Here is a 461,373-nt window from a genome sequence, read left to right as displayed (position 1 = left end):
AATTAATTCACGGCGGCGTTCTTCTGTTAATGGGGGAAGCGGCACACGAATAGTCGTACCTGCAGATGATGGATTTAAACCTAAATCTGAAGTTAAGATCGCTTTTTCTACCGCTGAAATCAGTGATTTATCGAATACGTTTACCGCTAATGTACGAGCATCTTCTGCTACTACATTAGCCACTTGGCGTAAAGGTGTTGCAGAACCATAGTATTCTACTTGGATAGCATCTAATAAAGACGGCTGTGCACGACCGGTGCGAATTTTAGCAATATGACCTTTTAAAGCCTCAAGGCTTTTTTCCATACGATCTTGTGTATCTTTTTTGATTTCATTAATCATTGATTGTTTATCCTTTTACTTAAAACAGAGTTAAAAACAGGGAAAGAAATTATTCTGAAATGGTTGTACCTTCTTCTGTGCCAAATACCACTTTACGCAATGCACCCGGTTTGCCCATATTAAATACACGAATTGGCATTCCGTGATCTCGTGCAAGGGTAAATGCCGCTAAGTCCATTACTTGTAATTCATCTTCAATCACTTGTGCATAGGTTAATTGGTTATAAAGTTTTGCATCTTCAAATTTTGCCGGGTCTTTATCATAAACGCCATCTACCTTTGTTGCTTTTAATACAACATCAGCTTCAATTTCGATACCACGTAAGCAAGCTGCAGAATCCGTTGTAAAGAATGGGCTACCTGTACCTGCTGAGAAGATTACAACACGTTTTTCACGCAACATTTTGATTGCTTCAGACCAGTTGTAAGTGTCGCAAATACCGTTTAATTGGAATGCAGACATCAATTTTGCATTCACATCCGCACGATGTAAAGCATCTCGCATTGCTAAGCCGTTCATCACCGTTGCAAGCATACCCATATGATCGCCTACAACACGGTTCATTCCCGCTTTAGCTAATTTCGCACCACGGAATAAGTTACCGCCACCCAGTACAACTCCCACTTCCACGCCTTCTGCCAGAAGTTCTTTAATCTCTAACGCCATACGATCTAAAATAGATGGATCGATACCAAAGCCCTCATTGCCTTGTAAGGCTTCGCCACTTAATTTGAGAAGAATTCGCTTGTAAATAGGTTTGCTCATTTTATTTGCCTCTTAACTGTATGGACTAAACACAAAATTACGCTATTATAGAACAATCCACTCAAACGATAAACCGAAAAATTTTAACAAAAATGAGAAAAAAACAAATTATCGGCATCACTATTGCCCTTTTACTTGCAATACTTGCCAGTTATTTAATGCTTATTGGTTCGGGCTTTTTTACAACTCCTACGATCTTTGAAATTCTATTTGGGGTATTTTTAATTATTATCTTAGCCAGTTCTAAATGGACTTATTACGCTTTACTATTGCCAATTAGTGTAGCTTATGCCTTTTACACCCCCGTTGGGCTTAATTTTGGTAAGCCGACCTATGAATATATTGCCTCCGTATTCGCAACCGATATGATGGAGAGTAAAGAGTTTCTGGCTCAGCTTCCCGTTTTGCATATTTTAGCAGGCATCGTGATTGTACTAGCGGTTATTTTTTTCAAAAAAATTACCAATGCTTATCAAATCCACTTTTTGAAAAATAAGACTTTTATCATAGCCGCTTCTCTTTTAATGTTAGTTCAACTTGCTCCATTCAAATTTTTTCAAGAATTTTACAGTTCAGGGACAAAAGTTGCGAAAGAATTGGAGAAACTAAATAATTTAACCTTAGAATCTCAATGGGGAGAATCCAAGCTTGGAGAAAACGCTAAATATGATGATTACGTGCTGATTATGGGCGAAAGTGCAAGGAAGGATTATCACCACGCCTACGGCTACCCTATTCCTAACACGCCTTTTATGAGCTCGGCAAATGGTACGCTTGTTGACGGTTTAACCTCCGGTGGAACAAATACAATTGCCTCATTGCGTTTAATGCTAACTAAGCCTGATACCGAAAAATGGGAAGCGAATTATGGGCTCACACTGGTTGATTTAATTAAATCGGCAGGTATTAAAACTTATTGGATTTCCAATCAAGGCTATTTAGGCAATTATGATACGCCAATTTCCTCTATCGGGAATAAAAGCGATGTAAAAATCTTTACCAAAGCAGGTGATTCACTAAATACCAATGTGAGCGATTTTGAGTTACTACCACATTTCAGCAAGGTAATTACAGAACCTGCGAGCGGTAAACGTTTTATTTTCTTGCATTTATACGGCTCACACCCGATTACCTGTGATCGTTTAACCGATTACCCGAAAATGTTTGACGACAACAAGCTACCAAAGCGTTATTTCAACGTGAATTGTTATGTTTCCTCAATAAAGAAAACCGATGAGTTTATAAAACGAGTGTATGATCTGTTAATGAAAAATTATGAGGAAAACCAACGTACTTTTTCAATGATCTATTTATCTGATCACGGTTTATCTCACGAGATTTCTAAAGATAATATCGTAATTCAGAATGGTAAAGATAGAAGTAAACTACATTATGATATTCCGCTATTTAAAATTGCAAGTGATGATACTAAGCGGAATGTTTATAAAACCTTTAAATCAGGACTAAATTTTACTAATAGTATTGCGAATTGGATTGGAATTGAAAATGTGTTGTTAGATAAAGAGCTTGATCTCTTTAATAATAAAAGTGATAAAAGCGATTATGGACTGAAAAAAATCATTGAAACCCAATCCACTGTGGAAGATCCGGCAGTCATTATTCCATCACATTAATTCTACTTATAGGGGGCAAATTGCAATTTGCCCCATAACGATGGCAATTCTGCACAATCATCAGATAAAGATAACAAAAAAGCAGGCAAAAGCCTGCTTTTTTCATCAACTCAAAGATTGAATTAAGCGTTACCGCCAGTGATTTTAGCAACTTCTGCTGCGAAATCTTCTTCAACTTTCTCGATACCTTCACCCACTTCTAAACGGATGAAGTTAGCTACTGAAGTACCTACTGATTTTAAGTATTGACCTACAGTTTGTGATGGATCCATTACAAACGGCTGACCGGTTAATGAAACTTCACCGGTGAATTTAGCCATACGACCTTCAACCATTTTCTCTGCGATTTCTTTTGGCTTACCAGAGTTCATCGCAATTTCGATTTGGATTTCACGCTCTTTAGCTACAACTTCAGCAGAAACATCTTCTGGGTTTACGAATTCAGGTTTGCTTGCCGCAACGTGCATTGCCACTTTACGTAATTCTTCTTCAGAACCTTCACCGGCTACTAATACACCAATTTTCGCACCGTGTAAGTATTGTGCAATTACGTTACCGTCTAAGAATTTAACACGGCGGATGTTCATGTTCTCACCAATTTTAGCAACTAATGCAACACGTTTTTCTTCAAATGCTGCTGCTAAATCTTCGATAGCAATGCCTTTATTTGCTGCTGCATAGTCTGCAACTTCGTTTGCTAAACCTAAGAAACCTGCATCTTTCGCTACGAAGTCAGTTTGGCAGTTCATTTCAACTAATACGCCGAAACCGTTAGCTACACGAGCTAAGATTACGCCTTCAGCTGCAATGTTACCTGCTTTTTTAGCTGCTTTCGCTTGACCAGATTTACGCATATTGTCGATTGCTAATTCGATATCGCCGTTTGCTTCTTGTAATGCTTTTTTACATTCCATCATACCTGCACCGGTACGCTCACGAAGCTCTTTAACTAATGATGCTGTAATTTCAGCCATTTTTTAATTCCTCTTGATTTGATAGGGAAAGACAGGCATTCACCTGCCTAGAGATTTTATCGTTTAGGGCAGGTTAAAACCTGCCCCTACAAACTGAATTATTCTGCGGTTGCAGCTACTTCAGCTTCAACACCACGACCTTCTTTGATTGCAGCAACTGCTGAATCTAAGTAAAGTTGGATCGCACGTGTTGCGTCATCGTTACCAGGAATGATGTAATTAACGCCATCTGGAGTTGAGTTAGTATCAACGATAGCAAATACAGGAATACCTAAGTTGTTTGCTTCTTTGATTGCGATATGCTCGTGATCAGCACCGATTACAAAAATTGCATCCGGTAAACCGTTCATATCTTTGATACCGCCTAAGCTTAACTCTAATTTCTCTAACTCACGAGTACGCATTAACGCTTCTTTTTTAGTGATTTTGTCAAAAGTACCGTCTTGAGTTTGAGTTTCTAAATCTTTTAAACGTTTGATTGATTGACGAACAGTTTTCCAGTTAGTCAACATACCACCTAACCAACGGTGATTTACGTAGAATTGTTGGCTATCTACAGCTGCTGCTTTAACTGCTTCTGACGCTGCACGTTTTGTACCAACGAATAATACTTTACCGTTGTTAGAAGCAATGCGAGTTAATTCTGCTAATGCTTCGTTGAATAAAGGTAATGTTTTTTCTAAATTGATAACGTGAACACCGTTACGAGCACCGAAAATGAATGGTTTCATTTTTGGGTTCCAGTAACGAGTTTGGTGACCATAGTGAACGCCTGCGTTAAGCATATCGCGCATAGAAACTTGTGCCATAAGAATTTTCCTTCAAAGTTGTTTGTTTTGCCACTATGAACGGCAAAACGGGGTTTAGCCTCCACATATCCTAGAAAATCGATCTACACTCATTAAAATGATAGACACCCCAATTCCTAGCTTGTGATATGTGTGTGTTTTAGTGTTAAAAAATAAATGTTTATGCTTTTTCTCTTACTTAATCAACAAGACAAAAAACGGCGGGTATTATGCCAAAAAACAAACAATTTGCCAATCACTTTATTCTTTACTTCAAAATTAATTAAATCTCAACAAACAAAAACCGTTCTCATTATTGACTAAAAAAATAAGTACCTTTAGAATTGCCAACATTGCGATGCAAAGTCAATCAAAAAAAGGAGACTATCAATGAAAAAAACGCTTTCTGCACTTGCTATTGCTGCTGCAACTTTTACTTCAACCTCAGCACTTGCCGCTAATGAAGTGAATGTTTATTCTTACCGCCAGCCTTACTTAATTGAGCCGATGCTGAAAAACTTTGAAAAAGACACCGGCATCAAAGTAAATGTTATTTTTGCGGATAAAGGTTTAGTTGATCGTGTGAAGCAAGAAGGTGAATTAAGTCCTGCTGATGTGCTTTTAACCGTAGATATTGCTCGTGTAATGGAAATTGTGAATGCGGGTCTTGCTCAAAAAATTGATTCTAAAGTATTAGAGAAAAACATTCCTGAACAATTCCGTGATTCTAACGATCAATGGTTTGGTTTAACCACGCGTGCCCGTGTAATTTACACGTCAAAAGATCGTGTAGGCAAATTACCTGCCGGTTTTGATTACTTAGATTTAGCAAAACCTGAATATAAAGGCAAAGTTTGCGTTCGTTCAGGTAAAAACTCTTACAATGTATCACTCTTTGCGGCGATGATTGAACATTACGGCATTGAGAAAACAAAAGCATTCTTAGAAGGCTTAAAAGCAAATCTTGCACAAAAACCACAAGGTGGCGACCGTGATCAAGTAAAAGCAATCAAAGAAGGGATCTGTGATTACTCTATCGGTAACAGCTACTACTACGGTAAAATGTTAGATGATGAAAAACAAAAATCGTGGGCAGAAGCGGCTGTAATTAACTTCCCTAGCGGCGAGTACGGCACACACAAAAACATCAGCGGCGTAGTCATTGCGAAACACTCGCCGAACAAAGCAAATGCGGTGAAATTAATCGAATACCTCAGTGGTGAAAAAGCACAAGGTTTATATGCTGAGCTTAACCACGAATATCCGGTAAAAGAAGGCATTGAGCCATCTGCAATCGTAAAAGGTTGGGGTACATTCACAGCGGATAAAATCAAGCTGGAAAATATCGCAAAACACTATGAAGCAGCATTAAAATTGGTTGATGAAGTGAAATTTGACGATTTCTCTGAGAAAAAATAATCAACCAACAAGCGGTCATTTTTCCACAAAAATTTGCAAAATTTTGCTAAAATATGCCCGCTTGCAAAAGGACGCATTTTGCGTCCTTTTATTTTTTATGGAATAACAGGCTTAAAGAAAAATGCGATCACAATTTTGCTGGAAAAGCATTGCAACTCTAACCACTTTTATTGTTTTACTTCCACTCCTTGCCATTGGTTATCACGCATTGCAAGGAGACAGTGAAAACCTTTCCCATCTTTGGCAAACAATGTTGCCAATCTATCTGAAAAATTCAACATTATTAGTGTTAGGAACGGTATTTCTCGCTCTGATCTTTGCTCTGCCGACCGCTTGGATTGTGGCTAATTACCGCTTTTGGGGACAAAAAACCTTGCAATGGTTACTCTGCTTGCCTCTTGCAATGCCTGCTTATTTAATTGCCTATTTATACACTGATTTACTAGATTACTCAGGGGCTTTCCAAGGCTGGTTACGTAGCATTTTTGGCTGGACCAGCCCGCAAGATTATTGGTTTCCCCAAATTCGAACATTGTACGGTGCTTGTTTTGTGCTTGCGTTAGTACTGTATCCATACATTTTTTTATTAGTGCGAGTGGCATTATTAGAACAATCGGAAAACTTAACACATAGTGCAAAAATGCTCGGGGCTTCGCCAGCTCAACTCTTTCGCCGTATTACTCTGCCATTAATTCGCCCCTCTATCGCAGTTGGTATGGCATTAGTCGCAATGGAAACCTTAGGCGATTTCGGTACTGTTGCCTATTTTGCCGTACCAACGCTTACTACGGCAATTTATGACTCGTGGCTCGGCTATCACGATCTCGGTACTGCCAGTCAAATTGCTATCTTTATGCTATTGATGATTTTCCTGTTTCTAAGTTTGGAACAATACAGCCGCCGTAAACAGAAAAGCTATCAACGTGGCTATGAGAAAAAATCTGCCTTTAAATCACTAACCGGCTGGAAATTAGTATTAGCCCTTAGTTGGTGTTGGGGCTTATTGGCACTCGCTTTTTTCATTCCGTTTGGCAGATTACTTTATTGGGCATACGACTATTTCGAACAAGCGTGGAATTTAGACTTTGTACAATTTTCGCTTAATAGCTTAAAAGTCTCGATTATTGCCTCAGTAGTAACCGTACTCATTGCTCTACTTCTGCATTTTGCTAAACGCCTGAATACTCGCAAAATTTTAGTGAAAAATGACCGCTTGTCGTTACAATTAGCTTCACTTGGCTATGCGGTTCCCGGAACAGTATTGGCGATCGGGTTACTTTCGCCTTTAACATTTGCAGATCATCAACTTCACGCTTGGCTAAAAAGCCTTGAATTATCGCCTGTGGGATTAATTTTTTCAGGCTCACTCTTTGCATTAGTATTGGCTTATACCATCAGATTTTTAGCAATGGCAATCGGAAGTCTTGAAACTTCGCTCAATAAAATTTCACCTTCACTGGATATGGCAAGCCAAACGCTTGGTAAAAACGGCGTAGCAATGTTAGCCAAAATCCATATTCCATTGATTTATAAAGGCATTCTAACTGCCGGGCTAATGGTTTTCATTGAGAGTATGAAGGAGTTAAACGCTTCTTTGCTACTCCGCCCGTTTAATTTTGATACCCTAGCAACCTATGTATTTACCTTTACCTCAGACGAGCAACTTGAGCGTGCTGCTCTGCCTGCCATCGTATTGGTGTTAGTCGGTTTATTGCCAGTAATTTGGCTTACCCGATCACTTATTTCGCAGTCTGAAAAGGAAAGATAAAGGAATTTTATGTCTGTTTTAACTATCAATAATCTAAATCTTAATTTTGGCAGCACAACGGTTTTACAAAACCTCCATCTAGCCGTAAACCAAAATGAAATTATCTGCTTACTAGGTGCAAGCGGCTGTGGAAAAACTACACTATTGAAAGCGATTGCTGGCTTATTGCCAATTGAACAAGGCGACATTCATTTAGCCGGGCAATGCTTGAAAAGCAAGGCGGTGGAAGAGCGTAAAATCGGGCTGATTTTCCAAGATTATGCTCTTTTTCCACACCTAAGCGTGGCAGAAAATATCCAATTTGGTTTGGCTAAATTACCAAAAGCTCAACAAAAAGCGATTACCGAAAAAATGCTTTCAGTTGTGCATTTACAAGGCTTTGAAAGCCGTTTTCCACACGAACTTTCCGGTGGACAACAACAACGTGTTGCTATTGCCCGAGCCTTAGCTTGCCAGCCTGAATTGTTATTGTTAGACGAGCCATTTTCCAACATTGATAGCCAAACTCGCTATGCAATGATTCAAGAGATCAAGCAGATCCTAAAAAGTCAAAATGTGCCCGCTATTTTTGTAACCCATAGCAAAGAAGAAGCCTTTGCGTTTGCCGATAAAATTGCAGTGATGGATCAAGGAAAAATTGTTCAATTTGGTAAGCCAAACGAGTTATATCATTCTCCGGTTAATCCATTTGTAGCGGATTTTTTAGGTGGCACAAACTATCTTAACTGTAATGTAACGGAAGATAAAGTGCTATGTAGCCCGATTGGTGAGTTCCGACTCTTCCCTGAAATGGACGTTCAGAAAGGGCGTTACCGCTGGCTTCTTCGCCCGGAGCAGATTATCTTAAAACCCAATGAGCTAGGTTTAGGTAAAGTGGTAGGCAAACTGTTTTTAGGCTTATACTACCGCTATCAAGTTGAAATTAAAGGTATTGAGATTGTAACTTACCAATCCCAAGAGCTGAAAATTGGCGAACAGGTGGAAGTTGGCTTCCAAGTGAGAGAATTTATCCTATTTTAAACAGAGAGAATATGAAAATTGAAGTTTGGTCAGACTTTGCCTGCCCGTTTTGTTACATCGGCAAACGCCATTTAGAGCAAGCCTTAGCTCAATTTGAGGGTGAGAGTGAGGTTGAAGTGATTTTCCGAGCCTTTGAGCTTGACCCACACGCAAATGGTGAACCGGAAGGTGATATTCAGCAACGCTTAATGCAGAAATATCAAAAAACGGCTGAACAGGCTGATGAAATGATTAACTATGTAGAGGAAGCTGGAAAACAAGCCGGGCTAGATTTACGCTACCGCACCACACAATACACTCGCACCTTTGAGGCTCATCGCTTGGCAAAATTTGCGGAAAGTAAAGGCTTAGGCGAAGCAATGGTTGAACGTTTATTCAAAGCCTATTTTACCGATAACACTATTTTAGCTAAACGCACAGAACTTATCGGTTTAGCTTTAGAAATCGGCTTAGAACGTGATGAAGTCGCTCAACTGCTCACAGGCGATGATTTTGGGCACGAAGTCCGTGAAGATGAACGAGTAGCTCATAAATATGGCATTCACAGCGTACCGTTTTTTGTGATTGATGAAAAAATCGGCGTGTCAGGGGCTCAACCGCCAGAAGTGCTGCTAAATGCCATCAAACAGGCATTGCAAAAAATAAGTTGAAAAAAGACCGCTTGTAATGAACAAACAAGCGGTCTTTTTCTTTTCATAATTTGCAAATTACTTTTTAGTAATCGCCCCTAAAATGCCACGCATAATTTGCTTGGTTACTTGGTTGCGTAAGTTTCTGCCAACTGAATGTGCTACTTGGCTAACCACTTGCTCAGTAATAGATTGATCTTTTTTCTTCTTCGAGCCGAAAACCGAAGAGATAATACCACCTAAGAAATCGTTATTTTCTTCTTCCGCCGCAGCTTGCTCCGCTTTCACTTGTTCAGCTTTAGCATTAAGCAATTCAAACGCAGATTCATTATCCACAAATTGGCTGTAGTGATGATATAGATCATCTTGTTTCACTAAAGCATCACGTTCGCTAGTTGCTAATGGAGCTAACTGGCTTTTTGGTGGATAAATATAGGCAATTTCAACAGGTGTTGGCATACCTTTTTCATCTAACACCGAAACCAATGCTTGCCCCACACCAAGTTGAGTAATAGCTTCTACTACATTTACCTCTTTATTGGCACGGAAGGTCTCCGCCGCTGATTTCACTGCTTTTTGATCACGAGGCGTGAAAGCTCGCAAGGCGTGTTGAATACGATTACCGAGCTGCCCTAGCACAGAATCGGGTAAGTCGAGTGGGTTTTGCGTAACAAAATAAACCCCAACACCTTTAGAACGAATTAAGCGAACCACCTGTTCAATTTTATCTACTAATGCTTTAGGGGCATCATCAAATAATAAGTGAGCTTCGTCAAAGAAAAGCACAAATTTTGGTTTTTCAGGATCGCCAACTTCAGGTAAATTCTCAAACAGTTCTGCCATAAACCAGAGTAAGAATGCACCATACATTCTTGGCGAATTAATTAATTTTTCCGAATTTAAAATATTGATTACGCCACGCCCGTTACGGGTTTGCATCCAATCGTGTAAATCTAGTGCAGGTTCGCCAAATAAATTATCCGCCCCTTCGTTTTCAAGTCTTAATAATGCACGTTGAATAGCTCCTACACTTGCCGCAGATACATTGCCGTATTCCACTTGGAATTCTTTCGCATTATCTGCCACAAATTTAAGTAAAGCACGCAAATCTTTTAAATCAATCAATAGCAATCCACGATCATCTGCTACACGGAAAACAAGATTTAATAAACCTTCTTGGGTATCGTTTAAGTTAAGTAAACGGGAAAGTAGCATCGGTCCCATTTCGGAAATCGTGGTACGAAGCGGAATGCCCGATTCACCAAATACGTCCCAAAATGATACTGGGTATCCATTTAAATAATCTTCACCACCTAAATTAAACATTTCGATGCGTTCTGCAATTTTTCCGGCAAAACTGCCTGCTTGTACTAAACCTGAAAGATCGCCTTTCACATCAACCAAGAATACCGGCACGCCATCATCACTAAAGGCTTCCGCTAATTTTCGCAAAGTAACTGTTTTACCTGTACCCGTTGCTCCTGCCACTAAACCGTGTCGGTTCGCCATTTTTGAGTTAAGTGAGATGACTTTGCCCGATTCTGTTTGAGCAATATTATATAAACCCATATTTAATTCTCTTCTTTAAAAATGATTAATTATTTATATCCATTTCTTCTCGCTACAAAGGTATTTTTGCTCTTTGAACGATTAATTTTCGGAAGTGGCAATAAAGCCTGTTTATCATATTGGCTTACCGGAATTTGGTGTCCGATATACTCTTCAATTGCCGGTAAATTCACTGCGTAACGCTCACAAGCGAAGCTGATCGAATGCCCGCTTTCCCCTGCTCTCCCCGTTCTACCAATGCGATGAACATAATCTTCTTTATCATCAGGCAAATCGTAATTAAAAACGTGCGTTACATCCGGAATATGCAATCCACGAGCAGCAACATCGGTTACGACTAAAATATCTAAATTGCCTTTGGTAAAATTATCGAGCAAAGAAAGGCGTTTTTTCTGTGGAATATCACCCGTTAGCATCCCAACTCTATGCCCATCTGCTGCTAAGTATTGCCAAATTTCCTCACACTTGTGTTTAGTATTGGCAAAAATCATACAACGCTCCGGCCACTCCTCTTCCAACAACGTCAGCAATAACGCCATTTTATCTTCATTAGACGGATAGAAAAGCTCTTCTTTAATGCGATGACCGGTACGCTGCAACGGTTCAATCTCAATATATTCCGCATTATCCATATCTTCATAAGCAAGCTCACGCACTTTAGCAGACAAGGTTGCTGAAAAGAGTAAAGTTAAACGCTCAGAAGGTTTGGGAGCTTTTCGCATTAAATAACGAATATCTTTAATAAAGCCAAGATCGAACATACGATCTGCCTCATCTAACACAATCACTTGAATTTGGTCTAAATTGATGATGCCTTGTTTAACGTAATCAATTACACGCCCTGTTGTACCAACAAGAATATCCACACCTTTTTCAATTTCTTGCACTTGCTTGTCATATCCATCTCCACCATAAGCAAGGGCGAGTTTGAGATCGCAATGTTGTAAAAATAACTGTGCATCCGCCCCAATTTGTACTGCCAGTTCACGAGTTGGTGCGAGAATTAAGGCTCTAGGTTGATTTTTTGTCGTTTCAATTTCGTTATTTAGTAGATGATTAAAGGTCGCAATTAAAAAAGCAAGCGTTTTTCCTGTACCTGTTTGGGCTTGTCCTGCAATATCGTTACCTTTTAAAGTAATCGGGAAAGTTTTCGCTTGAATAGGCGTACAGAACTCAAAACCTTTGCTATCCAACGCATTGAGCACATTAGCGTGAATAGGAAAATCGATAAAACGGTGTTCGGTAAGATGGTTTGACATATTATTTCCTTGAGATAATTGTTATTGCTACAAGCGGTTATATTTTACTGAAAATTTGCAAAAAATTTAACAAAACTAACCGCTTTTCACTTTATTAGGTAAGATAGATTGAAAAAGTTCTCGACTTTTAAGTGGTTGAGAGCCTAAATAAGGCTTTAATGCGATGCGGGTAAACCGTTTCGCCGCTTGTTGAGTTGCTTTTTCTGAAAAATCGAGCTGAGAAAAAGCAAGCAAATCACGTCCTAAAAAGCTGTGGTTATTTTGCAGTAGCGAAGCAATAAAGCCTTCATTTTCTCTGAATTGATAGCTCATATTCGGATCAACCGGTAAACCTGTTGCCGCACAGTGGGTAAAGTCCACCCCATAGCCTAATGCTTTGAGGGTATGAAATTCAAAGGTTCGTAAAATAGGCTCAACCCGATCTTGAGTGGCAAGTGCCGTCATACAATGTAAATAATGCTGAAAGAGCTCTGGGTAAGCGGTCTGATTTTCCAATACTCTTGCAAGCACTTCATTGATGTAGAAACCACTATAAAGAGCGATTGTTTCCATCGGTAAAGTAAGTGCTGCCGGCTCTGCTTTAGTGAGGGTTTTCAGATCCCCTTTTCCCGTCCAACGCAACAACAATGGCGTAAATGGCTGCAACACCGCTTTCAATGGCGAACGAGCCCTCCTTGCTCCTTTAGCAAGTAGTGTGATCCGCCCGTGGTGTTCCGTGAAGAAATCCACAAGCAAGCTACTTTCGCTATATTCTCGGCGATGAAGCACAAAGGCTCGTTGCCATTGGTCTGTGGTCATAATGTCTTATAAATTATGAGGCTGTAATACTTCTGCCAAATCTCCCCCTCCCCTCTTTGCTAAAGAGGGGAGATCATACAAAGTCTATTTGTAAGTCATTTCCCTATTTAACAACTCAAGTAGAAAGATGAATTTAAAATTTATGGGGATCTAGTCCCCCTCTTTAGAAAAGAGGGGTTAGGGGAGATTTGATACAATCTTAACTTTACGAATGAAAGTTAAAAAAGCCTACTCCTCCATATACCCCAAACTTCTCAAGGCTCTTTCATCATCAGCCCAACCAGCTTTGACTTTCACCCAAAGTTCAAGGTGGACTTGGTTATCGAATAGGCGTTCCATATCTTTACGGGCTTCAATACCAATGGTTTTGATTTTTTGACCGCCGGCACCGATAACCATTTTTTTCTGACCATCACGCTCAACCAAAATTAAGCCATTGATCTCATACACACCACGCTCGTTCATTTTAAATTGTTCAATTTCTACCGTTACCGAATAAGGCAATTCTTCGCCGGTGAAACGCATTAATTTTTCACGGATAATTTCCGATGCCATAAAGCGTTGGGAACGGTCTGTTACATACTCTTCAGGGAAATGATGCTCGCCCGTGCGTAACGATTCACGTACAAATTTTTGCAGAATATGGACGTTTTTACCACGCTGAGCAGAAATTGGAAGAATTTCGGCAAAATCAAATTTCTGCGAAAGCTCGGTAATATGTGGCAGTAGCTCTTCTTTCTCTTTGATGTTATCCACTTTGTTAATCGCAAGTAGCACAGGGGCTTTAGCAGCACGCAGTTTATTGAGCACCATTTCATCATCATCAGTCCATTTTGTGCCTTCCACTACGAAAATGATTAAATCTACATCGCCAATTGCTGAACTTGCAGCACGGTTCATTAAGCGGTTAATCGCACGTTTTTCTTCAATGTGAAGCCCCGGAGTATCCACATAAATCGCTTGATATTGATCTTCAGTGTGAATACCGACAATACGGTGGCGAGTAGTTTGTGCTTTGCGTGAGGTGATTGAAATTTTTTGCCCTAAAATTTTGTTTAATAAAGTCGATTTCCCAACATTCGGGCGACCAACAATGGCAATAAAGCCACAGTAGGTTTTGGTTGGGATTTGGTTTTGTTCTGTCATTTGGTTTTCCTTTCATATAGATCCCCTTCTTTAGAAAGAAGGGAATTCGTTATTTCTTTGTTTTAATTACCGCTAATACTTTTTCTGCTGCGTTTTGTTCGGCTTTACGGCGACTCGTGCCGGTGCCGATAAAAATTTCATCGAGATTGATCACTTTGCAAGTAACACTGAAAGTTTGGTTGTGGGCTTCGCCTTTAATATCTAATACATCATATTCAGGCAAGGGCAATCTTCTGCCTTGTAAAAACTCTTGCAGGCGGGTTTTTGGGTCTTTTTGTGAATCATCTGGGCTGATTTCTTTTAATAAATCCGCATACCAATCCATCACTTTTGCCATTGCCTGATCCATATCCTGATCTAAATAGATAGCTGCAATTATGGCTTCTACACAGTCCGATAAAATAGATTCTCGGCGATGTCCGCCACTTTTTAACTCACCGGGACCTAATTTTAGATATTCGCCTAAATCAAATTTACGGGCAATAATGGCTAAGGTTTGTTCACGCACCAGCGTTGCCCGCATACGGCTTAATTCTCCCTCGTTCGCTTTAGGGAATTTATCGTATAACGCTTTGCCGATAGTAAAATTTAAAATCGAATCGCCTAAAAATTCAAGGCGTTCATTATTTTTTGCCGCCGCACTGCGGTGTGTGAGGGCTTGAGTGAGGTAATCAAGGTTATGAAATTGATAACCTAATTTTTTCTGTAATCGTTCTAATTGCATAAATTCTTTATTTATTAAAGACTTAGGGGCGAATTGTAATTCGCCCCTACACGACATTATTGAATAGTGGTAAACATTCTAGAGAAACGAAGCCCTGTTGGGAATTCATTTGCTTTTTTATCTAGGCTGAGCCAGATAAAGGTTGCTTTACCTACAATATTTTTCTCCGGTACAAATCCCCAGAAACGGCTGTCTTCACTGTTATCACGGTTATCGCCCATTACAAAGTAATTTCCTTCTGGCACAATCCACTCGCCTTCTGTTTGACCTTCTTGCTTGTAGAAATAAGGAGCATAGTTAAATGCCATCGGGTGATTTAAAATTTGATGCGTAACATCGCCTTTTTCGGTACGTTCTACTTGCATTTCACCGTGATAGAAAAATTCAGGGTTTGGCTTGCCTTCACTGTATTCAAAGACCTTAGTTTCACCATTTGCTTTGGTAACCGTTAATTGTTGAGTTGCAAAGTCATATTTAAGTTTATCGCCTCCTACTGCAACCACACGTTTAATATAATCAATGTGCGGTTGTGCAGGTGCTTTAAACACAATGACATCACCACGCTCCGGCTTGCCGGTTTTAATTAAAGTATTTTGCCAAATCGGATCTTTAATGCCGTAGCTAAATTTATTCACCACTAAAAAATCGCCCACACGTAACGTTGGCTCCATTGAACCGCTTGGAATTTGGAATGGCTCAAATAGAAATGAGCGGAGTACGGTAACAAAGAACAAAATGCCGAAAAGCGAAGCAAAAAATTCGCCTACAGCTGATTTTGGTTGAATTTCAGCAATTTCCTCTTCGGTTAATTCTCTACCTAGTCGCTTTTGCTGTAATGCAATAGCTTTTTTGCGTCTTGGGTCAGCACTGAATTTGTAAAATGCCCAAAATCCTCCACAAATAATGACTAAGGCAACTAAAATAATCGAGATGGTATTTGGTAGTTGCATCGAGTCAAGCCATTTCCAAATTCCATAAATAATGCCTAGAAAAATAATCGGCATAAATTGTGCCATTTGATTTCCTCTCTATATTGTAAAGGCGAATTACACTTCGCCCTTACGGGTTTTGCGAAATTGTTTAAAAATATGACCGCTTGCAAGCGGTCTAATTCCGCATTAATTTTACAAATTAATCTTTTCCAACGTGAAGAATCGCTAAAAACGCTTCTTGTGGTACTTCTACGTTACCGAGAGATTTCATTCGTTTTTTACCCTCTTTTTGTTTCTGTAGAAGTTTTTTCTTACGGCTTACGTCACCACCGTAACATTTCGCCAATACGTTTTTACGCAATTGTTTTACCGTTGAACGAGCAATAACGTGGTTACCGATTGCTGCTTGGATCGCAATATCAAATTGTTGGCGTGGAATCAACTCACGCATTTTTTCCACTAGCTCACGTCCACGATAAGCCGCATTTGCACGATGAACGATAATCGCCAACGCATCCACACGCTCGCCGTTGATCATAATATCCACACGCACCATATCAGCTGTTTGGAAACGTTTGAAACCGTAATCCAATGAGGCATAACCACGCGAGGTGGATTTTAAGCGGTCGAAGAAATCTAACACTACTTCGCCCATTGGGATCTCATAGGTTAAAGCGATTTGATTGCCGTGGTACACCATATTGGTCTGTACGCCACGTTTTTCCACACAAAGAGTAATCACATTGCCTAAGAACTCTTGCGGCACAAGCATATTACACTCTGCAATCGGCTCACAGATTTCTGCAATATTATTGATAGCTGGTAGTTTTGATGGGCTATCTACATAGATTGTTTCGCCATCTGTTTGCACCACTTCATAGACTACCGTTGGGGCGGTGGTGATCAAATCCAGATCGTATTCACGCTCTAAACGCTCTTGGATAATTTCCATATGCAGCAAGCCTAAGAAGCCGCAACGGAAACCAAAGCCTAATGCACTCGAGGTTTCTGGTTCATAGAATAATGATGCATCGTTTAGACTTAATTTTCCTAAAGCATCACGGAACGCTTCATAATCATCTGATGAAATCGGGAATAAACCAGCGTAAACCTGCGGTTTTACTTTCTTAAATCCAGGTAATACTTCCGTAGCTGAATTGTGGTGATGGGTTAATGTATCCCCTACTGGAGCACCTAAAATATCTTTAATTGCACACACAACCCAACCTACTTCGCCTGTTTTCAGTTCAGTAGTATCTACTTGTTTCGGGGTAAAAATACCAAGACGATCTACATTATAAGATTGCCCTGTACTCATCACTTTGATTTTGTCGCCTTTTTTCAGTACGCCGTTTTTCACACGCACCAAAGAGACCACGCCTAAATAGTTGTCGAACCAAGAGTCGATAATCAAGGCTTGTAATGGTGCTTCAGGCTCGCCTTCCGGTGCAGGGATTTTCTTCACGATTTCTTCTAAAACATCTTCAATCCCTAAACCGGTTTTAGCCGAACAACGAACCGCATCAATCGCATCAATACCCACAATATCTTCGATCTCTTCTGCCACACGCTCAGGCTCAGCAGCCGGTAAGTCGATTTTGTTTAAAATCGGCACTACTTCCAAATCCATTTCGATTGCGGTATAGCAGTTAGCTAAGGTTTGAGCCTCAACCCCCTGCCCTGCATCAACAACCAACAACGCCCCTTCACAAGCGGCTAGTGAACGAGAAACTTCATAAGAGAAATCCACATGCCCCGGGGTGTCGATAAAGTTAAGCTGATAAGTTTCACCGTCTTTCGCTTTATAATTTAAGGTTACACTTTGTGCTTTAATGGTAATTCCACGTTCACGCTCAAGATCCATTGAATCTAACACCTGAGCTTCCATCTCACGGTCTGATAAGCCGCCACAAGTTTGAATTAGGCGGTCTGATAAAGTCGATTTACCGTGGTCAATATGGGCGATAATCGAAAAGTTACGAATATTTTGCATTTTCATCGGGCAGTTAATGTCCTGTTTTGTTGTTTGTTTATCGAAAAATTAATCGGAGAATTGTACTTGAAATACAAGGTTTTGCAAAGAGAAACAAGTAGCTATGCTACTTAATCCTCTGAACTAGGATGCCTAACTTTTTGCTATTTCACTATGCAATTTTATTTCTTCTTGGCAAATATCCCCCAATTCCGCCATTAATTTAAAAAGCTGCTCCGTTTTTTTGGCTCCCAAACGCTCAAAAGCTCGGGTAAAAATTTCCTCAGTTGCCATTTTTATCGGCATAGCCTGAGCTTTCCCCTGTTCGGTTAAAAGCAAAATCCGCTCACGTTTATCACTTTCACTTTCGGCAAATTCAATCCAGCCTTTTTCCCGATACTCTTTGCAGATATTAAACACTGTCTGCTTCGGTAAATACCATTCCTCTGCAATCTGCTTTTGCGTGCAACCGTTCGGCTGTTTGGCAAGGGTGTGCAATACGGCAAAATGGTTGTAGGTTAAGCCGAGTTTGGCAATCCAGTTATCCACCACAGCGTCTATTTCACCAACGTGTTTGGTTAATTCATCAAAATTGGACATCGTTTTTCCCCAGTGTTGAATGTTGGCAGATTGTAGCAGGTTAAATGAAAATGGCAATATAGTCCTAAAATTTACTTGATTTTGCATTTTAAAATCCTATAATGCACCGCAATTAAGTAAATTTTAAGACTATTTTATGGAAATCAATGTATTCAGCACTTTAAAACAAATCGCCCTCGATCATCGCAAAAAATTAGCCACCACGTTTTCACTGGTTGCCACAGAAAATTTACTGCTGTTGCTCTATCCGTTGGTGGGTAGCCTTGCGGTGAATGCGGTGTTAAGCCACGATGTGTGGCTGGCGTTGATTTATGCGGTAATGGTGTTTGCTATTTGGGCGGTTGGCTCAGCTCGCCGTGCGGTCGATACACGGGTTTTCGTGCGAATTTATGCCGATTTAGCGGTAAATGCCGTGTTGAACCAAAAACGCAAAGGCTCAACCTCATCGGCAGTGGCACACGCCACGCTTTCCCGTCAGTTTGTCGATTTTTTTGAAGAGCATTTGCCGATGTTGATTACCTCTGTTTTCAACATTGTTGGCTCGGTTGTAATGTTGATGATTATTGAATTTTGGACAGGCTTACTCGCCTTTTTCGTGCTACTCGGCTGGGGGCTTGCCTTGCCACATTATGCGAAAATCAATGATCGGCTTTACTTCAAATTAAACAACCGCTTAGAAAACGAAGTTTCCGTGATTGAACAAGGCTCAAATCACGGCTTAACCAAGCATTACGGCTTATTGGCAAAACTCCGCATTGCAATTTCCAACCGTGAAGCATTAAGTTTCTTGCTGATCGGCATTTCACTCTGCCTACTGTTCGGCTCGGCATTGGCAATGTTAAGCCTAAACGACAAGGTGACCGCAGGGCATATTTATGCCGTGATAACCTACCTTTGGTCGCTCGCCTTTTCTCTTGACGATATGCCAAGATTGGTCGAAAAGTTTTCCGAACTGAACGATATTGGCAAACGGGTGGAAGTGTAGTTATTCACATCGTCTGGAGATAACTGTATGAGTGAATGGAAAATTAACTTAGAATAAGTGCATTAAATCCTTGCAATGCAAGGCTTTGTTTGTGTTGGATAAGAGGTGGTTATAAATTAGTCAATGATGTTATTGATTGTTTTGTACTAATTATTCAGCCATCATTCCTTCAATAATTTCCCCCAATACATCTAGCAACCAGCGATCTAGCGTGCCCCCGGTACCGACCCGATGACGGCATTAGCCCTTCGTCGTGGGCAACGAGATGTGTCGCAAGAATTTGAGGGGGATATTCTCGAACTACAACGCTATTTTGGTGACGTCCAAGGTCAAGGTGAAGTCAGAGTCTATCCCGCCTTAGGCTTGAACGTCCCCCTTTATATCTTAGGTTCAAGCACTGAAAGTGTCTTTCTTGCCGGACGTTTAGGCTTGCCGTATGCCTTTGCCGCCCATTTCGCCCCGAGAATGTTGGAGATGGCGGTAGAGATTTATCGCAATGAATTTAAGCCTTCTACCGTGTTAGATCAGCCTTATGTGATGATTTGTAATAACGTGTTGGTGGCAGACAGCCAAGAAGAAGCCCACTTTCTCGCCAGCACCCAACAGCAACTGTTTTGGGATTTAGTCCGTGGCGTCTCTCGTGGTATGCAACCGCCCGTACCGGATATGGATGCCCTTTGGACAATCCAAGAGAAATATGCGGCAAATTCGATGATGAATGCCTCTTTAATCGGCGACAAAGTGAGCATAAAAGCCCAACTGATTGGGTTCCAAGCAAAATATCAAGCCGATGAGCTGATTGCGATTAACTATATTTTTGATGAGGAAAAGCAGTTGAAATCGTATTCTCTGCTTAAAGAGGTGGTGGAGGGCCTTTAAGAATCTTTGAAAGTATCAACAAGCGGTCAAAGTGCGGTGGAAATTTGTAAAATTTTCTGGTTAGGCAAAGTTGGATTTTTCTAACATGCATCGGTAAATACTATCGTTTGCAATACTTCATCAGGATTAAAATTACCGTAATAAGTAGAAGTAAAGCTAATGTAACAAATGTGATACAATATAAATATTAAATCTTATTTCACGGATATATTTATGAGCCTCAATAATGCCCACGAAGGCTATCAATACCAAGATTTGCTATGTTCTTATTTTATTCTACAGGAAGTGATTTCTGGTCATTTTGATTCTGTTCTCACTTTTGATAAAAAACAGATTGAAGATGATAGATTTGATGACTTGGTTATTCAAAATGGTGACAATATTCAAAGAAAACAAATCAAATACAGCAATGAGACCAGTGCAAAACATTTGTCAAAAGATGATTTGTCTAATGATAATGGGACTTCACTAGCAATTTATAAATTGTTTGAAAATTGGCAAATCTTAAGAACGGATCAGACAGAATTTAGATTATGTTTGGCTTGGAATGAGCCTATTGAGGATAATATAAAAGATGCTCTTATCCCTCAATCAGCGAATTCTTCATTTGATCATTTGAATACCAATGTTTTTAAATTAAATATTTATAATATTTGGCAGGAAAATCCGGAAAAATTTAATAGATGGGACAATCTTAAAAAATATGTTAAACAACATAATATAGATAGAAATGAATTTGCTCAATTTTGCAATGAACTTCTAATAGAAACAAATTTTCCAAAAGCAAGATTGGATTTCGAACATCCAGATACATTAGAGAACATACTTATTGAGCAAGCAAAAAAGATTGGCATTGGGCAATATCCTAACAATGATATATCTATCAATGACTTTTTGATAAAGATAGTTAAATTTAGCGGAGACTTTCGTACAAACTCAACACAACTAAGTGTAAAAAAAATATTAGAAAAATTAAGAATAAAAACCGATTTTGGTCAAATTGAGCAAAAATTTCAAATTAATCAAGAAAAAAATATTATTTTTAAAGAAAAAATTGAAACTTTATTACAAGATTTTAGAAAAAACCAAAAAAGTATTCTAGTTGCTGAACCTGGTGCTGGAAAGTCTTGGTTTTTAACAAATTTAATTGAATATCTAAAAAACAATAATCAGAAAGTTCTTAGACATTACTGTTTTACAGGAATGGAAGACTCTTTTTATGAACAGAGAGTAACATCTGATGTATTTTTCGGCAACTTAATCGCAGATATTCAATCGCTATACCCAAATTTACAAAGTCAAAAAGAGCAAATTTTTGCTTCCAATCTTAATGAATTAAATTTACTTTTATCTAAAATCAGTGAACCATTAATCATTATTATTGATGGGTTGGATCATATCGAGCGTGTGAGAGGTCAATCTAAAACTCTTTCAGAGGAAAAAACAAGAATAATTGACTGCATTTCAAAAATAGAAACACCAGATAATGTATCTATCATTCTGGGTTCTCAGCCAGTTAATGAAATTGACACACTCATACAAAATCATCATTTTTTAAGAGTGGACTTACCTAAATGGAATGCGGATGACATTTTGAGTCTTGTTAATAAGTTTAATATTGATGTACAAACGCATAATTTAACCCAGACACTCTTAGATAAGAGTCAGGGAAATCCATTGTATTTAAATTACATTCTTAATCATTTAAAAGACAATCCAAATATTGATATACAGAATGATTTTCCAGACTATGATTTTAATTTAAAATCGTATTATGAATTTTTATCATCAAAACTTGATAAAAACACAAAATCGCAAACACTAGATATTTTGTGTTGTTTGGAGTTTTCTGTTACAAGAGAAGAGCTTTCAAAAATTCATCCACTTCCTTATTGTTTGGATGAAGACTTACAAATTTTGTCACCAGTACTCTTTGAAAACTTATCAAGAGGCGGTATTTCTTTGTATCACGATAGTTTTAGAAGATACCAACTAGAAAAATTAGGCAAGGCAAGTATTTATTGTTATAAAATAATTGGTGATTGGTTGAATAAAGAAGGATTTTATGACAATCCAAAATCTTATAGATATTTGTTTAAATATTTATTTAATTCAGAAAGGTATTCAGAAATATCAAATTATGCCAAACCAGATTTCTTGGTTAATAGCCTATATTACGGATACCCAGAAAAATTAATAAGGGGAAATAGCCTATATTTTTTGTATGTAGCACAAGAATTAGAGGATTGGGGATTATTGTCTTTTTTGAGTGAATTTAATAGAACCATATACTCTACCAATTCGGAAGAATATCATAGCCAATTTATTGAAAATTTTGAAATTTATTTTGAAACAGTATTAAATATCTACGGATATGATAGGGCAAATTCATTGTTATTTTTCAATAATGAAATGAATTTTGATATTGTTACTACTGCAAAAGCATTTTCTATTTTAGCAAGAAATAAATATAAACCTGATTGGGAAAAGATTGATGATTTATTTAAAGAATCAATTTCTGAAGAGAACTTTGAGTATTTTCTTTATAGTCAAATTAACAATGAGGAAGAATTACTTGAAATTTTAAACAAATCATCAAAACATAATAATGAAATGTTTTTTGATATTTGTATTTCATTTTTGATTAAAAATAATCTTTTATCAGTCATTAATTTATTTATTCAAGAACTTGATGATGATAAAAAGGATGATATTTGTTTAAAAGTCAACAAGAAATCATTATTACACAATCATGATGCCTATATACCTATAAATATAGATTTTGAAGAATTATCTACAGATTTTTTGAAAAACGGTAATTATATTGATGGAAAAGAAACAATCAATTTTTATTTTTTAGTTTCATTGTATGCTAAGCACAAAATCAATGATTTAATTGAATTTGAAAAATCCATAGAACCACACAATTTCTTTTATAACTGGATAAAATTTTTTATTCGCACATTTATTATAGAAAAAACATCCAAACCCAACGACATAGAAAGCAATTCTATTAAAAATATTGAGTTTTTATGTAGAGATGTAGAGCTATATAAAGGCAATCCAAGAGCCATAGATTTAAGAATATCCAATAATGAGCATTTGATTGAATTATCAATCATAAAATCTTTGCGTCATATTTCAAGTAAGGAAAATTGGAAATATATTTTAGAAATACTCATTAAGATACCAGTTCCTGTAATCAATATTGTAGGAAAATACTTTTTAAATGATAACAATATTTATTATATTATTAATGCATATTCTCAACTTGAAGAAAATCAATGGCTACAATATGATGAATATGCAGGATTTTATTTTCAAAAAGCACTGATTTATTCCAATATGAAATATATAGAGCAGGCACAAAATGAATTGAAGAACGCAGTCTCATACATTACTAATTATACTTTTAGAAAAGATGTTACACTGTCAGAAATAGTAGATCCAATTGATGCTCTACATAAGATAGATGCCAATTTGGCGATAAATTATGTGAAGAAATTAAAATATCTAACCGATGCGGTAGCGAAACATACGGAAGATGGAAAAGGCATCAGATGGATAGCTATGGATTGGTTTAAGCACCTATCAAATATTGATTATGATTTATCTGCAAAATATCTTATTTACGAGTTTATGAAAGACCCATATTTTTGGAAATTGGATTATATGTTTGTTGATTTTTTGGCTATCAGCCAAGAAAGGGTTAATCCTATTATTTTAAATTTTTTATATAAATTGTCTCCAACTAATAATAGGGAAGAATACTTAAATGGTTTTTTGAATATTATTAACTCCATTAAAGAAAAAAATCATCACTTGGCTAAATTATCCCTAATTGATTTGCTAAATAGGGACTGGAATGATTCTTATGAAAAATTATCAGAAACAACAATGATTAACTTTAAATCATTTTGTCAGGAATTTAACCTAACATTCAATATTAAAAAATATATTAATAGCAATAATATTCACAGTAATTTTAATAAAAAAATGGTTGATTTTATTAATCAATCATTGGGTATTTGTGATAATGTTTTAAATATAGATAATTTAAATATTGATGAAATTATTGAGCATTATGAGGAAAAAGAGCATATTTTGGATGGTGATTTTAATTTATTGTATTTTCATCTTACGAATTGCGATGATGAATTTATTGCAAAAAATATCATATCTTCATTAATTAAGAAAAAATTCCCTCGTGATTATGATATTTATTTTGAAAATTTATTTATATTAATTCAGAGATTGAACCTATCTCAAGATTTGAAAATTAACTTACTTACACTCAATACGCTTTATTCAACAGATGGTTGGATGAATATGTGTACATATAAAGAACCTTTAAAGCTAGCAGTAAAAATGGATTACCATTTGGCAAAAAATGAAATTTTTAGACATCTCTGCGACCATCTTAAATTAGATAGTTATAGAACTATGCCAATCGCCAATTTAGTATCCGCTTTTGAATTTTGTGGTATGGAAAAAGAAGTTGTATTGGATTTATACAATAATGCTTATCAATATATTGAGAGTAGATTGCCAGATATTAACGATTTTAATTGGGATTTTGTTGAGTCAAATCAATATTTATCAGGAATGAATGAGAATGAACTGGCAGTTACATTAATGCTGGCTAAAATGAAAAATCTTGATAGCACCATTCAAAGAGAAGTTTTGTTTGCTATTCATTATCTGATAGATTATGAGACGGATTTGTTAATAAAACCAATAAAATGGTCTTTTGAAAATTTAATTGAATTTAGTCAATTAAGTATTGTGGCGATTTTGGAACTTATCTATTTGAAAAAAGACAAATTAATCATTTTGATAGAGCAATGTAAAGATGATTTAAAAAAATGTCAAAAAATAGGTAATTTCTATATTAATAGTTTGGTTGATAGAATTATTGAGGGTGTTTAATATGCTTAACGATATCATTATTCAACATATTAAACATCATAGAATTTGGCAATTTTTTCAATTATCTGATTCAGATAAAAAAGCCATTATGGATAAAATTATTGCAAAATTTGATAAATATCAATTTGATACTTTTATTAAAAATTATCACGGGTATTTATCGCCAAATATTTATACTGAAAACTTAATCTTTAGCACCATATTTCAAGAGTTAAATCACAAAGATTTTGATTTTTATTATTCCGTAGACTTAAAAAGTGTAATTGCAACTTCAAATAGTTTTATTCAGCGTCCAAATATAATAAAACCTAGTGAGGTAATCAATGATTTTAAAGAGCCTGATTTGGAAAATAGTTTTATTAGAATGGCAAGATTTGAAAGTCAAATTGTGCTAGGCGATTACAGGAAAGATAATAAAAAATTTATTGTATTTGAAGGATTGTTGCTACATCAAGAAAAAATAAACCCTCTGTTTGATTGGGTTAGTTTACCGTCACAGCGTATTTGGGATAATAACTTTCTGTATGGTTATCCTATTATTCAAGTTTTATCCACTCAAATGAACAGTATTAATTTTCCATATATTTTATGGATAAATAGTTCTATTTTAAGATGTCTTAGACTTGTTTTAGATGATTATAACAATGGATTGCAGGCATTGGATTGTAATGGAGAAATCATCATTAAATTTAGATGCTGGCGGGAAAACCTTATTGATAATGGCAATGATGGTAATATACCAACTCTTGAAGGTTGCGACTTGATGATAAGAAAAGATTATTATGATAAATTAAAAGCATTTATTCCAGATATGGTTTTTTATAGTGAAATATTAGCGTAACAAGAATAAATATCAAAAAACACCGTTTCCCACTCTGAAAACGGTGTCCCCCTTATCCCCAAATTACCCCTTCAAACTCCCCATATCAATCACAAAGCGATATTTCACATTGGATTTTTGCAAAATTCCCCAAGAAATTTACCGCTTTACCCCCTTCCCTCCAAATCCCCCCGTGGCGAATGTCCAAAATGGCGACTGTATTCTCGGCTGAATTGGCTGGGGCTTTCGTAGCCGACTTGGTAAGCAATCGTGGCAATATTGTCTTTGCCAAGTTTGATTAGACGTTGAGCGGTAGTAAGCCGTAATCTTTTTTGATATTGCAGGGGCGACATTCCAGTGATCTTCTTGAAATGGCTGTGAAAGCCTGAAACCGACATTCCGCTTTGGTGTGCAAGGCTTTCTACGCTAAACGCTTGATTAAGATTTTGTTCAATCCAAAGACTAGCTTGTGCCACGATGTGCGTGTGTGAACCTTGCTCCAACAGGTTTTTTAATTTTTCGCCTTGCAAGCTTTGTAATAAGCGGTAGTAAATTTCTTTCTGAATTAGCGGAGCAAGAAAATCAATATCCTGCGGTTTAGTTAATAATTCGAGTAATCGGCTGAATGCGTTGCTTAATTCTTGAGTAAGTTGCCATTGCTCAAAAGCAGAATAGGAATTAGATTTTTGTGCAATATCTTTTGGCACTTGTGCCAATACTTTGCCGAGTAAGGTTAAATCAATTTTCATTGAAATGCCGAGATAGGGTTGTGTCTGTGTGGCATCGGGGATTTCGATAGTTAAAGGCAAATTCACCGGACAGAACATAAATTGTCCATCACCAAATATATAACACTGTTCACCAAGACAGATTTGGCGTTGCTGTTGTAGCACTAGGCAGATACTCGGTTCTTGAATATGTGCTTGCTGTATGGTCGGCATATCACAACAGTGAACGAATAAGCCAGTGATTGGCGTGTGCCATATTTCGTTTTTCGGGGCTATTTGTATGATATTTTGGATAAGTTGTGGCTCAAACATAAATTTAGAGAAATAGGCAATAAAATTAGAGAAATTTTATACTGCTTTTTTCGTTTGTTCAATATAATGTCGCCATATAAGCAAACAGCTTGATTTCAAACAATAACAAATAGGAGTTTACAATGAAAATTTTTTATCACACTAGTGCAACCGCAACCGGCGGGCGTGACGGCAGAACCCAAGTGGATGATGGTTCAATCGGTTTTGATTTAGTCGGCTTTCAAAATGAGAGTGGCAAAGTCGGTACAAATCCGGAACAACTTTTCGCAATGGGCTATGCAGCTTGCTTTGACAGTGCAATGAACCACGTTGCCCCTGCGTTGGGTATTAAACCAACCAAATCAAGCACCAGCGTTGCGGTGGGAATTGGTCAAAAAGACGGTGCATTTTCGTTGGATTTAGATATTACGATTACCGTTGCTGGCTTAAACGAAGCCGATGCTAAAACATTAATCCAAAAAGCCCACGAAGTTTGCCCATATTCAAACGCAGTGCGTGGTAATGTAGATGTGCGTTTACACGTGAATTTAATTCAGTCTTTTGATCTTTAATAGACAAGCGGTCAGAATTTGCAAAAAAACTGCAAAAACTGACCGCTTGTAAAATAAGGGTTAGACAATTTCCGCTTGCGTAAGCACGGCTTGTTGTAATACTCGAATGCCGGCTTCAATATCTTTCCATTCGGTAAACTCAAGCGGGTTGTGGCTGATGCCTAAATGTGACGGCACAAATAACATTCCGGTTGGGCAAAGGGTTGCCATATGCATTGCATCGTGCCCTGCCCCACTTGGCATAATTTCATAGCTGTAGCCTAAACTTTCGGTCACTTGGGTTAAATATTCCACCATTTCTGTCGGTAATACGATAGGTTGATCTTTTGAGATAAGCTGTAATTCAATCTCTAAGCCCCGTTTTTGTTCCACCTCTTTGATTTTATTTTGCAAAGCGATAAATACCGATTCTCTGGCTTCTGTATGAATGCCACGAATATCCACCAATAATTCAGCATAGCCCGGCACTACATTCATCACCCCCGGCTTGGCGGTTAGACTACCGGCAGTCGCTACGGTTGAATGACCTGCTTGAATTGCGGCTTGTTCTAATTCCAAGGCGAGTTCGGCGGCACCCAGTAAAGCATCGTGGCGGTAGTGCATTGCCGTTGCACCTGAATGATCCGCTTGCCCTTTGATTTTGACAATCGCCCGAATCGGGGCTGCAATGCCGGTGACAATCCCAATGGTTTTCTGTTCATTTTCCAATCTTGGACCTTGTTCAATATGCAATTCTAGAAAGCATTTAAACTCTGAGCCGCTGCGTTTAGCTTGGTTAACTTTATTAAAATCTAAGCCGATATCCTTTAAAGCTTGCTCTACACCTAAGCCTTGTTTATCTTTGAGTTTACTTAGTGCCTCTTGATCCGCTATCCCACACATCACTTTACTGCCAAGCGTAGCGTAATTAAAACGGCTGGATTCTTCACAGGTAAAAATAATCAATTCGAGCGGATAACGGGTTTGGATATTCTGTTCACAAAGTTGAAAAAGTGTTTCCAGCCCTGCAATAGTGCCTAAAGTACCGTCAAATTTGCCGGCATTTACTACCGTATCAATATGCGAACCAAAAGCCACAGCAGGTAGATTGTCCTCCACACCTTTACGGCGAATAAATACATTGCCGATAGGGTCAATTTTCACCGTTAAATCATACTTTTTGCAAAGCTCAATAACATAATCACGGGCGGAAATATCTTCTTGGGTAAATGCTAAGCGGGTAATTTCATTTTCTACTGATGTGAAACTGGCTAAACCAGTAAAAATTTGTTGGATTCTTTGCATATTAATTGACATAAATCACCTCTTTTTACAAAAAACTCGTTATAATTATACCCAAACTCAGGTATAAAAATATTTATCTGTATCAAAATTTATTCATATAATTAAAATGCAATAAAAGGAGATGGCGATGAAAAAAATGTTATTAATGAGTGGTTCTAAATATAAAAACACCGAGTATTTAGTGCATTGTATTCCTTGGCTGAAAACCTTTTTAGCCGATTATCAAGGCAAAAAAGTGGCATTTCTGCCCTATGCAGGGGTTAGACGCAGCTATGACGAATACGAAAGCACCGTAAAAACAGTATTAGCAGATTTAGACCTTGAAATTATCTCTGTTCATCGTGGCAATAAACATACCGATATTATTGAACAAGCGAATGTGATCGCCGTAGGCGGTGGTAATACATTTTGTTTGCTCAAACAGATGTATGAAAACAATGTGCTGGAGTGCATTCGCCAAAAAGTGGAAAACGGAACACCGTATTTCGGTTGGAGTGCAGGGGCAAATGTTGCCGGTAGCTCAATTATGACCACAAACGATATGCCGATTACTTATCCACCATCTTTGCAAGCGTTAAACCTATTCCCTCATCAAATTAATCCACACTTTATTTCCGGCAAAATTCAAGGTCACAATGGTGAAAGCCGAGAAGAACGATTAGCCGAATTTCTGATTATGAACCCAAATGCGTTAGTTTATGGCTTGCCTGAAGGCACGGCGTTGCAAATCGAGGGTTCACAAGCGGTCGTTTTAGGCGAAAATTCTGCATTACAATTTAGCCGAGATATGCAGTTGAAAACCTTTGAACCGAATTCAGTTTTTACTTACTAAGGAGATATTTATGCAATCATTCAATCTTGTTATTGCAATAGTTGGGATTATTGCAACTATCTATTTACTCATCAAAAAACACGAGACCCGTACCGTGCTCATTGCGATCGGTTTAGGTATGGCAATTTTAACCCTACAACCAATGGCAGCCCTTGATGCTTTTGCGAAAAGTATGACTTCAGGCGGCTTGATTATGGCAATCTGTTCAAGTATGGGTTTTGCTTATGTGATGAAATACACAGAGTGTGACTCTCACTTGGTTCAGTTATTGACCAAACCGTTAGCCGGCTTAAAATTCTTCTTAATTCCTTTTGCCACCATCATCACTTTCTTTATTAATATTGCGATTCCATCAGCTGCCGGTTGTGCAGCGGCAGTAGGGGCAACCTTAATTCCGGTACTAAAATCTTCAGGTGTTCGCCCTGCTACCGCCGGTGCAGCCATTCTTGCCGGCACATTTGGTTCAATGATGAGCCCGGGATCTTCTCACTCAGCAATGATTAGTGAAATGTCAGGCTTAACCATTACCGAAGTGAACCTTTCTCACGCACCTTATACGATGATTGCAGGGGCAATTGGTGCAGTTACACTGACGATTATTGCGTTAATCTTAAAAGATTACGGCAAAGAGCATCGTGATGCTTATTTAGCTGAATCCACTCATACCCATACAACTGAAACCAAAACGAACCTGTTATTTGCCATTGCACCATTAGTACCACTTGTGATTTTAGTGATTGGTGGTACTTCTTTACAACAAATCTCTTGGTTGAATTGGACCAAAATGGGCGTGCCTCAAGCGATGTTAATCGGTGCGATTTACGGCTTAATTGTCACCCGCACTTCTCCGGCTAAGATTACCAACGAATTCTTTAACGGTATGGGTAATGCCTATGCGAATGTATTAGGGATTATTATTGCCGCTGGCGTTTTCGTAGCTGGCTTAAAAGCAACAGGGGCAATTGATTCTGCTATCGAATTCTTAAAACACTCAAACGAATTTGTGCGTTGGGGCTCAACTATCGGTCCATTCCTAATGGGTGTAGTGACCGGCTCGGGTGATGCTGCGGCGATTGCCTTTAACACCGCAGTAACGCCACACGCAACAGAATTAGGCTACACCCACGTCAATTTAGGTATGGCAGCAGCCATTGCAGGGGCGATTGGTCGAACCGCTTCGCCAATTGCAGGTGTGGTTATTGTGTGTGCCGGTATTGCTGGTGTGAACCCGGTTGAAATGATTAAACGCACCGCACCGGGAATGATCCTCGCTACCCTATTCCTAGCCTTATTTATGCTATAACCCCACAGCCCTTTACCCAGCGTAAAGGGCTTTTTTATCAGGAGAACAGTATGAGCCTTTCATTAGAACAACTGATTCAATTACGCCGTGAATTTCATCAATTTCCGGAAACAGGCTGGAGTGAATTTTGGACAACCAGCAAAATTGCCGATTATTTAGAGGCAATCGGCTTTCAAATTTTATTAGGTAAAGAGATCATCCACCCAGATTTTGTGCGTGGTCGCAATAAAACCATTGTCGAAAAAGGAATTCAGCGAGCCATTAATTATGGGGCGAATCCAAAATGGTTAGATAAAATGGATGGCTACACAGGCTGTGTGGCGGTGTTTGATTCCGGTAAACCAGGCAAAACTGTTGCACTGCGTTTTGATATTGATTGTGTCGATGTCAGCGAAACCAAATCCCCTGAACATCGAGCCAATCAACTTGGGTTTGCCTCCGTAAACGAAGGAGAAATGCACGCCTGCGGTCACGATGGGCATATTACCATCGGCTTAGGGGTTGCCCATTGGTTAATGGCAAACAAAGATAAACTCAAAGGCAAAGTGAAAATCGTCTTCCAACCTGCCGAAGAGGGCGTGCGTGGTGCAGCCGCGATTGCCGCAAGCGGTGTCATTGATGATGCCAATTACTTTGCCGGTTCGCATATCAGCTTTTGTGCCAATTCCGGCACGGTATTAGCCGATCCGAAAAATTTCCTTTCCACTACCAAAATTGATATTCGCTATAAAGGTAAACCAGCACACGCAGGGGCGGCTCCCCATTTAGGGCATAATGCCTTACTTGCTGCGGCTCACGCAGTTACCCAACTGCATGGAATTTCCCGCCACGGCAGCGGTATGACACGCATTAATGTCGGTGTTTTTAAAGCCGGTTCCGGGCGAAATGTGATCCCGTCTGATGCGGAAATTAAACTTGAAGTACGGGGAGAAAATAAAGAGATCAATCAATATATGGTGGATCAAGTGATGCAAATTGCCAAGGGAATTGCTATCAGCTTTGATGTGGAATATGAAACCGAAATTATGGGCGAAGCAGTGGATATGAACAACGATGCTGAGCTGGTTTCTCTTATCAAAGAGATTGCGATTGCTCAACCACAGGTGCATAGTAGCGATAAGGAATATTCCTTCAACGCTAGCGAAGATGCCACTATTCTCGGTCGCCGAGTGCAAGAAAACGGCGGTAAAGCGATTTATTTTATCATCGGAGCAGATAGAACTGCCGAGCATCATCAAGCCGAATTTGATTTTGATGAAGAGCAACTCTTAACCGGCGTGAATATTTACACCGCTTTGGTCGAAAGATTGCTAGCTTAAACACTTAAAATTCTTTCATAGAAAGCCCTGAATATTCAGGGCTTTCTATATAAAAAACTATAAAAATACCGCTTTTATAGGTTGAGATTTAATCCTTTTCAGAATAGATAACAAACTCGCCTCTCCAATGTGCTGATAACTGATTATTGCTTAATAATAGGCATTCAATGTTGAGCACACCTTTGCCAAAACGTTGTAGCATTTTTTGACATTTTTTGATTTCTTCAACAGAAACAGGTTGGCAAAGTGCAACTAAATCACTGGTTACCGGTAAGATATAATCAATTTCGCTCTTTTTGATAACAATATGAACATTATAATTGGATTGCACAAACGCAGATATCCAGCCACAAGCGGTAGCTATCAACGCTATACTGCCGCCAAACATCGTATTGTGGTGATTACGATTTTTAGTAAAATTTGCTCGCAAACGCACCGCTTGCAAGTCAGCTTGTTCAAGCTGAACATCAAGTAAGGCTATGGCTGGAATTTGCTGATAAAGCCACTCTTGCAAGGTATTCAATTCGGATTGGAGACTTTTTACCGCTTGTTTAAATTGGTTGGTTAAATCATTTTTATCAAACACACTCATTTTTTATGCTCTATTATGCTAAATTTGTTTCTGTTAGAATGGTACAAATTATAGTGCTCAATTTGCCGAACTGTTATACGATTTTTCTAAACTCCTTGCCTAATTCTACAAACATTTACTTTAGATGTAATCCAAAAGACCAAAAATCACGAAAGCACAAAGATTGATTAAACAAGGCAAAGCAATTTCAGAAACCACTTACAAGTCAGCTACGAAAGCCCAAGCCAATTTAGCCGAGAATATAAACATTATTTCTGGTTATCACCCCACAATAAAAGCGAATAAACTTCAACCAATATATAAATCATTTGCGCAGAAAGTTATACAGCATCCCAAAAAACATTGGGTAATCACAAATTTTTATTGTAGAATTCATAAGTTTTTTTAATTCATATAACAAATAGGAACTATTATGCAGTTTAGAGAAATTAACCCATCCCCACGTTTATTAATGTGCCCTGGTCCAACAGATGCAGACCCTCGCGTGTTGCGCGCAATGTCTGCCCCGATTTTAGGACAATTCGACCCTGAGTTTACCTCATTGATGAACGAAACAATGGAAATGGAACGTCGCCTTTTCCAAACTAAAAATGAGCAAACCTATGTTGTCAACTCAACCTCGCGTGGTGGTTTAGAAACCATTTTAACTGCGGCAATTTGCCCGGGCGACAAAGTGTTAATTCCTGCATTTGGTCGTTTCGGTTATTTATTAAATGAAATTTTATCTCGTAGTGGTGCAGACATCACTATTATCGAAAGAGAATGGGGTACAGTTTTCGAGCCTGAAGAAATTGAAGCAGAATTGAAAAAAGGCGGTTATAAAGCCGTTGCGATCATTCACGGTGAAACTTCAACCTCAATGATGCAGCCGTTAGAAGAGATTGGTAAAATCTGTAAGCAATATGATGCTATGTTAATTGTGGATACTGTGGCAACCCTTGGCGGTGTAGATATTCGTGTGGATGAATGGAATATTGATGCTTGTATCGGCGGTACGCAAAAATGTATTTCTGCTCCATCAGGCACAGCATTAATCACTTATAACAAACGTATTGAAGAGATTATTGCAAAACGTAAACGTGTTGAAAAAGGCATTCGTGCCGATTCTGATGTGGATGGTACTTTACCGCAAATTCCAAGTAACTACTTAGACTTAGCCCAGTTACAAGATTATTGGAGCCCACGCCGTTTAAACCACCACACAGAAGCGACCAGTGCTCAATACGGTATTCACGAAGCCCTGCGTATTATTTTACAAGAAGGTTTAGAGAACCGTTTTGCTCGTCATATTTTAAATGACAAAGCATTATGTGCCGGCTTAGAAGCAATGGGTTTAAAAATCTTTGGTGATCGCAAACACAAAGCTCCGGTAGTAACCGCATTCCATATTCCGGAAGGCATTACCGGTCCGGCATTACGTAGCGATATTTTAAACCATTTCGGTATTGAATTAGCTACTTCATTCGGTCCATTAGACGGCAAAATTATCCGTATCGGCAATATGGGCTTCTCAAGCCAAAAACGTAACGTACTTTTAACCTTAGGTGCGTTAGAAGCAGTATTATTAAGTCATAAAGTGAAAGTGCCTTCAGGCGATGCAGTGGCTGCGGCATTAGCAGTGTATAAAGACGCTGAGAAATCCTGACTCTAACTAAATAAGACCATATTTTTACCATACTGAAATTTTACTGTGGATATTTATCCACAGTAAAATTTCGCTAACTTACAATCTTGACACAACTTTAACCTTTTCCTATTTTATTCATTCAATTTAAGTTTTATCATATCTACGGGTCTCTTTTTTCTAAAAAAGTGAAAGATAAAATTGTTAATTAGGAAATTTTACTATGCCAAATTTTGATAATATGAAAAAAACAAATCAGTTTGTGCACCAATCATTGTCACAAAAAAACATTCCTGCGGTTGCGTTGCTTGCCGCTTTGATCGGAATTACTCCGGTATCTTATGCGGAGTCCCTTCCTTTAGGTAACACAGCGGGTGCCAATAACATTGCGGTGGGCAAAAACAGCTTCGCTTCCGGCACCGGCTCTCAAGCCGTGGGTAATAACGCCGTTGCAACCGGTGGTAATATCACCCCTGAACAATTCCAAGCTGAGTTAGAAAACTTCCGTGATTTACTTAATAAAATTGAAGATTTACGCACACAAATTGCCGATCAAGAAAAACAAGGCACGGTTAATCAACAATTGCAAGATACGTTAAATAACCAAATTGCACAGTATGAGGCTATTTTAGAACGTGTACGTGAGAAATTGGCACAACAAGCAGAACTAACTAATCAGAAAACCACCAAACAAGGGGAATTAGATTCTGAAACCATTCGTTTAAACGAAATGGAAAGCAGTTTCGGCAGCAATGCGTTCATTCCCGGGGGTACTAAAGAAAACTATCGTAATTTCCTAAATATCATCAATGCCTTAGATTGGGATAAATTAAATACCTCAACGGGGATCGCAGACTTAACTGCAGATTTGAAAAACGGTGTTGAGAAAGATTTTGGTAAGTTAAATATCAGTGATACTCAATACCAAGAACTTATTGAAGGATACCGTAATGCTCAGGGGAATATTACATTCTTACAACCTATTTTCAACCAAAAAATTAGCAATGAGTTTGACATAATAACAACTCGCCAAGGACAAAACAATTTTCATCTTCTTTTAAATTATCTCTCAGTATATTCATCGTATTCTATGCAGGATAATGTAATGACTAGCCTTAGAACTGGTCTTTATATCAAAGATTCCAATCCATATACAGCTGACCAGCTCGCTGACTTTATTCTTTTTTCTACACCATTAGAAGTAGAAGAAAAATATCCTGTTCCAGCCCCTACATATCCTGAAGGTACAGCAATTGGTTCCAAAGAAGAGGAGGAATATAACCAGGCATACTGGAAGTGGATAAATGAAAATGATGCTTTTAGATTAGCCAAAGGATATCAACATAAAGACCTATATAGTCGTATAAGCTATTCTATAAAAAACAAGGTATTAAATAACTTATACGCAAATACTAATGGAGCTTTATATAAAACAGCACAAAATTATAAAGGCGATATCTATAATTATCATAGATATACATATACTCCTGGTACATCTGATCGCCGTGATTTAGGTCTAAACTTCATTATTGCCCCTGTTAGCAGACAACTGACAGGAAGAGAATTTGTTCACTCTGATGATTTACTTAATGTGGTACAAAGCGTAAGTAATACCAGCACGAGTTTAAGTATAAAGCAATTAGAATATCTTGAATCGATAGTCTCCAGTTTCAATCAATATAAAAACCTGATTGATTACAATAACAACGACGCTTGGATTTTTGATAAGGATGAATTCCGTGCCTATATGGACAGTACAGTGCAACCGTTTATGGACAAAATGGAAGAACTTGCCACTAGCTTACGTTCGTTGGAAAGTTCCACCTTATCTGAAGATGAACGTAATTCAACGGCAGCCAAAGTGATTGAACTACGTAACTATATTAAGCAAGTCTATACAAGTGGTGAAAAATACTATATACACCAATTCAAGCCGACAAAATGGAATATCGATTTCAAAGGCGAAATCGTTAAAGCTATTGAATTATATAAACAATACGAGCGTGAAGCCCAAGCCACCTTGTTACCATACAACAACGAGAGTTTAGCCTTAAAAGAAATCCGTAAGGCAGTTGACGCCAAGGCAGATGAAATCAAAGCCCAAAAAGAAACCATTAAAACCAAGGAAACGGAAATTGCTGATTTGCAAAACCAAATTGATGCATTGGCTTTAACCGGTGAAGAGCAATCTGCGGAAAATATCAAAAACGATTTAACGGCTAAGCTGGATGAGGCAAAAGCAAAACTGGCAGAAATTACACAGGCTCTCACCGAAAAGCGTAATGAGTTGTTAGGTTTAGATAACCAACTGTCTAGCTCTCCGCTTGGCTCTAAAGGTAAAAATGCGATTGCAGAGGGCAATAATGCCTTTGCTTCCGGTGAAAATGCAATAGCAACCGGGGCAGATTCACTAGCAACGGGTAATAATGCTATCGCACTTGGTGCAAATGCAAAAGCAACCGCAGACAGTGCTATTGCTATCGGCAAAGGTGCACAAGCCTTAAAAGAAAAAGCCCTAGCTTTAGGCGAAAATGCCATTGCCAACGGGGTATCTGCTATTGCTATTGGCGATAATACCGGTGTTTCCGGTGAAAAAGCCGTGGGTATTGGTTCAAATTCTATTGTATCCGGCGATGGTGCAGTAAGTATTGGTGCAGATAATATCGTTGTGCATAAAAATGCAGTCGCTGTTGGTTCAAATATTACCCAAACGGCTGAAAACTCCGTAAATTTAGGTAATGAATCTGCCGCAACCGTAGAACGCACAGCTGAAACTGCCGGCACAACACAATACGAACATTCTGATCTTTTAGGTGAGGTATATAAATTTGCAGCTTCTAAACCTACCGGTGTAGTCACTGTTGGGGCAAAAGGTAAAGAGCGTCGTGTTCAAAATGTTGCTGCAGGTTTAGTTTCTGAAACCAGTACTGATGCAGTGAATGGTAGCCAATTATATGCGGTAGCCAAAGCTGTAGATGAAGGTAAAATCGGTCTTGTAAAATATAACCAAGAATCAGGTGTAGTAAGCGTTGCGAAAGACTTAGCTGGCAATGAAGTTAATTTGAGTAATAAATCCGGAGAAACCCGTCGCTTAACAGGGGTTTCTGAAGGTGTTGCACCAACTGATGCCGTAAATAAAGCACAGCTTGATCGTGAAATTGGTGTGGTAAATAACAGAATCAGTAATGTAGAAAAAGAGGTAAAAAATGTGAAGGGTTCAGTGTCAAATGCTGTCGCAATGGCAAGCTTGCCACAAGCATCTTTACCGGGGCAACATAAGCTTTCTGTCGCTACAGGCCATACCCTTGGTACAACTTCAGTTGCTGTAGGTTTAAACGGCGTAAGTGATAACGGTAGAATGTCTTACAAGCTGAACACCTCTGTGTCACAAAATAGTAGTTTTGCTGTTGGTGCCGGTGTTGGTTTCTCATTTTAAGGAAAAATAATAAATGTATTGTATAACTAAAAAAATGAATACTAATTTTGTAAAAATAAACAAAATTCTTGCAGCTATGTTACTTTTAGCTCCATCAGGTTTCTCTTATGCTGATGAAGCGGAATTAACAAAATACAAGCAAGCACGTATTGCAGTAACTTATAAAGGTAACGTTGGTGATCTATCTCAACAACTCGCTGAGAAATTAGGTATTAGTTATTATGCCGCACAGCATAATTCCTCTATTCAAGTAAAATTGAAACAAACCGATAGCGATACCTTGCAACATTTGCTTGATCAAGTAAATCAGCAGCTCAAGCAACAAAATAGTAACCAACAATTACGTTTTGATATGCTAGATGATAAAGTGGTATTGGCTTTAGTTGGAAATAATGTCAGCTTAGCTCCAACCCAATTTATTGGGAATGTGGTTTATGATGATAAAGCCCTAGAGAAGGATATCAAGCAGCAGATTCAAGAAGAGGAAGCGAATACGATTTCTATGCCTATCGTTTCAGAGCCTACTGAGAAAAAAGGCGAGAAAGAAAGCGAGAAGTCAGAAGATGACTCTTCAAAAAAAGCTATTGAAAATATCCCGGTATCTCCTGAAGCCAATAAAGAATCAGATAGTGAGGTTAGCGGTGCTGAAGCAAAAAAGCTCCGTGATATTTTAGCAGTGAGCCAAGATACTAAATTAATTGCTCAATATGCTAAACGAAAAGTACCTAGCTATAATGTGGCTAATCAAAAAGCATTAGGGTTAGAGACAATCCGTAGTACTAAAATCAGTACCTTCTTGATTTTTAAAGATGGCATTGATATGAGTAAATATAAAGTTGAAGGTCAATTTCAGGATGTCGCTATCGTAGGTAATGTGGTTGGGATTTTACATCGCCAGAAAGCACCACCGAAGGACATCTTAATTACCGCTCCTGATCAGCAGCAATATAAATTAGTTAAAGCTAATTAAATAGCTCTGCTAAACTAAAACAAATGGGTTAAATTCTTCACTGAATTTAACCCATTTTTATTATTCACTTTTTCTTTTACACAACTAAAATCTACCTTCTATTCAGGTGCTTTGTGGCTTCAAAACTAAAGCGTATTATCAAAAATCTCTCTGTCAAATTCGTTTTCAGAATGTGCCACGAGTAGTGCGACTAGCACATCATCAATCACATTTAATACCGTTCTAAACATTCCTGAAAACCAGTCAATTCCGGCTAACAGTGCCACGCCTTCAATCGGCAACCCAACCGCTGGAAGTACTATTGCTAATGCGACTAATCCACCACCCGGCACTGTTACCGTGCCTAATGTCGCCAGTGTGGACATAATCACAACAATAAATTGCTGCTGAATTGACATTTCAATACCGAAAAATTGAGCAGTAGTTAAGCAAGCTAGAGCAAGATAAATTGCTAAGCCATCACTATTTAGCGACATTCCTAATGGGTTAATTAAGCGTGAAACACGTTTGCTCACCCCGATACGTTCTTCAGCATCTTCCATTTTAGTCGGTAAGGTGATGGCTGATGAGGTGGTGGTAAATGCCATTACCCCCATTCTTAGTAGCTTTTTCAAGAGTTTAAAAGGGCTGACTTTGACAACAGTTGCTGTGATAGAAATAAATACCGCTAAGATAAGTACCATTCCAATCGCAAAGGCTAATAAAAACTTAAAGAGCGGAAAAATCACTTCAATGCCATAATAGCCAATCACCCAGCCTAGTAAGCAGAAAATACCTAAAGGGGCAATTTTCATTACTAATTTAATGATCTGCAATAATACTTCATTCAGGCTTTTAATATTATTTAAAAACGTGTTATTAGGGTTCGTTTCAGAAATAATACTTATCGCAAGCCCGGCTAAAATCGCAAATACAATCACTTGAATGGTGCTACCTGAACTGATAGAGGCAATGACATTACTTGGGAAGAAATCCGTAATAATTTGAGCTGCTGTTTTATCCGTTGCCTTAACCGATGTAACCAACTCTTGCGTGTAATTAATTCCCATACCGGGCTGAATAATATTCGCAATAATGATCCCGACGATTGCGGCAATAATGGTAGTGGTCGCAAATCCAATCAGGGCTTTTATGCCTAAATTGCCTATCTCTTTTCGTTTAAGCGATCCGATTGCTTCAATGACCGACCCCATTACTAATAAAATAATCCCCATTTGAATTAAACGGAGGAATATATCACCAATAAATTTTAGCTCGACCATTAATTTGGGCAATATTACGCCAGCAATCATTCCCAAGATCATTGCTAAGAAAATTTGCAAGGTTGTGTTGTCTTTTATTTGCATAATCATTTCCTCTTTGAGTTAATAATGAAGATATAAAAAAAGCGGTAAAATTTCATCAAAATTTTACCGCTTGTATCTGTTATTTATGCTCTAAAATCGTGCCTTTACGGAAAGATTCTGAGCTTTTGAGTGATTTCATTAAGATGTAGTAGCTTAAACCTGATGGAATCAAACTAATGTACCAAGATAAATCAACTACAATTAATGAGCAAAGAGAGCCGATAGCAATCGCAATAATCGCTGCCCAGTTAATGCCTTTGAAGATACCTTCTTTGTTATAGAGGTCGTTTACATTGAGTTTTTGTTTTCTCAAGATGTAGTAATCAACTACCATTACTGCAAAGATTGGACCTAAGAATGCAGAGTAGATTTTAATGAATAAGGATAAGCCGTCAGCTGATTCTGCAGTTACTAATTTCCACGGCATTACACACATTGATAACACCCCCACTAAAATAGTCGCGTGTGACCATTTCATTTTGAATGAGTCCATTAAAATGTATGATGGTGGCACGATGTTGTTTAATACGTTAGTAGTGATTTGTGCGAAAGCGATAAATAACAAGGTGATAACAGTTAAGAATTTATTATCCATTGCAGTAGCAAATACTTGGATTGGGTCACTGTTGCCTGTTGCTGCTGTAACTAATAAACCGATTAAGCCCATAAATAGAGTAACAGGTAAAATAGAAAGAACGTAGATAACCCCTGTTGTTACCGGACCTGTACCTTCTTTCACGTGACGAGAATAGTCTGAAGCGTTTAGGATCATAGTTGAGTAAATACCCAAGAATGCTGTTGTTGCTGCCCAGAATGGCATTCCCCAAGAACCTTCAATATTCGCAAAGCGGTTGCCGATTTCTACCGAGAATTGGGTTTGTACCACATAAAGCATATAGGCAAGAATACCGATTAAGAAGACGCAAGAGACGTTTTCTAACCATTTAATTCCTTTAAAACCATTGATTGATAAAGCTACTTGCAATGCAGTAAACAACACATAAACAACCGGTAAATTGTCAAAACCAAATAGGAGTTTTAAACACATATTGATTGCACCGGCACCTACCCAGCTTTGGAAACCGAACCAAACGATAGCCGGTACACCACGTAGAATACCCGGAATTTTCACCCCTGTAGTACCAAAAGAGCTGCGTAATTGAACCGGGAATGGGATACCGTATTTGTGGCCACCTTTACCGATCACCACTAAACCAATGGCAATCACCACACAGCCGATTGACATCGCTAAAATGGCTTGTGTGACGGTTAATGCACCAATCAGGCTTGCCCCCATTGAGAACGTACCGATAGAAACACAGCCCCCTAAGAAACTTGCCCAGTAGGAGAAGTTATCCATAATACGTTCTTTTGTTGGTTGTAGATCAACATTGACCCCTTTAGCTAACTCAGGGTTGAGTTCTTTATTATCCAACATAGTTATACTCCTTGTGTTTTGCGAATAAATTTACCGAAACCTTTGCTATCGGTTAGCTTGCCATCTTGAGCAATCACTTTGCCACGTACGATGGTGCATACCGGTAAGCCTTTACCTTTTTTGCCGACATAAGCAGACATTTTATTTACATACTGTAGATCTTCTGCTTTGATTTCCCACTCTTTATTTGGATCGATAATGGTAAAATCTGCATCAAAACCAATTTGAATATCGCCTTTTTGACCGTAAATGCCGAATGCTTTTGCCGGTAATTTTGCCATTGCATTAGCTAATACTGTTGGAGAAACGCCACGTTTTACACAGCCTTCGTAGAAAGCCACTTGCACACAGCTTTGAATACCGCTAATTCCGCCCCACACATCAAACACGTTTTCAATTTTTTGACCTAAAATTTCATTGTGTTTTTCATCGTAAGTGCAAGGGGAATGGTCACTGCCGATACCACTGAATGTGCCATCAACCACATAATCCCATAAACGATCCACATCAGCTTTAGAACGTAACGGCGGAGCACATTTGAATAATGGACCTTTTTCAATCACATCATCTTCGCTGAAGCATAAGTAATGAGCACAGGTTTCTGCAGTAATATCGTAGCCTTCTTGTTGGGCTTCTTTGATTTTTTGAGCAACATCAGGGTGGCTAACATGGCAGATGTGGGCTTTACAGCCGGTGGCTTTGGCAATTTCGATAATATTAATCGTTGCCAACATTTCTGCGATAAGTGGGCGAGAATCGAGGAAGGCTCTCCAGTCTAAACGACCTTCTTTTTTCATTCTTTGTTCTTGCCATTTAATTGCGGAGAAGTCTTCACAATGGAAACCGGCACGGCCACCGAATTTTTGGATAATTTCCATTGCTTCATAGGTTTGACCGTAGTTAAGAGATGCGTAATCAGGGGAAACAGGACCGATAAAAGATTTTAATGCTACACAACCTTTATCGTTTAATTCGCCTAAATGTTCAAAATTGGTTGGAACTAAACCGCCCCAGAAGCAGTAATCGACATAAGCATTTGGCGAGACTTTGGCAATTTTGGCATCAAAAATTTTGCCATCGGTTAAAGCCGGCTCATTTTGTAACGGCATATCAATAATGGTTGTATAACCACCAACTGCCGCAGCTGCCGTACCGTGTGCATAATCCTCACGCCATTCATAGCCGGGATCATTTAAGTGTGCGTGGGTGTCAATCGCCCCCGGGAAAACATAGTTTCCTTGTACATCAATCACTTCCTTTGCTTCAGGTACAGAACCGTCTTCTAAGATCGCTGCAATTTTACCTGCTTTGACCGCAACATTGCCGTCAAAAACAGTATCGGATAAGACTATTTTCCCATTTTTTATGACGAGATCATACATAGTCGAATACTCCTTATAGTTATGTTTATATAAAATATTGTGCAGAGGAATTTACAAGCGGTTAATTTTCTAAAAAATTTGCAAATTCCCCTGATTAAACTATTCGTCTAACAACTTCTCAGCCAATTCTTGCTGTAATACTGCTGCTTTAGCAAAATAGTGATATTCGGTAAACTCAACCGGTGTATGACTTCTCCCTTCTTTACTTGGTACGAAAATCATCACGGTTGGGATTTTTTGTCCGATCTCTAAAGAGTCGTGCCCCGCACCACTTGGTAAACGTTTGTAGCTAAATTGATGAGCCTTAGTGGATTCTTCTAAAATACCTAACATTTTTTCAGACAGTGCCACAGGCTGAATAATCAATTTGGTTTCTTTCTCAAACGTTGAACCGATTTGGGCAGTTTCTTCCGCTAATGCCTGTTCAATTTTTGCAGTGATATCTTCAATATTTGCCATATTTAACGAGCGAATATCTACGCTGAAAACCACTTTTTCTGCCACGATATTAATACCGCCTGGCAAGACATTCATATAGCCTACGGTTGCAACCGTGCCATCATTCTTCTCTCTTGCCCAATCAGCAATTTTAGAAATCACTTTAGTTGCAGCATCTACTGCATCTAAACGCATATCCATTGGCGTAGTACCTGCGTGATCGGCACGTCCGTGAACGGTGAACATATGACGATGCAAACCCACAATGCCAGTTACTAAACCGATTTCAATACCGTGAGTGTCTAATACAGGGCCTTGCTCAATATGGGTTTCGATAAAATGCCCGATTGAGCCATCTTCCCATTTTGCATTTTGTACTTTTTCCGGATCTAATCCATAATTACGCATCGCTTCATAAATCGAAATACCATCTTTATCTAGGAATTTCTTGCAATATTCTGCATCACGAAGTCCTAACATTGCCCCCGAACCAAAATAGCCTGTACCAAAACGCATCCCTTCTTCATCGTTGAAACCAACAACGACGAAATTACGTTTGAACTTTTTGCCACTTTCTTTTAATAAGCGTGCTGTTTCCAATGCAGTAATAACACCTGCAATACCGTCATAATCACCGCCGTGCAATACGCTGTCATAATGCGAACCAGACATCACGCAAGGTAAATCAGGTTGTTCACCTTCAAGCACACCAAAAATATTACCGGCTTCATCTTCTCTCACACGAAGACCCGCTTCTACCATTAAATCTCTTAAATAATTAACCGCACTTCTCGCCTCTTGAGAGAAAGGCAAACGAGTACAACCGTTGCCCGGTGTGGCGGTAAATTGTTTTAACGTTTCTAAGTTTTGCGTAATACGCTGTGTAATGTGTTCCATTTTCTGTCCCTATTTTTTTCGGTTTAGAATAAATACATCAATTGGTGAATACACCATCGCTGCGACCATTAATACAAATCCGATATGGATAAACGTATTATTGGTTTGAGCAATGCCTAACATAATTAGAGCAAAGGCGAGCATAATCACAATAAAAGCTAAGGTCATTTTGCCCGCTTTGGTTTTCAAAAACGCATTTCCCATTTTTTACTCCTAGTGCTAAAGCGAGGCAAAGTAAGCCACAATACCAATTAATAAAGTCGGTAATAAAGTGATCCAAATAATCGCTTTCATTACATCACCCTCTTTACCGAGAATATTGGCGGTTGTTGTGCCTAAAATAATTTTACTTGGGCTGATCGCACTACCAATCGCCCCACCGGTGGTTTGAGCCCCTAAAATTGCCGCAGAGTTGGCATTGAGTAATTTGGAGGTTGTCATTTGGAAATCACCAAATAAAATATTCGAGCTCATATTACTACCGGTCATAAAAGTCCCTAAGAAACCGATGAATGGCGATAGGATCACATAAGATTTACCCAATACTGCTGCCATTCCTTGAGCTAACACCGCTGTTTGCCCTGTGCCGCCCATAATTTTGGACATAATGACTAAGCCGACTACCGCAATGCCTGATGGCATTGTCATTGAAATGGATTTAGCAAACACGGCTTTTGTACCACCTTTTCCAATCCAACCTTTGTATTGGTAATAGAGCAAGCCAATAATGGAAGACACAAATAAGAACATACTTGCGTGGGTGAAAATCGCAATCGGCGAATAAGAGCTATATGCCTTATTCACAAAACCGTAGCCTGTGACGGTTTCAGGGAAAGCAAAGCCAAACTTAAATTGCGATAGGAATTGATTCACAGGTGTAATCACCAAAATCGCCAGTGTCATTACAGAAAGCACAATATAAGGAATAAAGGCTTGCAGTAAATTCATATTCGGCAATTCTTCTGTGCTTTCAGTGGTTTTAGTTCTATCCATAATTGGGCTGTATTCCACTCGCCAATTATCTTTATACATACTCATTTTGCTGATGAATATGATAGCTAAGATAGACAAACAGGCAGGAATAAAGGCAGAAATCGTGGTGTTCACTTGGCTTAGAATCAACTCACCACCACCTTGAATAGTTGCAATAATCACTGTCGCCAATAAGCCTTTTTTCAAGGCTTTACCACGACCGTAGAACCAAGAAATAGCTAAGCCGGTTACCACAATCCAGAACCATAAGAAGGCTGCAGACCAAAGTGCAGTTAAGAAGTAATCATCGCTCCCCACTTCTAGACCCGCCGATACCGCTAATGCGTCCCAAGCGGCGGCTAGAGTACCAAAAGTATTCCCCCACGCCTGACCTAATAACGGTAACACCACCGCCCATAACGGACGAACACCGATACCAATCAATAACGGAGCGCCTACTGCAACCGGCACACCAAAGCCGGTGATACCTTGTAAGAAACTTTCAAAAATCCAGCCCATTGTCATCACAAGTAAGAGTTCATTTGGGAAGAGTTTACTCATTCCTGTGCGAATCACTAAAAAGGCTTTTGCTGCGTCACTGACTTGATACATCAAGACCGCAGTCCAAACAATCAATAAAATCACTAAGGCATTCCAAATGCCTTTGGCAGATTCAATTGCAATCAGCGAAACATCTGCTTGGTATAAAAAAATACCGCTGAAAATGGTGATCAACAAACCAACAGGTGCAGCTTCTGTTGCTCCCCATTGGAATTTCACCATCAAAATCACTAATGTGATGATTGGCAGTAACGCCATAAACCACATAAAAAAGTTTACCGGAATATCCATTTTTGATTAAAAAACCTAAATTGCAAAAAAATTAAAAAATATGACCGCTTATTTTTATATGGGACGAATAATGATCCGCCCCTACTGATAATAAAATTACGAATAAATCACCGTACCGGTTTCACCTGCAATGCCTTCTGCTGCTTTATCCAATAAGGTGATTAATGCTCTGCGGTTTGCACCGCTTTCAGCAAATTTCAATGCAGCTTCTACTTTTGGTAACATTGACCCTTTCGCAAATTGCTCTTCGGCAATATATTGACGAGCTTGGGCAATGCTTAAATCAGCTAACCACTCTTGGTTTGGTTTACCCCAGTTAATCGCTACTTTTTCCACTGCTGTTAAGATCACCAAGTAATCTGCATTGAGTTTTTGCGCTAATAATGAGCTAGCGTTATCTTTGTCAATAACTGCATTTACACCGTTTAAACGACCTTGTTCATCTGCAACCACAGGAATACCGCCGCCACCGCAAGTAATGACGATGTGACCCGCATTCACTAGGGTTTTGATCGTATCCAACTCACAAATGCGTTGTGGTTTTGGTGATGGCACAACAATACGATAGCCACGGCCGGCATCTTCCATTGTACGAATACCTTTAGCTTCTAACTCTTGAGCTTCCGCTTCGGTTAAGAAACGACCGATTGGTTTATCCGGGTTTTCAAACGCTGGATCTTTTGCATCCACTTCAATTTGCGACAAAATAGTACTGACTTTCTGGTCGATACCGCGTTTAACTAACTCATATTTAATCGCATTTTGTAAATCAATGCCGATATAACCTTGGCTCATTGCCACACTAGTTGGTAGAGGGATTTCATCGCCTGAAATTTTTGAGAAATCATCCATTGCACGTTGGATCATCCCTACTTGTGGCCCATTACCGTGGGTAATTACAATATTTTTGCCTTGTTGCAAAATATCTACAATTACTGTTGCCGTTTTTGCCACAGCTTCACGTTGTTCTTTCAAATTATTGCCTAAAGCGTTACCACCTAAGGCTAATACGATGGTTTGTTTTGACATTTTCTATCCTTTTAATATAAAAACTGTAGGGGCGTACTATGTACGCCCTATTAAGCAATCAAACTAAACAAGAACGTACGCCGTACGCTCCTACCGGATTATTCGTTAAATCCTAATTTTCTTGCATATGCTAACACTGCTTTTTCAAAGCACGCAAGTGGTGGGCGAACTGTACCTGCACCAATTTGACCGAAGCCCGCTACTTTGTGAGCAATACCGGTGTTGATAACAGGAGTAATACCTTTTTCAACAACAAGTCTCGCATCCACACCTAAGCAAGCACCTTGGAAGTTCCAGTTTGGTACAACATAGTTCGGGTTGCGGTCAATACAGATTTCCATCATATCGTTACTGGTGCGAAGTGCATCTTCGTAACCACCAGCTCCCACAAAACGGGTTACTGCCGGTGCAGCGATCATAGCCATACCACCCACACCAAGAGTTTCAGTAATAGCCGAGTCACCAATATCCGGGCAAGCATCTTCGCCATCATAGCCAGTGAAGTATAAGCCTTGTGGTGTATTCACCGGTCCTACGAACCATTCATCGCCCATACCAGCAATACGGATACCGAAATGCACACCGTTACGGCACATTGCTGTCACAACAGTACCATCAGTGATGGTTCTTGCACCATCCATAATCGCTTTACTTGCTGCCATCATAATATTCAAGAAGAATTGATCGGTATCGGCTAAGAATTTGATCACATCGTATTTATCGTTATCCGCTAAATCGCTCATCGCAGTAATGCGTGGTGCCACTTCTTTGAAGAAAGACATTGATGCAGCGATATTACGTTGGTGGAATTCATCGCCCATCGCAATGGCTTTCGCCACTAATGGATTGACCGCTAAGCCGTTTTCCATTGAGCGAATTGCTTTACCTAAAGTTGGACCTAAAATATCACGCATCCACTCTAGGCGTTTTACCACTTCATCAGAGTATGCACCGAAACGTAATACTTTACCGATACCTTCGTTCATCGTACAGTAAGCTGAGTTACCATCAGTCGCATTTTCCACCACCCAAACCGGCATATTTGCGGTAGTGATACCGCCCATCGGACCTACTGCATTCACGTGGTGACAAGGCATAAATTTGATTTCACCACTTTCTAATAATGCGCGAGCAGAAGCCTCATCTGTAGCCCATCTTTCAAAGAGTACCGCACCGACACAAGAGCCTTGTACCGTATTTGGCATATCTTTATATTGAATAGGAGGGCCTGCGTGTAAAATCACTTTACCTTCGTTCAACTCTTTAATCACAGTTTTCGCTAACACGTTATCGCGGATAATCGGAGCTGCCGCCACCACTTTCGCAATCACTTTACGGTTAGCTTCATCAATATCCACCGCCTCATATTCATTTAAGAAGTTTAAAGCTTTGATTAATTGGATATTACCGCCTGCAGGTGGTTGCCAGTTGAACTGTACCACTTGGCAGCCAAATTTTTCTGCCACATCTGCAAAGCTTTTCAGACCGATATTGATAATTTTCGGTTTTTCAGACAATAAGCGTAACAACTGCTCAGAGGCAGGGTGATTTTCACCTTGTACCACAGTTTTCGCTTTAATTGGTTTTACCGGCTCGTCAAATTGTAATCCTAATAGAGCTAAGGATTTCTCTACTGCAATTTTGTTGGTTTCGCACACTTCAACACCGGCATCTTTTAATTTACGCACGGTTTCGTCGTAGCCTTGATAGTCACTACGTGTGCCACATACCGTTGCCACAAACGCCACATCACGGTTTTGGGCTTTGGCTTTTTGTTGTAATTCTTCAATAGTTGGAATTAACGCGGTCGCCATATCTTCGTGTGAGCCGTAACCTAACACGATGTCGAATAAAATCACGCCGGTCGTTGCATCATCCACTGCCTCACGCATTGATTCAATACGTTTAGCTGGGTCGATCATCGGGTGCGGTTTACCTTGTGTATAAACATCATCGCCTAAATCCACTACAATGTGGCCGTCTTGTTTGAACATAAAGCCGTCTGCTTTCGCACCTGAGCCTTCAATCTTTAACGCATCTTTTAATAACATTGCTGCTTCGCCCGCTAATGTACCGCCTGAATAGTAGGCTTTTAAGGTTTTACCGCAAGCGATCGAATTTAACGGATTTTTTGCAACAGTCGGAATCGGCTCATTACGCACCAAAGCCACCGCTAAACGAGCAGCTTCATCTAAAGTATAAGCGTGGTAGAAATTCTCTTCGTGGAATTCCGGTTTTTCGCCTAAGAATAAGGTAATTACCGGTTTGGTGTAACGGCTTAAACGTGCCGAGATTTTTTCACGCACTGCTTTTGCAGGCGGTTTAGAAATTACGATAAGCACTTTCACTTTGTCGTTTTGTTCCATCGCCTCGATGGTATCTAACATAGTGATACCGCCGATGTCTTCATAAAGATCGCGACCACCTGTACCAATAGCGTTCTCTACCCCTTCACCTAAGCGGTCAATGATAGTCGTTAATTCTTGGATACCTGTACCAGATGCACCAATGATACCAATAGAACCCGGCGTTACGCTGTTAGTAAATGCTACCGGCACACCTTGGATAATCCCCGTACCGCAGTCCGGTCCCATTACGACTAAGCCTTTACTGTGAGCTTTTTCTTTTAATGCTTTTTCATCTTCAACACTTACGTTATCGCTGAACATAAAGACGTTCAATCCTTCATCTAACGCACGGTTTGCTTCTAAAGCAGCATAAGCACCCGGGATAGAAATTACCGCCAGGTTAGCATCAGGTAATTTAGCGGTCGCTTTATCCCAAGATTTTACAACTTCTGTACCCGCTTGAGCTGAGCTTGCTTGTGATTTTTGTTTTAAAAATTCTTCCACTTTTTCCATTACCACGTTGATCACATCTTCTTGCTCAACGTCTGCTACCACCACCATATCATTGGCGGTCGCTTCTAATAATTCAGGGGTGTCTAATCCACTTTGGGCAAAAATATCTTTATTCGCAGGGGTCGCCATCATAACTGACACTTTTTTTACCCCTTCCAAGCCTGAAATAGCATTGGTAAGTAGCATTAATACCACTGAGTCGTGGTAGCTGCCTTTTTTCACTACAGTTTTTAACATATTTGATTCTTCCTTCTACTTAACTCTATTACAGATCCATTTGGGCGAATACGAAGTTCGCCCTAGATGAGATGATTGCAAAATTAATCTGCAAAGCGATTTTTGTGATCGTAACGGTCAAAGTGGATATCATCGCTGATTAAATATTCATAAACTTTATCCACGATTTCAATACCACCTGTTGCATAGTATTTATCACGGCGGATTTCCGCACGTTCACCTGGATAATAAACACGATCCACACCTGCTGCTGGTGGCATTGTCACTAATTCATTTAATGATTGTGCCATATTTTCACGGAATTGCTCTGCACCACAGAAACGAGCTGGGTCAATTACGATGTGCATTTGACCTAAACGGCGACCTTCAGATAAATCGTGGTACATTGAAGAAACATGTTTGCCGAATGGTACGCCTAATAAAATACCCGAGAAAATATCCACCATCATCATTAAGCCGTAACCTTTTGCACCAGCGATTGGTACTAACGCGTTTACTTTGTTTGGGTCGGTGACCGGGTTACCCTCAGCATCTACTGCCCAATCATCAGGGATAGATTCACCACGAGAGCGTTTGTCTAAAATTTTACCCCAAGCTTGAACCGTGGTTGCCATATCAAATACCACATTTTTACCGTCTTGTGCCGGTGCAGCAAATGAGATTGGGTTTGTACCATAGTAAGGCTCAGAACCACCGTAAGGTACTGCCATTGGGTCAGATTGGCAGAATGAAATTGATAATAAACCTTCATTCGCTGCCATTTCGGTGTAATAACCAATCGCACCACTGTGAGAAATATTGCGAATACCAACTACTGCAATACCTGATTTTTTCGCCATTTCAATCGCTTTTTCCATCGCGAAAGTGGCTGCCACATAACCACAACCATTATCGCCTTCAAAAATCGCAGATGCCGGACCGGTTTCTTTCCATTCAAATTTAGGATCGTGAGTAATACCGCCTTTGAAAATACGTTCACAGTAATATTCCATACGCACTGCACCGTGAGAGTGGTAACCACGCTCATCAGACCAAGTCAGGATTTCCGCAGTAATATCTGCGTGTTGGTCGTTTAAGCCCGCTTTCATTAATTTAGCTTTCATTAAGCCTTTTAATTCATCTCTTGATAGTTTCATTGTTAATTCCTCAACGTAAAATTAAAGTTCCACATCACGGTTACATTCTTTCGAGTAGATATACACGAAATCTTCATCACCAACCGCATAACAGGCTTGCGGGCAGTAAGAATCCATAAAAACATAATCATCTTTTTTCACCGGAATCCATTCATCGTCTAAACGATACATTCCTTTACCTGAAAGGAATAACATTCCGTGCTCTTGGAAATGGGTTTCGATATAACCGTGTGATGCACCTGGTTTGAACAGCAAAATATGCATATTCATATCGAAACCGAAATCAGTAGCAGATGGTAATAAATCTTTAATTAAGCAGGTCGCCATACCTTCGTATTGGACATATTCGATATTATTCACATTGCCAACATAGCTTTTCGCCTGTTGCCCTTCAAGTGGCGTGTAACGGCGGCGGTGAATATAAATTTTGGTAGATTCAGCAGAATTGTTTACAAAGCTGAGGACTTTATCTGCCGGAGAGAAAATATAACCACCGGTTTCAAGTGTAGCTTCAGTATCGCAATTTTTTACTGATAATTGACCGCTTACACAATAAACGAAAACCTCAATACCGTTACCGCCTAATTGCGTGCAGCCACCCGTTGGGTGAACCGTTGCGATATAGTCTGCAAAAGAAGCACCTAATGCCGGTGAAGATAAAATACTAATATCGCAATTATGGTAATTTGGAATACTGTTTTTCACTAAACCGTCAGTTTCCAAAATCACAAAGTTATTTTTACGAATTACCGAACGTGTTTCAAGTAATCCTTGACGATAACCTGTTTGACCATTCAAATATCCCATAATATTCTCCTTTATTGGGTAAGGTTAAACGTGAATTTATTTGGTGTTTATAGAGCTAAATTCTATAATAATGCCAAAAAGTCGAGGTATTTATGTTACAAAAAACTGAAATCACACTAAATACAGTACAAATTCAAAATGCCGAACTGGCGATTCAAGCCACAATTTATCAAAATGATACTGTTCTCCTAAAAGCCAGAGTGATTTATCTGCACGGTGGCGGTTTATTATATGGTTCGAATCAAGATTTACCGCTCACTCATCTTGAACAATTTACCCAAGCCGGTTTGCAAATTATTGCGATAAATTACCCGCTTGCACCGCAGGCTCAGCTTGAACAAATTATGCAATCAGTTTTAACCTCATTAAAAACTCTGCAAAGTCGCTTTGCTGATGAACTCCCCTATTTTCTATTTGGTCGTTCTGCCGGTGGCTATTTGGCACTATTGACTGCTGCGAAATTAAACAAAAAAACCGAGCTTACTCCACCTAAAGGTGTTATCTCGTTTTATGGTTACGGTTTCTTAACCGACGGTTGGTTTGACATCCCAAGCCCACATTATCTTAAATTGCCATTAGTGAGTGAAAGCACCTTTCAATCACTGATAGCAACTCCTCGCCAAGAAGCGGAATTAAATACACACTTCAGTGCTTATATTTACGCTCGCCAAACGGGCAAGTGGAAATCGTTAATTTATCAAGGTAGAGATAAATTCTTCTACCTTGATTACAGTTTGCGTTTGGGTGAATTAAATTTACCAATATTTGCTGCTCATGCCACCGGCGATCCTGATGTGCCTTTTGCTGAGTTTCAAGCTCTATGTGATAAATTTAATCCGACTCGCTTTGTGATTGCTGCCAACCTTCACGATTTTGATCGTGATGAACAATCTCCTCATACGCAGGAATTGTTGAAAGCCACAATCGCATTTATCCAAAAACTTATGTAGAGCGTACTGCGTACGCCCTAAATTATGTATTATCAAAATAATATCGTAGTGGGCGTATGTCATACGCCCCTACAGATTATTTCTCTAGAATCGTACCTTTTCTGAAACGGGCACTTGATGCCATATATTTCATACCGAAGTAGTAAACTAATGCAGTTGGGATCGTTGCAGTTAAGAATGAGATATCTGCATTGAATAAACCAATTACCGCCCCCACTGAGATAGCTAAAATTGCTGCCCAGTTGATACCTTTACGGCTACCGTTTTCATCATAAAGTTCAGGAATGTCAATTTTACCTTTGTGTAAAATATAGTAGTCCACTAATAACACAGAGAAAATTGGACCAAAGAATACAGTGTAAGTTAATACGAAAATATCTACACCTTTAGAAGATGCATCAGAAGTAATTAACCACGGGCAAGTAGCGATAGCCACTAAACCAATGATGATTACAGAGGTTTTGTGTTTGATTTTGAACGCATCCATTAACGCATAAGCAGGTGGTACCACGTTACTCGCTAAGTTTGTTGTCATCTGAGCAAACAAGATAAAGATTAACGTAATGATTACTAAGAATTTGTTATCTGCCGCCTGTGCAAACGCATTGATCGGATTACCTAAGCCTGTTGCAGATGAGATCATTAAACCGATAACACCCATAAATACCGTTGCCGGCACCATTGCTAAGAAGTAAACCACACCACGTTTTGCTGTTGAATAGCCCGGTTTTAATTCACGAACATAGTCACCTACATTTAGCATTACCAATACGTTTACGCCGAAGAATGCCACGATTGCACTCACGAATGGTAAGCCCCAAGTCCCTTCTTTATTGATCAGGTTCTCTTCGATGCGACCACCGAATTTGGTCATACAAATGTAGAACATATAAGCAAGAGAAGCAATAATTACCACCGCACCGATATTTTCTAACCATTTCAAACCGTGGAAACCGGTTGTTGAGATCCAAATTTGTAAGGCTTGGAATAATAAGAAATAAACCCAAATATTATCGTAGCCGATAGTTAAAATCGAAATTTGGTTGATTGCAGAACCGCCTAACCAGCTTTGTACACCATACCATACGATTGCCGGCAAACCACGTAACATTGCCGGTAAAATTGCACCTTTTGTACCAAAAGCACTTTTTAGCTGAACTGCATAAGGCACCCCACTTTTATAGCTCATTTGGTCGTTTAAGCATAAGCACACGATCAATAATAACGAACCTATTAGCATTGCGACAAATGCCTGGGTTAAGTTTAAGCCCTTATCTAACTGTCCTGATCCTAATGCGAATGTACCGATAGATACACAGCCACCAAGCCAAAGGAAAAGATAAGAAAGTAGATCCATAATCCGTTTATTTTCCGGAATAGGTTGTAAGTTAGTTTTTTCAGACATAGTTCGCTCCTATAATAGCGTTTGTTGCATATGTTTATTTTTATGATAATAAAAGTGCGGTCAAGTTTTTAAAACTAAAAACTTGACCGCACTTAAATTCTTTAACGTTTGACCGGACGAATAAATTCGCCGTAGCCCATTGCATCTTGTTTGTACATACCGTTTTCTGCCACTAAACGACCACGGATAAAGGTATGCGTTGCCGCACCTTTGCCTTCTAAGCCGTTAAAGCAAGTCACGTGACCTTTGGTAAAGAGTTTTTCTTGCTCGACTTTCCACGGTTTTTCTGGATCGACAATCACGATATCCGCATCAAAACCAATCTCAAATCCCCCTTTACGACCATATAAACCGAATAATTTTGCCGGGTTCACGCCCATTACTTTCGCAATTAGGCTCGGGCTAAGTTTACGTTGATGAACCACCATATCGAACATCATCGGTAAGAAGAATTGAATACCGTTTAAACCACCCCACGCTTCCCAAATATCGTGCGTTTCGTTATTTTTTTCTTCATCAGATGCTGGAGAGTGATCGCTACCCACACAAGAAAGCGTACCGTCAATCACATAATCCCAAAGTTTTTCCATATCTTCACGTTTGCGTAGCGGTGGCGTACATTTTGCCGGTCCGCCTTTTTCAAACACAAAGTCTTCTGTAAAACCTAAATAGTGCGGGCAAGTTTCACCTGACACCGGTAAGCCTTCATAAATGGCATCTTTTACTAACTGCGCCACCATTGGGTGTGTCACGTGGCAAATATGCACACGACCACCGGTTGCACGTGACATATCAATCACGTTTTTGGTTGCGACATATTCCACCCACACATCGTGAGCATCTAAAAATTCACGGATTTTTTCTTGGTTAGTTAAGCCTGTTTTCGCTTTAGCCTCTTTCACACGCTCTTTTACCTGACCAAATTCTTCACAATGGAAACCTGATAATGCATTAAACGGTTTTAAAATTTCCAACGCTTTACGCACGTTACCTAAGTTTACAGTTGGGAATAAATCACCATTAGGGCAAGTAAAACCTTTAAAAGCGGCTACACCACAAGCTTCCAGATCAACTAAATCGGCAGAGTTACTTTTAATGGAATTTGGACTATCGTCATAATCACCGACAATACCGCCCCAAAGAGCAAAGTCGATAAAGGAATGTTTACTTACGTTGGCGTGTTTTAATTTAAAGACATCTTTATTAATCAGAGAAGGATCATTATTGAGGGGCATATCAATGAGGGTTGTACAGCCTGCAGCAACGGCAGCACGGGAACCTGTTTCAAAATCTTCACGATAATCAAAGCCAGGTTCGTTTAAGTGTGCGTGGCAGTCAATAATCCCCGGATAAACCAAGTTGCCTTTCGCATCAACTATTTCTTTTGCTTGAACTTCAATATCTGGGGCTAAAAAACCAGCAAATTTACCATCTTTTACAGCAACAGTTGCCGGATAAATTCTATCAGGCGTAACTAACTGACCATTTTTAACGATTAAATCATACATAATAAACCTTCTTTTTATTGACTTTTAACGATTTGAAAGGAAAATACAAAATATGAAATCGCATTTCAATTTGGCTTAATACTAATCAATAAAATAATAAAAAATCAATAGGTATTTTACAAAATGAGCATAAAAGAGCAAATAATAAACATTACTATTTCAAAAACAACAAACTATGCTCTAGAGGCAATAGGCTCTTCTCCCCTAGTAACTATTCATTCGATTTATAATAAAACCATTAACTTATTGATTAGCAATGAAATTTTTTCTCTACAGCCTATCGAGAGTGAACTCTCTCCCATCAGCCTAATTACGCATCTTACACAAACTCAATTTGAGGGATTGACATTAAAACTTAATCAAAATTACCGACTTCATTTAAATTACCAAGATTGTGCAATTTTTTGTACAAAATTGACCGCTTGTGATGCTCATTCAAACCACAAACTCAAATTTTGTACTGAACTCACTCAACAAATATTGCAAAATTCAGATAAACACGGGTTAAATCTTCTACTCCAAGCACAGAATGATGACCTAATATTATCCGCTTTCAAGCAATATTTAGCCCAAACTGAACATTTCTATACAATGAATGATGAGGAAAATGCTTGTAATATTTTGACTAAATTAATCGGATTAGGTATAGGGCTTACACCAAGTGGCGATGATTTTCTCTGCGGCTTGCTTGCCACATTTCAATATTTTAATGCAACACAAAACTCTTTTTATCAAAAATTCACTCAACAAATTAAACAAAATTTAGTAAACACTAACGCCATCAGCAACCGATTTTTAGACTGTGCATTGCAACAACAATTTTCTCTCCCTATTCTGGCTTTCTTTAAAAATCTTGATAAGCAAAATATAGAAATAGAACAACTCAGTAAACTATTTGAAAATATTGGACACTCATCAGGAATAGATACGCTTTATGGGATTTATTATGGGTGTAATTTACTAAGTAAAGGAATGGAATAAGTAAATGTATTAAAAGGATAGTTATATCCTTTTGGCTTTACTCTGGAAATGGTGAGTATACCGACTGAGTTCTTATTTCTATCAATACTGAGCGACATTAACCACCAAATGAAAACCTGTAAACTTACCACGGAAGAGATTGAAAACCGCAGTGATGTCAAAGTCAGCTCAGTGTCTGTTGGCGTGAGCTCAGATATGTCGAAAATGGCAACTTCTGCAGTGGGTGCTGCATTAAGTGCATTGGGGAATATGAATGAAAGCGAACGCAGCCAAACCAAGGCGGCGATAAGCAGTAATATCAACCTCACGATTACCGACAGCGAGAAACAAAAAGCTCTCACAGGCAAAACCGCAGAAGAAACACTGGCAAGCCTAAACCGAGACACCGCAAACGCTAATCAAGCGGTCGAAAAAGCGGATTTAAATGCAATTCAGGAAAAGCAGGAAACGGCACAGGTTATCGGCGAATTATCGGTTTCTTGGACAAACCGCTTAGTACAACCGTATTTGGAGGAAGCCAATAAAAAACGGCAAGAGGCAGAGGAACTCGAAAAATCCGCCCCCTCGATGGCACTCGCCTCTGACGAGTGTCAATACTTATCTGCTTCAAGCGGTTAATTATGTTGAGTATTTTGCAAATTTTAAAGGTGAATCAACCGCTTGTTTTGGCACGAGTGAGACACTCTCACCATCGGGGGACGTTAGTCGATTTTGGCAGAGATAATTAGGGTCTTGTTCTCGAAGCCATAGCAAGCGGAGGCGGAGGCAAACCTGACTCTTGATTTAGCTAAATAATAGGCGGCAAAGTATGTTTATATTTTTGTAAATGTTTAGAGAAACGTTTACCGCTTACATTCGACACTAGAATTCGGTTTATGTTGGTGTATGAATACAAAAGAAATAAAAAAACCGCTAAAAAGCGGTTTTTTATGAACTTGGTGCCAGTGGTCGGACTCGAACCGACACGCTTTATGGGCGGCGGATTTTGAATCCGCTGCGTCTACCGATTTCGCCACACTGGCTTAAATTTTGCGAGATTATAGAAAAATATGACCGCTTGTGCAAGCGTAAAAAACGCCTTGAAAATTGGTTGATTTAAAATTCAGCATTCGATCCATATTTACAAAAATAGTTATGCACATCATCTATGGATAAGTAAGTGCACAACCCTGTTTATAAATATTTAACCTACTGATTTTCATATAATTAATTTTAAAAATTGATAGCGTTCAAAAATTCCCCTACAAAAAATCCACTACTTGACTTCTTATTTTTCCTGTTTTTAGCTGTGTAATGATCATCTCTCCAGGCTTGATATTACTGCTTGAAGTGAGCATTTTCCCTTCCTCTGTTTGCGTTATTGAATAACCACGAGTGAGAATTTTCAATGGGCTTAGCCCTTCCAATTTAGTACAAAGTTCTTGGAAATGTTGTTGCTCTTTGAGCATCGTTTTTTCCATTGCATAATTCAAGCGTTGAGAAAATTTTGCCAGTACCGTTTGTTGTTGATTAACTTGGTAAGGTAGCGGATTTCGCTCAAAACGCTGAACCACATTTTTCCACTGTTGCTGTTTTTTGTTTAGTTTTTGCATTATTTGCCAGTGTAGTCTTTGTTCGATTTGAGCTAATCGCTGGCTTTGACGTTCTATCTGCTTTTGTGGGTGCTGATTGATTAAACGTAAATTGAGTTCTTTCGTTTGCTGTGTTTTCTCTGAAAGTAATTTATAAACCGCCTGTTCAAGCCTATATTCAATATAGTCAAATTGTTGTTGGCGTGCTTGAATATGCTTCATTGGGTGTTGAGCATTTAGGCGTAAATGAAGTTGTTGGAAGCGAGTCATTTTGGCTGTCCAAAGTCGGTCAAAGGCTAAATTAACTTTATCAAATTGGTGTTGTAATTGGCGTTTTAGCTCGTTTTGATCACGGCTTACCAATTCCGCTGCTGCTGAAGGGGTTGGAGCTCGCAAATCGGCGACAAAATCAGCAATAGTAACATCCGTTTCGTGCCCGACCGCACTGATAATCGGAATGTTGGAATGGTAAATTGCATAAGCAACGGCTTCTTCGTTAAAGCACCATAAATCCTCTAATGAGCCACCGCCTCTCCCAACAATCAACACATCACATTCATTACGGCGATTAGCAAGTTCTATTGTATTGACAATATCTTGTGTGGCTTCCTTACCTTGAACTAACGTTGGGTAAATCACCACTTCTAGGCTTGGATCTCGGCGTTGTAAAATATGGAGAATATCTTGCAACGCTGCTCCGCTTGATGAAGTAATAACTCCAACTTTTTTTACAAATTGTGGAATAGGTTTCTTATGTTCTTGAGCAAATAAACCTTGAGCTGCTAATTTTGTTTTAAGCTGCTCAAATTGTTGCTGTAATAACCCTTCTCCCGCTGGCTGCATACTTTCAATAATGAGCTGATAATCCCCCCTGGGTTCATACAAAGTTACGCTTGCTCTTACCAACACTTGCATTCCGTTTTGCGGGCGGAAATTCACTCTCGTATTTTTCATCTTGAACATCGCGGCTCGCACTTGGGCTTTATCATCTTTTAAGGTGAGATACCAATGCCCTGAAACCGGCTGACTGAAATTAGAAATTTCACCGGTCAGCCAAACTTGGTTGAGTTCCATTTCAAGCAAATGACGGACAGAATAGTTAAGTTGGGTAACAGTTAAAATATTGCTCATAATCCAAAAAAATTTAGGAAAGATAGCTTTAGTGTAGCGAGAAATAGAAAAGAGAGGAAGTATTTGATAACCACAAGCGGTTAATTCTCACTTATTTTTTGTAAAAGAAAAGCCCTTGATAAAATCAAGGGCTTAAAATTTGGTTGCGGGGGCTGGATTTGAACCAACGACCTTCGGGTTATGAGCCCGACGAGCTACCAAGCTGCTCCACCCCGCGTCTGATGCGTACATAATATATCAATTTGTCATAATGACAAGCAAAATTATAAAAAATTGTGCTAAGTGATTTAATTTAACACAGAAATAGTATAAAAATCCGTTTTCTGTATTAAAAACAAACAACTATATTCTTATTTTAATTTAGTAGCATTTTTGCTATGCTTCATTTTTCACATTTTATTAACGATGAAAGGATTTTCGATGAATTGGAAAGCATATAAAAAATCAATCGCTGCAACAACTATAGCTTTAGTTGCCGGTATTTTAGTGGGTTGTTCTTCCACACCAAGTAAAAAAAGTGGTTCAACCTCTTATGATGCCGATAAAGCAAAATTTGGGGCGAAATATAACGGTCGTCAGTTTATGCCTTATGGTACGCATTTTCAAAGCGGTCGTTTAAGTTTAAATGCTACCCCTGTTAATCAGAACGATTTTCTACAACAGCTTTCTAATGTTCGCACTTATAGCAGCCTAGCCAATATCCATTCGTTAGCTTATGGTAAAGTGAGCCGTTGGATTTCATCGGGGGCAAATATTAATGATCTGGCGAAATATGGTATTAGTACACGTTTAATGCGTGGCGAAGATGGTTATCAAAATGTATTAATGACAGGTTATTACTCGCCTGTAATTAAAGCTCGTCGCACTCCACAGGGGCAATATCAGCACCCAATTTATGCAATGCCATCAAACAAGCGTTTTTCTCGAGCTGAAATTTATGCAGGAGCATTGCAAGGTCAAGGCTTAGAATTAGCTTATAGTAATTCAATGCTTGATAACTTCCTGTTAGGGGTTCAAGGTAGTGGCTATGTTGATTTTGGCGATGGTCGTTTAAATTATTTCGCTTATGCCGGGCAAAATGGTTTTAAATATGCAAGCGTTGGACGTTTATTAGTGGAAGATGGTGAAATTCCGAAAGAGAAAATGTCAGTTCAAGCTATTCGTGAGTGGGGAGAACGTAATCCTAGCCGTGTTCAAGGTTTGTTAGAACGTAATCCGTCTTATGTATTCTTCCAAAATGATCCTTATGGAAAAGTGAAAGGTTCAGCAGGCGTGCCATTAGTGCCATTGGCTTCTGTGGCATCAGATCGTAGCATTGTGCCTTCCGGTAGTGTGTTATTGGTTGAAATGCCACTGATTGATAATAACGGAAACTGGACAGGCAAACACGAAATGCGTTTAATGGTTGCCCTTGATGTAGGTGGTGCAGTGAAAGGTCATCACTTCGATTTATATCAAGGTATTGGCGATAAAGCAGGACACGTTGCAGGCTTAATGAAGCACTATGGTCGTGTTTGGATACTCAACTAATTTAAGCTGGTAATATGTTTAAAAAAGCGTTAGTAGCTCTCTTATTTAGTTCATCTTTTGCATTTGCAAATAATTTGGACAATTCGACCGCTTACAATGAACCGAAATATAAAATTTCCGAACTGGACGTTAAGATTTTAATTCGTCAGCTAAATAATATTGAGCAATGTATCTACCCTGATCTGGCAAAACCTGATTATCAGAAAATTTATGATAATTGGAATGTAGCTGAACATTTAACAATGCAGTATTTTGAGCAACGAGTGTTAAATGACTTATTGGGGAGGGAAAATTTTCTTACTATGCAAAATGACAAAGCATCAATGGAATATTTTCACCTGCAACATAATAGGCTCAATCACCAAGAAGCAAACGTAGATCAAGAAAAATGTGATGCTTTTAAACCTACTTATCAAGAAATGCATCAGCGTATGCAAAATGCTTTAGCAGAACAGAAGAAAAAGCAATAGCAAAAAACTCGCAGTTTTAGCTGCGAGTTTTCTTTTTAGCTTTCGTTATGAATTTCTAAGTTTGTGGCTTGCTTTGCCGCTTTTGCCTTAGCTTTATCATTGCGGGATTTCGCAATGGCATCTAAATAACATTTATCAATATCGCCTGTGATATATTCACCGGTAAAGACCGAATCATCGAAGTTATGAATGGTTGGATTTTCTATTTGAATTGATTTATAAAGTGCATCTAAATCTTGGAAAATCAGTTTATCTACACCAATCATATCCGCAACCTCTTCTACCGAACGGTCGTAAGCAACCAATTCTTCACAGGTCGGCATATCAATACCATAAACATTTGGATAACGAATTTCCGGTGCTGCAGAGGCAAAATAAACACGTTTTGCACCTGCCGCTCTCGCCATTTCCACAATCTGCTCAGAAGTTGTGCCTCGCACAATAGAATCATCAACTAATAGAACACTTTTACCTTTAAATTCTGAGGCAATCGCATTTAATTTACGGCGAACCGAGCTTTTACGCTGAGCTTGCCCAGGCATAATAAAGGTTCGAGCCACATAGCGGTTTTTCACAAAACCTTGACGATATGGTTTGTAAAGCACATTAGCAATACGCACGGCAATATCGTTTGAGGTTTCCGGAATCGGGATAACGACATCAATATCATCAACAATACGTCCCCATTCACGTTTGATCTTCTCACCGAGTAATTCGCCCATATGCACACGAGCTGCATAAACAGAAACGCCATCAATTACTGAATCTGGGCGGGCAAAGTAAACGTATTCAAAAATACAAGGGTTTAGTTTCGGATTATCCGCACAAATCTGGGAATGTAATTCGCCATCAAAAGTAATATAGATAGCTTCACCCGGCAATACATCTCTTACAAACTCAAAACCAACCACATCTAATGCAACACTCTCTGAGGCAAACATATATTCCGTTTTACCTTCAACTTCACGTTTACCTAAAACTAGCGGACGAATACCGAAAGGATCGCGAAATGCCACCATACCGTGTCCGATAATCATTGCAATACACGCATAAGCACCTCGAATACTCTCATTCGTTTTTTTAACGGTTTCAAAAATATTCTCAGGACTAAGCTGCTGTGTTGGGTAGAGATCTAAAAAATAAGCAAAGATATTCAGGAGCGATTCTGAATCTGAATTGGTATTAACGTGGCGACGAGCTTCATTAAACAAACGCTCTTTTAGCTCTGCATTATTCGTTAAGTTACCATTATGTACAAGCGTAATCCCAAATGGTGAATTGACATAGAAAGGCTGAGCTTCTGATACACTTGAACTCCCAGCTGTTGGATAACGAACGTGCCCAATCCCCACATTACCTTGTAAACGTAGCATATGTTCTTGTTGGAACACATCACTCACTAAACCGTTCGCTTTGCGTAAGCGGAAACGGTTTTCATCGTCTATGGTAACGATACCTGCGGCATCTTGTCCTCGGTGTTGTAATAATGTTAAGCCATCATAAATCGCCTGATTGACAGGCGAGTTCCCAATAATACCGACAATGCCGCACATATAGAAAAACCTCTTTATTTAGTCGAGTTTAGAAAAGTAGAATTTGTTTGTAACTGCTCAAAGAACCATTTCACAATAAAGTCAAAATGTGGAATTAGTAATGATGATTTCCATAATTCCGTTTGGCTTGCTTGCGTGAAAGTATCTAAGAAAAACAAAATTGCCGAAACAATTAAAATGCCGCGTAATGCCCCAAAAGCACCGCCTAAAATGCGGTCGGTAATAGACAAGCCGCTTAAATCAATCACCTTGCCTAATAAACCATTAATTACGCCACATACGATTAACGTTAAAATGAATAAAATGGCTGCTGCTAAACCATTGCGTAAAAACTCTGAATTTTGTAGGTAAACTGAATTTATCTGGGTGAAATAGCCACTTAGATAAGGGTAAAATGAACTTGCTACAAAAAAAGCAACTACCCAACCGAGGAGCGATAACGCCTCATTCGTAAATCCTCGCCATAAACTTACCAGTACAGAAAATGCAATGATCCCGATAATAATTAAATCAACCATAAAAACCCTTAAAAGCTTAAAGCTCTCCTATTTTACAAAAAAAGAAAACGTTTGCGTAGCCCTATTTTGCTAAAAATTACTCATCTACACAAATTAACAAGCGGTAAGATTTTTTGAAAATTTTGCAGATTGCAAATTTTTCGTAACAAGTGCTTTGCGTTTGAACGTTGGCTTTGCCAACGGCTCCGAAGGAGCGAGCGTAGCGAGTAAATATAACCGCTTGTAAAAATACTTATTCTACAACATAGCCGACATCATCTAAAGTCGGATTGTTTGCCCCATTTTTTGCCAGCCCATCACAAATTTCATTTTCACGATGACCTGAATGCCCTTTCACCCACACCCATTCAATTTGGTGGCGTTGAATTTCTTTATCTAACGCAATCCATAAATCTTTATTTTTAACGGGTTTCTTATCACTGGTTTTCCAGTCGTTTTTCTTCCAGTTAAAAATCCATTTCTGAATGCCATTTTTCATATATTGGCTATCACTGTTAAGTTGCACCTTACAGGGCTCTTTTAGCATTGATAAGGCTTCGATCACCGCTCGCAATTCCATTCGGTTATTGGTGGTTTGAAAATAACCTTTGCTGACAGCTTTCTCGTGCCCATTATAGCGAAGCAGAATGCCAATTCCCCCTTTGCCGGGGTTCCCCAAACACGAGCCATCTGTAAAAATTTCAACTAATTTCATCACATTCACTTTACAAACAAAAGCCCCAAAGCATTAACTTTGGGGCAGCTTTTGTTAAATTCTAAAAGTTATCAGAATTTGGATCAACTTATTATTTTTTGCCTAGCTGCGGAATTACACTATTATTTGCAGCTAATAAGCCTGCATCGGTGTAAACCGCTAATTTACCGCGAGTGTCTACAATGTCTAAGTTACGCATTGTTAATTGACCGATACGATCCGCCGGTGTAAACGGTGCATCTTCCACTTTTTCCATACTTAAACGTTCTGCTTCGTAGGTTAAGTTTGGTGATTCTGTGTTTAGAATGGTGAAGTCGTTACCACGGCGTAGCTCTAAGGTTACTGTACCTGTAATCGCTTTCGCTACCCAACGTTGAGCCGTTTCACGCAACATTAGTGCTTGCGGATCGAACCAACGACCTTGATACAATAAACGCCCTAAGCGTAAACCGTTGATGCGGTATTGTTCAATCGTATCTTCGTTGTGAATACCGGTTACTAAACGCTCGTAAGCGATGTGTAATAACGCCATTCCCGGTGCTTCGTAAATACCACGAGATTTCGCTTCGATGATACGGTTTTCGATTTGGTCTGACATACCCAAACCGTGGCGACCACCAATGCGGTTCGCTTCCATAATTAATTCCACTGCATCATCAATACGTTTGCCGTTTAATGCAACAGGCACACCTTCCTCAAAAGTTACAGAAACGGTTTCCGGCTTGATTTCAACCGTTTCGTCCCAGAACGCTACGCCCATAATCGGTTTTACGATCTTCATTCCGGTGCTTAATTCTTCTAAGTCTTTCGCCTCGTGGGTTGCACCAAGCATATTTGAGTCGGTTGAGTAGGCTTTTTCCACTGACATTTTGTAATCAAAGCCGTTTTCGATTAAGAATTTTGACATCTCTAAACGACCGCCAAGCTCATCAATGAAAAGTTGATCTAACCACGGTTTATAGATTTTTAATTTTGGGTTAGTTAATAAGCCATAGCGGTAGAAACGCTCAATATCATTACCTTTAAAAGTTGAACCATCACCCCAGATGTTTACATCATCTTCTTTCATTGCGGCTACAAGCATTGTACCGGTTACCGCTCGACCTAAAGGTGTAGTATTGAAATAAGGAATACCGCCTGTTGAAATATGGAAAGCCCCACATTGAATTGCCGCAATCCCTTCGTGAGCTAATTGCTGACGGCAGTCAATTAAACGGGCATTTTCCGCACCATATTCCATTGCTTTCTTCGGAATTGCGTTGTAATCATCTTCATCCGGCTGACCTAAATTTGCGGTGTAAGCATAAGGCACTGCCCCTTTTTTACGCATCCATAAAAGTGCTGCTGAGGTATCTAAACCGCCTGAAAATGCGATACCGACTTTCTGACCTAAAGGTAAAGCTTCTAAAATTGTTGCTGACATACGAATTCCTATAAATTTTGAAAGTAAAAAATAATTAAACGCAAACGCTTGCGTATGCATTCAAGGGAAATATTCTAGCTGAAAAGCGTTAAAAATTCATCTAAAATTTACACATCAGATTTGCACATTTTCCGTAAAATATAACCGCTTGTCATATTAAGTTCTTTAGGAGATAGATATGTTAAAAAAATGCCTAATAGGGATTGTTATACTGTTGATTACTTTGATCGGTATTGAGCAATTTAAAGTACCTTATCTCTATGATTATCTGCGTTGGATACCGACATTAAAACAAGGCATTCCAACTAAACAAAGTTTGCCAAATCCTATTGCAGGGCAACGCTTTATTGACAGTTGGCACAGCCCAAGAAGTGGTGGACGTAAGCACGAAGGCGTAGATATTTTTGCACCGAGAGGAACACCTATTCGTAGCACTACGAGCGGGGTTGTAGTGCGAATTGGCACAAACAGACTAGGAGGTAAAGTAGTTTCGGTTATGACAGGTAGAACCGTACACTACTACGCCCATTTAGAAGATTATGGCAATATTTCCCGCCACCGATGGATTGAGCAAGGAGAAATCATTGGCACAGTAGGCGACAGTGGTAATGCTAGAGGCACGCCGCCACACTTGCATTATGGTATTTATACACCAAGCGGAGCAATAAATCCGTATCCGTTGATTAGACAGTGATTTGCAAACTTTCAAGGAAAAATGACCGCTTGTAGCTAAAAATATCAAGGCTTAATTTCAATTTCAGCCCGATGTATAACTGATGAAAACAGCTCATCAATTTCCTCATTTGTTACGGCAATGCAACCGTGTGTCCAATCTTTCAGTAAGTGGTTACGTCCGATATCGCCAAATCCATTGTGTAAACCGTGAATTTTAATTAATCCGCCCGCTGATTTCCCTTGAGCCTCTGCGAATGCCTTGTCTTGGCTATTAGGATAAGAAATACCCAGATTTTTATGATAGTTGCTGTTTTTGTTTCGTTCGTTGATAGTATAAATCCCTTCTGGGGTTTTGCCATCGCCTTCAAATTGTTTATGCCCTATTGGATTAAAACCTAAAGAAATTGGATAAATTTTAATAAGTTTATCCCCATTATAAGCAAACATTTGACGTTGTCCTTTGAGTACCACCAAACGAGTAATTTCAATTCCTTCTGGTAAAGATTCAAAATTTTTTACCATTGGTGCAGCCTCAATCTCACCTTCAAGTAATTGTTTTGGTATCATTCGACTTATCTCTTTATTTTGCATTGAGAAAAAGGCTACCGCTGTAGCGATAGTTACTCCGCTAGTAAACAGCATTATCTTTATTAATTTACTCATTTTTTCTCTCACTATTTGAATTTCATATTTTCAGGCAATCGATAATGCCCCACGATTTTATATTTAAACAATACATCCTCTTCCTGCGTACCCCGTCCAATATTATGGATGATTAAAGGTGTACCGTCTGAAGATTTTTTATCGGACACAATACCGATATGAGGTAAATTTTTCGGCAATCGCCAAGTGACAATATCGCCCGCTTGGAAAGTGGAAAGATCGGTTAAAGAGAGCGTTTGTCCGTGGCGACTAAAAAAGGTTTCTAAATTTGGCACACGACGGTGATCGATATTCGGATCTGTTGTCTTCAGCCCCCAAAGTTTCGGGTATTTTGCCCAAGCAGATTTCATATCTTTATTGACCGCTTGCTGTAAATCGAGCCCTTGCTGACGATAAGCCCTAATCACCACATCGGTACAAACACCTGTTGTCTCCGGCACATCTCCCATTGGGAAATCGATTTTTCGATATTTGGGATCGTAGCTCAGTGTAACGCCAATCTGTTTCCTAGCATTCTCTACTAAGGTTATATTATCAGCAAAAGTTGAACTAGAAATTAATAAGAAAAAAGCATATAAAATAGTTAATTGATTTTGCATTATGAGTCCGAGAGGATAGCTGTAAGGAATCTTACCCTATCGACCATTTAATTTTTGCTTTGTTCAATTATCAATGATTTTTCAAAACTTGCCGATAAATCGCTTCATATTCTCTCGCCATTCTCTGTGCGGAAAAATCTTTTTTTACCAGATAAGCGGTAATATTTTGGCGTAATTCTGCAAAACAGGTAGGTTCGGCAAGTAGACGATCTAAAATAGCCTGATACTGCTCAATTTGATTTGGGCTTACTAAGAAGCCTGTTTTCTTTTGTTCAATGATCTCAGGAATACCACCTGTTGCGTGAGCAATACTTGGGACTTGGTATTGATAACCTTCTAAAATTACCATACCCAAACCTTCCGAATGAGATGGAACAATCAGTAAATCCACATTTTTTAACACACTACCGATGTATGGTGTAAAAGGAATAAAGTAGATATTATTGAATCCTTTTGATTGAATTTTTAGCTCATTTTCTAACTCGCCTGCACCTACCAAGTAAAAGTATACATCAGGATTTTGTTTGGCAAGCTCAATCGTTAGTGGGAAATTTTTTACAGTTTGGAAATTACCAATATGGGCAATTTTAAGTGAATGCAGTGGGTTGGCAAAAAATTGTTGTTCAAATTCTTTGTTTTCTTGTAATGGCTTTAAACAGCCGTAAACTGTCTGAGCATTTGGGTTTAATTTTGCCAAATTTTGCGTTATAGATTGGCTCACACCAACCAGCATATCCGCATTTTCATAGGCTTTTTGTGAAGATTTACGTTTAAACGCAAAATTAACTTGGCGAGTAATCACGCTTATAGTTTTAAAAAAACGTTTAAAGATTCCGGCAAAATGAGCCCCTCGACCATCTAAAGCATGAACAATCAGATTTTTCTCTGATAAAGCGAGCTTAATGGCACTCCAAAGACTGATAACTTTTACTTCCGGTAAATTTTTTTGGATACAAGCGGTAAGTTTTCCTGATTTTTTTCCTAAAAAATAACACTGATATCCCTCTAAATTCTTGATTAGTTGCTCGGTATAAAACTCACCGCCACCGAATCCCTTTGCCATATTGATAAATAAAACCGCCTGTTTTTGCGACATATTATTTCCCCTGTCCTCTCGCCCACAGATCTGCGTATTTATTAAAGACTGATTGTGCCGAAAGTACTGCCAGCAGCAAACCTTGTTTACCGTCTAAAAACCCTTTTTTCAGAAGATACATTTTCACAAAACTGCTTAACGCGTGGCTAAATGCACTAAAGAGGGACACTTTTTTCCCTTGTTTGACTCGTTGTGTTGCCCATTCTGAGCCATAATGTGCTGATTTAGTCAGATAGTGGGTAATATTTTTATAAGTAAAATGCAATAAATTACCTTGTAATTTTTCAACTTTGGTTGCTGAATCAAAGACGACCTTTTCGTGAACAAGAGAATCATTGTAACGAGCTAACTTTGTCGGATATAACCTCACCACATAATCCGGATACCAGCCTGAATGACGAATTTGCTTGCCAAACACTTCACTTAATCGGCTGATTTTATAAACGGTATTTTTTTCATCATTTTTAACCGCTTGTAAAATTGATTGCTTCAGTTCTTCGGTTACTCGTTCATCTGCATCAAGCCAAAGTACATAATCACTTGTTACATACTGTTGAGCAAGCTGGCGTTGTTTACCGAAACCTTGCCAATCTGTATTGGTATAGAATTTGGCGTGATACGCCGCAGCGATTTGTGGTGTTTCATCTGTGCTACCGCTATCTAAAATGACGATTTCATCAACCCAGCCTTTTACCGTTTCTAAACAGGCTGCTAAATCTTGAGCTTCATTTTTTACAATCATTGCAACACTTAATGTTGGCATAATCTATCCTTCTCTCTTATTTCTGCAATTCATTCATTTTACTTTAAAAATGAGCGTTTTTGTGCTATTTTCTACGCCGAATTTTATTTTACAAACAAATAAATGGATACAAAAATGTCAATTAAATTAACAACCAAACAAAAGCAATATTTGAAAGGTTTAGCACACCATTTAAGCCCTGTTGTAATGCTAGGCGGTAACGGCTTAACTGAAGGTGTTTTAGCGGAAATCGACAATGCATTAGACCACCACGAGTTGATTAAAGTAAAAGTGGCGGGTGCAGATCGTGAAACGAAGCAACTGATCATTGATGCTATTGTGCGTGAAACAAAGTCTGCGGAAGTACAAACTATTGGGCATATTTTGGTGCTTTACCGCCAAAGTGAAGAGAAAAAAATCACGTTGCCGAAAGCCACTAAAGCTATCTAAATTTGCAAAATTTTTCACAAATATAACCGCTTGTATTTTTCAAGCGGTTTTTTAACAGAATATCTATGTTTAAAAAATTCTTTCTTTATACTCTGGCAATGTTGCTAATCCCTGTTGTTACTTGGCTGACAAACTGGCAGTGGTCTTTGGCTATGCACTACCCTGAATATGGTTTGGATTACTTTTTATTTTTAATCACCGAAACAGGATCTTTGCCTTATGCTATCGCAACTTGTGTGATTTTTATCTTATTATTAGCTTGGGTAGTAAGAAAGCGTTATTCGTTATTTTTTGTGATGACCGTTTGTCTTGTTTCAATGTTGGCAACTCAAGCTATTAAAACCGTGATGAAATCAACCTTCCAAGAGCCCAGACCTTTTGTCTCTGCCCTGTTTAAAGATAAATCTGTTGATTTCTACAAATTAACACGTGAACAAAGAGGCTTAGCGGTTAGTGAAAAAATCGGTACACAGCAAAATTTTGTAACAGCCCACCAAGCGAAAGAAGTTGGCTATTCGTTCCCGTCCGGTCATACAATCTTTGCAGTTTCTTGGCTACTTTTAGTAGTCGGCTTCTGCCTTAATATGCGTGGACAAGCGGTTGTTTTTGCCCATATTTTTGCAATTGTTTGGGCAGCGTTAACATTAATTAGTCGTTTAAGATTAGGTATGCACTACCCGATTGATTTATTTGTTAGTAGCTTACTCGCATTTGCAACAAACTTGGCACTCTTTGTATGGTTTGTGCCTTGGCTGCAAAACAAAAACCCATTTAATTTATTTCATAAGAGAACATAATTATGGCGATTTATTACGGCTTAGATGTTGGCGGTACAAAAATTGAACTTTCCGCTTTCAATGAAAAATTAGAAAAACTGCACAGTGAACGTGTGCCAACCCCACAAACTCATTACGAAGATTGGCTCAATACTATTGAGAACTTAGTCAATAATGCTGACGTGAAATTTGGCGAAAAAGGTTCTGTCGGCTTAGGTTTACCCGGCTTTGTAAACCGTGAAACAGGGATTGCGGAAATTACCAATATTCGTGTTGCAGATGGTAAAACAATTATTAAAGATTTGAGCGAGCGTTTAGGGCGTGAAGTACGTGCAGAAAACGATGCGAACTGTTTCGCTCTTTCCGAAGCTTGGGACGAAAGTAATCAATCTTTTTCAACTGTACTTGGCTTAATTATCGGTACAGGTTTTGGTGGCGGAATTGTTTTTGATGGAAAAGTCCATTCAGGCAGAATTGGTATGGCTGGCGAAGTTGGGCATATGCAGTTAAATTATCACGCGTTAAAATTATTGGGTTGGGATCAAACGCCAATTTATGAATGTGGTTGTGGTAATCAGGCTTGCTTAGATACTTATATTTCCGGTCGTGGTTTTGAATTACTCTTTAACGATTTAGTTGGCGAGAAAATATCGGCTAAAGAGATTATAGAGCGTTTCTACAATAACGAGCAGAAAGTTGTGGAATTTGTTGAGAAGTATATTGAGTTAATGGCAATTAGCATTGGTAATCTTATTACCGTTTTAGATCCGGATATGATTGTATTTGGTGGCGGTTTATCTAACTTCGACTATATTTATGAAGCTTTGCCAAAAGCCCTGCCGAAACATTTAATGCGATCAGCTAAAGTGCCTGTTATTAAAAAAGCCATTCACGGCGATTCAGGTGGCACACGTGGTGCAGCTGCACTATTTTTAAAATAATCTGGTTTTAAAATAATCTACTCTTTTGAGAGAGGGCAAGCGGTCATTTTTGATAAAAATATTGCAACCCTCTCTCTTTTAATTTGCTCTACTGCTTACTTTCCGGCGGTAATTTATACAACTGATTTTTATATAAATAACTACCAAGTAATGCGTGAGCCAATGCTTCTTTCTTAAAAGCCTCAGGTTGTTCTTTAGGCATTAGGTTAAACGTTGCTTTATCATACACAAATCCTTCAATCGGTAAGTTTGGTCGCATTACAACCACATCATTACCTTTCATCATCGCTTGTGTTGCATCATATTGCATAAAAGCTCGGTTTGGATCAATATCTTGCGTTAAATCATAGCCAATCATTGGATATTGTCCACTTATCCCCGCCACAGAAAGTAATGTGGTTGGCATATCTAACTGGCTAACTAAACGATGATCCAATCTTGGTTCAATATTTTCACCCAGTAATAACGCCGGTATATGGAAATGTTGAATTGGCACTAAATGCTCACCAACAGCTCGTGAATCGTGATCTGCAATCACTAAGAACACCGTATCTTTCCAATAATCTGATTTTTTCGCTAACTCAAAAAAATGCCCGATAGCATAATCGGCGTATTTTGCTGCATTGTTACGAGTTTGTTTTGGTTGCTCGTATAATTCAATTTTACCGTCCGGAAACTCAAAAGGATCGTGATTACTTGAGCTAAATACCAAGCTAAAGAATGGTTTTTCTTCTTTATAGAGCTGAGTAAAGGTTTCATTTGCCTTATCAAAAAGATCTTCATCACTCACGCCCCAAGTTGCCGTAAATTTAGGGTTTTTATAATCTTTTTCGTCAATAATTTGTTGGAAGCCATTACCATAGAAGAAACTAGCCATATTATCAAAATGCTTTTCCCCACCATAAATAAAAGAAGTATGGTAGCCTTGACGCTTTAATAATTCCGCAATACTGAAAAAGTTATTTTGGCTTTTCGTCAGTTTTACCACCGCTCTTGCTGGTGTTGGGGTAAAACCGGTTGTTACTGCCTCAATGCCCCTTACTGAGCGAGTACCTGTAGCGTAAAGATTGGTAAAATACCACCCTTGTTCTGAAAGTTTGTCTAAATTTGGCGTAAGATTTTTACCGCCTAATGAGCCAACAAACTGAGCCCCTAAGCTTTCCTCTAAAACAATTACAATATTTTTAGGTTTACCTTGATAAGTGGCTTTATTTTCAGTCAAGGTTGGAATTTCATCTAGTATATAATCAGAATTTGGACGATTTCGAACCTGTTTAACAATACTTAGCATTTCTTCAACAGACATTTTGCCATATTGCTCCGAAGATTTATCTTCATCTTTCAATTGTTGTACTGCATAAAGTACAGAATAGCCTGAGTTTAACACCAGTGAATTTACAAGAGGATCACTTGAGAATGCAACCATTGCCGGGTTTATACCTCGATGAGCAAAACTAGAACGTCCACCAACAAACACTGTAACAGCCACTAACAGAGCCAATAATGGACGCATTTTCCAACTCGGCAAACGTAAATTTTTTGTTGCCCAGCCTGATAATTTCCAATAAATCATTAATGAGATAATGAATACAACAACACCGCAAATAACAGCCCATAAATGACCATTAATCAACATTGTAAACACTTCTTTTGGGTGAACTAAATACTCAATGAAAAGGCGATTAGGGCGGAGATCAAAGGTTTCAATAAAATTTGGTGTTGCCACTTCCATAAAAAGAATAAAGACACTACCTGCGGTTAGCCAAATTCTTAAAATAATCCGCCAAATTGAGCCGAGTGCATTTTTATGAAAGAAAAATACACTCAATAATGCAGGTAAACCAAACAGCCAACATAATGCGGATACATCAATACGAATGCCTTGTAACATTAATGGTATCCAGCCATCAACAGCTGATATTCGATCAGCCTGCCAAATACCTAAAGCTAGACGGGATAATGTTAGAATAAATAGATTAATCCCAACAAATAGCAGGATCGGGAATAGCACAGTTCTTGATTGACTGCGTTCGTACATTTGAATCTCCTTTTTAAAAATTAAAAATAATTATGATTGAATAGTGATGGTGTCGCCCACTTTTATTATTCCACTATTTTGTGGCACAAGATGAATGCCAAAAATCGGTTTTCCTTTATCATTTGTATGCTTTTGTTTCAACGTTCGGAAAGGCTCTGCTTGAGGGTCTAATTCTAACGTAGATAAATTGCGAGTAATTAGTACACATCGAGTACAAAGGGCGGACTTGCGAAATAAGACTTCACCAATTTGAATTTGTTCCCAATTCTCTTCTTCAAAAGCAATATTGCCGTCAATCACAATATTTGGACGAAAACGAGCCATTTCGATTGGAATTGGCGACCATTCTTGCACTTGCTCAAGGGATTTGAGCGACATCAAAGTAACAGGATGACTATCTGCAAAACTCAATGGATTATCTGCAAAGTTTTCAACCTTACGTTGGCTTTGACTACCCAACCAACGAAGTTGCACTTCTCTTCCTAAAATTTCGCTTAGCCATTGATTAACACGCTTGTCTGCCACTTTAGAATAAAAATTCGTTCCCCATACTTCACTTGATTGCTCCTCAATGAAATCTTGGTAAAGTGCAACACATTTTTGACCGCTTGTATGGCTAATCACAAGCCCTGTTGCAATCGGAAAAGCCGTTAGGCGGTATAGTTCTACATCTTTACGGGCAGTAATAAATTTACCGTCAGATTCCGTTATCATAAATTCACGATCAAAATTTAACCCCTTAGGTTCTACAAAAGCTTGAGAAACTTGGGTTGATTGCGTGGATTTTATCGGGTAAATATTCAGTTCTGTTACTTGCATAGAAAATCCTCTGTTTAGAAAGTTGAGATACCATACTACAAGCGGTCGAAAAGTAAAAGGAATTTGCAAATCCCTTATGAGAACGGTAAACTTGCAAGACTTCAACGCTCTATAGGTCAAATAAAATGGCAAAAAAACCAACTCAAGATTTCGAAACTACTCTCAAAGAATTAGAAGCAATTGTTACCCATTTAGAAGCAGGCGATTTACCGCTTGAAGATGCCCTTAATGAATTTGAAGCAGCAATTAAACTGGTACAGCAAGGGCAAGAACGCTTACAAAAAGCAGAGCAACGAATTCAAATTCTATTAAATAAAAATGATACCGCAGAACTTAGCGACTATACAAAAGAATAATACAAAGAGTAATAAAATGAGCTATTCCTTAGCAACCGACCTCACCACTCAACAAAAACGGATTAACGATTTTCTAGCAGAAAAATTAAATCATTACGAAGCCTTTCATTCCCCATTAATTAACGCAATGGAATATGCGGTTTTATTAGGCGGAAAGCGTGTTCGCCCGTTTTTAATTTATGCCACAGGTAGAATGCTTGGCGTGCCGCTTGAAAAATTAGATCATAGTGCAGCGGCAATGGAATCTATCCACGCTTATTCATTGGTTCACGATGATTTACCTGCAATGGATGATGATAAATTGCGTCGAGGCAAGCCAACCTGTCATATCGCCTTTGATGAAGCAACCGCCACTCTAGCCGGTGATGCGTTACAAAGTTTTGCGTTTGAGTTGCTCGTAACCGATCCCCATATTTCTGATAAAGAAAAAGTGGCACAAGTAAGAGAACTAACCTCTGCTGCGGGTGCAAAAGGAATGTGTTTAGGGCAAAGTTTAGATTTGATTGCGGAAAATAAATCGGTCAATTTAGAAGAATTAGAATTAATTCATCGTAACAAAACAGGGGCGTTAATTCTTTCCTCTGTGATGATGGGCTTTAACCTTTCCGACTATTCGCAAAATTTAGCGATAAAACAACCGCTTGTAAATTATGCAAAAGCCATTGGCTTAGCTTTTCAAGTGCAAGACGATATTTTAGATGTGATTGGCGAAACGGATAAAATTGGTAAAACGGTGGGTTCTGATGAAAATTTAAATAAAAGCACTTATCCTAAATTACTAGGGCTAGATGGAGCAAAGCAAAAAGCCGAAACACTTTACCAAACCGCTCTCTCCTCTCTTGAACAACTGCCTTTTGATACCACTGCATTAAAAGAATTAGCTGATTTTATTGTTAAACGTGAAAACTAAGAAAAAACCTAGCAGATGCTAGGTTTTTAGATATTAAACGTGAGGTTTAGCTTCTGGTAGCGTTCCTTCAATTTCATAAAGCACATCGCCATCTTTAAAAAAAACGTAACCACCATTTTTCATTTTTATCCAATTTTCATTTTTTGTCAGTGGCTGAGTTGTGATGATCGTTACCTTGTCGGTAATTTGGGTATATTGGCTGAAATCAATTGAAACATCATCATCACGCAATGCTTTACCAAAAGGGGCTTTGCGACATACATAGTGAAGATTGGTAGTGCATCGAGCAATCATAAAATGCCCATTCGATAAAATAAAATTAAATACACCTTGTTCCGCAATTCTTTCTGTTACCTTCAACACTGCATCAAAAATCTCTTTTTCGCTTGGTTTTGCCGGATACATCTCTTTTAATTCCGATACAATTCGGCAAAATGCGGCTTCGGAGTCTGTTGTACCAATCGGTTGGTAATGACACTCTTCACAAACCCCAACCCCCTCTACTGTACCATTATGGGCGAAAACCCAGTTCTCGCCCCATAATTCACGAATAAAAGGGTGGGTGTTTTCCAAATTCACATCACCACGCGTAGCTTTGCGGATATGAGCAATCACATTTAACGATTTAATTTGATACTGACTGATAGATTCCGCCATTGGCGATGAAGCTCCTGGTCGGTTATCACGAAAAACCCGCACACCTTTGCCTTCAAAGAAGGCGATTCCAAAGCCATCTGTGTGGTGATCGGTTAATCCCCCACGCCGCCGAAAGCCATCAAAAGAAAAGGTAATATCCGTTGGCGTATTACAATTCATTCCGAGTAATTGACACATAATTTAATTCTTTAATTCTCAATAAGTTACTACAAAACTAATAATTATATTTAAGCAGATTAATAGAAAATTTCAATGCTATTTCCGTAAAAACCTTATGCCTTATTTTTATAATTTATATCTTTTTTATGCTATTTAATTGTATTCTTTTTTAAATAGCGAAATTAAAAAGAGTATTCCGGCACAAATCACTACAGATGGACCTGCCGGAGTATCCTTCCACCCTGATAGTAACAGCCCGCCCGTTACTGCAATGATGCTAAATAAAATAGCAGTAAAGACCATTTTTTCAGGTGTTTTTGCAAAACGCCTTGCTGTGGCAGACGGAATAATGAGTAGTGAGGTAATAATTAATGCCCCCACAAATTTCATACTTAATGCAATGGTTAATGCGGTTAAAATCATCAGTAATAAACGTAGACGAGCGACATTTAAGCCTTCAACTTGGGCGAGTTCCGGGCTAATTGTGATAGATAATAGACGTTTCCAGAATATCATCAGCACCGATAAGATCAGAGTTGCACCTGCCCCGATAAAAATCACATCAGAAAAACTAATTGCCAGTAAATCACCAAACAAGTAAGACATTAAATCTACTCTTACGTTATCCAGCAAGCTAATGGTAATCACACCGAGAGAAAGGCTGGTATGGGCTATAATACCTAAAACAGTATCAACCGAATAATTGGTTTTCTGCTCAAGCCAAACCAACAATATAGCTAAGGTAATTGTCATTGCAATGACGGCAATATAGGGATCAATTTGCAGAAAAATACCAAGAGCAACCCCTAATAATGCAGAATGGGAAAGCGTATCGCCAAAATACGCCATTTTCCGCCAAACAACAAAAGCACCAAGCGGTGCAGTGATAAAGGCTAAACAAACACCTGCAAGCCACGCAGGCAATAAAATATCAAACATATCTCTTCCAAATAACCACAAGCGGTCGTTTTTTCATCACATTTCGCAAATTTAGGAATTATTTATACCGCTTGATCTCGCTTAATTCATCTTGTGTTTTCAGCCAAGCCATTTTTTCTTTAATCTGCTTTTCCATTCCTCGTTCTGAAGGAAAATAGAATTGCGTCTCTTGAAGTTCAGGTGGAAAATAATTTTCCCCTGCGGCGTAAGCATTCGGCTCATTATGAGCATAACGATACTCTTCACCATAACCAAGTGATTTCATTAAATTAGTCGGAGCATTGCGTAAATGTTCCGGTACATCATAATCTTTTGCTTCTTTCGCTAAGCGTTTAGCTTCATTGAAGGCTTGATAAACCGCATTACTTTTAGGAGCAACCGCAAGATAAATAATCGCTTGGGCAATAGCCCTTTCTCCTTCATAAGCTCCAACTCTGGTAAAGCAATCCCACGCTGCTATAGCAATTTGCATTGCTCTCGGATCTGCATTGCCTATATCTTCTGAAGCAATTGCAAGTAATCGCCTTGCCACATAAAGCGGATCGCCACCTGCGGTTAAAATACGAGCGTACCAATATAATGCCCCATCTGGCGATGAACCACGAATAGATTTATGGAGGGCTGAGATTAGATCGTAATAACGATCGCCCCCTTTATCAAAACGAGCTTGTCGCTCACCCAATACTTCAGTAAGTAATGCCTTGTTTAACACTTTACCTTGAGAGGTACTTTCTGCCATATCTGCCATTAACTCTAGGCAATTTAAGGCAAAACGAGCATCACCATTTACATAATCGGCAAGTAATGTCAGTACATCATCTTCAAGCAGTAATTTTTCATTGCCTAGCCCACGCTCTACATCTGCCACCGCCATTTGCAAAATTTTCAAAATTTCGACCGCTTGTAGTGGCTTTAAGATATAAATTCTGGCTCGGGAAAGTAACGCATTATTAAGCTCAAACGAAGGGTTCTCCGTTGTTGCTCCAATAAAGATGATCGTGCCGTCTTCAATATGCGGTAAAAATGCATCTTGCTGACTTTTGTTGAATCGATGAACCTCATCAACAAAGAGTAATGTTCGTCTGCCTGTTTGTCGATTTAATTTTGCTCGTTCAATTGCTTCTCTGATCTCTTTTACACCGCTGGTTACCGCTGAAATACGTTCCACTTCAGCATCAAAATGATGGGCAATAATTTCAGCTAATGTCGTTTTCCCTGTTCCCGGAGGACCCCAGAAAATCATAGAATGACTATGTCCTGCTTCAATCGCTCTACGCAGTGGTTTACCTTCGCCGATCAGATGAGATTGACCCACATATTCAGCTAAATTTTGAGGACGCATTCTTGCTGCAAGCGGTCGAAAATCTTCTGCAAAATCAAAAGACAAACTACTCATATCTTTCCCTAACGTAAGCGAAGTTGGCGGCGAATATGACGCATCAGTAGGAAAATCCAAGGCCAGAGTACACCGCTAATGACTGCCCCTAATATTTCTTGTGAGTTAAATTCAGCACTATGCAAAATGAATTCAACCACAAAAATAGCGAAACGGAGCAGTACGATATATGCCATTACCAATAAACTTTGCAGCCAAAGTGATAAATTACGTAAAATAAGGTGGTACTTCGCCACAAAATAGATGGCAATAGACAATATTAATGCGTGAATGCCTAAAATCGAACCTAAGATCAGATCCCACACAATACCTGCTAAAAAAGCTGTACCGACGCTGATTTTATCAGGCAGTGCTAATGCCCAGTAGATCAGCACCAATACAACCCACGTTGGGCGTAAGCCTTGAAATCCAACAGGCCAAGGCATAATTTCCAACACAAAAGCAATCACAAAAATCGCAAGAATAACTAGGATCTGAAAAATCGGGTTTGTTCTCATTATTCAGCTCCTTGTTCTATATGATGACCTTCATCGTCTTCCGGATCAGATTGTAATGCCGGGTTTTCGTTTATGTCTTCTGCCTCCACTTGCTCTTCTTTGACATCCAACTGAACTTCTGTTTTCTTATTTGACATCTGTTTTAATCGTTCAAACGGGTTAACACTATTTCGCCTTTCTTCCACAACTTCACGCACTTGTTCAGGCGATAAACTTCGGCTGTAATTTTTCTCTTCCGCTGTAGGCCAAAGTAATAATAGATAACGTAAACGATCAAATGAAGCTAATGGTCTGGCAACAATTCTAGCGAATTGGCTTTTTGTATCATTTTCGACAGTTTCGACAATTGCAACAGGATAGCCTTCCGGAAAACGTCCACCTAAACCAGAAGTAACTAATACATCACCTTTTACTACATCAATAGAGCGAGGTAAATTATCAACAATTAATTCATTATTTAACCCTGTACCATTCACAATACCACGAACATCATTACGCAATACTTGTACCGGAGTGGCGTGGGTAATATCGGTTAAAAGTAAAATGCGGCTCGATTTTTCACCTACGGAAATAATTTGCCCTACAACACCTCTTTCATCAATTACCGGCTGCCCTACAAAAGCACCATCTAAACGACCTTGATTAATAATAACTTGCTGGCGGTAAGCGTCCATCTCAGCTGCCAAAACCTCGCCAATCTTTTTATATTCATCTTGACGGAGTGGCGAACTTAATAACAATCTTAAGCGTTGATTTTCTACCCTTAATTGATCAAGGAGTAGTAAGTCTGCACTTTTTTCTCTTAATTGCTCTTTTAGTAAATTATTTTCCAACTGTAATTTATTGTTATCAATAAAATTGCCACTCACACCATCTAAGATTGAGCGAGGCGTATTTGCAAAGTAATATAATCCACTCACTGCTGTTTCTAATATATTACGAGCTTGGATCATCAACGAGCTTCGTCCATCAGAAATAATCAGGATAATAGATAATATCACTGCAATAATCAGACGCATTCCTAGCGAAGGAGCTTTAGCAAAAATTGGTTTCATTAGAAAATATAATGTGAAATTTATTGGGAATATATAACGAAAATTGACAATAGATCATATCCATTGCCAACTTTCAATTTAATGCCTAATTACAAAAGATGATTATTCATCAGAGCTAAATACATCACCACCGTGCATATCAATCATTTCTAGTGCTTTACCACCACCACGAGCTACACAAGTAAGCGGATCTTCTGCAACCACTACCGGAACACCGGTAGAATCACATAACAAGCGATCTAAATTATGCAATAATGCACCACCACCTGTTAATACCATTCCACGCTCAAAAATATCTGCTGCTAATTCCGGTGGACATTGTTCTAATACGGATTTAACAGCTTCCACAATACCATTTAACGGTTGTTCAATAGCTTCTAAAACGTGCTTTGAATTTAGCTCAAAAGTACGTGGTGCACCTTCTGCTAAATTATGACCGTGTACTTCCATTGTTTTAATATCATCGTCAGATTCAATTTTAGCTGTTGCAATTTCTTGCTTAATGCGTTCAGCAGTCGCTTCACCAATAGCTGAGCCAAAATGACGGCGAACGTAGGCAATAATGGCTTCATCTAATTTATCGCCACCAATACGAACAGAGGTTGAATACACAATACCATTTAAAGAAAGTACAGCAACTTCGGTAGTACCACCACCGATATCAATTACCATTGAGCCCATTGCTTCGTGTACCGGTAAGCCAGCACCAATTGCAGCTGCCATCGGCTCTTCAATTAAATATACTTCTCTAGCACCTGCACCGATAGCAGATTCTTTAATTGCACGACGTTCTACTTGGGTAGCCCCTGCCGGTACACACACTAATACACGCGGACTTGGACGCATAAAGTTGTTGCTGTGCACTTGTTTGATAAAGTGTTGTAACATTTTTTCTGTTACAAAGAAGTCTGCAATAACACCATCTTTCATCGGACGGATTGCCATAATGCTTTTTGGTGTACGACCTAGCATTAATTTTGCGTGTGAACCTACCGCAGCAATACTTTTTAGCGATCCCATACGATCTTGTCTAACCGCAACTACCGATGGCTCATCTAAAACAATGCCTTGTCCTTTCACATAAACTAATGTATTGGCTGTTCCGAGATCGATAGAAAGATCATTTGAGAATAATCCTAAAAATTTTTTAAACATATAAAGAATCCGTCAAATAAATTATTAAATAAAATTAGGCACTATATAGTGCAAACATTACTGTTAATATATCAAAAAATGGGGGTATTCAGCAATGAAAAATTTAGGCTGTTAAAAAATTTGCTTTATAAGTTGATAAGCATAAATGAGTAAGCTAAAAGCGATGAAATACATAATCAAGCCCGTAATTGCATCTAAAATTTGCCAAGTTCTACGCTTGGCAAAATAAGGGGAAAGCAAACCAGCTCCATAACCTACACCAAAGAACCAGATGAATGAACAGACCAACGCACCGGCTAAAAACAGCATCTTTCCGTCAAAATCTAATTTCCCGCCAATACTGCCCACAATTACAACAGTATCAATATAAACGTGAGGATTTAAAAATGTAATCGCAAAAGTAACCATTAAGGCTTTTTTAAGACTTGAGGCATTCTCTCCGCTTGCAATAAGAGAATCTCCGCTTTTAAATACGCTAATAAATGAACGGCTACCATAAGTAAAGAGAAAAATTGCCCCTAAGAGCGAAATAATTAAGCTGAGAATAGGTAATTCCGAAATAAGCGTACCTAATCCTAATACACCAATCGTCATTAAAAATACATCGCCTAAAAAACAGATAAGGGCAATCCAAAAAACGTGCTGTTTTAAGATACCTTGCTTTAATAAAAAGGCATTTTGTGCACCAATAGACACAATTAAACCAAAACAAACAACAAAGCCTTGAATAAAAATAGCCATTTTTTCTCCGAAATTGTTTACAAGCGGTCGATTATACAGAAAGTTTTGCAAAAATTGGGTATAATTTACAGGATACTTTTTGAATGAATAGGAAATTTTTATGACTGATACTGCTCAACAACCATCTTGCGTTGTTATTGCCATTGCCGGAGCTTCTGCATCGGGGAAAAGCCTGATTGCCTCAACCATTTATAAAGAACTGAAAAATGAATTAGGAACGGATAATATCGGCATTATTTCTGAAGATGCTTATTATCGAGATCAATCCCATTTAACAATGGAAGAACGCGTCAAAACCAACTACGACCACCCTAACTCAATGGATCATCATCTGCTCGTTGATCATCTACGCCAACTAAAACAAGGCAAAGCGATTGAAATTCCCGAGTACGATTACACAGAACATAACCGTAAAACGACTACCAAACACTTTGAACCGAAGAAAATTATCATTTTAGAAGGTATTTTGCTTCTGACTGATGAACATATCCGCAATGAACTGAACGTTTCTATTTTCGTTGATGCACCATTAGATATTTGTTTTATCCGTCGTTTACAACGTGATATGGTAGAGCGTGGACGTTCAATGGAATCGGTCATTACCCAATATCGTAAAACGGTTCGCCCAATGTTCTTACAATTTATTGAGCCATCAAAGCAATATGCGGATATTATTGTGCCAAAAGGCGGTAAAAACCGTATTGCGATCGATATTCTCAAAGCTCAAATCAAACAGTTACTCAAATAGGAGCAAAATATGCGTTTATGCGATACCGATATTAAACGTTACTTAGATGAAGGCATCATCAGCATTACCCCTCGTCCTTCTGATGATAAAATTTCCGGTGCAACGGCAGATGTGCGTTTAGGTAATTCATTCCGTGTTTTTCGTGAGCATAACACGCCTTATATTGATTTAAGTGGTCCTCGTGAAGAGGTTACCGCTCAATTAAATAAAGTAATGAGCGACGAGATTATTATTGGTGATGATGAAGCCTTTTTCCTACACCCCGGTGATCTTGCCCTTGCAACAACACTCGAATCAGTCAGCTTACCTTCCAATATTGTAGGCTGGTTAGATGGACGCTCCTCACTTGCAAGGCTTGGATTGATGGTTCACGTTACGGCTCATCGAATTGATCCCGGCTGGGAGGGGAAAATTGTATTAGAATTTTTTAATGCGGGGAAATTGCCTCTTGCTTTACGCCCTAATATGGCAATTGGTGCATTAAGCTTTGAAATTTTAAGTGGCGATGCTGCGAAACCTTATAATGCTCGTAAAGATGCAAAATATAAAAATCAACAAAGTGCTATTTCCAGCAGGATTAATCAGGATTAATTTCAAAATGTTAATTAAATATTACCGCTTGCAACAGTTATTTCACTATGTTAAATTGATGTTGCATTAATCAGAGAACATAAGGAGATTACTATGTTACATTATGCTGTAGTATTTTTTATTATCGCCATCGTGGCAGCATTTTTTGGTTTTGGAGGCATAGCTGGAAGTGCAACTGAAATTGCAAAAATTTTATTTTTCGTCTTTCTGGTTCTTACCGTTATTTCTTTTATATTCAAGCGAAAAAAATAAAAAAGCGAATTATTGAATTTTATAAAACACAGCATTTTGCTGTGTTTTTTCATTTTATACTAAAAAAGCGAACATAATTGTTCGCTTTTTTAGTTTCTAGTTATTTAACGCTCTTAAAATATCATCCACACGTTCTTTCGCATCACCAAATAACATTTGTGTGTTTTCTTTAAAGAACAGTGGATTTTGTACGCCTGCATAACCTACTGCCATTGAACGTTTGAACACGATAACGTTTTGTGCTTTCCATACTTCAAGCACCGGCATACCTGCAATTGGGCTTGATGGGTCATCTAATGCGGCTGGGTTTACGGTGTCGTTTGCACCGATAACCAGCACCACATCAGTTTCTTCAAAATCATCGTTGATTTCATCCATCTCTAATACCACATCGTAAGGTACTTTGGCTTCAGCTAATAATACGTTCATATGACCCGGTAAACGACCAGCCACAGGGTGGATACCAAAACGCACATTTACGCCTTTTTCGCGTAATTTAGCCGTGATTTCCGCTACTGGATATTGAGCTTGTGCTACCGCCATACCGTAGCCCGGAGTGATGATAACAGAGCTTGCATTTTTCAACATTTCTGCCACTTCTTCTGCATTAGTTTCACGGTGTTCGCCATATTCTTCATCGCCTTTGCTAGACTGCACTTCATTACCGAAGCCGCCTGCAATTACGCTGATAAATGAGCGGTTCATCGCTTTACACATAATGTATGAAAGGATTGCACCTGAAGACCCTACCAACGCACCGGTTACGATTAATAAATCGTTACTTAGCATAAAGCCTGCCGCTGCCGCAGCCCAACCTGAATAAGAGTTAAGCATTGATACTACCACCGGCATATCTGCACCACCGATAGAGGCAACTAAGTGCCAACCGAACACTAAAGCGATTGCAGTCATAATCAACACAGGGAAAATATTTTCCGGATGATTTAAGAAAACAGTCATTAGGAAGATTGAGACAACAATTGCTGCCAAATTCCATTTGTGTTTGTGAGGAATATTTAATGCCGCAGAAGAGACTTTACGACCAAATAATTTGCCACTTAATTTCCCGAATGCGACTAATGAGCCAGAGAAAGTAACTGCCCCGATGAAGATCCCTAAGAACACTTCAACATTGTGAATGTTAGCAAGTGTTGCTTGTTCTGCTAAGAATGCCGCTTTTTCCGCTTCACTAACTAAATAAGCCGGCATTGGTGCTTCAATATGTAAACCATAGCTATTAAAGCCAACTAATACCGCTGCTAAACCTACAAAACTGTGTAGAATTGCCACAAGTTCCGGCATTTCCGTCATTTCAACTTTAATCGCTTTTTTAACGCCGATAAATCCACCGATTGCCATAGCAATTAAAATCCAAATCGTGCCGTGAGATTGTGGACCAAAAATGGTTGCGACTAAGGCAATTCCCATACCCACAATACCATACCAACAACCGGCTTTTGCAGTTTCGTGTTTAGAAAGACCAGCTAAGCTCATAATGAAGAGAAGTGCTGCAATAATATAGGCAGCGGTAACAAATCCAAAAGACATCTTCGTTCTCCTTAACCTTTTCTAAACATTGCCAGCATTCGTTGCGTTACTTTAAAGCCACCAAAAATATTAATGCTGGCAACTAAAATCGCAATAAAGGCTAAAATATCAATAAAGAAATTACCAACAGGTTGTGCAATTTGCAGTACTGCCCCTACGATGATAATACCTGAAATCGCATTAGTTACCGCCATTAACGGGGTGTGTAATGCGTGGCTGACATTCCAAACCACATAATAACCAACCACACAAGCCAACACGAATACGGTAAAGTGCGATAAAAATGCTGCCGGAGCAACTGAAGCAATCCATAAGAATAATGCCCCTACACCAGCCATTACGCCATACTTCACTTTTGGATTTGCAGGTTTTTCTTCTTTTTTGACCGCTTGTGGTGCAGCCGCTTGTTTTTGTGGTTGAGCTGAAACCTGAATTGGCGGAGCCGGCCAAGTTAATTCACCATCACGTACGACAGTTACGCCACGTAACACAACATCTTCAAAATTAATGTCGATTTGACCATCTTTATTCGGTGCTAACAGTTTTAATAAATTTACTAAATTTGTACCGTAAAGTTGAGAAGATTGCGTTGGTAAACGTGCCGGGAAATCGGTATAGCCAATTACTTTCACTTGGTTATCAGTAACCACAACTTCACCTGCTTTGGTGTATTCACAGTTACCACCTGTCGCTGCCGCTAAATCCACAATCACTGAGCCCGGTTTCATTGAATCCACCATCTCTTTTGTGATTAAACGTGGTGCCGGTTTGCCCGGAATTGCAGCGGTCGTAATGACGATATCCACTTCTTTAGCTTGAGCAGCGTAAAGCTCCATCGCTCGGCGATTAAACTCCTCTGACATCACTTTCGCATAGCCGTCACCTGAGCCGCCTTCTTCTTCAAAATCAATTTCTAAGAAGTCTGCACCCATTGATTTCACCTGCTCTTTCACTTCAGGACGAGAGTCAAATGCACGTACGATTGCACCAAGACTATTTGCCGCACCGATTGCCGCTAAGCCTGCAACACCCGCACCAATGACTAACACTTTAGCCGGTGGTACTTTACCTGCTGCGGTAATTTGACCTGTAAAGAAACTACCAAATGAATTTGCCGCTTCAATTACAGCACGGTAGCCCGAAATATTCGCCATTGAGCTTAACGCATCTAAGGCTTGTGCACGGGAAATACGTGGAACTGCATCCATTGCCAACACATTGATTTTTTTAGACTGCAACTTTTCCATTAATTGTGGATTTTGTGCCGGCCAAATAAAGCTGACCAAAGTCGCACCTTCTTTAATTAAATCAATTTCAGCTTCGGTTGGGGCATTCACTTTAAAGATAATGTCCGCATTCCAAACATCTTGCTGAGTGCCGATATTTGCACCTGCATTGATAAATGCATTGTCTTCAAAACTCGCTTTAAAGCCTGCGTCTTTTTCAACGAGGACATCAAAGCCCAGTTTTTTAATCTGCTCAACGGTTTTTGGCGTTGCCGCCACTCTCGTTTCACCGTCTAGCAGCTCTCTTGGTACACCAATAAGCATAAAGACTCCTGTATGGTTGTTGTTATTCAAAGCTAAATGAATAGCCCTGTGCAAGTTTAAAAAACTTTCTAAATGTACCACTAAATCAGGGCAATAGGTAAAAAAATCTTACGATTTTAAGCGGATATTTTTGATTTTTTTCAAATTTTCAGCTGTCATAAATTTTGCTACACTATTTACCGACAAAATTTAACAAAAATAGAATAAATCAGATGAATATTTTAGATAACATCCACATAATTTTGGTGGAAACCTCGCTGCCTGCCAATATTGGCTCAGCAGCCCGAGCAATGAAAACAATGGGTTTATCGCAACTGCGTTTAGTTTCTCCCAAATTGCCAATTGATGAACAAGCTGAAGCCCTTGCCGCAGGGGCAAAAGATGTACTAGATAACACTCAAATTTACGCTACTTTTGATGAAGCCATTGCAGATTGCCAACTGGTTATTGGCACTAGTGCCAGACTTCGCCATTTGCAAAACAGTTTAATTGAACCCAGAGATTGTGGGGAGTTAGTCATAAACCGTGCAAATCTTGGCAAAGTCGCAATTGTGTTTGGTCGTGAACGTGTTGGGCTAACCAATGAAGAGCTACTAAAATGCCACTATCATCTCAATTTCCCAACTAATCCCAATTACGGTTCGCTCAATTTAGCAATGGCGGTGCAACTGGCAAGTTATGAAATCCGTATGGCATATTTGCAAAAAACAGTAGAAAAACGACCGCTTACCGAGGCAAAAGAATACCCAACCGCAGAAGCATTGGAACATTTTTTTGCTCACACCGAGCGATTGTATAAAGAGTTAGGCTTTATCCGCAATGATTCAGTAATGTTAAAGCTCCGCCGTCTTTATCAACGAGCGGAATTAGAAACTAATGAGCTGAATTTATTGAGAGGAATGCTGACGGCGGTTGAAAAACGAAACTAACAAGCGGTTTATTTTAGGCAAAAATTTGCAAATTTCTAATACAAACAAAAAACGGTAAGATTTCTCTTACCGTTTTCTTCTAAACCATTATTTTAAATTCAACAATTTGTTTGAACTTTCAATAATGCTGTCCATTGTTGAATCGCCTTTTAATTGCTCCTCACTCATTGGCTCGATTTTCCAGATATTATTGGCATAATCCATTACCGAACGGTCTGATGAGAAGTAACCCATATTGGCAATATTAATGATTGCCGAACGAATCCACGCTTTCTTATTACGGTAGGCTTGAGCGACTTTCTCTTGAGCTTCCACATAGCTACGGTAATCCGCACAGGCTTGGTAGTAGTCGCCTGAATTTAAGATCAAGTCTTGGTAACGGTACGGATCTTCCGGTGAGAATTTACCGTTTAAGATTTGTGAAATCGCTTCATTCAATTCACTGTCTTTTTCGTAGTAGTGATAAGGTGAATAACCGTTGCGACGAAGTTCTTCCACTTGCTCCACTTCATTACCGAAAATAAAGATATTCTCTTTACCTACACGATCTAAAATTTCCACGTTCGCACCATCTAACGTACCAATAGTTAAAGCACCATTGAGGGCAAATTTCATATTTGATGTACCGGACGCTTCTGTACCTGCTAATGAAATTTGTTCTGAAACATCTGCCGCCGGGATAATCATTTGTGCTAACGACACGCTGTAGTTCGGAATAAACACCACTTTGATTAAATCATTAATGCGAGGGTCGTTATTCACTACACTTGCCACATCATTAATTAAGCGAATCACTTTTTTCGCCGCATAATACGCACTTGCCGCTTTACCTGCAAAGATGAAAACACGAGGTGTCCAATCTGCGGTTGGATTTTTTAAAATACGGTTATAGAGCGTAATGATATGAAGCACGTTCATTTGCTGACGTTTGTATTTGTGAATACGTTTGATTTGTACGTCAAAAATTGCTTCCGGATTGAGTTTGATACCTTGTGTTTCTTCAATATAGTTTGCTAAACGGCGTTTATTTTCAAATTTCACTGCAGCAACTTGAGCTTGTACATCAGCATCATCAGCAAAATCATTGAATTTTTCTAATTCGCTTAAATCGGTTAGCCAGTTATCGCCAATATATTTATCTAAAATATTCGCAAGACCCGGGTTGGCAATTTTGATCCAACGGCGAGGCGTTACCCCATTTGTTACGTTGGTAAAACGGTTTGGGTAGATACGAGCAAAGTCTGCAAAAATCGATTCTACCATTAAGTCAGAGTGAATTTTTGCCACACCGTTTACTTTTGTAGAAGCGACTACTGCAAGCCACGCCATACGCACACGACGATCACCTTGCTCATCAATTAATGAAACACGAGAGATAAGATCATTATCGTTCGGGAATTGGCTACGCACCTCTTCCAAGAAATGTTCATTAATATCAAAAATAATTTCTAAATGACGTGGTAACACACGGGCTAACATTTCCACCGGCCAGGTTTCTAACGCTTCACTCATTAAGGTATGGTTGGTGTAGAAGAATGTTTTGCTAGTGGTTGCCCACGCTTGCTCCCAAGAATAGCCTTTTTCATCAATTAAAATACGCATTAACTCAGGCACTGCAAGGGTTGGGTGAGTGTCATTTAAGTGAATCGCTACTTTATCTGCTAAGTTTACACAAGAGCCAAATTCTGCTTCGTGACGGCGGATAATATCTTGCACCGATGCCGAACAGAGGAAATACTCTTGGCGTAAACGTAACTCACGACCGTTATAAGTAGAATCATCTGGATAAAGCACACGAGAAACATTTTCCGAGCTATTTTGTTTAACCATTGCGGCAAAATAATCACCACGATTAAACTCTGACAACGCAAAACCTTTACCTGAAGCGTGAGCAGACCATAAACGTAAGCTATTGGTTGAGGTCGTTTCAAAACCAGGAATAAGCTGATCGTGGGCTTGAGCAGTGATCTCTTCTTCCGGCTGCCATACTACTTTTTTGCCTTCACGCCAAGTTTTCCCGCCAAAACGAACCGGGAAACGTTTACTTGAACGTAAATATGGCCATACAAATTCGTTTTCCAACCATTCATCAGGCTGTTCTACTTGCTCACCATTGCGGATTTCTTGGCGGAACATACCGTATTCATATTGAATACCGTAGCCGATAGCCGGGATTTTCATTGTAGCGAGACTGTCTAAGTAGCAAGCAGCTAATCGACCTAAACCACCGTTACCTAAGCCCGGATCGCCTTCTTCATTAATGATATCTTCAAGATCTTGCCCTAACTCTTTTAACGCAGCACCAATAAGCTCATAAACGCCTTCCGAGATCATCGCATTACTGAAAGTACGCCCCATCAAAAATTCCATTGATAGGTAATAAACACGGCGGCTTCCATTTGCAACTTGGCTGCGACGAGTTTGTAGCCACTCTTCGGTAGATAAATCACGCACTACACGAAGTGCGGCATTTAACCAGTTACGTTTGCTCGCATCTCGAGGCTCAACACCTAATGCAAATACCATTTTATGTAAAATTGCGTCTTTTACGCTTTTAATCATTTCGGGGCTTAATGACTGCCTGCTCATTGAGTAAACTCTCCTCATTTTATGGACGTTACAAGCGGTCGAATTTACACATTTTTTTGCAAATTCAACCGCTTGTAACAATGTTGTAAATATAAATTAAATAATTTCGTGATATAAATTTTGATACTGTTCAGCCACTTTCGCCCAACCAAAATCTTGTGCTAAGGCATTTTGGCGAACACTTGACCATAATTTTTGTTTTTGCCACAAATTAATCGCTCTTATTGCAGCTTCTAAAAATGCCGGAGCATCAGGGTAATCAAACACAAAACCTGTTGCATTACGATTTTCAATACTCTCTTTGTGACTATCAAATACCGTATCTGCTAACCCGCCTGTACGACGAACCAGTGGCAATGTGCCATATTTCAAGCCATAAAGTTGAGTTAATCCGCAAGGCTCAAAACGGCTTGGAACTAAAATCACATCGCCACCCGCAATAATTTGGTGGGATAAGGCTTCATCATAACCAATTTTTATGCCAATTTGGTTCGGGTATTTATGTTGGAAATAACGTAGTGCATTTTCTAAATCAGGCGAACCGCTACCTAGCACGATAATTTGAACATTATGCTGCATTAAAGCATCAATATTAGCTAATAAGAAATCTGCCCCTTTCTGTTCGGTTAAACGAGTAACCATCACCATTAATAGAGCTTCTTTTTGTTCCGGCAGACCAAAAATACGTTGCAATTCAGCTTTATTTTTTGCTTTGCCGTGCATATAGTTTGGACGATAATTAGCAACAATATTGGTGTCGGTTTCAGGATTCCAAACTTCACTATCTACTCCGTTTAGAATTCCTCTCAGTCTGCCTTGATATTGGCGAGTGGCAAGTAAGCCGTGTAAACCCGCACCAGCTATCTCTTCGGTAATTTCACGGGCGTAAGTCGGGCTTACAGTCGTGATACGATCGGCAAAATATAAACCTGCTTTAAGGTAAGAAATTTCGCCGTAAAACTCTAAGCCTTCTACATTGAAAAATTCCCACGGCAAACCAAGCTCAGCCAAATGGAACGCATTAAAACGCCCTACATAGGCGATATTATGAATAGTAAATACAGTTTTGACGTTGCTACCCCAGCTTTTCAGATAAGCACAAGCAAGACCTGCTTGCCAGTCGTGAGCGTGCAACACTTGTGCAGCCCCCCACCAGTGATCTAAACCTTGTGCAAGTTGAGCACCGATATAGCCTAATAAAGCAAAACGTTTGTAGTTATCGATATAATCTTGGTAGTTCGCATCGTGGTAAGGATTACCATCACGCATAAACAGATGTGGTGCATCAATCACATAAACGCCTAATCCGTTGAAATAGGCAAATCGAACCGTAACTAAACCGGCAAAGGTACCGATAGTCGCAACTTCTACAGTTTCCCCTAGTGTTTGGGCAACTTTAGGGTAATAAGGAATTAATACTCTAACATCATTCCCTGCTTGTTGTTGAGCAAAAGGCAATGCCCCCATAACATCAGCTAGTCCGCCTGTTTTAATCAGCGGATACATTTCCGAGCATATATGTAAAATTTTCATTTTTTACCATTTATATTGTGTTGCAAATTTTTATTAAATTTAAACCGCTTGAAAATAATACTTCGGGTATTTGAACCCGAAGTATTATAGCATCAATATTTAAATTGTATATTTAATATCCGTATTAACTTCTTTTCCTGCCATTTTATCTAGCATTGAACGCGTAACCAATACAATTCCATTTTTGCTAACGCGGAAATTTTTAGCATCTTCTTCCGGATTAACCCCAATTTGCAAACCGTCCGGGATTACGCAGTGTCTGTCAATAACCGCTCGTTTAATCACACAATTTTTGCCGATGGTAACTTGTGGAAGAATAACAGTATGCTCAATAACCGATTCTGCTTCAACGTGAACACGGTTAAATAACACCGAGTTACTGATTTCCGCATCTGTAATCACACAACCGCCAGCAATTAATGAGTTATCTAACGTTCTTGCACGCGTATGATTATAGAAGAAACGTGCCGGTGCAGTTTGCTGAGGGCGACCGTGAATTGGCCAAGATTCATCATATAAATCAAGTTCAGGATCTTCAGAAACTAAATCCATATGAGCAGACCAGTAGCTGTCAATTGTTCCTACATCACGCCAATAAATTGCACCACTTGCATTACGTCCTTTACAAGAACGCTCGAATGGGTGAGCGTATAAAACGCCTTGCTCTACCGCTTTTGGAATAATGTCTTTACCAAAATCGTGCGATGTTCCCGGTGTTGAAGCCTCTTTTTCCAGCATTTCGTAAAGGTAATCTGCATTAAATACATAAATACCCATTGAGGCTAAAGACGATTCAGGTTTACCTGGCATGGACGGTGGATCTGCCGGTTTTTCCACAAACTCTTTCACTTTGAGTTTTTCATTAACTGCCATTACTCCAAATTCTGTCGCTTGTGAACGAGGTACTTCAATACAGCCTACGGTACATTTTGCTCCTTGATCAACGTGATCTTTTAGCATTTGAGTGTAGTCCATTTTATAGATATGGTCGCCTGCCAAAATAACCACATATTTAGGGCGATAGTGCGATTTCATCATCGCCATATTTTGATAAACAGCATCAGCCGTACCACGATACCAAGTGTTTTCATCTAACTGCTGGCGTGCAGGTAACATATCAATATACTGGTTACGCTCATAAGGTAAAAATGACCAACCACGCTGCAAATGACGCAATAATGAGTGAGCGGCATATTGAGTAATAACACCAATTTTTAATAAATTTGAGTTAATACAGTTAGATAATGCAAAGTCAATAATACGACGGCTTCCCCCAAAATAAACGGCAGGTTTTGCACGTTTATCTGTTAATTCATAAAGACGAGAACCTCGTCCACCGGCTAAAATTAAAACCAACGTTTCATTCGTCAAATCTTGTCTTGCAACAAGAGCGGTTGATTCTTGGTTAAGCATGTTGTGTCTCCAATATTTTCGTGTGAATTCCATCACTTTTTTGAAGTACGCATACTCCCATATTATTGAGCGTAACTGATTGCGTTTCTGTCATCAAAGTACCGTTTTTTTGCCCGAGAACCACTTTCCAGTAGCCTTTAGGCAATAAAAATTGCTGTTTCTGGCGTTTGGCATTGACCAAAATCAACCAGTTATCCTGTAATAAAATTGCTATTTCTTTTAAGCTATTATTATGCCAATCTTCAATTTGCAACGGTTCTGCTAATGCACTGATCCAACGAACCGATTGACTGTCCCACCATTGATTTTGGGCTGAAAGCAGTGGGATTTTTTTTCGTAATGCAATGAGTTCGGCAACATAACCTATCCGAGCTTGGTTAGCATTTTCCCAATCTAACCAAGTGGTTTCATTGTCTTGGCAGTAGCCATTATTATTGCCTTGTTGAGTATGTCCCATTTCATCGCCGGCAAATAACATTGGCACTCCTCCCGAAAGAAGTAAGGTTGCCAATAAGCCACAAGCGGTCATTTCTCGCTGTTTTTTTACCGATTCATCATCTGTTTCACCTTCCACACCGTGATTATGGCTGAAGTTTTCATTATGCCCATCACGATTTTGTTCGCCATTCGCCAAGTTATGTTTTTGGTTATAGCTGACTAAATCTTGCAGATTAAAACCATCGTGAGCAGTAATAAAATTAATACTTTTCGAGGCGGAATGTTTGGAAAAAATATCATCACTGCCGGCAAAACGGCAGGCAAATAAGCCTAGATCGCCCTGATTATGTAGCCAGAAAGCACGCATATCATCACGATAACGATCATTCCATTGGTAAAACGGCTCGGGGAATTTACCAAGTTGATAGCCCTCACCACCAATATCCCAAGGCTCGGCAATTAATTTGATATGAGCGAGTTTCGAGCAACTTTGGATTGCCTTAAAAAAGTCCGCTTTTTCGGAAAAACTTGGGGTTCTGCCTAACACAGATGCTAAGTCAAAACGGAATCCGTCCACGTGGCACTCGTCCACCCAATAACATAAGCAATCGATTGCCCAACGGAGAATATTAAGATTGGTTAAATTAAGTGTATTGCCACAACCTGTCCAATTTTCATATTCGCCTTGCTCATTTAGCCAATATGCGTGGTTATCAAGCCCTCTAAAACTGAGCATTGCACCGTCTTTACCACCTTCAGCAGTGTGGTTAAATACTACGTCCATAATCACTTCAATGTTGGCTTTGTGTAGCGTTTTCACTAATTGCTTAAACTCTTTAAGCGGATTTTGCTTATCTGAAGCCAATTTCGGATCAACCGCAAAATTACCTAAAACATTGTATCCCCAATAATTTACTAAGCCTTGCTTTTGTAAATGAGGTTCATCAATATGGTAAGTAATTGGTAATAATTCTACCGCTGTGATACCCAGTTTTTTCAAATACTCAATGGAATTTTTATGAGCTAATCCTGCAAAAGTTCCTCTAATTTCTTGTGGTATAGCAGGATTTAACTGACTGAACCCTTTAACGTGCACTTCATAAATAATGGTTTCTGTCCAAGGGGTGAAAACCTGACTATCCCCTTCCCAATCAAAGTGTTCATCAACTACTACAGATTTTGGGGCAATCTGTCCATTATCTCGCTCATCATCCCAAGCATACCACTTTACAGCCTCTTCACTGCTCAGATCAGGCATTCCCTCAATGGCTTTGGCATAAGGGTCGCTCAACAACTTATTTGCATTAAACAGCAAGCCGGCTTGCTCGTTTTGTTCTCCCTTAACTCGATAGCCATATTTCGTACCTGCTTTCACACCTTCAACAAAAATATGCCAAGTATGTTCACTTGCACTCATTGGAATGCGGGTTTCTTGATTACTTTCATCAAAAAGGCACAATTCAATAGCGGTCGCATTTTGTGAAAAAATTGCAAAATTTGTGCCAAATTTGCCCGCTTGTATGCAGAGCGAACTGCCAAGAGGGAATGGTTTACCTCTAAAATACTTCATTTATATTTACTACTTTGCTTTTTTAGTTACTTTTTTCTGCACAGCTTTTTGCTTTTTCGTTTTTGTAATAAAAATAGTTGATAACGGTGGTAATGTAATATTAATAGAATGACTTCTGCCGTGTGATTCCACTTCTTCAGTCGCAAATTTATCCTCATTACTTACATTACTTCCACAATAGCAAGCTAAATCAGAGTTTAATATTTCTTGATATTCGCCGGCTTCGTTCACACCGATGCGGTAATCTTTACGCACTACAGGGGTGAAATTACTTACCACAATCACGCTCTCACCATTTTTTGCTTTACGCTCAAAGGCAAATACAGAATTATCGTGATCGTCCACCACAAGCCATTCAAAACCTGCAGGGTCATAATCTTGCTCGAACAGTGCCGGTGTTTCGGTGTATAAACGGTTCAAGGCTTTCACCCAACCTAGTACACCTTTATGCCATTCTCCACCTTCTTCGCCAAGCAGATACCAATCCAAACTTTCTTCAAAATTCCACTCTTTGCCTTGTGCAAATTCATTGCCCATAAAGAGTAATTTCTTGCCCGGATAGCCCCACATATAGCCATAATAAGCCCGTAAGTTTGCAAATTTTTGCCAGCAGTCGCCCGGCATTTTATTCAATAATGAGCCCTTACCGTGTACCACTTCATCGTGTGAAAGCGGTAGCACGAATTTCTCGCTGTATTGGTAAGTCATTCCGAAGGTCATTAAATTATGGTGATAACGGCGATAAATCGGATCTTTCTGCATATAGCGTAAAGTATCGTTCATCCAGCCCATATTCCACTTGTAGTTAAATCCCAAGCCACCTTGTTCCGTAGGGTGTGAAACCCCTGCAAAAGAAGTCGATTCTTCAGCAATTGTTGCCCCACCTTGGCTTTCATCTCGCAGAATATTGTTGGTATGACGTAAGAAATCAATCGCTTCTAAATTTTCACGCCCGCCATATTTGTTTGCGATCCACTCACCGTCTGAACGAGAGTAATCACGGTAGATCATTGAAGCTACTGCATCCACCCGTAACGCATCAATACCGAAACGTTCGATCCAATACAACGCATTACCTGACAGATAATTATTCACTTCATTTCTGCCGTAATTAAAAATTAAAGTATTCCAATCTTTGTGGTAGCCCTCTTTCGGGTCAGCGTGTTCATAAAGATGTGTGCCATCAAAATAGACCAAACCGTGTTCATCAACCGGGAAATGCCCCACCACCCAGTCTAAAATCACGCCAATACCTTTATCGTGTGCTTTTTGGATAAAATAACGCAAGCCTTCGGGCGTGCCAAAACGGCTGGTTGGCGAGTAAATACCCGTAGTTTGATAACCCCAAGAGCCATCAAACGGAAATTCGGAAACAGGGAGCAATTCAATATGAGTAAACCCCATATCCTTCACATAAGGAATGAGTTCATCGGCTAATTCTTCGTAACTAAGCCAATAGTTATTTTCAACATTACGTCGCCAAGAGCCTAAATGGACTTCATAAACAGAAATCGGCTTATCCGGTGCGTTCGCATCACGACACGTATTTTCAACAGGTACGATGCTTGGCAGTCCTGAAACAATTGAGGCTGTATCAGGGCGGAATTGTGAGGCAAAAGCGTAAGGGTCAGATTTTAAACGTAACACGCCGTTGCTATCCAACACTTCAAATTTATAGCACGCTCCCTTTTTAACGTTCGGCAAAAAAATATCCCATATTCCTGAATCCGGGTGAAAACGCATTGAATGGACTAATCCATTCCAATGATTAAAATCGCCCACTACCGAAACACGCAAAGCATTAGGTGCCCAAACGCTAAAATGCACACCACCAACTTCATTTTGAGTAACTAAATGTGCCCCTAATTTTTCATAAGGGCGAAGCTGTTTACCTTCTGCAAATAGCCAATTATCCAGCTCTTGAATGTGAGTTTTGAAACGGTAAGGATCTTCAATATCTAAAGTTTCTCCGTCATAATCCACTAACAAGCGGTAAGAAAAATTAATTTTTTTACCGATGATTTTGGCAATAAAAAAACCTCTGTCATCAATCTTTAACATTGAAGACACAGGTTTTCCTTTTGAATCAATAACTTGACAAGCGATAGCTGAAGGGAGAAACGCTCTGATGACAATACCATTATCAATAGAATGAATGCCTAAATAGGAAAAAGGATCTTTACAATAACCGAGAGATAGTTGTTCGATAAAGGTTAAATCTCTGTCGGAGTAAATATAATCTTGCATAGGCACTCCTTGCTTAAACGTTTAATACTCATATTTTAGTAGTTCTACTCTATCACTAAATAAAAATAAAAGAAGTAGATTTATTCTGTTTTTTGACACAAATCACAAAATAATTTTTATAACTAAATCGTTTTAGTTCTTAGATAAAGAAATAATTATCAAATTTGTGAGCTAGATCACATTTTCATAAATTTTAATTTTATTTAGCTATAACGGTTTAGCAAAAATAGAGTAAACTAGCTCGCAAATTTAGTTTTAAAAATCAACCTTAAAATAAGGAGTTAAAATGCTTAATTTATCGGCAAAAAACATCCGTTTAAATAGCTCAGCAAATAGCAAAGAAGAGATTATTCGCCTTGTTGCAGCTGAATTAGTCGCAAATGGCAATGTTGCTGAGGGCTATGAAAGTGGAATGCTTGCCCGTGAAACCCAAACCTCAACATTCTTAGGCAACGGAATTGCCATTCCACACGGCACATTAGATACCCGTGATTTAGTTAAAGAAACAGGTGTGCAAATTATCCAATTACCAGAAGGTGTTGAATGGGGAGAAGGCAACAAAGCTTATGTCGTTATCGGTATTGCAGCAAAATCAGATGAGCATCTAACCTTACTTCGCCAACTTACCACTGTTTTAAGTGATGAAGAAGCCGCAAACCAACTTGCAAAAACACAAAATCTTGATGAATTTATTGCGGTTTTAAGCGGTAAGAAAAATCTCCCTACTCTTTGTGAAGAGCTTGTATCCTTAAACGTTGAATCTTCAAGCCTCATTACTCTCTCTGCAATTAACGCAGCAAAACTACAAGAAAAAGGCTATGTTTCCCAAGCATTTATGAGTGATGTTATTGCAAATAATGCTTTAAATTTAGGCAACAATCTATTTATTACAGATTCAGCTAAAGGCAACCAAGCCAACGGCTTAGCCGTTGCTCGTAATACACAAGGTCAAACGCTAGTTACCGTTGCTCAAACAGATAGCAGCTTACAGCCTCTATTAGCTCAATTATTAAAAGCAGACGTTCGTACTCAATTTGCTAATGCGAATGCCGCTCAAATTATCGCTTTATTAAAAGGCGAAACAGCAGAATTAAACACTCAAGCTTCTGCAAGTAACCAAGTTATTGGTACATTTACCATTCGTAACGACAACGGCTTACACGCTCGCCCGGCAGCACTTCTAGTACAAACGGTTAAACCATTCACATCAAAAATCACGGTTGAAAACTTAGACCGTAGCACACCACCAGCAAGTGCAAAAAGTGCGATGAAAGTGGTTGCTTTAGGAGCAAGTAAAGGACACCGTTTACGTTTTGTAGCTGAAGGTGATGATGCACAACAAGCAATTGAAGCATTACAAAAAGCAATTGTTGAAGGCTTAGGCGAAAGTGTTTCTTTTGTGCCGGAAATTGAAGATACAATTGAAAGTGCTTCTGTTTCTACACCGGTTCAAGCTGAAGCAGCTACCGTATCTACTCCTGTAGAAAACCAAAAAGAAGCGACATTCGTGATTAAAAACGAACACGGCTTACACGCTCGCCCAAGTGCCGTATTAGTAAACGAAGTGAAAAAATTCAATGCAAAAATTGAAGTGCAAAATGTTGATAAAAATTCACCGCTTGTCAGTGCTAAAAGCCTAATGAAAATTGTTGCCTTAGGTGTAACTAAAGGCACAACGCTGCGTTTTGTGGCAACAGGCGATGATGCTGAAGCGGCTCTTACTGCCATCGGTGCAGCAATTGAAGCAGGTTTAGGCGAATAAGGAAAAATTATGCGTATTGCAACTGTAACTCTAAACCCTGCCTTTGACTTAGTCGGACGACTAAAACGCATTGAAATTGGCGAAGTAAATACCGTTGAAACTTTAGGCTTATACCCTGCCGGCAAAGGTATTAATGTGGCAAAAGTGCTTGCGGATTTAGGCACAAACCTTGCTGTAACAGGCTTCTTAGGCGAAGAAAATCAAGGCTATTTCGTTAATGCGTTTAAACAGAATGGTTTAAATGATGAATTTTACCGTATTCAGGGTAAAACCCGCATCAACGTAAAAATCACTGAAACCGAAGCGGATGTAACCGATCTTAACTTCTTAGGCTTTGAAATTTCAGCTCAAAACTGGGAAAACTTTGTCGCACAATCTTCCCAATGGAAAGATAAATTTGACTTAATCGCAGTTTGTGGCTCTCTTCCTCGCGGTGTAAATCCAGAACAATTTGCCGAGTGGTTGGAATCTTTACATCAACAAGGGTTAAAAGTGGTGTTAGATACAAGTAATGCGGCTCTAACCTCTGGTTTAACCGCTCACCCTTGGCTAATCAAACCAAACCGCCGAGAACTTGAAGTATTGGTTGATCGTTCATTAAACTCAACCGAAGAGATTATTGATGCAGCCCAACAGTTACGCAATCAAGGTATTGAAAATGTCATTATTTCAATGGGTGAAAAAGGTTCGCTCTGGCTCAATAATGAAGGTGTTTTACAAGCTCAACCACCTCGTTGTGAAAATGTGGTGAGTACCGTAGGTGCAGGCGATTCAATGGTAGCTGGTTTGATTTACGGTTTTTCTCAAGATTGGAATAAAAGCCAAATCCTTAAATTTGCTTCGGCAACTTCTGCAAATGCAGTTGCTCAAAGCAACGTGGGCGTGGAAGATCGTAAAGTGATTGATGCACTTGCAGAACAAGTAAAAATTACAGAATTATAAAATATAGGGACGTACTTCGTGCGTCCTACAACGAATTTTATTTACATATAGGAACTCCAAATGAATATTTCTTTTGTCTTCCCTCAAACACTTGGTAACGCTCGCCGTTTCTTAGTGAATGAAGTATTAAGCACAGCCGCTAAACAGCAAGGCTACAATGTTGTACCTGCCAACCAAGCTGATTTTGTCGTGTTATTTGATAATAACATCGCCGCAGAAGCAGCAGGTAAGAAAGGAGCAATTTTAGATTTAGAGCAAGCCTTTACTCAACCTGAAGCTAGTATTAAACAAGCGGTCGAAAATGCACAAATTTTTGCAAATGCCACTACTACACCAACAATTTCTACTTCAGGCGTGAAGAACATCGTTGCAGTTACTGCTTGCCCAACAGGTGTGGCTCATACCTTTATGTCTGCCGAAGCGATTGAAAACTATGCGAAAGCTCAAGGCTGGAATGTGAAAGTTGAAACTCGTGGACAAGTGGGTGCAGGCAACCCGATTTCTGCTCAAGAAATTGCCGCAGCTGACTTGGTTTTCGTTGCCGCTGATATTGATGTGGATTTAGAGAAATTCAAAGGCAAACCGATGTATCGCACATCAACAGGTTTAGCTTTAAAGAAAACCGCCCAAGAGTTTGAAAAAGCCTTTGCACAAGCTAAAGTTTACGAAGGTGGTGTAACAAAAGCTGATAATGCAGAAACTGCAACAGGCGAGAAAAAAGGCTTATACAAGCACTTAATGACAGGCGTTTCGCATATGTTACCGCTTGTGGTTGCAGGTGGTTTGTTAATTGCTATCTCATTTATGTTTGGTATTGAAGCATTTAAAGATGAAACCATCGCAGGCGGATTACCGAAAGCATTAATGGACATCGGCGGCGGTGCAGCATTCCACTTAATGATTGCCGTATTCGCAGGCTATGTAGCCTTCTCTATTGCTGACCGCCCGGGTTTAGCGGTAGGTTTAATTGGCGGTATGCTGGCAACCACAGCCGGAGCTGGGATTTTAGGCGGTATCGTAGCGGGTTTCCTTGCCGGTTATACAGTGAAATTCTTAAACAGTGCAATCCAACTTCCACCAAGTTTAACTTCACTTAAACCAATTTTAATTTTACCGCTATTAGGTTCAGCGATTGTTGGATTATTAATGATTTACTTCATTAATCCACCGGTGAAAGCCTTAATGGACGCATTAGTAGAATGGTTAAACACAATGGGGCAAACCAATGCAATCATTTTAGGTATTGTACTAGGCACTATGATGTGTACCGATATGGGTGGTCCGGTGAATAAAGCGGCTTATACCTTCGGCGTGGGCTTAATTGCTTCACAACAATATATGCCAATGGCAGCGGTAATGGCAGCAGGTATGGTGCCACCAATTGGTATGGCTATTGCCACTTTAATTGCTCGCAACAAGTTCAACACCAACCAACGTGATGCGGGTAAAGCCTCATTTGTGCTAGGTTTATGCTTTATTTCAGAAGGTGCATTACCTTTTGTTGCAGCAGATCCTATCCGTGTAATCCTAAGCTCAATCTTAGGAGGTGCAACCGCAGGTGCAATTTCAATGGCTTTAGGCATTACCTTACAAGCCCCTCACGGTGGTTTATTCGTCATTCCATTTGTATCACAACCATTAATGTATTTAGCTGCAATCGCAATCGGCTCAGTAGTAACAGGTGTGGTTTACGCTACAATCAAACAAAAAGCGGAATAATTTACGAACAAAAAACGGAGCTAATGCTCCGTTTTTACTTTTATGTAATAGAAATTCACTTTCTTTCACGAAAACTATCCCAACTCAATAATCCAATCGAAACCAGCAAGCAGACCATTAAAATATAGGAGCTGGAATCCAGCGTTTCGCCGATAGCAAATGAAATCAGTAACATTACCAGCGGTTCAACATACCCTAGTAATCCCAATACATTAATTGGCAGTAAATTACTGGAGGCAATGTAAAGAATAAAAGCACTACCGCTCACTAAACCGAGTAATGCGAGGTAGAAATAGATATTTGGGTTTTCAATTACAACTTGGCTCATTTCTACTTGACTGAGATAATACAAAGCGAAAGGAAGCACCAGCACTAATTCCACAAAAAATGTGGCTAAGTTATTGATTTGAAAATAGCGGCGAAGGGTAATATAAATCGGATAGCCCAATCCCGCTACCCAAGTTGCCCAAGAAATTGCACCTGAAGTAACCAAACTGCTACCAACACCAATCACCGCAAAACCTAGCGAGAGCCATTTTAGCCGAGTGAACTGTTCTTTAAACACAATTTTACCCAGTGCAACTGCCACAATCGGTAACAAGAGATAGCCAATCGAAACTTGCAACGCCTGCCCTTGATTGGGTGCCCATAAAAATAACCAAAGTTGTACACCTGTATTGAACGCAAGCAATAAAATAACCAATACAAGCGGTGGATTTTCACGAATTTTTTGCAAAAGCCCATAGAAATGCTTGTGTTGCTTAAACAATATAATAGCAAGCAAAATAAATGGAATAACAACGACTATTCGAAAACCAAACATTGCTTCACCATCTAACGGGCGAAGCAATATCGCAAAATAATAAACTATCCCGAATAATAAATTCGCGGAGAGCGAAGCTAAAATTCCTTTGAGCATATGGGCTTTCTCATTAAAATTTGTAAATAATTCTCTGTCTTTTAATATGGTATGCAAAAATTTGTAAGTAATCTAGCTATATCAGGTATTTACCTATACAATAAACACAATTTTTCACTCTCTTTTATTTATAGGACTTAATAATGAAAAAGATTTTTTGGATTTTATTAATCGCTGTTCTTGCTGTTGGCGGTTATTCATTAACAAAATATAACGATTTAATGCGTGCAGAAGAAGACATCAACTCTGTGTGGGGTAATGTAGAATCTGCGTATCAACGCCGTGCGGATTTAATTCCAAACCTAGTAAACACCGTAAAAGGTCAAGCTAATTTTGAGAAAGAAACCTTAACCTCTGTGATTGAAGCTCGTGCGAAAGCAACTGCGGTAACTATTGACCCAAGTAATGCAACCGAAGAGCAAATGGCGAAATTCCAAGAAGCCCAACAAGGTGTAAACTCTGCCCTTTCACGCTTATTGGTTTCAGTTGAGAAATACCCTGAGTTAAAAGCACACGATGCGTTCTTAAATCTTCAAGCACAGTTAGAAGGTACAGAAAACCGCATTAACGTTGAACGCAATAACTTCAACGAAAAAGTGAAAGAATACAACAAGCAAGTGCGTGAATTCCCAACTAAATTAGCAGCAATGATTATGGGCTTTAAAGCAAAACCACAGTTCAAATCTGAAGCAGGCTCGGATAAAGCACCACAAGTAAACTTTAACTAAGTTGTATTAAATTATCTATATTTTAAAGCAATAAGCTCTTTCAAATTCGGTGCTTATTGCTTTATTTTTAAGGGGATCAAATGGGATTATTTTCTTTTCTTTCTAATCAATTACCTATTGATACTAAACTTATCGAACAAGCAATCTATCATTTAGAGCAGTGTACTTCTGCGGAATTGCGTGTGGTAGTGGAGCGAAAAGCTAAGATCGAGGAAATGCAAAATGCGGCTATGGTGCGTGCAAATCAACTATTTGATGAACTCAAAATGCGAGAAACCGCACAACGTAATGGTGTGTTGATTTATCTCTCATTTAAACCTCACTATGTTGCAGTAATTGGCGATGAAGGTATTCATCAAAAAGTAGGCGATGATTTTTGGCAAAAAATCTATCAAGCAATGTGTCTTGATTGCCAAAATGGTAATTATACTCAAGCAATTTGTGATGCCATTAAAATTGTGGAAGAGCCATTAGCCCATTATTTCCCTTATCAAGAAAATGATCAAAACGAGTTGTCTAATGAGGTGGTAATAAAATGATGAAATCTATTTGCAAAATTTCTCACTTTTTTGACCGCTTGTTATTCGTTCTACTGGCAGTATTTAGCGTAAATGCAGTGGCGGTAACTTATCCCGAGCCGCCAAAGCCGTTTTATTACATCACGGACTACACTAAAAACACGCTAAGCCAACAAGAATGGCGAACCTTAGAAGATGCCTTAATTGCTAACCGTGCTAAAACAAGCTCGCAAATTGCCGTCGTCATTGTACCAAGTACAGAAGGCGAAGCGGTTTCTACCTATGCACACACTCTATTTAATAAATGGGGAATTGGGCGTAGCAAAAACAACGAAAACAACGGGGTTTTATTACTGATCGCCAAAAATGATCGCAAACTCTTTATTGCAACTGGGCGAGGGTTAGAGGGTGCATTGCCGGATGCCATTGCATCAAGTATCATTCGAAATGACATCACCCCATTCTTCAAACAAGATCAATATGCAGCAGGGATTGCCCGTGGATTATCAGCTATTATGGCAGCCATTAACGGCGAATATGCCCCTTATGCAAGTTATGGCGAAGAAGCTCAAGAAGCATTTGATGATATTGACGGATTACTCTTTTTCCTCTTTGCAGGAATGGTGATCTTCCTCATATTCCGCCCACGCGATAATACTTACATTAGCCCAAGCTCAATGGATCAATTAGGAAAAGTGCTAAGGGAAAGCCAACGCAGAAGTGGCGGTTTCGGCAGACACTCAGGTGGATTTGGTGGTGGCTTCGGCGGCGGTCTAGGTGGTGGATTTGGCAGAGACTCCGGCGGCTTTGGCGGTAGTTTCGGCAGTGGCGATAGCTTCGGTGGCGGCTCATCAGGCGGTGGCGGTGCCGGTGGAAGCTGGTAATTCCACTTCAGTTCCGATATAGGAATAGCACAAAATACGAGCGGTCAAATTTGCAAAAAATATTACAAATTTGACCGCTTGTTTATTATTAAAACTAAGGATTAATTCTTAATAATTCTATACGATATAACACAGGCTTTTTAGCTTTACTTCCCTCTTCTTGGTAGCCTAAATGTTTAGGAATATTAAATTCATAAACTGAACCTACCGGCATCAGCATCAAACTTTGTTGAAGTCCCGGGAACATATCTCGCACAGGTAAAATTACAGGAACATTATTCAGCGTGCCTTCAAATGACTCGCCTTTCTCGTTATAAGATTTAAAACGAATTTCCACATCATCATTGATGCTCGGCTTTTTGCCATTGCTTGCTTTAATCACTTTATATTGCAAGCCTTGTTCCGTAGTTTGATAACTTTGATTAGCTGAAACGGCAGCAGGTAAACTCACTCCGCCAATTAATAATGCTAAACTAAAAGTATAAAATGATTTCATCATTTTCATCTGATTCCTCTCTTATGATAAAAAGACATTTAGTTGTTAATTGCAGATTAGACAACAATTTTTTTGTTTTTGATCATTTAATTCAAATTTTTAATTAAATCTATTTGCTATTTCTACCTATTTTAGGCATATTTAGACTTAATTAAATTTATGTTTACCATAGGAAATTTTTATGAATCAGCCATATTCAAGCATACATCATAATATTCAAATGTTAGGGGAATTTTTAGGCGAAACTATTCGTGATGCACAAGGCGACTATATTCTTGATTTAATTGAGAGTATTCGCGTTTTATCCAGAAATTCACGTTCCGGAGATGAAACAGCCCGTAAGCAATTATTAGATAAATTAGCCAATATTTCTAATGATGATGTATTACCTGTTGCTCGTGCTTTTAGTCATTTTTTAAATTTGACCAATATTGCGGAGCAGCATCAAACAGTTTCTCGCCACCATACTGATACGTCTTTGGGTAGCCGTTCATTAGATTCACTTTTTATTCGCTTAAAATCACAAGATATTCCTGTTGAAAAAGTGATTAAAACGGTTGAAAGCCTAATGATTGATTTAGTGCTAACAGCTCATCCTACGGAAGTAACTCGCCGTTCACTTGGACACAAACACGTTGAAATCAATAAATGTTTAGATCTTTTAGAACATAATGACTTAACTGAAGCAGAAAGTTATAAAATCAAACGCCGTTTAATGCAGCTGATTGCTCTAGCTTGGCACACCAATGAAATTAGAACTCAACGCCCAACACCTGTTGATGAAGCCAAAGGCGGTATGGCAGTCATTGAAAACAGCTTGTGGACTGCTGTGCCTGAGTTCTGCCGCCAACTCAATTTCTATTTAGAAAAACACTTTGGAGTACAATATCCTGTTAGCCTTGCTCCTGTTCGTTTTTCTTCTTGGATGGGTGGCGATCGTGATGGTAATCCGTTTGTAACCGCTGAAACCACTCGCCGTGTATTAAGAATGAATCGTTGGAAAGCGGCTGAGTTATTCTTGGAAGATATTAAACAGCTCACCGAAGAGCTCTCTATTACACAATGTACCCCAGACTTTCGTGCAAAATATGGCGAGCATTTAGAGCCTTATCGTGTGGTACTGAAAGCATTACGCCAGAAATTGGCTAATACCGAAATTTACTACGCAGAACTCTTAGAAGATAAAATCTCAACTATTGATGAAGCTGAAATTTTAACTTCAGATGATCAACTCTGGCAGCCTCTATTTGACTGTTATGAATCCTTACAAGCTTGTGGTATGCGAATTATCGCAAATGGTGCATTACTTGATTGCTTACGCCGAGTTAGATGCTTTGGTTTAGGGTTATCACGCTTAGATATTCGCCAAGAAAGTACTCGTCACGAAATGGCGATTGCAGAAATCACTCGCTATATCGGCTTAGGTGATTACTCGCATTGGACAGAAGATGATAAACAAGCCTTCTTAGTGCGTGAGCTTACCTCTCGCCGCCCATTAATTCCACATAACTGGACACCAAGCCCTGAAACCAAAGAGGTGCTAGATACTTGTAAAATCGTAGCAGAGCAACCTGAAGGCGTAATTTCTGCTTATGTGATTTCAATGGCTCGTGAAGCCTCAGACGTTCTAGCAGTGCATTTATTGCTCAAAGAAGCCGGCTGCAAATTCACTATTCCTGTTGCACCACTATTTGAAACTCTCGGCGATTTAGATCACAGTGAAAAAGTGATGACCGATTTATTTAATATCGGCTGGTATCGTGGCATTATCAATAATTACCAGATGATTATGATTGGCTATTCCGATTCTGCCAAAGACGCAGGAATGTTAGCCGCCGGCTGGGCACAATATCGAGCTCAAGAAGCGTTAGTCAATTTATGTGAAAAATACAATATTGAACTTACTCTGTTTCACGGGCGTGGTGGGACTATCGGACGTGGCGGAGCTCCGGCTCACGCTGCTCTACTCTCTCAACCTCCTCGTTCACTGAAAAATGGTTTACGAGTAACCGAGCAAGGCGAAATGATCCGCTTTAAATTAGGATTACCGGCTGTGGCAGTAGAAAGTTTAGAGCTTTACGCTAGTGCGATTTTAGAAGCGAATATTTTCCCTCCACCAGAGCCGAAACAAGAGTGGCGAGATGTATTAGCAAAAGGCTCGGAAATTTCCTGCCAAATTTACCGTGATATGGTACGTGGTGAAGCTGATTTCGTACCATATTTCAGAGCGGCAACGCCAGAGCAAGAGCTTTCTCGCTTACCGCTTGGCTCACGCCCGGCAAAACGTAATCCAAAAGGTGGCGTTGAAAGCTTAAGAGCTATCCCGTGGATTTTCGCTTGGATGCAAAACCGCCTAATGCTCCCTGCTTGGTTAGGTGCGGGGCAAGCATTGCAGCAACTCATTGACGAAGGCGATGAAAAACTATTAAAAGAGATGTGTAATGAATGGCCTTTCTTCTCAACACGTATTGGAATGCTTGAGATGGTATTTAGTAAAGCCGACGTTTGGTTGGCGGAATATTACGATCAACGTTTAGTTGATCCAAACTTGCACCGTTTAGGAAAAGCACTACGCACGCAATTACAAGCCGATCTCAAAACCGTACTCGCCCTTGCTCACGACGGTCAATTAATGGCAGATTTACCTTGGATTGCTGAATCCATTGCACTCCGTAACGTGTACACAGATCCGCTCAACTTACTACAGGTGGAATTATTGCACCGCATTCGTAGTCAAGGCGAAAATGTTGATCCTGAACTTGAGCAAGCCTTGATGATTACCATCACAGGTATCGCAGCAGGTATGCGAAATACAGGCTAGTTATGTTACAAGCGGTTAAATTGATTAAGAAATTTGCAAAATTCTGAATAAATAAGACCGCTTGTGTAAGCAAAAAAGCCATTTGAGGAAACTCAAATGGCTTTTACTTTATCAGAAATAAACTAAATATACTCTACGCCGACAATATCAAATTCCACTTTACCGCCAGGCGTGGTAATACTCACAGAATCATCAACTTCTTTGCCAACTAAGCCACGAGCAATCGGCGAATTAACAGAAATTAAGCCCTCTTTGATGTTCGCTTCATCATCACCTACAATGCAGTAGGTAACTTCTTCATCTGTTTCTGCATTAACTAATTGCACTGTTGCACCAAAAATCACTTTGCCATTATTGGTCATTTTTGTTACATCAATAATTTGAGCGTTACCTAATTTACCCTCAATTTCTTGAATACGACCTTCACAGAAACCTTGTTGCTCACGGGCAGCGTGATATTCCGCATTCTCTTTTAAATCGCCGTGTTCACGGGCTTCTGCAATGGCATCAATAATCTGCGGGCGACGCACATTTTTCAAAAAATCCAATTCTTCACGCAGTTGCTCCGCACCACGCACAGTCATAGGAATTTGTTTCATTAAGTCTGTTTCCTTACTAAAAATTATCGGTTTACGAATGAAATTGAAAGGGCTATTATTCAATTTCTAACTAAAAATTTCAACTCCCCTTTTATTATGATTTTTAAAAACGCCACTCGCTCTTTTTTTCAGAAATTTATCTTATCCACATTACTTATTCCAAGCCTTGTACAAGCAGAAATTAATGCTGAAGAACTCATTCAAACCTTGCCAGCTGGCACTTCAGTGAGTTTTATTGCTAAAAACTTAGACACTAATCAGATTATCACTCAGCATCAAAGTGATGTTTTTATGCTACCGGCAAGCACTCAGAAAGTGTTTACGGCATTAGCAGCAAAATTAACCTTAAGTGATGAATTTCGCTTTCAAACCGCTCTTTTAACGAATGGCACGGTTGAAAACGGCGTGTTAAAAGGTAACTTAATTGCCCGTTTTACCGGTGATCCGGAGCTCACAAGCGGTCAAATTTATCAATTAATTAGCAAATTAAAGCAACAAGGTATCAACAAAATTGAAGGGGATTTAATTTTAGATACGTCCGTTTTTGCCAGCCACGACAAAGCTTCCGGCTGGATTTGGAATGATTTAACAATGTGCTTTAACGCCCCACCGGCAGCGATTAATATTGATAGAAACTGCTTTTATGTTAGTTTAAATGCCGATCAGCCAATAGGCGAATTTGCCAAAGTGGATGTGCCTTCTGCCTATCCTGTACAGGTATTTAGTGCTGCTTATGTTGTAGATAGCAAAGAAGCCCCTTTTTGCCAACTTGATGTGGTGGTTCACGATAACAATCGCTATCAAATTAAAGGCTGTATGGCTCGCCAATCCAAACCGTTTGGGTTAAGTTTCTCAGTGCAAGACCCTACCAACTACGGGGCAAATATCATCAATAAACATTTGAAAAGTTTAGGCATTGAGTTTAACGGACAGCTAAAAGAGCCTTTAACGCCACAAGCAGGCACAGTATTAGCCGAACACTATTCAGAGCCATTGCCTGTATTACTTAAAAAAATGATGAAAAAATCGGATAACCAAATTGCTGATGCCTTGTTCAGAACCGTTGCCAATAAACAACATAACCGTCCTGCTTCTTTTCAGTTAGGTAGTTATGTAATTCGCCAACTGTTAAAATCAAAAGCCAATATTGATTTTAAAAACAGCGTTGTTGCCGATGGCTCAGGACTTTCTCGCCATAATCAAATAAGTAGCCAAACGATGTTAGAAACCCTTGAATATATCGCTCAAAATGAAGATACATTACATTTATTTGAAACCTTCCCGATTGCAGGCGTAGATGGCACTATTTCAGGTAGAGGTTCAATTTCCACCGAACCGCTGGCGAAAAATCTGATTGCCAAAACAGGGGCATTAAAGGGTGTTTATAACCTTGCCGGCTTTATGAAAAATGCACGCGGTGAGCGAATTGCCTTCGTGCAATTTATTAGTGGTTATTCCACAGGCGAGCTGGAAAGTAAAACCAAACGAGCTCCACTGAACACCTTTGAAAATCGGTTCTATATGGCGTTATTTAATGAATAAGGAAGACTATATTTATGGTTACTCATACTGTTATTGTTACTGATAGAGGGCGAGATAATATTACGGTTTACACGAAAGAACCTGCATTCTTTGTGATTGCAGACCGTACAGATTTTAATGCTCTCAAGCATTTAGAAGAGGCAAATAAGGCAGGCATTTATATTTTATTGGGCGAAAATAAACGATATATCGGACAAGCTTCAAGTAAGATTTATGATCGTATCGCCAAGCATATTAAAGATGATACCAAAACTTGGTGGAATAAAATTATTTTCTTTGGTCGAGAAGATGGACATTTAGATAAATCACAAACTGATTATCTTGAAAAAATACTCATCAATGAATTTAAGAATACCGATTTAATTCTTGAAAATGGCACTATCGGCAACACCTCTTATATTGATAAAACCAGCAAAATCAAAGCAAAAAATGTATTTGATATTGTACAAGAGATTATGGAAGAAGTAGCTCATATCAATATTTTTGAGAGTGAATTGAACAATGAGGAGCTATTATCAGAAGAAGCCCCATATTGTTGGATTGAACTTACCGATGGTACTAAAATTTCGGGGAGAAATTTTAGAGATAATCAAAAAAACTTCTTCAAGCATCTATTAAATTCTCATTATCGAGAGCTGGTCGAAAACTACATCAGAAACGGAAAACCGACCTTAACACATTGTGTTGGTTCAGAGCCTTGCTACCGACCAAATGGTATGGCATATACAACAAAACTTGAAGACGGTATTTATCTCTATACACATTCATCAACGGCTCAACGCCGTAAATCAATTCAATCTTTTGCGGATAGTATCGGGCTAAAGATCACCTTCCATTGGGAGTAAATACAAGCGGTCGTAAATTTTTCATATTTTACGACCGCTTGTATCTTCATTAGGCAATTAAATCTCGATGGCTTCGCTGCATTTTGACGTCAATATAGCTACAGCTCGGCTTAATTTTTAATGCTTTTTCTTGAGCAAAAGCTATTAAGGCATTATAAAGCTCACCGGCAATCCCCTTGCCTTGAAAGGCTTCATCAACCCTTGTAGTGTAAGCGTCAATCACATTGTCTTTGATGTAGCGGTAACGCAATGTGCCGGCTTTTACTCCGCTTTCATCAATATACTCAAATTCAAAATTATCAAGATTGTGTTTAATCATAAATCCCCCTGTTGTTTAGGCTTTATTTTACGCAGTTTAACTGTGGATACAAGCGGTTGTTTTTGCAAAAAAATATGCAAATTCGACCGCTTGCAGATGAAAAAAGCAAACGTTTGCTTTATAATATCCGCCGTTTATTTCACATTTTAACACTCATTTTAAGGAACTTAGAAAAAATGGCGATTCAACAAGCGTTATTAAGTGTGTCTGATAAAAAAGGCATTGTCGAATTTGCACAAGGGCTTGCCGCTCGTGGTGTAAAATTACTTTCTACAGGTGGTACGGCAAAATTATTAGCAGAATCCGGCTTAACTGTAACGGAAGTATCTGACTACACAGGCTTCCCTGAAATGATGGACGGTCGTGTAAAAACCCTTCACCCGAAAGTTCACGGTGGGATTTTAGGTCGCCGTGGTACTGATGATGAAATTATGAACCAACACGGCATTGAGCGTATTGATATGGTGGTGGTGAATCTGTATCCATTTGCAGCAACGGTGGCAAAGCCGAATTGTACGCTTGAAGATGCAGTGGAAAATATCGACATCGGTGGCCCAACAATGGTGCGTTCTGCGGCGAAAAATCATAAAGATGTAGCGATTGTAGTCAATAATAACGATTTTGATGCCATTCTTGCCGAAATGGATCAAAACCAAAACAGTTTGACCTTAGAAACCCGATTCAACTTAGCAATTAAAGCCTTCGAGCATACGGCTCAATACGATTCAATGATTGCCAACTACTTCGGGCAAAAAGTGCCACCTTATCAAGGGGCGGAGGAAGAAGATTTAACCCAAGTTTGTGGTCAGTTCCCTCGTACACTAAATCTTAACTTCGTGCGTAAACAGACAATGCGTTATGGAGAAAACTCGCATCAAAACGCTGCTTTCTATGTAGAAAATGAATTGAAAGAATCCTCTGTCTCAACTGCTAAACAGTTACAAGGCAAAGCTCTTTCTTACAATAATATTGCCGATACCGATGCTGCTCTTGAGTGTGTGAAAGAGTTTACACAACCGGCTTGTGTAATTGTGAAACACGCTAATCCTTGCGGTGTAGCCTTAGGTAAAGATATTTTAGAGGCTTATAACCGAGCTTACCAAACCGACCCTACTTCTGCCTTCGGTGGCATTATTGCGTTTAACCGTGAGTTAGATGGTGAAACGGCACAAACAATTGCAGATCGTCAATTTGTGGAAGTGATTATCGCCCCAACGATTTCTGAAGCAGCTAAAGAATCTCTGGCTAAAAAGAAAAACGTGCGTGTGTTAGAGTGCGGTGAATTCAGCCAAGCCGAAAAACGTTTAGACTACAAACGTGTAAATGGCGGTTTATTAGTGCAAGATGCTGACCAAGGTGCAGTTTCAATCGAAGATCTACAAGTAGTTTCTGAACGCAAGCCTACACAAGCAGAGTTAGAAGATCTATTATTCTGCTGGAAAGTGGCGAAATATGTGAAATCAAATGCAATTGTGTATGCGAAAGACGGTCAAACCATCGGTATTGGTGCAGGTCAAATGAGCCGTGTATATTCAGCGAAAATTGCCGGTATCAAAGCAGAAGATGAAGGCTTACAAGTTGCAGGTTGCGTGATGGCATCGGATGCCTTCTTCCCATTCCGTGATGGGATTGATGCGGCAGCTAAAGTCGGTATTACTTGCGTTATCCACCCGGGCGGTTCAATGCGTGATCAGGAAGTCATTGATGCCGCAAACGAACACGGTATGGCAATGGTATTAACAGGAATGAGACATTTCCGTCATTAATATTTAGTTAAGAACTAAAAAGGCTATCTTGTTAAAAGATAGCCTTTTGCTTATTTAATCACAGGGTAAGACCTTAATTGCCAAGCCTCCCATTGAGGTTTCACGGTATTTAGCATTCATATCTCGACCTGTTTCATACATTGTTTCGATCACTTTATCTAAGCTCACTTGTGGCGAAGAGGTACGGCGTAATGCCATTCGGCTTGCATTAATCGCTTTCACTGAAGCTATCGCATTGCGTTCGATACAAGGTACTTGTACTTGTCCGCCCACCGGATCGCAGGTTAAACCAAGATTATGCTCCATCGCAATTTCTGCCGCCATACAAACTTGTTCTGCACTACCGCCCATAATTTCAGTAAGCCCTGCTGCTGCCATTGAACAAGCTACCCCCACCTCACCTTGACAACCTACTTCTGCCCCAGAAATCGATGCATTCATTTTGTAAAGAGAACCTATCACACTGGTTGTGAGTAAATAACGCTCAATTGTTTCTTGGTTAAGTTGGGCGATAAATTTCTGATAATAAGCTAATACCGCGGGCACAATTCCACAAGCACCATTAGTTGGAGCGGTTACCACTCGCCCGCCTGCAGCATTTTCTTCATTAACAGCAAGAGCAAACATATTAACCCAATCGATAATTTGCATAGGATCAGTGTTAAACTTGCTATTAGCTTCCAACATTCTACGTAGTGAACACGCTCGACGAGCCACTTTGAGTGGACCGGGTAACAATCCCTCTGTATGAACACCACGCTCAATACAGGCTTCCATTGTTTGCCAAATCATCACGAGGTAATCAGAAATTTCTGATTTTGAACGTAATGCCAGCTCATTTTTCCAAACAATTGAGGAAATAGGTAGTCCGTTCTCTTTGCAATGATGCAGTAAATCAGCCGCATTACAATAAGGAAAAGGTACAGAAACATCGCTCTCTTTGAGCTTTTCAAAATTTTCCTCATCTACAATAAATCCGCCACCAATTGAATAATAGGTGTTTGCAAATAAGATTTCCTCACCATTTAATGCTGTAAACTTCACGCCATTTTCGTGCAACGGTAAGAAATCATTATGAAAAGGCATATCTTCAAAAAAATCAAATTGAATTTGCTTAGCTTCGTCACTACTTTCTGCAATAATTAATTGCTTATTTTGTTTTAAGCTTTCAATGGTATTTTCAATACGTTCAATATCCACATTATGGGGCAAATAGCCCATTAGCCCCATAATAATAGCGATATCAGTATTATGTCCCCGCCCTGTTAAGGATAGAGAGCCATAAACATCAACCTTCAAGCGGTCAATTTTTGCTAAAAATTTGCGATTTTGTAATTCATCAACAAACTCCTTTGCCGCTTTCATTGGTCCAACCGTATGGGAGCTGGAAGGTCCAATTCCCACTTTAAACATATCAAATACGCTAATCATAAATACATACCCACAATAAAATCAAAAATGTATTCTACTCGGATCAGAGTAATCCGTATATGATGGTGCTAATTGTGAAAAAGTATAGATGTAAAAAAACCAGTTAATTTAATTAACTGGTTTTTAATATATCAGCAAAAATAATTAAATTAAGCCCGCTTGCTGTAACGCTTTTAATACTGTAGGTTGTGAGGCTTCAGTTAATGTAGTTAAAGGCAAGCGTAAATTTGGCTCGCTGATTAAACCTAATTTATAAGCAGCCCATTTAACAGGAATTGGGTTAGATTCTACGAATAAATCTCTGTGTAATGCCATTAAGCGGTTGTTGATTTCTTCTGCTTCATCAAACTGTCCTGCTAAAGCTAACTCACACATTTTTGCCATATCTGCCGCAGCAACATTATTTGTTACTGAAATAACACCTTGACCGCCTTGTTTCATTGACTCAAAACCTGTTGCGTCATCACCACTTAAGAAGATAAAATCATCTCCGGCTAATTGTTTGATTAACGGTAAACGGCTTAAATCGCCCGTAGCTTCTTTTACCGCTACGATATTTTCAATTTTCGCTAAACGACCGATAGTTTCAGGTTTTAAATCGCTTCCTGTACGACCTGGTACGTTATATAGAATTTGTGGTAAATCAGTACTTTCAGCAATCGCTTTATAGTGTAAATACATCCCTTCTTGGGTTGGTTTGTTGTAGTAAGGCACAACGCTTAAGCAGCCTGCTACACCGCTGTTTGCTAATAGTTTGGTCATTGTAATCGCTTCGCTGGTTGCATTTGAACCTGTGCCTGCAATAACAGGAATACGACCATCTGCAAATTCAACAGTTTTTTGAATTACTTTAACATTTTCATCAATGCTTAAAGTTGTGGATTCACCTGTCGTACCAACCGAAACAATACCGTGAGAACCAGCTTGAATGTGATATTCCACCAATTTTTTTAAATCTTGGAAATCCACTTCACCGTGTGTCATAGGGGTTACTAAAGCGACAATACTGCCGTGAAATAAAGGGGTTGCCATAATCATCTCCTGCATTTTTTTATTATGATAAATATACTTCTGCTAGATTGCAAAATTCAGCTTCAATATGCAAGCACTTTTTGCAATTATTCTTAAATTAATCGTAAAGGCTCTTATCATCTTCATTTGGTCGTGTTTTAAAGCGGCGGTGTAACCACATATATTGCGTTGGTGCATTCATAATTTCACGTTCTACCACTTTATTCATTAAGATAGCAGTATCTACTTCATTTTGACACCGGCTAAAATCAACCGGAGGACTAATTTGAATTGTATAACCTGAATAATCTGCATTACGCATTGGGCTGAACGGAATAATCAACGCATTAGGTACAGAACGAATTAGCATATAGCTACCTGCAGTTGTACAGGTTTCTTCTACTGCAAAAAAAGGCACAAAAACGCTGTTTCTTCTGCCGTAATCGTGATCCGGTGCATACCAAATCATTTCACCGTTTTTTAAGGCTCTAATCATACCTCGAACATCTTTACGATCAAGCATTGCTTTATTAGAACGGATTCTACCTCGAAACTGTATCCAATCTAATAACGGATTATCATTTGGGCGATAAACACCAATGCCTTGATGGTGCAAACCTATAATTCTTGCCCCAAGTTCTAAGGTTAAGAAATGTACGCCGACTAACAATATACCTTGATTATTAGCACTTTGTTTTAAATGTTCCACACCTTCAATTTTAGACCATTTCAGAATACGAGCATCCGACCAGAACCAAGCCATACCTGTTTCAATAATCGCCATACCTACTGATTTCATATTCTCTTGCACTAATTCTTCAATTTGTTCAGATGAATAATGCGGAAAACATAGCTCTAAATTACGACGGGCAATTCTCATACGGCGTTTTCCAAAGCCTAATTTGGTAAATAAGTTCCCTAAGCCTAAACCGATTTTGACTAAAATAGGATAAGGTAAACAGAGAATTAATTTAAAAATGCCTAATCCAAACCATAATCCCCAATATTTTGGGTGTAAAAATTGTTTTTGAAACGGAGGTAGCTGCTTTTTCTCGCTCATCATAAAATCTCAGTTGTCTATTTATTAGCGATATTATAGCCAAAAACAGTTAAAAATGTTAAGTAGATCAAACTTTTGGAAACTTGTTTCAAGTTTTACTTGAATTTTTGGGGTGAACCGCATATTTTGATTATAAGATATCAACGGCAAAAAGCCTTAACTAAACAAGAGGAAAATGTTATGTCACTAAATATTTCAAGCAAACAAATGGACATTACCCCTGCAATCCGTACTCATATTGAGGAGCGTTTAGCTAAGTTAGAAAAATATCACACCCAGCTGATAAATCCACACTTTATGCTGATTAAGCAGCCGAACACCTTCCAAGTGGAAGCTACAATCGGCACACCTTTAGGCGACTTGGTTGCAAAATCTGAACACGAAGATTTATATAATGCCATTTTCGATGTGAAGAAAAAATTAGAAGGACAATTAATTAAACTCAAAGAAAAACACGAACATTAATTTTTCTTGATATTTTAAGGGCTAAATGAAAAATCATTTAGCCCTATTTTTTACTTTTTACAAGCGGTTCAATTTCTCTAATTTTTTGCAAAAAATCAGATAAATCTGACCGCTTATGTTATTTCACACGAAAGACTTTAACGTTGTTATAGCCGTTTTCTTTTAAGTAAAGTGCTTGCAGTTTACTCATCACACCACGTTGGCAGTAAAGTAGGTAATTTTTGCTCTGGTCTAACGTAGAGAACTGGCTAGAGAGCTTATAAAACGGTAGTTCTTTCACTTCGATACCATCTAAATAGAATGGTTTTTCATCAACTTCTTCAGGGCTACGAATATCTAAAACAATGTCATTTTCAGATAGTTCACTCGTTGTTTCAACTGAAACCACTTCTCTCTCGGTTTCTTGTGCAATTTCACGAATATCTAAATAGCTCGCATTTTGCACTGCTTGCTCAAGGATCTCAAAGTTGAAATTGCCTTCTTCTTCGATAATTTTGCTTTCAATCGCTTTTACCGTTGGATTTTTAGAGATCACACCACAAAATTCCGGCATAGATTTGGCGATGTCGTCCGTACCAATCGCTTTTGCCATCGCAATGATTTGCTCTTTATCGTGCGTAATAAGCGGACGTAAAACTAAGGTATCTGATGCTTTATCTATCAAACGTAAATTCGTAAGAGTTTGGCTCGAAACCTGCCCTAATGCCTCACCTGTTACGATCGCTTGAATATCAAAACGCTCTGCGACCTTGCTTGCGGCACGTACCATCATACGTTTTAACACCACGCCCATTTGTCCGTTATCGACTTTTTCTAAAATCTCGCCAACCACATTTTCAAAATTGATCGCCACAAAGCGAACCTTGTGAGAAGTACTGTAACGGCTCCAAATATGATACGCCATCTGTTTTACACCGATTTCGTGTGCCGCACCGCCTAAATTGAAGAAACAGTAATGTACTCGTGAGCCACGGCGAATCAGCATATAGCTTGAAACCCCTGAATCAAAACCACCTGAAATTAACGAAAGCACATCTTCTTGCGTACCGATTGGATAGCCGCCAAGCCCCTCATAACGAGCCTTAATGAGCAACATTTTATCGTATTCAATATCAATACGAACCGTCACATCGGGGTCTTTCAATTTCACTTTCGCATTTTCAATACGCTGGTTCAAGCCACCGCCCACATAACGTTCTACATCTAACGAGCGGAAATCGTGCTGACCTTTACGGCGAACACGCACGCTAAAGGTTTTGCCTTCCAATTCATCTTTCACTGCCGCATAGGTTTGCTCAAAAATATCGTGCATATCGGTGAATGGCGTTTCTTCGACTTCCAGAATATGGTGAATTCCCGGTGTACGTTGCAATAACTCAAGCACAAGTGGGGCTTCTTCCGCTACTTTGGCTCGCACTTCAATAAAATCCCAATTACGCACCACAGACACATTTTCCGTTTCTTTCAACAAGACATTACGGATATTAGAAGTTAAAATTTTGATAAAGCGTTTACGCACTGAATCGCTTTTAATCATAATTTCAGGGAAAAGTTTGATAATAAATTTCATATAAAGTCAGTTTGCTGTCAAAAAATGGAAGCTATTTTAGCGGTTTATTGCCGAAAAGCCTAGAAATTCAAAAAGAAAATCCCCAATTGAAAGTGGGGATTTGCAAAAAATTGCACGTTTTATACCGCTTGTAAGTGATTTTCGTAAGCCTGAAAGGTGTTTTGCATCAACATTGCCACCGTCATTGGACCTACACCGCCCGGCACTGGGGTAATAAAACTCGCTTTTTGTGAGGCAACGCTATATTCAACATCACCTTTTAATTTACCGTCTGCCCCACGATTAATGCCTACATCAATCACAATCGCCCCTTCTTTAATCCAATCGCCCGGAATAAATTCAGGCTTACCGACCGCCACGACTAAAATATCTGCTTGGCGAACGTGATGTTCTAAATCTTTAGTAAAACGGTGAGTAACTGTTACTGTACTACCTGCAAGTAACAACTCCAACGCCATTGGACGCCCCACAATATTAGAAGCCCCAACAATCACCGCGTGCTGACCGTGTAAATCCACACCTGTAGTTTCAAGTAATTTCATCACGCCGTAAGGGGTACAAGAACGTAAGGTCGGAATACGCTGAGCTAAACGCCCTACATTATAAGGGTGGAAACCGTCTACATCTTTATGCGGTGCGATTGCTTCAATGACTTTGGTTGAATCAATCTGCTTTGGTAAAGGTAATTGTACTAAAATACCGTCCACGCTCTCATCTTGATTAAGATCTTCGATAAGTGAAAGTAATTCTGCTTCTGTTGTTTCTGCTGATAAATCGTAAGATTTCGATTCAATGCCAATTTCTGCACAACTTTTACGCTTGCTACCCACATAGACCTGAGAAGCAGGATCTGCCCCGACAAGAATTACCGCAAGCCCCGGCTTACGTTTGCCTTGTTGAACATATTGAGCGATTTTTTCACTTATGTTAGTTTTAATTTGCGATGCAATCGCACTACCGGAAATAACCTGTGCAGTCATTTTTCTCTCCAAAAATAATTAGCTGACGAAAACGTTTGCCATTTTCTCAAAAAATTAACATTTTGATAAGTTAAATTTGAATAGCGGATAAAGTTCCACCATTTAAGCATAATTTGATAAAAAAAGATTGACTGTTGAATAAAGAAATCTATAATCAAGCACATATGTCGGCGAGTAGCGCAGCTTGGTAGCGCAACTGGTTTGGGACCAGTGGGTCGTAGGTTCAAATCCTATCTCGCCGACCATTTCTTTTTTACATACTCTTATCTGCGCCCTTAGCTCAGCTGGATAGAGCAACGCCCTTCTAAGGCGTGGGTCAAAGGTTCGAATCCTTTAGGGCGTGCCATTTATTGCTAAAATCAATTCAATTAACATTTAAGTAGATTATACATTCTAAAGCAATACCTATTCCGTTTTATCTACAAGCGGTCAAATTTCTAAATTATTTTACAAAAAAGCCATTTAGTGAATTAACTAAATGGCTTTTGTTTAGCTTAAATTACGCAGCGAATGGGTCACGTAGAATCATTGTTTCAAAACGGTCCGGACCGGTTGAGAGGATATCTACCGGTACACCTACTAATTCTTCGATCCGTTTGATGTAATCTAATGCAGCTTGCGGTAAATCTTCACGTTTAGTTACACGGAAGGTGTTTTCTGACCAGCCCGGCATTGTTTCGTAAATTGGTTCAACACCTTCCCAGTCTTTTGCGGCAAGTGGTGCGTATTCCACAATTCTGCCGTCCGGCATTTTGTATGCTGTACAGATTTTTAATTCTTTGAAACCATCTAACACGTCAAGTTTTGTCATACAGAAACCTGAAATTGAGTTAATCTGTACTGCACGGCGAACGGCTACGGCATCAAACCAACCACAACGGCGTGGGCGACCGGTTACTGCACCAAATTCTTTACCTTTACGTGCAATTTCTGCCCCTACTTCATCAAATAATTCGGTAGTGAATGGTCCACTTCCTACACGAGTACAGTAGGCTTTAATGATACCTAGCACATAATCTAAGTTACGGGGTCCGTAGCCAGAACCTGTTGCAACACCACCTGCGGTAGTATTTGAGCTGGTTACAAATGGATAAGTGCCGTGGTCAATGTCTAACATTGTGCCTTGTGCACCTTCAAATAAGATGTTATCACCATTTTCACGAGCCTCGTGAAGTAAAGTTGTTACGTCTGCCACCATTCCAGTGATTACATCGGCAATCGCAAAAACATCATCTAAAGTTTTTTGGTAATCTACCGCTTCTACTTTGTAATAGTTCACCAATTGGAAGTTGTAGTAATCTAAAATATCTTTTAATTTTTCTGCGAAATGTTCTTTATCAAACAAATCACTTACACGCAAACCACGACGGGCAACTTTGTCTTCATAAGCTGGACCGATACCACGCCCTGTTGTACCGATTTTGTTTTTACCAAGTGCCGCTTCACGAGCGTGATCCATCGCCACGTGATAAGGTAAAATTAACGGGCAAGCCTCAGAGATTTTTAAACGCTCACGCACGTTAATGCCACGAGCTTCTAATTCACCCATTTCTTTAATTAACGCATCAGGTGAAAGCACTACGCCATTACCGATTAAGCAAGTCACGTTATCGCGTAAAATACCTGATGGAATCAGGCGAAGAACAGTTTTCTCACCATCAATGATTAAGGTATGCCCTGCGTTATGACCGCCTTGGTAACGCACCACATACTTCACACGATCTGTTAATAAATCAACAATTTTACCTTTGCCCTCATCGCCCCACTGAGCCCCGAGAATCGCAACACTTTTACCCATAGAAAATGCCTCTTTAGATTAGAATGAACAGTGATAACCTATTATAACGGTATATTACAAGCGGTCAATTTATCGCAGAAAATTACAAAATTTTTATTAAAATTAACCGCTTATAATCGCCTAAATAGGTAAAAAATCAAAACCCGATACTAGATCGGGTTTTTATAGATACAACTATTTTGTAGGAGCTTGCATAAAGCGTAAAAACTCACTATTTGGCTTCAATAACATCATATTATTCTGCCCTTCAGCGAAGCTATCTTCATACGCTTTTAAACTTCGAATAAAGCTATAAAATTCCGGCTCATTACCAAATGCCTCTGAATAGAGTTTTGCTGCTTGAGCATCGCCTTCGCCTCGTAATGTTTGAGCCGTTTTGTTAGCATTCGCCAAAATTAAAGTAACTTTTTTATCTACTTCAGCACGAATAATTTCTGCTTTTTCATTACCTTGTGAACGGTGTTCACGAGCAACCGCATCACGCTCTGCACGCATACGTTGGTAAATAGAAGCAGAAACCTCGTTCGGTAAGTTGATCTGTTTAACACGCACATCAACAACTTCCATACCTAAACGTTCTGTGCCATCTTCGCCGGTATTTAATGCTTTTTGAGCTCCAGCCATTAATTCGCCACGAGAGCCTGAAACAATATCTTTGATGGTTCGAGAACCAATTTCAGAACGCAGACGGTCACTAACTTTACGACGCAGTAAATCTGCTGCTTTTTGATAGTCGCCACCCGTTGAGGTGTAGAATTGACCGAAATCGCTGATTCGCCATTTCACATAGGAATCTACCAAGAGGTCTTTTTTCTCTACCGTTACAAAACGGTCTTCTTGCCCATCTAGCGTTTGAATACGTGCATCTAATACTTTCAAACTATCAATAAATGGCATTTTGAAATGAATACCAGGTTGGTAGACTACCACTTTTTGATCGCTATCACGATGCACTTTATTAAAACGTAACATAATGCCACGCTCGCCTTCATTAACAATGGTTACTGCCTGTAGAACAACAAAAGCAACCACTGCAAGTACAGGTACTAATAATTTACGCATTATTAAAATCTCCCTTTACGTGTTTGGTCTACCGGCTGTTCTACCGATTGTGGCTGAGCCTGTGTTCTTGATTGAATAACCGATGGCGGTGCAACTTGTGTTTGTGTCGGTGCGACTTGTTGTTGCTCAACTTTAGTAGCTGATGAATTATTCATTAACTTATCAAAAGGTAATACATTTAAATTATTGCCTGATGCATCCATCACGACTTTAGGTGTATTTTTCATCACTTTTTCCATCGTTTGAATATATAAACGCTCGCGAGTCAGCTCCGGAGAAGCCTTGTATTCAGGTAATAATTGGCTTAAACGTTCCACTTCCCCTTTAGCATTTAACACAACCGCTTCTTTATAAGCTTCTGCTTGTTCAATAGTACGTTGTGCTTGACCACGTGCAATAGGCTCTTCTCCTCTTGCATAGGCTTCTGCTTCACGAATTAAGCGTTGTTCGTCCTCTTGTGCTTTAATTGCATCATCAAATGCAGCTTTTACATCTTCAGGTGGACGAGCGTATTGGAAGTTGACGTCTGTTACTAACAAGCCCATATCATAGGTTTTGATAATCTCACGCAAAGTCGTCCACGTTCTTTCACGCACTGTTGCTCGACCTGTGGTTAGAATTTCATCCATTGTCATATGACCGATCACATAACGTAACGCACTATCTGTCGCTTGTTTTAGGCTTTCATCAGGGTTGCTCACACTAAATAGATATTTAGCAGGGTCTTCCACACGATATTGAACCGTCATCTCAACTTGAACCATATTTTCATCTTGAGTAAGCATTGAACCGCTCGTATTTAACTCAGACACACGTTCTACGTTTACTCTAGTTACAGAATCAATAAAAGTTGGCTTCCAATTCAAGCCCGGCATAACGATGTTATCAAGTTTACCTAAACGGGTAACGACACCTCGCTCAGCCTCTTGCACGGTATAAAACCCTGAACCTGCCCACACTACAGTAGCAAGCCCTAAAACAATGGGTAGAAATTTACCCAATCCGATACTGTTTGGATTACGAGAGCCATTGCTATTAGGTGATTTTCCACCACCCATTTTTTTCAATAAACTGCTGAAAACTTCTTCTAAATCAGGTGGTTTTTGTTCGTTTCGTTGATTATTGGTTGGTCCTTGTTGTGAACCTTGAGCAGGACCTTGCTCTTGATCTTGTTCTTGCTGTTCAGGCTTTGGTTCAGATCGTCTCTGTCCCGGCTTCCCCCAAGGGTCTTGCTGATTACCTGATTCATTCCACGACATAAATATCTCCAAAAATAAAATCGAATCGCACTTTAAAATTTAAAACGCAAGTTAAAGATTGTACCTATTTAGTTATCATTTGACTAGGTTTATCTGGTAAAACAAGCGGTCTTTTTTTACTATTTTTTGCAGATTTACCCTTATATAGGCAATATTTAAATCACAAAAAAAGAGGGCGATAAATTCGCCCTATTTTTGCTCTAATTTAATTATAACGCTTGTTTAATAAATTCAGCCATTTGTGCGTGTGGAAGAGCACCAACTTGTTGTGCAACAACCTCGCCTTTTTTAAATAAAAGTAAAAATGGAATGCTACGTACGCCGAATTGTGCCGCTACATTTGGATTTTCATCTACGTTCATTTTGGCAATTTTAACTTTGCCTTCAAATTGCGGATCAACCGATAACTCGTCAAGCACAGGTCCGATCATACGGCAAGGACCACACCACGGTGCCCAGAAATCTAATAATACAGGCACATCTGATTTTAAAACATCTTGTTCAAATGTTGCGTCTGTTGTGTGAATAACATTACTCATAAATTTGTCCTTAAACATCTAAATTAAATAAAAAAAGAAACGCCCCAACTAATTACGAGTTAAGGCGTACAGCTTTCATTAAGATAGTGATTAATCAATGAAATTTCAAGTAAGATTTACCGATTACATCAATCACTATTCATTTTCTAATTCTTTATTTTCATCTTTTGGTAGAATTAAGTTCAAAATAAGTGCAAATAGTGAGCCAACAGTAATGCCCGAACCAAATACTTCTTTTACAAAAGAAGGGAGTTTATCTAATAACTCCGGGCGAGTAGTAACCGCTAAGCCACAACCGATTGAAATCGCAATAATTAATCCGTTACGTTTTGAACGTTCTACCTTATCTAACATTTGGATACCTGCTGCAATAATCATCGCAAACATCATCAAGCCTGCCCCACCTAAAACCGGGGTTGGGATAGACACAATCAATGCACCAAACCAAGGGAAAATACCGGCTAATACTAATAAGCCCCCCATCACAGTTACAACATAGCGACTTGCAACACCGGTTAAAGAAATCACACCGATATTTTGGGCGAATGATGAAAATGGTGTGGTAGACATAATTGCCGCAAAGGCTGATCCTAATCCATCACATAACACTCCACCACGTAAATGTTTACCTGTAATTTCAGTTTGTGTCGCATTTCCTAACGCTAAAAAGTTACCGCTTGATTCCACAATGGTGACTAAATAAGCGATACTCATCCCAATAATACCTGAAATCGGGAAAGCAAGACCAAAATGCAATGGCTGTGGAATGGCTACCACATCGGCTGATTTCACGTTATCAAAGTTTATCCAACCTAAAGCTAAAGCCACTACATAGCCTACCATCATACCAATCACAATTGCAGCTGCTGAAAAAATGCCTTTGCCCCATTGTACTAAAATCACAACCAGAACCAGCACAAAAGTCGCCATTGCAAGATTAGCAGGATCGGCATAATGTGCATCACCTCTTTGACCGCCTGCAAACCAGTCCACCGCCACAGGAATTAAACTTAAACCGATCATCATTACAACAACACCGGTTACCACAGGTGGGAAAAGTTTACGCACATAAGGCATAAAAAAGCTGCCGATAATCATCACAAGAGAGCCAACTAACGATGCCCCCATAATCCCTGCTACTCCGTGCTCACTAAAACCGATAGCCAGTGCTGCCGCTACGAAGGTAAAACTTGTTCCCATCACACTTGGTAAACGTAAACCTATAGGTCCAATGCCTTGACATTGAAGAATCGTTACAATCCCCGACACCAATAACGCTGCATTAACCAGCACGATAATATCCGATGCAGGTAAATTTAGCACATTACCAATTACTAACGGTACGGCGATAATACCACCAAGTGCTGCCAACAAATGTTGTGCAGCAAGAAGAAGCGTTAAACCGAATGGCGGTTTGGAATCAACAGGATAAAGAATTTTTTGCATAAATGCCTCAAAATAAGATCTAAGAAATAAAAAATAAGGGCGAATTATATGGATTTCACATCAAATAAGCAAACGATTACGCAAACGTTTGTTTGTATTCGTTTCAATTTCAAATATGACAAGCGGTCATTTGTTAGAAAAAATTTGCAAATTATTCAATAAAAACGACCGCTTGTACGTTCAACTATTTCTCAATGTATCGAAAATCACTTCCGCTAAGGCTTTAGAAATACCCGGCACGCTTTGAATTTCTTCAAGTGTGGCATTTTTTACGCCTTGCATTCCGCCTAAATATTTTAATAAGGCTTGGCGACGTTTAGCTCCAACGCCTTCGATACTTTCTAACCCACTTTCGGTAAAGGCTTTCTGGCGTTTTTTTCGATGTGCGTTAATAGCATGATGATGTGCTTCATCTCTAATATGCTGAATTAAATGTAAAGCAGGACTATCAGGCGGTAAGTTAATCTCTTTATCCCACTTGCTGATAATCAAGGTTTCCAGTCCTGCTTTGCGTTCTACGCCTTTTGCAACACCAATGAGTAGCGGTTTAGACTTATCCCACTCCACATTTAGCTTCGCAAAAGTATCTAACGCTCGGTTGAGCTGTCCTTTGCCTCCGTCGATAAAAATAATATCAGGAATTTTTTCCGGTGGAAGTGGTCGGTCATAACGCTTCAGAAGAGCTTGCTCCATTGCGGCATAATCATCACCGGGCGTAATGCCTTCAATATTAAAACGGCGATAATCCGATTTCAAAATGCCGTTTTCATCAAATACGACACAAGAAGCGACTGTTTGATCACCCATTGTGTGGCTGATGTCAAAGCACTCCATCCTTGCAATTTTTTCGAGATTTAGTACCGCTTGTAAAGCCTGGTAGCGAGTGTGAATACGTTCATCTTGCTTTAATTGAACATTCAGAGCGGCAATCGCATTGGTTTGAGCAAGTGCGAGGTAGCGACTTTTTTCCCCTCGCACTTTATTTAAAATAGTAACTTTATGCCCTGCTTGTTCAGATAGTACCGTTTCTAAGGCTTCTTTTTCACTGACTGTTTGATCGATAATGATCTGATTTGGAATTGTGCGATGCTGGTTCATCTGCAAATAAAACTGCCCGATGAAGGTATCACTTAATTCAGCAAGATCGGTATGATTTGGCACTTTGGGGAAATAGCTACGATTACCCAATACCTTACCTTGTCGTACAAATAAAATATGCACGCAAGCTATACCATATTGGTAGGCAATCGAAATAAAGTCCAGATCGTCCCAGCGATCAGTTGAGATCGACTGTTTTTCCATTACTTCTCGCACGAGTTGGATTTGATCTCGATAACGTGCCGCCGTTTCAAATTCCAGATTTTCAGCCGCACTTTCCATCTTACAAATCAGATATTCTACCACTTGATGATCTTTACCCTGTAAAAACAATCGAACCAATTTCACTTGATTATCGTATTCTTCTTGCGTGCAATAACCTTCCACACAAGGGGCAAGACAACGTCCGATCTGATATTGTAAACAAGGGCGGGAGCGGTTTTTATAATAGCTGTCTTCACACTGTCGGACAGGGAAAATTTTTTGCAACAAGTAGAGTGTTTCCCTCACTGCGGTAGCATTAGGATAAGGTCCAAAATATTCGCCATTGATTTTCTTACTGCCTCGAAAGCTACCCACACGAGGGTGTTGATGTTTAGTGAGTAAAATATAAGGATAGGCTTTATCATCACGCAGAAGCACATTATATTTAGGTTGGTTTTCTTTAATATAGTTGTGTTCTAATAGCAGGGCTTCTGTTTCGGAATGGGTTAGAGTTGTCTCAATATGAGCAATATTCGACACCAATGCTTCGGTTTTACGATTGGGTAAATTCGCACGGAAATAGCTTGATAAACGCTTTTTTAAATCTTTTGCTTTACCAACATAGATAATCTTTCCTTTGTCATCGTACATACGATAAACACCGGGTTGATGAGGAACATCGGCAAGGAAAGATTTGGAATTAAATTCAGACATTATGCGTGATGAAATTCAGAATATACAATCACAAAATAGCTCTACAATTACAAAAAAATCATAAAAATAGACCGCTTACGACTTCAACAAGCTGCCTTTTGAAGCACTCAAATATTGCAACATCGACCAAATAGTTAAACCTGCCGCAATATAAAGTAGAATAAAGGCTAAAATTTCCATTGCTTCACTTTGTCGCCAAATCATTCCGCCTAAGGCTAACATTTGAGCGGTTGTTTTTACTTTTCCCCAAATTGAAACGGCAACGCTTGCTCTCTCACCGAGCTCTGCCATCCATTCACGCAATGCAGAAATAATAATCTCTCTGGCAATCATAATGCAAATTGGAATAGTAACCCACCAAGTATGGTAATGCTCCGCTACACAAACAAAAGCAACTGCAACCAGGACTTTATCTGCGACAGGGTCTAAAAATGCCCCAAGTCTCGTTGTTTGGTTCCATTTACGGGCTAAATAGCCATCAAACGCATCAGTAATAGAAGCAATAAAAAATATCAAGGTAGCAATTTCAGGGGCATATTTAGTCGGCAGATAAAACGCCACAATAAAAAGTGGTATCATTCCGACACGAAATAAAGTTAAAAAAGTTGGGAAATTAAGCTTCATAACAAAACTAAAGGAACAAGCAGTAGAATTGTGTTAAGTGTAACATAACTAAATTATTTTTTTTACTCCCCTGTTACAAAATCGCATTGACTTTACAATAAATTACCGCTAATTTAAGGCTTGATTTATGGAAATTTATCCATACATATCAATCCGTCGGTTTTTCCGATTTAAAAACAAAAACAGAAGGAATTTTTATGGAAAATCGTTTAGCTCATAGCTACTCAACATCTGAATCACTTATTAGCACTCACAAAGTGCTACGCAATACTTATATGTTATTGGCAATGACACTGACTTTCTCAGCCGTTGTTGCTTTTGTTGCAATGCAAATGAATGCACCGGCAATGCCTTGGTGGGGATTATTAATCGGCTTTTATGGCTTACTTTTCTTAACAAATGCCACTTCAAATAGCAGTGTGGGTATCTTAAGCGTATTTGCTTTAACAGGTTTCTTGGGTTATACCTTAGGTCCTATTTTAAACCGCTACATCGGTGCAGGTTTAGGCGATATCGTTGCCCTTGCATTTGGTGCAACAGCGTTAGTTTTCTTCGCTTGTTCAGCTTATGTATTAACCACGAAAAAAGATATGAGTTTCTTAAGCGGAATGATGGTAGCATTATTTGTGGTACTATTAGTCGGCATTATCGCTAACATTTTCTTAGCGATTCCGGCACTAGGTTTAGCCTTAAGCAGCTTATTTGTTATCTTCTCAAGCGGTGCGATTTTACTCGCAACCAGCAATATTATTCACGGTGGCGAAACAAACTATATTCGTGCAACTGTTGATTTATATGTTTCTATCTATAACCTATTTGTAAGTTTCTTACAAATCTTTGGTGTATTAGGTAGCGATGATTAATATTAAAATATAAGAGGAATGCCACTTTATGTGGCATTTTTATTTTATGTCTATAGAACTGAATAATATCCAATATCCAACTGACGATGCAGGTTATTTGAAAAACCTAAATGATTGGTCTGAACAACTCGCTGAAAAAATCGCAGAAAAAGAACAAATTACATTAACGGAAGAACATTGGGAAATCATCTATTTAGTGCGAGAGTTTTACCAAGAATATAAAACCTCTCCTGCAATTAGAATGTTAGTAAAAGCAATGGCACAAAAATTTGGCGAAGAAAAAGGCAATAGCCGCTATTTACAACGCTTATTCCCAGATGGACCGGCAAAACAAGCCACTAAAATTGCGGGACTGCCGAAACCTGCGAAATGTTTATGATTAAATTGACTAATTTCCTTGAAATTTCCCTCATTTTTCTATAGAGTTTTCCAGTTATTTTCAAATTACATATAGGTCAAATAATGAGCCAATTAGATTTAATCAAATCTTCTATCAAATCTATCCCTGATTACCCTAAAGCAGGAATTATTTTCCGTGATATTACTTCTCTCTTAGAAGTGCCTGAAGCATTCCAAGCAACGGTTGATGCTATCGTGGCTGAATTTAAAGACAAAGGTATTACTAAAATTGTTGGTACAGAGTCTCGTGGTTTTATTTTCGGAGCTCCTGTTGCCTTAGCACTTGGCGTGCCTTTTGTGCTAGTTCGTAAGCCTAAAAAATTACCGCGTGAAGTAATTTCTCAATCTTATACTCTTGAATATGGTGAAGACACGTTAGAAATTCACAAAGATGCGATCAACGCTAACGACAACGTGTTGATGATCGACGACTTATTAGCAACCGGTGGCACTATTGATGCAACGGCAAAATTGATCCGTCGCTTAGGGGGTAACGTTGAACACGCTGCATTTGTGATTTGGTTACCCGATTTAGGTGGCAAAGAACGCTTAGAACAAGAAGGAATTAAATCCTTCAGTTTAGTGAGTTTTGAAGGTCATTAATTACAAGCGGTTGTATCTTCTCAATTTTTTGCAACCAGTAGGAGCTAATTTCAATTAGCTCCTACAAAATGAATAAAGAACAAATATGAGTTATCAGGTTCTAGCCCGCAAATGGAGACCTCAACGCTTCTCTGAAGTCGTTGGGCAACAGCACGTTTTATCTGCTCTTGAAAACAGTTTAAGAGAAGATAGGCTTCATCACGCCTATCTGTTTTCAGGCACTCGAGGCGTGGGAAAAACCTCCATTGCCCGCCTTTTTGCAAAAGGGCTAAACTGCGAAAATGGCATTACTGCTGAACCTTGTGGAGAATGTGCCAATTGCAAAGCAATCGAAGAAGGGCATTTTATCGATCTGATTGAGATCGATGCAGCCTCTCGCACCAAAGTGGAAGATACCCGAGAGCTACTTGATAACGTACAATACAAACCAACCGTTGGGCGTTTTAAGGTTTACCTGATTGACGAAGTGCATATGCTCTCTCGCCACAGTTTCAATGCGTTACTCAAAACCCTTGAGGAACCCCCTGAATACGTTAAATTCCTTTTAGCCACAACCGATCCGCAAAAGTTGCCGATCACAATTTTATCACGTTGTATGCAATTCCATTTGCGTGCATTGGAACAATCACAAATTACCAACCATTTAGAGTTTATTCTTAATGCAGAAAGCATACCTTATGAAACGCTTGCGATCGAAAAATTAGCGAAAGCGGCTCACGGCAGTATTCGCGATTCACTCAGTCTCACTGATCAAGCTATCGCAATGAGTAACGCCAATATTACTCTCGATGCGGTAAGCCAAATGTTAGGGCTCATTGATGACAATCAGCCATTAGAATTAGTGCAAGCAATCGCCCAAGCTGATGGCGAAAAAGCAATGGCAATCATTGAGCAAATTGCCGCTAAAGGAGTAGATTGGCAACAATTACTGAGTGATATTGCAGAAACATTGCACAAAATTGCGATGTTACAATTAGTCAAAACTACCGCCGCAGAAGAAACGCTCATTCATTTTCTGGCAAAACAGATGCCACCTGAAGATGTGCAGTTTTTCTATCAACTTATCCTTAACAGCAAAAAAGAGCTACCTTTTGCACCCGAGCAACGTGCCGGTGTGGAAATGGCGATACTGCGTGCATTAGCTTTCCACCCAAAACAGGCGGAAAGAATGGCAACTATGGTCATTCCAACGGTATCTGCCGTTCCGCAAACTAATGTGGTTACAAATACTCAGCCGAAGCCACAAAATCAAATTGCTCAACTAAGAGAAACCTTAGAGAAAAATCAGCAAAAATCGGTAGTGGCTTCACAAACGACACAAGCACCAACTGTAGCTCCTATAATGCCTAAAGAAGAAAATACCACTACGTTTTCTCCGGCAATGGCTGCACTTGAAGCCCGCAAAAAATTACAGCAACAGCAAGCTGATTTAACTCAAGCCGAAAAAAAAAAGCCTGAGTTAAAAACGCCTCAATTTATTGCAAAAAAATCGGAAAATTCGACCGCTTCATTACAAGAACGATTTATCCAATTTGCAGAAAATCAACAGCAAACGGCACATCAATCCGTTTCAAAAGTAGAAAACACGCCTAAAAGCATAGACGATGAAGATTACCGTTGGACTTGGCTCAACCCTGAATTAGAAAACCAAGCAGACAGTGCCAAACCGTCGGATATTAAGCAAGCTATTTTGCAAGAACGTACACCAGAACTAGTGGCAAAAACCATTGATTTATCTTGCCAACAAGATAAATGGTGTGAGATTGCTAATTCGCTTAATTTAGGCGGTTTTTCACGCCAAATTGCCTTAAACAGCTACTTAGATAAACTCGCAGACAACCATCTTTCATTGGTGTTAAAGCCCAATATGGCACATTTAGATAATGTGGAATCTCGTAAAAATTTAGAAGTGGCATTGACTGAAAAAGGCTATAGCTATGATTTATCTATCGGCGACAATGCTGATAAACAAACGCCGCTGGAAATTCGTCGAGCCATTTTCAAACAACTCACTGAAGCAGCAAAATCTGCTTTGCTGAACGATGAAAAATTAATGTTACTTCGCAACGCCTTCGATGCACAAATTGATGAATCGACCATTCGAGCGGTTGCACAGAGTGAGTAAATAGATGAAAGCATTAGAATTAATTGATCTTGTGAAAACCTACCCGACCGGTGTAAAAGCGGTAAAAGGGATCAACCTTGTAGTAGAGCAAGGGGATTTCTACGCTCTACTTGGGCATAACGGTGCAGGAAAATCCACCACCATTGGTATTATTAGCTCCCTTGTGAATAAAACAAGTGGTAGTGTAAAAGTGTTTGGCTACGATTTAGATACACAAAAAGTGGAATTAAAGCATCAAATCGGGCTTGTACCACAAGAGTTTAATTTTAATCAGTTTGAAAAAGTCATTGATGTGCTGGTACAACAAGCCGGTTTTTACGGTATTCCACGCAAAGAGGCTCTTATTCGTGCCGAAAAATGGTTAAAACAGCTCGATTTATGGGAAAAACGCACACATCTTACTCGTGAGCTTTCCGGCGGAATGAAACGCCGTGTGATGATTGCCAGAGCCTTAATGCATCACCCTAAACTGCTGATTTTAGATGAACCAACCGCAGGTGTGGATATTGAACTCCGCCGTTCATTGTGGGATTTTCTACGTGATCTAAACAATCAAGGCACAACCATTATTCTGACTACGCATTATCTGGAAGAGGCGGAAACCCTGTGCCGTCATATCGGTATTATTCAAAATGGTGAATTGATTGAAAATACCTCAATGAAAGCCTTGCTTGCAAAGTTAGAAAGTGAAGTGTTTGTGTTAGATTTGCAATATTCTGATAAAAATCAACCGCTTGTCATTCAAGATTATCCGCATAAATGGATTGATGAAAATACACTTGAAGTCAATGTGAAACGCCAGCAAGGGCTGACAAACCTCTTTTCGCAAATTGCGGCTCAAGGTACGGAAGTATTAAGTATGCGGAATAAATCCAACCGCTTAGAAGAACTTTTTATCAATATGGCTCAATAAAATGAATTTGATCGGATTTTATACTTTAGCGTGCAAAGAGTGCCACCGTATTCTGAGAATTTGGCGACAAACCCTTGTGCCACCTGTGATTACCACTACCCTCTACTTTTTAATTTTCGGAAAATTAATTGGTGGACGTATTGGTGAGATGAATGGCGTGGGCTATATGGAATTTATTGCTCCCGGCTTAATTATGATGACGGCAATTACTGCCTCTTATGTTAATACCGCTTCGTCTTTCTTCTTAAGCAAATTTACCCGAGATTTTGAAGAACTACTGATTTCGCCCCTTTCCACCCATAACATTATTTGGGGCTATTTATTGGGTAGTATTTTACGAGCCGGCTTGGCTGCACTCTTGGTAATGTTAGTTGCAATGGTATTTGTGAGTTTTAATATTCACTCCTTTACCATCATTGCTTTAACACTGTTTTTAACTATTGTCGCCTTTGCATTAGGTGGTTTAATTAATGCGGTTTTTGCGAAATCGTTTGATGATGTAGGGTTAATTCCTACTTTCGTGCTTACGCCGCTTACTTATTTAGGTGGAGTGTTTTACTCTATTTCATTACTCCCTGAATTTTGGCAAACGGTGTCAAAATTCAATCCGATTGTCTATATGATAAACGGCTTGAGGTATGGTTTTCTCGGTATTAGTGATGTGCCACTATTTTATACATTTGCAGTATTAGCTTCCTTATGTGTGGTGCTATATATTGTGGCTTATTCATTAATTCAGCGAGGAATTGGGCTACGTTCTTAGGTAATCAATATGAAAATGTTAAATCAATTATCTATCAGCACTATTTTTGCATTAACACTTAATATGGCATTTGCAGAAAATGTTACCGTTTTTGCTGCTGCTTCAATGAATAATGTGTTGCAAGAAATCGGGCAAGATTTTGAGAAAAAATATCCGGAAGATAAAATCACATTTTCATTTGCTTCTTCCTCTGCGTTAGCTAAACAAATTGAGCAAGATGCTCCAGCCGATCTTTTTATTTCAGCTGACTTACAATGGCTGGATTACCTCGCACAAAAACAGTCTGCTAAAATTAAAAATAGAATAAACCTAGTCAATAATGAGCTGGTTTTAGTTGCACCAAAAGAAAGTCAAATTCAAGCAGACAATATACAAGCGGTCAATTTTGCCAAAGAATTAACAAATAGTTATTTATCTGTGGGTGATCCTGCCCACGTTCCCGCTGGAAAATATGCTCAAAAAGCCTTAACTTACTATAATTTATGGGAAACGATTGAGCCAAAATTAGCTCGGGCAAAAAACGTGCGAGATGCCCTTTCTTTTGTGGAGCGAGGTGAAGCACCATTAGGCATTGTGTATGAAACCGATGCCAAAGTATCGAATAAAGTGAAAATAGTCGCAGTGTTCCCACAAAAAAGCTATGGCGAAATTGTTTACCCTGCCGCAGTGGTGAGTGAAAAGCAATCTGCCGTAAAATTTTTAGATTTTCTACAAACACCGGAAGCCAAAGCTCGATTTGAAGCCGCTGGATTTAAACCTATTGAATGATGTTTGATTTTACCCCACAAGAACTCAATGCGATTGTTCTCAGCCTAAAAGTTGCTTCTATTGCAGTGCTGCTTGCCTTGCCATTTGCCGTGTGGGTGGCTTGGTTACTTTCTCGCAAACAATTTTGGGGTAAAAGCCTCCTGAACGGTATCGTTCATCTTCCCCTCGTTTTGCCCCCTGTTGTTATTGGCTATTTATTGCTTATCTCAATGGCAAAACGAGGTGTTATCGGGCAATATTTATGGGAGTGGTTTAATTTTAGCTTTAGCTTCTCGTGGAAAGGGGCTGTACTAGCTTCTATGGTAATGGCGTTTCCACTGATGGTACGTTCTATTCGTTTAGCCCTAGAGGCGGTAGATCCTAAACTAGAACAAGCGGCTCGTACATTAGGGGCAAGTCCGCTAAAGGTGTTTTTTACCCTTAACTTACCGCTCTCCTTTTCGGGTATTGTTGCAGGAGCGGTATTAGGCTTTGCACGATCATTGGGAGAATTTGGGGCAACCATTACCTTTGTCTCCAATATTCCCAACCAAACCCAAACCATTCCGGCTGCACTTTTTACCTTTATTGAAACCCCTGATGGTGAAATGGCTGCCGCCCGATTATGTTTGGTGGCGATTGCGATTTCATTAATCGCCTTATTCTGTTCGGAATGGTTGGCGGAAAGGCAGAAACGTTATGCTAAAAATTAACCTTATTCAGCAACTCGGTAATCTTGATTTGAATGTCAATCTGGATATTCCTGCTCAAGGCATTACTGCTATTTTCGGGCGTTCGGGGGCGGGTAAATCAAGCCTGATTAATTTAATTGCGGGGCTTTCTACTGCACAATCTGGGCTGATTGAATTAAACGGACGGGTGCTGTTTGATAGTCAAAAAGGCATCAACCTACCGCCTGAAAAACGCAATATTGGCTATGTATTCCAAGAGCATCGCCTATTCCCCCATTATTCGGTAGAGAAAAATCTGAAATATGGCTACAAGCGGTCAGATTCTGCCGATTTTTTGCAAATTGTTGAGCTCTTAGGCATTTCACACCTATTAGATCGCTATCCTGAAAGTCTCTCCGGTGGAGAAAAACAACGGGTTGCCATTGGGCGTGCATTACTAAGTTCGCCCGATATTTTATTGATGGATGAGCCTTTATCTGCTCTTGACCTTCCACGCAAACAAGAGTTATTGGATTATTTGGATAAGTTAGCTACTCAGCTCAATATCCCCATTCTCTATGTTAGCCACAGTTTAGACGAAATTATCCGTCTTGCCGATCAGCTGCTTTTGCTTAATAACGGCAAAGTGATGGCATTTGATAGCGTTATTAATGTGTGGCATAGTCCTGCTTTTGCTGATTGGCAACCAAACAATCAACGTATCAGTTTGCTTGAGCTACCGATAAAAGAGCAGCAATCAAGCTACAATATGCTTGGATTAGGGCTAAATAAGCAACGCCTTTGGATTAACCAACTTCCTCGTCATCAAATGGGCGAAAATTTGCGTGTTACCATTGCGAGTAAAGATGTTTCTATTAGCCTGCAAAAGCCAATGCAAAGTTCGATCCGCAACGTGTTAAAAGGTGATGTACAGAAAATCGAAACCCATTTAGATCGGGTTGATGTGGCTGTTCTTGTCGAAAATCAAACGATTTGGAGTACGATAAGCTTGTGGTCTTTTGATGAACTTTCACTTAAAGAAGGGCAAGAGGTTTACCTTCAAATCAAAAGCGTTTCTTTATAGGCTTGCAAATTTCCTGTAAAATATGACCGCTTGTTAATTCAAAAAAGAGATATTATGCCAATTGTTAATCAATCTGCCCTTGTGCCTTACAGTGCTGAACAAATGTACCGGCTTGTAAATAATTATGAGAGATATCCTGAGTTTTTATCAGGCTGTGTGAGTACAAAAACCTTAAGCACAGGGGAAAATGAATTAACTGCTGAGCTTCATATTCAAAAATTGGGGATTAGCCAAACGTTTAGCACTCATAATAAAATGAGCCCACCCTATAAAATTGAAATGACTTTAGTGGAAGGTCCTTTTCGCCATTTACACGGTTTTTGGACATTCACTCCGTTCGATGAACAGAGCTGTAAAATTTCACTTGAACTTAATTTTGAATTTTCAAGCCCGATTGTGGCATTAGTTTTCGGCAAGGTATTCAACGAACTTACGTTAAAAATGGTGAATGCGTTTAAACAACGTGCAAAAGAGGTCTATGGTGTCTGAACAACGTCAAACAGAGCAGGAAATACAAGAGATTAACGTAGAAGTGCTTTATGCCTATCCGGATAAATATTTCCTCAAAAAGCTACAAGTGCCGCAAACTACCACTATTCAAAATATTATTCTGCTCTCAGGTGTGTTAGAAAAATATACTGAAATCGACTTACGTGAAAATAAAGTCGGTATTTTCAGCCGCCCTGCCAAACTCAATGAAACAGTAGAAGATGGCGATAGAATTGAAATCTACCGTCCTCTGATTGCTGATCCGAAAGAAATTAGACGCAAAAGAGCAGCTGAACAAGCTGAGAAGAAATAAAACCGTTATCAACTCCCCTTCCCCTCTTTTATTAAGAGGGGCAAGCTTTCAACTTTATTTTCACTTTCCCTTCCTCCATTAAAACCTTATTATGAAAATCTTTCATAAATTTTATGTAAATTTTGCGTTTGATTAATTTTCTTTAAGTCCATATAGTTCAAGCTATAACAATAGCTTTATACATTATTTTTGGAGAACAACTATGGATATTCGCAACCAAATTGCTCACAACAAAATGGCCCCATTTCAATGGATGGTTGTAGGTCTTACGGTATTACTTAACTTACTTGATGGCTTTGACTTAATGGCACTCGCCTTTACCGCTAAAAGTATTCGAGAAGAATTAAATTTAGATGGAGCTGCCATCGGCACATTAATGAGTGCCGGCTTATTTGGTATGGCTATCGGTTCATTATTCCTTTCGCCTCTTGCTGATAAATTTGGTCGCCGCCCGCTGCTTTTAATTGGAACAGGCTTAGCTACTTTAGGTATGTTACTGACCTATTTTGCCTCTTCTGCTTTTGAAATCGGCTTATACCGTGTCATTACAGGTTTGGGCGTTGCTTCCATTTTAACCGGCACAAACGTATTAGTAAGCGAATATTCAAGCCAAAAATGGCGTGGATTGGCAATTGCTATTTATGCTTCAGGCTTTGGAATTGGGGCAATGTTAGGTGGTATGTCTGCCGTATTATTACAAGATATTTACGGCTGGCGAGCAGTATTTTTAGTGGGTGCAATCTTAACAGGTTCTGTATTTATCTTACTCTTTTTTGTATTGCCTGAATCCGTTGAGTTTTTAATTTCAAAAAGACCGGCTAATGCTAAAGAACGTTTAAATAAAATTGCGGTTAAACTTGGTTTAGGCACAGGTTGGGAATTGCCAGAAGTGGAAACAAAAGGCAAAAATAAAGTTGCTATTACCCGCTTATTTGAGCCTGAATATCGCCGTAATACCCTATTAATTTGGGTTGCATTTATTGCGATTTCTGCATCGTTCTACTTTATCAGTTCGTGGACACCGGCACTGCTAGAAGAAGCCGGAATGCCAAAAACCCAAAGCCAAACTGTAGGTATGGCAATTTCTGTGGGTGGAACAATCGGCTCATTAATTTTCGGTTTCTTAGTTAGTCGCTGGGCTGCAAAAAATATTTTACAGCTATTCAGCATTCTGTCTGCCACTGCCGTTGTTGCCTTTGTATTCTCCGGTACTTTAGGCTTAGCCATTGCCTTAGCAATTCTTGTGGGTGGATTAATTAATGGTTGTATTACCGGTTTATATACGATTAATCCAACACTTTATGCACCGGACTTCCGCAGTACAGGGGTTGGTACAGCAATCGGGGTAGGTCGTCTAGGTTCAATCGTTTCTCCAACCCTTGCCGGTGTTTTATTAGATGCTGGCTGGAAAAAGAACGAGCTCTATTTAGGTGCGGCAGTAGTATTGTTGATTGCAGCTTGTACAGTGAATTTTCTTAAGCAGAAAAAATAAAATGTAATCACAAAAAATAAAGCCTCAACATTCAATATTGAGGCTTTATTACTTTTAAATTTATTATTTCAACAATGAAATATCCCGCACCGCACCTTTATCCGCTGAAGTTGCAAAATGTCCGAACACTTTTAATGCAAATGACACTTCACGTTTGCGATTAACCGGTTGCCACGCTTTATCGCCACGAGCTTCCATCTCTTTACGGCGAGCAGCCAACTCTTCATCTGAAATCATTAAATTGATTGAACGGTTTGGAATATCGATAGATACCGTATCGCCATCATTAATCAAGGCTATTGCACCGCCTGAAGCGGCTTCCGGTGAAGCATGTCCGATGGATAAACCTGATGTACCACCGGAGAAACGTCCATCTGTTAATAACGCACATTTTTTGCCTAAGCCCATTGATTTTAAGTAGCTGGTTGGATAAAGCATTTCTTGCATACCCGGTCCGCCTTTCGGTCCTTCGTAGCGAATAATCACGATATGCCCTTCTTTCACTTTTCCACCTAAAATACCTGCTACTGCATCTTCTTGGCTTTCAAATACAATCGCCGTGCCAGTAAATTTCCAAATAGATTCATCAACCCCTGCGGTTTTTACAATACAGCCATCTTCAGCAATATTACCGAATAATACGGCTAAGCCACCTTCTTTGGTTACGGCATTTTCTACGTTACGGATACAGCCGTTTTCACGGTCATCATCAACCGTATCCCAGCGACAATCTTGCGAGAACGCTTTAGTAGTACGAATGCCCGCAGGACCGGCACGGAAGAATTTATGCAAATCTTCATCTTTGTTGCGAATAATATCGTATTGGTTTAGCTGCTCTTCAATTGTCATTCCCAATACAGTTTTTACGTGGCGATGAATTAAACCGGCACGATCTAACTCGCCCAATAAGCCCATAATACCACCCGCACGGTGCACATCTTCCATATGGTATTTATTGGTATTTGGTGCAATTTTGCTTAAACACGGTACAACACGAGAAAGACGGTCAATGTCTGCCATTTTGAAATCCACACCGGCTTCTTGAGCTGCTGCTAATAAGTGAAGCACGGTGTTACTTGAGCCGCCCATTGCAATATCTAAACTCATTGCGTTTTCAAAGGCATCAAAACTTGCAATCGAACGTGGTAGCACGCTTTCGTCATCTTCTTGGTAATATTTACGGCAAAGTTCGACAATTTCACGCCCTGCTTTTAGGAATAATTCTTTACGGTCTGCGTGGGTAGCAAGCATTGAACCGTTGCCCGGCAAACTTAAACCTAAGGCTTCGGTTAAACAGTTCATTGAGTTTGCAGTAAACATTCCTGAACAAGAACCGCAGGTAGGGCAAGCGTGTTTTTCAATCGCATCAATACGTTCATCAGACACATTTGGGTCTGCACTTTCGATCATTGCATCAACTAAATCTAAACGAATTAATTGATCGGAAAGCTTGGTTTTACCGGCTTCCATTGGTCCGCCTGAAACGAAAATAGTCGGAATGTTCAAACGCATTGCCGCCATTAACATTCCCGGTGTGATTTTATCGCAGTTGGAAATACAAACCATCGCATCGGCACAGTGAGCGTTTACCATATATTCCACACTATCGGCAATTAAATCACGGCTCGGCAGGGAATACAGCATACCGCCGTGCCCCATTGCGATACCGTCATCCACTGCAATGGTGTTAAATTCTTTTGCCACACCACCCGCTTTTTCAATTTCAGCCGCAACCAATTGCCCCATATCTTTTAAATGAACGTGCCCTGGCACAAATTGAGTAAAGGAGTTTACCACTGCAATAATCGGTTTACCGAAATCATTTTCTTTCATACCGGTAGCTCGCCATAATGCACGAGCCCCCGCCATATTACGACCTTGTGTAGAAGTCGCAGAACGTAAAATAGGCATAATTTTCTCCAAATTTTTTGATGTTGTATTCGTTATAAAGAAATTATTCTACTTGAATTTTTTCATCTACGGTAATTTTTTTATAAGTGGGCACAAAAAGCATCGCTTTTTGAACGTTGGCTCTGCTAACGGCAACAATTTTGTGATCTTTTTCACATTTTTACTTGAAAACTGCTTGACAAACACTATTTATAACATCGTTAAAGGTTAAGCGTTTATTACACCGCTTAATTCATTATTAAAAATAAATAAATTCTGGAGTAGATATGAATTTTGAGAAAATGACCACAAAACTGCAAGAAGCGTTAGCTGAATCGCAATCCCTTGCAGTCGGAAAAGATAACCCTTATATCGAACCTGCTCATTTACTGTATGCGTTACTGAAACAAGAGGGCGGATCGGTTGCCCCACTCTTTACTGCATTAAATATCAATGTACAGACTTTGATCAGTGAATTACAAGCCATTTTAGACCGCTTGCCGCAAGTTCAAGGCGGTAATACGCAGGTTTCGCAACAATTGGTTAGATTGTTAAATCAATCTGATAAGCTGGCACAGCAATTTGGTGATAGCTTTATTTCATCTGAATTGTTTGTATTGGCATCAATTGACGATAATGGCGATTTAGGCAAATTATTTAAAAAGTTTGGCTTGAGCAAAGAAAAACTGACACAAGCAATCAGCCAAATTCGAGGAGGAGAAAACGTGAATAATCAAAATGCGGAAGAAACCCGTCAAGCATTGAAAAAATATACGATTGACCTAACCGAACGTGCAAAAGCAGGCAAATTAGACCCGGTTATCGGGCGTGATGAAGAAATCCGCCGTGCGGTGCAAGTGCTTCAACGCCGTACTAAAAATAACCCTGTGTTAATCGGCGAGCCGGGCGTGGGAAAAACAGCAATTGTAGAAGGTTTAGCTCAACGTATTGTCAATGGCGAAGTACCTGAAGGCTTGAAAAACAAGCGTGTACTTTCTCTGGATATGGGAGCATTAATTGCCGGGGCGAAATATCGTGGCGAATTTGAAGAGCGTTTAAAAGCGGTTTTAAACGAACTCGCCAAAGAAGAAGGGCAAGTTATTCTCTTTATTGATGAAATTCACACGATGGTAGGAGCAGGCAAAACCGACGGTGCAATGGATGCCGGCAACTTACTAAAACCAAGCCTTGCCCGTGGCGAATTGCATTGCGTTGGGGCAACCACGTTAGACGAATATCGTCAATACATTGAAAAAGATGCGGCTCTTGAACGCCGTTTCCAAAAAGTATTGGTGGATGAGCCAACAGTGGAAGATACCATTGCTATTTTGCGTGGCTTGAAAGAGCGTTATGAAATCCACCACCACGTGCAAATTACCGACCCGGCAATTGTGGCAGCGGCAACACTTTCGCACCGTTATGTCTCTGACCGTCAATTACCGGACAAAGCGATTGACTTGATTGATGAAGCGGCTTCAAGCCTGCGTATGGAAATTGACTCTAAACCTGAGCCATTAGATAAATTAGAACGCCGTATTATCCAACTTAAACTCGAACGCCAAGCGTTACAAAAAGAGGAAGATGAAGCCAGCCGCCAACGTTTAGCTAAATTAGACGAAGAAATGGCGGCGAAAGAGCGTGAATATTCAGAGCTTGAGGAAGTATGGAAAGCGGAAAAATCAGCACTGCTTGGCACACAACATATTAAAGAAGAGTTGGAAAACGCTCGCATTGCGATGGATCAAGCTCGCCGTGAAAACAACTTCGAGAAAATGTCTGAGTTGCAATATGGCGTTATTCCAAACTTAGAAAAACAATTGCAAGCGGTCGAAAATGGTGAAAAAAATGCAGAAACGCAATTACTTCGCACCAAAGTAACCGAAGAAGAAATTGCCGAAGTGCTTTCAAAAGCAACGGGCATTCCTGTTGCTAAAATGATGGAAGGCGAGAAAGAAAAACTCCTTCGTATGGAAGACGTATTGCACGCTCGTGTTATCGGTCAAAATGAAGCAGTGGATGCAGTGGCAAATGCCATTCGCCGTAGCCGTGCAGGGCTTTCTGACCCGAATAAACCGATTGGTTCGTTTTTATTCTTAGGTCCAACCGGCGTGGGTAAAACAGAATTGAGCAAAACATTAGCCAACTTCTTGTTTGATGACCCTGATGCAATGGTGCGTATTGATATGTCTGAGTTTATGGAAAAACACAGCGTATCTCGCTTAGTGGGAGCTCCTCCGGGCTATGTAGGCTATGAAGAGGGCGGTTATTTAACCGAAGCGGTTCGCCGCCGTCCATACTCTGTCGTTTTACTTGATGAGGTAGAAAAAGCTCACCCTGATGTGTTTAACATTTTACTGCAAGTGTTAGATGACGGGCGTTTAACCGATGGTCAAGGCAGAACCGTTGATTTCCGTAATACCGTTGTGATTATGACCTCAAACTTAGGCTCGCACCTCATTCAAGAGAATGCACATAAGGGCTATGATGCGGTTAAAGAGATGGTAATGGAAGTTGTTGGACACCACTTCCGTCCTGAGTTTATCAACCGTATTGATGAAACGGTAATGTTCCACTCGTTAGGACAAGACCATATCCGCTCAATTGCGAAAATTCAGCTACAACGCTTAATCACTCGCTTGGCGGAACGTGGTTATAGCCTAACGGTAACGGATGAAGCCTTAGATCATATCGGCAATGCCGGCTTTGACCCATTATTTGGAGCAAGACCTCTTAAACGTGCTATTCAGCAAGAGCTTGAAAATCCACTCGCTCAACAGATTTTAAGCGGTAAATTATTACCGAACAAACCTGTAACCGTGGATTACCAAGACGGGCGTATTGTGGCAATACAATAATCGCCTTTAACAAGCGGTTAAAAATTGCAAAAAATTTGCAAAAAAGAACCGCTTGTATAGTAAAAATTTTCATACTGCCCTTCATTAATTTTCATAAACTAATGAAGGGCTTTTTATTGCTCTTTTTGCTATGATTAACAGTGTTTATAACACAATACAATTACAAGGAGTGATTTTATGAGCCAATTATTTCCGGAAGCAACCATTCGTACCCAAGCCCCTTATCGCAATGATATTGTAGGCAGTTTTTTGCGTACTGATGCGTTAAAGCAAGCGAGAGAAGATTTCAACCAACAAAAAATTAGCCGTGAGGAACTCAGAGAAGTAACCCGCCAAGAGGTTAAAAAACTCGTTGAACTGCAAAAACAACACGGCGTAAAAGCGGTTTCTGACGGTGAATTCAGCCGTACTTGGTGGCATTTGGATTTCTTAGCTGAATTAGACGGTATGGATTGGAAAGAAACAGAAGTCTTTAATGTAAACTTCACGGGTCATAAGCCGAAGGGTCAAACCGTAAAAATCGTAGGTGATATTGATTTCTCGGACAATCACTCTTTTATTGATGCTTACCGCATTTTAAAAGAAGCAGCTGGCGATTATCCAACTAAATTTACTATTCCTGCTCCAACAATGTTGCACGTTATCTGCTGTGTGCGAGATGAAAACTACCAGCCACTTCCACAATATCAAGACGAGCAAAAACTTTATGATGATATTGCCAATGCTTATATTAAGGCAATGTACAAATTCTACGAAATGGGATTACGCAACCTACAGCTAGATGATACAAGCTGGGGACAATTCTGTGCCGAAGACAAACGTAAAGAATTTGAGGCAAGAGGTTTCGATTTAACTGATTTAGCCGAAAAATATGTTGCCTTATTAAATCGTATTGTTGATGCCAAACCTGCCGATATGTCTATTACAATGCACATTTGTCGTGGTAACTTCCGTTCTTCTTGGTTCTCGGAAGGTGGTTATGGTCCTGTTGCTGAAACATTATTCGGCAAATGCCGTATTGACGGTTTCTTCTTAGAATATGATACCGAGCGTGCAGGTACATTCGAGCCGTTACGTCATATTAAAAATCAACAAGTGGTTTTAGGTTTAATTACCTCGAAATTTGGTGATTTGGAAGATAAAAATGCGATCATCGAACGTATTAAAGAAGCTGCTCAAATTGTACCGATTAACCAATTATGTTTATCGCCACAATGTGGTTTTGCATCCACCGAAGAAGGGAATATTTTAACTGAAGAAGCACAGTGGGCGAAATTAAACTTAATTAAAGAAATTGCGGAAGAAGTTTGGGGTAAGTAATTCCCTTTTTATAAAAAAATAGCCAAGTAATCACTTGGCTATTTTCATTTACAACCAGAACCAGTAACCAATTCCGGCAATCACTAATATACAAAGCAAATCGATTTTATAAGACTTGAGCATATCTTTTTGTCTAACCAAACCTGTTCCGTAAACAATGGCATTAGGTGGCGTTCCTACAGGCAACATAAAGGCACAAGATGCCCCTAGCCCAATAATTAAGGCAAATCCAAGTGGGTTGATATTTAAAGCCTCTGCAATAGAGATAAATATCGGCACAAGTAATGCTGCACTTGCGGTATTTGAAGTAAACTCCGTTAAGCAGATAATAAAAGCAGCAATAATTAAGCACACAATAAAATAATGTTTGCCTTCAATTAAAGAGATAATACCTTCCGCCATAATTCGGCTTGCCCCTGTATGGCTAAGTACGGCACTCAAGGTGAGCCCGCCACCAAAGAGAAATAATATTCCCCATTCTGTATTGTCTTGAATTTGTTGCCAACTCACTACTTTTGTTACACACAATAGCAAGGAAGCAACGAGTGCAATAATACTATCAAAGTTGCCAATATTAGATTTTAAGCCTAAGAAGCTTGAAATAAGCGGATTAATCACACTACTTAGCACCCAACAACACGCAATGAAAAGAAAAATGCTCAGCGTAATAACACGTTGCCGATTAAAGCTAATTTGTTCAAATTCAAACTCAAAATCTTGGTTAAATCTAGGCTTGAAAGTGATATATAAAATAAAAATGACTAATGGCAAAATAATCAACATAACCGGCAAGCCATACATCAACCAATCGGAAAATGTAAGGTGTAGCTGGGAAGCTGCAATCGCATTTGGCGGGCTTCCGACTAAAGTCCCCATTCCGCCGATACTTGCACTATACGCAATACCAAGTAATACGAAAGTATAAGTATTGCGTTCCGATTCTCTGTCCATTTTACTGAGAATACCTAATGCAAGAGGTAGCATCATCGCAGCCGTTGCGGTATTGCTCATCCACATTGACAAAAAAGCCGTAACACCAAATAAATAAAGTACGGCAACAAATAATTTTCCCTTTGCCAGAGCCATAATTTTATTTGCGATCATTTTGTCAATTTTTTGGATATGCAATGCGGCAGCCAATGCAAAACCTCCAAAGAATAAGAAGATAGTTGGATCAGCAAAGGCACTTAATGCCTCTTTTGAAGTAACCACCCCCAATGCAATTGCCAACACAGGCACAAAAAGAGCAGTAATGGTAACGTGAACCGCTTCCGTGAGCCATAAAATAGCAACAAAAGCTAAAAGAGCTAAGCCTTTGGTTGGCTCCGGCTCAAAAGGTAATGTTTTCAGTAAAACAAAGAAAAGTACAACATCCGCTATAAAAATAGCCATATCACGCCGATTCTTTTTAACTTGTTCTAAAATAAGTGCATTATTCATTTCAAATCCTTATAGTTATTTTTAATTATGGGGAATATCTTAACTAAAATTACAACTTGCTATCAGCAAAAAAGTACCAAAATATGAGGTAAATCAAAAAGATAGAGAATAAAAAAGCAAGCATTTCTGCTCGCTTTAGGAAGTATATTATCTAATTGTAAAATTTCCTCAAAAGAGGACCGCTTGTAATGGAACGTATTCAGTATCTAAATCCAGTAAGGACTTGGCTAAGGCTTTCGTCATAGCCTTACTACTTAATGTGCCCACTGCTTCTGCTAATACAATTCGCTCAACAGGCACATCTGCCAGCCCTAAAAACAGACGATAATTCAATGCACTTTGCAATGGTAAAAAAGTTGGGTTGAATGCTGCATTTTCGGCATACCTCCCACAAATAATACGTTCACCTACCTTCAATGCAATGCCACTAAAGGCTTTACTGTAAGGTGCATAGGAAGAGTTTGCGGCAACAATAGCAGCTTGTTGTAATTTATCGCCTGTAACCTCAAACTGCTGAGCTTGGTTATCAAATAGCACTTTTTCAATGCCTAAATTTTTGGGTCCGAAACTATCGGGCAAGTAGCTATGTAACAAATTATCTTGGCTATGCGGTAAATGCACTTTTAGATTTTCAGCTCCACTAAGTTCATTCATAAATTGGCGGCAATGTCCGCAAGGGGTGTAATTAACCACTACATCTGTAATCAAGGTTTCGCCTGCAAGCCACGCGTGGGAAATCGCACTCTGCTCTGCGTGAACCGATTGCTGCATACATTCCCCTGAAAATTCTTGGTTTGCCCCGAAATAGAAATCGCCACGTTTCCCAACTGCTACTGCTCCAACATTAAAATGAGAGACGGGCGTAACCGCATAGCAAGCGGCAATTGAAATACAAAATAGGGCTAATTCAATGCGAGAGCGTTTAAATTTTTCACATAGTTCATCAACAACTTCATAAGATAACTGTCCGTGAAAATCTTGCCTGATAAGTTGCTCAATTACCGCTTTTGTGATTTCACAATTTTTCTCCGCTATTAATTGTTCAAAACGTTCTAAAATTTCTGTACGAAACATATTACTACCTCCGGTTAATATTTTTTATAGCTACAAATCAGTATGCCTGCCGTAATCAATACGGCACTAATAATATGGTAAATATGGACTGCTTCATTTAATAAAATGATACTAAAAATGGCTGCAAACAGTGGTGTGAAGTTAGTCATTACCGTTCCTTTAGCTGAACCCACTATCGCAATACCAAAATTCCAAAAAGCGTAAGAGAGAATGGACGGTCCAATAACTAAATAACCTATTCCGCTCCATTGTAAAGCGGTCAAATTTACTAAATTTTTTGCAGATTCTGTTACATATTCATAAATAAAAAAAGGTGTTAATGTAATAACGGCTAACCCAACTAATACAGTAAGAAATACGGTATTATTTATGCCTTGCGGACGTAGCCGAATCACACAGCAATAAAGTGCCCAGCTTACGGTGGAGGCAATCGCCCATAAATCGCCTTTATTAATTGAAAGGTTGAATAAGAGAGAAAACTCTCCTTGCATTAATAGCCACAGCACACCGAGCAAGCTAATAATTGCACCTGTTAAAATAATCGGGCTAATTTTCTCTTTAAAAGCAAGTCGATTTAAAAACAGCACCAAGACAGGCGAAATGGCTAAATAGAGGCTGGCATTGAGTGCCGTTGTGGTTTTTAAGCCTTCATATAAGGTTGCGGGGAATAAAATTACCCCAAGTAGCCCTAGCAGCCACATTACACCTAAACGGGGTTTGAATAAGGGTATTGCTCGTAAAGTCGGGCGAAAAAAGAGCAACGCTAAAATTAAAAATGCCGGAAGCCACCGCAAATATGTTAATGTGATAGGCTGAACTGAGCCGCTTAACACTTTACCTAATACAAAATTTCCACCCCAGAAAAGGGTAGCCACAATTAAACTGAAATAGCCAAGTTTCAGTGAGTACGAAGTCATTGATGACCTCGTTCCACAATTACCCCCACACTACTTGCTTGAGCCACCGCTTTTGGTTTATGTAATTCAATGCGAATCCAAGAAAGTTGGTACTCTTTTTGCAATAACTCTGCCAGTTGATGAGCAACAGTTTCCACTAACTTAAACGGTTGAGATTCGACAAAATGTAGGACTTTTTCCGACACTTCGGCATAATTTAAGCAATACTGCACATCATCGGTTTCTGCGGCTTTGGAAAAATCCCACGCCATATCAATATTAAATACTAAACGCTGTTTGATAGTATGCTCCCAATCATAAGCCCCAATAGATGCAAACGCAGTTAGCTCTCGGATAAACACTTTATCACTCATTTTTCGTCCTGTTTTATTTTCTAAATTTCTGTAAAATATAGCACAAGATAAATTTAATCAGGAAAATTTATGACTTTAATTCCCTATTTATTGATCTTGATTGGCTATTTGCTAGGCTCAATTTCAAGTGCGATTATTTTTTGCAAACTTGCAGGCTTGCCCGATCCAAGAGAAACCGGCTCGCATAATGCAGGTGCGACCAATGTGCTACGCATTGGTGGAAAAAGTGCCGCATTAGGTGTGTTGCTGTTCGATATTTTAAAAGGCACATTACCTGTAGCAATGGGAATTTATTTTGGCTTATCCCCTTCAGAACTTGGTTTTATTGCATTAGCGGTTTGTCTGGGGCATATCTTCCCGGTTTTCTTTCAATTCAAAGGAGGAAAAGGCGTTGCTACTGCATTTGGGGCAATTTCTGCGTTGAGTTTTATTGTTGCAGGTGGAGCAATTTGTACTTGGCTTTTGGTGTTTTTGATTTCCGGATATTCTTCGTTAAGTGCCGTACTTACCGCTCTAGTTGTACCGTTCTATATTTGGTGGTTTGAACCGCAATTTACCTTCCCGGTAGCGTTGGTGTGCTGTTTATTGGTTTACCGCCACCACGATAATATTCAACGCCTATGGCGTGGACAAGAAGATAAAGTGTGGGGTAAATTGAAGAAGAAAGTATAAAAAAATAGGCATAGTGCTAAAAACACTATGCCTATTTGCAAATTATTAACAGAATCTTACCTCTTGTAATGCACTAAACCGCTAAATCTGCTTCATCACCTCGATTTTGCAGCCATTGTTTACGATCTTCCGCTCTTTTTTTGCCGAGTAGCATATCCATAATCTCAAAGGTACTAATTTCGCCCTCTTCCACTTCAACGCTTTCATCAAAGGTTAATTGCACTAAACGACGAGTGCTAGGCTCCATTGTCGTTTCACGTAACTGGCTTGGGTTCATTTCGCCCAATCCTTTAAAGCGTTGCACATTCGGCTTGCCTTTTTTCTTAGCAAGACGAGCCAAAATTGCCTCTTTTTCGCTCTCGTCTAAGGCGTAATGCACTTCGTCTTTACCAATATCAATACGGTAAAGCGGTGGCATTGCCACATAAACGTGTCCGTTTTTCACTAATTGTGGGAAATGGCGGAGGAATAATGCACAAAGCAACGTTGCAATATGTAAACCGTCTGAATCGGCATCTGCTAGAATACAAACCTTACCGTAGCGTAATTCCTCTAAATTATCGCTATCAGGATCGATCCCCAATGCAATCGCAATATCGTGCACCTCTTGCGAGGCTAACACTTGATCTGATGAAACTTCCCAAGTGTTCAAAATCTTACCACGTAACGGAAGAATGGCTTGATACTCTTTATCGCGAGCCTGTTTTGCCGAGCCACCCGCAGAATCCCCCTCCACCAAGAAAAGTTCGGTGCGGCTTAAATCTTGAGCGGTACAATCCGCCAATTTACCCGGCAGAGCCGGTCCACTCACGAGCTTTTTACGCACTACTTTTTTCGCTGCACGCAAACGGCTTTGAGCAGAACTGATTGCCATTTCTGCAATCAATTTACCCGTTTGTACGTTTTGGTTTAACCATAAACTAAACGCATCTTTTAAGGTGTTATCCACATAGCTTGAGGCTTGGCGGGAAGACAAACGCTCTTTGGTTTGCCCTGCAAATTGCGGTTCTTGAATTTTGAGTGAAAGCACATAAGCACAACGATTCCACACATCATCTGCCGTCAGTTTCACCCCTTTCGGCAATAAATTATGAATTTCGCAGAACTCCACCATTGCTTTTAACAAGCCGTTACGCAAACCATTAACGTGAGTACCACCTTGAGCCGTTGGAATGAGGTTTACATAGCTTTCTGCTACTAACTCCCCACCTTCAGGTAACCAAGTTAACGCCCAGCTTACCGCTTCCGTTTCGGCGGTTACATCGCCAATAAACGGTGGATTTGGCACTGTTTCATAACCATTTAAGGCTTCCGTTAAATAATCGGATAAACCGTCTTCGTAGTACCAAGTTTCTTCGGTGTTATTGATTTTATCAATGAAGTTGATGGTCAGTTTCGGGCAAAGTACCGCTTTCGCACGCAATAAATGACGTAAACGGCTGACCGAAAAACGTGGGCTATCAAAATATTTTGGGTTCGGGTAAAAACGCACAGTCGTACCGGTTTGCTTTTTCGGGCAAGTGCCGATAACCGTCAGCTCTTCCACTTTCGCGCCGTTAGCAAAGGCAATGGAATAAACCTCTCCGCCACGTTTGATCTGAATTTCTACCCGTTCGGAAAGTGCATTTACTACCGAAATCCCCACCCCGTGTAAACCACCTGAAAAGGTGTAATTTTTATTCGAAAACTTACCGCCAGCGTGCAGTTTAGTTAAGATAAGCTCAACACCGGAAATTTTTTCGGTAGAGTGAATATCCACCGGCATTCCTCGCCCATTATCAATCACTTCCAACGAATTATCGGCGTGAAGAATAACATCAATTTTATCCGCATAACCTGATAGTGCCTCATCCACACTGTTATCAATCACCTCTTGCCCTAAATGGTTCGGGCGTGTGGTATCGGTGTACATACCCGGACGAAGCTGCACAGGCTCAAGATCTTTCAGAACGGTAATTTCATCCGCTCCATAGCGTTTTTCTGACATTATTCTTTCTCTTAGGCTACAAAATAAAATAAGGCTGAATTTTAAGTAAATTTAGCCGCTTTTGCAAAGTTTTAGGAAAATTAGACCGCTTGTAGGTTCAATGATCTCTCAATCCATTCAAAATCGAACATTCAGGGCTGTTGTTGCCGCAGCAAGTGCGGCTCCAACTTCTGAGTAATTTCAGCATTTCGTTTAAATCATTTATTTTTTGTTCCAGCTCCGCAATATGCTGCTCGGTAAGTTGTTTAACCTCTCGGCTAGTGCGGTTTGGATTATCATTTAATTTCAATAATGCGGTAATTTGAGCAAGTGAGAAACCCACTTTTCTTGCATTACAAATAAAAAATAATCGGTCTAAATCAGCTTCATTATAAAAACGATAACCAGATTGTGTACGATTTGGAGCCGGAAGTAACCCCGCTTTTTCATAATCACGAATTTGTTTGGTGGATAACCCTGTTTTTTCGGCGGCTTGGCTGATATTCATTTTTCCCTCTTGACTTTAACCTAAGGTTAGGGTTTAGCATATACGCAAATGATTGATTTGTCATTTTTTAGTTTGTTGCTAGGAGCATTGTATGAAATCAACACTATTTAAAACTACCACTCTATGGGCTGCAACCGCTCTATTTTCGCTGGCTTATGCACAATCAACCGTAGAAGTATGGAAAACGCCAACTTGTGGTTGTTGTAACTTTTGGATCGATCATTTAAAAGAGAATGGTTTTGGCGTGAAAGCCAATGATACCGGTAATCAAGCAATCCATCAAAAACTTAACTTACAACCCAAATTACAAGCCTGCCATAGTGCAATGGTTGATGGCTATTTGATTGAAGGACACGTTCCTGCCGAAGATATCAAACGCTTACTAACAGAAAAACCTGTAGATGCGGTAGGACTAATCGTACCTAAAATGCCGATTGGTTCACCGGGTATGGATCAACCAAAACATAATGGGGTAAAAGAAAAATATGATGTGCTATTGCTGAAAAAAGATGGCTCAACAACCATTTTCAACACCCATAATGATAAATAAATAGGAGCTTAGTATGACAATCAAATTACAACTAGACGGATTACATTGCGGCAACTGCGTAAAAAGTGTCGAAAAAGCCTTAAATGAAGTGGCAGGTGTAACTCAAGCCCTAGTAACCTTAGAAAATCAAACTGCGGTAGTTGAAGGCGAAGTTTTGGCTGAAGATTTAATTGCAGCAGTTGAAGATATTGGTTTTGAAGCGAAATTAGCGTGATGATAACCGAACAACAACTCTTAATTGACGGAATGCACTGTGCTGCCTGTGTTCGTCGGGTAGAAAAAGCATTGCTTAAAGTAGAAAACGTCAGTTTTGCTTCTGTTAATCTTGCCGATCAAACCGCTTTTGTGCAAGGAAACGCCCCTTCAGAAGCACTTATTGCTGCCGTTACTAAAATCGGTTTTGGGGCAGAGATATTGGAAAGTGAGGAAGAACGCAGAGCTAAGCAACAAGCTCAAACAAGACGCGTGCTAAACCATAAGCGTACACAATTTATTGTGGCTCTTGTTATTGGCTTTGTATTAGTCGTGTTTGGCTTTTACAAAGGTATGCAGATTACCGAAAACAACCGTTCACTTTGGTTGATTTGGTCTCTTATCACAGTTGCTACAATGTATTTTTCAGGCAAATCGTTCTTTTTAGGAGCTTATAATGCTCTTAAAAATAAATCTGCCAATATGGATGTGTTAGTCGCAATAAGCACCGGCACGGCTTGGCTTTATTCACTTTGGCTTACGCTGTTTCCACAGTCGAATGCTCACGTTTATTTTGAAGCGAGTGTGATGATTATCGGCTTTATCAATTTAGGGAAATATCTTGAACTTAAAGCCAAACAACGTTCTTCCCTTGCATTGGAAAAATTGCTCGATCTCGCCCCGAAACAAGCGGTCATTTTTGAAGAAAATATTGCAAAAACCATTCCGGCGAAGGGCATTAAGCCTGAAATGCAGGTGCAAGCCTTAACAGGCGATCGCCTAGCGGTTGATGGCATTTTATCAAGTGGCTCAATTTGGGTTGATGAATCAATGCTTACAGGCGAAGCATTGCCGATTGAGAAAAAAATAGGCGATAAAGTCCGAGCCGGTACGCTGGTTCAAGATGGCTCAGGTATTTACATTGCCGAACAAGTTGGCTCTCAAACCGCTCTCGCCCGTGTAATTAATGCCGTTCGCCACGCACAAAGTAGCAAGCCTCCACTGGCTCAATTTGTCGATAAAGTCGCCGCTGTGTTTGTGCCTGTGGTGGTTTCTATCGCTTTACTTGCTGCCTTGATTTGGCTTCTTGTCGGGCAAGATTTCGCCTTTGTACTTTCCATTTTTACCACCGTATTAATCATTGCCTGCCCTTGTGCGTTGGGATTAGCCATTCCACTTTCCACCATTGCGGGTGTAGCTCGTGCGGCAGAATTTGGCGTATTAGTCAGAAATATTCAAGCCTTACAAGCAGGGAGCGAAATTGATACTTTAGTTTTCGATAAAACTGGTACGCTTACTACTGGGCAAATGGAGGTTACGGAAGTTATTACGTTCAATGATTTTGATAAAAATCATTTGATTGCTCTTGCCAAAAGTTTAGAGCAACACGCCTCTCACCCTATTGCGAAGGCAATTGTAAAATTTGCGGAAAATCAGACCGCTTGCGAGGTAAGTGAAATTCAAGTGGAGAAAGGATTAGGCATTCAAGGCAAAGTGGGAGAAGATAAAATTAAAATCGGCAATGCCGTATTTGTAAATTTTTTGGAAAAAACCACCGCTTGTACTGCCACACTTATTTATGTTGCAGTTAATGATGAAGTTGTTGGTAGAATTTCGGTGCAAGACCAACTGCGTCCTGAAGCCAAATCTACAATCCAACAGTTCCAAGCTGAAGGTTATCAATGCTTGATGCTTACAGGCGATCACCAAGAAACCGCTAACTATTTTGCTAAAGAGTTGGGCTTAAATGGCGTGATTGCTGAAGTATTACCGGAGCAAAAAGCCGAAAAAATTCGTCAGTTGCAGGCTGAAGGGAAAAAAGTCGCAATGATTGGCGATGGCATTAACGATGCACCGGCTCTCGCCCAAGCGAATGTGGGTATTGCAATGCACAATGGCTCGGATATTGCGGTGGAAACTGCCGATCTTTCCCTAATGAAAAGCGGATTAGAGCCGGTGAGCCAAATCTTCCCTTTCTCAAAACGTGTGCTACAAAATATGAAACAGAGCTTGCTTGGTGCTTTTTTCTATAATATCGTTGCGATTCCTGTCGCTGCGGGAGTGCTTTATCCGTTTACCGGTTGGTTACTCAACCCGATGATTGCTGCGATTGCGATGACATTGTCCTCTATTACGGTAGTGCTGAATAGCCAAAGATTATTGAAATAATTCAAGCGGTTGAATTTGCAAAAAAATTTACAAATTCAACCGCTTGCCTTAATTAATCTGCCAAAAACAGGGGGCCTAATGCCGTTTTCGGAATACCGAAACGTTCCGGATAATGCACTTCTACCAAATACAAACCTTCTGCTTTGGCTGTGGGAGCGGCTTTTTCTCTATCTCGTTGCTCTAGCACCCACTTTGCCCATTCTACCGGCTGTCTGCCCTGCCCGATTTCAAGCAAAGTACCGACAATATTTCTGACCATATGATGCACAAAGGCATTGGCTTGAATATCGACAATCACATAATCGCCTTGGCGGAATACATTTAGATGGTGGATATTTCGCCACGGGGTATGAGATTGGCATTTTGCCGCACGGAAAGAGGAAAAATCGTTTTCGCCCAATAAAAACTGCCCTGCTTGGTGCATTTTGCTTTCATCAAGCGGGAAATGAAAATGGGTTACGCCTTTTGGCAGAATGGCTGAACGCAATTTGCTATTATAAATAATATAACGATAACGGCGAGCAGTGGCACTAAAACGAGCGTGGAAATCCTCACTGACTTCCACCGCCCATTTCACCGCAATATCATCCGGCAAATGGGCATTAGTGCCGAAACACCAGCTTTGCAGCGGTCGATTAACTTCTGTTTCAAAATGCACGACCTGCCCTGTGCCGTGTACGCCGGCATCGGTTCTGCCGGCACAAAACACTTCCACCGGTGAATTTGCTACAACCGATAAGGCTTGTTCTAGTTTTTGTTGTACGCTTTCCACCGTCTCTTGCTTCTGCCAGCCAAAATAGCGGCTGCCGTCATATTCAATGCCTAATGCGATTTTCATTATAATATCCAATAAGCAAGCGGTAGAATTTTTGCAAAATTTTGCAAAAATCTTACCGCTTGTAATACAAAATTACTTATTTAATAAGCCTAAAAATTCTTTGCGGGTTTCTCTATCTTCTAAGAACACGCCACCAAATGCAGAGGTAACAGTATAGCTATTGGTATCTTTTACGCCACGACATTTCACGCAAAAGTGCGTTGCTTTCACATACACTGCCACATCATCGGTTTCTAAAATGGTCTGGAATGCAGTTAGAATTTGCTCGGTAAAACGCTCTTGTACCTGTGGGCGTTGAGCGAAAAACTGCACAACACGGTTGATTTTTGAAAGTCCAATCACCCATTTTTTCGGGTAATAAGCAACTGCAACTTTGCCATCAATAGTTACAAAATGATGCTCGCAAGTTGAGGTAAGGGTAATATCATCAACTAACACCATCTCGCTGACTTTCATTCGGTTCTCAATGTTGGTGATTTTCGGGAAAGTCGTGTAATCTAAACCGCTAAAAATCTCGTCCACATACATTTTCGCCAAACGATGAGGGGTTTCTTCTAAGCTGTCATCGGTTAAATCTAAACCAAGCAATTCCAATACGGCTTGCATATGTTGCTGAATTTCCGCTCGGCGGCTGTCTTTATCTTTTTGATGTGCAACAGTTGGCGTTTCAATGCCTTTTGCCAATAAAGCTTGGCGAACTTTTTGGGCTTCAGGCGAAAGTTGATTTTCTGCACTATTTAATTCGGGCGAGATCGTTGTCATTGGTTTTCCTCTCAAATATAAGCTGGAAATTCTAACAAATTGACATCAAAAAAAATAGCTCTAAAATGGGCTATTTCAGCCATCACTATTTTCTAAACTATGCAAAATATTCAGTATCTTTTTAATGCCGATCTTATTCCTGAAGAGCAGGCAGAATTTGTGCAATCTTTATTAAATTGCAAAACGTTTGAAAATTCTGACCGCTTGTTAGGCTTTTCTAAAGGGCGTGGCACAACGTGGTTTTTAAACACCGTGCCGGAGCTCGGCATCAATGTGGTACTACGCCATTATTATCGTGGTGGTTTGTTTGGAAAATTCATTAAAGATAGCTATGTTTTTACCCGTTTTGAAAATACCCGTGCTTATAAAGAATTTTTCTTGTTACAACAAATGTTAGCTTGGGGATTGCCCGTACCTCGTCCTGTTGCAATTAAAGTAGAAAAAACACTTTGCTGCTATCGTGCTGACATTATGCTGGAAAAACTGGAAAACACGCAGGATTTGAGCAAAATTTTGCAATCTCAAGCTCTCTCAAATGAGCAATATGAACAGATCGGAAAACTCATTCGCCGTTTGCATAACCATCAAGTCCATCATTCTGATTTGAATATTCATAATATTTTACTCGGTAATGAGGGGAGATTTTGGCTGATTGATTTTGACAAATGTGGTATTGAGCAAGGTGAAAGTTGGAAACAAAGCAATTTAGATAGACTGTTGCGTTCGTTCAAAAAAGAACAAACTCGGTTGAATATTCTATTTAATGAAGAAAATTGGCAGGCGGTTTTGAAAGGATACTCTGCCCGATAAAAATATACCGCCTGAAGATCATTACAGCTACAAGCGATATATTTTCCATTTATTTTTGCAAAATTATTTCACTTCACGGATCATAATTTCAGACGGAATAACACTCCCTTGCCAGTAAAGCTCAGCCGCTACTTTTTCAGCCAATGCTAAATAGGCTTGGCTGATTTCGTGTTCCGGTGCTGCGACAACCGTTGGCACACCGCTATCTAAATCTTCACGCAGGCGAATGTGTAATGGCAGTTGAGCAAGTACTTGCGTACCGTATTTTTGTGCGATTTTATCCGCCCCACCTGTGCCAAAAATCGCCTCAGAGTGTCCGCAATTTGAGCAAATGTGCATTGACATATTTTCAATCACCCCCAACACCGGCACAGAGACTTTTTCAAACATTGAAATGCCTTTTACCGCATCTAATAATGCAATATCTTGTGGTGTAGTAACTACTACCGCACCTGTTACAGGGATTTGTTGTGAAAGCGTAAGCTGAATATCCCCCGTACCCGGTGGCATATCAATCACCAAGTAATCCAATTCATTCCACCACGTTTCATTTAACAATTGGCTTAATGCACTACTTGCCATCGGTCCACGCCAAATGGTCGCATTGTCTTCTTCCATCAAATAACCAATTGAGTTTGATTGCAAACCGTGAGCTGTAATTGGTGTGATATGTTTGTTATCCGGTGAAGTCGGGCGTTGATCTTTCGCACCAAGCATATGCGGAATAGACGGACCGTAAATATCCGCATCTAAAATCCCTACCTTTGCCCCTTGTGCTTGCAACGCTAACGCAAGATTTACCGAAGTGGTTGATTTACCCACTCCGCCTTTACCGGAGGTTACCGCAATAATATTTTTTACTCCATTTACCGCAGGGTGCTTGTTAGCACGTTTTAAGGTGGCAATTTGGTAATTTAATACCCATTTTACACCGCTTGCAGCCGTTGCTTGCTTGAGTTTTTCTTCTGTCTCAGCTTTTAATGCAGCAAAAGCTGTGTTCCACGCAAAAGGCATTGTAATTTCAATGCGTAAAATGCCACCACCTAATTCTGCTTTTTTGAAAGCATTAAGGGCGACAAGATCTTTTTGCAATGTCGGGTGAGCAAATTGTTGCAAAATACCTTTAATTTCAACAAGTTGCTGTTCTGTCAATTGGTTCATTGGTTAATCCTTTTGTTCTAAAATACGTTTTAAATCCTTGCTATAAATTACTTCGCTATCATTACTTAAATCAATACCCCAAAGGGAGGAAACTACACCTACTCTGTGTTGATACTGAAATAACGGTAATACTGCAACATCGTTATAAAGCTGGTCGTTAATCTCGTTAATCAATAGTGAGCGTTGCTCGTGGTTTAGCGTTTCTGCTTGTAATTGATTTAACTTTTCATCAACTAAATCGTTTTTATAACCGGAGTGATTATCCGGGCTTGCTGAATGAAATTTCTGTAAAAAGATGAGCGGATCAGGATAATCTGCACACCAGCCGGAGCGTACTAGCTGATAATCTTTCTGCTCGCGTAATTGATTAGCCGTCTGCCAATCTACCGATTTAGGCGTAATATTAAATAGTTCTGATTGTGATAATGTACGAATAATCTGGTTTGCAATATCGCTATTCATCTCACTATTATCATACAACAAAGTAAGTTTTAAAGGATTGTGCAAACTCACACCTGCTTGCATTAACAGTTGTTCCACAATAATTGGCTGCCATTGTTTTTCCCTGTCTTTTACTAAATTATGTGGAATAACTGACTGGCTTGGAATACCGTAATCTTGCCCAATGTTTGCCGATGCCACCATTGCTCTTAATGCTTTCCGCACTTCTTTCTTACTGAGCTGCTCGTCATTAAAATTAAATTCATAATAATATGAACATAAACGCGGAAATTTAATGACATTAGTTTTCTGGCTTGATAGCGGATTTTCTACAATATCAAACGGCGAATAATTTTGGATCGTCGTAATTAAATTATACTCGACATTTTGAAACGGCACATTTTCAGAACGTGCTTGCAATACCAGTTTTTTATCTGCTATTTGTTGGATTTGGTAAGCTGCATTGCTTATAAAACCAGCTGAATTAGGATCTTTACCTTGATAAGTCGGTAATAAAGCAATATGTGCCAACATTTTAGGTAACTGGCGATTTGGCTGGCTAAGGCGAATTTGTAAGGTATGCTCATTTAATGCGGTGACACCTAATTCCGAAACCGGCTTTTGTTGCTCTGTAATTGCTTTGGCATTTTCAACACCCATATAAATAAGGTATTTTGCCAATAAAGAATGATTTACGGGATCAACCAAACGTTGCCAACTTGCGACAAAATCCTGTGCAGTAACCGCCTCACCGTTCGACCAAGTGGCTTTATCGTCTAAAATAAATAACCACGACTTTTCATCTTCAGTAAACCAATTTTGTGCAATGGCTGGCACAACATCACCTTTTACGTTGTATGCCATCAACCCTACCAATAAATCTAGTAGCGGTGCAGCATCAGCCGATACCTTTACTTTATGCGGATCGAGCTGGAAAACCGCAGAATAGATAGCTCGTTTGAGTTCAGTACTGCTTGGCTGGCTTTGAACAGAGGGCTGAGAGATCGGTTTCGGGCTATTTAATTTATCACAAGAGGTGAGCAGTAACACGCAAGCGGTCATTTTTGCAAATTTTTTTGCAATTTTAACCGCTTGTAACAATTTCAACATAAGCATCTCGCCAAAATAAGTTATTTAACAAGAAGTGCAGGGAACAATGTTGTCAAACCTGCCACAATAATTTCAATACCAAGAGCCATTAGAATTAACCCCATAATACGGGTAACCACATTTGAGCCTGTTTTGCCTAATTTTTTAACTAACGGAGCTGAGTAACGAAATAAGATATAACAAATTAATGCAAAAATAATGATGGCAATACTAAAGCCGACATAGTCTTCCCAAGCGTGATAACGCGTTCCCCATACAATAGTTGAGCCTATTGCTCCTGGTCCTGCCATAATTGGCATTGCAAGTGGTACCACACCAATATTTTCATATTCGGTAATATCTTCGTTTTTCTCTTCTTTATTTTGCTTGTGTTCACCGAGCTTACCGCTAATCATCGTCATTGCTATGCTGACAATCAAAATGCCACCTGCAACTCTAAAAGAACTGAGTGAAATACTAAAGGCATTTAGAATGAGATTTCCAAAATAAAGGCTGACTAATAAAATCACACCAATAGAAACAGCAGTAATAAGACTGGTGCGGTTTCGCTCCCCTTCATATTGGTGGGCTGTCATACTGAAGAAAATAGGTAAAGAACCAAAGGGATTAACAATAGCAAACAACCCAATGAAGAATTGGAGGTAGATGGCAAAATTAATGAAGATTTCCACAAACACTTTCTCAAATAACGATATTTCAGCCGTATTATATAGGAAAAGCACCCGGTCTTAAACAAGACCCAGTGCTTTTTTACTTAATCAAAACTTAAACTATCGTGATGAGTTTTGTTGCATAAACTCGTCATTAATTTCTACAGAGGCTTTTGCTCGAAGGGCTTTTAATAGCTCATTACGCAACATTAGTTGGTTAGCTTGCTCAAATTGTGGAGCAAGAGCTTTAAATTGTTCCGTATTCCCCTCTACAATTTTATCCAATGCTACAATCACAACATCACCTTTTTGGTTACGTGCAATTTGGTAAGCCGGTTTATTTTGCTCTTGTTTCATTGCAAACACTGTTTGAGCTAAGGCAGGATTTTCCACCTCTGACTGCATATAAACTAATGTTTGTGGAGCATTAAATTTCACCTCAGCTGATTTACCTTCATTTAACGCTTTTACGTTTTCTTCTGCTTTAGCTAATAATGCTTTCTCCGCTTTCTCTGCTTTCACAAAGTTTTCAACCGCTGATTTTGCTTCTTCTAAGGTTTGCGGACGTTCTGCTTCGTACTCACTCACACGCACAAATAATGTTTGTGGGGCGGTATCTGTACCGATATCTAACGCATCAGAGTTTTGTTTATTTTGGCGTAGCTCGCCTTCAAATAACGCTTTTAATACTTTCTCATTCTGTAATGCAGCTGGTACATTTGCACGAGTAAATTGCTCGGTTTTTTGAACTTTCACATTACCGGCTTTTGCGACTTCTTCCAGTGAAGAATTATTTTCAAAAGCTCTGTTTGCCATTTCACGAGCGATATTTGAATATTCGGTTAATACTAACTCTTGACGAATCGTTTGAGCAATTTTGTCTTTTACTTGAGCTAACTCAATCGCTTGCTCAGGCTTGCGTTCTAACACTTTGATAATATGGTAAGCATTATCCACTTTAACCGGATTACTTACTTGCCCTACCTCTAAATTTGCTACTGCATCTTCAAATGCTTTCGGGAAAGTGCCTGCTTTTGCCCAGCCTAAATCGCCGCCGTTATTAGCTGATAATGTATCTGCTGATTTTGCTTTTGCAGCAGTGGCAAAATCTGCACCGTTTTTAAGTTCTTGCTCAACTGCTTGAGCCTCTGCTTCTGTTGCGACTTGAATATGGGCTAAATGTGCTTCACCTTTAGTAACATAATCGCCTTTATTGCGATCATAATAGGTTTGAATTTGCTCATCAGTAATATCTATTTTGCTCTCAACATCTTTTGGTGAAAAAGCTACATATTCAACCGTTAATTTCTCAGGTGCTAATAACTTGGTTTTATTCGCATCATAGTAGGTCTGTAATTCTTCTTGTGAAGCGGTCTGATTTTCCATTTCTTTTGCAATTGAAAACTCAGCTAAACGCACCTCACGTTGTTGTAGCAATAATTTTGCTAAGGTTTCTTGCTGTGCCGGCACAGTAAAATCACTACTTACGATCCCTTCTTGAATTTGGGATTGCAACATACCCTCGTGTACAATTGCTGCATAAGCATCAGGGCTTAAATTATTGTGGCGTAAGGTTTGTTGATATAATTCATTACTAAATTTGCCATCTTGTTGGAACATTTGGCTGTTTACGATTTCAGATTTAATTTGTTCCGCACTCACGCCTAATTTTAGATCTTTTGCATATTGGCGTAACAATTCTTCATCAATCAAACTATTTAGCACTGATTGATTAAATTGTTTTGCATATTCAGGGTTGTCCATTAAATCCCAAAAACGGCTGCCCATTTCGGTATTTAAAATATTTTGCTGACGATTAACCGCATTATTAAAAAGCTGTTGGCTAATTTCTTCGCCATTCACTTTAGCCACAGAATTATCTGTCGCCATTAAACCAGAACCCACTCCACCAATAACAAATGAAAGTGTGATTAAGGCAAAAATAATTTTAAACACCGGTCCTTTTGACCGCTCGTGCATTGATTCAATCATTTAAAAATTCCTAATACTTAAAACATAAAAAATTGCTATTGATTATACTCTTTCTCACATTAGAAATAAATTGCAAATTTTTATTGAAATTTAGCCGCTTTCTCTTTAAAATTCGCAATTCCTGTCATAGCTGAGTTAGAGATCGGCTATTGATGTATTATCAACCCTTAACAAAAAGGAAATAAAAATGTCTCTAAGCGTAGAAGCAAAAGCAAAAATCGTTGCTGAATTTGGTCGTGATGCAAAAGATACCGGTTCTTCAGAAGTTCAAATTGCATTATTAACTGCACAAATCAACCACTTACAAGCACACTTTGCTGAGCACAAAAAAGATCACCACGGTCGTCGTGGTTTATTACGTATGGTTTCACGCCGTCGTAAATTATTAGACTACTTAAAACGTACTGATCTTGCTAAATATTCAGAAACTATCGCACGTTTAGGTTTACGTCGCTAATTTCAAATTTTAGATATTAGAGCCGAGCTGATAAAGTTCGGCTTTTTTATAGACTTAATCGAGGAAAAAATATGGCATTTGCGTCATTATTTACTTTATTAGATGATATTGCTGCTGTTCTTGATGATGTGTCCATTATGACTAAAATGGCAGCGAAAAAAACTGCCGGCGTAATTGGCGATGATCTTGCTTTAAATGCCAATCAAGTAAGCGGAAAAAATGTACTTCCAGAGCGTGAATTACCCATTGTTTGGGAAGTTGCCAAAGGATCATTTATTAACAAAGTGATCTTAATTCCCGTCGCATTACTTTTATCATTCTTTCTTCCACAATTAATTGTTCCATTATTAATGATTGGTGGAGCTTATTTATGTTTTGAAGGTGTGGAAAAATTACTTCATCATTTATTCCATAAAGGTGAAGACAATCCTAAAGAAGAACTTTCGGAAAAAGATAAGATCAGAGGGGCTATTCGTACCGATTTTATTTTATCGGCAGAAATTATTATTATCGCTTTGGGGGTACTACAAAATTCCTCTACACTTATCAAAATTTTATCGCTTTCTGCTATTGGAATCGGTATTACCGTGTTTGTGTATGGCTTAGTCGCATTAATTGTAAAATTAGACGATATCGGTTTATGGCTTATTCAAAAGAAAAGTGCATTCTCACAAGCGGTCGGAAAAGGCTTATTATTTACAATGCCTTGGTTTATGAAAGGACTTTCCGTTATCGGAACTATCGCAATGTTTTTAGTAGGTGGTGGCATCTTTACCCATAATTTACCGATAATTCATCATTTCGTCGAAACATTAAATATCAATCCTAATTTTTTATTCTTGGTTGATTTAGTGGTTGGTATAATTGTTGGAGCTATTGCTTGTTTAATTATCTTACCACTCATCAAAGTATTTTCTAAAAAGAAAGCACACTAAAATTTAAAAGCGTTGGTTCTCAAAACCAACGCTTTATGTTTAAATTGCTTTGGCAAAATATAAATTAATTTTACTCAATTCTGCCATTTTATTAATGTAGTCTAATACTTTTGCTGGAAATTTAATGTATTTCACACAAGTTAAATTTCTAAGCATTGGGAATACGATAATATCTTCCAGAGATAACTCGCCACTCAATGCTTTCTCTGATTTAATCAGATCTGATAATTCATCAATTAATGGCTGAACAGTAGCAATGTATTTGTCTGTTTCGGCTAAATTCTGTGCAAAATCACCGATGCTTTCTGTTTTCTTCTCCACAAAATAGTCAATTGCACTTTGTTTTTCAAATTCGGCTAAGTCTAATTTTACGAAACGAGGGAGCAATAAATGATTATAAACTTTCGATAAGTTGTTAGCCCATTCTTCAATTTCAGCTCGAATATTCTCTGTAATAATCGGATTTCCGTAATGCGTATCTACATAACGTACAATATCTAAACTTTCCGGCATAGCAGTACCATCTTCTTTTACTAAGATTGGCACGACTTTTTTGCCTACTAAGCCAACAGGTGTAGCTTCATCATCATTTGCAATCATTACCTGCTCTACGGGTAAGTTTTTTAAGCCAAATACCATTCTGGCTCTTACACAATATGGGCAGTGATCGTAAACATATAATTTCATAACAACTCCTTTGAAAGTGAAAATACAAAAATAGCAGGAACAACCTGCTATTTTTAAAATTATAATGACTTCACATTATCTAGATTTTCAGGTAATGCGAGGACTTCATCCGGTTTAGGTAGAACCTCCATATTGACTTGTTTGAGATTCTCCTCACGAATGCGGTTTGCAAGTATGTAATCATTTGTTTGCTCTGCAACGTGTAATGCCATAATGCGATCATCTGGCTGGCATTCATCGTGGGCTAATAACAACTCAAACTGTGTTTTCGCTTTTGCATATTCACTGTTACGGGTGTAAATATAGCCTAAAGCTCTTACATAATCATCGGTATATTTAACATCTGCTTTATCTGCACGTTTAGCTAATACTTTCACTAACTTGCTATCAGAAGCCACTTGTAGACGAGTTAATTGCACAAATAATCCGTATAATTGCTCATCTTCAAATTTTTTCAAGGTTTCTAACGCAATTTCTTCTGCTGATTGATGATCATCACTGTCAATTAAGCGTTTAATCACACCAACACGGCTGTAAACCGATTTACGACGGCGATTTGGCTGATTTTCCCACCAAGTGAGTAGACCTTCTTGCCCTTCTTCTTGTAAGCGTTCATCTTGTAAACCATCATCAACAAAATGTTCTAATTCCGCATACTCTACAGGCGTTAAGAAATTACGTTGCCCTACTTCTGATAATAAGCGATCTAAAGCAATATAGGCTTTTGATTCTCTGTAAATTTGAATTGCTAAGCGTAGCACTTCATCATTATGCGGAGCTAATTCTAATAAGCTGTCAATCGCAGTACGAGCAGCCGGTAATTTACCTTGCTGTAATAAGATTTTAGTGCGAGCCAGCTCAACCGCAATATTATTTGGTCCTGCAATTTCAGTGGCTTTGATTAAGTACTTATTCGCCGCTAAATCATCACCGTTTTGCTGAGCTGCTTCAGCCGCTTTAATCAGGTTTAGTACAGGCTCATCTGCGTGTTTTGCATTTTTACTAAATAGCTTCTCTGCTTTGGAGTAGTTACCTTCACTCATACGCATTAAGCCTTCAAGGGTTTCTTGCTGAGCTTTTTTATGCTTACGTGTTGAGAACCAATTATAAGCCCCACTACTCATACGACAAATTTTAGTAAAAATCCATTCAAGCAGATAAACTACCGCCATCGTAACTACAAAGAACACCACAAGCATTACAATGCTCATTTCAATAACTGTAGTTGCCGTTTCAATTCTAACGTAACCTTGATTGCCTGAAATATAAGGTCCTGCAATTAAGCCTGCCAATAATAAAAGCATTAAAAAGAGCGTTCTAAACATAATTTAATTCTCCTTTTATTATTGTGCGGAAGGAGTTGGCTGTTCAGAAACTTGCTCTGATTTAACCTCTTCTGTTTCTTCAGGTTTCGTAGGCTCTGCCTGTTCTTGCTTCACAGGTTCTGTTTGCTCCAACTCTTTCTCAGCTTTAATTTCTACTTTCTCAATCTGTTGAGGTGCTTTATTAATTTGCTGAGATAACACTTTTAAACTTTCTAATGAATCTGGTGCATCAACATAAATAGTTTGTTCAGCCAAATCATCAACTTCTTTTAAGAAATTTTGTACATTTTCATTTGAAGTATCAAAATAACTTCTTACCCAAGAACCCACTGTTTGCAGTGATTTTTTATAGAATTCACTTTGCTGACGAGGAATTGCTAAAATCGCAACTTGTAAGCGTAAACGGATATTCTCACGCAAGTAAATCTCTTGGTTAGGGGCAACAAAGGCTTTTTCGTCAGCAACATTACGTTTAGAAACACGAATAAAATGATCTAAGAACGAACTTGCACTTTTCTCTAAGTTTTTCTCCCAATCAGCAATAGAATCACTGACTTGACCTTCTGCAATAGCAGCTTGCGATTGTTCACTTTCTAAAATCGGTAAATCATCTAATCGGTTAGTTAAATTCGCTACACGCTGCATTAACGCATTTTGGTCAATGTTGTTGAGACTGGTTAAAGTATTCAAATCTGCCTTGATTGCTTCACGCACATTCGTTGCACTCGGTACTTGAGTTAAAACTTGATCAGCTTCTAACAACAGATTTTTTGCAGTATTAATATCATTATCTAATACTACTTTACGGGCGGCATTATTTAATAAGAAATCGGCTTCAGATAATAACCAGAAGGTTTTATCCGAACCTGAAGTATTACTTAATTTTTGCAGTTGTAGCTGTAAACCGCTAATTTGTTGAGTATAGCCACTTTGTGCATTTTCAAGCTCTTTAATACGATCCAATGCTTTTTGGTAATTTGTTGAAAGCTCTGCAATTTGAGCTTTTTCACTATCAAAATTTGGCATTTCAACCGCCGTTTGAGCTGGTGCTTGCTGATTTGCTTTAGAAGATAAGGCTTGAATTTGAGCTTCTACCTCATTAAATTTTTTATTTGCCATAAAATGACCAGCACCACCCACCGCAAGTGCAACTAATAAGGCTAACAATGCCAAGCCTTTTCCACCCGACTTCTGAACAATCACTTTTTCTTCTGCTGTAATTTTTTCCTGAGCTGGAATTTGCTCTTTTAGCGGAACATCTTTTTCTTCAATCATAGGCTCATTCAAAATATCTTTCTCAATCTCGTTTTTTGCAAAAGATTGTGTAGAATCAACCGCTTGTTGGTGTTCTACTACAACATCTTCTGTCGTACTTTCTACTTTTTCAGGTACTTTTCTTGATTTTGACATACTCGCCCACCTTAGTTAGATTTGTCAATTTTAAATAATAATGTATTCATCAACGTTACATTATCGGCTTTATCCGATACAAAAATTTTATCTGATTGCCACCCCATCTGCTTGGCAATTTTACCAATACGCTGGCTTACTACCACAAGATTACATTCAAATAACCATTCTCGATAATCATCTCTCGTCTGTTCATAAAGGCTTTTTAAAATTTCACTACTGGTAATCACAATAGTATCCACGCCTAAACGCTTGCAAACGCTAATCTTTTCCGGAATATCTACAGTAACGGGTTCTCTACGATAACATTCCAAATATTGAATGCTTGCCCCACGCAACATCGCAGTTTCAGCTAACAACTCACGCCCGGAATTTGCCCGTAAAATCAAAATCGTTTTATCAGTTAAATCTTGCATATCCGGCAATGCTAACACACCTTCACTATTTTCTGATTCTAGCGGATAAATAACCGCTTGTTCAGCTTTTTCGGTAAAATATTTTGCCGTTCGTTGTCCTACCGCAAAATATTTTAAATCCGAACGAAAGTGGAACCCTGTATCCGTTAATGTTTTCACTGCATAATCCACTGCATTTGGCGAAACCACAAAAACATAATCGCCCGATTTAAGACGAGACAGTACAGAAGGCAATAGCGGTAATTCACTACCCGCCTCAATCGTAAATAACGGCTGATGTACGGCAAAAATTTGTCGTTCATTGAGCATATCGACCAATTCTTGCCCTCGATTATCAGGGCGTGTTACAAGTACATTCATTTTATTTGATAGGATTATCGCTATAAACTTCGGCTAAAATTTTATCTGCACCTTGTGCAAGTAATTGTTCCGCAACGGAAATGCCCAACTGCTCTGCATTTTCTTTATGCCCTTTTGCAGAGGCTCGAATAATCTGCGAACCGTCTAATGCTCCCACTAAAGCATTTAGTGTAATTTCATCACCGTCTAAAGTGGCAAAACCACCTATCGGAACTTGGCAGCCACCTCGTAATCGGGTGTTCATTGCACGCTCTGCCATCACACAACAAGCGGTCGAATTATGCTTTAATTTTGCAACATAATTTAGCACACGCTCATCATTCACTCGGGTTTCAATCCCTACTGCACCTTGACCCGCTGCCGGCAATGATTGTTCCACCAAAAGATAACTACGAATTCTCTCTTGTAATCCTAAACGAATTAACCCAGCAGAAGCCAGAATAATTGCATCGTATTCATTGTTGTCCAATTTGCTTAAACGAGTTCCAACATTACCACGCAGAGATTTCACTTCTAAATGCGGATATTTTGCCATTAACTGACACTGACGGCGTAAACTTGATGTACCAACAATCGCCCCTTCGGGTAAATCATCTAAACTATCATATTTATTGGAAACAAAAGCATCACGCGGATCTTCACGCTCGCAAATGACTGCCAGACCTAAACCTTCAGGAAAACTCATCGGCACATCTTTCATTGAATGTACGGCAATATCTGCTCTGTTTTCCAACAAGGCTAATTCTAACTCTTTAACAAACAAGCCTTTTCCGCCAATTTTTGCCAATGGTGTGTCTAAAATCACATCGCCTTTTGTTACCATCGTAACCAGTTCGACAGATAATTCTGGAAAATGTTTTTCCAACTCATTTTTTACAAAATTAGCCTGCCATAAAGCAAGTGGGCTTTGGCGAGTTGCAATGCGTAAAATATCTTTCATAAGTTATAAAATTAAAACAGTATAGTAAATGTGAATTATCCTAACACTTTTTTAGCTTAACTGCCAAAAATAATCGCTGTTTTCTGTTTGCGTTTAATCAAAATGCAGGCTTTTTCTTAAAAAATTATTCGCATCATTATTTCCCTACTTTTATAGCATATATACAACGTTAAAAAAGTTTGATACAGATCAAATTAGCAATAAAACTTTGCGAATTTTTAACGACAAAATAACTCTTTTGGGTAATAATTTCATCAGTTAAAAAAATTATCAAATTTTAAATTTTATGAGGAAACAAACTATGGCTAAAAGCACTCAACCATTTGATGCACAAGCGGAAGTCAATTCACTTGTCGAAAAAGGCTTAAAAGCACTTGATGAGTTTAGAAAACTAAATCAAGAGCAGGTCGATTTTATTGTCGCCAAAGCCTCTGTTGCCGCCCTTGATAAGCACGGTATTTTAGCAATGCACGCTTATGAAGAAACAGGACGTGGCGTATTTGAAGACAAAGCCACTAAAAACCTGTTCGCCTGTGAGTATGTTGTCAATAATATGCGACATTTAAAAACAGCAGGGGTAATTAGTGAAGATGATGTATCAGGTATTACCGAAATAGCCGACCCAGTCGGTGTTGTCTGCGGAATTACCCCAACTACTAACCCAACCTCAACCACTATCTTTAAAGCGTTAATCGCCCTCAAAACCCGTAATCCAATCGTTTTTGCTTTCCACCCATCAGCTCAACAATGTTCTGCTCACGCTGCTCAAATTGTACGAGATGCTGCCGTTGCCGCAGGTGCTCCGGAACATTGTGTGCAATGGATTACACAACCTTCAATGGAAGGTACTTCCGCATTAATGAAACACCATGGCATTGCTACCATCTTAGCTACTGGTGGTAATGCAATGGTGGAAGCCGCTTACTCTTGCGGTAAACCGGCGTTAGGGGTTGGAGCAGGTAATGTACCCGCTTATGTGGAAAAAACCGCAAAATTAAAACAAGCGGTATATGACATCGTAATGTCGAAATCGTTCGACAACGGTATGATTTGTGCTTCTGAACAGGCTGCAATTGTTGATAAAGAAATCTACAACGATTTCATCAAAGAAATGCAATCTTACGGCGTTTACTTAGTAAATAAAAAAGAAAAAGCTTTACTTGAAAAATATATCTTCGGTGTTGATAAAGCCAAAGATGAAAGCTGCTCAGGGGCAAAACTTAATGCTGCGGTTGTGGGTAAACCAGCTGCGTGGATTGCTGAGCAAGCCGGTTTTAAAGTACCTGAAAAAACCAATATTCTATTAGCAGAGTGTGCTTTTGTAGGCGAAGGCGAGCCACTTACGCGTGAAAAACTTTCACCTGTGTTAGCTCTACTCAAATCAAACTCAACGGAACACGGCTTAGAACTCTCTGAAGCAATGGTGAACTTTCACGGTTTAGGACATAGTGCGGCGATCCACACCGAAAACAAGGAGCTTGCCAAAATATTCGGTGAACGAGTGAAAGCCATTCGTGTAATTTGGAACTCGCCATCCACTTTCGGCGGTATCGGTGATGTGTATAATTCTTTCCTGCCATCGCTCACCTTAGGTTGCGGCTCTTACGGTAAAAACTCTGTGGGCAACAACGTGAGTGCAGTGAACTTAATCAACATCAAACGTGTGGGCAGACGGAGAAATAATATGCAATGGTTTAAAGTACCATCAAAAATCTACTTTGAGCGTGATTCAATCCAATATTTAAAATCAATGCACGATGTACATAAAGTGATGATCGTAACCGACCGTTCAATGGTGGATTTAGGTTTTGTGGATAGAATTACCGAGCAACTCCGCCAACGTCGCAATCAAGTAATGATTCAACTCTTTACCGATGTTGAACCAAATCCAAGCCTACAAACTGTACAACGTGGTACGGAATTAATGCGTAGCTTCCAACCGGATACAATCATCGCTCTAGGTGGCGGCTCTCCAATGGATGCAGCGAAAATTATGTGGCTCTTCTATGAACAACCTGAAGTGGATTTCCGTGATTTAGTACAGAAATTTATGGATATCCGCAAACGTGCGTTCAAATTCCCACAATTAGGCAGAAAAGCGAAATTTGTTGGCATTCCAACTACTTCCGGTACAGGGTCTGAAGTAACACCATTTGCGGTAATTACTGATGGCGATATTAAATATCCGTTAGCGGACTACTCTTTAACCCCAACGATTGCGATTGTTGATCCGGCATTAGTGATGTCTGTGCCCTCTCACGTGGCAGCAGACACTGGCTTAGACGTTTTAACCCACGCAACCGAAGCCTATACTTCGATTTTAGCCAACGACTATACTGACGGCTTAGCATTACAAGCGATCAAATTAGTATTCGAAAATCTCGAAAAATCGGTAAAAGAGTTTGACGAAACTGCTCGTGAAAAAATGCACAACGCCTCCACAATGGCAGGTATGGCATTCGCCAATGCATTCTTAGGTATTTGCCACTCAATGGCACACAAAATTGGTGGTAAATTCCACACCATTCACGGACGCACTAACGCAATTCTACTGCCACACGTGATCCGCTATAACGGTACTCGCCCAACCAAAGTAGCAACTTGGCCAAAATACACTAACTATGTTGCGGATATTCGCTTCCAAGATATCGCAAGAATGCTTGGCTTACCAGCCGAAACACCTGAACAAGCGGTGGAATCTTACGCTAAAGCGGTTCACGATTTAGCCGTGCGTTGTGGAGTGAAAATGTCATTACGTGAGCAAGGCGTTGATGAGCAAGCATTCTTAGATGCTCGCCGTGAGCTTGCACTACACGCATTTGAGGACCAATGTACACCGGCAAATCCACGCCTGGCAATGATCGAGGATATGGAAGAAATTATGACCAAAGCGTTTTATGGAAAATAAATCAATACAAATCAATAACATACAAAATAAATCATCATCACAAAATAAAAAATGGCGATAAAGTGGCGATTAAATTTTGTGATTTATAAAAAATGCCTCCATAGTGGGAGGCATTTTAGTTTTGTAAAACTTTTTATTATATTTCATCACGTAAAATCGTAGTAAGCCTTGTATATCAATGGTTAGAATGATTACACTGATATTTTTCGATCTCTTTAACGTGAAATATACTGAAAACTTTAGCAATTTTTTCAGTTAAGATCACAATAACGCAATATTAACTACTCCTTTATTCAACAAGGATTTTTCAGATCTCTATAACGTGTAATTTAACTGAAAACACGATAGATTTTTTTATAAATTCCGCGGGGAGGGAAGTGCTTTTTCCGTGCCGTTGTCGTTGCCGTGAAAATTTTACGTGATTTAATAGCGAATAAGCGTAGTTGCAATATGAAAAAAGCCACGGTAATGTGGCTTTATTATCATTCGATGATTGGTGTCAGTTTAGCTTTAGCTTCGGTTGCTTTTGTGCCGTAACCACCTATCTGTGTTGAAGTATCAGGCGGAGGTCCTCCTCTATGTGTATGCGTGCTTACCGATTTGGCAAGGTCAGAAACAATTTGACATAAGTCTTCAAGGATTCTGAAAATATTTTGCTCCCCACTACCTATATAACTTATTGGAGCAACAAATTTATTTTTAGCATCCGATATTCTTTCTGCAACTCCTTGTATCTTTTCATCCAATTGCCCCCCGACACCTACTGATTTATTACTTGCCGTTACACTTTCGATGTTACCTAAAACGTGTGTAGTTTTATTTCCACCTACGGTTTTGGTATCGTCTGAATCAATATTTCGTGTAGATGTACCAATGTTCTTAGTTTCTGAATCTGTTTCGATAACACGCTCAAAAGATTTATCTGTGATTCGTTGGTCTGTTTCACGTGTTTTATTTCCTGCTGAATCCGTGCGTTCATACACTTCAGGGCGTTGTTGTTTAAGTTGCTCACCGATTGCGACTGCTGGCACAGTTTTACCTTGTGCTAACATAGTACGCACAAAAGGCTTATCAGACCGCCCATAAGCAAAACCAACTTCTACAATAGTGCCAATTTCGGGAAATGCAAAATCTCCACCTTGTGAACCTGTACTTGTCACTGGTAAAGGTACTGCAGGATAAACAGGCGTATTTATATCATCGTTTCCGTCTTCGTCAAGTAACTGTAATTCAACGGCATATTTAGGTCTAAATGGATCAGATATATCACCGCCGCCTGAAGGGTCTGCTACACCAACCACTTTTGCATATTTTGGTAAATGGTATCCACCAGCCAATTCTGGGAATACGTTTTCCATTTGCCGCCGTTCCGGTGTTTTTTGAACCGGTTTGCCGTTACTGTCTAAGGTATCCCAAGACAGAATATAATCATCGCCGTGTAGCTCTACTTTTTTAATGCGATTACCATTAATTACTGCACCGGGGCGAATAGCAGCCATAATAGGAATAGTCATATCATTACTGCCGCTGATAAGTGCCTCTTTACTATCTAGCTCGGCATCTTTACCGTGCCATCTGCTATCTGCGTGCGAGCCGATGTATAGCGTGCCGTCTGGTGATTGTTGCCACATATAATGCGGTATTTCAAATTGTCGCCCAATATTGTGTAATAGCTGGTAGCCGCTGCCACTATGTGTGAATAAAGGAATTGGTTTATCGGCATAGTCGGCAGTTGGAATTTTTACTTCAATTCCGACCGCTTGTGTGAGCCATTCACCTAAACTACGCAACGTAATATGGCGATGCGAGCAATTAAGCGGGCGTTCAAATGCGGCAACTAGTTCCCGGATAAATAATTTTTTATAGCCACTTTCTGCTGACTGTTCACGCTCTACAAAGCCATTAAACCAAGTGTAATAATGATCATATTCGCCCATTTCAAAAATGACCTTTTTACCTACGCAATCGTCTTCAGTTTTTACCGTCACATAGCCACGACCAGTATTATTCAGCTCTAAAATGATATGTTCGCTGGATAGCTCGACTTCCTTTTCATCAAGTAAACAGGTTTTTATAATTTTCATTTTTAACCCTTAACCTAAAATATCACTTAATACGGATAATGTTTCTTTTTTCTCTGCCGGTGAATTAGTTTCTCCATTATTCACCTTTCCACCTGAAGATTTAGTCGAATTTGAGTTTGAATTTGTTTTAGTCGATTTAGCCTTTTCCCCCTGCTTCTTCGCGGTTGGCTTTTTCTTTCTGCTCTCTTTTTTCTCGGCAACTGAATTAACTTCTTTTAACTGAAATTGGATTTTCCACGCCAATTTATCACCGGCATCTACCGCACTTACTTCACCGCTAAATTGGACTTCACGCATATTAACCGCTTCAGCAATAATTGCTGATACCCGATATTTTTCTTGTTCACCTTTACCATCTTCAGCTTCAGCTAAGTTAAAAAGCGTAGTTAGCCATTCTTTTTGGTTATACGGGATTAACCCGGTTACACTAAGCTCTTTTGCCTTAATCCCTTTATCCGCTTTCTTTGTACTGGACTTCTGACCGCTCATATCTTTTTCTTCACGTTTAACGCTTACAGTCATTAGGATATTATGTAAATAAATTGGCTTGCCATTAAGTGCAAGCTGTACGCTTGGTTTTCTAATTGTCATTTAACATATCCTTAAGTGGTGAAAGATTGTCTCCTACAAACATTACGCAAGCAGTAAAAACATTGCTGGCATCAGGCAAATTCAAATGCATTTTGGTTGTAGCTGATTCTAAGAATCCACGTTCTGTAAATGCATAAATTTGAGCCTGTGCAGTAAGTAATTGATTTAATTTTGCTGCATTCTGTTGCTCTCTCTGTGCTTTCATTTGCAATAATCTTTGAATAGCTTGCATTGGATTACCCGATTTTGCCGCATTAGCCATAGATTGAGCATTACGCATAATGCTTTGCATTGTACGTGCGGAACCTGGGGTAATATCGGCAGCATTGGCAAATGCTGGACTTGAAATGGTCGGTGTTTTAACCATTTTTGTATCCTGCAATGTTTTTGCCGATTTTGCATAGTCTAGAGCTTGCTTAAATGTTGGCTCTGGTAGCAAAATGCTTACTCGCTCAAGTTGAGCAATGAATACATCAATATCACTTGCTGTCACCATAATCAGTACAACATCTTGTTCTCCATTAGGTCTATTTGGGTCTGAATAATCCGTAAGTTTTTTAATAAATGCCTTCACTGCGTTTTCCGGTGATAAATACTTACCTGATTTTGCTTCTGTGCCGTGAGACCAGTTATGCACCCCAATCTTCGTGCCTTTAACAGATAAATTAAAAGGGGTTGAAACCCCTTTTAAATTATTATCTAGTGCTATTTTGGCTTGTGGGGATAGTTTTAATAATTGTTTTTTCCACATTTTTATTTAGCACCTCTTAGATTGCCGTAAACTCCGGCGGATATTGCTTGCGGTGTACTTCACTCAAATAAGCGGTTTTACAATGGTTCTTGTCAAAAAACAAGCCATTTACAAATGCATACCAAAAACGCCAACGCTTTTTCGGGTTGGGTTTTGAAGCCCCTCGGTAACAACGGCTTGAGAAAGTTTCATCCGCCGCTCCACCTGTGAGAGCGTTGAATAGCTGGTCAATAGCGATAAGGATGTGATAGCACCATGATTTAATTTTAGTTAGCTTGCTCATTAACAAACTCCTGATAAGTTTTACTCCAACCGTCAGAATAGTCGTACTCCAACGGGTTTTCCGCTTGTTCAACCGCTGCCTTGTGGCGTAATGCGTTAGCGTGATTACCTGTTTTGGCTTGCATTAACGCTTGCCAAATCAACATCAATTTAGCTTTGTTAATCATCAAAATGGAGTTATCGGCACAGGTCCACGCAATCTCCATATCACCAAATAAATCATAACTTGCTTTGACCGATAAGATATTACGCTCCGCTGTGGCATCGGTGTCAATCCATTTACCTACTGCCTCAACATACACGCCACCATTGATTTTACTGTCACGCAAGGCATTAATTTGCTCCCGCATTTTTGCAATATCTTCGGCTTTTTTGACCGCTTGTTGCCCTTTCGGTAATATCCATTTTTTGCCGTTCCATTCGTGATAAGGACTTGGTGCTATTCCCTTCTCTACTATTTTGCCGTTAATTAATATCGGATTAGTAAAATTTTGCTCATTTTCGACCGCTTGTTCGCCTCGACCGGCTAAATCATCAAGATTTGGCTCAACGTCAGCGGTGGCGACAAGTTCGCCGTGTTTATTAAAGATATAATGCACTGTTTGCTCCTATGATTTAATTCCTATAACCAAGTAATTTGCTTTTGATGCAAGCCAGACCTGACCTACGCCTTGTCGTGTCTGTAGTATCCGACAGTGGGCTTGGCGAGTATTCTTGGTCCAGCATTCCTGCTTATAATGCACATACGGACCGAATTCGTTTATGTCCCAAGCAGTGCTCTCCGGATTGTCCGCGTTCATACTGATATAAAAACGGCACTCGTGTTCAGCAAATCCTGCCGGTATCGGTAACCAGCCGTCGTGCCAGATTTCGCCGGTTAAGACAGCTATATCGCCTTTTCTTACTCTATTCGCTAATCCTGCAAAGATTTCATCAAACTGTGCCCTTAGCGGCTTCGGCACAAGCGTCTCATCATAAGCGTGGAGCATTGGAATATGCCAACGATATTCTCCTGATGCACCGTGATAATCACTTCGGCTGATTTCTACCCGCACATCCGGCTCGCAATAAAGACGGTATTTTGCACCGCCTCGCAGATAAACATACTCTTTACTTTCTTGAGGAAGTTGTCCTAGATTCAGTAAAGGCGATTGATTGCAATGAATGTATTCAAAGTGTTTGATGAGTCTTAACCCACTGGTGTGCCATATCCCCCAAGAAGAAGGCATTACCTCCCATTCACATCGCACGCCAAAGCCTCCTTCGTGCAATCCCCAGCTTGGACGGCTTTCCTCATAGAGAGCGTGATAGAGAGCAAAGCGATAGAGTTTGCGAGTTGATGGCATCTGCATTAACACAGGATACCATCTGTTTTGGTCTAGGCTTGTTAAGTCAATATTATGTTCAACCAGTGCATCTTCCTTGTTTAAGGCATCTATACGTTTCCAAGCCTGCCAAACAGTATCCAGCTTCCCTCGAACATACTTTTGATTTGAGTTGTAGGCAGTATATTCCTGCTGCACACCGTAAGCCGATGGTGTAACCAATAATGTGCCTGCTTCTTGAATAGGGTAATTTCGGTCAAGCGTTGCACTTACATTTACTCTTTGTCCATACAAGCCTGGCTTTGTAATGTGATTTAAATCTGCATCCAGAACATCTGCCACATCGAAATCCAAAAAGCCATAATCATTTACACTCCTCGGACGGTCTCGCACATCTACCCAATCTGCACCGTCTAACCGTTTCCACGGCTGCGAATAATCCTCACTATAACCACCCTTCGCCCAAACTTGTGAACCGACGTGTGCAACATAAAGCAATGCTTTACCACCGTTTGTAGACATTGAAACACCAGCTCCCCACTTGTATGCAGTTGGTGGCAATCCCAGCAAATTGCCATCTGTTGTGCTAAAAACGGTATTTTCCTGTAGTAATGCGGCGACAGAGCCTGCATAACCAGCTGATTTATTGACTTTATAGGCTATCCTGTCTAAATTGTCGACAGCAGTTTTAGCCTCAACGCCTTTGTCATAAGCGGTTTTAGCCGCGAAACTCGTCGCCACCGTATCCGCACTGTTGCTATCAACCGCATTTGATTTTTTGCTGTTGGGGATGTAGTTGTTTAGATTGCGGGTAATGGCATCAATTAAGCCTTTGAGGATTTTAATCGCCTTTGGCGTGGCTGCCATATCTTCAGCATCGGAATCTAAGCCGGAAAAAAGTTGGGTTATGCCTTTTTTGAGCAAGGAAGCTAACGGTAATTTATGGGTATGCCCTGTTTTATCTGCTCTATTTTCCGTTGTATCATCCAAATCTTTAGGGTTAATGCCTAATAACGGTGATAATAACCGACGGTCTGTAATGTTGCCGTTTTGGTCAATATCTGCCAAGATTTGTACATAGTGTTGATTACCTGCAGTATCAATATAATCACTTTTAGCCGTTTTTAAGAATTTCACCTCGGTTTGATATGCACCGGTTATGGTGCAATGATGTACTACATCAACATATACCGAACAAGGCAATGCCAAAGTAATATTCTCATCTGCAGTAATATTGGCTCGTACACCTTCTACATAAGCTGTACCTGCAGTAATTGTAAAATTATTACCGGATTTACGCTTAAGTAAGAAACCTTCATCAAAAAAGATTGCTCGCCCGTATAAATCACGGTTAGTTAGTCTGATTTTTTCATCCAAACCGTTGAGGCGTAAAGTGAAGTCAATTTGCCACGTTTCAGCGGGAACCGTAATATTTGTATGCTGTGGAGCATTAGAAAATTCAAGCAAAATCGAGCGTGTAAGGCTATTACCTTGAATGCCGTTTTTATTTTTAAGTTTTTTTACGGTATCGGTATAGATAGCAATACCCAACAAGCCTTTTGACTTGTTGATTAAGCCGATAAAGTTAAAATCAAAATCGCCAATATCTGAACCGATAGTGACGGAATACACTACTGAATTTTGGTTTACGACACCGGTTTGTGAAATAGCTTGTCTATGTACAATATGCGATGCACTAGGGATAGTTAGATGATTCTGTAAGCTGTCTGCGGTTAAATTCGGGATATTCGCAAAAATAAATTCATCAAATACAACGGTTTGACCGCTTACAATTTGCTGGGAAATATATTGCTCAAGTTGTGGGGTTGCTAATGTTGTCATTGTTCTTCCTATTATTATTTTTATTGGAATTAACAGGTTAAATAGCCAATTTTACTGCGTGTGTTTGGTAATCGTGGTTAAATTCACCGTGGTAAATATGCACTTTATGATTAATCAATACTTCAAAGGTGTATCGGCGACAGGTTCGCCCATATTGCCGGATAATCAAATTGAGTAAATCCGGATTTTTTGCCAACTGGGAATCGTTTAAGCGAATTTTTATTACATCCCAATTTTCATCATCAAATCGTTCTTCTAATTCTACGTAGCCAATACCTAATCGCTCAAATATACGAATAAAACCGGCTTTACTACCAGCCTCTTTCGCATTGATAAAAGCATATTTCACACGTTTTCTAAATAACTCCAGCGGCTCATTTGCAAATCTCGTGACATCACGTTGATAAGCAATTAAATTTAAAATTTCTTCATTGCACTTTTCTTCATCTTGGGCAATGAATGTAGCCAAAAACAGATTCAGCGTTTTTTGCCACCATTTTTCAAAAAGCAAAGCGATTTTGCTTAGCTCCCCTTTATCCATCCAGAACGGGAGTTTGATTTTTATCATTTATACCTCACTCACGGTTAATTGTTGGATACGTGGTATATCTAGATCGCTTATCACATCATTTTGCCCCCAAATAATTGATTTAATACTCGGGATTTGCTTATGTATTTCTTCACCTAATCTTGACCACGAAAAGCGGCTAAACGGGTAGGTTTTGTGTACGTCAAAATTATTATTTTCACGCCACGCACAGCGAATCATTTGTTCTACTTGCTTTAATATCAATTGCTTTTGCGTATTCTGAATACCTTGATTTGGCTCAAAATAAATTTTGCACGTTAGCGTATGCCGGGTTTCAGGCATTGCGAAACAGACTAAGTCATCACCGTGTCCGTGATTGCCAAGATTGGTAATGTAATTATTTACCGCATCAATAAACGGCTGACTGGTCACACCGGTATCCAGTAATAAATAAGCATTCGCCGACCCCGGGCCACGTGGGGCATTATGTTTAAAATAAATACGGTCAACCGATAAACCTGCAACACGAGCAATCATACTTTTATACACGCTATCAATATGATGCTGACCAACACTATTAAACTGTACTTTGTAACGCTGGCGTAGTTCCTCATCGGTTTCTTTATCTGCCCCCGGAACGGTTAGCCAGTCATTTTTATTCACTACGCTTGCAATACCTTGTACTGCTTCGGGTAAAATACGGTAGTATCCGCCTGCTAAATTATAGCTACTACCCGCTAATTCAGCCTCAACCGGCACTAATGCAGCAAGTATGCCTTGAGGGATAAAAGTATCTTCAGTGACCACTACTCTAAAAATGGTGTCATTAATTCGTTCGGTTTGAATAATGGTGCCTTTTTTAATGGTGATAGGCGTAACCGCCGATTGTTTGGTAAACTCAATTACGCCTTGAGCTTTTGTTGCCGGTTTAAAATCTAACCCAACCGACCAAGCGTGAATTTGTAGCCATTTCCCGCTTGCGGTTTTGACAAAGAGGTTAGGTAAAATATCATTAATCAGATAATCGGTTAGCCACTTCACCGGCTTAACGGCAATAGCCGTCACCAATCGCCAAAATGGTGACATTCGACTGGTATTGGTAATTAAATTACCTTGCTCAACCAGTGTTTCAAATTCTTGCACAATTTGCGTTTCTTCTACCGGCAAACCTGATTCAACTAACATCTGTTTAAAATTTTCTGTCATAGTAAAATTTCCTGACTATCAATTTTGCCAAAATCATAAGTATCGGCGGTAAGCAACAATCGGCGTGGGTTTTCTTCATTAATTACAACAGTTCCCGGAATTAATCTTTCATCTTCTTCAACCAGTAAAATGATTTGTAAGATAATATCTCGCCGCAAAATACGGCTACGCTCTGCAATTAATAATGTTGCTAAACCACTTTCTAAAATGGCGTGCTTAACATCTTGGGCGATAGATACTCGGTTATCACACATAATGGGTTGATTGCCGCTATCTAAAGTGATGTCCTCACCTGTAATTAATAAATCAATATAAAGTTTTTCACTCATTACGCCATTAACCCTGCATTATCTTTTACTTGTTGTGCTAGTTGCTGTGCATTTACCGCTTCGTTCACTACAATAGAGCCAATATGCACCGTTTTACTGTTATTCTGATTCATAGTTATATTTTTACTTACTGAACCTTGAGGCATTGGCACTAATTGAGCTTTAGTGTTTTCCGGTAAGGCAAAATGCTGTTTATTGACATTTGGTTTCTCTAGTGCCATTGGGTTTGATGTTTTTGTAATGGTATTTATCGCATTAATTTCGGGTGCTATCGTATTTTGGGGTGCCTGATTTACGACAGCAGACCCTACACTTGGCATTACTCCAGTTGTTAAAGCTGATATATTTTGTACAGTGCTTGCAACACTTTGTGCCGCATTTGTAGCACTATTCGCTAAATTTGTTTGGGTAATAGGTTGATTTTGCACTGTTGGTATTAATGGGATTTCCACCCCAATCACCCCACCTAGTTTGTTGGCTTGTTTGATAATCCAGTTTAAAGTGTCAATAAACATATTTTTCAAGCCGGTAAAAATATTATTGAACACGTTCTTAACCCCATTACCTAAAGAGCTAAAAATTTGTGCAGGGTCTGTATTTTTCCAGCCGTCTGTCACACTTTGCCATAATTGAGTGATGGTATTCATTACACCAGTGAAAATTACAGTAATATTGCCCCAAATACTTTCCCAAATGCCGTAAACATTTTCACCCAATTCAACAAACCACTGTTTAACACTGCCTAACCAAGCAGTAAATTGCCCCCAAACATCTTGAATATCAGTACCTAAATTGCTAAAAAATGCACTACATACGTCCCAGTTTTCGTAAATCAAAACGCCTAAGGTAGTTAATGCAGTCAAAATTAATCCTATTGGGTTGCCTAAAATACCGACTTTTAATACAGTAAAAAATAGTTTTGCTGCAGTAGTTACAACACCAAATACAGAAGCAATGCCACTTAATACATAAGCTCCCACTTTAATTCCGGCTACAATACCAATAATCATTGGTAGGTATGGTTTCAATTTTTCGTAAACAGCAGATAAATAAGGCTTAAATTTCGCAAACTGCACCTGACAAGCACGAATAACATCAACTAATGGTTGCCACGCTGTACCAAAATAAGATTTACCGCCTTTCATATAAACGACTAAATCATCAATTAATAAGATTAAAGCAAGAATCCCTGTGGCTAATTTAGTTACCGGGTTAGCAATAAAGGTTAAAATCATTTGTTTTTTAACCAAAGCTAAAGCAGCAACTAAAACTAATGCAGCACCTTTCCAGCCTATTGTGGCTTGTAAAATACGATCTATTGCTTGCACGGTCTTAAACACAAATTTCAGTACATTACCTAAGGCCGTAGTAATTCCGCCCAGGCTCTCTTTGACTAAATCATTATTCACGATGTACCAGTCTGTGAATAACTCCATAATATTTTGCAAATATGGAGCCAGTCGCACACTAATGTACTCACCCGCTCCCTTGATAACCTGGGTAACAAGCGTTAAGGCATCTTTAAATTCAGCCGCAGCCTTGGCATTTGCATCTAAACCAACACCTAAACTTAGTGCCCTTGCTTTTTGCTTTGCATCATCTAATTCTTTTGAACCCATTCGTAGAGTTTGAATCATTGTTTTGTCAATACCGAGTTTAGAGAGCATTGCAATTTCTTCGGCCTCGCTCATTTTTCCCATTTTAGCCATAATGTTATCCAATACATCACTGAATGGGAGTGCATTTCCAACTTGGTCTTTAACTTTGATTCCAAACTTTTCAAATACTTTCGCACCTTTACCAACACCGGTTACCGCCTCACCAATGGTTTTCGACAAGCCTTCAATAGAGGCTTGAGCAGCGGCACTACTTGAGCCGTTTACTTCTGCTACTTTGCCTAATTCGTAAATTTCTTTTGCAGCAACCCCAGTAACATTTGATAACTGATGAATTTCATCTAAAGCAGTTAAGTTAGTATCAACAAAAGCACCAATACCAATGGCAGCACCGGCAAAAGCAGCACCAATACTTGCAATAGATGTAAGGCTATCGCCTAATGCATCAACATCTTTCATTACTTCTCTTAGAGGTCCTGAAAGTTGGTCATTTAAGCTGATGATGTACTCTAAACCCGGAATCGCCATAAATATTAAATACCTAATAAAAAGGCATTACACCTTAAAAACATTGTGCAATGCCTGTTGATACTGAATTGGCTAAGTTTTCAAAATACTGTTTGTTTAGCCAAATTGCCCTAGCAAGATTGTACTCACTGTTATCTGCGTGTGGTAGATAGTGCATTCGTAGTGCAATGGCTTGTGATAAACCATTGCCCTCTATTGCATTCACACGCTGTGCTAGTTTTTTACTGTGATTTCAACTTTTGGCACTAACACCTTATTTACTGCACCGGCAACTTGAGGGGCTAAGCCCGGAACATTAATAATTTTAATAAGGTCGTCACGCTGCTCACGCTTGATGATAGCTAATAAATAGTCTTTAATTGGGGTGGTTTTATTGTTCCCTTCAATTTCATTTACCATTGCATCGTAAGCTGCATCATCACGATTAAAGGTGAAATCTGTGCCGGAAATAGAAATGGTTACGCTGTCTTTTACGTTTGCCATTAATTTATCTAATAGGGTTTGAGCTTCGTTTTTAACTGGTTCTGTCATTTTTAGTTCCTTTTGTTTTTAATTTTGGTTGTTAAAATCGGTGATACAATCTGTTACTGCTTGATAAGCGATAACACATACCTCTAATTTGTCTAATGCCTCATTTAGGCTTTGGACCATTAATCCATTTGTTGCTACTTGCGGATTAATGTTTCTGCACTCCGTTGTCTGCGGGCAAATTAATTTTTGTTTCGCCACGTCTGGAACGCTCTTTGAACACCCGAATAACATCATCAGGCACAGGCTCATTACGCCATTTTTGATTTTTTTCATTTGCCAGTACCTCTTGCAATACTTGTTTACGCTGGTTAGCTTGTGCAGTTACCGAGTTTAATTCTGTGGTTAATTTGCTCATTTGCTGTTGGTATTTCTGTAGCATTTTTTGATTTTCCTCAAATGTTGCCCGCAGTTGTTGATATGCCAACTCACTTTTCTCTGCCCTTGCTTTGTAATACTTAGCGGAGGTAGTAAAAAAGGTTAATGCCACACAAAAAATCACAAGAATAATATTTTTAATTTGCATACTGTTTCACACAAAATTCAGTTTCTTTGGCTCGGCGAATCACTAAACCTTTTAATACTTTGCCACCTGACTTGTTAAAATCATTAATGTGACTACACATCGCTTTAAAATTGAGTGCTTGAGCGTGCTTATATAATGAGGTTGGCACTCTTTTGCCTAATTGTTTGTGGTAGTAGGTTCTTACCCCGTAACACCCCACATTAAAGACAAGTGATGTCATAGCATCAAATTGCCCTTGGTTCATTTTCTTGCCGTTAAAATGCGTATTTACGCATTGCTCTGCAACCTTGATATTTTCAATAAAATCATCAGCAATTTCCTCAAGACTTAAATAGCGACCTTGTGTAACATTGTTAGTATTGCCGATACCATCGGTCCATACATCACTAGGGCAACGATACGGTGTTCTGGCACAGCCTTCTGCGTTTGCAATTAACAATAAAGCCTCTTTGCTCGTTCTGATTTCATTTGCTTTTGGTGATTCAACTACTGATGCCAAAACAGCCAAAATAGAGCAGCCGATAAATAAAGCCTTACCCGATACTTTCATCTATTATCCCCAATTTTTTAGCTTCAATTCGAGCCAATAATAATTTGTAATTTAACTCTTGCTTGTGCAATGCAATGTCTTCTTTGTATTTTTTATAAGTAATTAAGACTGTAATTGCACCAAATACGATACCGAATAATGATGCCCATTCAGACAAGCTCCATCCTGATACTAAAGCAAGTAATGAGCCTAAAAACGGTACTGAACCTTCTAATTTTCCGTTCATTCCAAGACCTCAAGAAAGATTAGGGGCAAATTCGCTCTTTCGTTTATTATTATTGTTATCTGTAGTGTTCAAATTGCCCCTAAATTCGATTAGCCGATTAAATCACGGGTATCTTCATCGGAAAGATACGGTACGCCATTAATTCTGACAAAATCCGGACTTGTCACAAAAAACTTCACTTTTTTAGTGGTTTTAGAGCCGCCTTTAGGGTCAATATTTAACAAGTCGGACAACACTAACTTATTGCCGAAGGTTTCCACCTTATCCCGTACACCGCCTCGCATTGCAAAAAAAGTGAAATCGGTTTCCGGTAAATTGCGGTAACTCCCTGCTGCAGCGGCGGCAGTTGAGATTTTTGCAAAATTTTTAGCATCTAACTCAATTTCACCTTCTGCCGATACATCACCGCTTACCCAGCCGTCCGGAATACCTCGGGTTTGTGCAACGGCTGAATTATCGGTAATACTCAAGGTAATATTTTCAGCGTGAATCGGTAAGCCCATAAAAGCAAAGTCAAAAGACATTCCTGAAATGCGTTCCATTGATTAATCTCCTAATGTTTCCAAGTCTAAGAAAATATTCACGGTGATTTCTTTCGGGCAGTCATACGGACGAACCTTAATATAAATTGTGACTTTGGTTTTGCTATGCCAGGTGATAGTGACCGCATCATCTTTCGGTGGAAAGCATTCACCCGGAAATTCTTTGCCGTTTACCGTGGTGGATTTGCTCATATCACGTAACGGTTTAGCGAAATATTGCTGATGGTATTCGGTGCTATAAGCGGTTGAATTAAACGAACGGTCGCCGATTTTAGCAATCGCCAATAAACGCACCGCACGAGCGGCTTTATCAACAACCCGTAAATTTTCAATCGCCTGAAAATCGCCCCCTTCAACATCTAAGGTTCTGCCGTCAGACCAGTAATAGCCGTCATAGTCCGGATACCACATCGGCACAGAATAGCGAGCTTTTTCTAGTGCTTTGAGGTGAGATAAATTCAACTCTGAACCGTCTTTATCTTTTGGTTTTTCTGCTGACCCCATTTCTAATAATGGACCGGTTAGCACTCGGCAAGGGCTGTCAGCAATGGAGACCGCACGGTTGGCTAAACGCCCTGCAATCACACCAACTTCATTACCAAACAAGGTCGGCACTAGCATTACATGTTCACACGCCAAAGTTTCTTGTAAGCGTACTAATTTAGCCACATAATCATCCCAAGATTCGCCCGAATCTTCGTCTGTGTTAATCGGCTCAATCGATTGAATGAAGAATGTGCGGCGACCTAATTTCGCAACCAATTCAAAATATAAGGATTGCAAAGCGTTAATTTTTTGTTTATCTACGCCCAATGTGTAAGTATTTACCGCATATTCAAACGATGATACCGCGTTAGCTTCCGATACTGCTTTCACAAAGTCGTAACCATCTTCAGCAGCAATATAGACATAAGCAAACCAGTTTTGACCGGCATTTAGCATTGCTGCCTTAATTTGCGACTTCAGCACTGTTTTTTCTTCGCCGAGCAATTTATCTAAATCACTATCAGGGCTAAGCGACAGTAACTTGCCGACATTATGAGTGCCTACGCCAACAAATAATGCGTGGCGTTCAATTTCTTTATTTTCACCGCTTAACAAATTAAGGGTGTTGATTTGTACACCTGGGAACATTTGTTTGTCCTCTTATTGTTTTGGTTTAAGTGTTATTTCTTTTCTTTATGCAACCGCTCTATCGCTTTCGTCATTCGTTCCGCATTTCTTTTTTCGTCAGTATCCAAGAATGTTCGCTTAGGTAGAGGCTTACCATTACGTGCTTTAAAGCGTTCTCTATAAGTTTTTGCATCATAATTAGGATCTAATAGTCTAATTAAAACACCCGCCTGACCTATAGTTAAGGTTTGCATAATTTCTTTATCACTCACTTTGTGGCGATTTTTTCCACTCTGAATTCTTTGCTTCCATTTTTCTTGGATGATTTTTAATTCAGATTTTGAGCGTGTTTTTTTAGTCTGCCTATTTGGTTTATCTGCTACGTTATAACCCAGTTGATTAAGCCGTCTTGCCTGTCTTTCTGTTGCCGGACTATTTAAAGATTTCCTTTCTACCCCTGATTGCTTTTCATTATTTGCTTGAGGCAAGGTATCTACCAACCCTAATTGGTGAATAGAAGATATTTCACCTGTACGCTGAATGCGATAACACATTTTGGCAACATTAATCCCTATGTCTTGGGTCACTAAATATCTTGCCCGGTTCTTTAGCATTTTTGTTTGTTTTTTAGCATCACGTTTGCTTAACCCTGTTATATCAACCGGCTTTTGCCTTGCTTTCCAAGGCACACCATCAGGCGATTGTTGTTTATTGATGTTGGATTGTGCATTTCGTTTAATGGCCTGGGCAGTATATTTTTTGATTTTTGCTTTATCTGCACCCGATAACATTAAAATGGCTAAATCGTGCCTAAATTGTTTTAGGCTTGCCGAATTTGCACGCAACTCAATCACTTGACAACCTCAACCGTAATATCTTCAGCATAATAAATTTCAATATCTTGTAGTTGATACTTAACCCCATCAATCATTAATGACCCTTCGTTATTTTCCATAGCTGTAAGAGGTTCTTCAAAGCTAATCGTAAAACTTAAATCTGCCGTTTTATCATCCAAAATATCTAGGTCAAAATCACTTTCATAATGGTCTAACTGATCTCTTAAGACATCATTTTCATTCAACCAAATTTGAATTAACGCCATTATGAATGGAGCTTGGATTTCTCTATATGGGAATGAATCAAACCACAGCACCGCATCATATTTAATATGAGCAACTTCAATACCATTCGCTGTGACATTCTTTCCTTGATTAACTAATTTGCCGTTTTCAATCCAAGAATAAAAATTCCCGTGATAACGTTTCGGCAGCTTTGTCAGTAAAAAGTCGGTTAATTGTTGATAAAGAAACTTCCGTTTTAAATCAGACATACACTGCCTCTATTTTTGCCTTTTAGCACTCTGATTGCGTGGGTCGCTTCAGCTAATAGGCTTTTTTGTTCTTCCACATATTGCCGTTTTTCGTGTAATTCACGGGCTGACAATGTGTTAAATTCGGGCAAAAGCTCGTGTTTGGCTCTTGCAAATACCGCTTTTTTATAAAGCGTTTGGGCGTAATTTTCGCCCCCTACGGTTGATGCTGATATTTGTTCAGCATTTTCAATACCGCTGTCTAGATGTTTTTTTTCAACTTCAACAAGATCTAAATTCACTTGTTGCATAGCTGATATAAGAGAAGCTCTTACCATCTCAACGGGTATTTGGAATGGGATTGCACGCTGTTTTTGAAACTCCTGCACATTCACATCAGGCCAAAATCCGTTATTCGTGATGGTAATATCATCGTATTCTGTCGTTCTGCCATTAAACATTATTCACCTCCGGAGGTGGGCTAGATTTAAGTTTTTCAATAAGTAACGGAAAATCAATTTCCACTTTTTCCAAACTTAAACTAGCCACTGGAGGGAATTTTTCAGGCTGATATTCGCCTGCTTGCTGCAGTGCGTTTAACCGCATAATGCAACGTTCAACCATATTTTTAACGCCCACTTTGTGATGTAGCTGGAAAGCTCTTACACATAATTGAATAGCCATAATCAATTTTAATGGGTCGTTCACACTTGCTGCGTGTACTCGCCCTACTTCATTTCGCAGTAAGAGTGCAGCAGCTAATTTCAACCATTGAGCGACTTTAATTTCGTGTAACTTCCACTTGGTCGCCACGTTTTGCAAAGTCTGTGTAAAATATGGCTCAACGGATTGACCGGCTGTGGCTGTTTTGTCTGTCCATTTGTAGATTTGGTCTGCGACGAATGTGGGCAACGTAGAACGAAAATCATCGGGCAACGACTGATTTTGAGTGATTGCCTTTTCAGCAAGGGATAATGCCCGGTCAAAATCACCAATATCAAACAGATACACGATGCAATAGCCCAGTATGTCATTTTGGTAAACCTCGCCTTTGTTGAAATAATCGTCCACAAACGGGAGCCAATGCGGAAGAAATACATTGCGTTTCTCTTCCGCACGAAGTTCTAATGTAGGTAATGCACGAATTCGGTTTACATCATTAACCAAAGCAATTTGTAACACGGAATAATCGCTTCCGTGCTTGGCAACTACCGCCTGTTTGGTTGCAGTATAACCATTGCTTTGTTCAATTTCCTGTAATGCTCGCATTTGAGCTTGAAATTCACGCATTCCCATAATTATTTATAGCTTCCGTCTGCTTCTAAAAGTTTTACATTTTTAAATTCAATCGCTGCGAATTTGCTTGGGTCTTCAACCACATAGCCTTCCATTCGCCAGTATGAATCTTTAACCGCTTTTAACTCGTCATCGTCTTTCATACCACGACGCACGCTGTTTTCTTGCGTATAGATTGATAGGTTTTTAAGGCTGGTTACTACCGCTAAACGTGGTGGCATATTCGGCACAAGCATTGCCTTCATACCACCGAAGGTTTTCATTAAATCTTGGGTATTTAATGCTGCTTTTTCGGTAGCAATTAAGCCGTTACCTTTATAAACAAGGCTTGCCTCTTTGCCGACTAAATCTGAACCGACCAAGAAAACTAAATCACCGGCATCACGATGTACTTCTGCTAAACCTTGCTTTAAGTCATACGCTAATTCGTCAAGGTTTTTATAATCGCCTTCGTCACCAAAAATGCGGATTTCACCTTCATTTTTGCCTTTAGTTAAAATTTGGGTCGGTTTATTCTCACGCACAAACTGTAACCAACCTTTATTGACATCAGCTAAGTTACTGTCTGTCGTATTGGTTGCTACAGATTCGCCGTAGAAGCCGATTTTAATCATATCTAAGGCGATTTGGCGTTGAACGTATTCCGCATAGAGTGATGCGAATTGGTCTGATAAATGCCCCCATTGACTGATTTTAGTCCAAGGGATTAACACGCCTGAATCTGTTTCGGCTAATTTATACTTATAGCCGTTGGCACTGACTTTCTTGCGGAAACGGCCATCTGCTTTACGGCCAGTAATACCGCCTTCAGCCGGGCCATAAATGAGATCACCCTCAACATCTTTTACCGTGATAACGTTGATTTGCTCTAAGAAATCCGAACGGCTTTGGATGTTACCGAGTAATACAACCGCTTTTGATGTTTCGATGTTGTATTGCTTACCTGCTAACGCTAAATTTGGGTCTGCACCGTAAAAATTAGCTGCGTTAGTTACTAAAGCATAAAAGAGTTTTGCTGCTACACTATTCATTCTTACACCGCCGTATTAAATTCTTTGGTTTCAGGTACACCACCCGGAACAGGTGTTTTGACTTCAGCTAATGCATCGAATTTTTTATTTAATTCGCTTACTGCACTTGATAACTGGTTAAATTGTTCTGTTGTAATACCTTGTGCTTGAGCTGGCTCTTCCGGCTTCGGTGCTGGCTCTGGTGCCGGCGTGGCAGGGGTTTGAGTGAAATATTTTTCCACTTTTTCACCTAAGCCATTCACCGCATTAAGAAGCTGTGAAAATTGCTTTTCGTCCATTGTTTTTTCCTCTTTGTTATTATTGTTTTGGGGAATTATCTGGGTTGTTTCAGGCTCTTTTTCACTATGTTGCGTAAAAAAGGCTTTTACCATATTAAAAAAAGACTTTTCTTCATCATTTTGCTTGTCATTTAAAGCAAGATTGATTTGAGTGTATTCACCTGCCACTGTATTTTGAGGTGCATCTTTAATATTAAATTGTAGTTGAGTAGTGCCTACAGATGCCGGTGAATCGGTCACGCCTAAGCCGGTAAGGTAACTTTTGCCGCTACCACGGAAATTCGGGGTGATTTCGATACTGGTAAATAGATATTGCCCATCTTTATTCCAGCTAATAAGATGATCATTTGGTGCAAGCACGGCAAAGAGTTTTAATTCACCCGATACTTCTTCTACTTTTACTTCTAGCACTTGCCCAAAGTTAAACCAACGTCTATGTTCAGGCCACATATTCGCAGTATATAAATCCGTGCTATAGGTTTCTGCCATATCCAGCAATTCTTGCTTAGTGATTTCACGGCCATCTACTGTTGTTCCGGATGTTGCGATACAAATAAAATCTGTACGTAACTTACTTTTACTTACTGTTGTCATAACTGCCTTTATTAAATTGAAATCGGTCAATGCCCGCATTCTTACTTAAATTTCTAGGCTTTTCACTTGGTTGATTTCTGTTCTATTCGGATATGAAGCAAATTTGAGGTATATCCGACCATATCCGAAAAACAGCACAATAAATTGTGTTTGTTTCTTGCCAAAATACGGCTGTATATCCAATAAAAATAAGAATAAAGAGATATGGCAGAGAAAAAATTAAGAATGCGTAAATCATCGCGTTACGATGATGAAACGATTTACGCCGCAAAATTCTTGTATTTAAAAAAGCATACGCCCAAAGAGATTGCAGCCGAATTAGGCTTAAACTCGACTCGCCCTATTTACTACTGGGCTGAAAAATACAACTGGCGAAACTTAATTAGTGAAAGCGGCATTGAAGAATTAATCGCTTTGCGTATCGTTGCCTTAACCGAACGTGAGGGCAAAAGCGAAAACGAAATCAAAGAGCTGAACGCCTTAATTGACAAGGATTTGGAGTACAAAAAACTCCGAGCCACCCAACAGGCTAAGCAAGCTAAACAGCAAGCGGTCAATTTTGGTGAAAGTTTTGCAAATTTTGCTGATAGCGGTGATGGCACTGAAAAAGGTGAGAAAAAGCAGAAAAAAAGAGCGGTTAAAAACGATATTTCGCACATTACGCCTGAAATGTTCCAGCCGTTTGTTGATTCACTTTTTGACTATCAGAAACACGCAAGGGCCAATAAACATCAGGATGTTAGAAATATTCTAAAATCCCGACAAATCGGGATGACCTATTACTTCTCGTTTGAAGGGTTTGAAGATGCCGTTTTGACCGGCGACAACCAAATTTTCTTATCTGCCTCCAAGCGACAATCGGAAATTTTTAAGAACTACATCGTAAAAATGGCTCGCCAGTATTTCGATGTGGAATTAAAAGGCAATCCGATTATTTTAAGTAATGGGGCTGAACTGCATTTTTTAGCCACTAATGCCAACACAGCACAAGGTAATAGCGGTCACGTTTACGGTGATGAATATGCTTGGATTCGTGATTTTAACCGTTTCCACGATGTATCTTCAGCAATGGCTACACACGAAAGATGGCGTGAAACGTATTTTTCTACGCCGTCTTCAAAATTTCACCCATCTTATGCGTTTTGGTCGGGTGATAAATGGAAAAGTGATGACCCTAAACGCAAGAATGTGATTTTCCCGACCTTTGAGGAATATCGAGACGGCGGACGAGTTTGTCCGGACGGTGTATGGCGTTATGTCGTTACGATTGAAGATGCTGAAAAAGGCGGTTGCGATTTATTTAATATTGAAAAACTTAAGCAGAAATACAATCGGCACGTTTTTAATCAGCTTTTTATGTGCGTGTGGATTGACGATGCGAACAGTATTTTCAAAATCGGAGAATTACTTAAATGTGGCGTAGATATTGAAACGTGGAAAGACTTTGAACCTAGTGCAGAACACCCATTCGGAATGCGTGAAGTGTGGGCTGGATATGACCCGGCACATAGCCAAGATGCCGCCTGTTTTGTGATTATTGCACCGCCTGTGCTACCTAAAGAGACATTTAGGCTTTTAGAACGGCATCAATGGCACGGCTTATCGTATAAATGGCAAGCCCAACAAATAAAAGGGTTGTTTGAAAAATACAATATCACTTATTTAGGGATAGATGCGACCGGAGTCGGCTATGGGGTTTATGAGGAAGTGAAAGAATTTGCCCGGCGTGAGGCTGTGCCGCTGAATTACAATCCTGAAGTAAAAACAGGAATGGTATTAAAAATGCACGACTTGGTGACATCTGAAAATATCACTTGGTCGAATAAAGAAATTGATATTGCTGCCTCATTTTTAATGGTGAAACAGACCACAACGAGATCAGGCGAGAAAACAACTTTTATTGCGGAACGCACCGCACAGAATCAGCACGCTGATGTGTTTTGGGCGATGTGTAATGCAATTAACAAAAAATCATTAACCACGAAAAAACGGCGTAGTAGCTGGGGTCTTTAGTTATGCAAAAAAACAAAAAAACGAATCAATCAACCAATAACGGAATGCGAGTTTTCTCGATTAATGACCGGGCTTGGGATATTACCGCCGCACCGGCATTAGATTATATGGGTTTGGGCTTTGACAATCACTATAACTGCCATCTCCCCCCGATTAATCGCCACGCGTTAGCAAAATTACCGTATCAAAATGCACAACACGGCGGCATTTTAAATAGCCGCTCTAATATGGTCAGCAGTGGCTATTTAGGCGGCCCGGCACTATCCCGAATGGAAATGAGAGCAGCTTGCCTAAATCTAATTCAGTTTGGTGATGTCGCATTGCTAAAACTACGTAATGGCTTTGGGCAAGTAGTCAAACTACACCCACTATCATCACTTTATATGCGAGTTAAAAAAGACGGCGGCTATTCGTATTTAATGAAAAAATCGCTTTATGATACCGCTTCTGAAATTTATCAATATGATGAAAAAGACATTATTTTCATTAAATTATATGACCCGATTCAGCAAGTTTACGGCTCCCCCGATTATGTCGGCGGTATTCAATCTGCTTTACTTAATTCAGATGCCACTACATTTCGCCGTCGTTATTTTAGCAATGGGGCTCATATGGGCTTTATTCTTTATACTACTGACCCGGACTTGTCGGAAGATATGGAGAAAGAAATCAAAGAAAAAATTGAAAAGGCAAAGGGCGTTGGGAATTTTAAATCTATGTTTATTAATATCCCCGATGGTAGCCCGGACGGGGTAAAATTAATTCCGATAGGAGATACCGGCACTAAAGATGAGTTTGCGAATATTAAAAATATATCAGCCCAAGATGTACTAACTGCCCACCGTTTCCCGCCCGGATTAGGCGGCATCATCCCAAGTAATAGCGGTGGATTGGGCGACCCTTTGAAATATCGTGAGGCTTATCAACTCGACGAAGTATTCCCTTTACAAGAAATTATCGAAGAGGCAATTAACAGCGATTTTGAAATTAAAAAATCAATGCAAGTCAAGTTTAAAAAGCTCCAAAATCAAGAATAAATCCATATAAAAATCATCTGTTTTTTGTTATATTTATCAATATATTAAATGATAAGAAAGGGTGTTTATTATGGCGAAAATTTTAGATATTTATTGCGAATGTGGCTCTAAAGCATTTATTACAAAAACTGAAAATATTCATAGTAATTTTAAGAAATTGTATTGTACTTGTAGAAATCCCGATTGCGGGCATAAGTTTGTAATGAATTTAGAATTTAGCCATACCACCAGCACTAGCAAATTAACAAAAGAGGGGTTATTTAAATATTTGGTGAATAAATTATCCGAAGCAGATAAAAACGAATTATTTAAACTGATTACGCCAAGTCCAAAACAGAAAGAGAGTTTTGCATAAGGTATAAATAAAAATCCGAGAAACTAAAAATTTCTCGGATTTTTTGTATTTCTTTATTGATTTATTCGGTAAACCGAATATAATAACCTCACTTTCAAGGGATAGCTTGAAAGTGAGCGTAAGGCTTAAACCTTACAAATGAAGAAGGATAATCTAATGTTGAAGTACATTATCCTGGTTATCATCTTATTACTCTGGTCTATGCCAGCTTACTAATTTGATAACTTACTAGGGAGTGACCGCTCCCTAGTTCTTCAAATTATGGAGAATAAAAATGAAATTGTCAACCAATCAATTAAAAGCACTAAGTGATGAAAGAAGAGGTGTAAAAGTCAAAGGCTTTAAACTCCCGATTAGCTTTATCACTGAACTAGAACAGTTATCCGCTCAATACAACATTCCACAAAATCAACTCATTATGCAAGCGGTTGAATTATTCAAACAATCAAAAGGGGCGTAATGCCCCTATAAATCACTCTCTTTAACAAACACCCCATTAATCATTTTTCCTTTCCTATCCTTAATTTCTTGCCAAGCAGCATCTAAACATTTTCCTAAATCCATTTCTTTATTCAGGGCCAATTTATTTAGAAAATATGCTATTTCATAAAAATTAGAATACACCTCATTTCTGTGAAAAGTACCATTTCTGAACATAAGTAATTTAGATAAATTACCCAAAACACCTGCTAGCCTTATACAAATAAACTCATTATTTTCAGTTGAGTAATCTGCATCAACTACAGCCTTTTCAATAAACCATCTATTAGCTCTTATCTGACAAGCTAATATAATTGTAACAACAAGACAATCACCAATACTATCAATAATAACATCCGATTTATTTTTAGATACTCCCGAACACAATTCGCCGAACTCCTCCATAAGTTTAACAAATTGTTTTTGGGGTGTTGAACCATCAATTAAATTTCGCTCTTCAGCCCATTTTTCTATATTGTTAATTAATTCATTTAATGTTTCCATTTTTCACTCCTAATTCTTCACATTCCACCGTAAACAAAACTGCACCACTTCTCCCGAAATCCATTTTTTATAGGCTCTGCCCCTACCTCTCAAGCCGTCAATGGCAATCGGTTTATCTACTCTCACATTTATAGATTGATTCCCCATTCGCAATTACCCCTCCAATTTTCCGCCCAACATCGCATAACCGGCAATATCTCGCCAGTTATCTTCATAACTCGGATTCTTGCCAGCAAAAATGCGTGCCAATTTCACGCAAATCATCTCGCCGGCCTCTCTTTGATGTGGTTCTAAATGAGTGTTGCTATCAAGCAACACCGCTTTTAATTGTTGGCTCATTGCGGCAACATCATCAAAACTGCCGTAATTTTTGCCTCGCTCGTTTAAGGTTTGTTGGATTTGGTTAGTTTTTTCCATTTCGATGTCTCTCCATAGTAATCTCCCAGGTTTAAAACGTTCTTGTAGTCGTCTTATTACATTTTCATCATAATCCATCTGCATCATCCAATATTTTTCTTTCATTGTTATTCCCTTTTAGTTATATGTAATTCAGAACGGTATATCATCATCAAAATTTTGAGATGATTGCTGTTGGGCTTGTTGTGCCTCTTGTCGCTCTTCATCTGTCATTACCTCGCCATCTTGTGGCTTTGGTGCGTTGTTAGTTGGGGCGGTTCTTTCGCCTTTTGTGCCTAACATCTGAAGACTGCTTGCGATAATTTCGGTGGTATAACGTTCTACGCCGTTATTGTCCGTCCATTTTCGGGTTTGCAGTTTGCCTTCTATATAGACTTTATCCCCCTTGCGTAGCCAATCGCTCGCAATTTTCGCCAGTCTTCGCCATAACACCACGCTGTGCCATTCGGTTTTCTCTACCTTTTCGCCTGTACGTTGGTCTTGCCAGCTTTCGCTTGTGGCAATCGAAATTCGAGCCGCTAACTTCTCAATATCTTGTTCATTATTGAGTTTTGGATCGGCTCCAAGATTGCCGACCAAAATCACTTTATTTACGCCTGCCATAATTCCCCCTTATGCTCGGTTGTTTTTCATTGCGTCAATCCATTCTTGAGCGTCTTGCTCGTTTGCAAAATAGCCTCCTTCCTTAAGTCTTTCTTGTTCCATACATTTCAATGGAGTACTTTTCACCCAATTTGATTTATAAATCATTCCCCATTTAATGAAACACATACCTTCACGGGGTTCTTTGAGTGGAGCAGGCAAGTTGAGTGTTATGCGTGGTTGTTGTTCTTCCCACATTCCGATGATGTCATCCTCACTATTAAAATCGTAATAATTACCTTCTTCAGTCCAAGAGCAAGCATATAAAAATTGATTGCGTTCATTTAATACATATCCTTGTATTTCTGAATAAACACCGCATTCTACTTTTTCTGCTTTTAAGCTATATTTAATATAGGCCTTTCTGCCACTTCTTAATTTTACCGGTTCCCCAGCCAATGCTTCTTCTAAATTAAATGGTTTCATTTTTGTTTCCCTCTTATTGTGTAAATACCAGCTCACACCCATTGAATTTTATGCGTGCGTTGCCGTAAAGTTGGATTTCTCCGCCTAGAATTAAGCTCATTTTCTTGTAATCAGTGATGAATTTTTGCGGTATAGCTTGCAAAATTAGTGCATTATTTAACCGTTTCAATTCTTTAGGATGATTTCTTAAGAAAATAGCCACTTTTTGACTTGTTTCACTCTCCGAACCCTTGCTATTACTAGGGTTACAGTTATTGACACAAGTCCAAGCAGGGCTTCGCCCTGTGTTTGTTTGTGCTTGCTCCTGTTCAGGAGCAGCACTATTTACCGCCTTAGATTTTCGTTCTATGCGGTAAGATTTCAGACGGGTTGTAATAAATTTCACACCCTCTGAAACAACTTGCTTAAACTGATTAAACAGTCCCTTGATTTTCTTGTTTACTACGCCGTACTTGTTCTCCTCTGTTTCTTCGTAATAAGGCTTAACCGGTGCTTGCTTTATGTTGCCTTTGGCTTGTTTATCCATAAAACAGGCGTATTCTGCGTTGTCAGCATAAATGAAAAGGTCTTCCATAAATTTGTCGCCCTCAAAATTGCCAAGCGTGCAACGTCTTAATTCTCGCCAAACGCTAACAGACCCCACACCGTAAAACTGGAATTGGCGAATCCCCCAAAGGCTCGCCCACGCTTTCACACGCTTTGCGTTATCTTTGAAGTCAATTTCCGGTGCTTCGTCTGATGTCAGATCATCTTCATCAAAGCCATCAATGTTTTTAGCGATATATTTCGCAATGTAAGCAGTTGCACTGCCTTTGGTTTTGTCGCATAGCTCAACCTTGCAGCGGTGTTCTGCCGCTCCTTTTTCATCCCCATCTAGCTCTAGGGCTTTACGTTCAAATAGCTCAATAAACTCTTCCACGTGTTCTTGTGGCACATAGCTCAACAAGTGCCAGTGTGGCGTGCCGTCTTGGTGAGGCTCTGCCACCCGCATTCCTTTGTGGTCGATTTTGCGTTTTGCTAATAAGGCTCGGAACTCTTGCCACACCTTATTTAAATAGTTGTGGGTTTGTTTCGGGCTTGAACCTTGCCATTTCTTATTTCTGCCGCCTTTGCTGTGTTGGGCGTGGAATGATGATGGAGCGGTAAGCGTTAAAAATAGGGCTTGGTAACCGTTTTCTTCCGCCCACTCTTCCACACCACGCAAACGGGTCATCATTTCGTAACGGCGTTTGATGGGGTTTGAATTAGAGCGAAACCACATATCGAACAGTTCGATTTGCTCTTCCTCGTTCTCTACGTTCACCAAAATACTGTTTTTGAGAAATCGTAAAGCCTCTGCCTGCTTGCCGCAGTAGAAGCTGAAATGGTCGTTTGAAACGTAAGGGGTTTTCGTGTTCACCTCACCGCAAGCAATGCGTAAATGCTCCAAAAGTTGGGCTTGAATTTTGTTGAACGTTCTCACCCAATGCTTTTTGCATACTGCCTTGTTCAGTGCGGTTTCCATTGATTTTTGACTTGGTTCTTCACCCTTTTCAGTTTTAGCTTGATAGCTCTCCCAGTAGTAATAGGGAAAGCCCACACTTTCGCATAGGTCGCCACACTTCTTATAGATTTCATCTAGCACAGATTCCAAATCTCTATCGCTAAACGCTTTTCCACTTTCCGCTAGGGCGGTGAAGTAGCTCACTTGGATTTGTTGAAAAATATTTGCTACATCTTCAGCTAGGTGTTCTAGCTTACTGTTTGGGATAAGGTAAAACGGCAGATAGTTCTCTTTGTCTGCTAATAGCTCTGCTTTGTCGTGTGCCTTGGTAATTTCGGGGGTATAGTTAAAATATTCCCCTTGAGTGGTGTAATGCTCTTTCGCCCATTCCCATTTTTCGCTAAGTGATTTAGATAGATAGGTGAGGTCTATGCGGTATTGTTTGAATACTAACCCCAAACGGTCTTGCACCAACTCTCTAATAAAATTGTTGGCGTATGTGATTTGCTTTAAGCCGGAACGAAAGGCGATAGAGCCGTCATCTTTTACTGATTTCAGCTCTTTGAGATATAAGCCTCTGAAGTGTTCCCTTTGACGTTTGGTGGGTAGTTTTTGGATCAGTGATTCAACGAAATAGTAGTGATCTTTCGGAATCGCTGAAAATAGTTCTTGTTGTAGTGGGGTGCTTTGTGGGTCTGTATCTGCTAGTGCAAGCGGTTGAATTTTGCGTGGTTTTCGCAATGCGATAACCTCCGCAGCGTGTTTTGCACGTTGCTCATCTACCTCTTTTTCTCTCGCTTCGTAGTTCCACGCCTGAATAGATAAACCGTGAGCAGTGGAATTTACGCTTTTATGGCATTGTTTGCCATCCATTACTAAATTCAACTGCTCACGGTTCATTTTCATTTCTCTTTGATAGGTTTATCATCTTTCCGATACCGTTATTTTTATTTCGGTTTCAGCTTCCATTTTTGCGATTTGTAATCGCTGTTCGTATTGCCACCTGTAGAACAAGTGATTTAATGTTTCATCAAGGCTTGATGCACTAAAAATCAGCATATTGTCTTTATATAAGTGGTAGTGCGGGTTGCTTTCGGGTGGTAATTTCTTAATTTTGAAATTGCTTACGGCAATGAATGGCATTTTCTATCCCTCTTGGTTTATTTCGTGCCGATAACGCACCGAAAAGGCTTGGTATTGACGGTAGGCATAACGGCTACCCCATTTGCACCACAAGCGGTGGAACATTTCACATAATTCACGGTTACGGCTCATTTTACTTTCCTCTCTTATTTCTGCACTAAAGCAGCTCGCTGTTGTAATCGCTGATAAGTCTTTTTAGAGGACTCCCTCTTTTTCCAAGCAGCAAAATCTTTAATTTGCTGTTCAGCCAGTTTTACCAGGCTCACGGCTCCGTTTTGTAAGGTAATTAGCCCTTGTTCTTTATAATGCTTAATACGTTGCCGAGCTTTTGGCAATCCTGCACGAATTAAGGGGTGTAATAATGCTTCGTCTGTCATACTGTTTCCTCATAACTAATAAGGTTGAGTGAATGCCATTTGCCAATATTTGGCTAAATTGATTAAGGGCTTTTCTTTGCCTTTTTTCGGCATAACCGGGATTTTGCCCGCCTCGACTTGGTCTTTTACCCAATCTACCGACATTCCGACCGATTCTGCGAATCTGTCATAAGTCATCACAGGCACGGTTGCCCCGATTTGGATTACTAGCGGTTGCTCCATTTCACCCTCCGGAAAACATAAATCCAATGGACATACAGAAAATGAACGCCCCGAAGAAAAGCATTATTTCAAGAATGATTTGTAGAAAATGTTTCACTTCTCCAACTCCTCGCAAATTGCCCGAATCGTGACTTGCCCGTTGGTGGCTGATTCGATTTTTAGTAGATATTCAGCGGAAATCCCGCCGCCGTTTAGCCATTTCTGCACCGCTCCTTGAGTAACTCCACAAGCGTTTGCAAGGTTAGTTTGACTACCTAAAATTGATACTGCTTTTTTAATACTCTCATTCATACCACTCAACCTATTACCTTAGTTTTAAGCATATTAATACTTGAGTTTTATATTTGCAACTATTATTTTAATGATTTTTTAAAACTAAAGTATTAACATTCAAAAAAAGGAGCTGTTATGTCTGATTTATCAAGTCGTCTGAGTAATTTGCTTGCTCAAAAAAATTTATCTCTAAACGCATTTGCAAAAATGGTGGGGGTTACACAACCTGCTATATCTAAAATCGTGAATGGAGAAACCCTTAATCCAAAATACATTGTTGAAATTGCGGATGCTCTAGACGTATCAGTCGAATGGCTAAAAACAGGCAAAGGTGAAGCTCCTGATTTTGCAAAATTAGAAGATAACCCGACCGCTTACGAAGATGAAAAGCCAATGTTTCGCCTTGAAGTGTTAGATGTGTATGCCTCTGCCGGCAATGGCAGTTTTATAACCGGCGATTTAACTTCATACACGCACGCCGTTGAATTTGAAAATGCCTATTTTGCTCAAGTCTTTCAGCGGGCAAATGCAAAAGGGCTATCCATTATCAATGTAGATGGCGACTCAATGGAACCAACCATCGGTAGCGGCGATTTGCTATTCGTGGACACCACAAAATCAGCCTATCAGGGCGATGGCGTTTATGTGTTTAGCTACGGCGAGAATTTATATGTGAAACGCTTGCAGTTTGCCGGCGATGTGTTGTTAGTGATTTCAGATAACCCACGCTATAAAGAATGGGAAATCAAAAAAGAAAACGAGCATAAATTCAAAATTCACGGCAAAGTGGAATTTATGCAAGGGCATATTAGAAGGGTTTAGGTGGAAATATATGGATATTTTACTTTTCTTTATCTTTGCTCCTTCATTTAGTTTTATACTGCCTCGTTATTGGAAACAAAAACGAAACCTTTCTTACTGGTTAGGTGTTCCGCTTGGGATATTTTTAGGTTTAATTATTGGTGGATTAATTAGTTCTCAAATAGATCAAAAAAATTATACCTCATCTCTTGTACTGGTCGTACTATTCACTAGTTTATTCATTTATTGCTTAAAAGGCATTACACACAAAAAATTAAAAGATACTAATACTGCTGAATTAACAAAACCAAATGAAACATTAGAAACTTCTCTATTAAGTGGAAATATTCAATTTTGGTACACTGATTCTAAAGGTAATAGTACTTTGAGAAATGTAAAAGTGGTTACTATCAATAATGTTTACTTGGAAGCTTTTGATTTAGAAAAGAAAGGGTATAGAACCTTTAGACTTGAATCTATCAATAACGAGATTATTGATATTTCAACTGGCGAAATTCTATCAAAGGATAAATGGCTAGAATCAAATAAAACCAATCAAACGAGTAAATATAATTATAAATCCTCAAAAACTACGACTAACTATAATGATAACTCCCCTCACATTTGTTTTACTGGTTTTCCTAAAGTAGAGCGAGAGCTATTAGAAGCTCTAGCAGAATTAAATGGCTATAGAGTTAGAAAAAGTATTACGAAAAATTTAAATTATTTGGTATGTGGAAACAATGCGGGACCAGCGAAAATTATAGAAGCCGAAAGACGAAATGCTGAAATTATTAGTGAAAAAGAATTTTTATCTAGGATAAATAAATAACCTATCATATTTATAGAGGTGGTATGTCTGACTTGAACGACAAAAGAAATGCAGCTTTTATTCTTACACTATGTGGGCTTATTGATGGAATAGCTTGTGATTTAACATTTAAGAAGCAAGAGGCTATCTTTATTGATACCTTTTTATTAAATGCTACGGATAGCTTTAAATTTAATGAAACATCTATAGCCGTTTACTACGAAGTAAAAAACTTTATCCTGCCTTTTATTGATAACGAAAAAATATTAAATCCTGATGCTTTAATATCTGAAATTGATACATTAATTCAGCATATTTTATCTTTATCATCTTCTTTTATGGAGAACGTTCATTTTCAAATAGAAGATGATGTTTTTTACCTGCAAGGATTTTGTAAAGGGCTTGTTTCAGATGGAAAAATATCTATTGATGAAATTAATGTATTAATAGATTTTCTGAATCAGAAGAGTTATCTATCTACTAACCCTGTCTGTCGAACTCTTTATGATACTTTAGAGCAATTTGCAGGAATTGAATTATCTAACGATGACGTAGAAAAAATAAAACAGCTCATTATAGCCTTTGGTGGGGCAAGTGAAGAAGTTGTAGATGGGTTATCTTTAAGTGAATCAGAGTTTTTCTTTGATAAAGTTGAAAATGCCTCTATTAAAGACTCTAAAATCGTTTTTACCGGAAAATTTTCTATTTGTTCAAGGGGGCTTTGTGAAGCTTTTGCTAAATCACTAAATGCAACACCAACCAAAAATCCGTCATATCAAACAACATTAGTGATTGTTGGTTCTCTTGGCTCGAATGACTGGAGAACAGCCTCATTTGGCAAGAAAATTGAAGAAGCTAAAGAACTACAACAACGTGGTGCTAAATTAAAGATTATCACCGAAAATCAATGGCTAGAATTTATGCCTAGCGATGAACGTGAAATTTTTGAAAACTTAATCCATTCCTAACTTACAAGATAAAGGTTCTTTAATATGGCAGTTCGTAAAGATGAAAGCCGGGGTAAATGGCTTGCCGAAGCCTATGTAAATGGTAAGAGGATTCGTAAATGGTTTGATGCTAGAGCGGAGGCGAATCGCTTTTATAATCAGCTAAAAATAGAGAATAGCCCTTTGGCTCAAGCCGTAGTAGTCAGACGAGAACAGCCTCAAAAGCTATCTGAACTTTGTCAATTATGGTACGAATTACACGGCAAATCACTTTCCGGCGGTGCGGCAAGATACGATAAATTAAAATGGATGTGTAAAGTTTTTGGCGACCCTTACGCCCGTGATTTTACTACATCCGATTTTGCAGAATATCGGGCCAAACGTTTAAACGGGGAAATAGTCAATGATTCAAGCGGTATTGTGCCAAAGGAAAGCCAAGTAAACCGAGAGCAAGCCATTTTGAGAGCTGTTTTTTCGGAGTTGGAAAGGCTGGGAAAATGGAGCGGTGGTAATCCTCTAGCTAAGATTCGAGCTTTTAAGGTTAAAGAGAAAAATCTAGCCTTCTTGCGTTCTGATGAAATAGACCGTTTATTAGATGTTTGCGATAAATCAAGGAATAAGTATTTATCTATTATCGTGCGAATTTGTTTGGCAACCGGTGCAAGGTGGGGCGAAGCACAGGATTTAACATCATCTCAATTAATACCGTATAAAATTACCTATGCTGGTACGAAAAGCGGTAAAAATAGGACGATTCCTATATCTCAAGAGTTGTATGATTTAATCCCGAAAACTAGCGGTAAAATTTTTGCCGGCACTTATTATAAGGCTTGCCATCGTGCTTTTAAATTAGCTCTTAAAGAAGCGGATATTACCCTACCTATGGGGCAGGCCACCCACGTTTTACGGCATACTTTTGCCAGCCATTTTATGATGAACGGCGGTAACATTTTAGTATTGCGTGATATTTTGGGGCATTCCGACATCAAAATGACGATGCGTTATGCTCATTTTGCCCCGGCACACCTTGAGCAAGCCATCACTTTAAACCCTCTCGTAAACCGATAATTTGTGGCGATAAAGTGGCGATTAACTTACCTTATTTTCTTTTATTTTCCCTTATTTTCCATTTTTAAAGCGTTGGTATATCTATAACACTATGATTTTAAAGGGGTTGTTAAGGTTTGGAAGAGATTATGACAAAAGCCTACTACGGCAAGGCTGAATAATCTTTCACTATGACAGAATGACCGCTTTACAAGCGGTCATTTTTGTTGGCTTTTTTGCAAAAATAACAAAAAGTGCAAAAATAATAAAAAATCTCACCGCTTGTAAGTTATCGCCAGCCTCCGCCAAGTGCTTTATACAAGCTAATTAAATTTAAGGCTTGTGAAAGCTGAGATTGAACAAGTTGCTGTTGATAATTCAATACCAACGTTCTTGCTCTAATCACTACATCTAAGGTTTTTTCGCCATATTTAAACAGACTTTGAGCATCGTTTGCCTGCTTTTGAGCCTGTTTTACCGCATTTTGCAATAACTGGCTTTGCTTACTTAAACTAGCTTGATGTTGATAAGCCGAATCTACCTCGCCAAGTGCTTTTAAGAGACTGTTGTCGTACTCAATCATCGCAGCTTGCAAGCGAGCATCTGAAGCATCGATATTCGCTTGAATTCTGCCATTGGTAAAAATCGGGAGCTTCACGCCAACACTCACTAGGTTCGCTAAAGCCGAAATCGGCGAGAGGTCATTGTTGATTTTGATATAACCGCCCTGCCCTAAGAACTGAATATCAAAACGAGGATAAAGATCTGCTTTCGCACTTGCAAGCTTAGCCGCCATTGCTTCTACCTGACGGGCATTTGCTCTTATATCCGGACGGCGTTCAATCACCGTACTTGGCATTTGCCCACTCGGGCTATCCGGAATTTTCGCTAATGGATTACCACTTTTGGCAATGTGAAAACCTTGTGGTACAGAGCCAATCAATACCGCAATATTACGAGTGAGGGCATCAGCTTGTGATTGTAACATTGATTGTTGAGCCTGTAATGCAGTGATTTGAGCTTTAATTTCACTGATTTCATACGCAGTTGCCTGCCCTGCATTAAAACGCCCTTGAATATAACGCTGTAGTTCATTCAAGGTAGACACATTTTTACGAAGAATTTCTTGTTGCTGCTCAATGGCATAAATTCGGAAATAATTTTCCGCAATACTGCTGGAAACTAAAAGCTGTGCACCATAAACTTGTTCTTGGCGTGCTAACGCTCCTGCTCTTGCGGCATCAGCATCGCTGCGTTTTTTGCCAAAAAAATCAGGTTCCCAAGAAGCAGAAATGCCACCTTGTGCTATTCCCGCATCAGATCGTTTTGAATCAAACAGACCTGTATCCATATCCATCAGACCTCCACCAACAGAACCACTTGCCCCAATGTTAATCCCTTTATCGGCTTCGGTATATTGGCTGTTGGCTTGAGCTTCCGCTAATCGGGCTTGGGTGAGTTTGATATCAAGGCTGTTTGCTAACCCTTTTTCAATCAATGCCGTTAATTGCGGATCATTCCAGTTTTTCCACCATTGTTGGATTTCATTCGTTCCTTTAGCTGCTTGAGTTTGATCAAACTCAAGCGGTACTTCAACGGAAGATTGGGTATCGACGGTAATACTATTACAAGCGGTCAAAAAAGCGGTAAAAATTGCAATTGTTGATAATTTATAGAGGTTCATTTTTTATCCTTGTTTAGATAGCATAGATTTAAATTGCATTAATGCGATGCCTAAAAAAACTGCTCCAATTAACGCCATTTTCACTAAGTGCAACCATACCAAATCTAAGCCTGCATTGCGAAATAATATATCTTGAGCATAACTCCCCAGAATAGTAGTGGGCGAGAATTGCGTTAATTGCTGTGCCAATTGGGGCATATTTTCAAGCGGAGAATTTGCCCCTGAAAGCATATACATAACTAAATAAATCGGAATACAGAGCAAGCCAAATTGTGGCATTGTGGGGGCAAAAACCGCCAATAAAATGCCGAGTGAAGCAATAGAAAACAGAAAAATTGCCACACCTAAAATGAAAATCGCAATTTGTTGATTGCTTATCGGTGCACCGAGAAAGCCCGAAACAATAAATTTCAGTGAGAATAAAGTAACAATTAACAGTATTACACCATTAGCAAGAATTTTTGATACTGCAATTTCACTTGAGCGAACAGGCATTACCAATAAATGCTCTATTGTGCCACGCTCTCTTTCCCGAATTACCGCAGAACCTGAAAGCAACAAAGTTAATAAGGTAAGATTACCGACAATCTGCCCTGCTCCCATAAACCAAGCACTATCATAATTAGGATTATATAGCACATTGATTGCGGTATTGAACGGAACAGGCATTTCTGTAGAACCAACAAAACGCTGAATTTCTTGGCTAAAAATTTGGCTGATGTAATGAGCCCCGATATTTGCTTGCGTCATCGCTGTTGCATCAACCAACAACTGCACTTTGGGTTCTTTGCCTGCTAAGGTATCTCGTTGATAATTAGGCGGAATTTCGACAATAAAGGTATATTTCCCCACGTCCATTGCACGATCAACCGCTTGAGGCTCAATATCTTCCACTATTTTGAAATAAGGCGGAATTAATGCATCTTTCAAACGGTAAGATAGTGCTGAATGATCGTAGTTAATTATTCCCACCGAGCCATTTTTAATATCGGTCATCCCTTGTTTCGCAATAGTAATAACGGCAAATGAAAACATATAGATAATCAATAAAACTAATACCTTATCACTAAATAAACTTTTCAACTCTTTAACTGCAAGGAAACCAACATTTTTAAACCAACGGTTCATTTATTTCTCCTGTTTTTTCAACGCAAAAGTTGCTAATGCAAGGTAAACGGCATAAATCGCCGCCAATGCCAAATAAGGTTGAAGGAAATCGGCAAAGCCAAGCCCTTTAGTAAAACCACCTAAGCTGATTTGCTGAAACCAAGCCCCAGGGAAAATCTTTGAAACCAGCTGTACATTTTCATCTAAGCGAGAAACAGGGTACATCATTCCAGAGAAGTTAATAGTCGGTACAATTGAAATAATTGCGGCGGCAAAAATAGCAGCTACTTGTGATTTCACAAAACTAGAAACCAATAAGCCAAAACCTGTTGAAGCACAAATTGCCAATAACACACCTAAGAACATTGCGGTTATCGAGCCTTTAATCGGCACCCCAAATACAAAAATAGCTGCCAGTACCATAATTAAATAGCTGATAAATGAGAGTGCGATATAAGGAAGCTGCTTGCCTAACAAAAACTGGAATTGAGAAGCAGGCGATCCGTAGAGGTTCATAATTGTTCCCATCTCTTTTTCTCTTACCACACTAAGTGCGGTCATCATTGGCGGCACAAGCATCATCGCAAGCATAATAATGCCCGGTGTCATCGCAAACACACTTTTGAAATCTTGGTTATAGATCATTCGAGGCTCTGTTACAGAAGGCATATTCACACTAATGCCATTTTCTCTTAACATTTCCTTTATATATTGTCCGATAACACCCTGTGCAGAGCCTTGTAAATTCTCTGCGGTACTTGGGAAAGCTCCATCAATAAATATTCCTACCTCAGGCATTCTTTGGGCTAAAAGATCCCGACCAAAATCAGACGGAATTTCTAGCACTAATTTAACCTTACCCGTTTGCAGGCTGAGGTTTATCTCATCTATCGAATAAATATTGTCTTGCCGAATAAAATAAGGCGAGCCGGAAAAGGCTTCAATCAATTTACGGCTTTCTGAGCTATTATCGTGATCAAGCACGGTAAAATTTAAAGGTCTGATATCAAAAGAAATGCTTGAGCCCATCGCCAACAGCATTACCAGTGGTCCAAGCAAAGCGAATAGTAAACGTATATTGTCTCTTAACAGTTCTTTTCCTTCACGCACCGCAAAAGTCCAGATGACACTCAGCCCATTTGCAAAAAACTGCTGATTTTTGACCGCTTGTAATGAACTATTTACTTGCTCTTCGTTATCAACAGTTTCTTTTGAAGCAGTTACTTCATCATTTTGCTCTTCTAAATAAATAATAAAGGCTTCTTCAAGTGTTTTCGCATTTTTGCCTAACCTTAATTCTTCAGGTGTGCCAACGCCAAGTACTTTTCCTCGGTGCATAAAAGAAATGCGATCACAACGAGCCGCCTCATTCATAAAATGGGTAGTAACGAAAATGGTAATACGATCTTCTCTGGAAAGTTTAATTAAATACTCCCAAAACATATCACGAGCTGCCGGATCAACCCCAGAAGTAGGTTCATCTAAAATCAACACTTCAGGTTTATGCAGACAAGCAGCGGCAAGCTGTAAGCGTTGTCGAATGCCAAGTGGTAACGATAAAGGTTTTTCCTCAGCTAAATCGGCAAGGTCAAATTGGTTCATTGCATTATTAACATAATGAGACCATTCACTACGCGGAATTTGATAAAGTTTGGCGTGTAGTTCAAGATTTTCTTGTACTGTTAGCTCTTCATAAAGTGAAAATGCTTGCGACATATACCCCACTCGCTTTCGAGTATCAATATTGCTCGCATCAATTGGCTGACCAAGCAATAATGCAGAGCCTTCTGTGGGCTCAAGTAAGCCAGTTAGCATTTTCATTGTGGTGGATTTGCCACAGCCGTTAGAGCCTAAAAAGCCGAAAATTTCACCTTTAGGGATAACGAAGCTCACATTATCTACTGAAACAAAATCGCCAAATTTCTTGGTTAAACCTTCCGCCACAATAACAGGCGGCTCATCTTTTAATGGCTCAAAAGGTGGGATAATCAAGCCATCTACTGCCCCTCGTTTTTCAGGTGGCAATAATTTGATATAGGCTTGTTCTAAATTTTGGCTGTTTGTTTCAGCAATAACAGTTTGAGTGGGTTTATCAACAATTAGCTTACCATCGTCCATTGCCATCACATATTCAAAACCTTCGGCTTCATCAATATAGGCGGTGGCGATAATCACTGTCATCTCTGGTGTTTCAGCACGCAACTCTTCAACTAACTCCCAAAATTGACGGCGTGAAAGCGGATCAACTCCCGTTGTTGGCTCATCTAAAATCAGTAATTCAGGGCTATGCACTAACGCACAGCATAGGCTGAGTTTTTGCTTCATTCCGCCTGAAAGTTTACCTGCTGCTCTATCGGCAAAGGGCAGCAGCCCCGTTGCTTTTAGCAAGCGATGAATGCGTGCTTTCCGCTGGCTTGGAGATAACCCAAACATTCGGGCGTGGAAATCAATATTTTCGTAAATAGAAAGCGTGAGATAGAGGTTTTTCCCTAACCCTTGCGGCATAAAGGCTACTTTATGGGTTAAGATATCTCGGTCTTTCGCTTTTGCTACATCTAAACCAAACAGCGAAATCTTTCCCTGCTGAAGAATTTTTACCCCGGCAATCAGCGAGAGCAAAGTTGATTTCCCCACGCCATCAGGTCCAATCAGCCCAACTGTTCTGCCTTTCGGAATTTCAAGCGAAACATTATCAACCGCCACTGTGTTTTTATAAGTATGGCGAAGATTGCTAATTTTAACCGCAAGTTCAGTCATCATTTATCGGCTCTCTGGCAGTTTTACAGATAATGTTTCAGACCAATCCAAGCTGCTATCATATTTCACATAACCCATTGCTGTCATACCGCCCTTGAAAAATCCAACATATTGTTGGGCAATTTCCTCTGGAATTTGTAGCTTCACTTTAAACATTAATTTTGTGCGTTCCTCCAATGTCTCCACCGATTTTGGCGTAAATTGAGCTTCACTCGCTACATAGCCAATGTATGCAGGGAAAACATAGTCTGTGCCATCAATTTTAATGCGGGCTTCTTCACCTATTTTGATATTATTCGACTGATACGCAGGTAAAAATACATTTAAGTAAACATCTTTAGTATCAAGCAAACTCACCACTTTTGCCCCCATACCTACTACATTGCCGACATCAACAATGCGATACTCTACTCTACCTGCAATGGGTGCTTTAATTAACATATCATCATTTTGTGAAGTCGCTTGGTTGGCTGCTGCTTCAGCTTGATTAACCGTTGCTTCTGCTTGAGAAATCACTGCCTTTGCTTGATTAACTGCCGCCTGAGCTTCTGCTCTTGCTGCTTTTGCGGTTTCAACTGCCGCTAAAGCTGCTTTATGAGCCGCTTGTCGGCGTTCTAGTTCACTGGCAGAAACTAAATTTTCACGGCGTAATTTTCTTGCATTATCTAATTCTAATTTAGCAACAGAGACTTGCTGTTGCTGAGCACTCATTTCCGCAGAAGCTCGAGCTACTGCTTCTTCTGCACGTAATTTTTGAGCTTTGGCACTTTCTACTTGAGCTTTCGCAGCGGAAATTTGAGCCTCTGCGGAAGTTACTTGGCTTTGTGATTGCGTAGAAGAAAAGCGTACAAGCGGTTGATTTTTCTCAACGTTTTGCCCCTCTTTAACTAAAATTTCTTCTACTTTTCCTGCATAAAGGGTTGCAACATCTAAACGTTCTAACTCCAAGCGTCCATTTACTGCAACAATCCCTGACAATTCCGTACGCTCACCCTGTATTTGCTGCCACAAATAAGCCCCACCTGCAGCAAAAACAACCAAAGTTGCAATTAATAATTTCTTCATCTTCTATCCTTATCATCAACCTCACTGGTCTGAAGTGTAAAAAAATAGCATTCTATTAGCAACCACCAAAAAACGATAAAATGTTGTCTAATGATACAAAAAACCATAAAATGTTGCTTATTTACAATGGTTAGTGGGAAATATGAAAAAAGAAGATCCTAGAATTACCCGCACAAAAGAGATTATCCACCAAGCTTTCATTACAACGCTTGAAAAGCAAGATTATGATGACATTACGGTGCAAGATATCTTAAATAATGCCAAAATTAACCGATCCACCTTTTATAAGCACTATTTAAATAAAGACCATCTGGCAACCGATATTATCGAAAAACTCAAAAACAAATCTCTTATTCCTCTTCTTGAAGAGCGTTTTAGTACCCCTACTCTGGAATTTGCAATCAAAGCAGCTCCTGTTATTAATACACTTCGCCACACATTACAGACCTTATGGAAAATTGATACCCACCGTATTAGCTTAAAAAGGCAAATTCAAGAAGAAGTAAAAAAGAAATACATTGACGTTATTTCAACACGAAAAAGTCTTAATGATATTGATGCAGAGTTTCAAGGTAAACTCTTTGCAACGCTTTCTATTGCAATGATGGAACACGTTGTGATGTCAGATAATCCGGTCAATCCGATGGTAATACAAACTAATCTCCAAGAAGTGCTTTCTTATTTTAGCTTGGAATAACCATCTGTTTTACAAAAAAATCTAATTTATACTATTTAGTTATAAGCACTTATTCAAAAAGCCAGTAAACTACTCCAATTTATTCTATTGTTCTTACCTTTTAATTAGGAAATTGTATGTCAATCACAATATTAGACGGCGGAATGAGCCGTGAATTAATGCGTCGTAACGCTCCTTTCCATCAGCCCGAATGGTCTGCTGCCGCTTTGTATGAAGGTCCACACTTTGTGCAAGCTGTTCACGAAGATTTTATCGCTCACGGAGCAGAAGTTATTACTACCGATAGCTATGCTGTTGTACCTTTTCACATCGGCGAAAAACGTTTTTCCGCTGATGGCAAAAGTTTGGCTGATTTGGCTGGTCGTCTTGCTAAACAAGCGGTCAAAAATTCAGGAAATTTTGCAACTCAAATTGCCGGTTCGCTTCCACCGATGTTTGGTTCTTACCGAGCGGATCTGATAAAAATGGAACGTTTTGCAGAAATTGCTCAACCCTTAATTGATGGGCTTTCGCCTTATGTAGATATTTGGTTATGCGAAACTCAAAGTGCCATTATTGAACCCATTTCAATCAAAGCACTATTACCAAAAGATAACCGCCCATTATGGGTTTCGTTCACACTCATTGATGATGAACCAACTACAGAGCCGAGATTACGCTCAGGAGAGACGGTAAAACAAGCAGTAGAGGAAATGGTAGCATTAGGTGTGCAAGCCATTTTATTTAACTGTTGCCAACCCGAAGTGATTGGTGAAGCCTTAGCGGTTACGCAAAAAACGTTAGCTGAACTCAATGCAACTCATATCCGCACAGGAGCTTATGCTAATGCGTTCGCACCTCAGCCTAAAGATGCAACCGCTAATGACGGCTTAGACGAAGTTCGTAAAGATTTAGATCCGAATGCTTATTTAGCGTGGGCAAAAAAATGGACGGAACAAGGAGCGACCATTATCGGTGGCTGTTGTGGTATCGGTGTGGAATATATTGAAACACTCGCAAAAAATTTAAAGTAAGGAATAGCAATGTCAAATAAAAAAATCGGATTAATTTCCCTTACTGCACTTGTATTAAGCTCAATGATTGGCTCAGGCATTTTCAGCTTACCGCAAAATATGGCGGAAGTTGCAGGTGCGGAAGCTATTACCATTGGTTGGCTGATTACCGGTGTTGGTATCATCTTTTTGGGTTTATCATTTTTCTTTATTTCCCGCCTTCGCCCTGATTTAGATGGCGGTATTTATACCTATGCACGAGAAGGCTTCGGCGAGTTGATGGGTTTTATGTCCGCTTGGGGTTACTGGTTATGTGCCACTATCGGTATTGTGGGCTATCTTACCGTTGCTTTTGAAGGTTTAGGCGTATTTACCGATAGTGAAAATACGGTGATTTTCGGGCAAGGCAACACCCTTGCTGCATTCATCGGCTCATCAATTATTGTGTGGCTGGTTCACGCTTTAATTGCAGGAGGGATTAAAGAAGCCGCTTTCGTAAACCTCATCGCAACCTTTGTGAAAGTTGCTCCACTTATTCTATTTATCGGGCTAGGCGTTTGGTATTTTGATGTCGATTTATTTAATTCAGATGTGAAAGCAACCGCATTGAATAATAGCGTAAGCGATCAAGTAAAAAGTACGATGCTGATTACCTTATGGGTATTTACCGGGGTGGAAGGGGCTTCTGTACTTTCTGCTCACGCTAAAAAACGTTCTGACGTAGGCTTGGCAACGGTGTTAGGGATCTTAATTGCGTTGGCACTTTATGTTGCAATTACCATACTTTCGCTCGGGATCTTACCTCGTGAAACCATTGCCAATATGGCAAATCCATCAATGGGTCCACTACTTGATGCAATGATGGGACCAACAGGCAAAGTAATCATCACCGCCTGTTTGATTGTTTCTGTGCTTGCTTCTTATATTAGCTGGACGATGTATTCTGCTGAAGTGCCTTATCGTGGTTCTAAAAATGGGGCTTTTCCTAAAATTTTAGATAAATTGAATGAAAACGGCACGCCGATTAACTCTCTTTGGTTCACGGGTGTTGTAGTGCAATTCTGCCTTGTGTTGGTTTTTGTATTTGAGCAAAGCTATAACACGCTATTATTGATTTCTACTTCAATGATTTTAATTCCGTATTTCTTAATCGGGGCGTATTTATTCAAATTAGCTATTCAAACCAATGCTGCTTGGTACATTAAACTCACAGGCTTTATGGCATCAATTTATGGCTTATGGATTGTTTATGCAGCAGGGTTAGAATATTTACTGCTCTCAGTTGTGCTTTATGTGCCGGGTATTTTGTTGTATCTCTATTCTAACTATAAATTCAACGGTAGATTAACGCTTTCAAACGCAGAAAAGATGATTTTAATTATCTTGCTTGTGATTTTTGGCTACGCAGTGATTGAATTACCAACGCTATTAGCAGAAAGCTAAACGTGAAAAGACCGCTTTTACAAGCGGTCTTTTTTTAAAATTTTTTACAAACGTTGATTTACTTCACTTTTAACTTTTTCCCTACCGTAATCTGATAATTTTTTAAGTTATTCAGCTCACTAATTTTTTGTGGAGTTGTGCCGTATGCTCTGGCAATGGAGTAAACCGTTTCATCTTGTTGAACAATGTGATAGCCATTATTCGAGGTCTTAATCTCTTTTTGGGAAGAGGATTTTTCTTCCTTATTTTTTGACTCTTTAGCTTTTTCTTGTTCTTGGTTTTTAGATGATTTTTCTTTTACGCTTTCTTTCTTTTTATCCGATTTAGCGTTTTGCTCTTTCTTTGTCTCTTTTTGAGCTTCTTCTTTTACTTTCTTGGTATCCGTTTTATCTGCTTTTTCTTCTTTTTTCGTTGCTTCTTGTTTATCGCTCTTATCTGCTTTTTTACTGACGCTTGCTGAACTTATTCCATCATTTTTATAACGATAAGCCACTAAACCTTGATAAATCGCTTTTGCTAATTGACGGCGATAGTTTGCACTAGCAAGCTTTGCTTCCTCTGTTGAGTTAGATAAAAACCCGGTTTCAACCAATACAGAAGGAATATCAGGCGAACGCAACACACTTAAACTCGCGTGTTGTGGGCTGGATTTAGCCAATGAGGTCATTCCAGCCATTTTGCTTAGAATACTTTTCCCTAACTCATAGCCTGTACGCTGAGAATGTGAAAATTGCAAATCTAATACCGTTTGGTTTAAGTAACGCTCTTTATTGCTGGCAAGTACTGCCCCCGCACCACCAAGCAATTCCGATTGTTTTTCGTGATCTTCTAGCCATTTCCCCATTTCATCACTGGCACGACTGTTTGACAGTACCCAAACAGACGCACCTTTCAAGGAATCCCCTCTTGGAGAGGAATCTGCGTGAATAGAAACTAATAGATCGGCACGATGTTTACGAGCAATTTCCGTCCGTTCCGGAAGTTGGATAAAATAATCACCATTACGTGTCATCACCGCTTTAAAGTTTGGGTCAGCATCTAATAAAGCTTTTAGCTCTTTGGAAATAGCAAGCGTAACATTTTTTTCTAAAATGCCTAAGTTTTTGCCGATAGCTCCTGGGTCTTTTCCGCCGTGTCCGGCATCAATAGCCACAATGGTTTTAGCAAAACTCGCAAAACTTAACAAACTCAATGCACTAAAAACAATATATTGGATAACCTTCTTCATCACCTTCCCTACAAGCGGTCTATTTTTGATTAAAATTTACTAAAATATCTGTTGCCGGTTGATTTTGCGGAACAATCGTAATTTGTCGTCCTTCATTCATATAATCAATTTGAATGACAAAATCAGCTTCCGGAATCATTCCTTCACCTTTGCTTGCCCATTCCAACAAACACAATGTTTGTGGTTTGAAATAATCACGAATACCCATAAATTCTAGTTCTTCAGGGTCAGCTAAGCGATATAAGTCAAAATGGTAAATATTCAAAGGGTCGAGATGATACTCTTCAACTAATGTATAAGTGGGGCTTTTCACATTACCTTGATGCCCAAATGCTCTTACAATACTACGAGTTAGGGTCGTTTTGCCTGCCCCTAACTCGCCGTTTAGGTAAATAACCAGAGAGCGGTTGCTGTCTTGCAACAAATAGTTTTTTAGCCCCAATGCGAATGATTGACCAAATTCAAGTAATTTAGTTTCATCTTCGCAGTAAAAAGAGAGTAAATCAGCCATTATTTTTCGTCTAAATTAATAAAATGTTCCCGATAAAACTTCAATTCATTGATAGATTCACGAATATCGTCCAACGCTAAATGTGTATTCCCTTTACTAAATTTATCCAATATTTCCGGTTTCCAGCGTCTTGCTAATTCTTTTAAGGTACTCACATCTAAATGACGATAGTGGAAATAATCCGCCAAATCAGGCATATATTTATAAAGGAAACGTTTATCCTGTGCAATACTGTTACCACAAATTGGCGAACTTCCTTTTGGTACCCAACGCTTTAGGAAATCAAGGGTTTGTAATTCTGCCGCACGTTCAGTGAGTTTACTCGCTTTCACTCGTTCAATTAAGCCATTTGCAGTATGAGTTTTCACACACCAATCACTCATTTTACCTAATAATTCATCAGTTTGATGAACCGCCAAAACCGGTCCTTCCGCTAAAATATTCAGATCTTTATCAGTAACAATTGTTGCTATTTCAATAATGCGTTCTTTTTCAGGATCTAAGCCTGTCATTTCAAGGTCGATCCAAATTAGATTTTGTGCATCTTGGTTCATTCTATTTCCTTTTTTATTACTCAATTATTTTGCAAATTTTAAGGCATTTTTGACCGCTTGTGGCACGAATTGGCTCACATCACCATTGTGGCGGTAAATCTCTCTCACCATTGTAGAAGAAAGATAACGCCACTCCACTGAAGGCGGAAAGAAGATCGTTTCTAAATCGCCCGATAATTTTTGATTTAGTTGAGCAAGTTGAATTTCATAGTCAATATCGTCTGCACCACGAATGCCACGAATAAGCACCTTCGCATTCTGCTCTTTAGCAAAATCCGCCAGTAAACCACTAAAACCAATCACTTCAATATTATCAAGCTCTGCACAACTTTTTTTCACTAATTCAACACGCTCTTCTAACTCGAAAAGCGGTTGCTTACTTGGATTTTTAGCCACCGCAACAATCACTTTTCCAAAGAGCATCGAAGCCTTACGAATAATATCTAAATGCCCATTGGTAATAGGGTCAAAAGTCCCTGCATAAATTACGTTATAGCTCATTTTATTTCTCTATTCTATTATATAGGGAGCAAGCAAATCTAAATGGCGTTTTAATGCACCTTGATTTTCTTGTAAGACACTAAAACCTGAAGCGGCTATGTCTTGTCCGATTTGTGGTTGAGTTAATAATAATTCGATACTTTCAGCTAAGGCTTTAGCAGAACTTTCAACTTCAATCACACCTTTAACTTCTCTTAGTTTTTCAAATACTTCCGGAAAATTGTAGGTAAATAGTCCTGAAATAACCGGTATGTTAAAAGCGATTGGCTCAAGCGGATTATGTCCGCCGTGTTTAACTAAACTCCCCCCCACAAAAGCAATATCAGAAAGCCCATATAGTAACATCATTTCGCCCATTGTATCGCCTAGTAACACCTTCGTTTCTTGATTTAATGCCTTATGTTCTGAGCGTTTTATATAATCTAAGCCTGATTTTTTAACCAAAAGCTCGACTAACTTAAAACGTTCCGGATGTCTCGGCACTAAAATCAGCACTAAATCAGGATACTTATTTAATAAAATTTGATGGGCTTCTAAAATCAATTTTTCTTCACCTTCGTGCGTGCTGCCTGCAATCCAAATTGGTCTTGTCTGCAAATTCAGAGCTGACTTTGTTTCCAGCACGCTTTGGTGTAGCTCCGGCGTAATTTCCAAATCAAATTTAAGGTTGCCTGTATTTACCATTTTGGCAGGATCATAGCCTAACGCCAAATAGCGATCTTTACTTACTTCATCTTGTGCTAAAATCAGCGAAATTTGATTGAGCATATCCTTCATACTACGCTTAAACCAACCATAACGCTTAGCCGAACGAGGAGAGAGCCTTGCATTGGCAATTACAAACGGAATATTGCGTAAATATATTTTGCGGATCAAATTCGGCCACAGCTCGGTTTCAATCACTATCATCATCTTTGGATCGATAAAATTTAAAAACCGTTCCACCGCATCGGGCAAATCGTAAGGCAAATAAAAGTGCGAGACAGAATCGCCAAAAGCTGACATAACTCGATCCGAACCTGTCGGTGTAACCGTTGTAACAATAAGCGGTAAATCCGGATAGTGTTTTCCAATCGCTTTGATTAGCGGAGTTGCCGCAATCACTTCCCCCACAGAAGCAGCGTGAATAACCACACCTTTAGCTTTTGGTTTTTCGGCTTCGTCATATACGCCATAACGTTCCCATAAACGTTTGCGGTAGGCAGGCTGCTTACGCCCTTTGTACCACATTAGAAAAAGTATAACGGGTTGTAATAAATAACTTAGACAAATATAGAGTAAACGGAGCATTTATTTTCCTTACAAGCGGTCTTTTTTTCTAATTTTTTTACCAATCAGTCTTATTATACCTAAAAATAAACCACGAAATAGTTTGGATTTCGTGGTTTACATTATTTTAAACGAAATTAAGCTTGATGCGGATTGCGAGTATTTGCATTTACTAAGTTACGCATTAAAAGGGCAAAATCCAACTCAATGTCTTGTGGCACATCTAAAAAAACAAAGTGTCCGTCCCCTAAGGCGGCTTCTACGCTTTCGTTTTTGCGGTTTAGCATACGTTCAATTTTGAACACGATATTGCCTTTTGGTGTCATCATTTCCACCGAATCGCCGACTAAGAATTTATTTTTAACGGCAACTTCCGCCATTCCTTCTGTATTGCGTTTGCCGGTAAACTCACCTACAAATTGCTGGCGTTCGGAAATTGAATAGCCGTATTCATAGTTTTGGTATTCATCGTGCGTGTGGCGACGTAAAAAGCCTTCTGTATAACCACGATGAGCGAGACTTTCTAAAGTATCCAACAACGATTCATCAAACGGCTTGCCGGCTGCGGCATCATCAATCGCTTTACGGTAAACCTGTGCGGTTCTTGCACAGTAATAGAAGGATTTAGTACGACCTTCAATTTTCAGTGAATGCACGCCCATTTGCGTTAAACGTTCTACGTGTTGCACCGCTCGCAAATCTTTCGAGTTCATAAAATAAGTGCCGTGCTCATCTTCAAACGCAGTCATTTGCTCGTCAGGGCGTTGCGATTCGGTATAAAGGAAGACTTTATCCGTTGCCTCACCTGTTCCTAACGTTGGTGCGACATTTTTGATCTCAATTTCAGGCTCGTATTTCGGTACGATTTGTCCGACTTCATCGACTTTGCCTTCTTCCATTTTGTATTCCCAACGGCAAGCATTGGTGCAAGTGCCTTGGTTTGGATCACGTTTATTGATATAACCGGAAAGCAAGCAACGTCCTGAATATGCCATACATAAAGCACCGTGTACAAAGATTTCTAACTCCATATCCGGTACTTGTTGGCGAATTTCTTCAATTTCTTCAAGAGATAACTCACGCGATAAAATTACTCGGGTTAAACCCATTTGACGCCAAAACTTCACTGTTGCCCAATTTACCGCATTCGCTTGAACCGAAAGGTGGATATCCATTTCCGGAAAGTTTTCACGCACTAACATAATCAAGCCCGGATCTGACATAATCAAAGCATCCGGCTTCATATCCACCACAACTTTTAAGTCTTTAATAAAGGTTTTTAATTTTGAGTTGTGCGGGGCGATATTCACCACCACATAGAATTTCTTGCCTAATGAATGAGCTTCATCAATCGCAATTTTCAAATTCTCGTGATTAAATTCGTTATTACGCACACGCAAGCTGTAACGTGGCTGTCCTGCGTAAATAGCATCTGCACCGTAAGCAAAAGCATAACGCATATTTTTTAAAGAGCCTGCTGGTGAAAGTAGCTCAGGTTTAGCATATTTTAAAGTCATAGGTAATCTCTTTTTCTGATAACAAGTCAGGACTTTCCACCAAAGGAAAGCGTAAGCGGTCTATTTTCCAAGAAATCTTGCATATTGGCAAGTCAATCTATTACAATCTGATTTTTTATGTGGGGAAACTATGAAACTTAAACTACTTTTAGCAACAACGTTGTTTGCCTTTTCAACATTAGGCAACGCTCAAAGCATCAAAATGGAAATGATGCAAATGAATATGAACGCCAACAAATTAGTCAGAGCGAATTCGGCAGAAGAATTTCAACAAGCTGCGAAAAATTTTGTTGAAATTACCGAGAAAACCAAAGCTATTTTTCCAAATAGTGTAGAGGGCGATAAAGCTGCTGAAGAAGATTACCAAGCAGGTATGCAAAAATTGATAGATGTGGTAACAGAAGCGGATAAAAAAGCTCAAGCCGGCAATTTGCAAGAGGCGAAAATAATGATTTCAGAGCTTGAAATTTTAAAGCGTGAATATCATAAAAAATACAAATAATCGCAAAATAAAGGGTAAGTTAAAACTTACCCTCTATTATTTATTCAAACTCCAATTCAACTGAATTTTCACCCAATAACTCTTTTAGTTCCGAGAACATCTGCTCGTTCGGCATTACTCGCCATTCCACGCCACCTTTTAGTAACACACGCCCTTCCGGACTTTGATAATAGAAGTGTAGTGGCAATGTACCTTCCTTGTGAGGTGCAATGATAGCGGTCATTTTTTTGATAAAATTTGCAGAAAGCTGTTCTTTGTTGATTGCCAATGCCAAACTTTTAGCAAATCGACTACGTGCTTCATCAAGAGAAAATACCTCTCTTGCAGACATTTTTAATCCGCCACTGAAATCATCAAACTGCACCGAACCTGTTGCCACAATGATTTGATCTTGTTGCATTAAATGCCCAAAATTTTCTAATGCTTCAGAGAAAAGCGTGATATCGAGTTTACCCGAACGGTCTTCAATAGTCGCAATGCCGATACGGCTTCCCCGTTTCGTTACAGCTACCCGTGATGCCATCACAATCCCCGAAACGGTTGTCATCTGCCCTCTGAAAGTCGGTTGTAGCTCATTAAGCCTATTTGGGGCATAGTGCGATAGCTCTTTTAAGAACCTGCCAATTGGATGCCCGCTTAAATAAAGCCCTAACGTCGCCCTCTCCCCGTCTAAAATCGTTTGTTCAGACCATTTTGGCGTATTGGCATAGGCATTTTGCACCTCTTCAGGGGTTTCGGTAAGCACGCCAAACATATCGCTCTGCCCTAACTCTTCCATTTTGCTATGCTGATCCGAGGCTTTTAACGCATCTTCTAAATTTTTCATTAAAGCTGCACGATGCGGACCTAATTTATCAAACGCTCCAGACATAATCAGACTTTCAAAAGTACGGCGGTTAATTTTTTTCAGATCGACACGGGCAGTTAAATCAAACAGATCGGTAAAACGCCCACCTTGATTGCGAGCCTCCAAAATCGCCTCAATCGGACCTTCACCCACGCCTTTAATTGCCCCTAAGCCGTAAACAATTTCGCCTTTTTCGTTTACGCTGAAACGGTGTTTTCCGCTATTCACATCAGGTGGCACAACTGTTAAGCCCATATTGATACATTCATCATAAAAGCCAACGATCTTATCGGTATTGTCCATCTCTGAAGTCATTACCGCTGCCATAAATTCTGCCGGATAATGGGCTTTAAGCCACAGTGTTTGGTAAGACACCAGAGCATAAGCTGCCGAGTGCGATTTATTAAAGCCATAGCCGGCAAATTTTTCTACTAAGTCAAAAATCGCTCCGGCTAATTTGCCATCAATTCCTTTCGATTCTGCCCCTTTTTCAAAAACTTCACGTTGAGCCGCCATCTCTTCCGGCTTTTTCTTACCCATTGCACGACGAAGTAAATCTGCCCCACCGAGCGTATAGCCGGCAAGCTCTTGGGCAATCTGCATTACCTGCTCTTGGTAAACAATAACGCCATAGGTTGGCTCTAAAATAGGTTTTAAGCATTCGTGTTGATATTCAGGATCAGGGTAAGACACTTCTTCCTTGCCGTGTTTACGGTCGATAAAGTTCTGCACCATTCCCGATTCCAGCGGACCAGGACGGAATAATGCCACCAAAGCGATAATATCTTCAAAACAGTCAGGCTTGAGGCGAGAAATCAGATCTTTCATACCACGGCTTTCAAGCTGGAATACCGCCGTCGTTTTTGCCGCTAACAGTAGATCAAAGGATTTTTTGTCATCAAGCGGAATACTTTCTATGCGGACCGGCTCTTTACCTTCTCGCTCTAAGCGAGCATTCACCATCTCTAATGCCCATTTAATGATGGTTAAGGTACGCAAACCCAAGAAGTCAAATTTTACAAGACCTGCATATTCCACATCATTTTTGTCAAAATGGGTAACAGGGTGTAAACCTTCGCTATCACAATAAAGTGGTGAGAAATCGGTAATCGCCGTTGGGGCAATTACGACCCCTCCTGCGTGCTTACCGGCATTACGGGTGACACCCTCGAGCTTGCGAGCCATATCGATCAAATCTTTGACTTCTTCATCAGCCTCATAAAGTTCAGGGAGTTTTGGCTCGGCAGCAAAAGCTTTTTCTAATGTCATTCCCGGATCGGGCGGAATCAGCTTGGAAATTCTGTCCACAAAGCTATAAGGATGTCCAAGCACACGCCCCACATCACGAATTACCGCTTTTGCCGCCATCGTTCCGAAGGTAATAATTTGCGATACTGCTTGGCGACCGTAAGTTTCCGCCACATGCTCAATCACACGATCTCGCCCGTCCATACAGAAATCGACATCAAAATCGGGCATTGAAACCCGTTCAGGGTTTAAAAAACGCTCGAAAAGCAAGTCAAATTCCAATGGATCTAAATCAGTAATTTTTAACGCATAAGCAACCAACGAGCCTGCCCCCGAGCCTCGCCCCGGACCAACCGGAATATCGTTATCTTTAGACCACTGAATAAATTCCATCACAATTAGGAAGTAACCCGGGAAGCCCATTTGGTTGATAACATCTAATTCAACTTGCAATCTTTCGTCATAAACTGACCGCTTGTTAGCTCTTTCTTCAGGATCAGGGAATAGAAATTCAAGGCGTTCTTCTAAACCTTCTCGAGATTTTTTTACTAAAAAATCTTCGGTTGAAAGTTCACCGGTTGGGAAATTTGGTAGGAAATATTCGCCCAAACGTACCGTAACGGAACAACGCTTCGCAATTTCTACTGTGTTAGCTAATGCACTCGGCAAGTCCGCAAATAGCTTGCACATTTCCTCTTCTGAGCGGAAATATTGCTTAGGAGAATATTTTTTAGGACGTTTCGGATCGTCTAAGGTAAAACTGTCGTGGATGGCTACACGGATTTCGTGAGCGTCAAAATCCTCTTCTTTTAGGAAAACAATATCGTTCACCGCAACTAATGGAATTGCATTTTTTTGGGAAAATTCGACCGCTTGTTTAATGTAACGCTCTTCGTCTACCCGCCCTGTGCGGCAAACCGACATATAAAAATGATTTGGGTAATATTGTTGATAAAAAGAGAGCTTCTCAGCAGCCTCCGATAGATTTTCTTTAAGTAAGGCTTTACCCACATCGCCCATTCGTCCGCCTGAAAGCACAATAATACCTTCATTCAGCTCAGCCAGCCATTCTCTCTCTACCATTGGAAATTCAATGTATCCTTGTTGATAGGCTTTGGAGAGAATTTGAGTAATATTGTGGTATCCCTTATTATTTTTAGCTAATAGGGTTAGCTCGAAATAATCATCACCACCTGTATCTGATTTGACATACACATCAGCCCCAATAATCGGCTTAATACCTGCTCCCAACGCTTCGCCATAGAATTTCACCAAACCGCAGAAGTTCGTGAAATCGGTTAAACCCATCGCCACCATATTGTTGGCAACTGCCGCTTTGACTAAAGGTTTCACTTTGGCTAAACCGTTAATCATTGAGAAATCACTGTGAACTTTTAAATGAACGAAACGACAATCAGACATAATGCTAAGGAGAATTAGAATTTAAAGGAGTATTCAAGCGGTCATTTTTGCAAAAAATTTTGTAAAAACAACCGCTTGTAAAATTTAATCACGTTTTTTGTTTAGTAACCACCAAACAATTATCAGACAGAGCAAACTTGGAATTAATGCCCCAACCGGTACAGGTAGCCAAGTGGCAATAAGACTTAAATTCCCAAATACAATGTTCGCCACGTAGAACATAAAGCCGGCAACAATCCCGATAACAATTTTCGCCCCCATCGTACTACTACGAAGTGGTCCGAAAATAAAGGAGATCGCAAGTAACATCATCACCGCCATTGAGATCGGCTGGAATACTTTACGCCAGAAGGTAATTTCAAAGCGTTTCGGATCTTGCCCGGTCTCTTTTAAGAAGCCGACATAATCCGCCAACCCCGAGATCGAAAGCGATTCCGGCTTAAGTGAAACAATTCCTAATTTGCTTGGCGTTAAGCTGGTCTGCCAACTTTGATCGGGTTGCTTGCCTTGCTGGATCTGATTCTCGCCAAGTTCCGATTTTTCAACGTTAGAGAGTATCCAACCTTTTTCATCGCTATATTGAGCCTCACCCGCTCGTAATACCGATTGCAATTCACGTTTATTTTCGCCTTCGCCAAATTCGTAAATAAGCACGTTACTCAGGCTTTTTTCATTATTGATACGGTTGATATAGATAAATGAGTTTCCATCTTTCGCCCAAAAACCATCTTTGGTGGCAAGCATTGAGCCGCCACTTTGAGCAATCGAACGCATATTACGGGCAAATTGTTCGGTTTGCGGTACACCCCATTCACCGATGATCATCGTAAACAGTACTAACGGCAATGCGGTTTTCATTACCGCCAAACCGATACGGAAACGAGAAAAACCGGAGGCTTGCATTACAACTAATTCACTGCGGCTCGCAAGATTGCCCAAGCCTAATAGTGAACCTAATAAAGCAGCAATCGGAAAAAAGGTTTCGATATCTCTTGGAATGGTTAAAAAGGTGTAATAAGCCGCTTTCAAGCCATCGTAAGAGCCTCGACCAACATCACGAAACTCTTCCACAAATTTGATGATCGCCCCAAGCCCTACCAATAAAAATAGCGTAAGGAAAATTGCCGACAAAATCGTTCTGCCGATATAGCGTTCTAAAATATTCATTGAGAAAATTTTCATTATGCCACCGCCTTATTAGTGATTTTTTTAGCACTAAACTGATAGCGTAATTTAGACATCAATTTACCATTCCACATATTCAACACAATACCTAAAAGTAAAAAGGCAATAGAGACTAACGGCATTAAAATTTCTGCATTTAACTTGCCCGAACCACCTGATGATTTAAGCGAGCTTTGCAGTAGGAAATAGATTAAATAAAGCAATAATGCAGGCAATAATTTAGCAAAACGCCCTTGTCTAGGATTAACACTGCTCATCGGCACTGCCAATAACGCCATTAACGGCACAGCGAAAATTAAGGCTAAACGCCAATGTAATTCCGCTTTTGCTTCCGGACTATTGATTTCCATTAATGTTTTAAAATCAGAACGTTGCACTAATTTTTCGTCCGATTCCACATCTTGATAACCTAAATAAGCGGAATAATTTTCAAAGTGAGAAACACGAAAATCCGGGCTTTTCGGCGTCCCCTCAAAACGCTTACTTTCTGATAATGTTAAAACCTGATCACCATTTGGCAAACCTTGTAAAGTCCCATTTTCAGCCACCACGACCGAAGGTTTGTTATTTTTTTGCTGTTCCGGTTGGAAAACGTAAATATCATTAAGGCTACTATTTTCAATTTTATCAATAAATAATACATAACCACCTGCCGACATAAACTGACCTGCCGAAAGGGCAGCAAAACGCGGATTAGCTTTTGCCTCTGCCAACATTTCACTTTGTTTGTTAATCGCCCAAGGAGTCAGCCAAAAGACGTTATATACCGCTAAAGCTGTCGTAAAAATGGAGAGGAACATCGCCACTTTTACCAATAAACCTTGCCCGATCCCACACGCACGCATCACTGTAATTTCACTTTCCGCATAAAAACGCCCAAGTGTCAATAATAGTGCGATAAAAAGAGATAACGGCAACATTAATTGTGCCATTGTCGGCATTCCCAGCCCTAATAAGCTGACGACTAAATCTGCCGGTACTTTACCACTTACGGCAGAACTTAAAACTCGAACTAATTGTTGGCAGAAAAAAATTAAGAGTAGGATAAACAATATCGCTACTTGGCTTTTAAATATCTCTTTGGTTAAATATCGACTTAAAATCACAGTTTTTATCTCTATGCTGTTTTTAAAATGCTACAAGCGGTTAGATTTCTTCCATTTTTTGCAAAACACCGTTAAAACAGTGTTGAACCGAATGTGCAATGATACCTTTTTTACGCCAAAAAATCACGTATTGAAAATAATAACGCACAGTTTCAAGCGTGCTTTTATGTAAAATTATTTCTTTGACTACAAAATTCATCAAAATTTCAAACATAAGTACCAAAATCAGCAAAATTTCAGCTTTTTGCTGTGATTTTCACTTGTAATTTAATAAATTAATGTTAATTTTAACGGCAATTTTTAGCTCATTATAGTTAGAGGATAATAATGGAATTTAGTGTTAAAAACGGCAGTGTTGAAAAGCAAAGAACCGCTTGTCTAGTCGTTGGGGTTTATGAACCTCGCAGACTTTGTACTGCTGCAGAACAATTAGATAAATTAAGTAATGGCTATATTAGTTCACTACTCAGACGTGGCGATTTAGAAGGCAAAGCCGGGCAAACATTATTATTACACAATGTACCCAATGTACCTGCCGACCGCGTGTTGTTAGTCGGTTGCGGTAAAGAACGTGAATTAACCGAACGTCAATACAAACAAATTATTCAAAAAACCGTTCAGGCAATTAACGAAACCGGCTCAATGGAAATGGTCTGTTTTTTAACCGAGCTACATGTTAAAGGCAGAAGTGCTTATTGGAATGTGCGATTTGCCGTTGAGGCAATCCAAGAAAATCAATATGCCTATAATGATTTCAAAAGCATTAAGCCGGAAGTTCGACGTGAATTACGCCGTGTAATTTTTAACGTTGCCCACCGTAAAGACTTAGCCGATGCCGAGCGAGCCTTAGAACACGGCAAAGCAGTTGCATTAGGTGTAGCGAATGCTAAAAATGTAGCGAACTGCCCACCGAATGTGTGTAATCCAGCATATTTATCCCAATTAGCTCAAGGTTTAGCGACGGACTATGGTGCGGTATCCACTACGGTTATTGATGAAAAACAGATGGCTGAATTGGGAATGAATGCCTATTTAGCCGTTTCCCGAGCCTCTGAAAATGAAGCATTCTTATCTGTAATTGAATATAAAGGCAGCCCAAATCCTGATGCCAAGCCAATCGTGTTAGTCGGCAAAGGTTTAACTTTCGATTCAGGCGGTTTATCGATTAAACCGGCAGAAGCAATGGATGAAATGAAATACGATATGTGCGGTGCGGCAAGCGTTTACGGTACAATGAAAGCCATTGCTGAAATGAAATTACCGCTTAATATTATCGGTGTTTTAGCAGGCTGTGAGAATGCCGTTGATGGTAAATCTTACCGCCCGGGTGATATTCTTACTACAATGTCGGGCTTAACCGTTGAGGTGTTAAATACGGACGCCGAAGGACGTTTAGTTCTATGTGATACACTCACTTATGTTGAACGCTTTAATCCAGAGTTAGTGATTGATATTGCGACCCTCACCGGGGCTTGTATGATTGCGTTAGGTAATCACAACAGTGGCTTAATGTCGCCATCTAACAGTTTAGCCAACGACTTGTTAGCGGCAGCAGAGCAAGCAGATGACAAAGCGTGGCGTTTACCGTTAGGAGAGGAATATCAAGAACAGCTTAAATCTAATTTTGCCGATCTTGCCAATATCGGCGGACGTTTAGGTGGGGCGATTACCGCAGGGCAATTCCTCTCTAACTTCACCAAAAAATACACTTGGGCTCACTTAGATATTGCCGGCACAGCTTGGAAATCAGGGGCGGCTAAAGGGGCAACAGGTCGCCCTGTCAATCTTTTAACCCAATTCTTAATTAATAAAGCGGAAAGTTAATAACACAAGCGGTTAAATTTCAGGAAAGATTTGCAAAATTCCCCGAAAATTTAACCGCTTGTTATTCGTTATTTTCTAACCAACGCTAACACATCAGCAAATAATTTTTTAAATAGAGGTGGGACACTATGTTCGCCTCTATTTCTCATCTCATTCGCTAAGGCTATGGCTAAATCAGGCTTAGAGCTTTTTTGAATAGCTCTTTTGATAATATATGAAACCGGATATTTTTCCTGCGAACGCCAATTTGCAAGACGAATAAATACGTTACGCAAACCTGCTTTATAGAAGAAATGTTCAATATCTTTTTGCGGTAATGCCGTTAAACGTTGAGCAAAATCCTCATCTAAACTTTTAACGGTTTCCGAATAACGTTTGCCCGCATCATCACCATCAGTGAGCACATACCATTCAATCCCCATTGCTCTGGCATATTTAATCAGAGGGCGTAAACCGCACTGGGCAAATTCCACAATTTTAATGCCCTCCATTTCTAAATTAATGTCTAATAATTTTGCCAACTCTTCTAAAATCCAAACTTCAGTTTCCCCTTCTACTAAGATCCACGCTTTTGCAAATAAGGCTAATCCTCTGTTGTGATGGATATGGAAAGTCAATTTACGCAGATCTTCTTTGCCGATACTTTGACGCTCCAACCAATAGGCTTGGGTGTGAAAGTCATAACGCACTAAACGACAAATTTCTCGTAACGGCACTTGTGAAAGCAATTCAATGGAATTCGTTGTGGTAATGCGTTGGCTGGGTAGAAAGCTGAGCAATTCCCAGAAAATCGCTACCATTCGAGGGTGTAAAAACGCATTAAAATCTTCAAATAAGATGATCGGTTTTTCAATTACCGTGGCTTTAGGCTTAAAGAGAAAAAGATCTGAAATATGCTGTTGAACCTGCCCTACCAGCTCTTCATTTTGTTTTAAACGTAGGCAGAGTGATTTTACTTTTTCCCACCACAATGTAGTGTCTTGCATACTATTTTTCATTAAATGGCGACTTTGGCTGGTTAAAAAGTAGTATTTCAGTAAGGAAGAAAGAGCGTGTAATTCACGCTGAACATCTGTGTCAGGCTGGTTATAGCTATTAAGTAATAACTCGTTATGCACTCGTTTATTTAGCCGTGCATCACGCAAGCGATAAACAGGATGATGATAAATAAACTGCTTAATCCATTTTTCCGCTTGCTCAATGTGGATAGGTTTTAAGTCTTGATCGACAAACTGATATTCAGTGCAAATCTGCTCAGCTAACAATCTTCCTGTTACTTTTAAGGAAATGCACCGTTTGTTCTCTAAATAAAATGAACAGAACGACAATGCAGGAGGAAGTTGAAGTAACGAGCTATCGTCAGCAATTTCTTCACAAAAAGTGAAAACAAGCGTGATGTCTCGCACTTGGTTTGGCGTATCGCTATATTGAATATGGAAATCTTTAAACTGGAATTGGTACAATTTATGTTCTAAGTTAAAAATTAAGCTTAAGGCATCAATCAGGCTTGATTTCCCCCACGCATTTTCGCCAATTAACACCATATTTGGACGTAATTGTAGCGATAAATGATTAATTCCCCGAAAGCCACTGATTTCAATATGTTTTAGATACATACCGCCCCCTTATTACTATTCTTTTACAATTTCATAGCAAGGTTGATAAGCATCTCCCGTTGGGATTTTCATACGATGTTGAACCACAAAACTTTCGAGTAATCTATCCATATGATCCATTAATTTGCGATCGCCCCGTAATTTAAACACGCCATATTGTTCAATCAAATCAGAAGTTTCAGGCTTAATGTTACCTGCCACAATGCCTGAAAATGCTCGTCTTAAATTTGCCGCCAGCTGCTCTTTTGACTGATCCAGACTTAAATTCAGATTTGCCATACTTTCGTGAGTTGGAATAAATGGCGTAATAAAATCTTCTTCGATTCTTAATGACCAGTTGAAATTATAAGCATCACCACTTTCATAACGACTGTTTTTTACTTCCACCATCGATTGCTTCACTTTACGAGCAACCAATACAGGGTCATCAATAATAATTTCATATAGGCTACGAGCCTCTTCGCCTAAGGTATCGCCAATGAATTTATCAATAACATAGAAATAATCGGCAGATTCTTTCGGTGCGGTTAAGATAAGCGGTAATTTTTGCAACTTATTTTGCGGATTTAACTTAATGCCGATAATATACAGCAGCTCTTCCAATGTGCCCGGTCCGCCCGGAAAAACCACAATAGCGTGCCCAAGACGAACAAATGCTTCCAAGCGTTTTTCAATATCAGGCATAATCACTAATTCATTGACAATCGGATTTGGTGGTTCAGAGGCAATAATCGACGGCTCAGTAATGCCAATAAAACGTCCGTTTTTATAACGCTGATTAGCGTGCCCGATGGTAACACCTTTCATCGGTGCTTCCATTACACCCGCACCGCAACCTGTTACAATATTCAGCTCACGTAAACCAAACTCTTGACCTACCGCTCGGCAATATTGGTATTCAATGTCATTAATAGAATGACCACCCCAGCAAACCACTAAATTCGGGTCAGTGTTCATCTCTATCGCTTTTGCATTACGCAAAATCGAAAACACAATATTTGTGGTTAGCGTTTCTACTGATGTATTTTCAAGCGGTGGAATTGCCTTTTTTAAAGCGTTAACAAAGATAATATCCCTTAACACCGCAAAAAGATGATACTGAATATTTAAAATCATCTTACCATCAACAAAGGCTGTCGGTGGTGGGTTGTGCAACTCCAGCGAAACCCCTTTCTCTCGGGTTAATAACCGAATTTCAAAATCAGGATATTGATTTAACAAGGCACGGCTATCATCAGTATGCACACCTGAATTCAGCACCGCTAATGAGCAGTTACGATAAATTTGATATAAACTACCCTGCGTATTTTTGGCTAACAACTGCATTTCCAAATGAGAAAGCTGCTCCATACTGCCTTTCGGGTTAATTCTGTGTACTGCCATTTTTTCTCCTTGCTATTTGTAAGAAATTCCATAAATGTGGGTAACCTTAAGTCATTTGCAAAAAATTACTCTTTTTTGACCGCTTGTTACTTCAATAGTTTATCAATAACACGACTTACCGCAAAAAAACCGAATGTTGCAGTAACCATTGTAACTGCCCCAAAGCCATTAGCACAGTTCATCGTGGCGGATACTTCGCACCCCTCGCCCATTTTCGGGAAAATTAATTGTTGAGTTGAAGAAACACACTCCACACCAAATTTACTTTTGTTGCTAAAACCATATTCTTTACGCAATAAGGCTCGCACTTTTGCCGCAAGCGGATCTTGAATAGTTTTACTTAAATCGGTAATTTGAATTTTCGTTGGGTCTGTCTGCCCGCCTGCCCCGCCGGTGGTGATTAATTTGATTTTATTACGCTTACAGTAAGCAACCAACGCCGCCTTGGTTTTGACCGAATCAATGGCATCAATCACATAATCATAGCCACGATTGAGATAGTCAGGGATATTTTCAGGCGTGATGAAATCATCAATAATCTCCACCACACACTCAGGATTGATGCGTTCAATACGTTCTTTCATCGCCTCAGTTTTCAACTGAGCCACTGTGCCACTCATTGCGTGAATTTGACGGTTAATGTTGGTCACGCAAATATCGTCCATATCGATCATCGTGATCTTGCCAATGCCCGAACGAGCCAACGCCTCCACCGCCCAAGAGCCCACACCACCGATGCCGATCACACAAATATGCGAATGGCGGAGTTTTTCCAAACCCTCAGGGGTGTAAAGGCGACCGATACCGCCAAAGCGTTGTTCGTAGTTGTCTAGTCTTTCTGTCATTTTATGTTACATCTGTAGGGGCGAAAAATTTTTCGCCCAATCATTTTAGCCAAAGGGAGAATAATAATTCGCCCCTACGTTAGATATTTCCGTTTTTAATATTTTCCAGCTCTTCCCAACGCTCAAAGGCTTGCTCTAAGGCAGCTTCGGTGTCTGCCAATTTTTGCAGTTTTTCGTTGGTGTAAGCCTGATCTTTTGAGAAGAAATCCGCACTGTTTACTTCAGCTTGTAGAGCTTCAATTTCAGCTTCTAAAGCTTCCATTTTTGCTGGCAGTTCTTCTAGCTCACGTTGGTCTTTATAGGAAAGTTTGACCTTTTTCGCCTCTGTTTTTGGTTTTTCTTGCTTCGGTTCGTCTGCTACAAGCGGTTCTTTTTTAGCAGAATTTTGCAAATTGGCAGTGCGGGTAGCGTGGTAGTTATCTTGCTGCTGTTTGGCATCAAAATAGCCACCAATATATTTATTCAGCACCCCATTGCCTTCAAAGAAGTAGCACTCTTCCACTGTGTTATCAATAAATTGACGGTCGTGGCTTACCACAAGCAACGTGCCTTGATAATCAGACAACATCTCTTCTAATAATTCTAAAGTTTCCACATCTAAATCATTGGTCGGCTCGTCCAGAATTAATAAGTTATTCGGTTTCAGCAATAATTTGGCGAGTAACAAGCGGTTACGTTCCCCACCTGATAATGCTTTTACAGGTGTCATTGCCCGTTTTGGAGGGAACAAGAAATCTTGCAAATAGCCGAGAACGTGGCGTTTTACGCCATTAACTTCCACATCTTGCTTACCGTCCGCTACGTTGTCCATCACGGTTTTTTCTAAATCTAATTCCGCACGGTATTGGTCAAAATAGGCAACTTCTAATTTTGTGCCGCAACGGATTGAGCCTGAAGTCGGCTGCAATTCACCTAGCAGTAATTTGATGAAAGTCGTTTTACCGCAACCATTCGGACCAACCAAAGCGATTTTATCGCCACGTTGAATGGTTGCAGTGAAGTTCTGTAGTAAGTTCTTTCCTTCAATTTCATAGCTAGCATTTGCAAGCTCAAACACGATTTTGCCCGAACGTGCGGTTTGGTCGAGCTGAATTTTTGCCGTGCCTTGCACCTCTCGGCGGTTACGGCGTTCTTCCCGCAAGGCTTTTAAGGCTCGCACACGCCCTTCATTACGGGTACGACGGGCTTTAATCCCTTGGCGAATCCACACTTCTTCTTGAGCCAATTTTTTATCAAAAAGCTCATTTTGTAGGGCTTCAACACGCAAATCTTCCGCTTTTTCTTCCAAATATTTATCGTAATTGCTCGGGTAAGAAATCAGTTTGCCGCGATCTAAATCCACAATGCGGGTTGCCATTTTGCGGATAAAGGAACGGTCGTGGGAAATAAAGATAATCGCCCCTTTAAAATCAAGCAATAAATCCTCAAGCCAAGTGATTGCATCCACATCTAAATGGTTGGTTGGCTCATCTAATAATAAAATATCCGGATCAGCCACCAATGCACGAGCAAGTGCCGCACGGCGAACCCAGCCGCCCGAGAGCTCGCATAGGCGTTTTTCAGGATCAAGTTCCAATAATTTCAAGGTATCTTGAATACGGTTTTCAAATTGCCAACCGTTATTGTGCTCTAATTGGGCTTGGATATGAGATAACTTCGCCAACAGCTCATCGCTATAATCCGTCAGCATTTGTTGCGAAATGTGGTGATATTGCTTTAAAAGTTCGCTTAAATGAGCAATTCCTTCTGCCACATAATCAAATACCGTATCTTGAATATGGCGTGGTGGGTCTTGCTCCAAACGAGTTACCACAATATCTTTTTCAAAAATCAACTTGCCGTCATCAAGTTGCACTTCGCCGGCAAGCACTTTCATTAAAGTCGATTTTCCCGCTCCGTTTCTTCCTACCAAACAAACCCTTTCGTTTGGCTCAATATGTAATTCGGTATGATCTAATAAAGGATGATCGCCAAAGCCTAAATAGGCATTGGATAAATTAAGTAGTGCCATAGTTTTTTATCTGATTTATGATCTAAAAGCGGTCGAATTTTCCCAAATTTTGGCAGATTGATTGTTTGCAAAATTCTCTGAAAAAACGACCGCTTGTGTAGGTTAAGATTTATTCTTCTGTTGAAGTTTCTACAATCTCTGCGTTTTCAACCGTTTCGATGTTTTCATCATCTTCTTCAGGCTCACACACTCGCTCCAAACTTACAACGTGTTCATCTTCTGCGGTGCGGATAATGCGAACGCCTTGGGTGTTACGTCCGACTAAGCTCACTTCCGCCACTCGAGTGCGAACTAGCGTGCCGGCATCGGTAATCAGCATAATTTGGTCGGTATCGAACACTTGAACTGCCGCTACTACTTTACCGTTTCGTTCGTTCACTTTGATTGAAACCACCCCTTTGGTTGCACGAGATTTCACCGGATATTCGCCAATGACGGTACGTTTACCGTAGCCGTTTTGGGTTACGGTGAGAATATCGCCTTCGGTGCGAGGAATCACAAGAGAAACCACACGGTCGGTGTCTAGGCTCACGCTTGTTGAATCTTCCGCTTCCTCATTTTCAATTTCGATGATTTCTGCTTCTTCAATCTCTTCACTTGAAATTTCAGTGGTGGATAGTTTGATACCACGTACCCCTGTTGCAGTACGTCCCATTGCACGTACCGCTTTTTCAGCAAAGCGAACCACTCGACCTTGTGCTGAGAAGAGCATAATTTCGCTTTCGCCATCGGTAATATCCACACCGATTAGCTCATCGCCTTCGCGAAGTTTTAAGGCAATTAGACCGCTTGATCTAACATTGCTGAACGCATCTAAGGAGACTTTTTTCACTACACCGCTTGCGGTTGCCATAAAGATAAATTTATCTGCGGAGAATTCGCCATTTGGAATCGGTAGAATTGCGGTAATACGTTCGTTCTCTTCTTTCACTAACGGCAAAATATTAACAATCGGCGTACCACGCGCACCACGGCTGGCTTGCGGTAATTGGTACACTTTTAATTGATATAGACGACCACGGCTTGAGAAACAAAGAATAGTATCGTGGGTGTTCGCTACCAATAATTTTTCGATAAAGTCGTCTTCTTTCATCTTCGTTGCAGACTTACCTTTACCACCACGGCGTTGAGCTTCGTAGTCAGATAGAGGTTGGTATTTCACATAGCCTGCGTGAGAAAGTGTCACTACCACATCTTCTTGGGCGATTAAATCTTCAATATTAATATCGCCTGAGGCTGCGGTAATTTCGGTACGGCGTTCATCGTTGAAGGTCGCTTTAACCAGTTCTAATTCCTCACGAATTACTTCCATTAAACGGTCGGCACTGTTTAAAATGTGCAATAATTCACCAATTTCGGTTAGTAGTTCTTTGTACTCTTCAACAATTTTTTCGTGCTCTAAGCCAGTTAAACGGTGTAAGCGTAACTCTAAAATCGCACGAGCTTGAGCTTCTGATAAATAATATTGTCCATCACGCACACCTAAATTCTCGGCTAAATCTTCCGGACGAGAAGCATCAACACCTGCAGCTTCTAACATCGGAGCGACATTGCCTAATGCCCACGGACGAGCTAATAATGCCTCACGGGCATCTTCAGCTGTTTTAGAAGCACGAATTAATTCAATGACAGGATCGATATTGGCTAATGCAATCGCTAAACCTTCTAAAATATGAGCACGTTCACGTGCTTTGCGTAATTCAAAAATCGTACGGCGAGTCACCACTTCACGGCGGTGTTTCACAAAGGCTTCGATAATTTGCGTTAAATTCAGAACTTTTGGCTGACCGTTATCAAGGGCAACCATATTGATACCAAAGGTCACTTGCATTTGAGTTAAAGAATAGAGGTGATTTAGCACCACTTCGCCCACTGCATCACGTTTCACTTCGATAACAATCGAGATACCTTTTTTGTCTGAGTAATCATCAATTTTGCTGATACCTTCGATTTTTTTATCTTTCACTAATTCAGCAATTTTTTCGATCAGTTTCGCTTTATTGACTTGGTAAGGCAGCTCGGTAACCACAATTTGCTCACGACCTTTGTCTGTAGTTTCCACACTGGCTTTCGCACGCACATAAACCTTACCACGACCGGTGCGATAGGCTTCTTCAATCCCTTTACGACCGTTGATAATTGCCCCTGTTGGGAAATCAGGGCCCGGGATATATTGCATCAATTCTTCAACGCTAATATTTTCGTTATCAATATACGCCAAACAGCCGTCTAATACTTCGCCTAAATTGTGTGGCGGAATATTGGTTGCCATACCCACCGCAATACCGGAAGAACCGTTTACCAATAAGGCTGGAATTTTGGTCGGTAGCACATCAGGAATCATCTCTTTGCCGTCATAGTTCGGCGAGAAATCCACGGTTTCTTTATCAAGATCAGTTAATAATTCCTGCGTAATTTTTTGCATACGCACTTCGGTATAACGCATTGCCGCCGGTGCATCGCCGTCAATTGAGCCAAAGTTACCTTGCCCGTCCACCAACATATAACGTAATGAAAACGGTTGTGCCATACGCACAATGGTATCGTAAACTGCTGAGTCACCGTGCGGGTGATATTTACCGATTACATCACCCACCACACGAGCTGATTTAACGTGTGGTTTGTTATAGGTGTTGCTGTTTTGATCCATTGAGAAAAGTACACGGCGGTGTACCGGCTTTAAACCGTCACGTACATCAGGTAATGCACGCCCTACGATGACCGACATCGCATAATCAAGGTAAGAGGTTTTTAACTCGTCCTCAATACTTACGGGAATAATATCTTTGGCTAATTCGCTCATTGAAATTTCCTAATTTGATAGTAAAGAATTGCCCAAACTCAGGCGAAAAATTGGCAAGATTATAGCATAAAAAGTGATAAAAAGGGCGTACAAGCGGTTATTTTCTTTCAGTAAAGCGAGCTTTTGCCGGCATTCTTAATTCAATTCGCTCACGATTGGCGGCTAATGCGGTTGCGGTTGGCTCATAATCTAGCCAAAGCGAAGGATCTTGTGGTAAATCATCTGCCCAAAAATATTGCACGTTAAAGCCTCTTGCCAAGCACTCCTCGTGCAGAGCATCATAACGTTTTTTCAAAAAAGCGAGTTTATTGAAGAAAAAACGCACATGCCCCTCACCTAATTTATAATCTTCCGGCTGACCTTTTAAGCTGAATTTGCCTTTCGCTACCGCATTCGGAATACGGGTTAATTCACGGTGCTCTGCCAACAGATGTTGATCGCATAATTCTGAAGGCGGAACGAGGTTAATTCTGGTCATTCTGATTTTCCTTTTAAGCTAAATCGGTTATAGTAATGCCCAAATTTACCACAGGAATTACTTTTATAAACGCTCATTACTTTTCCTCAATGGTTATAGTAATGCCCAAATTTACCACAGGAATTACTTATGCAAAACGTCGATCAGCAAGAAATCACAAAATTTGAAAAAATGGCTCAAACTTGGTGGGATCCAAACGGCAGTTTCAAGCCTATTCATCTGCTTAATCCGCTGCGTTTATCTTATATTTTAGAAAAATCAAACGGACTGTTTGGCAAAAAAGTATTAGATGTCGGCTGTGGTGGCGGTATTTTAAGTGAAGCGATGGCGAAACAAGGAGCGATTGTAACAGGTATTGATATGACAACCGAACCGCTTGAAATTGCCAAACAGCACGCTAAAGAAAACGGTTTAGAGATTGATTACCAACAAACCACCATTGAAAATTTTTTGGAAAAAATGACCGCTTGCAACGCAGAAAAATTTGACGTGATTACCTGTATGGAAATGCTGGAACACGTGCCTGATCCGCTTTCAATTATCCAAAGCTGCAAAGCCTTATTAAAGCCTGACGGTATTTTGTTTTTCTCCACCATCAACCGTACGTTTAAAGCCTATATGCTCGTGATTATCGGGGCGGAATATGTGTTGAAAATATTGCCGAAAGGCACGCACGAATTTGAGAAATTTATTAAGCCTTCGGAATTATTAGCGTGGTGCGATCAAGCCGATTTACGTTGTAATGAGATAAAAGGCTACCATTTCAACCCATTAACCGAAAAATTCTGGCTAAATAACGATGTCAGTTGCAACTATATTGCGACCTTAGGCATCAACAATTAACTTGCAAAATAGTACGAAATCTTTACTATACACCGCTTAATTTCTTGAGCTTTGACAAAAATGATGACAGACGATATTCAACAAAAATCAGAGAAAAAAATCACTTATAATTTCAATAAGTTACAAAAACGCTTACGCCGTAATGTAGGCAATGCGATTGCCGATTTTGGTATGATTGAAGAGGGCGACCGCGTGATGGTATGCCTTTCCGGTGGTAAAGACAGCTACACACTATTAGATATTTTATTAAACCTACAACAAAGTGCCCCTGTCAATTTCAGTGTGGTTGCGGTCAATTTAGATCAAAAACAACCAGGATTCCCTGAAGATGTGTTGCCTCGCTATTTAGAAAGTATCGGTGTGGAATATAAAATTGTGGAAGAAAATACCTACGGCATCGTGAAAGAGAAGATTCCGGAAGGCAAAACCACCTGTTCGCTCTGCTCTCGCCTACGTCGTGGGATTTTATACCGCACCGCTACTGAGCTTGGGGCAACGAAAATCGCACTTGGACACCACCGTGATGATATGCTGGCAACACTATTTTTAAATATGTTCTACGGCGGAAAAATGAAAAGTATGCCACCGAAACTGATTTCTGATGACGGCAAACAGATTGTGATTCGCCCGCTTGCTTACTGCAAAGAAAAAGACATCATCAAATACGCAGAAGCCAAACAGTTCCCGATTATTCCGTGCAATCTCTGCGGCTCACAACCAAATTTACAACGCCAAGTGGTAAAAGAGATGTTGAACACTTGGGATCGCCAATATCCGGGCAGATTAGAAACTATGTTCAGTGCCTTACAAGATATTGTGCCATCGCACTTATGCGACCCAAGCCTATTTGATTTTAAAGGCATTAAACACGGTCAAATGATTGACGGTGTAGAAGGCGACACCGCTTTCGATAATATCAAAATTGAAGCCAAAACCTTCTTAGATGAAGACGATGACAACAATTTTACGGAAGGCGGAATTATTCAATTTAAGGAAGTAAATTAGGCTCAAGAACATCAAACAAGCGGTGATATTTCTGTAGAAATTTGCAAATTTCACAAGAAAAATAACCGCTTGTTTTATTATTTAAAGTCGATAGACTTAGTATATTTTTAATAATTCAAAGCATCATTAAATATTATCAATTCCAATTAAGTAATCAAAATGAAAAAATTTGTTGTACTAATTTCGGGTAATGGCTCTAATTTACAAGCCATTATCGATAGCCAAAAAGCAGGCAATATAAACGGTCAAATTTGTGGGGTCATCAGCAATAAAGCAAATGCTTATGGCTTAGTCCGAGCTAAAAATGCCAACATTCCTACTTTCGTATTCTCTCGAAAAGATTATGAAAGTAATTTAGCAATGGATTTAGCAATTGCCGAGCAAATTGAATCATTAGGAGCAGAATTAATTGTTCTTGCAGGCTATATGAAAATTTTAACACCGGAATTTACCCAACGTTTTGATGGGATAATTTTGAATATCCACCCTTCATTATTGCCGAAATACCCCGGGTTAAATACTTATCAAAGAGCAATTGAAGCAGGAGATTCCGAGCACGGTACAACTATTCATTTTGTGAATGAAGAAGTTGATGCAGGGGCAATTGTATTACAAGCTAAAGTACCGATTTATCCTAATGATGAAGTTGAAGATATTATGGCTCGTGTGGTGGAACAAGAACATAAATATTACCCCTTAGTCATTGAGTGGTTTTGTTCCGGTCGTTTAGTTGCCAACGGCGACAAAGCATATCTAGACAGAAAAGCCCTCTCTCCAACAGGCTATGCGGAAGATTAATACGCTAGCCCCCTCTAATGATTGCCCGAATAAATATAACAAGCGGTCTAATTTTTCAAAAATTTTGCAAAAAATCCGATAAATTAAACCGCTTGTAAATGCAGAGAAAAATCCCTAAAACGCAAATTTTTCCTTTCAATCTTGCCCCTTTAGCTATATTATTATCAATTGATTTTTTGGGGGCGAAATGCCTGATTTTTTAGTCCTTTTCTTTTTAATTTAAGGGAAAATAACAGTAGATGGAAAAATTAGAACAGAAAGCTATCATTGAGCTTAAAAATGTAACAAAAAGCTATGGTAGTAAAACGATTCTTAAAAATTTGAATTTAACCATTAATGATGGTGAATTTTTAACGATTTTAGGTCCTTCGGGTTGTGGTAAAACAACTGCGTTGCGTTTAATTGCCGGCTTTGAAGATTTGACTGAGGGTTCAATTATTCTTGATGGGCAAGATGTTTCTAATGTTCCAGCAGAACAACGCCCAGTGAATACTGTATTCCAAAGCTATGCGTTATTCCCGCATATGACCATTTTTGAAAACGTGGCGTTTGGCTTACGTATGCAAAAAGTGCCAAATTCAGAGATTGAGCCACGTGTAATGGAAGCATTGCGTATGGTGCGTTTAGAAGACAGAGCTCAACAAAAACCAGCTCAACTTTCAGGTGGTCAGCAACAACGTATCGCAATTGCACGTGCGGTGGTAAATAAACCAAAAGTATTATTATTAGATGAATCTCTTTCTGCTCTTGACTATAAATTGCGTAAAGAGATGCAAAATGAATTAAAAGCCTTACAACGTCAATTAGGCATTACCTTTATTTTCGTCACCCACGATCAAGAAGAAGCTTTAACAATGTCTGACCGTATCATTGTAATGAACGGCGGTAAAATTGCTCAAGACGGCACTCCTCGTGAAATTTACGAAGAGCCAAGCAACTTATTCGTGGCTCGTTTTATCGGTGAAATTAACGTCTTTGATGCAACAGTGATTGAACGTGTTGATGAAAAAAATGTGAAAGCGAACGTAGAAGGTCGTATTTGCAACATTAAAGTTGAAGATTTAGAGGTTCACCCGAACCAAAAATTAAAAGTACTGTTACGCCCTGAAGATATCGTGATTGAAGAGTTAGACGAAAATGAAAGCTCTAAAGCGATCATCGGTCATATTATCGACCGTAACTATAAAGGTATGACGTTAGAATCTAGCGTAAAATTAGATCATAACGGTATGAACGTATTAGTTAGCGAATTCTTTAACGAAGATGACCCTAACATTGACCACGAGGTTGGGCAAAAAGTGGCTCTTACTTGGTACGAAGGCTGGGAGGTTGTGTTAAACGATGAAGGCGAATAGTAAATTCCAAAATGGTGCGGTCGCAACTATTTTCGGTTGGCTATTGCTTTTCGTATTAGTGCCGAACGTACTCGTTTTAATTATCAGTTTCTTAACAGAAAACCGTCAAAGCCAATATTTTGTTGATTTTGCATTTAGCTTAGATGCGTATAAAGCGTTATTTAATGACACTTACGCAACAGTATTGTGGAACTCGCTATATATGGCGGGGGTTGCAACGCTTATCTGTTTAATCATTGGCTATCCTTTTGCATTTTTTATTGCCAAAATGCCTGCGAAGCTGCGTCCGTTTTTACTCTTTTTAGTGGTGTTGCCATTCTGGACTAACTCACTGATCCGTATTTACGGTATTAAAATTTTCTTAGGTGTGAAAGGTGTTCTAAATGAGACCTTATTGGCAATTGGCTTGATCAATGAACCTTTGCGTTTATTGAACTCAGAAGCTGCAATTATCATTGGCTTAGTTTACATTCTATTACCATTTATGATTTTGCCGCTTTATTCATCAATCGAAAAAATTGACAACCGTCTGTTAGAAGCAGCAAAAGACTTAGGTGCAAACGCCTTCCAACGCTTTATTCGAGTAACAATTCCGCTCACAATGCCGGGTATTGTAGCAGGTTGTTTATTAGTATTACTTCCGGCAATGGGGATGTTCTACGTAGCAGACTTATTAGGTGGCGGTAAAACACCATTAGTAGGTAACATTATTAAGAGCTTATTCTTAAATACTAACCAGTTTGCAGTAGGTTCTGCGGTAAGTATTGCCTTAACCATCTTAATGGCGTTAATGCTTTATGTTTACTATCGTGCAAATAAATTGTTAAATAAAAAGGTGGAGCTTGAATAATGAAAAAGATGTTTAGAAACCTTTTTATGTTAGCGGTATTTGCTTACTTATACATTCCAATTATTATTTTAGTCGTAAACTCTTTCAACGCAGACCGTTTTGGCTTGAACTGGAAAGGTTTTACTTGGAACTGGTATGAGCGTTTATTCAGCAATGATACGCTAGTACAAGCAACGATGAACTCATTAACAATTGCATTCTTTGCTGCAACGCTCTCCACGATTTTAGGTGCATTAACCTCCATTGCACTTTATCGCTACCGTTTCCGTGGCAAAAAATTAGTGGGCGGAATGCTATTCGTGGTAATGATGTCGCCTGATATCGTGATGGCAGTATCTATGCTTGTATTATTTATGATCTTAGGTATCAAGCTCGGCTTTATTTCACTGTTAATTGCCCATATTACCTTCTGTTTACCTTATGTGGTAATTGCAATTTCATCACGACTAAGCGATTTTGATGGCAAGATGTTAGAAGCTGCGAAAGACCTAGGGGCAAGTGAAGTAACGATTTTACGCAAAATTATTTTACCACTTGCATTACCTTCGATTATTTCAGGCTGGTTACTAAGCTTTACAATTTCATTAGATGACGTTATTGTTTCTTCATTCGTAACAAGCCCAAGCTATGAAGTATTACCACTGAAAATCTTCTCATTGGTTAAAACAGGCGTAACTCCAGAGGTAAATGCCCTAGCAACTATTATGATTATCTTCTCATTAACACTTGTTGTATTAAGCCAATTAGTAGTAAGAAAGAAAGTATAAATCAAATTAACAAAATCAAAACCTGACTAGCTAGTCAGGTTTTTTTATTGTTTACAGCTTACAAATGAATAAGAAAATATGACCGCTTGTAAGTCATCAATTTTTATGAATGGGTAATATTTCCAAGCAGCTTGAGTGATTTTCTAATCAGAAAGCCGATAGTTGTTTTGATTAAACTTTTATTTCATCACTCATCAATAATATGTAATGAACATGCAACAATCTTTGTACCCTGCCCTAAAAGCGGTGTTCCACTAATAACTGTTAATTTATGACAACCTACCGGTAAGCGTTTAAATTGAATACGATTGCGTTTCACTTTCCCTGAATCACGTTCGCCATTTTCAAGTTCTAATTCCCAGACTACTTGTACTCTTGTTGTTTTATCTGCAAGAAAAAGGGGGATATAAACCGGCAAATTCTTAGAAAAAGTTGCTTGCTCTGGAATCATACTATAAGGTGCTTTATTTTTTTTTGTTTTTATTGGCATAAATTTCTCCTTAAAAAGGAGATTATTATATTTCAACAGAATCAATTCGTACAACAATGGAATTTTTTAGAATACTTTTATGATGCAAACTTCACCTTTTTACACATTAACAGAACTCGCCAACAACCTAGAACAACCACATTTCTAAAATCCCCACTGTTAAAATAAATAAAAACCCCTAAGTATCTCTACTTAGGGGCTCTTCTCTCTATCTATCTTCTCTTATGTATTCGGTAAAACCCGATGATGCTCTACTCTCACATGGCGAAACACCACACTACCATCGACGTTACTGCGTTTTACTTCTGAGTTCGGAATGGTGTCAGGTAGAACCACAGCACTATGGTCATCGGGATAATTCAGTTAAAATCTAAAAACAAGCTGCTACTTTGAGTATTCTTCTCTTTGTTTGTCTTTTCTTTGTTTGTCTTCTGTTTAGTCTTTACTTTACTTCGCTTTATGTTTTCTTGTTTCTCTATAAAAACACTTGAGCGTTGTATAGTTAAGCCTCTCGGGCAATTAGTATGGGTTAGCTCAACGTCTCGCAACGCTTACACACCCCACCTATCTACGTCGTAGTCTCCAACAACCCTTACAGACTTATAGTCTGGGAGAACTCATCTCTTGGCAAGTTTCGTGCTTAGATGCTTTCAGCACTTATCTCTTCCGCACATAGCTACTCGGCAATGCGTCTGGCGACACAACCGAAACACCAGCGGTGCGTCCACTCCGGTCCTCTCGTACTAGGAGCAGCCCCAACCAATTCTCCAACGCCCACGGCAGATAGGGACCGAACTGTCTCACGACGTTCTAAACCCAGCTCGCGTACCACTTTAAATGGCGAACAGCCATACCCTTGGGACCTACTTCAGCCCCAGGATGTGATGAGCCGACATCGAGGTGCCAAACACCGCCGTCGATATGAACTCTTGGGCGGTATCAGCCTGTTATCCCCGGAGTACCTTTTATCCGTTGAGCGATGGCCCTTCCATTCAGAACCACCGGATCACTATGACCTGCTTTCGCACCTGCTCGACTTGTCTGTCTCGCAGTTAAGCTTGCTTCTACCATTGCACTAACCTCACGATGTCCGACCGTGATTAGCAAACCTTCGTGCTCCTCCGTTACTCTTTGGGAGGAGACCGCCCCAGTCAAACTACCCACCAGACACTGTCCGAGTACTCGTTCCGAGTACTTCGTTAGAACATCAAACGTTAAAGGGTGGTATTTCAAGGACGCCTCCACAATCACTGGCGTGACTGCTTCAAAGGCTCCCACCTATCCTACACATCAAAATTCAATGTTCAGTGTCAAGCTATAGTAAAGGTTCACGGGGTCTTTCCGTCTAGCCGCGGGTACACCGCATCTTCACGGCGATTTCAATTTCACTGAGTCTCGGGTGGAGACAGCCTGGCCATCATTATGCCATTCGTGCAGGTCGGAACTTACCCGACAAGGAATTTCGCTACCTTAGGACCGTTATAGTTACGGCCGCCGTTTACTGGGGCTTCGATCAGGAGCTTCTCTTTCGATAACACCATCAATTAACCTTCCAGCACCGGGCAGGCATCACACCCTATACGTCCACTTTCGTGTTTGCAGAGTGCTGTGTTTTTAATAAACAGTTGCAGCCAGCTGGTATCTTCGACCGGTTCAACCTTCATCCGCAAGGGACTACAATCTACGCCGGCGCACCTTCTCCCGAAGTTACGGTGCTATTTTGCCTAGTTCCTTCACCCGAGTTCTCTCAAGCGCCTGAGTATTCTCTACCTGACCACCTGTGTCGGTTTATAGTACGGTTTAGATAAACCTGAAGCTTAGTGGCTTTTCCTGGAAGCGTGGTATCGGTTACTTCAGCACCGTAGTGCCTCGTCATCATCTCTCGGTGTTAAGAATGTCCGGATTTGCCTAAACATTCCACCTACCAACTTAAACAGGGATATCCAACACCCTGATAACCTAACCTTCTCCGTCCCCACATCGCAGTTTATCCAAGTACGGGAATATTAACCCGTTTCCCATCGACTACGCTTTTCAGCCTCGCCTTAGGGGCCGACTCACCCTGCCCCGATTAACGTTGGACAGGAACCCTTGGTCTTCCGGCGAACGAGTTTTTCACTCGTTTTGTCGTTACTTATGTCAGCATTCGCACTTCTGATACGTCCACCGGACTTCTCAATCCAGCTTCTTCCGCTTACAGAACGCTCCCCTACCCAACAGTGTTACCACTGATGCCGCAGCTTCGGTGACTAGTTTTAGCCCCGTTACATCTTCCGCGCAGGCCGACTCGACTAGTGAGCTATTACGCTTTCTTTAAATGATGGCTGCTTCTAAGCCAACATCCTAGCTGTCTAAGCCTTCCCACTTCGTTTCCCACTTAACTAGTACTTTGGGACCTTAGCTGGCGGTCTGGGTTGTTTCCCTCTCCACGATGGACGTTAGCACCCACCGTGTGTCTCCTGAGTATCACTCTTCGGTATTCGCAGTTTGCATCGGGTTGGTAATCCGGGATGGACCCCTAGCCGAAACAGTGCTCTACCCCCGAAGGTGTCCGCTCAAGGCTCTACCTAAATAGATTTCGGGGAGAACCAGCTATCTCCCGGTTTGATTGGCCTTTCACCCCCAGCCACAAGTCATCCGCTAATTTTTCAACATTAGTCGGTTCGGTCCTCCAATTAGTGTTACCCAATCTTCAACCTGCCCATGGCTAGATCACCGGGTTTCGGGTCTATACCTTGCAACTACACGCCCAGTTAAGACTCGGTTTCCCTTCGGCTCCCTTATTCAGTTAACCTTGCTACAAAATATAAGTCGCTGACCCATTATACAAAAGGTACGCAGTCACAGAATTAATCTGCTCCCACTGCTTGTACGCACAAGGTTTCAGGTTCTATTTCACTCCCCTCGCCGGGGTTCTTTTCGCCTTTCCTTCACAGTACTGGTTCACTATCGGTCAATCAGGAGTATTTAGCCTTGGAGGATGGTCCCCCCATCTTCAAACAGGATATCACGTGTCCCGCCCTACTTGTTGTTAGCCTAGTACCACAATAAATACTTCGGATACGGGATTATCACCCTCTACGATTGAGCTTCCCAGCTCATTCTCCTGTATTTACTGCTATCACTAACTGGCTCTTTCGCGTTCGCTCGCCGCTACTAACGAAATCTCGGTTGATTTCTTTTCCTCGGGGTACTTAGATGTTTCAGTTCTCCCGGTTTGCCTCATTATCCTATGTATTCAGATAATGATAGTAGATTCTTCATCTACTGGGTTTCCCCATTCGGATATCTTGGATTAAACGCTTCTTATCAACTCATCCAAGCTTTTCGCAGATTAGCACGTCCTTCTTCGCCTCTGATTGCCAAGGCATCCACCTTGTGCGCTTAGTCACTTAACTATACAACCTCAAATGTTTTCTGTTATTTCAATCCAGAGAAAGAAAAAACAAAACACTTAAAGTTAGTTTTTAAACTAAACACTTAGCTGCTTTTGTTCAGCTAAGATTTTTGAACTACTCAGACTTTCTTTCGAAAATCTCTCAGTTTTTCAGCTTGTTTCTAAATTTTTAAAGAACATTAAGACAATAGGCTTTCGCCTATCATCATACCTAAAATCGCAAAAATCTCGGTATTTTCTACCGCTTGCAACCTTAGGTATGATGATTGGTGGAGATAAGCGGGATCGAACCGCTGACCTCCTGCGTGCAAGGCAGGCGCTCTCCCAGCTGAGCTATATCCCCAATTTCATCTTTCGTTGTTTTCACTCTTCAGTTTGCTTTCGCTCTCGTTTAGAGTGGTGGGTCTGAGTGGACTTGAACCACCGACCTCACCCTTATCAGGGGTGCGCTCTAACCACCTGAGCTACAGACCCAACGGATGACCTTCAGTTTGTCTTCTATTTCATCTATCAAACAATCTGTGTGAACACTTGCTGTCGTTTCTGCTCCACTTCGCTCTCGCTTAGCTTCGCCCTTGATTTTTGGTAAGGAGGTGATCCAACCGCAGGTTCCCCTACGGTTACCTTGTTACGACTTCACCCCAGTCATGAATCATACCGTGGTAAACGCCCCCCCGAAGGTTAAGCTATCTACTTCTGGTACAACCCACTCCCATGGTGTGACGGGCGGTGTGTACAAGGCCCGGGAACGTATTCACCGCAACATTCTGATTTGCGATTACTAGCGATTCCGACTTCATGGAGTCGAGTTGCAGACTCCAATCCGGACTTAGACGTACTTTGTGAGATTCGCTCACCATCGCTGGGTCGCTGCCCTCTGTATACGCCATTGTAGCACGTGTGTAGCCCTACTCGTAAGGGCCATGATGACTTGACGTCATCCCCACCTTCCTCCGGTTTATCACCGGCAGTCTCCTTTGAGTTCCCGACCTAATCGCTGGCAACAAAGGATAAGGGTTGCGCTCGTTGCGGGACTTAACCCAACATTTCACAACACGAGCTGACGACAGCCATGCAGCACCTGTCTCTAAGTTCCCGAAGGCACAAACTCATCTCTGAGTTCTTCTTAGGATGTCAAGAGTAGGTAAGGTTCTTCGCGTTGCATCGAATTAAACCACATGCTCCACCGCTTGTGCGGGCCCCCGTCAATTCATTTGAGTTTTAACCTTGCGGCCGTACTCCCCAGGCGGTCGATTTATCACGTTAGCTACGGGCACCAAGCTCAAAGCCCAATCCCCAAATCGACAGCGTTTACGGCGTGGACTACCAGGGTATCTAATCCTGTTTGCTCCCCACGCTTTCGCACATGAGCGTCAGTACATTCCCAAGGGGCTGCCTTCGCCTTCGGTATTCCTCCACATCTCTACGCATTTCACCGCTACACGTGGAATTCTACCCCTCCCTAAAGTACTCTAGACTCCCAGTCTGAAATGCAATTCCCAGGTTAAGCCCGGGGCTTTCACATCCCACTTAAAAGTCCGCCTGCGTGCCCTTTACGCCCAGTTATTCCGATTAACGCTCGCACCCCCCGTATTACCGCGGCTGCTGGCACGGAGTTAGCCGGTGCTTCTTCTGTAGTTAACGTCAATTGATTGCTCTATTAAAACAATCACCTTCCTCGCTACCGAAAGAACTTTACAACCCGAAGGCCTTCTTCATTCACGCGGCATGGCTGCATCAGGGTTCCCCCCATTGTGCAATATTCCCCACTGCTGCCTCCCGTAGGAGTCTGGACCGTGTCTCAGTTCCAGTGTGGCTGGTCATCCTCTCAGACCAGCTAGAGATCGTCGGCTTGGTGAGCCTTTACCCCACCAACTACCTAATCTCACTTGGGCTCATCTTATGGCAGGTGGCCCGAAAGTCCCACCCTTTAGTCCTTAGACATTACGCGGTATTAGCTACCGTTTCCAGTAGTTATCCCCCTCCATAAGCCAGATTCCCAAGCATTACTCACCCGTCCGCCACTCGTCACCCAAGGAGCAAGCTCCTCTGTGCTACCGTTCGACTTGCATGTGTTAAGCCTGCCGCCAGCGTTCAATCTGAGCCATGATCAAACTCTTCAATTCAAAAAGTTTAATCGCTCAATATGTACTGACATAAAATCGCACTTTCAAACTTAGCTCAACTTAAAAAAGTTCAGTTAAAAGAAAGTAATGAATTTCTAGTTAAGCACCTATTAAGACTTCAAAATTAAAAAAATAGTTTTAAATCAAGTCTATCAACAAGTGCCCACACAGATTGTCTGATAAATTGTTAAAGAACAAAAAAGAACGACGCACTGAATATTAACTTAACTGTTCACAACAGTGCGTCGTTGTGTGCGGTGCATTATAGAGAAATATTAAATCTACGCAAGTGTTTTTTGCAAAAAATTTTAAATTTTTTACCGCTTGTAGATCTTTTCAGCAATTTGGATATTCTATTAGCAAAACTTGGTAATTAATTGCTCTTTTAATCCGCTTTGTCTTTCTGTTTTAGATCCCAGGCTGTATTTCCACACTTTTTCATTGCCAAATAACGTAAATCTCTCTTTTGCCCGTGTGATCGCAGTATAAACAAGCTCTTTAGTCAGCACAGGAGAAACCGACAGCGGTAATACTAATAGAGTATGTTCAAACTCAGATCCTTGTGACTTATGCACCGTCATAATATACGCAGCTTCATAATTTGGGATCTGACTCAGTGATAAACTATGATGCATTTCCCCCTGTTTGGTGTCAAAATAAACCCTACTATCTCCATTTTCATCTAGCAAAATAATACCGATATCTCCACTTGCCACTTTATTGCTTGGCATATTTTCTGTAATCAAGATTGGTTTACCGATATAACGCTCTCGACTATGCGTAAATTGCACTAATCCTGATTTTCGTAGTCCTTCAGCAATAGATTGATTAAGACGTTCAGCCCCCAATTCTCCAACACGCAATGCCGATAAAAATCTAACTTGTTGGAATTTTTGAAAAATTTCTGAAATGCTCACGGCTTGAGGGTTAAGAACTCGCTGTTTTACTGCCACCAAATAATCTCGATAAAGCTCTACGGCTTTATCTACCACTAACTGTACACTTTTTTGTGTCCAATTGGCTTTATCATCACTCTCTTTCGTTTCGGAGTAAATTATGGTTTCCAACTTTCCGCTTTCTTTATATTTTTCCAATATTTCCCACGACTGTTGTATCTGCTGATCATTCACCGCGTTCGCCAATTCACCGATCCACGCTTTTTCGCCAAAACGATAACTATGTTTTAAATGAGATAATGAATCACAAATCGGCAATGACTGCCCTGCTTCAATGTTATAATTCGTGACCGCTTTAAGGTAATCACAATGTGGTTGGCTATAACCATAGTGTAAAAATGATCCTAATTCACCCATAATAGAGCCCGCTTCAACAGAGGCAAGCTGATCTTTATCCCCCAACATAATCAAACGAGCCGACGGTTTTAAGGCTTGCACTATCTTTTCCATCATTGACAAATCGATCATTGAAGATTCATCCAACACCAATAAATCATAATGCAGCGGATTTTGAGCGTGATATTTGGTTTCTTCTGTAAGTAGCTTTGCTCCAAGTAAACGGTGAATCGTTACTGCCTCGCTTGGAATTACCTCTTTTAAACCTTGCGGTAAATTGTTTAATTCGGCTAATTTATCTTCAATCGACTCTTTCATTCTTGCCGCTGCTTTGCCTGTTGGTGCGGCGAGAGCAATTTGTAATAAAGGCGCATTTTGTTTGAGCTGTTTAAGCTGTAAGCCAAGTAATAATTTCACGACTGTTGTGGTTTTCCCTGTCCCTGGACCACCGGAAATAAGGCTAAAATTCTGTTTGAGTGCAGTCGCAACCGCGACTTTTTGCCAGTCTATTTCACTTCGAGTAGCATTATTTTCAAAAAGCTGCTCGATAATCTGCTTATCTAGCTCTACATTTGCAATTTTTGGAGAAAATTCGACCGCTTGTTGTAGGTAAGTTGCGATATTATGCTCTGCCTGCCAGTAGCGATAAAAATACAGTAGCCCGTTTTGGAACAACATTGGGGCAATTTTTTGTGAAGAATCGCTAAAAGCAATGTGATTTTTCAATACGGATTGCCACTCAAGCGGTGGAATTTGATCGATTTTTTGCAAAATGCGTTGTAAAAAAGGCTGAGTTGAAGTTCTATTTTTCAACTCGAAAAAATTCAAACTATTGGCTGAATCTAAACGTACTGCCGTATGCCCTTGAGCCACCTGATAAGAAACCCAAGCTGCCAGCAACACTGCCAAATTTTTTTGCTGTAACGAATAGTCGTAATGTTGCTGCTTGCTGTCAATCAAGCGGGCAAATTGGTAGTTTAAATCGGAAATAATCTTTTCTTTTTTCAGTTCAAATAGTAAATTCAGCATAGTTAATCCATCTCATACCTAATATTCCAATACTAATCTTTTTTGCATTATTTTCTAAGGTATTTTTTATTTTAAGGTATAATTTAGCTTAATTTTAATTTGAACGTATATAAATAATATGAAACCAGCCACAGCCACCATTGACAGCCAAGCCCTTCGCCATAATATTCAGTTGATTAAATCGTTCGCCCCCCAGCAAAAATTATTGGCAATGATTAAAGCCAATGCCTATGGGCAAGGTTTATTACCTGCTGCGGCAACACTAACCGACTTAGTGGATGGTTTTGGCGTTGCCCGCTTACGTGAAGCCTTGGAAATTCAAGAAACAGGTTACACCGGCAAAATTGTATTGGTGGAAGGTTTTTTTGACCGTGAAGAGCTACTGAAAACCCTTTCGCGTAAATTTGATACGGTAATTCACACCATTGAACAGCTCGAACTTTTGGAGCAAGTGAACCGAGAGTGGGAAAAAGAACAGAAAAAAGGCTTTTGGACACGCAAGGCAAAAATCTATTTCCCTATCAATATTTGGCTCAAAATTGATACCGGAATGCACCGTTTGGGAATTCACCCCGAGCAAGTTGATCTGTTTGTAGAACGGTTGAAACAGTGTTCATTAGTTAATTCTATCAGTTTTGTCAGCCATTTCAGCCGTGCAGACGAATTAGACTGCGGCTATACCGAAAAGCAAATCTCTGTCTTTGAACAAGCTACCGAAAAATATCAGGCTCACGATCGAAGCATTTCTGCCTCAAGCGGTATTCTATATTGGAAACAAGCTCATTACGATTGGGTTCGCCCCGGCATTATTATGCACGGTATTTCTCCGCACTATACGCCGATTACTAATTTAGGCTTCAAGCCTGTGATGACACTCTCTTCCTCGCTAATTGCTGTTCGCACTCACAAAGCAGGCGAACCTGTCGGCTACGGTGGAGCTTGGGTAAGCCCAAAAGATACGAAGCTCGGAGTTATTGCAATGGGCTATGGTGATGGCTATCCTCGCAACGCACCTGAAGGTACGCCTGTTTTAGTCAATGGCAGAATTGTACCAATTGTCGGCAGAGTTTCAATGGATATGCTCACGGTTGATTTAGGGGCTGACAGCCAAGATAAAGTGGGCGATAAAGTCATTTTTTGGGGAGAGGACTTATTAATTGAAGATGTAGCAAAACATATCGGTGTAATTAGCTACGAGCTAATTACCAAGCTCACACCTCGAGTGATTTTTGAGTATAAATAAAATAACAAGCGGTCAGATTTTGTAAAAATTTTACCAAATCTGACCGCTTGAATAGTATTAAGCGAGAATTAAATTATTTCGCACAGCCGCAAGTCGCTACTTTTTCTTCAAAACGGCGACCTGCTTCGTCCCAGTTTACTACGTTCCAGAATGCTTTAATGAAGTCTGGACGACGGTTTTGGTAGTTCAGGTAGTAAGCATGTTCCCAAACGTCTAAACCTAAAATCGGGTAGCCTGAAACACCAGCCACATCTTTACCCATTAATGGGTTGTCTTGGTTTGCAGTTGAAACTACAGCTAATTTGCCCTCTTCAGCCACTAACCACGCCCAGCCTGAACCGAAACGTGTAGTTGCTGCTTTTTCAAATTCAGCTTGGAATGCTTCTACCGAACCGAAATCACGCACGATGGCATCTTTTAATGCACCTTGTAAAGTCGTACCGGTTTTTAAACCTTTCCAAAATAACGTGTGGTTAACGTGACCGCCCACGTTGTTGCGTACTGCAACACGTTTTTCCGCAGGCACTTGGCTTAAATCTTTAATTAATGCACCTGGGCATTTTTCTAATAATTCAGGGTGAGCTTCTAACGCTGCATTAGCATTGTTAATGTAAGCTTGGTGATGCTTAGAATGGTGAATTTCCATTGTTTTTGCATCGAAATGGGGTTCTAACGCATCGTATGCGTAGCCTAATTCTGGTAATGTGTATGCCATTTTATTGTCCTCATTAAAGGTTAATCACTCAGCTCTCAGTTTAGCAGTTTTTTGATCTAAAACAAGAAATCTATGATTTAATCTTAAGATTAATTGCAATTAGTGTAATAGGCAAAAAGAAAAATACCGTTTCCAACAAAAAAAGATTGACAAACGAAAGGCTTTGCCACATTCTTTCATTCAATTTATTGTTTTTGAGAAATAGCTCAATGTTTAATGTAGCAACTATTATTACCACGATTACCATTATGCAAACACATAGTGCGGGTCAGTGTTGCTAAAAAACAGAATTTTAAATGCCCGCTACAAGCGGGTTTTTTTATATAAAAATTTGCAAATATAATATCAGGAGAAATTATGCGAGTTCTTAAATTTGGTGGCACATCACTAGCCAATCCAGAACGCTTTATGCAAGCGGCGGACATCATCGAAAAGGCACATTTAAAAGATCAGGCAGCGGGAGTGTTATCTGCCCCGGCAAAAATCACTAACCATCTTGTTGCCATTGTCGATAAAGCGATAGCCGGCGAATCATTTCAATCCAATCTTTCCGAAGCAACTGAGATTTTCCATAATATTATCAATGGTTTATATGAGATAAATAATAACTTTGCCCGTGATGAGTTATTAGCATTAGTTGATGCTGAATTAAAACAAATTCAACAAGTAGCTGCTGATTCTGCGAAAAGCAAATCTTTGTCAGATGATATTGCGGCAACTATCCACTGCCGAGGCGAAAAACTTTCAATTGCAATGATGCAAGCGTGGTTTGAGGCGAAAGGCTATGATGTTACCCACATTGACCCTGTAGAAAAATTATTGGCTCACGGCAGCTATTTAGAATCATCTGTGGATATTGCTGAATCGACCAAACGTGTTGATGCCGGCTCAATTCCAAAGAAAAATGTGGTGTTAATGGCAGGCTTTACCGCAGGTAATGAAAAAGGCGAATTGGTTTTATTAGGTCGTAACGGTTCTGACTACTCTGCTGCTTGTTTAGCCGCCTGCTTAAAAGCGGATGTTTGCGAAATTTGGACCGATGTGGATGGCGTTTATACCTGCGATCCTCGCTTAGTTTCGGATGCGGTTTGCTTAGAATCAATGAGCTACCAAGAGGCAATGGAGCTCTCTTACTTCGGGGCAAAAGTGATTCACCCTCGCACTATCGGGCCGTTAGTCCCGTTAAATATTCCGTGCTTAATTAAAAATACAGGTAATCCGGAAGGCAAAGGCACATTAATTGACGGTAATGTTGCAACTGATGGACTAAAAGTAAAAGGCATCACCAACCTTGATAACGTGGCAATGTTCAACGTTTCAGGGGCAGGTATGCAAGGTATGGTGGGAATGGCAGCTCGTGTTTTCTCAACAATGTCAAAAGCCGGTATTTCAGTCATTTTAATTACCCAATCATCTTCAGAGTACAGCATCAGCTTCTGTGTGCCTGCAAAATCGGCAGACAAAGCCTTAGTCGCATTAAATGCGGAATTTGCTCAGGAATTATCAGAAAACTTGCTCGATCCGATTGATATTATTAAAGATTTATCGATTGTATCTGTGGTGGGAGATGGTATGCGTACGGCTAAAGGGATCGCCGCACGTTTCTTCTCGGCTCTGGCACAAGCGAATATCAGTATTGTTGCGATTGCTCAAGGTTCATCAGAGCGTTCAATTTCTGCGGTTGTACCGTTAAATAAAGCCATTGAAGCGGTAAAAGCCACTCATAAATCGCTATTCAACAGCAAACGTGTGGTGGATATGTTTTTAGTCGGTGTGGGCGGCGTGGGTAGCGAGTTAATCGAGCAGGTTAAGCAGCAAAAGGAGTTTTTAGCAAAGAAGGACATTGAGATCCGAATTTGTGCCTTAGCTAACTCGGATAAAATGTTGTTGAATGAAAACGGCTTAAATTTAGATAACTGGAAAGAAGATTTAGAGAAAGCAATCCAGCCGTCTGATTTTGATGTTTTACTTTCATTCATCAAATTCCACCACGTGGTAAACCCGGTATTTGTGGATTGTACTTCAGCTCAATCGGTAGCAAATCTTTATGCTCGTGCATTAAAAGAGGGCTTCCACGTAGTCACACCAAACAAAAAGGCTAATACCTCAAGCTACGACTATTATTTAGAAATGCGTGAAAATGCCCGCCAAAGCCAACATAAATTCTTATATGAAACCAATGTGGGGGCAGGTTTACCGGTTATCGAAAATCTACAAAATCTCTTGGCTGCAGGCGATGAAGTGGAGAAATTTGAAGGTATTTTATCAGGCTCTCTATCGTTCATTTTCGGCAAATTAGAAGAAGGTTTAACTCTTTCTCAAGCAACCTTCATTGCGAAAGAAAAAGGCTTTACCGAGCCAGATCCTCGTGATGACTTATCCGGTGCGGATGTCGCTCGTAAATTGTTAATTCTTGCACGTGAAACCGGCTTACCGCTTGAATTCGAAGATATTGAAATCGAAGGCGTATTACCAAAAGGTTTCTCTGAAGGTATGAGCCGTGATGAATTCTTAGCGGTTCTACCATCATTGGATGAAGAATTTAACAAACGTGTTGAAACAGCAAAAGCAGAAGGCAAAGTATTACGCTATGTCGGTTCAATCACCGGCGACAAATGCCGTGTCGCAATTGAAGCTGTAGATGAAAACCACCCGCTTTACAAAGTGAAAGATGGTGAAAATGCGCTTGCATTCTTAACTCGCTACTACAACCCAATCCCACTTCTCTTACGAGGCTACGGAGCAGGCAATAGCGTAACAGCAGCCGGTATTTTTGCCGATATTCTTCGCACCCTACACGGAGGAGCAAACTAATGGTTTTACGCATTTATGCCCCTGCTTCAAGCGCTAATATCAGCGTCGGTTTTGACTCTTTAGGTGCTGCTATTTCCCCGATTGACGGTTCATTACTAGGCGATGTCGTCCAAATCGAAGATTGCGAGCAAACATTTGAGCTAGAAAGTGCCGGTTATTTTGTGCGAAAACTACCAAAAGAGCCGCAAAAAAATATCGTTTATCAAGCCTATGTCCTTTTTAGCGAACGCTTAAAATTGCGTGGTGGTAACGTAAAAAATTTACGCTTAACACTCGAAAAAAATATGCCGATTGGCTCAGGGCTTGGTTCAAGTGCTTGCTCAATTGTCGCTGCGTTAGTAGCTCTCAATAAATTCCACAATGAACCTTTCTCAAAAATGGAATTATTAGAGATGATGGGCGAGTTGGAAGGACGCATTTCCGGCTCTATCCACTATGACAACGTAGCCCCTTGCTACTTAGGCGGCTTACAGTTAATGACCCAATCGCTTGGTAATATCTGCCAGCCACTACCATTCTTCGACGAATGGTATTGGGTGCTAGCCTACCCAGGAGTAGAAGTTTCTACCGCTGAAGCTCGTGCGATTCTGCCGAAAAGCTATACCCGCCAAGATATGATTCAACAAGCTCGCTATTTAGGCTCTTTTGTTCACGCTTGCCATACACACCAAGATATTTTGGCTGCAACGATGATGAAAGACTTAATCGCCGAGCCGTATCGTGAAGATTTATTACCAAACTTCCCAACCGTCCGCCAAGGCTGTAAAGATTTAGGTGCATTAGCGGTGGGTATTTCCGGCTCAGGTCCAACGATGTTTGCCATCGCACCTGATTTAGAACACGCCCAACGATTAGTGAACTACTTGGAAAAAGAATATCTACAAAACAACGAAGGGTTTATCCACATTTGTAAAGTAGATAACCAAGGGGCGAGAGAGCTAACATAGCCCCAATTCTCAATAAACAAGCGCTCAGATTTAGTAAATTTTTTGCAAAATATGACCGCTTGTTTTTTTGCCTATCTCAACATATTCCATTTGGTTATATCAAATACCTTCTAGCTACTAGCAAATCACTCAAAAATAAGTATGATAAAGTTAAATTTTAATACCTAATCTAATAAGGAACACTATTATGACTATCTATGCAGACAACTCATACTCTATTGGTAACACCCCCCTTGTGCGTTTAAAGAATTTTGGTAACGGCAACATTGTGGTTAAAGTGGAAGGACGTAACCCAAGTTTTAGCGTGAAATGCCGTATCGGTGCGAATATGGTTTGGCAAGCAGAGAAAGACGGTATTTTGACTAAAGGTAAAGAAATTGTCGATGCAACCAGCGGTAACACGGGTATCGCATTGGCTTACGTTGCCGCAGCTCGTGGTTACAAATTAACTTTAACAATGCCTGAAACGATGAGTACCGAGCGTAAACGTTTATTGCGTGGCTTAGGCGTAAACCTCGTTTTAACCGAAGGGGCAAAAGGGATGAAAGGTGCAATTGCGAAAGCGGAAGAAATTGCTGCTTCAAACCCTGATCATTATGTTACCTTAAAACAATTTGAAAATCCGGCAAACCCGGCTATCCACCAACAAACTACCGGTCCTGAAATTTGGGAAGCTACTGAAGGAAAAATTGATGTATTAGTAGCCGGCGTGGGTACAGGTGGTACTATTACCGGTGTTTCTCGTGCGATTAAACAAGATAAAGGCAAACAAATTATTTCTGTAGCAGTTGAGCCGGCAGAATCGCCAGTTATTACTCAGACCTTAAATGGCGAAGAAGTGAAACCGGCTCCACATAAAATCCAAGGTATTGGTGCAGGCTTTATCCCGAAAAACCTTGATTTATCTTTAGTGGATCGTGTTGAACAAGTATCTAGTGAAGAAGCTCTAGCAACTGCTCGCCGCTTAATGGCTGAAGAAGGTATTTTAGGCGGTATTTCATCAGGTGCTGCAATTGCAGCGGCAGATCGCTTAGCGAAACTACCTGAATTTGCAGATAAACTAATTGTGGTAGTGCTACCATCTGCTTCTGAGCGTTATTTAAGTACCCTTCTGTTTGAAGGAATTGAGGCTTAATCCTACTCAATGCCGGTTTCTGCCGGCATTTTTCTGCTTACAAGCGGTCATTTTTTATAAAAAATTTGCAATTTTTCGACGGTTGCGGTATTCTTCGCCACATCTTTTACGGTTATTCCGTATCTAACTGAATATCAAAGAATCCAATCTTTCATTATTAATTAATCATACATTCCAAATTATGCATCTTACTCAATTAAAAAATACTCCCGTTTCTGATCTTGTTGAAATGGGTGAAAACCAAATGGGCTTAGAGAATTTAGCCCGTTTACGTAAACAAGATATTGTTTTTGCTATCCTTAAACAGCACGCCAAAAGTGGTGAAGATATTTTCGGTCAAGGCGTGTTAGAAATTTTGCCGGACGGCTTTGGTTTCTTACGTTCAGCGGACAGTTCCTACCTAGCAGGACCTGATGATATTTACGTTTCACCAAGCCAAATCCGCCGTTTTAACCTGCAAACCGGGGATAAAATCGAAGGTAAAATCCGCCCGCCCAAAGAAGGCGAGCGTTATTTTGCTCTGTTAAAGGTAGATTCAGTCAATGATGACAAGCCTGAAGCCTCTCGTAGCAAAATTTTATTTGAAAACTTAACACCTCTACACGCAAATTCTCGTTTGAAAATGGAACGCGGCAACGGCTCTAAAGAAGATTTAACTGCCCGTATCTTAGATTTAGCTGCCCCTATCGGTAAAGGTCAGCGTGCGTTAATCGTAGCCCCACCTAAAGCAGGTAAAACCGTTCTTCTGCAAAATATTGCCCAAAGTATTACCTCTAATCACCCTGAGTGTGAGTTAATTGTTCTTTTAATTGATGAACGTCCGGAAGAGGTAACCGAGATGCAACGTACCGTGCGTGGCGAAGTAATTGCCTCGACCTTTGACGAACCGGCAACCCGCCACGTCCAAGTTGCTGAAATGGTAATTGAAAAAGCCAAGCGTTCAGTTGAACATAAAAAAGATGTGGTTATTTTATTAGACTCAATCACACGTCTTGCTCGTGCTTACAACACTGTTACCCCTGTTTCAGGTAAAATTCTTTCCGGTGGAGTGGATGCCAACGCTCTACATCGCCCAAAACGTTTCTTCGGTGCCGCACGTAATGTAGAAGAAGGCGGTAGCTTAACCATTATTGCTACCGCACTCGTGGATACCGGTTCGAAGATGGACGAAGTTATCTTTGAGGAATTTAAAGGTACAGGTAATATGGAATTGCATTTATCTCGCCGTATTGCTGAACGCCGTATCTTCCCTGCGATTGACTTTAACCGCTCAGGCACACGTAAAGATGATTTATTGATGGCAGCAGATGAGCTACAAAAAACGTGGATGTTGCGTAAAGTGCTCAATCCTATGGATGAAGTAGATGCTATCGAGTGGTTAATTGATAAATTAATGATGGCAAAAACCAACGAAGAGTTTTTTGAGATTATGAAACGCTCATAACTTCATAAAAAAAATCCCGCTTAATGCGGGATTTTTACTAATAACGTTCCAAAACATCTCTCAGTACATTCATACCTTGCTCAATCTGCTCATCAGAAATCATCAAAGGTGGCAGTAAACGTAACTTAGTTTTTGCTGTAAGGAACAATACACCTTTTTCAATGCATTTTGCTACCACATCAGAGGCTAGAACGCCTTCTTCAAATTCAACACCGAGCATTAAACCTAAGCCTGAAACGGATTTCACTTTCGGCAAAGTGACCAAAGTTTCACGGAGTTTCTGCCCTTTGCGTTGTACTTCGGCGAGAAAATCAGTATTGATTTTATCCATCACCACATTAGCACCGGCACAGGCGACAGGGTTTCCGCCGAAGGTAGAGCCGTGGTCGCTTTTACCCAACGTATTTTCAACTCTTTCGCCTAATAAAAAAGCCCCTATCGGCAAACCGCCACCTAAGCCTTTGGCAAGTGTAACCACATCCGGTTTTAAGCCAAATTGTTCGTAAGAGAATAGTGTACCGGTACGCCCAATGCCGGTTTGCACTTCATCAATAATAAAGATGAGATCTTTTTCTTGGCAGAGCGTTTGTACCGCTTGCAAGTAATCATTGTCTAGCGAACAAACACCGCCCTCACCTTGCACCACTTCCACCAAAACACCGCAGACATCATTAGTTTGCAAGCGTGCTGTTAAGGCATCAATATCATTTGCCGGCACATATTCAAAGCCCTCGGTAAATGGGTGAAAATGTTGATGGAAAACATCCTGCCCTGTTGCCGCAAGAGTGGAAATTGTCCGCCCGTGGAAAGAGTTCACTAAAGTTAAAACGGTTGAACGCCCTGTCCCATATTTATCGTGACTATATTTGCGAGCTGTTTTTACTGCCCCTTCATTAGCCTCCGCTCCAGAATTGCAAAAAAATGCACGTTTTAGACCGCTTGCAGCGACTAACTTTTTCGCTAATTGGCTTGAGGGTTCAGTAAAAAATAAATTTGAAGTATGCTGTAATTTTCCTGCCTGAGCAGTAATTGCCGAAAGCCAATCATCATCAGCCCAGCCTAAACTGTTTACGCCAATCCCACTGGTAAAATCTAAATATTGATTGCCCTCAAAATCCCAAACTTTACAACCTTTACCGTGCGAAAGGGCAAGCTCAAATCTGCCGTAAGTTTGGGCAATATAATCTTTATCTAATTGTTTGATGTTGTTGCTTGTTGTCATCTTTTATCCTTTTTTATAAAAACGTGTACCGTTTTTGCCGCCAAAGAGTTCTACTAAAATTGCGTGATCGACTCTCCCATCAATAATATTCGCTTCAATGCCGCCAGCATTGATGAAATCGGTACAGCAGGCAATTTTTGGAATCATTCCACCTGCAATAATCCCTTGCTCGATTAAGCCTTGTACCTCGCTTACTTCCACCTCTGGAATTAAGGTATTTTCATCAAAACGATCTCGTAATAAGCCTGCAATATCTGTCATTGAAACTAATTTTGCTGCTTTTAAGGCAATCGCAATTTCGCTCGCGGCGGTATCGGCATTGATATTATACGCCTGCCCGTTTTCATCCACACCTACCGTGGAAATCACAGGAATTAAACCTGCATTAAGGGCGATTTCAATTACTTGTGGGTTCACTTTCACGATATCGCCTACAAAACCGTAATCCACTTCGTCTTCTAATTTTTTACATTGCAACATCACACCATCAATGCCACACAAGCCGATACCTTTGCCTTTAAGTAAAGCAACCAAACTTTTATTCACTTTGCCGGCTAACATTTGTAATACAACATTAATCGTATCGCTATCGGTAACACGTAAGCCGTTGATAAATTGAGGCTCTTTACCTAGTAATTTCACTCCTTGCGAAATTTCCGGTCCACCACCGTGTACCAACACGACTTTCACGCCTAAACGATTAAGCAGCAAAATATCCGCCATTACCGATTTTTTCAGCTCTTCATTAATCATCGCATTACCGCCATATTTCACCACGATGATTTTATCCTGCCACTTCGCAAGACAAGCGGTTGATTTTTCTAATAAATTTGCGAATTGGTTGATTTCTTGTAGTTGCATATTTTCCTCTCTATATAGTTCCCCTCTTTAGAAAAGAGGGGTTAGGGGAGATTTGATTACGATACTAAATTTCTAACCCCGAAACTTCATCCCTACCCAACATAATATTCATACACTGCACCACAGCCCCTGAAGCACCTTTACCTAAATTATCAAAACGGGCAGCGAGGAGAATTTGGCTTTCGTTGCCATAGACAAAAATCTCCAGATTGTCTTTTCCAGAAAAAGCATTCGCAGAAAGCATTCCGTCTTCGGGTAAATCTTGGAATGAGTGAACGGTGATTAATTTACTATGTTGATAATAATCTGCAAATAGATTTGCAATTTCTCCACCGGATTTAACCGCTTGTAACGCACTCATTGGCAACGGCACAGTTACCAGCATTCCACTGTAAAAATCTGCCACTACAGGAGTGAAAATCGGAGGGTTTTGCATTAGGGTTAAGGCTTGCATTTCAGGTAAATGCTTATGTTTTAAAGCTAAACCATAGACACGAGGAGCATCAAATGCCTGTGGTCGTTCAGAGTTTTGGTAATCAGCAATCATTGATTTACCACCACCAGAATAACCTGTTAGTGAGTGGCAACTGAGCGGATAATCTGCTGGTAACACACCTTTTTCCACTAAAGGGCGAACCAATGCAATATAACCTGTAGCGTGGCAGCCCGGCACGGCAACACGATTAGCTTGTTTGATTTTCTCACGCTGTCCGCTTAATTCGGCAAAGCCATACACCCAATCAGGATTGACCCGGTGAGCAGTAGATGTATCACAAATTCTGGCATCTTGAGGTGCATTAGCCACTAATTCTTTTGAAGCCTCATCAGGTAAACAGAGAAATGTGAGATCCGCCTCTTCCACTTTGGCTAAACGTGCGCTTAAATCTTTACGTTGTTCCTCGGGTAAAGTCAATAATTCAATATCCTCTGCCTGATTTAAACGCTCGTGAATGCGTAGTCCGGTTGTCCCCACCGCTCCATCTACAAAAATTTTGTATTTGCTCATTTCATATCCTTATATTTTTATCTTTAATGAAATAAACTTAGTCTAAGCCTATTCAGAGAAAAACTCAAGCTCATTCTTGAATAAATATTCACCAAAATTGATTTAATATTCAATTTTAGTTTACCAATCTTCCTTACAAAACCGTTCCACCAAGAAATCCAACAAGGCTCGAACCGCAATCGGCAATCTGTGGCGGGTAGGGTAAAGGGCGTAGAACGAATAGGTCGGTAGTTGCCAGTCGGTCAGCACCGCTTTGAGTTGACCGTTTTGTAGATGTTGGTTCAGCAGATATTTCGGCAACATCGCAATGCCGTTGCCTGCCAGTACGGAGCTTAACAGCACGTTGGTGTCGTTCACGATAAAGGGGCTGGTCAGTTCGAGCGTGGTTTCTTGCCCGTTTTGATAAAACCGCCAAATTTTACGGTTTACATTGGCGTGGGCGAGATAGCGGTGATTGGCGAGTTCCTGTGACGTGTGCGGTTCGCCCTGTTTGGCGAGATAGTCGGGAGAGGCGACCAACAGCGAATGGCTCACATTCAGCTTGCGAGCAACCAATCCGGCTTCCACATCATTGGTAAAACGCAGGGCAAGGTCGATACGGCTCTCAATCAAATCAACTTTTTGGTCGGAAAGTTGCAGTTGAAGATGCAGCTTCGGGTGCAACGCCATAAAATCCTGTATCGCACACAGCAGGTGCGAACCGCCGAAAGACGGGTTGCTGGCAATCCGCAACGTGCCACTTAACTCCCCCGAACGAGCCAGCACCTCTTGCTCAATCTCATCGGTTAAATTTGCAATTTTTTGGCAGTATTCCACCGCTTGTTCGCCCGCTTCGGTCAGCGATACTTTGCGTGTGGTGCGTTGCAACAACCGTGCGTTAAACCACTCTTCCAATAATGCCACCGCACGGCTTACCATCGGTTTGGAAAGCTCTAAACGCTCGGCGGTTGCGGTGAAACTGCCAGTTTCGGCAATGGTTAAGAAAATTTTGATGGCTTGAAGTCTGTCCATACACTCTCTTTTTTGTTTCATTTTTTGAAACAATTATATTCAATAACCGCTCTTTTTCCCATTTTTTATTTCACTATAATGCACCACATCAAGCAAGCGGAATGAGTTTTAGCTCATTCACTTTCAAATCAACTTATATAAATAAGGGGCAAAAAATGAAAAAAATCGCAGTAATTGGTGCAACAGGTTATGTCGGTTCGGCTGTCGTGAAAGAGCTTGCCGAGCGTGGTCATCAGGTGGTGGCATTTGCCCGTAATGTGGATAAAGTGGCGAAAGCCGAGAATGTGCAAGCGGTCGCTTTTGACGTGAATGCGACAAATTTTGCCGAGCAGTTAAAAGGTGTTGATGCGGTAGTGAGTGCATTCAACCCGGGTTGGGGAAACCCAAATATCGTCGGAGCGGATTTCACCCGTGGTTCAAAAGCAATTGTGTAAGCGGCAAAAGCTGCCGAAGTGCCGTATTTATTAGTGGTAGGCGGTGCAGGTAGCCTGTATATTGCCCCAAATTTACAAGTGATCGACACCCCTGATTTCCCGAAAGAGATTTTTGAAGGTGCAAATGCGGCTCGCCACTTATTGAACGATTTGCGTGATCGCTGTGATGTAAATTGGGCGTTTATCTCACCACCGGCTTGTTTAGGTGCAGACGGCGGATTTAGCGAAGAGCGTTTAGGCTCATATCGCTTGGGTGGCGAAGAGTTGTTGATGGACGGCGATGAGCCGGCAGGGATTTCCGTGGCAGATTTAGCGATTGCGATTGCCGATGATGTCGAGCAAAAAGCCCATTTGTTCCAACGTTTTACCGTGGCATCGGAGTAATAATGAAACTGATCTACCTTTTCGACCCGCTCTGCGGTTGGTGCTACGCCAGTTCGCAGGCAGTACAAAACTTGGCGACAACCTTTGAGGTTTCGGTATTTGCCACAGGCTTATTTGCCGACACCGGTCGCAAAATGACCCCGGCATTTGCCCAACATGCTTGGGCGAACGACCAACGTATTGCCCAGCTCACCGGGCAACCATTTAGCGAAACCTATCATCAGCAAATTTTGCAGGGATGTGGCGAGTTCAATTCCCGTGCGTTGAGCAATGCTTGTTTCGCCCTGTTGGCACAAGGCAGTGAAACGATGTTGCAGGTATTTGCCGAGTTGCAAAAAGCCCGTTATGTGGACGGACAAGACACCAGCCAAACGGCGGTCGTCCGCCAACTTTTACAAAACTTAGGGCAAAGTGCGGTGGCGGAAAGCTTTGATTTAGCCGAAAATCAAGCCAAAACCACCGCTTGGATTGAGCAAGGACAAGCGATTTCCGCCCAATTCGGCGTGCAAGGCGTACCAAACCTGTTTGCCGAAACGGAACAAGGTTGGGTCAATGTGCCAAGCCAGTTACTCTACCAGAATGCAGAAAGTGCGGTGGAAAATCTGAAAAATTGGTTAGATCGGTTATAAAAATTATGTACAAGCGGTGAATTTCTCAGGGAATTTTGCAAAAAATCCGGTGAAATTGACCGCTTGTTTATAAAAGACAGCGGTCAAATTCTGCAATCTTTTTGCAAAATTTGACCGCTTGTATTGTGATGGATTTACAATAGCGAATTATTGTTTATCACCAATTAATACGGATTCTAATGCAATTTCAATCATTTCATTGAAGGTTAATTGACGTTCTTCCGAGCTGGTTTGTTCACCTGTGCGAATATGGTCTGAAACAGTACAAATCGCTAATGCTTTCGCACCATATTCTGCCGCTACTGCATAAATACCCGCAGCTTCCATTTCCACACCTAAAATGCCGTATTTTTCCATTACATCAAACATCTCAACATCCGGGCTGTAGAATAAATCTGCTGAGAATAAATTCCCAACTCGAACATTCACCCCTTTTTGTTGTGCCGCTTGATATGCAGCTAATGTCATCTCAAAGTCTGCAATTGCGGCAAAATCGTTATCACGGAAACGGATACGGTTTACTTTAGAATCCGTACAAGCACCTGAACCGATGATGACATCACGAATACGAACATCGCTACGCACCGCACCACAAGAGCCGACACGAATAATTTTTTTCACACCATATTCGGTAATTAACTCTTTAGCATAAATCGAGCAAGATGGAATACCCATACCGTGCCCCATCACAGAAATACGGCGACCTTTATAAATGCCTGTGTAACCTAACATATTACGTACGTTAGTTACTTCCTTAACCTCTTCTAAAAAGGTTTCTGCAATATATTTCGCACGAAGCGGATCACCCGGCATTAATACAACGTCTGCAAAAGCACCTTCAGGTGCGTTAATGTGTGGAGTTGCCATTTTATTTTCCTCTTATGATGAATAATTAATAACCTTGAACAGTTTGTTGCTGCTCATCTTTTAGTGTTGCTAACAAATTACCTAACAGGCTTGATGCCCCAAAACGGAAATGTGAGCGATTAACCCAATCATCACCTAAAATAGAGCGAGCCAATGCGAGATATTCCGCAGCCTCTTCGCTGGTTTTTACTCCACCGGCTGCTTTAAAGCCAACTGTTTCTGCAACGCCTAAATCACGAATGGTTTCGAGCATAATACGAGCAGATTCTAATGTGGCATTAACAGCTACCTTTCCTGTTGAGGTTTTAATAAAATCAGCCCCAGCTTGGATTGAAATTTCACTTGCTTTGCGAATGAGTTCTTCTGATTTTAACTCACCTGTTTCAATGATCACTTTAAGTAAAACATTACTCGCTTGGCATACCGCTTTAGCCTGTTTTACTAACTCAAAACCAATTTGTTCATTACCTGCAATTAACGCTTTATACGGGAAAACAACATCAACTTCGTCAGCCCCATAAGCAATAGCAGCTTTGGTTTCGGCAATGGCAATATCAATATCATCATTACCGTGTGGGAAGTTAGTAACAGTCGCAATTTTTACTTGCTCAATGCCTTGTGCTTTCAAGGTTTTGCGTGCAATCGGTATAAAGCGTGGATAAACACATACTGCTGCCGGTGAGCCAAAATCAGTTTTAGCCTGCTCACATAATGCGATGACTTTCTCGTCTGTATCATTATCATTTAATGTAGTGAGATCCATCAAAGAAAGTGCAATCTCAGCTGAATTTTTTAAACTCATACGATTCTCCTTTTTAATTAAATGAATGATTTAGTAAATTTTTATAAAAATCTGCCCGCTTGTAAATAGACAAATTCCAAGCAACCGTTTACGTCTGATAAAAAAATATAAAACCACTATTTCTAGTGGTTTTATTCTTCAAGCAATTAAACTATTGCACCGCCTAAACCGATGAATAAACCTGCGATGGTTGCACTCATCAAGTTCGATAATGAACCTGCAATCACCGCCTTAATACCTAAGCGAGCAATATCGCCACGGCGAGTTGGAGCCATTGCCCCGATACCGCCGATTAATACCGCAATTGAGCTGATATTTGCGAAACCACAAAGTGCAAAGGTAATAATTGCAATGGTTTTCTCGCTTAATTGTACTGTAGATTCCGGAGCAAGATATTTCGCAAATTCTACATAGCCGACGAATTCATTGATCGCCAATTTCAAGCCGATCATTTGACCTGCGATTTCAGCCTCTTCCCACGGCACACCGATCACCCAAGCAAGCGGTTTGAAGATCCAGCCAAACAATTGACCTAAGTTTAAATCACCGTAGCCGAACCAACCACCGATACCACCTAAAACACCGTTAAGTAATGCAATTAATGCTACAAATGCAATTAACATTGCCCCTACGTTTAAGGCTAACTGCATACCTGAAGATGCACCTGAAGCGGCTGCATCAAGTACATTTGCCGGTTTTTCTAAATCAACATTCTCTAATTCATCATTGAATTTTTCAGTTTGCGGCACCATTAGTTTTGCAAATAATAAACCACCCGGAGCCGCCATAAATGACGCTGCAATTAAGTAAGTTAATGGCACGCCCATTCCTGCATAACCCGCCATTACCGCACCGGCGATAGAAGCTAAACCACCCGCCATCACGGCAAATAATTCAGACTCGGTCATTTTGCTGATGTAAGGTTTGACTACAAGAGGAGCTTCAGTCTGCCCTACGAAAATATTCGCCGCCGCAGACATTGATTCCGCTTTTGAAGTGCCTAACGCTTTTTGCAACGTACCACCTAAAATGCGGATAACCCATTGCATTACGCCCATATAGTAAAGCACAGAAATTAAGGCAGAGAAGAAAACGATGGTTGGAAGTACACGGAAAGCGAATACAAAACCGCCACCGCCGAACACTTCAAACATTTTGTCGCTAACTAAGCCACCAAATAAAAATGCAATACCTTCATTGCTATAAGAAATTACTTTTGATACGCCGCTTGCCATTGCATTTAACGCATCACGACCTACCGGCACATAAAGCACTAAAGCAGCAATCGCCACTTGTAATGCTAATGCACCAAATACCGCACGTAAACTAATTGCACGTTTATTTGTGGATAATAAAAATGCAATCAATAGTAAAACAACAATGCCCAAAAGGCTATTTAATGTTCCCATAAAGACCCCTATTAAAAGAATAATGAAAAAAGTGGCGATACTATACCTATTTTTACTTAAAAAATCTTGTAAAAAATGAGGGGTTCAAAACATAAATTGACAAAAAACCAATTATCGTATTTTATACACACCTGATAGCGGTCATTTTTTCACAAAAATTTACTATTTATCGGAAAGCAAACAGGAGAAACTATGCAAAACATTCGTGAAATTTATTTAGCCGGCGGCTGTTTCTGGGGCGTGGAATCATTTATGCAACGCATTAAGGGGGTCATCAAAGCTCAATCAGGCTATGCCAACGGTAATACAGATAATCCCACTTACCAAGATGTATGTGCCGGTAGCGGGCACGCTGAAGTAGTTAAAGTAACTTACGATGCTAATCAAATCAGCTTAGCAAAATTATTGGACTATTTCTTTAAAGTGATTGACCCGGTGAGTATTAACCAACAAGGTGGCGACATTGGTATTCAATACCGCACTGGCATTTATTATACAGATCCGCAAGATGTACCTGTTATCAACCAAGCCTTAAGCGAATTACAAACCCAGTTTGACAAACCGTTAGCGGTGGAAAATCAAATGCTGGAACAATATTTTCCGGCAGAAGAATATCACCAAGAATACTTAGTGAAAAACCCAACAGGTTATTGCCATATTGATATTCAGTTGATGAATGAGATTTTGAAGAATCAGTAACAAAAAGCCACAGAGTATATCTGTGGTTTTCTTTATCTTATTTTCTCAATAATCCATAAACTGCTTTAAGCATAGACAATGGCAATAAACGTGGAATTGCTCGCATTAGAAAAATACCAAACCCCGAAATCGGATCGTGAATTTGACAATCATTTTTCAATTTATACAAACGCCATTCCGCTTCAGCTTGAGCTTTGCCACGGCGTCTGCCTACCATTCCGTTTCCTACTCGAGCATAAACCAACAGGTCAGGTAAATTTGCGACTTGTTTGAATTGAGCAATGAGTTTGATCCACAAATAATAATCTTCTTGTAGATCTTGATATCCCCCCACTTCTAATACTTTCGATTTTTGATATGCCACCGTCATATGGTTAAACGGGCAACGCTTACGGGTAAATTTAATGATTTCTTCTGCTGTGGTCGGCACATTACGATAAGCCACAATATCGTTAATATCTTGTCCAAATTCAGCAATTTGCCCGCCAAAAATGACGACTTCAGGATTTTTCTCAATAAATGCCACTTGCTTTGCAAAACGATCTGGCAAGCAAATATCATCGGTATCCATTCGGAAAACCCACTCATTTGCACAATAGTTCAAACCATCATTTAAGGTTTTGCCTAACCCCCGATTTTGTGGAAATTTCACCGCTTTTATCGGCAAAATCGTACTATATTCTTCCACGATCGCTTCTAATTCAGGTGTAACTGCCCCATCAAAACAGATGACGATTTCATCTGCTTGATAAGTTTGAGCTTTCAGGCTTTCAAAGCATTCTCTTAAATATTGCGGCTGTTCTTTAATGTATAAAGACATTAAAACGGAAAATTTCATTAGATAAACCTTTTTAAATTAATCGCCAATTTCGGCGAGATCAAAATCATTGCAGCAATAATCAGTTGCTTAATATTTTTTGTCTTTTTAAACATTTCAAAATAATAACCTGCTGCCTTGCGAGATAAATTCATAATATGCGGATAGCTTAAAATATAGAGTGAATTTAATTTAAAATTTTCCGCCTGTTCGGGCGTTTGAATATAGGTTTGTTTTATATATTCAATCGCTTTTTCGGTATTTATGGTATCCGTTGAAACGCTCGAACGCTTGGTGTGGAAGGTGCAATAGGTTAATGCCTTATCCACATAAAGTGGCTCAAAAGTCGGCTCTTCCAATAATTTCAACAAGAAATCGTAATCTTCCAGTGATCGCAAGCGGTCAGATAATCCGCCAATTTTGCAAAAGAGTTCTTTTTTCAATCCAATCATCGGCATACCGCCAATTTTATTCACTTTCAGCATATTCTCTTTAGTTAATTCACTTTTATATTTAAATGGCGAGGTTACATAAGTAAAACCTTCGTTTACCATTTCACATTTTGCGGGATGATAAACAAAATTTGCCTGTGGATTTTCGCTAATCGCTGTCGCCAGTCGCTCACATTTTTCTGGCATAAAACGATCATCATCGTCTAAAAACAGAAGCCACTCTCGGCTTGCGTGATTTGCCCCCACATTACGGCTTTGAGCTGCTCCCACATTTGGATTATTACGAATAACCTTTACCTCAAAAGGATAATCTTCATTGACGATCACAGGCACTTTTGAGTAGTCATCAACAATCACGACTTCAAAATTATAAAGCCTTTGTTGCTTTAAACTTTCCAGCAATGCCTTAATTTCTTCATTACGATTATAAGATGGCACAATAATACTAAACATTTTTTGCCTCTTTGTTTTTGCAAAATAATATTAAATTCCGACCGCTTGTACCAAATAATGATAGAAACATCAAAAGCAACATCATTAGCCCCGGGAAAGCGAAAGTATCAGCTTTAATATTTAAAATCGCCAAAATGCCAAGTGTCGATAAAGTAAAAATCCAGCTTCCTTCAAACCAATTAACTGCAACTTTCCGTACAAAATACGCAGTAAATACAAAGCAAACCAGCATATAGGATAAACCGCCGTATAACACTTGGCGAATATAGCCTGAGTCTGAACCGCCGTAATAGCCGCCCGTTTCGGTATAATATAAACCATCACCGGAAATAAATTGGCTAAGGGTTGGAATAAATAAATGGTTTTTCACTAAATTATCGGTAGAAGAACTTACTTTACCTGTACCGGATAATAAATTGATCACAGGTTCCAGTGCGTGCTCCACATAACGATTTTCCGGAAAAACAATAGCTAAAAATAGAATTAATATCGTAAAAGCAATTAATGGCAGTAAATATTTCCATTTAAAATAAAGAGCAATACTAATCACCGATATTAATAAAAATGTTCTCCCCGAGATTAACCCTATACATAAAATTAAAAATAAAAACCACTCATTTATTGAATCTGTTTTTTTATTATAAGCTAATAAAAAATGCAGTAACATTAAGTAGAAAATACTTAATTGGAAAAAAGCAGATGAGGTAATATTATAAAGTCTGTATTCCTGCTCAGAACCAAAAAAACGCGGCATCATCGCATTACTTGATAATAAAAAATCCACCATAAAAGGTACGCCTAATAGCGCTGCCACACCGCAAATCCATTGAATGCCGATACCGATTTTGAGATCACGCACAAATAAGGTTTTGCCCCCTTGCGTTCGATAAAATATATTGTAAACCGCAATGCCAAAAATAAATAAAATCAGCATTTTAACATACATTGCTAACACGCCTATTTCCTTCGTGCTATTAATTAATAGCGGAATAACACTAAAACTAATTAAAGCAATAATTGCAACTAGGCTATCTTTCGGAATAACAATGCCGTTGGATTTCCCTTTAATCACTTGGAAAGCTAAATAACCGCAAGCCAATAACCCTACCACAAATGCCATTCGTAAAAAGTGGAAGAACCAAGGATCGTAAATATAAAATAAATTAAACAGTGCAGACATATTAACCTATTAAGAATTTAATGAGCTAAGATTACGTTTAATCGCCAATAATTTTTTAAGTGGATACTTCATCACTTTTTTAAATAAATTATTATTCAGTGAGCCACGTAAATCTTCTAAATTACTGATTAACACAGGGTTTTCAATCGCCATTAACGGGCGAACAATTAACACATCTAATTTGAATTCATTGCCAAATAAAATAAAATCATCCGCAAGCCAATAAGGACGAGCCACACAGCATTGTGTTAGAAACTTGCAAGCGGTCGATTTTTTAATTAAATATGCAACTGTGCCGGCAAAATAATTGCGGTAAGGATAAGCATATTTATATTGACTATAGCCAATCTGTTTTTGTAAAAAAACCAAAGTGGTTGGGTAATTAATTTCTAATTCCACATCATCGAAAGTTGGGATTTTTGATTGCCCGACTAAAATAATATCTGCTTTCAAATTTTGTGCTAATAACGTATTAATCTGTTTTTGAAAATCTTGAGCAAATAACGCATCATCTTCACAGACAAGGCAGTAATCATTATTTTCAATAGTATTATCTTCTGCTATTTTTTGATAAACCGCTAAATGACTTAACGTACAGCCCACTTCACCTTTCGTGGTTTTCCGCCCATAATGTTGTTCAAATTTAGCTAAATCAAAACCTGTATTTAAAGCCTCCCAATCACTATTCATCGTATTAATAGCATTAAAGATTTCAAAATCTGCCGTATCGGGTTGAGAGAAGAAAAGCTCACGTCTTTTCACATCTTTTTCTAATGAGATTAAATATTTTTTCATTTTATTCTCGAATATCAATAATTTTAATACCTAGCTTTTCAAAAAGCTCATAAGTTTCAATATAGGCTGGATTATCTACCTCTACTCTTAAAGCAGTAACTTCAATATTTGGACTTTTATTTAAAATATTAATTACGGCACTGCTGAAATAGGTATATACTCGGCACTTTTTATGGCTAAACTCTTGAAATATATAATCCTCTAAAATTAAATTAGTATCAATATATTCCACATTATCAAGTTTATATTTTTCTCTTGGGTGTGGTAAATAGAGATCAATATCAAATACTTTAATCACTTTCTCTGCTAATGCAATATTTTTATCATCTTCTCGCTCAAAAATTGGCTGCCCGAGTAAAATATTCACAACTTTAGAATTTTCTAATTCTGAACCAGATAATTCTTTCGTATTAATAAGATCCACATAAACCGTATTTTCAATAATATTCGAAAAACCTTGATAAATCGTATAATGTGTTTTAGATAAATTTTTCAGTTTTTCTACACTGTATTTATTACCTAAAAACATATTAATTAATTTACGGTTTAACCCTATATTTTCTTCTTTATAGAAAATACTACTTGGAACAATATTTGCCGCACCATCATCAAAGGTATTCAGTTCATTAAATTTAATCGCACTGAGTAGGAACTGAATTTCTAATTCATTAATATTTGCCAGAAATACTTTATTAAACTCTTTTCCCCTAAAGGTTGATTTTAAATAAAGAATTTCTTTAAGTAATTGAATACGTTCACTATGTTGCTGCATTGCAAAAAATTGCTGACATTTTTGTTCCAAACGAGTTTGGTAGAAATCAAATTTCGCATTTTTAACGGTTGAGAGCATTACCCCGAAAAATGGCTCGTTTGGATGCATTCCAATAATTTTCTCTGCAATCAGCACTTGCAAAGGAGTGCAACAAATAATTAAATTCATACTGTTTTTCCCACCCTTGCCGTCATTACATAGAGAATTGGAATAATCACAACTGCCCCAATAATGGCTGCAAAAGGAATATATTCTATTTGGGTAAAGGTTAAAGCAAATAATGCCACCAAATAGAAAATGGTCGATAAAATGGAGCAAAGTGAAATAAGTTTGTTTTTGCCATAAAAAAACAAATAATTCACTAAAATTAAATAAGGCACAACGAGCATTGTCGCAATTAAAAAGAGGATTATATAATATTTTGTGCCTGCAAATTGGTTACCTAAAATCCACACTACTACATTTTCAGGGATAAGCCACATCACAAATGCTGGAATTGGCACAGTAAATAAGGCATAAAATGCCCATTTGTGGATATGGCTCACATTAATTCTTTTCTGCTTTAATGCCTCATAAAAATACGGAAGAGTCGCTTTATTTAAGGCTTGAACAAAAATGGCTAAAATCATTGCAATTTGTGCCCCCATTGCATATAAGCCTAAATCAGCTTCACTAAATTTATGGAAAATAAAAATACGGTCTAACTGCCCTTTTAAAAAAATGCTTGAATGGTGCAGAATCAACGGTAAGCCAAACCCCATTAAATAAAAGAGTGCGGTTTTATAGCGTGCCAAGCTAAATTTTTTCATTTTGCTTTTTTTAGCATAAAGCAAATAAGCAATGAAAAATACTAACGCATTGCTGATTAAAATTGCCAAAATCCGTTTTTCAACTAAATCCGTTTCAAAATATTCCATCATTGCAAAAGTAATAACCGCTGAGAAAATAGCTGACATTAACTGAATTACTGTATAAGCTAGAGCCTGTGTCTGGCACTGCCGTACACTTAGTTGCACATTTAAAAAGGACTGGAACATCGCCCCAATTGCCACATAAGCAATGATTTCTGATTTGAAATACCAGCAGCCTAATAGAATAAGTGAGCTTGCAAAAAGAGTGTATAAATAACCCGTCGTCAGCACTAAATTGAGCGAACGTTTACCGTAGAAATAAAAATAACGAGCTACCGCCCCATCTTGGCTAAGCCCGATAAAAATGACAAACAAGGCGGAGAAAGTTTGGTAATAGGAAAGCTCACCGTAGCCTTCTACCCCCAATTTTCGAGAGAAGTAAGGTAAGAGCAAGAAAGGAATTGACTTAGAAGCCAATTCCCCGATTAAGTAAATAACGCTGTCTTTAATTGCTTTCATAATTGCAAAATTTTGTCCATTTTCGACCGCTTGTTAAAAGCTCACATCATAAAATCCTTTCGGCTGACTGTTTTTGCTATCGGCTAAGAATTTTTTGATTGCATTGTAAGCCTTTTCCATCGCGTTGTCTTGAAAATATGGATTTTTCATTTCAGGCAGTCTGTCTTGAAACTCAGTAGAAATCAATTTATTAATGCCTTCAATAATGGATTTTTCATTGCTTTCTACATCAATTACCGTTTCGCCACGAACCCGCCCTTGCTGGCGGTTGCCGATATTCAGTGTGCCTACACCACAACTCGGAGCTTCAATCAAGCCTGATGAACTGTTACCAATTAAACCTTGAGAGTATTTAATCAATGCCAAATACTCTTCCGGTTTTACAGAAGTGAAAAACTTAAACTGATTTTCATCAGTATAGGTTTTAAAACGAGCATAAATTTGTTCGGAATTAGTATCCGAATTTGAGCCGATAAACACAAATTGGTATTTATTTTTAAATTGCTCAAAAGCATTTAGCAACGCATCAATTTGATCTAATACCGACACATCTGTCAAGGTTTCAGGGTGGAAAACCACTAAGAAATACGGTGTATTTGGAACACCTAATTGCTCTACCAATTCCGCTTTGGTTGGTAATACTAAATCTAAACTATTTTCTGCCCCAAGCGAGCCTGTATTGACCACATTTTCAGGCAATTCTCCCATTTGGATAACACGCTGTCTATATTCTTCGGTTGAAGTTAAATGCAGTTTAGACATTTTGGTAATGCAATGACGAATAAATTCATCATAATTTCCCAAAGTTTGCTCTCCACCGTGCAAATGAATGAGCGGGAGATTATGCATCGCTGCTGCCGTTGCTACTGCTAACATTTCATAGCGATCGCCTAATACAATCACTGCATCATATTTATGTTGCTGAAAATGCTCGCCAAAACGGTCTAAACATTCTGCCATAGAATGAATAATGGTTTGGTTATTTTCGCTATTTAAGATAAGCGGTATGCGAGCAGCAATCTCAAATCCATCTTGCTCAATCACAGTTACTGTATTGCCATATTGTGGATCAAGGTGCATTGCCGTTACCACAAGTGAAAAATTAAGCTCCGGATCTTGCTCTAATTTCTTTAATAAACGCTTAACAATGCCATATTCAGCACGTGATCCGGTAATATATGCGATATTTTTCATTTACTTTAATTCTTCTTCCAAAATAGCGGTTAATTTTTCGTAACCTTTTGCATTTAAGTGTAAGCCGTCATCACTATAATTTAAATCTAACTTACCGTATTTATCACTAAAGGCTTTATCCAACGCAATCCATTTTACGGACAAATTATCTTTCAGATATTGATTTAATAAGCGAATATCATTGTTATTGCGATCCGCTCTAAATGCTGTAGGGGTAATTTCTAAGAATGAAACATTAATATCCGCACGAATTGCTTTTAATTGGCTAATTAAGTGATTAATATCTCTTAGAACTTGCTCATCACTCCACCCTTTGTACACAATATCATTTGTACCAAGCATCAATACAACTTCTTTTGGTAACTCTGAAATTAGTCCTTTGTCTAAAATCAGTTCACTATATTGTTTGGTAGAGATACCGGCAATGCCTAAGTTATTGACTGATTTTCCATTTAAATATTCAATATTCCAATAATCCAAAATAGAATGACCAATTAAAGTAATTTCTTTTACTTCTTTGAAATTCTCTTTTTTCATTAAAATAGAACGCTTAATGGTTTCAAGTAAGATTTTTTCTTTGTTGCGTTGTTGTAGAATAAAGTAGAAATATTCAAAATCTTGGCGATCATCAATATCGATAGAAACATCTTTATCCATAAAATAGGCAAGACATTTCGCCCCATAGAAATGTTTTTGCTCAAGATAAGCGGTCGGTTTTGCCGAAAAAATTGCACCGTTTGGCGAATATTCAGGGAAATAGTGCTGACGAGCATAATTAGAATAATCTAGCTGGAAGTGTTTTAAACTTTCATCTTCTTCAATCACACGGGTAAGCGTGGTAGGCTTATGAGCATCAGATACCGACACGATAAAATCAAACTTATCAAAGTTACGCTCAAACTTCTCGCAACACTCTTGAATATGCTGTGCAGTTCTTAATGGAGATGTTGGCTGAAGTAACACAAAATAGTCAAAATCAACGTGTTTATATTGATTTAGCACATCTTCAATTACTACAAAAGAACTCGCTTTATCGCTGGCTAAATGCTCGGCACGTTTGATAAACTCAATCGGATAATGCGAGAGTAAATCGATATATTCTTGCGAATCCGTACTCACAATAATTTTTTCAAATTGCTTCGATTCAATCGCTGCTTCAATGGAGTACGCCATTAACGGCTTACCGTTAGCTAATAATACGTTTTTATTTGGTAGCCCTTTTGAGCCTGCTCGAGCTGTAATAATTGCAATTTTTTTCATCATTTTGACCGCTTGTATAGAGAAAACCTGAGGCGTTAAACCTCAGGTTACATATTATAATTGATTTTCGAAGCGAGAATCTTGAATAAGTTGATCTTCTTCAAAATCTTGTTGTGCTTCTTTCCCTAACACATCATACCAGAACATTGGACTAATGCCATTGCCCGGACGTTTGGTTGTAATATTTTCAGTAGTAAAAATTTCACCTTTTTTAATTGGACGTGCTGCAATAATGGATTTTCTTGCCACAATTTTATTTTTTGCTTCAGAGTTCGTTACTAGCTTTTCAGAAGAACCTAATGATTTTTCTACCGCACGAATGCCTTCACAGAGTAATTTCAATTCATCCGGAGTAACTGAGGCTTTATGGTCCGGACCTTCAAAATTTTTATCTAACGTGAAGTGTTTTTCAATAAAAGTAATGCCATAAGGCACTGCCGCCAAGCCTGCGAAATAACCAGCCGAGTGGTCGGAAAAGCCTAAGCTATATTCGCCAAACTCTTGTTTAAGCTGGTGGAAAGCATTTAAATTTACATCTTCATAAGGTGTCGGATATTCAGTATTACAATGTAAAATTGTAATATCTTTTTTCGCCATACCATTATCTTCTAACACTTTTAATGAGGCTTTGGTTTCTGCAATTGTCGCCATTCCCGTTGAAATCACAATGGTTTTGCCTTCAATCGGAAGTCGTGCAATTTTTTCTAAATAAGGTAAATTGGTTAGTTCACCTGATGGAATTTTCCATACTTTTTGTTGCTGACTTGCTAAGAAATCTATCGATTCAAAATCAAACGGAGTAGAGAACACCTCTAAACCAAGTGAACGAGCATACGCCTCTAATTTTTCAAATTCATCATAAGGCAACTCTAATTTACGCGTCATCTCTAATTGAGAATCTGCCGTGCCAGTAGTAACTTTTTGATACTCCGCTTTTGGAGCGTATTTGGAGATTAATTTATCTGCTTTGAATGTCTGGAATTTCACCGCATCAACACCGCATTCTTTTGCTACATCCACCATTTTTTTCGCTAAAGCAGGGTCGCCATTATGGTTACAACCAATTTCTGCCACAATAAATACATTTGCCATTATTTTATATCCTTAATATATTTTGCCGGAACGCCTGCTACAACAGTACGAGGCTCTACATTTCTAATTACCACAGCACCGGAACCAACCAGTGCACTTTCACCGATTCTTAATTGACCATTGATAACAGACGAACTTCCCACAAACGCATAATCTTCGACAATCACATCGCCATTTAGTGTCGTGTTTGTAGAAATATTGCAATGATTGCCGATAAAACAACCGTGTTCAATCAATGATTTCGTGTTAATAATCACATTATCACCTACTGCAACACCACTATTTACAATCGCCATTTTGCCAACAAATACACCAATGCCGAGTGTGGAATGTTTAGACACTAGAGCAGTTTTATCAACTACATTAATAATTTTGCACCCTAGTTGCTGCAATTTAAAAAATTTCTCTAAACGATGTGTGTTATCGCCAATACTAATGAAATAACTATAATTTTCACGCTCTGCAAAATCTTGTACTGCTGAGGCTAGAACTGGATAACCTAAATGACTACTTCCTTCAGGTTTAAAATTATCAATAAAGCCACAGAATTCATATTTCTCAAAATCGAGTGAATCCAATACAGATTTTGCATAACCACCTGCTCCGATTAGAATCAATTTTTCTTTCGTAGATCGTTGTTGCATATTACTTCCCCTCTGCCTTATGCATCAGAAGATTTCTCCAAATGGAGCATTCTAATACTTTTCCATAAGGAAAAATAGACAATTCGTTGATAATCTAGGAAAATAAACACTTATTTACTCATCTTTACGATAAATCAATTTTATGTTTGAACTGATTAAATTCATTACGGCAATGATCCTACCGCCATTTAACATTATCCTGTTATGGTTGTTAGCATTAATTCTATTTTCAGTAGGCTATAAATATTCAGCTTACTTTTTTGCCCTGCTTGGCATTGCAATTTTATATATTTTCAGCATTCCTTACACCTCACAAAAGCTGGGTGATTCCTTAGTAGATAGTGGAGAAATAACTATCGAAAAATACAAAAACGCCCAAGCAATTGTGGTATTAGGCGGTGGATTACGAGACAGCCAAGAATTATTCGGAAAATTAGCGATTACAGGCATTCCACTGGAAAGAATGCGTTATGCTGCTTATTTACATAAAGAAACAGGCTTACCGATTTTAGCCACAGGCAGTAGTCCAAATGGCACATCTGAAGCAAAAGTAATGGCGGATGAATTTAAAACATTCTTTAACATTGAAACTAAGTGGTTAGAAAACAAAGCCAAAACCACCAAAGAAAATGCGATTTTCAGCCGTGAAATTTTAGAAAAAGAGAACATCAATAAAATTATTTTAGTAACCAACCAATGGCATATGAAACGAGCGGAAATGCTCTTTACCCAACAAGGTTTTGAAGTGCTTACTGCAAGTGTTGGCTCAGGAGATACCCCTGATCACTACAAGCTCAACTTTATGCACTTTGTTCCACAAGCCGGAGCAATGAACAGTAATATGCTTGCACTAAAAGAGTGGATTGGGTATTGGAAGGAAAAGTAGATGACAAATAAGGCAGGTTAAACCTGCCTTATTCATTTGCAAAAAATCACACAAAATCAACCGCTTGTTCTCTTCTTTTTACCTAATTTCTTGTGGATCAATATCCAAACTCAGCCTAATATTTGTTGGAATATCTAAACTTTCTTTTTCTTGATCAAACCAATTGAGTAACTGTTGCAAAGCATTTCTGGTTGGGTGTTGTATTAACAACAACCAGCGGTAAAAACCTGCTTTTTTTGCCATTGGAGCAGAAAATGGTGGAATCAACTGAAAACCTTGCCAATGTTGTTGTCGGATTTTTTGCTTAAAATAATCCGCAAGTTGTTCAAGCACTTTTAATGTTTGCTCATTATTCTTCCCTGTCGCTTTAAATAGCACTTGGGAGGAAAACGGCGGCAATGCCATTATCTTTCGTATTTTTAAGGCTTCTTTGGCAAATTCGCTATAGCCTTGTTCTAACAAGGTTTTTAACAATGGGTGATCCGGGTAGTGTGTTTGTAGCACTACTTCGCCCTTTTTCTCGGCACGTCCTGCTCTGCCAGCCACTTGCAAATAAAGTTGAGCAAGTTTCTCTTCCGCTCGAAAATCAGTCGAGAAAAGGGCTGAATCCACATTTACAATCGCTACCAACGTAACATTAGGGAAATGATGCCCTTTTGCTAACATTTGTGTTCCAATCAAAATTTGGCTTTTGCCTTCTCGAATATCGTTAAGGTGATTTTCTAGTGAACCTTTCCGTGAAGTAGAATCTCGGTCAATTCGAGTAACTTGGTAAGTTGGAAATTGCTCCTTAAGCACTTGTTCCAGCTGCTCAGTGCCAACACCGGTAGTAATCAAATTGGTTGAGCCACAATGTCCACACTGGCGAGGAATTACCCTCTGAGTAGCACAATGATGACAGCGTAGCACACGCTGTTTTTGGTGGTAAGTAAAGGGCTTATTGCACGCCTCACACTCGCAAATCCAACCGCATTCGTGGCAAAGTAACACAGGGGCAAAGCCTCTACGATTTAAAAACAGCATCACTTGGTTGCCTTGCTCCAAATGATGTTTCATCATTGAAAGCAATCGTTCAGATAAACCCGCAGTAATGCGTTGCGTTTTTAAATCAATAATATGTTGATTAGCAATTTGTGCATTGCCAGCTCGTGCGGTCAGCCCTAATTCAATGAATTTACCATTTTGAACATTTTGTAGGCTTTCAAGGCTTGGCGTGGCTGAGCCTAGCACAATAGGAACATCTGCATTTTTTGCCCTCACCACTGCCAAATCTCTTGCGTGGTAACGCCAGCCCTCCTGTTGTTTAAATGAGCTGTCGTGTTCTTCATCTAAAATAATCGCCCCCAATTTCTTAAATTGAGTAAAGAGGGCGGAACGTGTACCGATAACTATCGCACTTTCGCCATTTTTAGCTCGAAGCCACGCATTCAGACGTTCAGTTTCATTCATATTGGAATGTAAAACGTCAATTTCCACATTAAAGCGAGCTTTAAAACGTTGTACCGTTTGTGGTGTTAGCCCAATTTCAGGCACAAGCACAAGCACCTGCCGGTTGCGTTTTAGCACGGTTTCGATAAATTGCAGGTAAACTTCGGTTTTGCCCGAACCCGTTACCCCATTCAGTAAAAAAGCAGCAAACTCATTTTGCACATTTAAACGGCTAACTACTAAGGTTTGCTGTTTATTCAACGTAAGGCAATTTTGCACATTCACTAACGGCAATTCACCAAGCGATTGTTGCCACGATTGTGGTACAAAAGGCACATCAATTTTTTCAATATAGCCTTTTTCTACTAACCCTTTCCAAGCTGAGGGGCTACAAGCGGTCGGTTTTTCAAAATATTTTGCACATTCGGCAAGTTCGGTTAAAAGCTCAACTTGTTTTTTGGCTTTTTTGTTTTCTCCAATAATTAACGATTTCCGCCCTTGTTCCGTTACCATAAAATAATCAGGCTGGGAACGTTCGGTAGAATCGCCATTACGAAGTTTGACAGGCAACGCACTGCTTAATACTTCGCCTATTGGGGCGTGATAATAGCGAGCTGCCCAAGTAAGCAACTTCCACATTTCATCGTCGAAAAGAGTATCTAAATCCAATACACTTTTTATCGGTTTGAGTTTATCAATTGGCACATCACTCGTTTGCGGAAAATCAACCACAATGCCGATTTTAGTTTGCCTGCCGAAAGGTACAACAACCCTGCTGCCCTTGCCGGCATTCAGCTCGTCAGGCAGTAAGTAGTCAAAAAAACGATGTAACGGCACATTCAGTGCCACCCTAATTAATCTCACTTCTCTAAACCAATTTTGATCGCAAGCCCGATAAATATCGAACCGCAGATTTTATTTAACCAATTTCCAACCGTTTGGTTATGCCGTAAAAAACACCCAATAGGGGCTGCAGCTAATACTAAAATGCTTACCCAAATAATACTGGTGGATAAAAATGTCAGCCCCAACAGCATAAAAGGTATAAAGGTATTTTCTAAATTATGGGAAACAAATTGTGGTAACAATGCCAAGAAAAAGAGCAACACTTTCGGGTTTAATAAATTTGTGATCAGCCCTTGACGAAATATGTTCCATAGTGGCAGTTTATCTAAGTTAATTTTTTCTAGTACCAGAGGCTCTCGCCACATTTTGATACCGAGATAACAAAGGTAAGCAGCCCCTGCGTACTTCAGCACATTAAATAAAGTTGGCGAATGTGCCACAATGCCTGCAAGCCCGAGTGAAACGGCGATAATATGACATAAAATGCCTGCCAGAATGCCAACTGAAGAAATGAAGCCAGACTTTTTTCCCTCAGCAATGGTGCGGGTTAAGATATAAATAGTATCCGAACCTGGCGTGAGGTTAAGTAAAATACAAGCGGTTAAAAATCCCCAATAATTTACAATATCACTCACTATTCATCTCCTAAACCAGATGCTATTTTTTGCTTTTTATGTTGATGCCGCAAAGCAATGATACCATCTAACACCAAAAATAAAATTGAAATCAGTAGGCAAATCATCAAGATATAGGATTCACTTTCTAACCTTTCGCCAATTAAGAATGAAACAATTAACATTAACAACGGCTCTACATAGCCTAATAGTCCTAATAAATAAAAAGGTAAAATTGTACTGGCTAGGGTGTAGCTAATTAATGCCATACCACTAATTAAACCGAGTAATGCAATAAAATAATAAATATTAGGGTTCTGTGTTTCTACATATTGCATATCAAGTTGGCTAATAAAATATAACGCAACAGGGAGTAGATATAAAATTTCAACTACAAAGCTATGCAAATGGCTTAAACCAAATTTCCTGCGGAGATAAAAATAGATTGGATAACCTGTGCAGACAAACAAACTTTCAAGCGAAATTTTGCCTGTTAAAAGAATATTGCTGATAACCCCTACAAACGCCACCACAATTGCCAGCCATTTATTAAGAGAAAGCGTTTCTTTATAAACCACTTTTCCAAATGCCACCATCATAATCGGCATTAATAAATAGCCCATCGAAACCTCAATCGCTTTTCCGCTATTAGGTGCCCATAAAAACAGCCACATTTGCCCACCTACAATAGATGCTGTAATTAAAATAATCAGTAATAAATGGGGTTCTCTCTTAAGGCGTTGGAGAAATGCTAAAAACTCTTTTTGTTTTTTAAATAGGTATAATGCAAGGAAAAGAAAAGGAATCGTTACCACCATACGAATACCGAAAATGCTCACACCTGTCAGCGGTTTTAGAAAGATCGCCAAATAGTAGAGGCAACCAAATAACATTGAGGCTGAAAGAGATAAAAGAATGCCTTTTAACATAGTGATAAGAAATTAATTGTTGCTAGTTTTTCAATTTCCCTCATCCCTCTTTTCTAAAGAGGAAGGTTCATTCATCTAAATGCTTAAATTAACCGGGCTATTCAAAAACTTACTAACTAAATAATATGAATTTATATAGAGATAAAATCCCCTCTTTAGATAAAGAGGGGAAGGTAGATTTAACTTAATCTTGACGATAGGTTTTCAAGAAATTGGCAAGACGACCGATTGCTTCTTCAATTTGATGTGCATAAGGCAAAGTGACGACACGGAAGTGATCCGGCTTATGCCAGTTAAAGCCAGTACCCTGTACTAGCAATACTTTTTCTTGTTGTAACAAATCGTAAATAAATTTTTGGTCATCTTTAATGCCATACATTTCGGTATCAATTTTCGGGAACATATACAATGCCCCTTTCGCTTTCACACAGCTAATGCCTGGAATTTGCACTAATAAATCGTGCATTTTGTTACGTTGCTCTAATAAACGACCGCCCGGTAATACAAATTCATTAATGCTTTGATAACCACCCAATGCAGTTTGAATAGCGTGTTGCATCGGTGTATTCGCACATAAACGCATTGAAGCAAGCATATCCAAACCTTCAATAAAACCTTTAGCTTGGTTTTTCGGACCACTTAGTACCATCCAGCCTTGACGGAAACCCGCTACACGGTAAGCCTTTGATAAGCCGTTATAAGTAACAGTTAATAAGTCTGGTGCAAGTGCCGCAATGTGGTGATGCACCGCACCATCATAAATAATTTTTTCATAGATTTCGTCTGCAAAAATAATCAGATTATGCTGACGAGCAAGCTCTGCAATTTCAAGTAAAATCTGACGGCTATATACCGCACCCGTCGGATTATTTGGGTTAATTACCAAAATCCCTTTTGTACGAGGTGTGATTTTCGATTTAATATCTTCAATATCCGGAAACCACTCATTTTCCTCATCACATAAATAATGTACCGCTTTACCGCCAGCCAAGGTTGAGGCAGCTGTCCATAACGGATAATCAGGCATTGGAATTAAAATTTCATCGCCATCGTTCAATAAGGCTTGCATCGACATCGTAATCAGCTCGGAAACGCCATTACCGATGTAAACGTCATTCACGTCCATTCCACGCATACCTTTAGATTGATAATATTGCACAATCGCCTTACGGGCTGAATATAATCCTTTTGAATCGCAATAACCTTGTGCTTTCGGCAAGTTACGGATAACATCTACTAAAATTTCATCCGGTGCCTCAAACCCAAATGGAGCAGGGTTACCGATATTTAATTTTAAAATTTTATGCCCTTCTTCTTCTAAACGGAGAGCTTCTTTATGAATTGGTCCACGAATATCGTAACGAACCTGTGCTAATTTATCTGATTTGGGAAAAAGTTCCATTGCTGACTTCCTATATAATTAATCTGCTATTTCCTCATATCATTGTTTAAAAAATCGATATTTTGGAATGAATTTGCAAACATTACTCTAATTTGAGAGGAAAAAAAAGAGGAAATGCGTTAAAATGATGACCTTTTTTTAAATCAGCTAAAAACAAGCGGTATAATTTTTTTATTTTTTTGCAAATGTCTATTTTTAATCAATTAAAACAAGAACTTATAAAAAATTATTCAAGAGTGGAAAAGGAGGAAGGTTTAATAACCATTCAAGCCTCTGTACCGCTATTTGAAGCAGATTTACCGCTGCTTAATTGGTTAAAAGCACAAAATCAGCACTATCCACACTTTTTTCTGCAATATCGTGATAAAGATGAAACGATAGCAACAGTGGGGGCAATTCGTCAATTTCATACCCTTGAAACTGCACAAACCTTTATTCAACAGCATAAGTTGCCATTAATTGGTGGATTACAATTTGAAGGCTGCACTCAGTTTATTTTGCCTCAATTTACATTGGTGAAAAATCAGCAAAATTTAACCGCTTATTTCTATTTTGATAGTGATAATTTGGAACAACAAGCGGTTGTTTTTGCACAATTTCTTGCAAATTTTGAACATATTGAAAAATTGAGCTTACCCGATAATCAGTTGCAATCCGTTGCAGCAACAAGCAGTTTTGAGCAATGGCAAAGCAATATCAACAAAGCAACTTCTGCGATACAACAAGGTGAATTTCAAAAAGTGGTGTTAGCAAATGCCATCAGACTGCATTTTGAAAACCCAATTTGCGGCTATGACTTGATTGCACAAAGTCGCCAAATCAACAAAGGTTGCTACCATTTTCTCTGGGCTGAAAGTGAAGAGATTGCTTTCATTGGCTCAACCCCAGAGCGTTTATATCAACGCAAAGGGAAGTTGTTTTTTACCGAAGCTCTAGCCGGTACGGCAGCAGTTACACCAAGTGAAACCCAAACAGAATTAAATGCACAGTGGTTATTAAGCGACCCCAAAAATATCCACGAAAACCAATTAGTGGTTGATGATATTGAAAGCAACCTTGCAGATTGTGTTGCCGAATTTGAAGTGTCTGAGGCAAAAATTAAACGGCTACATAATGTTCAGCACTTACGTCGCCAAATTCAAGCTACGTTAAAACAGGGTGTTTTTGATAGCGATTGTTTAAGCCGTATCCACCCAACTGCAGCGGTGGCAGGGCTTCCTCGTCCGAAAGCAAAACAATTTATTACTGAAAACGAACCTTTTACCCGCCATTGGTATGCAGGCACTTTAGGGGTAATGAGTAAAGATGAAGCAGAATTTTGCGTAACGCTCCGCTCTGCGTTAATTTCACAAAATTCAATTACGCTTTATGCAGGAGCAGGCATTGTAGAAGCCTCTGATCCACAATCGGAATGGCAGGAAATCAGACGGAAATCACAAGGTATAGCGAAATTGCTGAAGATAGATTTAGTTTCTACAGAAATTTAAACAATAAAAGAGGCTTAGTGCCTCTTTCTTCTCTATTTAGCAAAATTTCGCTCTGCCAAATACTCTTCCAAGCCTTTTTCACGTAACAGGCAGCTAGGGCAAGTGTGGCAGCCCCCTTCCACGCCTAAATAACAAGTGTGGGTATGCTCACGAATATAGTCAAACGCCCCTAATTTATCGGCTAATGCCCAAGTTTCTTTTTTGGTGAGATACATCAATGGTGTACGAATGTTGAAGTTGTAATCCATTGCTAAATTGAGTGTTACATTCATTGATTTCACAAACACATCTCGGCAGTCCGGGTAACCGCTGAAATCGGTTTCACACACACCTGTGAAAATAGTTTGGATGCCCTGCCCTTTGGCATAAATTGCCGTATAAAGCAGAAAAAGGGCATTACGCCCATCAACAAAGGTATTTGGTGTGTTGCCATTTTGTTGAATATCTGCATTTTTATCCATTAAAGCATTGGTTGTAATAGCTTTAATCACAGAAGTATCAATGAGTGTTTGTTTCACGCCTAAATCTTTTGCGATCCATTCAGCCTTTTCGAGTTCAATGGAATGGCGTTGCCCATATTGGAAAGTAACCACTTCCACATTTTCTCTACCAAATTCAGCAATCGCTTGGAATAAACAGGTTGTAGAGTCTTGACCGCCTGAAAAAATCACAACGGCTTTTGGGGTTTGAATTGTCATTTTATATCCTTAGTTTTTTTGCGTGGGGGGTTTTCGAACCACGAAATAGTCAATACAAGCGGTTACAAAAAGCATCGCTTTTTGAACGTTGGCTTTGCCAACGGCAGCGAAGCTGTGAACAATCCTTACAGGGATTGTGAATAATTTTTGCTTATATTTTACGAAAGGCGGCATTTTACAGAGAAATCAATGAAAAGGCTATTCAAATAGAGGTTACATCACAATAAATCAAAGAATCTGCTTTCTCTTATACCCAAAATTAACTAGAATTAGGGTAATTTTATTGTAAGGAATTAGAAAATGCTCACGCCTAAAAATTTAGAAGCTATTGCTCAACAATTACACAACGCATTACCTCAAAGTCTAAAAAATGTAGGTAACGATCTAGATGAAAAATTCAAACAAATTCTACAAGCTCAGCTTGCTCGTCTTGACGTAGTAACTCGTGAAGAGTTTGATGTTCAATCGCAAGTTTTACTTCGCACGCGCGAGAAATTAAATGAATTAGAAAAGCGTCTTGATGAATTAACTAAAGATGCTCAGCCTTAAACCGATTTAAATTTGTAAATTCGTAAAAGGAAATAAAAATGCAGAAAATCAATCCTGTTCAAACCTTTGCTTGGAATGCTTTAACTCAGCATAAAGCAGATAACCTCTCTATTCCTCAACTTTTCGCCGAAGATGCCAGCCGTTTTGATAAATACTCCCTCCGTTTTGAAAATGAATTGCTGGTCGATTTTTCTAAAAATGCGATTAATGACAAAACCTTAACCCTTCTTCGCCAATTAGCAAATGAATGTGGTCTGGATTCAGCTAAAAAGGCAATGTTCTCAGGTCAAAAAATTAACCGTACCGAAAATCGTGCCGTTTTACACGTGGCATTGCGTAACCGTTCTAATACGCCAATTGCTGTTGATGGTAAAGATGTAATGCCGGAAGTGAACGCTGTATTAGCTAAGATGAAAGTGTTCTCTGAACGTGTGATTTCAGGTGAATGGAAAGGCTATACAGGCAAAGCGATTACCGATGTGATTAATATCGGTATTGGTGGCTCAGACTTAGGACCTTATATGGTAACGGAAGCCTTACGCCCTTATAAAAACCACCTAAATATGCACTTTGTGTCAAATGTTGACGGTACTCATATTGCAGAAGTATTACGCAAAGTAAACCCTGAAACAACATTGGTTCTAGTGGCTTCAAAAACCTTCACAACTCAAGAAACAATGACAAATGCCCTTTCTGCCCGTAAGTGGTTATTAGATTCAGCGAAAGATGAAGCAGCAGTGGCAAAACATTTCGTGGCACTTTCAACTAATGCGAAAGAAGTCGCAAAATTTGGTATCGATACTGAAAATATGTTTGAATTTTGGGATTGGGTAGGTGGTCGCTATTCACTTTGGTCTGCAATCGGCTTATCTATCGCCCTTTCTCTTGGCTTTGAAAACTTTGAGCAGTTATTAGCAGGTGCTCACGCAATGGATCAGCACTTCTTATTAGCCCCAATTGAACAAAATATTCCAACCACATTAGCCTTAGTTGGTATTTGGAATAATAACTTCTTAGGAGCAGAATCTGAAGCAATTTTACCTTACGACCAATATATGCACCGCTTTGCGGCTTATTTCCAACAAGGCAATATGGAATCAAACGGTAAATTTGTGGGACGTGACGGCAAACCGGTTACTCATCAAACAGGTCCTATTATTTGGGGTGAACCGGGAACAAACGGTCAGCACGCTTTCTACCAATTAATTCACCAAGGCACTAAATTAATTCCTTGTGATTTTATTGCACCCGCTCAAACGCATAATCCGTTAAGCGATCATCACAACAAATTACTTTCTAACTTCTTTGCTCAAACTGAAGCACTCGCATTTGGTAAATCCAAAGAAGTAGTAGAAAAAGAGTTCTTGGACGCAGGCAAAACGCTTGAAGAAGTCGCTGAAATTGTGCCGTTTAAAGTGTTCACCGGTAATAAACCGACTAACTCTATCTTAGTACAAAAAATCACACCGTATAGCTTAGGGGCATTGATTGCGATGTACGAACACAAAATTTTCGTACAAGGCGTGATCTTCAATATCTACAGCTTCGACCAATGGGGCGTAGAGCTTGGCAAACAACTCGCTAACCGCATTTTGCCTGAGCTAGAAAATAATGAAGAAATTACCAGCCACGACAGCTCAACGAATGGATTAATCAATCAATTCAAGGCTTGGAGATAGGAATACAAGCGGTTAAATTTTCATAAAATTTTGCAAATTAGCTATCTATGAACTAAAAGCGGACAACTATGTTGTCCGCTTTATTATTCGTTCGTTGATATTCGCTTATTAGACCTTCTCAACTTCAAGACGCTCAAAGGCTAATACTTTGCTTTCTAATTTTCTGAGCATTACAGTCATAATGCCGGTAATCACAAGGTAAATCACACCAGCCATACCGTAAATGGTGAGGGCGTCATATTCCGTGCCGTACAGCTGACGAGCGTAGCCCATAATATCCATAATGGTAATGGTGGAAGCAAGGGATGTGCCCTTGAACACCAAAATAATTTCATTGCTGTAGGACGGCAATGCTCGGCGTAACGCATAAGGAATTAAAATCTGCAAGGTTTGCAAACGGCTTAACCCCAATGCAGCACAGGTTTCCCACTGTCCTTTTGGAATCGCTTTTACCGCACCGTGGAACAGCAAGGTGGAGTAAGCAGCACTGTTTAACGCTAAGGCTAACATTGCACAGAACCACGCATTAGAAAGCAATCCCCAAATCGGGCTTTGGGTAATCCAATCAAATTGCCCCGGGCCTGCATAGATCAGGAAAAATTGCACTAAAAGCGGTGTCCCAGTGAAGAGGGTTAAAAAGCCTTTAATCGCCCATTTAACCGGTCGATTTTCCATTGAGAGTAGGAATGTCATCGCAACGGCTAACACGAAACCGACCACTAAGGCTACGGCGGTTAATACTAGGCTGGTTGGAATACCTTGGGCGATAACCGATAAATATTCTTGCCACATATTATCGTCCTCCTCGCTCAAAACGGGTTACTCGTAATTCCAAACGGCGGATAATCACTTGGCTGATTAGCGTAATTGCCAAATAAATTAAGGCGGCAAAGCCATACCAAGTGAACGGCTCGTGCGTTCGAGTGTTGATGAGCTCGGTTTGACGCATTAAGTCGTGAACCCCAATTAAGGAAACCAACGCTGTATCTTTTAGCAACACAAGCCATTGGTTGCTTAACCCTGGTAATGCGTGTCGCCAAACTTGCGGCATTACAATTCGCAGAAAAGTATGCCTACGGTTTAGCCCAAGGGCAGCGGCTGATTCCCATTGTCCAATCGGAATAGCTTGAATCGCTCCACGCAAAGATTGCGAGGCGTAAGAGGCAAAAATCAACGAAAGTGCCATCACCCCACAGCCAAAGGGCCCAAGTTCAATAAATTCGCCCGTAATCAGCTCTAACACTTCAGGTGTGCCGAAGTAAATCAGGAAAACCACCAAAATTTCAGGCAAGCCACGCAGCAATGTCAAGAAAACTGTTGTCGGCTTTCTCACCATTGCCCATTTACTCATTTCCAGCGTGACGAAGCCGATGGATAAAATCAGCCCTAATAATAACGAACAAACCGCTAACCCTAAGGTCATTAGGGTTGCGGTGTAAATTAAAGGAAGATAATCAACAAACATTAGATTATTTCGTCATCCATTTATCGTAGATTTTTTGGTATTCGCCGTTTGCTTTAATCGCTTTAATACCTTTGTTTAAGCTCTCAACTAATTCTGTCTTAGATTTGTTTACCGCAATACCTAAACCGTTGTTGAAGTATTTTTTATCAGTCACTTTTTCGCCAACAAAACCTAATTCCGGATTTTTATTGAACATATCACGCAGTACGTCAGTGTCGCCGAAAATGATGTCGATACGACCGTTTTTCAAATCTAAAATCGCATCTTGTAAGCTTGGGTAAGAAGAAGCCGAATATTGCTTGCCTTCATTAGCGATATATTGCTGATAAGTTGTACCGTTTTGCACACCCACTTTTTTCGCTGTTTCAGGAGTGATGCCTTTGTCTTTTACTGCAATGAAGCTTGCTGAACTTTCGTAGTACGCATCGGTAAATGCGACTTGTTTTGCACGAGCTTCGGTAATGTCGATAGCAGAAATCGCCGCATCAAAACCGCCACGACCTTTGATTAAACTTGGAATTAATGAATCGAACGATTGTGATTTGAACGAGCAGTTCGCTTGGATCTCTTTACAGATCGCATTTGCGATGTCCACATCAAACCCGATGATTTCACCTTTTTCATTGGTTAATTCAAATGGCGGATAGCTTGGCTCCATTGCAAAAGTAATATTTTGTGCATTTGCCGCTGCTGAGCCGGCAATTAACACAGCTAAAAGTAATTTTTTCATAGTGATATCCTCAATGTTAATCAGAGTGTGAAAGATAATTTGAAAATTCAGCGGTTTTCGGTTGCTCGAAGCAGCTTGCATCGCCAAATTCAATAATTTTGCCTTTTTCCATATAAACGACTTTTGTCGCCACTTTACGAGCCACGCCCACTTCGTGAGTAACGATCACTTGCGTAATCCCAGTTTGCTGTAATTCCTTAATAATATCAACTACTTGGGCTGTAATTTCAGGGTCAAGAGCCGCTGTTGGTTCATCAAACAGTAACACTTGCGGCTGCATAATTAACGCTCGGGCAATCGCGACACGCTGCTGTTGACCACCTGAAAGTTGAAGCGGAAAACGGTCTGCAAATTCGCTTAAACGCAAACGTTCTAAATGCCCTTTCGCACGGGAAATCGCCTCTTCTTTGCTAAGTCCAAGCACTTTCATTGGGGCCTCAATCAAGTTTTGCATTACGCTCAAATGGTTCCAAAGATGATACTGTTGGAACACCATTCCGACTTCACGGCGTAATAGAGCAATCTCTTTGCTATTGGTTTTTGCGGTTAAATCAAATTTGTGATTTGCAATTGCCAAGGTTCCGGACTGCGGTACTTCCATTAAATTTAGGGTACGAATTAAGGTACTTTTGCCTGCCCCACTTGGGCCGAGCAACACTACCGTATCGCCTTTTTCAATCTCTAAATTAATGTCAAATAAGGCTTGGCTTGAGCCATAAAAGAAATTGACATTTTGAATACGAATTGCCATTCGTGAAAATCCTACTACATTTTAAATTCACAGTTAAAATAATGAATGAATAGTAATTATTTTTGCATAAATATGCAATCAATTTTTTACCCGATTGCCATTTTTTGCTAAAAAATGACCGCTTGTATCCTTTCAAAATATGCAAGCGGTGCATTTTCTTCAATATTTTGCAATTTATAGGCTATAATTTGCCACAATCGTTTTTAAATACTGATTGCTTATGCTCAAATCACTGTTTTCTCTCTTTTTCAGCCTACTACTTATTCAAACCTCGCAGGCAAATCTTTTTTCCTCTAAGCCCAAATTTCTGCCGGCAGCGGAAGCCTTTGTATTTGCGGCTGAGAAACAAGAGAACCAACTGTTGCTGAACTGGCAAATTGCCGAGGGCTACTATCTCTACAAAAAAGAAATTCACCTCACGTCACAAAATGTAGAAATCAGCGAGCCGAAACTTCCACCCGCTGAGCAATACAATGATGAATTTTTTGGGCAGGTGGAGATTTTCCGAAATGAGCTTCAAGTGGCTGCGGCATTTACTTCTGCTTCGCCCAATGCAAAAGTGGAGGTCAGCTATCAAGGCTGCACCAAGGGGTTTTGCTATCCGCCGGAACGGATTGAAATTGAGCTAGATAAAATCCCAAATGCTACGCAAGCGGTCAAAAATCGTGAAGATTTTGCAAAATCGGAACAAAACACTCTCGCTGAAAACTTAGCCCAAAATCGCTTTTCGATTTTCTGGTTTTTCGTGCTGGGCTTAGGCTTAGCTTTCACCCCTTGCGTATTGCCAATGCTGCCACTGCTCTCGGCAATTGTAATCGGTAACAAAAACCGTCCGTCCACCGCCAAAGCGTTCTTGCTTAGCCTCGTTTACGTGCAAGGAATGGCTTTAACTTACACCCTGCTTGGCTTAATTGTGGCGGCGATTGGCTTACCATTCCAAGTGGCACTACAAAGCCCTCCGGTGCTGATTGGGTTAGCGATTGTGTTCGCCCTGCTTGCTTGCTCAATGTTCGGCTTGTTTGAAATCAAACTGCCAAATAGTTGGCAGCAAAAACTGAATGCGATGAGCCAAAAACAGCAAGGCGGTGCATTTGGCAGCGTGTTTGTGATGGGAATGATCGCAGGGCTGGTTGCCTCGCCTTGCACATCTGCTCCGCTTTCGGGGGCGTTGCTTTATGTGGCTCAAAGTGGCGATCTGTTTACTGGTGGCTTGGCTCTCTACTTGCTGGCGTCAGGAATGGGCATCCCGCTGGTGCTGATTACGTTATTCGGCAATAAAATTCTGCCGAAATCGGGCGATTGGTTGCTGAAAGTAAAAACGGTTTTTGGCTTTGTAATGCTTGCCCTACCCGTGTTTTTATTAAGCCGAGTGTTGCCGACAGCTTACGAGCCGTTTTTGTGGTCGGCACTTGCCATCGCATTTTTGATTTGGTTATTAGAGGCAATTCCATCTCGCTCTATAATGCAAAAAATCATCAAAATCTTTTTACTCATTGCATTAGCCTTTTCCGCTAAACCTTGGACAGATTTGGTTTGGAACGGCTCCCAAATTGAAAAACAAAATACTCAACATTTACAATTAGAGAAAATTCATTCACTTGCAGATTTAGAGAAAAAATTGACCGCTTCCAAAGGTAAAAAAGTAATGTTAGACCTCTACGCCGACTGGTGCGTTGCCTGCAAAGAGTTTGAAAAGTACACTTTTACCGATAGCAAGGTTCAGCAAAAATTCAGTGAAATGGTGGTGCTACAAATTGACCTCACCAAAAATTCTGCTGAGAACAGCGAATTTATGAAATATTTCAACGTGTTAGGCTTACCGACTATTCTGTTTTTCGATGAAAACGGCAAGGAGTTGAGCCAATCCCGTGTAACCGGTTTTTTGCCGGCGGACAAATTTTTGCAATGGCTAAATCAATTATAAAAAGGTAAAAAATGAACCAAGAAAACCACAAAATTGAAGATATTATTCGCATTTTTGATGAATGCTTTTCAGGTGAATATAACACACGCTTAGAGCGTGGCGGCGCTTATCCCATCTATCTGCCGGCATTTTTAGATGAAGACGGCGTACCAAGCGAACGTCCATACAATGTAATTTTGTTCGCTCACGACTACTACAGCAGTGCGTTGCACGAAGTCGCCCACTGGCTGGTGGCAGGTGAAGCTCGCCGTAAATTAGAAGATTTTGGTTATTGGTATGAGCCGGACGGTCGTTCCGCCGAACGCCAACGTGAATTTGAGAGTGCGGAAGTCAAGCCGCAGGCAATAGAATGGGTGCTTGCCACCGCCGCCGGCTTCCGCTATTTTGCAAGTAGCGATAATCTCTCCGGCAACCCGGGCGATAATTCTGCTTTCAAACAAGCAGTGTTTGAGCAGGTGAAAATTTACGCCGAACGAGGCTATCTCCCCAAACGTGCCGAAACTCTGCGTAAAGCCCTCTGTACATTCTACGGCACCCCCGATGTGATTGATTTAAAACAGTTCAATATTGAGAGAATTTAGCAGCAAAAATTGGAAATAAAATGACCGCTTGTAAACATTTACAAGCGGTCTGTTTTTGCTGGGAATTTGAAAATCTCTCTGCTCTGCCTAGACAGCAGCCGTGACCACGATTTCCACTTTCCAGTTTGGATTAGCGAGTTTGGCTTCTACAGCCGCTCTTGGTGGAGCGTTATTTTTGGCAACCCATTCGTCCCACGCTCGGTTCATTTCGGCGTAGTCTGCCATTTCACGCAGATAGACAGTTGCCATTAAAATTTTGCTTTTGTCTGTATTCGCCTTTGCCAGCCATTTGTCAATTTCTGACAACACTTGCTGGGTTTGAGTGTAGGCATCGGCGGTGTCGTCAAGAGGCACTTGCCCAGCTAAATACGCCACGCCATTGTGCACCGCCACTTCTGAAAAACGGCTACCGACTTCAAAACGTTGGATCATATTGTTCCTCTAGCTTTTTACACATTGTCCTTTATAGGCTTTATGCCCTTTGATTTCTTGCTTGATTTCCATTTTTTGATTAGAGAAATCCGTTACGGTCAATTCAATGATTTTATTATTTTCATCATTAGACAGGGAGCTAAATAAATTCTCTTCAAATTGTTGTAAAGCAGGATCACGCTGCAATTCAGCCCATATCTCAGCACGATGAGTGCGTTGTAATGACTGTGTGACTGCACGATAAACAATTTTATTATTCTGTAAATCCCAACGTCCATTTTGTTGTATAGTATAAATAAAAATCGGTTTTTGGAGCGGGTAATTAATTGTGCCTTGATTGATAATATTACCGTTTTCTGCAAACTTAAAATTATCTACCGTGCTAATATTAAAATCGTCATAATTAATCGTGCATTTCCAGTTGCCGATTAATTGGCTGGAATTAGAAATGCTTGATGAGCAACCTGCTAATGCAAATGCGGCTAAACCTAAAAAAATTAACTTTTTCATATTTTCTTAAAAAATAAAGCGGTAAAAAATGGTATTTTTTGACCACTTGTACGTGATATAAATATTATTCTACTTTAACAATCCAGCCTGCCGGTGCTTCCACGTCACCAAATTGAATTCCGGTGAGTTCAGCGTATAAACGGCGAGTGATTGGTCCTACTTCCGTTTCAGAATGGAAAACGTGGAACTTATCTTTGTGTTGAATACCGCCAACAGGGGTGATCACCGCTGCAGTACCACAGGCTCCGGCTTCTGCGAACTGGTCGAGTTGGTCGATATACACATCGCCTTCAATCGCTTCCATACCTAAACGTTCTTTGGCAATATGGAGCAATGAGTATTTGGTAATACTTGGTAAAATCGATTCTGAAATTGGCGTGATAAATTTGTTATCTTTAGTGATACCAAAGAAGTTTGCCGCCCCTACTTCTTCAATCTTGGTGTGGGTTTTCGGGTCTAAATAAATCGCATCGGCAAATTTACGGGTTGCCGAGCTTTCTTCCACGGCTAATTCGTGTGGTAATAAACTCGCTGCGTAGTTTCCGCCCACTTTTACGCCGCCTGTTCCCATTGGAGCCGCACGGTCATATTCAGTGGTGATAAAGTTAGACGGAGCTAATCCACCTTTGAAATAAGCTCCTACCGGGCAGCAGAATACCGAGAAAATAAATTCCGGTGCAGCTCTCACCCCAATGTTTTCCCCCACGCCGATTAAAAACGGACGTAAGTAAAGGGTCGCACCTGAACCGTAAGGGCCTAACCAATCTTGGTTTGCTTTCACTACTTCTTTACAAGCACGAATAAACAACTCAGTCGGCACTCGTGGCATTAATAGGCGATCTGCCGTACGTTGCATACGCTCGGCATTTTGATCAGGGCGGAATAGGTTAATTGAGCCATCTTTACAACGATAGGCTTTTAAGCCTTCAAAACATTGTTGCCCATAATGTAAAGCGGTTGAACCCTCGTGAATATGCAGAGTGTTATCGGTGGTAAGCTCACCCTCGTTCCATTGCCCGTTTTTCCAGTGAGCGATAAAACGGAAATCGGTTTTGATATAAGAAAAGCCTAAATTTGCCCAATCTAAATCTTTTAATGCCATTGTTGTGTCCTTTTATTTTTATGTTGCGAAATAATTGCCACATTCTAAAACAAAATAGCTGACTAGGTAAGAATTTTCCGTGAAATAGATAGAAAAAATTAAGGCTCTTAATTAACTTAAGAGCCTTAACGATTAACTTTAAAGAATTATGCTGCGTGTTTTTCTGCAGTTTCTTTCAACAACGCTTGAAGCTCGCCTTTTTGGAACATTTCTAACACGATGTCGCAGCCGCCAACTAATTCGCCCTCGACCCATAATTGTGGGAAAGTCGGCCAGTTTGCGAATTTTGGTAATTCAGCACGAATGTCCGGATTAGCTAAAATATCCACATAGCCGAAAGGCACTTGGCAGTTAATTACTGCTTCCACCGCACGAGCAGAGAAACCGCAAGATGGGAATTTTGGCGAACCTTTCATATAAAGTAGAATCGGGTTTTCGCTGATTTGTTGTTTGATTTTGTCGATAGTTTCCATTTATGTTTAACCTCAATTTTAGAATAGTTGAGTAATTGTATCAGAATTACATTTTTACCGAAATAACTTTAAAAGCTAATATCACGTCGCCCGGCAAATGAATGGGAAAGCGTCGTACCATCTACCATTTCAAGCGAACCCCCAACAGGCACTCCGTGTGCAATTCTAGTTGCTTTTACGTTGTACATCTTACACATTTCAGCAATATAGTTTGCCGTCGCATCGCCCTCAATGGTTGGATTAGTGGCTAAAATCACTTCGTGGAATGATTCATTTTCCAAACGCTGTTGGAGTAAATCCAGCCCAATTTCACGAGGCCCAATGCCATCAATCGGGGAAAGATGCCCCATCAACACAAAATAACGCCCTGAAAATTGCCCAGTTTGCTCAATCGCCTGAATATCTTCCGGCATTTCCACCACACAAAGCTGCCCGCTCATCTGACGGCGAGGATTTTTACAAATCGTGCATTCCTCTTCCTCAGTAAAAGTGCGGCAAGATTGACAATGCCCGATATGGCTCATCGCCTCGCTTAACGCCTTGGCTAAGCCCACACCGCCGGAACGATTACGCTGGAGCAGATGATACGCCATTCGCTGTGCTGACTTCGGGCCCACGCCCGGCAACGCCCGTAAGGCTTCCATCAAATTTTCAAGTAAAGGACTGGTTTGCATACTCAATTAGAATGGGAATTTCATACCCGGTGGTAATTGCATACCTGCTGTTACACTCGCCATTTTTTCTTTTTGCATTTCTTCTGCACGGCGAACGGCATCGTTAAACGCTGCTGCAACTAAATCTTCCACCATCTCTTTATCATCTTCCATTAATGATGGGTCGATCTCAATACGGCGGCAGTTGTGTGCCCCATTAATGGTTATTTTCACCAAACCTGCTCCAGACTCGCCTGTTACTTCTAATTGTGCGATCTCTTCTTGCATTTTTTGCATACGCTCTTGCATTTGCTGAGCCTGTTTCATTAAGCCGCCTAAGCCACCTAAACCGCCTTTTCCAAACATAATTTTTCCTCTAAATTTAGCGATAAAATAAGCGGTTCATTTTACTGAACGCTTGTCTAATCTGCAAGCGGTTAATTTTTCCCAAAATTTTGCAAATTTGGTAAAATACCACTCATTTTTAACCGCTTGTATTCTCACTTTATGGCTTTAACCCGTTTACTGATTAATCATTTCCGCAATATCCAAAGTGCCGATTTGACATTTAGCCCCCATTTTAACTTTTTAGTCGGCTCAAACGGCAGCGGTAAAACCAGCCTGTTGGAAGCCATTTTTTATCTCGGGCACGGGCGTTCCTTTAAAAGCCATATCAGCAACCGCATCATTAATTATGATAGTGATGATTTTGTCTTACACGGCAAAATTGACGAAGCCCAACATAGTTGGTCGGTTGGCATTCAGAAATCTCGAAATGGCGACACTACCCTGAAAATCAATGGCGAAGATGGCAATAAAATTGCTGATCTCGCTCAGTTACTCCCAATGCAAGTGATTACGCCTGAGGGCTTAACGCTACTCAACGGCGGTCCGAGCTATCGCCGAGCCTTTTTGGATTGGGGCTTGTTCCACCAACATTCTGATTTCTACACCCATTGGACTAACCTACGCCGTTTATTAAAACAGCGAAATTCTGCCTTGCAACAAGCGCGTTCTTACCAAGAGCTAAAAGCGTGGGATATTGAACTGGTGAAAACCACCTATGCAGTGAGCCAAATGCGAGCGGAATATGCCGAAGCTCTCCGCCCTGAAATTGAGAAAACCTGTCAATTTTTCTTGCCTGAATTAGAAATCGGCTTAAGTTTTCATCAAGGTTGGGAAAAGGGAGCGGATTATGCCGAAATTCTGGCACAAGGCTTTGAGCGTGATAAAGCGATTGGTTACACAATGATTGGGGCACAAAAAGCGGATTTCCGTTTTAAAGCGAACGGACTGCCGGTAGAAGATGTACTTTCCCGCGGGCAACTCAAATTACTGATGTGTGCGTTACGCTTAGCACAAGGGGAACATTTAGTCGCCCAAAAACAACGCCAATGCCTGTTTTTGATTGACGATTTCGCCTCAGAGCTTGACCCAACCAAACGTGAACTTTTAGCCCACCGTTTAAGAGAAAACGGCTCGCAAGTGTTTGTTACGGCAATTACCCAAGATCAACTTAATCAAATGCAGTGGCAAGATAGGGCGGATGATCGCTTGTTTGAAGTGAAAAACGGTGATATTCAGCCACTTGCAAGCGGTTAATTTATGGCAAAAATTTGTAAAAATATTCTCTCATCTATTTGGTTCCTCCAAATCGTATTTTTAAAATAAATGGTATTGAAATATTAAATCAGGCGGATAAAAAATAAATTTTATATTTACTCTGCCTTAATTTACCCCATTGAATATATTATTCATAAATCTATTTTATTATTTATTTTTAAAAACACTTATTGAAAAATAATAATTAAAATAGCCTTATTTAAAAATAAATAAATTTATTCAAACGCTATTTTAATTACCCACCAATTAAGCATTTTAGGATCTCTCACAAACCAAGTCGCAATATGCAGATCTGCCAATAAGCTAAAACCCTTTCAAAACCACTGCTAACGCTTGCATTTAGGGGACTTTTGTGCAGGCAATTAGTGAGATTTTGTAAAAACTCCTGATTATTTTTTTGAATAGATATTGACGAAAAAAAACGATTTAAAATACATTTCTAATCTAGACCTATTTGAGAACTATATTTATGGAACCAATAAAACTGAAATCCCTATCAACACTATTATTTTGGATAAACATATTGATCTTGGCAATAGAATCTATTCTGTTAATAAATAAACTCCTTGTGAATTACACAACATCTATAGAATATCTTAAAGATATTGATTGTAAAACATTATCTTTACTTTTAATTTCACACTGTTTGCTAACAATTTCATTACATAAAAATGGGAGAATACAAACTAAATATAGATATATCCCCAAAAAGTATCTTCTGTATATTTTTTATCGTATTCTTGTTTGGATTATACAGCTACATTGACGCTCAAGAAACATTAATAACACAAGACAACCAAAACACCTATACTAACAAGACCAATTTATCTATTTTACTTAAAACCATATCAATAATCTTCCTTAACATCTCAATATTTTTCTTTGGAAATTTATTTAATTTAATTGGAAAGGAAAGAAAAAACAAACAGGAAACAAAATCTAAAGTCATAAACAAGAAAAGGAAAACTGAAACAAATGAAACTATTGAAATAACCTACAAATAACAAGATACCGCCCATATTCCCAAATGCACAAAACTTTTTTATTAAAATAAAGATTACCCATTAAAAATGGAGCCCATTATGAAAAAACTTATTACGATTGCACTACTTGCATTAGCCACAACAACTACCGCACACGCTAAAATTGGCGATACCTTTATCGACCCTGAATTTGGTAAGATTACGGTAAAAGGTCCTGCTTTCCCCAATGATGGTAAAACCCAATATGAAATCGTCAATAGCGAGCGAAAAGCAATTAAGACACCTGAATGGAATTTCGTTATGAAATCTGCTCGTACCTATACTCTTATTGAAATAGCATTAAATAAATTCTTAAAGCAAGAAAATAAATCTGAAAGCGATATCATTAAGATGACAAAAATCTTTATTGAAAATTTACAAACTTTAAAACCAATGCGTAAAACCATTTATTTAGATGGTTATAACCCTGAAATGCTTTTCCAATATGATTCCCAAATTAAAAACATTCAGCGAGCGTTTAAATATCAATTTTTAGATTACTTCTTAAAAATAGAAGGTAACCTGAATTTGACCAATTAAGAAATGAAATTAATTTTTCTACTCAAATTCTAAAAAACTTAAAACTATATGAAGAATAATAAAAGCGGGTTAAACCCGCTTTTATTATATTCCAACCTCAATACTCTTTTGATTTAATATATTTTCTGCAACTTGCTCTTTCGTTTGCTCATTTTTATTTTCTTGATTAAATGCGACCGCCTGATGTTCTTTTGCCACAAGATTATCTAATTGCGGATATTCCTCTTTAATATCTCCTAATGATTTCCCTTGTTTAGATAATTCATCTAAGGCAAACTGTTTTTCATCACTTGTTACAGGCTCTTTATTTTTCATTTTTTGTAAAATTACTTCCAAAGATGCAAAATTAGGTGTTAGTTGCTCGTTTTTCTCTTTAACAATTTCATTTTTCTTATAAACATTATTATATGCCCCATAAGCAGAATAACGCATAATTTCATCTTAACCGACATTTATCTTCTTGAATCGTGAGCCTGTTGTAGCAAAATACGGCTTTCTTTGAGGAACTGTTCGGAATAATCCCCAAACCAATGATGCACCTCTTCAAAAGCTTGAATAAAAGCCGCTTTATCATTACGTTTGAAGAAATCCAGACCTTGTTCAAAGCTCTCTTTGAGTGATTCAATAATGTCTATATTTTCCGGTTTATCAGCAATAATATCTGCGTATAGGCTACCGTCTTGGGCAAATAAACGCCCGATCATCGCTAATTCTAATCGGTAAATTGGAGAGGATAACGCCAATAATTGCGACAATTGTATAGGCTGACGGGAAAGGTGTAGCCCGAATACAAAAGTTGAAAAGTGGCGTAACGCTTGAATATACGTCATTGCGTGGTCGTGTTCTGCTGCTTCAATCTGTTCGATTTTCGCTCCCCAAATTTTCATTTGTTCAATCAACCATTCATAACGCTCAGGGTAACGCCCATTACAGCAAGCAATAACTTGTTTTGCTTGACTCGCAATATCCGGTCCGAACATTGGGTGTAAGCCAACTACCGCTCCATTATGCACTTCCAGCATTTTTTGCAGTGGTTGATGTTTAACCGAGGTTAAATCTGCCAAAATCATATTTTCAGTTAAGTAGGGCTTTAAACGCTCGATGGTTTCTAAGGTATTGGCAATCGGCACACACACAATGACTACATCTGCATTCGCTAAAATGTGATTGGCATTTCCCCAATCATCACGCCCTAATGCTTCAACATTATAGCCGGATAAGGTTAAATAATTACCGAATAATCCCCCTAATTTCCCTTTACCGCCAACAATCACGATTTTTTGAATGTTAGAATTGACTCTTTTGAAGCCGTGCTTGTTTTCATTGGCATAAGATTCACGCATTACACGGCGTAGCACATCTTCAATCAAATCGGCAGGAATTCCTTGTTTTTCTGCTTCTTCTCGGCGGGCAGCAATCATCACAGTTTCTCGATCAGGAGCATACACAGGAATACCGTGTTCTGATTTCACTTTCCCGACTTCTGCCACAAGTGCCAAACGCTGAGACAGCAATTTAATAAGTTGTTGATCGACTTGGTCAATTTGTTCGCGTAACGGAGCTAATGGGTTCATATTTCTTACCAACGTAAAAACAAGCGGTCATTTTTGGATAATTTTTTGCAAATGATTAATCACGCAATTTTTCTACAAAATTCGTTAAGAGATCTTCTGTCGTTTGCCAGTCAATGCAAGCATCAGTAATGGAAACACCGTATTTCATCTCGCTAAACGGTAATTCTGATGACTGATTGCCCGCGTGTAAATTACTTTCAATCATTAAACCGATAATCGACGTATTACCTGCCAATAGTTGCTCCAGTACATTCTCTGCCACAATCGGCTGGCGACGGTAGTCTTTATTTGAATTGCCGTGGCTACAATCGATCATAATTGCCGTAGGTAAGTTTGCCTGTTTTAGTACCCATTCGCAGTCATCAACGTATTGTTTTTCATAATTTGGCGTTTTGCCACCACGTAAAATAATATGTCCGTCCGCATTGCCTTTTGTTTTGAGTAGAGTTACCTGCCCTTTTTGGTTAATACCGATAAAACGATGACTTTGGGCGGAAGATTGCATTGCATTCAGAGCAACCGCTAAACCACCGTCCGTACCGTTTTTAAAGCCAACCGCCATTGATAAACCTGAAGCTAATTCACGGTGGGTTTGCGATTCTGTCGTTCTTGCACCAATCGCAGACCAACTGAATAAATCGGCAAGATATTGTGGCGTCATTGGATCTAAAGCTTCCGTTGCAAGCGGTAAACCGAGTTCTGCTAAATCAAGGCAGAGTTTACGCCCAATACGCAGCCCTGTTTCAACATCAAAAGAGCCGTCTATTTTAGGGTCGTTAATTAAACCTTTCCAGCCTACTGTTGTGCGAGGTTTTTCAAAATAAACACGCATTACGATGTAGAGCTTATCACTTACTTGGTCTGAAAGTGCCTTAAGTTTTTTGCCGTATTCAATGGCGGCGATTGGATCGTGAATAGAACAAGGTCCAATCACAATTAATTGGCGTTTATCACGTCTGTGGATAATATCAGAGATCTCTTTGCGTGAACGTTCAATTTGTTTGCGTAAATGTTCCGGCAAAGGAAACTCTTGTTTCAATTCTTGTGGGGTAAGTAATACCTTTTCATCTTGAATATTAACGTTATGGACGCTATCTTGATTAAATACAGTGTTCATTTTTATTTCCTTATGTAAATTTTAAATTACACACACTTTACAGTTTTATTTTTAAAGTTTCAACTATTTTTTGCTTAACCGCATCAACACTGATTTTTTCCATCCAATTATTACCTTTGGCTTTAGTCGCCCAAGCCATTTCTTGCCAAGATTTACCGTAGGATTGCAAAATCGCTTCATCATACACAGACACTACTTTATCTAAATCTTGATAAGGTCCTGTTCTTCTTGGGTTATGAATGGCATATAAGCCGATAACAGGCGTATTCTGTGTAGTAGCAATATGAGCAGGTCCTGAGTCTGAAGAAATCACTAAATCTGCTTGACGAATTACGCCTGCCAATTGTTTTAGTGTGGTTTTACCCGCAATATTCGTACAATTCGGTGTAAATTGCTGAATTTTATCTGCTGTTTCCATTTCATATTGAGAAGGAGAACCTGCAATTAATACATTGATGTTTTGCTCAATCAGCCAATTCGCAATTTCCGCATATCTTTCCGGCAGCCAATCTTTCTCTTTTTTACTTGAACAAGGGGCAATCAGCACATTTTTTCGATTGAAATCAATGAATTGCTTGCTATAAGCTAAATCTTCATCGCTCACAGGCAAATACCAGTTTGCCGATAAATCTGTTACACCAATCGCTTTAGCAAACATCATTTGCCCATCAAGAACGTGAGGAGAATTTGTCATTTCGACTTTTTGATTGGTAAATAACCATTGCATTTCTCTTGCTCTATCTTTATTAAAGCCGATTTTTTTATTGGCTTTAATGCCAAGCGAAAGCATTGACGCTCGAAATGCAGTTTGCAAATTAAGTAAAAAATCAAACCGCTTGTGAGAAAGTTTTCTCCACATTGTAAATATTTCTTTCCATCCTAATTTTTTATCAAACGGAATTAAGTGCACATTAGGAATATCTTTCATTAAAGCAGCTTCAGTTTTACCGATAATCCAAGTAATTTCAGCAGAAGGATAATGCCGCTGAATAGCTTGCACAACGGCTAAAGTATGGCACACATCGCCAATCGCCGAGAGGCGTAAAATACAAATCGAGAGTGGTTTATTTGGAATCATAATTTATCAGGTTAAACATTGAGTAGGCTTATATTAAGACATAAAAAAAGCCACATAAAGTATTTTATGTGGCTTTTGGTTTTAATCGGCTAGATTATTCAACTCTTAAGATACGGCAAGTGTTTGTTCCACCTGCTTTTAATTCATCACCGTGCGTTAAAAGCACTAATTCACCGGTTAATAAATAACCTTGCTCTTTTAATAAAGAGATTGCTTTTTTCGCTCCGTCCATTGTACGGCTGTCTTCATTGTAATATACAGGGGTTACACCACGATATAATGCACAAAGATTTAATGCTTTTTGATTGCGAGACATTGCATAAATTGGTAAGCCTGAGCTGATACGGCTGGTTAATTTTGCTGTTTCGCCTGAGTGCGTTAATGAAATAATTGCAGATACACCTTCTAAGTGGTTCGCCGTGTACATTGCAGACATTGCAACCGCTTCTTCAATTGATTTAAATGTACCTTCCATACGGTGGCGAGAGATGTTGATGCTTGGCATTGTTTCTGCACCTAAGCACACTTCCGCCATTGATCTTACTGTTTCAACCGGGTAATCACCATTTGCTGTTTCGCCTGAAAGCATTACCGCATCAGTACCGTCTAACACCGCATTCGCAACGTCCATTACCTCTGCACGGGTAGGCATTGGTTTTTTGATCATAGATTCCATCATCTGCGTTGCGGTGATTACCACACGGTTTAATTTACGGGCACGACGGATTAAACGTTTTTGTACGCCAACTAATGCCGCATCACCAATTTCAACGCCTAAATCGCCACGAGCAACCATCACAACATCTGCACCTAAAATAATGTCGTCCATTGCTTCTTCTGTAGCAACAGTTTCTGCACGCTCGACTTTTGCCACGATTTTCGCATCTAAACCTGCTTCTTTCGCTAATTGACGAGCATATTCTAAATCCGCACTTGATTGTGGGAATGAAACCGCTAGGTAATCTACACCAATTTTTGCCGCTAATTTGATATCTTCTTTATCTTTTTCAGTTAATGCAGGAGCTGATAAACCACCACCTAATTTGTTAATCCCTTTATTATTTGATAAAGGACCACCAACGGTTACTTCAGTATGAACTTTAACACCTTCAACCTCTAATACTTTCAGTTGTACGTTACCATCATCTAATAACAGAATATCGCCCGGTACTACATCATTTGGTAGATTTTTATAGTCTAAACCTACTGCATATTGATGACCTTCGCCACGCGGTAAATCTGCATCTAAGGTAAATTTGTCACCAATGTTTAAGAAAATTTTGCCATCTTTAAAAGTCGAAACACGAATTTTAGGACCTTGTAGATCACCTAAAATAGCAACGTGACGACCTAATCTTGAGGCAATTTCACGCACCTTGTTCGCACGCTCAATATGATCTTCAGGAATACCGTGAGAGAAGTTCATACGAACCATATTCGCACCTGCGGCAATAATTTTTTCTAACGTATTGCCACGGTCGGTTGCAGGTCCCATTGTACAAACGATCTTGGTTCTTCTGAGTTTTCTAGACATTATTTGACTCCGTAATAAATTTAAAAATATAAGTTAAAATCTTTCTAAGCACTTGATTATGCATTAAACGGGGGTCATTATACGCCTAAATCACAAGAGTTTAAATACAACTAAAGGAGAATGTTATGAATATTTGGATTATGCGACACGGAGAAGCAGGTTTTAATGCCCCAAACGATGCCGCTCGTAGTTTAACCGACAATGGTATAAAAAACGTCATCTCACAAGGCAAATGGCTTGGAGAATATTTAAACAACAAGCAAATTAAACTAGACAAAATTCTGGTTAGCCCTTACCTCCGTGCTAAGCAAACCCTTGAAACTCTCATTACAGGTATGCAAGCGGTCAATTTTTCACAAAGTTTTGCAAGTCTTACTGAAGAATGGGAAGAAATTACGCCTGATGGTAATCCTTATGTGGTTGAAGACTATCTCCATTTTCTAAGAGAAGAAGGGGCAAAAAATATTCTACTGATTTCTCATTTGCCTCTAGTGTTTGATTTAAGCCAACGTTTAACCAGTAATCAAAGCAATGTGCAATTCCCAACTTCCACCATTGCTGAAATTCATTGGGTTGGAAATAAGGGGGAAGTTACCGAAATAAAACACACCTAGCCCTATTTTTTATATTGTCAATAAAAATATTTTCACTATTTTTGCAAATTGTCTAATTTATAGACTTCCAAAATGATTAAAAAGTGCGTATCATACGCCCCCTAAATCAGTAAAACTGATAACTAAATGATTAGTAAAGAAGTACGGTATTTACCGTACTTTTTATTTGGATATTCATCTGGTTAAAATTACTTCAAATTTGTTAATAAAAGGTTAAAAATGCAAATAGGACAATATGAAATCAAAAACCGTATTTTCCTTGCACCGATGGCAGGTATTACTGACCAACCTTTTCGCCGATTATGTAGCCAACTTGGTGCAGGTTTGACGTTTTCAGAAATGATGTCCACAAATCCTGATGTATGGCATACCGAAAAATCGAGATTGCGTTTAGCTCATCACGAAGAAATCGGCATTAATGCTGTACAAATTGCAGGTTCAGATCCAATAGAGATGGCAGAAGCCGCAAAAGTGAATGTTGAGTATGGTGCCGATATTATTGATATTAATATGGGTTGCCCCGCTAAAAAGGTAAACAAAAAAATGGCAGGCTCTGCTCTGCTGCGTGAACCTGAATTAGTCGCTCAAATATTAGATGCTGTGGTTAATGCCGTTGATGTGCCTGTTACGCTAAAAATTAGAACAGGCTGGGATCTTGAAAATAGAAATTGTCTGACAATAGCCAAAATTGCAGAACAAGCCGGCATTAAAGCCCTTACTATTCACGGACGCACCCGCAGTTGTTTATTCAATGGCGAGGCGGAATATGAAAGCATCAAAGCCGTTAAACAAGCTGTATCAATCCCCATTATTGCTAATGGCGATATTATTTCGGCTGAAAAAGCGAAATCTGTTTTAGATTACACCAATGCTGATGCAGTAATGATTGGGCGAGGAAGTTTTGGCAATCCTTGGCTATTTAAGGAAATCAACGATTTTTTTGAAACCGGGCAATATTCCACATTACCCGAAAATGAAAAATATCAACTGATGTTTAAGCATATTGAAGACTTACACCACTTTTATGGGGAAGAAAAAGGCTATCGAATTGCTCGCAAACACGTTGGTTGGTATGTGGAACAGTTACAACCGGAATCAAATTTTAAACGCACTTTTAATACGTTAAGCTCAACTAAAGAGCAATTAAACGCATTAGAAGATTTTGTTAAATCGATTCGTTAGAATCTTAATAATAAAGTTGGATAGAAAAAAATGTTAGAACAACAACCTACACAAAACCCATTAACAGTAACAATGTTAAATGCACAAGCACAACAGGTTAATAAACCTCTTCGTGATAACGTTAAAGCAGCATTAAAAAACTATTTATCTCAATTAAATGGTGAAGATCCAACAGAATTATACGAATTAGTATTATCTGAAATCGAACACCCGATGTTAGATATGGTGATGCAATACACTCGTGGTAACCAAACCCGTGCTGCTACTATGCTAGGTATTAACCGTGGTACATTACGCAAAAAATTAAAAAAATACGGTATGGGTTAATCTGAACAATTAAAAATTGTTACAAAAAAGCTGAGTAAATTTAATTTACTCAGCTTTTTTATGCTCTACAAGCGGTTAATTTTCCATAAAAATTTGCAAGAAATTTATCAGTTCTATTGTTTTTATGCAAAACGTGTTATTTGCTTGTATTCTCATCAACTTGCAACAGCGGAAACCCACCTAAATCTTTAAGACGATTCACCATTGCACAAAATAACTCTGTGGTTTTTTCGGTGTCATATAATGCAGAGTGGGCTTGATGTCCGTCAAAGCTAATTTGAGCAGCTTGGCAGGCTTTAACTAACACCGTTTGCCCGTACATAAAACCCGCAAGGGTTGCGGTGTCGAACATTGCAAAGGGGTGGAAAGGATCACGCTTAGCATTAATCCGTTTAATCGCTGCTTGTAAAAATCCCTGATCAAACGCAGCATTGTGAGCGACAATCACGGCACGTTGGCAGCCTTGTTCTTTCATTGCTCTACGCACCATTTTAAACATTTCGGGAATAGCAATATTTTCTGCCACCGCACCACGCAGTGGGTTATCAATATCAATGCCGTTAAACTTTAGCGACTCTGGGTTAATATTCGCCCCTTCAAACGGCTTGATGTGAAAATGGCATTTTTGGTCTTCCACTAAGTAGCCGTTTTCGTCCATTTTAACCGTAATTGCCGCCAGTTCTAATAACGCATCAGTTTGAGCATTAAGCCCCGCAGTTTCAACATCAATCACAACGGGCAAATAACCACGAAAACGATTTTTTAATAGATTATAATCCGTTGGTTGTGTAGTCGATTGAGGGGTAGATTCAGTTATATTTTCCATTTTTATTTCAACTTAAAAATACAAGCGGTCTGATTTGCAAAATTTTTTACAAATCCGACCGCTTGTGAATAGATAAAAGGAATTAGTTTCCTAATGCGGCTTGTGCGTTTTTGTTTTCAATAAATTCGATTTTATAACCATCCGGATCTTCCGCAAAGGCAATAACCGTTGTGCCGCCTAATACAGGACCCGGCTCACGAGTAATTTTACCACCTGCCGCACGCACATCTTCAATCGTTTGATAAATATCATCAACACCTAATGCAATATGACCATAAGCAGTACCTAGCTCGTAGCTATCCACACCCCAGTTGTAAGTCAGCTCAATAACTGCACTTTCGCTTTCGTCAGCATAGCCTAAGAAGGCTAAAGAGTACTTGTATTGCTCGTTCTCACTTCTGCGTAACAAACGCATACCTAACACTTCGGTATAGAATTTGATTGAACGCTCTAAATCTCCAACGCGTAACATTGTGTGTAAAATTCGCATATTTTCTTTCCCCCTTGAAGTTAAAAATTCTTGTGTATTATGGCATAATTTGTGCTCAAAATCATTTTCTTTCAATTTTTTAGGATTATTTATGGCTCACGATCACGACAGCCCATCAAAACTTGAAATTGCCACACACGCAGCCCTGCCGATGGTGTTAATGTTATTTATCGAAATGGCACTTAATTTTTACGCTGCTCCAGATAATACCATTTTCATCTCCCCTTATTTATTGGCGTTTTTTGTTACCTCTTTCATCGCCATTTTAGTATTATGGAAAGGTGAGATTTGTCGTGGGCAAACCAGCCGCTTAACCTTTATTCTGCCTTTTTTACTGATTTTTGCGGTTGGAAATTTTATTTATTCGATTGCTTTCACACCTAAATATAACCCAATGGCAATTGCCAGTTTTGCTGCCATTTTATCTTGCTTGATCTATTTTCGTTTGCCGGAAGATGAAACGCTCTACAACACTTTGATGTATTGTGGCTTTGGTATTGTGGCAATTGGCATTATTCAATATTTGGCGATTTATTGGATTGAGCTACCTTCACTATTTAACGGCATTCGTGCCAATAATTTTGCTCAAGTGCTGCTTGGAATTTTACTCGCCGGCTGGTATTTAATGTTAGCAAAAAGCCGTTTAGAGGTTTTCTTGAAATTATTGGTAAAATCCGCCTTAATTGTCTTGATACTTAACTACTCCTGGTCAGCATTTGTGTTATATCAACATTTGCAAATTATGCCGGAGATGCCATTGCTCTCATTCATTCTTTATTTTGCTGCACAATTTGTGATTTTGTTGATGCTGGCGTGGTTACTACTTGGAAAAAATATCAAAAATCCGACCGCTTGGAGTGTCGCAACAACCCTTGCGATCTTATATCCATTCGCCAATGTAGCCTGATTTTATGAAATGGGTATTACGCATTTTCGGCATACTTACCGCAATATTCATTGCGGTGATTGCCTTTTTATGTGTGCCTAATACCCAACTTGCGACTCCCATTAACTGGATTTTACCGAAAGAGTGGAAAGTGAAAATTCCACAAGGGTTACACCTAAATTGGCAAGGTTCATCAGTTTCACAATTTCAACTTTCTTATCGAGATTGCCCGCTGATTAGTGCAGATAAAACAGATTTCACTTGGATTAAGCAAAACCACCTATTTGTTGAAAAATTAGACATTGACTACCACTGCTTATCACTCTTTCCCAAATCGGAAAATAATTCCAACACTTCGCTAAAAGCATTACTGGCGGTGATTCCTGATGGCGAAGCAACTATCCACTCGCTTAATTGGAAAAATCTCCCGGAGAATTTTAACCCAAGAATTATCCACTTGTTAGAACAACAAACCGCATTGAAAATTTCTCTATTTAATGGGGAAATCAAGGCTACATTAGCTCAACAAGCGGTCGATTTTTCCGCATTTTTTACAAATGGGAAATTGAATGCCGATTTAACTTACCAACCGAGCAAACAAGAGCAGCATAAGCTTACATTTTCTGCTGAAATTGAAGATAATTTTCTTACACTTCCACACACCCTTTCAGCAGAATATTACTGGCAGCTGCCCGATGAAATCATTACAACCAAAGCCTTACAAAACGGGCATTCAACCTTGAATTGGCAGAAAAACGACCAACAACAATTTGAAGGAAACTGGCAGGCAAGCCTTAGTAGTGAAAATGATAAGCTCACTTTTCCTTTTCTATTTGACGGCAAAAGCCTAGAAATCAAACAAGGGCGTTTTGACTGGAGCTTAACCGAACGTTTTCCGCTTCACGGCTTTGTTACAGCAAAATTTACACCACAATCTTTTACCAACCAGCCATTTTTGCCGCTTAAAACGGCTATTCGTATCAGCTTGCTTTCCCAAAACAGTTTGGGAAAAGGTAATATTGTGATCTCCAATTCAGAGGGCGAAATTACCGAACAAGGGCTGAATTTACCACTACGTTTGACGGGTAACATCAAGCACGGTAACTTTATTTTATACAGCAGTATTCCGCTGGATTTTCAGGGTAATTACGATGATTTAACCTTGAAGTTTTTACCCACTTCCCTGCTTCGTTTGACAGGGAAAGAGCGTTATTTAACGATTGAAGATTTACGTTTTCCGCTTGCCGGGATCAAAATAGATAAACAAGGTATTCACGGGCGATTACACGCTATTCTTCGAGGACAAAGTCCTGACTTTAAAAATATTGAATTCCATTTAGATGGACAAGCTCAAAATTTTAAAGCAGGAGCGTTAGATTTTTTCCAAGATCCGAAAGACCCAAAAGCCGTTAAAGATAGTTGGAAATGGCGAATTTGGGGAAACTCCAATCTTAACGCTTTTAACAGTAAAGTAAATTTAAGCGGCAGAGGGCAATGGCATAAAAATACGGTGCAGCTTAACGAACTAAAGGGCGATTTATCCTCTGTGAGGCTTGATGGCACAACTATTTCCAAAACAGAGCTAACCAACGCCCAAACAATACAATTTAATATCAAAAAATTCACGCTTGACGGAGCTATTCAGCTCAAATCACCTGAAATTAAGTTTGATTACGGTGGGCTGCTACCAAAACCACAAGCAAAACTTGCTTTTAGCGGTGAGTTAGAAAATCTTAATTTCAAAGGTACAGTAAATACCACCGAACTTGGTCCGCTTAGATTATTTGCTCGCCGCCAATTAACCGCAGATGCCAGCCAAATTATCGGTAAACTCTATTGGCTAGAGCAGTCTGCACAAGGCTTCCAACCTCTTTTTCCATTCCGTAGCCAATGGATAATTAATAACGGCACAATTCGTGGCGAAACGGCATTTACCGCCAGTGCAGAAAAAGGCTTAATTGCAGGCGGGCATTTAACCATTCGCAACGGAGGATTATCCTTACCAGATGGCGAGGCAAAAGGCATTGAATTTGCTCTACCTTACCGCTATCAAGATGGACGCTTTCATTTCGGCGTAAAAAAACCGATTGATGTCAAAGTCGCACAAATCAAACTCGGCGAGTTAGCCCTTGATAATGCCTCAATGAAAATTAATGGTTACTACCCTTACACTAAATCTAAGCCATTGAATTTAAATCAATTATCCTTTAATTTATTTGGCGGTAAACTCAATGTAAAACGCTTTGCCTTACCGCAAACTGAAATTACTTATCTGAATTTAGAGCGGTTAGATTTTGAGAAAATTTTGCAATTTATGCAATATCAACAAATCGATCTGAAAGGCAAAGCCAACGCTACCTTGCCATTTTGGCTAAGCGGCAAACCTTGCTACATCTGCGATGGCTTACTTACACAAGCGGAAACCTCTTATTTAACCTTTACCCCTGAATTGCTTTCAGAAATGAAGAAAAGTGGTTACACCGAGCAAATTTTGTTACATTTAGTGGATAAAAGCACGATTAATGATTTTCGCAGTCTGATTAATGTCGGCTCAAAAGGCGATTTAGTGTTGGACGGAAAATTAAAATTATCGTCTAACCAAGATCAATCCAAAGTGAATTTAAACTATAATCACCGAGAAAATATGTTTGATTTGTGGAAATTAATTAACTACAGCTCACAATTTGAGCAAAAACTAGAAAATTATCTCTACCAAAAATTAGATGATGAATAAAAATAACGGAAGAAAAATGAAAACAGCCTCATTTTGTTTTGCAATTTTTTTGCTAAATTTGACCGCTTGTACCCCCAAAGTGCAGCTCGAAACGCCTGCTGATGGGATAACCATTAATATGAATGTAGTAGTAGATCACCGCATTGATGTGAAGATGGACGAAAAATCCCGTGCGGTGATCACGAAAAGTGAAAATAAAACAAAAAATTAGTTAAAGGTTGCCATTTGGTGATCTTTAAATTGTTGATAAATATCGGCTAATTTTTCCCCTGTTGGTAATACCAAATTCGGGCTTAAATCAAACATCGGCACAATCACGAATTCACGATTTTTCATCTCAATATGTGGCACGTTCAAACGCTCGGTTTGAATTTGCTCATTGCCGTATAAAATAATATCCAAATCCAACGTCCGCTCGCCCCAACGGCGTAAACGCACTCTGCCCTGTTCATTTTCAATGCTTTGTAACTTATCTAGCAATTCAGTTGGCGATAATTCGGTTTCAAATTTCGCTACAGCATTCACATAATCAGGCTGATCTTGCGGTCCAACAGGTTTTGAGCCATAAAATGGACTAACCTCAAAATGAATTGCAAATTTTTTCAATTTTTCGACCGCTTGTTTGATTTGTTCAAGCGGGTTATCAAGGTTTGAACCTAAGGCGATATAGACGGTTTGCATCACTTTCCTTAATGTAAAAATGGGCGGATATCTCCGCCCTAATTAAATTATTCTGCTTTAGCAGCCCTGTGCTTTTTCTTAAATGTTCTACGACGGCGTTTTTTCTTCGCTTCAGGCTGCACATTCGGTAAATGACGAACAGATTTTAATAACTCTCCACGTTGTCCCTCATTGCTGAATTGGTATTCGTGCCACCAAGCTGAAAGCTCAACTAAATCGCCACCTTCAATCTCCGCACGCATTACTAACAAGTCAAAACCTGCACGGAATTTGATATGTTCCAGCGTTTGTTGCGGGCGGTTGCCTGTTCGTTTCATCATTTGGAATTGTAATGCCCAAATATCACGAATAACCGAAGTATGGCGACGGTGTAGAGCAACTGCTTTGCAGCTGTCCGCCAAAATGTCATTTGCCGCTAACATCATTGCATCGTGGCTGTTGAAACCACCTTCATTTTTAAGCTGTTCCATTTTTTCACGCAATGGATACCAAAGCAGTGCAGCAAATAAGAAAGCTGGATTAACAGGCAATTGATCCGCAATGCGTTCATCTGTTGAGGCTAATGCTTTATTAATCATACGCTCAGCATTTGAATCCCCTTTCGGAGTGAAAAACGGCGTTAATACAGGGAACAAGAATTGCCACAAATCGTATTCACGCAATAATTGATAGGTTTTTAGCCCTGCTCCTGTTTGTAATAATTTGAGCGATTCATCAAACAAACGAGCTGCCGGGATATTCGTTAAAAGCACCGCCATATCACGAATTGGAGCTTCTGTTGCTTTATCAAGGAACATATCCAGCTTCGCCATAAAACGAATGGCTCTGATCATACGCACAGGGTCTTCTTGGTAGCGGATTGCAGGCTCGCCAATGAGCGATAATTTGCCTGCTCGTAAATCATCAATACCGTTGAAGAAATCAAAAATCAAGTTACGCTTAGTATCGTAATATAACGCATTGACGGTAAAATCACGGCGTTCGGCATCGTCTCTTAATGTGCCGTATACATTATCACGCAATAGCATTCCTTCATCGCTTACTTTCGAGATTTTGTCATTGCTGTGGGAAGCGTGCCCTGCTCGGAAGGTTGCCACCTCAAAAATTTCACGCCCGTAAACAATGTGAGCTAAGCGGAAACGACGACCAATCAAGCGGCATTGTCTGCCGAAAATACGTTGAATTTCTTCCGGACGAGCATTGGTGGCAATATCAAAATCTTTTGGTTTTTTTTCAAGTAATAGATCACGAATACAACCACCAACAATATAGGCTTCAAACCCGGCAAGATGTAATTTATCTACAATCGAAAGAGCATTTTTAGGGAAATCCTTCGGACTAATCCCATATTGAGCTGCACTTACCGTAAATTTTTTATGTAGGAGATGAGAAGGTACATCAGTTTGATGACCTCTACTGCCTTTTTTATGGCTTTTTTGTTCTGCTAATTTAGGGGCTGAACGTTTAGAGCGAGTAGATTTAGTTGTTTTCTCCGCTCTTGGTTCAACTTCTGACTTATTTTCCTTCTCTTGCTTTTTCGGTTTGGAAAATAATGACTTAATATAATTAAAAATAATACACCTCTAAATAGTAAATGCCTCTTGTAAAAGAGGCATTATGTAATTTGCTTATAAACCTAATTGCTTCTCACGAATTTCAGCTAATGTCTTACAATCTATACATAAATCTGCGGTTGGGCGAGCTTCTAGGCGTTTGATGCCGATCTCAACACCACAGGTTTTACAGAAACCATAATCATCTTCTTGAATTTTATGTAACGTTTGCTCAATTTTTTTCAACAATTTACGTTCACGATCACGGTTACGAAGCTCTAAACTAAACTCTTCTTCTTGGCTTGCACGATCGTTAGGGTCAGCAAAGTTGGTCATATCTTCTTGAAGCTGGCTTTTGGTACGTTCTGCTTCTTCCATAATTTGACCGTGCCAGGCTTTCAGAATTTTTTTGAAATGCTCACGTTGAGCTTCATTCATATACTCTTCATCTTTTGCCGGCTCATAAGGCTCAACACCTGCTAATGCTAATAAACCAAGAGAGGTGGTTTTAGCCGTTTCAGTCATAGATTACTCCTTGTTTGGAATTTTATTGTTAAAATTATATCCCGAATACAACCTAACTTCCTTGTAACTACATTATACGAAAAAATCAACATCTTCGGGTTTTTAGTAATGGCGGCTATAAATAACACAAAATCGAATGACTAACAAATAAATTTGCAAAAATTTTGCATTTACATTGATTTATTTGCTCAAAATGATAGCCGAATCACAATTCGGCTATCATTACTTATTATTTACTACCAGCTTTTTGACCAGTCAGAGAGCCATTTTTGAATGGTTTCATTAGATGGCGGGGTAAATTCTAATGTTTTATAGGTTGGCATTTCTGCAAAAGCAGGATCAACGCCTTCTGCTAAAACAGGGTTCATTACATTATGATAAGAAATAATATGTTGTGATTCCGGCTTATGCAAAAATGCTAAGAATTGGTTTGCCAATGCTTTTTGTTTCGTCGTTTTTACAATCGCCGCATTCTCAACTTGAACTAAATGCCCTTCCTCAAACGGAGCAGCCACATATTTATCGGTATTTTCGTGCCACTTATGATATAAAGGCGATGTAGTATAGCTAAGAACCAAATCCGACTCCCCTTTCAAGAAAGCACCATAAGTTTCAGACCAGCCCTTACCTACCGTTACGGTATGTTTTGACAACGTTTTCCAAGCAGTTGGAGCTCCATCACCATAGACTTGATTTACCCACATTAAGAAACCACGCCCAACACTACTGGTTCTTGGATCTTGATAGATAATTTTTAAGTCTTGGCGTTCAACCAGCTCTTTCAAACTTTTCGGAGGATTTTTCAATTTTTCTTTATCATAAATAAAGGCATAAGAGCCTGTATCGTACGGGAAGAAGATGTTATCTTTCATCTCTAATTTGGTTTTTGCCTCAAATTCCGTGAACAACCCTGAATTTTCAGCTTCAGCTTGCAAGAAATTATCAATACCCAGCACTACATCAGCTTTGGTTTTTTCTCCTTCTAAACGCACTCTGTTAAACATTGTTACGCCATTATCAAACGGCATAAATTTTAAATCACAGTTACACTCTTTCTCGAAATTTTGTTCTAATTTTGTAGCCGGACCATATTCAGAGGCAAACGAACTATAAGTGTAAACTGTCAGTGTTGGTTGGTTAGCAAAAGCGGTAGCAGTAAGTAGTGCCAGTGAAGATAAAATCAATTTCATAAAAAGTCCTTCTAAATTAAGTGGATAGAAGGATTTAAGAGGCAAGTTTGCTATCTCAAATCCCTACGCTGATATTAATCAGATCAGGTTCTATGGGTATTTCTCAGCTACAAGCGATCACATTTTACGGAAATTTTGCAAATTTTTAGGCAAATTAAACCGCTTGTTGCACCCCAATGAGAACACTTTATTTTAAAAAGTTTATGACTGAATTTCAACATTCGCAAACGTTTGCCATTTCACCAAAAAATCATTATACTATCGCCCTAGTCCAACAAGGAACTAGAAATGAAACAGATAAAATCCCTTAAACCAAATTCTAAAAAACAGCTACGCATCGTTTTCTGATGCGTAGCTGTTTTTTTATTATTTTTACAGACTTAAATTTGCAAGAGTGTTAAAGAGGAAAATAACAAATGAGCCAGTTGATTCGTACCCTAAAAGGTCATATTCGTGATGAAATCATTAAAAAAGGCGGCTGGGTAAATGCTCACGCTCACGCAGATCGAGCATTTACAATGACACCGGAGAAAATCACTGTTTATCAAAATGCGAATCTACAACAAAAATGGGACTTGGTAGATGAAGTTAAACGCAATTCAAGCGTAGAAGATTACTACCGCCGCTTCTCTCAAGCCATTGAGTTGATGATTTCACAAGGGGTAACCGCATTCGGCACTTTTGTAGATATCGATCAGGTATGTGAAGACAGAGCGATTATCGCCGCTCACAGAGCCCGTGAAGTGTATAAAAACGATATTATCTTAAAATTTGCTAACCAAACCTTAAAAGGTGTGATTGAGCCAACGGCGAAAAAGTGGTTTGATATTGGATCTGAAATGGTGGATATCATCGGTGGCTTGCCTTACCGTGATGAGTTAGATTATGGCAAAGGCTTAGAAGCAATGGATATTTTAATGGAAACTGCCAAATCACAAGGTAAAATGTTGCACGTTCACGTCGATCAATTTAACTCACCAAAAGAAAAAGAAACCGAGCAACTCTGTGATAAATCAGTTGAACACGGAATGCAAGGGCGTGTTGTCGCTATTCACGGCATCTCCATTGGCTCTCACCCTAAAGATTACCGCAAAATGTTATATCAAAAAATGCGTGATAGCCAAATGATGGTAATCGCTTGCCCAATGGCGTGGATTGATAGTGGTCGTAAAGAAGATTTACAACCTTTCCATAACGCCTTAACCCCTGCTGATGAGCTTATTCCTGAAGGCATCACAGTGGCGGTGGGGACAGATAACATCTGCGACTATATGGTGCCACTATGCGAAGGCGATATGTGGCAAGAGCTAAGCCTACTCTCTGCGGGCTGCCGTTTCACTAACTTGGAAGAGATGGCAAATATTGCTAGTCTCAATGGGCGAAAAGTGCTGGGCTTATAGTTAACTACTTCATTATTTATTTAATAAAAAAGAGTTAATATGTGAAATATTAACTCTTTTTTATCTGACGTTGTCTTATCTACCTTCTATATTTACCTGCCATTGCTTGGTACACCGCATTTTCATTCGCTAAGATGGCGTACTTGGCATTTAAAATGGCAAGTTGGGAATTACGCTCGGTGTTCATTGCGGCAATCCATTCACGGAATTCTGAAACACCTTGTTCATAGCGGTTTTTGTAGTATGTACTGATGCGTTTATCTTGATTATACGCATCTTGTAGCACATTTAACGAGCTTCTTGATTGCGTATAGCCATAATAATAACGGTCAATTTCATTTAATGCCGAAGTGATTTTTTGCTCATAATTTAAACGAGCCGTTACATAATCCGCTTCTGAAATTTTTACGTTATTTTTCACACGATTCCAATCTAAGAAGGGTAAATCCAGTTTAATTAACGCATTGCCAACCGGGTTATCTGCAATATTTCCCACATTTGTAGCACTACCTGTAATAGAACCACCAATAGTTAAAGTTGGGAACCAGCTTTTCTCCGTTGCCGTTAAAGATTTAAACGCACTTTGTAAACGCTGTAACGAACCCACTACATCAGGGCGATTCGCAATCGCTGATACAGGCACATTTAAATCTACACCTTGTAATTTCACATTCATAATATTTGGATAGCGAATATTAAGCGGTGTATTTGGGTGAACATTTAGCAAATTGCGTAACATCTGCTCTGCTGTTTTTTGCATAGTGCGTAATTCAATCACTTTATTGCGAGCAGTTAAAACTGCTTGCTGTGCTTGATCTACCGCTAAACGGTCAATTGCTCCTGCATTCATCTTGTTCGTTAAAATACGGCTGATTTGCTCATAGTTTTTGATGCTTTCTTCCGTAATACGAATAGCATCACGGTAATAAGCTAATTGATAATAAGTGGTTACCACTGAGTTGATGATAGATAAACGGGTCGCTTTTAAATCTTCGACTGTTGCTTTGTGAGCCCATTCTGCGGCACTTGCGGTATCGGCTAAACGCTGCCATAAATCAAGGGTATAGCTTAAATTGAATGCTGCTTGAGCCGCAGTGGTTGAAACCCCTGTTGAAATATTATTAGAAGAAGCAGAGCCTAACCCTTTTGCGGCTGAAGCTGAACCAGAACCACTAAAGGTTGGAACTAAATTAGCCCCAACTAAATTAGCGTTATAAAGTGCTTTATTTACTGCAATGCCGCTTTTCGCTAAATCAAGATTGTTTTTAATCGCTAAATCAACAACACGGTTTAATTCCACATCACTATAACCTTGCCACCATTGTTCATTAATTTGATATTGTTTTGTGATTTCATCATAGCTTTGATAAGTTGCTTGTGCTTTTTGCAAAGAACCATCATTGCTCATATTTCCGGTGGTACAAGCCGTTACTGTTAAAGCTAACACTACAGAAAAGGCTAATTTTGAGAGTTTCATTCTATGTCCTTATTTGGGATAAAATAATTTTGTGAAAAAATTTGGGTAGAAAACCGGCGTATTCTACCCAAAAACTACGTTTCTTTCCAGCTAAAATGAACGCTTGTTCATTTAGTTAGCTAATAGTTCACTAATCAGATTGGTATGACGAATTTTCTGGCTATTTAAACTGACACGTTCTGCCACTAAAATCGCTTTTAGTTCGGAAAGTGCTTGCTCAAAGTTATCATTGATAATTACATAATCAAACTCATCATAATGGCTCATTTCAGAAACCGCTTCCGCCATACGTTTCGCAATAGTTTCTGCTGAATCTTGCCCTCTTCCGATTAAGCGTTTTTCGAGCTCTGCTTTTGACGGTGGCAAAATAAAGATTGTTTTCACATTTGCCACTTTGTCCCGAATTTGTCTTGCACCCTGCCAATCAATATCAAGGAACACATCAATCCCTTGCTCAAGGCTGCGTTCAATCATTGGTAGCGATGTGCCATAGTAATTACCGAACACTTCCGCCCATTCCAAAAAATGCTCTTGCTCAATTAAACGCTTAAATTCTTCGTGGTTGGTAAAGTAATAATGCACGCCATCTTGTTCAGCTGGGCGTGGATTACGGGTTGTGTGAGAAACAGAAAGTTGGACTTCAGAACGTGGCAAATCAGCTAATAATGCATTAATTAACGACGATTTACCTGCACCACTTGGTGCTGAAATAATATAAAGATGACCTAAACTCATTTTCTTAATCAATTTAAAACAGATAAAAATAATGGACAATTTTCATTGTCCATTACACAAAATTACTTACGAGCCAAAGGCGGAACAAAGGTAATACCTAAATCCCAAGGCTGCTCAATCCAGGTTTCTTGTGGAATGTCGATGATATAATCATCAACTAATGGAGCACCTTGTGGTTTAGCAAATACGGTTACAAAACGTGCTTTCGGGTACATTCTGCGAATTTCTTTTGCGGTATTGCCGGTATCCACCAAATCATCTACCACAATAAAACCTTCTCCATCAGTTTCAGCTGCGTGTAATACTTTTAATTCACCTTGATTATCGTGATCGTAGCTTGCGATACACACTGTTTCTACGTGGCGAATACCCAACTCACGTGCTAAAACAGCAGCAGGGAATAAACCGCCACGACTTACTGCAATAATCCCTTTCCACTGAGAAGCGGGTAATAAATTTTCTGCCAACTTACGGGCGTGCATATGGAACATATCCCACGTTACCACATATTTTTCGTTTGTGTATTTTTCGCTCATAGAAACAACCTAATATAAAATTGGGGCTCACCCCGATATAAAAAAATTGCACTAGAATAACCTGAAAATGGTTTTTTCGCCATCATTTCATTCATTTTTTTATACAACTTATTACGCAACCGTATGCGTAGTGCAAAAAATCAGCACTAAAATAGCTTCTCTAACGTAAAAAACAGTTCTTTATTTTGTCGAGAGTAAAAATCGGCAATATTACTATCGATTTTTTGATAACGGAAATTCAACTTTGGCACAATGCCTTGCCAATGCCAACTGCGATTCCAAACCGCAAGATTAACTTGATATTCCTTATCTTGCCGTTTATAGCCAAATAAATAGTGCTTATCGGCAAAATAGCGTTTCCCAAAGCCTAAACTTGCTTGAGTTGCCCATTTTTCGCCTTGATAAACCGCCCCAACTCTTGCTAACCACTTATTTGACGTTTGAGCTTTCTCACGAGCGATTTCACGACTACCGTCTAAATTTGCAAAAAATCGCCAATTTTTGACCGCTTGCCACTGTAATCCTCCACTGATTTGGTGCTGATAACTGTTATAACGGCTTGCCGTTAGCTCATCAAAATAGCGTTTTTGTAAATGGGTAAAACTACCTGACATCAACCATTGCGAATTGAGATAACGAAAACCACTTACCGTTGCTCCAAATTGGTAATTATAACGGCTACTTCCCAACCAATTCTGCTCAATAAACGGCGAAAAGCTCAAACGATAACGAGCCGTACGGTAACTATAACTTGGCGAAATAGAAAGAGATTGCTCACGGTAATCTTGATTATCCCAATAATAAATACTGCTATAATTTAGCCCTACTCCCACAAAGTGATTACCACGCAAATTCTGCAATTTGTTTAACCCGAAGCCATAGCGAATGCCTTTGGCTGATTGTGGTAAGCTCTCCTCACTTTTACGGAAAATCCGCCCATTTACGTTCACAATCGGCGAAGATGACGCATTATTCACATTATTGGTTTGGGTATATTGCAGATAAAAATCAGGCTGCCAACGCTCATTTTCTGCAATTTGCATTTGAGTAGTCGCCACAATTTTGCCTAAATCGGGCGGTAAATTGGCTTGAATATGGCTAAATTCACGCTCCGCCTCACGAAATTGCTGATCTTCTGCCAAAACTAAGGCTAAATCAAAACGTGGATAAACCAAATTGGGATTTTGGGCGAGTAATTGGCGGTAGTGAAAAATGGCTGAATAATGATCTTTTTTCGCATAGGCAAGTGCCGCTTTGGCGTAATGCCAAAGTAAAGGATCAACATTGGGCATTTGCTGATAATGGCTTAAAAGCGGTGCTAAGTTTTCCCAATTTTGGCTCAAAATTGCTTGATTAATTTGCTGTTCAACAGTCTGATTGAATGAATATTCAGCTTGATAAGCGGTCGTTTTTTGCGATTTTTTTACAAAATTTTGCTCAAATTTGACCGCTTGTGAATGGCGTTCAAAAGAAACGGGATCTGTGTTGTGCTCAATCACGGTTTCCGCCCATACAACAGGGCTAAAAAGCGAAAATAAAAGGGGATATTTTTTCATAGTATCAGATTAAACAGAGTGGCAGAGCCACTCAATTATGCTTAACCTAGTACGCTTAGCGTGCTAGGTATTAACAAAAATGCCGTTTAATTTGGCTTAAACGGCATTGAACGTCAGAAAAGATTATTTTTGGATATCGCCACGAGTGCCACCGAAACCAATCGTATCTTTACCTTCTAAAATTACTTTTCCACCAATTTCTTGAGCTTCCGGACCGTAGAAATCAAGTGAGTATTGCCCTGAACGATAGCTTTGTCTTGCTGAAGAAGTAATACCAGTACCGGAAATTGCACCTTGTTCTAAGATAACATCATCTCCTAGCCCTGTAATTTCACCTGAACCTATACGATTATTGAAATCAACATTATAGGTAACTTTACCTTCAATTACTTTATCTGTGAAACCTGTCTCCCAATCATAATCAGATCTAATAGTACCATTGAACGCTTTTCCTGAATAGGTTGCGGTACCTTCATTTGGAATTGCTTCTTCAGCTGTTTTTAAACCTCTTACATGAATAGATGATATGCGATCATCTGAGAAAATTTTTCCTGTTTGATTGTTATAAGCCACATACCCTGAATAATCAGCAATGACAACGGAATACGGCTGATTATATACCATTTTATGAGGTCTATCTGCTTTTGTTAATGCATTTATAGTCTCTACACTTGATAATCCGCTACCACTAATATTGGTAATTAAACCAACAGGATATGTTCCATTTGAAATACCTTTAGCCTGTGCAATATCAAGTTGTAATTTATAATCTTCAGCAATTTTCTTAAATTCATCAGGCGTTTTTGATAAATTCTGATCAGCTAAACTCTCTGCTGTCCCCTCATCTAATCCAGCTTCTACCGCAATAGGTTTTAATTGAGCAATTTTCGCTTGACGTTCTTGCTCTGCTTTCTCTGCCGCTAAACGCTCCGCTTCTGCTTTCTCTTTCGCTGCTTTTTCTGCCGCTAAACGCTCTGCTTCCGCTTTCTCTTTCGCTGCTTTTTCTGCCGCTAAACGCTCTGCTTCCGCTTTCTCTTTCGCTGCTTTTTCTGCTGCTAAACGTTCCGCTTCTGCTTTCTCTTTCGCTGCTTTTTCTGCCGCTAAACGCTCTGCTTCCGCTTTCTCTTTCGCTGCTTTTTCTGCCGCTAAACGCTCTGCTTCCGCTTTCTCTTTCGCTGCTTTTTCTGCCGCTAAACGCTCTGCTTCCGCTTTCCCTTTCGCTGCTTTTTCTTTCGCTGCTTTTTCTTTCGCTGCTTTTTCTTTCGCCGCTTTTTCGGCAGCGGCTTTATCAACTTGCTGTTGAGTGGTTTGCGGTTTAGCATTCGGTTTTGTTGCATTGTTTGAGTTGCCACCGGAGCCGCCACTACCACAAGCCGTTAAACTCAATAAAATCAAACTTGCTAATGTTACTTTTTTGATAGACATAGAATGTTCCTTTTGTAAGATAAAAGATGATTTTTGTGTTTAAAACACATGCAGATTGTACAAAAAAAAAACAACCAGTCATCAAGTTCTTTTTTCACTTTTTTAAGATTTTTTTATTAAATTCATCTCAAATTATTCTACAATGGTAGAGATAGCTATCCAGCTTAAATACAAGCGGTGATTTTTTCTCAATTTTTTACAAAAGGAGCTCATTATGTCTGAAATTTCAACTCTCGCCCCTCAACTGCTCTGGCAATGGTTTGATAAAGTGTGTGCTATTCCCCACCCCTCTTATCACGAAGAGGAATTGGCTGAATTTATTGTAAATTGGGCAAAATCGAAAAATTTCTTTGTAGAGCGTGATGAAGCTGGTAACGTGTTAATCCGTAAGCCTGCAACGGCAGGAATGGAAGATCGTGCCGTCATTGCCCTACAAGCTCATTTAGATATGGTGCCACAAGCCAATGCCGGCACAGTTCACGATTTCAAAAAAGACCCAATCCAGCCTTATATTGACGGTGAATGGGTGAAAGCGAAAGGTACAACACTTGGGGCTGATAACGGCATTGGTTTAGCTTCGTGCTTAGCTGTGTTAGATAGTGATGATTTAGCTCACCCAACCATTGAAGTGCTGCTCACAATGACGGAAGAAGCGGGAATGGAAGGGGCGATTGGTTTACGCCCGAACTGGCTGACTGCCGATATTATGATTAATACCGATACCGAAGAAAATGGTGAAATTTATATCGGCTGTGCTGGTGGCGAAAATGTGAATATAACGCTTCCCGTTTTTTTAGTGCCACATCAGCAAGATGCGGCTCTTACCTTTACGCTTAAAGGCTTACAAGGCGGGCATTCAGGTTGTGATATCCACACAACTCGAGCAAATGCGATTAAAGTTTTTGCTCGTATTTTGGAAGAAGCTTACAACGAAGTGGAATTTCAAATTTCCGCTGTTCAAGGTGGTTCTGTGCGTAACGCTATTCCACGTGAAGCTCACGCAACACTGATTGTTTCTGCAGAAAATAAGGAAAAATTGACCGCTTGTTTAACCCAAACTGCCGAGCGATTAAAAACAGAACTCAGAATTGCAGAGCCAAACTTCCAATTTTTCATTGAAGAAGCTAACGTGCCTGAACAAGCATTCGACCCGGCAAGTACCGCACGTGTAATTCACTTCATTAACGCTCTGCCAAATGGTGTGGTGCGTAATAGCGATGTTGTGGAAAATGTGGTGGAAACTTCATTAAGCATTGGCGTGCTGAGTACCAAAGAGAGCGATGTAAAAGCGACTATTCTCGCTCGTTCTTTAATTGAAGGGGGCAAAGCCGATATTCGCAGTAAAATTCGCTCATTAGCTACCCTTGTGGGGGCAGAAGTTGATTTTTCCGGCAATTATCCGGGCTGGGAACCAAATCCAGATTCTAAAATCACCCCATTAACCAAAGCGATTTACGATGATATTTTAGGTTATGAATCTCAAATTAAAGTTATTCACGCAGGTTTAGAATGCGGTTTAATCAATAAAATCTATCCTAATATGGATTTTGTGTCGATTGGCCCAACTATTCTCAACGCCCACTCGCCAGATGAAAAAGTGCATATTCCGGCGGTGGAAACGTATTGGAAGTTATTAACTCGTTTGCTCTCACAAGCACCGAGTAAATAAGTCTATAGGGTAAGCAAATATGCTTACCCTTTTTTCACTCTTAATCTTGTTTATGTTTTACAATAAATCTAAAAAGGAGGAAAACTATGGCAAATTTGAATATTCGTGTTGATGATAATGTTAAACAACAAGCCTTTTTAGCTTTCGATAACTTAGGTATTAGCCCATCAGACGCTATTCGTACCTTTTTAGCTTATGTGGCAGATACAGGTAAAATGCCGATTAAGCAAATTATTGTTTCAGATGAAGATGCCGAATTGTATAACATCGTGAAAAAAAGACTAAATGAACCAGAAAAAATCAAAAATACGACACTCTATGAGCTATTTTCATAAGGCGTTATTATGGTTTATTCTATTAAAGTTCACGAAGATTTTGTGGCAGAACTAAATAAACTTGATCCTACCATTAAGCAACAACTACGTAAAAAACTAGATAAAGTCGTTGAAAATCCTCATATTCCCAAAAATCGCTTAAGTGGCGAACTACATAATTGCTACAAAATCAAATTAAGAAAAGCAGGTGTTATGCTTGTTTATCAGCTTAATGATGATGAAACCTGTATTTTATTACTGACGGTTGGCAGATGAGAAGATAATGAAGTATATGATACAGCGTTAAAACGAGTGTAAAATTCGTCATAAAATTAACCGCTTGCTATACCAAATCTATTTTATATTACACAAAAGGCGAACCATCAGTTCGCCCTAAGTCTATTTATTCAACTTTGTAAATATCTTCCCCATTTCGCCTGGTTTTAAGCAAACGTAAAATCCAAACATATTGCTCGGGGTTTTTCTCCACAAAATATTCAATCACCCTATTCATTTCTCTGGCAGATTGAACAGGATCGCCTGAAAATTCAAGTGGTGGTAAAATTTCCATTTCATATTTTGCTTTTTCGGCATTATAGATTGAGAACATAGGGATCACTTCCGCGTTAGCTACTCTCGCCATTTTATTTAAACCGGGAAGGGTAGCTTTTTCAGTTGCGAAAAAATCTGCATACACACTTAATTCCTCACCAAAATCTTCATCAGGCAAGAAGTAACCGACATCGCCTTTGCGTACATCCGCTAAAAAGGCTTTAATACCGTTTTGCCGAGTGTGCATTCGCCCACCTAAACGCTCACGGGTAATGTTCCATAGCCAATCCACTAACGCATTGCGGTGCGGATTGTACATTGAGGTCATAGGGTAACCTAACGAGAACATTGCCACACCCGCCATATCAATTGACCAAGTGTGCGGCACAAGCATAATGACGTTTTTACCGCTCTCTTTGGCTTTTACCACATACTCAAAGCCTGTAAATTCACAACGTTTTTGTAAATAAGAGACCGGGCGAATTGCCGTTTCTCCAATCGCTAACATTGTTTGAGCCACAGTGATAAACATTTTCTCAACGACTTCTTCACGTTTTTGCTCACTCCATTCAGGAAAACAGTAACGCAAGTTCACTTTTGCCCGATGATAGCCTTTTTTATTTTTCTTTTTGAGATATTTATAGGCAGCTCTTCCCACAAAAGCAGAAAATTTATCCCTTATTCTTGCTGGCACATACGCCAAAATCACAAGCCCCAATACGCCTAACCACACGCCCCAATACTTTGGGTGAAAAAAAGACCATCGGAATTTGTGAGTGTAACCGTCTTGAGCGGTAATTCTTGTCATTCTATATTCCTCTTTATTTGTTACTTTTACTTTAATATAGAAACGAAACTAGCCCCCCTCTTTGAGCTACGAAGGGTTAGGGGAGATTTGGCAGTAGCAATAGCCGAAGTAAAATGATAATTAGAACATTAATTTAGCTATCGATATATTTTTATCCTATTTTCTCCGCAAATACATTCTGTCAAATCTCCCCCTCCCCTCTTTTCTAAAGAGGGGAGTTAGATCTCCATAATGTTACTATCCAAAGAAAGTAACATTATCACTTCCTATCAATAATATTCTTCACCGCCAATATCACCCCAAGCCCAATAAATGCACCCGGTGGTAAAATCGCAAGCAGCAAACCTGAATCAATGTGTAGTACATCAATATAGAGTGCTTTTGCCCAGTCGCCGAGTAATAAATCTAAACCATCAAATAACGTACCATTACCGATAATTTCACGCAATGCACCTAACACAACAAGGCTTAAGGTCATACCTAGCCCCATTGAAAAACCGTCAAAGGCAGAAAAATTTACCTCATTTTTCGAGGCGTAGGCTTCAGCACGACCAATGACAATACAGTTAGTAACAATGAGCGGAATAAAAATACCCAGTGATTGATACACAGGGAATGCAAAAGCGTTCATTAAAAGCTGTACTGCCGTTACGACGGTTGCAATGATCATCACATAAATCGGAATACGAATATCGTGCGGTGTAATTTTACGAAAAAGCGAGACGGTTACATTGGTAAAAATCAGCACAAACATTGTCGCTAAACCTAAACCTAAGGCATTAGTAACACTGTTTGACACCGCAAGCAACGGGCAAAGCCCTAGTAATTGAACTAACGCACCATTATTTTTCCACACGCCATCAGTAAGAAGCTCTTTCCACACTGTTGCCTGTTTAGGTTCTGCTTCAATATTGGTTACAGGGATTTGGTTTTCTCTTTCCATTTTATGCCCTATTTACAATCTTTAAATTGGTCGATCATTTGCGGATTTTGTACAAGCTCTGTGAGAGCCCATTTTGCACTTTGGCGGATATTATTCACTACTGCACGAGGAGTAATGGTCGCACCAGTGAATTGGTCGAACAGTCCACCATCTTTTTTCACATTCCATTCTGCTTCGTTTTCTACGCTGAACAGTTTATTTGTGAAAGATAAAATCCAGTCTGATACACGGGTTTCAATTTTATCGCCCAAGCCCGGCGTTTCTTTGTGTTCAAGGGTACGTACACCTAACAGATTACCGTTTGGCTCTATACCCATTAATAATACGATGTTGCCTGAATAACCGTCCGGTGCTGTACTTTGAATGAAGTAAGCGGTCGTTTTTTCGGATTTTTTTGCAATATAAATGCGGTTCAGATAAGGAGCATTTTCAAGCTGAAGCAGTTTACAACTGCCTAATACATCATTATCAAAATAGGTTTTCGGCACAACTTCTTCTAATAAGTTACGTTGCTGCATTGCCGTTACATCGTCAATTCTGCCTTTAGTAAGCAGATACACACCGGTGGAAACTGCGGTACTTAACAACGCAATCAAGCCTAAAATTAAGGCATATTTTAACGTGATTTTTGAGATATTCATTATTTTCTATCCAATTTCGTACCGTAAAGCCTTGGTTGTGTGTAGTGGTCGATTAACGGTACGCAGATATTTGCCAATAATACGGAAAACGCAATTGCATCAGGATAATTGCCGTAATAGCGGATCACATAAAGCAAAACGCCGACCAACGCCCCGAAAATCAGTTTTCCTCTTGGGGTAATAGAAGCACTGACAGGATCAGTGGCAATAAAAAACGCCCCAAACATCATCGCACCACTGAATAAATGGCTGACAAAATGAAGATATGCTTGATCTGTTACCAACTCAGTTATACCACTTAAAACGATAAAGGCAGCAAGCATTGAAACAGGGATTTGCCAATGGATAATTCGCTTATAAATCAGCACAAGTCCACCTAATAAAAAGGCTATATTCAGTTGTAGCCAGCCTGTTGCAAATAATCCGTTAAAAATCGGCGTATTCATTACAGCATCGAAACCAGATTTGGCTAAACTGCTTTTCATACTGTCTAACGGTGTGGCTTGTGCGATGCCATCAACACTATTCACCAGTTGATGAAGACTAAAACCATCACTGGTTACTCCACTGAAAATTAATGAAATTGCATCACTAAATGTAGGTGGTTCATTTAATAACTCAATCGGCACAATCCAAGAGGTCATCTGTACGGGGAAAGAAACCAACAACAACGCATAACCAACCATTGCCGGGTTAAATATATTCTGCCCTAAGCCTCCATAGCTATGTTTTGCCAATAACAGTGCCGCAATGACACCAATTATGATGATCCAATAAGGAGCATAAGGCGGGATAGACATCGCTAAAATCAACGCTGTTAAAATACCCGACATATCCGCCAGGTAGAAAGCGGTCGTTTTTTTGCGTAATTTTGCAATTCCAACTTCAATAGCAATTGCCAAAGCGATCGCAATCACAATTTGGATTAGCACCCCGAAACCGAAATAGTAAAGTTGAACCCCAAGTGCGGGCAACATCATCAAAATGACCCACAACATAATATTTGCAGTAAGATTGCTTGAATGGGTATGTGGGGAACTGACTACTCTAAACATTATATAAAGCCTTTATAAAAATTTGCTAAAAAGTCCTGCTATCACTATAGTTTTGGTAAATGCAAATTAAACCGAATTGCCAACAAGCGGATAATAATGACGGTGAAAACTGTTGCCAAATACACCCAATCACTTTCCAATCCGAACGAATTTGCTGCTACAAAAATCACACCACCAATCAGGCTTGCGGTTACATAAACTTCTTTTTGTAGCACAATCGGCACTTCATTACGTAAAATATCTCGAATAACACCGCCAAAACAACCTGTAACACCACCTAGTGCTATACAAATTAACGGATGCAGACCAAAATCTAAGCCTTTTTGTACCCCAATCACCGTAAATACACCAAGCCCAATCGCATCAAATACCAACAAGCCTGTTTGCCAGCTTTTGCGGGAAATTTGATTGCGAAAAATCGCAGTAATAATCACGGCAAGACTAATCATTAACACATAAATCGGCTGCTTCATCCAAAACACAGGGGTTGAACCAATCATCATATCCCGCAATGTGCCACCACCAACACCAGTTACAAACGCCAAAATAAACATTCCGAAAATATCCATTTTGTGCTGACGAGCCGCAATCGCCCCTGAAATCGCAAACACAATTGTACCGATTAAATCCTGAATAAACAGGAACGACCAAGGCAGTGGTGGAATTAGCTCACTAAACATCTTTTTGCTCCTGTTCAGCTTGCTTACGAGCTTTGGCTCGAGCAATGGCAGCAGCTACGGCGGCTTTGCGTGGATCGGTTTCCACATTTTCTGTAGGTTCAGGCGAATTGCAATTCGCCCCTACAGTTGTAATATTTTCTGCTTTTTCAACCGCTTGTTGAGCTTCTTTTTTCGCTTTGGCTCTGGCAAGGGCGGCAACAACCGCCGCTTTACGTGGGTCGGTTTCCACATTGTTGGTTGTTTCAGGCGAATGGCTACTCGCCTCTACAGTTGCAATATTTTCCGGTTTTTCGACCGCTTGTTGGGCTTCTTTTTTCGCTTTAGCTCGAGCAAGTGCAGCAGCAACCGCTGCTTTACGAGGGTCTACTTCCGCATTTTCTGTTGGTTCAAGAGAATGACTATTCTTCACTACAGGCTCTTTCTGAGCCTCTTTTTTCGCTTTGGCTCGAGCAAGTGCTGCGGCAACTGCGGCTTTTCGAGGGTCAGTTTCAGCATTATCTGTGGCTTCAGTTTCAGTGTTTACAATATTTTCTGCTTTTTCGATCGCTTGCTCTGCCTGTTTAGCTAAACGTCTGGCTTTTCGTTGTGCCATTAAATCGCTATTATCAGGCTCACCGTTAGATTTTACTTGCACTTCTACCAATGTTTCTTGAGTGGTTTCAGCTGCTTTTTTCGCTTTCAAGCGTTCAAGAGCCGCTTTTACAGGATCAACGCCACCTGCATTTGCCACTTCTTCACGGCGTTTTTCAGCCGCTTGGGTAATTCGAGCCGTTCTTGCATCTCGTTCTTTTTGTAAACGGGCTTCTCTTGCTTCAAAACGGATTTTAGCTTCTTCCGCCTTGCGAGCTTTTTCTTCAATTTCATTGATTTTCGCTTTTTCTTGGCGGAAATACTGAATAAGCGGAATATAGCTTGGACAAACATAAGCACAAACGCCGCACTCAATGCAAGCATCCAAATTGTACTCTTTAGATTTGTCGTGATCTTCCGCTCTGGCAAACCAATAAAGCTGCTGTGGTAATAACCCCACAGGGCAAGCATCAGAGCAGCTTGAGCAGCGAATGCAACTACGTTCAGGCTCCGGTGGTGCGTATTCAAAATGATCCGGGGCAATCAAGCAATTTACGGTTTTGGTTACAGGAGCTTGCAATGAAGGCAAAATAAAGCCCATCATTGGTCCGCCCATAAACACAGGAAAACGCTTGTCGGCTTGGTAGTCCACTTGTTCTAACAAATGCTGAATTGGTGTACCGAGCCTTGCCCACACATTGCCTTTGTTGCGGATTTTGTCGCCGGTCAGAGTAACCACTCGCTCAATTAACGGCTCGTCATCCATAATCGCACGTTTAACCGCATAGGCTGTGCCGACATTGTGCATTACAATACCCATTTGAATCGTGCGTTGTCCTGCCGGAATTTCAAGCCCGGTCAATACTTGGATTAACTGATCAGACGCCCCGGACGGATATTTAGTCGGAATGGCTCGCACAAACATATCATTTGAGCCTTTCAAGGCATCTTCTAGTGCTTTAATAGCGTGCGGTTTGTTGTCTTCAATCGCAATCACTACTTCTTCAGGACGAAGCACATAACGTAAGATCCGAATTCCTTCAATTAGATCGTGCGTATAATCTTGCATTAAGCGGTCATCACAAGTGATGTAAGGTTCACATTCTGCCCCGTTAATCACAAGCAATTTACAGCGTTTATCCGCAAGGCTTAATTTTGTTGCGGTTGGGAATACTGCTCCACCTAAACCGGCAATGCCGTATTGGTAAACTTTTTGGATAATTTGATCGCTTGTAAGACTTAGGAAATCCTCTATCGGCTGGCGTTCTACCCACTCATCTTTGCCATCGGTTTCGATGATAATCGTCATTTCAGGTAAGCCCGAAGCGTGAGTGGAAACATAAGGCTCAATGCCAATCACTCGTCCTGAAGTTGGACTATGTACCGGAAGCTGACGGTAGTTATCGCCTTTAGTGAGCGGTTGCCCTTTTAGCACCAAATCGCCCACTTTTACTGATAGTTCTCCCGCCCAACCGGAATGCTGAACCAGCGGCACATAGAAAAAGCGAGGTAAATTGAGGGTTCTAATCGGCCTACTATTAGATTGATCTTTATTTTCCATCGGGTGAATACCACCCGGGAAATCCCATAACTTGCCGGTTTCTTTATTTTGGCGGATACGCTCAATCACTAAGCTAGGATTGCTCATTCTTCCCTCCGCCTGTTACCAGTTTTTTCTGTAATTCTGTTGTATTTACCACAGGAATAATTAAATTTTGGTCAAATTTCCAATTCCACGAGTTCGTGGTTTGTTTAACCGGAATCATTTCAATACAGTTAGTTGGGCAAGGGGCAACACAAAGCTCGCAACCTGTACAGAGATCAGGAATGATGGTGTGCATTGCTTTGTTCGTACCGATAATGGCATCAACAGGACAAGCCTGAATACATTTAGTACAACCAATGCAAAGATCTTCAATCACAAAAGCTACTTTGACTTCAGGTTCTTCCATTCCCTCCATTGGCGGTACTTCAACCCCTAATAGCTCGGCAAGATTAACCACCAAAGGTCGTCCACCCGGTACACATTTTGTAATGACATCACCATTAGCAATCGCTTCTGCGTAAGGTTTACAACCCGGATAACCGCATTGCCCGCATTGGCTCTGCGGTAATAAAGCATCAATTTGTTCAACAATCGGATCGGCTTCAACTTTTAGTTTAATTGAGGAATAGCCTAAAATCGCCCCGAAAATCAGTGCGATAAAAGCAATGGCGATAAGGATATAAGCGATAATTGGTAAATCAAGCATTAGAGTTTCACCAAACCTGTAAAGCCCATAAAGGCAAGCGACATCAAGCCTGCGGTAATTAAGGCGATAGAAGCCCCTTGGAATGGTCGAGGCACATCGGCAGCTGCTAAACGCTCACGCAAGGCTGCAAATAAGACTAACACTAATGAGAAACCTGCCGCCGCACCAAAACCGTAAAGCACGGATTCAACTAAATTATTAGCTAAGTTTACATTTAATAATGCTACCCCAAGCACTGCACAGTTAGTGGTAATTAGCGGTAAGTAAATCCCCAGTAAACGATAAAGCATTGGGCTGGTTTTATGGACGATCATTTCGGTTAATTGCACGATCACCGCGATCACCAAAATAAACACCAAAGTACGTAAAAATTCAGCGTTTAATGGCTCAAGCAGATAGGTTTCCATCAAGTAAGCAGAGAGTGAGGCAACCGTTAGTACGAAAGTGGTGGCAAGCCCCATTCCAATAGCGGTTTCAACCTTTTTTGATACCCCCATAAACGGACAAAGCCCTAGAAATTTCACCAGAACAAAGTTATTGATTAAGGCGGTACTGATGATTAACAGAATATAATCGACCATAATATCCACAAAATTAAATATACAAGCGGTCAAAAACGCATTTTATTTTGCAAAAAACAGAGAAAATCTGACCGCTTGTTCAAGTATCTCATTAAAATAAACGCGATATTATCCCTTGTTTTCGGCTCATTCACAATAAGAAATCGGAGGTACTTCTAGTAAACAAGGCAAATTATATACCATATCAAAAATGATCTCGTTACCCTTACATCTAGAATGGAGAATGTGGAGACTAAGCTATATAGTCCCTAAGATGAAAGGGGCTTCATTTTCTAGATTAACTCTAAAAATGCCGCCCCTTTGATATGAAGGATATTAAAATAACAACCAATTAATTGCTCTATAAATAAACATAATAATCCCAAATATAATGAAAACATAATAAATCTTTTTCCACAAAGGGAGTTTTACCTCTTCTTCAGAATATTCTTCATCATCCTTTTCAGACAACTCTATGAGATTATAGAATTCATCAAGCATTTTTTCTTTGAATTTATATCCTCGATTTATTTTAAGTTCATTATGAGACGCTGCCGAAAGTGTTTGGAAAAGAAACGGGTTTTCCAATACGTTTGGAAAGTTCTCTTGAACATAAGCTTTAGATTGAGGTAATTTGTTAAAAGTATGGAAACAACCAACATACATAATAAGTTGTTTTGTTGGCATTTCTTTTACCCAAGATTCAAGTTCATCACACTGTGCTATAACCTCATCAACTTGTTCTTTCCCAAATTGTTTTACAGCATCTTTATAGTGATCACTATTTTTCTTTTTGAAATAAGGTGGTAATAATCCAGCCATTTTTACTCCACATTGGTTAGAGATAAATTAAGTGTTATCTTTTTTGTTAAACCATTTATTGGCTACAAAACCAACCCCAGCAGTTACAGCTGCACCAAGTAACATTGAACCAATGGATGAGCTTTCCTGTAAGTTTGCTTTCTTACTACTCCCTGATTTAGTCATATTATTTGCTTTACTGATAACTTCATCACGTCTTATACAAGAGGTAATTTTGATATAAGGCCTACCAGCCTTAAATTTATTTTTAGCATCAGATATGTTTCGTGCAACTACCCCTCCTTGTCCGTTTTGGTTATAGCGAGTATCTGTATAGTAAATATCAAATCTATACTGTTTATCCATAATAATTCTCCTGATTAAACTAATTTATTGATCAACCATTGGCGGTTATTTAATAAGAAATTTTCTACGGTATCGTAACTCACAAAAATACGCACCATTCCCGGTAATAAGTTATAAACCACATTCGCTACCCTTGCGATATTTTGATCGTTCTGTAATGCCACAGCACTTAATTGCAAACCACTTTCTTTGAGTTTGGCGACCAATGTGTTGGAATTTGAATCAAAGAATTTTAGAATTGCAGAGGAGGCTTTGCTGTCAGGTTGGGGGGCTATATATTCAGCTACATGATTTTTAGCAGGTAAGATTAGCTCACTATTATCTTCATAAAAGCTATTTATTTCATCAACATTTAATAAACCAATTTCGCCTTCTTCAGCTTTCTTAATGAGAGCCTGCTCATATAAACCCATACATTCAGTCATTTCTTCCTGACTCAACACTTCAAAGTCCTCAATAGCAATATCTAAATCTAAACCCTCATTTATCGTATCAATAATTTCTGGAAAAACCTTTCCTACCAAACTAGGGAAGTCTAAAAATCCATTAAACGCACCAGTCCCGAGAATAGCGATAAACTTAGGAAAAAAGTTAAAAATCACTCCATCAAGTATAAATATATTTCTATTACGATATATTCTTAATATTGCTAGAACTGCAAGTAATTGTAAAAATAGTTCACCACCTTCTTCTATATCTGGATAAGAAAATTCAATTTTATCGCCAATATCTATTTTATTTAGAAAATCTATTGCAGCCTGCATTTTCATTAAGTTATCAATATCTTCCTCACCAATTATTACTATTTTATTTCTTAAAATATGTGTCACCTCTTGAATTTCTGATTCAAAAATAGAGAAGAATACCTTGTATTTATTTAAAATTTCTCTCATTTCTTCATCTAAAAAACTACTGGATTCTAGATTATTGATATGTTTCAAGGAGATTAAGCGTAGTTCATATAATTCTGCTACACTAAATCCAGCAACCTTGTTTATATCGTCAACCGTAGGTGGTACAAAGCCTTTATCTAAAAACTCTTTCAGCCCCACCGCAATCAGAAAGGAATCACATAATTCATCATATTTTTCATTCAGCCATTCTAATGCCTCATTTATTTTTTGAGAATCCTGACTATGAGAATTACTTTTTGAATATTTTGTTAAGAAACTATTTTGAGATGACATAAAAAACTCCTATCTAAACACATTCCACATTTGAAAATCATAGAGGCTCTCTTCATTAAACGCATTTCTAAAGTTTTCATTAGTACAATAATGAAAAAATGCCGAAGTAGGTTGCTCAATACATCCATAAAGACTATGGGACTTGAGATGAGTGATAAACTCGTTATGTTTATAGAATTCTCTATATAAACTCAAAAGCTCATCATCTTTTTGGCTCAAATTGCCATTTTGGAAATAAAAACCAAATTGACTGAGTTTTATACATAGATTATTTGTGATGTTTAATACATCAAAAAATCCAGCCTTATAAATCAGGCTTAATAATTGATGAATATTCATATCAGTATTACCCTCCAAAATATCATCTAAATCATCTTTAGAAATGGATATTAAATCTAAAATCAAGCCTTGATGAGGTAGAGAATTAATCTTCTCCCTTATAACAACCAACAATGCTGTTGAATAATTTGAGTGTTTTTGGACATATTGCATAGAATAACTTCCTTAAAATTTTTTTCCTTCAGGATTTGTTTCTCTTACCTGTCAAGGTAAGAGAAATGCATAGTACTATGCAGCCTCAAATAACATTTTTATTGGAAAAAGGGTTACTTTAGCGAAATCTAAAACCGCCCTATATTTTGGCTGTAAATTCAAGTAGAATAAGGCGAATTTTTTTGTGAGGAATACGAACAATGTCAAGTCAATTTGTATATACGATGCATCGTGTCGGCAAAGTCGTGCCACCGAAGCGTCATATCCTTAAAGATATCTCTTTAAGTTTCTTCCCGGGTGCAAAAATCGGGGTGTTAGGTTTAAACGGTGCGGGTAAATCTACGCTATTACGTATTATGGCTGGTGTGGATAAAGAGTTTGAAGGTGAAGCTCGCCCACAACCGGGTATTAAAATCGGCTATTTACCGCAAGAGCCGAAGCTCGATCCACAACAAACCGTGCGTGAAGCGGTGGAAGAAGCGGTAGCTGAAGTGAAAAACGCTTTAACTCAGCTTGATGAAGTTTATACACAATATGCCGATGAAAATGCAGATTTTGATAAACTTGCAGCAAAACAGGCTGAACTGGAAGCAATTATCCAAGCACACGATGGTCATAACCTACAAAATCAGTTAGAACGTGCTGCAGATGCACTTCGCTTGCCGGATTGGGACGCTAAAATCGAGCATTTGTCGGGTGGTGAACGCCGCCGTGTGGCACTCTGCCGTTTATTGCTCGAAAAACCGGATATGTTGTTGTTAGACGAACCGACCAACCACTTGGATGCAGAGTCTGTGGCGTGGTTAGAACGTTTCTTACACGATTACGAAGGTACTGTTGTGGCAATTACCCACGACCGTTACTTCTTAGATAACGTTGCCGGCTGGATCTTAGAGCTTGACCGTGGCGAGGGTATTCCTTGGGAGGGCAACTACTCTTCTTGGTTAGAGCAAAAAGAGAAACGCTTAGCTCAAGAGCAAGCAGCTGAATCGGCTCGTCAAAAATCGATTGAGAAAGAGTTGGAGTGGGTACGCCAAAATCCAAAAGGTCGCCAAGCGAAAAGCAAGGCACGTATGGCTCGCTTTGACGAACTTAACAGCGGCGAATACCAAAAACGTAACGAAACCAACGAACTCTTTATTCCACCTGGTCCACGCTTAGGGGATAAAGTGATTGAGGTGCAAAATTTAACCAAATCTTACGGTGAACGTACTTTGATTGATGATCTCTCATTCAGCATTCCGAAAGGGGCGATTGTGGGTATTATCGGGGCAAACGGTGCAGGTAAATCCACCTTATTCCGTATGCTTTCAGGACAAGAACAGCCGGATAGCGGCTCTATTGTAATGGGTGAAACTGTGGTGCTTGCTTCTGTGGATCAGTTCCGTGATGCAATGGACGATAAGAAAACCGTGTGGGAAGAAGTATCAAACGGACAAGATATTTTAACCATCGGCAACTTTGAAATCCCAAGCCGTGCTTATGTAGGACGTTTCAACTTCAAAGGTGTGGATCAACAAAAACGCGTGGGAGAGTTATCAGGTGGTGAGCGTGGTCGCTTACACTTAGCCAAACTTCTACAACGTGGTGGTAACGTACTGTTACTGGACGAACCAACCAACGATCTTGACGTTGAAACCTTGCGTGCATTGGAAAATGCGATCTTAGAATTCCCGGGCTGTGCAATGGTTATCTCGCACGACCGCTGGTTCTTAGACCGTATCGCTACCCACATTTTAGACTACGGAGATGAAGGTAAAGTGACTTTCTACGAAGGTAACTTCTCCGACTACGAAGAGTGGAAAAAGAAAACCTTTGGTGAGGCAGCTACTCAGCCGCATCGTGTGAAATATAAACGAATTGCGAAATAAAGCGTAATAAACTAAAAAAGCTCAAATCTGTCATCAGATTTGAGCTTTTTCATATCTCTATGTATAAAAATAGAATTTATTTTTTACACGGAGAAACCGCTTCAATAATAGAAATGCCCATAAAGGTCGCATTTTCACATACAGGACCTGAACCGTCGTGTCCACGCACACCTGTACAAGCGGCTAATGTTGCAACAACAGACACTACTGCAAAAATCTTCATTGCTTTTTTCATAATTTTGTCTCCTTTAAATTAAAGCTTTTGTATTATATTAAAAAGCATCTTTTAACAAAAGCAATTTAACCATACTTAATGTATGGTTTTTATGCATTCAATCTATTTTTAAGACTTAGAACAAAAATTTCTCTACAAGCGGTTCAATTTTGGTAAAATTTTACAAGATCAAATTATAGAAAGGAAAAGTATGGCAGAAGAAAAAATTGTTCGCCAAGTGGTTCTGGATACCGAGACCACAGGAATGAATATGGCAGGTGGACCTCCGCAAATCGGACATAATATTATTGAAATAGGAGCAGTTGAAGTAATTAACCGCCGTTTAACCGGGCGAACTTATCACGTTTATATCAAACCACCGCGTGAAGTTGATGAAGAAGCGATTGCAGTTCACGGAATTACCAATGAATTTTTGCAGGATAAACCTGTTTTTGCTGACATCGCCGATGAGTTTTTAGATTTCATCAAAGGAGCTGAGCTGATTATTCATAATGCCCCCTTCGACGTGGCGTTTATGGATCAGGAATTTTCTTATCTGCCTAATCCTCCGGCGAAAACAGCTGAAATGTGTACTGTAACCGATAGCCTACAAATGGCTCGGAAAATGTACCCAGGCAAACGCAATAATTTAGATGCGTTATGTGATCGTTTAGGCATTGATAACAGTAAACGTATATTGCACGGAGCGTTACTGGATGCGGAAATTCTCGCCGATGTTTTCTTAATGATGACCGGCGGGCAAATTTCACTATTAGGCGAAGAAGAAGTAGAAACTACATCAGCTATTGTCGATAATGAAGAAGAATTTTCAGCCATTACACTAAATGCAGATGATGCTATTATTCTCAGAGCCAACGATGAAGAAGAAGAATCGCATTTAGCATTATTAAAGCTAATTGAAAAGAAATCAAAAGGAAATTGTTTGTGGATAAAATCTGCCACAGAAGAAGTAGAAAAACTGCATTAGTTGCTATATAAAAAAACAAAACCCAGCTTACGCTGGGTTTTTTAACATCTTTACTGATTATTCAGCAACTACGTTTACAGTTACTTTTGCATTTACTTCAGCGTGTAAGTGAACTTTAACTTCGTGTTCGCCAGTTGTACGAAGTGGGCCTTCACCTAAACGAACTTCAGATTTAGCTACTTCAACGCCTGCTGCTGTTAATGCTTCAGCGATGTCTTTAGCAGAAACAGAACCGAATAAACGACCATCATCACCTGCTGTTGCAGATACTGATACAGCTGCGATTTCAGCAATTTTAGCTGCGCGAGCTTGTGCAGTTGCTAATGCATCCGCTGCTTTCGCTTCTAATTCTGCACGGCGTGCTTCAAAGTGAGCAATGTTTGCTGCAGTTGCCATAACCGCTTTACCTTGTGGGATTAAGAAGTTACGAGCAAAACCAGATTTAACGGTTACTTGGTCGCCCACAGAACCTAAATGAGCAACTTTGTCTAATAAAATAACTTGCATTGTACTCTCTCCTGATTATTGGTGGTTATCAGTATATGGAAGTAACGCAAGGTAGCGAGCGCGTTTGATCGCACGAGCTAATTGACGTTGATACTTCGCACGAGTACCAGTAATACGGCTAGGAACAATCTTGCCGCTTTCAGAAATGTAGTTCTTTAATGTAGCGATATCTTTGTAATCGATTTCAACAACATTTTCCGCTGTGAAACGGCAGAACTTACGACGACGGAAATAACGTGCCATTTGGCTTCTCCTGATCTATAAATTCAATTTGTTCGGTGTGTAAGACTAACTGATTTAAACCGTTAAAGTCTTTGTGGGTGTGGATAAAACCTCTCACTCGCACATTGGCACCGAGCCTGATTTGTTGGGTTAAATAACTAAATTGATTGCCACTCAAAATCACTTGGATTTTGCACCACGCTTGACGTTCTAAATTTACCTCAGTTTGTGTTGAACGATGTTCTAACCAAAAACTGTAATGCGGTATGCCAAGAGGACTTAGGCTTTGTTTAATCAACGTGGCAACGCTGCCAGTTAGTATTAAACAATTTTCAACAGACAAATTATTCGCCTGCTTCTTCTACTTCAACTTCTGCTGCTTCAACAGGCTTACGCTCTTCACGTGCTTTTAACATCGGAGAAGCTTCTGTTACAGCCGCTTTAGTGTGAACGATTAAGTTACGAAGAACTGCATCGTTGTAGCGGAAGTTAGTTTCTAACTCATCGATTACGCTTTGTGGCGCTTCTACATTCATTAACACATAGTGTGCTTTGTGAAGTTTGTTGATTGGGTATGCTAATTGACGGCGACCCCAATCTTCTAAGCGATGAACTTGACCGCCAGCTTCTTTAACAGATGCTGTGTAACGCTCAATCATTGCTGGTACTTGTTCGCTTTGGTCCGGGTGAACCATAAAAACGATTTCGTAGTGACGCATTGATGACTATCCTTACGGGTTAGCAGCCTCCAACTTTAGCCAGTCACCAGCTTGTGGAAGCAAGGATTAAAAAACAAATGTGACTGAACGGCGGAATTATACGGAAAAAAGACTATTTTGCAAGCAATAATTCGCAAATTTGCAAAATTTTTAGGAAAAATAACCGCTTGTTTTGAGGTTTATTTGTCAGCCTAAATAAAGTAGAATACGCAAACGTTTGCTTTGGTTACACATAAGGAATTCAAATGAATATTTTAATTATTGGAAATGGTGGTCGTGAACACGCATTAGCTTGGAAAGTGCGTCAATCTCCCCTAGCGGATAAAGTATTTGTCGCACCGGGCAATGCCGGTACAGCAACGGAAAACGGTATTGAGAATGTGGCGATTTCAGGCACAAATTTACCGGCGTTAGTTGCGTTTGCAAAAGAGAACAACGTAGGTTTAACCATTGTCGGGCCGGAAGCCCCGCTTGTGGCTGGCGTGGTAGATGCTTTCCGAGCCAACGGCTTGAAAATTTTCGGCCCAACCCAAGCAGCGGCTCAGTTAGAAGGCTCGAAAGCCTTTACCAAAGATTTCTTGGCTCGCCATAATATCCCTACTGCGGAATATCAAAACTTTACTGAAGTTGAACCTGCTCTTGCCTATTTAAAAGAAAAAGGGGCTCCGATTGTGATCAAAGCTGATGGCTTAGCTGCAGGCAAAGGCGTGATTGTCGCGATGACCCTACAAGAAGCCGAAGATGCCGTGCGTGATATGCTTTCAGGTAATGCCTTTGGCGAAGCCGGCAGCCGTGTGGTAATCGAAGAGTTTTTAGACGGCGAAGAAGCGAGCTTTATCGTGATGGTTGATGGCAAAAATGTGGAGCCGATGGCAACCTCGCAAGACCACAAACGTGTAGGCGAAGGCGATAAAGGTTTAAACACCGGCGGAATGGGAGCTTACTCTCCAGCACCGGTGGTAACCGCTGAAATTCACAACCGTGTAATGGAAGAAATTATCTACCCAACAGTGCGTGGAATGGCGAGTGAAAACAATCCATACACCGGCTTTTTATACGCAGGTTTGATGATTATGCCAAACGGTCAGCCTAAAGTAATTGAATTTAACTGCCGCTTTGGCGACCCTGAAACTCAGCCGATTATGATGCGTTTGGAATCAGACTTAGTCGAACTTTGCTTAAAAGCCTGTGAAGAAAAATTAGATACCATCAAATCAAAATGGTGCGAACAAGCCGCTCTTGGTATCGTGCTTGCCGCTGAAGGCTACCCTGGCGATTACCGCAAAGGCGATGAAATCACCGGCATTCCTACCGCAACTGCAAACCAAAAAGTTTTCCTTGCCGGTGTGGAACAAAAAGAGGGTAAATTACTCACCAACGGTGGACGTGTACTATGTGCTACTGCCCTTGGCAATAGCGTATTTGAGGCTCAACAACAAGCATTAAAACTTGCCGAACAAATCCAATGGGTAGGCAGATTCTACCGACGTGATATTGGCTACCGAGCAGTGGCTAGAGAACAAAGCAAATAATCTCAAATGATATAGTTAATAAAGGCATACCAAATATTGTATGCCTTTATTTTTGTGATTATTATTACAGTCTATTTTATAAGCTAAATAATAAAAACTGAGGAAATTATGACAACTACAACCAACCCTTACTTTTACGATCCTAATATTAAGGAGCGGGCTAACCCTGCCGCATTTGAAAAAATTGAGCAAATTCTAAACAATATTCCTGACTTGCAAAAAAATAACCAAATCCTACCGCTTGTAAAAGTGATTACTCAACAAACGGCGGGGGAACAAGCGGTCGAAATTCCGCTTTTTTTTGCAAATAACGATAAAGCACAATGGACAATCACACTTGAAAATGGCGAACAATTAACAGGTGAAATTGAGCATAGTGAAGAGGTAGTTTTAACTTTGCCAGAAGATCTCCCTTTGGGCTATCACACTCTTTCCCTTAAAACAGGAGAGACAGAGGAAAGCTCTTCTCTAATTGTTACACCTGAAAAAGCCTTTCAGCCTACCCTATTGCAACAACATAAAAAATTATGGGGAGCATTTTTACAGCTTTACACTTTACGTTCTGAGCAAAATTGGGGCGTGGGTGATTTTGGCGATTTAAAACGATTTCTTGCAAACATTGCTGATTATGGTGCGGATTTTATCGGTCTAAACCCTATTCACGCTTTATTTCCTGCAAATCCGGAAGGAGCAAGCCCTTATAGTCCTTCTTCTCGTTTATGGCAAAATATTATCTATATTGATGTCAATACGATTGAGGCATTTAAGCAATCTAAAAAAGCTCAAGAATGGTTTAACGCTACAGATATTCAGCAACAACTTGCTGAATTAAGGGCTAGAGATTATGTGGATTACAGCACAGTAACCAAACTGAAATTAACCGCATTACGTTTTGCCTTTGAGCAATTCTCAACCGAAAACCAAGCTGAATTTAACGATTTTATTGAACAATCGGGAGAATCTTTAAAAATTCAAGCAACCTTTGATGCTTTGCACCAACACTTTTCTGAGCAGCTTGGTCTGCACGGTGGTTGGCAGGATTGGGCAGAAGAATATCAAAATTACCAATCGCCTAAGGTTGCAGAATTTCAGCAAACTCAAGCCCAACTTATCCGTTTTTATATGTGGTTGCAATTTACTGCTATTCAGCAACTTGTAGAATGCGATAATTTTGCCAAATCATTAAATATGCCGATTGGGTTCTACCGTGATTTAGCGGTGGGCGTAACCAATAATGGAGCGGAAACTTGGGCAGATAAGGCATTATTTGTGCAAGAAGCTTCTATCGGAGCACCACCTGACATACTTGCCCCAAATGGACAGGGCTGGGGGCTTTCGCCAATGCATCCACATATTTTAGCAACACGGGGCTATCAACCTTTCATTGAGTTAGTGCGAGCCAATATGAAACATTGCGGAGCATTACGTATTGACCATATTCTTGGTTTTGCCCGTATGTGGTGGGTAGCAAATGGTGAATCAGCTAAAGAAGGGATTTATGTTCGCTATCCGTTAGACGATCTGCTTTCCATTTTGGCGTTGAGAGCCAGCGTCATCAATGTTTAGTGATTGCCGAAGCACTTGGTGTTGTACCGGAAGGTATTTTAGAGGCTCTTGAGCAAAAAGGTATTTTTGCTTATAACATTTTCTATTTTGAAAAAGAAGGAAATAGCTATAAGCCTCTGGAGGATTACCCTTACCAAGCAATGACAACGCTCAGTACACACGATTTACCGACCATTCAAGGTTATTGGAAAGGGTATGACTTTGAGTTAGGCGAAAAATTTGATACTTACCCAAGTAAAGCGGTAGTGAGACAGCTGAAAGAAAATCGCTCTTATGACCGATTGAATATCCGCACAGCGGTGGAAAAGGTAATGGAACTCGAGCCAAATGAGGTTGGAGTAACAGTAAAATTTACCCACCAACTGCAACGCTATGTGGCTCATACCAATAGTGCATTATTCGGTACACAACCTGAAGATTGGTTGAATATGTTAGAGCCGGTGAACATTCCGGGAACAAGCACGGAATATCCAAACTGGCGAAGAAAATTATCTGCAACCACTGAACAGATTTTTGCAAATAAAGACATTCAACAATTGTTAAGAGATATCAACAACATTCGTAAACAATAAAAGAACACCCTCAAACGTAATAAGCTTTGAGGGTGTATCATATTTAACGCTAGCTTTTCGTATTAGCTTACTCTTGTGTTTCGCCTAATAAAGCTAACTCACGAGCTTTGATTTGGTTTTTCAGAATTTCAACTAATTCAGTCACTGCATAAGTACCTAAATCTGCACCTTTACGGGTACGCACTGAAACTTTTCCTTCAGCGATTTCTTTGTCGCCGCACACGAGCATATACGGCACACGGCGTAGAGTGTGTTCACGCACTTTGAAACCGACTTTTTCATTACGAAGGTCAGCTTTCACACGAATACCTGCATCGCTTAAGGTTCTCACTACTTGTTGAACATAGTCAGCTTGGCTGTCGGTGATGTTCATTACTACCGCTTGCACAGGAGCTAACCAAGTTGGGAAGAAGCCTGCGTACTCTTCGGTAATGATACCGATGAAACGCTCAATAGAACCCAAAATCGCACGGTGGATCATCACCGGTGTACGGCGACCATTATCTTCTGCCACATAAGAGGCTTCTAAACGACCCGGTAGAGCGAAGTCTAGCTGCACTGTACCACACTGCCATTCACGACCTAAGCAGTCACGCAACGCGAACTCGATTTTCGGACCGTAGAATGCCCCTTCACCTTCTTGAATTTGGTATTCAAGACCGTTATTACGAAGTGCGTTAGCTAAGCCTGCTTCCGCTCTGTCCCACATTGCATCATCACCAATACGGTTTTCCGGACGGGTTGAAAGTTTTACCGCAATATTGGTAAAGCCAAAGGTGCTGTAAATGTCGTAAACCATTTTGATACAACTGGTTACTTCAGGCTCAATTTGTTCTTCCGTACAGAAAATATGAGCATCATCTTGGGTAAAGCCACGTACACGCATTAAACCGTGTAATGAACCTGACGGCTCGTTACGGTGGCAGGAACCGAATTCCGCCATACGGATTGGTAAATCACGGTAAGATTTCAAACCTTGATTGAAAATCTGAACGTGCCCCGGGCAGTTCATCGGCTTAATTGCATATTCACGGTTTTCAGATTGCGTGGTGAACATTAAATCCGCGTAGTTTTGCCAGTGCCCTGTTTTCTCCCAAAGCACTCTGTCCATCATAAATGGACCTTTTACTTCTTGGTAATCGTACTCTTTTAATTTGGTACGTACGAAAGTTTCTAATTCACGGAAAATTGTCCAGCCGTCATTGTGCCAGAACACCATACCCGGTGCTTCTTCTTGCATATGATATAAATCTAATGCTTTACCAATACGGCGATGGTCGCGTTTTGCCGCTTCTTCTAAACGAGTTAAATATTCACTCAATTGTTTTTTATCTGCCCAAGCCGTGCCGTAAATACGTTGCAACATTTTGTTTTTGCTATCGCCACGCCAGTAAGCACCTGCAACTTTTTGCAGTTTGAAGTGTTGGCAGAAACGCATATTTGGTACGTGTGGACCACGACACATATCGGTATATTCTTCGTGGTGGTATAACGCTGGGGTTGCTGTACGCTCGATGTTTTCATCTAAGATCGCCATTTTGTACGGCTCGCCACGTTTTTCAAACGTATCACGAGCTTCTTGCCACGTTACCGGGCGTTTTACCACATCGTAGTTGGTTTTCGCTAATTCCAACATACGTTTTTCAATTACATCTAAATCTTCTTGAGTTAAAGAACGATCTAAATCCACATCATAGTAGAAACCGTTTTCGATGGTCGGACCGATAGCCATTTTGACATCAGGGAATAATTGTTTGATTGCGTGCCCTAATAAGTGAGCCGTTGAGTGGCGAATGATCTCTAAACCATCTTCATCCTTAGCGGTGATGATTTCAAGAGTGCTATCTTGGCTGATAATATCGCACGCATCACGGCGTTCGCCGTTTACACGCCCTGCAATGGTTGCTTTCGCTAAACCTGCACCGATAGATTGGGCAACTTCCATCACGGAAACAGGGTTGTCAAATGAACGTTGTGAACCGTCCGGTAAAGTAATAATTGGCATAATAAATCCTTACAGTGGTAATCCATACGAGAGATTACTTGTTGAGTTTGAGAATGAAAAAACCGCTTACAAGCGGTCTTTTTTGATTAAAATTTTGCAATTTGCTTATTATTTCCCTTACAAGTGGGGAATAAAAGCACGGAAATTTTAGCATAAAACAACGGAAAATTAAACCTTACTGTTTTCGCTATTCATTAAACTATCCTGAGATTTTTCTTCATCCAGCTCAATATTTTCGTTTTCTGTTTGCTGCTCTTCTTCAAATGTTTCAAGCTGAGCTTGGTATTCTTGCACTACCTCTTCATCAAATGGAATAAGTTCTTCCTCAACTAATTCAATTTCTTCAATCGGGCTTGCGGTGGCAATAGGGGTGACGTATTGCATCTCTGCACGCTCCGCTTTCGGAACAGGTTTAGTTCCGACAGCACAAATGAATAAAATCAGTGAAAACAGACCAAAGAGTGCATAAAAACCGTACTCAGCAGACAGGCTCATCGCAAAACCGATAAGCGGTGGAGCAACCAATGCCCCTAAACCATAGCAAAATAGCAAGCCTCTGCTAACTTCAACGGTATTCATATTATTCGGCAATTCATCGTTAGCTCGGGCGATACTCAACGCATATAAACTAAATAGGCTACAGCCAAATAAAAAGGCTATACTGTATTGTATCCAAGCGGTCAAATTTTCTTGAAAAATTGCAAATAGTCCGGCAAGTGCGGTAAGAGTACCGACCACTGCACAAGCTAAAATAGCATTACGTCTGCCAATGCGATTCGATAACATCGCCATCGGCATTTGGCTGATAAAACCGCCAATCATCGAGATCATCAAATAAAGCGAAATTTCGCTTAGTGAAAAGCTAAATTTCAGCAGAAATACCGACACCATTGTGAAAAAGCCATTTACTAACATTCCACTAATAAAGCTGGTTGCTAAGGCTAACGGTGAGATCGCAAATAGTTTAGGAATGCTAATACGTTCACGAGCTGGAATATCAGGCTGAACCATTTTAGTTAAAGCGATGGGGATCATCGACATCACTACTAAAATGGTCGATAAGGTAAAAATGTTTCGGCTACTGAGTTCTAAACTTAATAAACTCACCCCCAAAATAAAGGCTAGGTAGAAAATAATATTATAAGTAGCAAGCACTTTGCCTCTGGTATCAACATTGGTTTTTTCGCTCAACCAACTTTCCACTAAAAGCAACAAACTGTAATGGCAGAAGCCTAAAATAATGCGTAATACGCCCCAGATCCATAAATTATCCACCATCATATGACTAAGAGCAGCAATAGCAAAAACAGCACAAAATACACTAAATGATCGGATATGCCCGACACTCGAAACAATACGGTGAGCAAAAATGGTGCTTAATGCAGCTCCAATAAAGAAAGCCGCATTAAGTAAACCGATGATAATATCCGTTACCCCCATTTCAGCAAGTTTAATTCCTGCTGAGTTTAGAAATAAACCATAGCCGAAAAACAGAAAAAAGATACCTGAATAAAGGGAGTAAAATTTAGTGCTATTCAATGAATTCTCCTTAATCGGTTTACTATTATTAAAAACATTGTACCGACTTAATCACTTTTAAGCAAAAATAGGATAATCAGTTGAATAGAAAAGGCTTTGCATTAAGCAAAGCCTTTAGAAAGATTAGAGTTTAGAGAAGAATTTGTAACTTGGGCTAACTAAGATGCTTGCGAGAAGAGCCTTAAGCACGCCACCTAAAATAAATGGATATAAACCAGCTTGTAATACTGTGCCTTCCGGTACAAAGAAATAAAGTTGTGCTAAGCCGAATGCAAAAGTAATCACACTTGCAATTAATGCAACAAATAAGCTCTTCCAAAAAGAATTTAATACGCCTTTATCACTATAATAGCCTAAGAAATAGGCAGTTGGGATATAACCCAATAAGTAGCCCCCTGTCGGACCAAAGAAATGATGGAAACCTGAAGCACCACCGGCAAAAACAGGTAATCCAATTGCCCCTTCAAAGAGATAAAGTAATACTGCTGCCGTTGCCGCTTTACGTCCCATTGCAAAACCAACAACGGTTAAAGCAAGAGTTTGCCCTGTAATTGGCACGGGGTACATAGGTACAGAAATTTGAGCAAAAATAGCAAGTAAGGTTGCACCGATAAAGGTTTTCAACCAAAATGTTATTGTACTATTGGCTTCTAGCCAACGTTTAGTTTGAGTTAATTGAGTAGTGAACATACTTTTCTCCTTAAATATAGTAAAAATGTTCACCGTGGATTATATAAGAATACACCTTTTGGGGTAAATGCAAATTTAAAATGGTAAAACCAGCTTATATTTATTGTGATGAAGGCAGCAGTGAAATTGGGGTTCAGTCATTACTATTAGCGGTAGAACAATATTTACAACGCCCAACTCGACTTATTAATGCGGAACAAATTATTCAAGGCAAATTATCCGATGGCTGCTTACTTGTAATGCCCGGTGGGGCAGATTTACCTTACTGCAAAAAATTAAACGGAGAAGGCAACCGTAAAATTCGCCATTTTATTGAACAAGGCGGAGCTTATCTCGGTATCTGTGCCGGAGCTTATTATGGTTGTGCTGAATTGGATTTTATAGGGCTTGACTATAGCGTAAAGGGCAAGCGAGAGCTTGCTTTATTTGATGGAGTTGCAAAAGGCAGCTTGCCGAAGTTTACTAATAGGCAGCTTTACGATGAAGGAATAAAGAGTAAAGCAATGGTCGAGATAACACTCGCACAAGGTGGAAAAAAGACGTTTTATTATCACGGCGGTTGTTGTTTTGAGCCGGCAACTAACGCAGTTTATCGCCCATTAGCCTACTATCCTGATGGTTCATTAGCGATAATAGAAGGTGATTTAGGACAGGGATATTACCTATTATCTGGTGTACATTTTGAATTACAAGCGGTCATTTATCAGCAAAAAATTGTAAATTGCTGTGAAGATAGTGAAACAAAAGCACGAGAAGAGGCAATTCATTCTTATTTTGATGAAAATTACGGCTTTCAGGTTTGGCAACACCTACAAAGAAGATTAAATCAGGCGTGAGAAAATAATCTCTCACTATTCTGCCAAATGGTTTCAGCTATAATTTCCGGTTGCTCATTTCGCAATTCACATAAGCTATTAAAACTCATAATAAGCCGTTCCGGTCGATTAGGCTGCCCTTGAAAACCAAAAACAGGCATATCAGGAGCATCGGTTTCCAGCAACAAACTTTCTAGCGGTAATTTTCGGATTGCTTCACGGGTTTTATTCGCTCGTTGATAAGTAATTGTGCCACCCACACCCATTTTATAGCCGAGATCGACAAAACGTTTTGCTTGTTCATAACTCCCTGCAAAACCGTGAACCACGCCATTTTTAGGTAATTGAACTTTTTTTAGAAACACCGAGAGCTGATCGTGGCTTTTGCGTGAATGGAGATTAACAGGCAAATTGAATTTTTTCGCAAGGGCAAGCTGTGCCTCTAAAAACTCACACTGTTTTTTCCATAATTCAGGAGTAGAAATTTCGCTCACGGCTTTTTCTAAGCCTATTTCACCAATTGCAGTACAAAGTGGATCTTTTTGATTTAGTCGATATTCTAATAAATCTAAATCAGAAAGTTGATGTTGGTGAATATAGAGTGGGTGCAAACCTAAACCATAAACAATATTTTCCGGTTTTTCATTCGCACAAGCGGTTACTTTTGCAAAATTTTTTGCAAAAACAGAAACCACTAATATTTTTTCCACTTGATGTTGTTTGGCATTTTCTACCAGCGTAGAAACACTTAAATTAAGGCTTTCTGAAAGATAATCTAAGTGGGTATGAGTATCAAAAAATCGCATATTAAAACAAAAGAAAATGGGGACTAAATTGTCCCCATTTTTAGCTTTTTTATCAACAATTAACTTGCTGCATAAGCACTTTCATCACGTTCATCAGTTTGTTTTACAAATTTGAAGAAGCAGATGATACATACTACTGTAATCGCGAAACCGATGTACACCGATAATTGGTAATCTAAACCGAAGCCGATTTTGTTATAGGCTAAGTAAGTTGCACATACGGTTGTGATGAACCACGCAGGGATTGAGCATACCCAGTGGAATTTCTTATAGCGATATAAGTAACCTGCAGCTGTCCATAACATTACCATTGCAGTCATTTGGTTTGCCCAAGTGAAGTAACGCCATAATACGCTGAAGTCCACTTTTGATACGATAAAACCAATCACGAATAACGGTACCGCGATGTATAAACGTTTTGCAAATGAGCGTTGGTCTAATTTAAAGATTTCTGCTAATTGTAAACGTGCTGCACGGAATGCGGTATCGCCCGAAGTAATTGGTAATACAACCACACCTAGTACCGCAAAGATACCACCGATAAAGCCTAAGAAGTGTAATGAGCTGTCATATACCACTTTAGACGGTGAACCTGCAGAGATTGCATCTTGTAACGCTTGTGGACTTTCGTAGAATGCAAGACCAACCATACACCATACTAATGCAATAACACCTTCAGTAATCATCGCACCGTAGAAAATAAAGCGACCTTCACTTTCATTTTGTGCACAACGTGCCATTAATGGCGTTTGTGTTGCGTGGAAGCCTGATAATGCACCACAAGAAATCGTTAAGAATAGTAATGGCCAAATTGGAACATCACCTTTCACTTGGAAGTTTTGAGTGAATTTTTCCCATGTTAAGCCTTGACCGTCAGCATTCACTGTACGGAAGAAGTCGATAGGATCAGTTACGCTTAAGTGAGCAGACACTAAACCATATACCATACCTATAGACATAAATAGCAATAACGCACCAAAGAATGGGTAGATACGACCGATGATTTTATCAACCGGTAATAAGGTAGCTAAAATATAGTAACCGAAGATAATTAAAGTCCAAACAGAGATAACGGTTGCTTTATCCATCCCCCAAACAGTTACACCGCCTGATGCAACAGCTGCTTTGATTGCTTCAACATCACCTAACTCCATTGTACCTTGGGTTGCACCTGCAACGTCCATAGTAATGGTTGCTAATAATTGAGCCGGGCTTGCTACGAATACCACACCTACTAATAAAAGTAGAATTAATGCCATTACGTTAATAAAGAGTTTAACCGGACGACCTAAGAATTTACCGGCAAGGTTTGGCATTGTTGCACCACCATTACGGATACTTAACATACCGCAGAAATAGTCGTGTACTGCACCGGCAAAGATACAACCGATAACAATCCATAACATTGCAACCGGTCCGTATAACGCACCAAGGATAGGACCAAAGATAGGACCTGTACCGGCAATGTTTAATAATTGGATAAGCCAAATTTTGGTTTTAGACATTGGCATATAGTCCACGCCGTCTGTCATTGAGTAAGCCGGCGTTTGTCTTTTCGGATTAATCACGAAAATCTTTTCGATGATTTTTCCGTAAACAAAGTAGCCAAGCACAAGTACTGCTACACAGAAAAAGAACCACAACATAGTATAAATCCTATAAATTGAAATTGGATAGGGACGATTTTTAGCAAAATAGCTAAAAGGCGTGTAATTGTAAGGAGGAGTAAGGATAAAGTAAAATAGAATTGTTAGTTTTTGGTAAATATTTTCTGAAAAATGTGACACGTATCAAAAAATCCCCTTATCAATAAGGGGATTTTTATCATTAAAAACCGAGTTTTTGAATTTTTTCTTCAATACCTTTGGCATCTAATCCTAATTCGGCATAGGCTTCTGCCTGAGTTGCTTGAGGCACAAAGAAATCAGGAATACCAAGCATTACAAGCGGTTTAATTTTGCCGATATTTTGCAAATATTCATTCACAAAACTGCCTGCACCACCTTGAATAGCATTTTCTTCCAAAGTCACTAAGAAATCGTGCGAACCTGCCATTTTTTGGAGTAAATCTTCATCGAGTGGCTTAACGAAACGCATATCTACAAGCGTGTAATCGTGTTTTTCTGCTACAATTTTGGCTTCGTCTAACAATGCCCCAAAGTTTAAAATCGCAACTTTTTTGCCTTCACGGATTACTCTACCTTTTCCTACCTCCAGTGCTTGCATTGGTTGCAACTCCACACCTTTTGCATTTCCTCTAGGGTAACGAATAGCGGTTGGAGTATTCATCGTATAAGCAGTATAAAGCATTTGACGCATTTCATTTTCATCGCTCGGTGCCATAATGGTCATATTTGGAATACAACGCATAAAGCTCAAGTCAAAAGCCCCCTGATGAGTTTGACCGTCCGCACCGACAATCCCTGCTCGATCAATGGCAAAAATCACAGGTAAATTTTGAATTGCCACATCGTGAATAAACTGATCGTAAGCTCGCTGTAAGAAACTTGAGTAAATAGCAACAACAGGCTTATATCCTGCAATAGCTAAACCAGCTCCGAACGTAACAGCGTGTTGTTCAGCAATTGCTACATCAAAATACTGTTCCGGGAAACGTCTGGAAAATTCAACCATACCCGAACCTTCACGCATTGCAGGAGTAATACCGATAATTTTCGGATCACGCTCTGCCATCTCACATAGCCAATCGCCAAAAATATTGGAATAGGTTGGCGGAGCTTTTGATTTAGGCAACTCATTAATTGTTGGATCAAATTTCGGCACACCGTGATAGCCAATCGGATCATTTTCAGCAGGACTATAACCTTTCCCTTTCTTAGTGCGAACGTGTAAAAATTGTGGACCTTTTAGCTCTCGCATATTGCTTAAGGTTTTCACCAATTCATCAATATTATGACCATCAATCGGACCAATATAGTTAAAGCCCAACTCTTCAAACAAAGTGCTTTCCGGCGAGAAAATAACGCCTTTCATATGCTCTTCACTTTTCTTCATAAAGTTTTTGATGGTTGGCACTTTATCAAGAATTTTTTTACTGCCGTCTCGAACAGATGTATAGAGTGAGCCGGAGAAAATGCGGGCAAGATGATTATTTAATGCCCCCACATTTTCTGAAATCGACATTTCGTTATCGTTTAAAATCACTAGCATATCGGTATGCAATGCACCTGCGTGATTTAACGCTTCAAACGCCATTCCGGCAGTGATTGCTCCATCACCAATCACACAAACGGTTTTACGTCCGGCATCTTCTTTTTCAGCTGCAACTGCAATACCTAAGCCGGCACTAATGGAAGTAGAAGAATGCCCGACACTTAATACATCGTAAGGGCTTTCTTCTCGCCAAGGAAAGGGATGAATGCCATCTTTTTGGCGAATGGTGTGCATTTGCTCACGGCGACCTGTCAAGATTTTATGTGGATAAGCCTGATGCCCTACGTCCCAAATCAGCTGGTCAAACGGGGTTTGATAAACATAATGTAACGCAACGGTAAGCTCCACCACGCCTAAACCGGAAGCTAAATGACCGCTTGTTCGGCTGACAGACTCCAGTAAATAGGCTCGCAATTCATCAACCACCTCTTGCAGTTTGTCGGTTGGGAGCAAACGCAAATCTTCCGGAGAGTTGATGTCACTTAACAGAGGATACTTCTTTTCCATTATATTTATTCCCACAATCTATTCGCAAAATAAGCAAATGATATTGTTATAAAATTAAGCTTTTAGTTCTTCAGTTAAAGTTGGCTGAATACTGTTTAAAATTTCTTTCACAACACGACTGTTACCAACCACTAAGTTGCCCGATTTTAAGTAATCTGTTCCACCAACAAAGTTAGTTACAATCGCACCCGCTTCACGAGCAATTAATTCGCCCGCAGCACAATCCCAAGGTTTTAAACCAATTTCAAAGAAACCGTCCACACGACCGGCTGCTACATAAGCTAAATCTAATGCTGCTGAACCTGTACGACGAAAATCAGCCACACCATTATTCATTAATGCTTCAAGCATATTTAAGTGTGCTTCACGATGTCTTAACACTTTAAAAGGAAAACCTGTTGCTAATACTGTGCCTTTTAAATCACGGCGTTCTGCATCAATGCGTAAGCGGAACTCGTTTAATTTCGCTCCTTCACCACGAACAGCTGTGAAAAGCTCATTACGGATAGGATCGTAAACCACTCCTACTGTTGTGCGACCATTTTCACGGATTGCGATAGAAACAGAGAAATGCGGTAAGCGTTTTACGAAGTTAGTTGTGCCATCTAATGGATCAATCACCCATTGCACGTTTTCATTGCTACCGTTTAATACACCTGACTCTTCCGTTACGATTGAGTGATCAGGATAAGATTTACGGATCACATCAATAATCGCGGCTTCAGACGCTTTATCAATTTCTGTTACATAATCATTTGTATTTTTTTGTGAAACTTGAGTATCTTGAGGCGATTGCTCATAGCCTTTGGCAATAATATTGCCTGCTTTTCGTGCAGCACGAATAGCAATGTTTAACATTGGGTTCATATTTCCACCGGATTTTAAAGAACAATTAAGAACTCAAGATTATAAAGAAAGTAGCTGCATAAGGAAATAACAAGCGGTCATTTCTGAGAAAAAATTTGCAAAAAACCAGCTTTTTCTAACCGCTTGTAAATTGTATTCGTTATAATAAGCCTAATTTTAGCCACAACTTAGGTATTAAAAATGAAATTTAAAGAAAATAATGAGCCTCGCTTTAAAACCAGAGATGAAAAGAGAACAAATGAACGCACTTCTCGCTTTTCAGAAAAAGGGAAAGAGCGAAGTTTTGAACGGAAGAACGAGAGAAATGATCACCGCAAAGCCCAATTTCAACGTGAACGCCCAGAACAAATCTACCCAACCGAAGGTAAAAAACCCAGCGGCGAAGGGAGCGTTCAAATTTGGGTAAAAGGTAACAACTCATCAAAAGAGAAAAAAACAGGTCCGCTTTCGCCTCGAGCACCGGAAAAAATTAAGAAAAACCGTTTAGAGGAAATGAAAGTGTATGGCGAAAATGCGTGTATGACTTTATTCCAACAACGTCCGGAATCTATCGTGCGTTTATGGGCGACGGTTGAAGGTGCGAAAAAATTAGGTGATTTGATGAGCTATTTAGCCGAACATAAAAAGGCATATCACGTTATCGATCGTGAAGAAATGGAACGTGTAACAGGCACGGAACATCACGGCGATATGTGTTTACTTGTGAAAAAATCGTCATCATTTGTGTTAGAAGGCTACCTGCAAGTGCCGAAAAAGCAAGATTGTTTAGTATTGTTAGACGGCGTAAATAATGCACAAAATGTTGGTGGTATCATTCGTACCTGTGCATTTTATGGTGTAAAAGGGATTATCACGGAAAATGTGGATAACTTAAATTCAAGTGCGGCAGCTCGTGTGGCTGAAGGCGGGTTAGAGTTTGTACGGGCATTAGAAACCAAAAACAAACAGATTGCTTTAGTACAGTTACGCCAAGCGGGTTATCAAATTGTGCATTTAACTCGCCATAAGCAAGCCCCCTCTTTAACTAAAACAAAATTGACAGAGAAAGTGGTCTTTGTATTAAATGAAATTCCGGCAAGTGAGATTTCTTATATGGAAGATACCACCGTACAGCTCTCATTTAACAATCCGTTAAATAGTGGTTTAAATGTGGCAGTTAATACAGGTATTCTGCTTAACCAATGGTATCAAACCCATATTCTCTAGTCGTTTATAGGAATAGAAAATGAACCCACAAAAACCGTTTGAAGTTATTGCAATTGTTGGCACGCCTCGCCACGATAGTGCCTTTGAAACGCATCTCGCCGTTTATAATTGGCTTAAAGACAGAAATTACACCATTTTAGTTGAAAAAGAAGTTGCCACCCAACTAGAACTAGAGGAAAGCCACAGCTTAGAGGAAATCGGGCAACGTGCTGAACTCGTGATCGTGATTGGTGGCGATGGCAATATGTTGGGCGTTGCTCGTGCTTTAGCCAAATATCGTGTACCGCTTATCGGCATTAATCGTGGTAATTTAGGTTTTTTAACCGATATTGCCCCTCAAACGGCTTTTGAGCAGCTTTATAGCTGCTTAGTGAAAAATGAATATGTCATTGAAGAGCGTTTCTTACTTGAAGCCTATATTGAGCGTAACGGTAAAATTATTTCGTTAAATAATGCGTTAAATGAAATTGTGGTTCACCCGACGCAAGTCGCTCGAATTATTGAATTTGAAGTTTATATTGACGGCAAATTTGCCTTTTCGCAACGAGCAGACGGCTTAATTGTGGCAACCCCAACAGGCTCAACTGCTTATTCGCTTTCTGCCGGCGGTCCAATTCTTACCCCGAATATGAACGCCATTGCTCTCGTGCCAATGCACCCACACACACTTTCATCACGCCCGTTAGTCATTGATGGCGACAGCCAAATTTCACTCCGTTTTGCAAAATATAACACCCCTGATTTAGAAGTGATTTGTGATGGACAAGAAAAAATGAGCTTTAGCCCTGAAGATCGTGTATTAGTTAGAAAAAGCCCTGATAAATTACAACTACTGCATTTAAAAGATTACAACTACTTTACTGTGCTAGGTTCAAAATTAGGCTGGGCGAGTAAGTTATTTTAAAGTGTAAAATATCCCTGCCTGTTATAGATACTCATTTTTTACAAGCGGTCATTTTTTTCTGACATTTTGCAGGTTGAATATGAAAGTTATTCATATTCAACTTCAAAACATATCATTTTTATTCAACAAAAATTTATGGTTCAATAAGTCATCTCAACAACAATAAGAACTCAAAGGAGACGTTAAGATGACTACAGATTTCAAATGCCAAGTTCACACCATTGAATTTGATGAAAACTATGAACCAGCCAATAGCACTCGCTTAACCACCAATTTTGCCAATCTTGCACGCGGCGAAAACCGTAAGCAAAATTTGCAAAATACGATTACGATGATCAATAACCGTTTTAATGATTTAGCGAATTGGGATAACCCAAATGCGGATCGTTATTCTGTGAAATTAGACATTGTGTCCGTAGATATTGACGTAGAAGGTAAAGGCGAATTTTTCCCAGCCCTTGAATGGCTTAAAACCTATGTAATCGATCACAAAACAGGTAAGACCATTGATGGTATTGTAGGTAACAGCTTTTCATCTTATGTGCGTGATTATGACTTTAGCGTTCTATTACTTGATTACAACAAAGATAAACCAAGTTTCAGCGTACCGGAAGGCTATGGCGATTTACACAGCAAGCTCTATAAACACTTGGTAAACTCGCCTGAATATCAAGCAAAATTCCCAAAATCACCTGTGATTTGTTTAAGTGTGGCAACCACTCGCACTTATCACAAAACCACCAATGTTCACCCAATTTTAGGGGTAGAATATGTGCAAAATGACTATTCATTAACCGATGAATACTTTGCCAAAATGGGCTTAAAAGTGCGTTACTTTATGCCACCAAAATCAGTTGCACCTTATGCGTTCTATTTTGATGAAAACACGGATCTACTGAACGATTATAGTAACTTGGAGCTTATCAGTACCATTGCAACAATGGAAGCTTTCCAAAGAATCTATCGCCCGGAAGTGTATAACGCAAACTCTGTAGCAGGACAGGTTTACAAAGCCAGTTTGACTTATGGCGATTACTCTACTACCCAAGTGGAATATGACCGTGAAGAGCGTACTCAGCTTGCGATCAAACAAGGCAAATACACCGAAGAACATTTTATTAAGCCATATCAAGCTATTTTAGATGCTTGGTTAAGTGAAAAATAGGAATAAAAAAAGATGAGCAAAATTCTTCTCCCAACTTCTACCGCTGGCAGTTTACCCAAACCGGCTTGGCTTGCTGAGCCTGAAAAACTTTGGTCTGAATGGAAATTCAGCGGCAGTGAATTACTACAAGCAAAAAAAGATGCCCTTTTAGTTTCACTTGCTGAGCAAACAGTAGCTGGCATTGATATTGTGAGTGATGGTGAACAGACTCGCCAGCATTTTGTAACAACCTTCATTGAACATTTAGACGGCGTAGATTTTAACAAGCGTGAAACCGTCCGCATTCGTAACCGTTACGATGCCAGTGTGCCAACCGTGGTAGGAGCGGTTTCTCGCCCTAAATCCGTATTTGTTGAAGATGCAAAATTCCTTCGAACCCATACTGATAAACCCATTAAATGGGCGTTGCCGGGTCCAATGACGATGATCGACACCTTATACGATGCTCACTACAAAAGCCGTGAAAAGCTAGCGTGGGAATTTGCTAAAATTTTAAACGAAGAAGCGAAAGAGTTAGAAGCCGCAGGCGTAGATATTATTCAATTTGACGAACCTGCGTTTAACGTATTCTTTGATGAATTAAACGATTGGGGGGTTGCTGCTCTTGAACGAGCAATTGAAGGCTTAAAATGTGAAACAGCCGTGCATATCTGCTACGGCTACGGTATTAAAGCCAATACGGATTGGAAACAAACGCTCGGTTCAGAATGGCGACAATACGAAGAGAGCTTTCCAAAATTACGGCAATCTAAAATTGATATTATCTCGCTTGAATGCCAAAACTCCAAAGTACCAATGGATTTAATCGAGCTTATTCGTGGTAAGAAAGTAATGGTGGGTGCAATTGATGTGGCTACCAATGCGATTGAAACGCCAGAACAAGTGGCTGACACCTTGCGTAAAGCGTTGCAATTTGTCGATGCCGATAAGCTCTACCCTTGCACTAACTGTGGTATGGCACCACTTTCTCGTGAAGTTGCTCGTGGCAAGCTCAATGCACTTAGTCAAGGTGCGGCGATAATTAGAGCAGAATTAGCGGGTTAGAAAAGCAAAACTTACTATCTTACAAGCGGTCATTTTTGGTAAAAAATTTACAAAATATGACCGCTTGTTGCTTTCTGCTTTTATAGGAGTATGATTATTGAAATTAATACTATCTATTAGATTAAAAAATACGTAAAATATCGGCAAATCAACTTACGCAAACGTTTACTTAAGCTTTATAGGAGTCCAACAATGTTAAAACGTGATATGAATATCGCAGATTATGATGCTGTTTTATGGCAAGCTATCCAAGATGAAGATCGCCGCCAAGAAGAGCATATTGAGTTAATTGCCTCAGAAAACTACGCAAGCCCACGTGTAATGCAAGCTCAAGGTTCACAATTAACCAATAAATATGCAGAGGGCTACCCTAATAAACGTTACTATGGTGGTTGTGAATATGTCGATATTATCGAGCAATTAGCGATTGATCGTGCAAAAGAGTTATTTGGTGCTGATTATGCCAACGTGCAGCCGCACTCTGGCTCGCAAGCAAATGCTGCGGTGTATATGGCGTTATTAAATCCAGGCGATACAATTTTAGGTATGAGCTTGGCTCACGGAGGGCACTTAACTCACGGTGCATCAGTTAGTTTCTCAGGAAAAATCTATAAAGCGGAGCAATACGGTATTACCGCAGAAGGTGTAATTGACTACGATGCGTTGCGTAAGCAAGCTCAAGAAGTCAAACCAAAAATGATTGTAGCTGGTTTTTCTGCTTATTCTCAAGTCATTGACTGGGCAAAGGTGCGTGAAATCGCAGATGAAGTAGGGGCTTACTTATTTGTAGATATGGCACACGTTGCAGGTTTAATTGCTGCTGGTGTTTATCCGAACCCACTTCCACACGCACACGTTGTTACAACCACAACACATAAAACATTAGCCGGTCCTCGTGGTGGTTTAATTTTATCTGCTTGTGGTGATGAAGAAATCTATAAAAAACTACAATCTGCGGTATTCCCGGCAGGTCAAGGTGGTCCGTTAATGCACGTGATTGCAGCAAAAGCGGTTTGCTTTAAAGAAGCATTAGAGCCTGAATTTAAGGCTTACCAACATCAAGTGGTGAAAAATGCAAAAGCGATGGTGGAAGTATTTAAACAACGTGGCTTTGAGGTGGTTTCTAACGGCACAGAAAACCACTTATTCCTAGTCAGTTTTGTAAAACAAGGCTTAACGGGTAAAGCAGCAGATGCAGCTTTAGGTGCGGCAAACATCACGGTAAATAAAAACTCTGTACCGAACGATCCGCAAAAACCATTTGTAACCTCTGGTATTCGTGTTGGTACGCCATCTGTTACCCGTCGTGGTTTTAAAGAAGATGATGTAGCAACATTAGCCGGTTGGATGTGTGACGTGCTAGAAAGCATTGGTAAAGATAACCACGAACAAGTGATTGCAGAGACGAAAGCGAAAGTATTAGAAATCTGCAAACGCTTACCTGTTTATGCGTAGTGTTGTAATCCATTCTTAAAAAAGCAAGTAAAAAACCACCTTCTATGAAGGTGGTTTTCATTAAACATAAAAAGGCGAATTAAATTCGCCTTTTTCATTTCTATTGTAATTATCCAATAATACCAAACTGCTGTGCTAAGAATAATAATGCGAAAGCAGTTAAGTAAATTAAGCCAACGACCGCTAACCAGAATAATCCGCCTGTTACACGGTGTTCACCTTTCATTACTAATGAGAAGTTTAACCACGCAAAAATTGGTGTTGAAACAAATGATGAAATCATTGCAAATTTCAGCATTGTTGCTACATCACTCATAAATACACTAATAATTAAAATACCAATTGCTGATGTGAGTGTTAGCCAAATTGCTAATTCTGTTTGTGAATGCTCTTTACGACCTGTTAAAATTCGCAATGCTTCCGCATTAGCACGAGAATAGCCATCAATAACCGTAATTGTTGTACCAAACATACACATAAAGGCAATGAATGCAATTAATAATTTAGACCAATCACCAATTGCAAAGGCGTACATTTTGATTAATTGGGCGATATATTTTACACCCGCTTGTTCTACTTGTTCACCAGAACCATATTGTACCAATGCACCTAATGCCAAAAATACAATTGCTAAAATGGCTGTACCGATATAACCCACGTTAAAGTCAAAAATACCATCTTGGTAGCTGATCTTACTAAAACGTTTTTTGGCAATAACCCACATTGAGTTAATTGCTGAAATTTCAATTGGTGCCGGCATCCATCCCATTAAGGCAACAATAAAACCTAGAGCTGCTAAATTCCAAGGCGATGGCTCAATAAAGTCAGGGGCAACCGTAATACCACCTTTTAAAGCCGCAATAACGACTGCTGCCACCGTTGAAATAGTTAGAGCAATCATAATCCACTTAGACAGAGAATCTAAGAAACGATATTTACCTAAAAGCAAGATTCCCCACGTTACCGCAATCACAATTGTCCCCGCCATTGGAATGCTTAAATCAAATGGAACACCTAATGCTGAAAAAATAAATTTTAAGATTGCGGCAGTTACAATACCCACAGCAGCTGTATTAATCATACCTGCTAGTACATTTAGAATAAAGAAAATAACAAGATAAATGCCGCCTTTATCTTTATAACCTTCTAATAAACTTTTACCGCTTGAAAGTGTGTATTGCACACCAAAACGGAAAAACGGATACTTAAACAAGTTCGCTAAAATAATAATAATCGCTAATTGCCAGCCATAAATTGCACCGGCTTGGGTTGAGGCAACAATATGCGAGCCACCTACAGCCGCTGATGCCATTAAAATACCCGGACCCATTGCGGCAAATTTACTTTGCCAAGTTGAATGTTCTACTTGTTGTGTCATATATTCTCCAAAATAAGTGTAAGACCTCGAATAAGCCTCCATTCTACTCATAAAATGAAGTAAAAAATAGATGTTCAAAAAGCTTGTTAAAAAAATGCTAAAATTATTATGCTACCTAATAAATTGAAATTCTTCCATATAGCGATCATAAAAACAATTTAACAAAATTTAATACTAAGAATATAAACATCAGCAGATAAAAATAAATTTTAAAATTTTTATCAAAAATATGGAAAAGGTTCTAAACCGAGATGAATTTGCAAATTTTTAATAAAATTTGACCGCTTACAGACAATAAAAAAGTGCGTTACCGCACTTTTTTACCGATTAAGATGAGATTATTTTGAATAGCGTTGGAACACTAAGCAAGCATTTGTACCACCGAAACCGAAGCTGTTAGACATAACTGTCGTTAATTCTTTATCTTGACGTTCAGTGACAATATTCATACCTTCAGCTTGCTCATCAAGGGTTTCAATATTAATGCTTGGTGCGATGAAATTATTATCTAACATTAATAATGAATAAATTGCTTCGTGTGCCCCTGCTGCTCCAAGAGAGTGTCCTGTCATTGATTTCGTTGAAGAAATAGCCGGAGTTTTATCCCCAAATACATTACGGATTGCACCAAGTTCCTTCACATCACCCACAGGTGTAGAAGTACCGTGTACGTTAATGTATTCAATTTCGCCATTTACAGTTGCCATTGCTTGTTTCATACAACGTTCCGCACCTTCACCGCTTGGAGCCACCATATCATAACCGTCAGAAGTTGCACCGTAGCCCACAATTTCAGCATAGATTTTTGCACCACGTGCAAGTGCGTGCTCTAACTCTTCAATCACTAAAACTGCACCACCACCTGAAATAACAAAACCATCACGATTTGCATCATAAGCACGGCTTGCTTTGGTTGGCGTATCATTATATTTGGAAGAAACTGCCCCCATTGCATCAAATTGAGTTGCCCCTTCCCAGCAAAGTTCTTCTGCACCACCCGCAAAAACAACATCTTGCTTGCCTAATTGGATTAATTCCATTGCGTGTCCGATTGCGTGAGCTGAAGTTGCACAAGCAGAACTAATGCTATAGTTTACACCTTTAATTTTAAATGGTGTTGCTAAACAAGCAGACACACTTGATGCCATTGTTTTAGTTACCGCATAAGGTCCGATACCTTTTACACCACGAGGTCCACGCACTGCATCTGTTGCCGCAACCTGACCACGAGCGGAACCGATACCGGAACCAATTACTAAACCTGTACGTTCGTGAGAAATATGTTCTTCAGTTAAACCGGCATCTTCAATCGCTTCTTTCATACAAATGTAGGCATAAGCTGCTGCATCGCCCATAAAACGGTAAACTTTACGGTCAATCAGCTCTGCCGGGTTTAATTTAATTGTCCCTGCAACTTGGCTACGCATACCTACTTCAGCAAATTCAGGAACAAATTCAATACCTGACTTACCTTCTTTTAATGAGGCTAACACTTCTTCTTTATTGTTACCAATACTTGAAATAACACCTAAACCTGTAATAACAACTCTTTTCATTTTGTTTCCTTCATCATTTTTTCTGAAAAAAAAAGTTAATTCAGCTTACACTTGTTCGCTCAAATAAGCTACTAAAACTTGCTTATTTTACACGATTTTATGACTGGTCTGAACTCTTTTGAAGCATAATAACCACAAACTTCTGCTTTTTAGAGGAAATGAGGCTGCCGGATTCCTTAATCTTTTTTGGTCTATTCCATTACATAATCAAGACTTTTCAGCTAAAATGTTAAATAGATCACACTTTTGTAAGGAAATTGACGTGAAAATACTCACCCTTGAAGCTAATACAGCAACAATAGTAGAAGGAACTGCTATTAAGGCAATTAAGGGAAATTTTTCCCAAAAATTAGCTCTAACTAAAAAAAGAATTGATAAACTCAATGCTTATCGGATTGAGCGGGCAATGAATGCCAATAATCAAAACTTTGTTCACGTTTTTTCATTACTGCCATTACTTATTCATCTTAATCACCCAAGCTTACCTGCGTATGTGGAAAGTGCACCGCAAGGTATTTGGCATTTTAAATTGTCTGATTATCAAAAAAATTCATTAATGTCTTATAGCTTCCACGAGGCTATTTCCGATCATCATTTGAAAAATCAAACTTATTTTGATGCTCTCTATTGTATGGGGAGCACGGGCTCTATTACTCAAACCAGCCTGTCCGATTTAGATTTATGGTTGTGTTATTCAAACAAGCTCACGATTGAACAATATAAATTAATGGAGCTTAAAATTACTAAGCTACAAGAATGGGCGAAAACGTTTGATGTGGACATTAATATTTTCTTAATGAACCCGGAGCAATTTAAAACGCAAACTTACAGCAGCGGTGTAACAGACGAACACAGTGGTTCTGCTCAGCATTTTTTCTTGCTTGATGAATTTTATCGTTCAGCCATATTACTTGCGGGTAAACGCCTACTGTGGTTACATCTGCATAAAGATGAATATCAAACTGCCCATAACAATCCCGAAATTGATTTAACTGAATGGGTAGATTTTGGCGATTTTTCCAGTCTTTCTACCAGTGAATTTTTTGGTGCAAGCCTGTGGCAACTGTATAAAGGGATCGATAACCCTTACAAATCAGCCATTAAAATCTTGTTGCTGGAATGCTATGCCCACACTTACCCGAAAACAAAACTAATTTCAAAAGAGTTTAAGAAAAAAATTCTGAGTGATGATGGCGTCGAATATCATTTTGATCCTTACCTAGCAATGCTTGAGCTCGTTACCGAACATCTTATCACTCGCAAAGAATGGGTAAAATTAGACCGCTTGCGGGTCTGTTTTTATGCAAAAGCGATTGAAGGAGAAATCAGAAAAAACTGGCGTACGGAAGCATTACAATCATTGGTCGAGCAATGGTCTTGGAATGCAGCACAAACCACATTACTGCAAAATCGTCCTAATTGGAAAATTAAGCAAGTGATGAACCACGAAAATATGCTGATTGATCATTTGCTACAAAGTTATCGAAATTTAATCCACTTCGCTCGAAAATTCCATCTTAATCCAAGTATTATGACCAATGATACCGATATTTTGATGCGTAGACTTTATTCTGTATTTGAAACCTTGCCGGGTAAAGTACCGCTGATTAATCCAAAAATATCGTCTAACGTAGCAGAAAATGCGGTAACTTTTATTGAAGTCAAATCAGGATCCTCAATACAACCAGGTTGGTATTTAGTAAATCAAGCACCCAAAAGCCAATATGATTCAAACCTTCGCTATGTTCACTACAACAAAAGTCCGGTTAAATTGATTGCTTGGGGTTTCTTCAACGGCATTATAAATGCCAATACCCATTTGCACACGGCGAGCAATAACCTAAATACGCAGAAATTACGCCAATTTATTACCGATTTACGCTTAACTTTCCCGATTCAAGCACCGGAGATGACACAAGAAGATATGCATCACCCGAATAAAATTCGTAACTTGGCAATTGCAATCAATTTAGTTCAAGATCCAACAGAAACTATTACTGACTTGCCTAAAAAAGTGTGTCAAAGTGATCTGTTTAACTTCGGTAAAATGCAAAAAACCTTAGTCGGCAGCGTCAGTATCATTTACCGCAATGTTTGGAATGAAATCCGTACCCAGCATTTCGACGGCGAAGATGCTATTTTAAAAGCCCTGAAATTAGTTTCTAATCGAATTTATCAAAGTGCGGCATCACCAAATTCTGTGAATATTTTTTGCTATAGCAAATATTTACGCAGCGATCTGCGTGAGTTTGTTGCCGATTTAGTGCATAAATGTATTACAATCCAAACAGGTTGTTTGTTGCACGCCAATGAACTACGCCACTTAAAAATTGCAGGGAAAACGTGGCAGGTGATCTTCCGTAAACAGACTGTTGGGATTAAACAGATTGAAGAACAAGCGGTTGAAAATCGTGAAAATTTTGCAAACCTGACCTCTGATATAGCCAAAGAGAAAAACGTATTTCCTCAAAAAATCAGTGAATTTGCCAGCGAAGGCTTTCTACAATTTTTCTTTGAAGATAACCAAGACGGCAGCTTCAATGTGTATATTGTTAATGAAAAAAATAGTGTTGAAAGCTACTATAACTGCTCTGGCACTAAAGAAGAAAAAATCAGGAAAATCAATAAATTACAACACCAAAAACGCTTGCAAACAGATACTGAAATCTCATTTAGCAGTTTTAACCACCCACAATTTTATCAACTTATTTCAACTAATGGTGAGTTGTCTATTGTACCGTTCCAAAGTCGCCAACATTTAGACTATCTTGCTGAACAAGAAAGTAAATGCTAATTACTTAACATAATTAAGGGCTGCTTTTAAAAGCAGCCCTTAAAATATCTTTATGGATTAAATCTTCACCGGCTCAATAATTTCACTTGGGTAACAGCCTAACACTTTTGAATAGCTAGTCACTTTTTCTAACTCTGCCAACGCATCTTGGGTGTTTTGTGAATGAATATTAGCTTCCAGCTCTACATAAAACATCTCTTCCCACGGTTTGCCGTAAATTGGGCGAGATTCCAATTTGGTCATACGGATATTGTGATTTTTAAACACCAGTAACGCATCCACCAAAGCACCGGCTTGTTGGGTGGTTGTCATCAGGAGCAAGGTTTTGGTTTGTACCTGTGGTGAAACCTGAACCGCCTGTTTTGCAAGCACAATAAAACGAGTGATATTATTCGGCTGATTGGCAATCTCGGTTTTAATATTGGTTAAACCATAGAGCTTGCCGCCATCTTCATTGCCTAACGCCACAATATTCGGCTTATTTAAACGTGCCACCATTTGCATTGCGTGCGAGCTACTTTCGCAATATTTGATATGCACCTTATCTAAAGTTGCCAAAAATTGGCTGCATTGCTGAGCCGGCTGAGGGTGGGTATAAACAGTATCCACCTTGGCTAAATCCACATTGCCGTTTGCCAACACACAATGTTTGATAGGATAAGCCAATTCACCTACCAAGGTTAAATCGGTATGCTGCAATAAATCGTACACTTCATTAATCGAACCTGAAGTGGTATTTTCAAGCGGTAACACACCAAAATCTGCCTCTTCCGCACTCACTTTCTCAAACACTTCATCGAATGAGCCACAACTTAGCTCAACCAAAGTACCTTGATATTTCTTGGCAAATTGACGAGTTGCCATATTGGAATAAGAGCCACGCATACCCAAAAAGGCAATGGAAACCTGCTCTTCTTTTTGTGCATTCAGTTTATTTTGCAGATAAGTTTGCTGCGTCAGCACTGAATCTTCAATAATACGCTGGAAAATTTGGGTCACATATTGTGGATCGAGCTGATAATTCTCCGCCTCCGCAAAATTGACTAACTCTTGCAATAAGGCTTTTTCACGCTCTAAGTCCCGCAAGGGTTTTTGAGTAATTTCTTTGCTACGCACCACATCAAACGCCAAACGGTGGCGTTCGGCAAGCAGCTTTAATAAATTGCGGTCAAGGGTGGTAATTTGTGTTCGAATATCGGATAAATCTAAAGACATTGTTACATTCTCGTTATAATCAGTATCAAGAATTATAACTTGTTCCAAAATAAAAAAAAGACAAGCGGTCAAATCTGCAAAAAATTTTGCAAATTTAACCGCTTGTTTGCTTTATTTAACCCTTAGTTCACACTACATTCTGTAGGAGTTGCATTACCGAGAATTCCTTTATGTCTGAGTAAGGCATCAAGAGTTGGTTTTCTGCCACGGAAACGTTCAAACAGTACCATTGGCTCTTCTGAACCACCACGTGTTAAAATGTTATCTAAGAACGATTGCCCCGTTTCAGCATTGAAAATGCCTTCTTCCTCAAAGCGTGCGTACGCATCTGCCGAAAGTACCTCTGCCCATAAGTAGCTGTAATAGCCAGCGGCATAGCCTCCTGCAAAAATATGTGAGAAGCTGTGTGGGGTTCTTGCCCACTCTACGCCTTTTGCCACTGCCACTTTTTCTTTCACTTCTTTTAACAACTCCAATACTTGACCTTGTTTTGTTGGGTCGTATTCAGTGTGTAGGCGGAAATCAAACAAGCCGAACTCTAATTGGCGTAATACAAACATCGCCGCTTGGAAATTTTTCGCCGCCAATAATTGCTCTAATTTCGCTTTTGGTAACGGCTCTCCAGTTTCGTAATGTCCTGAAATAAAGGCAAGTGCCTCTTCTTCCCAGCACCAATTTTCGAGGAATTGGCTTGGTAATTCCACCGCATCCCAAGGTACACCATTAATGCCGGCAACATCGCCCACATCAATTTCAGTCAGCATATGGTGAATACCGTGTCCAAATTCGTGGAATAAGGTGGTTACTTCATCGTGCGTAAACAATGCCGGTTTGTCGCCAATCGGCTTGTTGAAATTACAGGTTAAATAGGCAACCGGTTTTTGGAGTGAACCATCCGCTAAGCGTTTTTGGTTGATGCAATCGTCCATCCACGCACCACCACGTTTGTTTTCACGAGCATATAAATCAAGGTAGAACGAGCCACGCAAGCGGTCATTTTTATCAAAAATATTGAAAAAACGTACATCTTTATGCCAAACATCTACGCCTTGTTGTTCTTCCACACGCATACCGAAAACACGTTTCATCACTTCAAATAAGCCTGAAAGTACACGGTTTTCAGGGAAGTATGGGCGAAGTTCTTCATCATTCACTGAATATAACGCTTGTTTTTGTTTTTCGCTGTAGAAAGTGATGTCCCATAAATCCAAATGCTCTACCCCAAAGTGTTCTTTGGTGAATTTTTTCAATTCGCACAATTCGTTTTTACCTTGTGCTTTTGAGCGAGTGGCTAAATCGTTTAAGAAATCCAATACTTGTTGCGGGTTTTCTGCCATTTTGGTGGCAAGGGAATAATCCGCATAGGTTTTAAAGCCAAGCAGTTGCGATCTTTCATGACGTAGTTTTAGGATCTCATCAATGATGGCACTGTTATCCCATTTGCCTGCATTTGGACCTTGATCTGAGGCACGGGTTACAAAAGCTCGGTACATTTCTTCACGCAAGGCTTTGTTTTCGCAGTAAGTCATCACCGGTAGATAGCTTGGAAATTCAAGGGTAAAGCGATAGCCTTTTTTGCCTTTGCTTTCAGCCGATAATTTTGCAGCTTCAAGTGCCGATTCCGGCAAGCCTTTTAATTGAGCTTCGTCAGTAATTACGATGTCCCAACCCATTGTCGCATCTAGCACGTTATTGCTAAATTGTGAACTAAGTTCCGACAAACGGGCGGAAATTTCGCCGTAGCGTTTTTGTTTATCGGCAGGCAAAGAGATGCCGGATAATTCAAAATCTTGCAGGCTGTTTTCAATCGCTTTTTTCTGTGCAGTCGAATAGTTAGCAAATTCAGGGCTGTTTTTTAATTTTACATAGCCTTGATATAAACCTTGATGTTGCCCCGCCCAAGTGCTGTATTCCGATAATAACGGCAAGCAGGCTTGATATTCTTCACGCAATTCAGGCGAGTTTTTAACCCCGTTCAAATGCCCGACCGGCGACCACGCACGAGAGAATTTATCTCCTGCAATGGCTTGCGGCATATAGAAATTTTCCCACGTTGGGTTTTCAATTTTTGCCACCGCCTCAATGGTTTCACGGCACTCTTTAATCACGGCTTCTACCGCAGGTTTGATGTGTTCAGGTTTGATTTTTGAAAATTCAGGCAAGCCTGTGTAATTTAAAAGCGGGTTAGACATTATTTTTTCCTTTTATGGTCAAAATGAAAATTCGTATCAAGATAATACACAAAGTTGGAAAGAAAAGAAAACAAGCGGTTATATTTACATAATTTTTTGCAAAAAAATCATAAAATATAACCGCTTGTATTTAAAATTTTACGCTATGCCCATAGCTTTCAATGATTTTTTGGATACGCTCTAAATCCTCTTTAGGCGGTGGCATTATGCCGTCCAGCTCATATTTATAGCCTAGCGTTTCCCATTTATGTGCCCCTAAACGGTGGTAAGGCAGAAGCTCTACCTTCTCAATATTATCCATTCCCTGAATAAATTTACCTAAGCGATGAGCGGAATCATCATCGTCCGTATAGCCCGGCACAACTACATAGCGAATCCAAGTCGGCTTATTCATTTTTTGCAAATAGCGGGCAAAATCAAGTGTACGTTTGTTAGACACGCCAACCAAATCTTGGTGAACTTCATCATTGAGCTGTTTTAAATCCAGCAGAACTAAATCGGTAACTTCCAGCATTTCATCAACCACAGGACTATAGCTGCGTACAAAACCATTAGTATCTAAACAAGTGTTAATGCCTTCTGCTTTACAAGCTCTGAACCAATCACGTACAAATTCCATTTGCAACACTGCTTCCCCACCCGAAGCCGTTACGCCACCACCGGTCGCTTTCATAAAGTGCTTATAGGTAGTAACCTCTTTCATCAGCTCTTCAACGGTAATTTCCTTGCCACCGTCTAAATCCCAAGTATCACGATTGTGGCAATATTTACAACGCATTAAACAGCCTTGTAAGAACAGAATAAAACGAATCCCCGGACCATCTACTGTGCCGCAAGATTCATAAGAATGGATACGTCCAACAACAGACATTTGCTTACCTCGAACCTCAAAAAATTTTGATAAATTGTAGCAAATTTTTAGATGGTTCGCAGAAATAAATCAAGCCATTACACTTACTCAAAGAGAAATTCTACTCTATTTTTTGATCTCTTTCAGAAAATCAACTAAGAGCGATTTTTGCGTTTGGGTTAATTCCTGCCAATATCGGTCGGCTTCATCGCTATTCCAATCGAATCCTTCCATACAATCTGCAAAAAAGTAGCTGATTGGCGTTTTCAAAAACGTCGCAATCGCCACTAAATGTGCCACATTTATCTTATTCGCCCCTCGTTCATAGCGTGAAAGCTGTGGTTGAGAAATATCGACATACTCCGATAGCCTTTCCGCCGAATACCCCATTTCTCTGCGTTTTTGTTGAATGCGTTGACCGACAAGGCGGTCGATGTCTGATGCAACTGGTTGTGCCATTTTACTGCCTACTAAGATTATTCATTTTAGGCATATTTTGCCTGTGATGAAGATTACAGACAAGGACAATGCTATTCTACTGGTTATTATCTACAAAAAGGTAAACTAACAAAAAGCAAAGTTAAAAATTGCTCAAATGGAATGCAAGAACAGAGCCATACTTTTAATAATGGTACTGTGGTGAGTTTTATCAACATCAATTTAGCAATGACAACAGGCGGGAACGGCTATCAAACTGATTCTTATATCAATGGGAAAGAGGCAAAAGAAGTCAAACGATTAAAAGGGATTCCTGCTAACTTTAGCGGTCAGTGCTACCAACCTAAATCAAAAGGCTCAAAACAAGTTTATTGTATTTAACCCTCTCAATTTATTGAAAAACAGCCCAATCAAGGGCTGTTTTGCTTTTAAAGTCGATTGTTTCAAGTATATTTCAACCGCTTGCAAGCGGTCGATTTTATAACACTTTTTGCCAAACGCTTTGCGGCAGTAAGTAAATATCTTTTTCTGCCTTTTCACCTTCACCAACAATATGCCCGATGCCGCTTGCCATTACAGCTAAGGTCACATCAAAAGCGTTAATGCTATCGCCATAGCCTGCAGTGAGGTTAAACATTGAGCCGTCTGCGAGCAAATAAATAGTTTTATCGCCTACTTGGTAGGCATTTACATACGGCATTGGCTCTGTCATCGGTTGCTGTTTTAAGAATCGCACATCAATTTCTTCGGCAACGTGTCCGACATTTAAAATAAATAAGCCTGATTTCGCTTGTTCAATCATTTTGCCTGAAAGGACGTTTTTCGCCCCTGTTGCAGTAGCTACGACATCAGCGATTTTAATCGCTTCCGCAAGTGGCATCACCATCCAACCATCATATTCAGCTTGTAATGCTCTTGCCCGATCAAGTTCTGCCACAATCACTTTACCGCCATAAGCTTTTGCTGAAGCTGCTACACCTTGACCTACCAAACCATAGCCAATCACAACAACGGTTTTTTCGTGTAAGCTCAGGTGCGTTGTATTGAAGAAAGTGTGCCACGCTGTTAAGCCGACCATATGGCGGTTGTGTAAGCCTTCTTTCACAGGCAAGTCATCCCAGTTAAAAATCGGGTAATAAGGTTTTAAACCATTTAAGCGATTTACGCCTGAGCCGGTTGCTTCTAAGCCTGCTTTTACCTTTGTTTGTAAACCTTTAGAGTGTATCAATGAAGTTAAATCTGATCCCATTTCACACAGATGGGTTGGCTGCCAATCTACCGCTTTTTGAAAACTATCGTGCCAATCTGCATTCGACATATTCCGCCAAGCGTGAGCCTCTGCTCCGTGTTCTACTAAATAAGCGACTACGTCATCTTGCACCGTGGTTGGGTTGCAAGTGGTTAAAAATATCTTCGCCCCTTTATCCAGCAAGCCTTTTACAAGCGGAGCCATTTTTAAATCTAAGTGCATATTGCACGCCAAACGGATGTGGGAAAGGTCAGGCAATGCCTTAATAGTTTCTACGGTGCGAGGCATATGTAAAGTTGCCCAAGCCAGTTCAGCAGAAAAATTTTGGTACATCATAAATCCTTATTAGCAATAAATAACATCATCATAAAGAGTAGAATTATACGCTATTCTTTACCGATTGGGAGTAAATTACTGTAGATAACTGACATTATACTACTGAATATTTAGCTGCAACCTCTTTCAATACACGGTCAAAATCACTTTCATAGCTAAAATCTTGTTTCACTCGGTATTTTTCAAACTTACTGAGTGCAAAAGATCGAGCAATTTCTTGAGTTACTTTGTTAGCCCCATATTCGGTTTTTCAGCATTGGCTCTTGCCATAATCAGCTCAGCTGCGGTATGCCGTGAATTGCCCAGTGGAGTTTGTTTTGTACTGTGGCAAAAAAGCGTTTGGTGGCAGTAGAGGTACGGTCATAGCCCACTGCGGTTGCATAAATGTCGGTGATTTTTTGGTAGAACTTGCATTCGGATAATCGAATTTCCCGAATACGGGCAAGCTGTTCTTCAAAGTATTTTTTGCCTAAAATAGTGCCGTCATTTTTTAGCCGTTCATCGTCCATCGCAAAGCCTTTAATCGCAAAGCTCTGTACAATTTCCGTTGCCCATTTGCGAAACTGCACGGCACGTTCAGAATTCACTTTGTAACCTACCGCAATAATTGCAGATAAATTATAGTGTTTCGTCTGGTAACTTTTGCCGTCTTGGGCAGTTATCCAAAAAAATTGGATAACTGAATTTTCAGCTAACTCATTGTCATTAAAGATTTTTTTAAGATGATAGCTGATTGTTCGTACATCAACATCATACAACACTGCCATCATTTTTTGGCTTAGCCAAACATTTTCATCAGAGTAAATAGCATCAACTTGGCTTTCCCCTGTTGCCGTGATAAAGGTCAGATATTCTGCCACAGAGGAACGAATTAAATCTTGCTTAGACATCTCTTTCTCTCATATAGAATACTGTAATTATAAACAATATTTCTAAAGCTGTGTAAATGAATAACTATTTTTTCGAGCGAGAGCACAAAAAAACCGCTTGTGGCATAAATGCCACAAGCGGTTGATTTTTCTAAAAGTTTTGCAAATTGCTATTACATACTTTCAGTAAAGGTACGGGTAATTACGTCCATTTGTTGCTCTTTGGTTAAAGAGTTGAAACGTACCGCGTAACCTGATACACGAATGGTTAATTGTGGGTATTTCTCTGGGTGTTCTACCGCATCTAATAATGTATCGCGATTTAATACGTTCACATTTAAGTGCTGACCACCTTCTACTGTTGCTTCGTGGTGGAAGTAGCCATCCATTAAGCCCGCAAGGTTACGTTTTTGTGCTTCGTAATCTTTACCTAACGCATTTGGTACGATAGAGAAAGTATAAGAGATACCGTCTTTCGCATACGCAAACGGTAATTTAGCCACAGAAGTTAATGAAGCAACCGCACCTTTTTGGTCACGTCCGTGCATTGGGTTTGCACCCGGTCCGAATGGAGCACCTGAACGGCGACCGTCCGGCGTATTACCTGTTTTCTTACCGTAAACCACATTAGATGTGATAGTAAGAACAGACTGAGTTGGGGTTGCATTGCGGTATGTTTTAAGTTTTTGAATTTTCTTCATAAAACGTTCAACTAAATCAACAGCAATGTCATCTACACGGTTGTCATTGTTACCGAATTGTGGATATTCACCTTCAATCTCAAAGTCAGTTGCTACATTTTTCGCTACGCCAACCACTTCGCCAGCTTTATTTTTGATTTCAATATCTGTACGGATTGGTTTTACTTTCGCATATTTGATCGCTGAAAGTGAGTCAGCCGCCACAGATAAACCTGCAATACCACACGCCATTGTACGGAATACATCACGATCGTGAAGTGCCATTAATGCCGCTTCGTATGCATATTTATCGTGCATAAAGTGAATGATGTTTAAAGCAGTAACGTATTGCGTTGCTAACCAGTCCATAAAGCTGTCTAAGCGAGTCATTACGTCATCGTAATCTAAGTATTCGCTTGTGATTGCTTCAGATTTTGGACCAACTTGGTCGCCTGATTTCTCATCAATACCACCATTGATTGCGTATAACAAGGTTTTCGCTAAGTTTGCACGAGCACCGAAGAATTGCATCATTTTACCTACAATCATTGGGCTTACGCAGCACGCAATCGCATAGTCATCATTTTGGAAATCCGGACGCATTAAGTCATCGTTTTCATATTGTACTGATGAGGTATCAATAGATACTTTTGCACAGTAACGTTTAAACGCTTCCGGTAACTGTTCAGACCAAAGAATAGTTAAATTTGGCTCCGGAGAAGGGCCCATTGTGTAAAGAGTGTGTAAAATACGGAAGCTGTTTTTCGTTACTAATGTACGACCATCTAAACCCATACCAGCTAAGGTTTCAGTTGCCCACATTGGGTCGCCTGAGAATAATTGATCGTATTCAGGTGTACGTAAGAAACGCACCATACGCAATTTCATTACTAAGTGGTCGATCAACTCTTGAGCTTCTTGTTCGGTAATTTTGCCTGCTTTTAAATCACGCTCGATATAAATATCTAAGAATGAAGATACACGACCGAACGACATTGCCGCACCGTTTTGCGATTTAACCGCTGCAAGGTAAGCAAAATAAGTCCATTGTACCGCTTCTTGTGCATTGGTTGCCGGTTTAGAAATATCGTAACCATAGCTTGCCGCCATCTCTTTCATTTTGCCTAACGCACGGTGTTGCTCGGCAATTTCTTCACGCAATTGAATGGTTGCTTGAATATCTTCACCGGATTCTAAACGAGCTTGTAATGAAGCAAACTGACGTTGTTTATCTTTCATTAAGAAATCTGCACCGTAAAGTGCCATACGGCGGTAGTCCCCAATGATACGACCACGACCATAAGCATCCGGTAAGCCGGTAATTACGCCTGATTTACGGCAACGTAAAATATCCGGTGTATAAACATCAAATACGCCTTGGTTGTGGGTTTTACGGTATTCAGTAAAGATTTTTTCAACTTCAGGTTTAAGTTCACGACGATATACCTGACAAGAACCTTTTACCATATTGATTCCACCAAACGGCATAATCGCACGTTTTAATGGAGCATCAGTTTGAAGACCCACGATTTTCTCTAATGATTTATCAATATAACCCGGTGCGTGTGAAGTAATGGTTGATGGAGTATCGCAATCAATATCGTACGGTTCGTGCGTTTTGTTTTCGACTTTAATCATTTCCATTACATCTGCCCACAATTTACTTGTTGCAGGTGTTACTTCAGCTAGGAAAGATTCATCGCCTTCATACGGTGTGTAGTTTTTTTGGATAAAATCACGCACATTTACTTCAGTTTGCCAATCGCCGGCGGCAAAACCTTCCCACGCTTTTTGTTGAGCGTCTGTTAATTGAGTCATTTTAAGTCCTCTATGTTAGTAAGTTAAAACGGGAAGCGGTTAATTTTTGGTAAAATTTTGCAAAAATTTGACCGCTTGAATCTAAAATCTTAGTGCTTTCTAATGTATAAGAACCACTGCATTAAGCCAATGAAGAAAACGCCACCCACAATATTGCCTAATGTAGCAGGAATAAGGTTCTTAAATACAAAATGAGATAAATCTAAATCCGCAAATTGTGCAGGATCAACATTAATTGCCGTCCAAAACTCCGGAGCGGCAAAATGAGAAATTGCAATTCCCATTGGAATCATAAACATATTTGCCACACAGTGTTCAAAACCTGAGGCAACGAACATTGCAATTGGTAACATCATAATAAAGGCTTTATCGGTTAGGCTTTTGCCTGCATAAGACATCCATACTGCAATACAGACCATAATGTTGCAGAAAATACCTAAACAGAATGCCTCAAACCATTCGTGATGAATTTTGTGCTGTGCCGTATTTAAAATAACCAATCCCCATTGCCCTTTAGCCGCCATAATCTGACCGCTAAACCACACAAGCAATACAATTGAAATTGCACCGACAAAGTTACCAAAATAAACCACTACCCAGTTTTTAAACATTTGTAGCCAGTTAATTCTTTTACTTGCTCTCGCTACAATGGTAAGAGTTGAGGAGGTAAACAATTCCGCCCCAAACACCACACACATAATAACACCGAGTGAGAAAACCAAACCGCCGATTAATTTGGCAATGCCCCAAGGCATTTCGCTCGCACCCACTTGGGTTGTGGTATAAAATACAAAAGCTATTGCAATAAAACCGCCTGCAGTAATGGCAGAAAGAAAGGAATAAAATTGATTTTTTGTTGCTTTATAAACCGCACCATCTTCTGCGATTTTTGCCATTTCAGCAGGAGAAAACATCAGATAACCTTAATTATGAGAATTGAAAAACCGATATATTTTGAAGGAATTATAGACCTCTTCGTTTCATCTTTAAATAAAATCTTACATAATCAGAGGTATTTCCACCCATTTTTTTGATATAGAACAAAATCCGTTAAAAGCACAACATTTAATCAAATTTAAGCAAACAAATTATTAACAAATCAACAATAAATTTATGACAGAATATCTCACTTCATTTTTCAGCTTATTCTTCTCTGAACAAAACCAACTCATTACAATGTTTTTTAGCGGGCTACTCAGCTCAACCCTATTGCTGGGAAATTCTGAGATCATTTTTACCACTCTTGCAAGCCGGCATATTGTGTCAAATGAAACACTTTACTCCCCATTATTTGCTCTAGTAACAGCAGCAACATTAGGCAATAGCTTAGGCAGCTTGATTACGTATGCAATGGGATTATTGCTGCCTCACCCTAAAAAAGCGAACAATCGCTATACACAATGGGCATTAGAAAAAAGTAAAAAATATGGCGTTTTAGTCTTACTTTTTAGTTGGCTACCCATTGTTGGCGATATTTTCTGTGGCATTGCAGGCTGGCTACGGTTCAACCTTTGGCAAAGCGTTATTTTTATTGTGATTGGCAAGCTATTGCGATACCTCTTTCTACTGGCAACACTCTACCCTGTTTTGAAATATGTTTTATAAAGAACAAAGCGGTTGTTTTTAGTAAATTTTTTACAAAAAACAACCGCTTGTATTTAATTATAAGCCTCTTAACGCTTCGATACGTTTTTCTAACGGTGGGTGGCTCATAAATAATTCCTTACCACGTGCACCGTTAATCATAAATGCCGCAAGAGAACCGTGTAATTCTTGTGGCTCGTGAATGCGTTGTAAACGCTGTAAAGCCGCAATCATTTTCTCTTTGCCGACTAATTGTGCCGAGCCTGCGTCTGCACGGAATTCACGCTGGCGGGAGAACCACATTGCGATCATTGTTGCTAACACACCAAATACCATCTGCAACACAATATCTACTACCCAAAACACTAACGTGTTAGTGCTTGAGTTACCGTTTTCATCACGAGAGCTTGCTGCTGCAGTTGAAATAATACGAGCCAAGAAAATCACGAAAGTATTCAACACACCTTGTAAAAGCGTCATTGTTACCATATCGCCGTTAGCAATGTGTGCCACTTCGTGAGCTACTACCGCTTCCGCTTCATCTTGGGTCATTGAGTTAAGTAAACCTGTACTTACCGCAACTAACGAATTGCTCTTTGTTGCCCCTGTGGCAAATGCGTTTACGTCTGCTGAATGATAAATAGCAATATCCGGCATTGGGATATTTGCTTGCTGTGCTTGACGTTGAACGGTGTTAAATAACCATTGCTCCGCTTCATTACGAGGCTGTTTAATTACTTCTGCTCCAACTGAGCGTAACGCCATTGATTTAGATAAAAACAGGGAAATTAAAGAACCGCTGAAACCAAATACTAAAGAAAGAATTAAAATCCCACCAACACTCTGCCCTTGAATACCGGTTACATTAAAAATAATATTTAAAACAATACCTAAAACAAAGGTAATCGCTAAGTTGGTTAATAAAAATAGAATGACACGTTTTGCCATAATGTTGTAAATCTCCAAAAATAATAGATGCAATGTTGCCTAATTAAGATAATGCTTTTGTCAGCAAATTCAAGAGTTTGTTCACAATTATTCCCATAAATTTAACTGCTTATTTACTTTTTTCTCGGGAAAATGCACATTTAAGCCGATTAAGCGGATTTTTCGCTTATTTCTACGTACAAAAATTTGTGCTAATAATTCCTCAAATCGCTGGTAGGCAAAGCCTTCGGTAGTTCGCTCAAGCGTGGTTTGGGTAAAGTCATCAAACTTCAATTTTATGCCTAATTTTTTAAATTCAGCTAACGGCACATCTGACCAGTTCCGCTGAATCCTAAATGCTAATTTATCAAATAGCTCCGCAATCACTGATTTGGCTTGCTCAAATGTCCAAATATCATCAAGTAACGTATTTTCTACCGCTAATGACTTTCTTGGGCGATAAGGCTCTACTACTCTTTCGTCTATGCCGTGGCTAAAATCCCACAATCTTTGTCCAAATTTACCAAATTCACGGTAAATCATCGCTTTTTCTGCTTGCTGAATATCGCCACAGGTTTCAAAACCAAGCTGCTTTAATTTTTCATTAATTACTTTGCCTACGCCGGGGATTTTTGCAAGCGGTAGATTTTTCACAAAATTTTGCACATCATTAGGCTTTATCACAAACTGCCCGTTCGGTTTGTTTTGATCAGAGGCAATTTTGGCTAAAAATTTCAGCGGAGCAACGCCGGCAGAGGCGGTTAATTTCAGTTCATTGAAAATATCATTACGGATAGCCTCTGCAATCCAAGTGGCAGAACCTGAATGAAGTTCGCATTCACTCACGTCTAAATAAGCCTCATCGAGTGAAAGAGCTTCAATAACATCGGTATAACGATGAAAAATCTCGTGAATTTGTGCCGAAACGGCTTTATATAACGGCATATTGACAGGCAATAAAATCAACTTCGGGCATTTTTTCAACGCTGTTGCTGTTGCCATTGCACTGTGTAAGCCAAATTTTCTCGCCTCATAATTGCAAGTTGCCAACACACCTCGCTGATTAGCACTGCCTCCCACCGCAATAGGCTTACCCACCAAAGAGGGATTTTCTCGCATTTCTACCGCAGCGTAAAAACAGTCCATATCGATATGGATAATTTTCCGTTGAAATTGAGTAAGCATTTGCAAAAATTTCCTCAAAAATGACCGCTTGAGACTGAAAAGCTGTATATAAAACCAGTTTTATTTTATGCCCTTATTGCTACAATTTCAAGTTCTAAGTCAATACAAATAATAAGGATAAAAAATGCTCTACGGTTTAGCCATTGTGCTGATTCCGCTTTTTCTCGGTTACTTAATTAAACTTAAAAACCCTCGTTATTTAACTTTTGTAAATAAAGTGGTGAATATCTGCCTTTATCTGATTTTATTGGTAATGGGAATTTCGCTCGGACAAATTGACAACATCTTAACAGAGCTACCACAAATTGGCGGAATGGCATTTAGTTTAGTTGCTATTTTGCTTCTTTCAAATATTGCCGGTTTAGTGATTTATGACAAATTACAACCTATGAATAGAAAACAAGTAAGCCAAGACGAACTCCCCTCTCGTCTGCATTTACTCATTGATTCCTTTAAATTAATCGGAGTTACCTTGTTAGGTGGCATTATCGGCTATTTCACCAAAGGTTCGGTAGATTTCCCACTGCACGCCAGCACCTACGTTTTAGAAGTGATGATTTTCGGGGTGGGGATTCAGCTTCGCAACAGCGGCATTCCATTGCGTGAAGTGTTTTTCAACAAACGGGGCATCTACACTTCAATTGTGATGATTGCAAGCTCGCTAATTGGTGGCATAATTGCCTCATTTTTACTCAATATTTCACTTGCTAAAGGCTTAACATTTGCCTCAGCATTCGGCTGGTATTCGCTTTCAAGCGTGTTGGTAAACGATGCTTGGGGTCCGATTTACGGCAGTATCGCCTTTTTCAATGATATTTCCCGTGAGATTTTATGCCTGTTTTTAGTGCCGCTCTTTATGCGGCAGTTCCCCTCAACCGCGGTCGGTATTGGCGGAGCAACCTCCCTTGACTGTATGCTCCCGATCATTCAAAAATCGGGGGGTATTCAAATTGTGCCACTTGCGATTAGTTTTGGCTTTATTGTCAATTTAGCCGCTCCACTACTGCTAGCGATTTTTATTGGGTTGGAAGGCTAAAATACAAGCGGTGAATTTTTGAGGAAATTTTGCAAAATTTCTGTAAAAAATCACCGCTTGTGTGCTTTTATTGATCCATTTCCCCTGAAATTTCCGCTATAATCCCAAAGTTTTCTCCGAAATTCGGAACCTAATTTTAGAAAAGGAAAATTTTTATGATGCGTTCTCACTATTGCGGTCATTTAAACCGCTCGCACGTTGGACAAGCAGTTACCCTCAGTGGTTGGGTACACCGTGTTCGTAACCTTGGTCGTTTTATTTTTATGCAAATTCGTGACCGTGAAGGTATTGTGCAGGTATTCTTTGATGAAAAAGATGAAGCACTGTTCAAACAAGCCTCTGCTCTGCGTTCGGAAGCCTGTGTGCAAATTCAAGGCGAAGTGATTGCTCGTGATGAATCGCAAATCAACAAAGAGATGGCGACCGGCGAAATTGAAGTATTAGTGAAAAACTTAGTGGTGTATAACAACGCTGAAGTGATGCCGCTCGACTTCAACCAAAACAACTCGGAAGAACAGCGTTTAAAATATCGCTACTTAGATTTACGCCGCCCGGAAATGGCGGAAAAATTGAAAACCCGTGCCAAAATTACCAGCTTTGTTCGCCGTTTTATGGACGAACACGGTTTCTTAGATATTGAAACCCCAATGCTGACAAAAGCTACCCCTGAAGGTGCACGTGACTATTTAGTGCCAAGCCGAGTGCATAAAGGCAAATTCTATGCACTACCGCAATCGCCACAGCTTTTCAAACAGCTATTAATGATGTCGGGCTTTGACCGTTATTACCAAATCGTAAAATGTTTCCGTGATGAAGATTTGCGTGCAGACCGCCAACCTGAATTTACTCAAATCGATGTGGAAACTTCATTCCTAACAGCGGAAGAAGTGCGTGCATTAATGGAAGAGATGATTCACGGCTTATGGAAAACAACCTTAGGCGTAGATTTAGGTAAATTCCCAATGATGACTTGGCAGGAATCGATGCAACGTTTCGGCTCAGACAAACCGGATTTGCGTAACCCACTCGAAATGGTAGATGTGGCTGATATTCTAAAAGACGTGGATTTCAAAGTTTTCAGCGGTCCGGCAAACGATCCAAAAGGACGTGTTGTAGCATTGCGTGTGCCAAACGGTGCAGCATTAACCCGTAAAAACATTGATGAATACACCCAATTTGTGGGCATTTACGGTGCAAAAGGTTTAGCGTGGCTAAAAGTGAATGATGTAAACGCAGGTTTAGAAGGCATTCAAAGCCCGGTGGCAAAATTCTTAAACGAAGAAGTGTTAAAAGCTCTATTCGCTCGCTTAAATGTACAAAATGAAGACATTATTTTCTTCGGTGCAGATAACTGGCACGTGGCAACCAATGCAATTGGTGCGTTACGCTTAAAAGTGGGTAACGATTTAAGCTTAACCGATACAACAGCTTGGAAACCACTTTGGGTTATCGACTTCCCAATGTTCGAGCGTGATGATGAAGGCAATCTTTCAGCAATGCACCACCCGTTCACATCGCCAAAAGATTTATCACCTGAAGAATTAGTGAAAGATCCTGAAAATGCCGTAGCAAATGCTTACGATATGGTGATCAACGGCTACGAAGTAGGTGGCGGCTCAGTGCGTATTTTCAGCCAACAGATGCAACAAACCGTGTTCAGCATTTTAGGCATTAACGAAGACGAACAACAAGAGAAATTCGGTTTCTTATTAGATGCGTTAAAATTCGGTACACCGCCACACGCTGGCTTGGCATTCGGTTTAGACCGTTTAACAATGCTGATTACCGGCACCGATAACATCCGTGATGTTATCGCCTTCCCGAAAACCACCGCAGCAGCTTGCTTGATGACCGAAGCCCCAAGCTTTGCAAATCCGAAAGCGTTGGATGAGTTGGCAATTAGAACGATTGTACAGGAGTAATAAAATAGGTAGGCTTAGAGCAAATCTAGCCTACCTTTCTTTTATTAAATTTATGATGAAAAGACCAATTTCTCTTTCTATTATTATATATGGGCTAATAATTATCTCCTTCGGTATAATTATTTTTCAAGGATACTCTGTGATTAAAGTAGCACAAATATTCAAAGAGGGAGATGACCTCTCAATAAATTTGTATCGTTTTTTAAATCCTATTACTTATCCTGTAATGCTAATTATTGCTTCCATTGGAGCACTCAAAGGAGCATATTGGAGTAAGATAGTAATATGGGTTTGGTTAATTCCTAAACTCATTAATAGCTTTCTATCGATAGTATTCATTGAATTCGAATTAGCAAGTGTTATTCAATTTATTCTAATACTTGGGCTATCTATGTTATTTTTCTATGTTTTTTCACGATCAGATGTAAAAGCATTTTTCCAAGAAAAGTTAAAAAATTCTCTCGAATTACAAAAATAACCTTGTAGGGGCGAATCATTATTCGCCCTTTTGTTTTAACAAGCGGTCGAAAAAGCAAAATAATTTGCAAATCGTCTTTTTAGTTCCCGGCACGAGCCGTGCCGGGTTACGCATAATTGAGCAGCTCTGCTGCTCTTTTTTATGCCTAAAACAAACTCTGCTGCCCTAACAAATGTTCCGGCACCGGTTTAATTTGAAATCCTTTCTCCGCCAAAAAGCCTTTGAGCGTTTGGATATTATAAAATGCGTGGCTTTTGGTGGTGTTTTCAAAATAGAGGTAGAGTTTGTCAAATTCTGCTTTCTTTTGCACAAGCAACTCTGCCAAGCCTTTTAATTCCTCGTCTGAATAACGGTAATCGTGGCGTTCGGCGGCACTTTGCCCTTTCCACCAATTTGGGTTTCTGCCGTGTAATCTCAAATAGGCGGTACGTTGATTAGCGAAAAAATGAAATGCCGGCAAGCCGATATTTTGCGGATAATCCACATTGCACCAAATCAAATCCGGGCTTTTGGCAAAGGTGTCAAACACCGCAGGAATATGCCAACTTGGATGGCGGAACTCAATGGCAAGCGGATAATCACCAAACCATTGGCATAATTCCGCAAGGTAACGGCGGTTAAGCGGCGTTCGTTCAAATTGAGTAGGGAATTGCACAAATAAATTTGCTAACAAGCCTTGCTCACTCAGTGGTGTGAGAGCATTCAGAAACGCCTCCGCTTGCTCTTGAGTTGCCGTGCGGTTATGGCTGAAATCTTGATGTAACTTCACCGAAAAATTTAGTCTACCCGCCGCTTTTTCCACCATTCCTTCAAAGGCTTTTAAGCCAATCGGGGCGTGGAAAGTGCTGTTGATTTCAAGGGTGTCGTAATGTTGGCTATATACCGCTAAAAAATCTTCTTTCTTAGTGCCGTAAGGGTAAAGCGTGCCGATTAAGTCAGTGTCAGCATAACCACCGGTGCCGATATAAATTTGGGGAAAGTTTTTATTCATATTGTTTCAAAATTTTTTTGCAAATTTTAGTCATTTTTAGACCGCTTGCAAACTATTAATAAAAGAGTAAGATTGACTCTCTTTTGTTGTGAGGAATCACTATGTGGATTTGGTTTACCCTGCTTGCAGCCATTGCTCAAGCTGGTCGCAATGCCTTTCAAAAACAGCTCAGCCGAGATGTGCCGGTGCTGGGGGTAACGCTTGCCCGCTTTTTCTATGCCGTCCCCTTGGCTAGTGGCTATTTGGCATTTTTGTATTGGCACGATGAATCGCTCACTTTACCGAATTTCCCGCCGCTCTTTTTTGTCTATGTGGTAGGGGCAGGCTTGGCTCAAATTTGGGCGACTTCATTAATGGTACAACTTTTTCATCTCAAAAATTACGCCATTGGTGTTGGCTTAGCCAAAAGTGAGGCGGTTTGGGCAGCCCTACTTGGGGTAATGTTTTTCGGCGTAACTATCAGCACCATTGGCTGGCTTGGCGTTGTTTTAGGTGGCGTGGCGATTTTCTTGATGACCGGCAGCGGTAACTTACGACAACTTTCTTGGAAAACGCTTTTCCTCGGTATAGCCAGCGGTCTATGCTTTGCCCTCACCTCACTTTGGGTTCGGGAGGCAAGCTTGCAACTGAACAGCCATTTTTTGATCTCAGCCGCTTGGGTGTTATTTTCCGTTATCAGCTTTGAGGCAGCATTATTGGTTGGTTATTTAGTGTTTTTCCAGCCTGACACTTTAAGAAAATTTTTCCGTTTCCCAAAACTGGGGATGCTCACGAGCCTGTTTTCATTTCTCGGTTCATTCGGCTGGTTTAATGCAATGAGCCTCAACCACGTTGCCTTTGTAAAAACGCTCGGGCAAGTGGAGATTTTCTTTATTCTTGGCATATCCTATTTTATCTTTAAGGAGCGGCTAAAAATTCAAGATTTTATTGGGCTGATTTTGGTGGTGATTGCAGCTATTTTAGTTGTGCTTGGGTAATAAGCTACAAGCGGTTCAAATAATCAAACATTTTGCAAATCAACGGAATGAACTATAAAAAAACCGAATAGGGTTCCGGGAGTTTTGTATGCAGTCATATTTTCAAAGTAGAGATAAAACCCACCAAATTCTGCCTTTCGACTAAAAAGCAACCAAGCTAAACTTTTTTAGCTTTTCATCAAAATAGCGATAGATGTGGCATTCTGCCACTCTTCTTTTTCTTTTCCGCTACAAATTGTAGCTTGCCTCTGTATATAGCTTGCAAAGTAAGAAACCATACCACTATTTTTAACATTATTTTAACTTTTTTGTATTTTGAGATATAGATCACAAAAAAACCTTTGACATCACAAATATTAAATATCAAAATATATAAATATTTAAATAAAGTAATGTCATTTAATTTTAATATAAGGAACATCTTATGAATAAGAACGTTGGTGGTATCGACAAAATCATTCGTATCGTAATTGGTTTACTCTTAATTATCCTTGCAGCAACAAATTATATCGGTTGGTGGGGTTGGTTAGGAATAATTCCTTTAGCTACCGGAGTATTTTCTCGCTGTGGGTTGTATAGCCTGCTCGGTATTAATACTTCCCGATGAAAAAATAATTTAATATTAGTGTCTTAAGATTAATTTTCTCACTCCACTTATCACTAAATGGAGTTCATTCATAAGGATTAATAATATGTCTATATCCACAATTACTGCTTTTCAAGCACAACAAAAAATAGCAGAAGGAGCGGTTTGCATAGATATTCGACAAGCAGAAGAGTTTTTGCGTGAACATATCCAAGGTGCTGTTTGCACGCCTCTAGCTCAATTACAGGCTACAGGATTACCCGAACAGGCTAAAAATAGCAATTGTATTATTTTTTATTGTAAATCAGGCGGAAGAACAGGAAGTGCCTGTAATCAATTAGTTGCATTGAATACAGAAGAAAATAGAGAAATTTTCTTGCTACAAGATGGCTTAAATGGCTGGAAATCTTCCGGTTTCTTAACAGAAAAAAATCAAAGACAACCTATTGAAATGCAACGCCAAGTCCAAATTGCAGCAGGTTCATTGATTTTATTAAGTATGATCTTAGGAACATTTATTAACCCTTTATTCTATGTTCTAGCTACTTTTGTCGGAGCGGGTTTAATGTTTGCAGGCATTTCAGGATTTTGTGGAATGGCAATCTTTTTAGCCAAGATGCCTTGGAATAAAGTTTAACGATTTCTAAAATAATAGAGAGACAATAATGAATGCTGGATTAGAAAATATCGTCAAAAACACGCCACTACCTGTTGCCGGTTTAGCTTTTGGTATAACAGGTCTAGGGGGGTTATTTGCTGAATTTGGGCAAGGCTACTGGGCTAAACCATTGTTTGCAACACTCGGTTTTTCTGTATTAATGATTGCATTGCTTAAAATTATCTATTTCCGCTCTATGACAAAAGATAATTTAAAACACCCGATTCAAGCTGCTGTTGCTCCTATTATCGCACTCACATTGATACTTGATGCCGGCTATTTATCAGAGTATTCATCGCATTTTCTTTTATGTTATGGACAATTTCAGCCATCGCATTTTTCGTCTATGTAGTTTGATTTGTTTGGAAATATATTCTTCATTTTGAGTTAAAAAATGTCTTCGCCGCGTTTTTTATTCCTTTTGTGGGGTTTTGCTTGCCTGTGATGACATCACACCATTTAGCTGAATATTTTTCGATGCTAAATCTATTGCGTGAGTATTTATTTTTATTTACTTCTGTATTATTCGGTTTGGTTTTTCTATTAATTTCTTAGTGGTACATTCAATTGCCAGTCGAAGAGAATGCAGCAAAACCTGTTTTTGCTATCTATACAGCACCTCTAGCAATGTTAATTGTCGGCTATGTGCGTTTGCCTATTGAACATTCTGCCACTTCGTTGACTATTGCAATATTACTGTCGCAAGCATTAATAGCAATTTAAACAGGAGATTTTATGCTAAAATAGCTCCATCTAGCGGAGAAAAATTATGGAAAATATCTTATCAAAATGTGGCGAAGCGAGTGATTTTTTAAAATTACTGGCAAACCCGAATCGACTTGCTGTTTTATGTTGCTTGCTTGAAAAAAAGTGCAATGTAACTGAACTAAGCCAAAAACTAGGTATACCACAAGCAGCAATGTCAAACCAATTAACCATTCTGCGAGAATCCGGTGCTATTGATTGTGAAATTAAACATCGTGAAAGACTCTATTACATTAAAGATGAAAGAATGAATCAAATGATCACATTACTACATTCATTTTTTTGTCCTGAGTTATCACAGTAAAATAGCAAATAATTTATAGTAAATTTTGCATAAATACCTGTTTTTGAGATAATCGCACAAAAACAGGTATTTTTTATGAATTATAAAAACCCGAACAGCGTACTCGTTGTGATCTATGCTAAAAATACTCATCGAGTTTTAATGCTACAACGCAAGGACGACCCCGATTTTTGGCAGTCGGTAACAGGCTCGATTGATATTGGCGAAACACCGATTGAAGCAGCATATCGTGAAGTGATGGAAGAAACGGGGTTGCAAATTTCCCATTTGCAAAATTCAGAAAAAAAACAACCGCTTGTTGATTGTAAACAACAGATAGAATTTGAAATTTTCCCGCATTTTCGGTATAAATACGCACCTAATATCACACATTGTGTCGAACATTGGTTTTTGTTGCCGCTTGAAAGCGAGCAAGAGCCAATATTAACCGAACACCTAGCCTATCGTTGGGTTTCGGTTGAGGAAGCGGTCAAAATGACGAAATCTCCGAACAACGCACAGGCGATAAAACAATATCTAACAACATTAAAATAAGGACAACAAAATGGCAGGCCATAGTAAGTGGGCAAATATTAAACACCGTAAAGCAGCGCAAGATGCTCAACGCGGTAAAATTTTCACCAAATTAATTCGTGAATTAGTCACCGCAGCAAAATTAGGCGGTGCTGATGTGAGTGCAAACCCTCGTTTACGCTCGGCGGTAGATAAAGCATTATCCAGCAATATGACACGTGATACCATTAACCGTGCGATTGAGCGTGGCGTGGGCGGTGGTGATGATACAAATATGGAAACCAAAATCTACGAAGGCTACGGTCCAGGTGGCACAGCGGTAATGGTTGAATGTTTAAGTGATAACGCAAACCGCACCATCTCTCAAGTTCGCCCAAGCTTTACCAAATGCGGCGGTAACTTAGGTACAGAGGGTTCTGTAGGCTATTTATTCAGCAAAAAAGGCTTAATTTTAATCGCATCAGGTGATGAAGATGCCTTAACCGAAGCAGCAATTGAAGCCGGTGCAGACGATATTCAAATCCAAGAAGACGGTTCATTTGAAATCTACACCGCTTGGGAAGATTTAGGAGATGTTCGTGACGGTATCGAAGCTGCCGGCTTTAAAATTGAATCGGCAGAAGTCACAATGATTCCATCAACTACCGTTGAACTTGATGCGGAAACCGCACCGAAATTACTTGATTTAATTAACCGCCTTGAAGATTGTGATGATGTACAAAACGTATATCACAACGGCGAAATCAGTGATGAAGTAGCAGCGTTGCTTTAATTCAATATAAAAAATTAGGGGCTAAGTTATTTGATCTACATCCCAAAAGTTAGCCCCTGTTTTAATCTGTAGAAGCTCAAACCTAATCAGACACTCTTTAAAATAGTCGTGTCTGTCAGATCAATTTGAACTTAAATTTTTCCTGCCTAAATGCGTTTTTTGCTGGGTTATCATCTAGTATACTAGTTTCCCAGCCTTCTCTACCATTTCTTTAAGATAGCCGATATCATCGTGGCTGAGCATATCAATCAAGCCTTCACGCAGCCATTCCAAAATATCGCTCTCAGCATCATAGCCGTATTTTTCATTATAACGTTGAGTGGTGGACATGATCTCGCCCGGCTTGGCGGAATGCAGGAACAAGCGGGTGGTTAAGCCGGCATTTTTGTAAGCGATTAAGTCTTCTTTGGTAACATAGTGATATTCGCAGCAAACACTATCGGCATTTGAGCCGAGTACGGCTTGCAGCTGGTTTTGATAGCGAGCAAGCGTAACAACCTGAATTTTAGTTTGGGGTAATAAGGTTTTCACTCGATTAATCAGAACGTGATCAAAACCAAGCAAAATTACGTTATCGATCGCGTTGGTTTCACGTAGTAAATCAGCTAACACTTCAGCACAACGGGCGTGATTGCGACGTTGTTTGAGCTCTAGGACTAAACCCATACCATTTTCAACCGCCCATAGCAGTACGTTGCGCAGTTCAGGAATAGGGGTATTTTTAAAGGCTTCACCAAAATAGCCACCGAAATCGTACTGTTTGATTTCCGCTAAGGTCATCTGCTCAACATAGCCCGTGCCGTTTGACGTGCGGTTAATCGTTGGGTCATGAATAACCACAAACTGCTCATCTGCCGTCATTGCTGTGTCAATTTCAATCGTATGCAAGCCGTTGTCTAGCACCGCTTGAAATGCCGGCATTGTGTTCTCAGGGAATTGGGTACAATACCCACGATGAGGGTTGGCGAGAATAATCCCGCGTTTGGCTGAATGGAAGTCGAAAGCCATAGAAAACTCCTTTGATTTTACAATTTAAACTCAAAAGGAATTTTAGTCCTTTGTGCTAAATATGCAAGTGATTTACAGATTTTTCGAGAAAAATGACCGCTTGTGCCAATTCTAATCATTAAATAGGTGATAAATAGGCAAAAGAGCCGTGCCGATGGCTGTCTGTTCTTTTTCCAAACGGGAACTGCTTAACAGCGGATGAGGTTTGTGCGGATAAGCGGTAAAGCTCTCCGCATTGCGGATATATTCGATAATTTCACTAATGAGCTCCGCCGGTAACAAACCGGTAATCACGATCACTTTGGGATCAAGCCACGCCGTTGCCGAAGTAATCAAAAAGAGGAACTGCTGTTTCGCATGAGTCAACCAGTTTTCCAGCAGCGGATGGCGTTGGCGGATAAGCTGGGGTAAATCGCTTTCGGAAAAGCTGTGTTGTTGTAGTTGTAACAGCAAATCACGCCAACTTGGGCGGTGGCTCTTATCGGGGAAAAACATCCCGATTTCACCCGCATTGCCAAAACCACCAGCGACTAATCGACCTTGTGAAATCACACCTGCACCCACACCAAAATCGGCACTGATCACCACCATATCTTCCATTTGATTCCACAGCCCCGAATAATATTCGCCAATCGCAATGGCGTTGATGTTATTTTCCACCCACGCCTTCAAGCCGATTTTTTGCTCAAACACCGCCTGTAAATTCGGGCGTTGCTGCATCATCGGCAACCACGCCGCCGAATATGCACCGTCAGCACGAATATAGCCGGGAATGGCGTAGCCCACGCCGATCACTTGCGTTTCGGTAATCTGCTGTTCCGCAAGTGTATGGTAAATGGTCTGTTTGACCTGTACGACCGTCGTCTCAAAATCACTTGCCGAGTGGTAAGGTACGGTTTGCGAGTAAACACATTTTCCGCTGAAATCAACTATCGCCAAATAGAACACCTCCACCGAAAACGTAATGCCCAGTGCATAGCAAGCGGTCGGATTTAAGGTGAGATAGTAAGAAGCCGTACCACGCTTGCCCTCAATTTTGTCTCCGTTTTTAATCAGCCCTAGCTCAAAAAGTTGATCGCAGTATTGGGTAATCGCCCCCGGTGTTAAACCCGAAAGTTGGCTCAGCTCGGCACGAGACGGCGTATGTTGGCGAATAAGTTTGAGTAAAAGACGGTGACTGGCACGCAGTTGATGAATTGGCGAAAGGCTTGTCATAGTAGTTGCTCTGTTATCGAAAGAAAAAAGGGGATTCCTCCCCCTCGGATTTATTTAAATTTTAGCGTGAAACCACCTCTTTGGTAAATGCCGCAATTTGGGCTTTTGACCACGGATGTGAGAAGGAGTGAACGCCCTGCTCGCCTGAAGATTTATCTAATGGACGTGAGCCCAGTTCTGCCGCTAACTTGTCTTGGGTTGGACGTGATGCCATCCAGTTAATGAACACTAACGATGCGGCTGGATTTGGTGCATTTTTTGCGACTGTCAACACGTTACCACCGCCCGGCATACCAAATTGTGGCACATAGAATTTCAGACGTGGCGTGATTGCGCCCTGTTTTTGTAGACTAAACAGGTGATCTTGCCACGCAGCAACCACATCCAGCTCACCATCATTCAAACGGGTCAGGCTGTCGGCGTTGGACGAAGTACGGGTCAAATTCTCTTTGTTATCCACAAACCATTGCCACGTTTTATCCCATTTGGCAATCTGCTCCGGATTTGGCTCGGTGTTACGGTAGTCATATTCACCGCTGACATTGATTGATGCACGCTGAATAAATGCCCCACCTGAGCCGCCACCGTTTGGATCAGAATAGCCGAATTTTTTCGGGTTGGCTTTGATATACGCTTCCAGATCCTGCCAGCTTTGTGGCAATTTATCTTCACTGATTTTGAGCGGATCGTAGGCAAAACCGGTCTGATTTCCCCAGAAACCAACCGCATAATTGCCGAAATCGATGCCTTGCAAGCTGTGGTTTAATTTCGGGAATTCTGGCATTTGATTGATTTCAGCTAACGCACCCGATTTAACAATCGACGGGAGTTTTTCTGCGCCGAAAGCCACCACGTCCATTTTCCCTTTGGTTTGATTCTGCTCGGCAAACAGCTTGTTAATGTTACCGTCGAGCGTGCCTTCTGGAATTTTGACTTTAATGCCGTACTCTTGCTCAAACTGTTTCACAAAGGTGCGGAATTGCGGCTGCAAATACCAGATACTAACCGTCACATTACCCTCTTTTTTCGCTTGGGCTTCAATCTCGCTCCACGACTTACCGGCAAGATCGTTGGCATAAGCCGTTGAAAAAGCGGCTGTTGCAAGGCTGGCTAAGGTCAGTTTAGTTAAGGTTTTCATAGAGAATCTCCTCTGTTGGTTTGGTAAATTTTTGGCGGAATAAGACCGCTTGTGTTTTTTAATTCTGCCCCATAAGCGGGGGCAGAATATGTTGAGCTCATTCGGCTTAGATTACCCCTTGCCATTCGAATGCGATAAATAATTCCCTTTCAGCAATTTCTCGATCAACATCATCAGCAAAATGTTCGGTACGAGTAAAATCAGGGAAACCACCGCTGCATTCGGGCGGATAAACGAGTAACCTAAGAACGAGTAGAGAATAGTCGGCACTGTGATGAAATCCGGCGAGCCAATCACAAACGAAATTGAAAACTCCTCGATACTTTTCACTAAGCAGAAAATAATCGCCGCCAAAAAGCTCGGTTTCAGCATCGGCATATAAACATCTTTGAAGGTGGTCAGCTTGCTTGCGCCAAGGTCGCGGCTGGCATCAATCAGATCTTGCGGTACAGAAGCAAAGCCGGCCGAGAGAATACGGATCGCATACGGCAGTGTCATTACCGTGTGGCCGATCACAATCCCGATAAACGGGCTGCCAATGTTTAAATCCAGCAGCATTCGGCTAAAAAACAGCGCAATAATCATCCCCGGAATCACCAGCGGAATCAGAGTGAGTAACTCCGCAATCCGCTTGCCACGAAATTCCATCCGCCCGAAAGCGTAAGCGGTTGGAATCGCCAGTAAAATAGCAATGGCTGCCACTGTTGGCGCAATGGTATAGCTGTTTAGCATCGCCTCCGGCAGCGACGTGTTTTGCCACACGCTGATCCAGCGTTCAAACGAGAGCGACTGCGGAAACATATCGGGGTACGCCCACGGATGGTCAGGATCAACAAACGACCATAGCCCTGCCATTAAAAACGGAATAAACAGCCAAATCGCATTCCCGAAGATAAACAAACCGAGTGCAATTCGCCCAATCAGCTTGCCGTTTTTGGTTTGTACACTCATTTGATCTCTCCTTTTTTGGTTGCAAGCGGTTTAATCAGTAGCGAAATCAGAATAGTCGCGACCGCTGAAGTGGCCATAATCGTCAGCGCAATCACCGCACTTTGATTCCACTCTTCAAACTGATAGGCGGTCATCTGCATCAGTTTCGCCAGCGAGTAGGTATCGCGCGGGCCGGCAATGCTGTAAAAGGCGAAGTCGCCGAGTGCGCCGATAAAAATCAGGATAAATGACACCTGCACTGCACCTAAACTGAGCGGGAAAATCACATAGCGGAAACGTTGCCACGCATTCGAGCCAAGGTTGGCAGCAGCATCGAGTAAATCGGTACGAATCCCGTTAATTGCACCACCGACTAAAATCAACGCAAACGGAATGTTTTTCCACATCTGCAAAATAATTACACCCCAGCCGTACTCATCGTTTTGCAAGGTTTTCGGGCTATCCCAAATGCCGAGCCAGACCAAAGTTTCATTCAAAATGCCATGGTAGGAGATCATATTGATGAACAAAAATGCCGCCACCAAACCCGGCACCAGCATTGGCGCACGTAAAATCGTTACAATGACAATCTTGCCTTTAATCGGTTTACTCAACCAAATGGCAATCGGATAGGCGGCGATAATTGAGAACAGCGCACCAAACAGGGCGATTTTCAGCGAATAGACGTAGGCTTTGTGGAACACCGGATCAGCAAGCACTTTTTGCCAATGGGCAAAGGTCAGCAGGCTCTCTTCGCCGCCCATATTGTAAAGCCCTAAACTTTGCGCCACGACAATGTAAAAAGTTGAGCCCATCAGCACCACAATCGTGCCAACACCCGAAGCAAGTAGCAGCCAAGCCTTTAGATCATTTCTGAGACTTTTCATTGCACCGCCTCCAAGAAGCAGATCGCCTGCGGGTCAATACTGAACGTCAGTGTGCCATCCGCATTGAGTTGTGGGAATTTGGTCAATTGCAGCCGCACCATCTGTTGCTGCTCGCCATTGCTCACTACGCCCTGAACTTCGGTCAAATTGCCCATAAACGCGGTGTGGGCAACTTTCACCGTGATTTTGTTCGGTTTGTCACTATCGCTACTAACCAACTCGGCATTTTCAGGGCGGAAGCAGAGATAGACTCGCTCTGCGCGCGGTGCAATCTCGGATTGAATTTCAAACTCGCCAAACACTGATTTTGCAAGATATTTTCCGTTTCCGACCGCTTGTACGCTGGCTTCGGCAATGTTGGCAATGCCGATAAAGTCAGCCACAAAGCGGTTAATCGGGCGGTGATAAATTTCCTGCGGTGAGCCGATTTGCTCAATCCGACCTTTATTCAGCACAATAATTTTGTCGGACATCGCCAAGGCTTCGGCTTGGTCGTGGGTCACATAAATACTGGTAAGATTGTGCTGTTTGGAGAGCTGTTTGATCTCAAATCGCACACTTTCGCGTAATTTCGCATCAAGATTGGAGAGCGGCTCATCAAACAAAATCACATCAGGACGGGTCACCATTGCCCGTGCCAACGCAACACGTTGCTGCTGTCCGCCCGAAAGCTGGTTCGGCAGTTTTAAGCGATGGATTTCCAAATCCATTTGACGAATAGCCACATCAAGGCGGGCTTTCTGCTCGTCAATCGCAATTTTGCGCTGTTGCAAGCCGTAACAGATATTGTGCGACACATTCAGGTGTGGAAAGAGTGCGTAGGACTGAAAACACATCGCCGTGTTGCGTTTTTCCGGTGGAATCGGGTTCACATTCTTACCGCCAATCAGAATTTCACCCTCATCAGCAATATGGAAACCGGCTATCAGTTTAAGCAATGATGTCTTCCCACAACCTGACGGCCCGAGCAGGGTTACAAACTCGCCCTCTTCGGCAGTAAACGAGATATTGTTTGCAGCGTAAAAGTCACCGAATTTCTTGGTAATATTTTTGATTTCAAGTTTTGCCATTGGTCAAACCCTCTTGTCTATTTGATTACCATCATCGTACTCAACTTTATCTCATTACGCCATTAGAATTTAATTTTTAAACTCAAATTTTATTAAAAATGTGATCTACTGCACAAAATAAAATGTATAGAAAGTGAAAATTGAGAGAATGTAGAAGATCAGAATCAATCTTCTACAAATCTACTCTTTAGCAGAATATAAACTCGCCAACTTCATATTATCCGTAATCACACTATCTACGCCATTTTCAAATAATGCTGCCACGTCTTGTTCATCATTTGCGGTATAAACCATCACAAATCGTTGAATTCTATGACATTTTTCAACCAATTCTTTACTGGCAATTTTATAATTAAGTACAAAGCCGCTACACTCTAATGCACTGACGGTTTCCCAAGCAGATTCTCGCCATTCTTCTAATAACAAAGCCCTTGGGATTGTGGTATCTGCATCGTAAGCACCTTTGAGGGCATCTTCACTAAACGATGAGAGTAAAAACGGGCAATGTTCGCTATTTGGATCCACAAATTGTTGTAGAAACTTGGCACATTGCATTCCCGTTTTATAGTCCTGATTCGGGTTGGGCTTAATCTCCACATTCAGAAAAGCATTATTCTCCAAAATAAAGGGCACGATTTTCTCTAATAAGGGTATTGGCTCTTGCTGAAATTCATTACTGAACCAACTACCGGCATCAAGCTGATTTAATGTTTGCCACTCAATTTTTGCACTGCCCTGACCTGAAGTTGTTCGATCTAAAGTATCATCGTGTAATAAAAATAACTGTTCGTCCGCAGATAATTTGGCATCGCATTCAAACATTTTATAACCTTTTTGTAAGCCAAGTTGAAAAGCGGCTAAGGTATTTTCGGGCGCTTGGTTGCCACCGCCACGATGGGCGATCAGTTTTGGATATGGGTATGACATAAAATCTTTCTCTATTTTGTTATTCTTGGCGTAATCCGGTGTTGGTATTAAACCAGTGGAGTTGTGAAAAATCCGCTTCAATATGTAACGTGTCGGAAATCTCGTGATGTAACAGATCCGCACGGATTTGATTATGACGGATAATCAGCGGCTGCTTGCCTAATTTGCCGTAAATTAGCTGCTCTGAGCCGAGCAATTCACTAATCGAAATGGCGGTTTGCCAACTTGTTTCGGTGGCAGTATCTACCAAAGTGATATGCTCGGGGCGAATGCCTAAAATCCACTTACTACCGCCAAGTGCTTTGATGCTATTCGGTACAGGCACACCATTTAAAAGCTGACCGTCACAATAAACACTGTTGCTCTTCACTTCAACATTCAATAAATTCATTGCCGGTAAACCGATAAAGTTAGCAACAAAGGTGGATGCCGGTCGAGAGAAGATATTTTCCGGTGTATCGAATTGCTCTATTTTCCCTTTATTCATCACAATAATGCGATCCGCAAGCGTCATTGCCTCTGTTTGATCGTGGGTAACATAAAGTGAGGTAACCCCAATTCTATTGTGGCGACGGCGAATTTCCAAACGGGTTGAAGTACGCAATTTTGCATCTAAATTTGAGAGTGGCTCATCAAATAAAAAGAGGATTGGTTTACGCACAATGGCTCGCCCCATTGCGACACGCTGTCTCTGACCGCCTGATAACTCTTTTGGTTTTTTATCTAAATAGGCTTCAAGCTCTAACATTTTAGCTGCTTCGTTGATGCGTTGCTCAATTTCAGCCGCAGGCATTTTGGCAAGTTTGATACCATACGCCATATTTTCACGCACAGTCATATGCGGATAAAGAGCATAGTTCTGAAACACCATTGCGATATTGCGTTGTGAGGGTTCTAATTGCGTGACATTGCAATTTCCAATCAAAATATCACCGCTTGTAGGGGTTTCTAAACCGGCAATAAGGCGTAATAGCGTGGATTTTCCACAACCAGATGGTCCAACAACGACAATAAACTCCCCCGCTTCAACTTCTACATTGATACCTTTTAAAATCAAATCTTGCGGTTTTTTTGCCGTTCCATAATGTTTGGTAATATTTTTTAATTCGAGTGTTGCCATAAAATTTCCTTAAATTATTATTTTTCTGAATCAATTAGTCCTTTCACTAACCATTTTTGCATCAATAAGATCACAAAGGTTGGTGGGATAAGCATTAACATCACACTTGCCATCACCACATTCCAGCTAATAGGTCCACCGCCTGTATCAAGCATTTTTCGCACGCCGATACCTAACGAGAACATATCTTCGCTGGTTGTCATCAGTAATGGCCATAAATATTGGTTCCAGCCATAAATAAATTGGATGACAAACAATGCTGCAATACTTGGAATGGAAAGGGGTACAAGAATATCTTTAAAGAATGTCATTGCTTTTGCGCCATCCATTTTTGATGCTTCCAATAACTCTTGCGGCACAGTAGCAAAAAATTGGCGGAATAAAAATGTTGCGGTGGCAGAAGCAATCAGCGGTATGGTTAAACCTGCATAGCTGTTAATTAAGTGTAAATTAACCACCACCTCATAAGTTGGGATAATTCTGACCTCAACCGGTAGCATCAGCGTGACGAAAATCAAGATAAAAATTAACCCCCTGAATGGGAAACGGAAGTACACAATCGCAAACGCAGAGAGTAAAGAAATCGTGATTTTTCCCACCGCGATTAGCATTGTCATCACAAAGGTTACCCAAAGCATTCGAGAAACCGGCAATGACGTAGCTGAAGATTCGTTACCCCAAAGGGCAGCCGTATAATTCTGAATCATTTGATCACCCGGCAGGAGTGAAATCGGCACTGAAATCACATCAGTTTCTGTATGCGTAGAAGCAACAAATGCCAGATAAATCGGAAAACAGATCAGCAATACTGCAATCCATAAACTGCAATGCGAAAAGAAATTTAGCAAAGGACGATTTTCAACCATTTTTAATGTCCTCCCTTTTTATCCATATACTTAAATTGCACCAAGGTCAGCAATAATACTGCTACCATTAGAATCACCGATTGTGCTGCAGAACTGCCGTAATCCATTGATTTAAAACCTTCCACATAAATACGATAAACAAGTGTCGATGTGGATTTACCCGGACCACCTTCTGTTAAAGAATCAATAATGGCGAAAGTATCAAAGAACACATAAACAATGTTAATCACGCAAAGGAAGAAGGTTGTTGGCCAAAGTAGCGGGAATTGAATGGTAAAAAAACGTCTCCAAGGACCTGCACCGTCTATCGCAGCTGCCTCAATCAGTGATTTAGGAATCGCTTGCAAGCCTGTATAGAAAAATAGGAAATTATAAGAAATTTGTTTCCATACTGAGGCTAAAATCACCAGCCACATCGCCTGCGAATCATTCATTTGGTGATTCCACTCAATGCCGATTTGCTTTAATCCATAAGCAATCACCCCAAAAGAGGGAGAAAACATAAATGCCCATAAAACACCGACAACAATAGGTGAAACCGCATAAGGTAAAATTAAAAAAGTGCGGTAATAGACAACACCCGTTGTAATGCGATACATAAAAAAGGCAATCAGCAAAGAAAGTAGTAACGCAAGTAAGGTTACCCAAAAGGAAAAGTAAACTGTGGTGTAGACCGATTCCCAATAAGTTGGATCATTCCATAAACGCTTGAAATTATCGAACCCTACCCAATACGTTGTGGTACCAAACATATCTTGCATTTGAAATGATTGGTATAACGCCTGTATTGTCGGCCAGTAGAAAAAAATACCGATAATCAATAATTGGGGCAATAACAGTAACCACGGTAAAAAACGATATCCTGTATATCTTGTCATAGTTATTATTCCTAGAAATAAATATACTCTCCCATCAAATATCGATGGGAGAGAAATAGTAGATATTATTTATTTACACTTCTAAATCTTTCTAGTAGCTCATTACCACGCTTAACTGCATTATCAAGTGCTTGCTGAGCTGTTTTTTTACCTGTCCAGACTTGCTCTAGTTCTTCATCAACAATCGTACGAATTTGCGGCATATTACCTAAACGAATACCACGAGTACGTTCAGTTGTTTTACGAACCATTTGCTCTACAGGTACATCTGTCCCTGGGTTTTGTGTGTAATACCCTGATTTTTCCGTGATTTCATAGGATTTCAACGTAACCGGCAAATAACCTGTGGTCATATGGCTTTTTGCTTGTACTTCAGGTTTAGAAAGGAAATCAAAGAATTGTGCAATACCTTTGTAGTTAGCTTCCGGCTTACCTGCCAATACCCACAAACTTGCACCACCAATCATCGTATTTTGTGGAGCAGCTGCAACATCATCGTAATAAGGTAAGGTGGACTCGCCGAAGGTAAATTTGGCATCACGTTTAATGCCTGAATACGAGCCTGACGAACCGATGAAAATCGCACACTCGCCTGAAGCAAACGCAGGTTGCGAGCTACTTTCACGGCCTTTGTAAACAAACAAGTTGTTTTTTGCCATATCGGCTAAGTTATCAATATGGCGGACGTGTAATGCTGAGTTAAAGGTTAATTCTGCATCTAAACCGTCAAAACCATTATTTTTAGTGGCGAAAGGAACATCGTGCCACGCAGAGAAGTTTTCTAATTGTGTCCAACCCATCCAAGATACGGTTAAAGGACAGGTGCTACCAGATTGTTTCAATTTTTCGGTTACAGAACGAACATCTTTCCACGTTTTAGGGGCTTTCTCAGGATCTAATCCTGCTTTTTGGAAAGCGTCTTTATTGTAATAAAGAACTGCTGTCGAACTGTTGAAAGGGAAAGAAAGCATTTCACCATTTGGGGCTGTGTAATAGCTGCTTACAGCCGGAATATAATCTGACGGGCTAAATTTTAAGCCTGCATCCTTCATAATTTGTGTAACCGATTTTGTTACCCCTTTTGCATAGATCATTGATGCAGTGCCGACTTCATACACTTGTAGGATATCCGGTGCATTACCGGCTCTTACCGCAGCAATCCCCGCAGCCATTGCTTCCGGGTAAGCACCTTTAAAAACAGGCACAACTTTATACTCTTTTTGGCTGTCATTAAATTCTTGTGCTAAACCATTCACCCAATCATTTAATGCTCCACCCATCGAGTGCCACCATTGAATTTCTGTTGTCGCATACGCCGGGGTTCCTAATGTGATTGCAGTGATTAATGCTGTTTTAGTCAATAAGCGTTTCATCTAGACCTCGCTATTATTTATTAAGTTAATTAAGAGTTGTGCATTTCGCACACAGGAAGAATAGCGAAGATTTATGACAGTTTTATGACAATACCAAAATATTCATTTATTTTTTAATAAGCTATAAATCAGCATCTACAAGCGGTTAAAAAAGCACAATTTTTTGCAAAACCAATTATTTAGAAATGAAAAAATAAGAATAATAAAATCAATTAGTTATGATTTAATTGCAAGATTAGATTTATCTTTAGCTATAAAATAAATGAACTTTTATAAAACAATCTGTACTAACTAAACAGAAGCTGTTGCTTCTATTGTTAAAATTACTTAAGGAGAAAACTATGAAATTAGTCAAATTTGTTCCTGCTCTAGCAGCAACTTTAGTATTAGCAGCTTGTTCTAATGCAAATAACCAACCGGCTCCTCAGCCAACCGTAGATCCTGTAACAAAAGTAGCTGACCAAGCAGCTCAACAAGTAAACGAAATTGCAGGCAATGCAGCTCGCGGAGCAGCAGCTGTTAAAGTGGAAAAAGCGACTGATGGCTCAAAATCTATCGTATATCGTTGTCAAAGCGGTAAACGTGTAACTGCAACTTACGCTTTCCAAGGTGACGAAGCTAAAGCAGTAAACTTAGTGTTAAAAGAAGGCAGAAAATCACAAAAAATCCCAACTCTAACACGTAATACAGAAAACCAAGACTTTGCCTCATTCGTATCTGATGAATACATTTGGAACGTAGATAGCAACTTCTCTCTTGCTAATGCAACCAAAGAAACTACAGGTATGCTGACCAAAAAAGGCAAAGATTCTGATGATATCTTGGCAAAACTTTGCGACGTAAATAAACAATTAACGAAAAAATTAAATAAATAGCATTGATTAATTAGACCATAAGCGAGAAGATATACCTTCTCGCTTATTTTATTTATAACAAAGAAATGGCTATTATTTTAGGAATTGACCCCGGCTCTCGAGTAACAGGTTATGGGGTAATCTGTCAAAACGGACGACATTTAGAATATCTTGGTAGTGGTGCAATTCGTACAACTGTGGACGATCTACCTACTCGTCTTAAACGCATTTATGCTGGCATAAGCGAAATTATTACCCAGTTCCAGCCCGATATGTTTGCCATTGAACAGATCTTTATGGCAAAAAACCCTGATTCTGCCTTAAAACTAGGGCAAGCTCGAGGTACAGCAATTGTAGCTGCAGTTAATCACGATCTGCCTGTATTTGAATACGCTGCAAGATTAGTAAAACAAACGGTTACAGGTATTGGTTCTGCAGATAAAATTCAGGTGCAAGATATGGTAACTCGAATGTTACAACTTTCCGCTAAGCCACAAGCTGATGCAGCTGACGCCTTAGCTATTGCAATTACTCACGCCCACTCTATACAACATTCTTTAATTGTAGCAAAACAGAGCCAACAAAACGTAAGAAATGAGAAAGAACAGATTTTAGCCTTGATGAAAACCCGTTATAGTAGGGGCAGGTTTAGGTTGAAAGGATAATAGAAACCGCTTGATAGTTTCACTAACAAGCGGTTCTTTTTGTAGAAAATTTTGCAATTACTCGCCTTCAAATGGTGCAGAGAAACGTTCGATCCTCGCACCAATGCCACGTAATTTTTCCTCAATGTGTTCATAGCCACGATCGATATGGTAAATTCGATCTACAATGGTTTCACCAGTTGCAATACAGCCGGCTAATACTAAGCTAATTGAAGCACGAAGATCAGTTGCCATCACTTCTGCTGATTTTAAGCGATCCACGCCATAGCAAATGGCTGTATTGCCTTCAATTTCAGCTTTAGCACCCATACGGATCAATTCCGGAATGTGCATAAAACGGTTTTCGAAAATCGTTTCCGTAATACGGCTTGTACCGTCTGCCACTGCATTTAAAAGCGTAAATTGTGCTTGCATATCCGTTGGGAAGCCAGGGTGTGGCATTGTGCGGATATTTACCGCTTTCGGGCGACGACCAAGCGAATCTAATGTAATAGTATCTTCTGTAACATCAACTTGCATTCCTGCTTCACGCAATTTTTCAATTACTGCATCAAGCGTGTCTGCTTTGGTATTACGACAAGTAATACGACCACCTGAAATTGCAGCAGCAACAAGGAATGTTCCCGTTTCAATACGATCCGGTACCACGCTATGTTCACAACCACCTAAATGTTCGACACCTTCAATAGTGATCATATCAGTCCCTGCACCGGAAATTTTCGCACCCATTGCATTTAAGAAATCTGCAGTATCCACAATTTCAGGTTCACGGGCAGCATTTTCAATCACAGTTGTGCCTTTAGCTAAAGTTCCTGCCATCATAACTGATAAAGTTGCTCCTACGCTCACTTTATCCATATACACTCTTGTACCGTTTAAACGACCATTTGAGGTTGCCTTTACATAGCCTTCATCTAGCTCAATTCTAGCACCCATTTTCTCTAAACCTGAGATGTGCATATCTACCGGTCTTGCCCCGATAGTACAACCACCCGGCAAAGATACTTGTCCTACGTGGAAACGAGCTACTAAAGGTGCTAACGCCCAAATTGAAGCACGCATTGTCTTAACTAATTCGTATGGTGCAACATAATTATTGATATTGCTTGCATCAATATGCACAACACCTTTTTCCTCTGCTTTTTCAACAACTACGCCTAATTGACGTAAGATTTTAAAGGTGGTATCAACATCTTTTAAATCAGGTACATTTTTTAATGTAACCGGTTTTTCTGCCAAAATAGAGGCAAACAAAATAGGCAGGGCTGCATTTTTTGCACCGGAAATATCTACCGTTCCACTCAAAGAGAATGGACCGTACACACGAAATTTTTCCATTTGGGATTAGTCCTAAAATTAAGAAATAGTAATTTGTAACGAAATATAAGCGGTCGCAAAAATCATCGTTTTTGAACTATGGCTTTGCCAATCGTAGCGAAGCTGTGCACAATCCTTACAAAGGATTGTGAATAATTTTTACTAGAAATTTGCAAAAAATATTATTTTTTAACCGCTTGTAAAACTTGGTATTAACCCACCATATTCAATAAACGCTCAGTTTTCCATTTTTCTGTACTGAACACTTTGATGGTCAATGCGTGAATTTCATTTGTGGTGAAATAATCTGCTAAGGGAGCATAAACCGCTTGTTGTTGTTTTACTTTTGAAAGTGTGGCAATACTATCACTCACTACAATTACACCAAAGTGGGCATTTTCGCCTTGTGCGTGAACTTCGGCTACATCGGTTAGGTTTTGTTTTAAAATTTCTTCAATTTGTGATGGGGTCATTATAAATCCTAATTATTTAAATAATAAATTGTTCAAACCAACCGTCTAAATCATAAAGTTCTGCTAACGTTCTCACAGAATTTGGCGTATTAATTAAACTGTTTGGTGTAATTTTATGGTAATGATTTAATAATTCAGCAAGTAATGTAAAACCGGCAGAATCCACCCGAGTAATCTCTTTTAAATCCCAATATAACGTTTGATTACCTTTAATAGATAAAAAAGAAGCACGTTGCTTCCATAACGGAAGCAACGTGTCACGAGTTAATTCGCCCGACAGTTTCACAAATAGACTTTCATTGTTTTGCTGAATGTCCCATTGTAATGTTTTTTGAGGCATAACTAAACTACTTATTTTAATGTAATCGGTTGTTTTGCAGATTGAGCAACTTGTGCCGTTAAAGCATCAATGCCTTTTTGACGAATTACACCTGCCCATTCGTTTTGTTTGGTTGCCACCATACTCACGCCTTCAGCAGCCATATCGTAGGCTTGCCATTCACCGCTTTTGCTGTTTTTACGCCATTTAAAATCTAATTTAATCGGCTGTGCAGCACCGTTTGCCAATACGTTTACACGAATGCTTACAATTGATTTGCCATCTACTGATTTCGGGCTTTCAATTTGAACGGTTTGATCTTGGTATTGAGTTAATACTTGTGCATAAGATTGCTCAACAAATTGACCAAAAGCAGCAAAAAATGCTTCTTTTTGTGCATCGGTTGCAGAAGCTAAATTTTTACCTAACACTAATTGACCTGCATATTTGACGTGAACGTGCGGCATTAAATCGTTACGCACGATAGTACGCAAATATTCAGGATTTGCTTTGATTTTGCTTTGATTTGCTTTGATATTGCCAAATAATTTATCTGCTGTTTGCTGCATTAATACATAAGGGCTGGTTTCTGCAAATGCTGTAGTTGAGAATAATGCGGAAACTGCTACTAAACCTGTTACGATAATTTTTTTAATGTTTTTTAACATTATTGATAATCTCCAAAACTCTAATTAGAGGTGCTTGTTACTTAAATTACTCTGCTTTTGGTTCTGCAGAGTCACTTGTTTTTTCATCTTCAGTTTTATCTGACTTTTTATCGCCATATAAGAACTGACCGATTAAATCTTCTAATACCATAGCGGAATTGGTATCCACAAAGGTATCGCCGTCTTTCATCATTGCGGTTTCGCCTTCCATCACAAAGCCGACATTTAACGCAACATATTGTTCGCCTAATAAACCGGAGGTTTTAATTGAGAGTGAGCTGGTATCCGGAATTTGGTTAAAATTCTCATTTACTGCTAAGGCTACTTTCGGTGTATAGGTTTTACTATCAAGGGAAATATCTGCCACTCGACCTACTACCACGCCTCCAACTTTAATTGGTGCACGAACCTTTAGTCCACCAATATTATCAAAAGTTGCGTAAAGAGTGTAAGTTTTCTCACTAGAGAGGCCTTGTACGTTTGCTACTCTCAATCCTAAAAAGACTAAAGCCCCTAAGCCAAGCAGTACAAATAAACCTACCCAGAATTCATATTTAATTGATTGACGCATTGTCTGTTCCTTTTCCTAAAATCAACCGCCGAACATAATCGCAGTTAAAATAAAATCTAATCCCAAAATCACAAGTGAAGCATTTACCACAGTTTTTGTCGTCGATTGGCTAATCCCTTCTGAAGTTGGCACACAATCATAGCCGTTAAATAATGCGATCCACACTACAGCAAAAGCGAAAATCACGCTTTTAATAAAGCCATTGATTAAATCGCTGGCATTAACAGAATTTTGCATTACAGACCAGAAACTACCGCCATCAACACCTTTCCAATCTACCCCGACAAGTGAGCCCCCCCAAATACCAATAGCGGTAAAAATGGCTGCCAAAATCGGCATTGAGATCACACCAGCCCAAAAACGAGGGGCAATAATACGTCTGAGTGGATCAACCGCCATCATTTCAAGGCTGGAAAGTTGTTCTGTCGCCTTCATTAAGCCGATCTCTGCAGTTAATGCCGAACCGGCACGCCCTGCGAATAATAATGCGGTAACTACAGGTCCGAGTTCTCGTAATAATGAGAGAGAAACCAATGTGCCTAGACTGCTTTCCGCAGCAAAATCCACCAACACCACATAGCCTTGTAAGCCTAATACCATACCGATAAATAAGCCCGAAAGCATAATGATTAAGAGAGATTGCACACCGAGTACATAAAGTTGCTTAATCAGCAACGGCGTATGTTTTCTAAATTCAGGCTTACCGATTAATGCTCCCCACAACATAAAGGCTGAACGCCCTAAGGTACGGATAAAATTAATCACAAAAGCCCCGATTGAGCTAATAAAACTAACCATTAAATAGCTCCTCTGTATACTCTTTTGCCGGATAGTGGAAACGCACAGGACCGTCTGCTTTACCCGATAAAAATTGCACAACTTGCGGATCTTGGCTTTCTAACAACATTTCCGGTGTGCCTTCCGCAATAATACGTTTATCCGCCACAATATAGGCATAATCAGCGATACTTAACACTTCTTTCACATCGTGAGATACCACAATAGAGGTGAGATTTAATGCTTGATTTAGCTCTTTGATCAACTCCACAATCACACCCATACTAATCGGATCTTGCCCTGTGAAAGGCTCATCATACATAATCAGATCAGGATCAAGTGCAATCGCACGAGCAAGTGCTGCTCGACGAGCCATACCGCCTGATAACTCGGAAGGCATTAAATTTGCCGCACCTCGAAGCCCAACCGCTTCAAGTTTCAACAACACTAATTTTCTAATGAGTTCTTCAGGTAAACGCGTATGTTCTCGAATTGGGAAAGCTACATTGTCAAAGGTAGAAAGATCGGTAAACAATGCACCTGATTGAAACAACATTCCCATTCGCTGACGAATTTCGTAAAGTTCTTTATTGTTGGCTTTACAAATATCTCTGCCATCAAACAAAATTTCTCCCGACTCGGGTAAAATTTGCCCGCCAATTAAGCGTAATAAGGTCGTTTTACCAATGCCGGACGGACCCATAATGGCAGTTACTTTACCCTTTTGCACTTGCAAATTGAGATTGTCATAAATCACCCTCTCCCCTCTTTTGAAGGTTAAGTTCTTTACTTCAACCAAATTTTCCGTTTTAGACATCAAAATAGGACTCAAATTAATAAAAGTGATGTATGGTCTATTAAATTTAAGAGAATGTCAAAAAACTTTTAATAAGCTGACAAAACTTTGGTTTACAAGCGGTTCGATTTTAGAAAAATTTTGCAAATTGATGAACTGACAAAAAAAGGGATTGTCTTAGTAAACACGAGTGATTTCACTCGTAGATTATAAAAACATAGGATATAAGGAACATACACAATATGAATAAAACACTCAAAAAATCATTTTTAACCGCATTAGTTTTAGGCTCAAGCATCTTAGCAATGCCAATGGTGGCACAAGCAGCATTACCCACTCAAGTGGATGGTCAGGCAGTGCCTAGCTTAGCACCGATGTTAGAAAAAGTTCGCCCTGCTGTAGTAAGCATTGCAGTTGAAGGCAAAACAAAAGGCGATTCTCGCCGCACTCGTGATATCCCACCCGAATTTGAATTTTTCTTCGGTCCGAATGCGGATTTCTTTGGTGATCGTCAATCAGCACCTCGTAACTTTCGTGGTGTAGGTTCAGGCGTTATCATTAATGCAGAAAAAGGCTATATCATCACAAATAATCACGTTATTGATAATGCAGATAAAATGACAGTAAAACTGGAAGATGGACGTGAATTTAATGCGAAATTAGTCGGAAGTGATCCACTTTCAGACGTAGCCTTAATCCAGATTGAAAATCCGAAAAACTTAACTGAAATTAAATTTGCTGATTCCGATAAATTACAAGTGGGCGATTTTACAGTCGCAATCGGTAATCCATTTGGTTTAGGGCAAACGGTAACATCAGGCATTGTTTCTGCACTTGGTCGCTCAACAGGCAAATCAGATGAAGGTTATGAAAACTATATCCAAACCGATGCAGCAGTCAATCAAGGTAACTCAGGCGGTCCGTTGATTAACTTAAAAGGAGAATTAATCGGTATCAATACTGCGATTATCTCTCCTAGTGGCGGTAATGCAGGTATTGCTTTTGCAATCCCAAGTAATATGGCAAACAACCTTGTAAGCCAAATTATTGAATTCGGTGAAGTAAAACGTGGAATGTTAGGTATTAAAGGCGGAGAATTAAATGCCGATTTAGCCAAAGAGTTTAATATTTCTACCCAGCAAGGTGCATTTATCAGCGAAGTATTACCTGATTCTGCCGCAGCTAAAGCAGGCTTTAAAGCTGGCGATGTAATTACTGAAATCAACGGTCAAAAAATCCGTAGTTTCAGTGAATTACGAGCCAAAGTTGCTACTTCAGGCGTAGGTAAAGAGATTGAACTCACCTACTTGCGTGATGGCAAAGAAGACAAGGCAAAAGTTACCCTACAATCAGATTCAGAAGCTAAAACCACTGCAGAAAACGTCATTCCTTCATTAAAAGGAGCGGAGTTTAACAACTATAGTTCAAAAGGAATGAAAGGTGTTGAAATTTCAAATGTGGAAAAAGGCTCTATTGCTGAAATGCGTAGCTTGAAAAAAGGCGACATTATTATTGGCATAAACCGCCACTCTGTTGAAAATATTGCTGATTTACGCAAAATTTTAGATGCGAAACCATCTGTGGTTGCACTTAATATTGTGCGTGATGGGGCAAATTTCTATGTGATTTTGCAATAAATGAATAAAGGTGGGGTAAAACCCACCTTATCTTTAGAAAATAAAGCTATTACCATAGCTCTAAGAGTTAATTTATAATCCAACCCAATAAAAAACAGTAATTCCATTCTCTTCCGATATGTTTATATTTGGATTTTCATATAACCGGATATTTTTGTGCGAAACCAGATTCCTAACTTTTTGGGAAAATTTACTGTCATTTCTACCACATAAAATATCAGCATCATTACCGGTAGGATTCATCAATTCCTCAAGTTCTCTAATTAATTCTGTCGTAGTTATTTTTCTTTTATTTTGGATCACACCCAATGCAACTTGTGCTATTTCTCTCTCTGAAAAATTACTCATATTTTCTCCTTAAAACAATTTACCTCTTTAAAAGATTATATAAATTTAATTTCCCACTTCAAGATCTGAATCTATTTTTCTTTTTGCCCTTCCAGCATCTGCCTCGCCATCTCCATACTTTGAATAATCACTCGGCGGTTAATAGCATCATTGTTGCTATCTAGCACTTTTCTCCAGTAATCAAGTGCTTGCTGGTAGTTATTATTTAGAAAGCCATCTGAGGCTCGTAGCAACAAACTGGCACTTTCATTTTTATCTAAGCTCAAGGCTTCATCAATAATAGCATCAATTTCTGTGGTCATTTTCTGCCCGTTATCGTAATAACGAGCGGTAGCAACTGCCCCTAAAATAGCGGCTTTTTTACCAAGTAGTTTTTGGGCATTGCTGTAGCAAACTAAGGCAGAGTCGAAGTCATTGCTTAACATATAAGCCTGCCCTAATTCATACCACAAGTCTCCATTATTCGGATTTTCTCTTAGCTGATTTTGTAGACTGATAATGTAGCGTTCATTTTTTGATGTGCCGTGCTGCTCGCTTACTTGTTGCTGGAAATCTTTGTGGACTTTCAAGCCTTCTTGTACAACTTGATAACGCCCTGAGAAAGCATAGTAAGCAGTTCCTAACAATAAAATTGCGATAAGTGAAAGCATTGCCATTTTAACAAGCGGTCGATTTTTAACGTTATTTTGCAACTCACTTTTTTCAAATTGAGCCTTCTCAAATTGGTAACACTGCTCTGCCTCACGCTCATATTCTTGCTTCACATCATCTGCAAAATATTGAGCAAATTTGACCGCTTGTTGATAATTTTCTCTGCTTAATTGATCACGGGTTTCCATTGAATTTACTCTTATTTGGTTCTATTTTTTCGAGTTCGCCATAAAATCGCAATAAACAATAAGCCGAACAATCCAACCGGTAAGCCCCAGAGCACCCACGTTTGTGGTGTAAGCGGTGGCTGGTAATTCACAAAATTGCCGAAACGTTCGGTCATAATGCGGATAATTTCCTCATTACTTTTGCCTTCATTTACCATTTCATACACTTCAATCCGCAAGTTATAGGCGGCAGTTGCGTTTGATTCCACCAAATTTTGGTTTTGGCATTGTAAGCAACGTAAAGAGCGAGCAAGTGAAATTGCCCTTACTCGGTCTGCTTCATTTTTGAATTGGAATGTATCTACCATATCTGCTTGGGCAGTGTTAATGCAAACACTCATCGCAAATGCAAGCGGTAAAATTTTGGCAATTTTTTGCAAAAGTGAAAATAGGTTATTTATCATTCACTATTTTTCCTTCCTAAGTGCCTCTAATCGTGGCAGAAAATCTTGGGCAAAATCCGGGTTGTAGCCTTTTTGTTGATAACGCACCACGCCGTGTCGATCAATTAAATAGCTCGATGGAGCTGATGAAACTTTAAGTGTTTGAATTAAATAGCCTTTTTCGTAATCATCAATAATCAAGCTAAACGGATTTCCCCAGTTTTGTAACGCTTTAAGAGCATCATTTGGGCGGTCGCTATAGGTTAAACCGACAATCGGCACACCTTGCTGTTTGAGTTCCAACAAAATCGGAAATTCTTTAATGCACCAAGTACACCAGCTTGCCCACACATTGAGAATATAAGGCTCTTGAGGCAAGCTGTTGTTATTTAAATGAGCATTGCCATCAAGTAAGTTTTTGCCCACAAATTCAGGGAAAGGCTTACCCTGCCAATCTTCGGTTGGTGAAAGTGCATCTTTATTCATTAACGGCACGGCAAGAAAGCCCACAATCATTACAAGTATCAAAATAGGAATAAGTAACAGTGCTTTTTTCATTTTTTATGTTCTCTACGATAGCCGAATAATGCCAAAATGGAGGCAATAATCATAATAATACCACCCAGCCAAAGAGCTTGCACATAAGGCTTGTAATGCAGGCGGAAAGCGTATTCTAAATTACCGAATTTATCGCCCATAACAATGTAAATATCGTCTAAATAGTGGTGATAAAGCCCGACCTCTGCCATCGTCATCGTACGCACATCATAATAACGTCTTTCCGGCGTTACTGTTGCAAGCACTTTTTCATCTTTACTAATGGAAAATACCGCTTGTTCTGAGGTGTAATTTGGACCAATTAGATCGTGGTAATCTTGATATTTGAAGGTGAAACCTGCTAATTCTGCCTGTTCATTTGGTTTTAAACGCACGCCGATTTCATCGCCATAATAGCTGTTCATCATCGCTCCAATCACGCAGATCGCAAAGCCGATGTGGGCTAATCGCATTGCAAGCGGTTTTATTTTGAACATAAATGGCAAATAAGGGATATGGGTTAAAATAATCCATACCGCGAAACTGATGAACACAATTGGCAGTAGCACGAAATCAAAATGCGGTCTTTGTGAAATAGAGGTGTAAATTATGCCAAGAGCCAAGCCTACTGCCACAGGGAATAACCATAATTTTACTAAAATCTGTTTAATTGGGATCTGTTTCCAGCGTAGCACTACTGCAAATCCCATCACTACCATTAGCAGTAAACTAAGCGGAGCAAAAACACTATTGAAATACGGAGCACCAACCGAGATCGCTCCCCAATTCATTATGGTAAAGATCATCGGATAAAATGTACCTAACAATACGACACAAGCTGCTACACTAAATAAGCCGTTAATCAGTAGGAATGCCGTTTCTTTCGAAAGCAAATCAAAACGAACTTTGCCTTGCCATAAATTGGCTCTAAAGGCGAAAAGAGCTAAAGCAACAAAACTGAGACTAAAAAAGAGGATAAGAATTGCCATTCCTCTATCGGGATCAACCGCAAAAGCGTGAACAGAGGTTAGAACCCCGGAGCGAACAATAAATGTGCCTAATAAACTTAGGGCGAAAGCAAAGATTGCAAGTAGAATTGTCCAGTAGTAGAACACTCCTCGTTGTTGGCTCACAATCAAACTGTGCACTAATGCGGTGCCTAATAACCAAGGCATTAATGAGGCATTTTCGACAGGATCCCAGAACCACCAGCCGCCCCAGCCGAGTTCATAATACGCCCACCAAGCTCCTAAAATGATGCCTGCAGTGAGAAATCCCCACGAAATCATCGTCCACGGGCGAATCCAACGCATTACTGCCGCATCCATTCCACCAGAAATTAATGCCGCTACAATCATCGCAAAACTCACCGCAAAGCCTACATAGCCTAAGTAAAGTAGCGGAGGGTGGAAGATTAAACCAATATCTTGCAACATTGGATTGAGATCTCGCCCTTCCGGTGGTGGTGGAAAACCTCGCTCGAACGGGCTAGAAACTAACAAAATGAAAAGCAGGAAACCAAGCGAAATCAGCCCCAGCATTACCAGAGTTCGATTGGCAAACAAGCGGTCAATTTTTTGGGAAAATTTGCAAAATACCGCAGACCAAAGCACAAGAGCGGTAAGCCAAAACAGCATTGAGCCTTCGTGTCCGCCCCAAGTAGCAGCAAATTTAAAGAAATCAGGAAGTTGGCTATTGGAATGGGCTGCGACATAGATAACCGAAAAGTCATCTGTCAAAAAAGCATAGGCTAAAGCGGAAAAGGAAATTGTGGTAAAAGCAGCTTGCAAATAAGTAAACAAAGGCGATAACGCCAGCCAATGATATTGCTTGCGTAGCTCTCCCCAGAGTGAAAAACCAATTTGAAAAACCGCTGAAATCGCAGCCAATAAAAGTGAAAAATAGCCTAGTTCAGGTAGCATAAATTATCCAAAGATGACTGCGTTTAGAATAAAACGGGAGGGTTAAAACCCTCCCCTACATTCATTAGACTTTCCTTTTAGCTTGCAACAGTAAGCTGCCCTGCATAAAGGATAAAGTAACGTAAACAGAGTACACCGATTAAGTCGAAAACGGAAATCAAGATAATAAATTTCACGTTGTGTTTCAAGCGGTGGCTACCAAAAATATTTGCCGTTAATGGAATAGCGATACCAATTAACATTACGCCGATCCAGAATACGCTACCCCAGAAACCTGACAGAGCATTTGTTAAAGCAAGTGATTTATCTGCCCCACCGAAGTGTAAGCCCACAAAGAATGCCACAATTAAACCTAATTCGGTTACCATAATCGGCACTTCAAATTTGTGCATAAAGTGGACTTCGTGGCTTTCCCCCGATAATTTGCCTGCAATCAATACCATAAGGAATGTTGCCGCAATACCAGAAGATGCACCGGATGCTAAGAATAGTGCCGGTAACACAGGGTTGTTTAACATCGGATAGCTGACTAAGGCTGATAGTAGGAAGCCTGTGTAAGCCCCTAATACCGCCGCTAACACGAATAAGATAAATTCAATCGGTTTTAACAGTTTTGCTTCGGCAAAATCGATCCAACCTAAAGCAAATTTAAACATTGGTAGGTAGCGACTAATAAAGCAGGCTAACCAATCTTTAAACATAATTGCAATCCAAACAACGAGAACTGCCATATAAAGTTGGAATAACATCACCCCCATCGACATTACCGATGAAAAGTTGTAGTTGAACATTAATTTCCAGAATGTCCAAGGTTTGGTCAAGTGGAAAATTAGCAACAACAAACCAATGATGGTTGGTAATGTACCAAGAATTGCCGCACTGCGGATAATCCAGTTTTGGCTTGGTTTTTCGATTTTTACACCGCTATTACGGTAAGCAATCGCTAACTGTACCGCACCTGATGAAATACCAAGTAGGAATAAATAGATAGCGATGGTGCCGTCCCAAACAAGGTTTGGGGTTTGGAAAGGTACATATTCATTCATTATCTATGTTCTCCTTTACCAAATGGAATGTGATACAAGTTCGGCTCTGTACCGAGCGATGTTTTCGTGCGATAAACAGGGTTGTTTTTCACTTTGTGGAAAATATCGCTGGTTGGATCGTTCATATCACCGAAGGTTAATGCTTTGGTCGGACAAGCCTCAACACAAGCCGGTTGTTTGCCTTCAGCCAAGTTGGTATCACGGCAGAAGTTACATTTATCTGCGGATTTTTTCTCTGGGTGAATGAAACGTACACGGTACGGACACACCGCAATACAATATTGACAGCCTACACATAAATCTGCATTTACATCAACAATGCCTGTTTCAGGGTCGATGAATGAAGCACCGGTCGGGCAAACACTCACACAAGGGGCATTGGTACAATGTTGGCAAGATTGACGGAAGAATTCGTATTGTACGTTAGGGAATTCGCCAAACGGCTCACTACGGATAATTTCTAAACGAGAAACACCTTCAGGCACGTTATTAGTGGTACGGCAAGCGTCCATACAAGCCGTGCAACCGATACAAGCAGTTTCATCGTGTACCATCGCATAGCGGATTTTCTTTTTTTCTTTCTCAGTAGCAAGAGTTATAGAGGTGGCAAGCCCTGTACTTGCCACAACTGCGATAGCACCTGCCCCTGAGACAAAATCTCTACGGGTGCAAGTCATTATTTTGTTCCTTTTGCTTCTGTGGCTTTCATTTCAGGATTTTTAAATTCGCCTGAATGAATTTTGGTATGACAATCCGTACAAAGTTTAATGCGATCTTTTTCAGGAATGTCCTTCATCGGATCTTTTTCCGGGTGAATCTCGTGACAGTTCGTACAAGTAATTTTCGTTGCGTGTGTGTCGTGAGCCCAGAATGTTTCACGCAATTTCTCCGGGGTATGGCAAGCCACACAAACTTGATTTTGCTCATTTACAGAACGCTCAAGATCTGGGTTACTTGCTTTGCCGTGAGGGTTAAAACGCATTACATCTTTTACCCCTTTACGATGGCTTTCAGAGATATTTCCGTGGCAACTCACACAAGTAAGTTGCTCGCCTGTATTCGGGCTTTTCACCTCTTTTTGGAAATGTTTTCCTGCGTGATGGAAAGGTTTACCCGTTGCATTTGCTGATTCGTGGCACTGCGTACAATATTTGTTTGGATCACGTCTTGCATCAGTTACAACTTGGCTCTCTTGCGTTTGTGGCTGCTCTGATTGCCAAAGTGGTTTTGGACGTTCAGGCATCACCGCATTTGCACTGGAGATTGCAAAAAAACCTGCAAATATGACCGCTTGTGCTAGGGCGATCGCTCGCCCTGTTTTTGACATTAAGTTTTTCATAGTTCACCTCAAGCTACATTATTTTGCATCTGCTTTTGGTGCATCTTCTGCCGGCAATAAGCCTTTAGCACGAGCTTCTTTTTCCCATTGTGGCACAACTGTTTTTAAGAACTCATCTTTCGCCGCTTTTTCTTTAGGAATATCTAAACCGATAGCAAGCTGTGCTTTTTCTTTAGTTGAAATATCAGGAATTGCAACCGGTGTGCTTACATTATGTTTCGCTAATACAACACCTAACTCTGCACGAGCATCTGCTGCACGCTCAAGACCTGTTGCAATAGTGCGTAACATTACATCTGGTGCGTGGAAGTGGTTTCCGTGCCCTGCTGCTGAGTAGTCCCAACGCCATTGAGCGTGGCGGATTGCAGTTAAGATATTTTTCATCTCTTCTTCTGTTGCACCTGAATCCCAAGCTGCTTTCGCTTCAAAGTGAGCTTTCACTAATTGATCTTCTAAGCGAATCATTGCATCTCTGATATCGTGTTTATATTGTGCTACACGTTTTTGTAATGTTTCTTTACTTTGCTCGTGGCAAGTTTTACAACTTGCTTCAAAATTATCGAATGGATTACCAATTTTGTGTTCAGTATAAACTTTACCGTCTTTATCTTTCACTTTAGGCATATGGCAATCTGCACAGGTTACGCCATTTTTACCGTGAGTACCTTGTGCCCAAACTTCAAAGTCAGGATGCTGAGTTTTCAACATTGGAGCTTTAGATAAAGCGTGTGTCCAGTCAGCAAATTTGATTTCATCATAGTATTTTTCAATGCTATCCACATCAATACCGTTTTTCCAAGGGAAGGTTACGTCTGTTTTATTTTTAAAGTAGTACTCAACGTGGCAGTTTGCACACACTGCAGGACGCTGACCGTGTTTGTCTAACTCTTCAAATTTCCAACCGATGGTATTTAAAGCACGCAAAACGTGAGGACGTGCAACACGAAGTGCCGCTTTGCCTTCTTTGAACTCTTCTGAAGCTGTATCGTGGCAGTCTGCACAACCGATTGAGTTTACGACTTCTGAACCATATTTTGCCCATTTAGGATCAAAATAACCACGCTCGCCTTTTTCTTCAATTAAACGTGCAACATCGGGACCTTTACACGCCCAGCAAGCTGAAGGCTGTGGACCGTCGTTTTCATCTTTAGGTGCTCCGGTACGCAAAATATCACGCACATCGGTAACCGCATAATAGTGCCCGCGTGGTTTGTTATAGTCTTTAGAGAATGCATAACCTGCCCATAAAATCACAAAACGAGGATCGTACTCTAACGCACTACCACGATCGGTTGATTGAGAAGTTGCTTTCCAAGAATTGTATTGGAGCGGGTACTTCTCTGCAAAAAGGTGGTTTGCAGACTCAACCGTTACACCTAATTTTTCATGTTTAACGGCTTTATCTGTTAAAGATTCTTTTTTGGCTTCTTCAGCTAATGCCGGTTGTAAACACCCCAATATTGAAATTGTCGCCATCACAAGGCTTTTCGTGAATAATTTCATTTTGGTTCTCCCACTCAGGTAAAAAAATCATTAAATATAAATAAGAATTTTTCCTATTACACTAATAAGAAAATTCTAATAATTCATTGAGGAGAATATGAAATTTAAATCAACTCTACTATCGCAAAGTGAAGATTTTTTGAATTAAATCAAGAAAATTCCGCAAAATACCCCTTAAGAGTTAAATCCTTATACCACCTAAATAAAAACGACTTTTATTTGCTTAATCATAGATAAAATCAATTCTTACTTTAACCAAAATTAAAGTTTAAAAAATAGTGAATTTGTGGTATCTATAACGACTTTAACAAAGAATAAAAAATGCAAAGGACACAACATAATGAATGGTGCAAGATTTATTACTGAGAGCCTAAAAGCTCACGGTGTAACTAATCTTTTTGGCTATCCGGGTGGAGCAATAATGCCAACCTACGATGCCATATATGATTCGGGCTTAGAGCATCTTCTCTGCCGAAATGAGCAAGGTGCTGCAATGGCAGCTATTGGTTACGCTCGCTCAACAGGAAAAGTGGGCGTTTGCATTGCTACCTCAGGACCGGGAGCAACCAATTTAATTACCGGATTAGGTGATGCGGCACTAGATTCTATTCCTATCGTTGCTATTACAGGGCAGGTTGCAAGCCATTTGATCGGTACAGATGCCTTCCAAGAAGCAGACGTTCTCGGGTTGTCGCTCGGCTGTACTAAGCACAGCTTTATCGTTCAAAATATTGAAGAGCTACCTGAAATTTTAGCCCTTGCGTTCCAAATTGCTCAAAGTGGCAGACCGGGTCCTGTATTAGTTGATATTCCACGAGATATTCAATTAGCACCTATTAATGCACAGCCTATTGTTTATACGAAAGAAGAAGCCCCTACACAAAATGCTGAAAAATTGGCTGAAGCGAAGAAATTATTAGCGGAAGCTAAACGCCCTGTGCTTTATGTAGGGGGCGGTGTTGGAATGGCTGATGGCGTGCAAGCGGTCAGAAATTTCGTGAAAATTGCAAATATCCCCTCAGTTTCTACTTTGAAAGGTTTAGGAACTATTGATCCAACCGATCCGCTTTATATGGGTATGATTGGTATGCACGGTACTAAAGCTGCCAACTATGCAGTGCAAGAGTGCGATTTACTGATCGCTTGTGGTGCAAGGTTTGATGACCGCGTTACCGGTAAGTTAGATACATTCGCCCCACACGCTAAAGTGATCCATATTGATATCGACAGTGCTGAAATCAATAAACTCCGTAAAGTGCAAGTGGCTTTACAAGGCGATCTGATCGAGGCAATAAACTATTTGGCTCAACCGCTTGCGATTGAGGCGTGGCGTGAAGATGTACGTAATTTAAAACAGCAATTTGACTTCCAATATCAAGATAATGCTGGCGAGGGCGATATTAATGCAGTGGCATTATTAAACACGCTTTCTGAGCGTAAAGCGAAAAACAGTGTCGTAACAACCGATGTTGGTCAGCACCAAATGTGGTCGGCACAACATTTAACTTATACCGATCCGAAAAACTACATTACCTCAGCAGGCTTTGGTTCAATGGGCTTTGGCTTACCGGCGGCAATTGGGGCTCAAGTTGCTCGTCCTGAAGATCAAGTCATTGTTATTACTGGTGATGGTTCAATTTTAATGAACATTCAAGAGCTTGGCACAATTAAACGAGCGAATTTACCCGTTAAAATTTTACTACTTGATAACCAACGTTTAGGAATGGTTCGTCAATGGCAATCGCTTTTCTTCCACGGTCGCCACAGCCAAACGATTTTAGATGATAACCCGAATTTCGTAATGCTGGCAAAAGCCTTTGATATTGAAGGAGAACGCATTGAAAAAGCAGCAGAAGTGTCTGATGCGATAGAGCGTTTCCTCAATTCAAAAGGGGCTTACCTACTCCACGTTTGCATTCCACAAGAAGATAACGTATGGCCGCTAGTTCCACCGGGTGCTTGCAATGCCGATATGCTAGATGACGATGTATAGGAGAGGTACACAATGGAACAGTATCAATTAAGCATTAAAGCCAACAAACGCCCGGAAACTTTAGAGCGTATTTTAAGAGTGATCCGTCATCGTGGTTTTGAAGTAAAAAGTTTGAAGGTTGAAGCAAATAATGCAACATTTGAATTAGAATTGACTTTAGTAAGCCAACGCCAGATTTCACTTTTAACCCATCAATTAGAAAAACTGTTTGATGTTATAGAGATCAATTAGTCAAACTTTTCAAGACCGTGTGTTTTCTACACGGTCTTTTTTTCGCCAAAAATTTACAATTCTCTATCTTTTTGATTTTATTCACATCTTCAAATTTCAATCTATTTTTCTTGTTTTTTGCTCTTTACTTTTTAAACCCAATAGATCTAACATACCATATATAGTGTTAAACAATGTTAAAAAACACAACATGTTGTGTTAATGATAAAATGGAAAACCTCAGATTCAGTTCAGAACAAATTGTTTGGCAAGAAGTGCCGAATGAAACTTCACTGGCTTTTCTCATTACAGGCTGTCCGCTTGGCTGTAAAGGCTGCCATAGTGTAGAGAGTTGGAAAGCCTGTGAGGGAAAAGAGCTAACACTTGATTATCTCAATGAACGCCTAAAACGCTATCAAGGTTTAATTAGTTGCGTGCTATTTATGGGGGGTGAATGGCAAGCGGAAACATTACTCTCTTTATTAAAACGTTGTAAGCAACAAAAGCTACAAACTTGCCTCTACACAGGCTTAGAGCGGCACGAAATTCCTCCTTGTTTACTGACTGAATTAACTTACTTAAAAACAGGTCGTTGGATTGCCGAGCAAGGAGGATTAAACAGCCTGACCACCAACCAACGTTTTATTGATTTACGCAATAATGAAAATCTAAACCACTTATTTATCAAAGGAGCAACGCTATGATTCGCTTAGAAGCGGAACAAATTTCAGAAAAATTAGCTTTTATTGACCATTATATTCAGGCTAAAAATGCGGCTGATGGCTCAAAAATGGACGCTAATGCCAACGTAACACAAAAAAACATTGCCACAATGGAAAATGAGCTGATGAAAGATTTTTTTGTGCAAATTAATCGTGCAAAAGTGAGCCAGAAAATTGCAAAACTTTTTGATAAAGAGACCGCTTGCGAATACTTACGCCAAATTGAAGCACACGAAATTTACGTTCACGATGAAACCAGCCTCAAACCTTATTGTGTATCGGTAACAATGTATCCGTTTTTGCGTGATGGCTTAACCAAACTGGGGGGCGAATCCAAAGCTCCAAAACATCTGGCTTCTTTTTGTGGCTCTTTTGTCAATTTTGTCTTTGCAGTGAGTTCACAATTTGCAGGGGCAGTCGCTACAGTTGAATTTTTAACCTACTTTGACTACTTAGCCCGTAAAGATTATGGCGATAACTACTTAGAAACCCATCGTTCCGACATTGAAAACCACCTCCAACAAGTGGTCTACAGCATTAACCAACCTGCCGCCGCACGAGGCTATCAAAGCGTATTTTGGAATATTTCGGTTTACGATAAATTCTATTTTGAGGCAATGTTCGGTAACTTTGTGTTCCCTGATTTTGAAAAGCCCTGCTGGGAAACCACCGCTAAATTGCAACTTTTCTTTATGCAGTGGTTTAACAAAGAACGTAGCAAAGCTATTCTTACCTTCCCTGTAGTAACTGCCGCAATGCTAACTGAACAAGGTAAATGCAAAGATGACGAATTTGCCAACCAAATGGCAAATGAACTGGCACAAGGTAATTCCTTTTTTATTTATCAGTCGGATAACCCTGATTCCCTCGCTTCTTGCTGCCGTTTACGCAATGAAATTAGTGATCACACTTTCTCTTACTCACTCGGTGCTGGCGGTGTAGTAACAGGTTCGATAAATGTGATTACGATTAATATGAACCGTTTAGTGCAAGATAAGCGTGATTTGAGCTCAGAAGTCATCAAGATCCATAAATATCAATATGCTTACCGAAAATTGATGGAGGAATATTTAGCCAACGGAATGCTGCCTGTTTATGATGCTGGATTTATTTCGTTAGATAAACAATTCCTCACCATCGGCATTAACGGTATGGCAGAAGCGGCTGAATCTCAAGGCTTGAAAGTAGGTTACAACCCTGAATATATTGAATTTGTGCAATCTCGCTTAAAAACGATTTTTGAGGCAAACCAAGCTGCCAGCCAACAATATGGTGTGAAGTTCAACACTGAATTTGTGCCTGCCGAAAATTTAGGGGTAAAAAATGCGAAATGGGATAAAGCAGACGGCTATTTCGTGCCTCGTGATTGCTACAACTCCTATTTCTATGTGGTAGAAGATGAAGAAACTAACGCTCTCGATAAATTCTTACTGCACGGCAAAGAGCTCATTGAATGGCTAGATGGTGGTTCAGCCTTGCATTTAAACCTCAATGAAGCCTTAACCGCCAACGGCTACCGTTCACTATTAGACACCGCCGCTAAAACAGGCTGCAACTATTTCTGCATTAACGTCAAAATCACGATTTGCAACGAATGTAGCCATATCGACAAACGCACTTTGCATCGTTGCTCCAAATGCGGCTCGCAAAATATTGACTACGGCACACGAGTTATCGGCTATTTAAAACGGGTTTCTGCCTTTAGTTCTGCCCGCCAAAAAGAGCACAGTTTGCGGTTTTATCATCGAGAAGCGGCTTAACGTTTAAGGTACTTTACAACCCTTTTCTAAAGTTTTATATTGAGCTCTCATTTAGTCGGGGTGCTTGTTTACTCAAATAAAGCAAGCTGAGAAATACCCGTTGAACCTGATGCAGTTAGCACTGACGTAGGAAACTAAAGGCTTAAAACCGATCTATTCCCGTTCGTGTTGGTGCATTGTTTTTTCAATACAATGAGGAATAAACGATGACCACATCTACCCCATTTCAATCAATCTATTTGCAAAAAATCCGGCAAAATCGACCGCTTGTTCATAATATTACCAACATTGTTGCCGCCAACTTTTCCGCTAACGGTTTATTAGCTCTCGGGGCTTCGCCCATTATGGCGGCTGCCATTGAGGAGATGGAAGCTGTGCCTCAATTAAGTTCGGCTGTGGTAATTAATATCGGCACATTAATCGGCAAAGAAGTGGAAGCAATGGTGCTTGCCGGTAAAACGGCAAACCGTTTAGGCATTCCTGTAATTCTTGACCCTGTCGGCGTTGGAGCAACACCTTTTCGCCGTCAAACGGTTGAAATCTTGCTTAACGAAATCCAATTCACCGCTATTCGAGGCAATGCAGGAGAACTTGCCACCCTCGCAGGCGTAAAATGGCAAGCTAAAGGTGTTGATGCTGGCGAAGGCTCGCATAGCCTTGTGGAAATCGCTCAACAAGTTGCTAAACGTTATAAAACCTTAGTTGCCATTAGTGGCGAAACCGATGTAGTAAGCGATGGCTTACGCACTGCGTTACTTAAAAACGGCAGCCCAATGTTCCCACAAATTACCGCTTCAGGCTGTTTATTAAGTGCCGTGTGCGGTGCATTTTTAGCCGTTGCTGAGAAAAAACGCTATTTCAACGCACTGGTTGAGGCTTGTACCGCTTATGCGGTTGCCGGTGAAGTTGCATCAAAATCACTCAAACCCACTCAATACGGACAATTTGCAGTCAATCTTTTAGATGAACTAGGCTCTTTAACGCCAGAAACCGTGGAACACTATGCGGAGGTAGAATATGTCTAATATTCAATCAAGCCCAACTAAAGTTGCCGTTGCTTCAATGGTTGGCACTGCTATTGAATACTTTGATAACTATATCTACACAATGGCTGCCGTATTGGTGTTTAATGTGCAGTTTTTCAATAGTGACGACCCAGTTTCCAACCAATTAATGTCGCTTTCCGTTCTTGCCCTTGCCTTTTTCACTCGCCCGATGGGGTCGATTATTTTCGGGCATTTCGGCGATAAATATGGGCGTAAACAAACCCTGATTGCCTCACTTTTATTGATGGGTTTATCAACGGTAGCGATTGGTTTACTGCCTAACTATGCAGCTATCGGCATTTGGGCAACGGTACTGCTCTGCTTATGCCGTATCGGGCAAGGTTTAGGCTTAGGTGGCGAATGGGGCGGTGCGGCATTAGTTGCAACCGAACACGCACCGAAACACAAGCGGGCATTTTTTGGGATTTTTCCGCAAATGGGGGCTCCCATCGGCTTGCTATTGGCTAACGGAGCATTCTACTTGGTTAATCTCATTTATGGCGAGCAAGCCTTTCTGGACTGGGCGTGGCGAATTCCGTTTGTTGCTTCTATTGTGATGATTTTTATCGGCTTATATATCCGCATTAAAATCAGCGAAAGCCCGATTTTCCTCAAAGCAGAGCAGCAAGGCAAAAACCACCATACTCCGCTTAAAACACTCTTTAGCAAGCATTTCAAGCCGTTTATAATTGGCGTATTAATTGCCACCGCAGGCTATGTGCTATTCTATATTTTAGTTGCCTTTACCCCGATTTTCGTGAAAAGCCCTGTTGCAGTCTCTAAAGCAGGCTATACGACAGGTTTGGGCTTACCGGCAAATATGTACACACAATATTTACTGATTACTTCGGTGATTTTTGGCATTGCAATTTTCTTCTCAGGTCTCTATTCCGATAAAATCGGTCGCCGTCTATTATTACTCATCGCCACAGGGGCAACGGTAATTTACGGCTTAATAATGCCGTTTTTCCTAGAAAACGGCACACCAACCTCAATCTTTATTTTCTTAACCATCGGAATGATCTTAATAGGCTTAAGTTTTGGACCAATGGCGGTTATTCTACCCGAACTCTTCCCGACGGAAGTACGTTACACAGGTGCTTCTCTTGCCTACACCGCAGCAGGTATTTTAGGGGCGAGTGTGTTTACCATTATTGCGGTTAAAATTAACGAAAACTTCGGATTATTTGGGGTTGGCGGATATTTATCAGCAGCTTCTCTGCTCAGTTTCTGGGCGTTATGGCAAGTTCACGAAACCAAAGATTTGGAATTGGCTGAGATTTAATATTGATTAACTTACTACAAGCGATCAAATTTTGTTAAAAATTTGCAAAAGTTGACCGCTTGCTTTTACTTAGTTTTACAGTATCGCTATTCCCTTTTAGGAGGAAAGAGCTATAATTTGCAGTATTACTAAGAGGTCTTACCTCATTATTTTATGGAATAACCGATCAGGAAATCAAAATGAACAAAATCTACCGAGTTATTTGGAATAACGCAACCCACTGCTGGCAAGCAGTTTCCGAATTAACAAAAGGACATTGTAAATCATCTTCTAGCAAAACTTCTGTTAAAGAGCAAATCAAAGAATTATTACCAGCAACAATCTCTTTTAGCCTAACCGCCTTTGCACTCCAAACATTTATCTTGTTTGGAGCAATGCCTATTAATGATGCTTATGCAGCACAAACTCAAGGAACTTGTGTACAAAGTACTAAATTTAGTCTTGGACCGGTAAACATTACAGGGATAACAGCGACTTCATTTAATAATGCGATGAATAACCCAACTTTTGTTGCTATCGGTGGTTGTATCTCTAGTGATCTCTCTCCTACAGTTAATGGTAGAAATTCCATTGCAATCGGTCCAGAATCTAAAGTGAGAGGTGTAGATGGCTATGCAATGGGTACAGGAGCAGTAGTAGAGATAGATGGACAAGATAATAATGCCAAAGCAGATGCAATTGCCCTAGGTAATAAAACGTATGCTAAGGGGCAAGGTGCAGTAGCACTTGGTGGTGCATATAGTGGAACAGGTAGTGGAGCTAGAGCCGAAGGAACTAACGCTATTGCGATTGGTCATCAGGCTGTTTCTTCTCATAATAACAGCATTGCCTTAGGCTCTTCCTCGAAAACAGGGATAGGGGAAACAACGTCTAATTTAAGTTATACAAATTCTCAAAATACCACCCAAACCATTAGCTTTGCAGGAAACACCATTCACGGAGTGATCTCTGTAGGGAATTCTGCAAATAATATCTATCGCCAAATCCAAAATGTGGCAGCAGGTAGAATTAGCTCAAGTTCAACCGATGCTATAAATGGTAGCCAGCTCCACGCTGTGCAAACTATGGCACAAGAGGGAATTAATACGTCAAGATCTGCTTTAAGTACAGCAAATGCAGCTCAAGCTACCGCCCAAACCGCACAGAATATTGCAAATAGTGCTGCTAGTGCCGCTTCTAATGCCCAAATAACGGCAAATGCAGCTTCAACTGCAGCGTCTAATGCTCAAACTAAAGCAGAAGCAGCATCTACCGCAGCTCAAGCTGCACAAACCACAGCAAATAATGCTTCAACAGCTGCAGCCGCTGCATCAACCGCAGCTTCTAATGCACAAACGACTGCTAACAACGCACAAGCTAAAGCAGAAGCGGCATCTACCTCAGCTCAAGCTGCACAAACTACAGCAAATAATGCTTCAACAGCTGCAGCCGCTGCATCAACCGCAGCTTCTAATGCACAAACAACTGCTAACAACGCACAAGCTAAAGCAGAAGCGGCATCTACCTCAGCTCAAGCTGCACAAACCACAGCAAATAATGCTTCAACAGCTGCAGCCGCTGCATCAACCGCAGCTTCTAATGCACAAACAACTGCTAACAACGCACAAGCTAAAGCAGAAGCAGCATCTACATCAGCTCAAGCCGCACAAACCACAGCAAATAATGCTTCAACAGCTGCAGTGGCTGCATCAACCGCAGCTTCTGATGCTCAAATAACAGCAAATGCAGCTTAAACTGCAGCTTCTAATGCTCAAACGACTGCTAACAACGCACAATCTAAAGCAGAAGCAGCATCTACCTCGGCTCAAGCTGCACAAACCACAGCAAATAATGCTTCAACAGCTGCAGCCGCTGCATCAACCGCAGCTTCTAATGCACAAACAACTGCTAACAACGCACAAGCTAAAGCAGAAGCGGCATCTACCTCAGCTCAAGCTGCACAAACTACAGCAAATAATGCTTCAACAGCTGCAGCCGCTGCATCAACCGCAGCTTCTAATGCACAAACAACTGCTACCAACGCACAAGCTAAAGCAGAAGCGGCATCTACCTCAGCTCAAGCTGCACAAACTACAGCAAATAATGCTTCAACAGCTGCAGCCGCTGCATCAACCGCAGCTTCTAATGCTCAAACGACTGCTGATGCTGCACAAGTTAAAGCAACAGCGGCTTCTACCGCAGCCCAAGCTGCACAAAATACCGCAGATCAAGCATTGGAGGGATTAAACACAAAAGCTGATGCAAATAACACCTTCAAATTTAATGTTAAAAATGAGGGGGAGGAGCAAGCAAAAGAAGCTGAAAGTTGGATGCTTTCTACTAATGATAATATAACCTTTGCTGCAACATCAGATCTTACTGTGAGTGGAGCAAGTGGCGTAATCACTTATGGTTTATCACAAACAGCGAAAAACGCTATTAGTGCCGCTTCAACAGCTGCCGCAACTGTTACAACTAATTTAGCCAAAATTGAAGGAGCAGTGAGTACCGCAGTTGCAGCAGCCTCTGCAGCAAGCAATTCTGCAACGTCAGCGGCAACTTCAGCTTCTGCTGCAAGCAACTCAGCAACGTCAGCGGCAAATTCAGCGACTGCAGCGAGCAATTCTGCAACGTCAGCGGCAACTTCAGCTTCTGCTGCAAGTAACTCTGCAACATCTGCAGCAGACTCAGCGATTGCGGCAAGCAACTCAGCAACGTCAGCGGCAACTTCAGCTTCTGCTGCAAGTAACTCTGCAACGTCAGCGGCAGACTCAGCGATTGCGGCAAGTAATTCTGCAACGTCAGCGGCAACTTCAGCTTCTGCTGCAAGCAACTCAGCAACGTCAGCGGCAACTTCAGCTTCTGCTGCAAGTAACTCTGCAACGTCAGCGGCAACTTCAGCTTCTGCTGCAAGCAACTCAGCAACGTCAGCGGCAACTTCAGCGATTGCGGCAAGTAATTCTGCAACGTCAGCGGCAACTTCAGCTTCTGCTGCAAGCAACTCAGCAACGTCAGCGGCAGACTCAGCGATTGCTGCAAGCAACTCTGCAACATCTGCAGCAGACTCAGCGATTGCGGCAAGTAATTCTGCAACGTCAGCGGCAACTTCAGCTTCTGCTGCAAGTAACTCTGCAACGTCAGCGGCAACTTCAGCTTCTGCTGCAAGTAACTCTGCAACGTCAGCGGCAACTTCAGCTTCTGCTGCAAGTAACTCTGCAACGTCAGCGGCAACTTCAGCTTCTGCTGCAAGCAACTCAGCAACGTCAGCGGCAACTTCAGCTTCTGCTGCAAGCAACTCAGCAACGTCAGCGGCAACTTCAGCTTCTGCTGCAAGTAACTCTGCAACGTCAGCGGCAGACTCAGCGATTGCGGCAAGTAATTCTGCAACGTCAGCGGCAACTTCAGCTTCTGCTGCAAGCAACTCAGCAACGTCAGCGGCAACTTCAGCTTCTGCTGCAAGCAACTCAGCAACGTCAGCGGCAACTTCAGCGACTGCAGCAAGTAACTCTGCAACATCTGCAGCAGACTCAGCGATTGCTGCAAGCAACTCTGCAACATCTGCAGCAGACTCAGCGATTGCGGCAAGTAATTCTGCAACGTCAGCGGCAACTTCAGCTTCTGCTGCAAGTAACTCTGCAACGTCAGCGGCAACTTCAGCTTCTGCTGCAAGTAACTCTGCAACGTCAGCGGCAACTTCAGCTTCTGCTGCAAGTAACTCTGCAACATCTGCAGCAGACTCAGCGATTGCGGCAAGTAATTCTGCAACATCTGCAGCAGACTCAGCGATTGCGGCAAGTAATTCTGCAACGTCAGCGGCAAATTCAGCGATTGCGGCAAGTAATTCTGCAACGTCAGCGGCAACTTCAGCTTCTGCTGCAAGTAACTCTGCAACATCTGCAGCAGACTCAGCGATTGCGGCAAGTAATTCTGCAACATCTGCAGCAGACTCAGCGATTGCGGCAAGTAATTCTGCAACGTCAGCGGCAAATTCAGCGATTGCGGCAAGTAATTCTGCAACGTCAGCGGCAACTTCAGCTTCTGCTGCAAGTAACTCTGCAACATCTGCAGCAGACTCAGCGATTGCGGCAAGTAACTCTGCAACATCTGCAGCAGACTCAGCGATTGCTGCAAGCAACTCAGCAACGTCAGCGGCAACTTCAGCGACTGCAGCGAGCAATTCTGCAACGTCAGCGGCAGACTCAGCGATTGCTGCAAGTAATTCTGCAACGTCAGCGGCAACTTCAGCTTCTGCTGCAAGCAACTCAGCAACGTCAGCGGCAACTTCAGCTTCTGCTGCAAGCAACTCAGCAACGTCAGCGGCAACTTCAGCGACTGCAGCGAGCAATTCTGCAACGTCAGCAGCAGACTCAGCGATTGCGGCAAGTAATTCTGCAACGTCAGCGGCAACTTCAGCTTCTGCTGCAAGCAACTCAGCAACGTCAGCGGCAACTTCAGCTTCTGCTGCAAGCAACTCAGCAACGTCAGCGGCAACTTCAGCGACTGCAGCGAGCAATTCTGCAACGTCAGCAGCAGACTCAGCGATTGCGGCAAGTAATTCTGCAACGTCAGCGGCAACTTCAGCTTCTGCTGCAAGCAACTCAGCAACGTCAGCGGCAGACTCAGCGATTGCTGCAAGTAACTCTGCAACTCAAGCAGGTAATTCAGCTACTGCAGCTGCTAATTCAGCAACCTCAGCCGCAAGCTCAGCAACTGATGCAAGTAACTCTGCAACTCAAGCAAGTACTTCTGCTACCGCGGCTGCTAACTCGGCAACCTCAGCCGCAAGCTCAGCAACTGATGCAAGTAACTCTGCAACTCAAGCAGGTAATTCAGCTACTGCAGCTGCTAATTCAGCAACCTCAGCCGCAAGCTCAGCAACTGATGCAAGTAACTCTGCAACACAAGCAAGTACTTCTGCTACCGCGGCTGCTAACTCGGCAACCTCAGCCGCAAGCTCAGCAACTGATGCAAGTAACTCTGCAACTCAAGCAGGTAATTCAGCTACTGCAGCTGCTAATTCAGCAACCTCAGCCGCAAGCTCAGCAACTGATGCAAGTAACTCTGCAACTCAAGCAAGTACTTCTGCTACCGCGGCTGCTAACTCGGCAACCTCAGCCGCAAGCTCAGCAACACAAGCAGGTAATTCCGCTACCGCTGCTGCTAACTCAGCAACCTCAGCCGCAAGCTCAGCAACTGATGCAAGTAACTCTGCAACACAAGCAGGTAATTCAGCTACTGCAGCTGCTAACTCTGCTACATCAGCCGCAAGTTCAGCAACTGATGCAAGTAACTCTGCAACACAAGCAAGCAATTCCGCTACCGCTGCTGCTAATTCAGCAACCTCAGCCGCAAGCTCAGCAACTGATGCAAGTAACTCTGCAACTCAAGCAGGTAATTCAGCTACTGCAGCTGCTAACTCTGCTACATCAGCCGCAAGCTCAGCAACTGATGCAAGTAATTCTGCAACACAAGCAGGTACTTCTGCTACCGCGGCTGCTAACTCTGCTATATCAGCCGCAAGCTCAGCAACTGATGCAAGTAACTCTGCAACGCAAGCAGGTAATTCAGCTACTGCAGCTGCTAACTCTGCTACATCAGCGGCAAATTCTGCAAATGCTGCGGCAACTTCAGCTACTGAAGCGATAAATTCGTCTAAATCAGCAGCCTCTTCTGCTTCTGCTGTTGAACAAACAGCACAGCGTTTATTAGGGGAAGATGATGGCGATGTTTCTACAACCCAATATGGTTCTGAAGCCAAAGTCTCAGCAAGCAATGCTTCTGCATTTGGACAAAAAGCAGCTGCTTCTGCTCCTAATAGCACTGCAGTTGGTCAGAAGGCAAGAGCAACCAAGAAAAATGCAACCGCAGTTGGGCATAATGCACAGGCAAATGCAGAAAATTCTGTTGCATTAGGTGCGAATTCTGTTGCTGATGAAGTAAATACGGTTTCGGTAGGAAGTGTAGGCAATGAACGTCGTATAGCAAACGTGGCTGATGGTGTTAAACCAACCGATGCGGTTAATAAGCGTCAATTAGATAAAGTATCTGCGGATCTCGATAAAACCAAACGCAAATTAAAAGCAGGCGTTGCTGGTGCTGTTGCAGTTGCTAACATTCCACAAGTAACGCAAGCTGGGGCTAACTTATTGGGTGTTGGTGTAGGTAACTATAATGGAGAAAGTGCAATTGCTGTAGGTTACTCTAAAGCATCAGATAATAATAAAGTTATCTTAAAAATGAGTGCCGGAGCAACTACACAAGGTGATTACACCTTTGGAGCCGGTATGGGTTATCAGTGGAAATAAAATCAATTTAGGCTATCTGAACTCATCTATACACAAATATAGATGAGTTTTTTATCAGGAAAGAGAATGGAAAAGCGTTATAAGATTGGGATTACCTTTAACTTAGAAGCCAAGATTACTGATATTTGGGCGAATGGTGCGTGCCAAAATATTATTTTTCTGTATCAATTACTCAAAGCATCAAACATTGTTGAAAATATTGTGCTTGTTTCTTGGGGACCAGAGAAACGCTCTACCCCTCCAGAAGGTTTTATGATACACGATCTGGGGCTAACCTTTGCTTATGTAGAAGATGTAATTGATGATCTTGACTTATTAATTGAGGGCACATTAGTGATTGAGGCAGAAAAAGCCAAGCGAGTTCGACAGCACGGTGGTAAAGTCGTTGGCTATAAAATCGGCAATGATTTTGTAATGGATATTGAATATGTGCTATTCAATAAACCTTCCGGTAGAGTATTTAATGGTACTTATTTTGATAGTGTTTGGACATTACCACATCACGAAAACACTTGCCGTTCTTACTTCTCAACGCTTTATCGCTGCCCGACTTATGTTGTACCAATGATTTGGTCTCCTCTATTTTGCGATAAAGTGATTGATCGATTAAAAAAAGATCATAATCTTACCTTTGGCTATCAACCCGATCTCAATGCCAAAAGTAAGCGGATTGCTTCATTTGAGCCGAATATCAATGTAGTTAAAACCAGTTTTATACCTATTTTGATTGCTGAACAAGCCTATCGAGCCGCACCTGAAAAGATTAAGCACGTTTATATGTGCAATACGTTTGATAAAAAAGATAACCCAACTTTCTTTAATTTTATCGGATATACCAATCTTGTGCGTGATAATGTAATGACGGTGGAAGCTCGCTATCAAATGCCTGATTTTCTAACTCGTTATGTTGATATTGTACTGAGTCATCAATGGGAGAACGGACTAAATTATGCCTATTTTGATGCTTTATATGGCGGATATCCGTTTATCCATAATTCAACTTTTATCCCCAAGGGGGTAGGCTACTATTACGATCAATTTGATGCATTTGAAGGAGCAAATGTATTACTTGATGTAATTGAAAATCACGATAAGCAGCATAGTGAATATGTGAAACGAGCTAATGAATACTTAGCTTCCTTACTCCCAACAAATCCTGTTAATCTATATTATTACGAAAAAGAGATTAAAAGACTATTTGAATAGTTTGCAATTTTTGCGTATTTTTATACCACTTATAAGTAAAAAGAGTAGTAGCCTAAACTACTCTTTTTTCAATGAACTAAGCGTTATCTACGCCACTTGCAAATTTTTCCAGATTTTTAACCGCTTGTTGCCAATCTGTCGCCTGCGTAATGGCACTTACAACCGCCGCACTGCCTACGCCTGTGCTCATCACATTTTCAATTCTATCTTCATTAATTCCGCCAATTGCTACCGTTGGAATTTGAAGTGGTGCAACCAGATCGACATATTTCGCTAAATTAACCAGTCCCTGTGGCTGCGATGGCATTTCCTTTGTTTGCGTTGGGAAAACGTGTCCAAATGCAATATAAGAAGGTTGAATTGCTAAGGCTCGCATAATTTCAAAATAGCCGTGAGTGGAAACGCCTAAACGTAATCCTGCTTGTTGGATAGCATTTAAATCTGCTGTGGCTAAATCTTCCTGCCCTAAATGCACACCGTAAGCCTGATATTTCACTGCAAGCTGCCAGTAATCATTCACGAACAGTCGCACATTGTGTTGTTTTGCAAGCTCTATTGAATGTGCAATTTCTGTTTCAATCTCTACAAGCGGTCGATTTTTCACACGAATTTGCAAAGTTTTTACCCCAGCTGAAATTAAACGTTCAACCCACTCAAAACTCTCTACCACAGGGTAAAGCCCAAGCTGATAATCAGTTGCCGCAAAAGGTTTTTTCGGCAAATTGAGCGGTGCAGAAACCAGTGCGGTTTGAGGGAAGAAATCAATATCTTCCGGGTAGCCTGTGTGGCATAACGAACTTAGTGCAGTTTGCCCTCTCCCTTCTTTTTCCGATAAACCTTTTTGTAAATACGCAGTAGCAACGGTTACGGCATCAGGCAAATCAAAACCTTTGGCTAACATTGAACCTACCGCAGAAGCATAGGTACAACCTGTACCGTGTGTATTAACACTTTGCAGTCTTGGGTGGGAAAAGGAAAAAATTTCTTGGGAGTTAAACAGATAATCACTTACCGTTTCACCCTGCCATTCAAAATGCCCGCCTTTAGCTAAAACCGCCTTCACACCTTGTGAAATAAGCATTTGAGCAGCTATTTTCACATCATCAAACGTATTAATTTCAGTCTCACTCAATAGGGCTAATTCAGTTCCATTTGGTGTAATCAGATCAACTAACGGATAGAGTTTTTCTTGCACTACGGGTAATAAAATACTGTCTGAGAGAGACTGTCCGCTACTTGCTACCGCAACAGGATCGTAAACCACAAAGCAATAGTTTTTACTTTCTAATCGAATTTTTTGGATATATTCACATAAAATCTCAACTTGAGCCTGTGAACAAAGTAAGCCAATTTTGATTGCATTTGGATAGCCTTGCATTAATAGGGCTTCAAACTGCTGGCGGAAGGTGTGATCATCAATAGGTGTTACACAAAGCACGCCGTGTGGATGTTGGGCGGTAACAGACGTAACCACCGAACAACCAACTAAATTAAAATCGTGAAAGGTATGTAAATCGGTTTGTAGCCCTGCTCCGGCACAAGAATCTGAACCGGCAACCGTCCAAATCACTTTAGGTTGATGGGTATTAGAAATAGACATCGCAAAATCCTCTTTTTTAAAGTTAGGGTTTGCTTGTCAGAGATGTGGCAATAGGTAAAATTGAATGTTAAAACTTGTTCCCTACGCAGGTACTAACCTACAGGTTCGACGGATCTCGCAGTTGCGATCTCAGCCTTATGGCACTCCGACAAGCGCTTTTAGTATAGCTTACAAGCGGTTATTTCCACAAAAAATTTGCAAAATTTTCTGAAAAATAAACCGCTTGTTAGCATTGATTAATTTACTTTTCCACAATTTAAACAGTAGAGATACATCTGCTTTGGATCGTTAAAGCGGGAAAGCATTTCTACCTGTTTCTGCGATTGCTTCAGCACAGGTAAATCAAGCCAGTTTGTCAGGCTCACTTGTAGCTGAGTTTTGAAATCACGGGCAAGCGTGCCAAATAGGCTGTCGTCTTGTTCGGCAAACCATTGTAAGCCGAATTGCTCAACTTTTGCTTTGCTCTGTGCTTCACGTTTTTGATTGATTAAATCGGATAATCTAACAAAAGCTACATTAAAATTGCCTAATTCATCAACTAAACCGTGTTTGAGTGCATCAGAACCTAACCAAACTTGCCCTTGAGCAACCTTATCCACCGCCTCTTTTGGCATTTCCCTGCCACGAGCAACAAGCTCTAAGAAGCGGTCATAACCATTTTCAATGCCGATTTGCAGCACTTCACCTTGCTCTTTCGGTAGGCTTTTCAAACCGATTGGCTCAGCAAGTGCAGAGGTTGCAATACCATCTTCATTCACACCTAAGTTTTTAGCTGTTTTTTCAAAAGTTACGGCTAAACCAAAAATACCGATTGAACCGGTGATGGTATTTGGGCTGGCGATAATTTTATCGCTGGTTGCCGCAATCCAGTAACCACCTGATGCTGCCATTCCGCCCATTGAAGCGACTACAGGTTTCCCTTGTTTTTGCAATGCGTCTACTTCTTGGCGAATAAGCTCTGATGCTACCGCACTTCCACCTGGGCTATTAATGCGTAAAATTAAACCTTCTACGTTTTTATCGGCTCTTGCTTCCTGCAATAATTTTACGATGGTTTCACTGCCTACACCTGTTTGGTCGCTCTCACCTGTCATAATTGCCCCTTCCACATTCACAACAGCAATTTTAGGGGCGTTGATGTAAGCAAAACGGTCATTTAGCTCAAGTTCGTAGTCTAAAAACTCAATGTGGTTATAATCACCTTCACTGTTTTCGCCAAATTGTTCTATCAATTTTGCTTTGCTCTCTTGGTTAGACACCAGCTGTGTTACCCACTTTTGATTTAAGGCGAACTGTGCATCATCGCCTTTTGCTGCCTTATATTTTTCAATATAGGTTTCGGCAGATAAATTGATTTCTTGTGGGGAGATTTTGCGGTTGTGAGCAATCGTCTCCACTACTTGTTGCCAAGTACCATTGAGCCAGCCTCGTGCATTTTGTTTAGCTTCTTCAGACATATCATCACGCATAAAAGGCTCAACCGCTGATTTGTAAGTACCTACACGGAAAATATGTGGCTCAGCTTCAATTTTATCTAACAAGGTTTTGAAATAGGTATTGGCATAGCTTAAACCTTGAAGCTCCACAGAACCTACTTTGTTCAAATAAATTTCATCAGCAAAAGAAGCCAGGTAATATTGCTTTTGTGAATACTGCTCGCCAATAGCAATGACTGGCTTGCCTGATTCCTTGAAGTTATTGATTTCATTACCAATAAAGTCTAAAGAGGAAAAATCGGCACTTTGCAGATTATGTAAATCTAACACCAACCCTGTAATTTGCGGATCATTTTTTGCTTTGCTAATCGCTTGCACCACATCAAAAGTCGAAATTTTAAATGGCTCACTGCTGCCTAATTCTGACTGCAACAAGCGGTAGAAATCGGTAAATTCTTCACGGTTATCCGCCAAATAGCCGTCTAAATTTAACCGTAATGCCCCTTGCGTAAAAACCGGCTTTTGTGTGCTTTGAGAAGAAGCAATAAAGCCTACCACAGGCACTAATAGTAGAATAAATAAGACAAAAAAGAGGTTTATCACACACTCTCTAATGCAACGAAACATTCGGTAAATTGCTTTTAAAATATTAAACATCGGAATTTCCTAGAAATAAAATAATCGGCACAGTATAAAGCAATCACGGAATGAATAAAATATGCTATGCTTTAAGTCAAAAGACATTCATAAAAGGTAATTTTTATGCAAATTATAGATTTATTACATCACCGTCGTTCCAGCAAAAAATTTGGCGATAAAGCCCCAACTCCAGAACAACTGGAAAAAATATTAAAAGCAGGGCTTAGAGCTCCGGATCACGGAAAATTAAAACCTTATCATTTTGTCGTCATTGAAAAAAGTGGAATGCCACAACTCTACGAGCTTTTTAAAGCTGCAGTTGCAGAATTTGATATGGGTGAGGAACGCTTAAAAAAAGCGGAGAAATTAGCAAATCAAGCCCCGATGATCATTGGTGTGGTTGCGAAGTTAGATCATAGTATTGCAAAAGTACCGGCTTGGGAGCAGATGATAACTGCCGGTTGTAGCAGCTATGCCATTCAATTGGCAGCAAACGCATTAGGTTTTGATACAGTCTGGATTACCAATAAATGGGTAAACGGCTCAGCACTTCGTTCTGCTTTTGGCTGCCAAGATCAAGATAAAGTGATTGCCTTAATAATGATTGGTTCTCCTGAAACGGAAGAGCAAATTACACTTGCCCCAGAAAGTGAGAGTTTAGACGGTTTTGTAAGCTATATTAGATAAAATGAAAACGATTTTAATCACAGGTTGCTCTTCCGGTATTGGATATGCTACTGCACACTATCTCAAAGATGCAGGCTGGCGAGTGATCGCCAGTTGCCGAAAAGAGCAAGATGTCGAGCGGTTGAAATCAGAAGGATTTGAATGTCTTTTGCTTGATGTAACCCGGTCAGCACATATCCAAAATGCCTTTGAATACATTCAAACAAGCGGTCAATTAGATGCAATTTTTTGCAATGCCGGTTACGGTCAGCCCGGTTGTGTAGAAGATGTGCCAAGAGAAGCCCTGCGTGAAATTTTTGAAACGAATGTGTTCGGCACTTGGGAAGTGATTAATCAAGCGATGAAAATTTTTCGCGCCCAAAACTATGGCAGAATATTAATCAACAGCAGTATTTTAGGTTTTGCGGCTATGCACTATCGTGGAGCTTATAATGCCACTAAGTTTGCGTTAGAAGGGCTTGCTGATACTTTACGTTGCGAACTATACGGCTCAAATATTTATGTTTCGCTGATTGAGCCCGGTCCTATTCAAAGCAACTTCCGCCCAAACTCGGTAGCAAAATTAGAGCAGTATATTGATGTGGAAAATTCCTATCATAAAGAGCTAAACCAAACGCAATATCAGCGTTTAACTACAAAAGGTAATGCAAATCCTTTCACCTTACCTGCCTCCGCCTGTGCTGAAGTCTGCTTAAAAGCCCTGAATGCCGAAAAGCCAAAAGCACGCTATCAAGTGACTTTTCCGACCAAACTGTTTTGGTGGCTAAGACGAGTTCTACCTATCTCAGCATTTGATTATATGAATAGGAAATTTGGTGGCTAATAGGAAATAAAAAACGGTCAAATAGTAAGGAATTCCTAAAATTTGACCGCTTGTTATACCTAATTGAGAAAATTTAGTTTAATTTTTCTACGCTGCGTGCATCAACTTTCACTCTGCGAATTTCTTTATCCACTTCTCCGCTAATACGAATAGTATCTGCAGCTGTTACTTTTAAACCATTCCAAAGGTGTCCATCAATTTCCACCTCAATCTCTCCGGTGCTATCTGCAACAATATATTCATCGCTCTCAACCTGACGAACAATTTTGCCGGTAAAAGTTACTAACGCATCATCACGTTGTTGTTTTACTTGAGCAATATTCAATGTTGCCTGAGATTTTTGCCCGAAAACCTGTTCCTGTGCAGCAGGCGTACTAACAGATGCAGTATTTGAAGAACACGCTGCTAAAAATGCAGATGCTAAGATTGCTGTAAAAGTTAATTTTTTCATCTTTTTTCCTATATCTAAATTGGGAGCTGTACTCTAACAATAATTTAATTTTTTGCAATAATATCATCAAACAATTAGGCTACTTTTTCCACCCTTTCAACGCATCAGCAAAAGCATTATTACCAAATGCGTTGCGGTTATCACGTTGCAAGCGGTCATTTTTCGGCGGATTTTTGCGAATTTCTTGCGAATTTCGACCGCTTGTCGCCTCACTTTTGGCGGCAGGGCTGTCATCTAAACGCATAGTTAAAGCAATACGTTTGCGTACAGCATCCACCTCCAGCACTTTCACTTTTACCACATCACCGGCTTTCACCACCGTATGTGGGTCTTCCACAAAAGAGTTGGAAAGCATTGAGATATGCACTAAACCGTCTTGGTGAACACCAATATCCACAAATGCCCCAAAGTTAGCCACATTGGTCACGGTGCCTTCTAAAACCATTCCAGCTTTCAGATCGGAAATCTCTTCTACGCCGTCCATAAAGTTGGCAGTTTTAAATTCACCACGCGGATCACGCCCCGGTTTTTCGAGCTCTTTGAAAATATCATTCACCGTTGGCAAACCAAACTGCTCGTCCACAAAATCTTTGGCATTCAGCGAGTGAATTTTAGTGGCATTGCCCATTAACTCTGCCAAGGTGGAAGTCGTCGCTTGTAAGATTTTCTCTACCACAGGATAGGCTTCGGGGTGAACACTAGAAGCATCTAAGGCATTTTTACCACCTAAAATTCGCATAAAGCCGGCACATTGTTCAAACGCTTTTGGTCCTAAACGAGGGACTTTTTTCAGTTCTGAACGGCTGTTAAAGCGACCATTTTCATCACGGAAAGCGACAATATTTTCCGCTAAGGTTTTTGTCATGCCTGCTACTCTAGCAAGTAAAGGGGCAGAGGCAGTATTCAAATCAACCCCAACAGCATTTACACAATCTTCCACCACTGCATCTAATTTACGAGCTAATTGGGACTGATTTACATCGTGCTGATACTGCCCCACACCAATCGCTTTCGGCTCAATTTTCACCAATTCTGCGAGAGGGTCTTGCAAACGACGGGCAATGGATACTGCCCCACGCAGAGAAACATCTAAATTCGGGAACTCATTAGCGGCAAATTCTGATGCCGAGTAAACCGACGCACCCGCCTCGCTCACGACCACGGTTTGCGGTTTGTTTTCTTTGATCTCTTTAATCACACTCTTAGCAAAACGCTCGGTTTCACGGGAGGCAGTACCATTACCAATCGCAATCAGCTCCACATTATGCTTTTTAATCAAGCTAAAAATGGCAACTTGAGCTTCGGCTTCTCGCCCTGTATGTGGATAAATGGTCGCAGTATCAAGTAGTTTGCCGGTGTTATCCACCACTGCTACTTTCACACCGGTACGCAAGCCGGGGTCTAAGCCCATTGTATTTCTTGCTCCTGCAGGTGCAGCCATCAATAAGGCAGAAAGGTTGCGAGCGAAAACATCAATTGCCTCTTCTTCCGCTTTTTCACGCAAGCTACCCATTAGTTCGGTTTCTAAATGCAGTGCGGCTTTGATTTTCCACGTCCAAGCAATCACTTGCTCACGCCATTTATCGGCAGGCTGGTTGTTGAAAATCACCCCTAAGTGGCTGCGAATAATCTCTTCACAGTGGCTGGTTTTGCTCCCTTCTTCAGCCTCAGGATCGGCATTTAGCGAAAGGGATAAAATGCCCTCATTACGCCCACGGAACATCGCCAATGCTCGGTGGGAAGGCACGGTTTTAAAGGGTTCGCTGTGCACGAAATAATCACGGAACTTCTCCCCCTCTTCCTCTTTCCCCTCAATCACTTTTGATTCCAAGGTGGCGTAAGCGGTCAAATATTGGCGAAGTTTTGCAAGTAATTCCGCATCTTCGGCAAAACGTTCCATTAAAATATATCTCGCACCGTCTAAAGCAGCTTTGGTATCAGCAACGCCTTTTTCAGCATTGATAAACTGCTCGGCAAGTAATTCTGGTGTGTGGGTCGGGTCGTTCCATAAAGTTTCCGCCAACGGCTCTAAGCCTGCCTCAATCGCAATTTGCCCACGAGTACGGCGTTTTGGTTTGTACGGTAAATAGAGATCTTCTAACTCTGTTTTACTTTCGCAATTTAAGATTTTCTCTCTTAATTCATCAGTGAGTTTGCCCTGTTCTTCAATAGATTTCAGGATCGTTTGACGGCGGTCGTCCATTTCACGCAGATAGATTAAACGCGTTTCAAAATGGCGTAATTGTGTGTCGTCCAACCCACCTGTGACCTCTTTACGATAGCGGGCAATAAAGGGAATGGTGTTGCCTTCATCCAATAAGGTCATTGCTGCTAAAATTTGGTGGGAACCCACATTTAATTCACCGGCAATAATTTGGCTGATTTGACGATTTAACTCACTGTTTAATTGGCTCATTGATTTTCCTTCAATAAATTCGCTCGAGCTTTATCTAATTTTTCGAGCTGGGTTAATGTTTCGTTCAATTTCTGCGGATTTGGCTCTTTTTTCGCACACAGAATGATATTTTCTAAGCTATCTGCTTGATGATAATAGGGTTTTGGGCTTTTTACAGCCTGCTCAAATTGTTGATATGCCTGTTCAAATTGACCTTGTTTGCATAAAAAAGTGCCGTAATTATTCAGCACATCAGGACGATTTTCACTTAAATTGAGGGCTTGTTGATAGGCTTTTTCGGCATTTTCTACCTCGCCTGTCTGTTGGTAATAGTAAGCAAGCACCGAGTAAGGCAGGTAATCTTTGCTGTCGTGGGCAAGGGCTTTATCAATATTTTGTTTCGCTTTGGGGAAATCATTTTGCTCTAAATAAGCTAAAGCAAGATTAATGCGGGCTTTCACCGCTTCTGAACGGTTAAATTCAGGCTCAACAGAAGGCTGAGGGATAGAAGAACAGGCTGCCAATAAAACTATCGCCATACAAGCGGTTATTTTTCTAAAAAATTTTGCAAACATAGCGTGCTCCTATCATCAAAAGGCTAAATTTTACTGTTCAACACCCTATAAGACTAGAGATTTTTTCATAAAGAAGGAAATTTTTAATACGAATTTTTCGATGCAGATCGCAAAAATGATGATTAGGGATTGTTTTATCTTCCTCTTTTTCCCAAGATACTTGACATCCTATAAAACCACTCTAAACTAATCACTTATGATTACAAGGAATTGTGATGGCAAATCCCCAAAATCAATCTTTAGTATACTTTGATGTTTTCCTTACAAAACAAGCTCACAAAGAATTCTTAGCACTACCTGTTTCACTCCAAGCAGCAACTGCCGATGTTATTAATGAGCTAAAATTATACGGAAATACGCTTAGTGAACCAGAAGTAAAATCTTTTCAAAATGGGCTTAAAGAACTAAGAGCAAAATCAAGAGAGGGGATTTCTCGTAGCTTCTTTTTCTTTATTAAAGGTAAGCAAGCCTATATCGTGCACATTTTTCAGAAAAAGAGCCAAAAAACACCTAAGCATAACCTCGAACTTGCCATTGAACGTATGAAGAAATTAAAACAGGAATTAGAAAATGACGAGAGATCTTGATTTAGAAGTTATCCCTTTTAATACAGTTTTAGAACAAGCAATGCAAAACGCTCAATTTAAAGAGGAATTTGATGAGCTAAGAGTACAGAGAGAATTAGCTCAAATGCTAAAACAGGCTAGATTAGATAAAAATCTCACACAAGCACAAGTTGCCGAGCTTTCAGGTATTAATGTGAAAAATATAAGCCGATTGGAGCGAGGCATAATTTCCCCTAAATATGCCACGGTTGTCCGCTACTTAAACGCATTGGGCGGCTCGTTTCAATATGTTCCAAATTTAGGATAAAAAACAAAAAGGCAGAATACCCTGCCTTTGATCTTAATTAATGCGTTTTGACATCAATCCCTTGTCCAAACTTACGTTTTTCTAGGGTACGTTTGGTGCGGTCGATAACATCACCGGCAAGCTGTCCGCAAGCGGCGTCAATATCATCGCCTCGGGTTTTACGCACTGTAACCGTAAAGCCATATTCCATTAAGGTTTTTTGGAATCGGTCTGTACGAGAATTTGAACTCTTACCATAAGGAGCTTCCGGGAACGGGTTCCAAGGAATCAAATTAATCTTACAAGGTGTATTTTTTAGCACTTCCGCAAGCTGGTGTGCGTGATCGGTACTGTCGTTTACGTGATCTAACATCACATATTCAATCGTTACTTTACCGTGGTTAGCGTTAGACACCTCTAGGTATTTATTTACCGAGTCCATTAACATTTTGATGTTATATTTTTTATTAATCGGCACTAAAATATCACGCAATTCATCATTCGGGGCGTGGAGAGAAATCGCCAATGCCACATCAATTTGCTCACGCATTTTATCTAATGCAGGCACCACACCTGAGGTAGAAAGGGTCACACGGCGTTTAGATAAACCGTAGGCAAAATCATCTAACATAATTTCCATTGCAGGAATCACGTTGTTCATATTGAGCAACGGCTCGCCCATTCCCATCATTACCACATTGGTAATCGGACGTACACCGGTTACGCCAAAGTTACCGATAATTTTAGAAGCTCGCCATACTTGCCCGATAATTTCCGACACACTTAAGTTACGGTTAAAGCCTTGTTGTGCTGTTGAACAGAAAGTACAAGCCAATGCACACCCCACTTGCGAAGAAACACAAAGGGTCGCTCGATCATCTTCAGGGATATACACGGTTTCGATTTGCTGCTCCCCTACTTGCATCGCCCATTTGATTGTACCATCTGCCGAGCGTTGTTCTACTGCCACTTCCGGTGCTTTGATTTCCGCAATGCGTTTTAATTTCTCACGCAATACCTTATTGATATTGCTCATATTATCGAAATTATCTTCCCCAAAATGGTAGATCCATTTCATTAGCTGATCGGCACGGAAAGGTTTTTCCCCCATTTCCGCAAACAGCTCACGCATTTCTTGGCGGTTTAGGTTTAATAAATTGATTTTTTCTTTCGGTTGGTCTGCTGCTCCACAGGCAGCATTAGTGATTTGTTCTGACATAAAATTTGAAAGCCTCGTTATTACACGGATTACGGCAAAAGGTTGGGGCGAACTGCCCTTGTTTTGCAATGATTTTTAAAGCCAGCAATTTTACTGGTTCTTTTGTTTTAAGGCTAGTGCTTTTTAAGTCAAAATGTTTTTGGATAAATAATATCCTTATAAAATATAAGACTATTTACATTAATCTAAATGATCTATAGAATACCCAACGATAATAATCATTCTCAATAACAAAAGGAGGCTGAAGATGAAATTATCAACAATCAAAAAAGCATTAGTCTTAACCTTTGGTTTAAGCTCTGCAATGGCAATGGCAGAACCGTTTAAAGTTGTAACTACTTTTACCGTTATTCAAGATATTGCTCAAAACGTAGCAGGTGATAAAGCTGTGGTTGAATCAATTACTAAACCCGGTGCGGAAATTCACGATTATCAACCTACACCAAAAGATATCGTAAAAGCCCAAAAAGCCGATTTAGTATTATGGAATGGTATGAACCTTGAGCGTTGGTTTGAACGTTTCTTTGAAAATGTAAAAGGTAAGCCTGCTGTTGTTGTAACCGAAGGGATTACACCAATGCCAATTACTGAAGGTGAATATAAAAATCTACCAAACCCACACGCTTGGATGTCCACTGACAATGCATTAATTTACATTGAAAATATTCGTGCAGCTTTAGTAAAATACGACCCTAAAAATGCCGAAACTTACAATGCTAATGCAAAAGCCTATGCTGAAAAAGTCAAAGGCATTGCTGAGCCACTTCGCCAACGCTTAGCCTTTATTCCTGAACAACAACGCTGGTTGGTTACAAGTGAAGGGGCATTCAGCTATCTTGCAAAAGACTACAACTTAAAAGAGCTTTATTTATGGGCAATCAACGCCGAAGAGCAAGGCTCACCGAAACAAGTTAAAAAAGTGATTGATGGCGTGAAAGCGAATAAAATCCCTGTTGTCTTTAGTGAAAGTACCGTTTCAGATAAACCTGCTAAACAAGTAGCGAAAGAAACCGGTGCGTTATACGGTGGTGTGATTTATGTAGATTCACTTTCAGAAAAAGATGGTCCTGTACCAACTTATTTAGATCTACTGAATGTTACCATCAGCACCATTGTTGAAGGTTTCGAGCGTAGTAAAAAATAACCAGAGTTAAAATGACAACACATTCAACCTCCATTTCCGTCGAAAATTTATCCGTCCGCTACAATAACGGACACATAGCCTTGCACGATGTTTCATTTCATCTTGAAGATGGCACAATCTGTGCATTAATCGGGGTAAATGGAGGGGGTAAATCCACACTTTTTAAAAGTTTAATGGGGCTGGTAAAACCGCTTACCGGCTCGGTTAAACTAAGTCAATTACCCATTTCTAAAGCCTTAAAGCAAAATTTAGTCTCTTATGTGCCACAAAGTGAAGAGGTAGACTGGCAATTCCCTGTTTCTGTTTATGATGTCGTAATGATGGGGCGATACGGCTATATGAATTTCTTGCGTATTCCTCGTGGAATTGACAAACAAAAAGCAGAACAAGCAATGGAGCGTGTCGGTGTTTTGCATCTGAAAGAACGACAAATTGGTGAACTTTCCGGCGGGCAAAAAAAGCGTGTCTTTCTCGCCCGAGCCTTAGCCCAAGAAAGTAAGATTATTTTGTTAGATGAACCTTTTACAGGTGTTGATGTAAAAACTGAAAATGCCATTGTTGAATTGCTCAAACAGCTCAAAGAAGAAGGGCATTTGATTTTAGTTTCTACTCATAATCTTGCCAGCGTGCCAAGTTTTTGCGATCAGGTGTTAATGATCAACCGAACATTATTAGCCGTAGGCAAAACAGAAGAAACCTTTAATAATCAAAACCTAGAAAGGGTATTTGGTGGTTTATTGCATTATCAAAAATAGTGTTTGAACAATAGGGAGGCTAACGCACTCCCTATTTTTTATTTGTGTTAGCGGATTTTAGAATACGCAAAACTTAGGAAAAAAATGACCGCTTGTACTAGAATGATAGTCGGACCTGTAGCAGCATCAATATGGTAGCTTAGTAAAGTGCCAAATACAGATGAACCGACTGAAATCACTAACGCAATGGCAAGCATTTTATCAAACCGCTTTGTGAGCAAGTAAGCAGTAATCCCCGGTGTAATCAGCATTGCCACCACTAAAATCACCCCTACAACTTGCATTGCACTGATAATAGTTAAAGCTAATAGTGATAGCAAGCCATAGTGCAATAATTTCACCGGTAAACCAACCACTTTGGCTTGGTTCATATCAAAACAATAAAGTAAAAAATCTTTACGTTTGAGCAGCATAACTGTAAAGGTGAAAAGGCTGACTACTACTGTTTGGATTAAATCGCTTTTCGTTACACCCAATAAGTTTCCAAATAAAATATGGGTTAAATGTTCACCCGTATTAAATACGGTAAATAACAGAATCCCAAAGGCAAACATCCCCGAAAACACAATCCCCATAATGGTGTCTTCTTTTAAACGACTGTTCTCTTTTAAATAGCCAACCGATAACGCACAAAATAAGCCTGAAGAAAATGCACCAATCGCAAGTGGTAAACCTAATAATGAAGAAATAACGACACCCGGCAATACTGCGTGGGAAATCGCATCGCCCATTAAAGACCAGCCTTTTAATACCAAATAGCAAGAGAGAACGGCACTCACACTCGCCACCAAAATAGCTGTGATAAGGGCAGTTTGCATAAACTCAAACTGAAGAGGTTCTAAAATCCAATCAAGCATTTTGCTCCTCTCCCTTTAGCTCTTTTTCTTTCACAAATTGACGTTTTTGCGACACTAAACCATATTTAGGAGCGAAACAAAATGCAGCGAGAAAAATCAAGGTTTGCAGGCATACAATCACCGCCCCTGTTGCCCCATCTAAAAAGTAACTTAAATAAGCCCCCAGCCCTGAAGTAACTGTGCCGATAATCATTGCAATCATCACGACTTTAGAGAAACGATCCGACAATAAATACGCCGTTGCTCCCGGTGTTACCACCATCGCAATCACTAAAATTGCCCCAACAGTTTGTAATGCCACTACCACACAGGCACTTAACAGGGTAAAGAAGATGACTTTATAGCGTAATGGCGAAATACCCACTGAAAGAGCGTGGTGCTCGTCAAAAAAGACGAGTAGCAAATCCTTCCAAAATAGGATCAAACCGAGTAACGAAATGGCGATAATCAGTACCACTTGCCACAAATCTTCATCAGCAATCCCTAAAATATTTCCCATCACAATGGAATTTACATCCACTGATGTCGGATTTAAGGAAACAATAAACATTCCTAAGGCAAAAAAGGTGGTAAAAATAAAGCCGATGACAGCATCTTCTTTAATTTTTGTGAGGCTTTTTACCCAAAGAATTGATAATGCCGCCAAAATCCCCGAAAAAAACGCCCCAACGGCATAAGGTAATTTTAACGCATAAGCAATGGCAACTCCCGGCACGACTGCGTGCGACAAGGCATCACCAATTAAAGACCAGCCTTTTAACATTAAAAAGGCGGAGAGAAAAGCACAAACCAAGCCCACTCCCATACTCACAAAAATCGCTTTTTGCATATAGTTGTAGGCAAAAGGTTCTAATAAAACATCAAGCATAAAATCCTAATAAGTTGTTGATAATAGTTCGCATATACTATCACATAAACCACTTAGTATGTAGGGATTAAGTCTGTATTTTGCTAAATATCCAACTTAAAATCATAAGGATTAGGATAACGGTACACAAAGCCCAATTCTTTGCAAATTTTTTTCGCCTTTACCACTCTTACAAGCGGTTGATTTTCTTCAGAAAATTGCAAATCTCTCAAGTCAAAACGTCTTGCCATTTCACTATAATACGCTTTACGAGTAGGGTGCTGCTCTGCACATAAATGGAAAATGCGTTGCCCGTTTGGTTTTGCTAAAAGCAGGGAAATTGCCGCAATGCAATCCTCTAAATGCACTAAATTCACAGGCTGCTCTGCCCCACTTAAATTTTGCTTACCTGCTAAGTAAAAAACAGGGTGGCGTGTTTTGCCCACAAGCCCCGCTAAACGCACAATATCGCAATGAATAGGTAAGCTAAGCAACCAATGTTCTACTTTAGCTAAAAGAGAAGTTGGCTCAATTTCCGCATTTTCATCAAAAACGCCCGCTTCCATTGGCAAAACAGAAGTCGAACTGGTAAAAATGATATGCTTTAAGCCTTTTTCTATTGCGGTAGAAACCAGATTTTGGATACCTACGAGGTATTTTTCCGGCTCTATTTTTGAGGGAGGTAATGCAATAATCATTGCATCAACAGTTAATAATTTTTCAATATGATTATTGATAGCTAAGTTATTCAAATCAAGCGAATAGCACTCAATCGACATATCAGACACCGCTCTTTTCGAGCCAATTACTTTCCAGCCCTCTTTTTGCATATGCTCCGCCAATGGCAATCCAAGCCACCCTAAGCCAAGAATAGTCAGTTTTTTCATTTCATTTTCACTTATTTATTTGAAACTCAAACAGGTAATACCAGTTAATCCGCAACCTTAAATTGCTCAAAAAAAAAACAATTGTGTATAATGCTTCTGTAACTTAAAAACAGAGTTACTCCATAAGCTATAAGCCATCATCGGCTATTTTGCTTAATTTTACAAATTAATATGAGGATTTTTTTATGAAAAAATTAACACTCGCACTCTTTATCTCAGGTTTTGCATTATCAGCACAAGCAAGTGAATACCCTGCTAAATGTAAAGAACTAATTGATTTAACCTTTGAAGCGGCTGAACTACAACCAGAAATCAAAGCTCAATTAGGTATGACTAAAGAAGAGATGTTAAAAGTGTCTGAAGATGCTTGGAAAACAATGAGCGATGCAGACAAACAATCAGCACTTGCAGGCTGTAAAGCAGCTGCTGAACAACAAAAACAAGTAGTTGAAGCATTAAAAGCTCAGAAGAAATAATCTTTCAAATCAAATCCATACTACGGTATGGATTTTTTATTGCCTAATAAAATTGAGATATAAAAAAAGCACCTTCTGGTGCTATCGTTCTTTAGATTGGAGCGGGAAACGAGGCTCGAACTCGCGACCCCGACCTTGGCAAGGTCGTGCTCTACCAACTGAGCTATTCCCGCATATTTGGTATTTTTTTAAATTACCGAAATGGTGCCCGAGGCCAGACTTGAACTGGCACGCCCCGAAAGGCGAGGGATTTTAAATCCCTTGCGTCTACCGATTCCGCCACTCGGGCTTCGATAATTTTTTGATTTTAAATTGTTATTTTTCTAAATGGTGCCCGAGGCCAGACTTGAACTGGCACGCCCCGAAAGGCGAGGGATTTTAAATCCCTTGCGTCTACCGATTCCGCCACTCGGGCGACACGATATAGAAAAATTGGAGCGGGAAACGAGGCTCGAACTCGCGACCCCGACCTTGGCAAGGTCGTGCTCTACCAACTGAGCTATTCCCGCAAATTTTAAATATTGATTTCTAAATGGTGCCCGAGGCCAGACTTGAACTGGCACGCCCCGAAAGGCGAGGGATTTTAAATCCCTTGCGTCTACCGATTCCGCCACTCGGGCAACACGATATAGAAATTGGAGCGGGAAACGAGGCTCGAACTCGCGACCCCGACCTTGGCAAGGTCGTGCTCTACCAACTGAGCTATTCCCGCATTTAAAAACGCTACGAAGCTCGTAGCGTTTCAACAGGTGCATATTCTATGGATTTCCGCTTCAAAGTCAAATAAATTTGCAGGAAATCTTTAAAAAATAGTTTAACTGGCGAAAAATAATGCTTTTTACAAATTTTTTGCCAAATTTAACCGCTTGCGATCGCTTTATTTGGCGAAATAGTATTCAGCAAATTTTTGGCTGATTCCAATAATCACTTTCGCCGCTTTTTCCATCGTATCGACCGAAATAAATTCAAAACGTCCGTGGAAATTTTCGCCACCGGTGAATAAATTCGGGCAAGGCAAGCCCATAAAGGAGAGACGTGAACCGTCTGTACCACCACGGATTGGCTCTAAATTCGGCTCAATGCCCTGCTCACGCATCACTTTTTCTGCAATTTCAATCAGGTACGGATAGCCATCTAGTACCTCACACATATTTCGATATTGTTCAACAATCTCGACTTTTCCGCAATTTTCGCCATAAATTCGTTGCATTTCGGTCATCGTTTGCGTCAGATAGCCCCCTAATGTTGCTAACTCTTCACGGGAGAAGCTACGCAGAATATAGTGAATTTCCGCTTTATCAATTCCGCCTTCAATGCCGTGTAACATAATGAAGCCTTCACGCCCTTCGCTAGTGGCAGGGGTTAAATGTGGCGGTAAACGATGCTGAAATTCGCAAGCACGTTCTAAGGCGTTGATTATTTTGCCTTTTGCCGTGCCGGGGTGAACGCTGCGACCGAAGAAGGTTACTGTTGCCGCATCTGCGTTAAAATTCTCATATTGCAACTCGCCGAGTGGACCACCGTCGAGGGTGAATGCCACATCTGCACCAAACGCTTTTACATCAAAATGATCTGCACCACGCCCGATCTCTTCATCGGTGGTAAAGCCGACTCGGATTTTGCCGTGTGGGATTTGTGGGTTGGCTTGCAAGTATTCGATTGCAGAGAGAATAATCGCAATGCCCGATTTGTCATCTGCACCAAGTAGGCTTGTACCGTCGGTGGTTACGAGCGTGTTGCCAATGAGCTTGTTTAAATTCGGGAAATCCTGTGGCGATAGGCGATCACCACTCCCTTTTAACAGAATATCCCCGCCCTCATAGCGTTCGATTACCTGTGGCTTCACATTTTCGCCATTAAAGTCAGGTGAAGTATCGACGTGAGCAATTAAGCCAAGCACAGGGATTTCCTTGTCGGTATTCGCCGGAAGAGTGGCAAACAGATAGCCGTTAGGGTCGAGATAAATCTCGGTCAATCCCATTGCTTCCACCTCTGCTTTCAACAGATTGAGCAAATCCCATTGTTGAGGCGAGCTTGGCACGCTGTTACTTTTCGGATCGGAGGTGGTATAAATTTGGGTATAACGCAAAAGGCGGTTAAGAAGAGCTTGTTTCATATCGTGTCCTTAATCATAAAATTTGCAATATTTTAGCCAAAATCGACCGCTTGTTACCAACTAATTGTGGGTTTTCGTTTCTCTGCGACACAATCTTTTAAATAAAGATTGATCAAAGTTTGGTATGGCAAGTTCACTTCTTCGGCAAGCTGTTTGAAATAGCTAATCACCTCATCTTCAATCCGAATTGTTACCACACTTTTGCTTTTTAACCCTTTTGCATAAGGGTTTTGCACACCGTTAGAAAAATCGTATTCTTCTCTCATTTAATGTACTCCTCTATATTGTCGGCTTTCACGTTTAGTTGCCAAGCGAGCCGAAATAATCCGAATGTTAGTGTTTCTCTCGCAATGTACTACAATTTGCTCCATTGCCAGTTTACTCCCTCTTTAATGTAAATAAAATATATTTACAAAGTATTTTTTAGGTAATAAACAGGCTAAATGAAATTCTCGGTTTCATAATAAACAAAAACGATTTTTACGACACAGATCGCAAAAATCGTTTTGGGGATTGACTTCGTTATTCGCCTAGAATCTGTTTTAGCAAACTTTCCACAAATTCCAACCGCTTGTTGTTTTCTTCAAGCGGTAATCTAAACTTAAACTTCACTGCCCCTTCAAAGCTGTAAACCGCTGGTTGTTTTTGAATAAGCTGAATAAACTTCATCGGATCCGGCTGGGCGGTTGGTTTAAATTCCAAATAACCGCCGTGGATGCCGGCATCGATTTTCTTCAAGCCGAGCGGTTGGGCGGTAAGGCGGAGTTGGGTAATCGCAAACAGGTTTTTAGTCGCCTCGGGCAGTAATCCGAAGCGGTCGATCAGCTCGATTTTGAGATCTTTGAGCTGTTCATCACTCTCGGAACTGGCAATACGTTTGTAGAACGACAGTCGCATATTCACATCCGGCAGGTAGTCGTCCGGAATTAATGCCGGCACTCGCAACTCAATCTCAACTTGGTTTTGGGTGATTTCGTCCAAGGTCGGTTCACGCCCTTCCTGTAAGGCTTTCACTGCATTTTCGAGCAAATCCATATAGAGCGAGAAGCCAATGCTCTCAATCTGTCCGCTCTGTTCCGAACCGAGTAATTCGCCCGCCCCGCGGATTTCTAAATCGTGGGTCGCAAGGACAAAACCTGCACCGAGATTGTCGATAGTACTCATCGCCTCCAAGCGTTGCTCAGCGTCTTTGGTCAGTGTTTTCGGGTGTGGAGTGAGCATATAGGCGTAGGCTTGGTGGTGGGAACGCCCCACACGCCCACGCAGTTGGTGGAGCTGTGCCAAGCCGAATTTATCCGCCCGTTCGATAATAATTGTGTTAGCAGTTGGCACGTCAATCCCGGTTTCGATAATGGTCGAGCAGACCAGCAGATTAAAGCGTTGATGATAAAAATCGCTCATCACTCGCTCTAATTCTCGCTCACGCATCTGCCCGTGACCAATCACCACACGGGCTTCCGGCACCAGTTGGCTCAATTTTTCGGCACAATTTTCAATCGTAGCAACATCGTTATGCAGGTAGTAAACCTGTCCGCCACGCAGAATTTCACGCAAAATCGCTTCTCGAATCACCGCTTCATCGCTTTGTCGCACAAAGGTTTTAATGCTCAGACGACGAGCCGGTGGGCTGGCGATAATCGAGAGATCACGCATACCGTTCAACGCCATATTCAGCGTTCTTGGAATTGGCGTGGCGGTGAGCGTGAGAATATCGACATTCGCTCGCAGCTGTTTGATTTTCTCTTTTTGACGCACGCCGAAACGGTGTTCTTCGTCAATCACCAGCAAGCCGAGATCACGGAAAGCGACATCGTCCTGCAACAGTTTGTGCGTGCCGACTAAAATATCCACCTTGCCTTCCGCCACTTTTTCCAAAATCGCTTTCTGCTCTTTGGCGGTTTTAAAACGGGAAAGCACTTCCACGTTCACAGGATAGTTCGCAAAACGGTCTTTAAAATTCTCGTAATGTTGCTGGGCAAGCAAAGTGGTCGGGGCGAGAATAGCAACCTGCTTATGGTTCATCACCGCCAAGAACGTTGCCCGAATGGCCACTTCGGTTTTACCGAAGCCGACATCGCCACACACGAGCCGATCCATCGCCTTCGCTTGGCACATATCGCTGATCACCGCATTGATCGCCATTTTCTGATCGTCCGTTTCCTCGTAGGGGAAAGTCGCACTGAAACGGTCGAATTCCGCTTTGTCGTAAGCAAAAGCGAAGCCAGTCTGGCTCTCTCGTTTGGCATAAACATCGAGCAACTCCGCCGCTACATCACGGATTTTCTCCGCCGCTTTTTGACGGGTTTTCGCCCACGCTTCCGAGCCGAGTTTGTGTAATGGAGCGGTTTCGTCCGCACCGCCGATATAACGGCTGATTAAATGTAATGACGCCACCGGCACATAGAGTTTGGCATCGTTGGCGTAATGTAGCACGAGATATTCCGCTTTCATTCCACCTGCGTCCAGCACGGTCAAACCGCCGTAGCGACCCACGCCGTTTTCCAAATGCACTACCGCTTGTCCGATTTTGAGTTCCGCTAAGTTGCGGATTAGGGTGTCAGGATTGACGGTTTTACGGTTTTTTTCGCTGCGTTTTTGTTGGACTTTTTCGCCAAGCAGATCGGTTTCGCAAATAATTGCCAAATTTCGACCGCTTTTTTCAATCACAAACCCTTGATCCAAATTGGAAATCATCAACGCAAGCGGTTCAATTTCATCGGAAATTTGCAAAATCTGCTTCGGCTTCACCCCCAACGGAGCAAGCAGATCCAACAAGGTTTCACGCCGTCCTTCACTCTCCACCGAAAACAGAATATCGCCCTTGAATGTTTGGCGGAACTGTTGGAAAACGGTAAACGGCTCTTTTGCCCCTGATTGAATTGCTAAATCAGGTAAATTCGCTACATTTGCATTCATTTTCGCCGCAGATTTACGGATTTTCTCGGCGGTTATGCTTAAACGTGGGTAACCTTTGAGCCAACTGTTCACTTCATCAATCGCAAACCAGAGATCGCTCGGTGGTAATAACGGACGCATCGGATCGACTCGGCGACTTTCATAGCGATTTTGCGTATCTTGTTGAAATTGTTCAGCTTTCTGCTGAATGTCGGCGTAAGTGATAAACAGCGTATTTGGGTTGAGGTAGTCAAACAGGCTTGCCATTTCCGCAAAAAACAGCGGTTGCCAATACTCAATCCCAGCGTTCAAAATGCCTTTGCTGACCTGCTGGTAAATATGCTCAGGCTCACGGCGGATTTCGCCGAAAGTTTCACGGAATTTGGTGCGAAAATGCTCAATACCGTTGCTATCTGTCGGGAACTCGTGAGCCGGTAGTAGATTGATTTCGGCAATTTCTGCCTTCGTACGTTGGCTATCGACATCAAAGGTGCGGATAGTGTCGATTTCATCGTCAAAAAAATCCAAGCGGAACGGCTCGTCCGCCCCCATTGGGTACAAGTCGAGAATTGCCCCACGCACCGCATATTCGCCATATTCCAGCACCTGATCCACCGCCCGATAGCCGGCATTTTCCAACTGCAAACGCAGGTTTTGAATCGAAAAACGGTCGCCTTTTTTAATCAGCAACACATTGTTGGCAAGATAACTCGGCGGACAGACCTTCTGCATTAAGGTGTTGATTGGTAACAAGAAAATCTGCTTACGCCCTTGTTGTAGCTCGAACAGGGCGGAAAGTCGGGCGGAAATAATATCTTGATGTGGCGAAAAATTATCATACGGCAATGTCTCCCAATCAGGGAAAAGTTGCACCGGCAGATTGGCAAATTGCGGCAACGATTTTTCCAGCCGTAACGCCGTGCGGGTATCAGGGGTAACGACTACCGTCAAACCGTTAAACTGTTGAGCAGCTTGGCTAATGGCAAGCGTGTCAGAATGCCCGACTAAATTACCGAGCGTTTGGTGATCTTGAAAATTGCCGCCAATTTGCGGCAGATTAAATGAAATTAGAGACATACAAGCGGTCTATTTTTGATAAAAAATTACAAATTGTCTCTAGTTTACTAAAGCCAACTAGATTGTGCAAAATAAGCTGAAAAATTATTCTATCTCTCCCGATAGCATTGCTGAAAATTTCTGATAGAATAAATTCCCTTTTTAATTTACTCAAAAAAACTATGAAAAATAAAATCTTAGGAAGTGCATTAATGATTGCAGGCACCACAATCGGTGCGGGTATGCTTGCAATGCCGCTAACCTCTGCGGGTATGGGTTTTGGTGCAACTGCTTTATTACTCATTGGGTTATGGGCATTATTGGCTTATACAGGCTTGTTATTTATGGAGGTATATCAAACCGCTCCACAAAAAGATGTGGGGGTAGCAAGCCTCGCGGAGCAGTATTTTGGTTTGTTCGGACGTGCTTTAGCGACTTTTAGCTTGCTTGTTCTACTCTATGCATTACTTTCAGCTTATATTACCGGCGGTGGTTCACTGCTTAGTGGTATTATGCCGGAAATGGTAGATGCTGATATGAAACTTAAAATCAGCATTTTAATTTTTACAGTGGTATTAGGTTCCTTTGTTGTAGTTGGTGTGAAATCCGTTGATGGTTTAACCCGAGTGCTGTTTCTTGGAAAAATCATCGCTTTCATTGCCGTGTTAGTGATGATGTTACCAAAAGCGAAACTAGAAAACTTAACTGCTATTCCGTTAGATAATTTATTAGTGCTTTCTGCTGTGCCTATTTTCTTTACAGCATTTGGTTTCCACGTGATTATGGGAACAATCAATACCTATTTAGATGCTGATATTGGCAAAATCCGTAAAGCTATTTATATCGGTACAGCTATTCCGTTAGTTGCTTATTTATTATGGCAATTGGCTACGCACGGTGTATTAAGTCAAAACGAATTTACGACTATTTTAAAACAAGACCCTACTTTAAACGGCTTAGTAACTGCAACCAGCCAAATTACAGGTAGCACAATTTTAGGCGAAATGGTTCGTTTGTTCTCTGTACTTGCATTAATTACCTCATTTTTAGGTGTTGCAATGGGAATTTTTGAAGGTGTAGGTGATTTATTAAAACGCTTGAACCTACCAAACAATCGTTTATGGCTAACCGTTGCAACTTTTACTCCGCCACTGTTGTTTGCGTTGTTCTATCCGGACGGTTTTATTATGGCTTTAGGTTATGCAGGTTTATTATTTGCCTTCTATGGAATGATTTTACCTATCGGTTTGGCGTGGAAAGCTCGCAAACAGCACCCAAATCTGCCTTATCGTGTGATTGGCGGTAATTTAGCCTTAGTTATCGCCTTAATCGCAGGTATTTGCATTATGGTCATTCCATTTTTAATTCAGCTGGGTTATTTACCACAAGCTGTGGGTTAATAAACCGATAAAGGCTACGATTTATCGTAGCCTTTTTACAAGCGGTTAAATTTGAGTAATCTTTTGCAAGTTAGCCGATTAATTTATATAACGCCCTGATTTGATCTTCTTTTAATGCCCCACCTACTTTTTCTCTGCCAACAAAAATCTTAAACATCGCATTCCCTTTTTTGTTGATAAACACCAACGAAACCGTGCGTTTTCCCATAAATGGACGATCTAATAGATAAATTTTAGCACAATTTTCATAGCGTAAATGCCCTTGTAAACCGCCATTCTCTTTGTGTTCAAAATTGTAAAATCCACGAGAAATTGAACCGCTTGGTAATTTACCAACAAACTCAACAATCGTATCTTCCGTATGCGAAATAAAGGTAATTGCATCGTCCCATTCGTGAATTTCTTGTAGAATTTCAGCGAAACGCTTTCCATCTGTTACTTTAAGCATATCCTGGGGGAGGCTAAGCATTACTTCTTCCAGCGAACATTGATATTTCGAAGCAATCATCTCTAAAATTTGACCTGAATTTTCATTTAATTCATTGCGTAAAGTGGCTTGTTGTTCTAGAGTTAAAACTGACATTGTTTCTCCTTTAATCAGATAAAAATCGGACACATTAATGTATCCGAATATTTCATTAGAACTTAATCTCTATTGATGCTGAGTAATTACGACCCGGTGCATAGAAACGCTGTAAACCTTTTCCGTCTCTATCTACTACATTGGTTGTGCTATTTGCATTAATACCTCTTAAGGCGTCCCAAGTGTGGTAGGTTCGGTTAAACAGGTTATAGACACCCGCCCTTAACGTAATATTTTTAGTCGCTTTATAGTATCCAAAAAGATCAAACACATAGGCTGATTTATTGAGATATTTATAGGTGGTAACTTTGGGAGCATAGCCTCTTGAACTATAAACATTTTCAACAACCTGAGCATCTTTGGCTTTTTTCGCTCCAAGATAAGTTAAGCGATTGAAAATACCCCATTTACCGTCCGCAACTTCATAATCTAAACCAAAAATTGCTTTAACAGGTTGAATAGATAATAAACTACTTTCGGTAGAAAGTTTCCCTTTACTATAACCAACTGCACCTGATACTTTCCAGCCATTCAAATGTTCTGTAAATGAGCCAAGATTGAGAGCTAATTTTGCTTCCAATCCCCTAATTCGGGCTTTATCAATATTGACCATTTGCTGTCTAGGTGTTTCAAAATATCTTGAACAACCATAATAAGCACATTGTCTATAGTAAATATTGTAGTTTTTAACGATAGTTTCTTGCTCAAATAAGAAATCTTTATAGTTGCTTTGATAAAGATTTAAATCAAAGCTCCCTTTCTTATCTTCCGCAGTAACTGAAAGCGTATGAGTAATGCTACGCTCAGCTCTTAAATCAGGGTTAGATTGCCATTTTCCATAAGGGCTATCAAAGGTAAAATACATCTCTGATGCGGTTGGAATACGGTAACCTGAGCCAACGTTATAACCCACTTTCCAAACATCATTAAGCTGAGCTTCTAAATCAAGAAAGCTACTTACTGTTTTAAAAATAGCCTTATCAGGCTTACCCTCACGTTTACACGCGGCACTGCAAGCTGCATTTAACTCTTGTGGCGTTAATTTTTCATAATTAAAACGTGAACCAAACTGAGCGGTAATAATAGGCGACCAGTTATCAAATGTAGGATTCCAGACTACTTTATCCTTAATCGTTACTCCTAACTGAATTGTTCTCACAGGATACTGAATAGTGTATTCACTGGTTGGTGCCCCAATAATCGTATCGTAATTGATGTTTTTAAAATCCCGTCTACCGACAAAGGCTGACACCGCAAGCTGATGTTCACCCAAGGCTTTATAAGGAAACTCAAACGGCTGGCTATCCGCTTGCATACTCACTCGAGTATATTTTGTTTTCATTCGGCGATCATAAATTTCCATCAACTCTTTGGGATTGCTCTGGTTTGTGAGAAAGTTCCAAGATCTGAGACCTTTATAATTTACTGCTGCCAAATCTGTATATTGGTAGTCAATATCGGTTTTAAATAATGCTAAATACCTAGATTCAGGGGTAAAAGCGTAATTTACATTCGCATTAACACGCTTGTTCTGGTCATCAGCTTCACGCCATAATGAACCTATTGAAGTATAAGAAAGCTCGTCAGTATAACGGCTACCTTTTTGTCCATTAATCGAAAAAGCAACTCTATGCTCCGGGTTAAAGGCATAACCTAACTTGAATAAATAATTGTTGGTACGATGTCTTACCGGATCCGGCTTTTGTCTGGCACTAAATAATTCAATATCGCCACGCCCATTACTCTTGAGCTCGTGCCCTGCTCGATGGGAATAGAGCAATGCAACATCCAACTTTTCACCAAGATAGCCGACACCAACCGTTTTAACCCATTCTCTGTTTTTACTTGAATAGCCTGCTTTCGCTAAACCACCAAATCGATTTCCATTAGATACTAAATCAACTGCATCTAAGGTTTTATAGTTTACCGAACCGCCTAACGAACCACTGCCACTATTAAAAGAGTTTGCTCCTCGATAAATATCAATACCCGTTGTTAATTCAGGATCAATACTTAGTCTGGAAGAGTTAAAATTACCATAGCGACCATATAATGAGTTTTCTTCCGAATCAGGCAAAGAAACCCCATCTATACTAATACCAACACGGTTTCCCTCAACGCCCCTCATTGCAAAGCCTTTTAGATGGCGACCATTATCACTAATACCGACATCTGTTGTATAGCGAACAAGATCTCGGCTATCATTGATCATCTCTTGCTGAACTGCTTTACGTGATTTCTGAATTAAATTTGCCTTAGTTTCTTTTTCCGTAACCACAACTTGCTCAAGTTCTACCGCTTCCTCAGCGAATACAGGCTGAATTGCAAAAAAACTGAAAAAAAGACCGCTTGCAATAGATTGTTTTTTATTCATATCAAATCCTATTTTGCTCCCCTTTTAAAATTAAAGGGGAGAGCCTTTTTTACTGTTTCGTTACACCAAATACACCCTGAACTTTATCTGATTGGTAAATACCTGATAGATATTTCGCATCATCGCCAAAGAAACCGGCTTGCATTTTGACCTCTTTATTTTCATTAGCAACTCCCGAAATAGAGTTCTCGGTGATTTTACTGTCAAAAGTGTAAGCATCTACTTTCGCATTAACAGAACGATCATTTTGAGTTGCTGCAAACTCCGTATTCAACTCAACACGAACCGTTTTATCTGCAAAATTCACTTTAGCATAAGCTGATCCGCTGTCTGCCCCCCAAGAACCATATTTATGCGAAACTTGCCCCACATTTCCTAAATAAGTAAATATCCCTTCTTTAGGCATATTAGAAACCTCTGTGGCCTTACCTTGTGAATACACATAACCTTTTTCCGTTCCTTCGTGGTGATAAACGCCATAACGGACAGTTGCACCAGAGTGATCCCATCGGCTTGCTCCCCCTAAATTATTTCTCCAGCCGGTATATACAGCATCAATACCAACATCAACTGCACTCCCTCTATCATCAATTACCGTAATATAACTAATTCCTTCTCGAGTATCCGGAGCATCTATAGATGAAACTGTGCCATCTTTATCTTTTACCAAAACACCACCAGAGAGTTTACCGCTCGCTGCCGTCATTTTTCCTGACGCTCCCCCAAAGATTTTATCGCTAATTGGTGCTCGAGATTTTGCCTCTTCTAAATCTGCTTTCGCTTTATTTAAGTCCTCTTGTGCTTTTGCTGCATCTTCTTGTGCTTTTTGAGCATTATTAATTGCATCGTTAGCTTTTTTAGCTGCGTCATCTGCTTGCTTTTTAATGGCTGCCACTTCTTCTTGAGATTTAGCCAAAGCCTCTGCCAATCTAGCATCACCAGCCTCTGTTGCAGCTTTGATAGCATTTTTTAATTGTTCATCTAATTGTTGTACTAATTCTGCAGTTTTCGCTTCATTTCCCTTAGCTTCTGCTAATTGGGCTTCTAATTTTTCAATTTCACTTTTACTGACAGATTGAGATGAAGCCAGCCTATTTTGTAAACGTTGTAATGTACTTTGTAGATCAGATAAAGTGGAGTTTAGATCCGTTACTTCGCTTTTTAGAATTTCATACTCTTGTTTATCTACTTTGTTATTAGAACCACCACTAGAACTGCTGGAAGAACAAGCTGACATACCTAATGCACAAAGAACGGCAAAAGTTGATAATATTATTTTTTTCATACAAATCCTCTTAGGTTTATTCAATTTTAATAAGCATTTAATAATATAAATATCGGCAAGGAATATAATTCAAATAAAAACTATTTTCAATATCATTCTTATTGATCGAACACTCATTTTTTCAATATAATAAATAGGCTAACCCAATCATTAATAAGGAGAAATAATGACAACAAACCGCCAAGAGGTTTTACAAAACCGTTTAGGTCCTGAACTAGAAGAACTAAAACAACAAATTAAGACGATTGTAATGGCAACAACAGATAAAGATGGCACTCCAAATGTGAGCTATGCTCCTTTTGTTATTCACAATGGCGAATATAAAGTGCTTATTTCAATTATTGCCCGCCACGCACGAAATTTGCAGGAAATACCTAAAGTTTCCCTAATGCTGATTGAAGATGAGAACAAAAGTCGCCAAATTTTTGCACGTCGTCGTTTAACCTTTGATGCAACAGCCCGTATTATTGAACGCGATCAAGAGGAATGGAATATAAGCATTAATGCACTTAAAGCCAGACACGGTGAATTAATTGATGATCTATCTAATATGCAAGATTTCAAACTCTTTAGCTTTAAACCAACCGCAGGTTTATTTGTGAAAGGTTTTGGACAAGCATTTGATGTTGGCGTTGATGATTTAATCAGCTTAGTACATCTCGATCAAGGGCATCAAACTCTATAATTCCAATACTTCCCAAACGGCTATAAATGACAATATTTATAGCCGTTTTGTTTGATACAAGCGGTCATATTTCTTGGAAAATTTGCAATAAATTTAGTACAATAACCAGCACTATTCTAGCGGCGAAATGCCAATCAAAAAGGAAATCCTATGCAACCTAAAGCAAGACTAAGAAAAGATTATAAAGCACCAGATTTCACTATTACTGATATTTATCTTGATTTTCAACTTGACCCAGATCGCACCTTTGTAACCTCAACCTTAACTGTTGAACGTAAAAATAGCGAAGCAACTACACTTAAATTAGATGGTCATAGTTTTGATTTCCTTTCGATTAAATTTAATGGTGAGCCATTTTCATCTTACGAAAAAGATGATGAATCTTTAACCTTGAATTTAGCAGAAGTAAAAGCTGATCGCTTTGAACTTCAAATTGAGACAGCCTTAAACCCTGCACAAAATACCTCACTACAAGGTTTATATAAATCGGGCGACGGACTTTGCACACAGTGTGAAGCTGAAGGTTTCCGCCAAATTACTTATATGCTTGACCGCCCTGATGTACTTGCAAAATACACGACAAAAATCACCGCTAGTAAGAACAAATATCCTTACTTACTCTCTAACGGTAACCGTATTGCTCAAGGTGAATTGCACGACGGCAGACACTGGGTGGAATGGCAAGATCCATTCTTCAAACCAAGCTATTTATTTGCATTAGTGGCTGGCGATTTTGACCTCCTACAAGATAAATTTATTACTAAAAGCGGACGTGAAGTTACCTTAGAAATCTACGTTGATCGTGGTAATTTAGACCGTGCCCCTTGGGCGATGGAGAGCTTAAAACGCTCAATGAAATGGGACGAAGACCGCTTCGGTTTAGAGTACGATTTAGATATTTATATGATTGTTGCCGTTGATTTCTTCAATATGGGAGCAATGGAAAATAAAGGCTTAAATATTTTCAACTCTAAATTTGTATTGGCAAAACCGGAAACTGCAACTGATACCGATTATTTAGATATTGAAGCAGTTATCGCCCACGAATATTTCCATAACTGGACGGGCAACCGCATTACTTGCCGTGATTGGTTTCAATTAAGCCTAAAAGAAGGTTTAACCGTTTTCCGTGATCAGGAATTTACTTCGGATTTATGGGCTCGTTCGGCAAAACGTATCGAAGATGTACGTCTATTGCGTACAGTGCAATTTGCCGAAGATGCCAGCCCGATGGCACATCCA

428 protein-coding genes, 12 tRNA genes, 3 rRNA genes, 3 pseudogenes and 4 riboswitches (2 of these 450 cut by a window edge) are annotated in these 461,373 nt (G+C 40.0%); of the genes and pseudogenes, 159 read left to right on the top strand and 287 right to left on the bottom strand.

Annotation, left to right across the window (positions count from 1 at the left end):
• Positions 1 to 342, bottom strand: partial view of a ribosome recycling factor gene (gene frr, locus ICJ55_RS06615; RefSeq protein ID WP_188156090.1) — the 5' portion only. Its footprint begins 216 nt before the window's first position; the window shows 342 of its 558 coding nt (coding positions 1-342); it begins with the start codon at positions 340 to 342; the stop codon falls past the left edge of the window.
• A gap of 49 nt (positions 343 to 391) precedes the next feature.
• Positions 392 to 1,108 carry a UMP kinase gene (pyrH, locus tag ICJ55_RS06610; protein ID WP_188156089.1) on the bottom strand — a complete coding sequence of 239 codons (717 nt, stop codon included), beginning with the start codon at positions 1,106 to 1,108 and terminating at the stop codon, positions 392 to 394.
• Positions 1,109 to 1,200: 92 nt separating this feature from the next.
• Between pyrH and ICJ55_RS06605 the strand changes: the two genes are divergently transcribed.
• Positions 1,201 to 2,742, top strand: a complete 1,542-nt coding sequence (locus ICJ55_RS06605; protein ID WP_188156088.1) for a phosphoethanolamine transferase — start codon at positions 1,201 to 1,203, stop codon at positions 2,740 to 2,742.
• Positions 2,743 to 2,864: 122 nt separating this feature from the next.
• Here ICJ55_RS06605 and tsf read toward each other — a convergent pair whose 3' ends face one another.
• Together tsf and rpsB are read right to left on the bottom strand one after the other, a co-directional pair.
• Positions 2,865 to 3,716 (bottom strand): translation elongation factor Ts, encoded by an 852-nt coding sequence (tsf, locus tag ICJ55_RS06600; RefSeq protein WP_188156087.1) that lies wholly within the window; start codon positions 3,714 to 3,716, stop codon positions 2,865 to 2,867.
• Positions 3,717 to 3,814: 98 nt separating this feature from the next.
• Positions 3,815 to 4,525, bottom strand: coding sequence for a 30S ribosomal protein S2 (gene rpsB / locus ICJ55_RS06595; RefSeq protein WP_188156086.1), 711 nt, complete (start codon positions 4,523 to 4,525; stop codon positions 3,815 to 3,817).
• A gap of 369 nt (positions 4,526 to 4,894) precedes the next feature.
• Here rpsB and ICJ55_RS06590 point away from each other — a divergent pair, with 369 nt between their 5' ends.
• The 4 genes from ICJ55_RS06590 (at position 4,895) to ICJ55_RS06575 (ending at position 9,361) form a co-directional block, all read left to right on the top strand.
• Positions 4,895 to 5,923: a Fe(3+) ABC transporter substrate-binding protein gene (locus ICJ55_RS06590; RefSeq protein ID WP_188156085.1), complete on the top strand. Its 1,029-nt coding sequence runs from the start codon at positions 4,895 to 4,897 to the stop codon at positions 5,921 to 5,923.
• A gap of 121 nt (positions 5,924 to 6,044) precedes the next feature.
• Positions 6,045 to 7,691, top strand: a complete 1,647-nt coding sequence (locus tag ICJ55_RS06585) for an ABC transporter permease (protein ID WP_188156084.1) — start codon at positions 6,045 to 6,047, stop codon at positions 7,689 to 7,691.
• Positions 7,692 to 7,700: 9 nt separating this feature from the next.
• Complete coding sequence (locus tag ICJ55_RS06580) at positions 7,701 to 8,711, top strand: ABC transporter ATP-binding protein (RefSeq protein ID WP_188156083.1); 1,011 nt, start codon at positions 7,701 to 7,703, stop codon at positions 8,709 to 8,711.
• A gap of 11 nt (positions 8,712 to 8,722) precedes the next feature.
• Positions 8,723 to 9,361 carry a DsbA family oxidoreductase gene (locus ICJ55_RS06575; protein WP_188156082.1) on the top strand — a complete coding sequence of 213 codons (639 nt, stop codon included), beginning with the start codon at positions 8,723 to 8,725 and terminating at the stop codon, positions 9,359 to 9,361.
• A gap of 57 nt (positions 9,362 to 9,418) precedes the next feature.
• Here ICJ55_RS06575 and ICJ55_RS06570 read toward each other — a convergent pair whose 3' ends face one another.
• From ICJ55_RS06570 to ICJ55_RS06535, 8 genes are all read right to left on the bottom strand, one after another.
• Complete coding sequence (locus ICJ55_RS06570) at positions 9,419 to 10,909, bottom strand: helicase HerA-like C-terminal domain-containing protein (protein ID WP_188156081.1); 1,491 nt, start codon at positions 10,907 to 10,909, stop codon at positions 9,419 to 9,421.
• A 29-nt stretch (positions 10,910 to 10,938) separates the two neighbouring features.
• Positions 10,939 to 12,168: an ATP-dependent RNA helicase RhlB gene (gene rhlB, locus ICJ55_RS06565; protein ID WP_188156080.1), complete on the bottom strand. Its 1,230-nt coding sequence runs from the start codon at positions 12,166 to 12,168 to the stop codon at positions 10,939 to 10,941.
• Positions 12,169 to 12,243: 75 nt separating this feature from the next.
• Entirely contained in the window at positions 12,244 to 12,966 is a 723-nt protein-coding gene (recO, locus tag ICJ55_RS06560; protein ID WP_188156079.1) for a DNA repair protein RecO, read from the bottom strand.
• A gap of 228 nt (positions 12,967 to 13,194) precedes the next feature.
• Positions 13,195 to 14,112, bottom strand: coding sequence for a GTPase Era (era, locus tag ICJ55_RS06555; RefSeq protein ID WP_188156078.1), 918 nt, complete (start codon positions 14,110 to 14,112; stop codon positions 13,195 to 13,197).
• Positions 14,113 to 14,161: 49 nt separating this feature from the next.
• Complete coding sequence (gene rnc, locus ICJ55_RS06550; protein WP_188156077.1) at positions 14,162 to 14,836, bottom strand: ribonuclease III; 675 nt, start codon at positions 14,834 to 14,836, stop codon at positions 14,162 to 14,164.
• 56 nt (positions 14,837 to 14,892) lie between these two features.
• A complete protein-coding gene (gene lepB / locus ICJ55_RS06545) occupies positions 14,893 to 15,852 on the bottom strand; it encodes a signal peptidase I (protein ID WP_188156076.1) in 960 nt (319 codons plus the stop codon).
• A 115-nt stretch (positions 15,853 to 15,967) separates the two neighbouring features.
• The gene (gene lepA, locus ICJ55_RS06540; protein ID WP_188157697.1) at positions 15,968 to 17,761 is read right to left on the bottom strand and encodes a translation elongation factor 4; all 1,794 of its coding nucleotides are present in this window, start codon (positions 17,759 to 17,761) and stop codon (positions 15,968 to 15,970) included.
• Between the two features lie 132 nt (positions 17,762 to 17,893).
• Complete coding sequence (locus tag ICJ55_RS06535; RefSeq protein ID WP_188156075.1) at positions 17,894 to 18,340, bottom strand: MarR family winged helix-turn-helix transcriptional regulator; 447 nt, start codon at positions 18,338 to 18,340, stop codon at positions 17,894 to 17,896.
• Between the two features lie 136 nt (positions 18,341 to 18,476).
• Between ICJ55_RS06535 and ICJ55_RS06530 the strand changes: the two genes are divergently transcribed.
• The 4 genes and pseudogenes from ICJ55_RS06530 (at position 18,477) to ICJ55_RS06515 (ending at position 25,974) form a co-directional block, all read left to right on the top strand.
• Positions 18,477 to 19,325, top strand: a complete 849-nt coding sequence (locus ICJ55_RS06530) for an ABC transporter six-transmembrane domain-containing protein (protein WP_188156074.1) — start codon at positions 18,477 to 18,479, stop codon at positions 19,323 to 19,325.
• 222 nt (positions 19,326 to 19,547) lie between these two features.
• Positions 19,548 to 20,204 (top strand): annotated as a pseudogene (locus ICJ55_RS06525) (MsnO8 family LLM class oxidoreductase); the annotation flags it as partial.
• Positions 20,205 to 20,417: 213 nt separating this feature from the next.
• Positions 20,418 to 25,133, top strand: a complete 4,716-nt coding sequence (locus ICJ55_RS06520) for a P-loop domain-containing protein (RefSeq protein ID WP_188156072.1) — start codon at positions 20,418 to 20,420, stop codon at positions 25,131 to 25,133.
• Between the two features lies 1 nt (position 25,134).
• Positions 25,135 to 25,974 carry a hypothetical protein gene (locus ICJ55_RS06515; RefSeq protein WP_188156071.1) on the top strand — a complete coding sequence of 280 codons (840 nt, stop codon included), beginning with the start codon at positions 25,135 to 25,137 and terminating at the stop codon, positions 25,972 to 25,974.
• Between the two features lie 146 nt (positions 25,975 to 26,120).
• Here the strand turns inward: ICJ55_RS06515 and ICJ55_RS06510 are convergent, their stop codons facing one another.
• Positions 26,121 to 26,993, bottom strand: coding sequence for an AraC family transcriptional regulator (locus tag ICJ55_RS06510; protein ID WP_188156070.1), 873 nt, complete (start codon positions 26,991 to 26,993; stop codon positions 26,121 to 26,123).
• 122 nt (positions 26,994 to 27,115) lie between these two features.
• On the opposite strand from ICJ55_RS06510, the gene ICJ55_RS06505 reads away from it, so the two are divergent.
• Positions 27,116 to 27,544 (top strand): organic hydroperoxide resistance protein, encoded by a 429-nt coding sequence (locus ICJ55_RS06505; protein ID WP_188156069.1) that lies wholly within the window; start codon positions 27,116 to 27,118, stop codon positions 27,542 to 27,544.
• Between the two features lie 60 nt (positions 27,545 to 27,604).
• On the opposite strand, the gene ICJ55_RS06500 is transcribed toward ICJ55_RS06505, so the two are convergent.
• A complete protein-coding gene (locus ICJ55_RS06500; RefSeq protein ID WP_188156068.1) occupies positions 27,605 to 28,840 on the bottom strand; it encodes a Zn-dependent hydrolase in 1,236 nt (411 codons plus the stop codon).
• Positions 28,841 to 28,955: 115 nt separating this feature from the next.
• Here ICJ55_RS06500 and pepE point away from each other — a divergent pair, with 115 nt between their 5' ends.
• From pepE to ICJ55_RS06485, 3 genes are read left to right on the top strand one after another with little or no spacing between them, the layout of a single operon-like run.
• Positions 28,956 to 29,660 (top strand): dipeptidase PepE, encoded by a 705-nt coding sequence (gene pepE, locus ICJ55_RS06495; protein WP_188156067.1) that lies wholly within the window; start codon positions 28,956 to 28,958, stop codon positions 29,658 to 29,660.
• Positions 29,661 to 29,670: 10 nt separating this feature from the next.
• Complete coding sequence (gene dcuC / locus ICJ55_RS06490; protein ID WP_188156066.1) at positions 29,671 to 30,963, top strand: C4-dicarboxylate transporter DcuC; 1,293 nt, start codon at positions 29,671 to 29,673, stop codon at positions 30,961 to 30,963.
• 50 nt (positions 30,964 to 31,013) lie between these two features.
• A complete protein-coding gene (locus ICJ55_RS06485) occupies positions 31,014 to 32,282 on the top strand; it encodes a M20 family metallo-hydrolase (protein WP_188156065.1) in 1,269 nt (422 codons plus the stop codon).
• Between the two features lie 88 nt (positions 32,283 to 32,370).
• Here ICJ55_RS06485 and ICJ55_RS06480 read toward each other — a convergent pair whose 3' ends face one another.
• Positions 32,371 to 32,874 (bottom strand): YiiD C-terminal domain-containing protein, encoded by a 504-nt coding sequence (locus tag ICJ55_RS06480; RefSeq protein ID WP_188156064.1) that lies wholly within the window; start codon positions 32,872 to 32,874, stop codon positions 32,371 to 32,373.
• A 412-nt stretch (positions 32,875 to 33,286) separates the two neighbouring features.
• Between ICJ55_RS06480 and ICJ55_RS06475 the strand changes: the two genes are divergently transcribed.
• The 3 genes from ICJ55_RS06475 to ICJ55_RS06465 all read left to right on the top strand — a co-directional run bounded on the left by ICJ55_RS06475 (position 33,287) and on the right by ICJ55_RS06465 (position 38,904).
• A complete protein-coding gene (locus tag ICJ55_RS06475) occupies positions 33,287 to 34,519 on the top strand; it encodes a pyridoxal-phosphate-dependent aminotransferase family protein (protein ID WP_188156063.1) in 1,233 nt (410 codons plus the stop codon).
• Positions 34,520 to 34,721: 202 nt separating this feature from the next.
• Positions 34,722 to 37,934, top strand: a complete 3,213-nt coding sequence (locus ICJ55_RS06470; RefSeq protein ID WP_244141760.1) for a YadA-like family protein — start codon at positions 34,722 to 34,724, stop codon at positions 37,932 to 37,934.
• A gap of 76 nt (positions 37,935 to 38,010) precedes the next feature.
• Positions 38,011 to 38,904 carry a hypothetical protein gene (locus tag ICJ55_RS06465; protein WP_244141759.1) on the top strand — a complete coding sequence of 298 codons (894 nt, stop codon included), beginning with the start codon at positions 38,011 to 38,013 and terminating at the stop codon, positions 38,902 to 38,904.
• Positions 38,905 to 39,029: 125 nt separating this feature from the next.
• Here the strand turns inward: ICJ55_RS06465 and ICJ55_RS06460 are convergent, their stop codons facing one another.
• The 10 genes from ICJ55_RS06460 to allE all read right to left on the bottom strand — a co-directional run bounded on the left by ICJ55_RS06460 (position 39,030) and on the right by allE (position 52,299).
• A complete protein-coding gene (locus ICJ55_RS06460; protein ID WP_188156062.1) occupies positions 39,030 to 40,256 on the bottom strand; it encodes a dicarboxylate/amino acid:cation symporter in 1,227 nt (408 codons plus the stop codon).
• 73 nt (positions 40,257 to 40,329) lie between these two features.
• Positions 40,330 to 41,688 (bottom strand): NCS1 family transporter, encoded by a 1,359-nt coding sequence (locus ICJ55_RS06455; protein ID WP_188156061.1) that lies wholly within the window; start codon positions 41,686 to 41,688, stop codon positions 40,330 to 40,332.
• A 2-nt stretch (positions 41,689 to 41,690) separates the two neighbouring features.
• Entirely contained in the window at positions 41,691 to 43,070 is a 1,380-nt protein-coding gene (gene allB, locus ICJ55_RS06450; RefSeq protein WP_188156060.1) for an allantoinase AllB, read from the bottom strand.
• Positions 43,071 to 43,169: 99 nt separating this feature from the next.
• Complete coding sequence (locus tag ICJ55_RS06445) at positions 43,170 to 44,405, bottom strand: M20 family metallo-hydrolase (protein WP_188156059.1); 1,236 nt, start codon at positions 44,403 to 44,405, stop codon at positions 43,170 to 43,172.
• A gap of 9 nt (positions 44,406 to 44,414) precedes the next feature.
• Positions 44,415 to 44,609, bottom strand: a complete 195-nt coding sequence (locus tag ICJ55_RS06440; protein ID WP_188156058.1) for a hypothetical protein — start codon at positions 44,607 to 44,609, stop codon at positions 44,415 to 44,417.
• 15 nt (positions 44,610 to 44,624) lie between these two features.
• The gene (locus ICJ55_RS06435) at positions 44,625 to 46,229 is read right to left on the bottom strand and encodes an L-lactate permease (protein ID WP_188156057.1); all 1,605 of its coding nucleotides are present in this window, start codon (positions 46,227 to 46,229) and stop codon (positions 44,625 to 44,627) included.
• A gap of 96 nt (positions 46,230 to 46,325) precedes the next feature.
• Positions 46,326 to 47,258 carry a carbamate kinase gene (arcC, locus tag ICJ55_RS06430; protein ID WP_188156056.1) on the bottom strand — a complete coding sequence of 311 codons (933 nt, stop codon included), beginning with the start codon at positions 47,256 to 47,258 and terminating at the stop codon, positions 46,326 to 46,328.
• A 98-nt stretch (positions 47,259 to 47,356) separates the two neighbouring features.
• Positions 47,357 to 50,356: a bifunctional FdrA/YlbE family protein gene (locus ICJ55_RS06425; RefSeq protein WP_188156055.1), complete on the bottom strand. Its 3,000-nt coding sequence runs from the start codon at positions 50,354 to 50,356 to the stop codon at positions 47,357 to 47,359.
• Between the two features lie 83 nt (positions 50,357 to 50,439).
• Positions 50,440 to 51,492: an ureidoglycolate dehydrogenase gene (allD, locus tag ICJ55_RS06420; RefSeq protein WP_188156054.1), complete on the bottom strand. Its 1,053-nt coding sequence runs from the start codon at positions 51,490 to 51,492 to the stop codon at positions 50,440 to 50,442.
• Positions 51,493 to 51,513: 21 nt separating this feature from the next.
• Positions 51,514 to 52,299, bottom strand: coding sequence for a (S)-ureidoglycine aminohydrolase (allE, locus tag ICJ55_RS06415; RefSeq protein ID WP_188156053.1), 786 nt, complete (start codon positions 52,297 to 52,299; stop codon positions 51,514 to 51,516).
• Positions 52,300 to 52,391: 92 nt separating this feature from the next.
• Here allE and ICJ55_RS06410 point away from each other — a divergent pair, with 92 nt between their 5' ends.
• Positions 52,392 to 53,249, top strand: coding sequence for an alpha/beta hydrolase (locus ICJ55_RS06410; protein WP_188156052.1), 858 nt, complete (start codon positions 52,392 to 52,394; stop codon positions 53,247 to 53,249).
• Between the two features lie 76 nt (positions 53,250 to 53,325).
• Here the strand turns inward: ICJ55_RS06410 and ICJ55_RS06405 are convergent, their stop codons facing one another.
• Both ICJ55_RS06405 and allB (ICJ55_RS06400) read right to left on the bottom strand, forming a co-directional pair.
• On the bottom strand, positions 53,326 to 54,654 hold the full coding sequence (locus tag ICJ55_RS06405; protein ID WP_188156051.1) for an NCS1 family transporter: 1,329 nt from the start codon (positions 54,652 to 54,654) through the stop codon (positions 53,326 to 53,328).
• A gap of 101 nt (positions 54,655 to 54,755) precedes the next feature.
• The gene (allB, locus tag ICJ55_RS06400; protein ID WP_188156050.1) at positions 54,756 to 56,162 is read right to left on the bottom strand and encodes an allantoinase AllB; all 1,407 of its coding nucleotides are present in this window, start codon (positions 56,160 to 56,162) and stop codon (positions 54,756 to 54,758) included.
• A 123-nt stretch (positions 56,163 to 56,285) separates the two neighbouring features.
• Here allB (ICJ55_RS06400) and ICJ55_RS06395 point away from each other — a divergent pair, with 123 nt between their 5' ends.
• Complete coding sequence (locus tag ICJ55_RS06395) at positions 56,286 to 57,143, top strand: oxamate carbamoyltransferase subunit AllH family protein (RefSeq protein WP_188156049.1); 858 nt, start codon at positions 56,286 to 56,288, stop codon at positions 57,141 to 57,143.
• Positions 57,144 to 57,251: 108 nt separating this feature from the next.
• Positions 57,252 to 57,761: a hypothetical protein gene (locus ICJ55_RS06390; protein ID WP_188156048.1), complete on the top strand. Its 510-nt coding sequence runs from the start codon at positions 57,252 to 57,254 to the stop codon at positions 57,759 to 57,761.
• Positions 57,762 to 58,079: 318 nt separating this feature from the next.
• Here the strand turns inward: ICJ55_RS06390 and ICJ55_RS06385 are convergent.
• The 3 genes from ICJ55_RS06385 to ICJ55_RS06375 all read right to left on the bottom strand — a co-directional run bounded on the left by ICJ55_RS06385 (position 58,080) and on the right by ICJ55_RS06375 (position 60,062).
• Positions 58,080 to 58,165: transfer RNA gene (locus ICJ55_RS06385), tRNA-Leu, on the bottom strand.
• A gap of 219 nt (positions 58,166 to 58,384) precedes the next feature.
• A complete protein-coding gene (xseA, locus tag ICJ55_RS06380; RefSeq protein WP_188156047.1) occupies positions 58,385 to 59,845 on the bottom strand; it encodes an exodeoxyribonuclease VII large subunit in 1,461 nt (486 codons plus the stop codon).
• A gap of 140 nt (positions 59,846 to 59,985) precedes the next feature.
• Positions 59,986 to 60,062: transfer RNA gene (locus ICJ55_RS06375), tRNA-Met, on the bottom strand.
• Between the two features lie 203 nt (positions 60,063 to 60,265).
• Between ICJ55_RS06375 and mltA the strand changes: the two genes are divergently transcribed.
• Entirely contained in the window at positions 60,266 to 61,375 is a 1,110-nt protein-coding gene (mltA, locus tag ICJ55_RS06370) for a murein transglycosylase A (protein WP_188156046.1), read from the top strand.
• 14 nt (positions 61,376 to 61,389) lie between these two features.
• Positions 61,390 to 61,845, top strand: a complete 456-nt coding sequence (locus ICJ55_RS06365) for a DUF5358 family protein (RefSeq protein ID WP_138317069.1) — start codon at positions 61,390 to 61,392, stop codon at positions 61,843 to 61,845.
• 35 nt (positions 61,846 to 61,880) lie between these two features.
• Here the strand turns inward: ICJ55_RS06365 and purF are convergent, their stop codons facing one another.
• The 4 genes from purF to argG form a co-directional block, all read right to left on the bottom strand.
• Complete coding sequence (gene purF / locus ICJ55_RS06360) at positions 61,881 to 63,398, bottom strand: amidophosphoribosyltransferase (protein WP_188156045.1); 1,518 nt, start codon at positions 63,396 to 63,398, stop codon at positions 61,881 to 61,883.
• A 14-nt stretch (positions 63,399 to 63,412) separates the two neighbouring features.
• Positions 63,413 to 63,916, bottom strand: a complete 504-nt coding sequence (locus tag ICJ55_RS06355; RefSeq protein WP_188156044.1) for a CvpA family protein — start codon at positions 63,914 to 63,916, stop codon at positions 63,413 to 63,415.
• Positions 63,917 to 64,148: 232 nt separating this feature from the next.
• Positions 64,149 to 64,610 carry a ribonuclease HI gene (rnhA, locus tag ICJ55_RS06350; RefSeq protein WP_188156043.1) on the bottom strand — a complete coding sequence of 154 codons (462 nt, stop codon included), beginning with the start codon at positions 64,608 to 64,610 and terminating at the stop codon, positions 64,149 to 64,151.
• A gap of 91 nt (positions 64,611 to 64,701) precedes the next feature.
• Positions 64,702 to 66,033, bottom strand: a complete 1,332-nt coding sequence (argG, locus tag ICJ55_RS06345) for an argininosuccinate synthase (protein ID WP_188156042.1) — start codon at positions 66,031 to 66,033, stop codon at positions 64,702 to 64,704.
• A 178-nt stretch (positions 66,034 to 66,211) separates the two neighbouring features.
• Here argG and ICJ55_RS06340 point away from each other — a divergent pair, with 178 nt between their 5' ends.
• Positions 66,212 to 66,727 carry a M23 family metallopeptidase gene (locus ICJ55_RS06340; protein ID WP_176810146.1) on the top strand — a complete coding sequence of 172 codons (516 nt, stop codon included), beginning with the start codon at positions 66,212 to 66,214 and terminating at the stop codon, positions 66,725 to 66,727.
• A 44-nt stretch (positions 66,728 to 66,771) separates the two neighbouring features.
• Here ICJ55_RS06340 and ICJ55_RS06335 read toward each other — a convergent pair whose 3' ends face one another.
• From ICJ55_RS06335 to ICJ55_RS06320, 4 genes are all read right to left on the bottom strand, one after another.
• Positions 66,772 to 67,371, bottom strand: coding sequence for a L,D-transpeptidase family protein (locus tag ICJ55_RS06335; protein ID WP_244141758.1), 600 nt, complete (start codon positions 67,369 to 67,371; stop codon positions 66,772 to 66,774).
• 11 nt (positions 67,372 to 67,382) lie between these two features.
• Positions 67,383 to 67,970, bottom strand: coding sequence for a DUF1287 domain-containing protein (locus tag ICJ55_RS06330; protein ID WP_188156041.1), 588 nt, complete (start codon positions 67,968 to 67,970; stop codon positions 67,383 to 67,385).
• Between the two features lie 70 nt (positions 67,971 to 68,040).
• On the bottom strand, positions 68,041 to 69,033 hold the full coding sequence (locus ICJ55_RS06325) for a glycosyltransferase family 4 protein (RefSeq protein ID WP_244141757.1): 993 nt from the start codon (positions 69,031 to 69,033) through the stop codon (positions 68,041 to 68,043).
• A 34-nt stretch (positions 69,034 to 69,067) separates the two neighbouring features.
• The gene (locus ICJ55_RS06320; protein WP_188156039.1) at positions 69,068 to 69,829 is read right to left on the bottom strand and encodes a glycosyltransferase family 2 protein; all 762 of its coding nucleotides are present in this window, start codon (positions 69,827 to 69,829) and stop codon (positions 69,068 to 69,070) included.
• A gap of 114 nt (positions 69,830 to 69,943) precedes the next feature.
• Here ICJ55_RS06320 and yhbY point away from each other — a divergent pair, with 114 nt between their 5' ends.
• From yhbY to nagK, 3 genes are all read left to right on the top strand, one after another.
• Entirely contained in the window at positions 69,944 to 70,258 is a 315-nt protein-coding gene (gene yhbY / locus ICJ55_RS06315; protein WP_188156038.1) for a ribosome assembly RNA-binding protein YhbY, read from the top strand.
• Between the two features lie 65 nt (positions 70,259 to 70,323).
• Positions 70,324 to 71,055: a phosphatase PAP2 family protein gene (locus tag ICJ55_RS06310; RefSeq protein ID WP_188156037.1), complete on the top strand. Its 732-nt coding sequence runs from the start codon at positions 70,324 to 70,326 to the stop codon at positions 71,053 to 71,055.
• Positions 71,056 to 71,057: 2 nt separating this feature from the next.
• A complete protein-coding gene (nagK, locus tag ICJ55_RS06305; protein ID WP_188156036.1) occupies positions 71,058 to 71,975 on the top strand; it encodes an N-acetylglucosamine kinase in 918 nt (305 codons plus the stop codon).
• Between the two features lie 88 nt (positions 71,976 to 72,063).
• On the opposite strand, the gene ICJ55_RS06300 is transcribed toward nagK, so the two are convergent.
• Positions 72,064 to 74,013 (bottom strand): LTA synthase family protein, encoded by a 1,950-nt coding sequence (locus ICJ55_RS06300; RefSeq protein ID WP_188156035.1) that lies wholly within the window; start codon positions 74,011 to 74,013, stop codon positions 72,064 to 72,066.
• A gap of 30 nt (positions 74,014 to 74,043) precedes the next feature.
• Complete coding sequence (locus tag ICJ55_RS06295) at positions 74,044 to 74,832, bottom strand: MOSC domain-containing protein (RefSeq protein ID WP_188156034.1); 789 nt, start codon at positions 74,830 to 74,832, stop codon at positions 74,044 to 74,046.
• Between the two features lie 125 nt (positions 74,833 to 74,957).
• Between ICJ55_RS06295 and xseB the strand changes: the two genes are divergently transcribed.
• Positions 74,958 to 75,188, top strand: coding sequence for an exodeoxyribonuclease VII small subunit (xseB, locus tag ICJ55_RS06290; RefSeq protein WP_188156033.1), 231 nt, complete (start codon positions 74,958 to 74,960; stop codon positions 75,186 to 75,188).
• A gap of 16 nt (positions 75,189 to 75,204) precedes the next feature.
• Positions 75,205 to 76,098 (top strand): (2E,6E)-farnesyl diphosphate synthase, encoded by an 894-nt coding sequence (gene ispA / locus ICJ55_RS06285; RefSeq protein WP_188156032.1) that lies wholly within the window; start codon positions 75,205 to 75,207, stop codon positions 76,096 to 76,098.
• A 33-nt stretch (positions 76,099 to 76,131) separates the two neighbouring features.
• Here ispA and ICJ55_RS06280 read toward each other — a convergent pair whose 3' ends face one another.
• The 7 genes from ICJ55_RS06280 to ICJ55_RS06250 all read right to left on the bottom strand — a co-directional run bounded on the left by ICJ55_RS06280 (position 76,132) and on the right by ICJ55_RS06250 (position 82,697).
• Positions 76,132 to 76,932 carry a class II glutamine amidotransferase gene (locus ICJ55_RS06280; RefSeq protein WP_188156031.1) on the bottom strand — a complete coding sequence of 267 codons (801 nt, stop codon included), beginning with the start codon at positions 76,930 to 76,932 and terminating at the stop codon, positions 76,132 to 76,134.
• A gap of 135 nt (positions 76,933 to 77,067) precedes the next feature.
• Positions 77,068 to 77,853, bottom strand: coding sequence for a zinc ABC transporter permease subunit ZnuB (gene znuB, locus ICJ55_RS06275; protein ID WP_188156030.1), 786 nt, complete (start codon positions 77,851 to 77,853; stop codon positions 77,068 to 77,070).
• Between the two features lie 58 nt (positions 77,854 to 77,911).
• On the bottom strand, positions 77,912 to 79,249 hold the full coding sequence (locus ICJ55_RS06270) for a replication-associated recombination protein A (RefSeq protein ID WP_188156029.1): 1,338 nt from the start codon (positions 79,247 to 79,249) through the stop codon (positions 77,912 to 77,914).
• A gap of 8 nt (positions 79,250 to 79,257) precedes the next feature.
• Positions 79,258 to 79,746 carry a rod shape-determining protein MreD gene (mreD, locus tag ICJ55_RS06265; RefSeq protein ID WP_188156028.1) on the bottom strand — a complete coding sequence of 163 codons (489 nt, stop codon included), beginning with the start codon at positions 79,744 to 79,746 and terminating at the stop codon, positions 79,258 to 79,260.
• A complete protein-coding gene (gene mreC, locus ICJ55_RS06260; RefSeq protein WP_188156027.1) occupies positions 79,746 to 80,801 on the bottom strand; it encodes a rod shape-determining protein MreC in 1,056 nt (351 codons plus the stop codon). The genes mreD and mreC overlap by 1 nt, the downstream gene beginning before the upstream one ends.
• A 102-nt stretch (positions 80,802 to 80,903) precedes the next feature.
• Entirely contained in the window at positions 80,904 to 81,956 is a 1,053-nt protein-coding gene (locus ICJ55_RS06255) for a rod shape-determining protein (RefSeq protein ID WP_188156026.1), read from the bottom strand.
• Between the two features lie 111 nt (positions 81,957 to 82,067).
• A complete protein-coding gene (locus tag ICJ55_RS06250) occupies positions 82,068 to 82,697 on the bottom strand; it encodes a LysE/ArgO family amino acid transporter (protein ID WP_188156025.1) in 630 nt (209 codons plus the stop codon).
• A 100-nt stretch (positions 82,698 to 82,797) separates the two neighbouring features.
• Between ICJ55_RS06250 and udk the strand changes: the two genes are divergently transcribed.
• The 3 genes from udk (at position 82,798) to ICJ55_RS06235 (ending at position 84,288) form a co-directional block, all read left to right on the top strand.
• A complete protein-coding gene (gene udk, locus ICJ55_RS06245; protein WP_188156024.1) occupies positions 82,798 to 83,445 on the top strand; it encodes a uridine kinase in 648 nt (215 codons plus the stop codon).
• Positions 83,446 to 83,454: 9 nt separating this feature from the next.
• Positions 83,455 to 84,036: a dCTP deaminase gene (gene dcd / locus ICJ55_RS06240; protein WP_188156023.1), complete on the top strand. Its 582-nt coding sequence runs from the start codon at positions 83,455 to 83,457 to the stop codon at positions 84,034 to 84,036.
• A 93-nt stretch (positions 84,037 to 84,129) separates the two neighbouring features.
• Entirely contained in the window at positions 84,130 to 84,288 is a 159-nt protein-coding gene (locus tag ICJ55_RS06235; protein ID WP_188156022.1) for a DUF1328 domain-containing protein, read from the top strand.
• A gap of 96 nt (positions 84,289 to 84,384) precedes the next feature.
• Here the strand turns inward: ICJ55_RS06235 and pntB are convergent, their stop codons facing one another.
• On the bottom strand, positions 84,385 to 85,836 hold the full coding sequence (gene pntB, locus ICJ55_RS06230; RefSeq protein ID WP_188156021.1) for a Re/Si-specific NAD(P)(+) transhydrogenase subunit beta: 1,452 nt from the start codon (positions 85,834 to 85,836) through the stop codon (positions 84,385 to 84,387).
• An 11-nt stretch (positions 85,837 to 85,847) separates the two neighbouring features.
• Positions 85,848 to 87,386: a Re/Si-specific NAD(P)(+) transhydrogenase subunit alpha gene (gene pntA, locus ICJ55_RS06225; RefSeq protein WP_188156020.1), complete on the bottom strand. Its 1,539-nt coding sequence runs from the start codon at positions 87,384 to 87,386 to the stop codon at positions 85,848 to 85,850.
• Positions 87,387 to 87,598: 212 nt separating this feature from the next.
• On the opposite strand from pntA, the gene trmJ reads away from it, so the two are divergent.
• The gene (gene trmJ / locus ICJ55_RS06220; RefSeq protein ID WP_188156019.1) at positions 87,599 to 88,315 is read left to right on the top strand and encodes a tRNA (cytosine(32)/uridine(32)-2'-O)-methyltransferase TrmJ; all 717 of its coding nucleotides are present in this window, start codon (positions 87,599 to 87,601) and stop codon (positions 88,313 to 88,315) included.
• 87 nt (positions 88,316 to 88,402) lie between these two features.
• Here trmJ and ICJ55_RS06215 read toward each other — a convergent pair whose 3' ends face one another.
• From ICJ55_RS06215 to glgB, 5 genes are all read right to left on the bottom strand, one after another.
• On the bottom strand, positions 88,403 to 90,904 hold the full coding sequence (locus ICJ55_RS06215) for a glycogen/starch/alpha-glucan phosphorylase (RefSeq protein WP_188156018.1): 2,502 nt from the start codon (positions 90,902 to 90,904) through the stop codon (positions 88,403 to 88,405).
• 96 nt (positions 90,905 to 91,000) lie between these two features.
• Positions 91,001 to 92,437 carry a glycogen synthase GlgA gene (gene glgA / locus ICJ55_RS06210; RefSeq protein WP_188156017.1) on the bottom strand — a complete coding sequence of 479 codons (1,437 nt, stop codon included), beginning with the start codon at positions 92,435 to 92,437 and terminating at the stop codon, positions 91,001 to 91,003.
• 99 nt (positions 92,438 to 92,536) lie between these two features.
• On the bottom strand, positions 92,537 to 93,850 hold the full coding sequence (glgC, locus tag ICJ55_RS06205) for a glucose-1-phosphate adenylyltransferase (protein WP_188156016.1): 1,314 nt from the start codon (positions 93,848 to 93,850) through the stop codon (positions 92,537 to 92,539).
• Positions 93,843 to 95,858 (bottom strand): glycogen debranching protein GlgX, encoded by a 2,016-nt coding sequence (gene glgX, locus ICJ55_RS06200; protein WP_188156015.1) that lies wholly within the window; start codon positions 95,856 to 95,858, stop codon positions 93,843 to 93,845. Before glgX ends, glgC begins: the two co-directional genes overlap by 8 nt.
• 9 nt (positions 95,859 to 95,867) lie before the next feature.
• Positions 95,868 to 98,105, bottom strand: coding sequence for a 1,4-alpha-glucan branching protein GlgB (gene glgB / locus ICJ55_RS06195; RefSeq protein ID WP_188156014.1), 2,238 nt, complete (start codon positions 98,103 to 98,105; stop codon positions 95,868 to 95,870).
• A gap of 286 nt (positions 98,106 to 98,391) precedes the next feature.
• Here glgB and fruB point away from each other — a divergent pair, with 286 nt between their 5' ends.
• The 3 genes from fruB to ICJ55_RS06180 are packed head-to-tail and all read left to right on the top strand — an operon-like array spanning position 98,392 to position 102,528.
• Positions 98,392 to 99,867: a fused PTS fructose transporter subunit IIA/HPr protein gene (fruB, locus tag ICJ55_RS06190; protein WP_188156013.1), complete on the top strand. Its 1,476-nt coding sequence runs from the start codon at positions 98,392 to 98,394 to the stop codon at positions 99,865 to 99,867.
• A 9-nt stretch (positions 99,868 to 99,876) separates the two neighbouring features.
• Entirely contained in the window at positions 99,877 to 100,809 is a 933-nt protein-coding gene (fruK, locus tag ICJ55_RS06185; RefSeq protein WP_188156012.1) for a 1-phosphofructokinase, read from the top strand.
• 60 nt (positions 100,810 to 100,869) lie between these two features.
• Entirely contained in the window at positions 100,870 to 102,528 is a 1,659-nt protein-coding gene (locus ICJ55_RS06180) for a fructose-specific PTS transporter subunit EIIC (protein WP_188156011.1), read from the top strand.
• A gap of 55 nt (positions 102,529 to 102,583) precedes the next feature.
• Here the strand turns inward: ICJ55_RS06180 and rarD (ICJ55_RS06175) are convergent, their stop codons facing one another.
• Positions 102,584 to 103,447, bottom strand: a complete 864-nt coding sequence (gene rarD, locus ICJ55_RS06175; protein WP_188156010.1) for an EamA family transporter RarD — start codon at positions 103,445 to 103,447, stop codon at positions 102,584 to 102,586.
• 143 nt (positions 103,448 to 103,590) lie between these two features.
• Here rarD (ICJ55_RS06175) and ICJ55_RS06170 point away from each other — a divergent pair, with 143 nt between their 5' ends.
• The 3 genes from ICJ55_RS06170 to ICJ55_RS06160 all read left to right on the top strand — a co-directional run bounded on the left by ICJ55_RS06170 (position 103,591) and on the right by ICJ55_RS06160 (position 105,577).
• Entirely contained in the window at positions 103,591 to 104,175 is a 585-nt protein-coding gene (locus tag ICJ55_RS06170; protein WP_025217026.1) for a LemA family protein, read from the top strand.
• A gap of 80 nt (positions 104,176 to 104,255) precedes the next feature.
• The gene (locus ICJ55_RS06165; RefSeq protein ID WP_188156009.1) at positions 104,256 to 104,714 is read left to right on the top strand and encodes a TPM domain-containing protein; all 459 of its coding nucleotides are present in this window, start codon (positions 104,256 to 104,258) and stop codon (positions 104,712 to 104,714) included.
• Entirely contained in the window at positions 104,711 to 105,577 is an 867-nt protein-coding gene (locus tag ICJ55_RS06160) for a TPM domain-containing protein (RefSeq protein WP_188156008.1), read from the top strand. Before ICJ55_RS06165 ends, ICJ55_RS06160 begins: the two co-directional genes overlap by 4 nt.
• A 94-nt stretch (positions 105,578 to 105,671) precedes the next feature.
• Here the strand turns inward: ICJ55_RS06160 and ICJ55_RS06155 are convergent, their stop codons facing one another.
• Positions 105,672 to 106,076, bottom strand: coding sequence for an FKBP-type peptidyl-prolyl cis-trans isomerase (locus tag ICJ55_RS06155; protein ID WP_188156007.1), 405 nt, complete (start codon positions 106,074 to 106,076; stop codon positions 105,672 to 105,674).
• Positions 106,077 to 106,254: 178 nt separating this feature from the next.
• Here ICJ55_RS06155 and ppc point away from each other — a divergent pair, with 178 nt between their 5' ends.
• Entirely contained in the window at positions 106,255 to 108,894 is a 2,640-nt protein-coding gene (ppc, locus tag ICJ55_RS06150) for a phosphoenolpyruvate carboxylase (RefSeq protein ID WP_188156006.1), read from the top strand.
• Between the two features lie 122 nt (positions 108,895 to 109,016).
• On the opposite strand, the gene greA is transcribed toward ppc, so the two are convergent.
• The gene (gene greA, locus ICJ55_RS06145; protein WP_188156005.1) at positions 109,017 to 109,493 is read right to left on the bottom strand and encodes a transcription elongation factor GreA; all 477 of its coding nucleotides are present in this window, start codon (positions 109,491 to 109,493) and stop codon (positions 109,017 to 109,019) included.
• A gap of 96 nt (positions 109,494 to 109,589) precedes the next feature.
• Between greA and dacB the strand changes: the two genes are divergently transcribed.
• On the top strand, positions 109,590 to 111,035 hold the full coding sequence (gene dacB / locus ICJ55_RS06140; RefSeq protein ID WP_188156004.1) for a serine-type D-Ala-D-Ala carboxypeptidase: 1,446 nt from the start codon (positions 109,590 to 109,592) through the stop codon (positions 111,033 to 111,035).
• Between the two features lie 14 nt (positions 111,036 to 111,049).
• Entirely contained in the window at positions 111,050 to 111,880 is an 831-nt protein-coding gene (locus ICJ55_RS06135; RefSeq protein WP_188156003.1) for a GIY-YIG nuclease family protein, read from the top strand.
• A gap of 49 nt (positions 111,881 to 111,929) precedes the next feature.
• On the opposite strand, the gene ICJ55_RS06130 is transcribed toward ICJ55_RS06135, so the two are convergent.
• Positions 111,930 to 112,199: a GNAT family N-acetyltransferase gene (locus ICJ55_RS06130; protein WP_188156002.1), complete on the bottom strand. Its 270-nt coding sequence runs from the start codon at positions 112,197 to 112,199 to the stop codon at positions 111,930 to 111,932.
• Positions 112,200 to 112,375: 176 nt separating this feature from the next.
• Between ICJ55_RS06130 and purH the strand changes: the two genes are divergently transcribed.
• Positions 112,376 to 113,965 carry a bifunctional phosphoribosylaminoimidazolecarboxamide formyltransferase/IMP cyclohydrolase gene (purH, locus tag ICJ55_RS06125; RefSeq protein WP_188157693.1) on the top strand — a complete coding sequence of 530 codons (1,590 nt, stop codon included), beginning with the start codon at positions 112,376 to 112,378 and terminating at the stop codon, positions 113,963 to 113,965.
• Between the two features lie 54 nt (positions 113,966 to 114,019).
• Here the strand turns inward: purH and ICJ55_RS06120 are convergent, their stop codons facing one another.
• From ICJ55_RS06120 to ICJ55_RS06110, 3 genes are all read right to left on the bottom strand, one after another.
• Positions 114,020 to 115,396: an L-serine ammonia-lyase gene (locus ICJ55_RS06120; protein ID WP_188156001.1), complete on the bottom strand. Its 1,377-nt coding sequence runs from the start codon at positions 115,394 to 115,396 to the stop codon at positions 114,020 to 114,022.
• Between the two features lie 144 nt (positions 115,397 to 115,540).
• The gene (dapA, locus tag ICJ55_RS06115) at positions 115,541 to 116,434 is read right to left on the bottom strand and encodes a 4-hydroxy-tetrahydrodipicolinate synthase (protein WP_425168894.1); all 894 of its coding nucleotides are present in this window, start codon (positions 116,432 to 116,434) and stop codon (positions 115,541 to 115,543) included.
• 91 nt (positions 116,435 to 116,525) lie between these two features.
• Complete coding sequence (locus ICJ55_RS06110) at positions 116,526 to 117,467, bottom strand: Kdo(2)-lipid IV(A) acyltransferase (protein ID WP_188157692.1); 942 nt, start codon at positions 117,465 to 117,467, stop codon at positions 116,526 to 116,528.
• Between the two features lie 180 nt (positions 117,468 to 117,647).
• Here ICJ55_RS06110 and hpf point away from each other — a divergent pair, with 180 nt between their 5' ends.
• Positions 117,648 to 117,932, top strand: coding sequence for a ribosome hibernation-promoting factor, HPF/YfiA family (gene hpf / locus ICJ55_RS06105; RefSeq protein WP_188155999.1), 285 nt, complete (start codon positions 117,648 to 117,650; stop codon positions 117,930 to 117,932).
• A 118-nt stretch (positions 117,933 to 118,050) separates the two neighbouring features.
• On the opposite strand, the gene thiI is transcribed toward hpf, so the two are convergent.
• Positions 118,051 to 119,502 (bottom strand): tRNA uracil 4-sulfurtransferase ThiI, encoded by a 1,452-nt coding sequence (gene thiI / locus ICJ55_RS06100; protein WP_188155998.1) that lies wholly within the window; start codon positions 119,500 to 119,502, stop codon positions 118,051 to 118,053.
• A gap of 119 nt (positions 119,503 to 119,621) precedes the next feature.
• A complete protein-coding gene (gene folD, locus ICJ55_RS06095) occupies positions 119,622 to 120,482 on the bottom strand; it encodes a bifunctional methylenetetrahydrofolate dehydrogenase/methenyltetrahydrofolate cyclohydrolase FolD (RefSeq protein WP_188155997.1) in 861 nt (286 codons plus the stop codon).
• A gap of 168 nt (positions 120,483 to 120,650) precedes the next feature.
• Between folD and ICJ55_RS06090 the strand changes: the two genes are divergently transcribed.
• Together ICJ55_RS06090 and ICJ55_RS06085 are read left to right on the top strand one after the other, a co-directional pair.
• A tRNA-Pro gene (locus ICJ55_RS06090) sits at positions 120,651 to 120,727 on the top strand.
• 24 nt (positions 120,728 to 120,751) lie between these two features.
• Positions 120,752 to 120,828 (top strand) — tRNA-Arg (locus tag ICJ55_RS06085).
• A 153-nt stretch (positions 120,829 to 120,981) separates the two neighbouring features.
• On the opposite strand, the gene purA is transcribed toward ICJ55_RS06085, so the two are convergent.
• The 7 genes from purA to pgsA all read right to left on the bottom strand — a co-directional run bounded on the left by purA (position 120,982) and on the right by pgsA (position 129,226).
• Positions 120,982 to 122,280 (bottom strand): adenylosuccinate synthase, encoded by a 1,299-nt coding sequence (gene purA / locus ICJ55_RS06080; protein ID WP_188155996.1) that lies wholly within the window; start codon positions 122,278 to 122,280, stop codon positions 120,982 to 120,984.
• 174 nt (positions 122,281 to 122,454) lie between these two features.
• Entirely contained in the window at positions 122,455 to 123,342 is an 888-nt protein-coding gene (gene hflC, locus ICJ55_RS06075; RefSeq protein WP_188155995.1) for a protease modulator HflC, read from the bottom strand.
• A 2-nt stretch (positions 123,343 to 123,344) separates the two neighbouring features.
• On the bottom strand, positions 123,345 to 124,601 hold the full coding sequence (hflK, locus tag ICJ55_RS06070) for an FtsH protease activity modulator HflK (RefSeq protein WP_188155994.1): 1,257 nt from the start codon (positions 124,599 to 124,601) through the stop codon (positions 123,345 to 123,347).
• Between the two features lie 209 nt (positions 124,602 to 124,810).
• On the bottom strand, positions 124,811 to 125,140 hold the full coding sequence (trxA, locus tag ICJ55_RS06065) for a thioredoxin (protein ID WP_188155993.1): 330 nt from the start codon (positions 125,138 to 125,140) through the stop codon (positions 124,811 to 124,813).
• Between the two features lie 135 nt (positions 125,141 to 125,275).
• Complete coding sequence (locus tag ICJ55_RS06060) at positions 125,276 to 126,586, bottom strand: nucleobase:cation symporter-2 family protein (protein WP_188155992.1); 1,311 nt, start codon at positions 126,584 to 126,586, stop codon at positions 125,276 to 125,278.
• Between the two features lie 180 nt (positions 126,587 to 126,766).
• Positions 126,767 to 128,602 carry an excinuclease ABC subunit UvrC gene (gene uvrC / locus ICJ55_RS06055; RefSeq protein WP_188155991.1) on the bottom strand — a complete coding sequence of 612 codons (1,836 nt, stop codon included), beginning with the start codon at positions 128,600 to 128,602 and terminating at the stop codon, positions 126,767 to 126,769.
• Positions 128,603 to 128,677: 75 nt separating this feature from the next.
• The gene (pgsA, locus tag ICJ55_RS06050; RefSeq protein WP_188155990.1) at positions 128,678 to 129,226 is read right to left on the bottom strand and encodes a CDP-diacylglycerol--glycerol-3-phosphate 3-phosphatidyltransferase; all 549 of its coding nucleotides are present in this window, start codon (positions 129,224 to 129,226) and stop codon (positions 128,678 to 128,680) included.
• Between the two features lie 197 nt (positions 129,227 to 129,423).
• Here pgsA and ICJ55_RS06045 point away from each other — a divergent pair, with 197 nt between their 5' ends.
• The 12 genes from ICJ55_RS06045 to ICJ55_RS05990 all read left to right on the top strand — a co-directional run bounded on the left by ICJ55_RS06045 (position 129,424) and on the right by ICJ55_RS05990 (position 139,688).
• On the top strand, positions 129,424 to 130,089 hold the full coding sequence (locus ICJ55_RS06045; RefSeq protein ID WP_188155989.1) for a Bax inhibitor-1 family protein: 666 nt from the start codon (positions 129,424 to 129,426) through the stop codon (positions 130,087 to 130,089).
• A gap of 28 nt (positions 130,090 to 130,117) precedes the next feature.
• Positions 130,118 to 130,468, top strand: a complete 351-nt coding sequence (locus ICJ55_RS06040) for a TusE/DsrC/DsvC family sulfur relay protein (protein ID WP_025247511.1) — start codon at positions 130,118 to 130,120, stop codon at positions 130,466 to 130,468.
• Between the two features lie 83 nt (positions 130,469 to 130,551).
• Complete coding sequence (apt, locus tag ICJ55_RS06035) at positions 130,552 to 131,091, top strand: adenine phosphoribosyltransferase (RefSeq protein ID WP_188155988.1); 540 nt, start codon at positions 130,552 to 130,554, stop codon at positions 131,089 to 131,091.
• Positions 131,092 to 131,176: 85 nt separating this feature from the next.
• A complete protein-coding gene (dnaX, locus tag ICJ55_RS06030) occupies positions 131,177 to 133,216 on the top strand; it encodes a DNA polymerase III subunit gamma/tau (protein WP_188155987.1) in 2,040 nt (679 codons plus the stop codon).
• Between the two features lie 4 nt (positions 133,217 to 133,220).
• Entirely contained in the window at positions 133,221 to 134,129 is a 909-nt protein-coding gene (locus ICJ55_RS06025) for an ABC transporter ATP-binding protein (protein ID WP_188155986.1), read from the top strand.
• A gap of 1 nt (position 134,130) precedes the next feature.
• Positions 134,131 to 134,892: an ABC transporter permease gene (locus tag ICJ55_RS06020; RefSeq protein WP_188155985.1), complete on the top strand. Its 762-nt coding sequence runs from the start codon at positions 134,131 to 134,133 to the stop codon at positions 134,890 to 134,892.
• Between the two features lie 9 nt (positions 134,893 to 134,901).
• Positions 134,902 to 135,660, top strand: a complete 759-nt coding sequence (modA, locus tag ICJ55_RS06015) for a molybdate ABC transporter substrate-binding protein (protein ID WP_188155984.1) — start codon at positions 134,902 to 134,904, stop codon at positions 135,658 to 135,660.
• Positions 135,660 to 136,352, top strand: coding sequence for a molybdate ABC transporter permease subunit (gene modB / locus ICJ55_RS06010; protein ID WP_188157691.1), 693 nt, complete (start codon positions 135,660 to 135,662; stop codon positions 136,350 to 136,352). The genes modA and modB overlap by 1 nt, the downstream gene beginning before the upstream one ends.
• Positions 136,339 to 137,394 carry a molybdenum ABC transporter ATP-binding protein ModC gene (gene modC, locus ICJ55_RS06005; protein ID WP_188155983.1) on the top strand — a complete coding sequence of 352 codons (1,056 nt, stop codon included), beginning with the start codon at positions 136,339 to 136,341 and terminating at the stop codon, positions 137,392 to 137,394. Before modB ends, modC begins: the two co-directional genes overlap by 14 nt.
• Before the next feature lie 54 nt (positions 137,395 to 137,448).
• A complete protein-coding gene (locus tag ICJ55_RS06000; RefSeq protein ID WP_025235658.1) occupies positions 137,449 to 137,883 on the top strand; it encodes a type II toxin-antitoxin system RatA family toxin in 435 nt (144 codons plus the stop codon).
• Positions 137,873 to 138,196 (top strand): RnfH family protein, encoded by a 324-nt coding sequence (locus ICJ55_RS05995; RefSeq protein ID WP_051411624.1) that lies wholly within the window; start codon positions 137,873 to 137,875, stop codon positions 138,194 to 138,196. The genes ICJ55_RS06000 and ICJ55_RS05995 overlap by 11 nt, the downstream gene beginning before the upstream one ends.
• A gap of 202 nt (positions 138,197 to 138,398) precedes the next feature.
• Positions 138,399 to 139,688 carry an MFS transporter gene (locus ICJ55_RS05990; protein WP_188155982.1) on the top strand — a complete coding sequence of 430 codons (1,290 nt, stop codon included), beginning with the start codon at positions 138,399 to 138,401 and terminating at the stop codon, positions 139,686 to 139,688.
• Between the two features lie 63 nt (positions 139,689 to 139,751).
• Here the strand turns inward: ICJ55_RS05990 and ilvD are convergent, their stop codons facing one another.
• The gene (gene ilvD / locus ICJ55_RS05985; protein ID WP_188155981.1) at positions 139,752 to 141,599 is read right to left on the bottom strand and encodes a dihydroxy-acid dehydratase; all 1,848 of its coding nucleotides are present in this window, start codon (positions 141,597 to 141,599) and stop codon (positions 139,752 to 139,754) included.
• A 266-nt stretch (positions 141,600 to 141,865) separates the two neighbouring features.
• Here ilvD and clpB point away from each other — a divergent pair, with 266 nt between their 5' ends.
• Both clpB and ICJ55_RS05975 read left to right on the top strand, forming a co-directional pair.
• A complete protein-coding gene (gene clpB, locus ICJ55_RS05980; protein ID WP_188155980.1) occupies positions 141,866 to 144,433 on the top strand; it encodes an ATP-dependent chaperone ClpB in 2,568 nt (855 codons plus the stop codon).
• Between the two features lie 177 nt (positions 144,434 to 144,610).
• Positions 144,611 to 145,753 (top strand): 5-methyltetrahydropteroyltriglutamate--homocysteine S-methyltransferase, encoded by a 1,143-nt coding sequence (locus tag ICJ55_RS05975; RefSeq protein WP_188155979.1) that lies wholly within the window; start codon positions 144,611 to 144,613, stop codon positions 145,751 to 145,753.
• Positions 145,754 to 145,801: 48 nt separating this feature from the next.
• Here the strand turns inward: ICJ55_RS05975 and ICJ55_RS05970 are convergent, their stop codons facing one another.
• From ICJ55_RS05970 to folB, 4 genes are all read right to left on the bottom strand, one after another.
• Complete coding sequence (locus ICJ55_RS05970) at positions 145,802 to 147,193, bottom strand: DASS family sodium-coupled anion symporter (RefSeq protein WP_188155978.1); 1,392 nt, start codon at positions 147,191 to 147,193, stop codon at positions 145,802 to 145,804.
• A gap of 168 nt (positions 147,194 to 147,361) precedes the next feature.
• On the bottom strand, positions 147,362 to 148,267 hold the full coding sequence (cdd, locus tag ICJ55_RS05965) for a cytidine deaminase (protein WP_188155977.1): 906 nt from the start codon (positions 148,265 to 148,267) through the stop codon (positions 147,362 to 147,364).
• A 14-nt stretch (positions 148,268 to 148,281) separates the two neighbouring features.
• Positions 148,282 to 149,184, bottom strand: a complete 903-nt coding sequence (locus ICJ55_RS05960) for a DMT family transporter (RefSeq protein ID WP_188155976.1) — start codon at positions 149,182 to 149,184, stop codon at positions 148,282 to 148,284.
• A complete protein-coding gene (gene folB, locus ICJ55_RS05955; protein ID WP_188155975.1) occupies positions 149,181 to 149,537 on the bottom strand; it encodes a dihydroneopterin aldolase in 357 nt (118 codons plus the stop codon). The genes ICJ55_RS05960 and folB overlap by 4 nt, the downstream gene beginning before the upstream one ends.
• Positions 149,538 to 149,606: 69 nt before the next feature.
• Here folB and plsY point away from each other — a divergent pair, with 69 nt between their 5' ends.
• Positions 149,607 to 150,209, top strand: a complete 603-nt coding sequence (gene plsY, locus ICJ55_RS05950; RefSeq protein ID WP_188155974.1) for a glycerol-3-phosphate 1-O-acyltransferase PlsY — start codon at positions 149,607 to 149,609, stop codon at positions 150,207 to 150,209.
• Positions 150,210 to 150,282: 73 nt separating this feature from the next.
• On the opposite strand, the gene parE is transcribed toward plsY, so the two are convergent.
• Both parE and ICJ55_RS05940 read right to left on the bottom strand, forming a co-directional pair.
• On the bottom strand, positions 150,283 to 152,196 hold the full coding sequence (gene parE, locus ICJ55_RS05945; protein WP_188155973.1) for a DNA topoisomerase IV subunit B: 1,914 nt from the start codon (positions 152,194 to 152,196) through the stop codon (positions 150,283 to 150,285).
• Positions 152,197 to 152,293: 97 nt separating this feature from the next.
• On the bottom strand, positions 152,294 to 152,683 hold the full coding sequence (locus tag ICJ55_RS05940; protein ID WP_188155972.1) for a Cu(I)-responsive transcriptional regulator: 390 nt from the start codon (positions 152,681 to 152,683) through the stop codon (positions 152,294 to 152,296).
• A 91-nt stretch (positions 152,684 to 152,774) separates the two neighbouring features.
• Here ICJ55_RS05940 and ICJ55_RS05935 point away from each other — a divergent pair, with 91 nt between their 5' ends.
• Genes ICJ55_RS05935 through ICJ55_RS05925 form a run of 3 tightly spaced genes read left to right on the top strand, consistent with a single transcriptional unit; the run spans position 152,775 to position 155,594 of the window.
• Positions 152,775 to 153,233 (top strand): DUF411 domain-containing protein, encoded by a 459-nt coding sequence (locus ICJ55_RS05935; RefSeq protein ID WP_188155971.1) that lies wholly within the window; start codon positions 152,775 to 152,777, stop codon positions 153,231 to 153,233.
• A gap of 13 nt (positions 153,234 to 153,246) precedes the next feature.
• The gene (locus tag ICJ55_RS05930; RefSeq protein ID WP_188155970.1) at positions 153,247 to 153,447 is read left to right on the top strand and encodes a heavy-metal-associated domain-containing protein; all 201 of its coding nucleotides are present in this window, start codon (positions 153,247 to 153,249) and stop codon (positions 153,445 to 153,447) included.
• Positions 153,447 to 155,594, top strand: a complete 2,148-nt coding sequence (locus ICJ55_RS05925) for a heavy metal translocating P-type ATPase (protein ID WP_188155969.1) — start codon at positions 153,447 to 153,449, stop codon at positions 155,592 to 155,594. Before ICJ55_RS05930 ends, ICJ55_RS05925 begins: the two co-directional genes overlap by 1 nt.
• Before the next feature lie 52 nt (positions 155,595 to 155,646).
• Here ICJ55_RS05925 and truA read toward each other — a convergent pair whose 3' ends face one another.
• Together truA and folE are read right to left on the bottom strand one after the other, a co-directional pair.
• Positions 155,647 to 156,432 carry a tRNA pseudouridine(38-40) synthase TruA gene (gene truA / locus ICJ55_RS05920; RefSeq protein ID WP_188155968.1) on the bottom strand — a complete coding sequence of 262 codons (786 nt, stop codon included), beginning with the start codon at positions 156,430 to 156,432 and terminating at the stop codon, positions 155,647 to 155,649.
• A gap of 72 nt (positions 156,433 to 156,504) precedes the next feature.
• Positions 156,505 to 157,194, bottom strand: a complete 690-nt coding sequence (gene folE, locus ICJ55_RS05915; protein WP_188155967.1) for a GTP cyclohydrolase I FolE — start codon at positions 157,192 to 157,194, stop codon at positions 156,505 to 156,507.
• A 99-nt stretch (positions 157,195 to 157,293) separates the two neighbouring features.
• Between folE and ICJ55_RS05910 the strand changes: the two genes are divergently transcribed.
• The gene (locus ICJ55_RS05910; RefSeq protein WP_038643894.1) at positions 157,294 to 158,004 is read left to right on the top strand and encodes a 3-deoxy-D-manno-octulosonic acid kinase; all 711 of its coding nucleotides are present in this window, start codon (positions 157,294 to 157,296) and stop codon (positions 158,002 to 158,004) included.
• 63 nt (positions 158,005 to 158,067) lie between these two features.
• Here ICJ55_RS05910 and apbC read toward each other — a convergent pair whose 3' ends face one another.
• The 4 genes from apbC to ICJ55_RS05890 all read right to left on the bottom strand — a co-directional run bounded on the left by apbC (position 158,068) and on the right by ICJ55_RS05890 (position 163,358).
• Positions 158,068 to 159,165 (bottom strand): iron-sulfur cluster carrier protein ApbC, encoded by a 1,098-nt coding sequence (gene apbC / locus ICJ55_RS05905; RefSeq protein WP_188155966.1) that lies wholly within the window; start codon positions 159,163 to 159,165, stop codon positions 158,068 to 158,070.
• Between the two features lie 3 nt (positions 159,166 to 159,168).
• Complete coding sequence (locus ICJ55_RS05900; RefSeq protein WP_188155965.1) at positions 159,169 to 160,716, bottom strand: peptide ABC transporter substrate-binding protein; 1,548 nt, start codon at positions 160,714 to 160,716, stop codon at positions 159,169 to 159,171.
• Positions 160,717 to 160,736: 20 nt separating this feature from the next.
• Complete coding sequence (locus ICJ55_RS05895) at positions 160,737 to 161,387, bottom strand: YchE family NAAT transporter (RefSeq protein ID WP_188155964.1); 651 nt, start codon at positions 161,385 to 161,387, stop codon at positions 160,737 to 160,739.
• A gap of 99 nt (positions 161,388 to 161,486) precedes the next feature.
• Positions 161,487 to 163,358, bottom strand: coding sequence for a SurA N-terminal domain-containing protein (locus ICJ55_RS05890; RefSeq protein ID WP_188155963.1), 1,872 nt, complete (start codon positions 163,356 to 163,358; stop codon positions 161,487 to 161,489).
• A 187-nt stretch (positions 163,359 to 163,545) separates the two neighbouring features.
• On the opposite strand from ICJ55_RS05890, the gene rpsO reads away from it, so the two are divergent.
• Both rpsO and ICJ55_RS05880 read left to right on the top strand, forming a co-directional pair.
• Positions 163,546 to 163,815, top strand: a complete 270-nt coding sequence (gene rpsO, locus ICJ55_RS05885) for a 30S ribosomal protein S15 (protein ID WP_005597777.1) — start codon at positions 163,546 to 163,548, stop codon at positions 163,813 to 163,815.
• Between the two features lie 71 nt (positions 163,816 to 163,886).
• On the top strand, positions 163,887 to 164,750 hold the full coding sequence (locus tag ICJ55_RS05880; RefSeq protein WP_188155962.1) for a DUF808 domain-containing protein: 864 nt from the start codon (positions 163,887 to 163,889) through the stop codon (positions 164,748 to 164,750).
• Between the two features lie 39 nt (positions 164,751 to 164,789).
• On the opposite strand, the gene grxB is transcribed toward ICJ55_RS05880, so the two are convergent.
• From grxB to hemC, 5 genes are read right to left on the bottom strand one after another with little or no spacing between them, the layout of a single operon-like run.
• Positions 164,790 to 165,437, bottom strand: coding sequence for a glutaredoxin 2 (gene grxB / locus ICJ55_RS05875; RefSeq protein ID WP_188155961.1), 648 nt, complete (start codon positions 165,435 to 165,437; stop codon positions 164,790 to 164,792).
• Positions 165,438 to 165,496: 59 nt separating this feature from the next.
• Positions 165,497 to 166,762 (bottom strand): heme biosynthesis protein HemY, encoded by a 1,266-nt coding sequence (locus ICJ55_RS05870; RefSeq protein WP_188155960.1) that lies wholly within the window; start codon positions 166,760 to 166,762, stop codon positions 165,497 to 165,499.
• Positions 166,763 to 166,780: 18 nt separating this feature from the next.
• Positions 166,781 to 168,172, bottom strand: a complete 1,392-nt coding sequence (locus tag ICJ55_RS05865; protein ID WP_188155959.1) for a uroporphyrinogen-III C-methyltransferase — start codon at positions 168,170 to 168,172, stop codon at positions 166,781 to 166,783.
• A gap of 11 nt (positions 168,173 to 168,183) precedes the next feature.
• The gene (locus tag ICJ55_RS05860; RefSeq protein WP_188155958.1) at positions 168,184 to 168,948 is read right to left on the bottom strand and encodes a uroporphyrinogen-III synthase; all 765 of its coding nucleotides are present in this window, start codon (positions 168,946 to 168,948) and stop codon (positions 168,184 to 168,186) included.
• Between the two features lies 1 nt (position 168,949).
• Positions 168,950 to 169,888, bottom strand: coding sequence for a hydroxymethylbilane synthase (gene hemC, locus ICJ55_RS05855; RefSeq protein WP_188155957.1), 939 nt, complete (start codon positions 169,886 to 169,888; stop codon positions 168,950 to 168,952).
• A gap of 301 nt (positions 169,889 to 170,189) precedes the next feature.
• Here hemC and adhE point away from each other — a divergent pair, with 301 nt between their 5' ends.
• The gene (gene adhE / locus ICJ55_RS05850; protein ID WP_188155956.1) at positions 170,190 to 172,796 is read left to right on the top strand and encodes a bifunctional acetaldehyde-CoA/alcohol dehydrogenase; all 2,607 of its coding nucleotides are present in this window, start codon (positions 170,190 to 170,192) and stop codon (positions 172,794 to 172,796) included.
• Positions 172,797 to 173,278: 482 nt separating this feature from the next.
• On the opposite strand, the gene ICJ55_RS05845 is transcribed toward adhE, so the two are convergent.
• The 24 genes from ICJ55_RS05845 to ICJ55_RS05735 form a co-directional block, all read right to left on the bottom strand.
• On the bottom strand, positions 173,279 to 174,880 hold the full coding sequence (locus tag ICJ55_RS05845; protein WP_188155955.1) for a hypothetical protein: 1,602 nt from the start codon (positions 174,878 to 174,880) through the stop codon (positions 173,279 to 173,281).
• Between the two features lie 9 nt (positions 174,881 to 174,889).
• Positions 174,890 to 175,471: a baseplate complex protein gene (locus ICJ55_RS05840; RefSeq protein ID WP_188155954.1), complete on the bottom strand. Its 582-nt coding sequence runs from the start codon at positions 175,469 to 175,471 to the stop codon at positions 174,890 to 174,892.
• Positions 175,461 to 176,222 carry a hypothetical protein gene (locus ICJ55_RS05835; protein ID WP_188155953.1) on the bottom strand — a complete coding sequence of 254 codons (762 nt, stop codon included), beginning with the start codon at positions 176,220 to 176,222 and terminating at the stop codon, positions 175,461 to 175,463. The genes ICJ55_RS05840 and ICJ55_RS05835 overlap by 11 nt, the downstream gene beginning before the upstream one ends.
• A 16-nt stretch (positions 176,223 to 176,238) precedes the next feature.
• A complete protein-coding gene (locus ICJ55_RS05830) occupies positions 176,239 to 176,505 on the bottom strand; it encodes a hypothetical protein (protein ID WP_188155952.1) in 267 nt (88 codons plus the stop codon).
• Entirely contained in the window at positions 176,489 to 177,103 is a 615-nt protein-coding gene (locus ICJ55_RS10720; RefSeq protein WP_341780477.1) for a DUF4376 domain-containing protein, read from the bottom strand. Before ICJ55_RS10720 ends, ICJ55_RS05830 begins: the two co-directional genes overlap by 17 nt.
• A gap of 9 nt (positions 177,104 to 177,112) precedes the next feature.
• Positions 177,113 to 179,671, bottom strand: coding sequence for a phage tail-collar fiber domain-containing protein (locus tag ICJ55_RS05820; RefSeq protein ID WP_188155951.1), 2,559 nt, complete (start codon positions 179,669 to 179,671; stop codon positions 177,113 to 177,115).
• Between the two features lie 37 nt (positions 179,672 to 179,708).
• Positions 179,709 to 180,236, bottom strand: a complete 528-nt coding sequence (locus tag ICJ55_RS05815) for a phage tail protein (RefSeq protein ID WP_188157689.1) — start codon at positions 180,234 to 180,236, stop codon at positions 179,709 to 179,711.
• Positions 180,237 to 180,239: 3 nt separating this feature from the next.
• Positions 180,240 to 181,406, bottom strand: coding sequence for a baseplate J/gp47 family protein (locus ICJ55_RS05810; protein WP_188155950.1), 1,167 nt, complete (start codon positions 181,404 to 181,406; stop codon positions 180,240 to 180,242).
• Entirely contained in the window at positions 181,403 to 181,735 is a 333-nt protein-coding gene (locus ICJ55_RS05805; protein WP_188155949.1) for a DUF2590 family protein, read from the bottom strand. The genes ICJ55_RS05810 and ICJ55_RS05805 overlap by 4 nt, the downstream gene beginning before the upstream one ends.
• Entirely contained in the window at positions 181,735 to 183,879 is a 2,145-nt protein-coding gene (locus tag ICJ55_RS05800; protein WP_188155948.1) for a phage tail tape measure protein, read from the bottom strand. The genes ICJ55_RS05805 and ICJ55_RS05800 overlap by 1 nt, the downstream gene beginning before the upstream one ends.
• A 34-nt stretch (positions 183,880 to 183,913) precedes the next feature.
• Positions 183,914 to 184,084, bottom strand: coding sequence for a DUF6890 family protein (locus ICJ55_RS05795; protein ID WP_188157735.1), 171 nt, complete (start codon positions 184,082 to 184,084; stop codon positions 183,914 to 183,916).
• Between the two features lie 8 nt (positions 184,085 to 184,092).
• On the bottom strand, positions 184,093 to 184,410 hold the full coding sequence (locus ICJ55_RS05790) for a putative phage tail assembly chaperone (protein ID WP_188155947.1): 318 nt from the start codon (positions 184,408 to 184,410) through the stop codon (positions 184,093 to 184,095).
• An 18-nt stretch (positions 184,411 to 184,428) separates the two neighbouring features.
• Entirely contained in the window at positions 184,429 to 184,641 is a 213-nt protein-coding gene (lysC, locus tag ICJ55_RS10750; RefSeq protein ID WP_425168893.1) for an Rz1-like lysis system protein LysC, read from the bottom strand.
• Positions 184,556 to 184,933 (bottom strand): hypothetical protein, encoded by a 378-nt coding sequence (locus ICJ55_RS05785; RefSeq protein WP_188155946.1) that lies wholly within the window; start codon positions 184,931 to 184,933, stop codon positions 184,556 to 184,558. The genes lysC and ICJ55_RS05785 overlap by 86 nt, the downstream gene beginning before the upstream one ends.
• Positions 184,923 to 185,483, bottom strand: coding sequence for a lysozyme (locus ICJ55_RS05780; RefSeq protein WP_188155945.1), 561 nt, complete (start codon positions 185,481 to 185,483; stop codon positions 184,923 to 184,925). The genes ICJ55_RS05785 and ICJ55_RS05780 overlap by 11 nt, the downstream gene beginning before the upstream one ends.
• On the bottom strand, positions 185,467 to 185,709 hold the full coding sequence (locus tag ICJ55_RS05775) for an HP1 family phage holin (RefSeq protein ID WP_188155944.1): 243 nt from the start codon (positions 185,707 to 185,709) through the stop codon (positions 185,467 to 185,469). Before ICJ55_RS05775 ends, ICJ55_RS05780 begins: the two co-directional genes overlap by 17 nt.
• A gap of 89 nt (positions 185,710 to 185,798) precedes the next feature.
• On the bottom strand, positions 185,799 to 186,251 hold the full coding sequence (locus ICJ55_RS05770; RefSeq protein ID WP_188155943.1) for a phage protein: 453 nt from the start codon (positions 186,249 to 186,251) through the stop codon (positions 185,799 to 185,801).
• Between the two features lie 3 nt (positions 186,252 to 186,254).
• Positions 186,255 to 187,385, bottom strand: a complete 1,131-nt coding sequence (locus ICJ55_RS05765; RefSeq protein WP_188155942.1) for a DUF2586 domain-containing protein — start codon at positions 187,383 to 187,385, stop codon at positions 186,255 to 186,257.
• Between the two features lie 32 nt (positions 187,386 to 187,417).
• Positions 187,418 to 188,218 carry a phage virion morphogenesis protein gene (locus ICJ55_RS05760; protein ID WP_425168877.1) on the bottom strand — a complete coding sequence of 267 codons (801 nt, stop codon included), beginning with the start codon at positions 188,216 to 188,218 and terminating at the stop codon, positions 187,418 to 187,420.
• Positions 188,215 to 188,694, bottom strand: a complete 480-nt coding sequence (locus ICJ55_RS05755) for a phage tail protein (RefSeq protein ID WP_125134746.1) — start codon at positions 188,692 to 188,694, stop codon at positions 188,215 to 188,217. The genes ICJ55_RS05760 and ICJ55_RS05755 overlap by 4 nt, the downstream gene beginning before the upstream one ends.
• Positions 188,682 to 189,134: a head completion/stabilization protein gene (locus tag ICJ55_RS05750; RefSeq protein ID WP_188155940.1), complete on the bottom strand. Its 453-nt coding sequence runs from the start codon at positions 189,132 to 189,134 to the stop codon at positions 188,682 to 188,684. The genes ICJ55_RS05755 and ICJ55_RS05750 overlap by 13 nt, the downstream gene beginning before the upstream one ends.
• On the bottom strand, positions 189,127 to 189,963 hold the full coding sequence (locus ICJ55_RS05745) for a phage terminase small subunit (RefSeq protein ID WP_244141756.1): 837 nt from the start codon (positions 189,961 to 189,963) through the stop codon (positions 189,127 to 189,129). Before ICJ55_RS05745 ends, ICJ55_RS05750 begins: the two co-directional genes overlap by 8 nt.
• An 8-nt stretch (positions 189,964 to 189,971) precedes the next feature.
• The gene (locus tag ICJ55_RS05740) at positions 189,972 to 191,000 is read right to left on the bottom strand and encodes a phage major capsid protein, P2 family (protein ID WP_188155938.1); all 1,029 of its coding nucleotides are present in this window, start codon (positions 190,998 to 191,000) and stop codon (positions 189,972 to 189,974) included.
• Between the two features lie 2 nt (positions 191,001 to 191,002).
• Positions 191,003 to 191,872 (bottom strand): GPO family capsid scaffolding protein, encoded by an 870-nt coding sequence (locus ICJ55_RS05735; RefSeq protein ID WP_244141755.1) that lies wholly within the window; start codon positions 191,870 to 191,872, stop codon positions 191,003 to 191,005.
• A gap of 204 nt (positions 191,873 to 192,076) precedes the next feature.
• Between ICJ55_RS05735 and ICJ55_RS05730 the strand changes: the two genes are divergently transcribed.
• From ICJ55_RS05730 to ICJ55_RS05715, 4 genes are all read left to right on the top strand, one after another.
• Positions 192,077 to 193,885: a terminase large subunit domain-containing protein gene (locus ICJ55_RS05730; protein WP_188155936.1), complete on the top strand. Its 1,809-nt coding sequence runs from the start codon at positions 192,077 to 192,079 to the stop codon at positions 193,883 to 193,885.
• A 2-nt stretch (positions 193,886 to 193,887) separates the two neighbouring features.
• Positions 193,888 to 194,922 (top strand): phage portal protein, encoded by a 1,035-nt coding sequence (locus tag ICJ55_RS05725; protein WP_188155935.1) that lies wholly within the window; start codon positions 193,888 to 193,890, stop codon positions 194,920 to 194,922.
• A 70-nt stretch (positions 194,923 to 194,992) separates the two neighbouring features.
• Positions 194,993 to 195,277 (top strand): Ogr/Delta-like zinc finger protein, encoded by a 285-nt coding sequence (locus tag ICJ55_RS05720; RefSeq protein WP_188155934.1) that lies wholly within the window; start codon positions 194,993 to 194,995, stop codon positions 195,275 to 195,277.
• Between the two features lie 274 nt (positions 195,278 to 195,551).
• Entirely contained in the window at positions 195,552 to 195,737 is a 186-nt protein-coding gene (locus ICJ55_RS05715; protein WP_188155933.1) for a ribbon-helix-helix protein, CopG family, read from the top strand.
• A 5-nt stretch (positions 195,738 to 195,742) separates the two neighbouring features.
• On the opposite strand, the gene ICJ55_RS05710 is transcribed toward ICJ55_RS05715, so the two are convergent.
• The 11 genes from ICJ55_RS05710 to ICJ55_RS05665 form a co-directional block, all read right to left on the bottom strand.
• A complete protein-coding gene (locus tag ICJ55_RS05710) occupies positions 195,743 to 196,261 on the bottom strand; it encodes a MazG-like family protein (RefSeq protein ID WP_188155932.1) in 519 nt (172 codons plus the stop codon).
• Positions 196,262 to 196,270: 9 nt separating this feature from the next.
• Positions 196,271 to 196,408 carry a hypothetical protein gene (locus ICJ55_RS05705; protein WP_188157734.1) on the bottom strand — a complete coding sequence of 46 codons (138 nt, stop codon included), beginning with the start codon at positions 196,406 to 196,408 and terminating at the stop codon, positions 196,271 to 196,273.
• A 6-nt stretch (positions 196,409 to 196,414) separates the two neighbouring features.
• Positions 196,415 to 196,783 carry a DUF6378 domain-containing protein gene (locus ICJ55_RS05700; protein WP_244141754.1) on the bottom strand — a complete coding sequence of 123 codons (369 nt, stop codon included), beginning with the start codon at positions 196,781 to 196,783 and terminating at the stop codon, positions 196,415 to 196,417.
• Between the two features lie 27 nt (positions 196,784 to 196,810).
• Positions 196,811 to 197,281 (bottom strand): single-stranded DNA-binding protein, encoded by a 471-nt coding sequence (ssb, locus tag ICJ55_RS05695; RefSeq protein WP_188155931.1) that lies wholly within the window; start codon positions 197,279 to 197,281, stop codon positions 196,811 to 196,813.
• 9 nt (positions 197,282 to 197,290) lie between these two features.
• On the bottom strand, positions 197,291 to 197,746 hold the full coding sequence (locus ICJ55_RS05690) for a pyruvate kinase (RefSeq protein ID WP_188155930.1): 456 nt from the start codon (positions 197,744 to 197,746) through the stop codon (positions 197,291 to 197,293).
• A gap of 13 nt (positions 197,747 to 197,759) precedes the next feature.
• Complete coding sequence (locus tag ICJ55_RS05685; protein WP_188155929.1) at positions 197,760 to 200,135, bottom strand: replication endonuclease; 2,376 nt, start codon at positions 200,133 to 200,135, stop codon at positions 197,760 to 197,762.
• Positions 200,136 to 200,153: 18 nt separating this feature from the next.
• On the bottom strand, positions 200,154 to 200,372 hold the full coding sequence (locus ICJ55_RS05680; RefSeq protein ID WP_188155928.1) for a hypothetical protein: 219 nt from the start codon (positions 200,370 to 200,372) through the stop codon (positions 200,154 to 200,156).
• 3 nt (positions 200,373 to 200,375) lie between these two features.
• Positions 200,376 to 200,504 (bottom strand): hypothetical protein, encoded by a 129-nt coding sequence (locus tag ICJ55_RS10740; protein ID WP_279611686.1) that lies wholly within the window; start codon positions 200,502 to 200,504, stop codon positions 200,376 to 200,378.
• Positions 200,505 to 200,518: 14 nt separating this feature from the next.
• Positions 200,519 to 200,749, bottom strand: a complete 231-nt coding sequence (locus ICJ55_RS05675; protein WP_188155927.1) for a hypothetical protein — start codon at positions 200,747 to 200,749, stop codon at positions 200,519 to 200,521.
• Between the two features lie 15 nt (positions 200,750 to 200,764).
• Positions 200,765 to 200,971, bottom strand: coding sequence for a hypothetical protein (locus tag ICJ55_RS05670; protein WP_188155926.1), 207 nt, complete (start codon positions 200,969 to 200,971; stop codon positions 200,765 to 200,767).
• A gap of 93 nt (positions 200,972 to 201,064) precedes the next feature.
• The gene (locus tag ICJ55_RS05665; RefSeq protein ID WP_188155925.1) at positions 201,065 to 201,262 is read right to left on the bottom strand and encodes a transcriptional regulator; all 198 of its coding nucleotides are present in this window, start codon (positions 201,260 to 201,262) and stop codon (positions 201,065 to 201,067) included.
• A gap of 117 nt (positions 201,263 to 201,379) precedes the next feature.
• Here ICJ55_RS05665 and ICJ55_RS05660 point away from each other — a divergent pair, with 117 nt between their 5' ends.
• From ICJ55_RS05660 to ICJ55_RS05645, 4 genes are read left to right on the top strand one after another with little or no spacing between them, the layout of a single operon-like run.
• Positions 201,380 to 202,066: an XRE family transcriptional regulator gene (locus ICJ55_RS05660; RefSeq protein WP_188155924.1), complete on the top strand. Its 687-nt coding sequence runs from the start codon at positions 201,380 to 201,382 to the stop codon at positions 202,064 to 202,066.
• Positions 202,067 to 202,076: 10 nt separating this feature from the next.
• On the top strand, positions 202,077 to 202,877 hold the full coding sequence (locus ICJ55_RS05655) for a BRCT domain-containing protein (RefSeq protein ID WP_188155923.1): 801 nt from the start codon (positions 202,077 to 202,079) through the stop codon (positions 202,875 to 202,877).
• A 23-nt stretch (positions 202,878 to 202,900) separates the two neighbouring features.
• Positions 202,901 to 203,824, top strand: coding sequence for a BRCT domain-containing protein (locus ICJ55_RS05650; protein WP_188155922.1), 924 nt, complete (start codon positions 202,901 to 202,903; stop codon positions 203,822 to 203,824).
• 24 nt (positions 203,825 to 203,848) lie between these two features.
• Positions 203,849 to 204,871, top strand: coding sequence for a phage integrase (locus ICJ55_RS05645; protein WP_188155921.1), 1,023 nt, complete (start codon positions 203,849 to 203,851; stop codon positions 204,869 to 204,871).
• Between the two features lie 268 nt (positions 204,872 to 205,139).
• Here the strand turns inward: ICJ55_RS05645 and ICJ55_RS05640 are convergent, their stop codons facing one another.
• The 4 genes from ICJ55_RS05640 to ICJ55_RS05625 are packed head-to-tail and all read right to left on the bottom strand — an operon-like array spanning position 205,140 to position 211,463.
• Positions 205,140 to 206,534 (bottom strand): efflux transporter outer membrane subunit, encoded by a 1,395-nt coding sequence (locus tag ICJ55_RS05640; RefSeq protein ID WP_188155920.1) that lies wholly within the window; start codon positions 206,532 to 206,534, stop codon positions 205,140 to 205,142.
• A gap of 3 nt (positions 206,535 to 206,537) precedes the next feature.
• Entirely contained in the window at positions 206,538 to 207,662 is a 1,125-nt protein-coding gene (locus ICJ55_RS05635) for an ABC transporter permease (RefSeq protein WP_188155919.1), read from the bottom strand.
• The gene (gene rbbA / locus ICJ55_RS05630) at positions 207,663 to 210,398 is read right to left on the bottom strand and encodes a ribosome-associated ATPase/putative transporter RbbA (RefSeq protein ID WP_425168892.1); all 2,736 of its coding nucleotides are present in this window, start codon (positions 210,396 to 210,398) and stop codon (positions 207,663 to 207,665) included. It lies immediately after the preceding gene.
• A 3-nt stretch (positions 210,399 to 210,401) separates the two neighbouring features.
• Positions 210,402 to 211,463 (bottom strand): HlyD family secretion protein, encoded by a 1,062-nt coding sequence (locus tag ICJ55_RS05625; RefSeq protein WP_188155917.1) that lies wholly within the window; start codon positions 211,461 to 211,463, stop codon positions 210,402 to 210,404.
• A gap of 142 nt (positions 211,464 to 211,605) precedes the next feature.
• Here ICJ55_RS05625 and ICJ55_RS05620 point away from each other — a divergent pair, with 142 nt between their 5' ends.
• From ICJ55_RS05620 to ICJ55_RS05610, 3 genes are all read left to right on the top strand, one after another.
• On the top strand, positions 211,606 to 212,160 hold the full coding sequence (locus tag ICJ55_RS05620) for a TetR/AcrR family transcriptional regulator (RefSeq protein WP_188155916.1): 555 nt from the start codon (positions 211,606 to 211,608) through the stop codon (positions 212,158 to 212,160).
• Between the two features lie 116 nt (positions 212,161 to 212,276).
• The gene (locus ICJ55_RS05615) at positions 212,277 to 213,173 is read left to right on the top strand and encodes a homocysteine S-methyltransferase family protein (RefSeq protein WP_188155915.1); all 897 of its coding nucleotides are present in this window, start codon (positions 212,277 to 212,279) and stop codon (positions 213,171 to 213,173) included.
• Between the two features lie 9 nt (positions 213,174 to 213,182).
• Positions 213,183 to 214,595 carry a basic amino acid/polyamine antiporter gene (locus tag ICJ55_RS05610; RefSeq protein ID WP_025235622.1) on the top strand — a complete coding sequence of 471 codons (1,413 nt, stop codon included), beginning with the start codon at positions 213,183 to 213,185 and terminating at the stop codon, positions 214,593 to 214,595.
• Positions 214,596 to 214,653: 58 nt separating this feature from the next.
• Here the strand turns inward: ICJ55_RS05610 and ICJ55_RS05605 are convergent, their stop codons facing one another.
• The 6 genes from ICJ55_RS05605 to trhP form a co-directional block, all read right to left on the bottom strand.
• The gene (locus ICJ55_RS05605; protein ID WP_188155914.1) at positions 214,654 to 215,823 is read right to left on the bottom strand and encodes an N-acetylmuramoyl-L-alanine amidase; all 1,170 of its coding nucleotides are present in this window, start codon (positions 215,821 to 215,823) and stop codon (positions 214,654 to 214,656) included.
• 19 nt (positions 215,824 to 215,842) lie between these two features.
• A complete protein-coding gene (tsaE, locus tag ICJ55_RS05600) occupies positions 215,843 to 216,334 on the bottom strand; it encodes a tRNA (adenosine(37)-N6)-threonylcarbamoyltransferase complex ATPase subunit type 1 TsaE (protein WP_188155913.1) in 492 nt (163 codons plus the stop codon).
• Entirely contained in the window at positions 216,334 to 216,888 is a 555-nt protein-coding gene (orn, locus tag ICJ55_RS05595; protein WP_188155912.1) for an oligoribonuclease, read from the bottom strand. The genes tsaE and orn overlap by 1 nt, the downstream gene beginning before the upstream one ends.
• Before the next feature lie 24 nt (positions 216,889 to 216,912).
• Positions 216,913 to 217,389: a pantetheine-phosphate adenylyltransferase gene (gene coaD, locus ICJ55_RS05590; protein ID WP_188155911.1), complete on the bottom strand. Its 477-nt coding sequence runs from the start codon at positions 217,387 to 217,389 to the stop codon at positions 216,913 to 216,915.
• A gap of 9 nt (positions 217,390 to 217,398) precedes the next feature.
• Positions 217,399 to 218,679 (bottom strand): lipid IV(A) 3-deoxy-D-manno-octulosonic acid transferase, encoded by a 1,281-nt coding sequence (gene waaA, locus ICJ55_RS05585; RefSeq protein ID WP_188155910.1) that lies wholly within the window; start codon positions 218,677 to 218,679, stop codon positions 217,399 to 217,401.
• A gap of 116 nt (positions 218,680 to 218,795) precedes the next feature.
• Complete coding sequence (trhP, locus tag ICJ55_RS05580; protein WP_188155909.1) at positions 218,796 to 220,175, bottom strand: prephenate-dependent tRNA uridine(34) hydroxylase TrhP; 1,380 nt, start codon at positions 220,173 to 220,175, stop codon at positions 218,796 to 218,798.
• 130 nt (positions 220,176 to 220,305) lie between these two features.
• Here trhP and ICJ55_RS05575 point away from each other — a divergent pair, with 130 nt between their 5' ends.
• A complete protein-coding gene (locus tag ICJ55_RS05575; protein WP_188155908.1) occupies positions 220,306 to 220,677 on the top strand; it encodes a cytochrome b562 in 372 nt (123 codons plus the stop codon).
• A gap of 40 nt (positions 220,678 to 220,717) precedes the next feature.
• Here ICJ55_RS05575 and dnaE read toward each other — a convergent pair whose 3' ends face one another.
• The 3 genes from dnaE to lptF all read right to left on the bottom strand — a co-directional run bounded on the left by dnaE (position 220,718) and on the right by lptF (position 226,485).
• A complete protein-coding gene (gene dnaE / locus ICJ55_RS05570; protein ID WP_188155907.1) occupies positions 220,718 to 224,194 on the bottom strand; it encodes a DNA polymerase III subunit alpha in 3,477 nt (1,158 codons plus the stop codon).
• Positions 224,195 to 224,278: 84 nt separating this feature from the next.
• The gene (lptG, locus tag ICJ55_RS05565) at positions 224,279 to 225,376 is read right to left on the bottom strand and encodes an LPS export ABC transporter permease LptG (RefSeq protein ID WP_188155906.1); all 1,098 of its coding nucleotides are present in this window, start codon (positions 225,374 to 225,376) and stop codon (positions 224,279 to 224,281) included.
• Positions 225,376 to 226,485: an LPS export ABC transporter permease LptF gene (gene lptF / locus ICJ55_RS05560; RefSeq protein WP_188155905.1), complete on the bottom strand. Its 1,110-nt coding sequence runs from the start codon at positions 226,483 to 226,485 to the stop codon at positions 225,376 to 225,378. The genes lptG and lptF overlap by 1 nt, the downstream gene beginning before the upstream one ends.
• Before the next feature lie 327 nt (positions 226,486 to 226,812).
• Between lptF and pepA the strand changes: the two genes are divergently transcribed.
• Positions 226,813 to 228,309 carry a leucyl aminopeptidase gene (gene pepA, locus ICJ55_RS05555; RefSeq protein ID WP_188155904.1) on the top strand — a complete coding sequence of 499 codons (1,497 nt, stop codon included), beginning with the start codon at positions 226,813 to 226,815 and terminating at the stop codon, positions 228,307 to 228,309.
• Positions 228,310 to 228,377: 68 nt separating this feature from the next.
• Here the strand turns inward: pepA and ICJ55_RS05550 are convergent, their stop codons facing one another.
• From ICJ55_RS05550 to ICJ55_RS05525, 6 genes are all read right to left on the bottom strand, one after another.
• Entirely contained in the window at positions 228,378 to 229,925 is a 1,548-nt protein-coding gene (locus ICJ55_RS05550; RefSeq protein ID WP_188155903.1) for an ATP-dependent nuclease, read from the bottom strand.
• 15 nt (positions 229,926 to 229,940) lie between these two features.
• A complete protein-coding gene (gene ppnN, locus ICJ55_RS05545; protein WP_188155902.1) occupies positions 229,941 to 231,308 on the bottom strand; it encodes a nucleotide 5'-monophosphate nucleosidase PpnN in 1,368 nt (455 codons plus the stop codon).
• A gap of 86 nt (positions 231,309 to 231,394) precedes the next feature.
• Positions 231,395 to 232,153, bottom strand: coding sequence for a tRNA cyclic N6-threonylcarbamoyladenosine(37) synthase TcdA (gene tcdA, locus ICJ55_RS05540; protein WP_188155901.1), 759 nt, complete (start codon positions 232,151 to 232,153; stop codon positions 231,395 to 231,397).
• 79 nt (positions 232,154 to 232,232) lie between these two features.
• Positions 232,233 to 234,164, bottom strand: coding sequence for an ABC transporter ATP-binding protein (locus ICJ55_RS05535; RefSeq protein ID WP_188155900.1), 1,932 nt, complete (start codon positions 234,162 to 234,164; stop codon positions 232,233 to 232,235).
• Between the two features lie 109 nt (positions 234,165 to 234,273).
• On the bottom strand, positions 234,274 to 236,967 hold the full coding sequence (gene gyrA, locus ICJ55_RS05530) for a DNA topoisomerase (ATP-hydrolyzing) subunit A (protein ID WP_188155899.1): 2,694 nt from the start codon (positions 236,965 to 236,967) through the stop codon (positions 234,274 to 234,276).
• 97 nt (positions 236,968 to 237,064) lie between these two features.
• Positions 237,065 to 237,445 (bottom strand): pyrimidine dimer DNA glycosylase/endonuclease V, encoded by a 381-nt coding sequence (locus ICJ55_RS05525; RefSeq protein WP_188155898.1) that lies wholly within the window; start codon positions 237,443 to 237,445, stop codon positions 237,065 to 237,067.
• A gap of 129 nt (positions 237,446 to 237,574) precedes the next feature.
• Between ICJ55_RS05525 and ubiG the strand changes: the two genes are divergently transcribed.
• The 6 genes from ubiG (at position 237,575) to potC (ending at position 243,063) form a co-directional block, all read left to right on the top strand.
• Positions 237,575 to 238,288, top strand: coding sequence for a bifunctional 2-polyprenyl-6-hydroxyphenol methylase/3-demethylubiquinol 3-O-methyltransferase UbiG (gene ubiG / locus ICJ55_RS05520; RefSeq protein WP_188155897.1), 714 nt, complete (start codon positions 237,575 to 237,577; stop codon positions 238,286 to 238,288).
• A 63-nt stretch (positions 238,289 to 238,351) separates the two neighbouring features.
• Positions 238,352 to 239,293, top strand: a complete 942-nt coding sequence (gene ttcA, locus ICJ55_RS05515; protein ID WP_188157688.1) for a tRNA 2-thiocytidine(32) synthetase TtcA — start codon at positions 238,352 to 238,354, stop codon at positions 239,291 to 239,293.
• 159 nt (positions 239,294 to 239,452) lie between these two features.
• Positions 239,453 to 240,091 (top strand): phosphoribosylglycinamide formyltransferase, encoded by a 639-nt coding sequence (gene purN / locus ICJ55_RS05510; RefSeq protein WP_188155896.1) that lies wholly within the window; start codon positions 239,453 to 239,455, stop codon positions 240,089 to 240,091.
• Between the two features lie 239 nt (positions 240,092 to 240,330).
• The gene (gene potA / locus ICJ55_RS05505; RefSeq protein ID WP_188155895.1) at positions 240,331 to 241,446 is read left to right on the top strand and encodes a spermidine/putrescine ABC transporter ATP-binding protein PotA; all 1,116 of its coding nucleotides are present in this window, start codon (positions 240,331 to 240,333) and stop codon (positions 241,444 to 241,446) included.
• The gene (gene potB, locus ICJ55_RS05500) at positions 241,433 to 242,296 is read left to right on the top strand and encodes a spermidine/putrescine ABC transporter permease PotB (RefSeq protein WP_188155894.1); all 864 of its coding nucleotides are present in this window, start codon (positions 241,433 to 241,435) and stop codon (positions 242,294 to 242,296) included. The genes potA and potB overlap by 14 nt, the downstream gene beginning before the upstream one ends.
• A complete protein-coding gene (gene potC / locus ICJ55_RS05495) occupies positions 242,296 to 243,063 on the top strand; it encodes a spermidine/putrescine ABC transporter permease PotC (protein ID WP_188155893.1) in 768 nt (255 codons plus the stop codon). Before potB ends, potC begins: the two co-directional genes overlap by 1 nt.
• A 187-nt stretch (positions 243,064 to 243,250) precedes the next feature.
• Here potC and ICJ55_RS05490 read toward each other — a convergent pair whose 3' ends face one another.
• The 7 genes from ICJ55_RS05490 to recD all read right to left on the bottom strand — a co-directional run bounded on the left by ICJ55_RS05490 (position 243,251) and on the right by recD (position 251,397).
• On the bottom strand, positions 243,251 to 243,553 hold the full coding sequence (locus ICJ55_RS05490; RefSeq protein ID WP_188155892.1) for a hypothetical protein: 303 nt from the start codon (positions 243,551 to 243,553) through the stop codon (positions 243,251 to 243,253).
• Between the two features lie 238 nt (positions 243,554 to 243,791).
• Positions 243,792 to 243,907 (bottom strand): 5S ribosomal RNA (gene rrf / locus ICJ55_RS05485).
• A 144-nt stretch (positions 243,908 to 244,051) separates the two neighbouring features.
• A 23S ribosomal RNA gene (locus tag ICJ55_RS05480) occupies positions 244,052 to 246,951 on the bottom strand.
• A gap of 266 nt (positions 246,952 to 247,217) precedes the next feature.
• Positions 247,218 to 247,293, bottom strand: a tRNA-Ala gene (locus ICJ55_RS05475).
• A gap of 54 nt (positions 247,294 to 247,347) precedes the next feature.
• Positions 247,348 to 247,424: transfer RNA gene (locus ICJ55_RS05470), tRNA-Ile, on the bottom strand.
• 112 nt (positions 247,425 to 247,536) lie between these two features.
• Positions 247,537 to 249,076, bottom strand: a 16S ribosomal RNA gene (locus ICJ55_RS05465).
• Together the 16S, 23S and 5S rRNA genes with 2 tRNA genes alongside form the textbook arrangement of a ribosomal RNA operon.
• Before the next feature lie 356 nt (positions 249,077 to 249,432).
• Positions 249,433 to 251,397 (bottom strand): exodeoxyribonuclease V subunit alpha, encoded by a 1,965-nt coding sequence (recD, locus tag ICJ55_RS05460; protein ID WP_188157656.1) that lies wholly within the window; start codon positions 251,395 to 251,397, stop codon positions 249,433 to 249,435.
• A gap of 118 nt (positions 251,398 to 251,515) precedes the next feature.
• Here recD and alr point away from each other — a divergent pair, with 118 nt between their 5' ends.
• Positions 251,516 to 252,640 (top strand): alanine racemase, encoded by a 1,125-nt coding sequence (gene alr / locus ICJ55_RS05455; RefSeq protein WP_188157655.1) that lies wholly within the window; start codon positions 251,516 to 251,518, stop codon positions 252,638 to 252,640.
• Between the two features lie 73 nt (positions 252,641 to 252,713).
• Here alr and sodA read toward each other — a convergent pair whose 3' ends face one another.
• Positions 252,714 to 253,355 carry a superoxide dismutase [Mn] gene (gene sodA, locus ICJ55_RS05450; protein ID WP_188157654.1) on the bottom strand — a complete coding sequence of 214 codons (642 nt, stop codon included), beginning with the start codon at positions 253,353 to 253,355 and terminating at the stop codon, positions 252,714 to 252,716.
• A gap of 357 nt (positions 253,356 to 253,712) precedes the next feature.
• Here sodA and thrA point away from each other — a divergent pair, with 357 nt between their 5' ends.
• From thrA to rho, 4 genes are all read left to right on the top strand, one after another.
• Positions 253,713 to 256,169, top strand: a complete 2,457-nt coding sequence (thrA, locus tag ICJ55_RS05445) for a bifunctional aspartate kinase/homoserine dehydrogenase I (RefSeq protein WP_188157653.1) — start codon at positions 253,713 to 253,715, stop codon at positions 256,167 to 256,169.
• Positions 256,169 to 257,116 (top strand): homoserine kinase, encoded by a 948-nt coding sequence (gene thrB, locus ICJ55_RS05440; protein WP_188157652.1) that lies wholly within the window; start codon positions 256,169 to 256,171, stop codon positions 257,114 to 257,116. Before thrA ends, thrB begins: the two co-directional genes overlap by 1 nt.
• Positions 257,117 to 257,303: 187 nt before the next feature.
• Positions 257,304 to 258,251 (top strand): cysteine synthase A, encoded by a 948-nt coding sequence (cysK, locus tag ICJ55_RS05435; RefSeq protein ID WP_188157651.1) that lies wholly within the window; start codon positions 257,304 to 257,306, stop codon positions 258,249 to 258,251.
• Between the two features lie 181 nt (positions 258,252 to 258,432).
• Positions 258,433 to 259,695: a transcription termination factor Rho gene (rho, locus tag ICJ55_RS05430; protein WP_025217759.1), complete on the top strand. Its 1,263-nt coding sequence runs from the start codon at positions 258,433 to 258,435 to the stop codon at positions 259,693 to 259,695.
• A 37-nt stretch (positions 259,696 to 259,732) separates the two neighbouring features.
• Here rho and ICJ55_RS05425 read toward each other — a convergent pair whose 3' ends face one another.
• The 4 genes from ICJ55_RS05425 to ICJ55_RS05410 form a co-directional block, all read right to left on the bottom strand.
• A complete protein-coding gene (locus tag ICJ55_RS05425) occupies positions 259,733 to 260,917 on the bottom strand; it encodes an aspartate aminotransferase family protein (protein WP_188157650.1) in 1,185 nt (394 codons plus the stop codon).
• A gap of 3 nt (positions 260,918 to 260,920) precedes the next feature.
• The gene (argB, locus tag ICJ55_RS05420; protein ID WP_188157649.1) at positions 260,921 to 261,778 is read right to left on the bottom strand and encodes an acetylglutamate kinase; all 858 of its coding nucleotides are present in this window, start codon (positions 261,776 to 261,778) and stop codon (positions 260,921 to 260,923) included.
• A 64-nt stretch (positions 261,779 to 261,842) separates the two neighbouring features.
• The gene (gene argC, locus ICJ55_RS05415) at positions 261,843 to 262,784 is read right to left on the bottom strand and encodes an N-acetyl-gamma-glutamyl-phosphate reductase (protein ID WP_188157648.1); all 942 of its coding nucleotides are present in this window, start codon (positions 262,782 to 262,784) and stop codon (positions 261,843 to 261,845) included.
• A 120-nt stretch (positions 262,785 to 262,904) separates the two neighbouring features.
• Positions 262,905 to 263,795 (bottom strand): LysR family transcriptional regulator, encoded by an 891-nt coding sequence (locus ICJ55_RS05410; protein WP_188157687.1) that lies wholly within the window; start codon positions 263,793 to 263,795, stop codon positions 262,905 to 262,907.
• 155 nt (positions 263,796 to 263,950) lie between these two features.
• Here ICJ55_RS05410 and ICJ55_RS10715 point away from each other — a divergent pair, with 155 nt between their 5' ends.
• From ICJ55_RS10715 to ICJ55_RS05400, 3 genes are read left to right on the top strand one after another with little or no spacing between them, the layout of a single operon-like run.
• Positions 263,951 to 264,229 carry an NAD(P)-dependent oxidoreductase gene (locus tag ICJ55_RS10715; protein ID WP_244141791.1) on the top strand — a complete coding sequence of 93 codons (279 nt, stop codon included), beginning with the start codon at positions 263,951 to 263,953 and terminating at the stop codon, positions 264,227 to 264,229.
• An 18-nt stretch (positions 264,230 to 264,247) separates the two neighbouring features.
• The gene (locus tag ICJ55_RS10710; protein WP_244141790.1) at positions 264,248 to 264,613 is read left to right on the top strand and encodes an NAD(P)-dependent oxidoreductase; all 366 of its coding nucleotides are present in this window, start codon (positions 264,248 to 264,250) and stop codon (positions 264,611 to 264,613) included.
• 2 nt (positions 264,614 to 264,615) lie between these two features.
• Entirely contained in the window at positions 264,616 to 265,242 is a 627-nt protein-coding gene (locus ICJ55_RS05400; protein ID WP_188157647.1) for a DsbA family protein, read from the top strand.
• A 147-nt stretch (positions 265,243 to 265,389) separates the two neighbouring features.
• On the opposite strand, the gene deoD is transcribed toward ICJ55_RS05400, so the two are convergent.
• The 3 genes from deoD to ICJ55_RS05385 all read right to left on the bottom strand — a co-directional run bounded on the left by deoD (position 265,390) and on the right by ICJ55_RS05385 (position 268,320).
• On the bottom strand, positions 265,390 to 266,109 hold the full coding sequence (gene deoD, locus ICJ55_RS05395; RefSeq protein ID WP_188157646.1) for a purine-nucleoside phosphorylase: 720 nt from the start codon (positions 266,107 to 266,109) through the stop codon (positions 265,390 to 265,392).
• 25 nt (positions 266,110 to 266,134) lie between these two features.
• Positions 266,135 to 266,911, bottom strand: coding sequence for a deoxyribose-phosphate aldolase (deoC, locus tag ICJ55_RS05390; RefSeq protein WP_188157645.1), 777 nt, complete (start codon positions 266,909 to 266,911; stop codon positions 266,135 to 266,137).
• Positions 266,912 to 267,057: 146 nt separating this feature from the next.
• Positions 267,058 to 268,320, bottom strand: coding sequence for a NupC/NupG family nucleoside CNT transporter (locus ICJ55_RS05385; protein ID WP_188157644.1), 1,263 nt, complete (start codon positions 268,318 to 268,320; stop codon positions 267,058 to 267,060).
• A 192-nt stretch (positions 268,321 to 268,512) separates the two neighbouring features.
• On the opposite strand from ICJ55_RS05385, the gene msrA reads away from it, so the two are divergent.
• Complete coding sequence (msrA, locus tag ICJ55_RS05380) at positions 268,513 to 269,019, top strand: peptide-methionine (S)-S-oxide reductase MsrA (protein WP_188157643.1); 507 nt, start codon at positions 268,513 to 268,515, stop codon at positions 269,017 to 269,019.
• Between the two features lie 37 nt (positions 269,020 to 269,056).
• Here msrA and ICJ55_RS05375 read toward each other — a convergent pair whose 3' ends face one another.
• Genes ICJ55_RS05375 through ICJ55_RS05330 form a run of 10 tightly spaced genes read right to left on the bottom strand, consistent with a single transcriptional unit; the run spans position 269,057 to position 279,048 of the window.
• Positions 269,057 to 269,857 (bottom strand): glycosyltransferase family 2 protein, encoded by an 801-nt coding sequence (locus ICJ55_RS05375; RefSeq protein WP_188157642.1) that lies wholly within the window; start codon positions 269,855 to 269,857, stop codon positions 269,057 to 269,059.
• Positions 269,857 to 270,741 carry a glycosyltransferase family 2 protein gene (locus ICJ55_RS05370; RefSeq protein WP_188157641.1) on the bottom strand — a complete coding sequence of 295 codons (885 nt, stop codon included), beginning with the start codon at positions 270,739 to 270,741 and terminating at the stop codon, positions 269,857 to 269,859. Before ICJ55_RS05370 ends, ICJ55_RS05375 begins: the two co-directional genes overlap by 1 nt.
• Positions 270,734 to 271,921, bottom strand: coding sequence for a hypothetical protein (locus ICJ55_RS05365; RefSeq protein WP_188157640.1), 1,188 nt, complete (start codon positions 271,919 to 271,921; stop codon positions 270,734 to 270,736). The genes ICJ55_RS05370 and ICJ55_RS05365 overlap by 8 nt, the downstream gene beginning before the upstream one ends.
• 9 nt (positions 271,922 to 271,930) lie before the next feature.
• The gene (locus ICJ55_RS05360; protein ID WP_188157639.1) at positions 271,931 to 272,716 is read right to left on the bottom strand and encodes a glycosyltransferase family 25 protein; all 786 of its coding nucleotides are present in this window, start codon (positions 272,714 to 272,716) and stop codon (positions 271,931 to 271,933) included.
• 1 nt (position 272,717) lies between these two features.
• The gene (locus ICJ55_RS05355; RefSeq protein WP_188157638.1) at positions 272,718 to 273,656 is read right to left on the bottom strand and encodes a glycosyltransferase family 52; all 939 of its coding nucleotides are present in this window, start codon (positions 273,654 to 273,656) and stop codon (positions 272,718 to 272,720) included.
• Positions 273,653 to 274,858, bottom strand: a complete 1,206-nt coding sequence (locus tag ICJ55_RS05350) for an oligosaccharide flippase family protein (protein WP_188157637.1) — start codon at positions 274,856 to 274,858, stop codon at positions 273,653 to 273,655. The genes ICJ55_RS05355 and ICJ55_RS05350 overlap by 4 nt, the downstream gene beginning before the upstream one ends.
• A gap of 33 nt (positions 274,859 to 274,891) precedes the next feature.
• Entirely contained in the window at positions 274,892 to 276,052 is a 1,161-nt protein-coding gene (neuC, locus tag ICJ55_RS05345) for a UDP-N-acetylglucosamine 2-epimerase (protein WP_188157636.1), read from the bottom strand.
• Positions 276,053 to 277,312 (bottom strand): cytidylyltransferase domain-containing protein, encoded by a 1,260-nt coding sequence (locus tag ICJ55_RS05340; protein WP_188157686.1) that lies wholly within the window; start codon positions 277,310 to 277,312, stop codon positions 276,053 to 276,055. It abuts the gene before it with no gap.
• Between the two features lie 54 nt (positions 277,313 to 277,366).
• Positions 277,367 to 278,404, bottom strand: coding sequence for an N-acetylneuraminate synthase (gene neuB / locus ICJ55_RS05335; RefSeq protein ID WP_188157635.1), 1,038 nt, complete (start codon positions 278,402 to 278,404; stop codon positions 277,367 to 277,369).
• Complete coding sequence (locus tag ICJ55_RS05330; RefSeq protein ID WP_188157634.1) at positions 278,404 to 279,048, bottom strand: acetyltransferase; 645 nt, start codon at positions 279,046 to 279,048, stop codon at positions 278,404 to 278,406. The genes neuB and ICJ55_RS05330 overlap by 1 nt, the downstream gene beginning before the upstream one ends.
• 142 nt (positions 279,049 to 279,190) lie before the next feature.
• Between ICJ55_RS05330 and ICJ55_RS05325 the strand changes: the two genes are divergently transcribed.
• A complete protein-coding gene (locus ICJ55_RS05325) occupies positions 279,191 to 279,934 on the top strand; it encodes a YdcF family protein (protein ID WP_188157633.1) in 744 nt (247 codons plus the stop codon).
• 78 nt (positions 279,935 to 280,012) lie between these two features.
• Here the strand turns inward: ICJ55_RS05325 and priA are convergent, their stop codons facing one another.
• The 4 genes from priA to ICJ55_RS05305 form a co-directional block, all read right to left on the bottom strand.
• The gene (gene priA / locus ICJ55_RS05320; RefSeq protein ID WP_482052055.1) at positions 280,013 to 282,226 is read right to left on the bottom strand and encodes a primosomal protein N'; all 2,214 of its coding nucleotides are present in this window, start codon (positions 282,224 to 282,226) and stop codon (positions 280,013 to 280,015) included.
• Entirely contained in the window at positions 282,223 to 282,843 is a 621-nt protein-coding gene (locus ICJ55_RS05315) for a LysE family translocator (protein ID WP_188157632.1), read from the bottom strand. The genes priA and ICJ55_RS05315 overlap by 4 nt, the downstream gene beginning before the upstream one ends.
• Complete coding sequence (gene rarD / locus ICJ55_RS05310; protein ID WP_188157631.1) at positions 282,843 to 283,751, bottom strand: EamA family transporter RarD; 909 nt, start codon at positions 283,749 to 283,751, stop codon at positions 282,843 to 282,845. Before rarD (ICJ55_RS05310) ends, ICJ55_RS05315 begins: the two co-directional genes overlap by 1 nt.
• 184 nt (positions 283,752 to 283,935) lie before the next feature.
• Positions 283,936 to 285,153 carry a pyridoxal phosphate-dependent aminotransferase gene (locus ICJ55_RS05305; RefSeq protein ID WP_188157630.1) on the bottom strand — a complete coding sequence of 406 codons (1,218 nt, stop codon included), beginning with the start codon at positions 285,151 to 285,153 and terminating at the stop codon, positions 283,936 to 283,938.
• A gap of 185 nt (positions 285,154 to 285,338) precedes the next feature.
• Here ICJ55_RS05305 and ICJ55_RS05300 point away from each other — a divergent pair, with 185 nt between their 5' ends.
• On the top strand, positions 285,339 to 286,640 hold the full coding sequence (locus ICJ55_RS05300; RefSeq protein WP_188157629.1) for an isochorismate synthase: 1,302 nt from the start codon (positions 285,339 to 285,341) through the stop codon (positions 286,638 to 286,640).
• A 32-nt stretch (positions 286,641 to 286,672) separates the two neighbouring features.
• Here the strand turns inward: ICJ55_RS05300 and queC are convergent, their stop codons facing one another.
• Positions 286,673 to 287,338 (bottom strand): 7-cyano-7-deazaguanine synthase QueC, encoded by a 666-nt coding sequence (gene queC / locus ICJ55_RS05295; protein ID WP_188157628.1) that lies wholly within the window; start codon positions 287,336 to 287,338, stop codon positions 286,673 to 286,675.
• Positions 287,339 to 287,341: 3 nt separating this feature from the next.
• A riboswitch (PreQ1 riboswitch) is annotated at positions 287,342 to 287,386 on the bottom strand.
• A 252-nt stretch (positions 287,387 to 287,638) separates the two neighbouring features.
• Between queC and ubiK the strand changes: the two genes are divergently transcribed.
• Both ubiK and pgi read left to right on the top strand, forming a co-directional pair.
• On the top strand, positions 287,639 to 287,887 hold the full coding sequence (ubiK, locus tag ICJ55_RS05290) for a ubiquinone biosynthesis accessory factor UbiK (RefSeq protein ID WP_188157627.1): 249 nt from the start codon (positions 287,639 to 287,641) through the stop codon (positions 287,885 to 287,887).
• A gap of 38 nt (positions 287,888 to 287,925) precedes the next feature.
• Entirely contained in the window at positions 287,926 to 289,566 is a 1,641-nt protein-coding gene (gene pgi / locus ICJ55_RS05285; RefSeq protein WP_188157626.1) for a glucose-6-phosphate isomerase, read from the top strand.
• Between the two features lie 108 nt (positions 289,567 to 289,674).
• On the opposite strand, the gene artM is transcribed toward pgi, so the two are convergent.
• Genes artM through artP form a run of 4 tightly spaced genes read right to left on the bottom strand, consistent with a single transcriptional unit; the run spans position 289,675 to position 292,512 of the window.
• On the bottom strand, positions 289,675 to 290,358 hold the full coding sequence (artM, locus tag ICJ55_RS05280; protein ID WP_188157625.1) for an arginine ABC transporter permease ArtM: 684 nt from the start codon (positions 290,356 to 290,358) through the stop codon (positions 289,675 to 289,677).
• A 1-nt stretch (position 290,359) separates the two neighbouring features.
• Positions 290,360 to 291,031, bottom strand: coding sequence for an arginine ABC transporter permease ArtQ (gene artQ, locus ICJ55_RS05275; RefSeq protein WP_188157624.1), 672 nt, complete (start codon positions 291,029 to 291,031; stop codon positions 290,360 to 290,362).
• A 4-nt stretch (positions 291,032 to 291,035) separates the two neighbouring features.
• Positions 291,036 to 291,761: a transporter substrate-binding domain-containing protein gene (locus ICJ55_RS05270; protein WP_188157623.1), complete on the bottom strand. Its 726-nt coding sequence runs from the start codon at positions 291,759 to 291,761 to the stop codon at positions 291,036 to 291,038.
• Positions 291,762 to 291,777: 16 nt separating this feature from the next.
• Positions 291,778 to 292,512: an arginine ABC transporter ATP-binding protein ArtP gene (gene artP / locus ICJ55_RS05265; protein WP_188157622.1), complete on the bottom strand. Its 735-nt coding sequence runs from the start codon at positions 292,510 to 292,512 to the stop codon at positions 291,778 to 291,780.
• 220 nt (positions 292,513 to 292,732) lie between these two features.
• Between artP and ICJ55_RS05260 the strand changes: the two genes are divergently transcribed.
• Positions 292,733 to 294,436, top strand: coding sequence for a protein-disulfide reductase DsbD (locus tag ICJ55_RS05260; protein WP_188157621.1), 1,704 nt, complete (start codon positions 292,733 to 292,735; stop codon positions 294,434 to 294,436).
• A gap of 11 nt (positions 294,437 to 294,447) precedes the next feature.
• Positions 294,448 to 295,017, top strand: a complete 570-nt coding sequence (locus ICJ55_RS05255; RefSeq protein WP_188157620.1) for an elongation factor P hydroxylase — start codon at positions 294,448 to 294,450, stop codon at positions 295,015 to 295,017.
• 87 nt (positions 295,018 to 295,104) lie between these two features.
• On the opposite strand, the gene ICJ55_RS05250 is transcribed toward ICJ55_RS05255, so the two are convergent.
• The 6 genes from ICJ55_RS05250 to ICJ55_RS05225 form a co-directional block, all read right to left on the bottom strand.
• Positions 295,105 to 295,449 (bottom strand): RidA family protein, encoded by a 345-nt coding sequence (locus ICJ55_RS05250; protein ID WP_188157619.1) that lies wholly within the window; start codon positions 295,447 to 295,449, stop codon positions 295,105 to 295,107.
• A gap of 9 nt (positions 295,450 to 295,458) precedes the next feature.
• Entirely contained in the window at positions 295,459 to 295,959 is a 501-nt protein-coding gene (locus ICJ55_RS05245; protein ID WP_188157618.1) for a membrane lipoprotein lipid attachment site-containing protein, read from the bottom strand.
• Positions 295,960 to 296,023: 64 nt separating this feature from the next.
• Positions 296,024 to 297,061: a branched-chain amino acid aminotransferase gene (locus tag ICJ55_RS05240; RefSeq protein ID WP_188157617.1), complete on the bottom strand. Its 1,038-nt coding sequence runs from the start codon at positions 297,059 to 297,061 to the stop codon at positions 296,024 to 296,026.
• Positions 297,062 to 297,207: 146 nt separating this feature from the next.
• Positions 297,208 to 297,534 carry a Grx4 family monothiol glutaredoxin gene (gene grxD, locus ICJ55_RS05235; protein ID WP_188157616.1) on the bottom strand — a complete coding sequence of 109 codons (327 nt, stop codon included), beginning with the start codon at positions 297,532 to 297,534 and terminating at the stop codon, positions 297,208 to 297,210.
• A 68-nt stretch (positions 297,535 to 297,602) separates the two neighbouring features.
• Positions 297,603 to 298,208: a recombination mediator RecR gene (gene recR / locus ICJ55_RS05230; RefSeq protein ID WP_188157615.1), complete on the bottom strand. Its 606-nt coding sequence runs from the start codon at positions 298,206 to 298,208 to the stop codon at positions 297,603 to 297,605.
• A 6-nt stretch (positions 298,209 to 298,214) separates the two neighbouring features.
• Positions 298,215 to 298,553, bottom strand: a complete 339-nt coding sequence (locus ICJ55_RS05225; protein ID WP_025236489.1) for a YbaB/EbfC family nucleoid-associated protein — start codon at positions 298,551 to 298,553, stop codon at positions 298,215 to 298,217.
• Positions 298,554 to 298,694: 141 nt separating this feature from the next.
• Between ICJ55_RS05225 and recF the strand changes: the two genes are divergently transcribed.
• Both recF and ICJ55_RS05215 read left to right on the top strand, forming a co-directional pair.
• Entirely contained in the window at positions 298,695 to 299,789 is a 1,095-nt protein-coding gene (gene recF / locus ICJ55_RS05220; RefSeq protein WP_188157614.1) for a DNA replication/repair protein RecF, read from the top strand.
• 1,103 nt (positions 299,790 to 300,892) lie between these two features.
• On the top strand, positions 300,893 to 301,372 hold the full coding sequence (locus ICJ55_RS05215) for a hypothetical protein (protein WP_188157613.1): 480 nt from the start codon (positions 300,893 to 300,895) through the stop codon (positions 301,370 to 301,372).
• An 84-nt stretch (positions 301,373 to 301,456) separates the two neighbouring features.
• On the opposite strand, the gene ICJ55_RS05210 is transcribed toward ICJ55_RS05215, so the two are convergent.
• From ICJ55_RS05210 to pyk, 5 genes are all read right to left on the bottom strand, one after another.
• Positions 301,457 to 301,804: a hypothetical protein gene (locus ICJ55_RS05210; RefSeq protein ID WP_188157612.1), complete on the bottom strand. Its 348-nt coding sequence runs from the start codon at positions 301,802 to 301,804 to the stop codon at positions 301,457 to 301,459.
• A 20-nt stretch (positions 301,805 to 301,824) separates the two neighbouring features.
• Positions 301,825 to 302,946 (bottom strand): bifunctional chorismate mutase/prephenate dehydrogenase, encoded by a 1,122-nt coding sequence (gene tyrA / locus ICJ55_RS05205; RefSeq protein ID WP_188157611.1) that lies wholly within the window; start codon positions 302,944 to 302,946, stop codon positions 301,825 to 301,827.
• A gap of 55 nt (positions 302,947 to 303,001) precedes the next feature.
• A complete protein-coding gene (locus tag ICJ55_RS05200; RefSeq protein WP_188157610.1) occupies positions 303,002 to 304,063 on the bottom strand; it encodes a 3-deoxy-7-phosphoheptulonate synthase in 1,062 nt (353 codons plus the stop codon).
• A gap of 37 nt (positions 304,064 to 304,100) precedes the next feature.
• A complete protein-coding gene (locus ICJ55_RS05195) occupies positions 304,101 to 305,141 on the bottom strand; it encodes a glycosyltransferase family 9 protein (protein ID WP_425168888.1) in 1,041 nt (346 codons plus the stop codon).
• A gap of 94 nt (positions 305,142 to 305,235) precedes the next feature.
• Positions 305,236 to 306,675: a pyruvate kinase gene (gene pyk, locus ICJ55_RS05190; protein WP_188157609.1), complete on the bottom strand. Its 1,440-nt coding sequence runs from the start codon at positions 306,673 to 306,675 to the stop codon at positions 305,236 to 305,238.
• A gap of 125 nt (positions 306,676 to 306,800) precedes the next feature.
• On the opposite strand from pyk, the gene sixA reads away from it, so the two are divergent.
• The 3 genes from sixA (at position 306,801) to fis (ending at position 308,798) form a co-directional block, all read left to right on the top strand.
• On the top strand, positions 306,801 to 307,289 hold the full coding sequence (gene sixA / locus ICJ55_RS05185; RefSeq protein ID WP_188157608.1) for a phosphohistidine phosphatase SixA: 489 nt from the start codon (positions 306,801 to 306,803) through the stop codon (positions 307,287 to 307,289).
• 219 nt (positions 307,290 to 307,508) lie between these two features.
• Entirely contained in the window at positions 307,509 to 308,471 is a 963-nt protein-coding gene (gene dusB, locus ICJ55_RS05180; protein WP_025236500.1) for a tRNA dihydrouridine synthase DusB, read from the top strand.
• A gap of 30 nt (positions 308,472 to 308,501) precedes the next feature.
• A complete protein-coding gene (fis, locus tag ICJ55_RS05175) occupies positions 308,502 to 308,798 on the top strand; it encodes a DNA-binding transcriptional regulator Fis (RefSeq protein ID WP_006247967.1) in 297 nt (98 codons plus the stop codon).
• A 136-nt stretch (positions 308,799 to 308,934) separates the two neighbouring features.
• On the opposite strand, the gene rnt is transcribed toward fis, so the two are convergent.
• Entirely contained in the window at positions 308,935 to 309,624 is a 690-nt protein-coding gene (rnt, locus tag ICJ55_RS05170) for a ribonuclease T (RefSeq protein WP_188157607.1), read from the bottom strand.
• Between the two features lie 82 nt (positions 309,625 to 309,706).
• On the bottom strand, positions 309,707 to 310,114 hold the full coding sequence (gloA, locus tag ICJ55_RS05165; protein WP_025236505.1) for a lactoylglutathione lyase: 408 nt from the start codon (positions 310,112 to 310,114) through the stop codon (positions 309,707 to 309,709).
• Between the two features lie 91 nt (positions 310,115 to 310,205).
• On the opposite strand from gloA, the gene ICJ55_RS05160 reads away from it, so the two are divergent.
• The 3 genes from ICJ55_RS05160 to ICJ55_RS05150 are packed head-to-tail and all read left to right on the top strand — an operon-like array spanning position 310,206 to position 313,945.
• Positions 310,206 to 311,021 carry a hypothetical protein gene (locus tag ICJ55_RS05160; RefSeq protein ID WP_188157605.1) on the top strand — a complete coding sequence of 272 codons (816 nt, stop codon included), beginning with the start codon at positions 310,206 to 310,208 and terminating at the stop codon, positions 311,019 to 311,021.
• Between the two features lie 4 nt (positions 311,022 to 311,025).
• Positions 311,026 to 313,734: a YdbH family protein gene (locus ICJ55_RS05155; RefSeq protein WP_188157604.1), complete on the top strand. Its 2,709-nt coding sequence runs from the start codon at positions 311,026 to 311,028 to the stop codon at positions 313,732 to 313,734.
• A gap of 16 nt (positions 313,735 to 313,750) precedes the next feature.
• Complete coding sequence (locus ICJ55_RS05150) at positions 313,751 to 313,945, top strand: YnbE family lipoprotein (protein WP_025216848.1); 195 nt, start codon at positions 313,751 to 313,753, stop codon at positions 313,943 to 313,945.
• Here ICJ55_RS05150 and folK read toward each other — a convergent pair.
• The 4 genes from folK to thiB all read right to left on the bottom strand — a co-directional run bounded on the left by folK (position 313,942) and on the right by thiB (position 317,683).
• The gene (folK, locus tag ICJ55_RS05145) at positions 313,942 to 314,415 is read right to left on the bottom strand and encodes a 2-amino-4-hydroxy-6-hydroxymethyldihydropteridine diphosphokinase (RefSeq protein WP_188157603.1); all 474 of its coding nucleotides are present in this window, start codon (positions 314,413 to 314,415) and stop codon (positions 313,942 to 313,944) included. The two genes, ICJ55_RS05150 and folK, sit on opposite strands and share 4 nt — an antisense overlap.
• 47 nt (positions 314,416 to 314,462) lie before the next feature.
• Positions 314,463 to 315,977, bottom strand: a complete 1,515-nt coding sequence (gene pcnB, locus ICJ55_RS05140) for a polynucleotide adenylyltransferase PcnB (protein WP_188157683.1) — start codon at positions 315,975 to 315,977, stop codon at positions 314,463 to 314,465.
• 66 nt (positions 315,978 to 316,043) lie between these two features.
• On the bottom strand, positions 316,044 to 316,493 hold the full coding sequence (gene dksA, locus ICJ55_RS05135; protein WP_188157602.1) for an RNA polymerase-binding protein DksA: 450 nt from the start codon (positions 316,491 to 316,493) through the stop codon (positions 316,044 to 316,046).
• Between the two features lie 236 nt (positions 316,494 to 316,729).
• On the bottom strand, positions 316,730 to 317,683 hold the full coding sequence (gene thiB, locus ICJ55_RS05130; RefSeq protein ID WP_188157601.1) for a thiamine ABC transporter substrate binding subunit: 954 nt from the start codon (positions 317,681 to 317,683) through the stop codon (positions 316,730 to 316,732).
• A gap of 42 nt (positions 317,684 to 317,725) precedes the next feature.
• A riboswitch (TPP riboswitch) is annotated at positions 317,726 to 317,869 on the bottom strand.
• A gap of 230 nt (positions 317,870 to 318,099) precedes the next feature.
• On the opposite strand from thiB, the gene ICJ55_RS05125 reads away from it, so the two are divergent.
• On the top strand, positions 318,100 to 319,083 hold the full coding sequence (locus ICJ55_RS05125; protein ID WP_188157600.1) for an amidohydrolase family protein: 984 nt from the start codon (positions 318,100 to 318,102) through the stop codon (positions 319,081 to 319,083).
• 79 nt (positions 319,084 to 319,162) lie between these two features.
• On the opposite strand, the gene tdeA is transcribed toward ICJ55_RS05125, so the two are convergent.
• From tdeA to ICJ55_RS05100, 5 genes are all read right to left on the bottom strand, one after another.
• Positions 319,163 to 320,560, bottom strand: a complete 1,398-nt coding sequence (gene tdeA, locus ICJ55_RS05120) for a toxin/drug exporter TdeA (RefSeq protein WP_188157599.1) — start codon at positions 320,558 to 320,560, stop codon at positions 319,163 to 319,165.
• Between the two features lie 111 nt (positions 320,561 to 320,671).
• Positions 320,672 to 321,295, bottom strand: a complete 624-nt coding sequence (gmk, locus tag ICJ55_RS05115) for a guanylate kinase (RefSeq protein WP_188157598.1) — start codon at positions 321,293 to 321,295, stop codon at positions 320,672 to 320,674.
• 62 nt (positions 321,296 to 321,357) lie between these two features.
• A complete protein-coding gene (gene gpt, locus ICJ55_RS05110; RefSeq protein WP_025216824.1) occupies positions 321,358 to 321,831 on the bottom strand; it encodes a xanthine phosphoribosyltransferase in 474 nt (157 codons plus the stop codon).
• A gap of 146 nt (positions 321,832 to 321,977) precedes the next feature.
• A complete protein-coding gene (locus tag ICJ55_RS05105; RefSeq protein ID WP_188157597.1) occupies positions 321,978 to 323,387 on the bottom strand; it encodes a surface lipoprotein assembly modifier in 1,410 nt (469 codons plus the stop codon).
• A gap of 123 nt (positions 323,388 to 323,510) precedes the next feature.
• The gene (locus tag ICJ55_RS05100; RefSeq protein WP_188157596.1) at positions 323,511 to 324,812 is read right to left on the bottom strand and encodes a factor H binding protein domain-containing protein; all 1,302 of its coding nucleotides are present in this window, start codon (positions 324,810 to 324,812) and stop codon (positions 323,511 to 323,513) included.
• 214 nt (positions 324,813 to 325,026) lie between these two features.
• On the opposite strand from ICJ55_RS05100, the gene ICJ55_RS05095 reads away from it, so the two are divergent.
• From ICJ55_RS05095 to ICJ55_RS05085, 3 genes are all read left to right on the top strand, one after another.
• The gene (locus ICJ55_RS05095) at positions 325,027 to 326,481 is read left to right on the top strand and encodes an aminoacyl-histidine dipeptidase (protein ID WP_188157595.1); all 1,455 of its coding nucleotides are present in this window, start codon (positions 325,027 to 325,029) and stop codon (positions 326,479 to 326,481) included.
• Positions 326,482 to 326,567: 86 nt separating this feature from the next.
• Positions 326,568 to 326,816, top strand: coding sequence for a type II toxin-antitoxin system RelB/DinJ family antitoxin (locus ICJ55_RS05090; protein WP_188157594.1), 249 nt, complete (start codon positions 326,568 to 326,570; stop codon positions 326,814 to 326,816).
• A gap of 9 nt (positions 326,817 to 326,825) precedes the next feature.
• Complete coding sequence (locus ICJ55_RS05085; RefSeq protein ID WP_188157593.1) at positions 326,826 to 327,071, top strand: type II toxin-antitoxin system RelE family toxin; 246 nt, start codon at positions 326,826 to 326,828, stop codon at positions 327,069 to 327,071.
• A gap of 127 nt (positions 327,072 to 327,198) precedes the next feature.
• On the opposite strand, the gene lpxM is transcribed toward ICJ55_RS05085, so the two are convergent.
• The 12 genes from lpxM to ICJ55_RS05025 all read right to left on the bottom strand — a co-directional run bounded on the left by lpxM (position 327,199) and on the right by ICJ55_RS05025 (position 337,702).
• On the bottom strand, positions 327,199 to 328,155 hold the full coding sequence (gene lpxM / locus ICJ55_RS05080; RefSeq protein ID WP_188157592.1) for a lauroyl-Kdo(2)-lipid IV(A) myristoyltransferase: 957 nt from the start codon (positions 328,153 to 328,155) through the stop codon (positions 327,199 to 327,201).
• A gap of 259 nt (positions 328,156 to 328,414) precedes the next feature.
• Positions 328,415 to 329,098 carry an electron transport complex subunit E gene (locus tag ICJ55_RS05075; RefSeq protein WP_188157591.1) on the bottom strand — a complete coding sequence of 228 codons (684 nt, stop codon included), beginning with the start codon at positions 329,096 to 329,098 and terminating at the stop codon, positions 328,415 to 328,417.
• A gap of 8 nt (positions 329,099 to 329,106) precedes the next feature.
• Positions 329,107 to 329,739, bottom strand: a complete 633-nt coding sequence (gene rsxG, locus ICJ55_RS05070) for an electron transport complex subunit RsxG (protein WP_188157590.1) — start codon at positions 329,737 to 329,739, stop codon at positions 329,107 to 329,109.
• Positions 329,739 to 330,794, bottom strand: coding sequence for an electron transport complex subunit RsxD (gene rsxD, locus ICJ55_RS05065; protein ID WP_188157589.1), 1,056 nt, complete (start codon positions 330,792 to 330,794; stop codon positions 329,739 to 329,741). The genes rsxG and rsxD overlap by 1 nt, the downstream gene beginning before the upstream one ends.
• A 44-nt stretch (positions 330,795 to 330,838) precedes the next feature.
• Positions 330,839 to 331,474, bottom strand: a complete 636-nt coding sequence (locus ICJ55_RS05060; RefSeq protein ID WP_188157588.1) for a trimeric intracellular cation channel family protein — start codon at positions 331,472 to 331,474, stop codon at positions 330,839 to 330,841.
• Positions 331,467 to 333,692 (bottom strand): electron transport complex subunit RsxC, encoded by a 2,226-nt coding sequence (rsxC, locus tag ICJ55_RS05055; protein ID WP_188157587.1) that lies wholly within the window; start codon positions 333,690 to 333,692, stop codon positions 331,467 to 331,469. Before rsxC ends, ICJ55_RS05060 begins: the two co-directional genes overlap by 8 nt.
• Positions 333,679 to 334,296 carry an electron transport complex subunit RsxB gene (gene rsxB / locus ICJ55_RS05050; RefSeq protein ID WP_025236527.1) on the bottom strand — a complete coding sequence of 206 codons (618 nt, stop codon included), beginning with the start codon at positions 334,294 to 334,296 and terminating at the stop codon, positions 333,679 to 333,681. The genes rsxC and rsxB overlap by 14 nt, the downstream gene beginning before the upstream one ends.
• On the bottom strand, positions 334,296 to 334,877 hold the full coding sequence (rsxA, locus tag ICJ55_RS05045) for an electron transport complex subunit RsxA (RefSeq protein WP_188157586.1): 582 nt from the start codon (positions 334,875 to 334,877) through the stop codon (positions 334,296 to 334,298). The genes rsxB and rsxA overlap by 1 nt, the downstream gene beginning before the upstream one ends.
• A gap of 315 nt (positions 334,878 to 335,192) precedes the next feature.
• Positions 335,193 to 335,678, bottom strand: coding sequence for a hypothetical protein (locus ICJ55_RS05040; RefSeq protein ID WP_188157585.1), 486 nt, complete (start codon positions 335,676 to 335,678; stop codon positions 335,193 to 335,195).
• Between the two features lie 27 nt (positions 335,679 to 335,705).
• Complete coding sequence (locus ICJ55_RS05035; protein ID WP_188157584.1) at positions 335,706 to 336,023, bottom strand: hypothetical protein; 318 nt, start codon at positions 336,021 to 336,023, stop codon at positions 335,706 to 335,708.
• 14 nt (positions 336,024 to 336,037) lie between these two features.
• On the bottom strand, positions 336,038 to 337,210 hold the full coding sequence (locus tag ICJ55_RS05030; protein ID WP_188157583.1) for a hypothetical protein: 1,173 nt from the start codon (positions 337,208 to 337,210) through the stop codon (positions 336,038 to 336,040).
• A gap of 9 nt (positions 337,211 to 337,219) precedes the next feature.
• Entirely contained in the window at positions 337,220 to 337,702 is a 483-nt protein-coding gene (locus tag ICJ55_RS05025; protein ID WP_244141789.1) for a hypothetical protein, read from the bottom strand.
• 200 nt (positions 337,703 to 337,902) lie between these two features.
• Here ICJ55_RS05025 and ettA point away from each other — a divergent pair, with 200 nt between their 5' ends.
• Entirely contained in the window at positions 337,903 to 339,573 is a 1,671-nt protein-coding gene (gene ettA, locus ICJ55_RS05020; protein WP_188157582.1) for an energy-dependent translational throttle protein EttA, read from the top strand.
• Between the two features lie 76 nt (positions 339,574 to 339,649).
• On the opposite strand, the gene ICJ55_RS05015 is transcribed toward ettA, so the two are convergent.
• Positions 339,650 to 339,808 carry a hypothetical protein gene (locus ICJ55_RS05015; RefSeq protein WP_188157581.1) on the bottom strand — a complete coding sequence of 53 codons (159 nt, stop codon included), beginning with the start codon at positions 339,806 to 339,808 and terminating at the stop codon, positions 339,650 to 339,652.
• 190 nt (positions 339,809 to 339,998) lie between these two features.
• Here ICJ55_RS05015 and dnaQ point away from each other — a divergent pair, with 190 nt between their 5' ends.
• A complete protein-coding gene (gene dnaQ, locus ICJ55_RS05010) occupies positions 339,999 to 340,775 on the top strand; it encodes a DNA polymerase III subunit epsilon (protein WP_188157580.1) in 777 nt (258 codons plus the stop codon).
• Between the two features lie 57 nt (positions 340,776 to 340,832).
• Here the strand turns inward: dnaQ and rplI are convergent, their stop codons facing one another.
• The 4 genes from rplI to rpsF are packed head-to-tail and all read right to left on the bottom strand — an operon-like array spanning position 340,833 to position 342,223.
• Positions 340,833 to 341,282, bottom strand: coding sequence for a 50S ribosomal protein L9 (gene rplI, locus ICJ55_RS05005; RefSeq protein WP_188157579.1), 450 nt, complete (start codon positions 341,280 to 341,282; stop codon positions 340,833 to 340,835).
• A gap of 15 nt (positions 341,283 to 341,297) precedes the next feature.
• Entirely contained in the window at positions 341,298 to 341,525 is a 228-nt protein-coding gene (rpsR, locus tag ICJ55_RS05000) for a 30S ribosomal protein S18 (protein WP_005598105.1), read from the bottom strand.
• Positions 341,500 to 341,847: a primosomal replication protein N gene (gene priB, locus ICJ55_RS04995; protein WP_138317550.1), complete on the bottom strand. Its 348-nt coding sequence runs from the start codon at positions 341,845 to 341,847 to the stop codon at positions 341,500 to 341,502. The genes rpsR and priB overlap by 26 nt, the downstream gene beginning before the upstream one ends.
• A 1-nt stretch (position 341,848) precedes the next feature.
• Positions 341,849 to 342,223 (bottom strand): 30S ribosomal protein S6, encoded by a 375-nt coding sequence (gene rpsF / locus ICJ55_RS04990; RefSeq protein WP_025236533.1) that lies wholly within the window; start codon positions 342,221 to 342,223, stop codon positions 341,849 to 341,851.
• Between the two features lie 245 nt (positions 342,224 to 342,468).
• Between rpsF and purD the strand changes: the two genes are divergently transcribed.
• Together purD and malQ are read left to right on the top strand one after the other, a co-directional pair.
• Positions 342,469 to 343,755: a phosphoribosylamine--glycine ligase gene (gene purD, locus ICJ55_RS04985; protein ID WP_188157578.1), complete on the top strand. Its 1,287-nt coding sequence runs from the start codon at positions 342,469 to 342,471 to the stop codon at positions 343,753 to 343,755.
• Between the two features lie 108 nt (positions 343,756 to 343,863).
• Positions 343,864 to 345,893, top strand: a pseudogene (malQ, locus tag ICJ55_RS04980) (4-alpha-glucanotransferase).
• A gap of 67 nt (positions 345,894 to 345,960) precedes the next feature.
• Here malQ and thrS read toward each other — a convergent pair.
• From thrS to ICJ55_RS04965, 3 genes are all read right to left on the bottom strand, one after another.
• The gene (gene thrS / locus ICJ55_RS04975; protein ID WP_188157577.1) at positions 345,961 to 347,898 is read right to left on the bottom strand and encodes a threonine--tRNA ligase; all 1,938 of its coding nucleotides are present in this window, start codon (positions 347,896 to 347,898) and stop codon (positions 345,961 to 345,963) included.
• A 168-nt stretch (positions 347,899 to 348,066) separates the two neighbouring features.
• Positions 348,067 to 349,437, bottom strand: a complete 1,371-nt coding sequence (locus tag ICJ55_RS04970; RefSeq protein WP_188157576.1) for an MFS transporter — start codon at positions 349,435 to 349,437, stop codon at positions 348,067 to 348,069.
• Positions 349,438 to 349,560: 123 nt separating this feature from the next.
• Complete coding sequence (locus ICJ55_RS04965) at positions 349,561 to 350,127, bottom strand: biotin transporter BioY (RefSeq protein WP_188157575.1); 567 nt, start codon at positions 350,125 to 350,127, stop codon at positions 349,561 to 349,563.
• Between the two features lie 80 nt (positions 350,128 to 350,207).
• On the opposite strand from ICJ55_RS04965, the gene ICJ55_RS04960 reads away from it, so the two are divergent.
• Positions 350,208 to 350,963: a BPL-N domain-containing protein gene (locus ICJ55_RS04960; RefSeq protein ID WP_188157574.1), complete on the top strand. Its 756-nt coding sequence runs from the start codon at positions 350,208 to 350,210 to the stop codon at positions 350,961 to 350,963.
• Here ICJ55_RS04960 and ICJ55_RS04955 read toward each other — a convergent pair.
• From ICJ55_RS04955 to suhB, 4 genes are all read right to left on the bottom strand, one after another.
• Complete coding sequence (locus ICJ55_RS04955) at positions 350,954 to 351,748, bottom strand: TatD family hydrolase (RefSeq protein ID WP_188157573.1); 795 nt, start codon at positions 351,746 to 351,748, stop codon at positions 350,954 to 350,956. The two genes, ICJ55_RS04960 and ICJ55_RS04955, sit on opposite strands and share 10 nt — an antisense overlap.
• Before the next feature lie 59 nt (positions 351,749 to 351,807).
• A complete protein-coding gene (locus ICJ55_RS04950) occupies positions 351,808 to 353,394 on the bottom strand; it encodes a carbon starvation CstA family protein (RefSeq protein ID WP_188157572.1) in 1,587 nt (528 codons plus the stop codon).
• Positions 353,395 to 353,575: 181 nt separating this feature from the next.
• Entirely contained in the window at positions 353,576 to 355,429 is a 1,854-nt protein-coding gene (gene dxs / locus ICJ55_RS04945) for a 1-deoxy-D-xylulose-5-phosphate synthase (protein WP_188157571.1), read from the bottom strand.
• Between the two features lie 54 nt (positions 355,430 to 355,483).
• Positions 355,484 to 356,296, bottom strand: a complete 813-nt coding sequence (suhB, locus tag ICJ55_RS04940) for an inositol-1-monophosphatase (RefSeq protein ID WP_188157570.1) — start codon at positions 356,294 to 356,296, stop codon at positions 355,484 to 355,486.
• Between the two features lie 180 nt (positions 356,297 to 356,476).
• Between suhB and ICJ55_RS04935 the strand changes: the two genes are divergently transcribed.
• The 5 genes from ICJ55_RS04935 (at position 356,477) to glyA (ending at position 362,070) form a co-directional block, all read left to right on the top strand.
• Positions 356,477 to 357,502, top strand: a complete 1,026-nt coding sequence (locus ICJ55_RS04935) for a TrmH family RNA methyltransferase (RefSeq protein WP_188157569.1) — start codon at positions 356,477 to 356,479, stop codon at positions 357,500 to 357,502.
• Positions 357,503 to 357,521: 19 nt separating this feature from the next.
• The gene (locus tag ICJ55_RS04930; protein WP_188157568.1) at positions 357,522 to 358,406 is read left to right on the top strand and encodes an NAD(+) kinase; all 885 of its coding nucleotides are present in this window, start codon (positions 357,522 to 357,524) and stop codon (positions 358,404 to 358,406) included.
• Between the two features lie 187 nt (positions 358,407 to 358,593).
• A complete protein-coding gene (locus ICJ55_RS04925) occupies positions 358,594 to 359,571 on the top strand; it encodes a DUF1852 domain-containing protein (RefSeq protein WP_188157567.1) in 978 nt (325 codons plus the stop codon).
• Between the two features lie 12 nt (positions 359,572 to 359,583).
• Positions 359,584 to 360,615, top strand: a complete 1,032-nt coding sequence (locus tag ICJ55_RS04920; RefSeq protein WP_188157566.1) for a methionine synthase — start codon at positions 359,584 to 359,586, stop codon at positions 360,613 to 360,615.
• Positions 360,616 to 360,807: 192 nt separating this feature from the next.
• Entirely contained in the window at positions 360,808 to 362,070 is a 1,263-nt protein-coding gene (glyA, locus tag ICJ55_RS04915) for a serine hydroxymethyltransferase (protein WP_188157565.1), read from the top strand.
• Between the two features lie 109 nt (positions 362,071 to 362,179).
• Here glyA and ICJ55_RS04910 read toward each other — a convergent pair whose 3' ends face one another.
• A complete protein-coding gene (locus ICJ55_RS04910) occupies positions 362,180 to 363,448 on the bottom strand; it encodes an NRAMP family divalent metal transporter (protein ID WP_188157564.1) in 1,269 nt (422 codons plus the stop codon).
• 338 nt (positions 363,449 to 363,786) lie between these two features.
• Positions 363,787 to 365,004, bottom strand: coding sequence for a beta-ketoacyl-ACP synthase I (fabB, locus tag ICJ55_RS04905; protein ID WP_188157563.1), 1,218 nt, complete (start codon positions 365,002 to 365,004; stop codon positions 363,787 to 363,789).
• A 262-nt stretch (positions 365,005 to 365,266) separates the two neighbouring features.
• Here fabB and ICJ55_RS04900 point away from each other — a divergent pair, with 262 nt between their 5' ends.
• Positions 365,267 to 367,798: a class I adenylate cyclase gene (locus ICJ55_RS04900; protein ID WP_188157562.1), complete on the top strand. Its 2,532-nt coding sequence runs from the start codon at positions 365,267 to 365,269 to the stop codon at positions 367,796 to 367,798.
• Between the two features lie 57 nt (positions 367,799 to 367,855).
• Here ICJ55_RS04900 and ICJ55_RS04895 read toward each other — a convergent pair whose 3' ends face one another.
• The 4 genes from ICJ55_RS04895 to ICJ55_RS04880 all read right to left on the bottom strand — a co-directional run bounded on the left by ICJ55_RS04895 (position 367,856) and on the right by ICJ55_RS04880 (position 372,514).
• The gene (locus ICJ55_RS04895; RefSeq protein WP_188157682.1) at positions 367,856 to 369,013 is read right to left on the bottom strand and encodes a chorismate mutase; all 1,158 of its coding nucleotides are present in this window, start codon (positions 369,011 to 369,013) and stop codon (positions 367,856 to 367,858) included.
• Positions 369,014 to 369,135: 122 nt separating this feature from the next.
• Positions 369,136 to 371,205 carry an oligopeptidase A gene (prlC, locus tag ICJ55_RS04890; protein WP_188157561.1) on the bottom strand — a complete coding sequence of 690 codons (2,070 nt, stop codon included), beginning with the start codon at positions 371,203 to 371,205 and terminating at the stop codon, positions 369,136 to 369,138.
• 130 nt (positions 371,206 to 371,335) lie between these two features.
• Positions 371,336 to 372,076 carry a pyruvate formate lyase 1-activating protein gene (pflA, locus tag ICJ55_RS04885; RefSeq protein WP_188157560.1) on the bottom strand — a complete coding sequence of 247 codons (741 nt, stop codon included), beginning with the start codon at positions 372,074 to 372,076 and terminating at the stop codon, positions 371,336 to 371,338.
• Positions 372,077 to 372,181: 105 nt separating this feature from the next.
• Positions 372,182 to 372,514, bottom strand: coding sequence for a helix-turn-helix domain-containing protein (locus ICJ55_RS04880; protein ID WP_188157559.1), 333 nt, complete (start codon positions 372,512 to 372,514; stop codon positions 372,182 to 372,184).
• A gap of 141 nt (positions 372,515 to 372,655) precedes the next feature.
• On the opposite strand from ICJ55_RS04880, the gene ICJ55_RS04875 reads away from it, so the two are divergent.
• Positions 372,656 to 372,874: a hypothetical protein gene (locus ICJ55_RS04875; protein WP_188157558.1), complete on the top strand. Its 219-nt coding sequence runs from the start codon at positions 372,656 to 372,658 to the stop codon at positions 372,872 to 372,874.
• 97 nt (positions 372,875 to 372,971) lie between these two features.
• Here the strand turns inward: ICJ55_RS04875 and ICJ55_RS04870 are convergent, their stop codons facing one another.
• The 4 genes and pseudogenes from ICJ55_RS04870 to focA all read right to left on the bottom strand — a co-directional run bounded on the left by ICJ55_RS04870 (position 372,972) and on the right by focA (position 378,359).
• Positions 372,972 to 374,078 (bottom strand): adenosylhomocysteinase, encoded by a 1,107-nt coding sequence (locus ICJ55_RS04870; RefSeq protein WP_208455132.1) that lies wholly within the window; start codon positions 374,076 to 374,078, stop codon positions 372,972 to 372,974.
• 94 nt (positions 374,079 to 374,172) lie between these two features.
• Positions 374,173 to 374,968: pseudogene (rhuM, locus tag ICJ55_RS04865) on the bottom strand (RhuM family protein).
• 152 nt (positions 374,969 to 375,120) lie between these two features.
• Positions 375,121 to 377,445 carry a formate C-acetyltransferase gene (pflB, locus tag ICJ55_RS04860; protein WP_188157557.1) on the bottom strand — a complete coding sequence of 775 codons (2,325 nt, stop codon included), beginning with the start codon at positions 377,443 to 377,445 and terminating at the stop codon, positions 375,121 to 375,123.
• Between the two features lie 89 nt (positions 377,446 to 377,534).
• Positions 377,535 to 378,359, bottom strand: a complete 825-nt coding sequence (gene focA / locus ICJ55_RS04855) for a formate transporter FocA (RefSeq protein ID WP_188157556.1) — start codon at positions 378,357 to 378,359, stop codon at positions 377,535 to 377,537.
• Between the two features lie 199 nt (positions 378,360 to 378,558).
• On the opposite strand from focA, the gene ICJ55_RS04850 reads away from it, so the two are divergent.
• Positions 378,559 to 379,050, top strand: a complete 492-nt coding sequence (locus tag ICJ55_RS04850; protein WP_188157555.1) for a YqaA family protein — start codon at positions 378,559 to 378,561, stop codon at positions 379,048 to 379,050.
• A gap of 57 nt (positions 379,051 to 379,107) precedes the next feature.
• Here ICJ55_RS04850 and htpX read toward each other — a convergent pair whose 3' ends face one another.
• Both htpX and dinB read right to left on the bottom strand, forming a co-directional pair.
• Entirely contained in the window at positions 379,108 to 379,977 is an 870-nt protein-coding gene (gene htpX / locus ICJ55_RS04845; protein ID WP_188157554.1) for a protease HtpX, read from the bottom strand.
• Positions 379,978 to 380,064: 87 nt separating this feature from the next.
• Complete coding sequence (gene dinB / locus ICJ55_RS04840) at positions 380,065 to 381,141, bottom strand: DNA polymerase IV (protein ID WP_188157553.1); 1,077 nt, start codon at positions 381,139 to 381,141, stop codon at positions 380,065 to 380,067.
• 124 nt (positions 381,142 to 381,265) lie between these two features.
• Between dinB and ICJ55_RS04835 the strand changes: the two genes are divergently transcribed.
• From ICJ55_RS04835 to ICJ55_RS04825, 3 genes are all read left to right on the top strand, one after another.
• Positions 381,266 to 382,177, top strand: coding sequence for a LysO family transporter (locus ICJ55_RS04835; RefSeq protein ID WP_025216759.1), 912 nt, complete (start codon positions 381,266 to 381,268; stop codon positions 382,175 to 382,177).
• A gap of 155 nt (positions 382,178 to 382,332) precedes the next feature.
• The gene (aspS, locus tag ICJ55_RS04830; protein WP_188157552.1) at positions 382,333 to 384,099 is read left to right on the top strand and encodes an aspartate--tRNA ligase; all 1,767 of its coding nucleotides are present in this window, start codon (positions 382,333 to 382,335) and stop codon (positions 384,097 to 384,099) included.
• Positions 384,065 to 384,577 carry a hypothetical protein gene (locus ICJ55_RS04825; RefSeq protein ID WP_188157551.1) on the top strand — a complete coding sequence of 171 codons (513 nt, stop codon included), beginning with the start codon at positions 384,065 to 384,067 and terminating at the stop codon, positions 384,575 to 384,577. The genes aspS and ICJ55_RS04825 overlap by 35 nt, the downstream gene beginning before the upstream one ends.
• Before the next feature lie 145 nt (positions 384,578 to 384,722).
• Here ICJ55_RS04825 and ICJ55_RS04820 read toward each other — a convergent pair whose 3' ends face one another.
• Entirely contained in the window at positions 384,723 to 385,568 is an 846-nt protein-coding gene (locus tag ICJ55_RS04820) for a DUF72 domain-containing protein (RefSeq protein WP_188157550.1), read from the bottom strand.
• Positions 385,569 to 385,669: 101 nt separating this feature from the next.
• Between ICJ55_RS04820 and ICJ55_RS04815 the strand changes: the two genes are divergently transcribed.
• The 8 genes from ICJ55_RS04815 to ICJ55_RS04780 all read left to right on the top strand — a co-directional run bounded on the left by ICJ55_RS04815 (position 385,670) and on the right by ICJ55_RS04780 (position 390,143).
• Complete coding sequence (locus tag ICJ55_RS04815) at positions 385,670 to 386,545, top strand: DMT family transporter (protein WP_188157549.1); 876 nt, start codon at positions 385,670 to 385,672, stop codon at positions 386,543 to 386,545.
• 424 nt (positions 386,546 to 386,969) lie between these two features.
• Positions 386,970 to 387,152: a YgaP family membrane protein gene (locus ICJ55_RS04810; RefSeq protein ID WP_188157548.1), complete on the top strand. Its 183-nt coding sequence runs from the start codon at positions 386,970 to 386,972 to the stop codon at positions 387,150 to 387,152.
• A gap of 85 nt (positions 387,153 to 387,237) precedes the next feature.
• A complete protein-coding gene (locus ICJ55_RS04805) occupies positions 387,238 to 387,768 on the top strand; it encodes a rhodanese family protein (protein WP_188157547.1) in 531 nt (176 codons plus the stop codon).
• Between the two features lie 28 nt (positions 387,769 to 387,796).
• The gene (locus tag ICJ55_RS04800) at positions 387,797 to 388,141 is read left to right on the top strand and encodes a TDT family transporter (protein ID WP_188157546.1); all 345 of its coding nucleotides are present in this window, start codon (positions 387,797 to 387,799) and stop codon (positions 388,139 to 388,141) included.
• Positions 388,142 to 388,356: 215 nt separating this feature from the next.
• On the top strand, positions 388,357 to 388,512 hold the full coding sequence (locus ICJ55_RS04795; RefSeq protein WP_188157545.1) for a hypothetical protein: 156 nt from the start codon (positions 388,357 to 388,359) through the stop codon (positions 388,510 to 388,512).
• Between the two features lie 46 nt (positions 388,513 to 388,558).
• Positions 388,559 to 388,858, top strand: a complete 300-nt coding sequence (locus ICJ55_RS04790) for an ArsR/SmtB family transcription factor (RefSeq protein WP_188157544.1) — start codon at positions 388,559 to 388,561, stop codon at positions 388,856 to 388,858.
• 75 nt (positions 388,859 to 388,933) lie between these two features.
• Positions 388,934 to 389,392: a dihydroneopterin triphosphate diphosphatase gene (gene nudB, locus ICJ55_RS04785; RefSeq protein WP_188157543.1), complete on the top strand. Its 459-nt coding sequence runs from the start codon at positions 388,934 to 388,936 to the stop codon at positions 389,390 to 389,392.
• A 10-nt stretch (positions 389,393 to 389,402) separates the two neighbouring features.
• Complete coding sequence (locus ICJ55_RS04780) at positions 389,403 to 390,143, top strand: YebC/PmpR family DNA-binding transcriptional regulator (RefSeq protein ID WP_188157542.1); 741 nt, start codon at positions 389,403 to 389,405, stop codon at positions 390,141 to 390,143.
• A gap of 174 nt (positions 390,144 to 390,317) precedes the next feature.
• On the opposite strand, the gene ICJ55_RS04775 is transcribed toward ICJ55_RS04780, so the two are convergent.
• From ICJ55_RS04775 to ugpB, 11 genes are all read right to left on the bottom strand, one after another.
• Positions 390,318 to 391,151: a glycerophosphodiester phosphodiesterase gene (locus ICJ55_RS04775; protein WP_188157541.1), complete on the bottom strand. Its 834-nt coding sequence runs from the start codon at positions 391,149 to 391,151 to the stop codon at positions 390,318 to 390,320.
• 111 nt (positions 391,152 to 391,262) lie between these two features.
• Positions 391,263 to 392,366 carry an ROK family protein gene (locus tag ICJ55_RS04770; RefSeq protein ID WP_188157540.1) on the bottom strand — a complete coding sequence of 368 codons (1,104 nt, stop codon included), beginning with the start codon at positions 392,364 to 392,366 and terminating at the stop codon, positions 391,263 to 391,265.
• A gap of 61 nt (positions 392,367 to 392,427) precedes the next feature.
• Positions 392,428 to 393,504 carry an extracellular solute-binding protein gene (locus ICJ55_RS04765; RefSeq protein WP_188157539.1) on the bottom strand — a complete coding sequence of 359 codons (1,077 nt, stop codon included), beginning with the start codon at positions 393,502 to 393,504 and terminating at the stop codon, positions 392,428 to 392,430.
• A gap of 111 nt (positions 393,505 to 393,615) precedes the next feature.
• Entirely contained in the window at positions 393,616 to 394,455 is an 840-nt protein-coding gene (locus ICJ55_RS04760) for an ABC transporter permease (protein WP_188157538.1), read from the bottom strand.
• Positions 394,452 to 395,321 (bottom strand): ABC transporter permease, encoded by an 870-nt coding sequence (locus ICJ55_RS04755; protein ID WP_188157537.1) that lies wholly within the window; start codon positions 395,319 to 395,321, stop codon positions 394,452 to 394,454. Before ICJ55_RS04755 ends, ICJ55_RS04760 begins: the two co-directional genes overlap by 4 nt.
• The gene (locus tag ICJ55_RS04750; protein WP_188157536.1) at positions 395,318 to 396,391 is read right to left on the bottom strand and encodes an ABC transporter ATP-binding protein; all 1,074 of its coding nucleotides are present in this window, start codon (positions 396,389 to 396,391) and stop codon (positions 395,318 to 395,320) included. The genes ICJ55_RS04755 and ICJ55_RS04750 overlap by 4 nt, the downstream gene beginning before the upstream one ends.
• Before the next feature lie 180 nt (positions 396,392 to 396,571).
• Positions 396,572 to 397,318 carry a glycerophosphodiester phosphodiesterase family protein gene (locus ICJ55_RS04745; RefSeq protein WP_188157535.1) on the bottom strand — a complete coding sequence of 249 codons (747 nt, stop codon included), beginning with the start codon at positions 397,316 to 397,318 and terminating at the stop codon, positions 396,572 to 396,574.
• Between the two features lie 19 nt (positions 397,319 to 397,337).
• Complete coding sequence (locus ICJ55_RS04740) at positions 397,338 to 398,438, bottom strand: ABC transporter ATP-binding protein (RefSeq protein ID WP_188157534.1); 1,101 nt, start codon at positions 398,436 to 398,438, stop codon at positions 397,338 to 397,340.
• A gap of 17 nt (positions 398,439 to 398,455) precedes the next feature.
• The gene (gene ugpE, locus ICJ55_RS04735; RefSeq protein ID WP_188157533.1) at positions 398,456 to 399,304 is read right to left on the bottom strand and encodes a sn-glycerol-3-phosphate ABC transporter permease UgpE; all 849 of its coding nucleotides are present in this window, start codon (positions 399,302 to 399,304) and stop codon (positions 398,456 to 398,458) included.
• Positions 399,305 to 399,306: 2 nt separating this feature from the next.
• On the bottom strand, positions 399,307 to 400,182 hold the full coding sequence (gene ugpA, locus ICJ55_RS04730; RefSeq protein WP_188157532.1) for a sn-glycerol-3-phosphate ABC transporter permease UgpA: 876 nt from the start codon (positions 400,180 to 400,182) through the stop codon (positions 399,307 to 399,309).
• Between the two features lie 65 nt (positions 400,183 to 400,247).
• On the bottom strand, positions 400,248 to 401,555 hold the full coding sequence (ugpB, locus tag ICJ55_RS04725; protein ID WP_188157531.1) for a sn-glycerol-3-phosphate ABC transporter substrate-binding protein UgpB: 1,308 nt from the start codon (positions 401,553 to 401,555) through the stop codon (positions 400,248 to 400,250).
• 341 nt (positions 401,556 to 401,896) lie between these two features.
• Between ugpB and ICJ55_RS04720 the strand changes: the two genes are divergently transcribed.
• Together ICJ55_RS04720 and ruvC are read left to right on the top strand one after the other, a co-directional pair.
• On the top strand, positions 401,897 to 402,430 hold the full coding sequence (locus ICJ55_RS04720; RefSeq protein ID WP_188157530.1) for a hypothetical protein: 534 nt from the start codon (positions 401,897 to 401,899) through the stop codon (positions 402,428 to 402,430).
• A 65-nt stretch (positions 402,431 to 402,495) separates the two neighbouring features.
• On the top strand, positions 402,496 to 403,074 hold the full coding sequence (gene ruvC / locus ICJ55_RS04715) for a crossover junction endodeoxyribonuclease RuvC (protein ID WP_188157529.1): 579 nt from the start codon (positions 402,496 to 402,498) through the stop codon (positions 403,072 to 403,074).
• 57 nt (positions 403,075 to 403,131) lie between these two features.
• On the opposite strand, the gene murA is transcribed toward ruvC, so the two are convergent.
• The 7 genes from murA to mlaF form a co-directional block, all read right to left on the bottom strand.
• Positions 403,132 to 404,412: a UDP-N-acetylglucosamine 1-carboxyvinyltransferase gene (gene murA, locus ICJ55_RS04710; RefSeq protein WP_188157528.1), complete on the bottom strand. Its 1,281-nt coding sequence runs from the start codon at positions 404,410 to 404,412 to the stop codon at positions 403,132 to 403,134.
• Positions 404,413 to 404,603: 191 nt separating this feature from the next.
• The gene (locus ICJ55_RS04705) at positions 404,604 to 404,864 is read right to left on the bottom strand and encodes a BolA family protein (protein WP_188157527.1); all 261 of its coding nucleotides are present in this window, start codon (positions 404,862 to 404,864) and stop codon (positions 404,604 to 404,606) included.
• A 16-nt stretch (positions 404,865 to 404,880) separates the two neighbouring features.
• Positions 404,881 to 405,204 carry an STAS domain-containing protein gene (locus ICJ55_RS04700; RefSeq protein WP_188157526.1) on the bottom strand — a complete coding sequence of 108 codons (324 nt, stop codon included), beginning with the start codon at positions 405,202 to 405,204 and terminating at the stop codon, positions 404,881 to 404,883.
• An 11-nt stretch (positions 405,205 to 405,215) separates the two neighbouring features.
• On the bottom strand, positions 405,216 to 405,851 hold the full coding sequence (mlaC, locus tag ICJ55_RS04695; protein ID WP_188157525.1) for a phospholipid-binding protein MlaC: 636 nt from the start codon (positions 405,849 to 405,851) through the stop codon (positions 405,216 to 405,218).
• A 46-nt stretch (positions 405,852 to 405,897) separates the two neighbouring features.
• Positions 405,898 to 406,422, bottom strand: a complete 525-nt coding sequence (gene mlaD / locus ICJ55_RS04690) for an outer membrane lipid asymmetry maintenance protein MlaD (protein WP_188157524.1) — start codon at positions 406,420 to 406,422, stop codon at positions 405,898 to 405,900.
• A 21-nt stretch (positions 406,423 to 406,443) separates the two neighbouring features.
• Positions 406,444 to 407,220, bottom strand: coding sequence for a lipid asymmetry maintenance ABC transporter permease subunit MlaE (mlaE, locus tag ICJ55_RS04685; RefSeq protein WP_188157523.1), 777 nt, complete (start codon positions 407,218 to 407,220; stop codon positions 406,444 to 406,446).
• The gene (mlaF, locus tag ICJ55_RS04680) at positions 407,213 to 408,016 is read right to left on the bottom strand and encodes a phospholipid ABC transporter ATP-binding protein MlaF (protein WP_188157522.1); all 804 of its coding nucleotides are present in this window, start codon (positions 408,014 to 408,016) and stop codon (positions 407,213 to 407,215) included. Before mlaF ends, mlaE begins: the two co-directional genes overlap by 8 nt.
• A 221-nt stretch (positions 408,017 to 408,237) precedes the next feature.
• Here mlaF and ICJ55_RS04675 point away from each other — a divergent pair, with 221 nt between their 5' ends.
• A complete protein-coding gene (locus ICJ55_RS04675; RefSeq protein WP_188157521.1) occupies positions 408,238 to 409,632 on the top strand; it encodes a Do family serine endopeptidase in 1,395 nt (464 codons plus the stop codon).
• A 72-nt stretch (positions 409,633 to 409,704) separates the two neighbouring features.
• On the opposite strand, the gene ICJ55_RS04670 is transcribed toward ICJ55_RS04675, so the two are convergent.
• The 9 genes from ICJ55_RS04670 to nrfA all read right to left on the bottom strand — a co-directional run bounded on the left by ICJ55_RS04670 (position 409,705) and on the right by nrfA (position 417,588).
• A complete protein-coding gene (locus ICJ55_RS04670) occupies positions 409,705 to 409,980 on the bottom strand; it encodes a hypothetical protein (protein WP_188157520.1) in 276 nt (91 codons plus the stop codon).
• A 71-nt stretch (positions 409,981 to 410,051) separates the two neighbouring features.
• On the bottom strand, positions 410,052 to 410,819 hold the full coding sequence (locus ICJ55_RS04665) for a TPR domain-containing protein (RefSeq protein ID WP_188157519.1): 768 nt from the start codon (positions 410,817 to 410,819) through the stop codon (positions 410,052 to 410,054).
• Positions 410,820 to 410,830: 11 nt separating this feature from the next.
• Positions 410,831 to 411,262, bottom strand: coding sequence for a heme lyase NrfEFG subunit NrfF (gene nrfF, locus ICJ55_RS04660; RefSeq protein ID WP_188157518.1), 432 nt, complete (start codon positions 411,260 to 411,262; stop codon positions 410,831 to 410,833).
• 3 nt (positions 411,263 to 411,265) lie between these two features.
• On the bottom strand, positions 411,266 to 411,799 hold the full coding sequence (locus tag ICJ55_RS04655; RefSeq protein ID WP_188157517.1) for a redoxin family protein: 534 nt from the start codon (positions 411,797 to 411,799) through the stop codon (positions 411,266 to 411,268).
• Positions 411,796 to 413,700, bottom strand: coding sequence for a heme lyase NrfEFG subunit NrfE (nrfE, locus tag ICJ55_RS04650; protein WP_188157516.1), 1,905 nt, complete (start codon positions 413,698 to 413,700; stop codon positions 411,796 to 411,798). Before nrfE ends, ICJ55_RS04655 begins: the two co-directional genes overlap by 4 nt.
• A 77-nt stretch (positions 413,701 to 413,777) precedes the next feature.
• Complete coding sequence (nrfD, locus tag ICJ55_RS04645) at positions 413,778 to 414,746, bottom strand: cytochrome c nitrite reductase subunit NrfD (RefSeq protein ID WP_188157515.1); 969 nt, start codon at positions 414,744 to 414,746, stop codon at positions 413,778 to 413,780.
• Positions 414,746 to 415,423 (bottom strand): cytochrome c nitrite reductase Fe-S protein, encoded by a 678-nt coding sequence (gene nrfC, locus ICJ55_RS04640; RefSeq protein ID WP_188157514.1) that lies wholly within the window; start codon positions 415,421 to 415,423, stop codon positions 414,746 to 414,748. The genes nrfD and nrfC overlap by 1 nt, the downstream gene beginning before the upstream one ends.
• Positions 415,423 to 416,085 carry a cytochrome c nitrite reductase pentaheme subunit gene (nrfB, locus tag ICJ55_RS04635; protein ID WP_188157513.1) on the bottom strand — a complete coding sequence of 221 codons (663 nt, stop codon included), beginning with the start codon at positions 416,083 to 416,085 and terminating at the stop codon, positions 415,423 to 415,425. Before nrfB ends, nrfC begins: the two co-directional genes overlap by 1 nt.
• 18 nt (positions 416,086 to 416,103) lie before the next feature.
• Positions 416,104 to 417,588, bottom strand: coding sequence for an ammonia-forming nitrite reductase cytochrome c552 subunit (gene nrfA, locus ICJ55_RS04630; RefSeq protein WP_188157512.1), 1,485 nt, complete (start codon positions 417,586 to 417,588; stop codon positions 416,104 to 416,106).
• A gap of 340 nt (positions 417,589 to 417,928) precedes the next feature.
• Between nrfA and ilvG the strand changes: the two genes are divergently transcribed.
• The 8 genes from ilvG to ICJ55_RS04590 all read left to right on the top strand — a co-directional run bounded on the left by ilvG (position 417,929) and on the right by ICJ55_RS04590 (position 426,830).
• Positions 417,929 to 419,581: an acetolactate synthase 2 catalytic subunit gene (ilvG, locus tag ICJ55_RS04625; protein ID WP_188157511.1), complete on the top strand. Its 1,653-nt coding sequence runs from the start codon at positions 417,929 to 417,931 to the stop codon at positions 419,579 to 419,581.
• Positions 419,582 to 419,593: 12 nt separating this feature from the next.
• Complete coding sequence (ilvM, locus tag ICJ55_RS04620) at positions 419,594 to 419,812, top strand: acetolactate synthase 2 small subunit (protein WP_188157510.1); 219 nt, start codon at positions 419,594 to 419,596, stop codon at positions 419,810 to 419,812.
• Positions 419,813 to 420,021: 209 nt separating this feature from the next.
• Complete coding sequence (gene nrdG, locus ICJ55_RS04615; RefSeq protein ID WP_188157509.1) at positions 420,022 to 420,495, top strand: anaerobic ribonucleoside-triphosphate reductase activating protein; 474 nt, start codon at positions 420,022 to 420,024, stop codon at positions 420,493 to 420,495.
• Entirely contained in the window at positions 420,492 to 422,273 is a 1,782-nt protein-coding gene (gene nrdD, locus ICJ55_RS04610; RefSeq protein ID WP_188157508.1) for an anaerobic ribonucleoside-triphosphate reductase, read from the top strand. The genes nrdG and nrdD overlap by 4 nt, the downstream gene beginning before the upstream one ends.
• Positions 422,274 to 422,319: 46 nt before the next feature.
• Positions 422,320 to 422,423: riboswitch (TPP riboswitch) on the top strand.
• Between the two features lie 56 nt (positions 422,424 to 422,479).
• Positions 422,480 to 423,298 (top strand): hydroxyethylthiazole kinase, encoded by an 819-nt coding sequence (thiM, locus tag ICJ55_RS04605; protein WP_188157507.1) that lies wholly within the window; start codon positions 422,480 to 422,482, stop codon positions 423,296 to 423,298.
• Entirely contained in the window at positions 423,291 to 424,604 is a 1,314-nt protein-coding gene (locus ICJ55_RS04600) for an MFS transporter (protein WP_188157506.1), read from the top strand. The genes thiM and ICJ55_RS04600 overlap by 8 nt, the downstream gene beginning before the upstream one ends.
• A gap of 179 nt (positions 424,605 to 424,783) precedes the next feature.
• Complete coding sequence (locus ICJ55_RS04595; protein WP_188157505.1) at positions 424,784 to 426,337, top strand: ESPR-type extended signal peptide-containing protein; 1,554 nt, start codon at positions 424,784 to 424,786, stop codon at positions 426,335 to 426,337.
• Entirely contained in the window at positions 426,327 to 426,830 is a 504-nt protein-coding gene (locus ICJ55_RS04590; protein WP_188157504.1) for a hypothetical protein, read from the top strand. Before ICJ55_RS04595 ends, ICJ55_RS04590 begins: the two co-directional genes overlap by 11 nt.
• Before the next feature lie 160 nt (positions 426,831 to 426,990).
• On the opposite strand, the gene ICJ55_RS04585 is transcribed toward ICJ55_RS04590, so the two are convergent.
• The 4 genes from ICJ55_RS04585 to ICJ55_RS04570 all read right to left on the bottom strand — a co-directional run bounded on the left by ICJ55_RS04585 (position 426,991) and on the right by ICJ55_RS04570 (position 430,551).
• Positions 426,991 to 429,180 (bottom strand): coiled-coil domain-containing protein, encoded by a 2,190-nt coding sequence (locus tag ICJ55_RS04585; protein ID WP_188157503.1) that lies wholly within the window; start codon positions 429,178 to 429,180, stop codon positions 426,991 to 426,993.
• Positions 429,181 to 429,651: 471 nt separating this feature from the next.
• Entirely contained in the window at positions 429,652 to 429,894 is a 243-nt protein-coding gene (locus tag ICJ55_RS04580; RefSeq protein ID WP_188157502.1) for a hypothetical protein, read from the bottom strand.
• 72 nt (positions 429,895 to 429,966) lie between these two features.
• Positions 429,967 to 430,404: a hypothetical protein gene (locus ICJ55_RS04575; protein ID WP_188157501.1), complete on the bottom strand. Its 438-nt coding sequence runs from the start codon at positions 430,402 to 430,404 to the stop codon at positions 429,967 to 429,969.
• A 9-nt stretch (positions 430,405 to 430,413) separates the two neighbouring features.
• The gene (locus ICJ55_RS04570) at positions 430,414 to 430,551 is read right to left on the bottom strand and encodes a hypothetical protein (protein WP_188157500.1); all 138 of its coding nucleotides are present in this window, start codon (positions 430,549 to 430,551) and stop codon (positions 430,414 to 430,416) included.
• 19 nt (positions 430,552 to 430,570) lie between these two features.
• Between ICJ55_RS04570 and ICJ55_RS04565 the strand changes: the two genes are divergently transcribed.
• Together ICJ55_RS04565 and ICJ55_RS04560 are read left to right on the top strand one after the other, a co-directional pair.
• Positions 430,571 to 430,888, top strand: coding sequence for a YadA C-terminal domain-containing protein (locus tag ICJ55_RS04565; RefSeq protein ID WP_188157499.1), 318 nt, complete (start codon positions 430,571 to 430,573; stop codon positions 430,886 to 430,888).
• 66 nt (positions 430,889 to 430,954) lie between these two features.
• Positions 430,955 to 432,094, top strand: a complete 1,140-nt coding sequence (locus ICJ55_RS04560) for a DUF2827 family protein (RefSeq protein ID WP_188157498.1) — start codon at positions 430,955 to 430,957, stop codon at positions 432,092 to 432,094.
• Between the two features lie 76 nt (positions 432,095 to 432,170).
• On the opposite strand, the gene thiE is transcribed toward ICJ55_RS04560, so the two are convergent.
• Positions 432,171 to 433,694, bottom strand: a complete 1,524-nt coding sequence (thiE, locus tag ICJ55_RS04555) for a thiamine phosphate synthase (protein ID WP_188157497.1) — start codon at positions 433,692 to 433,694, stop codon at positions 432,171 to 432,173.
• A gap of 61 nt (positions 433,695 to 433,755) precedes the next feature.
• A riboswitch (TPP riboswitch) is annotated at positions 433,756 to 433,852 on the bottom strand.
• Between the two features lie 78 nt (positions 433,853 to 433,930).
• Complete coding sequence (sppA, locus tag ICJ55_RS04550) at positions 433,931 to 435,787, bottom strand: signal peptide peptidase SppA (RefSeq protein WP_188157496.1); 1,857 nt, start codon at positions 435,785 to 435,787, stop codon at positions 433,931 to 433,933.
• A 105-nt stretch (positions 435,788 to 435,892) separates the two neighbouring features.
• Between sppA and ICJ55_RS04545 the strand changes: the two genes are divergently transcribed.
• Together ICJ55_RS04545 and ICJ55_RS04540 are read left to right on the top strand one after the other, a co-directional pair.
• Entirely contained in the window at positions 435,893 to 436,456 is a 564-nt protein-coding gene (locus ICJ55_RS04545) for a nitroreductase family protein (RefSeq protein WP_188157495.1), read from the top strand.
• Position 436,457: 1 nt separating this feature from the next.
• Positions 436,458 to 437,279, top strand: a complete 822-nt coding sequence (locus ICJ55_RS04540) for an SDR family NAD(P)-dependent oxidoreductase (RefSeq protein ID WP_188157494.1) — start codon at positions 436,458 to 436,460, stop codon at positions 437,277 to 437,279.
• A gap of 73 nt (positions 437,280 to 437,352) precedes the next feature.
• On the opposite strand, the gene ICJ55_RS04535 is transcribed toward ICJ55_RS04540, so the two are convergent.
• The 3 genes from ICJ55_RS04535 to pilW form a co-directional block, all read right to left on the bottom strand.
• On the bottom strand, positions 437,353 to 437,730 hold the full coding sequence (locus tag ICJ55_RS04535) for a YgiW/YdeI family stress tolerance OB fold protein (RefSeq protein ID WP_188157493.1): 378 nt from the start codon (positions 437,728 to 437,730) through the stop codon (positions 437,353 to 437,355).
• Positions 437,731 to 437,809: 79 nt separating this feature from the next.
• Entirely contained in the window at positions 437,810 to 440,146 is a 2,337-nt protein-coding gene (locus ICJ55_RS04530) for a Tex family protein (RefSeq protein ID WP_188157492.1), read from the bottom strand.
• Positions 440,143 to 440,700, bottom strand: a complete 558-nt coding sequence (gene pilW, locus ICJ55_RS04525; protein WP_188157491.1) for a type IV pilus biogenesis/stability protein PilW — start codon at positions 440,698 to 440,700, stop codon at positions 440,143 to 440,145. The genes ICJ55_RS04530 and pilW overlap by 4 nt, the downstream gene beginning before the upstream one ends.
• Before the next feature lie 215 nt (positions 440,701 to 440,915).
• Here pilW and ICJ55_RS04520 point away from each other — a divergent pair, with 215 nt between their 5' ends.
• Positions 440,916 to 441,287: a type II toxin-antitoxin system RelE/ParE family toxin gene (locus ICJ55_RS04520; protein ID WP_188157490.1), complete on the top strand. Its 372-nt coding sequence runs from the start codon at positions 440,916 to 440,918 to the stop codon at positions 441,285 to 441,287.
• Positions 441,271 to 441,573 carry a helix-turn-helix domain-containing protein gene (locus ICJ55_RS04515; RefSeq protein ID WP_188157489.1) on the top strand — a complete coding sequence of 101 codons (303 nt, stop codon included), beginning with the start codon at positions 441,271 to 441,273 and terminating at the stop codon, positions 441,571 to 441,573. Before ICJ55_RS04520 ends, ICJ55_RS04515 begins: the two co-directional genes overlap by 17 nt.
• 37 nt (positions 441,574 to 441,610) lie before the next feature.
• Here ICJ55_RS04515 and rlmN read toward each other — a convergent pair whose 3' ends face one another.
• Positions 441,611 to 442,771, bottom strand: a complete 1,161-nt coding sequence (rlmN, locus tag ICJ55_RS04510) for a dual-specificity RNA methyltransferase RlmN (RefSeq protein ID WP_188157488.1) — start codon at positions 442,769 to 442,771, stop codon at positions 441,611 to 441,613.
• A gap of 247 nt (positions 442,772 to 443,018) precedes the next feature.
• Here rlmN and ICJ55_RS04505 point away from each other — a divergent pair, with 247 nt between their 5' ends.
• Positions 443,019 to 443,915, top strand: coding sequence for a metal ABC transporter substrate-binding protein (locus tag ICJ55_RS04505; RefSeq protein WP_025247305.1), 897 nt, complete (start codon positions 443,019 to 443,021; stop codon positions 443,913 to 443,915).
• 11 nt (positions 443,916 to 443,926) lie between these two features.
• Positions 443,927 to 444,670, top strand: a complete 744-nt coding sequence (locus tag ICJ55_RS04500) for a metal ABC transporter ATP-binding protein (protein WP_188157487.1) — start codon at positions 443,927 to 443,929, stop codon at positions 444,668 to 444,670.
• Positions 444,671 to 444,717: 47 nt separating this feature from the next.
• Here the strand turns inward: ICJ55_RS04500 and ICJ55_RS04495 are convergent, their stop codons facing one another.
• The 3 genes from ICJ55_RS04495 to ICJ55_RS04485 form a co-directional block, all read right to left on the bottom strand.
• Complete coding sequence (locus ICJ55_RS04495; RefSeq protein WP_188157486.1) at positions 444,718 to 445,527, bottom strand: metal ABC transporter permease; 810 nt, start codon at positions 445,525 to 445,527, stop codon at positions 444,718 to 444,720.
• Positions 445,520 to 446,395 (bottom strand): metal ABC transporter permease, encoded by an 876-nt coding sequence (locus ICJ55_RS04490; protein WP_188157485.1) that lies wholly within the window; start codon positions 446,393 to 446,395, stop codon positions 445,520 to 445,522. Before ICJ55_RS04490 ends, ICJ55_RS04495 begins: the two co-directional genes overlap by 8 nt.
• A gap of 83 nt (positions 446,396 to 446,478) precedes the next feature.
• Entirely contained in the window at positions 446,479 to 447,261 is a 783-nt protein-coding gene (locus ICJ55_RS04485; protein WP_188157484.1) for a Rossmann-fold NAD(P)-binding domain-containing protein, read from the bottom strand.
• 185 nt (positions 447,262 to 447,446) lie between these two features.
• On the opposite strand from ICJ55_RS04485, the gene ICJ55_RS04480 reads away from it, so the two are divergent.
• Entirely contained in the window at positions 447,447 to 447,737 is a 291-nt protein-coding gene (locus ICJ55_RS04480) for a hypothetical protein (RefSeq protein ID WP_188157483.1), read from the top strand.
• A gap of 97 nt (positions 447,738 to 447,834) precedes the next feature.
• Here the strand turns inward: ICJ55_RS04480 and ICJ55_RS04475 are convergent.
• From ICJ55_RS04475 to mfd, 9 genes are all read right to left on the bottom strand, one after another.
• A tRNA-Gly gene (locus ICJ55_RS04475) sits at positions 447,835 to 447,910 on the bottom strand.
• Positions 447,911 to 447,939: 29 nt separating this feature from the next.
• Positions 447,940 to 448,026: transfer RNA gene (locus tag ICJ55_RS04470), tRNA-Leu, on the bottom strand.
• A 39-nt stretch (positions 448,027 to 448,065) separates the two neighbouring features.
• Positions 448,066 to 448,152, bottom strand: a tRNA-Leu gene (locus ICJ55_RS04465).
• Between the two features lie 18 nt (positions 448,153 to 448,170).
• Positions 448,171 to 448,246: transfer RNA gene (locus ICJ55_RS04460), tRNA-Gly, on the bottom strand.
• 24 nt (positions 448,247 to 448,270) lie between these two features.
• Positions 448,271 to 448,357: transfer RNA gene (locus tag ICJ55_RS04455), tRNA-Leu, on the bottom strand.
• 16 nt (positions 448,358 to 448,373) lie between these two features.
• Positions 448,374 to 448,449 (bottom strand) — tRNA-Gly (locus tag ICJ55_RS04450).
• Positions 448,450 to 448,614: 165 nt separating this feature from the next.
• On the bottom strand, positions 448,615 to 449,853 hold the full coding sequence (gene pepT / locus ICJ55_RS04445) for a peptidase T (protein WP_188157482.1): 1,239 nt from the start codon (positions 449,851 to 449,853) through the stop codon (positions 448,615 to 448,617).
• Positions 449,854 to 449,906: 53 nt separating this feature from the next.
• A complete protein-coding gene (locus tag ICJ55_RS04440) occupies positions 449,907 to 450,119 on the bottom strand; it encodes a BrnA antitoxin family protein (RefSeq protein ID WP_188157481.1) in 213 nt (70 codons plus the stop codon).
• Between the two features lie 256 nt (positions 450,120 to 450,375).
• Positions 450,376 to 453,825, bottom strand: coding sequence for a transcription-repair coupling factor (gene mfd / locus ICJ55_RS04430; RefSeq protein ID WP_188157480.1), 3,450 nt, complete (start codon positions 453,823 to 453,825; stop codon positions 450,376 to 450,378).
• 161 nt (positions 453,826 to 453,986) lie between these two features.
• Here mfd and ICJ55_RS04425 point away from each other — a divergent pair, with 161 nt between their 5' ends.
• The gene (locus ICJ55_RS04425; protein WP_188157479.1) at positions 453,987 to 455,204 is read left to right on the top strand and encodes an aromatic amino acid transport family protein; all 1,218 of its coding nucleotides are present in this window, start codon (positions 453,987 to 453,989) and stop codon (positions 455,202 to 455,204) included.
• 70 nt (positions 455,205 to 455,274) lie between these two features.
• Here the strand turns inward: ICJ55_RS04425 and hutX are convergent, their stop codons facing one another.
• From hutX to ICJ55_RS04410, 3 genes are read right to left on the bottom strand one after another with little or no spacing between them, the layout of a single operon-like run.
• Positions 455,275 to 455,787, bottom strand: coding sequence for a heme utilization cystosolic carrier protein HutX (gene hutX / locus ICJ55_RS04420; RefSeq protein ID WP_188157478.1), 513 nt, complete (start codon positions 455,785 to 455,787; stop codon positions 455,275 to 455,277).
• 55 nt (positions 455,788 to 455,842) lie between these two features.
• Positions 455,843 to 458,173, bottom strand: coding sequence for a TonB-dependent hemoglobin/transferrin/lactoferrin family receptor (locus ICJ55_RS04415; RefSeq protein ID WP_482052056.1), 2,331 nt, complete (start codon positions 458,171 to 458,173; stop codon positions 455,843 to 455,845).
• 37 nt (positions 458,174 to 458,210) lie between these two features.
• The gene (locus tag ICJ55_RS04410; protein ID WP_188157476.1) at positions 458,211 to 459,446 is read right to left on the bottom strand and encodes a transferrin-binding protein-like solute binding protein; all 1,236 of its coding nucleotides are present in this window, start codon (positions 459,444 to 459,446) and stop codon (positions 458,211 to 458,213) included.
• A gap of 166 nt (positions 459,447 to 459,612) precedes the next feature.
• Here ICJ55_RS04410 and hutZ point away from each other — a divergent pair, with 166 nt between their 5' ends.
• On the top strand, positions 459,613 to 460,131 hold the full coding sequence (hutZ, locus tag ICJ55_RS04405; RefSeq protein WP_025216704.1) for a heme utilization protein HutZ: 519 nt from the start codon (positions 459,613 to 459,615) through the stop codon (positions 460,129 to 460,131).
• Between the two features lie 150 nt (positions 460,132 to 460,281).
• Positions 460,282 to 461,373: the 5' end (the start) of an aminopeptidase N gene (gene pepN, locus ICJ55_RS04400; protein WP_188157475.1), read on the top strand. The gene runs 1,521 nt beyond the window's last position; only the first 1,092 of its 2,613 coding nucleotides appear in the window; the start codon lies at positions 460,282 to 460,284; its stop codon lies off the right edge, out of view.

It is taken from the genome of Mannheimia bovis (assembly GCF_014541205.1).
Taxonomy (GTDB): Bacteria; Pseudomonadota; Gammaproteobacteria; order Enterobacterales; family Pasteurellaceae; genus Mannheimia; species Mannheimia bovis.
Note: the sequence above shows the minus strand (reverse complement) of the source record. Positions and strands in the feature narration are given on the sequence as shown.

Bases quoted from the DNA above. Each gene is read 5' to 3' on its own strand.
- pyrH (WP_188156089.1), bottom strand. From the start codon at position 1,108: ATGAGCAAACCTATTTACAAGCGAATTCTTCTCAAATTAAGTGGCGAA.
- ICJ55_RS06605 (WP_188156088.1), top strand. From the start codon at position 1,201: ATGAGAAAAAAACAAATTATCGGCATCACTATTGCCCTTTTACTTGCA.
- tsf (WP_188156087.1), bottom strand. From the start codon at position 3,716: ATGGCTGAAATTACAGCATCATTAGTTAAAGAGCTTCGTGAGCGTACC.
- rpsB (WP_188156086.1), bottom strand. From the start codon at position 4,525: ATGGCACAAGTTTCTATGCGCGATATGCTTAACGCAGGCGTTCACTAT.
- ICJ55_RS06590 (WP_188156085.1), top strand. From the start codon at position 4,895: ATGAAAAAAACGCTTTCTGCACTTGCTATTGCTGCTGCAACTTTTACT.
- ICJ55_RS06585 (WP_188156084.1), top strand. From the start codon at position 6,045: ATGCGATCACAATTTTGCTGGAAAAGCATTGCAACTCTAACCACTTTT.
- ICJ55_RS06580 (WP_188156083.1), top strand. From the start codon at position 7,701: ATGTCTGTTTTAACTATCAATAATCTAAATCTTAATTTTGGCAGCACA.
- ICJ55_RS06575 (WP_188156082.1), top strand. From the start codon at position 8,723: ATGAAAATTGAAGTTTGGTCAGACTTTGCCTGCCCGTTTTGTTACATC.
- ICJ55_RS06570 (WP_188156081.1), bottom strand. From the start codon at position 10,909: ATGGGTTTATATAATATTGCTCAAACAGAATCGGGCAAAGTCATCTCA.
- rhlB (WP_188156080.1), bottom strand. From the start codon at position 12,168: ATGTCAAACCATCTTACCGAACACCGTTTTATCGATTTTCCTATTCAC.
- recO (WP_188156079.1), bottom strand. From the start codon at position 12,966: ATGACCACAGACCAATGGCAACGAGCCTTTGTGCTTCATCGCCGAGAA.
- era (WP_188156078.1), bottom strand. From the start codon at position 14,112: ATGACAGAACAAAACCAAATCCCAACCAAAACCTACTGTGGCTTTATT.
- rnc (WP_188156077.1), bottom strand. From the start codon at position 14,836: ATGCAATTAGAACGATTACAGAAAAAATTAGGTTATCAATTTCATAAC.
- lepB (WP_188156076.1), bottom strand. From the start codon at position 15,852: ATGGCACAATTTATGCCGATTATTTTTCTAGGCATTATTTATGGAATT.
- lepA (WP_188157697.1), bottom strand. From the start codon at position 17,761: ATGCAAAATATTCGTAACTTTTCGATTATCGCCCATATTGACCACGGT.
- ICJ55_RS06535 (WP_188156075.1), bottom strand. From the start codon at position 18,340: ATGTCCAATTTTGATGAATTAACCAAACACGTTGGTGAAATAGACGCT.
- ICJ55_RS06530 (WP_188156074.1), top strand. From the start codon at position 18,477: ATGGAAATCAATGTATTCAGCACTTTAAAACAAATCGCCCTCGATCAT.
- ICJ55_RS06520 (WP_188156072.1), top strand. From the start codon at position 20,418: ATGAGCCTCAATAATGCCCACGAAGGCTATCAATACCAAGATTTGCTA.
- ICJ55_RS06515 (WP_188156071.1), top strand. From the start codon at position 25,135: ATGCTTAACGATATCATTATTCAACATATTAAACATCATAGAATTTGG.
- ICJ55_RS06510 (WP_188156070.1), bottom strand. From the start codon at position 26,993: ATGTTTGAGCCACAACTTATCCAAAATATCATACAAATAGCCCCGAAA.
- ICJ55_RS06505 (WP_188156069.1), top strand. From the start codon at position 27,116: ATGAAAATTTTTTATCACACTAGTGCAACCGCAACCGGCGGGCGTGAC.
- ICJ55_RS06500 (WP_188156068.1), bottom strand. From the start codon at position 28,840: ATGTCAATTAATATGCAAAGAATCCAACAAATTTTTACTGGTTTAGCC.
- pepE (WP_188156067.1), top strand. From the start codon at position 28,956: ATGAAAAAAATGTTATTAATGAGTGGTTCTAAATATAAAAACACCGAG.
- dcuC (WP_188156066.1), top strand. From the start codon at position 29,671: ATGCAATCATTCAATCTTGTTATTGCAATAGTTGGGATTATTGCAACT.
- ICJ55_RS06485 (WP_188156065.1), top strand. From the start codon at position 31,014: ATGAGCCTTTCATTAGAACAACTGATTCAATTACGCCGTGAATTTCAT.
- ICJ55_RS06480 (WP_188156064.1), bottom strand. From the start codon at position 32,874: ATGAGTGTGTTTGATAAAAATGATTTAACCAACCAATTTAAACAAGCG.
- ICJ55_RS06475 (WP_188156063.1), top strand. From the start codon at position 33,287: ATGCAGTTTAGAGAAATTAACCCATCCCCACGTTTATTAATGTGCCCT.
- ICJ55_RS06470 (WP_244141760.1), top strand. From the start codon at position 34,722: ATGCCAAATTTTGATAATATGAAAAAAACAAATCAGTTTGTGCACCAA.
- ICJ55_RS06465 (WP_244141759.1), top strand. From the start codon at position 38,011: ATGTTACTTTTAGCTCCATCAGGTTTCTCTTATGCTGATGAAGCGGAA.
- ICJ55_RS06460 (WP_188156062.1), bottom strand. From the start codon at position 40,256: ATGATTATGCAAATAAAAGACAACACAACCTTGCAAATTTTCTTAGCA.
- ICJ55_RS06455 (WP_188156061.1), bottom strand. From the start codon at position 41,688: ATGTTGGATAATAAAGAACTCAACCCTGAGTTAGCTAAAGGGGTCAAT.
- allB (WP_188156060.1), bottom strand. From the start codon at position 43,070: ATGTATGATCTCGTCATAAAAAATGGGAAAATAGTCTTATCCGATACT.
- ICJ55_RS06445 (WP_188156059.1), bottom strand. From the start codon at position 44,405: ATGGAACACATTACACAGCGTATTACGCAAAACTTAGAAACGTTAAAA.
- ICJ55_RS06440 (WP_188156058.1), bottom strand. From the start codon at position 44,609: ATGGGAAATGCGTTTTTGAAAACCAAAGCGGGCAAAATGACCTTAGCT.
- ICJ55_RS06435 (WP_188156057.1), bottom strand. From the start codon at position 46,229: ATGGATATTCCGGTAAACTTTTTTATGTGGTTTATGGCGTTACTGCCA.
- arcC (WP_188156056.1), bottom strand. From the start codon at position 47,258: ATGTCAAAACAAACCATCGTATTAGCCTTAGGTGGTAACGCTTTAGGC.
- ICJ55_RS06425 (WP_188156055.1), bottom strand. From the start codon at position 50,356: ATGTTAAAAACTGTAGTGAAAAAAGGCAGCTACCACGACTCAGTGGTA.
- allD (WP_188156054.1), bottom strand. From the start codon at position 51,492: ATGAAACTATCAAGAGATGAATTAAAAGGCTTAATGAAAGCTAAATTA.
- allE (WP_188156053.1), bottom strand. From the start codon at position 52,299: ATGGGATATTTGAATGGTCAAACAGGTTATCGTCAAGGATTACTTGAA.
- ICJ55_RS06410 (WP_188156052.1), top strand. From the start codon at position 52,392: ATGTTACAAAAAACTGAAATCACACTAAATACAGTACAAATTCAAAAT.
- ICJ55_RS06405 (WP_188156051.1), bottom strand. From the start codon at position 54,654: ATGTCTGAAAAAACTAACTTACAACCTATTCCGGAAAATAAACGGATT.
- allB (WP_188156050.1), bottom strand. From the start codon at position 56,162: ATGTATGATTTAATCGTTAAAAATGGTCAGTTAGTTACGCCTGATAGA.
- ICJ55_RS06395 (WP_188156049.1), top strand. From the start codon at position 56,286: ATGAGCATAAAAGAGCAAATAATAAACATTACTATTTCAAAAACAACA.
- ICJ55_RS06390 (WP_188156048.1), top strand. From the start codon at position 57,252: ATGAAAACCTGTAAACTTACCACGGAAGAGATTGAAAACCGCAGTGAT.
- xseA (WP_188156047.1), bottom strand. From the start codon at position 59,845: ATGAGCAATATTTTAACTGTTACCCAACTTAACTATTCTGTCCGTCAT.
- mltA (WP_188156046.1), top strand. From the start codon at position 60,266: ATGAATTGGAAAGCATATAAAAAATCAATCGCTGCAACAACTATAGCT.
- ICJ55_RS06365 (WP_138317069.1), top strand. From the start codon at position 61,390: ATGTTTAAAAAAGCGTTAGTAGCTCTCTTATTTAGTTCATCTTTTGCA.
- purF (WP_188156045.1), bottom strand. From the start codon at position 63,398: ATGTGCGGCATTGTCGGTATTATTGGGAACTCGCCTGTCAATCAGGCG.
- ICJ55_RS06355 (WP_188156044.1), bottom strand. From the start codon at position 63,916: ATGGTTGATTTAATTATTATCGGGATCATTGCATTTTCTGTACTGGTA.
- rnhA (WP_188156043.1), bottom strand. From the start codon at position 64,610: ATGAAATTAGTTGAAATTTTTACAGATGGCTCGTGTTTGGGGAACCCC.
- argG (WP_188156042.1), bottom strand. From the start codon at position 66,033: ATGTCAGCAACAATTTTAGAAGCTTTACCTTTAGGTCAGAAAGTCGGT.
- ICJ55_RS06340 (WP_176810146.1), top strand. From the start codon at position 66,212: ATGTTAAAAAAATGCCTAATAGGGATTGTTATACTGTTGATTACTTTG.
- ICJ55_RS06335 (WP_244141758.1), bottom strand. From the start codon at position 67,371: ATGAGTAAATTAATAAAGATAATGCTGTTTACTAGCGGAGTAACTATC.
- ICJ55_RS06330 (WP_188156041.1), bottom strand. From the start codon at position 67,970: ATGCAAAATCAATTAACTATTTTATATGCTTTTTTCTTATTAATTTCT.
- ICJ55_RS06325 (WP_244141757.1), bottom strand. From the start codon at position 69,033: ATGGCAAAGGGATTCGGTGGCGGTGAGTTTTATACCGAGCAACTAATC.
- ICJ55_RS06320 (WP_188156039.1), bottom strand. From the start codon at position 69,829: ATGCCAACATTAAGTGTTGCAATGATTGTAAAAAATGAAGCTCAAGAT.
- yhbY (WP_188156038.1), top strand. From the start codon at position 69,944: ATGTCAATTAAATTAACAACCAAACAAAAGCAATATTTGAAAGGTTTA.
- ICJ55_RS06310 (WP_188156037.1), top strand. From the start codon at position 70,324: ATGTTTAAAAAATTCTTTCTTTATACTCTGGCAATGTTGCTAATCCCT.
- nagK (WP_188156036.1), top strand. From the start codon at position 71,058: ATGGCGATTTATTACGGCTTAGATGTTGGCGGTACAAAAATTGAACTT.
- ICJ55_RS06300 (WP_188156035.1), bottom strand. From the start codon at position 74,013: ATGTACGAACGCAGTCAATCAAGAACTGTGCTATTCCCGATCCTGCTA.
- ICJ55_RS06295 (WP_188156034.1), bottom strand. From the start codon at position 74,832: ATGCAAGTAACAGAACTGAATATTTACCCGATAAAATCCACGCAATCA.
- xseB (WP_188156033.1), top strand. From the start codon at position 74,958: ATGGCAAAAAAACCAACTCAAGATTTCGAAACTACTCTCAAAGAATTA.
- ispA (WP_188156032.1), top strand. From the start codon at position 75,205: ATGAGCTATTCCTTAGCAACCGACCTCACCACTCAACAAAAACGGATT.
- ICJ55_RS06280 (WP_188156031.1), bottom strand. From the start codon at position 76,932: ATGTGTCAATTACTCGGAATGAATTGTAATACGCCAACGGATATTACC.
- znuB (WP_188156030.1), bottom strand. From the start codon at position 77,853: ATGTTTGATATTTTATTGCCTGCGTGGCTTGCAGGTGTTTGTTTAGCC.
- ICJ55_RS06270 (WP_188156029.1), bottom strand. From the start codon at position 79,249: ATGAGTAGTTTGTCTTTTGATTTTGCAGAAGATTTTCGACCGCTTGCA.
- mreD (WP_188156028.1), bottom strand. From the start codon at position 79,746: ATGAGAACAAACCCGATTTTTCAGATCCTAGTTATTCTTGCGATTTTT.
- mreC (WP_188156027.1), bottom strand. From the start codon at position 80,801: ATGAAACCAATTTTTGCTAAAGCTCCTTCGCTAGGAATGCGTCTGATT.
- ICJ55_RS06255 (WP_188156026.1), bottom strand. From the start codon at position 81,956: ATGTTTAAAAAATTTTTAGGATTATTCTCAAATGATCTTTCTATCGAT.
- ICJ55_RS06250 (WP_188156025.1), bottom strand. From the start codon at position 82,697: ATGGCTATTTTTATTCAAGGCTTTGTTGTTTGTTTTGGTTTAATTGTG.
- udk (WP_188156024.1), top strand. From the start codon at position 82,798: ATGACTGATACTGCTCAACAACCATCTTGCGTTGTTATTGCCATTGCC.
- dcd (WP_188156023.1), top strand. From the start codon at position 83,455: ATGCGTTTATGCGATACCGATATTAAACGTTACTTAGATGAAGGCATC.
- ICJ55_RS06235 (WP_188156022.1), top strand. From the start codon at position 84,130: ATGTTACATTATGCTGTAGTATTTTTTATTATCGCCATCGTGGCAGCA.
- pntB (WP_188156021.1), bottom strand. From the start codon at position 85,836: ATGTCTTTTGGATTTGTTACCGCTGCCTATATTATTGCAGCACTTCTC.
- pntA (WP_188156020.1), bottom strand. From the start codon at position 87,386: ATGCTTATTGGTGTACCAAGAGAGCTGCTAGACGGTGAAACGAGAGTG.
- trmJ (WP_188156019.1), top strand. From the start codon at position 87,599: ATGAATATTTTAGATAACATCCACATAATTTTGGTGGAAACCTCGCTG.
- ICJ55_RS06215 (WP_188156018.1), bottom strand. From the start codon at position 90,904: ATGAGCAGGCAGTCATTAAGCCCCGAAATGATTAAAAGCGTAAAAGAC.
- glgA (WP_188156017.1), bottom strand. From the start codon at position 92,437: ATGAAAATTTTACATATATGCTCGGAAATGTATCCGCTGATTAAAACA.
- glgC (WP_188156016.1), bottom strand. From the start codon at position 93,850: ATGCTTAACCAAGAATCAACCGCTCTTGTTGCAAGACAAGATTTGACG.
- glgX (WP_188156015.1), bottom strand. From the start codon at position 95,858: ATGAAGTATTTTAGAGGTAAACCATTCCCTCTTGGCAGTTCGCTCTGC.
- glgB (WP_188156014.1), bottom strand. From the start codon at position 98,105: ATGCAAGATTATATTTACTCCGACAGAGATTTAACCTTTATCGAACAA.
- fruB (WP_188156013.1), top strand. From the start codon at position 98,392: ATGCTTAATTTATCGGCAAAAAACATCCGTTTAAATAGCTCAGCAAAT.
- fruK (WP_188156012.1), top strand. From the start codon at position 99,877: ATGCGTATTGCAACTGTAACTCTAAACCCTGCCTTTGACTTAGTCGGA.
- ICJ55_RS06180 (WP_188156011.1), top strand. From the start codon at position 100,870: ATGAATATTTCTTTTGTCTTCCCTCAAACACTTGGTAACGCTCGCCGT.
- rarD (WP_188156010.1), bottom strand. From the start codon at position 103,447: ATGCTCAAAGGAATTTTAGCTTCGCTCTCCGCGAATTTATTATTCGGG.
- ICJ55_RS06170 (WP_025217026.1), top strand. From the start codon at position 103,591: ATGAAAAAGATTTTTTGGATTTTATTAATCGCTGTTCTTGCTGTTGGC.
- ICJ55_RS06165 (WP_188156009.1), top strand. From the start codon at position 104,256: ATGGGATTATTTTCTTTTCTTTCTAATCAATTACCTATTGATACTAAA.
- ICJ55_RS06160 (WP_188156008.1), top strand. From the start codon at position 104,711: ATGATGAAATCTATTTGCAAAATTTCTCACTTTTTTGACCGCTTGTTA.
- ICJ55_RS06155 (WP_188156007.1), bottom strand. From the start codon at position 106,076: ATGATGAAATCATTTTATACTTTTAGTTTAGCATTATTAATTGGCGGA.
- ppc (WP_188156006.1), top strand. From the start codon at position 106,255: ATGAATCAGCCATATTCAAGCATACATCATAATATTCAAATGTTAGGG.
- greA (WP_188156005.1), bottom strand. From the start codon at position 109,493: ATGAAACAAATTCCTATGACTGTGCGTGGTGCGGAGCAACTGCGTGAA.
- dacB (WP_188156004.1), top strand. From the start codon at position 109,590: ATGATTTTTAAAAACGCCACTCGCTCTTTTTTTCAGAAATTTATCTTA.
- ICJ55_RS06135 (WP_188156003.1), top strand. From the start codon at position 111,050: ATGGTTACTCATACTGTTATTGTTACTGATAGAGGGCGAGATAATATT.
- ICJ55_RS06130 (WP_188156002.1), bottom strand. From the start codon at position 112,199: ATGATTAAACACAATCTTGATAATTTTGAATTTGAGTATATTGATGAA.
- purH (WP_188157693.1), top strand. From the start codon at position 112,376: ATGGCGATTCAACAAGCGTTATTAAGTGTGTCTGATAAAAAAGGCATT.
- ICJ55_RS06120 (WP_188156001.1), bottom strand. From the start codon at position 115,396: ATGATTAGCGTATTTGATATGTTTAAAGTGGGAATTGGACCTTCCAGC.
- dapA (WP_425168894.1), bottom strand. From the start codon at position 116,434: ATGATTATGGCAACCCCTTTATTTCACGGCAGTATTGTCGCTTTAGTA.
- ICJ55_RS06110 (WP_188157692.1), bottom strand. From the start codon at position 117,467: ATGAGCGAGAAAAAGCAGCTACCTCCGTTTCAAAAACAATTTTTACAC.
- hpf (WP_188155999.1), top strand. From the start codon at position 117,648: ATGTCACTAAATATTTCAAGCAAACAAATGGACATTACCCCTGCAATC.
- thiI (WP_188155998.1), bottom strand. From the start codon at position 119,502: ATGAAATTTATTATCAAACTTTTCCCTGAAATTATGATTAAAAGCGAT.
- folD (WP_188155997.1), bottom strand. From the start codon at position 120,482: ATGACTGCACAGGTTATTTCCGGTAGTGCGATTGCATCGCAAATTAAA.
- purA (WP_188155996.1), bottom strand. From the start codon at position 122,280: ATGGGTAAAAGTGTTGCGATTCTCGGGGCTCAGTGGGGCGATGAGGGC.
- hflC (WP_188155995.1), bottom strand. From the start codon at position 123,342: ATGCGTAAATTATTAGTACCTGTACTTGCAGTGGTTGCTTTTGTTGTT.
- hflK (WP_188155994.1), bottom strand. From the start codon at position 124,601: ATGTCGTGGAATGAATCAGGTAATCAGCAAGACCCTTGGGGGAAGCCG.
- trxA (WP_188155993.1), bottom strand. From the start codon at position 125,140: ATGAGTAATGTTATTCACACAACAGACGCAACATTTGAACAAGATGTT.
- ICJ55_RS06060 (WP_188155992.1), bottom strand. From the start codon at position 126,586: ATGCAAAAAATTCTTTATCCTGTTGATTCCAAACCGCCATTCGGTTTA.
- uvrC (WP_188155991.1), bottom strand. From the start codon at position 128,602: ATGTCTGAATTTAATTCCAAATCTTTCCTTGCCGATGTTCCTCATCAA.
- pgsA (WP_188155990.1), bottom strand. From the start codon at position 129,226: ATGAAGCTTAATTTCCCAACTTTTTTAACTTTATTTCGTGTCGGAATG.
- ICJ55_RS06045 (WP_188155989.1), top strand. From the start codon at position 129,424: ATGGAAAATCGTTTAGCTCATAGCTACTCAACATCTGAATCACTTATT.
- ICJ55_RS06040 (WP_025247511.1), top strand. From the start codon at position 130,118: ATGTGGCATTTTTATTTTATGTCTATAGAACTGAATAATATCCAATAT.
- apt (WP_188155988.1), top strand. From the start codon at position 130,552: ATGAGCCAATTAGATTTAATCAAATCTTCTATCAAATCTATCCCTGAT.
- dnaX (WP_188155987.1), top strand. From the start codon at position 131,177: ATGAGTTATCAGGTTCTAGCCCGCAAATGGAGACCTCAACGCTTCTCT.
- ICJ55_RS06025 (WP_188155986.1), top strand. From the start codon at position 133,221: ATGAAAGCATTAGAATTAATTGATCTTGTGAAAACCTACCCGACCGGT.
- ICJ55_RS06020 (WP_188155985.1), top strand. From the start codon at position 134,131: ATGAATTTGATCGGATTTTATACTTTAGCGTGCAAAGAGTGCCACCGT.
- modA (WP_188155984.1), top strand. From the start codon at position 134,902: ATGAAAATGTTAAATCAATTATCTATCAGCACTATTTTTGCATTAACA.
- modB (WP_188157691.1), top strand. From the start codon at position 135,660: ATGTTTGATTTTACCCCACAAGAACTCAATGCGATTGTTCTCAGCCTA.
- modC (WP_188155983.1), top strand. From the start codon at position 136,339: ATGCTAAAAATTAACCTTATTCAGCAACTCGGTAATCTTGATTTGAAT.
- ICJ55_RS06000 (WP_025235658.1), top strand. From the start codon at position 137,449: ATGCCAATTGTTAATCAATCTGCCCTTGTGCCTTACAGTGCTGAACAA.
- ICJ55_RS05995 (WP_051411624.1), top strand. From the start codon at position 137,873: ATGGTGTCTGAACAACGTCAAACAGAGCAGGAAATACAAGAGATTAAC.
- ICJ55_RS05990 (WP_188155982.1), top strand. From the start codon at position 138,399: ATGGATATTCGCAACCAAATTGCTCACAACAAAATGGCCCCATTTCAA.
- ilvD (WP_188155981.1), bottom strand. From the start codon at position 141,599: ATGCCTATTTTACGTTCTGCGACTTCTACACAAGGTCGTAATATGGCG.
- clpB (WP_188155980.1), top strand. From the start codon at position 141,866: ATGAATTTTGAGAAAATGACCACAAAACTGCAAGAAGCGTTAGCTGAA.
- ICJ55_RS05975 (WP_188155979.1), top strand. From the start codon at position 144,611: ATGAGCCAATTATTTCCGGAAGCAACCATTCGTACCCAAGCCCCTTAT.
- ICJ55_RS05970 (WP_188155978.1), bottom strand. From the start codon at position 147,193: ATGAATAATGCACTTATTTTAGAACAAGTTAAAAAGAATCGGCGTGAT.
- cdd (WP_188155977.1), bottom strand. From the start codon at position 148,267: ATGTTTCGTACAGAAATTTTAGAACGTTTTGAACAATTAATAGCGGAG.
- ICJ55_RS05960 (WP_188155976.1), bottom strand. From the start codon at position 149,184: ATGACTTCGTACTCACTGAAACTTGGCTATTTCAGTTTAATTGTGGCT.
- folB (WP_188155975.1), bottom strand. From the start codon at position 149,537: ATGAGTGATAAAGTGTTTATCCGAGAGCTAACTGCGTTTGCATCTATT.
- plsY (WP_188155974.1), top strand. From the start codon at position 149,607: ATGACTTTAATTCCCTATTTATTGATCTTGATTGGCTATTTGCTAGGC.
- parE (WP_188155973.1), bottom strand. From the start codon at position 152,196: ATGTCAGAAAAACGCTATGGAGCGGATGAAATTACCGTTCTGAAAGAT.
- ICJ55_RS05940 (WP_188155972.1), bottom strand. From the start codon at position 152,683: ATGAATATCAGCCAAGCCGCCGAAAAAACAGGGTTATCCACCAAACAA.
- ICJ55_RS05935 (WP_188155971.1), top strand. From the start codon at position 152,775: ATGAAATCAACACTATTTAAAACTACCACTCTATGGGCTGCAACCGCT.
- ICJ55_RS05930 (WP_188155970.1), top strand. From the start codon at position 153,247: ATGACAATCAAATTACAACTAGACGGATTACATTGCGGCAACTGCGTA.
- ICJ55_RS05925 (WP_188155969.1), top strand. From the start codon at position 153,447: ATGATAACCGAACAACAACTCTTAATTGACGGAATGCACTGTGCTGCC.
- truA (WP_188155968.1), bottom strand. From the start codon at position 156,432: ATGAAAATCGCATTAGGCATTGAATATGACGGCAGCCGCTATTTTGGC.
- folE (WP_188155967.1), bottom strand. From the start codon at position 157,194: ATGACAACGATCTCGCCCGAATTAAATAGTGCAGAAAATCAACTTTCG.
- ICJ55_RS05910 (WP_038643894.1), top strand. From the start codon at position 157,294: ATGCAAAATATTCAGTATCTTTTTAATGCCGATCTTATTCCTGAAGAG.
- apbC (WP_188155966.1), bottom strand. From the start codon at position 159,165: ATGAACCAATTGACAGAACAGCAACTTGTTGAAATTAAAGGTATTTTG.
- ICJ55_RS05900 (WP_188155965.1), bottom strand. From the start codon at position 160,716: ATGTTGAAATTGTTACAAGCGGTTAAAATTGCAAAAAAATTTGCAAAA.
- ICJ55_RS05890 (WP_188155963.1), bottom strand. From the start codon at position 163,358: ATGATTGAATCAATGCACGAGCGGTCAAAAGGACCGGTGTTTAAAATT.
- rpsO (WP_005597777.1), top strand. From the start codon at position 163,546: ATGTCTCTAAGCGTAGAAGCAAAAGCAAAAATCGTTGCTGAATTTGGT.
- ICJ55_RS05880 (WP_188155962.1), top strand. From the start codon at position 163,887: ATGGCATTTGCGTCATTATTTACTTTATTAGATGATATTGCTGCTGTT.
- grxB (WP_188155961.1), bottom strand. From the start codon at position 165,437: ATGAAATTATATGTTTACGATCACTGCCCATATTGTGTAAGAGCCAGA.
- ICJ55_RS05870 (WP_188155960.1), bottom strand. From the start codon at position 166,762: ATGTTTAGAACGCTCTTTTTAATGCTTTTATTATTGGCAGGCTTAATT.
- ICJ55_RS05865 (WP_188155959.1), bottom strand. From the start codon at position 168,172: ATGTCAAAATCAAGAAAAGTACCTGAAAAAGTAGAAAGTACGACAGAA.
- ICJ55_RS05860 (WP_188155958.1), bottom strand. From the start codon at position 168,948: ATGAATGTACTTGTAACACGCCCTGATAATCGAGGGCAAGAATTGGTC.
- hemC (WP_188155957.1), bottom strand. From the start codon at position 169,888: ATGAAAGATATTTTACGCATTGCAACTCGCCAAAGCCCACTTGCTTTA.
- adhE (WP_188155956.1), top strand. From the start codon at position 170,190: ATGGCTAAAAGCACTCAACCATTTGATGCACAAGCGGAAGTCAATTCA.
- ICJ55_RS05845 (WP_188155955.1), bottom strand. From the start codon at position 174,880: ATGAAAATTATAAAAACCTGTTTACTTGATGAAAAGGAAGTCGAGCTA.
- ICJ55_RS05840 (WP_188155954.1), bottom strand. From the start codon at position 175,471: ATGACAATTAGAAAACCAAGCGTACAGCTTGCACTTAATGGCAAGCCA.
- ICJ55_RS05835 (WP_188155953.1), bottom strand. From the start codon at position 176,222: ATGTGGAAAAAACAATTATTAAAACTATCCCCACAAGCCAAAATAGCA.
- ICJ55_RS05830 (WP_188155952.1), bottom strand. From the start codon at position 176,505: ATGAGCAAGCTAACTAAAATTAAATCATGGTGCTATCACATCCTTATC.
- ICJ55_RS05820 (WP_188155951.1), bottom strand. From the start codon at position 179,671: ATGACAACATTAGCAACCCCACAACTTGAGCAATATATTTCCCAGCAA.
- ICJ55_RS05810 (WP_188155950.1), bottom strand. From the start codon at position 181,406: ATGACAGAAAATTTTAAACAGATGTTAGTTGAATCAGGTTTGCCGGTA.
- ICJ55_RS05805 (WP_188155949.1), bottom strand. From the start codon at position 181,735: ATGAGTGAAAAACTTTATATTGATTTATTAATTACAGGTGAGGACATC.
- ICJ55_RS05800 (WP_188155948.1), bottom strand. From the start codon at position 183,879: ATGGCGATTCCGGGTTTAGAGTACATCATCAGCTTAAATGACCAACTT.
- ICJ55_RS05790 (WP_188155947.1), bottom strand. From the start codon at position 184,410: ATGACAGAACCAGTTAAAAACGAAGCTCAAACCCTATTAGATAAATTA.
- lysC (WP_425168893.1), bottom strand. From the start codon at position 184,641: ATGTTATTCGGGTGTTCAAAGAGCGTTCCAGACGTGGCGAAACAAAAA.
- ICJ55_RS05785 (WP_188155946.1), bottom strand. From the start codon at position 184,933: ATGCAAATTAAAAATATTATTCTTGTGATTTTTTGTGTGGCATTAACC.
- ICJ55_RS05780 (WP_188155945.1), bottom strand. From the start codon at position 185,483: ATGAAAGTATCGGGTAAGGCTTTATTTATCGGCTGCTCTATTTTGGCT.
- ICJ55_RS05775 (WP_188155944.1), bottom strand. From the start codon at position 185,709: ATGAACGGAAAATTAGAAGGTTCAGTACCGTTTTTAGGCTCATTACTT.
- ICJ55_RS05770 (WP_188155943.1), bottom strand. From the start codon at position 186,251: ATGGAACGCATTTCAGGAATGTCTTTTGACTTTGCTTTTATGGGCTTA.
- ICJ55_RS05765 (WP_188155942.1), bottom strand. From the start codon at position 187,385: ATGTTCCCAGGTGTACAAATCAACACCCTTAATTTGTTAAGCGGTGAA.
- ICJ55_RS05755 (WP_125134746.1), bottom strand. From the start codon at position 188,694: ATGTCTGATTTAAAACGGAAGTTTCTTTATCAACAATTAACCGACTTT.
- ICJ55_RS05750 (WP_188155940.1), bottom strand. From the start codon at position 189,134: ATGTTTAATGGCAGAACGACAGAATACGATGATATTACCATCACGAAT.
- ICJ55_RS05745 (WP_244141756.1), bottom strand. From the start codon at position 189,963: ATGCGTGAATTTCAAGCTCAAATGCGAGCATTACAGGAAATTGAACAA.
- ICJ55_RS05740 (WP_188155938.1), bottom strand. From the start codon at position 191,000: ATGAATAGTGTAGCAGCAAAACTCTTTTATGCTTTAGTAACTAACGCA.
- ICJ55_RS05735 (WP_244141755.1), bottom strand. From the start codon at position 191,872: ATGACAACAGTAAGTAAAAGTAAGTTACGTACAGATTTTATTTGTATC.
- ICJ55_RS05730 (WP_188155936.1), top strand. From the start codon at position 192,077: ATGGCAGAGAAAAAATTAAGAATGCGTAAATCATCGCGTTACGATGAT.
- ICJ55_RS05725 (WP_188155935.1), top strand. From the start codon at position 193,888: ATGCAAAAAAACAAAAAAACGAATCAATCAACCAATAACGGAATGCGA.
- ICJ55_RS05720 (WP_188155934.1), top strand. From the start codon at position 194,993: ATGGCGAAAATTTTAGATATTTATTGCGAATGTGGCTCTAAAGCATTT.
- ICJ55_RS05715 (WP_188155933.1), top strand. From the start codon at position 195,552: ATGAAATTGTCAACCAATCAATTAAAAGCACTAAGTGATGAAAGAAGA.
- ICJ55_RS05710 (WP_188155932.1), bottom strand. From the start codon at position 196,261: ATGGAAACATTAAATGAATTAATTAACAATATAGAAAAATGGGCTGAA.
- ICJ55_RS05705 (WP_188157734.1), bottom strand. From the start codon at position 196,408: ATGGGGAATCAATCTATAAATGTGAGAGTAGATAAACCGATTGCCATT.
- ICJ55_RS05700 (WP_244141754.1), bottom strand. From the start codon at position 196,783: ATGAAAGAAAAATATTGGATGATGCAGATGGATTATGATGAAAATGTA.
- ssb (WP_188155931.1), bottom strand. From the start codon at position 197,281: ATGGCAGGCGTAAATAAAGTGATTTTGGTCGGCAATCTTGGAGCCGAT.
- ICJ55_RS05690 (WP_188155930.1), bottom strand. From the start codon at position 197,746: ATGAAACCATTTAATTTAGAAGAAGCATTGGCTGGGGAACCGGTAAAA.
- ICJ55_RS05685 (WP_188155929.1), bottom strand. From the start codon at position 200,135: ATGAAAATGAACCGTGAGCAGTTGAATTTAGTAATGGATGGCAAACAA.
- ICJ55_RS05680 (WP_188155928.1), bottom strand. From the start codon at position 200,372: ATGCCATTCATTGCCGTAAGCAATTTCAAAATTAAGAAATTACCACCC.
- ICJ55_RS10740 (WP_279611686.1), bottom strand. From the start codon at position 200,504: ATGAGCCGTAACCGTGAATTATGTGAAATGTTCCACCGCTTGTGGTGC.
- ICJ55_RS05675 (WP_188155927.1), bottom strand. From the start codon at position 200,749: ATGACAGACGAAGCATTATTACACCCCTTAATTCGTGCAGGATTGCCA.
- ICJ55_RS05670 (WP_188155926.1), bottom strand. From the start codon at position 200,971: ATGGAGCAACCGCTAGTAATCCAAATCGGGGCAACCGTGCCTGTGATG.
- ICJ55_RS05665 (WP_188155925.1), bottom strand. From the start codon at position 201,262: ATGAATGAGAGTATTAAAAAAGCAGTATCAATTTTAGGTAGTCAAACT.
- ICJ55_RS05660 (WP_188155924.1), top strand. From the start codon at position 201,380: ATGTCTGATTTATCAAGTCGTCTGAGTAATTTGCTTGCTCAAAAAAAT.
- ICJ55_RS05655 (WP_188155923.1), top strand. From the start codon at position 202,077: ATGGATATTTTACTTTTCTTTATCTTTGCTCCTTCATTTAGTTTTATA.
- ICJ55_RS05650 (WP_188155922.1), top strand. From the start codon at position 202,901: ATGTCTGACTTGAACGACAAAAGAAATGCAGCTTTTATTCTTACACTA.
- ICJ55_RS05645 (WP_188155921.1), top strand. From the start codon at position 203,849: ATGGCAGTTCGTAAAGATGAAAGCCGGGGTAAATGGCTTGCCGAAGCC.
- ICJ55_RS05640 (WP_188155920.1), bottom strand. From the start codon at position 206,534: ATGAACCTCTATAAATTATCAACAATTGCAATTTTTACCGCTTTTTTG.
- ICJ55_RS05635 (WP_188155919.1), bottom strand. From the start codon at position 207,662: ATGAACCGTTGGTTTAAAAATGTTGGTTTCCTTGCAGTTAAAGAGTTG.
- rbbA (WP_425168892.1), bottom strand. From the start codon at position 210,398: ATGACTGAACTTGCGGTTAAAATTAGCAATCTTCGCCATACTTATAAA.
- ICJ55_RS05625 (WP_188155917.1), bottom strand. From the start codon at position 211,463: ATGAAGAAATTATTAATTGCAACTTTGGTTGTTTTTGCTGCAGGTGGG.
- ICJ55_RS05620 (WP_188155916.1), top strand. From the start codon at position 211,606: ATGAAAAAAGAAGATCCTAGAATTACCCGCACAAAAGAGATTATCCAC.
- ICJ55_RS05615 (WP_188155915.1), top strand. From the start codon at position 212,277: ATGTCAATCACAATATTAGACGGCGGAATGAGCCGTGAATTAATGCGT.
- ICJ55_RS05610 (WP_025235622.1), top strand. From the start codon at position 213,183: ATGTCAAATAAAAAAATCGGATTAATTTCCCTTACTGCACTTGTATTA.
- ICJ55_RS05605 (WP_188155914.1), bottom strand. From the start codon at position 215,823: ATGAAGAAGGTTATCCAATATATTGTTTTTAGTGCATTGAGTTTGTTA.
- tsaE (WP_188155913.1), bottom strand. From the start codon at position 216,334: ATGGCTGATTTACTCTCTTTTTACTGCGAAGATGAAACTAAATTACTT.
- orn (WP_188155912.1), bottom strand. From the start codon at position 216,888: ATGAACCAAGATGCACAAAATCTAATTTGGATCGACCTTGAAATGACA.
- coaD (WP_188155911.1), bottom strand. From the start codon at position 217,389: ATGAGCTATAACGTAATTTATGCAGGGACTTTTGACCCTATTACCAAT.
- waaA (WP_188155910.1), bottom strand. From the start codon at position 218,679: ATGCTCCGTTTACTCTATATTTGTCTAAGTTATTTATTACAACCCGTT.
- trhP (WP_188155909.1), bottom strand. From the start codon at position 220,175: ATGACTTTAAAATATGCTAAACCTGAGCTACTTTCACCAGCAGGCTCT.
- ICJ55_RS05575 (WP_188155908.1), top strand. From the start codon at position 220,306: ATGAAACTTAAACTACTTTTAGCAACAACGTTGTTTGCCTTTTCAACA.
- dnaE (WP_188155907.1), bottom strand. From the start codon at position 224,194: ATGTCTGATTGTCGTTTCGTTCATTTAAAAGTTCACAGTGATTTCTCA.
- lptG (WP_188155906.1), bottom strand. From the start codon at position 225,376: ATGAAAATTTTCTCAATGAATATTTTAGAACGCTATATCGGCAGAACG.
- pepA (WP_188155904.1), top strand. From the start codon at position 226,813: ATGGAATTTAGTGTTAAAAACGGCAGTGTTGAAAAGCAAAGAACCGCT.
- ICJ55_RS05550 (WP_188155903.1), bottom strand. From the start codon at position 229,925: ATGTATCTAAAACATATTGAAATCAGTGGCTTTCGGGGAATTAATCAT.
- ppnN (WP_188155902.1), bottom strand. From the start codon at position 231,308: ATGGCAGTACACAGAATTAACCCGAAAGGCAGTATGGAGCAGCTTTCT.
- tcdA (WP_188155901.1), bottom strand. From the start codon at position 232,153: ATGACAGAAAGACTAGACAACTACGAACAACGCTTTGGCGGTATCGGT.
- ICJ55_RS05535 (WP_188155900.1), bottom strand. From the start codon at position 234,164: ATGGCACTACTTAATTTATCCAATGCCTATTTAGGCTTTGGCGATCAT.
- gyrA (WP_188155899.1), bottom strand. From the start codon at position 236,967: ATGAGCGAATTAGCCAAAGATATTATTCCCGTAAGTATTGAGGACGAG.
- ICJ55_RS05525 (WP_188155898.1), bottom strand. From the start codon at position 237,445: ATGACCAGAATTAACCTCGTTCCGCCTTCAGAATTATGCGATCAACAT.
- ubiG (WP_188155897.1), top strand. From the start codon at position 237,575: ATGCAAAACGTCGATCAGCAAGAAATCACAAAATTTGAAAAAATGGCT.
- ttcA (WP_188157688.1), top strand. From the start codon at position 238,352: ATGACAGACGATATTCAACAAAAATCAGAGAAAAAAATCACTTATAAT.
- purN (WP_188155896.1), top strand. From the start codon at position 239,453: ATGAAAAAATTTGTTGTACTAATTTCGGGTAATGGCTCTAATTTACAA.
- potA (WP_188155895.1), top strand. From the start codon at position 240,331: ATGGAAAAATTAGAACAGAAAGCTATCATTGAGCTTAAAAATGTAACA.
- potB (WP_188155894.1), top strand. From the start codon at position 241,433: ATGAAGGCGAATAGTAAATTCCAAAATGGTGCGGTCGCAACTATTTTC.
- potC (WP_188155893.1), top strand. From the start codon at position 242,296: ATGAAAAAGATGTTTAGAAACCTTTTTATGTTAGCGGTATTTGCTTAC.
- ICJ55_RS05490 (WP_188155892.1), bottom strand. From the start codon at position 243,553: ATGCCAATAAAAACAAAAAAAAATAAAGCACCTTATAGTATGATTCCA.
- recD (WP_188157656.1), bottom strand. From the start codon at position 251,397: ATGCTGAATTTACTATTTGAACTGAAAAAAGAAAAGATTATTTCCGAT.
- alr (WP_188157655.1), top strand. From the start codon at position 251,516: ATGAAACCAGCCACAGCCACCATTGACAGCCAAGCCCTTCGCCATAAT.
- sodA (WP_188157654.1), bottom strand. From the start codon at position 253,355: ATGGCATACACATTACCAGAATTAGGCTACGCATACGATGCGTTAGAA.
- thrA (WP_188157653.1), top strand. From the start codon at position 253,713: ATGCGAGTTCTTAAATTTGGTGGCACATCACTAGCCAATCCAGAACGC.
- thrB (WP_188157652.1), top strand. From the start codon at position 256,169: ATGGTTTTACGCATTTATGCCCCTGCTTCAAGCGCTAATATCAGCGTC.
- cysK (WP_188157651.1), top strand. From the start codon at position 257,304: ATGACTATCTATGCAGACAACTCATACTCTATTGGTAACACCCCCCTT.
- rho (WP_025217759.1), top strand. From the start codon at position 258,433: ATGCATCTTACTCAATTAAAAAATACTCCCGTTTCTGATCTTGTTGAA.
- ICJ55_RS05425 (WP_188157650.1), bottom strand. From the start codon at position 260,917: ATGACAACAAGCAACAACATCAAACAATTAGATAAAGATTATATTGCC.
- argB (WP_188157649.1), bottom strand. From the start codon at position 261,778: ATGCAACTACAAGAAATCAACCAATTCGCAAATTTATTAGAAAAATCA.
- argC (WP_188157648.1), bottom strand. From the start codon at position 262,784: ATGAGCAAATACAAAATTTTTGTAGATGGAGCGGTGGGGACAACCGGA.
- ICJ55_RS05410 (WP_188157687.1), bottom strand. From the start codon at position 263,795: ATGGACAGACTTCAAGCCATCAAAATTTTCTTAACCATTGCCGAAACT.
- ICJ55_RS10715 (WP_244141791.1), top strand. From the start codon at position 263,951: ATGAAAAAAATCGCAGTAATTGGTGCAACAGGTTATGTCGGTTCGGCT.
- ICJ55_RS05400 (WP_188157647.1), top strand. From the start codon at position 264,616: ATGAAACTGATCTACCTTTTCGACCCGCTCTGCGGTTGGTGCTACGCC.
- deoD (WP_188157646.1), bottom strand. From the start codon at position 266,109: ATGGCAACTCCACACATTAACGCACCTGAAGGTGCTTTTGCAGACGTT.
- deoC (WP_188157645.1), bottom strand. From the start codon at position 266,911: ATGAGTTTAAAAAATTCAGCTGAGATTGCACTTTCTTTGATGGATCTC.
- ICJ55_RS05385 (WP_188157644.1), bottom strand. From the start codon at position 268,320: ATGGGAACATTAAATAGCCTTTTGGGCATTGTTGTTTTACTATTGATT.
- msrA (WP_188157643.1), top strand. From the start codon at position 268,513: ATGCAAAACATTCGTGAAATTTATTTAGCCGGCGGCTGTTTCTGGGGC.
- ICJ55_RS05375 (WP_188157642.1), bottom strand. From the start codon at position 269,857: ATGAAATTTTCCGTTTTAATGTCTTTATACATTAAAGAACAGCCGCAA.
- ICJ55_RS05370 (WP_188157641.1), bottom strand. From the start codon at position 270,741: ATGTTTAGTATTATTGTGCCATCTTATAATCGTAATGAAGAAATTAAG.
- ICJ55_RS05365 (WP_188157640.1), bottom strand. From the start codon at position 271,921: ATGTCTGCACTGTTTAATTTATTTTATATTTACGATCCTTGGTTCTTC.
- ICJ55_RS05360 (WP_188157639.1), bottom strand. From the start codon at position 272,716: ATGAAAAAATATTTAATCTCATTAGAAAAAGATGTGAAAAGACGTGAG.
- ICJ55_RS05355 (WP_188157638.1), bottom strand. From the start codon at position 273,656: ATGAATTTAATTATTTGTTGCACTCCTTTGCAAGTGCTGATTGCAGAG.
- ICJ55_RS05350 (WP_188157637.1), bottom strand. From the start codon at position 274,858: ATGAAAGCAATTAAAGACAGCGTTATTTACTTAATCGGGGAATTGGCT.
- neuC (WP_188157636.1), bottom strand. From the start codon at position 276,052: ATGAAAAATATCGCATATATTACCGGATCACGTGCTGAATATGGCATT.
- ICJ55_RS05340 (WP_188157686.1), bottom strand. From the start codon at position 277,312: ATGAAAAAAATTGCAATTATTACAGCTCGAGCAGGCTCAAAAGGGCTA.
- neuB (WP_188157635.1), bottom strand. From the start codon at position 278,404: ATGGCAAATGTATTTATTGTGGCAGAAATTGGTTGTAACCATAATGGC.
- ICJ55_RS05330 (WP_188157634.1), bottom strand. From the start codon at position 279,048: ATGCAACAACGATCTACGAAAGAAAAATTGATTCTAATCGGAGCAGGT.
- ICJ55_RS05325 (WP_188157633.1), top strand. From the start codon at position 279,191: ATGTTTGAACTGATTAAATTCATTACGGCAATGATCCTACCGCCATTT.
- rarD (WP_188157631.1), bottom strand. From the start codon at position 283,751: ATGTTAAAAGGCATTCTTTTATCTCTTTCAGCCTCAATGTTATTTGGT.
- ICJ55_RS05305 (WP_188157630.1), bottom strand. From the start codon at position 285,153: ATGGAACTTTTTCCCAAATCAGATAAATTAGCACAGGTTCGTTACGAT.
- ICJ55_RS05300 (WP_188157629.1), top strand. From the start codon at position 285,339: ATGTCTATTTTTAATCAATTAAAACAAGAACTTATAAAAAATTATTCA.
- queC (WP_188157628.1), bottom strand. From the start codon at position 287,338: ATGACAATTCAAACCCCAAAAGCCGTTGTGATTTTTTCAGGCGGTCAA.
- ubiK (WP_188157627.1), top strand. From the start codon at position 287,639: ATGCTCACGCCTAAAAATTTAGAAGCTATTGCTCAACAATTACACAAC.
- pgi (WP_188157626.1), top strand. From the start codon at position 287,926: ATGCAGAAAATCAATCCTGTTCAAACCTTTGCTTGGAATGCTTTAACT.
- artM (WP_188157625.1), bottom strand. From the start codon at position 290,358: ATGTGGCAAGAATATTTATCGGTTATCGCCCAAGGTATTCCAACCAGC.
- artQ (WP_188157624.1), bottom strand. From the start codon at position 291,031: ATGTTTGTTGATTATCTTCCTTTAATTTACACCGCAACCCTAATGACC.
- ICJ55_RS05270 (WP_188157623.1), bottom strand. From the start codon at position 291,761: ATGAAAAAATTACTTTTAGCTGTGTTAATTGCCGGCTCAGCAGCGGCA.
- artP (WP_188157622.1), bottom strand. From the start codon at position 292,512: ATGGCAATTCGTATTCAAAATGTCAATTTCTTTTATGGCTCAAGCCAA.
- ICJ55_RS05260 (WP_188157621.1), top strand. From the start codon at position 292,733: ATGCTCAAATCACTGTTTTCTCTCTTTTTCAGCCTACTACTTATTCAA.
- ICJ55_RS05255 (WP_188157620.1), top strand. From the start codon at position 294,448: ATGAACCAAGAAAACCACAAAATTGAAGATATTATTCGCATTTTTGAT.
- ICJ55_RS05250 (WP_188157619.1), bottom strand. From the start codon at position 295,449: ATGATCCAACGTTTTGAAGTCGGTAGCCGTTTTTCAGAAGTGGCGGTG.
- ICJ55_RS05245 (WP_188157618.1), bottom strand. From the start codon at position 295,959: ATGAAAAAGTTAATTTTTTTAGGTTTAGCCGCATTTGCATTAGCAGGT.
- ICJ55_RS05240 (WP_188157617.1), bottom strand. From the start codon at position 297,061: ATGGCATTAAAAGATTTAGATTGGGCAAATTTAGGCTTTTCTTATATC.
- grxD (WP_188157616.1), bottom strand. From the start codon at position 297,534: ATGGAAACTATCGACAAAATCAAACAACAAATCAGCGAAAACCCGATT.
- recR (WP_188157615.1), bottom strand. From the start codon at position 298,208: ATGCAAACCAGTCCTTTACTTGAAAATTTGATGGAAGCCTTACGGGCG.
- ICJ55_RS05225 (WP_025236489.1), bottom strand. From the start codon at position 298,553: ATGTTTGGAAAAGGCGGTTTAGGTGGCTTAGGCGGCTTAATGAAACAG.
- recF (WP_188157614.1), top strand. From the start codon at position 298,695: ATGGCTTTAACCCGTTTACTGATTAATCATTTCCGCAATATCCAAAGT.
- ICJ55_RS05215 (WP_188157613.1), top strand. From the start codon at position 300,893: ATGAAAAAACTTATTACGATTGCACTACTTGCATTAGCCACAACAACT.
- ICJ55_RS05210 (WP_188157612.1), bottom strand. From the start codon at position 301,804: ATGCGTTATTCTGCTTATGGGGCATATAATAATGTTTATAAGAAAAAT.
- tyrA (WP_188157611.1), bottom strand. From the start codon at position 302,946: ATGAACCCATTAGCTCCGTTACGCGAACAAATTGACCAAGTCGATCAA.
- ICJ55_RS05200 (WP_188157610.1), bottom strand. From the start codon at position 304,063: ATGAACACTGTATTTAATCAAGATAGCGTCCATAACGTTAATATTCAA.
- ICJ55_RS05195 (WP_425168888.1), bottom strand. From the start codon at position 305,141: ATGATTCCAAATAAACCACTCTCGATTTGTATTTTACGCCTCTCGGCG.
- pyk (WP_188157609.1), bottom strand. From the start codon at position 306,675: ATGTCTAGAAAACTCAGAAGAACCAAGATCGTTTGTACAATGGGACCT.
- sixA (WP_188157608.1), top strand. From the start codon at position 306,801: ATGAATATTTGGATTATGCGACACGGAGAAGCAGGTTTTAATGCCCCA.
- dusB (WP_025236500.1), top strand. From the start codon at position 307,509: ATGCAAATAGGACAATATGAAATCAAAAACCGTATTTTCCTTGCACCG.
- fis (WP_006247967.1), top strand. From the start codon at position 308,502: ATGTTAGAACAACAACCTACACAAAACCCATTAACAGTAACAATGTTA.
- rnt (WP_188157607.1), bottom strand. From the start codon at position 309,624: ATGGAAAATATAACTGAATCTACCCCTCAATCGACTACACAACCAACG.
- gloA (WP_025236505.1), bottom strand. From the start codon at position 310,114: ATGCGAATTTTACACACAATGTTACGCGTTGGAGATTTAGAGCGTTCA.
- ICJ55_RS05160 (WP_188157605.1), top strand. From the start codon at position 310,206: ATGGCTCACGATCACGACAGCCCATCAAAACTTGAAATTGCCACACAC.
- ICJ55_RS05155 (WP_188157604.1), top strand. From the start codon at position 311,026: ATGAAATGGGTATTACGCATTTTCGGCATACTTACCGCAATATTCATT.
- ICJ55_RS05150 (WP_025216848.1), top strand. From the start codon at position 313,751: ATGAAAACAGCCTCATTTTGTTTTGCAATTTTTTTGCTAAATTTGACC.
- folK (WP_188157603.1), bottom strand. From the start codon at position 314,415: ATGCAAACCGTCTATATCGCCTTAGGTTCAAACCTTGATAACCCGCTT.
- dksA (WP_188157602.1), bottom strand. From the start codon at position 316,493: ATGACTGAAACGGCTAAAACCACCTCTCTTGGTTTATTAGCATTAGCA.
- thiB (WP_188157601.1), bottom strand. From the start codon at position 317,683: ATGAAATTGATTTTATCTTCACTGGCACTACTTACTGCTACCGCTTTT.
- ICJ55_RS05125 (WP_188157600.1), top strand. From the start codon at position 318,100: ATGAGCCAGTTGATTCGTACCCTAAAAGGTCATATTCGTGATGAAATC.
- tdeA (WP_188157599.1), bottom strand. From the start codon at position 320,560: ATGAAACTCTCAAAATTAGCCTTTTCTGTAGTGTTAGCTTTAACAGTA.
- gmk (WP_188157598.1), bottom strand. From the start codon at position 321,295: ATGAGTTTAGGTCATCTTTATATTATTTCAGCACCAAGTGGTGCAGGT.
- gpt (WP_025216824.1), bottom strand. From the start codon at position 321,831: ATGAGCGAAAAATACACAAACGAAAAATATGTGGTAACGTGGGATATG.
- ICJ55_RS05105 (WP_188157597.1), bottom strand. From the start codon at position 323,387: ATGAAAAAATATCCCCTTTTATTTTCGCTTTTTAGCCCTGTTGTATGG.
- ICJ55_RS05100 (WP_188157596.1), bottom strand. From the start codon at position 324,812: ATGTCTATCAAAAAAGTAACATTAGCAAGTTTGATTTTATTGAGTTTA.
- ICJ55_RS05095 (WP_188157595.1), top strand. From the start codon at position 325,027: ATGTCTGAAATTTCAACTCTCGCCCCTCAACTGCTCTGGCAATGGTTT.
- ICJ55_RS05090 (WP_188157594.1), top strand. From the start codon at position 326,568: ATGGCAAATTTGAATATTCGTGTTGATGATAATGTTAAACAACAAGCC.
- ICJ55_RS05085 (WP_188157593.1), top strand. From the start codon at position 326,826: ATGGTTTATTCTATTAAAGTTCACGAAGATTTTGTGGCAGAACTAAAT.
- lpxM (WP_188157592.1), bottom strand. From the start codon at position 328,155: ATGACAAGAATTACCGCTCAAGACGGTTACACTCACAAATTCCGATGG.
- ICJ55_RS05075 (WP_188157591.1), bottom strand. From the start codon at position 329,098: ATGGAAAGAGAAAACCAAATCCCTGTAACCAATATTGAAGCAGAACCT.
- rsxG (WP_188157590.1), bottom strand. From the start codon at position 329,739: ATGAATATCTCAAAAATCACGTTAAAATATGCCTTAATTTTAGGCTTG.
- rsxD (WP_188157589.1), bottom strand. From the start codon at position 330,794: ATGTTTAGAGTAGTCAGTTCCCCACATACCCATTCAAGCAATCTTACT.
- ICJ55_RS05060 (WP_188157588.1), bottom strand. From the start codon at position 331,474: ATGTTTAGTGAGCTAATTCCACCACTGCCTTGGTCGTTCCTGTTTATT.
- rsxC (WP_188157587.1), bottom strand. From the start codon at position 333,692: ATGAGCAATCCTAGCTTAGTGATTGAGCGTATCCGCCAAAATAAAGAA.
- rsxB (WP_025236527.1), bottom strand. From the start codon at position 334,296: ATGCTTGATTTACCAATTATCGCTTATATCCTTATCGCCATTGCTTTT.
- rsxA (WP_188157586.1), bottom strand. From the start codon at position 334,877: ATGGTCGATTATATTCTGTTAATCATCAGTACCGCCTTAATCAATAAC.
- ICJ55_RS05040 (WP_188157585.1), bottom strand. From the start codon at position 335,678: ATGGCTGGATTATTACCACCTTATTTCAAAAAGAAAAATAGTGATCAC.
- ICJ55_RS05035 (WP_188157584.1), bottom strand. From the start codon at position 336,023: ATGGATAAACAGTATAGATTTGATATTTACTATACAGATACTCGCTAT.
- ICJ55_RS05030 (WP_188157583.1), bottom strand. From the start codon at position 337,210: ATGTCATCTCAAAATAGTTTCTTAACAAAATATTCAAAAAGTAATTCT.
- ICJ55_RS05025 (WP_244141789.1), bottom strand. From the start codon at position 337,702: ATGCAATATGTCCAAAAACACTCAAATTATTCAACAGCATTGTTGGTT.
- ettA (WP_188157582.1), top strand. From the start codon at position 337,903: ATGTCAAGTCAATTTGTATATACGATGCATCGTGTCGGCAAAGTCGTG.
- ICJ55_RS05015 (WP_188157581.1), bottom strand. From the start codon at position 339,808: ATGAAAAAAGCAATGAAGATTTTTGCAGTAGTGTCTGTTGTTGCAACA.
- dnaQ (WP_188157580.1), top strand. From the start codon at position 339,999: ATGGCAGAAGAAAAAATTGTTCGCCAAGTGGTTCTGGATACCGAGACC.
- rplI (WP_188157579.1), bottom strand. From the start codon at position 341,282: ATGCAAGTTATTTTATTAGACAAAGTTGCTCATTTAGGTTCTGTGGGC.
- rpsR (WP_005598105.1), bottom strand. From the start codon at position 341,525: ATGGCACGTTATTTCCGTCGTCGTAAGTTCTGCCGTTTCACAGCGGAA.
- rpsF (WP_025236533.1), bottom strand. From the start codon at position 342,223: ATGCGTCACTACGAAATCGTTTTTATGGTTCACCCGGACCAAAGCGAA.
- purD (WP_188157578.1), top strand. From the start codon at position 342,469: ATGAATATTTTAATTATTGGAAATGGTGGTCGTGAACACGCATTAGCT.
- thrS (WP_188157577.1), bottom strand. From the start codon at position 347,898: ATGCCAATTATTACTTTACCGGACGGTTCACAACGTTCATTTGACAAC.
- ICJ55_RS04965 (WP_188157575.1), bottom strand. From the start codon at position 350,127: ATGTTCACTACTCAATTAACTCAAACTAAACGTTGGCTAGAAGCCAAT.
- ICJ55_RS04960 (WP_188157574.1), top strand. From the start codon at position 350,208: ATGGTAAAACCAGCTTATATTTATTGTGATGAAGGCAGCAGTGAAATT.
- ICJ55_RS04955 (WP_188157573.1), bottom strand. From the start codon at position 351,748: ATGCGATTTTTTGATACTCATACCCACTTAGATTATCTTTCAGAAAGC.
- ICJ55_RS04950 (WP_188157572.1), bottom strand. From the start codon at position 353,394: ATGTTGTGGTTCTTTTTCTGTGTAGCAGTACTTGTGCTTGGCTACTTT.
- dxs (WP_188157571.1), bottom strand. From the start codon at position 355,429: ATGGAAAAGAAGTATCCTCTGTTAAGTGACATCAACTCTCCGGAAGAT.
- suhB (WP_188157570.1), bottom strand. From the start codon at position 356,296: ATGAACCCAATGTTAAACATTGCTATTCGTGCTGCACGAAAAGCAGGC.
- ICJ55_RS04935 (WP_188157569.1), top strand. From the start codon at position 356,477: ATGAAATTTAAAGAAAATAATGAGCCTCGCTTTAAAACCAGAGATGAA.
- ICJ55_RS04930 (WP_188157568.1), top strand. From the start codon at position 357,522: ATGAACCCACAAAAACCGTTTGAAGTTATTGCAATTGTTGGCACGCCT.
- ICJ55_RS04925 (WP_188157567.1), top strand. From the start codon at position 358,594: ATGACTACAGATTTCAAATGCCAAGTTCACACCATTGAATTTGATGAA.
- ICJ55_RS04920 (WP_188157566.1), top strand. From the start codon at position 359,584: ATGAGCAAAATTCTTCTCCCAACTTCTACCGCTGGCAGTTTACCCAAA.
- glyA (WP_188157565.1), top strand. From the start codon at position 360,808: ATGTTAAAACGTGATATGAATATCGCAGATTATGATGCTGTTTTATGG.
- ICJ55_RS04910 (WP_188157564.1), bottom strand. From the start codon at position 363,448: ATGACACAACAAGTAGAACATTCAACTTGGCAAAGTAAATTTGCCGCA.
- fabB (WP_188157563.1), bottom strand. From the start codon at position 365,004: ATGAAAAGAGTTGTTATTACAGGTTTAGGTGTTATTTCAAGTATTGGT.
- ICJ55_RS04895 (WP_188157682.1), bottom strand. From the start codon at position 369,013: ATGTCTTTAGATTTATCCGATATTCGAACACAAATTACCACCCTTGAC.
- prlC (WP_188157561.1), bottom strand. From the start codon at position 371,205: ATGTCTAACCCGCTTTTAAATTACACAGGCTTGCCTGAATTTTCAAAA.
- pflA (WP_188157560.1), bottom strand. From the start codon at position 372,076: ATGTCTGTTGTTGGACGTATCCATTCTTATGAATCTTGCGGCACAGTA.
- ICJ55_RS04880 (WP_188157559.1), bottom strand. From the start codon at position 372,514: ATGGCACAACCAGTTGCATCAGACATCGACCGCCTTGTCGGTCAACGC.
- ICJ55_RS04875 (WP_188157558.1), top strand. From the start codon at position 372,656: ATGCAAGAACAGAGCCATACTTTTAATAATGGTACTGTGGTGAGTTTT.
- ICJ55_RS04870 (WP_208455132.1), bottom strand. From the start codon at position 374,078: ATGATGTACCAAAATTTTTCTGCTGAACTGGCTTGGGCAACTTTACAT.
- pflB (WP_188157557.1), bottom strand. From the start codon at position 377,445: ATGACTCAATTAACAGACGCTCAACAAAAAGCGTGGGAAGGTTTTGCC.
- focA (WP_188157556.1), bottom strand. From the start codon at position 378,359: ATGTTTTCTCCTGCTGAAATGGCAAAAATCGCAGAAGATGGTGCGGTT.
- ICJ55_RS04850 (WP_188157555.1), top strand. From the start codon at position 378,559: ATGACAGAATATCTCACTTCATTTTTCAGCTTATTCTTCTCTGAACAA.
- htpX (WP_188157554.1), bottom strand. From the start codon at position 379,977: ATGGCAAAACGTGTCATTCTATTTTTATTAACCAACTTAGCGATTACC.
- dinB (WP_188157553.1), bottom strand. From the start codon at position 381,141: ATGCTTACTCAATTTCAACGGAAAATTATCCATATCGATATGGACTGT.
- ICJ55_RS04835 (WP_025216759.1), top strand. From the start codon at position 381,266: ATGCTCTACGGTTTAGCCATTGTGCTGATTCCGCTTTTTCTCGGTTAC.
- aspS (WP_188157552.1), top strand. From the start codon at position 382,333: ATGATGCGTTCTCACTATTGCGGTCATTTAAACCGCTCGCACGTTGGA.
- ICJ55_RS04825 (WP_188157551.1), top strand. From the start codon at position 384,065: ATGAGTTGGCAATTAGAACGATTGTACAGGAGTAATAAAATAGGTAGG.
- ICJ55_RS04820 (WP_188157550.1), bottom strand. From the start codon at position 385,568: ATGAATAAAAACTTTCCCCAAATTTATATCGGCACCGGTGGTTATGCT.
- ICJ55_RS04815 (WP_188157549.1), top strand. From the start codon at position 385,670: ATGTGGATTTGGTTTACCCTGCTTGCAGCCATTGCTCAAGCTGGTCGC.
- ICJ55_RS04810 (WP_188157548.1), top strand. From the start codon at position 386,970: ATGAATAAGAACGTTGGTGGTATCGACAAAATCATTCGTATCGTAATT.
- ICJ55_RS04805 (WP_188157547.1), top strand. From the start codon at position 387,238: ATGTCTATATCCACAATTACTGCTTTTCAAGCACAACAAAAAATAGCA.
- ICJ55_RS04800 (WP_188157546.1), top strand. From the start codon at position 387,797: ATGAATGCTGGATTAGAAAATATCGTCAAAAACACGCCACTACCTGTT.
- ICJ55_RS04790 (WP_188157544.1), top strand. From the start codon at position 388,559: ATGGAAAATATCTTATCAAAATGTGGCGAAGCGAGTGATTTTTTAAAA.
- nudB (WP_188157543.1), top strand. From the start codon at position 388,934: ATGAATTATAAAAACCCGAACAGCGTACTCGTTGTGATCTATGCTAAA.
- ICJ55_RS04780 (WP_188157542.1), top strand. From the start codon at position 389,403: ATGGCAGGCCATAGTAAGTGGGCAAATATTAAACACCGTAAAGCAGCG.
- ICJ55_RS04775 (WP_188157541.1), bottom strand. From the start codon at position 391,151: ATGGCTTTCGACTTCCATTCAGCCAAACGCGGGATTATTCTCGCCAAC.
- ICJ55_RS04770 (WP_188157540.1), bottom strand. From the start codon at position 392,366: ATGACAAGCCTTTCGCCAATTCATCAACTGCGTGCCAGTCACCGTCTT.
- ICJ55_RS04765 (WP_188157539.1), bottom strand. From the start codon at position 393,504: ATGAAAACCTTAACTAAACTGACCTTAGCCAGCCTTGCAACAGCCGCT.
- ICJ55_RS04760 (WP_188157538.1), bottom strand. From the start codon at position 394,455: ATGAGTGTACAAACCAAAAACGGCAAGCTGATTGGGCGAATTGCACTC.
- ICJ55_RS04755 (WP_188157537.1), bottom strand. From the start codon at position 395,321: ATGAAAAGTCTCAGAAATGATCTAAAGGCTTGGCTGCTACTTGCTTCG.
- ICJ55_RS04750 (WP_188157536.1), bottom strand. From the start codon at position 396,391: ATGGCAAAACTTGAAATCAAAAATATTACCAAGAAATTCGGTGACTTT.
- ICJ55_RS04745 (WP_188157535.1), bottom strand. From the start codon at position 397,318: ATGTCATACCCATATCCAAAACTGATCGCCCATCGTGGCGGTGGCAAC.
- ICJ55_RS04740 (WP_188157534.1), bottom strand. From the start codon at position 398,438: ATGGCAACACTCGAATTAAAAAATATTACCAAACATTATGGAACGGCA.
- ugpE (WP_188157533.1), bottom strand. From the start codon at position 399,304: ATGGTTGAAAATCGTCCTTTGCTAAATTTCTTTTCGCATTGCAGTTTA.
- ugpA (WP_188157532.1), bottom strand. From the start codon at position 400,182: ATGACAAGATATACAGGATATCGTTTTTTACCGTGGTTACTGTTATTG.
- ugpB (WP_188157531.1), bottom strand. From the start codon at position 401,555: ATGAAACGCTTATTGACTAAAACAGCATTAATCACTGCAATCACATTA.
- ICJ55_RS04720 (WP_188157530.1), top strand. From the start codon at position 401,897: ATGAAATTAGTCAAATTTGTTCCTGCTCTAGCAGCAACTTTAGTATTA.
- ruvC (WP_188157529.1), top strand. From the start codon at position 402,496: ATGGCTATTATTTTAGGAATTGACCCCGGCTCTCGAGTAACAGGTTAT.
- murA (WP_188157528.1), bottom strand. From the start codon at position 404,412: ATGGAAAAATTTCGTGTGTACGGTCCATTCTCTTTGAGTGGAACGGTA.
- ICJ55_RS04705 (WP_188157527.1), bottom strand. From the start codon at position 404,864: ATGACCCCATCACAAATTGAAGAAATTTTAAAACAAAACCTAACCGAT.
- ICJ55_RS04700 (WP_188157526.1), bottom strand. From the start codon at position 405,204: ATGCCTCAAAAAACATTACAATGGGACATTCAGCAAAACAATGAAAGT.
- mlaC (WP_188157525.1), bottom strand. From the start codon at position 405,851: ATGTTAAAAAACATTAAAAAAATTATCGTAACAGGTTTAGTAGCAGTT.
- mlaD (WP_188157524.1), bottom strand. From the start codon at position 406,422: ATGCGTCAATCAATTAAATATGAATTCTGGGTAGGTTTATTTGTACTG.
- mlaE (WP_188157523.1), bottom strand. From the start codon at position 407,220: ATGGTTAGTTTTATTAGCTCAATCGGGGCTTTTGTGATTAATTTTATC.
- mlaF (WP_188157522.1), bottom strand. From the start codon at position 408,016: ATGTCTAAAACGGAAAATTTGGTTGAAGTAAAGAACTTAACCTTCAAA.
- ICJ55_RS04675 (WP_188157521.1), top strand. From the start codon at position 408,238: ATGAATAAAACACTCAAAAAATCATTTTTAACCGCATTAGTTTTAGGC.
- ICJ55_RS04670 (WP_188157520.1), bottom strand. From the start codon at position 409,980: ATGAGTAATTTTTCAGAGAGAGAAATAGCACAAGTTGCATTGGGTGTG.
- ICJ55_RS04665 (WP_188157519.1), bottom strand. From the start codon at position 410,819: ATGGAAACCCGTGATCAATTAAGCAGAGAAAATTATCAACAAGCGGTC.
- nrfF (WP_188157518.1), bottom strand. From the start codon at position 411,262: ATGATAAATAACCTATTTTCACTTTTGCAAAAAATTGCCAAAATTTTA.
- ICJ55_RS04655 (WP_188157517.1), bottom strand. From the start codon at position 411,799: ATGAAAAAAGCACTGTTACTTATTCCTATTTTGATACTTGTAATGATT.
- nrfE (WP_188157516.1), bottom strand. From the start codon at position 413,700: ATGCTACCTGAACTAGGCTATTTTTCACTTTTATTGGCTGCGATTTCA.
- nrfD (WP_188157515.1), bottom strand. From the start codon at position 414,746: ATGAATGAATATGTACCTTTCCAAACCCCAAACCTTGTTTGGGACGGC.
- nrfC (WP_188157514.1), bottom strand. From the start codon at position 415,423: ATGACTTGCACCCGTAGAGATTTTGTCTCAGGGGCAGGTGCTATCGCA.
- nrfB (WP_188157513.1), bottom strand. From the start codon at position 416,085: ATGAAAAACTTAATGTCAAAAACAGGGCGAGCGATCGCCCTAGCACAA.
- nrfA (WP_188157512.1), bottom strand. From the start codon at position 417,588: ATGAAATTATTCACGAAAAGCCTTGTGATGGCGACAATTTCAATATTG.
- ilvG (WP_188157511.1), top strand. From the start codon at position 417,929: ATGAATGGTGCAAGATTTATTACTGAGAGCCTAAAAGCTCACGGTGTA.
- ilvM (WP_188157510.1), top strand. From the start codon at position 419,594: ATGGAACAGTATCAATTAAGCATTAAAGCCAACAAACGCCCGGAAACT.
- nrdG (WP_188157509.1), top strand. From the start codon at position 420,022: ATGGAAAACCTCAGATTCAGTTCAGAACAAATTGTTTGGCAAGAAGTG.
- nrdD (WP_188157508.1), top strand. From the start codon at position 420,492: ATGATTCGCTTAGAAGCGGAACAAATTTCAGAAAAATTAGCTTTTATT.
- thiM (WP_188157507.1), top strand. From the start codon at position 422,480: ATGACCACATCTACCCCATTTCAATCAATCTATTTGCAAAAAATCCGG.
- ICJ55_RS04600 (WP_188157506.1), top strand. From the start codon at position 423,291: ATGTCTAATATTCAATCAAGCCCAACTAAAGTTGCCGTTGCTTCAATG.
- ICJ55_RS04595 (WP_188157505.1), top strand. From the start codon at position 424,784: ATGAACAAAATCTACCGAGTTATTTGGAATAACGCAACCCACTGCTGG.
- ICJ55_RS04590 (WP_188157504.1), top strand. From the start codon at position 426,327: ATGCAGCTTAAACTGCAGCTTCTAATGCTCAAACGACTGCTAACAACG.
- ICJ55_RS04560 (WP_188157498.1), top strand. From the start codon at position 430,955: ATGGAAAAGCGTTATAAGATTGGGATTACCTTTAACTTAGAAGCCAAG.
- thiE (WP_188157497.1), bottom strand. From the start codon at position 433,694: ATGTCTATTTCTAATACCCATCAACCTAAAGTGATTTGGACGGTTGCC.
- sppA (WP_188157496.1), bottom strand. From the start codon at position 435,787: ATGTTTAATATTTTAAAAGCAATTTACCGAATGTTTCGTTGCATTAGA.
- ICJ55_RS04545 (WP_188157495.1), top strand. From the start codon at position 435,893: ATGCAAATTATAGATTTATTACATCACCGTCGTTCCAGCAAAAAATTT.
- ICJ55_RS04540 (WP_188157494.1), top strand. From the start codon at position 436,458: ATGAAAACGATTTTAATCACAGGTTGCTCTTCCGGTATTGGATATGCT.
- ICJ55_RS04535 (WP_188157493.1), bottom strand. From the start codon at position 437,730: ATGAAAAAATTAACTTTTACAGCAATCTTAGCATCTGCATTTTTAGCA.
- ICJ55_RS04530 (WP_188157492.1), bottom strand. From the start codon at position 440,146: ATGAGCCAATTAAACAGTGAGTTAAATCGTCAAATCAGCCAAATTATT.
- pilW (WP_188157491.1), bottom strand. From the start codon at position 440,700: ATGTTTGCAAAATTTTTTAGAAAAATAACCGCTTGTATGGCGATAGTT.
- ICJ55_RS04520 (WP_188157490.1), top strand. From the start codon at position 440,916: ATGGCAAATCCCCAAAATCAATCTTTAGTATACTTTGATGTTTTCCTT.
- ICJ55_RS04515 (WP_188157489.1), top strand. From the start codon at position 441,271: ATGACGAGAGATCTTGATTTAGAAGTTATCCCTTTTAATACAGTTTTA.
- rlmN (WP_188157488.1), bottom strand. From the start codon at position 442,771: ATGTCAGAACAAATCACTAATGCTGCCTGTGGAGCAGCAGACCAACCG.
- ICJ55_RS04505 (WP_025247305.1), top strand. From the start codon at position 443,019: ATGAAATTATCAACAATCAAAAAAGCATTAGTCTTAACCTTTGGTTTA.
- ICJ55_RS04500 (WP_188157487.1), top strand. From the start codon at position 443,927: ATGACAACACATTCAACCTCCATTTCCGTCGAAAATTTATCCGTCCGC.
- ICJ55_RS04495 (WP_188157486.1), bottom strand. From the start codon at position 445,527: ATGCTTGATTGGATTTTAGAACCTCTTCAGTTTGAGTTTATGCAAACT.
- ICJ55_RS04490 (WP_188157485.1), bottom strand. From the start codon at position 446,395: ATGCTTGATGTTTTATTAGAACCTTTTGCCTACAACTATATGCAAAAA.
- ICJ55_RS04485 (WP_188157484.1), bottom strand. From the start codon at position 447,261: ATGAAAAAACTGACTATTCTTGGCTTAGGGTGGCTTGGATTGCCATTG.
- ICJ55_RS04480 (WP_188157483.1), top strand. From the start codon at position 447,447: ATGAAAAAATTAACACTCGCACTCTTTATCTCAGGTTTTGCATTATCA.
- pepT (WP_188157482.1), bottom strand. From the start codon at position 449,853: ATGAAACAAGCTCTTCTTAACCGCCTTTTGCGTTATACCCAAATTTAT.
- ICJ55_RS04440 (WP_188157481.1), bottom strand. From the start codon at position 450,119: ATGAGAGAAGAATACGATTTTTCTAACGGTGTGCAAAACCCTTATGCA.
- mfd (WP_188157480.1), bottom strand. From the start codon at position 453,825: ATGTCTCTAATTTCATTTAATCTGCCGCAAATTGGCGGCAATTTTCAA.
- ICJ55_RS04425 (WP_188157479.1), top strand. From the start codon at position 453,987: ATGAAAAATAAAATCTTAGGAAGTGCATTAATGATTGCAGGCACCACA.
- hutX (WP_188157478.1), bottom strand. From the start codon at position 455,787: ATGTCAGTTTTAACTCTAGAACAACAAGCCACTTTACGCAATGAATTA.
- ICJ55_RS04410 (WP_188157476.1), bottom strand. From the start codon at position 459,446: ATGAAAAAAATAATATTATCAACTTTTGCCGTTCTTTGTGCATTAGGT.
- hutZ (WP_025216704.1), top strand. From the start codon at position 459,613: ATGACAACAAACCGCCAAGAGGTTTTACAAAACCGTTTAGGTCCTGAA.